A 371,708-nucleotide genomic window follows, 5' to 3' on the forward strand; every position below is an offset into this window, starting at 1 on the left:
AACTTGTCCAACTGTTGCACGGCAAGATGATAAAATCATACGAACTTCACCAGAGCGAAGTCTTACAAGTACATATTTACCTTCTTTACCTAAAACTTGAGCGCTTGCTCCTGCAGAACGAGCGATTTGACCACCACGACCTGGTTTTAACTCAATATTATGAATCACTGTACCGACTGGAATGTCTTTTAATTGAAGTGCGTTCCCCACTTTAATGTCAGCTTCTGAACCACTTTCAACGATTTGACCTACTTGTAATCCTTTAGGTGCAATGATGTAACGTTTCTCACCATCAGCGTATACAATTAATGCAATATTCGCTGATCTGTTAGGATCATACTGGATTGAATCTACTTTACCAGCAATTCCATCTTTATTACGTTTGAAATCAATAACACGGTATTGACGTTTATGTCCTCCACCATGATGGCGAACAGTCAATTTACCTTGGTTGTTACGGCCCGCTTTTTTCGGTAGCGGTTGTAATAATGACTTTTCAGGTTTTGACTCTGTAATTTCAGAGAAATCTAATGTAGTCATATTACGACGACCATTAGTAATTGGCTTATAATGTTTTAGAGCCATTGTCGTTTACCTCCTTAATGGTAATTGTTTATTAGTTGAATAAGTCGATTTGACCTTCTTTTAAAGTAACGATTGCTTTACGACGTTTGTTTGTATAGCCTTGATAACGACCCATACGTTTTTTCTTTGGCTTATAGTTGATAATATTTACATTAGCAACTTTCACTTCAAAGATTTCTTCTACTGCTTTTTTAACTTGTGTTTTGTTTGCACGAACATCAACATCAAAAGTATATTTATCTTCAGCCATTGCTTCAGATGATTTTTCAGTGATTACGGGGCGCTTTAGAATATCTCTTGCTTCCATTATCCGAGCACCTCCTCAACTTTTTTAGCTGCTTCTTCAGTAATTAATACGCTGTCAGCGTGTGTTAAATCTAATACATTTAAACCTTCAGGTGTTGTGATTTGTACACCCGGAATGTTACGTGCTGATAGTTCAACATTTACATCTTCACCAAGAGTTACAACTAAAACTTTTTTAGGTAATTCTAAATTAGTTAATGTTGTTTTGAATTCTTTTGTTTTTGGTGCCTCTAAATTGAAGTTATCCACAATTTTGAATTCATTTTCTTGAACTTTGTATGAAAGTGCTGAACGTAATGCTAAACGTCGCATTTTCTTAGGCATTTTATAAGCATAGCTTCTTGGAGTAGGTCCGAATACTACGCCACCACCACGCCATTGTGGTGCACGGATTGTACCTTGACGCGCACGGCCTGTTCCTTTTTGTCTCCATGGTTTACGTCCACCGCCACGAACTGCAGAACGGTTCTTAACCGCATGTGTTCCTTGGCGTAATGAAGCGCGTTGTAAGTTAATTGCTTCGAATAAAACATCATTATTTGGTTCGATTGCGAATACTGAATCGCTAAGTTCAACTGAACCTGCTTTAGTTCCGTCAACTTTTAATACATCATAATTTGCCATTATGCATTTCCTCCTTTCACTACTAATTATTTATTAGCTTTGATTGCTGATTGGATTTGTACAAAACCTTTTTTAGGACCCGGTACATTACCTTTAACTAAAATTACGTTGTTTTCCGTATCAACTTGAACAACTTCTAAGTTTTGAACAGTTACTGTATTACCACCCATACGACCTGGTAATTTTTGTCCTTTAAATACGCGAGATGCATCTGACGCCATACCTACTGAACCAGGTGCTCTATGGAAATGAGAACCGTGTGACATTGGTCCACGTGCTTGGTTGTGACGTTTAATAGCGCCTTGGAACCCTTTACCTTTTGAAGTTCCTGTTACGTCAATGATATCGCCTACTTCGAATGTATCTACTGAGACTTCTTGACCTACTTCGTACTCATCAACGTTAACGTTTCTGAATTCACGAATGAAGCGCTTAGGTGCTGTGTCTGCTTTTTTAGCGTGACCTTCAGCTGGCTTATTTGCATATTTGTTAGATTTGCTTCCTTTTTTATATGCTTCTTTGTTTTCAAAACCGATTTGAACCGCATTGTATCCATCGATTTCTTCAGTTTTCTTTTGTAATACTACGTTTTCTTTTGCTTCGATTACTGTTACTGGGATTAAGTCTCCGTTTTCACTGAATACTTGTGTCATCCCAATTTTTCTTCCTAAGATTCCTTTGGTCATCGAAAGTCCACCTCCTAAAGTATTAATTATAATTTGATTTCGATGTCTACACCTGATGGTAAGTTTAAGCCCATTAAGGCATCAACTGTTTTTGGTGTAGGGTTAACAATATCGATTAAGCGTTTATGTGTACGCTGTTCGAATTGTTCACGTGAATCTTTGTACTTATGTACCGCACGAATGATTGTGTACACTGATTTTTCTGTTGGTAACGGGATAGGTCCTGAAACATCTGCTCCAGAACGTTTCGCAGTTTCAACGATTTTCTCTGCTGATTGATCAATAACACGGTGATCATAAGCTTTTAATCTGATTCTGATTTTTTGTTTTGCCATTATTTACCCTCCTTATTCGTCTTCATTAAAAGTGATAGACTTCTCCACGAAAACTATCTCACACAACGCCATGGCAAAGCGGCCGGGTGTGTCAGTAACCTTTCGCTTCATCGCATTTAAAAGTCCAACATTAGATATTTTACAGGAAGTTCTATATATTAGCAACCTTTTCTTGTAACTTTTTAATATCTAATCACATACCATGTCATTTTACTTTAATTATCTTACAAGTTCAACCATTTCAATAAATTTTTTTGATTGTTTCTTCTTTTTTGTTCTTTCATTTAGTATTGCTTATAATAATAGATAGTTCTAAACTATTTATGTTTATATTTACGAGGTGAATGTTGTGACAAAAAAAGTAAAAACCTTACTCATTGTATTTTCTTTTATCGTATTAATTTCTGAATTCGTTGCTGGCTTTCCTTTCTTAGGTGGCTGGTATGTATTAGCCCTTGGATGGCAACCTCTTGCATTTAATATTTTTATTTATGTTGTTATGGTTTTAGTATTACTTTTTGACAAACAAAATTCGATACGTCCTATGGTACTTATTCCTCTAATAGGTGCCATTGTTAACTGTATTGCTATCATCCCAGTTATTGGTATGCTCTTACATTGGCTCATGCTCATTTTATTACTTTTCTTCCTATTTATTTTATATGCCACACCCGTCTACTTGCCGAATGCACATGCACGTGTCATTTATGAACAAGATCACGAGAATTCACGCAAAAAATTAAATTAAATAAAAACAGAGATACTTGTAATATTCTCACACAAGTATCTCTGTTTTTTTAACCGTGTACAAACACAAAATATAATATAAAGATAACCATTAAACCATACATAATCGGATGAACTTCTTTATGGCGTTTTGTTAGGAGCATTGTAATCGGATAAAAGATAAATCCACATGCAATACCTGTCGCAATCGAATAAGATAATGGCATCATAATAATCGTAACAAATGCAGGCACTGCTACTTCAAATTTTTTCCAACTGATTTCTGCTAGGTTAGACGCCATAAGTACACCCACAACCACAAGTGCTGGTGTTGTTACTGCCGATGTGACAACAGCCATTAATGGACTGAAAAATAACGCAAGTAAAAAACATACCCCTGTTACAATACTGGCTAACCCTGTACGTGCACCCACAGCCACTCCGGATGTCGACTCAATATAAGATGTTGTTGTTGTTGTACCAAATACTGCTCCAACCATTGTTGCTAATGAGTCAGAAAATAATGCACGACCTGCACGTGGTAATTTGTTATCTTTCATAAAGCCAGCTTGTGAGGCTACTGCCACAATTGTACCTGCTGTATCAAAGAAATCGATAAACAAAAATGTTAAAATGACAATCAAAAATTGAATCGTCAATAACTGTGCTGGATCTTGAAAAGCTTCGAACGCAGCACCGAATGTAGGTGCAATACTTGGAATTTTACCTATAATAGAAGTAGGTGGTGCGATTTGTTGTGTCACTAGGCCAGCAATAGCAGTAAGTACCATTCCAATAAAGATTGCTCCTGAGACTTTTTTAGCATAAAGAACCACTGTAATGACAATACCAAAAATTGCAAGTAACACTGGTGGATCAGTAATTTTACCTAACGTTACTAATGTTGCATCATTTTTAGTAATAATGCCCGAGCTTTGCAATCCAACGAAGGTAATGAACAAACCTATACCTGCTGAAACCGCCATCTTCATTTCATATGGAATGGCATTAATAATTGTTTCACGTAAGCCTGTTGCGGTTAGAACGGCAAAGATAAACCCTGAGAAAAACACACCGGTTAAGCCGACCTGCCATGGAATACCCATTGTTAATACAACAGTAAAGGCGAAAAAAGCATTAAGTCCCATGCCGGGTGCCAGTGCAATTGGATAACGTGCAATAAGCCCCATAAATAAACAACCGACAAATGCCGCAAGTGCCGTTGCTACAAAAATAGCACCTTGATCCATTTTTTGATCAGCTGGAACACCATCAACACCCGCTAAACTAAGTACTTGCGGGTTAACTGCTAAAATATATGCCATAGATAAAAATGTTGTAAGACCACCAAGAATTTCTCTCTTATAATTGGTCTGATGTTCATCAAAGTGGAAGTATCGTTTCACTGTAATTTGCTCCTTTATTTAAAATACTTATTTATTTTAATACGCAGACTGAAGAAATTCAATAACAAATACGAACTTTGATGCGCTTTTATTCATTTTCGTTCGATTTTTATCTTTTTTATAACTTTAATCCTTTTAATGCATCTTTAAATGGATTGTTTTCTAAATTTTCTTCTTGCTTCATATACTTTTTCATATCACGTTTCGACACTTTATCTTTCCCCTTATTTTTAAAACGTTTGTCCATTTGCGCTTGCGTCTCTGTATAACCACAAACACATCGATACGTCGCTTGTTTACCAACACCAAACTTTGTCAAACGTTTTTTACATTGTGGGCAACGTGCTTTTGTTTTTGTTTTAACATCTTTTTTCGTCTTACAACTCGGATCTTGGCATATGAGCATGGATCCATTTTTAGTGTTGACACGCAACATAAATTTGCCACAAGTTGGACATTGTGCAGATGTTAAATTATCATGCTTATATTTTTGATCACTATTTTTGATGGTTTCAATAATATCTTGTGTAAAGTTTTTCATTTCTGCCATAAATTGTTGGCGTTGAAATTCCCCCTTTTCAATGCGCAACAATTTATCTTCCCACTCTGCTGTTAACGATGGAGAAGTTAAGGCATCTGGTGCTAAGTCTAATATTTGACGTCCTTTAGAAGTTACTTTAATTTTCCCTTCTTGGTTTTCGATAGCATTCATATTGTAAAGTTTATCAATAATATCAGCTCTTGTTGCAACTGTTCCAATCCCTCCTGTTACTCTTAACGTCTGCGCAGATTTCTTATCATGTAATTGGAAGAACTTATCTGGTCGTTCCATCGCTTTAAGCAGAGTTCCCTCATTAAAATAAGGGGGTGGGGTCGTTTGGTGTGTATGAATAACTGGCTTGTGAACACTTAAAGACATCCCCTTTTTAAATGTCGGCAAATCTTGTTTAGATTCCGTTTCTGTATGCAGTTGTCTAAACCCTTGCTCTATCGTTTGTTTCGTTTGATTCATGAACGTCTCTCCTACTACACGAGCTATAACTTTTTGCTCCATATAACGATGAGGTGGAGAAAGTACCTCAAGAAAACGCTGTACGATTAACAAATAAACTTTCTGTTCTGTCGGTGTTAAATCACTTATATTCGGGCGGACTTCTGTTGGGATAATAGCATGATGATCTGATACCTTTTGATTGTTAATATATCTTGCTTTAACAGTAAATTGTTGCTGTGCTAATTTTTTTGCAACTTCCTTATAATCTGTACCCATCACCGCTTGTAGACGTTCTTTCAAAGTTTCTACCATATCTGTTGTTAAATAATTAGAATCTGTACGAGGATACGTGACCAGTTTATGGCGTTCATATAGTTGTTGTAATGTATTAAGCGTTTGTTTCGCTCCCAAGTGATAACGTTGATAAGCTGCTTGTTGTAAATCTGTTAAATTAAATAACATACCTGGATAAGCCTTTTTTTGTTTAGTCTCTACTGATATGATCTCAGCTTGTTTCGATGCCATGGTTTGAATGAGTGTATCTAACTTAGACTTGTCCATGATGCGTTGTGTATGTTGATATTCAAATGTAACACCTTGCAAATCAATAGATAAGCTATAATAATTCTGAGGTTGAAAATTCTTAATCTCTTGTTGTCGCATTTGAACAAGTTGAATGGTTGGTGTTTGTACACGCCCCAATGATAGCTGTGCATCGTACTTTGTTGTTAGTGCACGTGTAGCATTGATACCTACAATCCAATCTGCTTCACTTCTCGCCAAAGCGGCTTGATACAAGTTATGATATTGACGTCCATCTTTCAAATGCTTAAAGCCATCACGTATTGCTTTAGTAGTGACCGAACTAATCCATAAACGCTTAATCGGCTTTTTAACGTGTGCTTTATCGATAATTAAACGTGCAACAAGCTCCCCCTCACGCCCTGCATCCGTTGCGATAATAATTTCTTTGACATCTTCTCGTTTCATCAAATGCTGTACAGTATTAAATTGTTTTCTTGTTTTGCCAATGACAACTGTTTTCATATACTTAGGGATAATCGGTAAATCTTCTAAACGCCATTGTTGTAATGTTTTATCATACTGCTCTGGTGTCGCATTAGTTACCAAATGACCTAATGCCCATGTGACAATATATTGTTCACTTTCAAAATAACCATTTTTTGAATGATTAACGTGTAATGCCTTAGCAATATCTCGTCCCACTGATGGTTTTTCAGCCAAAATAAGTGCTTTCATCTTCAATCTCCTCTTATCTCTTCTTTTAATTTTTATTGTAACATGTCCTTATCTTCAAAAATATTTCTCCTTGTTAAACAACTCAGATGATTGTACAACTTTCTTTCACTGTTCAAAAATCTTATAATCATTACAAACTGAACTAATTAAGGGGATAACGCCCATAAAGTTTCTCACGCATTACTACATTTATACAAAAGCGGACAACTGCCCAATCTTACACCAACAAGCTACCTATCCAATATGTTGCAATACTTCAAAGATTTTTAGAAGACGTACGCCTATTAAAAACACGCCTACTTTTACTTAAAGTTGAGGCGTGTTTTTAAAACTAAGATACTACGAAAAAGTATTGATAAACATACAGAATAATAATGCTAATCACGATTGTTACATTACTAGACATTGCAATAACAGGTAATGTTCGATAACGAAATTGTACAGCATATGAAAGTGCAGCAACACCAACAGGTAGTACCCATATCAGTTGAAGCGTCGTTTTAATCATTGGATCTGTCACAGGTAAAAACAAATAAACAAGTGTCCCAAAGAAAAAACCAAACCCATAATGCAAGCCTAAATATTTCAAAGTTAAAGGCAAATAACGACGATCCAATTTAAAATCCATAAGTACACCTAATAAAATCATAGACAATGGCAAATTAGCTTGACCAAGAACATCAAAAAATCGAATCATATTGTCCGATAAACGAATACTTAACACATTCAATATAAGCATAACGATATAAGTCATGAGTGGGACTGATTTAATCATATTGCTCAAAATTAATTTAGGATTTAATCCACCACCCATGTTTTTGAAATATGTTGCCACAAAATATGTCAAACCAAACATGACAATCGCCCCACCAATGTCTGCCATACCAAAATAAATCAAGCCTTTATCTGGCCAAATTTGTTGAACGAGTGGATAAGCAAAAATACCGATATTCATACTCGCAATCATCATTGCAACAGTACCCCTGACTTCATTGGTGTACTTTAAAAACATTAATACAATCAACACTTTAGTTAAAATACCGTATAAAACCATCATTACGGGTAGTATCGATAAAGAAGGGGTTAATGAAACGTCATTGAGATTAACAATAACAACAGCAGGCAATGTTACATTTAAAACAATTGTTGAAATCACTTTACTATCTGCACCTGTTATAAAGTTAAGACGCTTTAACATATAACCCACTGCAATCAAAAGTAAAATAATCATAAAGTTCATCGTCATGTAAATCCCCTCCCTATATCCAAATTAAAGTTAACGCTCCATTGTTAAAACGCTTTATATTTTATCAACAAATCTTTTAAGCTTTCTATATTACTTCATACTATCGTACTGTAAAAAGTTTTATTATTGCAATGGTAACATGCTATAATTAATACAATTGAAGCAAGGAGGATGCGCTATGGACTTGGCACAACAATTACAAGAACTTAAAATGGATTACGTTCGTCTACAAGGGGATTTAGAAAAACGAGAATCTACTTCTCAACAAGTTGATCCACTTATCAAACAACTTGAAGCAATCGAACAACAAATTGCTGAAATACGAAAAAAACTTTAAATCATTACTGTATATGATTCATTTTTAAACTGGGGCATTAGACGATCATCTTCTTTCTATGATAGGTTAGCACAAACTAAATTGAAAAATGAGCATGTCAAACCTTATATAATGAGTAGAATCTCTACCCTCATCTTGTTTATTTTTAATTCACCTTTTCACACTAATGTTTTAGTTGTATTTCACATACATATTGATCATGTCAGTTGTTTTATTCTCGTTCATATGGCTACATATTTATTGGTTTATTTACAGAAAGGATGTACCCAAATGTCAATTTATCTCATTTTGTTACCACTGATGTATCTCATCGTGGCTTATATTAGTATTTTTAAAATGGATATTTTGTTGCCTAAAATTTTACGCATACTCATGTCAGTCTTGCTTATTATTGTTGTAGCAACTTCTCTACTCTACTATCCAGCAATGACATGGTGGCTTTTTGCAGTATTACTTATGCTCATTGGCAATGTAGAAATCACTGCATTTAAACACTATAAACAAGATCAAAAAGGTGTACGCATTCTAAATATGATGACCATTCTGATTCTCATCATTTATATTATAGTCACTATCATTTTAATATAAATAATCATATCAAAAGCCATTGTTTCCCTATACTCAAGGTCAAACAATGGCTTTTCACTATTTATCTTCACAGTATAACGGCTTTAATGCTATGAGGCGTTCGAGTGCTTCTTGTAACTGTTTCTCATTAATTGCAAAAGAAATACGTACATAACCTTCTCCTTCTTCACCAAAAGGATGTCCCGGTGCTGCTAGGATAGATTGCGCTTTTAACAAGTATGCAATAAATGCGTCACTCGACATATTGGGTGGACAAGCTAACCACAAAAATATGCCTCCTTTGATTGGCTCATGCGGAATGTCATGTGCTGTTAATACTGCTTCTATCATATCACGACGTCGTTTGAATATCTCATTTTGTTGGAGTAATATGTCATCACATTCATTTAATGCTACTGTACATGCGTCTTGTAAAGCTCCGTACATACCTGCCTGTGTATGTGTATGCCACTTTTGTAAGTTTGCAATGATTTCTGAGTTTCCAACTGCAAACCCAACGCGGTACCCTGACATATTATATCCTTTAGAAAAAGAAAAAACTTCAACAGCAATCTCTTTTGCTCCCTCTGCTTGTAAAATACTAGGGTTAGGGGCATCAAACCCAAAGGCCTGATAGGCAAAATCATGTACAATTCTCGTATCTGTATGACGAAAATGATCAATCGTTTGTTGAAAAAATGCTGGTGTGGCCACTGAACCCGTTGGATTATTAGGATATGTTAAATAAATAAGTCTAGTCTTTTCTGTGTTCACGTTTTCCCATTGTGGCAAGTAATGATACTCCGGTGAAAGTTTCAATGGTTTAGGGATGCCATGTGCTAAATGTACTCCTGCTTCATAATCTGTATATCCTGGATCAGGCAATAATACTTCATCCCCTGGCTCAATTACACACGTAGGCAAGGCAACTAATCCATTCTTCGTACCATAAAATAAACATACTTCTTTGTCTGGATCTAAATCTACATCAAATTGACGCTTATAAAAATCGGTGATTGCTTTTTTAAACGCACCTTTGCCTTGAAAAGCTAAATATTTTTGGTTTTCTGGCTTTTGAATAGCCTCTGACAAAGCATTTAAAATAAGTTGTGGCGTATCTGCATCTGGAATCCCTACTGCAAGATTGATTAGTGGTAAAGGTCCATGCACTACCTTTCGCCCCATTGTTTTACCAAAATAACTATCCGGTATTTGATTTAGAATTGTTGTGTAAGCCATAAACTTCCCCCTCGCACATATATCAACACGATGATGCATAAAAATATATAAAGACGTGGGACAATAACTTAAACATGTCATCGTCCCACTGCTTACAAGTGCCAATCTACATTTGCCAATAGTTACTTTAGCGCTTCAAGAGAAAAAACCTCTACACAATCCTTTCAGCTCTAGCTAAAATTTCTATTTTAATACGTTCTCTCTGTCACTAAAGCTTGTCTAAACACTTGTTTTTATTGTTTTCATCTTACAAAATGAATTAATGTACGTCAATATTTTCAGACTTTTTTGTCAATCTCTTTTTTATAGTAAATAATACCTCATAAATCACTGGAACAACAATCAATGTTAATAATGTAGAAGAGAGCAAACCACCAATTACAGTTGCTGCAAGTCCCTTAGAAATCAGCACCGAACTATCTTGACCAAATAATAGTGGTATCAACGCTCCAATTGTCGCAATTGCAGTCATTAAAATCGGGCGAATTCGTGTACCTCCTGCTTCCAACAATGCTGCTTTCATAGACATACCTGCTTGCTCATTGTTAATGACTCTATCAATAAGAACAATAGCATTCGTTACTACAATACCGATCAGCATCAGCATACCAATCATACTCGGTACAGAAAGTGTTTCTCCAGTTAATATCAATGCGAAGACTACACCAATGACGGTATATGGTAATGAGAATAAAATTGTAAATGGTGCAAGACCTCCCTTGAAGGTCAGTACTAATACAAGATATACGATTAAGATGGCTGCTAACATCGCAAACATCAATTGTGTAAAGGCTGTTTCAATATCTTCATTTGTTCCACCTAACGATGTTTGAATATCGCTTGGCTTATCTAATTGATTTAATACTTTCATCACTTCTTGTGATATTGCGCCTACGTCATCACCTGAAATACTACCTGTTACCGTACTTGTATAATCGCCACCCTCTTTTACAAGTTTATTAGGAGTTGAGGTTTTCTCTAAAGTAGCAATATCACTTAATGTTACAGATGATCCTGTTGGTGAAGGGATCGGCGTTTGTTCAAGTTTTTGTTGTGTCCATTCCGTTTCTTTTTTTTGCTTTACAACAACATCATATGTCTGTGATTGCCCTTTCACTTTGGAAACTGTTGTATCTGGAATGTTGGCATTCAACATCATCGCAAGTTGTCCTGCTGTAATACCTTGTTCCCCAGCTTTTTCAGTGTCCACTTTCACCTCGTATTGTTCATACGTCTCAGCTAAGTCTGACTTGACGTTTGTTAAGCCTTTAATACCTTTCATTTTTTGTTCAACTGTTTTAACCGTTTTTTCAATTTTTTCAGGGGATGGGCCCGTAACTTGTACCGTTAATGCATTAGATGCTGCACCTGTACTCATATCTAAATGTTTCCATTCACCTGGATGTTTATACGAAGCAATATGATCTAGCACACGTTGAGGTTCCTCATCGAAATGTGGCGTTTGCGTATCATACTCCACCATTAATGCCATGCTGTTTGTACTACCTGTTGGATCAACCGGTGATGCACCACCAACAGAATACTGTACATTATTGACATATTGATTAGCACTCAAATATTTTTCAACTTGTTCCGCATGACTCAATACACCCTGTTCTGTTTCTCCTGGTTTTGGTGAATAAGTCAGCGCCATAAATTTATCTTCACCTGTCGAAATAAAACTTGTCCCTACTTTCATAATACCGATACCAATACTGGCTAATAATAGGACTGTACTTAAAATCATGACAAGCCATTTATGATCCAAACTCCAACTTAAAATACGTTTGTAGTAACGTCCAACCACACCTACACTTTCTTGTGGTTTGCGTCGAAGTCCTTTTTTGAAAAATACTGAACCGAGGACAGGAACAACCGTAATCGAAACTAATAAAGAAGCTAATAAACTAAATGCAACAGCATATGCAAATGGTCGGAACATCTCACCCACCATCCCCGTTACAAAAGCTAATGGTGCAAATACTACAATGGTTACGATAGTAGAAGACATAATCGGTATAAATACTTCTTTAGTTGCACTCACAATTAGTCCATCACCTGTGTGTTGTTCATCTGTACGCGTTAGCCTGCGATAAATATTTTCAATCACCACAATAGAGTCGTCGATCACACGCCCAATTGCTACGGTCAAGGCACCTAATGTCAAAATATTTAATGATACATCTGTTAACTTCAATGCAATCATCGCAATTAATAACGACAGTGGAATAGATACAACTGAAATAGTAGTCATACGGAAATTACGTAAAAATAGCATAATTACAATAATTGCAACAATAGAACCCAGTAGTGCTTTTTCAATCATCGTATTTAATGAATCTTTAATCGGCTTAGCAGTATCCATAATTTGAACAGACTTCAAATCTTTATGTGTTTTAACAAATGATTGAATCGTATCGTCTACTTCTTTAGCAACAGCAACAGTATTCGCATCTTGCGCTTTAATAACTTGTATATCAACAGCATCTTTTCCGTTAGTTCTTGAAATAGAGTCTCGTTCATCTGTCAAAGAAACTTTGGCAATATCTTGTAATTTTACCGACTGTCCAGCCCCTTCACTTGCTGACGGTGTATTTTCAGCTGATGAACTTTGTGATGTATCTTCTTGCTGTTGCGCAATAGCTAATGGTATGTCCATCGCTTTTAATGTATCAACAGATGTGAATTGACCATCTATTACTATTGATTTTTCTGTATCACCAAACTGGAATAAACCAAGCGGGACTTCTTTAGTTGCAGCTTCAATATAATCTGAAACTTGCTGCTGTGTAAGACCAGCTTTTCCTAATTTTTGTTCATCAAATTCAATAGTGACTTGGCGACTCGTTTGTCCATTGACTGTCGCACGTTGTACACCGTTTATTTCTTGTAGCTTTGGAATTAAATTCTCTTTAACAGCCTTTGTACTTGCCTTAATGTCATTTTTATCATGCAAAATAGAATAGGCTACAACAGGAAAAGCATACAATGAATTGCGCTGTATTTCCGGTGATTCAACACTTTCATCAAATTCAATTTTTTTCAATGCTTTATCAATTCGTTGCTCTGCATCATCCATATCTGTATGCTCATTAAAGTTAACAGTAATGAGTGATGCATTGGCAAGTGATTCTGTTTTTACACTCGAAACATCGGACATTCCTCGAATAGCATCATCTATCGGATCACTGACCTCTTCCATTACTGTTTCTGGCGTTGCACCCGGCATAGTCGTTGTGATTGTCAGCATAGGTGGCTCTGTGTCTGGCAATAATTCTAACTTCATCTTAAAGCTTGCATATGCACCGCCTAAAATAATAAGTATCACCATTAACATTACAGCAAACTTATTCGAAAGTGAAAAATCAATTAATTTTTTAACCACAAGTTGACACTCCTCTTGATTACTTCATAATTATTTATCTATGAATTCCTTTTTCGCACGCGAGAAAGTCCACCTCGTATCAATAATCTTTAGAAGAGATGGACTTATGACTCGCTCATTATTTCTTCTTATGTTCTTTCAGTTTACGTACAACTTTTATTTTCAGCTCTGTTAACTGTGGTTTAAATTGCTCAATCGCCTTGTACAATATGGGGTTAAGGACATAATCAAATTCTCCAATTTTTTCGCTCAAATATGTCCCCCACATACGCTTAAACTCCCACAAGCCATAGTGACTTGAACTTTTATCAGGATTATTATCTGTTCCTCCAAAGTCATACGTTTTTGCGCCTTTTTCACGTGCATATTGCATCATCACAAACTGCATATGATGGTTAGGTAAAAATTTTCGATATTGATTAGATGAAGCACCGTAAAGATAATATGCTTTCGAACCACAGAACATGAGTAACGCACCTGATAAGTATAGACCCTCAGGATGTTCTTGTTTAAGCTTTTCCATTTCTGCAATTGCTTTTTGTTTCACAGGTAATTGTGTGTGTATATCTTTTAGCTTGTTACGTACTTTTTTTAGTTTTTGATCTTTATTTAATAAAGCTTCTTCTTCAGCTTTTAAATCTGCTTTTTCAGTGTACAAAACTTCTAAAACCTTGGTCGGCTCTAACTTAACGAGAAAAAGTTCTGCATCCCCATCTTTATGTAGTGCATCATATATTGTTTCAAAATAAGATATATCTCTTGTTAAAAAGCCATCACGCTCTCCAGTTTCTTTCATAAGTGCCGTGAAAATGTCTAACTGTTCACGACCTGCACGCTCAACTATTGTGCCTTTTTTCAAAGCTGAACGCACTTTATTTCTATTATTTGTTTTAAAGCTTTGAATCAATTCCTCATCAGACTTATCGATGGGTGTAACCATTGTCATACGAGGCTGAATATAATCTTTCGCTAATCCTTCTTTAAAGCCTTTATGACGAAATCCTAATGATTGCAAGTCCTGTACAACTGTCATTCCTTCTTCCACTTCAACATCTGGATCAATTTTTATAGTATAGGCCTTTTCTTGTTTAGCTATTTTAATCGCTTCTACAAGTAAAGTCTTAACTGCACGTTGATCTGCATAATCTACTACGAATCCACGTGAAGCATAACATAACGTAAAAGGTGTACGTGCAATTTTTTTAAATAGCAACTGTGCAACGCCATGGATATTACCGTTTTCTCCAACAGCAATACGTTTCGTATACCAACCTGTTAACTTTTTCGTTTCTCCCCATTGTGTTAATTGCAACAAATCACCGTTAGGATGTGACTTTACAAATGCATCATGCTCTTGGTTTGTAATGTTCATCAATTTCATGAATTCATACTCCTTTTACTTCATTCTTTTTCTCTCTTGATCGATAATGTTATACAACGATTATATTATTCAGGTTTAAAATGATAGTTTGCACCACGTGTTCGAATAAGTATTGGCGCATCAATTGTTTTGTCTATCATATATATGCCATCAATCATATCGTCTTTACCTTCTGTGATTTTAAACTTAACTTTTTTGATTGGACTTTGGAGTAATGTATACTTATCAGCTGTTTCAACAACTTCCATATCAAACCACTTTTTCCAATTCTCTACCATAGTTTGTCTCTGATGTGAACGAAACTCTATCATATCAATCTCAAGTTGACTTTGGAAGTATTCTTTCAAATCAGCTTCTCGTTCGTCATCTGATTTATTCCATTGTATAAAAAAAGGCATCATCACATCAAAATGATGGTCATTAACATAAAGAAGCTGCCATTGAATCTCATGTCCCTTTTTATTTTGACGCTTCATGCTTACAGGTCCTACAACTTCCAAACCACGCGCTAAAAACTGTTCTTTAAGCTTATGAATATCATGCGTTCTGAAACAAACTTTTTTAAATCCTTGTTGATATCCTTTTTCGACAATAGAAGATGCAAATGAATACTTGCCTTCCTGTGTTTTAGATTGTTGTTTGATTTTTCCTTGATTAAAAATATCAAGAAGTTCAATATAGCTCAGATTAATATATACAAGGCGATTAAATGTACCTAAATTTTCATGACGTCCCCCTTTATGAATTTCTAAATATTGCCCGGGAAATTCAAAACGTTCGAGATCATCTACATAGTGTATGATGTGATCAAATTCGATGTCTATCATTTCATCACTCCTGAATTTTATATAAGTTCCCTTCATTTTATCAAAAAAAGTAGGATGTAGGATAGCAATCTAAACACGTTGTAAAACTTTTCATGTTTCTAATCTTTATACGCTAATATACTGACTTTTAAACATTAAATATAGGTATGCCATTTATGAAATGTTATAATGATAATCACTATTACAATAGAGAGGAACTTGTTATGGAATCCGCAGCACTCTTTGACCATCTTACAAAATTATATCGCCCTTATATGAAAATTGTGCAGCCACTTCTGGATGAATACACACTTCATCCTGCACAGTGGTTAATACTGAAAGATATACAAGCACACCCTAATACAACACTTGCACAAATCTCTAAAAGACGTTCAATTGAAAAACCTACAACACGTAAAATCTTAAAAGTACTTGATGCACGGGGGTGGCTTATTGTCACCCCTGGAGAAGATAAAAGAGAGAAGCTACTCAACCTTTCTTCTACTGGTCAAGATGTTCATAACGCCTTAAAAAGTAAACTTAGCCTAGTACAAGAAGAGTTGCTCGCTTCATTACAACTTTCACCATCTATCGAACAACAAACACTAGACTTACTCCACCAACTCCATCAACACATGCTTTATAAAATCACACAGGACTGAACACTAAAAATATGAAATTTCACCTCATATCCATCTCTATATACAAAACGACTATAATAGCAAGCTCTCTGTCACTATCATAGTCGTTTTTTCATCCACCGATGTAGTTCATATTAATTTTTTTTCTTCTACGATTTGCAACTGTTTGCTCTGTACGTTCATCAGAATAACGATCTTCTCGAATGTGCCACAAGCCTTTCAAAGTTTCCATCACTTCACGATCTGATGCCTCACTTCTTAATAATGCTCTAACATCATAACCATCCACAGTACTAAACAAACAACCATAAAACTTACCATCTGAAGATAATCTTGCACGCGTACATGTCGAACAAAAGGATTCTGAAACACTTGTAATTAAACCAAACTTCGACTTTGCGCCAACATGGCGATAATATTTCGCTACTTCTCCGTAATAACGTGGTGGAACAGGTTCTATCTCAAATGCTTGTTGAATCATTGCTAACATTTCATCTTTCGTCACAACTTTACTAAAATCCCAGCCATTGTCATTGCCTACATCCATAAACTCAATAAAACGAATCGTAACATCTTTTTCTTTAAAGTAATCAATCATCGGTATAATTTGATTATCATTTACACCCTTTTGCACAACGACATTGACTTTGACTTCAAAGCCAACTTGTACTGCATAATCAATTTGATCTAATATGGTTTCCGCTTTAATATTACGGTTATTAATGGATTGAAATAATGTATCGTCAATTGCATCCAAGCTGACATTAATTCGACGCAAACCTGCATCGTACAACTTTTGACCATGTTTTTTTAGTAACAATCCATTTGTCGTCAAACCAATATCTTCTATTCCATCAATTTTATGAATTTGTGCAATCAATTTATGCAAATCTCGACGTAATAATGGTTCTCCACCTGTAATACGTACTTTTTTTACGCCGAGTTGTGCATAGATACGTGTCACGCGTACCATCTCTTCAAATGTTAATAATTCATCTTTAGGTAGAAATGTATAGTCATCACCAAATATCTCTTTAGGCATACAATAATCGCAACGAAAATTACAACGATCTGTAACGGAAATGCGCAAATCACGGATAGGTCGCCCAAGTTTATCTAATATTTGTGTTGTCATCTTGCGCCCTCCTTTATTGGTTATTTCACGTATTCTGCCTCTAACATCACTAAATCTTGTGGGTAGTTGATATTGCGATACCACTGTCCGACACTTTCTATGTCATCAACATCTAACCATGCTGATGACACTTGTTGATAGACGTGTTTCATACTTAAATCATCGGATGCTAATACTGTTTTAATAGTAGATTGAACATTGCGATGATAAAAAGCAATAGTCGGTATAGGATAACCATTTGATGCAAAACCTGCAATATCTAGTTGTGATTCGATAAGATTCGCTACTAAAAATTGATATAATTGACTCACTGCTTTTTGCGTTATTATTGGCGTATCCACCGATACTACAAAGTATAAGTCTTCATCGTCTTGTTGCATTACGCTATAAATGCCAGCAAGTGGCCCTTTATTTCGATGTTGTTTTTCATCTACTACGACGCGTATATCTTTAAACCGTTCCGCCAACTGTGCATTGGTACTGATGAGAACCTCTCGAAACATGTTCGTTGCTTCTAATGTTCGAATCAAACGTTGATAAAACATCTCACCTTGTACTGTTGCAAATGCTTTCGGTCGTCCAAATCGTTCTGACTGACCACCTGCTAATATGATTGCTTTCATCTGTATATTTTAACCTCCACTCACTGGTGGGATCAGTGCGATAACATCATCAGTGGTAATAATGGCATCTTCCTGTACAAACTCTTCATTCACTGCAACTTGAAAAGTTTTGCCTTGAATAACTGGATAAGTTTGATATAAATGCTGTTTAAGTTCCGCTACTGTCAACTCATAATCAAAATGAAATGTATCTTCTGCACGGTCTAATTTTTCTTTAATTTCCGCAAAATAAAGGACTTTCACTGTCACACCTCTCCCTTCTCCACAGCATCTTCATGATAACCTCGCTGATGACCTTGCCATTGCGCACCGTCTTCCCATATCTCTTTTTTCCATATTGGGACAACTTCTTTAATTCTTTCTATTGCGTACTCATTAGCAGCATATGCATCTTTACGATGTGGTGAAGATACACTAATACATACTGCAATATCTGATATATCTAAAGCACCAATACGATGCACAATTGCTGTCACTGTCCCCGGCCAACGCACACTAATTTCTTCACCAATTTGTGCAAGTTTTTTTTCTGCCATTGGAACATAAGCCTCATATTCTAAATACTCTGTACGAATGCCTTTTGTCCATTCGCGTACATGACCTGTAAACACTACAACTGCACCTTGTTTAGCATTTAATGTCCATCGTCTATACTGTTCTGGTTCAATGACCTGTGTCGTTACTTCATATTGTTTCAACTTACTCACCTACTCTCTGCTTCGCCCACATCTCCAACCATAGACCAAACTTCGAAAAATCTATGTTCTCTACTGTACCGTTTATTTGATATTGCACATTTTCTAACTGTTGTAGTTTTAACTTTTCATCTTCCGTACTGTATACAATGACTTTGTGATACTGCGCTTGTTTATAACCTTCTACAAGGATAATACTATTGTCCATCGTAACACACGATTCAATCAAAGTCTCAAGTGATGTCTGATTATTACGCTGTATCATTTCAATATAATCGTGTCCTTGAACAATGCTTTGATCTGCACCTGCTTTAAAATGGCGCATATGATCTACTGTATCGACAGGCAAAGTAATCTCTTCATCAGCATGTCCATGATGCTTGATCGTTACAACAGGGTAACCTAATGTCTTCAATTTATGTACAGCATACGCCATTAATGTCGTTTTCCCACTATTTTTAAAGCCAACAATTTGCAGAATCATAAATATAACTCCTGCTGATACATCTCTGATGCAGTCAATAGTACATCCACTTCATGTCCAATACGATAACCTCTCGTCCCACCCGGTAACATCATCATTGCGTTACTATGAGCAATAGAAACAACAGCACCTGACTTATTAAAACCTGAGGGTCGAACAGTTGCTTCTCTCCCATTTATCATCGCTTCTGCACGTACAAATCGAGTAAATGGATTCGCTTTTGAAAAATCTTCCATCAATGTAGCACGAACCATCGCAGGATAATACTTTCTTGCTCCCATCATGTGATAAAGTGCTGGCTTTGTAAACAGCTCAAATCCCGAATAACATGCAGATGGGTTACCAGATAAACCGAATAAATATTTATGATTTACTACGGCTACTGTTGTCACACTGCCTGGTCGCATTGCCACTTTGTTGAATAGTACCTCTGCTTCTAATGCACGATAAATGTCTGGTAAATAATCAAAATCACCAACCGATACACCACCAGTTGTAATCACTATATCGTGTTTAGCAAGTGCAGATTGAACAACATCTAAACTATCATCATAATAATCTTTTTGAATATTATAACGTTCGCACGTAATCCCTTCTTTTTGTAACAATGCATGAATCATAGGTCCATTAGAATTACGAATTTTCCCCGGTTCTAAATCATCAGTAACATCTAACAATTCGCTTCCAGTCGCAATAATAGCTGCAGTCGGTTTACGATAAACAGGTATTTCAGCATAGCCAAATGTTGCTAATACTGCAACGGCACCTGCATTAATACGTTGTCCACGATGTAGTACGACATCTCCAGTTTTCGTTTCTTCACCTTGCAAGGAGATATTTTCTAAATGCCCAAAAGGCTTACGCACTGTGAAACCGTTTGTTGTTTCTGTCGTTTGTTCAAGCATGACAACTGCATCGGCTCCTTCAGGAATTTGAGCTCCTGTCATAATGCGTACAGCTTGCCCTTGTTGTAAAGTTTGAGACGATACTGCCCCCGCACCAATATGATCAACTACTTCAAAAGCAATGCGATTCTCACCACTGGCTCCCTGCGAATCTTCACTACGAATTGCGAATCCATCATAAGGGGACTTATCAAAACGCGGAATATCGTATGTTGCAACAATATCTTCAGCTAAAATGTAACCTTCACAATTATAAATATTTTCTTGAATTGTTTCAGTACAAATAGGCACACTCACTACACGTTTGATGGCTTCTGCTACTGGAATCGGATGTCTCTTTTCTACGACCATACTTTTTCACTCCTAACAAAATTTAAAATTCATGCTATACTTACCTTGGATTTTAAAGGAGGAATAACATGTCTGAATTTACTCACATCAATGAACAAGGGCGCGCTAAAATGGTTGACGTTTCTGAAAAATCAATCACTAAAAGAACGGCAATTGCACATTCAAGTATTATTGTAAATGATACTATCTATCAACAAATCACTAACAATACAAATAAAAAGGGCAATGTTCTTAACACTGCACAAATTGCAGGTATTATGGCCGCTAAAAATACAGCGTCACTCATTCCAATGTGTCACCCATTGCCCATATCTGGTGTTGATGTTTCTTTTGATTGGTCATCTACTGACACACAACATACACTTCATATTGAAACAACAGTCTCTACAACTGGACGTACTGGTGTAGAGATGGAAGCACTCACTGCTGCATCTGCAACAGCACTTACCGTATATGATATGTGTAAAGCCGTTGACAAAGGGATGATTATCGGACAAACATATCTTGTTAAAAAGACAGGCGGCAAATCTGACTATGCACGTCAGTAAATATACTCTTGATGCACATTATAAATGACTCACTCTCTTGGCAAGGCTGACTTGGGTTGATTCAAGCTTATAAAAGTAGGTTTCATTCTTGTCAGCTACTGCCTCATCCTCTTAACTAAAATTCATCTCCCTATCACACGCAGTATACTACTTTGTCAATTCATGTATGAGATGATTCAACTCAGGGAGTATGAGCTTATTCAGCCCTAACTTCACAGCTCCTGTTGATCCCGGTAAGCAAAAAATCAATTTGTCATCAACCGTACCACCTATTGCTCGAGATAGTAGTGCTCGTGTTCCAACATCTTCTGTATAACTTAAATAGCGAAAAAGTTCTCCAAAACCTTCTATTTGTTTGGTTAGCAAAGGAGTTACTGCTTCTATTGTAACATCTCTTTGAGCAATACCTGTGCCACCCGTTGTAATGATGACATCTATATCATCAGCCAACCAATCTTGAATTTGCCTCTGAATTTGTACTTTATCATCTTTCACAATACAGTAATGTGCAGGTTGTATTTCCGTGTTAATTGTTTCTAATAGTGTTTTAACCAATTGTCCACCTTTATCTGTTTCAACTGTACGTGTGTCTGAGACAGTTAATACTGCACAGCGTATCTGTCTATCTAACTTTACATTTACATGCATTTTTACACCTTCCTTTAACTTATCCAAATAACTTACGGATTAACGTTTGTGCTTGTGCCGGTTCACGCATACCGTGTATAAGTAACCGTCCATTTTGAAAAGCGACAATACGGTATGTATCAAACATAAATTGAATCAGATAACCATTTGTATGGTAACGTATATGACGTGCTTCTAAATAATCAATCATCTGTTTATACGATAAACTCGGGTGTTGGTATTGTACTGTATCACGACCACATAATACCGCATAATCTACATGCTGCTCTCGTTTCATATAAAGATATGTAGGGGATTCGCCACACGTTGTACACGTCTTTCTTTGCAAACGACTAAAGCCATAAGATTGGTGTAATCCCTCCCATATATCACCATAAGTTAACCTTGCAGTAATAGGTGTTTCTGTTAAGATTTTTAAGGCATCTCGCAACTGTAAACTGGTCGCCATTGTGACAGCAGGCTGTATTACGCCTACTGTATCACACGTTAAATTCATTGCAGGCATTTGAGGGATTAGACATTGAAAGCATGGTGTTTGTCCTGGAATAAATGGTGCTTCAACATATGTACTCTGTACAACACCACCATAAATCCATGGCTTCCCCAAATCGTACGCAGCATCATTGATGAGCATACGTGTGTCAAAATTATCCGTTGCATCCATAACCAAATCCACTTGACCGACTATTCGACTTAAAAAAGAAGCATCTACATGTTCTATAAAAGCTTCGATCTCAATATCTTGACGAATTGCTTGTAACGCGCGTTGTGCAGCAATAACTTTGGGAACTTGCTCACGTGCATCTTTTTCTGTAAACAGCGTTTGACGTTGCAAGTTTGAATATTCAATATAATCTCGATCAACAATATATAGCTTACCAATTCCTGCACGTACTAAGCCTTCTGCAAGGTGTGTTCCCAATGCACCCATACCGACAATCAATACAGATTTCTTATTAATTTTATCTTGCCCTTCTTGACCAATCGCGTCAAAAAGAATTTGTCTTGAATAACGATTTTGTGTCATCTGTATTCGCCTTTCTTCAAATTGTAATCTCCATCTATTATAAGATGTTGAATATTTCGTCTCAATCAATTAAAACGCATCGTGAGTACATTCACAATTAGGTGTTTCAATACTTTTGTTTCGGTGTTTTCCCTATAAGCATATGTTATCAATCAACCCAATATTTATCGTTTTGAATTGATAATTAAAAAGTCCCCTCAAAGCAGGTCAACTACTTTCTTTGGGGAACTTATACTCATGTTATCTTTATCGTCTCATGTGCAAGCTGTGTTGCTTCTTGCTGTGAATGCGTTACAAAAATGATAGGAATATGCCACATTTCAAATATGTGTTGAACAAGCGCAATACTTTCTTTTTTGGATATATCATCCAGGCTTGAAAATGGCTCATCTAACAATAAAAGGTCCGGCTTCGTACTCAAAGCTCTAGCCAGTGCAACACGTTGCTTTTCACCACCTGAACATCGCATAGGATATACATCCATAAGATGCTGAATATTAAGTGCATCAATCAATTGATCAATGTGTTCATTCAACGATGTCATAAAGGTAATATTTTGTGCAACTGTCATATGTGGAAAGAGTTGATAATCTTGAAAAAGATAGCCTATTCTACGCGTACGAATAGATACATATTTCCCTCTATCTGTATCTGTTAGAACACGACCAGCCACTTTGACATATCCTCTATCAGGCATAGTAATCCCTGCAATCATATTGAGACATGTTGTTTTACCAATTCCTGATACACCTTGAACCGCATAAATTTTGGGACATTCTGATTGTATTTGAACTCTAATCATTTTACCATTGATGTTTTTCTGCAAGTCAATATCAAGCACCTATTTCACCTCACGATAGCGCTCTTTATTTAGCATATTCATCGTACCGATAACAGATAATGCAAATGCAACAAGTACGAGTACCCAGAGCCATGCTTGTTGTTCTCGTCCTTGCTGAACAAGGAAATAGATCTCTAGTGGCAAGGTATTCGTTTTGCCCGGGATATAACCTGCAATCATCAGCGTTGCACCAAATTCACCGATAGCACGTGCAAATGCCATCATCGCACCTGAAATCAATGCACGTTTAGACAATGGCAATATAAGCCGATAAAAAATCTTTCTTTCTGAAGCCCCCATTGTCCGCGCAGTATAGAGCATCTTTTCATCGATATTACGAAAACCCTGAATCGTATGTTGATACATTAAAGGAAAACTAACAATAACCGATGCAATGATAGCCCCCGTTAATGTGAAGACAACTTTAACCCCTAATGTATCTGTTAAAAAGTGACCTAATGGACCATTTACGGAAAAAATCATGAGTAATAAAAAACCCATCACTGTGGGTGGTAAAACAATAGGTAAAACGATCAGACTTTCTAAAAATTTTATCCATTTACCTTGTCTATGGTACAGTACTTTTGCTAATAATATAGCTAATAGCACGACAACAGCTGTACTGATTAATGCAACACGTAAAGAAATCCAAAAAGGAGTAAGGTCTGGCATAACTCTATCACCTATCATTCAAAATGATATTGCTTTAAAATTTTTTGAGCTTTATCTGACTTCATAAAGGTTTGCCAATCTTGAGCGACTTGTTTATCTTCTACAATACCCATACGATAAACGATCGGACTGTCCAATGGAGCATCTGCTAATTTAACGACACCTTTATGTTTTTGCTTTCCAACATATAAATCTGTATTGTAAACAAAACCTAATTGAGCATTACCTTTATTCACATAATTCAATACTTCTCGCACATCTTTAGCATAAACGATATTCGGTTCGACTGTTTGCCATATGCCTTGAGATTCCAAGTATGTTTTCGCATATTTACCTGCTGGAACAGAGTCAATCTCACCTAATGCTATCTTATCACCTTTTTGCAATTTTTGAATATGAGTGATTTCACTATCTTTTTGTTTAATGAGTACCAATTTATTTTGTGCATAATCATACGTATCGATCACTTTATTGCTTTTTTTCAATTGATCTATATCTTTTGTATTCGCCGACATAAAAACATCTACAGGTGCACCTTGCTCGATTTGTTGTCTTAATGCACCAGACCCACCATAGTTGAACTTGACATCTACATTAGGATGTTGTGCTTTAAATGCCTTTTCCAATGATTTTGTAACATCTGTTAAACTTGCAGCTGCTGAAACAGTTAATGTCTGTTGCGTCTCATTTTTACTATTAGAATCTGTTTGACTACACGCACTTAAAGTCATAACAATCAATAATAGTAACAGCCATCGACCATACTTTTTCATCTCGAACGCACGCTCCTTACAGTATTTGTATAATTGCATTACTACTATTTTAGCAAATTTTTAGTATATCTGATATAAAACTTACTAAAGATGTTAAACTGTAAGCCGTACGGATTGATAAAGCACAACACTAAATTATGAGCACATTACCTGAAATATACTTCCCAATGATGCCATGTAATTTAAAGGGTTTCATATTTGATATAAAAGACGTACACTATTAATCATAGAGTTGATTTACATTTATGAATGGCAATAGCTATAAAGGGGTGGTGTGAATGAATCATGACATTCGATGTAATCAAAAAATTATTCGTTATGAAAATGGTAAATTAACAGAAACAGAAGATGACTTTGTCACAGAACTCCCAATCACTGTTATGGTGAATAAGACAGAATTTGCAACAGTGGTATGTAGTCCAAACCATCTTGAAGAACTCATACTCGGATTTCTCGCATCAGAAGGTGTGATTTTAAAACGTACAGATTTATTACAACTTGATATTGACGAACATAGAGGTTATGCTCATGCTAAAGTTACAACTGATATTCATCAAGCAAACTACCTCTCAACTAAACGTCTGGTCGCTTCATGTTGTGGTAAAAGTCGAGAGTTTTACTTTCAAAATGACGCAGCTATTGCGAAAAAATCTATGTCTACCATCAAACTTCAACCACAACAAATTTTACATATGATGTCACAACTACAAGCACATAGTCAAACCTTTATTGCGACAGGCGGTTTACATAATGCTGCAATTAGCGATGGTTCTAACCTTTACATTCACCGACAAGATATTGGACGACATAATGCTTTAGATAAGTTATATGGCTATTGCATTCAACACCATATTTCTGTACGTGACAAAATCTTAATTTTTAGTGGTCGTATCTCATCTGAGATTTTAATCAAAGCTGCTAAAATCGGTGTAGGTGTAATCATTTCAAAGTCCGCATCGACTACACTCGCTGTACAACTAGCGACTGATTTGAACATCACAGCCATTGGTTTTGTACGCGATGAACATTTTAATATATATAGTCACCCTGAGCGCATCGTTAATCCAAACTGTATATCTCATCAAATAACAACTTAGGTGCTTCATCTTTTTTGGTATACAAAAAGCGCATATGTCTCTATAATTTTAAGTGCCTTAAACCCAAATTAAAGGAGACATGATGCGCCTATGTGTAATGATATATTAAAACGACTTAAAATAAAAGACAAAAATATACAGGTGGTAGATATTCAAGACGATGTTGAAGTACGGGGGGCAGCTTTCCACAGTCATTTATGGCACACTTTCATATACACCCCAGTGTTGTGAAAAATGTGGGCATAAGAATGAGGGACACATTCATAAACATGGTAAGTGTATATCTCGTTTAACGTTGTTAAAGTCTCAAGAATCCTATGTTTACTTTAATCTAGCGAAGCAACGTTATAAGTGTCAGTACTGTCAAAGCACCTTTACAGCTTCTACAAATATTGTGAAAGAGAACTGTTTTATTACAAATCGTGTGAAGCTGGCCATTCAAAACAAGCTGACACAAGTGCGTTCTGAAGTTGATATTGCGAAGGATTGTTGTGTGTCCGAGTACTGTGAAACTATGTATTCACCAAACAGCACAATCATTGATGGTTCAACCATCATCTCACTTACCTATCATTCAATCAACAATTAACAACCCACAATTCAATAATGGGACAGACTGAAGAGATCAACAATAAAATTAAGTTAATTAAACGTGTCTCGTATGGCTATCGAAATTTTGATAACTTCAAAGCATGAATACTGTTGATTTTCAAGCTGTATCAATGCCCTGTCAAGGATAGGCTCACACGTTATGTTGCTAAAACGTTACGTAGTAATAGCTAGAACCCTCTATTGTGTTGTCGTATGTATTTAGTATCATGAAAGCATCGTTTCTATTGCGAGACGCCTTGCAGAATGAGCCGAAATGAGAAATCCAGAAACAATGAAAATAACCATTATTTTTGTGTACTTACTCATTGAAACTTCAGCTACTTTTCTTTCCATGACTTTTAAATCTCCTTTCACTAATTCATCTAATGAACTATCAAAAAGTTCACATAATATAAGCAAGCTTTGTATATCTGGATAGCTTTTACCAGTTTCCCAATTAGAAGTTGTTTGCAATGAACGTACAAAAAAGGCTTAGCATCTGCCAGATCAAAAGAAAGAAAAGGTGGTCGACCTCCTTTACCAGATTATAAAAAACGAGAAATTAAATTTTTATACAATAAACAAAAATTGACTGACAAAGAAATCGCTAAAAAACTGGAGTAAGTCGCTCAACTATATATCGAATTATTAAAGAAAAATACTAAAAAATCATTCCACAATACCTTGTAGTTTGATAATCATTGGCGTTGCTAGCCAATTAAAATAAAAATGAGGTGTTTATTAAAGTTTCATTAATCATAATACCTAAATATCAATAACTATTATCTAATATTTCTTTTCTAACATAATCTGTAAAACTAAATACATATGCCAATTCATTTTTAGCTCGTACTGTAGCATTGGCGTTTGTATTGTTCATGCCCCCAGAATTAATTCCTACAACTTCATTATTAACATTCAATATAGGAGACCCAGAATTTCCCCTTCGTATAATCATTTTTGAATAAAATTGAGGATCGTCACTATTAACTTTCAATAAATAAAAACCTTCAGATTTATACATTTTATATCTAGGATCATTGATAAAGTCACTATCTAAATATTCTTTAGAAGGATAACCATATGTAGTAATCTTATCTCCTAACTTCATATCTTTTATATTTTTTTCGTTAGCTATTTTTAAAGGTGTGACTTTATTAGTTAATTTTTCATTAGTGTGAACAACAGCAACATCTACCCCTCTTATCATTTTTATATCTTTAATAGTGAAAGAATAAGGGATATTGTTAGCATCTCTGGAAGGCATAAATTTTAAATTTGATGGGCTTTCTGGTTCATAAATTGCCTTATTGACAATACCGAATCTTTTTTCTACAACATGATTATTGGTTAGAATTGTATAATCATCTATAACAAAAGCAGTTCCATAAACTTTATTTTTTGTATTAGATAATATTCCAACACCAGAAATATTAGTATTAATTTTATCTAATCTAGTAAAACTCAATTCATTATTATTTATTTGTTGGACCAATTCTTGAGCTTCCATAATACCAGCATTTCTTTCATTAACTGTTCTATTTAAATAAGATTCTGCATTTAAAGTAATAGAAAATATTAAAGAAATAATAAAAACAAACAAGAAAACAGAAAAGAATTTCGTAAATTTAATCATCAGTTTCACTCCTTTAATTTTTATTATATAATAACTTTGAACACTAAAAAAGCCAGGTGAAAACAAATGGATTTATTTATAAAGAAAATGAATGAAATAGCAAAAAGTATAGGAATGTTAAACTCAAATTTTAAAAATCCTTCAGGATTAACTAAAAAAGGACAACTATCAACAAGTTACGATTTATCGTTATTATTATTACAAGCAAGTTTAAATCCAATTATCGTTAAAGTTTGGAAAAAAGAGAAATATATAGTAAAAATATTAGGAGATAATCCAAGAAAGTTAGAAATTAAAAGTACCGTATATAATAAAAGTTTAAATAATTATTATGATATTTTAGGTGGAAAGACAGGTACCGTAGGTTTTATAAAAAATTTAAGTGTCCTATTATATGCTAAAGATGAGATATATTTAGTGACAGTATTAAAAGCAAAAGGAAATAGGTTTCACCAAGTAAAACTTATTATGGATACTGTTTTAGATAATAAAGAAAATGACGTAGATACAACTTCTTTTACAGTTTTTAAATATCCATTAAAACATATAGAACTTTTAAAAAGCTTTAAACCTCACAGTATCCTTTCAAAAAATGAATCAAATAAAAGTAATCCTGCTAGTATAACCAAATTGTTAACGCTAATAACTGCGTTAGAGTATCCTATTGACTTAAATGATAAAATCAAAATTCAAGAAAGTGATATTGTTGAGGATAGCATGAACAATATATATGTAGGGGACATAATATCATTAAATGATGCAATGCATTTTATGCTTTTATCATCTTCTAATATTTTAGCTAATGCAGTTGCAAGATATATTGAAGAAAATTATCTTTAATATGACGATAATCTTGTTCAATGAGGTTATTAAGATATTTAGAGGTATAATGACAGTTAGGATTAAATTTAAATTTTTTAATCAATTTAGACATTGCGATCTTGTTGAAGGTATCTGGTCTGTAATTATTATCATGCGCGGTTTACTAAAGGGGTTAATAAGTCGCTTAATAAACACATATGCTGAATGATTATCTCGTCTCTTACGTAACTAAATATCTAATATATGACCGTCTACATCAATTGCACGCTATAAATAGCACCATGTCCTTTGATGTATGTCTCATCAACACACCATTTATAATAGGCTTTTTCTTCAAAATTGGTCACGAGCATCTAAACTCTTAACAAATCCAAAAATAAAATCATCTAAAAGCTTAAAAGATAACCTTTCAAGTGTTGGAAGTAAATAATTCATTGCACAGCTAAATATAATCGCTAATACTAATGTTTTTAAAAAGTAATTAATCTTATTCACTCTTTTCACTCTTTTCACTACTTTTCAAACAAACTTTATCACAATACTGAGGTATATATGAAAGTGTGCCATAAATGACTGTAGAAAGCCGCCCCCGTATCTCAACATCATCTTGAACATCTACCACCTGTATATTTTTATCTTTTATTTTAAGTCGTATTAATTTATCATTACACATAGGCGCATCATATCTCCTTTAATTTGAGTTAGAGACTTAAAATTATGGAGACATATGTGCTTTTTGTATACCAAAAAAGGTGAGACAGCATATGCTATCCCACCACAAAAGGTGAAGAGCCAGGAATTATGTCCCAACCCCTTTTATTTAAATACCTATTCATTTTTTCCATCTCAATACATACCAACAGCAACTTTATACACAAGATTATTCTAAGTTTCACGTAAAGCACTGTACTGAAAACATTGATATACATATCCTTGATTGACATACATATCTTTCGCTGTATCTTCTGCATCAGCAACTAAGATAACTGGACGTTGACCTGCCAGACGTCCGATCTCCGCTTGCATACGACTTCCTATGCCTTGTCTTTGATGAGATTCAGCTACGGCAAAACCATCTATTTCAACATGGCGCTCTGTTGATATCACATTTACAATGCCTACAGGTTCATTCTTTTCATAGGCAATATAATACTCAATAGAATGCTCGGGCATCTCTACGACAGTTTGTAAGTACTTTAAGGTTTCAACAAGATAGTCTTCTCCATATGCCATACTTAACGGTCGAAATACAGTAAAATAGTCTTTTATCGTTGCAGATGTCATGCGCTTCATATGGATTGTCTGCGTCGTCAATTCTCGCAATGTTTCAGCTTCTATCATATACAGCTCTACGCAACCCAAGTTGAAGTTTTGGGCACGTAAATATTGGATCAACTCGATAGAAGGTTTAACATCTTGAGGAAACTCAAAATTTAAATGTGTCGAACCTTGTGCTTGGTGTAAAGATTGTTGTTGAATCATATCATCTTTAAACGTCAATAAATCTGGCATTTTTTTATAACACCATTTATTAGCATCAAATTTGAGTGGTCTTTCTGGAGTGAGGTATTGTTTATATCTTATATTATCTTCAATAAGTATTCCCTCTGTGTAGATATCATCTATTGTTGCACACATTACCTCTCCTCCTTCCATCAATCATTTTTTACGCTGCCATTTGTTTCATTATACGCGAAGTCACTGGGTTTTTATATAGTGCTACTGCAATTAACGATGCAATAACGGCTTTAATGAGATCTCCCGGCAAAAATGTAAGAGAGAGCCAAAGCGCTTTGCTTATCGGCATATGAATTACAAATGCCATTACAATTGCACCTACTGTATCAAGCAAAATAACACCAAAAATCAGAATAATAATAAAAATACGACCAAAACTTAACTTTTCAAATTGTAAATCTCTTACCCATCCAATTAGAAATGCTGAAACGGCATACATAACTAAATAACCTGCAGTTGGACCAAGAAAAACACCAAATCCTCCTCGGCCACCAGATAACAATGGCGCACCTACCATAACAAGTAATAAAAAGACAATCACACTTAAAGCACCATATTTACGCCCCAATAAAATACCTGCTAAGAAAATCCCAACATTTTGTAAAACAATCGGTACAGGCATAAATGGTAATGGAATCGCTGGAATAAGCCCCATTACGGCAATAATTGCAGTCATTAATGCTGCATAAACTAAAAATTTTGTGTTCAATTCAATTTCCTCCCATAATACACGAAATCAGAATCATATAATTCAATTAAGACTCTATCTTGTATTATAGCACTATTGTAAACTATAAATCTATAAGGTTTACAATAAAGATGTTGCTCCTATTAACGCCGCATTATTTTGAAGTTTTGCAGTTTTAATTTGAGCATAGCCATAATGTTGGGGTAAATATTTAGCAATCTGGGGTTCAATCCATTGTAATAATTGGGTGCCTTGTGCAGAAACACCTCCCCCAATAATAATCCAATCTGGATCATACATAATTTGAATTTCTGCAATACCTCGCGCAACTTCTTCTCCCCAATGTAACAGTTCATTTATCGCGATAGTATCTCCAGCCGATGCACGTTCAAACCATTGGGGGATCGATGGATTATCATACCCTCGACTTTTCAATTGATGTTTCAAACCATTTGTCGATGCACGTTGTTCATAATTGTTTTTTGTATAAGGATCATAAAGCAAATTACCGATTTGATTCGGTCTATGGCGTGCACCTGTCATTAGACCAAATGTACGATTGTAATAACTTCCACCTATACCCGTACCTAAAGTTAAACAAAACACACTTTCGACATTTTCAGGCACATACATCAATTCTCCTAGAAGTGCAGCATCTACATCATTATACACATGAAGTTGATCCGACAAAGGAGATAAATATTCAGCAAAATCAGTCCCTGTGTAGTCACGTATATTGGGATTGGCATAAGCAATTTTACATGCTTCACGATTAACTGCTCCCGCTGTTGAAATACCAACCTGTACATCTCGAAGTTGGTAGCAATCTATAAAATCGATAAGCTGTCTTTTTACCGTTTTAATGATTGCATGATTAACATTATCTGGTGTACGTACTTTTTGGTACCCTGTCAATGTTCCATTATCTTCAACGATGGCAGATTTAATATATGTTCCACCAATATCGAATGCTACTTTAGTCATAAAATTCTGCTCCTCTCATCAAATGCGCTGTTAACAAGGATTTGGCACGACTAAATGCGTGCTCTTCTAATGCATGATAGATCTGTTGATGTTCTTTCATACTGCGCAAGTTATCTTCCATAGATGTTTCGATAGGTGTACGATAAAAGTATGCTTGTACAACCGCACTCATCTGTTTAAATAATGAAGATTCTACTGCCATCAATATCTGTTCATGAAACATTTGATCTACACGACTATCGAAGTCTTCTACATTGTCAACAAGTGTTGCAGCGATTCCATCAAGGGTAGACGCCTCACGTTCAATCACATCAATCGCTGCAAGTTCAAATGTTAACCGTAACATCATCAAATCCTTTAAGTTGCCTTTTGATACTTGAAAACTAAATAAAAAACCTTCAATTAATGGCGTAATATCTTGTTCTTTCACCAGTGTTCCTCTACCCTGTACACTCTCTGTAACCCCTGTATTTTCTAAATAACTTAGTGCTTCTCGTACAACGGATCGACTCACATCGTAGTCTTCTGCTAACTGTCGCTCCGTCGGTAGTCTATCTCCTACACTAAGTTGCTCTGTTAATATATACTCTTTAATCTTTTTTACTACGATTTGCTTCAAACTTTGGCGCGATGTTACTTCCCTATTATTATTCAATTTACTATTCCTTCTTCTTCATTTTTATTGTTCTAAGACATCGTATACTTTAAATACTATGCAAAATCATAAAATCCTTGTAAAATATCAACTTTATATTTTACGCTCTTTGAGCCATTCCGATAGAGCATATTGTTTTTCTGCGTCACCCTATCCTCTATATTCTTCTTATCACCTTATACTTCATATTTACATACAATGCACTGATTAACAATGTCTGTAATAAAGGGCTTATTATAAACTATCAATACAGTATTCATTTCATGAAAGTTTATCATCTTAGAAAATGAAACTAAAATCTTTGTAAATAGATCATGCTGATAATTTTATTTTTGTAGTTGACCTACCATTTGTTAACGCTTACAATTAAATTATAAATTGGTCAGACCAATATTACAAACTAAAATTTTGGAGGTCTTTGTCGTGAGCAATCACTTAAAAGGATTATACGGTGCACTACTTGTTCCGTTTGATGAATACGGTCAAATTAAAGAAGACGGACTTCGCCAAATTGTAAGAAATGCAGTCGATGTCCAAAAGCTAGATGGATTATATGTCAATGGCAGTTCTGGTGAGAATTTCTTGATGAATACTGCACAAAAAAAAGAAGTTTTTCGTATCGCTAAAGATGAAGCACAAGATCAAATTCATCTTATTGCACAAGTCGGTGCTTTAGATTTGAATGAAGCCATTGAACTCGGTCAATATGCTACTGAACTCGGTTATGACGCATTATCAGCAGTAACACCTTTTTACTATCCATTTACCTTTGAGGAAATTCGTGATTATTATTTTAAAATTATTGAAGCTACAAACAATAAAATGATTATTTATTCTATCCCTGGATTAACAGGTGTAAATATTTCTATCCAACAATTTAAAGAACTGTTTGATAATCCAAATATTATTGGCGTGAAATATACTGCTCCCGATTTTTATTTATTGGAACGTCTACGCAAAGCGTTTCCAGATAAACTTATTTTCTCTGGATTTGATGAAATGCTTGTTCAAGCTGCTATTTCTGGAGTTGATGGTGCAATCGGCTCAACTTATAATATTAACGGTATCCGTGCACGTGCTACTTTTGAAGCGGCACAAAACGGTGATGTTCAACATGCTTATCAACTTCAACATGAGACAAATGACATTATTGAAACGGTATTAAACATGGGGCTTTATCCAACATTGAAAGCAGCCCTAGCTGAAAAAGGAATCGATACTGGATTACCTAAAGCACCTTTCCATCCTTTCAATGAAGTATATCGTCCAGAACTCAAAGCACTTATCAAACAATATCATTTATAAGATGTAGTTTTACACTTCGCATACACGTATCGACAATAAATATCAGATATATACCTTTTATGTCTTAATAAGGACAAATAGCATTAGAAGCTGGGACATGGCAAAGATGATCCTAAATCAGTACGTAAATATTTGTAACAAACTTTTTACTGTTAGCTGTTCTTGGTGGGATGGGGCTACGAAAATTCTTTTAAAAAAAGTATTTCTGCTCCTATCCTTATCACCTTGCTAAAATCGATTAGAGCGATGAAATCTTCTCAGCTCCATCCTACGTTCTATAACTATTGGATTTATATATTTAATTGTCTCCATTAATACGTGTATTTTATTTAAAACCGAATGATAGCGCTTACTTTTATTGGTCGTATTTTGACTTGAACATCATGTCTTTTAATATTGGATCTATTTATACAATAATGGCAGTGACTGACTGGGTTGAAAACGTACTTTCTCCTCTTTTGAATTGAGTCATTATCGCCTAGATAGATCAATAATACTTTGATATTTTAATAAATTTTATTATCTATTCCCAAGTATGAAAGGGGTTTTAACTATGGAAACAGTAGGGTTTGGATTTTGGAACTGGGTTGCACTTATACTTTATTTATTGCTTATGCTTGCAATTGGCGCCTTTTTTACTAAGCGTGCTGGTAAAGATACAGAAAGCTTCTTCACCGCAAGTGGACGTCTACCTGCATGGGTTGTTGGTTTTTCCATTTATGCTACGACACTAAGTGCCATTACGTTTATGTCAACACCAGAAAAGTCATTTTTAACAGACTGGTCATATATTGCAGGTAATATTGCTATCGTTGCAATTATCCCATTATTAATTTATTTTTACATTCCATTTTTCAAAAAATTACGCGTCACTTCTGCTTACGAATATTTAGAAGCTCGTTTTAATCCAGCTGTTCGCGTTATCGGTTCTTTATTGTTTGTTCTCTTCCATTTAGGACGTATTGCTATCGTGATTTACTTGCCAACACTCGCGATCACAGCCGTTTCAGACATCAACCCATACGTTGTCGCTAGCCTTGTCGGGGTACTATGTATCATCTATACATTTTTAGGTGGATTCGAAGGGGTTGTATGGAGTGACTTTATCCAAGGTGTTATTTTATTAGGTGGTGCACTCGTCATTATTATTATGGGAATCTCACATATTGATGGTGGTCTTTCGACTATCGTACATGACGCGGTTGAAAATAAAAAACTCATTAGTGCCGACAATTGGAAATTTAATGCAGCTGCAGCAGCTATTCCTATTATCTTTCTCGGTAGTATTTTTAATAACTTACAACAATATACAGCCAGTCAAGATGTGGTACAGCGCTATCAAGCATCTGAATCATTAAAAGAAACTTCTCAATCTATTTGGACTAATGGTGTTTTAGCTCTTATTTCTGCACCACTTTTTTATGGTATGGGTACTGTACTCTATGCATTTTACACGCACAATGTCGCATTGCCTGATGATTTTAATACATCTTCTATTGTACCGTATTTTATTTTGACGGAAATGCCACCATTCGTTGCTGGCCTTTTAATTGCAGCGATTTTTGCAGCAGCACAGTCAACTATTTCCTCTAGTTTGAACTCTATTGCAGCATGCTTGTCTGTCGATATTAAACAGCGATTTTTCGGTAAAAAAGATGAAAAGTCAGAAGTACGCTTTGCCCGCCTTGCTACCGTAGTTGTAGGATTATTAGGCATGCTCGTATCACTCTACCTTATTGCTGCCGACTCAAGTGACGTATGGGACTTATTCTTATTGATTACAGGGTTATTTGGTGTACCTATTGCTGGTATTTTTGCAGTGGGTATCTTTACCAAACGTACACACGGTATCGGTGTTATTATTGGTATCATTGTAGCAGTTGTCGCCAGCTATTTCTTACAAGGTATTGGTGGTGCAGGTTCACCATTCTATACATCGATTTTAGCGTTTATGATTGCTTTTATCGTTGCTTATATTGCCAGTGTAATTATTCCTACGCCTCAAAAAGACATTTCCGGCTTAACCATTTATGACAAACATACAGCTGTTACATATCAAAGAAAAGTAAAATAATGGATGTTATGTAAAATTAAAAAGCTTGGATCACTTTACGGATCCAAGCTTTTCGTTATTTTTCCATTAACTGTTCCTTTAATTCTTTGCGCATCACTTCTAATGTATATGGATCATTATACCAGTAAACACTTGTATCTACTTTAATTACACGATCATTTTGTACTGCTGGTAAATTTTTCCACATATCTGTTTTTTGGAAGTCAGGTTGCGATGAATCTTTTGACTGCGCACTCACAACAATATCCCCCGCATATTTAGCAATTTCTTCTTTGGAGATTTCTGTCCAGCCTTGTTTATCAGTCGCTTTTTCTAAATCATCTGGCATTTGTAAACCGAAAGCTTGATAAATAACTTCACTACCGCGTCCCCAGTTTTTACCATATGCATAGATTTTCTTATCAAAATCTTCAAAGATTGAAACGGTCGTATCTTTGCCGAGATGCTCTTGAATATCTTTACTGTCTTTAGCTGTTTGTTCTTCCCAATCTTGTTTCCATTTTTTGGCTTTATCTTCTTTACCAACAATCGTTCCTAATAGTTCTTGTTGTTCAAGATAATTGTATTGCCCATAATCAATAGCGAGTGTCGGTGCAATTTTTTGTAATTTTTTCAAGTTTTTGTCTGTATTATAAGTAATAATTAAATCTGGCTTTAAAGAGGCAATCTTCTCAACATCTTCTGCTCCTATTTTTTCTGTACCTTTAAGCTTTTCTGCTAAAATCGGACTTTGATCTACACTATCCACCACACCGACAAGATTGGCGTCAAGATATTTTAACCCCCCAGCATACGTTGGTGCTAAAACTGCAATACGTTTAGGATTTTTAGGGATATCCACTTTCTCCTTGCCATCTGCTGTTTTTAATTCTATTGACTTCATTTCTTTTTTAGATTTGTTATCACTGCTACTTTGACTACACGCAGTAAGCACTAAAACAAGCACTAATAAAGGAACTAATAATTTTCTCATTTTTACCTCTCCTACATTTCAATTGATAATGATTATCAATATTATATTCCGTTCATTTCAAATTTGCAATCTTTTTATTATCATGACAGCAAAGAAAAACCAAGTCCTGTGGCACACTTACCATCTTGACTTGGTATTCTTTATTGAATTCGATTATTGTTTCGTCTTTTATCATGGCTTTTAGGTAGCGTTTTAACCCATGTAAAGAGTACTGTCGTTTGTATGGCAAGCATGATCATCAAACCTATTCGTACCCAAAACAAATCGACCATCCATATTGAAAAACCTACAACAATGTAAACACTGATGAGCAACTGAATTTTCTTACGCATTGTATAGCCTCTATATTTTCGAAAGTCTTCTACATACGCTTGATAAATAGTTGTTTTTATGAGCCATCCATGTAATCGCTCAGAACTTTTAGCGAAGCAAATGACTGCCACTAATAAAAAAGGGGTTGTCGGCAATAATGGTAACACTGCACCTGCAAAACCTAACAATGTAAATGCAATACCTATCGGCACTAAAAAGAAACGCATATTTGATTCTCCCTTATTAGATTAATTCTATTATATAAGGGGAGATATCAACTTTCAACGTACATTCTATTTAATAGCACATATGATAATGACTCTTTATTGGCCACGTTCTGTTAAAGCATGATGTGCAATATTAGTATATGCCATATCTTCCATTGGTGGATTATGAAGACCTGCACGCATATCTCGATAATAACGTTGTAGTGGACGCTCCATCTCTAAACTTTTAGCGCCTACAATACGCATAGCTAGATCCACTACTTCTAATCCTTCATTCATAACAATAATTTTACTTGCTGCTGTTTCGGCAATAATACTCTCATCTTCTGATTTATTTTGATATGCATGTGCCGTACTCCACAACATATGACGTGCTGCAAGTAATTTTGTCTCCATCTTACCTAAATTTTGCTGAACAACCGGTAAATCACTAATTGTCCCTTCAATGCTATTCGGACTATGTGACAGACTAAAATCCAGTGCATAATCACGTGCAGCTTGAGCAATACCTAAATACGTGCTTGGAATATGCAATAACCATCCATTTTGAAACTTAGGTCCCTCTCCCTTAATTTCAACTAAATATTTCTTCTGTACTTTCACATCATTCAAAATTAAATCATGGCTTTCAGTCGCTCTCATCCCTACAACGTTCCAGTTATCAGCCACTTCTAATCCTTTGGCGTCTTTAGGTACTAAGAAAAAACCGACTTTATCCATATCTGGAATATAGGCTGCTACAATAACATGTGTCAAACCTCTGCTCATAGACGTAAATGTTTTAACACCATTTAATGTATAGGTATCTCCCTCCAGAATTGCGTGTGTGGCGGGTCTTCCTCCGCGTGTCGGACTACCTGTTTCTGCTTCACTTACCGCCCTATTGATTAATGCCCCGTGTTTAACTGATTGAGCAAACGCTTCTAAAATGGCATTATCCCACAACTGTCTTTCAAAGAGTTCTCCAACAAGTCCAATATGCCATCCGATAGATAATGCCGTTGCACCATCTATCGATCCTAATACCGTTTGCAGAACTACCATGTCTTCTATTGTTGCTCCTGCTCCACCATATGCTTTAGGTAATGTGAGTTGTGTATACCCAGAGTCAACGAGCCACTGGATATTCTCATAAGGAAAACGACTATGTTGATCATTTGATTGTGCATATGACTGAAATTGAGTTCGTTGACTTTCTAATTTTTGGATCCATTCCCGTTGAATATCTGTTTGAATTAAAACTGACTTCACCATATCATCCACACCTTTATTCTTAGTTATTCACTCGACATTATAATATAAATTGCTTTAAATTCATATATTTGTACAAAAAATCATCATATTGTCATAAAATTTCATTCAATAAGAAGGCGATACAATTGTCTCTATACCCTAGAGCACATTGCATCGCCTTGTTATGATCTATTAAAATAATTGTTCAATCTTAGTAAAGAGTGCATCTATTTTGCGATATTGTGGTTTGCTTACCTCCACAATCACTGTACGCTCATCTTTTTCATTTCTTTTTTTCGACAAAAAACCAAGTTCCTTTAATTTTTGAAGTGCCTTCGTAATATAATATGGTTTGAATTCTGAAGCACGAATAATATCCTTCACATTATATGTAGGATATCTATTTTCATGAATAAATGTTAGAATAAATAGCTCCTCATATGTTAAATTGTGTTCACGTTTGATAGTTGCTTGCAAATACTTCGTCGTATGGCTAATCGTCATCAGCTCTCTCATATCTTTTACTGCGTATTTTTCCATAAAAATCACCCCTAATGATGCATCTCCAAGCTGATTGTATATGTTTATAAACTTTATAAACTTGGAATTTAAAATGTTTTATAACTATATTTTAAATATTATTCACTTTGTTTTCAATCCTTTTTCTTTCTTTACTCTCCTCTTTTAATTAAAAATTATTCTTCACATTTAGTCTTTTTAGGGTTATAATTCTTGTTTTTAGCTATAAAAAATGTTTAAGATGCTTGAATATAAAAATCATTTTAAAGACAAAAAAGAGGAGCAGGATAGAAAACCTATTTTACAAAAAGTTTTCCTAATCCTGCTCCAGCAAAAGTGACTAGAAATGAAAAGTTTGTTAAAACGCTTTTTCATTCCAGACATCTACTGCCATTTATAGATTCTCCCCATGTATTTAGGGGTATTTTTTCTATATTGTATCTTTTTTATCGTTAAATCTTTCTTTAACGCATATATTATTTTTCTGATGTAATCGTATCAGCTAAACTAATAGCTGCAAGCTCTACTAAATCAATAGCAGCTTGTGCACCTTCTTTACCATGCCCTGCCTGTAAATGTTTTGCAATTGCAACACCTAGCACACCCAATGTAACAATTGAACCCATTTGTGACAGACGTTTACTAAATAAACTCAAACTAAACATCCCTGCCGCTGCTACTTCTGCTGCACCTACAACTTTAACCAAGTCTGGAGACAAATTAAATTGTTCAAATGCTTGTTTCATTCCTTCGTCACCTTGTAGTTTGGGTTGAGCAGCTTGGTATAATTCTTTTGCAAGTTTTAAGTTGGTTGCGTATCTTGCGATCATGTTATCTCTCCTTTATTTATCTTCAAAATATTTATCAACGATCGGTTTGACTTGTTCACCTAATAGACGAATTGAATTCATTATACGTTCGTGAGGCATAGATCCTATTGGGAGATGTAACATAAAACGTGTAATCCCCAGTGCCTCCACAGTATCAATTATTTTTTGTGCAACTGTCTCTGGACTTCCAACATAGAGTGCACCATTTGAGCTAATCTCTCTTTGATAATGCTCTATTGTAAACGATGGCCAGCCTCGTTCTTTTGCCAAAACATTATGATGTTGTTCTGTTGGACGGTAAAACGCTCTCTGTGCTTGTTCATCTGTTTCAGCTATATATCCCCAAGAGTGTGTTGCAACCTGTAATGCTTTACCATCATAGCCTTGCGACTCAGCTGCTGCTCTATACATTGCTACATTACGAGCAAAGCGTTTAGGGTTTCCACCAATAATAGCATAAACAATAGGTAAACCCAGTTGTCCTGCTCTAATAGAAGACTCTGGTGTTCCCCCAGTTGCAAGCCAAATGGGCAGCTCATCTTGAACAGCTCTCGGATAAACACCTAAGCCATTAATACTTGGGCGTAACTGACCTTCCCAATGCACCACTTCATTTCGATTAATCGTCATTAATAAGTCTAACTTCTCATCGAATAATTGTTGATAGTGATTCAAATCATAACCAAAAAGAGGAAAAGATTCAATAAATGAGCCTCGTCCAGCCATAATTTCTGCACGACCTTTTGATAGTCCGTCTAATGTAGCGAATTGTTGATATACACGTACTGGATCATCTGATGACAAGACGGTTACGGCTGATGATAATTTAATATGATGTGTCATTGTTGCAGCTGCTGCAAGTACTGTTCCTGGATCCGATACGGCATAATCTGGACGATGGTGTTCACCCAAGCCATAAACATCTAATCCCACTTGGTCAGCTAGTTTGATTTCTTCTACAATATCTCTAATTCTTTCTGCATTTGATAAAGCTGGAAATTGACCATTTTCTGTGTAAATTTCTTGGTTATCTCCAAACGACGTTAACCCTAATTCGACTTTCACGCTATACACCTCTTCCAAGTATAAATTTTATACTTATATCATAGCTCTATTTTTTATACCTGTCAACCTTATGATTTTGAATAGATTATTAATTATTAAATTAAAAGCTTAATCATAATCTATCGTTATATTTCATCGCACATTCCATACCTCTATTAACACTTTAATTGTAAAGACATCACCTTTTTATATTAAAAAAGCGGGACAGCTTATGCCATCCCACTATAAGAGGTTAACCCCATATTTAATATATCAATGATGTATTCATAACTATCTCTTATTAGACTTTTCAATCTGTCGTTGTACATATTCTATAAATTCTGAAATGTCCCCGTTTTGAATTTCTCGCATTGCAACTTTACCTACTTCAAATCCCATCCAGATCGTATCTTCTATTTGTTCCACGCTTGATATTTCATTGTAAGGAATATTGCGATAATAAAATTGACCATTCATATCTACATTCATAATTAGACGTTCATTCGTTGCAATATAAGCACCTTCAAACTCACGTTGTTCGTTCACTTTATACTCAATTTTTCCTAATACAGCAGGCCCCTGTTTTTCAGTTGGAAACAAATCTTCTGGATTTATTCTATCTAAAATCATCTAACCCCTCCTTTTTAATCTAAGACATCCTTTAATGTTTATCTATCTATATTTTCCATTTTATAATGAAAAAAGGGCGCTAGCAATATGGATAACATACCGATATTGCTATACGCCCAAAATATAAAATCTCTAAAGAAGCGTTTTAATTACATTATTTCTAGAATCATTCTTACGATTTTATGCATATACCGAGATAAATATTTTTGTGATTTATATTATCAATTATTTTAATAAGAAATCAATCCAACATTTTCACGACCTAAATAATCAATCGTCAATCCCTCATTAAAAAAGTCACGCTCTAATATTGTTGAAGCAATAACAATAATCGCATCAATATTAGGCGTCGGTACATTGATCTCACGACCTAAACTTGACCACAGTACCAATCCATAGGCAATATCTTCTGTTAAATAACGATTATTTACTTTGTGAGGTCCTGGAATACGTGAAAAAACTGGGCTATGATTAAAAATTTTATTAAGTGGTTCTTCTTCCATTTCACGTTCCAAGTAACCTCGTTCAATACGTGCTTCTTTCGCTGTTTCAAGTTCAAACCCTAGCTTACGCCCTAATGATAAACGCTCTTGTTCAACGGCATGCAATAAACGAACGGTATGCCTCGTAATCCCTTCCTTATAAAGTGCAAAATGATCACTGTAATCAATACGTCCTACATTTAATAAAGTTGGTCCCGGATGTACCTCTGGGTTACCATTTTCCAAGTTTGTACGCCATAAGCTTTCTTCTTTGACAATATAAGGATAGATTTGTTCTATTTTATTAAATGCCATTACTAAATCTTTCTCATCAAAAGTTGAAAAATAAACTTTGCGCACTTTTAATGATAAATCTACTGTTGCCGTTTCAAAATCGACACGCGTTCCATATGTCAATGTATTCGCTTCAGCAAAGACTGGACGTGTATCCAGATGATATTCATTTAATACTTTAATAAAACGTGCTGATCCCATTGCTGCCGCCATATTAAAAAATACGATTTGATCTTCTCTTAAATAATGCACCATCAATTCTGCATAATATTCAATAAAAGATGAAGGGATAACTAACATGACCACCTCTGCATCTTTCAATACATATTCCATATTGTCGCTAATTTCCGTAAAATTGATAAAACATGTTTCACCCTCATTATTATAGTGAAATCCTCCCTGTTCAATTGCTTTATCAAATTTATCAATAGATTGATTACGACAATACAACTTCACGTCATGTCCTTGATCTACCATATCTACTGCTGCTGTAACAGCCCCATTACCTGAACCTACAATTGCAATTTTCATATATACCCTTCTTTCTATAATTGATTTTTATTACTATACCCTATAAGTGAACTTATCAGCATCGTATCAAAATACATTATAAAAATAAATGTTTTTAATAGCATTTATGAATATTGGTAATACATATCGTTCATTTATAGCTCTTACCTCCCTATATCTTCATCCTTGTACACTCTGATGTAAACTTTAGTATAAATTTCTTTTTATTCTATATCTATTGAATTTTATATGTATAAATGGGTAAACTACTATAAATATAAATTTTTAGGAGGGAATATTATGGAGACACCTCATACTGATACACAACAAACACACCCCATTCAACCTACAAGCGATGAAAGGTTAATGGCTGTATTAATTTATGTTCTTCATTTTTTCACAACATTTATAGGTCCTGTAATCATTTGGCTTGTTAAGCATGATGAATCTGAGTTTGTAGACAAAACTGGGAAAAACTATTTTAATTTTATCTTTTCATATTTGATTTGGAGTACTATCTCTTTCATTTTAATCTTTCTTTTAGTTGGAATTGTTTTATTTCCTATTGTCTTATTACTTTCATTTATTTTTAACATTGTAGCCATCATCAAAGCATATCATGGTGAGGATTATCTGCCTCCTCTATCTATTCGTTTTTTTAAATAATTAATATGCCTTGATGTCAAAAATCTTTTAGTGAGATATGACTTGCCAATCTATGTATTCACACACGCATTTTCATTGTATTATCGTAAACGTTTTCTTATACTTGAGTAGAAAGGTGGGAATGTACGATGAAAAAAGTATTTGTTGCAGGCCCTATTCCAGACAAAGGGCTCAAGCTATTAGAACAACATTTTGAGGTAGAGATGTACGAAGGAGAAGGCATTATTGATAAAGAGACTTTAAAACAAGGTGTTGCAGATGCTTTTGGTCTTGTCAGTCTATTATCCACAGAGGTAGATCAAGATGTTATAGACAGCGCAAAGCATTTAGAATTTATTGCTAATTATGGTGCAGGATTTAACAATGTTGATGTCGACTATGCACGTCAAAAAGGGATTGATGTATCTAACACGCCAAAAGCATCAACGAATGCAACTGCTGATTTGACAATGGGTATTTTGTTAGCTGTTGCACGTCGTATTCCTGAAGGAGATCAACTTATGCGCCATGAAGGCTTTAATGGCTGGGCACCTCTATTCTTTAGAGGTCGTGAAGTATCAGGTAAAACTATTGGTATTATTGGTTTAGGTGAAATTGGTAGTGCCGTAGCACGCCGTGCAAAAGGTTTTGACATGTCTATCCTTTATACAGGGCCTCACCAAAAGAAAGAACGTGAGGCTGAACTAGGTGCAGAGTATGTTGATTTAAATACACTATTACAACATTCAGATTTCATTGTAATCAATGCTGCATATAATCCTAGCTTACGTCATATGATTGATACTGAGCAATTAAACCTTATGAAACCTACCGCTTACTTGGTTAATGCTGCCCGTGGTCCGATTGTTCACGAACAAGCTTTACTTGAAGCCTTACAAAACAATACTATCGAAGGTGCTGCGTTAGATGTTTATGAGTTTGAACCAGAAATTACAGAAGGCTTAAAAACACTGAACAATGTCGTCATCACACCGCATATCGGTAATGCAACATTTGAAGCACGTGATATGATGGCTGAAATTGTTGCTCAAAATTTAATTAAACAAGCACAAGGTGAAAGACCAGACTTTATTGTCAACTAATCCTATATAGCGAGAGTATGGCACAGAACGCTTTTTAACCATTAGAGATTTCTGTGCCATACTCTCGCTTATTTACTTTTTGTCTTGTACAAAAATTTGAGTTGTCGTGCAATTATCCATGTCGGTAATTTTTGAATGCATTTATTCCGAATCTTCATTGTGATACGACCGCTTTTTTGAGCAATTCTTCCTATTTTGCGTGAACGTTTAATGACTTTACGTGTATGTTTCACTCTCAATTTATCGTAGCGTGCTAAAGCATCAGATAACGTATCATATGTCTCTAATACATTTGCTAGTATGATGGCATCTTCCATTGCTTGTCCTGCACCTTGGCCCATATTAGGCGTCATTGCATGTGCAGCATCTCCTAATAGTACAATGCGCTGATGATAAACAAATGTTTTGAGTGGTTTTAAATCATAAATATCATGATGTAAAATACCTGTTTCTCCTTGTTTATCTAATATTTGACGTACTGGCTCTGGATACTGATTAAAATAAGCTTGTAAATGAGGTTTATTGAAGCTTTTGAACTGCAAGTCACTTTCTTTAGCGTTAATTGCTGCAAACCAATATGCTTCACCATTTAATAGTGGCACAATGCCAAATCGACCTTTTGTCCCCCAATACTCGTAAGCGGTGTTCTCAAGATTAGACATATCCGTAACGATTCCTCTAAAACATGTGTATCCTTGATATTGTACTGTTGAATTAGGACATACTGCTTGTCGCACGATAGAATGTATACCATCTGCTCCTACGACTAAATCAAATGTTTGACTCTCATGACTCTGGAAGTGTAAACGAGCAAGTGTTTCCGTCACTTCTACTGCCGTTACTTTATGATTCAAGTGCAACATCTCTTCGGTAATATAACTTGCAATCGTATCAACAAGTGTTTGACGTAATACTGTCACATGAGTGGCTGACGTTTCAAAAGGTATATCCATCAATACATGACCTTGTTCATCTAACATTTGTGTCTTACGTAGAAGATGTCCTATGTTTTTAATTCCTTTTGCCAAATCATGTGTCCCAAGTTTTTCAATAACATTGTCACCAATTCCGATACCTGCTCCTACTTCTTGAATTGCTGATTGTTTTTCAAAAATATGCACTTCATGCTGTTGCGCTCTTAGCAATGCCGCCAATGTCAATCCACCAATACCTGCACCTACAATACCTATTTTCATGATATTCACCCCATTTATCTACTTATCTCCATCATTCACTTATTCAATGTAATATTCCTTTATTACACGTTCTTTCTTAATACCATATTTTTCATAATATACTGCCATACGTTCAGCAATTTTAGCTGCCCAATCAATATCACTTGCATATTGGTTTGTTCCCGGTGCTTGTGGATTCCAGCGCATTTGGTAAAGGGTCAACTGTTCATTCTCAAAATATTGTTGTCGTATAAACTTCCCTCCACCTACAATCGCTTTATGTGGTGTCGTCCAGCCTGCTTTTGCTGCATAACTTGTACCTGTTTTTACAGCATCTCTATCAAATGCACCTATACCAAAAAAGTTATAGTAATGCTGCTTGCCTTTTTTAATACCTTGTGCCAGTTCGGATTTTCCTTCACCTGTTTCTAATTGTGCGTGACTCACTAAATAGATCACATTCACATCATAGCGTTCTTGTGCTTCTAAAAATGCTTTTCCACGCCCTTCTAAAATCCCTTTACCTTTTAACATTGTATTGACTTCTTCTTCTGACATATTTACTGGTTCTGATATATCCATATACATTAAATCTGAATCTTTATTTTTTATAGCCATACTTTGTTTTATTGCTTTATTCGAGGCTTCAACAAAACGTGTACCTTGTGATTGTGTATGGAGTATCCCTTCTTGAATTTGTTTAGTATATGCTTCTTCAAAAGTATAAACTTTCCTTTTATCAAATAGTGATGTTTCATTAATAAGTAACAACACAAAAAATACAATCAAAATTAAGCTTATAAATAATGTAGATGGATGATCTTTAATCCATTGCTTCATATTAGAACTCCTTATAAATGTCAGTTATAAAAGATTATAACCTATAATAAAAACAATAAAGATAATGACGATAGCATATATACTGTTTGCTATTCTTCTTAATCGTGCTTTTTCTTTAAAGAGCATATTAAATAGAATTAATGTTATCGTTAATGTTACTAAAAAGCAAATAAGTCCCCATAACGGACTGACAAATAAAAGTAAGACAATTCCCGCAATTAATATAATGTTTGATATGACCGTCAGCAATAAAATTTTATGTTCTTGATGCATATATGCCCTCCTCTTTATATTCATATTTATTTTATCATGATTTATAGTTTAAGTGGAGATAGGCCTGAAACTCCAATATAAGTCTATAGTCAAAGCTTCAATCATTGAAAAAACGCGCATCATTATAAATTCAAATCTATCCAGCTATCTTTTATAAACATTTAAGCTCTATACCCTACTCTCCATTTCATCTTAAATTTTAAGCCATCAAAAAAGATGGAACAAGAAACCCCAGTTACCCCAAAGGTTTCATGATTCCATCTTGTCATATACAACACGAACATAAAACTACGTTATTTTTAATGTTCTTTAGTCTATTTACTTTAACTACTTATAACCGAGACATCCCTTTTAACATATTTAAAAAGTATGTCAAACTTTTATTCATTTCATCATCTCTTAGCACACCAAGCAGCCCTTTCATCGATGTGCGTGCATTTGGACTGGCTTGATTTGCGACACGAACACCTTTATTCACTTTATTCAACAAAATGCGTAATTCATCAGTGTCTAAATCTCCTAAAACAAAGACCATTTGTCCAATATTATGCAAAAATCCTGCATACTGTTCTTTATTCAATTCTGTAACAATCTTTTCAGTAATCGTACCTCTCTGTTTCACAGCACCATTGAGCGCATCTAAAATTTTAGCATCATCCAAGTTTTTAACGAGATCAATCATTTTCAAAATGCTATCTTTATTTTCGGCAATCTTATCAGTCACTTCTGCAATACTTTCAACTTTTCGTTCTGCTTCTGATTTTTCAATACGTTTTATTTTTGTAATTCTCTCTGCCATTATTTCATCACCTGATCTCCTGGGAAGACATAGTCTGGACGTCCCCATTTTTTCTCAACTTGTACACTATATTGCGGATTACGCTGCTGATTGCGGAAGTTGGTTGGATTTAATGGTGATTTACCCCGTTTGCTCAACACTTCCATACGACAACATGTTGATTTGTAGGCTGGTGTATGTGTTTCAGGATCTGTCACGCTACTTGTTAAATAATTAATAGCTGCTTCGCTATTATCATTAAGTGGTAAGTAAATTTGTTTCCCTTTAACACGATCTGTAATATGGACATGACCCGTTGCTTCACCTGTTTCTGAAATCAACTTCACAGCTGCACCTTCATGAATATCACGTTCCGATGCTAATTCTGGTGAGATCTCTACAAAGGCAGTCGGCATTTTGTATTTAAGTCCAGGTACTTTATATGTCATGTTCCCTTCATGGAAATGCTCTAATACTCGACCATTATTAACATGTAAATCATATGTTTCATGTGTTTTGTAGAAATTATTAAAGTCCAATGCAAATAGTTTCGCCTTGCCATTGTCAAAGTTAAATCCTTCTGTGAAAAGTAACGGAGAATCTGTACCATCTGCATTTACTGGCCATTGCAGACTATTGTATCCCTCAAGACGATGATATTTCACACCTGCAAACATTGGTGTTAAATCTGAAGCTTCATCCATAATTTCTGATGGATGTGTATAACCCCAATCAAATCCCATTTCTTTAGCAATCATTTGCGTAATTTGCCAATCTGGTTTTGAATCTCCTAACGGCTCTAGTGCTTGATATAAGCGCTGGAATCGACGCTCTGTATTCGTAAATGTACCGTCTTTTTCAAGCGATGGAGAAGCCGGTAAAATAACATCTGCATATTCTGCTGTAAAAGTCAAAAATTCATCTTGTACGACTAGGAAGTCTACCTTCTCCAATGCAGCCTGAACATAGTTGATATTCGAATCTACAATCCCTGTATCCTCACCTAAAATAAACATACTATGTACATCGCCAGCATGAATATGATCCATCATTTGATGATTATCATAGCCCGGTTCTTTCGGTAATTGAACGCCCCAAGCTTCTTCAAACCAGCCACGCGCCTCATCATCAGTCACATTCAAATAGCCTGGTAATTTGTCCGGCATACTGCCAAAGTCTGAACAGCCCTGCACATTGTTATGACCGCGTAATGGGTATGAACCAGCACCTGGCTTCATATAGTTTCCAGTCACTAATAACAAGTTTGAGATTGCCGTACTTGTGTCAGAGCCTGTTTCCTGTTGTGTAACACCCATTGCCCAACAAATAGATACGGAGTCGACACTTACGATTTCATGCGCTAACTGAACCAGACGTTTTTGAGAGATGCCCGTTGTTTCTTCAGCAAATGCCATTGTATAAGGTTTGAGTGATTGATAATATTCATCGAAGTGATCAACCCACTGCTCAATGAATGCTTGATCATGCAAATTGTTATCAATAATGTATTTCGTCACAGCAGATAACCATACTAAATCTGTACCTGGATTAGGCTGATAAAATTCATCTGCGCGCTGTGCCATCTCATGTTTACGAATATCGAAAACATGTAGCTTTTGACCGAATAATTTATGAGAGCGTTTAATACGAGAAGCAATAACTGGATGCGCCTCTGCAGTATTCGTTCCAATTGTAATGACCATTCCTGCTCTGCCAATATCATCGATTGAGCCAGAGTCACCACCATGACCAACTGTACGGAATAGTCCTTTTGTTGCTGGTGCTTGACAATATCGTGAACAGTTATCGATATTATTCGTTCCAATAACTTGACGCGCTAGTTTTTGCATAAGATATGACTCTTCGTTCGTCGCTTTTGATGATGAGATAAAAGTGAGTGCTTTTGGGCCATGCTGATCCTTAATCTCTTGCATACGCTGTGCAACGTATGGAATCGCTTCTTCCCATTCGACTTCTTCAAATTGACCGTTACGACGAATCAATGGTTTGGTTAGACGCTCCTCAGAGTTCACATAATCCCAACCGAACTTTCCTTTAACACACGTTGAGATTTTGTTAGCAGGCGAATCATGTGAAGGTTGTACTTTTAAAATTTCACGATCTTTTGTCCATACTTCAAAACTACAACCCACTCCGCAATATGTACATACTGTTTTTGTCTTTTTGATACGCTCTTCGCGCATTGCCGCTTCAGAATCAGAAATTGCAAACAATGGGCCATAGCCTGTCTCTGCTTTTTTCGTTAAATCAATCATTGAAGCAAGTGAACCCGGCTCTATATCTGTCATGTATCCAGCATTACCGACCATGTTGTTTTCCATCATTGCATTACATGGACAAACTGTTGAACATTGTCCGCAACCAACACATGAGGATTCATTGATTGATACATCATTATCCCAAATAACACGTGGCTGCTCACGCTCCCAATCAATGGTCAATGTTTCATTAACTTGAACATCTTGACACACTTCTACGCAACGCCCACATAAAATACATTGGTTTGGGTCATAGCGATAAAACGGTCCAAAATCCACTTCATATGGCTTAGGCTTATATTCATATGTCTGATGCTCTAATCCCCAACGATCCATCGTATTATGTATTTCACAATTACCATTATTGTAATCACACACTGTACAGTAAAGTTGATGCTTTTCTAAAATACGATCCAATGCTTCTTTTTGGCTTGCTTGTACTTTCTCACCTTGTGTATTGACAACCATTGGACGATCGATTATTGTTCCACACGCTCTTTCAATTTTACCGTCTATCTCAACTGCACATGTGTCACACGTTTCTATTGGTCCCAATGATTCATTGTAACAAATGGATGGAACAAACGTTTGTTGCGCTTTAATAAAAGCAAGCAGATTCGTTCCATGTTCTACAAGATATTCTTTGCCATCTAATGTTAAGACAAGATGCTCTTGCATAATATCCCCTCCTATTTTTATATGCCCAAGATGCCCCCACATCTTCAGTTAACTCTATTCTATACTTTTTAACGCTAAAAGTTAACTATTTGCCAAAATTTTTCAATTATATAAAATTAAGTGATTTCTGCCTGTTTTATATAAAAAAGACGATATAGTGAAACTTTAAAGGATTCAAAGGTTCACTATATCGCCTGGTTGCAAAATATATTTATAAAATAACTTGATCGACTTTATACGATTATGGATATACATCAGAATATCTAATATTTTATAATCCTAAATTATCTCTCAGTTGTTGTGTTATTTGTGCCTTACTATTGCTATCAGGTATGAAATAATAAAGTCCGTCATCTTGTATACCATCTGACCCTTCAAGTTGATGACGATTGACATTTTCATTTGCATCCGAATATTTGCTGCGAATTGTATTAAGCTCTGAAAGTGTCAAATCTGTTTGAACATTATCACCGAGTTGATTCATTAAACTATTAAAGTTAGTCAATGACGAAATACCTGTTAATTTATTCACTAATCCTTGAAGGACAAGTTGTTGACGTTCTTGACGTCCAAAGTCACCACCTGCACCATCCTCTTTACGGCTACGGATAAATGCCATTGCTGTTTCGCCATCTAAATGTTCCTTTTGTCCTTCATTGAACTGATGTCCTTGCGCAGTAAATGTCGCATTACTGACAACATCGATACCACCAACTGTATCTATCGTTTCTTGTAGACCATCCATATTCACAGTTGCATAATGATCCACAGGAACGTCCATTAATTTTTCAAGTGTCTTCACTGCCATATCTGCTCCACCATAAGCATACGCATGATTTATTTTTTCAGTTGTCCCTTGACCTACAATTTCTGCTTGTGTATCACGCGGGATACTGACAAGCTCTGTTGTTTTTTTATCAGGATTAACAGAAAGCAACATTATCGTATCACTTCGCTCTCCACCACCAGCACTTGTGCGTTGAGCATCAGAGTCAATACCAAACAAGGCAATAGTAAATGGTTCCCCTTTATTTAAGTTCACCTCACTAGAACGCAATTCAGAATGATTGCGGTCTAATGGATTGTGTATTGCGCCACCGACAGTGAAAAGTTTAAACCCTAAGTAACCTAAAGCGAGTATGGCGAGAATAAATAAAATTAAAATAATCCATATCATTGTTTTAATCACTGGGTTTTTTCTCTTTTTAGACCTTGTATAATTCAACTTTCTCACTCCGCTTCTCTCATATTTTTATATGTATTTCATCCATTTGATTATAACCGATACCCTTCATTTAACAATCAGTCCGTAGTCGCACACCTTATATTTGATATCCCCCTTTTTGTAAGAGTAATGCCAGTACCTCTTCATAACACCCCGGATTGCTAATAATAAATGGACCGCCTTGTATAAAGTCAATCGGTTCTCGATAAAAGTTTGTCATCTTCAATCCAAGTTCCTCAGCAAATAAAAACTGCGCACCAATATCCCAAGGTTTTGCATTTGTATGAATATGTGCACCAAACTGACCTGTAAATACTTTGGCAGAATCTAAACCACAAGCACCGATCAAACGATAAGCAAATGAATGATTAAGCAGGTCATGAATGGTTTCATCGTTCATAACTTTATTATTGAAAGAAATAATACTTTCATGGAGTGGATACGCTTGTGGTGGTGCTAATGATTGCTCATTAAGATATGCACCGTAACCTTTACGTGCCTTAAACAAATGTTGACGCGAATAATCATAAATATAAGATAACATCGGTTTTCCATTGTAAAATAATGCTAAAATAATACAAAAATCATCTTGCTGTTTCACAAGATTAACCGTTCCATCTATCGGATCTAATACCCAAGTTGCGCCTTCTCTCAAATGCGCTATTTCATGATGGCCTTCCTCACCATATAATTGATGATCTGGAAAAGTATTCATCAAAAATTGCTCAAAACTTTGTTCAATTGCCTTATCAATATTTGTTACGAGATCAAATCGATCAGTCTTAGTCGTTGTTTTCATATCTTTTAATAAAGCCGGAATCTTTTGTTTTTCATCATCCAACCACTTTATTACGGCTTCATCTATTTGATATAGCATTTCATCTGTCATCATCTTTCTCACCTCTTCACAATCTCCTCATCATTATAACCGAGTCCCTATATAGCGACAATATTCCATTTTGATCTTCAACACTTTATACAAGTCATGCAGCAAACTCATTAACAATGGAACAACAAATTCTTTTAATCATTAAAAGCTCACTCCATATGCAGATATATTTTCGAAACATTAATTATAAAAAGACTTCAAAAGTGTATTATTTACTAATAGTTTTTAGAGAAAACGCTTACATTCGTTTTTTATATATGGTATATTTTATTTAGCTACTAGGGGGATGGTACACAAACATATTTCAAATGAGGGGTAGCTATTTCGTCAATAGTAAAGTTTGAAACATGATATGTTGTACTTGTTCTATTACTAGATTGAACATCTTCAATATTTATTACTTACTTTCCTTTCTATCCGGATGGTGCTCTGAGCATCATCCGGTTCTTTAGGTTTAATTATTTCAAAAAAGAGCAGGAATACAAAACCATTTTGTCTATTATGATTTTATCCTACTCTTTTTATAAACAGTTAGATGATATCCAACATAAAAGATATAAAGTTATTCAATATATGAAGTCCAATTGTTACACCTAAATTGCGCCCACTCTTCAAATATAACCATACCATTGGAACTGCCAAGATAAAATAATCGACAAATTCAAAAGGAGAAGCTGCATCTGTAACATGTATACCTGCAAATAATATCGCTGATACAATTGCCATAATACGAAAGTTAAACTTTTTACCAAGCTCTCCAATTAAAAAATGACGAAAAACAATTTCTTCAACAACTGGTGCCAAAATAACAATCCATAAAAAGTTAAATGGTAACAATGCATTCCATCCTAATGATTGCTCGATATAGGCTTCATTTTGTGTTGTATCATATTGATATTGCTCTGGTAAAAATGTCATGAACTCTCCGTATATTTGCATTAACCCCATCGTAACAATATATGTACCAATAATCCATAGCCAGTAGCGTCTGACACCTTTTATACCTAACTGAAAACGTATAGGCATGGTCTTTGTATGTAGTAACCAAAAGCTAAAAATAACTATACAATAACTTCCAACACCCGCTAACACTTCTGTCGCTTCTAAAAGATCTAACTCCGCCAGCCATTGTGGTGTATAAACGTCTTGAATTACCAACACAACCATTGCTAAGATAAATTGACTTGCTAATAAAATAGGGATAAGTGATAAATCACGCCAAGCAATATCTTTCCATCTATAATTTGACAAATTCTTTCCTCCTTACTTGAATTTTACTGAATGTCTTATAACAGCCAAACATAGTATAAATAGCAAACTTAAGTGTTGAAGAAAAGACGCTTATTGTCGACAATTCAGTAAAAACTTTTATCAGTATACGTCTAAATCTGTCCTCTCATCACCATGCTTGATAACGATGCTACAAAAGTCATATACCTCAACACTACTATTATCTCAAATAACGAAAGGATAATCTCTATGAATCAAACTATTTTTCTTACTGTTACACAAGCCATTCAAAACTTACAAGACTTGCTAGTACACGTCGATCGATACGACCTTGTCCGTAAATCTGCCAAAGATAAGGGATTCCTACAACTTGCATCACTCAAATCGCAAGTATCAATATATTTTGATACTTTACCTTCTCCGGACAACCTTGATATACTCCCTTTCAAAAATTATGATGCTTATTATAACTGCCTTCAAAACTTGCATCAACACCCGTTAAGACACGTTGAATTTGGCAATCAACAACATGTTATTATGGGCTATAAAACAGTCATTCTACGCACTATGCATTATCTGCACACTTATAGTTTTTAAATCTACAAAAACACCTTGTCGTGATAGATGACAAGGTGCTTTAAACTTTATTTATATTAGAGCATCAAATCTTTTTTATCACGTTTATGATATCCACGCATAAAGAAGAATAATGCCATAAATCCTAAGAATAGGAAACCTATAATAACAGATACACGTGTTTCCCCATTGATTAACATACCGACTAATACAAGTACTAAAAAGCCAATTGTTAAATAATTCGTGAATGGTGCAAAAGGCATTTTAAACGGATGATTTTCAACTTTTTCAGGAAATTTTCTACGGAACTGAATATGACTAAATAAAATCATAAACCATGGAATCATCCCCGGTAAAATTGACGCACTATATACGTACACAAAAATACTTTCAGAACCTTGAATGAGCATTGGCAAAATCACATTTAAAATGACACCAATAAAAATACCAATAGACACTGCTAAAACTGTATAAAATGGAACACCATTACGCATCACTTTTGTAAATACTTTCGGTAATTGACCGTGTTGTGCAAGTGTAAAAATCATACGACTCGAACTAAAAATACCTGAGTTACAACCTGACATGGCCGCTGTAATAACGACAAAGTTAATTAAACCAGCTGCAATCGTAATACCTACTTTAGCAAACGTCGCAACGAATGGCGAACCTAAGTCGCTCAATTCGTTCCACGGATATACCGTAACGATAACAAAAATTGCACCGATATAGAAAATTAAAATACGCCAAATGACACCATTAACTGCCTTTTTAATATTTTTTTGAGGATCTTTTGTTTCACCTGCTGTAATACCGATAAGCTCTACACCTTGATACGAACCGATAACAATAGATAAAGCAAAGAAAAAGCCTAACCAACCGTTTGGTAAGAAACCACCATGTTCTGTCAAGTTACTCAAGCCGATCGGTTCTCCTCCGTTCCCTAATCCGAAGAAGATTAACCCGAAACCAGCGACAATCATTAAAATAATCGTAACAATCTTAATCATCGCAAACCAAAATTCGAATTCACCAAACGCTTTAACAGATACTGCATTCGCTACTGTTAAAATCACAATAACAATAATACCGGGAATCCATGTCGGTAGCTCTGGCCACCAAAACTTCATATATTCTCCAACTGCAATCACTTCCGACATTCCGACAACAATCCATTGGAAAATATTTGCCCATGCTGTTACATATCCTGCTACTGGATGTAAGTAATCTGTTGCATAATTGGCAAACGAACCAGTTGTTGGATACAGGTACACCATTTCTCCCATTGCACGCATAACGAGAAATAAGAAAAGACCTGCCAATAAATATGCGAAAATAACAGATGGTCCGGTCCATGCAATTGTACTTGATGCCCCCATAAATAGACCTACACCAATTGTTCCCCCAAGTGCAATCATTTGAATTTGACGAGAGCTTAACCCTCTGTGTAATTGATTATCTTCCATGACAATCTACCATCTCCTTGACAACCCCTAATTTAAAAAGTATGTAAACCTTTTCTGAAATTATTATACTATATTTTTCTCATCATAAAAGAAAAAATTAATAGGAATATCCCTACATTTATTTTATACTTCCCCTCTTATTATCTTAGAATGGTGTATTTTATCGTTTTATGTCTTTTTATTTTGCTTAAATTAAATCATTAATCCCTACTATCATGCTTTCTCAACCTATGCTATATCTTTTTTATTATTTGTTTAATTTGGTGTGCTATTTCATCCAATACATTTACTATTCAGAATTTATGAATTTCTACATAAAAAATTCATTCATCCGCACATAATATCAAAATGTCATTGTTTCGACATAAAACTTTTTGTGAATACATTCACATTATCAAATTTACAAGTTATACTTGTTTTTATAAGAATTGAAAGGGTTATTTGACATGAATAATACAAATATTAAATGGGATACTATTTTTTACGGTCGTAAATGGGTATCTAATATTATTGAAACAATCCAAAAAAAAGATGTCTTACAGAGTTTCTATTTCAAGCGCTATTTAATGCGTGCGATGATGGCTGGCTTTATTATTAGCATTATTTCCGTTTTTGTACTTATGGTTAAAACGACTTTCGCACCAGATGTTCCACTCGGTGTTGTCAATATGGTAGGATCTGTAACATTCAGCTTTGCCCTCGTGTTAATACTTTTTACCAACTCCGAGTTGCTGACCAGTAACTTTATGTATTTTACTGTTGGTCTCTATTACCATTTGATTCCTCCTATACGTGTCCTTAATATTTTTCTTTTATGCTTCTTTGGTAATATTGCAGGTGCTTTTTTCTTTTTTGGCATTCTAAGATTTAGTGACGTCATGTCACCTGATATGATTGGTATGCTTGAACAGATGGTGCATACTAAAACAGTAACTTATACTTTCGGCAATATTTTAGTGCGCGCTATTTTTGCTAATTTCTTTATTAATATTGCACTTGTTATTGCCATGCAAATTGATGATGTACTCGCTAAAATGTTTGTCATGATGTTTGGTGTAACGATTTTTGCATTTATGGGTTTTGAACATGTTGTTTATAATGCCACGCTATTTGTTGGTCATCTCTACTATAATGTATCTGCACTTCACTTCGGAGGTGTCGTTAAAAATATAGTTGCTGCTTTTATCGGTAATTATATTGGTGGTGGCTTAATTATCGGCTTATTCTATGCGTACTTAAATGATCATGGGCAATTTAAAATCATTAAAAATTCAAAAAGAGCAAAACAATATAATCATAAAGCAGAAATGAAATCATAAAGTACTTTGTAATTATGATATAATGGCTGTAATTCTTTTGAAAATGGAGGCCATTATGGAACGTACTCAGCGTAATAAAGGACTTATTATCTCATTGCTACTCGGTATTCTCTTTTTTATTTTAAATTGGCTCTCACACACAGCACCATTAACAACTATTCTATTAAAATCTTTACTCGTTGCACTCGTTTTTGGTATGCTTTATTTTATTACATTCACATTATTATCATCTGAAAAACACCGTATTCAATATGGTGTGCCACTCACAATCGGTGTAGCTTTAGGTGCGTTAATAGGGATGAAGTTAGAACAACCTATTGTCTGTGTTCTCATAGGTATTGTTATTGCGTTACTGGTCGGTTACCTTTATGGTCGATTACGAGATTAAAAGGAGAAAATAATATGACAACACAAACACTGGCAATTATACTCATCGTTATTTTACTCATCAGCTTTATACCTAATGCCTATTTACTCTATAAAACAAATAAAGACGGTACACCGAATACACGTGTAAAACTTATGGTGGGTATTGATGCAATACTCGTAGTATTCCTTGTTACAGCACTCATATTACTCACTTAAAGTCAAAAGCCTTATGCTATGTTGAAATCTTATCAACAAGCATAAGGCTTTTTGTAACTGTAAGTACAAACATAACAATCGATTTCGGTTTATATATTTTTTCCATTAAAATATTGATTGATAAGTGTTGTTAAATCAATATCTTTCGCCGTTAATGACAAATGACTAAAATCACTCTTGTTCGTCATTGGATTTGTATTTACAATAACATCTAATCCTGCACGTATCGCAGCAGTAGCACCATTAACCGAATCTTCAATGGCCAAACAATAAGCTGGATTATGGTTTAAAGCTTGCACCGCTGTTAAGTATAAATCTGGCTCTGGTTTAACAGCTTCTACATCCTCTCTACCAATAATGACATCGACATATTCATTGAGCCCCAAAGCCTCAACTAACGGTTCAATGTCCTGACGCGCACTACTTGTCGCAATCGCCATGGGTATATGTCTCGTCTTTAATGCTTCCATAAGTGTTGCCACTCCCGGGCGATAAGGTAAATTTTGTGCAGTCTGATGATGGTACGCATAGATTTGTTGTACCTTGGGTTCACCTAGTAATTCAATAAGATGGTCATGTAAATCTAATGCACGACCACCAATATTAGCACGATAAAAATCAAACGTGACTAAAGGTTTATCCTCTAACGCCAAGAAGTGATTAATCGTTTCATATAAATGTTGTTCCGTATCAATAATTGTCCCATCAAAGTCAAAGATAACAGCTCGATATGTCATATAAACTATACTCCTTAATATTTACGCTTTAAATACTGCATAAGGTTCTGATGTTGCAAATTCATACATAATCCCATTTTGGCGATAATACAATGACTCAAACCATTTGCGATCAATAATACCCGAATGATTTCCAGGTAACGTATCATGTATGGTCATTATCTGTTGTAAATCCGTATGATTTTTAACTGCTAACGCATGATGATGAACAAAACCTCTACCCGGTCTTACAACATCTCCACTTTTTTCAACAACAACAATATCTGTATAATAACCTACTGCATCTAGTGTCAAAATTGTTGGATTTCCCTTTTTTTCTATATTATACCCTAGTACACATGTTAAATATTCAATTGTTGTTGTCTTATCTCGAACATGAATTTCAATAGGGCCTAACCCTAAAATCCGATGTTCAGATGCTATATTCGTAGATTGACACATTTCTAAAGGTAATGATGCTTGATTATTTGCAACCATCATTAAAGATAAATGGTCGGGATCATCAAATTGAAGTGTAGGTTGCCCTCGATATGTTCCATACGTTGTAGGTATATCATATTGGCGTAAACGTTCTGCAAAGTCATCTAAAGTACCTTCATCATCTACCAACAAACCAACACGTGCAATCATATCTGTCCCTTTACGCATTTGTCCTGCATGAGGTAATTCAAAAAAAGTGAGCAATGTTCCAACTGTACCTTGTGCATCTCCATAAAAAAGATGCACCATATCATGATTATCTTGATTGACCGTTTCTTTAACAAGTTTTAGACCCAACACTTCCTGATAAAAATGCTTATTTGCTATTTTATCCTTCGTATACATCGATACATGATGATGTCCCATAATATACGTCATATATTCACCTCCTACATAAAAAGTCACATTAAAGTATTTTATTTTTCAATAGCTTAAAATGCCATCGGTACGATAAATAAACAAATTACGCCCATAATAACAATTGCAATTGGAAAAGCAATCGTCTGAATAAACCTCACTTTGTTCAAAGGTAACTTCGAGTAAGCAAGCCATGTTTCCAATACAAAACTAAAACATGTCATACTTAACGTTAATACAAGAAATAACTGCATACCATTTTGATAGTGCGATAAAAAGCCTACTGACAATATTAACATTGTGATAAAGAGCATTAATGTAATAAAATAACGCTGTAACACTTTAGCCATATATCTCTTCACCTTCTATCTTATAACTTCACACGGCTTCAAATGTTTTCTATTTATTAAACCTTATATTCGCACATCCTAATCTTTTTGTAAACTATTTAAAAAGTGTATATCTAAAAGCCAAAAACAGTCATGCTTTCGCCTTTGATATACACTCTTAGAAATGATTATGCGATTGTTTTAACTTGTTTCTGTTCTGCACGTGCTGCCCAGTAACGTGCAAGCAACGGGCCACTAATACAGTGTACAAAGCTAAACACTGCACCCGGAACTGCTGCTAATGGATTAAAATGTACAGTGGCAAGCGACGATGCTAAAGCTGAGTTCTGCATACCTACTTCAATAGACACCGCTTTTTTATCTGGATAATTCAGCTTTAAAACATTGGCTAAAAAGTAACCTATCGCATATCCTAAAACGTTATGTAATATCACTACTGTAAAAATCAACAATCCTGTTTGAACAATTAATTCTTTACTGCCTGCAACAACTGCACCTAAAATCAATGAAATGGCTACTACGGATACAACAGGTAAAACATCTTCTCCAAAATCAGCTAACTTTTTAAATACTTTTTGAATAACAAATCCAAGTAAAATTGGAATTAATACAACTTTAGCAACTGAAATAAACATGCTTACAAACGAAACATCCATCCACTCACGGGCAAAGAGATACATAAAACCGGGCGTTAATACAGGTGACAAAATTGTTGACACAGATGTTATCGTTACTGACAATGCCACATTCGCCTTAGCTAAATAACTCATTACGTTACTCGTCGTCCCCCCAGGACAGCATCCTACAAGTAATACACCTATTGCAATGTCAGCTGATAAACTAAAAACTTTAACAATGATATAAGCTAATGTCGGCATAATCGTATACTGCAACACCACACCGATAATAACAGGTTTTGGATATTTAAAAATCAATTTGAAATCACTGACTTTAATGGTCAAACCCATCCCTAACATTACAACACCGAGTAAGTATGGAATGATCGCCCCTAATCCTGAAAATAAACTTGGTACTGTAAAAGCAACAATACTTGCCAATAACATCCATATTAAAAATGATTTCGATGCAAACTGACCAATACGCTGTAACATAGGCGTCACTCCTTAATTATTATAATAGTCAGAATATTAACACATCTATTGATTTTCGACAATCCTTTTTTTATCTATTGGATGCATGATTTGATTTTTAGTGCAAATGACCAGAATTTATATGAAAGATTTTAACCGACAAATAGAAATACCACTCAGTCCTCTATGACCTTAATAAAGATGATGCGTCTCCCTTTTTTATCATTACACGCTATAAGTCATTCATTTTACAACTGAAGTCTTACTGTTTTTTTATGCTTAGCATGCTACAATAAAATTATTAAATTTGTAATAAATGGAGAATGATGATGATTATTGACAAATTAGAGTCTTATACACTCAACATCCATCAATTAGACCGACGTTCTACCCGTCGACAACTTGAAAAACTGCTAAGCCATACTACTTTTCAAACTCCTTTCCAATTCCGTATTTCTAAGACCAATCAGCACTATCTACTTCGTGTGCAACTGCCTAAACAAGCTTTACCTTATTTAGTAAGTTTTATTAGTTTCCACAACTACTCAATTTATCAACTTGTTTTATCTCAACACGAACACGTAATCGAACCATTACAGCACATATCTGATAGTGAAAAACATTATGAAATCTTTATTGATGGCTTAACTGACCCATTCATTAAAGATAAAGTCATCGATGTATTGACAGGCTTCCAATCAGAAGGTATCGCCTATAACTTCTCACGCAACTTGTTAAAAGTTACAACGACACCTCTTGTTATGATGTCCTTAATTCAAACATTAGCCACACGCCATGTTGATATTTACTACGCAAGTTTACCCAAACGGGCATATCATCAATCTCGCATTTCTTAAACGTCAAAAGACGAGAGTGGAACAAACGCTTTTTGCATCAATGCGCTTTCTGTTCCTCTCCCGTCTTTTCTTATATGTTTGCATCCTTTTCTAAGTGTGCTTGTAACGTATCAAACATCATTTCAAAACCATGTACAGTATGATCATGATATGCTTTTTTCTTTTGTTTGTATGCCATGTTAGAGGTACCGCGTTCTTTAGGAATAAAACTTTTATATTTAAAAGTCATCTCTGTTAATCTAACATTGCGCTCACTTAAATCAACATCAATATAATCTGCCTCTTCACTAATTGACGGCATTTGAATTGTTTTACGAATATGTCTATCCGGGATAAGTGTTTCATATACCCCTACAACTTCTCGTTTTTTACCTTGTGCAGCATCAATCACTTTATATGCCCCACCCTCTACACCATCACTATGAACAGATACATTCGTACGCGGTGATGTCATGAACCATTCACGTAGTTGTTCCGGGTCGATCCAAGCTGCATAGACATCTGCTGGTGTTGCTTTCATCAATCGTGTAATCTCTATTTCAACCCATTCATTTTGCATGATTTCACTTCCATTCTGATTCGTATACCTATTATCATCTTCTTTCAATGATAACGCATTTCTCTCATATACTTCATTTTCCACACTCAGCTTTATATTCTAGTCTACTTTGTATGCAGGCGAGGTAAATTAAATAAAATAGCAACTATGCCACAAAGTGCTAGCATTAACGGATAAATTGAATATGGCAATAACATCATTGGAGATATGTCTGCTACGCCTGCCGCAGCAATAAGCTGTGGACTATATGGCAGAACGCCTTGAAAAGCACTGCCAAAAATATCTAATATACTTGCTGATTTACGTGCATCAATATTATATTCATCTGCAATATCCTTTGCCAATGGACCTGCCATAATAATCGAAATTGTATTGTTGGCTGTTGAAATATCTGCCAAACTTACAAGACCTGCAATACCAAACTCTGCACCTCGTCGAGAGTGAATACGCTGTTTAACATAATTGAGCAACCATCTCACGCCACCGTAATATTCTACTAAGCCAATCATTCCACCAATCAATAGTGCAATAATCGCAATATCTTCCATCGCAACTATACCTTTTGATGCAGCCGTTAAAAATCCTGCCATACCAAAAGAACCATCGATCAAACCGATAACGCCAGATAATAAAATACCACTAATCAATACGATAATAACATTAATACCTAATATAGCTAAGATTAAAACAAATAAATACGGGATAACTTTAATGATATTATAATCATATGTTGCTGTTTCATTCATTTGTGTTCCATGTGTTAACCACCATAAAATAACAAGCGTCATTAAAGCACCAGGAACAACGATTCTAAAATTCACTTTAAACTTATCTGCCATTTTTGTTTTTTGTGTTCGTACTGCTGCAATTGTTGTATCTGAAATCATCGATAAATTATCCCCAAACATTGCGCCACCAACAACTGTTGCCATTGCAAGTGCAGCTGGAATTTCTGTGGCTTCACTAATACCAAATCCAACGGGTGCAATTGCTGCTACCGTCCCAACTGATGTGCCCATTGATACTGAAATAAACATACAAATTATAAAAATACCGACAATCAGATAGTGTTGGGGAATCAATGATAAACCTAAATTTACAATGGACGAAACACCTCCCATTGCTTCTGCTGTTTGTGAAAAAGCACCAGCTAAAAGAAAAATAAGCATCATTAAAATAATATTAGGGTGTCCAGCCTTTCTCGCAAATACTTCTACCTTATGACTAAACCTCTCTTTGGGATTCATCACTAGTGCCACAATAACACCGATCATTGCTGCAACATTTAACGGTAAAAATGTGAAATCCTTTGTAATTAGCCCTGCACCTAAAAACAGACCTATAAATATAATAAGTGGGATAAGCCCCCAAGCGTTCTCTCTTTGTGCTGTTTGCATTACGCGATATACTCCTTAATTTTCTAAATTATAATGTACCAATAACTGCTCTACAAATTCTACAAAATAGTCTGGAACTTTGTCGAGTATTGCTTCATTCGGTTCATATTGAGGATGATGTAAAGGATAATGACTATCCGAACCGATCATTGCAAAATGAACGGGAGCAATTTGCTGGTAGCTCGCAAAGTCTTCACCAATCATTTGCGCTCTAGGTTGTAATGTCACATTATAACCCACTTGATCGGCAGCCTTTTGTGCTATGGTGTGCAATGTCGAATCATTGTCTACACCATCTGTTAAACGTTGATAATCCAATGTGATTTTTGCACCAAATTGAATAGCTAGTCCATCACATAGCTGTTGCATACGTTGTGCAATCGTCTCACGTACTTCTGATGACAACGTGCGTACTGTCCCCTCAATAAATCCACTATTGGGTATAACATTCCAAGTTTCACCACAATGAATTTGACCTATAGTAACAACGGCTTCATCGTATGGTGCAATACTCCGACTCGTAATCGTTTGTAAACTATTTATCAGCTGACCTATTGCAATATGTGGGTCAACCCCATCTTGTGGCATAGCAGCATGCGCACCCACACCGGTAATATTGATCTTAAAACGATCAACATTGGCTGTCATTGCTCCAACTTTAGCGCGCCATTCTCCGATTTTTAATGTTGGATCATTGTGAAAACCGATAATGGCTTTGACACCATCCAATGCTCCTGTTCGGACAACGGCGTCTGCGCCTTCACTCACTTCTTCGGCTGCTTGAAATATGAACCTCACACGTCCAGATAATTGTACTTCACGTTGTTTAAGTTGTATAGCTGTTCCTAATATCGCTGCCATATGAACATCATGACCACATGCGTGCATGATACCATGCCGCTGTGAAATGTAAGGAACTTCTGTTTGTTCTTCAATCGGTAGTGCATCTATATCTGTACGCACACCTATACAATGATGACCTTGTCCTACCTCCGCAATCAATCCTGTTTGAAACGGTATATTTAAAATGCGAATATCATGCTGTTCTAAAATGTCTCGTATACGTGCCGTTGTTTGTACTTCTTTATTTGAAAGTTCTGGTAGACGATGAAAGTCTCGTCGCCATTGCTTTAACTGCTCTAATAATGCTGTCATGACCTTCCAACTCCTTTAAACAAATAATAACATGCTGTACCCACTAAAACGCCTAATGCTAAATTTTTTGAGATAACAATAAGACAAAATGTTAACGCCATTAATGTAAAGTCAAAATAGCGTCGTTGTACAATCAATTGTTTTGTATTACGATCAAACGCATTCAATGCGACAACAATGAGTATCGTTGCCAATACGACCATTGGAATTTGACCGACAATCGGTTCTAATACAAAGACAAACAGCCCCATCATGACACCTGTTATGAGTGTAGATAAGCGTGTTGTTGCGCCGAGCTTATAATTGAGTTTGGATTGACCGACAAGTGCACTACCTGCTAAGCCTCCAAACATACCGATCAACAAATTAGATACCCCTTGTCCTCGTGACTCTTTATTTTTATCACTCTTTGTTCCTGTCACTTGATCCATCATTTGAGCAGTTAAACTGGTTTGAATCGTCGCAACAATAGCTAACATCGCACCCCAAAATGCAATTTGAAAAAATGATATCGTATCTCCTGATAAATCGGGTAACCTCCATACTGGTATTTTGACATGAATTTGTGCCAAATCATGTACATATTGCAGCTTTGCATGTGTTAAAAATGCAATCATTGATAGAATAACAATAGAAACAAGTGGTGCAGGTATACGTTTCGTTACTCTAGGTATAAGCCATATTATTAAAAAACTCAACACTGCATAACCATAAGTCCATATATTATGTCCCAAAATATGTTTGAGTTGCGATACAAATAAAAGATAACTCAAAGCATTCATAAACCCAATAACAACAGGCAGTGGAATCCATGTAATAGCCTTTGCAACATTACAATAACCTAAAAGAATTTGAAAGATGCCCATAACAATAATGGTTGCGGCTAATACTTCCATACTATATGCTGCCGTGATAAATACAACAACAAGCGACACGCCACTGCTTGGAGCCGATACCATCAGCGTCCTTGCACCAAAAAAGCTGATATATATCATCATCATAGACGTACTAATCATGCTTGTTGTTGGGCTAACACCTGCAATAAAACTAAAAGCAATTGCTCCCGGTAATAATGATAACGCCAAAAGCAAACCGATTATAAAATTTTGATAGTATGCACCAAGCCATGATTGTCGATAATGTAACCACCCATTTGCCACGTTCCATCCCCCCGAACTTATTACTTTTCATTGTATCAAACATGACAACTTCGTGTAATAATATCCGATATACAAAAAGCGCTATTATACCACTTATGATGATCTTTCTTGGAATATACTATGGTTTCTCATAAATAAATAGTGGCTGTCCTTTACGTTCAGACAACCACTATTTATTCGATGATTATTGTAATGTTAAATCATGTTTTACAATAATACGCCCTTCTTGCAATACTGTATCGACATGATTGATACCATAATGATATGGAATATATTCATGATTAGGTGCATTCCAAATAACAATATTGGCTTTATCCCCTTCATTGATTGTACCCGCATCAACATCAATAGCTTTAGCTGCATTAACAGTCACTGCATTCCATACTTCATTTGGAGAAAGCTTTAATTTTAATGCTGCAATTGCCATAACCATTTGTAAGTTGTTTGTGACACAACTACCTGGATTAAAGTCTGTTGCAATTGCAATCGCACCATCATGCTCTAGCATCCCCCGTGCATCTGCGTAATCATCTTTACCAAGATAAAATGTTGTACCCGGTAACAGCACGGCTACTGTATCAGAATGCTTTAATTTTGTTTTATCTTTATCGCTTGCAGCCACTAAGTGATCAGCAGAGATTGCCTCTTCATCAATAGCTAAACCTAAGCCCCCTAAAGGGTCAATTTCATCAGCGTGGATTTTTACACGAAATCCTTGTGCTTTCGCCGCTTGCATGTAACGGCGAGATTCTTCTATTGAAAATACACCCGTCTCACAAAAAATATCTGCAAAATCTGCAAGCCCTTTGACTTCTGGTAATAAATCAATCATCTCTTGTAAAAACATTTCGTTAGATACCGCTTCTTTAGGTACGGCATGTGGTCCAAGAAATGTATGACGCATCTCAATGCCATATTTATCTTGCAGTCGACGTGATACACGCAACTGCTTGAATTCATTCTCTTTATCTAAACCGTAGCCACTCTTACTTTCTACTGCAAGTACGCCGTGGTGCATCATGATCAATAAATCACGTTCTGCCTTTTTAAACAATGCTTCTTCTGTTGCTTCTCGTGTTGCTGTAACTGTTGATAAAATCCCACCACCACGTTCTAAAATCTCTAAATAAGATAGCCCTTGTCGTTTCAATGTCATCTCATGTTCACGCGAACCTCCATGTACAAGATGTGTATGTGCATCAACAAGTGCTGGTGACACCACTTTACCTGTTGCATCTATCTTTTCGAGAGCTTCATAATGTTCTGTATACTCGCCAGCATAGACAATTTTACCGTCTTTCACAACAACTGTTCCATTTTTGATGATATTGAGTTCATCAAGTTCTGCACCTTTTAATGGACGTTTTGTTGACTTTGGAAGTATTAATTGCTTAATATTTTGGATGATTAAATCATTCATTATTTATCCTCACCTTTGCCTGTAATCATTGGTATATCTACACCTTTTTGTTTTGCTGTATCAATAGCAATATCATAACCAGCATCTGCGTGTCTCACTACACCCATACCCGGATCTGTCGTTAATACACGTTTCAAGCGTCGTTCAGCACGTTCTGATCCATCAGCAACGACAACCATACCTGCATGGAGTGAATAACCCATACCTACACCACCACCATGATGTACGGAAATCCACGAACCTCCTGCTGCTGTATTAACAAGCGCATTTAAAATGGCCCAATCACCTACTGCGTCTGATCCATCTCTCATCGCCTCTGTTTCTCGATTTGGCGAAGCGACAGAACCAGAATCTAAGTGATCACGTCCGATAACTATTGGTGCAGAAATCTCACCCTTGCGTACAAGATCGTTCAATGCAACCCCCATCTTTGCACGGTCTCCATAACCTAACCAAGCAATACGAGAAGGCAAACCTTGAAATGCGATCTTTTCACTCGCCATATCTAACCAGCGCATTAACTTTTCATCTTCTGGGAAAAGTTCACGCATTAATGCATCAGCGCGTTCAATATCTTTAGGATCTCCTGACAATGCTGCAAATCGGAATGGTCCTTTTCCTTCACAGAATAATGGGCGAATATATGCAGGTACAAATCCCGGGAAATCAAAGGCATTTTCTAATCCTTCATCAAACGCTACTTGACGAATATTGTTACCATAGTCAAAGGCGATCGCACCTTGTTGTTGGAATGATAACATGGCTTCAACATGTTTTTTCATAGATTGTTTAGCAAGTGTTATATAGCGTTCAGAATCTGATTCACGTAACTGTGTTGCTTCTTCCAATGTGTAACCTTCAGGGACATAACCATTTAATGGATCGTGTGCTGAGGTTTGGTCCGTAATAATATCAATTTTAAAGCCACGTTTTAAGATTTCATGATGAACCTCTGAAGCATTACCTACTAAACCGATCGCAAGTGCCTCACCATTATTTTTAGCTTGTTCTGCTTTTTCCAATGCTTCGTCTAACGAATATGTGATAATATCACAATAACGTGTCTCAATACGTTTTTCGATACGTGATGGATCGACATCTACACCAATAACTACACCTTCATTCATTGTTACAGCAAGTGGTTGGGCACCACCCATACCTCCAAGTCCTGCTGTTAATGTAATCGTCCCCTTTAATGAACCATTAAAGTGTTGATTGGCTAACTCTGCAAATGTTTCATATGTCCCTTGTACAATACCTTGAGAACCGATATAAATCCAGCTTCCTGCAGTCATCTGACCATACATCATCAACCCTTTTTTATCGAGTTCATGAAAATGTTCCCAGTTCGCCCATTTGGGTACTAACACCGAGTTCGATAAAAGCACACGTGGTGCCTCTTCATGAGTTTTGAACACAGCAACCGGTTTACCAGACTGTACCAGCATTGTTTCATCTTTTTCTAAACGGCGTAGTGTATCAACAATCGCATCAAACGACTCCCAATTTCTTGCTGCTTTACCAATACCACCATATACAACAAGTTGATCTGGATGTTCTGCAACTTCAGGATCCAAATTGTTATATAACATACGCAATACAGCTTCTTGCTCCCAACCTTTACACTCAATATCTAAACCTTTTTTCGCTTTAATCTTTCTTGACATCTTGCATCTCTCCTTTGTTTAAAAAATGAATAAACTTATTGGAATTGTAATTAATAACGTTAACGCCACTCGAATAAACCAAATCACCACGAGTTTCCAAATAGGAATTTTAATTTCAGTCGCTAAAATACACGGAACTAAAGCTGAAAAGAAAATAATTGCCGATACACTTGTAATCGCTACAACAAACTTTACTTGTATCGCTGCTTTAGCTGCGAGTAGTGACGGTAAAAACATCTCGATAATAGAAATTGCTGAGGCCTTTGCCAATAGTGCTTTATCTGCTATTGGAAACAGATAAATAATCGGGTAAAAAATATAGCTTAACCAATCGATAACTGGCGTATAATGCACAAGTAATAGGCCAAAAAAACCAATAGATAGAATGGATGGTAAAATGGCTAGCGTCATCTCTATCCCATCTTTAACATTGACCCAAATATTTTTTACGAGTGGTAAAGATTGATGAGATTGCTTTTTAGCCTCTTCCCATGCTGCCATCACACGACTCCCTGCTACTTCAACTTCTTGTTCTCCTTGTTGACCGTCATAATATTCTGTCGATTCATTTGAAATAGGTGGTAAATGTGCTGAAATAGCTGTCACAACAAATGTAATCATTAGACATAGCCAAAAATATAAGTTCCAGTGTTCCATTAAATCTAATGTTCTTGCCACAATAACCATAAATGTAGCAGATACCGTTGAAAACCCTGTTGCAATAATGACCGCTTCTTTTTTATTATACATACCGTCTTTATACACTCTATTCGTAATAAGAAGTCCTAACGAGTAACTTCCTACAAATGACGCAACGGCATCGATAGCAGACTTACCCGGTGTTTTAAAAACTGGTCGCATAATAGGCTGCATTAAAACACCAATAAATTCCAATAATCCATAGCCAACTAATAATGATAATGCCACAGCACCAATCGGAATCAAAACACTCAGTGGCATCATGAGCTTGTCGAATAAAAATGGACCGTAATCCGCATTAAATAAAATAGCGGGACCTATTCGAAATACATACATCACACCGATAACTGCACCTAACACTTTGAAAACAACAAGAATAGCATCAGTTATTGATTTCTTATAATCTTGTCTTATTAAAGGTATAATCGCACCAATGATAATCATTAATAGTGCGAGATAAGGCATTGCTCCACCCATCAATGCTCTGAATGCCAAATGGGCATGATCGACTAATATTGTATGGTTCTCATGGATTGTCAAAGGAATAAAGAAACATATTACACCAATAAAGCTATATACCCAGAACTGCCACATATCCTTCCCTTTAATACCTTTTTGCTTATGCGATTGCTCTGACTTCATAACATCACCCCTTTGTTTAATGTCATTGTTCTATACATATGATGCTGAAGTATTAGCTACTGTGATATAAAACACTCAAGCGGAGAGATAGCGCTTTTAATCACTGTAAAAGCTGGATTGACTGACGCCTTCTCATTTATATACCCTCTCTTTTGTTGTGACTTTACACATCTCTTCCGATACATTTATTGTAGTATGTTATTATATTAATAACTAATATAAATAAACTAATTATTCATAGATCAAAACTATAAATGAGGTGTGTTTGATGAAAGTTTTACAATTAGAGTATTTTATAGCCGTCGTCAACTACAATAGTTTTACTAAAGCTGCACAGGCTTTACATATCAGTCAACCTTCACTTACTGCTACCATTAAAAAGATGGAAAACGACTTAGGCTACGCACTTTTAAAACGTAGTACAAAAGAAATTTCAATTACAGAAAAAGGAATTCAATTTTATAATCACGCTGTTACACTCGTCCAACACTACCACCAAACATTAGAGCAAATGTATGACCTAAAGTTAAGTCAAACTCCTAAGATTAAAATGGCAATTATTGAGTCCACAGCATATTGGGTCTCTACTATTATTAAACAACATAATCGCCAATATCCCGATCAACACTATCAAATCACTGAAATTTTAAATCCAGAAGTCTTAGCACAAAAGCTTATCAATTTTGATTTGCATATTGGCTTATCTAATGATGAAATAAAACATGAAGATGTTATCTCTATCCCACTCTATGAAGAAGAATACATGCTTCTCACTCCCAAAGATACTTTTCCGAATGCATCATCAATATCTATAAAAAACTTGCCTCTGATTTTACCTAACAAGCCCTATCAAGTTCGTAAACATATTGATGACTACTTCACTCACTTTGAGGAACGCCCTAATATTATTATGGAGGTTGACCGTTTTGAAGCTGCAACTAACTTTGTACATCAAGGAATGGGATATGCCGTGATACCACGTGTTTACTATCAGTCACATCAAACCAGTCATCTGAATGCTATTAAAATCACACCTACCATTAAGCGTACAATTTATATTAATTATGCAAAGAAACGGCAATACAGCGAACAAGTACATCATCTCGTCACATCCTGTCAAAAGTATTGGTCAATGACATAGTCAAAAAGCTTTTGCTTCCTTTGGCTCTAGGAAGCAAAAGCTTTTGTTCAATACTATCAATCATGAATTAAATACGTGAGCATATGTGCAATCAACTTTGCAGTCCGTTGATCAATATCATATGTTGGATTCATCTCTGCAATACTCAACGATGTCACTTTGTCATATTGCATAATTCGTTTGGCTAAACTTAATACAATAGACGGTGTTAAACCCAAAACAGCAGCAGCACTCACTCCCGGTGCATAAGCACTATCAATCACATCCATACAAATTGTAAACAAGATGACATCATGTGTATGAATAAACTGCTCAATCTTATTTTTAATGCGTGGATCGACATAACCTTGCAACTCTTCGACCAACACATATTCTGTCTGACTTTGTTCTGCATAATCAAACAAGCTCTGTGTATTACCTGCACGTTGAATACCTAAAACAAAATAATCGAGTTGCTCATCTTGCTCTAGCATTTGACGAAAACTTGTACCCGATGTAGAACGAGGTGCATCACGATTATCAAAGTGTGCATCAATATTAATCACACCAATAGACTGATCTGGATACGCTTCACGTACACCTAAATATTGAGCATATGCCATATCATGTCCCCCACCCAATAAAATTGTTCGTTGATGCTTATTCAATAATTGTGTAACATATTTCCCAAATAATTGTTGCGTTTCGTATAATTCTCCCTCCTCATGCGTTACATTGCCATAATCTTTAATAACTGTATCTGTCATCGCAGGTAGTCCCGCAAAAGCTCGACGAATGGCATCTGGTCCTTCTTTTGCACCAACACGTCCTTTGTTTAATAATACGCCTTCATCTATCGCATAACCTAAAAGTGCAACGTCTGCTGATTGACTTTCTATTTTATTTGTCATATCTCCAAAAGTTATGGTTTGAAAATGACGAAACGCTGCACGCTCAACCTCACTATCTAGTCGCCCCGTCCATAAAGATGGCTCTGGCTTATGATACATGACATAATCCCCCTTTAATTCAACTGTTTTATGTATAGTATAAGCATCTTCAATCTAACTTTTCAAATCTTGTTATCACCCTATATTGTTCATACAGATTTCTTTTTTTATGTATCAACATGAATACCATTTCATTACAATTAGATGATAATTATTCCTAAACAATTTATTTATTGTAATGTTATGGTTATAATGTACCATAGTTATTTGTATTATATTACGAATTGTTTATAGCGTTTGCATTATATTTAATAGCGCTTTACATTTTAATATGATATCGCACAACAAAATTTTAACAGCATCACTTATTATGCTAAAAACATAAATGCTCTAAAAGCACAAGTCAGATATACTCAATCAATGAATAGACTTCTCATAAATAAGTCAGCTGTCATCTATTGCTTATATCAGTTTCAAATGAGCATTTATGTCCAGTCCCTATCTTTAAACGGAGGATTAATTATGAATCATTCTCGTATATCCGGATTTCAATGGGCAATGTCTATTTTTTTATTTTTTGTACTTTCTTATGTTGCGCCATTAATTTTACAAGACTTCCAAAAAGCATCTGGTCTCAAAAACTTTGTCTTTACCCTAAATAGCTTGGGACCTTTTTTGGCGGCTATAATATGTTTAATTATTTTCAAGAATAAGCGTGAACAACTATCAGGATTTAAACTTACGATTAACTTCAAAGTAATTGAACGTTTATTATTAGCACTTTTCATTCCTTTGGTTATTTTTATTAGTAGTATGTATATGTTCAACACATATGCAGATAGCTTTATTCTACTCCAAGCCAATGACTTATCTGAAACAATATGGACCATTTTAATCGGTCATCTTTTGATGGCATTTTGTATTGAATTTGGCTTTCGTTCATATTTATTTAATATTGTTGAAAAGAAATTACCTCACTTTTTTACTAATATTGTTGTCAGTTTTTTATATTTGATTTGGGATGTTAACACTGCATTTGGAATGCCTTACACAATGTATAGCGCCATTTATGTCTTTGCATTTTCTATGATTGCAGGTGAACTGATTCGTGGAACAGGTGGACGTTCTATTTATATCGTTACTATTTTTCATGCTGCGATGACCTTTGCTAAAGTCTTTTTCTTTAGCGAGGAGCTGGGTGATGTCTTCTCAATGAAAGTACTTGCATATTCGACAGCAGGTATCGCTATTATTGTTGTCACAATCGGTGTACTGTCTAGCATTATTCACTTTATTCGTCGTAAAATTGCTGCGTCCAAAATACAAAAAACGGAAGCAACACATGCAGAAACTTCAACAACTACCGACAAAAACGAAGAGAAAACAACGTCATCTGAGGACTTATCATCCGAACAACCTATCACTTCGAGTAACAATGAATCCCATGATAAGTCAACACACCACAATCCATAATATCTACCACAAAAGGGACGTTCTAAGACATAATTTGTCTAAGAAACGTCCCTTTTTACCATTTATCATTAACGTACCATTACTTTTACACCCTCTTGTGTACCCACAATGGCTTCTGTTGCCAGATTTAAAAAATAACCTGTTTCCAATACACCTGTTAAATGAATCAAAAACTCATGCAGTGCATACGGATCGGTTTGACTTATAAGATGTACATCTAAAATATAATTGCCATTGTCTGTTATAAGGGGTTGACCTTGTACTGCACGACGCGTCACCGTGCCGTCAATGTGTGTTTCAATACGCTTTAATACTTGATACCAATTAAAACAATCCACCTCCACTGGTAATTTGAACGTTTGTCCTAAGTAGTCAACAAGTTTTGTTTCGTCTGCCAATACAATAAAGCGTTCTGCCATTTCATCAATAACTTTTTCACGAAATAACGCAGCCCCCCCACCTTTAATCAAATTCAGTTGTGGATCAATCTCATCAGCACCATCAATTGCAATATCAATATGTTCAACTTCATTCACAGAGACAATTGGAATATTGAGCTTTTTGGCCTGTATCTCTGTACGCTCTGATGTACATACCCCTATAAGTTGGTAACCTTTATCGTTTACTAACTTTGCAATTTCTGGTACCAATAATTCAATTGTACTCCCTGTTCCAATTCCAACGACCATACCATCTTCAATACGCTTTACCGCTTCATCTAATGTCATTATTTTTAATTGCTTCGTATCCATGTCGTACTCCTTTTACGCTTATTTTAGCCTTTCTTTATTTCATACAATAAAATGGACGTCACTCCGTCAACATATTAAAAATCATCTGGCTCAAAAATAAATACATTTTCGACAGGTTCATTAAAAATACGCGCAATTTTCACTGCTGTTAAAATAGATGGCATAAATGAGTTACGCTCAATTAATGATACAGTCTGGCGCGAAATACCTGCTCTTTGTGCAAGTTGCGTTTGATTATAACCATCCCTTGCTCTTAATTCTTTCAGTCGATTGCGCAATACTATCGCCTCTTTTCCAATACTCCTCTTAATACAAAATTATACAATATTGTCACTTCTTTTGGGGAAAAATCAAATACAAGCTCAACTTTTAAAAGCATTTACTTTCCCAATATTAACTCAACTCCAAACACAATAATCAAATAGATATTTATTTTCAACTTCTATAAAGTATCGCATTATTTTATTTTAAGTTGATATGATGTCTTAGCATAAAAGGGGGTATCGGATTTTAAAATAGATGGTGCTTGTTCATGCATGATATTAATATCATTCGGCATATTTTGTGTCTCAATCGTCACACCTGAATGTGCGTGATATACATTTCTATGACTATTCCAAGATTCCGGCTGATTAAGTGTGTACATAATAAAATAAGGTCTATCTGTTGTGACATACAAATCATATATGCCGTTAGACAGCGTAAAACTACAACCTTCTACTTCAAACGGGTGATCCAAACCGCCTACTTTATTAATTTGTTCAGCAATGCATCTATCTGTTGAAGTCAAAAGCATATTTAAAGCAATATGATGTGTTTCAAATCGTTTAGATAAGTCTATCGGCGCTAATACTGGCATGCCTTTATCATCCAGCGGAAACATTTTTAAAGCATTACTTATTATCACATGATTATCTATCACTTTATTATCTTCATTCAGATTGAAATATACATGATTGGTTGGATTAAATAGTGTGTCTTCGGACGTTGTCGCAAAATATTCTATATCCCACGTTTGAGAATGATCATAAGTATATACAACTTTAATCGTCACATCGCCCGGGAAATGATCATCGTCACTTAACAATGTATCCGTAAAAATCACTTTGACTTCATCACTACTTTCAATGACATCATAAAGAAAAATACGTTGCCACAATCCATGACGCCCCCCATGTAAATGATGTGGTGCATCATTTTGTTCCAATTGATACACTTGATTATTTAACTGAAAGCGCCCCTCAGCAATACGTCCAGCATAACGTCCAACAACTGCTCCGAAATAAAAAGGATGCTCTGGATAAAATATATCTGCCTCTTCTTCGTTACCTAATACAATGTTGTTATCATGGATTGTCCAGCTCACAATGCTTGCACCATAATTACTAAATACAATCTCACTGTTCGATGCCTTTATTCTAATTAATTCTATGCCATTTGATTGTTTTTCAATGCTAACATCCATCTATCATACACTCCTTTATATCTCTTAGCTCCTAGCTGGTAGAACCATCACTAACACACCAACAACACAGATGATTGCACCAATGATATCAAACTTATCAGGTGGTTCTTTGTCAATCCAATATGCCCACATCAAACTTAACACAATAAACACACCACCATATGCAGCATAAACACGTCCAAAAGTAGGAAATACTTGTAAAGTTGCAACTATACCATACAAAATAAGTGCTACACCTCCGATTAAACCAAACCACATCGGCTTATCTGCGCGTAGCCATAACCATATGAGATAACCTCCTCCAATTTCACAAAGACCTGCCAATATAAAAATTGTTGAAGCGTATATCCAACTCATACTCTCACCTCGCACTACTTTCCCTTTATTATATCAGCTTCTTAGCCATTTAGGGATTAAGGGGTGACAGAAATCTCAATCACTAAAAAACAACCTCAAATCACGAAAATCTATGTCAAAGATAAAAAAGACCCCAAACTCTATCAATAGACATCATTTGGGGTCTTCTCAACCTTGGATATTTATTATATTAAGACTTTTTCAAAGCACGTTTTAAGGATTTAATCGTTCCTTTTTCAAAAGTTAGCACTGAATTTTTATATGTTTTCGCCGCGATAAAAACTAACACGCCAATAAGTACAATATGAATCGCAATTCCAATAATACCTTCGATCATCGGTGTTTCAACGAGTGATAAGCGTGATAAAGTCACAAACGGCGAGAAAAATGGGACATAACTTAATATACGCACTAATATATTATCAGGATTTAGCGCGCCAAAGTAACCTGCATAAAAAGCACCAATCAAAATTAACGTCATTGGCATAAGCGATTGTGCCATGTCTTCAATGCGTACAGTAAGATTACCTAATATTGCTGCTAAGATAACATATGAAATGACACTTAATATGATAAAACACACACTGAAAACTAAAAGTCGTGTCAGATGAGGTGTAAGCTCAAAATCAATAGCGGTCAATTTAGCTGATAAATCAAAGGCATAAAAACACCCTACAACGGTTACAGCAAAAATAAGCAACTGTGTAAATGCTACTGATAATATTGCTAAAATCTTTGATAAAATGTGTGCCATAGGACGAATACTCGTAATAATCATTTCAGATACACGTGATGTTTTTTCTGTTGCTAATTCCATTGCAATTTGGTTAGCATAATTCATGACGATAAAGAAAATTACGAAATTCCCAACCATAACAATGACTCGACTGATACCTTCTTCAGATTCTGAATCTGGCTCTGCTGTTTTAGTTCCTTTTTTATCACTTAGAATTTTATCTTGAACTTTACTCTTCGCTTCTAATTGTTGCAAATCGTTCTCCGATAAATTTAAATCTTGTGCAATAAGCGTCTTCTGAATTTGAGATAGCGTCGATTGTAATGTTAATTTATCCGTTTCTGAAACACTTTGGGTATCGATGATCGTTCCTTCTAATTGATGTCCTTTCGTTTCAGTGACTGCAATAATATAATCGATATCACCTTTCTTTAAAGCTTTTGTTGCTTTTTCTTCCGTAAGATGTTGGTATGTTGTATCTTGATGAAGCGGTTCATTTTGTGCTTTAACAGCTTCATACAAACTATTATTTTGTGTCACAATCGCTACTTGATCATCACTATTACCATCATCAAAGAAATCGATAATTTTATCAATATTTGCTGCACCTACAATAACAAGCATCGCAATAAGTGTAGAAATAATAAACGACTTGGCTTTAATCTTCTTCAAATAAGTTAAACGAAATGTTGCCCAAAACTTATGCACGTTGCTCACCTACCTTTTGAATAAAGATTTCATTAATCGTTGGCTCTAAAATTTGAAAACGACGTACAAAACCACGATGTTGAATGACTTCAAATAAAACATTGGCTACACTTTCATCTTCAATTGTAAAAAATATTGTGCTATCTTTTTCTTCTATTTTAATAACACCTTCTACCTCTGCAAGATCTGAAATATCATAGTCTGCTTCTATTGCTACACGTTTATAACCGATATCTTCTTTCACCTGTGCAATAGATCCTTGAACGACCATTTTCCCTTGGTTTAAGATACAAATATCATCACACAGCTCTTCGATATGCTCCATACGATGTGAACTAAAAATGATTGTCGTTCCTTTAGCATTCAGCTCTTTAACAGCTGACTTTAATAGCTCAACATTCACAGGATCCAAACCACTAAATGGTTCATCTAAAATCAACAATTCTGGCTCATGTAAAATACTGGCTAACAACTGTATTTTCTGTTGATTCCCCTTAGAAAGTGACTCAATCTTTTTGTCTTTGTTCTCAGTAATCTCAAAACGTTCTAACCAATATGTAATAGCGGTTTGAATGGTTTTAGAAGATAACCCTTTTAGAGTAGCAAGGTACGTTAGCTCCTCTGTCACGGTGAGTTTAGGGTGTAAACCGCGTTCTTCTGGTAAATAGCCAATCGCATTATACATTTGAGCATTGATGGGTTTACCATTGTATGTTATTTCACCTGTTGTGGGTTCTGTTAAACCTAATATCATGCGAAAACTTGTGGTTTTGCCTGCCCCATTTCGTCCTAAAAATCCAAGCATTTTGCCTTTTTCAAGCGTCAAGTTAATATTATCGACTGCTGTAAAATTCTGGAATTTTTTTGTGACATGTTCTATCTTTAACGTCATCTAACCCCTCCATTTATTTTGTTATTTTAATTATATAACATACCTTCCTTTTTGACAAATATATTTGTCAAAAAGGAAGGTGTTTTTGTCATTCATATTCTTTTATTCCTCATCATATGTACGCTTAACTTTATACTTGGAATAAAAATAAAGCATAATACCTGTTAAGATACTTGTACCCAAAGCAATCAATCCATTTCGAATAAAATCTGTCATAGAAAATGAAGTATCAAGGATAAAAATAGGTAAAATAACCATATTTAATATCATCATAACGCTCATCATCATAATACCAAATAAGATCGATGAACGTTTCAATTTCCTCAACGTCTTTCGATATGTTTGTTCATCATCAATTTCTAATACATTGGCATATTGCTGTTTTAATTTGACTTCAATCATCATAGCAAGCGTCAGAAAAAGAAGAAGCCCAAGACCTTCAACAACAGGTAACTGCTCAAAATAGAATTTTATCCAAAAACTAACATTCAGCAACAAAATAAGCCCCCAAAACAACCATGAAAAATTTTGGGCTAATACACGATGTGAGTGTTGTTTCTCAAACTCATCTTTTATCGCTTCTCCATTAAAGGTATCCAACACATACTGTTTCAATGACATATTAATCCCCCTTCCTAACTTGAACATTGTCTCTTAATTGAATGATATATAAAATACTAGGCACTATGATGATCAACAAACTCCATGTTTGTGTATGCCAATATGGATATTTTCCTACCATTAACGGCGCTAATACATTTATAGTAAGCAACAAATAAATGATAATCCCTATATTTATTGAAAAATATTTTTTTACCAAATATTTACGAAGATGTCGTGCTTCTTTATGACTGTCTACTAAAATCTTTTTGTCAGAATAATCTCGTGAATACACAACATGACGACACCCTAAAATAAAAAGTAATATGGGAATACCTATTGAAAACGCGGACAGTTGTCCAGATTCAATATCAATCATCCAGGATAATGGGATAAGTAGAAATAAACCAATGACTCCAAGAAGATAAACATATGCGAGTGTTTCATCTATTCTTTGCCTTTGATATTCGTCAGGTGAGTCTACACCGATCCATCGTTTATAAAAGTTACGATTCATGCTCATCATCCTCCCAAAATAAATCATTTAATGTTACATCTAGTGATTTAGCAATGTGAATACATAGTTTCAGACTAGGGTTATACTTATCATTTTCAATCATATTAATCGTTTGGCGTGCAACACCGACACTTCTCGCCAATGCTAACTGCGATACACCTTTTGCAACACGATAGACTTTCACTTTATTCATATGAATGTTACCTCCTACAATACAAACCCAACCTTCATCTTTTTCAGACTTAGAGATGGAAGCGAGACAGCGTAAAACTGACCTAAACAACATTAGGTGTTTGAAGTGAAAATCCGTTTTAAAAACTTCTTTTGCTTCGAGCCGTCCTTGCCTGAGTGGAGCTACAAAACCTTTTACAATAATGTGCTTATGTTCTATTCTCAGATCCTCTTGATGTCTATTATATGTGACACATTTGTGTTATGTCAAATATAATAGACATTAAAAAGCAGAAACCTTATGGTGTTAAGGTTTCTGCTTTTTACGCAATTTAATATCGATATGGATCGTCTTGATCTTTATGTTGTGTATTCGTTTCTAAAGTTCTAAGGTGTTCTTCTGGCTTTTCAGAGTCGTGTTGTTTTGTACGATAGTGATCATTATGTCCTTCATATTGCGCTGTGACATACTTCGGTGATGGACCGTATTGATTGGTTTCTTGTTTACTATCCAACAATGTAATGACAAATAAAACAATCTGTAAAATAACGGACACCGCCATTATTACAGTTAGAATCCAAAACAACCACGCAGAGTCAGGCTGTGTCATAGTAGAAACGGAAAAATTTTCTTCATAAAATAATAATTCGCTTGGTACAATAGCACTTATAACACTATAAGCAATAGATATGATAAAAGATAGTATAGGCAGAAGCATCGTCAACCCTCTATCATGACAGCGGCGCACTTCTAATGCTAAGTTAGGAATAATTGTAGCCAAGCTATATAAGAATATTACAATAAATAAAATACCACTTATAAAAATACCGATAGGGGGGACAAACATCAATGCGATCGCTAAAAAAATAATGGATACACTAATAATTGTATGCCATAACATAACCCACCAATATTCACTACGACGACTACGCCCTTTGAAATTAACATAATTTAGCCAAAATAGCTTAAATGCTTCGACAAATTTCACTTTAGGTGTTTGATTCATATAAGATACCCCTTTCATTAAACTTTCTTAATATAAAGTTTAACATACTGTATCATGGGAACAACCCAAAACTTTGAAATCCAAATATTTTAAGATACACTGAATATAACTCATGAATATCTAGGAGGCTGTTATGGATTTTATCAACCATTCGACGATTGAGACTGCCCAAGCATTATTGGGCGTTAAAATTATCTATGAAACACCTAATCAAATATATTCTGGTTATATTGTTGAAACAGAAGCCTATCTTGGAACGATCGATCAAGCAGCGCATAGTTATAACGGAAAGCACACACCCCGTGTCAATTCTTTGTATTGTAAAGGCGGAACCATTTACGGTCACATGATGCACCGCTATTTATTAATTAATTTTGTTACACAACGTGAAGGTATACCTGAAGGCGTACTTATTCGTGCAATTGAACCAGATGATGGACTCGATTTAATGATTCGTAATAGAGGCAAAGGTGGCTATGAAGTGACAAATGGACCGGGTAAATGGACGAGTGCGATAGGTATTTCACGATCAATTGATGGTACACGGCTAAATGAAGGACCATTGAAAATTGATACACAACACCGTAAATACCCACGCGAAATTATTGCCAGTGCTAGAATTGGTATTCCTAACAAAGGAGAATGGACACATAAGCCATTACGCTTTACAGTAAAAGGCAATCCCTTTGTATCACATATGCGCCAAAGAGACTGCCTACACCCTAATAAAACATGGCGATCATAACGACGCCATGTTTTATTTTTATGATATTGATATAAAACTTGATAAACAGATCAAGATGCTCAAAGCTTTTATCATTTATCCATTAATGTTACTGTACCATATTGGTTCGTAATATGGATTTCAATGTTTGAAGACTTGTTTTGCTGTAATGCTTTATAATTTGTTAAATCTTCTATATCGATCTCTCCACTATCATTATTAGTAGTAATATATGCTTTCTTGAGCGGCGCTGCAAACATGACATCTGTACTACCAAATTGATTATTCAAAGTCATAGGAATATCTGCCGGTACATCTTCCAAAGAAAGCTCGCCTTTATTGACTGATGTTTTCACTTGTTTCAATGTTGTATCACTCACATCCAGAGAACCCCATCGAACATGACCATCGAACGTTTCAATGTCGCTTTCTTCTACTTCAAAGCCTGCTTGTTCAATATCTAAAATGACTTTTTCAGCTGAAATACCTCGAACTTCTCCAGTCGCTTGCTTGCCATTAATTTTCAACTGATTCAACTGTGATTGAGGTACTGTCAATGTATAAGAGGCTGTTGAACGATTAAGGTAAAACGGATTGATATTAATTTCAGTTTTAGACTTTTTACTTCCTTTCAGTTGAAGTGCTAATCGATCTCCTTTGGTTGTCGCTTTTACATTTTGAGCTTTTGAATCTGATTGCCCTTCTAGTTTAAGCTTATCACCCGAAACAATATCTAAATTTGCACGTTTTAAGGAAATATCAATATTTTTGATTTGAGTGTCATCAAATGTCTGTTCAATAGGTTGTTGTGTTGACTCATATTGATTATCTATCACAGAATAATAAAAAGCCCCTATCATACCAAGTATCCCTAAAACAAGTCCAACTATAAAAATAATAAGATTGGTCTTTTTCATGCGCGAGCACTCCTTTTCACAAGTTTAATATTTAACTTCAAGTACTTCACAAAACCAATACAGCTCCATTTGACCAGATAAAACGTCACAACATATAACATCATACCTATACCAAAATAACCTAATGCTGCTAGCCAATCTGGTAATAACAGTTGTACATCATTGTTCAAAAAATAAGAACCTAGCGCTATAAATGGGGAGATGAGCAAAATGCCTGTCGCTACAATCAATCCAAAAAGTAGTCCCAGCAATAACATCAATGGACCTAATACAAGTACCAAATTCACAAAACTTAGACCAATCACTGCTAAAACTGCTAAGAATACATTTTGTGCACTATGGTTTTCTGAAGCTTGATTGACTGCTGATTCAGCAACAATATCTTTAGCAATTATTTTAGGATCTCCAAGCATTTCAATCATTTCCGTTTCACTTTTTCCATCTTTTGCCCCTTCAATAAAATGATTATCATATTCAGCAACAATTTCTTGTTTCTCTTGTTCAGGTATATTTTTTAAATGCTCATATAGTATATTCAAGTAGTCTTTTTTCGTCATGATATATCACTCTCCTCAATAAATAAAGTTACGATCTTGGAAAAATCTTTCCACTCTGCCAATAATTTTTGAAGATGCTGTAAACCTACATCTGTGATCTGATAATATTTACGTGCTGGTCCTTCAGTAGAAGGCTGATAATATGTTGATAGACAGCACTCTTTAACTAATCTCCTCAAAATAGGATATACTGTTCCTTCAGCAATAGACATATGCCTAGAAATATTTTGAACTAAGGAGTAACCATATTGCGGTTCACGTTTAATGATGAGTAACACAATCATTTCTAGTGCCCCTTTTTTAAATTGAACATTCATCTCTTCACCCCAATATATCGTTCAGTATTATATAATGCACAGTAGCTATTTCACTTATAATATAGCACACTACTACTGTGCATTACAAGGTACTATGTTATATTTATCTTACATAATGTATCAATAGCACATAAGTACATGGACTAATGTTTCATCTTGGGTATCCATGAAAAGATATAAGTATTGTTCTTCCCGTACTTCTATATCCACAAAAGGAATCGCAATATCGTTCACGTGATCTATATCTAATGCCCCTTCTATGAGCGTTTTTCCTTTTTCATCTTTTAAAACATACGTTGGTATCGGGGAACCTGCTATATCAGTAATATCTACTTGTATCACATAACATTTTAAAAATCCATCACGTTTTATTTTAAGGTTATAATCGACAAGACAATCATTCGCACGTTCCACAATATAAACACTATCCAATTGTTCTAAAATCGTAAAATAACGCTGATCTATAATATCTTTATTATATATTTTTACGGCTATTTCATTTTCTTCTTTATGTATATAGTGTGTTATATCGTACGCCAATAATTGCTCTCTATATTCAACCTTTTGTTCGTTAATATACAATTCAAATGGTACATACAGCTCAACCATATTAAGAAAATAATCTTTAGAATAATCATAATCATCAACTTTAAAATTCCTTTGATATAATAGCCATTTTGCGCATGGCATATCTTGTTGATTTTCAATATGTTGTTGTATCGTCCATTTTCCATATAACGATGTTAGTGCGTGAATTTGTTGATGGTGAATCATCTGAAAATAAGCCTTATGACTACTGAAAGGAATAGGGATACGCTGATAATCAACTAAAAATTTATAGGGGGATTTTATTTTTTTGTATATCATGAAACTTTCTCCTATATTACTTTTAAACTATTTTAATACCTTAAAAATTTAGCACATATAAAATAAAAGACATATTCATTTATCATCACAAAATATGCTAAAATGTTTCCATATCAAAATAATTTAGGATGGTATTTGCGTGCAACTATTGTGGAAAAAGTTTAAGAGAAATCAGCTAGAAGCAAACATTGATGAATGTGGCATCGAGATTGGAGCACCTAATACAGGCTACCACTATAAAGTGACAAAGTGTGCTGTATTACATATCGTAATGTCTGGAAAAGGGACATTCGTCTACGATGGGCAAACTCATCATTTAAAGCAAGGTGACTTGTTTTTATTACAGCGTGGTATGACAGTCCATTATTACGCTTCATCAGATACGCCATGGATTTATTATTGGGTCGGTTTCAGTGGTAAAGTTGCCCTCGAATACTTAAATCGCACACGACTTGTCGACACAGCTGTTGTTCAAAAGTGTGATACAACATCTATCGCAAAAATTATCGAACGAATGTGCGAAACGGCAAAAAACTATTCGGTTAAACACTCTGATGATATACGACATATGCAGGATCTATATCAACTTCTACACACGCTTTATCGCACATTCCCTAAAAAATTTGAGTCACAACCTAAAGAAATGTATACAAATGTACTTGAAGCAATACGCTATATCAATCGTAATTACATGCATCCCATTACAATTGCACAAGTTGCACAACATGTAAATGTGAGTCGGAGCTATTTATATAAGTTGTTCAAACAAAACATCGACCAATCTCCTAAAAACTATTTGATACAGCTTCGTATGTTTCAAGCAGCAAAACTCTTACGAGAAACATCTCTACAAAGCCAAGAGATCGCAGACAAAGTAGGTTACAAAGATCCACTTATGTTTTCTAAAGCATTCAAAACTTTTTTTGGTATGAATCCAACCGCTTATCGTCAAAAACATCTAAAACAAACAACTTATTTTGATATATTACATTAATAATTATTATTTTTACTATGGCTTTTTAATATAATAAAAAGTATAATTATTAAGTATGGGATTGTAAGCCCTTTCTCAATTAACAACTAAGGGGGAATATACAATGATAGAACTTAATAGTATTACTACATTGTTTCTCGCATGTCTATTGTTAATCATTGGACAAGCAATCGTAAATAAAGTTGAAATTTTTAATCGTTTGAGTATTCCATCACCCGTTATTGGTGGACTCATATTTGCAGTGATTTCAGCTATTTTATCAACAACAGGTGTTGTAACCATTAAGTTGGATGGAGAATTTTTCCAAAACTTCTTTATGCTTGCTTTCTTTACAACAATTGGTCTTGGTGCCTCATTTAAGCTCTTAAAGTTAGGTGGTAAAGTCCTTATTGTTTATTGGATTCTTTGTGGCGTATTGGCTACTTTTCAAAACGTCATTGGTGTCTCTATGGCCAAGGTCTTACACATTGACCCACTACTCGGTTTAACTGCGGGTGCTATGTCAATGGAAGGCGGTCACGGAAATGCAGCTGCATATGGTCAAACTATCGAATCACTTGGGGTTCATTCTGCTGTTACCGCTGCTCTTGCCGCCGCTACACTCGGTCTTGTTGCAGGTGGTTTATTAGGTGGACCTGTTGTACGTTACTTGATTAAAAAGCACAATCTTGCACCGAAAGATATTAATGTAACTCAAAAAGACTACTCAGAAATCGATATCAACAAGCGCTTACATAAAAACTTTTCAGTGAATGAAGTATTCTTTATCCAAGTTGCTGTTATTTTATTTTGTATGGGACTTGGCACATATTTAGGTGAACGTTTCAGTGAGTGGACAGGTCAAAATATTCCGCTGTACGTGGCTTCTATGTTTATCGCAGTAATTATTCGTAATATTTCAGAAGTTGCAAACTTAAATTTAATCGATTTAAAACTGACAAATCAAATTGGCGATATTTCATTAAGTATTTTCTTATCTATTGCTTTAATGAGTATTCAATTAACTGAAATTTATAACCTTGCATTGCCACTAGTTGTTATCGTACTCTGTCAAATCATTTTTGTCGCACTCTTCTCTATTTTTATAGTGTTCCGTTTACTTGGCAAAGACTACGATGCAGCCGTTATGATTGGTGGCTTTATCGGTCACGGTTTAGGTGCTACACCAAATGCTATGGCAAACTTAGACACTATTACGAAAAAGTTTGGTAACTCACCTCGCGCTTATTTAGTTGTACCTATTGTGGGTGCCTTTTTAGTCGACTTACTCGGCGTACCAATTATCACAACATTTATTAATGTTTTTAAACCTTAATAATACATATGGGAGAGTCATCTTTTAAATGATTAAGATGCCTCTCCCATCTTCTTATATATATCTTAATTTTGTCGTTCGATTTGCCACTGATATGGATCCTCAAACTGTGACCAATCCGCATCTATTTCTTGTGTGTTTAATAAACAAGCATCAAGTTCTTGCGCAATACTGTCTCTATCTAAATCTATACCGATAATAACAAGCTGTGTTTGACGGTCTCCATACTCTGGATCCCAATCTGCACGAACATCCTCACGTTCTTGTAAAATAGCACCGCGTTCAGCTTTTGGCATCGCAGCAACCCAATACGTGACAGGATGAATATCAACAACACTACCCGCCTGCGACACAAGACATGCTACTTCATTATATTGCGCTAACCATGCAATACCTTTTGCACGCACAATATTAGTAGACATCCCTTCTAACCACGCGTGAAAGCGTTCTGCATGAAAAGGAAGCCGTCTCTTATAGACAAATGACGAAATACCATATTCCTCTGTTTCTGGTGTGTGTGTCTCATGACCACCTGCTTCTAATTCCTTTAGCCACCCTGCAGACTGACTCGCCTGCTCAAAATCAAACAATCCTGTGTCAAGTACTTCTTCTAATGCCACTTCACTTTTTACTGTTCGAATAAGTTTAGCAGAAGGTTGTAACTTTCTTAATATCGCTTCTAACTGATTAGCCTCTTCATCTGTAACTAAATCCACCTTATTTAAAATGAGGACATCACAAAACTCAATTTGATCTACTAACAAGTCAGAGATCGTACGTTCATCATCTGCCCCAACAGCTTGATCTCTATCTAATAATAGATCTCCTGAACGATAATCTTGCATAAAACGATGTGCATCTACAACCGTGACCATCGTATCAAGGCGACAAATTTTTGTTAAATCTATGCCAAGTTCATCATCTACATATGAGAACGTTTGAGCAACTGGAACAGGTTCAGATATACCTGTTGATTCAATCACAATTTGGTCTATGCCTCCTCGCTCAACAATGGCTTCAACTTCTCGTAATAAATCTTCACGTAAAGTACAACAAATACAACCATTTGAAAGTTCAACAAGTTTTTCATCTGTACGCGATAACCCACCCCCGTCTGCTATGAGATCTTTATCAATATTCACTTCACTCATATCATTCACAATCACAGCAATACGTCGGTTTTCTCTATTATTCAAAATATGATTGAGTAATGTTGTCTTTCCAGAACCTAGATAGCCACTTAATACTGTGACAGGTATTTTTGTATTCATAATATACCTCCTACTACAAATCGTAATAATTACGTTTTAAAGTATATAATAAATATGTTCTTTATCGCAAGACCTGTTGAAAAATGTTCGCTATAACTTCTTATTTTTGAGTATAATGAAGATGAGAAAACCATCTTTGAGACGTAGAACTCTAAATATGAACTGACGTAAAACGCTGTTATTTGATCTCTTTATCGCTATACTTAAGTTTAAACATAAGGAGGAAAAAATGTTACAATTTCCATTTAGTGACCAAACCGTAGTTGATGCACGTTGGATTGATCGTAATGGGCACATGAATGATTCCGAATATGCACGTGTATTTAGCTTGGCAATTGACCATTTTCATGACCAAATTGGTTTGACGACCGATGAACGCATACGTCGACATTATACTGTGTTTACACTCGAAACACACATTTCTTATTTAAAAGAGCTAAAAAAAGATACGGCCATTGAAGTTCGTGTATACATTTATGATTTAGATCATAAGCGAACACACTTTTTCTTAGAATTGATTAATACTGATCAGCAGATATTATGTGCTACTGCAGAAGTAATGATGATGGGCATTAATCGCTCGACAGGACGTTCATCAACCTATCCAAAAGACATTTATCAAGCATTACAACATTATTATACTTCACAGGACATACAACAATGGCCCCAACAACTCGGTCATCGCATTAACATTCCAAAATAGAAAACAGCGTACGCACCATATTTTTATGGTTGGACGTACGCTGTTTATTTATAATACATTACGCATCAGCTGCACCACGTGCAATCATATCTTGTTTCGTAACAATTGGATAATTTTTAAAGACGATAGAGCCTAAAATACCCGCGATTAAACCGATAATAGCCATCACAACGCCGTACAATACAACAGTCAACCAATCATTAAATCCGAACATAACAAGAAAACCAGCGATAGGTGTTGCTGTGCCTGTCGCATCATTAATCATGCCCGATAGCGCAATTACAAGTCCTGCCGCTGCACCACCAAAGAAGTTTGTAATATATACTGGAATTGGATTTGCTGATACAATATCTGCTTGTGACAAAGGCTCGATACTTACGGAAATCGTAGATTTACGATCACCTAAACGCAAGCGATGGAATAATGCACCATTCATAAATGCAGAGCTAAACGCTGCCATCGCACCAATCGCCATAGGTACACCTGTCAGACCGAGCAATGCTGTTAGTGCCATGGAACTCAGTGGCGCTGTTCCGACAACTGTAATAATACCGCCGAGAATAATTCCCATAATAATCGGATTTGTATCAGTAGAACTTTGGATAATATCTCCAATTTTCAATAATGTGTTGTTCACCACAGGTGTTAGTCCAACTGCAATTAAGCGTGATAACGGTGCAATAACAAGCACTGCACCAATTAAATCTACACCGTCTGGTACATATTTCTCTGTATACTTCATCAAGTAACCGATTAAATATCCTGCAAAAAAGCCTGGTAATAAATCCATACCTCCACACGCTGCTGCAATAACGAGTGCATATACAGGTGAAACACCGATTGCTAATGCAGTCAGCCCTGCTGCTGCAACACCGCCAAGACCTCCTGCTGCATCTCCGAGTTCTCCTAAAAACTTAATGCCTAGCACTTCACCACCAACATATTTGTTAAAAGCTTCAACCAAAAATGTTGCAATTGCTGCATTTGCCAAAGCCCCCATAGCACGCATACCGTTTGGTGCTTTGTAAGTAAATAACGTAAAAATAACGAGCACTAAAATCAAGAACAATGTACCAATAAGTAAATCCATATGATCCCCCTCTTAGATGATAGAAGCTCAATCAGCTCCAATAAATTTCAAAGTTTTAAGATTTTTCTATACACAACATTCTACTAAATTAATTACTTTATTGCACGGAACTTTTTGTAATTTCTAATAAAATAAAAAATGTAAGCATTTACAAATGTTTAAATTGAAAAGTGCTTAAAGCAAACGAGTGACCTGTTTACTTTAAGCACTTTTGTTTTTAAATCAACTTATTGATGAACTGACCAAAAGTCCTATATCTGTTAATTGTTCATTACAGCATACATTATTATAACAAATATAATTTAGTGTAAAATCCCTCACTTACACTGTTCGTTTTTCATAAAAGATACAACAAGTGCCATTATTTATACACTTTTATTCATCAATTGTTTTACGAATTTGTTTCAATACTTTATGTGATTCTACGATTGGATAAAGTGGGAAAGCTGTAACCATATCTTTATACACGTAAAAATTCAAGGGCTGTTGCTCAGCATCAAAATAATCTCTGAGTTTGCACATATCTGGATAAAAAATTTCACTCGTCCCACCGAACATATGCACAGCCGGTAAGCCACGTACACTGCCATACATTGGAGACACACGTGGATCCTTACGCTCCAAGTCACCCGCCCATACTTTTGCAATCTGCTGCAAGCTAAATAAATTTTGTACAGGATCCTGCTTTTGTACTTGATCTGTAATATCCGGATTAGAAAGCGATAAATCGAGCCATGGAGAAATTAAATACAGCTTGCCGGGCAACGGTAGTTCCTCTTGTTTTACCAATTTTTGTACAAAACTTAATGCCATATTCCCTCCGGATGCATCCCCCATAATCACAATATTTTCTGGCTCTGTTTCTTTGAGTAATCGACGATATACATCTTCAATAGCAGCATGCGTTTCACGATATGTATAGTTCGGCGCCTTGGGATAAATAGGTAATATGACTTCATGTAAAGTTTCATAAGCAAGCTTGTCCATAAAACGCCAATGAAATGCTGAAGGTTGTAGTACAAATGTGCCACCATAAATATAAATGATTTTATTTTTGATATGGTGACCAAAATTAAAGCGAAATACTTGCATCTCATCAAACATATCTTTTACTAGGTTTGATTTTACATTGATTTGGTCTGGTTGTTTGTGTTTTTCCTCGTTGAGTGAACGACGCTTATCTAAAAAGGCTTCTAGCTCTGGCTCGGACTTAAACTTCATATGACGTTGTTGTGATAAATAACGCCCCATAAGCTTACTCATAATATTACGTTTCAACAGAATCCCTACTTTCAGTTTTTAATAGTAAAGTCATTATAATATGTTTTTTATTGCAATGCTGTTAAAAATATAAAAAGATATACTTCAATATTTTTCAGTTTAAAGTCATATCCCCCAAACACTTTGCAACTTTTATATCTTATAATATAATTAATCATTATTATTTACATAAAGGAGTTATTTATGACAGCACCTATTCATACACAACCTGAAATAATGTACCGTACACATCGCATCAAAAAACGTCGCTCATGGATAAGTTTTATTTTAACTTTTATCGCTATGGTGCTTACTGCTATTGCAGCATATAGTATGTATCGTGAAACATTGTTTACAATCGGCTTTTTAAACCAAGATGTATATTATGATCAGTTTAAAACATTCACAGAGCAATTAACCCGTCAGACACTAGTTGACTTGTCCGAAATTGAACAACGCCTTAACTATTTACGCATTGCATTGCGCTGCTTTTTTGTGTTATGTCTTATCAACATTATCTTAGCCTTACTTACATTACTTTTTAATCGTACATTGCTAAAACTAATCAATTGGATAATTTCTGTATGTATTACTTTCATTCCAATCGGTTTTTTGTACATTATACGTGAAGTCGCTGAACAACTCTCCGATAAACTTGCACCTGTACAAGCACTTATCGGTACTGTTGATCCTAATACAATCATTACAGCTTCAAGTGCGCTATATAATGCAGCAATACTTACAGGAATTGCAACAGTATTATATTTTATTGCACTCTTTTTTCGCAATCGTAAATCTAAACTACACGAATCAAGTTAACACAACTATACTGAAGTGAGTCAAAACTTGGCATATTATTCAAGTTTGTCCCACTTCTTTTTTATACTACTCACTATATTGGGTCATGACTTCTTCTGGTAATGGCCACATTTCCAAGCGTTCTGCCATATCCCAAAACATATGCTCATAATAACTTGTACGTACGACAATATCTTCTAATACTTGTAGTTCCTCTTCAGTCTTCCCTTCTGCAACACGATCCATAATCTTTATCGTTTGCTCAGTTAAGTCTGTAAATTCATCTGAACTATACATTTGTATCCATTCTCCATAAAAAGGATGTTCCGCTGCCCCTTCAAGTTCATTTAATGCCCGTCCAATATAATTATAACTCCACGTACATGTTAAAACTGCTGCAATGACATTCTCGACGCCACCTCTTTGAGCGACATCTAACATATAACTCGTATAACTTGTTGTTGTGCTTGCTGGTTTTGTCTGTGTCAAAGATTCTTCTGAAATACCAAACTGTGCAGCATATTGTCTATGTAACGACATTTCTGTATTCAACGTTTCATAAACCAGTTTACCGAATGTTGTCATCGTCTCAAGATCTGTCGCTTTTGTTACACCCAGTGCAAATAAACGTGTATAGTCAATTAAATAAACATAATCTTGTTTTAACCAATGTTTAAATTTCTCTTTGTCTAAATCCCCTGTGCCAATCCCTTTTACAAATGGATGTTCTAAATAATGTTTCCAAATGGGTTCAACGCGCTCATAAAGCCGTTCCGAAAACGTTTTCATACACTCAAATCCCTTCCTTATTTATTATATATTCAAAATCTCAAAAAAAACCTAAAAAAGCAAGCATGATTAGAAGACTTGTACCATAAAACTTTAATTTTCTAAAAATTTTAATCTTAACTGTATCTTGAATAATTGAAGTATTTTGTTATTCTCAATCTAAAAAGCACCTGAAACAGTCCATTATCAACTCTTTCAAGTGCTTTCACATTTATTCATATTGTTCGTAGTTCACTACCTTTAAATTAGAACCATCATCATCACCCTGCAATAAATAATGCGCCTGCTTGGTTTCCCCTTCTTCTTCAGTTTGTACGATGACGGAATAAAAGCGATCTGTTTTATTCATATCAGTAACTTTAACATTTTGATCATCTATTGCTTTCTGATTACGCACACGTGTTTTCATCACTTTATAATATTCCGTATCTTTCAATATATACGGTGTGATTGCAGACATACTCTTATCTTTATATGCTGTATTCAAAGCGGAAGTGTATTTTTCAATAAAGTCTGTAATTTTATTCAATGTATCTTTTTCTTGTGCTTCTTTATATTTTTTTATCGCATCGTCATTAAACTTTACTGTTACTTTATTATTTTCTTTACCTTCTACTGTTTTAATCTTTTGCGTATGGGTTTTAAATACTTTATTTTGTACTTTTCCTTGTGCAGATATAGTCAACTCTTTATTAAGTGGGAATGGTCCGTAAGCTTCATGCTCTTTATAATCAAAAGTTTCTCCATTAATCATAATTTTTAAGGTATCTTGATCTAACGAATCACTATCTTTTAGGGAGACTTTTACGTGTGCTTCTTCAAATTCTTCTTTAACATGCACTCTATCATGATCACTAGAGGATGTATCAAATTTCAGTTGACCATTGTATGTACCACGTGATGTTGTTTTTGTTGCTTTTATCGTATATTTCCCAGGAATAAATTCACTTAAAACGATCGGTTGATCTTGCTCACCCATCACTTTTTTCTTTGCACCGTCTGCTACAAATTCATATGTTGCTTTTGTATTTGGCTTGAGTATCGCTTGTTTCATCGGTGCTTGAAAGCTTAAATTATCGAATATCAAATATCTTCGTCCATTTTTACTAATGCGTAAAACTTTTTGACCTTTATCTGTCCTAACTTCATAAGAAACGGGTCGATCTTCATCTAAGTGAGAGACGGCTTGATTGACTTTCTTTCCGAATTGTTTCATTCCCATTTTATCTTTAATAAAGGCAATATAAATCCCCGCTTCTTTACGACCAACTTTGTTATTTTTTGTACTTAATAACGTCGCAACTTTTGATGTATCATCATTATCAACTGCATTAACTAATAACTTTGCTTGTGATTCAGGCGAATTAAAGTTCTTTAATAATAAAAATAAGATCGTAAGTAAAATAATAATAAAACTTAAAATAATAAGTGGGATTAATTTTTTTATAGATTTTGTTGTATCATGAGTTGGTTCATCTCGATTTGGTGGTTCAACTGCACTATTCACTTGGCGTCGACAATGTGTACAATGTTGCTTCGTTTTTATATGTTCTTTGCAATACGGGCATTGTTTCATCTCTCCACCTCCTCCTAGCTTCAAAATCCCCATTGTTACCATTTTAGCTTATGTACTTGTTTTAAACATCATACGTGAGTTGGATATGTATCACTATTTATACTATAATTTTTTTAATTGAGATTTAAGACGTGTATCTATTTTTTCTAAAACAACGCGTGTTTCTTCAATTTGATCAATCGGGATATCAGACAACATCTCTGTTGCTAAATCTGCAATCAAATGTCGTGAAGCTTGGACATATTCCATACCATATTCTGTTAAAGAAACATATTTTAATCTCTTATCAGAACCTGCACCTTGATATGCCCATTGTACAAGTGACAAGTCGAGCAATTTTTTAATACGTCGACTCACTGCTGCTTTATTGACACCTTGCCTCAAAGTAATCTCTGTTAATGTCATTGCCTTTTCATGGGATAGCATCAATAATACACTTGATTGTTCATTAGAAATAGCATATTGTTCACGCAGGTCTTTTAATAAACTTGCAGTCAATGCATTCATATTAGTCATAAATTCACCCATAAAACGGATATGTTGATCCATCATTACTTTGTTTGTCATTCAGGTCACCACCTTTTCATTCTTAAAAATATTCCTTATTATCGTATCAACTATTACATCACAAAGAAACTATTATTTTCAGCAAAATTTGAAGACATTTCATACAATAAAAAGACTTACGAGGACGTGTAATATATGACATTATTACTTTTTATATCGACATTATTATATCCCATTCTACTCACTACGGTAAAATATGTTCGTTGTCTAACTTGGGTATATATGCTTTTTCAAATTTTACTTATTTTGAATATGATTATTGTTACACTTGCCGATATGCTTGAACAAATACCTTGGTTGACATTAAGTCTAGCACTACTCATTCTAACTTGCCTTTTACTTCAAAATTTTGACATATTTAAAGCACAGTATGGAAAAGTATTTATATTACGCATTGTATGTTACACTTACGCAGTTTTTAGTCTAGGTCTAGGCAGTTATCTTATTGCCCATATTGTTCCTGCATATATTGCGATATTATTTCACTTGCTTTCCAATCTTTCATTCGTTTTTTTATTGTCTTGGCCAATCTATTTATTCCTTTCTGTACATTTAAAACAAACACGTCCTATTTCAATGCCTCAAACGCTTATCGTACTCGGAGCAGGCATATGGACAGAATATGTATCACCATTATTACAAGCACGACTTGATACTGCACGTTGTCTCGCCTCTCAACACACACATTGGATTGTCAGTGGTGGACAAGGTGCTGATGAGCCTGTTTCTGAAGCGTGGGCGATGCGACATTACCTTATCACTCAAGGTATTCCAGCGTCATTGATCACAATGGAGTCACACTCTACAAATACAAAAGAGAATATACGTTATAGCGCTCCCCTCATCCAATACAGTAAGTCTTGCATTATCGTAACAAGTGATTTTCATCTATTGCGGGCATTGCGTTTAGCACAAAAAGAAGGTGTCTACGCAGGTGGATATGGTGCACCTTCTCCACTCCAGTACCGTGCTAAATCTTATATCCGTGACTATTGTGGGCTATTACTACACTATGCATTACTTTGGATTGTTTTTTGCATCATTCATCTCTCTCTACACTTATGGCTATATCTATAAAAAATTGTATATTAAAAAAAGAGCAGGATAGAAAGCGCATTTTAAAAAAAGCTTTCGTAATCCTGCCCCAATAAGCATGATTCGTAATGAAAAGTTTGTTAAGGTTTATTTTCATCTCATGTACTACTATTTACGTATGTTCATTCACTAATTCATGAGGGATTTTTACTATGATCAGATTCTTTTATGATGGCTTTTGAACAAGTTGACCACGATCTAAATATAATATACGATCTGCATATTCAAAAAGTCTGACGTCATGTGTAACCATAATACCTATAATATTTTCACGATGAATATGTTTTTTAATCATCTCTACTACTTCTGTTGCACGTTGAGCGTCCAAACTTGCAGTAGGTTCATCTGCTAATAAGAGTTTGGGTTGATTCATCCATGCACGCATAATCGCCACACGTTGTTTTTCACCACCAGATAGCATATGCGGATAAGCTTCTAAACGATGGTGCAATCCGATGTCTTTCAACAATTGCTCTGCTCTTATTAAAGCATCTTTTTTAGACATACCTGCCTCTTTGCCAACTGTTGTCAATTGATCTTTGACTTTCAAGTAGGGTAATAAATGTGAAGCCTGAAAAATAAAACCAATGTCATTCAATCTTTTATGGGTCTGTTCTTTCGACAACAGATTTGTTAACGCTAAATCATTCAATATAACTTCCCCTTGAGTAGGAGATAATAGACCCCCTAAAATAGAAAGTAATGTTGATTTCCCAGAACCTGATGTACCATTTAAAATAACAAATTCCCCAGCTTTTACATTAAAATTTAACCCTTTTAAAACCTTTGTTTGAGCTTCTCCCTGTCCGAATGTTTTCACTAGATTTTTAACTTCTAAACTCATGCAAGTCCACCTCCTATTGCTGCAATGGGATCAACTTTATACACACGGATAAATGACAGTAACGCACCAACCAATGCGACAATCATAAAAATAATAACAGCACTTAATACAATTATAGGTGTCATCACAAAAGGCATTGTTATAGGTAAAATCAGTGATACGCCTAACACTAATAAAATACCTACAACGACACCGAGCATTGTTACACTCACAATTTGTAAGATAAGTGCAGCTAACAAGTGTGACGTCTTAATACCTATTGCTTTTAAAATACCAATTTCAGATGTTTTTTGAATTGTCATGACATAGAAAAATGCTGTTAATACTATTGCTGTAATAACAAATAAGCTGACAATCATCATATTAAGTGGTAGTTGCTCTGCTTGATAACTTGGTATGGCATCTTTCAACTCGTCTTTAGAAACAACTGAGGCACCCTCTATATCTTTCAAGTTGTGTATCTGACTTTCACTTTTATCATCTAACGGATAGGCCGCTACTGCCATACGATGATTTGTTATATTTTCAAGACCTTGTGATGTCACCAATCCAACATTAGCATGTGCATGCATAGTATGTTTTGTAAAACCAACAACCTTTAGCTTGGTATCTTGAACACTAATACGATCCCCTATATTTAGACCTTCTCCTGTCAACTTATGATTTAATATCACTTCATTGCTATGCTTAGGATATCGTCCCTCTGATAATGGTGGCTTATCATCATTTCGTATATTGGTGTATATTATTTCTTCATTCTGTCCATCAAATTTTGTCGTCATTAGTGCAAGTTGGATGGGATCAACGTCAGTAATCTTTTCAGCAGCTTGTTGCATCTCTTTCGTAAGTTTTGACTTTTCTAATTGCTGCTCAGCATCTGATTCGACGATATAGTATTCCGCTTTAAAACTATTTAACAATGAGACATTTTCTCGAGCTAAACCTTGCGCTAAGCCTGTAATAAACAACACCATACTCGCCAATAACATAACGATCAATAAGATTAACATATATCTGAATTTGTAAAATTTCAGTTCATCTAAGGCTAACTTCATATATTATGTACCCCTTCCTTTTTCATCATGTAATGACTATATAACGACTATATGAACAGAATATGAACAACTCTAAAAAAGTGAGTCAGAAACCTCATTTTTGCAAAAATTTTTCATAGTCCTGCACGGAAAATAAACTCAGAAGTAAAAAATTCATTAAACGTACTTTCACTTCAGTCACTTACTGCCTTTTATAGAGATTTGCGCACTGATTTAGCATCATTTTTCTTATGTTACAGTTCCTGTGATAAAATGAGTTAAAAATGATAATGAAGGACTGAGGTTATGACAATTAAGTGTCTTATTGTAGACGATGATCCTGAGATTTTGACGTATGTCTCATCGCATATTACAAAAGAGGGTTACAAAGCAATTACCCAACCAAATGCTGAACAAGCACTAGACTACCTTTCTTCACAAACCGTTGATATTGCTATTGTAGATATTATGATGGATGGAATGGATGGTTTTACGCTATGTCAAACTTTAAAATACGATTACGAGTATCCGGTGATTATGTTAACCGCAAGAGACGCACTAAGTGATAAGGAACGTGCGTTTTTAGCAGGAACAGATGACTACGTAACGAAACCTTTTGAAGGGGCTGAACTCATTTTTCGTATTAAAGCGGTCCTTCGTCGTTATCAAGTCCAAACTTCGGTTGAACATACACTTGGTAATGTTGTTATTAATCAAAGTGAACGCATGACAAAAGTAGGCGCAAAGGGGCTGATTCTCCCCAATAAAGAATTTGAACTGTTAAATCTGCTTGTTGCTTATCCTCAACATGTTTTCGAACGTGAAGCATTGATTACTAGAATATGGGGATTTGATTATGAAGGGGATGAACGAACAATTGATGTTCATATTAAGCGACTAAGAAACAAGTTAAAAAAGTTAGACGCAAATATTCAAATTGAAACCGTGCGTGGTATTGGGTATAGGGTGACGACTCATGCTTAAATCTCTTTATTCACGTGTTGCTCTGTACACCCTTAGCGTTATGCTTGTGAGTGCATTGACAAGCTTCTTAATCACTAATGTATATTATCATTTTGTATTAAAAGAACAAAATGATGCCAAAGTTATGGCGACTTTAAAAAGAGCAGATGCTTATAAAGATGTTCACGATGAAGATGAACTTGTACGTTATTTAACATTGCTGGGGGATTTGAATTATCAAGTGATCTCAGTCGATGAAAAACAACAAACACGCCACTATGGTTCAAAATTTCGTAAATATAATTTAAACAAGCAAACCATTCAGCATGTCTTAGATGGCAAAGACTACCATGGTATTCGTCAACGTCCATTTAACCCTGTTATTACAGGTTTTTTCGATAATGAATCTCGCAATACAGTCGGTACACGGTTTCAAACAACATCAGGCTACTATGCTATATTTATACGTCCAGACATTGGTTACTTATTAGCAGAATTCCGATATTTTCTCATTATCTTACTATCGTTGCTTATCTTATTTTCAATTGGTCTTGTCATATGGTCAACTTATACACTCGTTAAGCCTGTTCAACAGCTCAAAGTCGCTACCGAACGCATGATGAACGGTGACTTCCATACACCTATTACCGTAACGCGTTCCGATGAGATTGGCACACTCCAGCGACATTTTGATACAATGCGTGTTGCACTGAAACAATTAGATGACATGCGTCAGCACTTTGTTCAAAATGTTTCACACGAGATTAAAACACCACTCACTCATATTCATCATTTACTCACTCAACTTCAAGAAGAGCCCGACAATCAACAACAAGCAAAATATATTCAAAAAATCTTTCAAGAAACACACCGGTTAAGTCAACTTACACACCAATTGTTACTCCTCTCTGAAATGGACAACGATACACATTTACAATTTAATGATACATTTCAAATGGATACAATGATTCAACACATTCTTACCAATGAGAGCTATCAAATTGAGCAGAAATCATTAAGTATTTTATATGATTTGGAATCAATCACATATACGGGTAACCAACGTTTACTCACTCAAGCTATCGAAAATATTATTCGTAATGCCATTAAATATACGCCTTCATTGGGTACAATAGAGATTAATATGCATTGTAAGGCACATCAAATGATAATTGACGTAACAGATGATGGACCTGGTATGGATGATGTTACACTCAAACAGATTTTTAACCGCTTTTATAAATCAACAGCTCATACTGATAGCAACGGACTCGGTCTTGCAATTTCTCAATCTATTATTAAACGTCATAATGGACAAATCACTGTAAAAAGTACACCACATATCGGTACTACCTTTACGATTGCATTGCCACTATAAAACTTTAATACAAAAGCCATGGTTTCAGAGATAACTTTTGACCTCCGAATCCATGGCTTTTATCATGATTCTAACTCAATAATGTACCCGTTTTATCTAAATGCAAGTACTGAGACACTTCATCATTTAATTGTTTAAATAACTCTTGATCATCTGTAAGTTGTTTACCAAATGATGGTATCATTTCCTTAATATGTGACTCCCACTTTGGAAAGTCGTTAACAAATGAACGTTGTAAAATATCTAACATTACTGCTACTGCTGTTGAGGCGCCGGGCGAAGCACCTAATAATGCTGCAAGCGTACCATCTTGAGAGGTGATCACTTCTGTACCAAATTGAAGTGTTCCTTTCCCTTTATCATCTGTATCTTTAATGACTTGTACACGCTGTCCCGCAACGACAACTTCCCAGTCTTCATTTTTAGCATTTGGCACAAATTCACGCAAGTCATCCATACGCTCATCATTAGATAACATCAACTGTTGTACTAAATATTTCGTTAAACCCATTTCTTTTGCACCTGCAGCGAGCATGGTTACGAGATTATTCGGCTTAACTGACTTTACAAGATCAAAGTATGAACCTTGTTTTAAAAACTTTGGAGAAAATCCAGCAAATGGACCAAAGAGCAACGTACGCTCTCCATCAATATAACGTGTATCCAAATGTGGCACAGACATTGGCGGTGCACCTACTTTTGCTTTACCATATACTTTAGCATGATGTTTCGCAATGACATCTGGGTTTTTACATACTAAAAATAATCCACTCACTGGGAAACCACCGATATGTTTAGACTCAGGAATACCTGTTTTTTGCAATAATGGCAGACTGGCACCTCCAGCACCAATAAAGACAAACCGAGATACTACCGTAAATACTTTGTCCGCTTGAATATCTCGTATTTTTACCGTCCACGTCTTATCTTTATGCTGTTTTAAGTCTAATACTTCATGTTCGTAGTGAACAGCCCCCCCACGTGCTTCCAGCTGTGATAAAAGTTGTGATGTTAAGTCACCGAAGTTGACATCCGTTCCTGAATTATCACGTGTTGCTGCAATAGGTGTTGTTGTATTTTGACGCCCTTCCATAATTAATGGCACCCATCGCTTTAGCGTCTCCGGATCATCAGAAATATCCATGCCACTGAATAATACATTTTCTTGTAAAGCTTTAACACGGTTCTTTAAAAACTGCACATTTTCTGTCCCCATCACAAAACTCATATGTGGCACTGAACGAATAAAGGCTTCTGGCTCTGGTAATTGACCATTTCTAACAAGGTATGACCAAAATTGTTTAGACACTTGGAATTGCTCATTAATTTTAATCGCTTTTGTGATATCCATCGTGCCATCTGGACGCTCGCTTGTATAATTCAGTTCACATAATGCAGAATGCCCTGTCCCCGCATTATTCCATGCATTAGAGCTTTCCTCAGCACACTTACCAAGGCGCTCAAAAACATTAATATCCCAGTCTGGTTGTAACTCTTTTAGCAACGTACCTAGCGTAGCACTCATAATACCGCCACCGATAAGTACAACATCTGTCTTGTTATGTAAGTTATTCATAACAATACAGTCCCCCTTTTCACCTATTCGTAATATAATATATAGCATTAATCCAATGTCTTTATTTACAAAGACATCAACTTCTATGCAACAATGCTGCGTACAAAATAGAATACTGTATTTATACCATCATACAGTCAGCATTGTATTGCCCTCTATACCATTGACGAGAGCATGAGATAAAATGTCCAACTTTGTATCCCATCTCTTTAATAATTTAATTATATACCTAATAGCAGTCAGAAAAAAGCGCTTACTTCATAAATTTGTTATTAATCTTGCAATGATGCATTAAATTGCGCAATAAAAAAATTCAAAAATGATAGAACAAAATCCTTTTATCTTCTCTCATTCTATATATGATAAGACAACGTTTCACTCTATAACATGATATAATGAATGAAAAGTATTTCACAGATTGAGAGGTGCATCATGAAATCCATTACATTTTTAATGCACAACATTTATGCTGTTGGCGGCACAGTTAAAACGATTACAAACTTAGCAAACCAACTCGTCCAGCAAGGTCATACTGTAAAAATTATTTCTGTTTTCCAATCTCAACGTGAACCTTATTTCGAGTTAGATCGACGTGTACATGTAACGTCACTCGTTAACTATCAATTTAAAGTACGCAATATTATACCACTAACTGCCAATCGTATACGTAAGTTCACACCTTTATTAAAACCGAATATCATATCTATACATGAACCTGGGCGCAAGCAATATTCGAGTTATATTGAACACAAATTGATAGAAGCCATTCAAAAAGACACATCTGATGTCATCGTTGGTACAAGAGCGAGTCATAATATTTTAATTGCACGCTTTGCCCATTCACAACAATATCGCGTCGGTATGGAGCATATGAATTTTACAGCTTATACTGAACAATATCGCAATGAAATTGTACATCATTATCAAAATTTAGATGCCATCACAACATTAACTGCACTTGATCAATCACATTACGCACAAGTGCTTACTACAACACCTATATTTGTGGTTTCAAATATGATAGATGAAAAAAGATACCATATGATGAAGCAACGTCAAATCATTGCGGCAGGACGATTTGAATATGAAAAAGGATTTGACCTTCTAATCGAAGCGGTTTACAACATTCAAGAAGACTTACGTGATGAGGGGTATACTGTCCAAATCTTTGGAGAGGGACGAGAGAAAGAAGCCATCGCACAATCTATTAGTTATTTACGATTACAAGATTTAATTTTTATCCGTCCAACAACCCAACATTTAAGTACCTTTATTGCAGAAAGTCAGATCACTTGTATTCCCTCACGCAATGAAGGTTTTGGGATGACAATTTTAGAGGCGATGAATCAAGGAAGTATTGTCGTCAGCTTTGATGGTAATGTGGGGCCTTCCTCTCTCATCCAACACAATATAAATGGCTTTCTCGTACCTTACAAAGATGTCTCAAAGCTAGGACAACAGCTATTAGACATTATACAGAACTACAACGCACGCACTTTAAAACCAATTCGAGAAGCCGGCTACAAAACAGTATCAGATCACCATCCAGAACATATTTATCAACAATTTCGAGCCATGCTTGATACTTTTAGAAATCACTAAAAAGCACGCACAACCTAGCGCTCAATACTTAGGTCGTGCGTGCTTTTCTTTATATGAACTTACTCTAATGAATGATCATTGATAAGATGAATGTCCAAATACACCATACAACAAGTAAGCCAACACTATATTTTAATGCCATTTTTAATAATTGTGATTCTTTACCAACTTGTTTAACAGCTGCTGTCGCAATTGCGATAGATTGTGGTGAGATCATTTTAGCAATCGCACCACCTGCTGTATTCGCTCCTACAAGCAACGCACCACTTGTTCCAACCTGAGGTGCTACTGAAGCTTGAATTGGTGCAAATAATGCATTGTTATTCACAACAGAACCTGTCATAAACACACCAATCCAACCTAAGATAGGTGATAGGAATGGGAAGATTGCACCTGTTTTGGCAATACCTTCACCCATTGCTGCTGTAAGTCCGCCGTATGTTGTTAATTTGGCGATAGCAAGAATTAAACAAATTGTTAAGATTGGTAACCACAGCTCTTTAAATGCTTCTCCAAGTAATTCACCTGCACGTTTAAAGTTAACTTGTTTAGATAATAATATTGTAATGACACCAGCAATCAATAATGCTGTACCTGTTTGATTCAATAAGTTAAATGTCAATGTAATAGGTTGATGAGACACGTCATTCATTGTACCCGGTATGCCGAATTGCAATGTTAAGAATGAGAGTGCGCCACCTTCTATAAATAATCCTTTAAATGCTTTTGTACTCCAAATTAATACCAGTATTGTTAAAATTCCAAATGGACTCCATGCATATAATATTTCTTTTGCACTATGATGTTTTACTTCTACTTTTGGTTCATCTGTGTGCAAACGGAAAATATTTTTAGGTTGGAATTTTTTAGATACAACAGCTAACACACCCATAGATGCAAGTGGTGGTAAAATGTCGATCAATTCTGGACCTTGGAAATAACTTAAAATCACTTGTAAAATAACAAACGGAATGACTGTTGCTAAAATTGCTGGTAGTGTTTCACGAATTCCTTTGAAACCATCTAAAATAAAGACTAATAAAAATGGTAAAAAGATTGTTAAGATTGGTAAACTTGTAATAAGTGAGCGTGTCACTTCTAATGCTGTAATATCACCATGTAATTTTAGTGTATCTACAACAGCAACTGGTAAACCAATAGCACCATATGCACCGGCAGCACCATTCGCTACTAAGCATAGCATCGCCGCTTTCAATGGTTCAAAACCAAGTTGAATTAATAACACAGCACAAATTGCAATCGGTACACCGAATCCTGCTACACCTTCTAAAAAGGCATTAAAACAAAAACCAATTAACAATAATTGAATACGTTGGTCTTCAGAAATAGTTGTAATACTATCTTGAATGACTGAAAATTGACCTGTGGCAACAGTTACTTTATACAACCAAACGGCCATCATAACGATAAAGCCAATCGGTAAAATACCTTGATAGAAACCTTCTATTACGCCACCTGTTGCTATACCTATCGGTAACTTGAATACAGATAATGCAATAACAACAGTTACAACTAATGTTGTTAACGCTGCGTAGATCCCTTTCATTTTAAAAACTGTTAAACAAAGTAAAAATAAAACAATTGGAATACTTGCGACTAATGCAGATAACGCAAGGTTTTGAAATGGATCAAATGACTGTACTAACATCTCTTTCATCTACCTTCAATATTTATTGTGATTTATTTCACATGAAAAATATACCACGTCTTTTACTTCAAATCAATACTTCGTGAAAAATTTCTCATCTATATAAATAACACTTATTAATAATTACTAAATTCGAACTATTCAAAAATGTAACTCTATAATTACTTTATCAAATTAACATTAATCTTAGCATCTTTCAATAGGTGATTGAGTCATCAGATGTCTAAAGTACAAAATTAAAAGCGTGTAACAGAAACCGCTCTTCAAAGATTTCTGTCACACACCCAATAAAAACTGAATCTACACATGTTCTATCTTCTATCAACTAATGTTTGAATTATATGGTTCAACCTATTGTAAGTTCTAGTAGACTTTATTGACGATACGCAGGGTCAACAATCTTAGGCGTTCCTGACTCATCTACTGTAACAATTGTATATGTGCCTGGATTAGCTTGATTTAAAAAACTAAAGATATACATATTAAAACCATCTTCACCCTCTAAAGCGTAATCATTATACGGATTTTGGTAACCATTAAATTGATCCACTTCAGCTTGTGCTTTGTTTAATGCATCTTGAAAATTCGGTAAAGTCTGTAATGCCTGCTGTTCATCAATAGGCACACGCACTAGATTTTGTGCAATCGGTACTACGTTTTGTCCTTGATGCGGTTCATTTGCTTCAGCTTGATTTTTAGATTGATCAGATTGTACATGGGTCTGTACACTTGCTTGTTGATCATTTTGTGTAGCGGCTGGTTGATCTTGACGCTCTTTTGAACTATCAGAACTTTGTGCCGTCGTACTATTGGAATTCTCTTCGCTTTGCTGTTGTGCATCATCTTTTTCCGATACATCTTCATTGTGTTTTGTCTGAGTGTCTTTTTGAGTTTGTTCTGTTTGAGTAGCGTTTGTATCCTTTTCTTTTGACGATTTAGAGCTACTATCATCGTTTGAACATGCTGCTAATACGAGGGTTAATGCAAAAAGGCCTGTAAATAATCTTCTCATACATATTACCTCCAAATTTATGAAATGCAGAACTTAAACATATCTTACACTTTTCTATTACTTTTTTATACACAAAACACTAGACTTTGAAACATTTTACTTCTATTGCTGTGAGGCATGCTCTGCAATAGACATTTCCATAATCCAATCTTCTTCTACAAGTTCACCCATAACAAAATCTACTTTTCCAGTTTTTACTAACCCTTGCTTACGATAAAAGTGCAATGCTTGACGGTTCTCAGACCATACGCCCAACCAGATATGCGTTTTCCCCCATTCATGTGCGATTGCCAATGCCTGATCAAACATCAATTGTCCTAGGCGCTGTCCATGATATGTTTCATATAAATATAATCTTTGTATTTCAGCATAATCTGTACCTTTATCAACTGTTTGTGCATCGTTGATATTCAACTTGAAGTAACCTGCTACTTTCCCCTCAACAACTAATAAGTAAAATCTCGAATATGGATTTTCTATTTCTTTTGTTAATGTCGATTCGCTAAATGATGATTCAAAATAGTGCTGAAAGTGAATTTTTTCGTCATATTCTTCAAGATAGGCATCTTCAAATGTTTCAATACTCACTCTACGTAATAAATGTACCTGATCGGCGGTCACACGCTCAAAACGATAGCTCATCTCAATCCCTCCCTAACTCGTTTCTTTTTATTTATACCCAATCTTATCTTTGTTTGCAACAACTCCTTTAACATTGCTATATTTATGTCAATATCACCATTATATATTTAAGGAGAGATTTCCATTGCAAACATTTCAGGCATACGTTTTAAATGAACAAGACGGCACACTTATATCTACATTTGAAAAGCGCACATACGATTCACTCCCAGAAGGTAATGTTACTATTAGAATATATTATTCAAGTATTAATTATAAAGACATGCTCGCTACACAACCCAATAATAAAATCATTCGTCAATATCCTCGTATACCCGGGATTGATTTAGCAGGGATTGTTATCGACTCGCAAGACCCTAACTATCGAATAGGCGATAAAGTCATAGCTACTGGTTACGACCTAGGAGTCACACATGACGGAGGTTACAGTGAAATTACCCGCTTAAATGGGGGTTGGCTTGTGCCACTTCCAGATAACTTAACTTTGGAAGAAGCCATGATTATAGGAACTGCTGGCTTTACAGCTGCTTTGTCTATTCAAGCTTTAGAAGATAATGGACTTGCTACCGACAAAGGTCCAGTACTTGTGAGAGGAGCTTCTGGTGGTGTAGGCTCTATTGCAGCACTTATACTCAATAAGCTCGGTTACACTACGATAGCCAGTTCAAGCAAACCTCATACAGATAAGTGGATGCAGTTACTCGGTGTGCAAAAAACACTGCCACGTATCAACCAAGTGACATCTAAGCCACTCGGAAAAACAGAATGGCAAGCTGCAATCGATCCTGTTGGTGGAGATACTATTGAAGAAGTATTAAAACGAATTCATCCTTACGGCGCAATCGCTTTAAGTGGTAATGCAAGCGGTATTCATTTCTCAAGCTCTGTATTCCCTTTTATTTTAAGAGGTGTGCGTCTCCTTGGTATTGACTCTGTGTATGTTCCAATGCCTCATCGCCAAAAGATTTGGCAGCGCCTTGCATCAGATATGAAGCCAGAACATCTACATGATATCAAACACGTTGTGCCTTTCAATCAACTAGAGACACACTTGTTATCTATACAAAATAAGCAGCATACTGGTCGTATCGTTATCGATATGCAGGCTGGTGATGATATTTTCTATTAGTATTTAAGAGGTCACACTCCCAGGAACAATGCCTTCCGTCTAAATAGCGCGTGTTTCCTAATCATCCTAAACATTTAATCATTTAAAGTTTTCGACCTCGTCTTATATATCTTTATTATTTTTTTAATATAATATAGATCATCGCTATTGATATTCATTCTCATTTGTATGATAATAAACTTATTACTCATTTGAGGGGTGACACTTGATGAAAGATGTAACAATTATTGGTGGTGGTCCCGCTGGACTATTTGCAAGTTTTTATGCAGGTTTAAGAGGGATGTCTGTTCGTTTAATCGATGTTCAACCTGTTTTAGGTGGAAAAATGCAGCTCTATCCGGAAAAAGTAGTTTGGGATATTGGTGGACTCGCCCCAAAAACAAGCTATGAAATTATTCAAGATTTGGTAGAGCAAGGTACACACTTCAATCCACATATATGTTTAAATACAAAAGTTGTAGATATTAAAAAACACGGTGAACAGCACTTTGAAGTGATTAGTGATGAAGGTGCATCTTTCTTTTCGCGTTCAGTGATTATCGCCATTGGGGGCGGCATCATTAAACCACAAACGTTAAATATAGAAGGTGCTGAAAGATTTGAATTGACAAACTTACATTACGTTGTTCAAAAATATGCTCATTTCAAAGGAAAGCATGTTTTAATTTCTGGTTCTGGAAATGCAGCCTTAGACTGGGCACGTGACCTCTCTGATTATGCAAAAAGTGTTACACTTGTGTACCGTAAACAAGATATATCTGGTCATGAAGCTATGGCAAAAATTTTAAGTGAATTAGATGTCCAAAAAATGCCAAACACACAAATTATCCAACTGAATAATACTGATCATCATGCAAATACAATTAACGAAGTCGTTTTAGAGCATACTGAAACACATGAACAAACAACGATCAAAGTTGATGAAGTAATCATTGGACATGGTTTTGAAAGAAACTTAGATTTATTAAAAGATATTGATTTAAATATTAAAGTACAAGACGAACATTTTATAGAAGGTCAAGGCAACTCTCTCACTACAATTCCTGGTATTTTTGCTTGTGGTGATATCGTACAACACCCTGCCAAAGTTCATTTGATCGCAAGTGCTTTTAGCGATGGTGCACATGCTGCTAACAGTGCTAAACAGTATATTTGTCCAGAAGCTCCCAAAAATGGTTTTGTTTCAAGCCATAATGATATGTTTAGAGAAGCAAATAAAAAAATACTACCACGATAAAATAACAAAGTGGGACAGAAAGCTTATTTTATCAAAACTTTCGTAGCCCCACTCGAACAAAGGTGGCTAGAAGTGAAAAATCTGTTAAAACGATTTTACTTCTAGCCACTTACTGCCATTAACGCTCTTATTGCGTATAAATTCTCTTATATCAGCGTTCTGCTCTATATTTCCGATGAATCTCTTGGTTCTTTTAAAATAGCCTGTCTTAGTAAGAAAAAGAGCAGAATAAAACCAGCCGTCACGACAACATGACCAATACCCGCAAATCCTGAAAAAGAAGCCGGAATTTCTTGCCCAGATATTTGCATAAAACCTTTTGCAAACTGCATACTTACTGTTATAAGTACACCAATATTATAGATAATAAAAAACCAATTGAATAAATAGTAACTGCTAATTTTAAATAATTTTTCAATGGATATTAAAATCAAAAAAACAAACATCCCTAATGTTAGTAGATGCGTATGCATCACACTCATTTGTGTTTCTCCTGTAAAGTTATAATGTAGAGTGAGTTCACGATATGCAAATCCACTAAACAATCCTAATACCGTATAAACCATAAATGCATATAATATTCTTTTCATATACTGTTCACGCTCCATATTCACGCTCAGTTTTTCGAGCAAATCTGTATGACGCCACTCCATCACATCATATCACTTTTATCTCTCCATTTATATATAAGGATAACAATGTCTATTAATTGTCAGATTTTGTAAAGTTACCGCGTTTAAACAATGCAATCGCTGATACAATTAATGCAAGTATTGATATGATCCACAGCGCTATCATACCCGTTGAACTTTCAGTATGCGCTTCTGTTGATGATACATTTCCACTATTTTCCTTAACTTCTGTTGTAGGTGCAGGTGTTTCACTTTCAGCATCTTCATCCGTCCAACGCACCACTTTACCATCTTTATAAGTCTGAATTGCGCTCCACTTAAATGTCCCTTCTTCATCAGGATTTGCAACAACAATTGGAAAATCCATATGCTCATGTTTTCCAATCCCTTTACCTGTTGCAGTCCATGTCACTTTTTTAATATTTCCCTTTTTATCTTGCGTAAAGCTATGTTTAAAGCCTGGTACAGGTTCAACTGTTGAAAGCGTCACACCATCAGGCACCTCAAGTTCTAACTTTACTGTATTTTCATCTCGCTCTACGGGTACACGTACATGATACGCTTCATATGATCCTGGTTCACTGACTTGAGGATTTAATGTGACGTGTGCATATGCCGTATATGCTGTACCCATAATGACTGAAAAGAAAATAAAACTCACTAAAACTTTAAATAAATTCATACTATCATGACCTTTCATTTTATAATGGAATTTCGATTTGACTCATAATGATACCTGCTAATATAAGAAACAAACCAATCACGAGCTCGATGTATAACAATGGTTTATGGATACGTCTTTTTTTGTTCATCGCCCAGAATGTTTGAACAGCACCAAGGAGCATTAACAATGTAGTATAAAATAACTTTCCAAACCATAACCCACTGTATGTCGTTTGTTGTGTAACAATCGCTTGAAGTGATGTCGCATCAACAGACATGAGTATACCCGTTATAATAATAAGCAATACAGCAGTAATATTGGACTTAAACAATACATCCCTCAAGATTAGAACATATGAATGTTGATGACGTACACGTGTATATGCCAAGAGATAAGCAAAACTTCCAAGCCATAATGCGATCCCCCCTAAATGTAATGTTCTGAGTACAATCGCATATATAGGCCAAGATTGTGCCCATACATGACCAGATGTTGCTAAACTGATAAAAATCAATACAGGCATAGCATCATACCATATGGTTTCCATATCTTTTAAAGAAAACAAGATAAGTACAATACTGAGTGCAAACATAGATAATATATATGGAAATGCAAACCATGTTGATGTTTTCAATATAAATAAGTCTTGAATCACTTCTTGTGGCAGTGTCATCAAATAAACAATTGTTGTGATGCTTATCAACATAATAAGTATCCAAGCAACACTGCGATATTTTGTTAAAATATGATAGGTTGGCGCACCTTGCTTTGCCATTAAACGATTAACGATATAAAGTCCAGTTAATATCAAGACACTTGCTTGCATCATAAAGCGCAATACACCTAACCACCAAAAAGCATCTGCATAAAATGGTTTACTCGTATCGATATGTGTTGCCGTTTGTTCTCCTACCGAAAAATAATACTGCCCTTCAATTTCATGACCATCTAGTGAAATGGCATCCCATACAGCAATATATGTTCCTTTTTTACTTTTTTTCGTATTAAAGGTGACTTTATCTGAGTAACCTGTTTCTATCGGGTGGAGGACTTCCACTTGTTCACCTCGGTCATTATAAAGTTGTATTTTAGTGTATTTAGTATTTATCGGTTCACTAAACTCTAATGTCAGTATATCTGGTGTTTCTGTAACCACTTCATTGTGTGCAGGTTGTTGCCGTTCAAGTGAAGCATGTGCAGAAACATCATTGACTTGTGCACCCATTATCACTATATAGAGCATACATGCCATGCAAACGAATACCGCCCGCTTTACAATAGTCATATTTTACCTCCATTATTTATTTCGACTTTATTTTAAAATTTTATCAAACTCTTTAGTAAAAACAATCCTTTTTCTCTAACAAAAACACCCTCCACAGTAATAATCATTACGTGAAAGGTGTTTAATCCATGATACATTGAGATTTCAAAAATGTGGAATAGCTATTTTACTGCTCTCTTATCTTCAAATCATAGTTTATGTTGTGACTGGCTCTTCTTCAAACGATACATCGTCATTGAGGCCAACCATAGATTCTGAAATATTTCTTGAATTATAGCCGATGCGTTCTAATACAGAAATCATATCAACATAATATAGACCGCCATCTGTTGAACATTCTCCTCGATTTAGACGTTTAATATGTCCTTTACGTAGTTTATGCTCAATATTAAATGCTTCTTTACTTCGCTCAACAACTTCATCTTTTTTCGTTGTATCATAAACATCTAGCGTCTCTAATGCTTTATCGAATGACTCAGTCACAAAATCAAATAATTTTGTGATACCGCGCTGAGCATCTTCTGTCAAACGAATCTCTTTTTGCCTTTTACGGTTCACTTGATCCATATACTCTTTGATTAAATCTGAGACCTTGAGAATAGATCGATTGACGTCAAACATTACCGCTAAACGTTCAACATCTTTTTTATTGACATCTTTTGTTGAGATACGTACTAAATAACTGCGAATGCTATCATTAATCGTCTCTACAGCTTGGTGCTTTTGTTCTACTTTTTTCAAGAATTTTTTATCTATCTTGTCTGTATCACGTACATCTTCTAACATAGATTGTACGATTTGACCTACATTTTTTAACTCTTTTTGTGTTTCTTGTAAAGCAACACTTGGTGCATGATAAACGAGATCTTTATTTAAATGTTGTGGTTTATAATCTTCTGTAATATCTTTACCCGGTACAATTTTTGTTACAATCCAAGCTAATACACCGACAAACGGTAATTGGATGATTGTATTCGTTACATTAAATGCACCATGAGCAAAGGCAATCGCCATTGCGGGTTTTAAGTGCCATGCTTCCTGCAAAGCACCTACGAGATGGATAACAAGTGGTAAAAACAGTGAGAAGATGATTACACCAATAACATTGAAAATAACATGTACAAAAGCTGCACGTTTAGCCGCTAACGAACCTGCCAAGCTTGCTAACACTGCTGTGACTGTCGTTCCAATGTTATCACCCAATAGCACAGGAATTGCACCATGTAACTCGATTAAACCTTGACCATAAAACTCTTGTAGAATACCGATTGTAGCACTCGAACTTTGAACAAGTGCTGTCAAGCCGACACCGGCTAACACACCATATAATGGATTCGATGACATATCTAACATAATTTGTCTGAAACCATCTAACTCTGCAAGTGGCTTAACTGCTCCACCCATAAACTCTAAACCAAAAAAGAGTGAACCAAAACCAAATAAAATACGACCAATATTATTGATCTTTGATTTTTTGAAGAAGAAAATTAAAAAGGCACCAATTGCCAAAATAGGCATTGCATACTCGCCTAAATCAATCCCGATAATAAATGCTGTAACCGTCGTACCAATATTTGCACCCATAATGACACCAATTGCCTGCTTTAACGTCATAAACCCTGCAGTAACTAAACCAATTGTAATAACAGTTGTTCCTGAACTACTTTGAATAAGTATGGTTACAATCATACCTGCTAACACACCAAGAAATGGATTAGATGTGAATTTATTTAAAATTTCTCTTAAACGGTCTCCAGCAGATGCTTGAAGTCCATCACCCATTACTTTTAATCCATATAGGAAGATCCCAAGTCCCCCTAAAAATGAAAAGATGACTTGTGTCACTGACATTTCCATGATTTCACCTCTATAATGTATTTGTTCTTTTAGATTTAATATCACTTTCAATTTGTTATCATGTATGCTTCACATATTAGTATGACTTCTAAATGTAAATTTAATGTTAAGATGGTGTGAATTTTGTTTTAAGTTACATTTTTATAATGGCTTCATCCATATTTAATCTAGCTTATAAGAACAAAAAATCTATATTTATACATCCTACTTCACAAAAATGGGTATGGTATGATGGAACTATATGATTAGAGTGAGGATTAAAGGAGAATACCATGATTACTGCTTACAAAAATGATGAGACACTTGCTATTGTATCGACAAATAATTGGTCGGAAGCGCAGTGGTTAAATGTCGTGAAGCCTACACAGGAAGAGGCTCAAGCCTTAATAGAATATTACGGCTTTCCAAAAGACTTTTTAGAAGATGCTTTAGATCGCGAAGAAAGCTCTCGTATAGAATATGATGAAGAAAGCGACTACTCTTTAATTATCAGTGATTTGCCAATGAGTAAAACTGGCAAGTATAAATTGAAAAGTTTTACCACTTTACCTTTAGGCATTATTCTTGGTAATGATGTCATCGTGACGGTTTGCGCTAAACCTTTCCAGTATTTTGAACATCTGATCCAAAAACCTATTAATCTTAGATACAAAAGCCAGTTTGCCCTTAAAGTTATGTACGATATGGCAGCACAATACAATAGAAGTCTACGTCTACTCAATAAAGAACAACACCAAGTGGAACTTAACTTGCAACAACGTGTAACCAATACACAGCTCTATCTCTTAAATGAAATCGAAAAGAGTTTAGTGTACTTTCTTGCTTCATTAAAAACCAATGCATCAACGATTCGTCATTTATTCCGTTTACCTGCCATTAAACGTTTTGATGAAGATGAGGAACTCTTAGAAGATTTACATAACGAACATCAGCAAGCAATAGAAACGACAGAACTCTATTTACGCATTGTGGAAAGTCTTTCCAATTCGTATGCCTCTTTATTATCAAACCAGCTGAACACCACTATGAAAACATTGACCATTTTTACTGTTTTACTTACATTACCTACATTAGTGTTTAGTTTTTTTGGTATGAACGTCCCTTTACCTATCGATACACATAGTATGCTATCTTGGGTTATTATTATTGTTATTTCTATTGCTTTAGTCTTAATCATGTTTACCTTGCTATGGCGCAACAACAAATTATAATATTTAATAAAAAAAGTGAGCCCCCTTTCACACAAGGTTGCTCACTTTTTTTTAGAGTTCTTCGACATTGCGATATTTTTTACGTTTAGATAATACAAGTGTTACAACAAAGCTGCCAATAAATGCAATGCACATACCAATGATATAGTGCGTCCATGAACCTGCTGCAATAGAGATGACACCCGGGATACCTGCCGCACCTAATGCCGTCGCTTTAACTTGGAAAAACGAAACATATGCAGCACCAAGACCTGAACCAATCATGGCACCAATAAATGGATAACGCAATTTTAAGTTAACACCAAACATCGCAGGCTCTGTAATACCTAAAACAGCTGATACACCTGCAGCTGACGCAACACCTTTTAACTTTTTATTCTGTTTAATGAGTATAAATGCTGCAAGTGCAGCTGCACCTTGTGCCATATTAGACATTGCCGCAATCGGAAAGATAAAAGAACCTCCTGTTTTCACATGCTCTGCAATTAAAGATGTTTCAATTGCAATAAAACTATGGTGCATACCTGTAATAACAATCGGCGCATAGAATAAACCAAAAATCAAGCCACCAATTGCACCGCCCGCTTCATACAAAAATGTAAGACCGTCTGTTAACCAGTAGCCCATTGTACGTGTAAGCGGACCTACAAATACAAACGTAGCAAATGCTGTAACAAATAGTGCAATTAAAGGTGTTAACAAGTTGTCCAATACTGTTGGCACAATACGACGTAAACCACGCTCTAGCATTGCTAAAATATAAGAAGATACTAAAATCGGTAAAACTTGCCCTTGATAACCGACTTGTGCAATAGACAATCCTAAAAACGCCCATTTAGGTATTGAATCACCGTTTGCTAATGCTTCAGGATAAGCGTAACCATTCATTAACTCAGGATGAACCATAATTGCACCAAGTGCAGCACCTAAAAATGCATTTCCACCGAAACGTTTAGCCGCACTAAAACCGATTAAGATAGGTAATAGCGTAAAAGGTGCACTCGCAAAGATATTGACCATATGCGCAAATTGTGCAAAGTGTGGATACATATCAACTAGAGATTGACCCTCAGCGAATATTCCTTTTGCTGTTAAAATATTGTTCAATCCCATGAGTAAACCACCAGCAACAATAGCTGGTATAATCGGCACGAAAATATCAGACAACATCTTTACAAAACGTTGTAACGGATTCCCCTTCTTCTTTTGTTTTTTTGACTGGGTATCTTTTTGAGATTCCTCTGTTGGCTGTGTTCCACCTCTTAAATTATCGATGGCTTGGTACACTTTATTGACCGTACCTGAACCAATAATAATCTGATACTGATCTGATGTAGAAAATGTACCTTTTACAATATCTAAATCATTAAGTGCTTTTTCATCAACTATTTGTTCATCTTTTAATGTTAACCTCAGTCGCGTGGCACAATGCCCCATCTCTTCAATATTATCCTTGCCACCAATTGCTTCCAATATGACTTTGGCTTCTTTTTCAAACGCCATAAAACCCCTCCTCTATTGTCATAAAACACACTTTTATTACGTCACAAATACTTTTACTACACAAATGGAACCGGTACCAAAACTATCAATTTATATTTTACGCATTTCATCCCACATAATCAATCCTATTCATAGAATTTTCAAGAAAATTTTAAGCATTAGATTAAATGATTAAATTTATGAAGATAATCCTACCTAAAGGCGAACATATGTGCTATATTTTTATTATAATCTCTTTTATTAAATTTATATCCCTCTTCACAAAGACACATCGTTTTTCAACATGCTTTTCGGCTTCTGTTTTTTTACTTATTTTCCTTATTTTTTTACAACTTTTATTCATTCTATGTAATTTATTTAGTGATTTACTTCTTTATTTTATTGCAATGTCTTTTTTTTATATCGATCACCTCTGAAATATGTCGATTTTTTTGAATATGCGACAAATCTATACAATTCTCTATAACACGTTGTGACCTAAGATTAGACGGCTATATAATTAAGGATATTTATTACGTATTTTCAATATTACGTTTAAAAAATAGACGTTATTTTGAAAATGGAAGAGGTAAACTATGAGGGGCATTACTATTGAATTGTTGACGCAACATCAATCTGAAACATATCGCGTACTCAATGAAGTGCAATTGTTGATGTCATTTGAAGGGATACTTGACTTACAACTTAACGGTAAACATATCCATGGCTACAATCGTATCATTATTATCAACAATTTAGATATCGTAAAAATCCAACATGCACAAGCACTCATGAAAATATCTATCCCTATGCATTTTTTCTCTAACTACACCGATGACTATTACTCAGGTTTTTTCAAACAAGAGCACTTTACCTCTCAAAATAAAGTAAAGTCATTGCTTAAACATATCATTAAAACTAATGAAAATGATCGAAATCAAATATTAGTCTATGATGTTTTAAAAATACTGTTTGAAGAAACTTATATGCAGCTTGACACGCTGTATCTACCAGATATCAGAGTTAATAACAAATTACTTAACACGATTTTCCAATATGTCTACAATCATATCGATAGTCCAATCACACTACAAATTTTAAGTGATCACTTCTTTGTGTCAAAATCTTATATTTCAATTTTATTTACAAAGCACTTAAATTATAGCTTTAAACATTTTTTCACAACATTAAAAATTGGTCTCACTTTACACCCATTGCTACTAACTAATGCAACTCTTCAAAACATTGCAGTTCAAAGAGGATTTTCTAGCTACAATAATTATTCTAAGGTCTTTAAATCTTATATGGGGATGAGTCCTGTTGATTATCGTAGCCATTATAAAGAACAGGATGAGGTCATTTCGATAGCATCTTTTGATTTTAAGTTTTTTAATAACTACTTAAACCAAGAACACCATACAGCTTCTTCTGTTCATGTTCCTATTGATTTAAGTGCTTTTATAGAGCCGACATATACACACCAAAGACAACTTTTTCTCGAAATTAATAATATGCATATTTACGAAGCAATTCAAAAAGTGGTACATCCAGCAAGTGGTAATACGCATCAAAGACATTTAACTTTATTTTTTAAGCAACCTACGTTACAAGATATGACATTTGACAACACAATGGATTTAAACCACTTTTGCCAATTAATGGTCTCATACCATATCACATGTAACTTTTATTTTACTTCTATGTCTCATTTTGAAGCATTTGACAAGTTATTGTTACAGCCACTTTTATATATGATTGCTGCCAATCCTAATTCATTGTCATTGGAGTCACTTCAATTTGCAATAACATTGGCATCCTATGACTTTTCTGAAGATGAAATCATGTTTATTAGGCAACATATTCAAAAATATCTACCACACAGTTCAATTGGACTATCTATCGCGTTACCATTGACATCAGCTGATAAGCGATCTATCGGATCACTCAAAAAGTATGATGCGTACTTTGATTATTATTGCTTGCCTTTTGATAAGCTACCTTGGACAAAAGATTGTGCTTCTATTCGTCACATCGAATGTTGGCTTAAACAGTTCAAACAAACAATAGATGATGCGCATACACCTATTGTTTTACTGAATCTGAATGAAAATGTTATGAAGCATTTGTGGAATAACGCTCACGTAGGACTGCCGAATCAATTTTTAGCATTATTACTTCAACTTCCTGCTGATATCTCAGGCATAGGTATCCCGATCGTTTCTTCTGTCAATCAACCTATTGCATATTTTAATCAATACGGGCATCAGCTACCTTATAGTTTGATTTATAATATTCATCAGTATTTTGCAGGTATGTTAAATATTCAAACAGATCACTATCTACTTAATGAGACAAAAGATGCATACTTAATATTACTCTTTGAACAAAATGCACCGATGACAGAAACAAAAGATCAAAAAGCACTTACCTATCATTATCAAATCTTTAGTATGGGCTATTTATCTAAACAACTCGTTGTCACATACACATATGATGATATATATTCCAATGTTATTCATGGTATTGCGCGTGATATTGAACACTATTACTTACCACTTCAAGATGTACAACATGTTCAGCAAACGTTCCAATTGCAACCACACATCACGGTGCATAACTTTCAATATCAAAAGTTACATACGACTTTACCACATCAACAAATTAAACTTTTAAAAATATATAAACATCCTGCAATGCTTAGACAAAGGATAGAAAATGAATAAGTGATTGAGCTGCGTATCGTTCTCCTTCAAACCTATACGTGTATACACTGTTACTACAAATATTATATTAATAGTATTATTCCTCGATACATTTATACTATAATGAGGATGACCCATTATAAGTCATTAAAGGAGGAACGGTTATCATGTCGAAAATAAAAAAAGCCATTATACCGGCAGCCGGTCTTGGAACACGATTTTTACCTGCAACAAAGGCGATGCCAAAAGAGATGCTACCCATACTCGACACACCCACAATCCAATACATTGTTGAAGAAGCATCTCGTGCAGGTATTGAAGATATTATCATTGTAACGGGTAAACATAAACGAGCCATTGAAGACCACTTTGATAACCAAAAAGAGTTAGAAGCAACACTTCGAGATAAAGGTAAATTAGAGCTTCTAGATAAGGTACAACATTCAACAGATCTCGCTAATATATTTTATGTCCGACAAAAAGAACAAAAAGGACTCGGCCATGCAATATGGACAGCAAGACAATTTTTTGGAGATGAGCCTTTTGCAGTTTTGCTTGGTGATGACATCGTACAGTCTGACACTCCTGCAATTGAACAACTCATTCAACAATTTGAAAAAACAGGCAAGTCCATCATTGGCGTCCAAGAAGTGCCATGCCACGAAACACATCGCTATGGCATCGTTTCACCACTCAAAAAGCAACACAATTTATATGAAATCGACCACCTTGTTGAAAAACCCAAGCAAGGCACAGCACCCTCTAACTTGGCGATTATGGGACGTTATGTTTTAACACACGATATCTTTGACTATCTCGATAGCCAAGAAATCGGTACTGGTGGTGAAATTCAACTTACAGATGCCATTGAGCGCCTCAACCAAGATGATCAAGTTTATGCTTATGAATTTGAAGGGAAACGCTATGATGTGGGTGAAAAAATTGGTTTTGTCAAAACGACATTAAGTTTTGCCTTGAAAGATCCTACTATGAAAGAAGAAATTTCAAATTATATGCGCACACTGCTGGATAAATAAATCAAAAAAGATGGTACAGAAACCTAATCTTTAAATAGGGGTTCTGTACCATTTTTTAATCAATATATGTGTTTTGAGTTGCTAACCACCCAAACATAAGTACCATTGCGTCCATAAATAAAAATAATATAATTGCGACAGACCACGTATGGAAATAATCATACACAACACCTATTAAGAAAGGGCCTATGGCAGCAACCCAATAACCAATAGATTGTCCAAAACCAGATAATGCCATACTGACACGTGTTGTACGTGCACGAATTGAAAAAAGTGTCATACAAAGACTAAAACAAGCGCCTATGCCCATACCAGTCAAAATCATTGCACAAATGAGCAACCCGTACTGCTCTGTAAATAACAAACAAAATCCTGTTCCCATTAAACCCGCAATAATATATATAAGCGTACGTTGGCTTTGCATTTTAGCAGCAATAATTGGAAATGTAAACGTCATCGGTAATTGAGCAAATTGATTAATCATCAAAAAATAGCCTGCTGTTTCAGGTGTAAAGCCTTTACTCACTAATATGGAAGGGTACCACGTGACAATACTATAAAACATCATGGATTGAAATGCCATGGTCAGTGCTACTGCCCAAGCCATCTTGGAACGATAAATTCTCACTGGTGTCCCATCATCACTAGATTGTCCCATATCTAACGTCTCATCTTTTTTTCGTAACTGTGGTACCCATACAATTAATGCACTTATCGCAAAAAGCACCCAAAATACTAACGAAAAACGATAATGCCATGGCGTAAGATTGGATAGTGGATAACTCAATCCTCCACCTAAACCAGCCGTGAAGTTCATCGTCACGCTATAAATGCCCGTAATTAATCCAATTTGAAGTGGAAATCGCCATTTTGCATAAGCTGGAAGCGTCACATTGCCAAATGCGATCGCAATACCTAGCAAAACGGTACCGATAAAGAAAGTCACAGCGCCCCCACTTATACGCAACACAAGCGCTAAGCTTATAAATAATACGGCATAAAATAAAACGTGTGACATTGCATATTTTTGTAACACTTTTGATGCAAGTGGTGAAAAAATACCAAAAATAATTAATGGCACTGTCGTAATCAAGCCGGCAACACCGTTGTTAATATATAAATCCGTCTTTATCTCATTAATAACTGGTCCTACTGCTGTCAATGGTGCACGCAAAGTTGCAGCAATCAAGACAATACCTATGACTAATAACCATTGATCTTGAATACGTCTACCACTAAGTTGATGATTCATCTTTATACGCTCCTCTACACCATTTATATTTAAATCTATCTTACCATAACTGATTACTATATTCTTAAATAACTTTGTATATATTAACTTATTATGTATTTGTATAAGTCTATATTTTTAAACTCTGATGATTAAGAACGATACCTAATCTCTCTTATGCTTTAATAACTCTTTTACAGCTTCTCAAAGTCATAATTTTGTCACATTATGCGGATTGTTCATCCTTTCTGAATACGCTTACTTTCGATACAATGAATATATCTTTTAAATAAAGGAGCTTATGATACATGAAACAAAAACAAACTCTCGGTATCATGATTATCGCTGCAATGCTCATCGTGACGATTGGTATCGTTATCGCAATTATGATGACAAGTCCAAAAGAAACTTACTATGGTTATATGATGAGTGACACAACAGCTGAGAAGATTGTCAGCGAAAAAGATAAAGCAGTAGAAGAAAATGTCACACTGTCAACGGACAGTAACTTCCAACCTAAGCAAGGTGATTTTGTTAAATTAACGGCTAAAGAAGGCAGTCATGATTTTGTTAAACAAGAAATTGTTGATCATGATGATATCCCACATGGCTTAATGATGAAAATTCATGATATGGATATGCATTCACATCACCACTAAACACACAAGCAGGCACTTTCATTTTTCTGAGAAAGTCGCCTGCTTTTTATTGCGATTGTCTTTTTCAATTATCAAAATAATGATCGGATGATTCGTTTCTACTTTTTGACTACTGAAAGTACAACGACCATCAAGATAATAAAAAGAACACCTAAAAATTGCCATACTCCAAAAGAAACATTAAGCCAGATGACAGATGTCAATAATGCTGTAAGTGGTTCAATCGTTCCAAGTAAACCCGCTTCATGAGGAAATAAATAATGCAAACTCTCTATGTAAAACCAAAAGGCAAACATTGTTCCAAAAATAATGGCAAACCAAAACAGCAAATGTGTCTCAAGCGTCCAATCTGTAAAAGTCACTTGCCAAGGTGGGTGTAAGAAACTTAAAGCTATGCCACCGATCAACATCCCCCAACCTACTACATTAAGTGATCCCCATCTTGCCAGTAGTCTAACAGGATATATCGTATAAAATGCAAGTGCAACTGCTGATAATAATCCCCAAACAATTGCTCGTTTTGGCACTTGAAGATTTTCAATATCACCATTTGTTAGCAATAAATATGTTCCTGATATTGCAAATAATACTGCAATCACCTCTTTTAAGCCCAGTTTCGTTACTTTAGTGAGTACCAAATAAAATATAATGATAATCGGTCCAAGATACTGCAACAGCGTCGCAACCGCCGCATTACCATAACTAATGGATGACATAAAGGTGTACTGAACTGCCAACATACCAAGAATACCATAAATCACAATTTGTATTGCTGCATGTTTATCCCACCAAATGACAAAAACTTTTACCCCTTGTGTCATAAAAGCAATCATAATAAGTAACAATCCTGAAATGATAAGACGTACTGCAACAAACCATGACACATCTAAGTTGGCATGCTGAAAAAGCCATTGTGAAACTGTACCACCGACACCCCAAAATGATGCACCGACAATTACTAAAATGTAGCCCATCCAGCGCTTTTGATGTTGTTGTGTCATATACCATCCCCCATTTTCATATTATTTTATACAATTTAACATGTTTACCTAGTATCTACAATGCATGAATGACACCCCGATCGTAACAATCACCTTTCAATCAATGCCTTTACAAAAAGAGAACGTATAAGATGTTTCTCATCATCTACGCTCCCTTCAACATATATGCTTAATATGATAATCAACAATTAGAGGTGAATCATGAAATAGACTGGTATCAGACTTTCAACTCCCAATACTACCGAAAACACAACGAATGCGCTTTGATGCGTTAAGGCTATCGTTCCGCTCGCGTCTTGTATTTACCAAATGATCTCATCTACAACTTCATCTGTTAATGCTTTCACCACTTCTACGACTAACTTTACTGCTTGTTGATAGTCTGACTTACTCATTACAGAAACATTAGAATGCATATAGCGTAGTGGTACTGATAATGCGACAGATGGCACACCGTCTAATGACTTATGTATATTACCTGCATCTGTGCCACCACCCGGTAGGGAATCCCACTGCAAACGAATATGATGTGCCTTTGCTACATTTTTAATGTGACGAATTAAGCCCGTGTGCCCAATGTTGCTTGCATCCATATTCAGAACAATAGGACCATGTCCTAACCTCGTATCACCATCAGAAGCCAATCCAGGTGTATCATAAGCAACACCTACATCTACTGCAATTGCTAAGTCAGGCTTAACTTTATGCGTTGCCACTTGTGCACCACGTAATCCCACTTCTTCTTGAACATTTGCACCTGCAACGAGATTAATATTTAAGTTTTCTTTTTTCAGTTCGTCTAAAACATCTACTGCCAATGCACAACCAAAACGATTATCAAACGCTTTAGCCGTCATATAATCTTTATTGAGTAATGTCTCAAACTCTGAATAAGGTGTAATCATATTGCCAATCTCAATGCCTGCTTCTTCTACTTCGGATTTACTACTTGCACCGACATCAATAAACATGTCTTTAATATCAACTGGCTTTTGGCGCGCCTCTGCCGTTAAAATATGAGGTGGCTTGGATCCAATAATACCTCGAATTTTTTCCCCATCATCTGTTGTAATTGTCATTTTTTGCGATAACATCACTTGATTCCACCAACCCCCTATTGGTGTAAACTTAATAAAGCCATTATCGTCAATTTTTGTCACTATAAATCCGATTTCATCCAAATGACCTGCAATCATTAACGTACGCTTACCTGTCTGCGAAGTTTTTTTACCGAAAACACCACCTAAGTTATCATATATCATCTCATCACTATTCGGCTTTAACAACTCTGTCATCGTCGCTTTCACATCATATTCATGACCTGCAATGCCATCAAGATCGGTTAAGCTTTTTAACAACGTTTCTGTCTTTTTCATATAAATTCCCCCTCTTTTATATTTTATAATTATCATATCAAAACACTTTCTATTTTGTATAATAATCCAACTGGTCACCTCAATAAAGTACAAAAGCGAGACAGTTTTCACTCACTTAGGAGTTCAACGCTCTCGCTTTAAACATACAACTCAAATAATTTGTTTTTTTTATTTCATTTTATAATTTTCATCAAAGAAGTTATATTTGGCTTTTTTATCATGTTTTTTAGTATCCGTATCAAATCCTTGTAAGAAAAAGCCTCTTTTTAAATGTATCGGTTGTGCAATATATGTATTTTTTGTATCCCCTTCAAAAACAATTTCTTTATAAAACACACCTTTTCGTGGATCGTACTCATGCTTTTCTTCAATAATCTTATCTTTTAAATGATGCTCTGTTAAATATTGATCAATCAATTTTAAGTTTTGACTTTTTTGATAACCTTTATAACCAAAAAAGCCAGCCCCTACTAAGATAAATAGTAAAACAATTGCTAATATAAAACCTACTATTTTCTTTGCCATTATGTACGCCTCCAACGTCTTAAACTATTATATAGAGTAATCTTAACACAACTGAATCGTTTTCAGTATATACTCTTTTGTGCGTCACACAATAGTCAAAAACAGGCTGTCTACTAAAATATTTGTGATTGATATGAGAAAACCTTTACAATAAAGATAAAGTTACATTATCAACAAAGGGGAGAGATGACTATGACAGCTCAATGGCAAACACCAGAGCATCGTGAAGCATTGCTCAAAAAACTTGTTGCACATTCAAGTGTTACACATTCATCCGGAGAAAAGTATTTTCCTTATTTGATTCAAGAAGAACTTTCACAACTGCCTTATTTCCAACAGCACCCTGAATACTTATCCCTCGTGCCAACTGATGATGCACGTCATGCAGTTGTTGCACTTTATCGTTCATATCATACAGCACAAACGATTACACTCATCAGTCATTACGATACAGTAGGCATAGATGATTACGGTCCCTATCAGCATTTAGCCTTCGATACAGATGCTCTTTCAGCAGCTTTCAAACAAAATATTCACCTTTTAGATGCTATGAGTCAAGACGACTTAAAATCCGAGCAGTATTTATTTGGGCGTGGTGTAATGGATATGAAACCCGGGCTTATGCTTCATATGTCACTCATCGAACGTGCTATTTTAGAATCTTGGGACATTAACCTCATTTTAGTCACCGTACCTGATGAGGAGGTAACATCTAAAGGTATGCATGCTGCTATTGAATACTTAGATACACTTTGCCAAACCTATCAACTCTCTATCGCTTTACATTTGAATAGCGAACCTACTTTTCAACAAGCACATCTCGACAACAATCATTATCATTATACAGGTTCTATCGGTAAGATTATGCCCAGTGTACTTGTTTATGGAAGAGAAACCCATGTGGGTACACCTGCTGCTGGATTAAGTTCTAACTTTATTATGAGTTATATTCAACAAGAAATTGAATATCATTCGCGCTTTCAAGAATCATTTGAAGATGAACATACGCCTATGCCCGTGAGTTTGCGTGTATCTGATATTAAACAGCAGTATGACGTTCAAACGCCTTTTCGATCGGTTGCATTATTTAATATGTTTTTATTTAAACGCAATGCCGATGAACTCTTTCAACAATTTAATACAGCAGTGTTAGAGGGGATGAAAAAGGGCGTCAAACACTATCAACAACGTATTGCACAAGAAAACATTGCCCCCCTAGACATGCACTTTATGACTTATGATGCACTTTTAAATCATGCTTTAGAACATCATCATAGAACATCTGTTTATGCATGTATTGATAAGGGCATACAAACTGATAGTGCACCTCATCAACAATCTATTGCGATTGTTGATCGATTGATGAACTTATGTAGAGAACTTGGTCCTACTGTTGTCACGTTTTTTTCACCGCCCTATTATCCTGCAACAAATGCTTCATACGATGCATTGACTGAAGCGATTAGTCAGACACTCAATAAAACGTCACTTTCGCAATTTAACAGACCTTCACGACGTATACATTACTTTAATGGTATTAGTGACTTGAGTTATGTTTCACCATCTCCCAATGGTTCCGGATTTGAATCCTATGTGCATAACACTCCTGTTTTTAACCAAACTTATTCTATTCCCTTCGATGCGATCGAACACATTCAAGCTCCGATGATTAACTGTGGACCAATCGGTAAAGACGCACATAAAATAACGGAACGTATTCATAAAAAAAGTGTCTTTGAAGAATTACCTGTTCTTCTTGCTTCAATAATTAAAACGCATTTTTAACAATAAAAAGACGCCTTATACATCGTTGTTTCCATGTATAAGACGTCTTTATTTACTATACTGTGACTTTTTCACGTTTTGACAAGTTGAACATTGTCAATAATGCAACTACACCAAAAACTGCTAATAAAATGAACGCTAAGTGGCTTGTGCCTGTCATTGATGTTACAGCCGAAATCACAAGTGGTGGGAAGAATCCTCCGAGACCCCCCATCATTGATACGATGCCGTTTGCAACACCAGCTTCTTTTGAAAAGTAATGAGGTACCAATTTGAAAATAAGACCATTACCGATACCTGCACAAATACTAACAGTCAAACAACCGATTGTGAAAAGGAACATTGTACTTGATATACCTAAAATTAATGCACCTACAATCATGAGCGAGAAAAAGACTTTTAACATTGTTACAGCATTGAATTTATCTCCAAGAATACCACCGATTGGTCGTAAAAATGTTGCTAAAGCGATGAAAACACCTGTACGAATACCTGCATCTACTTTATCTACACTGAAATGTTCTACTAAATAGTTAGGTAAGAACAATCCAAATGCTACAAATGCACCGAATGTAATGAAATACCAAAAACTTAAATAGTACAGCTTGTAGTTCGCTAATAATTTTCGTGATTGTTCAACTAATGGTACTTTAACTTTTGGTTCTTGACCATCACCTAAGATAAACATTAAAATCGCAAAAGCTGCCATAACGATTAAGTAACTGAGTACTGTATTTTGCCAACCAATAATACCCGCAATAGGAGGTGCTAGAAAAGCTGATACCGCTGTACCTAAGTTACCCATACCATAAATACCGTTTGCCAAACCAACTTTATCTTTTGCGAAATATTTTGGAATAGATGTTACACCTACTGAGAAAATAGCGCCACCTACACCTAAAAAGAAACCAGCAAACATTAAGTTACCCGGTGTTGTCGCCTGACTCAATAAGAAAATAGGCACAAGTAACACGAGAAAACTTGTAAAAAATACCCATTTGGCACCGACAATATTTGTTAAATAACCAAATGGTACACGTAAAACTGACCCTAAAATAACAGGGATCGCTAAAATAATAGAAAGCTGTCCACTCGTTACTTCAATGTCTTGGGAAATAAATGGCATTAATGGAGCAATGATACTCCAAGCCATAAATCCAGCAACTAAACTGAATGTTTGTAGCCCTAACTGTAAACCACCCTTTGACTTATTCATCATTCATTCACCTTTTCTTTTATAATTCTCTAGCATCAAAAAGTATCTTAATACACCCACTTTTGATAAGCTTGTTCATCATCAGTTTAACCTTATTGTGAAATGTATAACATAAGGACTTCCCCTATACTCACAGAGGAGTATCCCCTAATACAAAATAAACACGATGATTTATAGTAAAAACCTGCACACATCAAATCATGCGCCTAATCATTTACGCATTTTGATAGCTTCTACCTTATTTGCCACAGATAGCGCAACAACTAAAAAAGCAACTTCAGCTGTATGAATACAACCAAAATTGCTTATGATTTTCGTGCCTTAAAAATCAAGCAGCTTTTTCTTTAAGGCATATTCTACAAGTTCAGGTTTAGATTTCAAATCTAATTTATCCATTATTCGTGTTTTATGTGCTTCGACTGTTTTTACAGAAACAAATAATTTTTCTGCAATATCTTTATTGCCATACCCTTTTGCAATCAATGGCAAAATTTCCAACTCTCGTTTTGATAAAATCTTGAAAGGATCATTGGAGTACGTATCATCATTGGACGACTGCACAAACTCTTTTACTAAAGATGTCGTCATTTTTGGATCGATATATGTCTGTCCTTTATAAACCGTTCTAATCGCTAGTAAAAGTTGTTCATCAGGTGCATTTTTTAAAATATAACCACTCGCACCACTTCTCAAGACATGGAAAAGGTATTCTTCATCGTCAAACATTGTAAGAATTAATATTTTCGTATTTGGAAAACTATCTAATATCTTACTTGTTGCAATTAATCCTGATTCCCCCGGTGGCATACTTAAATCCATAATTAGCACATCTGGTTCATGTTCCATCACTTTTTGATATGCTTCCACCCCGTCAGCAGCTGTTCCGACGACTTCCATATCTTCTTGAAAATTCAAAATCATCGAAAAGCCCGTGCGTACCACCGCGTGATCATCTGCAATTACGATTTTCATGCACTTCTTCCCCTCACTTTTGGTTAATTGGTACATCAAGCGACACAATTGTACCTTTGCCTTTTTGTGTTTCTATATCTAGGTGTCCATTAACCAGTTCAGCACGTTCATTCATACCATAGAGTCCTAGCCCTGAGCCTCTTGGCGAATCGCTCGGTTCAAATCCTTGACCTTGGTCAGATACTTCCGCATATAAAAAGTCTTCTGTTCTTCTGATGGAAACATCCACAACATCTACACCCGCATACTTCATCGCATTAAATACCGCTTCTTGTACAACACGATAGACGACTGTTTCAATCTCACTGTCAAAGCGTTGTGGTGTCATATCAAAATGATAATTCACCATTAAGCCATAGTTTAACTCAAGCTGTTTAAAATAGGATTTAAATGCCGCATCTAACCCTAAATCGTCTAACGAAGAAGGTCTTAATTCTAAAGATAGGTTGCGAATATCATCAATCAACTTAGTCATTAAACCTTCAATATTCTGTGAGTGCCCCAATAAAGTTTCCATATCCTTTTGATACTTGAGAAGACGCAACTCTACACTTACATTGAGTAGCTCTTGAACTACACCATCGTGCAGCTCTCTCGAAATCCGCTTACGTTCGTTTTCTTGAGCTGCAATTGTTTTACGTATCATGTTACGTTGATATAATTTTTCTTGACGTTGTAGCTGTGGTGTTACATTTTGTAATGTAAAAGCTTTGATTTGGTTCACTTCATCTATTGTTTGATACGTTGCTGTAAAAGGTTCTACCTTATTATCTGTTGTTTTCATAAAAACTTGAAATGCTGTATTACCTAAATCTTCTGCTTGTAAAAAACAGTTATAACATGTTTGTAAGGCATGTTCATTCGTATGCCCTTCACAGCGCCCACATATCGTATTAGATATGCCACTCAAATCATTCTCTGGTGATATCACACGCTCTGCTGCTTCATTCATATATATAACTTTTCCTTCAGCATCGATAAAAATAATCATCTCAGAAGTCTGATGGTAATATGCATTTAAAAAAGATGAAAGTTCTTCTTTTTGCTGCTCTATCATCATTGCATCACCTTATCTTCGCTTGTTAAACTACCGATTCCTTTAATTTCAGAAACATTTTTAGCAACTTGTGGCAATGGTACACCCTCTCGTTGACCAAATAACAATACCCCTTTGACACGATGATTATGCCAAAGTGGTATTGCCACAATAGAAGTCAGTTGTTCACTGATTAAAATAGGGTAGTTAAACAACGCGCTTTGAATTTGCTCTTCATTCGCATCATGAATAATCATAGACTTACCTGTTTTCATGACATTGCCAGCTACACCACGCCCATAGCGTAGTTCGATGCGTCGATATCTTTCATTTAAGTTGCCTGACACGTATCTCCATTTGATTTTCGTGCCAACATGATCTTCTGTCGGTAATGCGATACCAGCAAAGTCAAATTGATATTTATGACGCAATCTATCTAACTCTTTTTGATAATCATGTTGTGAGAAATCAATCTGGTTCACGGTCATCACTCCATATTAAATTTTATGTTTACGATAAATAATATAACTGCGGCTTGCATAAGTCAATGGCACGCTCCATACGTGTACCAAACGCGTAAACGGCCAACACGCCATAATCGTAAAACCTAATAATACATGCAATTTGAAAGCAAGTGGTACATTAACCATTAAACTTGCATCTGGGCTAAGTGTAAATAACCCTCTAAACCAGATTGAAATCGTTTGGCGATAATCAAAATCTGGTACTGTTGCATTGGTTACAAGTGTTGCATAACATCCTGCAAACACAATACCTAACAATAGGAAATTTACAAAAATATCTGATGCTGAGCTTAGACGACGTACATTTTGCTTTGTTACGCGTCTTGCTGTTAATAAAAACATACCTATTAACGTTATTATACCAAAGATACTACCAATATACACAGCACCGATATGGTAGAGATGATCATTCACGCCAACGCGCTCTAACCAATGTGCTGGAATTAATAATCCAACAACATGACCAAAAAATACTGGAATAATTCCTAGATGGAACAATAAACTTCCCCATTTAAGCTGCTTCTTTTCAATAAATTCACTCGATTTTGCAGTCCATGAAAATTGATCATACTTATAGCGTGCAATATGACCAATAACAAAGATTGCAAGACAGAGATAAGGAAAAATGACCCATAAAAATTGATTAAACATGGTGTTTCACCTCATTGTCTTCTACTATACAGCGCTTTAAAGTTTCACGGAGTCCCCGAATTAAATGACTGTATGGATTTTCTTTTTCTTCTAAATGTTTCATGATTGGATACGTGCCATCCTCAATAATCATAATAACGAGCTGCATATTCTCTTGTGCACGACTATCTCCATCAGTATGAGCGGCATATAAAAACTCTAACATCAACGGTAGATAATCTGACAACTCATTAGATGGCATCTCAAGGCCGAACATTTCGTACAAGACCTTGAGTTTTGCCAACATTTGACCACGCTCTTTCTGCGTATCAAATTTATTGAATGTCATATATAATGTTGTTTTTTTATTAAAGTCAAACGTATCTGTATATAATGCTTGAATATCAGCTAAACTTTTTTCATACATTAATTCGCGATATGTCACCATATGAGGGTACGCAGGATGTGCCTCATTAAATACGTCTTCGAATGTTTTTGGGTGAAACGTGAGCTTCTCCGGGAAACTTAATTGCTGACTCATATAACCTAATGTGTCTTTATAGTGTTTCAGCATATCAAGATTAATCACGGAAGATCCCTCCATAGAAGCTTTCATTGTAAATCTCTTGACCTGTTTTACCACCTGATCCTACAGGTACACCACAACCATCACAGTTTGCACCAAAGTATTCGCCACCGTATCCTTGGCTACCTTGTGCAGCATAAGTGTCCATATATTGTTCTTTGTGAGATGTTGGAATCACAAAACGATCTTCATGTTTTGCAATTGCAAGTAAACGATACATATCTTTGGCTTGACGCTCTGTTAAACCTACACGCTCTAAACGTGACAAGTCAAATTCACGTCCTGTATTTTGAGCACGCATATAGCTTCTCATCATTGCCATACGTTGTAATGATCCTTTAACAGCTGTTGTGTCACCTGCTGTAAATAATTCAGCTAAGTACTGTACAGGTAGACGCATTTCCTCAATAGCTGGGAAGATGGCATCTGGATTATTTGCAGAGTTTTTACCTTCAAAGTAATTCATAATTGGGCTGAGTGGCGGACAATACCAAACCATTGGCATTGTACGGTACTCTGGATGTAATGGGAATGCCAATTTGTACTCAATCGCCAACTTGTAAATCGGTGAGTTTTGTGCTGCTTCAATCCACTCTTGTGCAATACCGTCTTTTTCTGCTTGTTCAATAACCGCTTCATCAAATGGATTTAAGAATAACTCTAATTGTTTTTCATATAAATCTTGTTCATTTTCAGTTGAAGCTGCTTCTTGTACGCGATCTGCATCATAAAGGAGTACACCTAAATAACGCATACGACCTGTACATGTTTCAGAACATACAGTTGGTAAGCCTGCTTCAACACGTGGGAAACAGAAAGTACATTTTTCTGCTTTGTTTGTTTTCCAGTTGAAATACACTTTTTTGTATGGGCAACCAGTCATACAGTAACGCCATCCTCGACACGCATCTTGGTCTACAAGTACAATACCATCTTCGTCACGTTTGTACATTGCACCTGATGGACATGATGCAACACAGCTTGGATTCAAGCAGTGTTCACATAAACGTGGTAAATACATCATGAATGTTTGGTCAAAGTTAAATTTGATTTCTTCTTCAATCTTTTGAATGTTTGGATCTTGTGGGCCTGTAATATGTCCGCCTGCCAAGTCATCTTCCCAGTTTGGACCCCAATCAATATCCATGCGCTCACCCGTCATGACTGAGTGTGCTTTAGCCACTGGTGTATGTTCAGAATCTTTGGCTGTTGTCAAATGTTCATAGTTGTATGTCCATGGCTCATAGTAGTCTTTAATGACCGGCATATTAGGGTTGTAGAAAATTTTACCAAGTGCAATCTTATTAAGACGTGTACCTGATTTAAGTTCTAGCTTACCATTTTTGTTAAGTGTCCAACCCCCTTTGTAATGCTCTTGGTCTTCCCAACGTTTTGGATAACCAATACCCGGCTTTGTTTCCACGTTGTTAAACCACATATATTCTGCACCCGGGCGATTTGTCCATGTGCTTTTACATGTCACACTGCATGTATGACATCCAATACATTTATCTAGGTTTAATACCATTGCTACTTGTGCTTTAATCTTCAAGCCAATCCACCTCTTTCATCTTTCTAACAGCTACATATACGTCACGTTGATTTCCGATTGGTCCGTAGTAGTTGAATGAATAACTAATTTGTGCGTAACCACCCATCAATTGTGTTGGTTTCAAGTGAATACGCGTTGGTGCATTGTGTGAGCCACCACGTGTACCAGAGATTTCAGATCCTGGTGTCTCGATATGTTTATCTTGTGCATGATACATAAACATTGTACCGCGTGGCATACGGTGTGATACAACTGCACGTGCCGTTACGAGACCATTTCTATTATAAACTTCTAACCAATCATTATCGTTAATATCATGTTGTGCCGCGTCTTCGTTTGAAATCCATACAGTTGGACCTCCACGGAATAACGTCAACATATGTTGGTTATCTTGATATGTTGAGTGGATATTCCACTTACCATGTGGTGTTAAGTAACGTAATACAAGTGCATCAACGCCACCCTTAACCTCTTTATCTTTTGTACCGAATACCATTGGTGGCAATGTTGGTTTGTACACTGGTAATGCCTCACCAAATTGTTGGAATACTTCATGGTCGATATAGTAACTTTGTCTTCCTGTTAATGTTCTAAACGGTACAAGACGTTCAATGTTCGTTGTAAATGGTGAATAACGGCGACCTTGTTTATTAGAACCCGGGAACACTGCTGTCGGAATAACTTCACGTGGTTGAGATGTTATGTTCAAGAATGTAATCTTTTCAGATGCACGCTCTGCCGAAATATCTTTAAGCTCCATGCCTGTTTGTTGTTCAAGATCTTCATATGATTTTTGCGATACACGACCATTTGATGCAGAAGATACGTTTAGGATAACATCTGCTACTTTACGCGCTGTATCAATACGTGGCTTGTTATGCTTAACTGAGTCGTCTTCCCATGTTCCTACTATACTGCGTAATTCATCGTATTCTTCTTTTACGGAGAAGCTCACGCCATGTGCCCCAACTTTACCATTTTCAAGTAATGGACCAACAGAGATAAATTTATCATGTACATCTGTGTACGTACGATCTACAACCGCAAATCCTGGCATTGTCTTACCTGGAATTGGTTCCACCTCGCCTTTTGTCCAGTCCTTGATCAAACCATAAGCTAGAGAAATCTCTTGTTTAGAGTCATGTGCTAATGGTGCTGTCACAACATCTTTGAATGTACCAGTCAGGTGAACACGTGACATATCTGAGAAGGTTTTACTTAATGTTTTAAAGATATCCCAGTCAGAACGAGATTCCCATAATGGGTCAATTGCCGGATTGAATGGATGGATGAATGGATGCATATCTGTTGATGAAATATCATGTTTTTCATACCATGTTGCTGCTGGTAATACGATATCCGAATACAATGGTGTTGCTGTCATACGGAAGTCCAGCGCTACTAACAAGTCGAGCTTACCTACCGTATCTTCACTCCACTCGATTTCTGTTGGCTTATCTGTTTCATTCGGCTCTGCCATTAATGCAGATTTCGTACCTAATAAATGTTTCATAAAGTACTCTTGACCTTTAGCCGAGCTTGAAATTAAATTTGAACGCCATACGAACAACGACTTCGGATGATTTTTACGCAATCCTGGATTTTCAACTGCAAATTTTGTCTTACGTGACTTCACATCCTCTAATGCGCGTTGTAATATCGCTTCATTTGTAAACTCACCTGCGTCACGTGCTTCTTCACCCCATAACAAGCTGTTACGGTCAAATTGTGGATATGATGGCAACCAACCGTTACGTGCAGCAAGAACATTATAGTCTGCTGGGTGTTGTAACTTAATATTTTCAGCAAGTGGCGATGCTAAGCGATCTACACCAGACTCCTCATATTTCCATTGATCTGTTGCAAAATAGAACCAGCTTGTTCCATTTTGTAGACGTGGTGGACCTTGCCAGTCTTTTGCAAAAGCAATAGTACTCCATCCTTCGATTGGACGACATTTTTCTTGACCTACATAGTGTGCCCAGCCGCCACCGTTTACACCTTGACATCCACATAAAATAACAAGGTTTAAAATCGAACGATAAATCGTGTCAGAGTTAAACCAGTGGTTAATACCTGCACCCATGATAATCATTGAGCGACCACCTGTGTCAATTGCATTTTGCGCAAATTCACGTGCCACTTGTGTCACGACATTTGCTTTTACACCAGTCACTTTTTCTTGCCAAGCTGGTGTATAGAACGATGAAGCATCTTCGAAACCTTTTGCTTCTAATTCGTGGCCAAAACGTTTCACACCGTATTGTGACGCCATTAAATCGTAAATTGTCGTAATATATGTTTCTTCTCCGTTTGCTAGCGTCACTTTACGTACAGGAATTGGTCTTTCGAATACGCCATTACCTGCATTGTCAAAATAAGGGAATTGTACAGTTGTAAGTTCGTACTCACCTGTTGCTACTGTCATTGCTGGATCAATTTTTTCCCCTTGCTCATTTTCTAATTTAAGGTTCCATTGCTTACCTTCTTCCCAACGTTGCCCCATTGTTCCATTTGGCACTTGAATGCTGTTTGTAAATGTATCAATTACAACAGGTTTCCATTCACTGTTTTCAGTTGTGCTACCAAAGTCACTTGAGCGTAAGAAACGACCCGCTTTATAGCCATTTTCATCTTTATCTAAGCGAATAACAAATGGCATATCAGAATATTGTTTTGCATAGTTGATGAACATTTCAGAAGGTTGATCTTCATAAAATTCCTGTAAAATAACGTGCGTCATCGCCTGTGCAATCGCTGCATCTGTACCCGGATTTGGTGCTAACCAGTTATCTGCAAACTTAACGTTCTCTGCATAATCTGGTGCAACCGAAACCACTTTAGCACCTTTATAACGCACTTCCGTCATAAAGTGTGCATCTGGTGTACGTGTCAATGGCACGTTAGAACCCCACATCATAACATATGACGCGTTATACCAGTCACTTGATTCTGGCACGTCAGTTTGTTCACCCCAAATTTGTGGTGATGCTGGTGGTAAATCGGCATACCAGTCATAGAAACTAAGCATTTCTCCACCAAGTAATGAAATAAAACGTGCACCTGCTGCATAACTAATCATTGACATCGCTGGAATTGGTGTGAATCCCGCAATACGGTCAGGTCCATCTTTTTTAATGGTATAAATTAATTGTGCCGCAATGAGCTGCGCAACATCTTTCCAATTTGCTCGCACATGTCCACCTTTACCACGTGCTGTTTTATAGATACGTGTCTTTTCTTCATCTTCAGCAATAGATGCCCATGCTGAAATTGGATCGTCGTTTTCAGATAATGCTTGTTTCCATAATTCCCATAATTTACCTCGGATGTATGGGTATTTAATACGCAATGGGCTGTACTCATACCAAGAAAAAGATGCACCACGTGGGCACCCACGAGGTTCAAACTCAGGCATGTCTGGTCCACAACTTGGATAATCGATTTGTTGGTTTTCCCAAGTAATGACACCATTTTTGACAAATACTTTCCACGAACATGATCCTGTACAGTTGACACCATGTGTTGTACGCACAACTTTGTCATGGCTCCATCGCTCTCTGTACATTTTTTCCCATTCACGGCTCTTGTGCTCTAACACTGACCAATTTCCATTGAACTTTTCAGTCGGTTTAAAGAAATTCAATCCAAATTTTGCCATATTCATCCTCCTCAATAGACATAGGCTTTCCTTATTATCTTTATTTTACATTTGCTCAAAATTTCACGATACTAGGGAATCGCCTATTTATATACGCATATTCCCTAGATGTTAAAAAAATCACAAAGTTGATGTGACTTATCTCAACCCTAACGCATACATGATTTTCGTTCATTTATAATCTCTCTTCTACATCATTCATTTGAAAAAACAACTAAAAAAGTGTGCTAAAAACCTTATCTTTACAATAAAAGTTCTAACACACTCTTAACCTTATTTGATGACGTCAAAATCATATCAACAGCTACATATTGATTATCCTAGCGATTGGCACACTACGTCTTCTAACTATTTCTGACAAATTACTATTATTCTATTTCAAATTATACAACTTTAACCCACACTTAAACCGTTCTATATTTTGTAAATGTCATATCTTCTATCCACTGTGTTAAAATGGTTTGTTGACTTGGATGAAGTTCTGATGTCTCTCGATCATCGATTAATGCAGCACCACCTCGTTCGAATATATGATATGCTTCATCAATACATGTTGCTCGCATTCCTTTAAGCAATACCATTTCCGGTACCTCTTGAACATCAGGTTTAATCTCTTCTACATCTCGTACGACTTCACCTACGATTGTAACTCCCGGACCAGGTCGATCAGGAAGCGCTGAAATTTTATGTGCAATTGTTGTAACTGTTCCGCCTATAATCAGTTGATTGGGTCGTGTCGCGTTAAAAATAACAGCCACCGGATAATCAATACCTACCTTATCCATAATTTCAGTCATGAGTTGAGGTAAGCGTTTGACACCCATATAAATCGCTAAAGTCCCTCCGTTGTCAAGCGTTGTAATATCTATCTCATTCTCCACATCATCCTTAAAATGACCTGTTGTAAATGTAATATTCGTTGAGATTTGACGCTCTGTGAGACCTCTGCCCAATTGACTGATTGCTCCACTCGCCGCTGTAATCCCCGGAACAATCTCAAAGTCAATATGATGCTTTCGCAACATTTCTACTTCTTCAGCAACTCTTCCAAAAATAGCAGGATCTCCGCCTTTGAGACGGACAATATACTGATACTCTTGCGCTTTTTCGACAAGTAATTCATTGATGCGGTCTTGTTTAATATATTTTGTATAAGGCGTCTTACCTACATGTACCCACTCAGCATCTGGACGTGAAAGCTGTAAAATAAAAGGATTCACCAGTTGATCATATAAGATGACATCTGCTTTTTGAATACAGCGCTCTGCTTTTTTAGAAAGTAGGCACGGATCTCCTGGACCCGCACCTACTAAAAACACTTTTGTATGATCGTCTATTACAGACATAAGTAAACCTCATCATCAATCACTTCTACCTTATATGTCTCAACACAACCTTCATCTGGTGCTTGTACTTCTCCCGTATTCAAATCAATTTTTTGATCATGTAATGGGCAAAATACATAATGACCACTCACAGTCCCTTCAGACAATGGACCTTGTTTATGTGGGCAAACATTATTGACTGCTTTAATCTCACCATCTTCCATTAAAAACAAACCAATTTGCTTATCTTCTACTATAACCTTTTTACCAATCAATGGGACTAACTCTGAAATATGCGCCACTTTTACTTTTTGTTGTAGCATCGCCATTACACCTTCTCTACTTCAAATATTTTTTGTTTTTGACCATCATTTATAATATCATTCCACGGTTCTTCGGCTATTGCTGCTTTTGCATCCATAATACGTGCATACAATTCCTCTTGTTTTTCTGGGTCTAATACAACTGACTTTACTTGTTCAAAGCCCATGCGCTTCAACCAAGGTGCTGTACGCTCTGCATAAATACCTGTTTCACGATAATATTGCATATACGCACCACATAATTTAACGACTTCATCTTCTGTGGCAACTGTTGTTAAAAATTCTGCTTTAACAACATCCGTACCACCATTACCTCCAACATATACTTGGAAGCCATTTTCCACACCGATAATGCCAAAGTCTTTAACACCAGACTCTACACAACTACGTGGACAACCTGATACACCCATTTTAAATTTATGCGGCGTATCAATATATTCAAATGTTTTTTCTAAACGAATTCCCAGTTTAGTCGTGTATTGTGTACCAAAACGACAAAATTCTTTACCCACACAACTTTTTACTGAACGCGTTTTCTTCGCATAGGCTGATGCCGAACGCATACCGAGATCATCCCATACTTTTGGCAACTCTTCTTTTTTCACACCGTATAAACCAATACGTTGTGAACCTGTTACTTTTACAAGAGGTACATCGTATTTCTTAGCGACTTCACCTAATCGAATCAATTGATCTGCATCTGTTACCCCGCCACGCATTTGTGGAATCACTGAGAATGTACCATCATTTTGAATATTTGCATGGTAACGTTCATTAGCAAATCTTGAAGCTTTTTCATCTTCATGATCATGAGGGTAAACCATATTCAAATAATAGTTAATCGCTGGTCGACATTTTGGACAACCACCTTTATCCTTAAAGTCTAATACGTGTCTGACTTCCTTCGATGTTTTCAAACCTTTTGCTCGAATTTGAGTTACAATTTGGTCACGTGATAAATCTGTACATGCACAAATACCTGTTGGTGCATTTTCCACAAAGTCTGCACCAAGCGTATACTCAAGTAGCTCCCCAATTTGTCCTTTACATTTACCACAAGAGTTACCCGCTTTAGTTACACGCGTCACATCCGCAACAGATGTTAATCCTTGTTCTTTAATTGCATTGACGATAACGCCTTTTGACACACCATTACAACCACAAATTGTTTCGTCGTCATCCATATCCGCTACACTGATGGCATCAACTTCACCCGCTTTATGTAAAATAGAAACGAGTGTATATTCATCAATCGTATCACCTTTTTTCATCATGTTATAAAAGCGATTACCTTCTTCAGTGTCACCGTATAATACTGCACCGACAATTTTCTTATCTTTAATAAATACTTTTTTATAAATATTATCTACACCATTAAATGTTTCGATGCCACGCACTTCTTCATTTTCTGTAATACGCCCAGCACTGAACAAATCACAGCCTGATACTTTTAATGACGTGAATGTTGTAGATCCTTGATAGCCTTCTGTTGGTCTACCTGTAATATGATCTGCAAGCACCTTACCTTGGTCATATAGTGGCGCTACAAGACCGTATACTTTAGAGCGATGTTCTGCACATTCTCCTACTGCATAAATATTAGGATCGCTTGTTTTCATAAAGTCGTCTACAACAATACCACGTCCAATTTCTAAACCAGCAGCACGTGCTTCTTTCGTTACTGGACGAATACCTACTGCCATAACAACCATATCTGCATCCAGTACACGACCATCTGACAAACGAATTCCTTCTACATGCTGTTCACCAATAATTTCTTGTGTATTGGCTTGTAATTCAAATTTTATGCCTTGCTTTTCAAGATCTGCTTTTAATAGCTCTCCTGCTTTGCGGTCTAATTGAACTTCCATTAGCCACTCAGCTAAATGAACCACCGTGACATCCATGCCTTGATCGACTAAACCACGCGCACACTCTAAACCGAGTAACCCACCACCAATAACAATCGCTTTCTTTTTGGTTTGAGCTGTTTCTAACATTTTTTCGGTATCGTCAATGGTACGGAAGCCAACAACCCCTTCTAAACGAGAGCCATCAATTGGCAAAATAAACGAGTCTGAACCTGTCGCAATAATCATTTGATCATACGCAACAACTCGACCACTTTCTGTTTCTACATGTTGTTTTTCTCGATCAATTTTAACGACTTTATCACCTGTAATCAGTTGAATCCCTTGTTCTTCATACCACTCATATGGATTCATAATTGTTTCTTCAACAGTCATTTTATTTTGTAAAATATTAGATAACATAATACGGTTGTAGTTTGGATAAGGTTCTTTACCAATAATCGTAATCTCAAATTGATCTGGATCACGCTCTAAAATTTCTTCAATTGTACGTACACCCGCCATACCGTTACCAATCATCAATAGTTTTGTTTTACTCATGGATATCCTCCTCTAATGTTTCTAAAAATGCCTTAATTTTCGCTGTATATTGCTGTGTTTTACGAATAGACTGACCCGCCGATCCTACACTGACAGTTACATCATCATGTACAACTGTAAGCATATTGAAAAAGTCTGATTGTTGTTTATCTCCTGTATGATTAACCCATTGAGATGGCGTCGCATCCTGTGTAACTTGATCATTTACTGTTGCATTGTTTGTTGCGACAATAATCAATGCTGCGGATTCAATATCACTCGATTCATACTCTTTTTGTAATAAGCGCACCGTATTGGGCCATGTCTCTTCCAAAAATTTTTCATGAAATTTGGGACTCACAATATCAATTCGACATCCTTCGCGTACTAAAACCTTAAACTTACGCCAAGCAATTTTGCCCCCTCCGACAATAACAACATGCTTATCTTGCAAGTTTAACTGTACTGGATACATATTGTGCCTCCTCACATGTTGCAATGCGTTCTAAAATAATCTTTTTTAATATTGGGTCAAAGTTAATTGCTGATGTATAAGCGACTTCACACGGTAATGCCATATCATCAATTTGGCGTTTCGTTTTATTCACTAAGTAACCATCAAAAAAGAAGAATGGCACGATAAGCAACTTTTCATATTGTTTCGCAATGAAAGGCAGTGTTTCATAAAAGTTAAGCGCACCGTATACCATACTCGGATAACAGTGATATTCAGTATCTGATAACTGTTTTGCAATTGATGTTAATGCCCGATCCGGTTCATCAAAACGCTTGTTTCCATGTGCTAAAATCACAATACCTGTTTCTTCATCAATATCATCTGCATGATGTGATAATTGAGATGCTACCCAATCTGTCATATATGGGTGTGTACCTAATGGCTCTGCCAACTGGAAAGAAACATAATGATAGCAAGCTTGCCATACTTTCATTTTTTCAACAATATCTTCATAATAATGTGATGCTGTGAACAACAATAGTGGCACAAGATTAATTTTGTCATACCCTTGTTGCACATTATCCTTTATGACATCATCTAAAGACTTTATTTCTGACTCTAAAAACGCGACATCATACGCAATGTAAGTCCCTTTAAATAAATGATGCACAAAGTGTTCTAGCGTTTGATTTAACTTACCTTTTCGCATACCATGTACAATTAAAATCGTCTTATGCAATCCCTTCGCCCCCTCACCCTCATTGTAATCTAATTCACACAACTTTTGTGATTATATTCACAACTAAATATAAAATTAGGGAAACCCTTCGCGTGTTGCGAGGGGTTTCCCTAATCACATTTTTATACTGTATCACGTTTATTTATTACTTTTTTCTGACCACGGTGGGGGTATAAGCAGAGCATCATCATAGCGTTCTGGAATTAATACTTTGACCATCATTACACCCTTATCTCCACTCTCCTCTTCCATCTCGTAAAATACATCATATCCTCTATTTTGATATACATCAAGTAGCCACCCCATCTTACGTGCTGACGTCCCCAACACCACAGCAGGTGCTTTTAGCGTATCTCTAAGTATACTTTCTTCAACATAACGCATCATCTCACTGCCATAACCTAATTGTGCATAATCAGGATCTGTTGCCAACCACCATATAAATGGATATTGTGCCACTGGATTTTGAGACTCCCATGGGAAACGAATAGATAACGTCGATACAATGTTCCCATCTATCTCAAGAACATAGCAAGCATTATTTTGAATATTATCTTGAATCATTTCAGGCGTCGCATGAACAGATGGCCAATCGATCCCTACTTCACGTAAAGGTGTAAATGCACGATACATGAGTAGGTATAAAGATTCTGTATCTTTTAATGTCGCTAATCTAAACTGTTTTTTCATATCGATACACCTCTCTTATTTTGCAATGAAGTTATGCTATCAAAATAGATAGACAACAGTATAATCATTCATTTTTTATACTTTCCAAATGTACTATCACAGTCACTCATTATCATGTAAAATAAAATTATACGGGCTAAATATTATATTCAACGAAAATATGGAGGGGATTATATGTCTGTTGAGAAACCCAAAAAAAATATTGAAGATACCTTCTTATCACGGCACATTGTAGACGGGATTATTGAGAGTGTTGCAATGAAAGAAGTGATGTTAGATCGCACAATGTCTCGCTATATTTTAAAATCAATGATGTCTGGTTTTTTGCTCGCAATCGTCACAGTGTTTATGTTAGCAATGAAAACGCAAATGGCGGGTGCTTTACCAGGTGTTATCAACTTGATGGGTGCGATTGCTTTTAGTATCGCCCTAGTTCTCATCGTATTAACACACTCAGAACTTTTAACAAGTAACTTTATGTTCTTAACTATCGGCATGTACTATCGCACGATTACAATTGCCAAATCGATGTGGCTTTTTATCATTTGTTTTTTAGGCAACATCCTTGGTGCGTTCGCGCTATTCATCCTACTTTACTTCACAAAAGTAATGACACCAGAAATGATTACAGCACTCACTGCAACAGTAGATGCTAAAACAATCGAACCTACTTGGATTAATATTTTAGTTAAGGCTATATTTGCTAACTTCTTTATTAATATTGGTATTTACGTTTCATTAATGTTTAAGGAAGGCTTAACGAAAACATTTTTTATCGCAATTGGCGTCATTATCTTTGTCTTTATGGCCTATGAACATGTTGTATACAATGCAGGCTTATTTGTAGGTATGCTCTTTTACAACTTTGACGCTATAAGCTGGGTAGGTGTACTCAAAAATATCACTTTTGCATTTATCGGTAACTACATCGGTGGTGGCCTTATGATTGGATTGTTGTATGCCTATTTGAATGGTACACCAAATCAAAATTAAATCGCTAGAAAAAAGCACGCTAAACAGTAAAACATACTGCTTAGCGTGCTTTTTAATTATTGATTATTATTTTTGCGACGTGTCATCACTTTTAAACCATATGCAAAAATACCATAACCTGCTGCAGTTTGTACAACCCACTTCACCCAACCATTCAAATCACATGTTTTACTCAACATAGCAGGTACAGCCGTACTTGCTACATATAAACCTAACACTTTGACATAACGTTTATTCATACTTATCTCTCCCTTTTATTGAATGATAAATTTATGATGTGGTGAACTGAACAGCTGTGCTTATAGACGAGCATCGTTCATATACATCTCTTTCATTCTATCACTGCTCAAACTCTTGTTTACACCTTAATTCTGACAAATTGTTGAAGACAAACTGGCAACTTTGTGTCTAAACGATGAAAAACAAATGAGAAAAACAGTGATGATCTATGCTATGTCCCCTAATATAATATGCACCTTATTTTCTCATCTCATGCATTAATTTATATAAGTATGTTATATTTTAGTTGAAAAAATTTTGCGAACATTTAATTATTTTGTTATCTTTATTCATTATAGTCGTTAAAATGAAAACGATTACAAATATATAAAAGGGGTTTTTTGTATGAGTACGTCTCAAAAAAATAATTCAACTGTTGTATTTAAGCCATTATGGTTTATTCTTGCTTTTGTAGTACTTATTGCTATTTTACTCATTCCGACACCTGCAAGTTTACCTATCATGGGAAAATGTGCGCTTGCCATTTTAGCGTTCGCTGTTATTTTATGGGTAACCGAAGCCGTTAGCTATCCTGTATCTGCTGCAATTATTATTGGATTAATCATTTTACTGCTTGGTTTTAGCCCTGTACAAAACCTAACAGAATCTCTAGGCAATCCTAAGTCAGGTGGAGAAGTCTTGACCGGTTCAGATGCGTTTAGTACAAGTAATGCATTAAAGCTTGCATTTAGTGGTTTTTCATCAAGTGCTGTCGCTTTGGTTGCTGCTGCACTCTTCTTAGCAACAGCAATGCAAGTGACAAACTTACATAAGCGATTAGCTTTATGGGTGTTATCGCTCGTTGGAAACAAGACCAAACGTATTGTAATTGGCGCGATTCTCGTTGCCATTATCTTAGCTTTCTTTGTACCTTCTGCAACAGCACGTACCGGCGCCGTTGTACCTATTCTTCTCGGTATGGTTGCTGCTTTTGGGGTAACAAAGCATAGTAAACTTGCTGCATTATTAGTGATCACTGCTGTACAGGCCGTATCTATCTGGAATGTCGGTATTAAAACAGCAGCTGCTCAAAACATTGTTGCAGTCAACTTTATTAGCAATCAACTGGGTCATGATGTATCTTGGGGCGAATGGTTCTTATATGCTGCACCTTGGTCTATTATCATGTCCATCGTTTTATATTTTGTAATGCTAAAAGTTTTACCTCCTGAACAAAATGAAATTGAAGGTGGAACAGCACTTGTTAAACAACAACTTGCTGAGTTAGGTCCAATCACACCGAAAGAATGGCGTCTGATCGTCATTTCTATTGGACTTCTAGTGCTTTGGTCTACTGAAAAGATATTGCATCCTATTGATTCATCATCTATCACATTATTAGCACTTGCAATTATGCTCACTCCTAAAATTGGTATTATGAGCTGGAAAGAAGCTGAAAGCCGTATTCCTTGGGGAACAATTATCGTTTTCGGTGTAGGTATCTCATTAGGTAATGTACTTTTACAAACGACTGCTGCCCAATGGCTTAGCGACAAAACATTCGGTCTTATGGGATTACAAAGTATGCCCATCATTGCTACAATTGCATTGATTTCACTTTTCAATATTTTAATCCATTTAGGGTTTGCCAGTGCAACCAGTTTGGCATCTGCACTGATTCCAGTATTTATTTCATTAACAACTACTCTAAATCTCGGTGACCACTCTATTGGATTTGTCTTAATACAACAATTCGTTATTTGTTTCGGGTTTTTATTACCTGTGAGTTCACCACAAGGCATGCTCGCTTACGGTACTGAAACATTTACCGTTAAAGATTACTTAAAAGTAGGTATACCTCTAACAGTTGTAGGTTACATTCTTATTATTGTATTCAGTATGACTTATTGGCAATGGTTAGGGTTACTATAATTTCTCAAATACACTTTTATAGCTCTATACATCTCCAAGCTCTATACATTAATCATTAATAGTTCACTATGTCGAACAACGTAGGATAGTCAAACCTCTTTGCAAAATTGAGGTGTCTATCCTACTTTTTTATTCATAATAAAAAGCGCTAGAATGCGGGGAACATTCTAACGCTATCCGTTCAACACTTAGAGAAGCAGTACAGGATATGGACAAAGCCTTTGTATAATAAAAGACATTGTTCCAAAATCCCGTCCGACTTCATAAGGAGGTGTTTATTGGGTATTTTGGGATTGTTATATCTGCTTTAACTTAATCGGGGTGAACAGTTATGGGAATGTATAAGTTAACTGTTCTGTCTATAATATACACGCTTTTTTATCATTTAACATCCGACGTGAGTTTGAAATTGAGCTACACCTCCCGTACCATAACTTAATGTTCTATGCTATAACGGACAAAATATATCAATTACTTATTAACACTAAATCTATAAAATTACATGTCTGAAAATTATTAATTTTTTTACTTTATATAAGTCACAAATATGTCAAAAACATCTAATATCACCATATACTTTAATACATTAATGTGAAGAAGCGTTGACGCATTATGGCATATCAGCGTTCAAGTAAAAATGTATTTTCACAATCTATATAATTTTTTTATATAAAATGAAATCATCTTGATAAATCGCTTTCTTGTGCTTTATGACGCTCTTGCATACGCTTTCAAAAGACATTATGATGGTGTTGCGTTAAAGAGAGAAGCAATTAAAAAAATAAAATAAATGTATTAGAGAGAAGGAATTGTTTATGGATTTCATTTTAGGGATTGGTACTTTACTTGTAGTTTTATTGGCAATGACTTTATTTTTAAAGTTCGCACCTAATGGTAAGGTCAGCTTGCAAGCATTATCTGGTGCTGCGTGTGCAACCTTTCTACCAGAGGCATTCTTAAAATACGCTATTGGCGGTGTCTTCCACATTGACTACTTCGTTAAAATTGGTGAAATTGCTGGAAGTTTGAGCGGCGTCGCAGTAGGTATTTTAACTTGTTTGAAATTTGGCGTTAACCCTGTTTTTGCAGTATTAACAGGTTTAGTATTATTCGATTTTAAATTATTACCTGCATTTATTGCAGCATACTTTGTAGCATTTGGTTTAAAACAAGTTGAAAAATACGTTCCTGAAGGTTTAGACCTTATTGTTGTTATTTTAGTGTCACCAGCTATTACATTCGGTATTGCATCTATTGTATCACCAAGTGTTATCGCTGTATTAAAACAAATCGGTACTGCTGTTACAGCTGTTGGTGATAATAATCCTTACGCACTTGCACTAGTCATCGGTGCGATTGTACCTGTTGTGGGTATGACACCTCTAAGCTCTATGGTATTTACAAGTTTACTCGGCTTAACAGGTATTCCAATGGCAATCGGTGCATTAGGTTGTATGGGTAGCTCATTCGTTAACTTTGTGATCTTTAGAAAATTAAAAATTGGTAACCCTGGTAAAGCTTTTGCGGTTGCAATCGAGCCATTAACACAAATTGACATTATCGCAAAGTACCCTATTCAACTTTATGGCACAAACGCAATCGTAGGTATGGTCAATGGTTTATTTATCACTTACATGGGTATTGTTGTAGACCAACCAGGTATGGCTACACCAATTGCTGGACCTATCGTAGCATTAGGATTTAATGAAGTTGTTCCAACAGTCATCACTATTGTTGTCGTTGCAGCAATTAGTATTATTTTAAGCTATTTCATTGGCACATTTATGAGCAAACGTAACTTGAATTTAAACATCAATACAAACAAATTAAACAATCAAACAAACTAAGGAGAGAATAAACTATGGCACGTACGAAAGACTTCCAAAGTGCATTTGATATTATTGGCCCAGTTATGATGGGACCATCTAGTTCACATACAGCAGGTGCTGTCAAAATCGCCAAGGCAGCTCGAGCAGTCTTAGGCGGTACGCCTGACACAATCGAAGTACACTATTACGAATCATTTGCCGAAACACACAAAGGACACGGCACAGACTTAGCTATTGTTGGCGGTTTGCTTGGCTTTAGCACTTTCGATGAGCGCATTAAAACATCAACAAAAATTGCTAAAGAACAAGGCATTCCTTATGAATTTATTGAAGAAAAAGGAACAAGTTTGGGCGAGCACCCGAACTGTGCATTAATCATTCTTGAAAAGGATGGACGCCATGTAGAGCTAAACGGTATTTCAATTGGTGGTGGTGCTTTTAAAGTAAAAAGTATTCACGTCAATGGTATGTGTATCCTACTCACACATACACCTAACTTACTCGTTATTGATGGCGAATCAGGTATTTCTGAAGTCAATCACCTCATTAATGAACTTGTCGAGCACGAGGTAGATATTAACGAAGAAATTAAAACAATGAGCGGTAGTCGTTGTCTATTGGCACTACATTTAAATAAAGCAATCAACGAAACATTACTTGAAACTTTAAGAGAGAAATATACATCGTTAAACTTCTCTTACATCGAATAACTCATCAGGGGGAAATGAATAATGTTTGATTCAATGAAAGAATTAATAGAATATGCTGAGCAAAACAATACAAGCTTTTCAGAAATTATGATTGCACATGAAATGGAAACTCGTGGTATGACACGTGAAGAAGTATATGACATGATGCAACATAACTTGGATACTATGCGCGATGCTGTAGAAAAAGGGACAACTGGAGAAGGCGTTAAAAGTGTAACGGGTTATACAGGACAAGATGCTATTAAAGTACGTCAATATAATGAAACAAATAAAGCATTATCAGGTAATGATATGATGACAGCAGTACAAGGTGCTATTGCTACAAATGAAGTCAACGCTGCTATGGGTATTATTTGTGCGACACCAACAGCAGGTTCTTCAGGTACAATTCCGGGTGTTTTATTCAAATTAGAACAATCACATGGCTTAGACAATGATCAAATGATTAAGTTTTTATTCTCTGCATCTATGTGCGGTATGATTATCGCAAACAATGCATCAGTTGCTGGTGCTATTGGTGGTTGTCAAGCTGAAGTAGGTACAGCCTCTGCAATTGCGGCGGCGGCTGCCGTAGAAACTTTTGGTGGTACACCTGAACAATCAGGTCATGCCATCGCTATCAGTTTAGCTAACTTACTTGGTCTTGTATGTGACCCTGTAGCAGGTCTTGTAGAAATTCCATGTGTCATGCGTAATGCAATCGGTTCTGGTAATGGCTTAATCTCTGCTGACCTTGCACTTGCAGGTGTAGAAAGTCGTATCCCAGTAGATGAAGTCATTATGGCAATGGATACAGTAGGTCGTAACTTGCCAGCATCATTACGTGAAACGGGTATTGGTGGTCTTGCAGGTACACCAACCGGACAAGCGATTAAAGAAAAAATCTTTGGTACATCTAGTAAAGATGAAGTTTTCTCATAAACAAACTTATGGTATAAGGGCATCATTGATTTAATACTTATTTATAAAAAGGACAATTTCTATTTTCTAATACAAAATGGAAGTTGTCCTCTTTGTTATTCATCTTTTATAACAGGTATATAAAAAGAAGTTTAATTCATATAAAGGTTAAAGGTGTTTTTAATATTGTCTGCATTTGTATCTATTCTATTAATAGTGATTATTCTTGGAATACAATACTTTTTGGCAAGTAGAAAAAAACTGTATGGAGATTTATCATCCTTGTAATATATACCCTTGTTATGCTATATCTTTATTTCACAAACTACTATACGCACTTTTTATCTTTCTCTCTATTCTTTATTTTAGGTATGATTTTCTTGATCGAAGAATGGAATCGTGGTAGAAAAAATAGAATAAAAAAGATGAATGAAATAAAATAAAAAGACTTATAGTTCCTTGAAAAATCAATTTTGTAAAATGGACCTTAAATCTTTATTTCAACTGACATTCATACCCTAATTCTTTTTTATTTCACTCCTTAAAATTTTGTTATTTATAAAATTTTCTGACAAATACTATCTTTTTATGACTAAAAGTGTTATAACTGTTATAAGACTTTTAAGGATGTTATTCATTAGTCAAAGGAGTTGAAGAAGATGTTAAAGAGATTAGCGTTATTATTTATCGCTTTAATGATTACGACAACGATTGCTGAGACGTATTTAATTGCTGGAACATGGCAATACCTATTGATGCAGTCATTATCGTTAAGTATCATCGGGTTTTTCATTTATCATTTCATCATTTTCCAATTACAAGAAAAACGTGCATCTTCATCAGCTCACGATGACCCAGATGCCGAAAAAGAAACTTTTCATAAAGGGATTTTAGATAAAAATAAAACCATACAATAAACGAAAAGCATAAGGTTGTACAGCGTTTACTTTAAAACTGTATAACCTTATGCTTTTTATTTTTTATGTTGATTGATGTCGATAATTTTAGATCCATCATATTTATATTCTTTATCTAAAATTTCCATATATTCTTCAAATGTATAACCATGGAAAATCCAGTTTCGCATTTTCATATAAATAGGTTTCACTTTATTTTCATGTGTTACAGTTACGCGTTTACGTAAAATACCGTCATTCACCATAGATAATAGAATATCTCCAACCATCTCATACGAAATCGCATGTTTCATCATAGTCAGTAATTCTACGTTTAATTGATTAGCATTTGCATTAAATTTATTGTCCTTAATCACATTGCGATCAAGCCATGATAAAAAGTCAATCATATCTTCGTCAGACATACTAAAAATATTAGACTCAAAAAACAATAGGTCTTCTATTGTTTTTGGCATATAGTAGTGTGCACCTTCTAAAAACTGTGGAAACTCATCTTCTTCCAATTGTAAACCTATGGAAACAATAGCACCATTGACTATACGATAGTTAACTATTTCTGGCGCTACACGTAGACATCTTTTTAGAAAACGTTCGACATCCATTAATGTAGCTGTTTCATTTAAATATGTTTTAAACACATTTTGCAGCTGAGTATAAGTGTATAAACCATATAAATTTGTAGCTGCTTCTAACACACGATATTTTGTAATTAATCCTTGCAATTCACGATCACTTGCAATGTAATGTGCCACCGTTTCTTGAATTTCAGCTGGGATTTTAAGTATTGGCATCTCCTCATCTTCATCATCATTAAAGATTAAAAATGTATCAGAAAAGTCAACTGTTGACACAAAAGGCATCATATCATGCGTTTTGTAGCTTGTTAATACAAATGCAAGACGTTGGTCTTTTGTCATCTTATCAACTTCTTGTTGAATATACGCTTCTGTCACCAATGTATCAATAAAATGAACCAACATCTCATCTTTGTTCATAGAAGTATAGCCTTTAATACCATGTTCTCTACAAAGTGCTTTAATCTCTTCTACTTTATAGTTTGACATCAATTCTATAATACTATCGGGTTGCTCAGGTAAAACGCCTCGCTTCATTAATTCTTGTTCAAGCAAATTTTTCTCTTCGTCACCTAATCCCGATAACATATCTGACAATTCGTCAAATTCTCTTACCATGTTCTTCCTCCATTCATATTCCACATTCTATCTCCATTGTACAGAGTTGCTATCTTTTTGTGAAACTTTTTATATAGTTCAATATTATTATTATTTTAACTGTTCAACGGATATACATATTTTAGAAACAGTTAATATATACTTCACTAACATATGTCAACTTTTTTCATGTAAAAACACAAATTAATTATGTCAGAAATTTAACGAAATAAAATCCAAATTTTGACATCATATAAAACGCTTCCAATATTACGTGATTTACTTCACAACACTTGTTATACTACTTGTGAAATGATGAACAAAACCTAATAGGAGGTCACATTATGATTAAAGAACAACGCACTCAAAACAATGCTTGGTCGGGATTCAAGACTGGCCGATGGACACGTAATGTTGATGTACGTGAATTTATTCAATTGAATTTTACAGGTTATCAAGGAGACGATAGTTTCTTAGCCGGCCCAACAGAAGCAACTACTCAATTATGGGATCAGGTGATGCAACTTTCTAAAGAAGAACGCGAACGTGGTGGCATGTGGGATATGGATACTAAAGTGGTGTCTACAATCTTATCACATGATGCGGGTTACTTGGATCAATCATTAGAGCAAATTGTTGGTGTTCAAACTGACAAACCGTTTAAACGCTCCATGCAGCCATTTGGCGGTATTCGTATGGCAAAAGCAGCATGTGAAGCATATGGTTATGAACTTGATTCAGAAACCGAACATATCTTTACGGAATATCGTAAAACACATAACCAAGGTGTATTTGACGCATATTCAAAAGAGATGCTCGCTTGTCGTAAAGCTGGTATTATCACAGGTTTGCCAGACGCTTATGGCCGAGGTCGTATTATTGGAGACTATCGTCGTGTTGCCCTTTATGGTATCGACTTCTTAATGGCAGAAAAACAGCGTGATTTTAATGATTTATCTTCAACAATGACTGAAGATGTCATCCGTCTACGTGAAGAAGTTTCTGAGCAATATCGTTCATTAAAAGAATTAAAAGAACTTGGTGCACGTTATGGTTTTGATTTAAGCCGCCCAGCTGAAAACTTTAAAGAAGCTGTTCAATGGTTATACTTGGCCTACCTTGCAGCAATTAAAGAGCAAAATGGTGCTGCAATGAGTCTTGGTCGTACATCTACATTCTTAGACATCTATGCAGAACGTGACTTGCAAGCGGGTACAATTACAGAAACAGAAGTACAAGAAATCATCGACCACTTTATTATGAAGTTACGTCTTGTAAAATTTGCACGCACACCTGACTACAATGCACTCTTCTCAGGTGATCCAACTTGGGTAACAGAATCTATTGGTGGTGTCGGCATTGATGGACGTCCTATGGTAACCAAAAACTCATTCCGCTTTTTACATTCCTTAGACAACCTTGGTCCTGCACCAGAACCGAACTTAACTGTGCTATGGTCAACACGTTTACCTGAAAACTTTAAACGTTATTGTACAAAGATGAGTATTAAAACAAGCTCTATTCAATATGAAAATGATGATTTAATGCGTGAAAGCTATGGTGATGACTACGGTATTGCGTGTTGTGTATCTGCTATGAGAATTGGTAAACAAATGCAATTTTTTGGCGCACGTGCAAACCTTGCTAAAACATTATTATATGCAATCAATGGTGGTAAAGATGAAAAATCAGGTGCCCAAGTTGCTCCAAACTTTGCACCAATTACATCAGACATTCTCGACTATGATGAAGTATACGCACAATTTGATGAAATGATGGAATGGCTCGCAGGTGTATATATTAACTCTCTCAACGTGATTCACTATATGCACGATAAATATAGTTATGAACGTATCGAAATGGCCTTACATGATACAGATGTTCATCGCACAATGGCGACAGGTATCGCAGGTCTTTCAGTAGCAGCAGACTCGCTCTCTGCGATTAAATACGGTGAAGTACGTCCGATACGTGATGAAAATGGTTTAGTGGTAGATTTTGAAACAACAGGTGAATACCCTAAATATGGTAACAACGACCCACGCGTTGATGACATTGCAGTTCAGTTAGTCGAAAGCTTTATGAGAAAACTACGTAAGCATAAAACATATCGTGATTCTGAACATACAATGAGTGTGCTTACAATCACTTCTAACGTAGTATATGGTAAGAAAACAGGTAATACACCAGATGGGCGTAAAGCAGGCGAACCTTTTGCACCCGGTGCGAACCCAATGCACGGTCGAGATGCTAACGGTGCATTAGCTTCACTATCATCAGTGGCAAAACTCCCATATGATTGCTGTAAAGATGGTATTTCCAATACATTCAGTATCGTACCAAAATCATTAGGTAAAGAATCTTATACACAAGAACAAAACTTAGTCAGTATTTTAGATGGTTATGCTTTGCAACATGGTCACCATCTCAATATCAACGTATTCAATCGCGAAACATTGTTAGATGCCATGGAACACCCAGAGGAATATCCACAATTAACAGTTCGCGTATCTGGCTATGCCGTGAACTTCATCAAGCTCACTCGCGAACAACAACTTGATGTTATTTCACGTACATTCCACGAATCAATGTAATAGACACTATCATTAAAAAGAGGAAATAGAGGGATTTACATGCTAAAAGGTCACATTCATTCAATAGAAAGCTTAGGAACAGTAGATGGCCCCGGTCTACGCTATATTATCTTTACACAAGGTTGCTTACTGCGCTGCTTGTACTGTCATAACCCCGATACTTGGAAAATTAACGAGCCGTCACGTACTGCAACAACAGATGAACTTGTGACTGAAATCACACCGTATCTCCCTTATTTCCAAGCATCAAATGGCGGTGTTACAATGAGCGGTGGAGAGCCCCTACTCCAGATGCCATTCGTTACAGAGTTATTTCAAAAACTACATGCACACGGTATTCATACTTGTATCGATACATCCCTCGGTTGTGCAAATGATACCGATGCATTCAAAAAACATTTCGATCAACTATTGCTTCACACAGATTTATTGATGGTCGATATTAAACATATTGATAATGAAAAACATAAACATTTAACAGGTAAGCCTAACACACATATATTGAAATATATCAAATATTTAGCTAAAAAAAAGCAACCGATATGGATTCGCCATGTCCTCGTCCCCGGTCTAACCGATGACCCTGAAGATTTACGTGCGCTTGGCAACTTCATTAATCAACTCGGTAATGTTGAAAAGTTTGAACTGCTTCCATATCATCAACTCGGTGTTCACAAGTGGCAATCACTAGGTATCCCATACGAGTTGAATGATGTTGTCCCCCCAACAGATGAAGATGTTGAAGCAGCATATCGATACGTTGACTTTAAAGGTGTAACACCCCTAACACCTATAAGCTAAAAATAAATAAACACAGACAATATCTCATACTCCTATTATAAAAACAGGTCATGTACACGTTCCCCTGCGTGTGCATGACCTTTATGTATTTACCTATTTTAAATTATAACTTTTATACCTACTTATCTGCTGTAAAGCGATAAATATCCGCACTGTAAAGTTTCAATACTTTAGACAAAATATAGTTTACAACAAAACCAACTACAAATGGAATCAAGATATATACTAAGCCAACCAACATGAGATTGATCGTAGGACTATAATTCATAAACTCTAATGCCTTAATCGGTCCTACTAATCCAACAATTCCAAAACCTGCCGATTCCTTTGTTCCTTCAATACCTACCAATGCACCTGCAACACCTGTTACTGCCGCTGTCAAGCCAATAGGAAGTAACATGATCGGATAACGAATAATATTGGGCATCATCATCTTCATCCCACCTAAAATAATCGCAATCGGCACACCCAGCTTATTAACTCGCAACGTTCCAATAAACAATACCACCGCCGCGGATGCAACACCAATTGCAGCTGCACCTGCTGCCAATCCTGAAATACCTATGGCTAAACCCACTGCAATGGTAGATACAGGCGATACAATAATAAAAGAAAATAATACAGCAATGAGCAAACACATGAGTACAGGTTGAAGTGTTGTAAACGTATTGATTAAGTTTCCTATTGCCAACGTAATTTTACTCACATAAGGTAAAGTTAATGTTCCAATTAACCCCGGTATCCCTCCGACTAAGATCGGCAGTAAAATAATATTCAAACTGCCCAATCGTCCATCTAACCAAAGTACCATCAATACTGCTAGAGATGCTGTGATCATTGTATTGATCAAATCACCAATGCCCACAATTTGCCAGCCTGCTTCTGTGATTTGTGCAGCACCTGACCCCACATAAGCTGCTGCTCCAACAATTGCCGTCCCCATAGGATTTAAATTAAACTGAAACGCAATCAACACACCTACCATTAGAGGCAATGCGAATTGTATACCCAGTACAACATAGTGCAATGTTTTAAATATTTCTCCATACTGACTCAAATACTGAAAAAGCCCTCCTAATACTGCATTAGGAATCAATCCAACAACAATCGCTACTGCTAAACCATTCAATACATTAAACATAAACTTTTTGAAAGTCATCTTTGGGTTGTCTACTGTTTCCATGTCCCTGTCACCTCTACTTATACTTATCAAATCATTCTCTTTGTCTTTATTATACGTCATACATATAAAGCATAAAAGTGCTTTTAGATACAAACAAACCCTTATTATACTTTCTGTCGTATGATGTCTTTTCAAAATAATTTTCATAAATTCCGACTTTACCGATATGTTTTTGTGTGGTAGTTTATTTTCAAAGGGAGGAATTGTATATGTTAGAAGTTAGAAACTTACATCAACACTACCATCAAAAAACGGTACTTAAAGATATTTCATTTACACAACAAAAGGGAACTGTTACAGCGATTATCGGTCCGAGCGGCTCTGGTAAGACCACACTTTTGCGGACACTTAATGCACTAGTTCAACCTCAACGCGGAACACTTACAATTCATAATGTCACTGTTGACTTTGAACATGTCACCAAACAAAAAATTAAACAATTACGTCAACAATCTGCAATGGTCTTTCAAAACTATAACCTTTTCAGCAATAAAACCGCTTTAGAAAATATTACAGAGGGGTTAATTTATGGACAAAAATATAACAAAAAAGAAGCTGAAAAAGTGGCTTACGAACTACTAAAAGAAGTCAATTTAACAGAACATGCGCATCACTATCCTATTCAGTTATCTGGCGGACAGAGTCAGCGTATCGGCATTGTTCGAGCACTCGCACTTAATCCAAATTTATTACTATTGGACGAACCTACATCTGCACTTGACCCCGAATCTGTATCGGGCATTTTGCAACTCATCCAAAAGATTGCACAACGTGGGATGACGATGACTTTAGTCACACATGAGATCCAATTTGCAGAAGCCGTTGCGGATCAAATTATTTTTGTTGATAAAGGTGAAATTCTTGTACAAGGTACACCTGAATACGTTTTACATAGCCGCCCACATCCTCGACTTCGACAATTTTTAGAACAAGTCGATACAAAGCAGGTGATGTTATGATGAAACGCAGCTTACAAGTTGTTCTATTGCTGGGCATTGTACTCCTACTTGCCAGTTGTCAACACCACACCTCTTCAAACTCAAGCAATAAAAAAGTGGTTAAAGTTGCGTTATCTGCTGAAATTAATCCACCTTATCTTTATACAGATGAAAATAACGAATTTGTCGGCTTGGATATGGATTACATGAGACTGTTAGAGAAAAAATTACCACAATATGATTTTCAATATGAAATCGGTGAAGAAGAGGCAAACCTCGTAGGTATTGGTGCAGGTAAGTTTGATATGGGGATTAACTGGTTTTTTAAAACACCTGAACGTGAAAAAAAGTTTTTATATCAAGATGAGCCATATAGTTATTCGCTTACAATGCTTGCTGTGCATAAAGATAACAACACTATTCATGGGTTAGATGATATGACGACACGTCGGCTTACACCTATGGCTCCGAGCGGTGGATTATACTCGATATTATCACGTTATAACGACACACACGACCAAAAGATTCCAATTGATACCATCCACTCTCCCTCAAATGGCGATAACTTAGAAATGATTGATCAAAAGCGTCGAGATGCTATGTTTATCAACTGGAACACATACACTGCTATCCAAAAAGAACTCAATCAAGAGGTCAAAATCGGTAGTATTGTTTCCAAAGAACCTTTACATATCGTTTATAATAAGCACAATCAACAACTTCATGATGATATCGACCGAGCGACGAAAGTACTTAAAGAAGAGGGGCAACTTCAAAAACTTTCTCGTAAATATTTTGATATTGATATTTATCAAGACCTAGATACAATCAACGACAATAAAAATGCCTTGGAGGTGCAAAAGAATGCAAATTGATTGGTTTCATCTATTTGATCAAGTTTTACAACAACTTCCTATTACACTATTCATGATAGGAACTGCACTTGTTTTTGCTTTGATTTTAGGGTTTCTGCTCGCTATTATACGCATTCGACGCACACCGATATTAAATACACTGGTCCGTATCTTTTTATCATTTAGTCGAAGTACGCCTTTAATTTTACAGCTCTTCTTAGTTTACTTTGCATTACCACAACTCTTACTTTTTGTAGGCATTGATATCAATCACTTGAGCAGGCTCTTTTTTGCTATTCTTGCATTCACCTTGCACAGTGGTGCGTATTTATCTGAAGTTATCCGTGCCGGCTATCAATCGGTTCCTCATGCTCAAATCGAAGCCGGACTGACAGTCGGGATGTCCTATCCACAAATTATTCGGCGCATTATTTTACCACAATCTTTACGCAATAGTCTGCCGAACTTAACGACACAGATCATCGAACTGATTAAAGATACATCGCTTGCATTTACTATCGGTATTATCGATATGATGGGACAAGTCCAGCTTATCATTGACAATAACTATGGGCTAGGTATGTTAGAAGTATATGTTGTAATATCTATCATCTACTGGGGGTTATCTTTAATTGTTCAAGGCGTATTATTCTATGTCTCACACCGCACCAGTCGTCCCTACCAAGTATAGAGAGGAGTACACATCATGCAATTTATCATCGACACATTTATAGAAGTCTTAAAAGGTATCCCCTACACATTATCTATTGTTTTAATTGCAATGATAACGGGACTGATTATCGGGAGTATCTTTGCAATGATTCAAGTCAAAAGAATCCCGATCTTATATCAGATTGTTATTGTTTATAATTCATTTATGCGTAGTACACCACTTATCGTACAACTGTTTATTTTTTATTATGGGCTTCCCACCCTCATTCTTACTTTGAATGCGACATTACATTGGCAACTCAATCCTGATATGTTCCATCCATTAGCAATCGCATTCATCGCATTTTCTTTACATGCCATTGCTTACTTATCTGAAAGCATTAAAGGGGGATTACGCTCTGTACCTATCTCACAATACGAAGCTGCTACAACAGTTGGCCTAAGCAAATGGCATATTTATTATCGTATTATTTTGCCACAAGCGTATGGCTATGCGCTTCCTAATATTGAAAACCAACTGATTATGCTTATTAAAGGAACTTCACTCGCCTTTGCTATTCAAATCCCAGAAATTATGGGGATCAGTACTATTATTGCCAACGAAGGCTATCGCTTTGTTGAAGTATATACTATTTCTGTAATCTTTTATTGGGGATTAGCTGTCATATTAGAATATATTTTTCATCGCCTTGAGTCACGTACAACACGCTATTTACACGCTTAATTGATACTATTTGTCTAAACCTTACCGGTATTATCTTTGCTTAATTATGTCTATATCGTGACTAAATGATATGAGAATGATAATCAATTAGTCACTTTCCCTAATCAAATTTAGCCATTTCCCTAATGTTCATCTTCTCACAAAGATATTATACTAGTGTTAACACTCATAAAGAGAAAGGATGTTCTAAATGATACAAGCAACTGAAAAAGTAGCAGATGTTGTAACGAAATATCCGAAAACAGCGGATGTCTTCCGTAAATATGGTATTGACTTTTGTTGTGGTGGACAAGTTTCTATCGATACAGCTGCTTCAGATAACAAACGTGTTGATATAGATACTTTATTACCTGAATTAGAAGAAGCAAGTAAAATCCAAGGAGAAGGCATTAACCCAAGCTATTTAGATGTTCCATCTCTAATCCAATATATTGAAGCACGCTATCACGAAACATTAAGAGAAGAGTTCAAACAGCTGACACCTTATGTGACAAAGTTAGCACGCGTTCATGGGCCAAATCATGCTTATTTAGTAGAACTCAAAGAACTGTATGATACTTTTAAATCTGGAATGTTAACACATACTGATGAAGAAGATACAGAAACTTTCCCTAAACTGATTAAGGCTCATAATGGGGAAACAGTCGAAGACCTTGACGCTGCCATTCAATCACTTGTAGACGATCACAACGGTACTGGTGAATTATTAGAAAAAATGCGCAAACTTACAAATGACTATCAACCACCTATGGAAGCATGTGGAACTTGGCGTCTAGTATATCATCGTCTTGAAGCACTAGAACAAGAAACACATGCACATGTACACCTTGAAAATCATGTACTTTTCCCAAAAGTACAACAATAATCCATAAATATTAGTAAGTCAGTCAAAATGATTCATCATATTTTCTACAATGATGCAGTCTACATTCCCTATCCTCAATAGACATTGTAGATTGCTCGACAAGAGGGTATGGTCATCCGTTCTTTTTAGTCGTTAAATACGGAAGACCATACCCTCTTAAATTTTTAATCATCTTCTCTCCGCCACACGATGATTTAATGCGCCGATTGACTCGCTCTCATCTTTAAATTTTCAAACGCAACTTGAAATAGAAGGATCAGCAACATATGTGAATGGTGCGTTGTATCGATATTTAGATGATGCTCTGTTCTTATTTTGAAATAGCTCGATTTCGTTGTCATAACCTCGTGAGCGTCATGTAAATCCCTTACAGTCATATGATGTGACATGATACCCGTCTGCCATTTAAGATGATGACCCTTAAAGTCACTATATTTCAATTGCAAACGAAAAATGTTCATTTCTGTCTTAAAACATCCTATTTTTTTATGATTATGATACACATCCCAAGTCGGACGAAATAGACTTTTCCACCCTTTTTGATATTTGACATCATACAATTCTTGACCGTCTGTGATTTCAAATTCTTGTCTCATCGCTCGGAGCCAAGTCCCCAATATATGACCCTGCCTTTGCGTACGCATCATCATAACATTGTGCTCATTTTCATCGTAAATCGGGATTTCTTTAGTGGACATATTTCTAAAATGATCTTGATAATGATATCGCATCATATCCCTCCTCCTTGTAACAATTGATAAAACCGAGCCATATTGGCTGCCCAGCGCTTTAAAGCCTCTTGCCCTTCTGCTAGTGCCTCTTCCAATGAACTTGGACCTTTCGATAAGCTATATACTGCATCAATACCACAATCATACAATGCTTCGTAACCTTTGCCAATTGTACCGGCTACTGCAATAACGGGCTTATGATACTTTTTGGCAGCACGCGCTACGCCCAAGGGTGTCTTACCAAAAACCGTCTGCCCATCGATACATCCTTCCCCTGTAATAACCAAATCACAGTTCAACGCATAATGACTAAAATTCGTTGCTTCTAACACAATATCAATACCACTTCGCAAGTTAGCTGATAAACATGCGAGTAAAGCTGTTCCCAGTCCCCCTGCTGCTCCAGCTCCTGCTATATGTGCTACATTCTTTCCAAGTTGTTGTTGAATGACATCATGATACCGGGTCAAAGCAGCCTCCAATATAGGCGCTGTTTCTGAAGTTACACCTTTTTGTCGCCCATAAACAGCCGTCGCTCCATTGTCACCCAGCAATGGATTAGTTACATCACAAGCTACATCAAATGTGACATTGGCAATTCTTGGGTCTATATGAGTAATGTCGATATTAACAAGTTGTTGCAATGCTGCGCCACCAAAGGGAATTTCTTGTCCTTGTTTATCTTTTAATCGCACACCAAGTGCTTGTAAGAATCCCGCACCACCATCATTGGTCGCACTCCCACCTATTCCAAGAATAATATGTGAGACCCCCTGATTAAGTGCATCTCTCACAAGCTCTCCCGTACCATAGGTCGTTGTGCGTAATGGATCTCGTGTTTCTCGGGTTAATAAATCTATGCCTGACGCTGCTGCTGTTTCTATTACTGCTGTTTGTCCATGATTCACAAGACTGTACTGTGCTTGAATAGGATAACCTAATGGATTGGTTACTTCCACAGTAATACGTGTACCTCCTAATGCATCATGCAACGATTGGGTCGTTCCTTCTCCACCATCTGCCATAGGAATTTTATAATAAGACCACGATGTCCCTAAAACAGACTTCCATCCCTCTTCAATCGCCTGTGCTGCTTCCATCGCAGTCATACATCCTTTAAACGAGTCAGGTGCAATCAATAGTCTTTTCATTACTTATCCTCCTCTATAAAATGAATGACCCATCATCAAAAATTTTGATATTTAATCCTTCTAAAAATAGCATCCACTCACGTGACAACGCTCATGGATGCTATCTCTCATATTGATTAAAACCCTAGCTTAGGCCGCTTCTGCAACATAAATACTACGTTTTAACCATTGTCCTGTATCCGGATCAAAGTCATCACACGTAATTAATGTTAATTGATCCTTATCTTTTTTCATTTCTTCTAATACTTCAACTTGGCTTGGATCTACATCTTTAATCGATGTAATCTTATACTTTCGCGTTTCGCTCCCCACTGTAAACGTCACCTTATCTCCTTTTTTCGCCTTATGTAAATCTGTAAATTGATTATAGAGGTTATAATCTGTATGACCTGCAATCGAAATATTTTGGTCTGTCAAAGACTCCTCTTCTTCTGCAAATGCTACACCTCTATCCAATTGTTCTGGCGTTGCTGGCCCAGGATACACGGCTTCTTCAATGTTCACAGAAGGTATACGTAACACACCAACTACTTTAGATTTATCTTTAGGAACTTCCGTAACTTTATTGTCTTGCTTTTGTGATGTTTCATATTGCTCAATCTTTTCATCATTTTCGCGCTGTACAAAATAACTATCAATTTTAGGCTTAAATACTAAATATAGTCCCCCTATTATCAATGCAATACCCATAAGCGGAATAAATATTTTTTTTAACGTCTTCATCTTGTCCTTCCTTTTCACTCTAAAATATATATGCCTATTCTACCACAATACAGCAAAAGGCAATACAATTCATACCACTCATGATTAAGCCTAAGCACACTTCTTCAAGTACAAATATGTTAAACTCTAATTGAAATCCACTCACGTAAAGGAGCTCGCAATCATGACGGAAAAAGAAAAAATGTTATCAGGTCAACGCTATCAACCCAACGATGACACATTAGTAGCTGATCGGTCATACATAGAACAACAACTTCGTAAATTCCATACACTTGAAACAGCCTCAGAACGCCAAGGTTTTTTAAAACCCCTACTTGGAAAAACTGGAAAGTCTTTTACTTTTGTCCCACCTATACATATGGATTATGGCTTTAATATTCATTTAGGTGAAAATTTTTATGCCAATACCCACACAACATGGCTAGATGTTGCGCCCATTTATGTAGGTCATAATGTAAAAATCGGTCCGAATGTTCAGATTATCACAGTAAATCACCCTATTGATCCCATCGAGCGTCGAACAGGTGTAGAACAAGGGAAAAGTATTCATATTGAAGATGATGTTTGGATTGGTGCAGGCGCTATCCTTTTACCGGGGGTAACCATTGGTGAAGGAGCAACGGTTGCTGCCGGTAGCATTGTCACAAAAGACGTCGCACCCCAAACAGTAGTAGCCGGTAACCCTGCCAAATGTATAAAATCACTTTCCAATCTTTAACAAAAAATACGCCTTAAACATGCCATTCTCCAATGACGTGTTTAAGACGTATTTTTTATAAAGTTATTACTATTATGCTTTTGATTCGTCTCTAATAAGTGGCTGATCTGGTTTAACAAAGAACCATAATGCTACTGCAATTACTACTAAAATAAGCATTAAACGCAATGTTGTAGGCCAACCTACGATAGTTGCAAGATATCCTGCAATAATCGGACTTAACATTGCACCGATATTCCCCCATAAATTCATCCAACCTGATACTGTTCCTGAAAAATTACGCCCCAAGTCTGTCGCTGATGCCCAGCTCATTACCATAGATAAACCGACACCACCTAAACATAACGACATCCAGAAAATATTCATTACTAATGTATCAGCCATTACCGCGAAGTTTAGTGAAATACCAAAAACGATAAACCCAACAATTGCGATAGATGCACGTGCGATAAAACGTGATTTCCCTGCACTTAAAATTTTATCTGAAATTGCACCACCTGCCATGATCAAAATAAACATTAAGAACCATGGAATACCTGCAATTTTACTCATTGTTAAATTATCAATATGGAATGTTTCCATCAAATATGTAGGTAACCAAATTAAAAATAATGTAATTACAAATTGAACAATAAAATACTGCGCTGCAATTGCATAAAAACTAAAACGTGTGAAGAAAGTTCCCCAAGGTGCTGATGATTTATCAGTTGAAACAACATCACGATTTTCCATAATAAATTGTTTTTCTGCTTCATTTACCATTTTATGATGTTCAGGTAAATCTTTTGCAATGATTGCCCATAAAATTGCAATTAAGAAACCAATAAAACCAAAAATGTAAAATACTGCTTGCCAACCAAAAGTAGTGTAAATTGCAACCGTAATAAATGGCGCTAGAACTGGTCCAAAATATGAACCTGCTAATAACGCACTTGCAGCACGTCCTTTTTCATTTTTACTGAACCAATGTGTATTAAATACTGCATTGGATGGGTACATTGGTGCTTCCCCTACACCAAATAAGAAACGTACAAAATACAATAAACCATGATTTTTAACTAAACCTGTAAAGATAGTGAAGGCACTCCACCATACTAACGCAATGGTAAGCATTTTCTTAGGTCCAAACTTTTCAGCTAAAATTCCCGATGGGACTTGCATTAAGGCATAACCTAGTGAAAATAATGACGCTAATAAACCAAATTGCGTCTTTGTTAAATTTAAATCTTCCATCATTGGAACGGCAATATATGAGATATTCGCTCTATCCATATAAGCAATAACTCCAATAAGGAAAAACATTGCTGCAAACATCCAACGGATATTTGTTCTTTTTTGACTCATAATTTTAACCCCGCTTTCATTAGGTCATCAGATGACCTTTAAAACTAGCATTTAGAATATACCACAGCCCGAAAACGTTTACAAGAAAATTTTAAATTGATATAATAGTATTTTTGCATTGTGCAAAATATCACAATAAAACTACTATCATGCTCAATCTTTCAATGCTTTCATTCGTTTTACAAACTGTGTGGTTTATACAAAATTATATTATTGTAAAATAGCATCGACTCTATAACTACTTCTAATACAATTCCTATCAATATGTGAATATGCACAGTCTTTTTAATGTTACGTTTTTCTTTCAGTCATTCTATATTTTCAATTACTCGGCCGCTTTTTAATTTTAACGTGTTAGACCTAAATTGTTCGAAATATGTTAATTCACCCGAAAGACAGAATGTGGTTTAATAGAGGTGGAAGCGCTTAAAATACATAAAATAATTATAAGAGGTGTCAACACCATGCATTCAGCAAAAGAAACAGAACTTAAAAAGCAATATCTCGACTTGCTCGCTGAAAAGTATGATTCAGAAGAAAAGGTTGCAACCGAACTGATTAGTCTTGCATCTATTTTAGAACTCCCCAAGGGAACAGAACATTTTGTCAGTGACTTACATGGCGAATATCATGCATTTCAACACGTATTGCGCAATGGTTCTGGAAATATTCAATCCAAAATCCATGATATTTTTGATGAGCGACTCTCCCATGATGACATCAATGAGCTCATCGCTTTAGTCTATTACCCTGAAGATAAAATCAAGCGTATTAAAGCAAACTTTATGTCTAAAGATGCGCGTAATCAGTGGTATGAAGATACGATTAAACAACTTCTCGAACTCGTTACGTACACATCATCTAAATACACACGTTCTAAACTGAGAAAAGCTCTACCTGAACAATATGTATTTATTATTGAAGAATTACTGTATAAGACGAATCGCTATAATAATAAAAGTAATTATTACTCTACTATTATTCATCAAGTGATTGATCTCAATCAGGCTGACAAACTGATTACCGGACTGTCTAATACCATTCAACGCCTTGTTGTCGATCATTTACATGTTGTGGGCGATATTTATGATCGTGGTCCACATCCTGATAAAATCATGGACACATTAATCGACTATCATTCCGTTGATATTCAATGGGGCAATCACGATGTACTATGGATGGGTGCATATTCAGGTTCTAAAGTTTGTCTTGCTAATTTACTACGCATTTGTGCGCGCTATGACAATTTAGATATTATTGAAGATGCATATGGCATTAATTTACGTCCATTGCTGACTCTAGCAGAGAAGTATTATGATGATAATCCAGCTTTTCGTCCTAAAAAACATCCAGAGAAAACACCGTCTGCTTCAGAACAGTTACAGATTACAAAGATTCATCAAGCCATTGCGATAATTCAGTTCAAGCTTGAAGCACCTATTATTAAGCGTCGTCCCGAATTTGAAATGTCTTCACGCCTACTCCTTGATACAGTAGATTATCGCAATCAGACATTAAATATCAATGGTACTGTTTACAATTTAGAAAACACTTGCTTCAAAACTGTTGATCCGCGCAATCCCACTGCTTTGTTAGAAGAAGAACAAGAAGTGATTGACCGTCTGCTCATTGCTTTTCAAGAGTCAGAAAAGTTACGTCGTCATATTGACTTTTTAATGAAAAAAGGAAACTTATATTTACGCTACAACGGTAACTTATTAATTCATGGCTGCATTCCAGTAGATGAAACAGGAAAAATGGAAGGTATGGTGATCGACGGGGAGTATGCTGCTGGTCGTGAATTGATCGATGTATTTGAAACCCATGTTCGTTATGCCTACGAACATCTTGATGAACAAGACGATATCTCAACTGACCTCGTATGGTATTTATGGACAGGTAAATACTCTTCACTCTTCGGAAAGCGTGCTATGACAACATTTGAACGCTATTTTATTAAAGATAAAACAACACACAAGGAAGAAAAAAATCCATATTATCATTTACGTGAACAAGAAGAATATGTGAAATATATGCTAGAAGAATTTGATATGGATCCCGAGCAAGGTCGTATTATTAATGGACATACCCCTGTCAAAGAACGTGATGGTGAAGACCCTATCAAAGCAAATGGTAAAATGCTTGTGATAGACGGTGGCTTTTCAAAAGCTTACCAGTCCACTACTGGTATTGCTGGCTATACACTACTCTACAATTCGTTCGGTATGCAACTGGTCGCTCATCAAGAATTCAATTCCAAAGAAAATGTTTTAGAGACAGGTGAAGATGAACTTTCTGTTCGTCGTGTTGTGGATGAAGAATTAGAACGTAAGTTAATTCGTGATACAAATAAAGGACTTGAGCTACAAAAAGAAATCGATATGCTTAAAGCGTTAATGACATATCGTTATATGAAATAGATACTAAAATTAAATATTGGCAATAGCAGTTTGGATTCAAGGTGATATCATACAATCCGACTGTCTATTGCCTTTTTAATTATTAAGAATATATTGTGTTATCTCCACAAAACATAAATATGTCTCATTCTCTAATTTTTGTTAATTTCTTTAGTTTTAAGTAGATTTTTAGTGTTGAAAGATGTAAAATTTTATAGTGCGATTTTCAAACCTATTAAAACATCGCATCATTTCATAAATAAGCGATGATTTTACATTCTTTTGATATGTGTAATATAATAATGAAAGCGTTTACTTATGAAGTGAATAAACTGGAGGGGTTATGTGTGTTAGAAATCCTAGAAAAAATTAATGGGCTCTTATGGGGGGCACCAAGTTTAATTTTATTATCAGGGACAGGATTATTTTTAACATTTGTTCTGAAAGGAATGCAGTTTACTAAGTTATTACATGCATTTAAACTGGCTTTTATTCCTGACAAAAAAGATGCTGAAAGCGAAGGAGATATTAGTAACTTTAAAGCATTAATGACATCACTTGCCGGTATGATTGGAAATGGGAACATCGCAGGGGTAGCGACTGCAGTGACGCTAGGTGGTCCCGGAGCAGTCTTCTGGATGTGGGTTGTTGGCTTACTCGGCATGACAACAAAATACGCCGAAGCCCTACTTGCGATGAAATATCGTGAACAAAATGCGAATGGTGAATATTCGAGTGGTCCGATGTACTACATAGAAAAAGGATTGGGGCAACGATTTAAATTTTTAGCTGTTGCCTTTGCAATGTTTGGCGCATTTGCAGCATTGGGCATCGGCAATAGCGTACAATCTAATACAATCGCCGATGTCATGACTAATTCATTCAATGTCAGTGGCTTTATTACAGGTATTATTTTAGCTATTTTAATCTCACTCATTATTTTCGGTGGGTTGAAACGTATCAGTAACGTAGCAGGGGTTTTCGTACCTATGATGGCTATTTTCTATATCGGGGCAGCTGTTACAATTATTATTATCAACTATGACAAAATCATTCCAGCATTTGGATTGATTTTCCAATATGCATTCACACCTGTATCTGCTGCAGGCGGTTTTACAGGCATTATGGTAATGCAAGCTGTACAAAATGGTGTATCAAAAGGGATCTTTTCAAACGAAGCCGGACTCGGTACAGTTGCACTTATTTCAGGTAATGCCAAATCAGGTCATCCTGCGATTCAAGCACTTGTCGCTATGACAGGTACATTTATTGTAACGATCGTCGTGTGTACAATGACTGCCCTCGTATTACTTGTAACAGGTTTCTGGGATCCAACAGGCGGCTTATTATCTGGCGTTCAACATGATCCTAATTTAGAAGCTGGCGCATTAACAAGTGTTGCATTTGGTTCAAGCCTCGGTACACTGGGTGAGTATGTCGTATCACTCTCTGTTATCTTCTTTGGCTTTTCAACAATTATCGCTTGGTTTGTATATGGTGCAAAATGTTTCGAATATCTATTCGGTGTGAAGTATGTTATGCTTTACGGCGTTGTTTATGTTGCTGCAACTTTTATTGGCACAGTGGCAGACTTACGTACAGTATGGCTCTTTGCAGATACAGCCAATGCTATGATGATGATTCCAAACTTAATTGGTATTTTACTATTGTATAAAGTCATCCGAAAAGAAACTGATGATTACTTCAAACCCTCTACACGTAGAGCATAATATTTCAAATCTAAAAAGCGTTATAACGAGCTTTTACACGACTCGTTATAACGCTTTTTATTCTCCTTTAAGTTGAAGTTGATAAAGGTTATAATAAATGCCTTTTTGTTCAATCAATGTTTGATGTGTTCCGCGTTCTGCAATCATCCCTTTATTAAGTACTAAAATTTCATCAGCATCTTGAATGGTTGACAGTCGATGTGCAATGGCTAAAGTTGTACGACCATGACGCATTTTAGCAAGTGAGCGCTGAATGGCCTCTTCTGTTTCAGAATCAATATTCGCTGTTGCTTCATCTAATATTAATATTTTAGGATTCATTGCCATTGTACGTGCAAACGCAATCAATTGCCGTTGTCCACTAGAAAACGCACGTCCCTGTTCGATGACTTGATGTTCATAACCATCTGGCAAATGCATAATAAAGTCATGTGCATGCACAAACTTTGCTGCCGCTTGAACCTGTTCAAACGTCATCGTTGGATGGTATAAACGAATATTAGATGCTACTGTGCCATAAAAAATAAATGGATCTTGTAAAACGAGACCAATACGCTGTTTTAATGTTTCATGTGTATACTGTTTAATAGACCGACCATCAATTAAAATATCACCACGTTCAAATTCATAAAAACGCATAAACAGATTGGCTATTGTACTTTTTCCTGACCCTGTATGCCCTACTAGTGCTATCGTTTGACCAGGTTCAGCCGTAAATGAAATATCATGGAGTACGTCATATTCACCATCGTAACTAAAGCTAACATTTTGGAAAGTTATACGCCCTTCTCGAATGTCTACACCCGCTACTTCCTGCTGTAAAGGTGCTACTGTATCGTTATCCATCATTTTAAATACACGACTTGCTGATACAATAGCTTGTTGAAAGATATTTAAATTTTGACTGACTTGATTAATCGGTTCAAAAAAGCGCTGCATATATTGAATAAACGCATAAATAACACCCGCTGTTACCGTTTCACTAAAGCTTAAAATCCCAAAATACGCTAAAATCATCACTGTTGCAAATGTAGACAGCATTGTCATAGCTGGACGTAACATTAAGCTATCCAAGCGAATCGTTTTTATAGACTGCTGATAGTGACTCTCGTTAATCTCTTTAAACTCCTGTCTCAAACGTTGTTGTTGATTGAAAACTTGAATGATTTTCATACCTTCAATCGACTCCGCTAACTTAGCATTTAAATCAGAGAGTCGTTGGCGTGTTGCATTAAAATATATAGAAGCCCACTTACGATATAGTGCTAATACACCTATGATTAATGGTACAAATATTAATGCAAAAAACGCGACCCTTATATCAAGAATAAACATCATCACAAAACTTGCAATAATCATAAAAAACGCTTGTAAAAATGATGTTAACACGCCTGTAAACATTTCAATAATTGCTTCAGTATCATTCGTTAAACGTGAGACAATACTGCCACTCGGTGTTTGATCAAAAAAAGCCATTCCAAGTTGTGTAATATCATGAAATGCATCAATTCGAAGTTGCTGTATCACTTTTAATGCAAGATATTCTAAATAATATATACTCAAATATGTTGTCAAAGCACCTACGATTTGAATCACAACAAATGCTACAAAAAGTCCTACCACTTGTTCATTAGATATCGTTTGATTGAGTAAATACTCATCGATAAACACCTTAACTATATATGGGATACTCATACTTGCTGCAATAGAAATCACCAAAGTCGTCAATGCAATAACAATCAGCTTTTTAAAGGGGAAAGCATAGCGTAGTAAGCGCCACAAAACATATACTTGTTCTTTCGCTGTCAACTGTAATACATCATTCGAATGTTTTGCCATATTGACGCCCCCTCTCTACTTGTTGCGTTAAGCTTTGTTGATAATGATCCTGCATTGCTTGAGCATGGAATGTCTCTGCATACCATCCCTTCTCTTCAAGTAATGTTTCATGTGTGCCTCTCTCAACAATCGTCCCATTTTTCATCACAATAATTAAATCCGCATGCATCACAGCACTCATGCGATGCGCTGTAATAATATTTGTCTTACCATTCCGTTCACGCTTCAAATTTTTCAAAATGGCTGCTTCTGTTTGAGCATCGACTGCTGACAATGAATCATCTAAAATGAGTACTTCTGGTGACTTGATTAACGCTCTTGCAATAGAAATACGCTGTTTTTGTCCACCAGATAATGATACCCCTCGCTCACCTACAACCGTTTCATACCCATGAGGAAGTGCCATAATATCACTATGAATTTGACTTATTCGACTCGCTTCATATAGTATTTCGTCTGAACACTTTGGATCTCCAAATGCGATGTTTTCACGAATTGTTGATGAAAATAAAAAGTGATCTTGTGGTACGTAACCAAACTGTGCTCGCAATGTATCGATGGGATATTCACGAATTGCTCGCTCCCCATATTGAATATCTTCTGGACGCATCGTATCGAATTCGCGAAGTAATAACCGAATCAATAAACTTTTCCCTGAACCTGTACTGCCAACAATTCCTACTGTCATACCCTGCTTCACTTCAAAAACAACCTCATGCAACCTTGCTTCAGTATCATCTTCAAAACGAAATACACCCATATTAAACGTAATATGACCTGTTGGAGCAACATCTGTTTTTGCTTCTGTATCTACATCATCTTCGACACTTTCAATCTGACGAATACGCTCATAAGATGCATTGCCTCGCTGTATAATATTAAAGAAAAAGCCTAACGCTAATAATGGCCATACTAGCATACTTAAATACGTCGTAAAGGTCACAAGCCCTCCAATAGTCACCTCTCCCTGCATCGTCATCATCGCGCCAAATATCATGCTTAATAAATAACTTGCACCTAATACCAGTTGAATAGTCGGATCGAATAACGCATCAATCTTAGCCACTTTCATATTTTTTGCAACAACGCGATCACTTAATTGGCGAAAATCTTCTTCATCTTCCAGTTCATAACCAAATGATTTCGTCACTTTGATTCCTGAAATGCTTTCTTGTGTTTTGTCATTCAGTTGGCTGAACGCTGCTTGTGCTTTTTTAAACGTTTTATGCAGTAATCGCCCATAATAGTTGGTCGCTATCACCAAAATAGGTAATGGGAGTATTGCGATCAATGTGAGTTTCACGCTCACTGTCGTCGCCATCATGATTAACGTCATTCCACCTGTAATGAGTGCATCACTAATCGTGATAACACCAACACCTGCCGTACTTTGAACTGCTCGAATATCGTTCGTTGCATGTGCCATTAAGTCGCCTGTACGATATTTTTGATAAAAAGACGGACTCATATATGTATATTTAGAATATAGACGCTCACGTAAAATACGCCCCAACTTTGCACTTGCACCAAACAGCTGCATCCGAGATATAAAACGCAATACATAAATAACGATACCTAAGCTGGCAATCATTAATAAATATAAGGTAAGCAGCTTCGGTGTCAACGTACCATCTGTAATATGATCGATCACCGCTCCAATAATTTGTGGTGGGATTAAGCTACAAAAAGTTGTGATGACCAGTGCAATGAGCGCAATCATATAACGCCACTTCTCTCGCTTAAAAAACCAAGCTAACTCTCTAAAGACTTTCATACAATCCCCACGCTTCCTCTCAGTATTTAGGAATAAAACACCTCGCCTTAACTCATCAACAATGATATCTATAAAACGCATTCACCATTACGAAACAGCTTAAAAAATGATTTGTTCAGATAGACTTCTTTCGCTTTCAAGCGACTAAAATCATACTGTCTCATTCCTTCTAAAAGTTAACACTTATAAACTATAATATACAAATGCCATCAAGAGAAAAAGCGTTTTACTCACGCTCTACAACATCAATCAGCAAATACCGACCGATCACTTTGAAACATTCGATTATTCAACCAGATCTCCCATTTCCACTTAGTACACCATATATCTTCTATTATTTTTAACTTCAAAATATCTTATGTTAAGCTTATAAAAAAGAAAGAAAAGAGGAATGTTTATGTCTCGATTTTCTCATCTCCATCCCCCTACAACATATGCCTGTCATCATAAAACGCTTATCGTCTTAAAACATTTTACGTTTGTATGTGATAATCGTATTTATTTCTCAGATGATCACTATATCGACTTAGAAGATCATCCGTACACATTAGATATTGAACTCTATGCTACAACAGATACGCAAGGCATTGCTGTGGACTTCCATCAAATCGATCAAATCTACCATCAATATCTCGAACCTTTACTCGAAGGACAACTCCTGAATGATACATTACCTGTTATGAATACAACTGCAGAAAATATTGCTTATTGGGCTTGGTTACGCTTTGAAAAATATTTGCCCCAAGTCGTACAACTCAACACGCTTACACTCTATGAAATACCTGAACAGGGCATTAAATTAACACGCAGTATTATGGCACAATAAGTAGAAAATAAAGATGAAGTCGAATATATGTTAACCCCTTTGAAAGTGTATCGCACACAATATAGAGTGATGAGGTTGAAAATAGAGTTATTATCCTTTTTCAACCTCATCACTTTCTAAGTCATACTATAAAATTTTATGATTGAATACGATCTAAAGTTTGGCGAATGGTTTGTAAGTAGTGTAATACTTCTTCTCGTGATTGCTCCTCCAAGCGCTGTACAATCTCACTACCAATAATCACACCATCCGCAAATGGAGCCAGCTGTTCAATATGTTCTGGTGTTCGAATACCGAATCCTGTAAATACTGGTACGTTACTACAACGACGAATACGCTGTATCTTCGCTTGTAGTTCTGGATGAAACGCTCCATTTTGTCCTGTAATTTGATTCATTGTCACGGTATAAATAAACCCTTCTGCTTCACGTGCAATCTGTTCACTACGTGTTTGTTCAGCTGTCATTGCAATTAATGAAATAAACTTTAATTTTCTATCTGGATAGCGTGCTTTCATATCTGCAATATATTCCGCTGGCATATCTGGAATAATCAAACCATAGACTCCTGCTTGTTCGGCATCATGAATAAATGCCGCTTCTCCATATGTTTCAATAGTATGCATATAAGTCATCAATAAATAGTTGACTTGCAATTGATGTTGTTGCGCATTCAACTCCGATAAAATACGCTTTGCAGTCATTCCTTGTTGAATTGCACGTTGCCCGGCTGACATAATGACAGGTCCATCCGCAACTGGATCTGAAAAGGGGATACCAATTTCAACATAATCAACACCTGCTTGTTCTAAAAGTTTAAGATGTGCTACAAAATCAGTATCTCCCATAATATAAGCTACAAATTGTTTACTCATATGTTTTATCCTCCTGTTCGCTCATATATGTTCGAATCGTCTCCATATCTTTATCACCACGTCCTGAGACAGTAACAACAATAATCTCATCTGATTGCATTTGTGGTGCAAGTTTCTCAACATAGCTGATTGCATGTGCGCTTTCAATCGCGGGAATAATTCCTTCTGCTCTCGAAAAGCGAACCAGAGCTTGCATCGCTTCATCATCTGTTGCAGCAACATAATCGACACGACCAATATCATGATAATAGCTATGTTCAGGACCCACACCCGGATAATCTAAACCTGCCGAAATCGAATGTGCCTGTGCAATTTGATGTTGCTCATCCTGTATAATAAACATCTTAGAACCGTGCAATATCCCTACATCACCACAGTTGAGTGCTAATGCGTGTCGTTGAGTATTTTCACCCTCTCCTGCCGCTTCTACACCATACAGCTTGACACCTTCATCCTCGATAAATGGATAAAACGTACCAATTGCATTGGATCCTCCACCGATACATGCGACAACTGCATCAGGCAGACATCCTTCCTTTTCTGCAACTTGTTCTTTAATCTCATCGCCAATAACACGTTGAAAATCACGGACTATCGTTGGAAAAGGATCTGGCCCTAATGCCGAACCTAATAAATAGTGTGTATCCTCAACATGTGCCACCCAGTATTGTAGAGCTTTATTCACCGCATCTGATAACGTACCTTGACCATCTGTTACAGGGATAACTTTGGCACCGAGTAACTCCATTCGAAAAACATTCAATTGTTGACGTCTGATATCTTCTTCGCCCATAAAGACAACCAACTCCATATCGAACAGTGCTGCTACTGTTGCACTTGCTACACCATGTTGCCCAGCTCCTGTTTCCGCAACAAGCTTTTTCTTGCCCATACGTTGTGCTAATAAAGCTTGTCCTAACGCATTGTTGATTTTATGTGCACCTGTATGATTTAAGTCTTCACGTTTTAAATATATCTTGGCGCCTCCCAATTGTTTGGTCAGTGTTTCTGCGTATGTTAGCGGGGATTGACGCCCCACATAGTCTTTCAAATAACGATGATATAACGCTTGAAATGCCTCATCTTTCTTCGCTATTTCATAGGCTTCTTTTAACTCTAAAATGGCTGGCATCAATGTTTCAGGAACATAACGTCCACCGTATTGTCCGAAAAAACCATTGTGATCTGCTTCTAACTGAATTTTTGTCATTATAAATCTCCTCTCAAATACTGACTCATCTGTAACATTTTTTTGTATGATTTCTGACCTTTTTCTTTATCTTCAATACCACTTGCGATATCAACACCCCATACCTTAGGCAAATAACACATCAGTTTGGGGAGCGTTTCATCATTCAATCCTCCAGCTATTATCATCTTCTCCATTGATATATCCGCTAATAAATTCCAATCAAAAGGCGTTCCCGCACCACCATAATGTTGCGAAGGCGTATCAATCAATAGAACGTCCACATAGTCAATGTACTGTCTAATCTGCCTCACAATATAATCATCCGCCCTGAGTGCTTTAATTATCTTGACTCCTGGATGTTTCAGGCGCAAAGATTGTATATACGCCACAGATTCATCTCCGTGTAATTGTAAGGTGTTAACTGCCGTATGATACAGTAAGTGGGACACACGACTTAACGGCATATTGACGACCACAGCAACACGGTCGATATATTCAGGGACATATGCTGCTAGCTTTTGTACTGTCGACATCTCCGCATAGCGTTCACTTTTCGGATACATCACAAAACCAATTGCATTAATCGGACACGTACATGCAGCTTCTACGTCTTGTTGTCGAGTAAATCCACAATATTTTATGTACATCTTCTTTTCTCCTTATAACCTCTCAAACTTTGTAGCGTCTCTGTTACATCAGATGCCTTCATCAAAGTTTCGCCCACTAATACACCATCAATACCTGCACATATGAGTGACTCGACATCTTCTGACGTACGAATACCACTTTCAGAAATATAATGGACACCTTCTACATCTTGCTGTCCTGCTAATACCTTTACCGTATGTTGAACATCTGTCTGGAATGTACGCAAATCCCGATTGTTCACACCGATAAATGTAGGTCGTATGCGTAGCGCACGTGCTAATTCTTCTCTATCGTGTACCTCTACAATCACCTCTAACCCTTTGTGTCGCGCATATTGATATAAAGTTTCGAGTGCATCATCCGTTAATATATGTACGATCAATAAAATGATCGATGCACCGACATGATGCGCAACATCAATTTGCTTGTGATGAATGATAAAATCTTTGCACAATACAGGTAAGTGGGTATGCTGTGTTAATTCTGCTAAACGCTCAAAGCTCCCACCAAAATACCGCTCATCCGTTAAAATGGAAATAGCCGAAGCACCTGCCTCTGTATAGGCTGTCACTTGAGTCATCAGATCACGTGTAGGAATATCTGATACAGACGGACTTTTCGACTTGATTTCGGCAATAATATCTAAACGTTCATTTTGAGTTACGCTATCCACTAATGTACCTTTATGTTGTACAGATACACTCGGTAACCTTTGCAACAATTCATCATAATATCCCTCATTCAATAAGCTTTGTTTATAAGTAACAATATCGTCTAATATTGTCATACATTCACACCCTTACTCTGTTCATATTGTTGATAAGCTGCCCCACTATCAATAGTTTCTTCGGCCTTTTTGACTCCTTCTGCAATCGTATTTACACGTTGCGCAGCATAAAGTGCTAACCCTGCATTAAGGAGTATGACATCTCGACGACATGATCGATCTTCACCTTTTAAAATACTAAGTGTAATGCGCTTATTTTCTTCTGGAGTCCCTCCAATCAGTGCTTCATCATCTGCATAACGCAAGCCAACATCTTGTGCATTTAATGTATATGCATGAATACCGTGATTGCAGTCCACTTCCATAATTATGTTATCCCCTGATAAAGTGGCCTCGTCCATACCTTGTGCACCATGAACAACCAAAGCCCTTTTGCGTCCAAGTTGTAATAATGTTTGCGCAACAGTTGACATCTTAGATTCGTCATATACACCCATTACTTGATAATCTAGTTTAAAAGGATTAATAATGGGGCCGACAATATTAAAGATCGTTGGTACAGGCAAGTATCGTCGGATAGGCTGAATATGGCGCATAATTGGATATGTTTCTGCCGCACTTAAAAAGGCAAGATGTGTATCTGCTACTTGCCGTTCTACATCTACAACAAGTGTCGTCGGTACTTCTAATGCTTGTAATATATCAATACTTCCAGAACGAGATGTCACACTTTTATTACCATGTTTGATCACTGTTGCCCCAGCTGCAGCTACAACAAATGCAACAGTAGTAGAAATGTTAAAACTATTCGAACCATCTCCCCCTGTACCACACACGCATAGACTTTCAGGTAAATAGGGTTGTTCAGGATACATCATATGAATCAGCTTGTGACTTAAGCTGTACAATTCATTCGACGTCTCTCCTTTCATGGTGAATGCGGTTAATAATGCGACTTTATCCTCAACAGCTGCTGTTTCAGACAATAATAATTCTGTAAAACCTTGCATCTGTTGCATATCTAATTCATTTCGCTGCATTAATTGTTTGAGTAACATTGGAGTCACCCCTTTCCTCTTTAATAATCCGAATAAAGTTTGTAACTATATCTGCAACGTCTGAACTTGCAAATGACTCTGGATGATATTGCACACCAAAATGTAAAGACTGCTTGTGTTCAAAAGATTGAATACAGTCTGTGGTGCGTGATGTGACAACCAATGTGTCTGGCAATGATTCTCGCTGACACACGAGCGAATGGTATCGCATAATATCTGAATATTCTGATATATTATCGTAAAGTCTTGATGGATGCTCAAAAATAAGTTGATCTAGCTTACCATGTACGATACGTTCTCCCACTATGACATTGCCACCATAATAATGATATAAAGCTTGCGCACCTAAACAGATACCCAATATCGGAAGATGATGATAGTGCTTAATAATACGTGTTAGCGTATCATTATCATTAGGGTGACCGGGACCCGGAGATAATACAACAGCTTTAGGATGATAGGTCAACACATCTGGCGCATCAGGGTAAACAACGGCGACTTCATCATGTACTTGCAACAAATCTACAAGGTTATATGTAAAAGAATCATAATTATCAATAACAAGTATCATAACGTCACCTCCAATAAACTTTTAGCTTTCAATTCCGTTTCTTTGAGTTCTTTATCAGGTACAGAATCATAGACGACACCACATCCAGCTTCTACGCGGACATATGTTTCGTCAATTACCATTGTACGGATAGCCAGTGCTAAATCTAAATTATGATTGCAATTAATATAACCTACCCCTCCACTATATATCCCTCGCCTTACGGTTTGTTGCTCGTAAATGCGCTGTATGGCTCTTAACTTAGGTGCGCCTGAAACTGTTCCTGTTGGCAACAAACTTGCAATCACATCTATAGGTGAAAAGTCTGATGCTAAACGCCCTGTCACTTCGCTCACAATATGCATAACATGTTCATATCGTTCAATCGTCATCAACTTGGGAATTTTTAAAGATCCAGGCTGTGCTATTCTTAAAATATCATTGCGTCCTAAATCCACAAGCATACGGTGTTCACTCAATTCTTTCTCATCAGCTAACAGCGCCAATGCAAGTTGTTCATCTTCTGCTGAATCTTGACCACGTCTCGTCGTTCCAGCAATGGGATTGGTCATCACTTCTAAATTTTTAACTTTAACAAAACTTTCCGGAGAACTTCCTACTAAAATCTGTCCACCCATATTGACATAAAACAAGTATGGACTCGGATTTTTTCGCTTTAATCGTTGAAATAACTTAAATGTATAATCATTCAAATATTGACCAAAATGATGTTCATATTGATAAATACGAGATGGCACAACTTGAAACATATCCCCTTGTTGAATCAATGTTTTAAAGTCAGAAACATATTGCTTAAATGTTTCCTCATCAACAGACGTTGTAATGTGCTTTTCCGATAATGGTGCGATGACCGGCTGTTCAAACAAGATAACCGCTTGAAATTCATCTATCATCTGTTGTAAGCGTATTTCTAATTGTGACGATGTCTCATGAGAAAATAAGTTTGTCGCAATAACATAAACTTGTTCTTGATAATGATCAAATACATAAAGCGACTCAACCATATACAAATGCACATCTTCACCTTCGCCATCAATCTCATATTGTTGTAACACTGGATAAGCATGACGAACAAAATCAAAACCAAATCCTCCCATAAAACCTGATACAAAAGGTAATGCCGCAAGTTCTGGGTTTTCAATATGAACTTTCTTTTGGTTCACTACATTCTTCAGCGCATCAAAGGGACGATTGTTGATCACTTCTTTACATTCTGGTGTCACAATCGTCAACATCGCATCCGTCAATATAACCTCACCATAGGCATCAAAAGCTAACATCGAGTAGCGCCCCTTAGTTTGTGCTGTTGTCGCACTTTCAAATAATATTTTATGGGGTTTATGACGCGCTAATGTTTCGGGATTCACTGGCGCATCTAATATTTGATAACATACTTCCATTTTCCCATCCTCCTCATACATAAAAATAACCGCATATAAACTTCCTACACAAGGACGTTCATACGCGGTACCACCTCTTTTGATAGTTCAATCACTACCCACTCTTATCATCATTCGATTGGCTGCTTACAGATAAACCCATTTCATACTGAGCAGGTGCGAACTCTCATCAACCGTTCACTTTCTGATACTACCTTCACTCACTACTACTCCCTTTATCCTCACAGAAAATAACAAAAAACACCACATAACGCATAGTTAAGGACGCGTTACCGTGGTGCCACCTTAATTAACATGATTTACATGTTCACTTTAATCGCTCTATTTCACTTTTCTTACTCACGATTGCCCAATTCATCTTTGGCGTGTACTAACTTACATCTTCCGTTAGTTTTCTGAATGCTACACGTTACAAATACTACTCATCAATCGTCTTATTTTTTGATAATTCAAACTATACAAGTAAACATGTGATTTGTCAATATAATTTTGTAGAAATAGTATAAATTGTTTGAATCATTATGTCACTTCATTACATTGCACAGTGTTATTTTAAACTTTATACTTAATCTAACATTGATTTTAAACAAAGGGGCTGTCGAATATGAATCTTTCAACCTTAACACCTACTGAAGCACGTCGCATGATTCGTTATAAGGACATCACACAAGCTACCAGTGGCATTGCCCATGGCTTTATCCAAGCAAATGTCGTTATTTTGCCTGAGCGATATGCTTATGATTTTGTCAAGTTTTGTCATCGCAATCCGAAATCATGTCCACTCCTTGATATTTCTGAAACCGGCGCAACCTCTTTCCCAGATTTTGCACCACACGCAGATATACGCTATGATGTTGGGCGTTATCGTGTTTATCGATATGGGACATTTGTAGAGGAAATAGATCATATTGCCCATTTATACACTAAAGATATGGTTAGTTTTTTAATCGGTTGCAGCTTTTCATTTGAACACGCCTTACTCCAAGCTGGCATTCCAGTAAGGCATATCGAAGAAGGGCATAATGTCCCGATGTATGTCACTAACATCCCTACTAAACCAGCTGGTATTTTCCATGGTCCTGTCACCGTGAGTATGCGTCCAATGACACCTACACAGGCCATCCGAGCAACCGAAATCACAAATCATTATCGTGCAACACATGGGACGCCTATACATCTCGGTGACCCTCAAACAATCGGCATTGCAAACTTATCACAGCCTGACTTTGGAGAACCTGTAACTTTGCGAGAAGGTGAAGTTCCTGTCTTTTGGGGCTGTGGGGTAACACCTCAATCTGTTGCCTTACAAACCAAGCCCGAACTTGTCATCACCCATGCACCCGGACATATGTTTATTACAGACAAGCAAGAGATACATTTAAAAAATTAAAGAAGGGATCGACTTATGACTAAAATAAAAGGATTACTCCTCACAATGAGTATTGCAATCATATCAACATATCTTGGCAAATACTTTCCAATTGTTGGCAGTGCTGTTTTTGCAATAGTCATCGGTATGTTAATTAACAATTTATGGCGTGTACCTCAATCCTTTACACCCGGTATTCGATATAGCAGTAAAAAGATTTTGCATTACAGCATTATTACTCTCGGATTCACATTAAGCTTTCAATCCATTGGATCCATTGGGCTCAAATCCTTACCTATATTAATCTTAACGCTCTTCATCTGCTTCGGTATCGTGATATTGCTCATTAAGTTGTTAAAAATCGACACTGATACAGGTATTTTGATCGGAGTAGGTACATCGATATGCGGCGGTTCTGCCATCGCTGCAACAAGTCCTGTGATTCGCGCACGAGAAGACGTCATTGCATTAAGTTTATCTACCGTTTTTCTTTTTAATTTAGTAGGTGTTATCATCTTCCCACCCATTGGTCATCTCTTTAACATGAATCAGGAAACATTCGGCTTTTTTGCAGGGACAGCCATCAATGACACATCAAGTGTTGTCGCGGCTAGTGCGGTTTATGGGCATGAAGCATTAGAAGTTGCAACGATTGTCAAATTAACACGCACACTCTTTATCATCCCTATTACAATTGGATTGGCAATATGGATGGCTAAACATAACACGTCTCACACCCATACAACACGTTCTTGGTATAAAGCCATTCCTTCATTTATTATTTGGTTTTTAATCGCAGCACTCATCAGTTCAATCTTTCATTTTTCGACACCTATGATTACGTTATTTAAACAACTCGCACTTTTCCTCATCACAATTGCCCTTGCAGGTGTAGGATTAACTGTAAAATTTAGCCAGTTCAAACGTGCAGGACTTAAACCCGTCTTACTTGGTCTACTCACTTGGACTGCACTCATCATTGCTAGCCTCATCTTGCTTAAAATTATTGGCATGTTATAAAAACAGGGCGACAAAACCATTTGATATCAGTTTTGTCGCCCTGTCTACTAAAGTAGATTTTAGCTTGTGATATTAAGATAATCTAACGAGGATTTTAGCTTGTGATATTAAGATAATCTAACGAGGATTTTAGCTTGTGATTTATCGTTGACAAGCTGTTCAAAACCTGATGTCACAATATCATCTAATGCAATTTCATCAGTAATGACTTCCTTAACATCTAAGTTCCCCTCACTAATTAAATCGATTGTTTGTTGGAATGTCGTCGGCGTATACGCAATAGTTGATGTGAGTTTTACACCTGTGTTCGTTAACTGCATAGGATGCCATTCAATAGGATGACCAAAGATTGAAACAATCACAACTGTACCACGCGCTCTTGTTACATCAATTGATGCTTCTAATGTTGGTCCTACACCTGCAACTTCAAATGCCACATCTACACCATTTTCTGTGTGTTGTGCAACAACAGCTTTAGGGTCTTCTTTTCCGGAGTTAACTGCAAAAGTCGCACCAAGTGCTTTCGCTTTAGCAAGGCGTTCTTCTGATAAATCAAATACAAAGATTTTGCTTGCTCCAGCTGCTTTTGCGGCAATCACTGTTAACAATCCAATAGGACCTGCACCAAAAATGGCTACCGTATCTCCAAATAAGACTTCTCCTTCTTTAATCGCTTGAACAGCTACTGCAGTAGGTTCTACAAGTGCTCCTTCCTTATCTGAAACATTATCAGGCAACTTATACACGTTATCTTCTGGAGCATTCGCAAATTGTGCAAACCCTCCATCTGCTCCAAGTCCAATAAATGAATAACCATCATAAAGGTCAATGTTTTCTTCTTTTTCACGTTTTGATACAGTTGGATTTACAACGACTCGATCACCTTTTTGGTATTTTGTAACGTCTGCTCCAACTTCTTCAACAACACCTGCAAACTCGTGTCCCAAAGTGACAGGTGCTTTTTGACCTAAAAATGGATCTGGCTGTTCTGTCGAAATAAAGATAGGTCCCTCTAAGTACTCATGTAAATCTGTACCACAAATGCCTGCCCATGTGACTTTGACTTTAACCTCATTGGCTTGTAATGTCTTAGGTGCTCTTTCTTCTACACGTACATCTTTTTGACCGTACCATACTGCTGCTTTCATAACAAAACCTCCTCATTCAACTTAATTCAATATTATTCCTTTTTGAATATATTTTCAAGAAAATTAACTTTGTTAAAAATTTTTAAAAAGTTAATGTTTTAAACAAAAAAAGACCCGAGCTGATGCTCGAGTCTTATCTTGATATAAGTGTTTCACCACTTATTATTTTTCTTCATTTTCTTTACGACGTCTACCGAATAAGAATAATGAACCAAGTGCTGCAATTAAACTACCAAACAATGTTGCGTTAGCTGATTCATTACCTGTTTCTGGTAATTCTTTCGCTTTTTTACCATTGTTGTTTGTCATTGCTTTTGATGATTTCATATTTTGGTTATTTTCACTTGCTTTAGGCATTGATGTGCCACCTGTATTCGAAGATGTGTTTTGATCTTGGTTCATATCTTCTTTACCTTGATCCATATCTTCGTTATGTTCTGGTGCCATCACATCTTGATCACCTTTAACCATCACTTCAGTAGGTTCAGATGTATTTCCAGCTTCATCAGTTGCAATCACAACTAATTGATCACCGTCTTTAAGCATTGTGCCTTCTGGAACATCTACCATCCAGTTACCATCTTTGTCTACAGTACCTGTTGCTTCTTTACCATTAGGGAATTTAACAGTAATTTTAGCATGTGGTTCACCTTTACCAGATACAACTTTATCTCCTGGTTTTACAGGATTTACTGTTGGTGCGTCTGGTGCCATTGTATCTTTCACTGTAACTGTCGTTTCTTTTGATGTATTACCGTTAGCATCTTTTGCCACTGCTGTGACTTTGTCACCATCTTTCAATGTTGTACCTTCTGGTACTTTCACTGTCCAGTTGCCTTCTTTGTCTACCGGTACATCTTTTATTACTGTTCCATCTGGTAATGTAACATCTACTTTGCCATTTGGTTCTGCTGTTCCTGAGATTGTCTTATCTCCCGGTTGTACTGGATTAATCATTGGCGCATCTGGTGCCATTGTATCTGTTACTGTTACTGTCGTTTCTTTTGATGTATTGCCATTGGCATCTTTCGCCACTGCTGTGACTTTGTCGCCTTCTTTCAATGTTGTACCTTCTGGTACTTCCACTGTCCAGTTACCTTCTTTGTCTACCGGTACATCTTTTATTACTGTTCCATCTGGTAATGTAACATCTACTTTGCCATTTGGTTCTGCTGTTCCTGAGATTGTCTTATCTCCCGGTTGTACTGGATTAATCATCGGCGCATCTGGTGCCATTGTATCTGTTACTGTTACTGTCGTTTCTTTTGATGTGTTGCCATTGGCATCTTTCGCCACTGCTGTGACTTTGTCGCCTTCTTTCAATGTTGTACCTTCTGGTACTTCCACTGTCCAGTTACCTTCTTTGTCTACCGGTACATCTTTTATTACTGTTCCATCTGGTAATGTAACATCTACTTTGCCATTTGGTTCTGCTGTTCCTGAGATTGTCTTATCTCCCGGTTGTACTGGATTAATCATCGGCGCATCTGGTGCCATTGTATCTGTTACTGTTACTGTCGTTTCTTTTGATGTGTTGCCATTGGCATCTTTCGCCACTGCTGTGACTTTGTCGCCTTCTTTCAATGTTGTACCTTCTGGTACTTCCACTGTCCAGTTACCTTCTTTGTCTACCGGTACATCTTTTATTACTGTTCCATCTGGTAATGTAACATCTACTTTGCCATTTGGTTCTGCTGTTCCTGAGATTGTCTTATCTCCCGGTTGTACTGGATTAATCATTGGCGCATCTGGTGCCATTGTATCTGTTACTGTTACTGTCGTTTCTTTTGATGTATTGCCATTGGCATCTTTCGCCACTGCTGTGACTTTGTCGCCTTCTTTCAATGTTGTACCTTCTGGTACTTCCACTGTCCAGTTACCTTCTTTGTCTACCGGTACATCTTTTATTACTGTTCCATCTGGTAATGTAACATCTACTTTGCCATTTGGTTCTGCTGTTCCTGAGATTGTCTTATCTCCCGGTTGTACTGGATTAATCATCGGCGCATCTGGTGCCATTGTATCTGTTACTGTTACTGTCGTTTCTTTTGATGTGTTGCCATTGGCATCTTTCGCCACTGCTGTGACTTTGTCGCCTTCTTTCAATGTTGTACCTTCTGGTACTTCCACTGTCCAGTTACCTTCTTTGTCTACCGGTACATCTTTTATTACTGTTCCATCTGGTAATGTAACATCTACTTTGCCATTTGGTTCTGCTGTTCCTGAGATTGTCTTATCTCCCGGTTGTACTGGATTAATCATCGGCGCATCTGGTGCCATTGTATCTGTTACTGTTACTGTCGTTTCTTTTGATGTGTTGCCATTGGCATCTTTCGCCACTGCTGTGACTTTGTCGCCTTCTTTCAATGTTGTACCTTCTGGTACTTCCACTGTCCAGTTACCTTCTTTGTCTACCGGTACATCTTTTATTACTGTTCCATCTGGTAATGTAACATCTACTTTTTCATTTGGTTTTGCTGTTCCTGAGATCGCCTTATCTCCCGGTTGTACTGGATTAATCATCGGCGCATCTGGTGCCATTGTATCTGTTACTGTTACTGTTACATCTACTGTATCTTTTGATCCATCTGGATATGTTACAACAACTTTCGCTGGTTTTTCTCCTACTGTTGACGTATCCACTGGTGTTTCAAATTCTACTTTTGTTCCTTCTGGTAAGTCTTTCAAGTTACTAATTGAGTCTTCTGCTTTTGGCGTACTGCCTTTCTCTACCGCTTGATCTTGACCTTCTGGATTATACTTATCTGCATCTGTTAATTTTTCTTTTACTGTAACTTTTACATCTACTGTATCTTTTGATCCATCTGGATATGTTACAACAACTTTCGCTGGTTTTTCTCCTACTGTTGATGTATCTACTGGTGTTTCAAATTCTGCTTTTGTTCCTTCTGGTAAGTCTTTCAAGTTACTAATTGAGTCTTCTGCTTTTGGCGTGCTGCCTTTCTCTACCGCTTGATCTTGACCTTCTGGATTATACTTATCTGCATCTGTTAATTTTTCTTTTACTGTAACTTTTACATCTACTGTATCTTTTGATCCATCTGGATATGTTACAACAACTTTCGCTGGTTTTTCTCCTACTGTTGACGTATCCACTGGTGTTTCAAATTCTGCTTTTGTTTCTTCTGGTAAGTCTTTCAAGTTACTAATTGAGTCTTTTGCGTCTGGCGTACTGCCTTTCTCTACTGTTTGATCTTGACCTTCTGGATTATACTTATCTGCATCTGTTAATTTTTCTTTTACTGTAACTTTTACATCTACTGTATCTTTTGATCCATCTGGATATGTTACAACAACCTTCGCTGGTTTTTCTCCTACTGTTGACGTATCCACTGGTGTTTCAAATTCTGCTTTTGTTCCTTCTGGTAAGTCTTTCAAGTTACTAATTGAGTCTTTTGCGTCTGGCGTACTGCCTTTCTCTACTGTTTGACCTTGACCTTCTGGATTATATTTTTCCGCGTCTGTACGTGAATCTACTACGTTCACTTTCACAGGTACTTCGTCTGTTGTTCCATCTGGATATGTTACAACGACTGTCGCTGGTTTTTCTCCTTCTGTTGATGTATCCACTGGTGTTTCAAATTCTGCTTTTGTTTCTTCTGGTAAGTCTGTCAAGTTACTAATTGACTTTGTTGCGTCTGGTTTTTCACCAAGTTTTACTTCTTGATCTTGACCTTTCGGATCATATTTTTCCGCGTCTTTACGTGAATCTACTACATTCACTTTCACATCTACTTTGTCTGTTGATCCATCTGGATATGTTACAACGACTGTCGCTGGTTTTTCTCCTTCTGTTGATGTATCCACTGGTGTTTCAAATTCTGCTTTTGTTTCTTCTGGTAAGTCTGTCAAGTTACTAATTGACTTTGTTGCGTCTGGTTTTTCACCAAGTTTTACTTCTTGATCTTGACCTTTCGGATCATATTTTTCCGCGTCTTTACGTGAATCTACTACATTCACTTTCACATCTACTTTGTCTGTTGATCCATCTGGATATGTTACAACGACCGTCGCATCTTTTGCTCCTGGTGTTTTTGTATCCACTGGTGTTTCGAATTCTGCTGTTGTTCCTTTTGGTAAGTCTGTAAAGTTTTCAATTGACTCTGTTGCGTTTGGCTCTTTACCAATCTCTACTTGTTGTTCTTTACCTTTTGGATCATATTTATCTGCATTTGATTTTACAGTGAATTTTGCTTCAACGGTATCAGTTGTACCATCTTCATACGTTACAACAACTGGTACTGTAATTTCGCCTACTTGTTCTTTCGTAGGTACAAAGGTAATTTCACCTGTCATTCGGTTAATTTTAGCACCTTTAGGTACATCAGTCGCATTAGGATCGATTTGGAATGCGTTTTCTGTCGCTAATGGTACATCAGTATTTTGAACTGCTTCACCATTTTTTGTAGTAAATGTTGGTGTTGCTGTTGCTTCTTCACCTGGTGTTGCTTCTGTTGTTGGGTATGCTGGTTCATGAATAATGTTTTGATCAACAACAGCTGTAAATGAGTCTACTGCAAGTGCATCTGATAAATTCGTTGTTTTTTCGTTTGGTTGGAAGATTGCTGATGTATATATCGCATTCTTATCTAAGTCTATAGGTACTGTAATTGGTACTGAACCAATTGTACCGTCTACGTTAGAAACTTTCGTTACAGGATCACCAATTGCTTCTCCATCTTTAAACCATTGGATTTGATATTCACGTGATGGTAATAGGCCTCCTGATTTTGATTCAACAGTATCTCCCGGAATCGCATAGTTTTCTACAGAGTCATAAACTAATACATCATGCATTGGTTGTGGTGCTAATGCAGCGAAGTTTTGTTTTCTTCCGTTAGCACTTGCTAGCATTTCTGCATCGAAAATGTCACGTCCTGCATCTGCAGTTGTAAACATATTATTTTGGTAGTTATTACTCCAAATCGCATAGTCATCAATCATCGGTGAGATATACATATAATCAGAGTTGATATGACGATGTCTTTGACCGAGCGTACCATTCCATTGCATTAATGACTTATGGTTAACATCTGCGTCTGCAACTAACTGACCATATTCTTCATCTGAAGTTCTAGCACCTTTATTTTGTGCACTAACACCGTATAAACCTCTAAACGGAATATAGTATGAACCGTCTGATTCAACAGTTCCCACTACTGTTTCAGCAATATGAGAACCTTCGCCGTGCTCTGCTTGGTAAGCATTAACAATTTCTTGTTGTGCTGCTCTAAAGTCTTCTAAAGTATAACCTTTATTTTCTTCTTTCCATGTATCAAATTGACGTGTTATTTCATCGTTTACATACGATGCTACAACTTTAACACCTGTTGCGTTAACATCCCAAGAATCTTTTTTCCATGCACGAGAGTCTGAGCCACTTAGATCTCCTGTTTCGTACCATACATTACCTGAAACCTTACCATAAAGACCTTCATTTGGCCATACACCATCTGAATGGGGCGCTGTTGTCCACTGATCTTGAGGTTTCATTAACCAATCATTTTGACGTGGAACTTCTTGAAGAAGCACTTGGCCGTTAACAATACGGTTAACACCAGCTGTAAAGTCCCAAGATTCATTCGTACGACTCAAACGTGTATGGAAACCATATTTTTGGTCACCATGCTTAATAACATTGTATTTTTCTGGATCTGGATTTTCAACCCAAGTTCTCACAGCAAATTTTCCGTCACCTACTAATTGGAATGAATGTTCTTGACCTGATGGATCTACCAATTTTTTCGAAAGGTCAAACACATATGAACCGTCTGGATTCGTTGTTGTGTAATAAACTGGCGATACAAAACCTTTACCATTTACCCATTGCAAGTAGACTTTAGCATTTGCTAATGGTTCTTTTTCATTAAAGTTATTAATGTTACCGCTTCTATAAATCCACGCGTTACCTGCATAGCTTTGCTTTTGTCCTTGAGTACCTGGTGAGTAAATTGCTTCTCCTTGTGCTGCTTGTTGCAATTCACTGTCAAATGCGCGTGTTGCAGTACCAGTTGTTGCTGCACGCGTAGCAATACCTGTTACAGGTGCTGCTGTTCTTAAAAGTGATTCTTTATTTGTTAATGCATCTTCTTTACGCACCGCTGCTAATGTACCATCAGCATTATATTTACTTTGCTCATTGGCTAAGTAATCTAATAACGCTTGTTGCAATGCTTCTGGCGTTACCTCTGTTAAATTACCATTTAAATTGCTAACAATTTTATTCGCTTCTGCTTGAGTAATGTTATTTTTATTTACTAAATAATCTGCTGCTGTTTCTTGATCTTTAACCGTTTCAATATCTGGTGTTGTTGTGTCTTGTGCAGGTACTGTATCTGCAGATGTCGACTCAGAAGGTGCAGGTGTTTCAACTGTTGGTTGCACTTCAGGTTGTTCTGCTTTTGCTGGTTCTGCCGTTGCATCTGCTTCTTGGTCTCCACTTGTTGGTGTCTCTGCTGCATTTTCTTCAGGTGTAACTTCAGAAGTTGTAGATGCTGGTGACTGTTCTTCTTCTACTGCTGGTTGTTCAGGTGCTGTTTCTTCTTCAACAGGCTCTGATGTTTCTTCAGCTGCTGGTTCTGCTTTAGATTCTGCTGATTGTGCATCTTCTGTTTTTTCTGTTTTTGTGTCTGCTTGAACTTCCGCTTCAGGTGTTGATGCTTCTAGTTCATCAGTAGATTCTGCATCCACTTTGCTATCTTCAGTTGTTGCGTTTGATACTTCTTCAGCTTGTGCGTCATTGTATGCCCCAAATACTAATGTTGCACCTACTAAAATAGAAGCCGTCCCCACTGTGAATTTACGAATCGAATATTTATTTTGCTTATTCGGCAAAAAGTCTAAACGGTTCGTGTTCTTTTTGTTTTTATTAGCCATTATATTGCTCCTTTTCGAAGAGATTTATGTTCAACCCAATTTAACCCAACTATAAAAATGGCATTGAACAATACAATTAAAATGATAACATACAATTTATGTTTTAATGATGATTTATTGGATTCTATTAATTTGCAAATTGATTTAATTATTGCTTTTAGGCAATAGAAGATTGTGATAAAAGGCTCAATCATAGTGAAACAGCTATTGAGGATTATCAGACAAAAAAGATATGCTTTTGTTCAAACGCACAACAGAAACACCTGCAATATGATTTACTTATATATTAAGTTAAAAAGTATGTTATATATTAATTGACCTTAATTACATTTATATCTTATCGAACAAAATATGCACACATGCGTTTACAAGCCATGCATACGTGCTAAATATAATTATAAATGAACGATTTGCAGGATAAAGGGAGCGGGATGGAAATGCTAGATCAATATTGGGCGCAAAAAGTGACTAAAAAAGCCTCTTCAATCATTAAAGCAAGTGTACAAATTGCTAATAAATCAGGACAAATTATTGCCACTTCTAATTCTGAGAGGCTGGGAGAAGTACATCAAGCAGCACTATATTCAATTCAACGTAATCTTCCTATTGAAATAGAAGATGAAGATGTGGCTTTTTGGAGAGTGCCGTTTCCGGGTATTATCGTCCCGTTTGAATATAAAGACGATACATATGGCGCAGTTTTAGTCTCCGGTCAACCTGAGGAAATAAGACCCTATTCACGCCTACTCAAACTAACGGCTGAATTTATTGTAGAACAAGAAATTGAGCGTTCGATGAGATTTGAAGAGGCACTTTCTCGTAAACAATTATTATCAAATATTCTTTTCAATCAGCAAAAAATTCTTCAAAGCTATAATCGTAAGTATATTATCGATGCTTTGGGGTTAAACGAACCACTTGCTGTCGCCTCTATTTTTATCAATAGTACAAGTAAAATCAAAACACGTGCATTGAAAGCCTGTTTGGATAGTTGGCAACTTCAAAACGATGACATCATCGAATTAACACCTCAAGAAATCATCTTTATTTTCAAATCAAACACCAATCGTGGAACAAATGAGAAAAAACTCAAACAATTTATTACTCAAACTTTTGAACCAGACCTTGCTGAGCGAACACTTATTACACTTGGAGATTTCAACACAGGCATCCACGGACTTGTTCAGTCTTACAATGAATCTCAAGCACTGAAAAAACTGCTCACTTCCCAAGATCAACTCGAGGGCGTTTATACATACAAAGAACACGAACTCGAAATCATGTGTCAAAACATCAAAAGATTCACACCGAACAATGAAAGTGCCCTTGTTGCGAACTATAAAAAACTATTAGACTTTGGTGAAGATAAATACTTAAACGATACTGTTGAAGCTTATTTTCGCAATCACGGAAAACTCATTAAAACGGCTAATGACCTCTACATACACCGCAACACTTTAAACTACCGTATTAAAAAGATTTACGAAATCACTGGATGGGATCCCAATACAATTGACGGTATTGTCTTATTGCGTATTGCACAATATCTTTATAAAAACCATTAACCTATAATATTTCTAAAAACCTCAACCTAATCGCACCCCTTCAGGATGACGATGAGTTTTGAAACCACTTGCCGCAAGTTTTTCAAAGCTCATCTTCTTACTATGCCTTTTGAGTTCACTTATTTTATATCCGCCCAAACGCCCCCACCATATTTCTATGTCAGTATAGTATCCAATAAATACATCATTATCAAAACTGTATATTTAAACAATAATAAATTGCACACTGCATTTTCAAAACGCTTTTGTTTCAAGCTTTTACCCTGTCTAACAACGTAATACAAGTCAAATTACCATTCCACATGATATAGGCCTAATATCTATATCACAATATTTTTGACAAATAACAAAAGTTTATGTATATATAGTTTAAATGTATATATACAATGAGTCACACTTTATTTTTAGTATCAATCTATTTAAAAATTTAATAAACCTGCGTATAAAGGGTATTTTAAATAGGAGGAGACGTCTATTCACAATTAACAATAACTCAACTCGGTTAGAGATAGATTGTAATAAACTATTCTCACACCTAGTTGTTTTGCGATGTAGGACAACCAAAAACTGCTTTATCAATGATCAGTCTTACGTGCAATAAAAATATGTATTAAGGAGGAGACTGTACTTTGTTTCCAAAAATCTATTATCTTACGGAACCAATGACACACCCTGTCCGTTGTTTTGATAGTATTATTTTAGTTCTATCTCTTGACGGTAGTATCTCCATCAAAAAAGAAGGGCAACTCTATTCAGATGTTCAACTGCACTTGATTAATGAGTCTGAGCTTTATGAGATTCATTCGGATTCTGCACTACTCTTTTATATACCTAGTAGTTATTTTAAAAAAGAAAATATCAATATATTTAATGCGACATTTGTCATTCAACAACATGACGCCATTAAAGCCAACTTAGCGCTGTTATTCAATTATTTCAAGACTCATGAACATACATCAGATCACGCCAAACACCTTGTCACACATCTATTGAAAGAAATTACTCGTCATCAATTACCTCCCACTGATAAAACAAATGATATGTTAGAAGGTATTGTGACATATATTCGTGAACATCTACAAGAGCGTATCACACTAGAAACTTTATCTAAAAACTTCTATGTGTCATCGTCATATATCTCTATACTATTCAAACAGCAAATGAATATGAACTTCTATGAATACCTCACATCTTTACGCGTTGCCAAATCAATGGAAGATGTTTCGATGCATGATAAAAAAGTAAAAACTATTGCACATTTATGGCACTATCCAAGCGCCACAAACTATATTATTCACTTTAAAAAATATATCGGTATGACACCTAAAAAATATAAAACATTACCTGCAAATGCTAGAAGTTTATCTCTGCCCAATATTACATCAGATCACGATATATTGAATCGCATTGAAATCGAAACGACTGAAAAAGAGAGAGATGTGACAGTCTTTATTGATGATACAGCCATTAATGAGGCAGCATTCTCTTATTTTAATTTAGTGGACATCGGTTCATACGAAAATATAGATATGATCATTAATGAACCGATTTTTCTCTATAAAAACTTCTCAAACTACAAACTATCATCGTATATTTACATTAGTGAACCGATCGAAAATGCGATTAAAGACCAAGCACAAGAAGCACTTATCAAAATTAGGAAACTACTCAAAACAAAAATTTCTATCGCGCTTAAAATAACCGATATTAAAAGTTATTATTTCATTATAAAAGCTATTGAGGACCTTCACTTCTTAGAAAGCGAACATTCATCTGTTCCAGCTATTAGTGGTGGCAAAGTTTTATTACTACTCGATTTAAAGCAACTGGCTATCAAAGATATTCAGCGTATTAAAAAGCAAGTGTACGATATTCAAATCTCGACAGCTTTAGATATTACGGACGACTATATTGCATCTCATCCTATTGATGAACAAGTGCATTCACTCCATACCGACTTCTACACCATAGATTTTAAAAAGATTAGAAATCATTATCGCAATGCAAAGATACACATACCATTCAAAGCTATGCAATCATCTTTGTACCAATTTTTAGATCAAAACACGCAATCAAACCAGATGATTTTCTTAAATTATAATGATTTTTATACACCTGAAATTTTAAGTAATATGGGATTATTTTTAAAAGAATCTCTAGAAGGTCAACCTTATCTCGCAGGTGCAACCATTGACTTTACACAGCCACCTTCATCAACATACGATATTGCTATATTTGATAGTATTGAAAATAAAACACCCTTCTTCTTTTTAGGCATCATGTTGCTCAACTTTTCAAAATATCCATGTTGTTATGGAGAACATCATATTATTACGCGCTCCTTACACAGTTATAATATTCTTTTATATAATACAGAGCACTATGCGCGTAATTTTTATATTACATTGTCTGATCATGCTGTATCGTCACAAGTTCTACTTTCCACAGAAACACTGAACAATAAGTATGGTGATGTAGATAGTATGATTGACAAACGTATTACTGATAAAAGTCATTTTCCAAATTCATTAAAATATAAGTTAAGCCAGTATAATAGTCCACACTTGAATGTAGATCAGCATGATTTTAGTGAAGGCCCTTATGTGACACATGTCCCTCCGATGTCTGTTGCGATGATTACCATCTATCAGTAAGGTCACTATGCACTAGAGGAAAACTGCAACATATTAAAATTGGCTCAAACAAGAGCGTACATATCTATAAATCCCATTAAGTGTCTGAAGTGAAATTGTTTTTTAACAACCTTTTCACTTCAAGTCACACTTACTAAAGGCGTTAGATTAAAAGGTTTTAAATGTTTTCTGTGCTTTCATAAAGATTTTCAAAATATCTTATGTCTGTTATTCTCAATTCGCGAATCTTCATTCTCATATAACAGATAATATTTTAAAGTTTTAAAAATTTTATATTCTACACAACATAAAACCTAGATATCTTTGTATACAAGGAACAAAGAAATATTTCGAATTTATGAAGATGTTTATCTTTTGTTCAAACGCACAATGATTATATATTTTGTGTTTTCTCACTTTATAATTAGTGTAAATTTAAAAAGGCTTATACATCAATATATAGATATGGTGTAAAACTCAACTTGCTTAATCAATTTTTCAGTAATTGTGATTTTTATCTTTCTATTCGCTATAATAATGACCAGGAGCGATAACATGAAAAAAATAACTGAAAAACTATATCTATTATTCGAACGTCTTGGTCATCGTATCATGACTTGCTTTTTTATTGTAGGTGCTGTTGTGGCTATATTGTTTATCAGTATGGCTACTATTATCCCTGAATTGAACCGTCATGTATATGAAGGAGAAATTATTGAAAAGTATCATGAAAATCATACTTTCACAACTGGCACAGTACGTTATATCGTCGTCAAAAATCAAGAGACAACAATAACGATTGAAAATAGTGACATTCTCTTGCATGGCAAGTTAAATAGTAAAGCTATTCACAAAGACTTACGAGAGGGTCAACATGTCAAAGTCTATACGATTGGTTTCGACTCTCCAAGTTGGGGGATGTATCCAAACTTGTACCGTATTGAGTTGAAACGATAAAAGCCCTCAAATTAAAAGGACGAGATGAACAAGGCGTTGAACACCCTATCTCGTCCTTTCTTCTTTTAAAGTTTTATAATATACACTAGATACACATTGTCATATTTTTTCTATTTCCTCTATCCATTTTATGACAGCAGGTGCCATTCTTTCTTTATCTTCAAAGTGTATCCACTCTATATCTGTGATTTCCGCATGAATTTCTACATCAGACCAGTCAATCGGTATTTTAGTACGAAAACCATTGAGTTCTGTTAATGTATTTTGTTGTGGATAAGCTGGGCCTACAACTTTTCCTATGTATTCCACATCATCTGTGGTCAGTTCAATATGGAGCTCCTCAAAAACTTCACGTATCAGTGCTTCTTCTAATGTTTCTCCTCGTTCAATTTTCCCACCTGGAAAGTAGTATTTTTTTCGATTTCTTACCTGTACCAGTCTAAGATAATCTCCTTGCTTTATGACCAAACAAACACAACGTATCATTATCAGCCCTCCAACCTATTATTCTTTTTGACAATAGGTTATCACAATTTGCATATATTGTTTAAACGTTTTACATTGCTATTTCTTTGGTAGATTGAGACTGAAGATAAACTTCTCCAATGCGTTGTGCAGCCATACGTCCACCCATAATATTACGTGCAAAAGGCCCCAACTCCAAGTCGGCAAGCATACCTGAAACAAAAACATTAGGTATCCATTCTAGTGCTTCACTAATCACCGGATAACCCGAAACCATTGACGCATCATATTGAGATATAATGCTTTGAATCAATGGTTGTTCCATCAAGTCCATCACAAAACCTGTCGCTAAGTAAACACCATCATAATGAATAGATGTATCATCCGTAACAATATGATGCTCTACCACTTCATGAATAGGTGTATGATGAATCACAAGATCTCCTTGGTCTACTGCTCTCATCAATTTTGTATACATTTCTTTCGGCATAGAGCCTTTATGACGTTCTGCTTTGTTAACTTCTACACGCTTTGCCAAATCTTTTTCTTGATGAAAGGCACGCATGTTTTTCGGTCCTAACCATCCGGGATCAGCATCAAAATCAAAGACTTCTAGTTCTTTTTTCGTCCACAAATGTAGAGGTGTATTCCTTTTTTCAGATAGTAATTTCAATGTTAAATGCGCTGCTGATATACCGCTTCCTACAATGTGTGAAACATTCATCTTATCGCTTATATCGAATTGATGAATATGTTCGACATCGGGTTGATTTTTAAATATTTCTGGAATATATGGTGTTTCATGCGTCCCCATCGCTAGTACCACATGACGCGTTTGTACGACTTCACCATTATCCAATGTCACACACCAATGCCCATCATTTTCATATATATCAATTGCTCGTTGACATATATGACATTGTTCTAAATCATATTGTTCAATCCAATACGCTGTATGATCAAAAAACATATCTAACCTTGGACGTTGATAGTGACCAATCATCGCTTGTGTATACTGTTCACGTTTGGCAAACTTCTTTAAGTCAAAAGGCTCAGGGTAACAATGATGTACAAGTGGCGAACGCAAATAAGGCATACTGAGTCGTGTTGTTTGTGTCCTAAAGTGTGCCATAAGTTCACCATGAGCATCAACAATACATAATTCCTTCGTAGATAATCCTAAATAACGTAACTGTAATGCAATGGTGGTAGCATGGACACCGCCACCAACAATAAGCCATTCATACATAGATATTCCTCTCCCTGTCATAAATCGTAATAGTTACGCTTTATGATAGTCGATACTCATTTGAAATGCAAGTCTATAACTATAACTACTCATAATGTAATGAAGGCTCATTTATTCATCTTTTCTATAAACTACTTTATGGCGTCCATTCGTATATTGGATAGTGGGTACTTTTATATGAAAAATAAAAAAGTGGAACAGAAGCCTTAGTAATCGAAAAGACTTCATTGTTCCACTCTATAATCATCATATTTTCAAAATTGAGTTTATATCATTTACACAACCGGTGCGCCACCCGTTACACCATATACTTGTCCCGTAATAAAACTGCCATTTTCAGATGCAAGCAATACATAAACATCTGCCAATTCTACAGGTTGACCTGCACGTTGTAAAGGTTGATTTTTTCCAAAGTTTGGAATGCGTTCTTGAGGCTGTCCACCACAAATTTGTAGAGGTGTCCAAACAGGTCCTGGTGCTACTGCATTAACACGAATACCTTTTGGGCCTAACTGTGCCGCAAGTCCTTTAGCAAGCGAAACATTACATGATTTGGTCATAGCATAATCTAATAAGTGTGGGCTTGGTTTTACAGCTTGAATCGAGGATGTCAAAATAATGCTCGCTCCAGCCTCTAAATAATTTAATGCTTCTTGAATTGAATACACTGTTGAAAATACATTGACCTCAAACGTGTCCGTAAGCTGTTTTGGATCAAGTTGTTGAATATCATACTCGAACTGCTGCATCCCTGCATTTAAGACAAGAATATCAAGACCTCCCAACTTTTCATATGCATCTTTAACCATCTGACGTGCATAGTCTGCATCACGTAAGTCTCCCGGTAATAAAACAGCTTTTTGCCCCGCAGATTCAATAACTTGTTTAACCTCTTCCGCATCAGCTACTTCATCAGGATGATATGCAATCGCAACATCTGCACCTTCTTTAGCATATGCTATGGCTGCTGCACGACCAATTCCAGAGTCACCTCCTGTAACAAGCGCCTTTTTACCTACTAACTTCTCCGCGCCTCGATAACTTTCTTCACCACAATCTGGAATCGGTGTCATCTCTTTTTGGATACCCGGGTAAGGCTGCGGTTGTTGTTCATATGCGTCATTAAAATATTGTGTTAATGGATTTTGATTACTCATTTTACCCCTCTTTTCATAAAAGTCACTCTATAACTTCAAACTATCAAAAAAACTCAGAAAAACAAAACAACTTGCTTTTCTGAGTTTAAATGCATATATTCACTATTCGATATATTTTTTACCTAAACGATCAACAATCGCTGAAATTGCACCGTCTCCTGTTACATTCGTTGCTGTACCAAAACTATCTTGAGCCATATAAAGTGCAATCATTAAACCTATTGCCGCTTCATTAAAGCCTAAAATAGATCCTAAGATACCACTCGCTGCCATAACAGAGCCACCTGGAACACCCGGTGCAGCTATCATAATAATGCCTAGCATAAAGATAAACCCTATCATTGTCGGAATGCTTACAAGTGATAAACTTGGTAAAACAATCATGGCTGCTATTGAACAACTCACTAATGTAATCGTTGATCCTGATAAATGAATTGTCGCCAGTAACGGTACCGCAAAGTCTGCAACCCCAGGTGTCACACCGTTTTTCTTTGCTTGTTTCAACGTTACCGGTATTGTCGCCGCACTACTCATTGTGCCTAACGCTGTAAAATACGAAGGCAACATCGTTTTAATCATAACAAGTGGACTTTTTTTGTTTAATACCGCTGCTATGACATATAGCACTGTTAGCCATATCCAGTGCATAGCAATTGCAATTAACAATACAATACCAAAAACTTTTAAAATACTTACAACTGTACCTTGTGCTGTCATTTCTGCAAAAATTGTCGCAATGTAAAATGGTAAAAATGGAATAATAATTTTTTCAATTAATACTTCAACTATACGTTGCCCTTCATCAATAAACTTAATCACTGTATAAGCCTGTACTTTGTGCGCGATAATACCAAATGCAAATGCCGTAATTAATGCTGTAAGTACACCCATCAATGGATCAAATTCAAATGAAAAAAATGCTGGAATTTCTGGTGCTTCTCCCGGTACTTTGCCACCAGACGCAATCGTCGGCATAAAGGTATACGCTACTGTCAATGCCATTAATCCTGCTAAAATCGTCGATGTGTATGCCACACCAACAGTCATTCCCACTAATTTGCCTGAGCCTTTGCCAAGTGATGTAATGCCTGAAGCAATAAAGAAAAAGATAATTAATGGAATAATATAGTTAATAATTTGACCAAAAACACCTTTAACTGTTACGAGAACTCTATTTATAACTTCAACATCTAGCATGCCAATTAAAATCCCTGCTACAATCCCCAGTATTAACTTCCCAATTAACTTCATCGCTCGATAACCTCCCAAAACATATGCAATCTCAATGGCGCACCTCAATTACTAAGCGCTTGCGTATTATTGTGCATTAAATATTTAAAAAAGGCAATATATATTTTGATGAAATTTTCAAACTTTTAAGATATATTAAATACTATTCATAGATAATATGATTCCACTCAAAAATCATTGTGCGATTGGTATAGACATACAAAAGTCGAGATCATATACAGTGGTACACACTATATGACCTCGACGCCGCTTGTATATTAAGATGTCGATACAATACGTTTCTTTTTCACTTTTGTAAGCATCAATCGCGATTTATTGCCTGCTGTGTCTACAACTTTTATTCCTAATACATCTCCTCGCTTAAGTACAATATCTTCAGGCAGTTTAACTCTCCATCCTCCATTCTTACTGACCTTCCCTTTAATTTTTTTACCGTCAGCAAATACTAAGGTAAAGGTACTACGCTTTTCCCCGTATCCCTTCAACACCTTATCTCCTTCTTCTACTCTATAAATTTTAGGGTCTTTAGGTGCAATCGTATCTGCTACATTCATCGTTATTTCTCTCGACTTTACTCCAAAATTATTTTCAATATGAACAGTAACTTGATTTCCATGACATAAAGTTCTCCCCGTAGGTACTCTCACTTGCCATGTTCCATCTGCTTGAACAGTTCTTTTAATTTTTAAGTACTCAGCAAATGTAACACAAACCGTTTGCCCGGGTGCAGCTGTTCCTGTTATCACTTTCGTTCCAGCCTCTATATGATTAACATCGGGAGGCTGCGGAATCCCTTCACCTTGCGCATATACAGTCAGCACTTCTGAATGATTACCAGACGAGTCTGTCGCTTCTACTCGTACAGTGTCTCCGTGGTGCAATATCATTTCAGAGGGCAACACGATTTGCCACGTCCCATCCATTTGTACTTTTGTTAATAAATATTCACCATTAGGCAATGATATTTTTACCTTGCTTCCTCGCTCTGCCGTCCCCGACAATTGACTTGTATTTGTTGAGACGGGGTTAATATGTGGTATATCTGGTGGTATCGTGTCTACAATTCTTGCTATGGTAATAGGTGAATAATTTCGCGCTAAATCCATTTCTTCAACTAATATTTCGCTACCTGCTGAGAAATTTTCAGCATTTGGTATTCCGAGCATCCACGTCAATGTTCGTCCAATTTGTGTGAATACTGTAGTACCATCTGGCAGAAGCGCAACGATATAGTTTTTATATTTACTTCCCGTTCCCCGTAATATGTTCGTACCATATTCCATATTTTTAACACCCGGTTGTCGAGGCTTAATTGTATCTCCTACTTGTTTAACAACCTCTGTCGAAACATTATTCGATTGATCTACGACTACAACAGAAATACGTTCTTCAAATTCAAAAGGAACCGTCTGTGGTACTTCTAATGACCATAAACCTTCTTCATCAACATTTGTCTCTACAACTTGACCATTACTGAAGGTAACACGAACCGTCGTATTTTTCTCAGCTATTCCAGACACTATACGCTCATCTACCTCTAATGCATTTATTCTTGGAAATGGTGGTGCAATCGTATCAATCACTGCTTTTCTTACTCTCTTAGAGTCCGCATATCCTTCTTTCTTCGCATATATTTGAACGACATCTCCTACATAAAGTGTGTCCAACGCATTAATACTCCAATGACCAGATGTATCTGACACTGTGGTTAACTTATTGCCAGATGGTAACATGACAACAACTTGACTTCCTTCTAAAGTTGAACCTTCTATATTTTGAAAGTTATACTGTATTGCTTCAACATGAGGGTTTGGCACACTATCCTTAACATTAGTACTCTGTGTTTCTTCTCTTTTTCGTAACTGCTGCGTTACGGATGCTGTATTTATACGCTCGCTTGGTTCATTCTTTCTATATTCATTACTTGTATCAATCTGATTGATACGATTCTCCACTTTATACGTTGTTTCGAATGGTTGTTGAATATTTCCTTGCTGTCTATTTTCTGAAATTGTCTCTGCTTTAACCTCTGTGACTGATTCGTTTTTTTGTTGCTCAAACTGACTTTGTTCATTACTAGATTGTTCTTCTATCCTCTCTTGCGCCTGTGCGACATTACTTGTACATACAAAAACACCTAAAAACAGCACAGCTGAACGCATAAAACACTTGCACACATGGGTTGGATTACATCTTGATCCCTTCAACGTCACTTGTACTTTACTATCCATCGTGGTCACACCCTTCTTAATATCCATACAGATATTGGTTAACCTTATCGTATCAGATAGTCAATTAGATATAAATATAAACTTAATTTATTTTTAAATACAGTTGGCGTTTTTGTCTATTTTATTACAAATCGGATGTTTATCATTTATGGGGCAGGAAGTGTAAATATCAGAATAGAGGGGAAACTTATCAAAGAATCAAACATTTCATATCATGACATTAAAATCTGTATGACTAGAGGATAAAAGACGTTGAAAATATGTAATTGGATTGAAAATGACACTCTATCATCCTTTTCAATCCAATCCTCTTCCCATAATAGCAATCATCTCTTTTGCCATTTAAGTATATTGTCTATAACACACATTATTGTGCATTTTGTTCTATCACTGGCTTCAATAAAATACGTGTTAAACTCATAAGTACAACTAAAAGAATGATCGTTGTTCCAAGTACAATACTGTATGGCATCACACTTTCAGGACCTTGAATACCAATTAACGGTGCTACTGAACTACCAAGTACAAACTGAAAAAGCCCTAATAAGCTTGATGCACTACCACTCCCCCCTGTACGTGCCTGCATCGCTAGAGAAAAAGCCAATGGCCCAATAGCTGTTACAGGAGGCACACACAACATAAAACCAAAAATAAGGACAGGTAACGGCAAATGGAAAACCAGCGTTACAATCACTACTATTGCACCTACCATTTGTACAATGATAAAGCCTGCCAAAATGTTTAACTGATTAAAAAAGCGTAATAGAATATTCGATATCTGACTTGAGATAATCAAGCCAATGCCTGTTAATACCATGAGCATACTGAAATTTTGTGGTGATAGACCATAAACATTCTGTGTAATAAATGGTGCACCCGCACCATAACTAAAAATCATAATGTAAGTCACACCTTGTAAAAACATCGGTACTAAAAAGCGTGGTGTCTTTAGCAACAGTCCAAAGTCTTTAAAGATAGCCTTAAAGTTATCATGTGTTTGATGTGTCGCATTTAACGTTTTCATTTTGGGATGGGTTAAAACAGCTAGAAACATTAATGTACCAATTGCTGCAAGCGCTACAAATACACCTCTCCATACTGCCACTGTTAAAATAAAAGCACTGACTAAAGGCGCTAATATCGATATAATACCATTGACCACCATAAGCGCCGTAAAAAAGCGACTCAATATTTCACCTTGATACAATTCACCCACTGTTGCACGTGCAATAACAATCGCACCGCCACCTGCAAGCCCCTGAACAAGACGTGCAATAATAAACAAACTAATATGACTACTCAGTGCACTTGCAATCGATGCCATAACAACCAATGCTAGTATTGTAAGTGCCAATGTTTTACGTGGCACACGATCTGCAATGACCCCAAAAATAAACTGGCCAAATGCAATACCAATCATTGCAATTGAGAGTGTCAATTGCACCTGTGACGTAGACGTTCCTAGATCTTGTTGTACAAGTGGCAACGCCGGACTATACATATCTGATAGTAGCGGACCAAATGCTGTCATCGCACCTAATAAAATAATAAAAGATAGATGAGATATATCTACCTTTGCTCTTGTTTTTGTCATTATTCATTCCCCATACCTTTCAATATAATTCATTGTATTTTTTATTTTTGAGCTACAACAGCACGTATATATGCTGCTTCAGCTCCTCTTACTTTTATAGGTAAGCCGATAAATCGATAATATCCAGATGAAATCGCATTCAAGCATAAATTCTCAATATGATATATCTCGTGTTGTGCCAGTCGATGGTGATTGTCTAACGTCTCAGAATTCAGAACATCAACAGACGGCACATCAACGCCAATCACCTCAATACCACACGATGCTAAATAATCAATCGCCTCTGCCGTTAATACTGTAATAGCTTTAGGCAAATGCTTAGGATCGGCTTTTTGTTGCGTTTTGAACAGTATAATCTTTCCTCTAATATCGTGACGTTTTAAGTCTGCCATAGTAATGGATTGATGATCCAAAAATGTTAAAACTGTTGCATCCCCTATTAAACGCTGAATATCTAATTGTTCAACCGTGATTCCAGCATCATCAATATGTTTAGGCGTATCAATATGCGTACCAATATGATTACTACCAGAGATCTCACCAACATTCGCCACACCATTTTCTTGTTTAGTCGTAAAATATCGACACATAAATGCTGGATCTCCCGGCCATGGTGCTACTTCTTCGGACAATGTATGCGTAATATCAATCCACATCTTACATCACTCCCCTTATCAGCTACTTTATTATAAGCCTAATCGCCACAGCATCAGATTACAACATAAAATTTCAATACATCTCTCACTTTTCAATATTTAAATTATCTTGACAAAAAGACACCTTATCAAGACGCTTAACTACTACTGTTTATGCTGCGTTCTGAATCGGTGTCTTTCACATATAATCTTATTGTTCTAGCGGTAAGCCCAGCCATTCATTAATATTCATTTTGATGCTTTTTAAACTGTCTCCATGTGGGTGATCTAACACGCGTAAAAAGTCTAAATGCCCCACTTCTGGATAAATAACAGTTCTTACCTTAGCACCAAGCTGTTCAAACTTTTCCACTGTCACTTTTGAGTCTTTGTTTGGAAAAATAACATCATCTTCTCCCAATAAAAACAACACTTCTGGTAAGTTTTTAATTTTATCAATATCTGCCAAATAATCCGAACGTAATGTGTACATTAAATCCGTTATCATTGCATCGACCGGTGCAAAATACTCTGTAAAGTTGATTTCATTTTTATGTTTTTTTGAAATACCTTGTTCTAATACAAGTTCAGGAATACTTTGAATCATTCCATTTTTGTTATCAGCGTTAATATCTTTAACCAATTCCATCAATAACTTTGAAATACGCAACTCTTTAAAATCAATTTTAGCAGCACTATTCAAGTAAACAAGGTACTGTATCGGTAATGTGTTATAACCTGCGAGCTTCGTGGCAATTAAACCACCCATAGAGTAACCAATGATACTCATTTGTTGTATATTTGTTGTTGTTACAATGCGTAAAAGTGCCTCATTAATACGTGTCGCATAGTCCTCTAAGCTGTGTGACATACGTTCCAACGCTGTACTCTCACCGCGCCCCGGACAATTAATGAATATAAGATGTACACCATGCAAATATTTGGCGAATACTGTCATAATTTTATAGTTCATAATCGCACCATGTATCAATACAACGGCATGTTCCGATTGTTTATCACCCATTGTTACAACTTCAAGCTGTTCGTTATCATGTTGTTCTAACGACATAATTGTTTGTTCATAATTATTAAGCGACATATATTTTCCTCTTACTACTTTCTTCCTATATAATATATTTTTTATAAATGTCTTTAACATATATTATAGTAGATATATGTCACTTTGAGAATAGTGCCTCAGATGTAACCTTTAATACTGCTTAACACCCCATAGCTTCTCTTCACATTTTCGAATAATATATTTCAACACTTGTATACGTGCTGTTTTTTTATGATCTGCGGGGACGATTAGCCAAGGTGCATGAATTGTATCTGTTTTAACAACCATATCGTGACTCGCTTCTAAATATAAATCCCATTTTTCACGATTACGCCAATCTTCTTGTGTAATCTTCCACTGCTTATTCGGATCTTCTTGTCGGTCTTGAAATCGTCTTAATTGTTCGTCTTTATCCAGTGACAAGAAAAATTTCAATACAATAGCACCATCATGCGTCCACATCTTTTCAAAGGCATTGATTTCATCATATGCTCGTGTCCATTCATCTTTGGTTGCAAAGCCTTCTACACGCTCAACAAGTACTCGACCGTACCAACTCCGATCAAATATACTGATATGACCACTTTTGGGCATCATTCTTGCAAAACGCCATAAATAATGATGATTCAGCTCTACATCTGTTGGTGCACTCGTTGTGTTGACTTCATAGCCTGTTGGATCTAATAATTCACGTACACGTTTAATATTCCCACCTTTTCCTGCTGCGTCCATCCCTTCATAGACCAAAATAAGTGGTATTTTCCGCTCATACAAAGCAAATTGCAATTCACATAAACGTGCTTGTAATTGTGTAATGACTTCATCATACGTTCTTTTTTTAATCTTTTGATCTAGTGGCGCAAACATCTTTGTTTCAAACCCTCTTGTAAAAACACCATCTGTCTTATTTGGACGTCGTTCATACGCTTTAATCGCCTTTTCCAAACGTAAAATCAAATGATGATACATATGCTCAATTGCTGCTACACGCTCTGTATAGTCAATAACTTCCCATTCTTTGTCTAATAAAGTAACAAAAGCATCCTGATAAACTTGTAATGGAATGACTTGTTCATATTCTTGTGCTTTCCATTTCATTAACGGATTATTTTTCATTTCTGCAATATGCTCTTGCCTTTTTTCTTCATTAATATTGATATAAAATTTAATGATTTCATGATTATTGGCTGTTAACATCGTTTCAAACGCCTGAATATCGGTATGTAAACACTCATAATCTTTAAGCACATCTTGCTTAATCTCATGAACCTTATAATCAATATATTGTGCATACCAACTCCGAAAGTAAATGTTAATATCTCCTTTAGATGGCAAAGTATCCCAAAATTTTTGTAAAAATTGATAACGTAAATCTTCTTCAGATGGTGTTTTTGTTGCAATGAAGTGTGTATATTTCGCATCTAATGTTAACAATAATTCATTGGCCAATCTTGTCTTACCTGATGCGGGTACGCCCTCAAAAAGAATCATTATTGGAATACCAAGTTCGTTAGTTTTACGTGTCAATGCAGCGACTTTTAGTTGTAAAGCTTCTATTTTCTTATTCATATTTTCACCCCTGTTTCTTCTATTATACTGAAGAAAAAATTATCTTAGCAATGGTAAGTGTAATGAACAATATCCCCCAAAAAACAATGATTCATCATAAACATAATGCCACATTCCAAAATCTGACTACCTGAATTGCCAAAAACAACGCTCTGATTCGGTTACATTTTAAATTCAACTCGTAATATTTGTAATACACTCTATTTTTATTACTTTTCTAATCTACATCCTCCGTACAACGCTTTCATTTCACTTTTCCATTCTAAATCCACTTATTTTTACATGACATTAATATTACAAAAATACAAAATGAAATCTCTCTGTAATTTTTTGTTATTTACTCGTAATTTACAAAAGCGGATTTGCTTGGTAGAGTGTGGTTGTTGAATTTTTTGGTTACACTTTTTGAAAATGAAATTAAGGATTTATTAATGGAGGACTTACTATTATGAAAAAAACATTATTAGCTTCATCATTAGCCTTAGCAATCGGAGCAACTGGTGTTGCTACATATACAACAGATGCACATGCAGCTGAAGAACAAATTAACAAAGCAGAATTAGCGCAATTAGCTTTAAATAACGATTCATCATTAAATGAACATGCACTTCATGAAGGTGCATACGATTATAAATTTACATTAGATGGCGTAAACTTCCACTTCTGGTCAGATGGCGTTTACTTTGGTTGGGAATATAATGCTGGTGGCGCAACTCAAGCTACTGCTACTCAAACTTCAATGGCGCAGCCAACTGAAATCAATGATGTAAACACTGTTGCGATGACACAATCAGAATCAAATGATGCAACAAGTATCCAAACGCAACAACAATCTTACTCAGAAGCACCAGCAACACAATCAGCGCCATCATACAACTATAACACTGCTCAAACTTCAACAAGTAGTGCAAGCGCTGGTAGTGTAAGATTATCAAATGGTAACACTGCTGGTTCAATCGGTTCACGCGCTGCTCAAGAGATGGCTTCTCGTACTGGTGTACCTGCATCAACTTGGGAGCATATTATTGCACGTGAATCAAATGGTCAATTAAATGCATATAACCCATCAGGTGCATCTGGTTTATTCCAAACAATGCCAGGTTGGGGTGCAACAAACACTTATGAACAACAAATTGCTGCTGCTACAAAAGCATACAACAGCCAAGGTTTAAGTGCTTGGGGTATGTAAGATTGACTTTAACAACTAAAAAAAGAGTCTCATGGTGAGACTCTTTTTTTATGGCATAACACTTACTTATGAAACAGGACGACAAAACTTTTTATTGTTTCTTTGTTTCATTACATTCTTAGAACAGTGTTATCTCTATTGTCAGTTACACTTGTTCTAGTTATGATGTGCAACTTTGATACTACGCTATATATTAAGCACATAGCACCGGAATACGAGTACACTACAAAATAAGTCAGCATATTATCTTTTATTTCAGTTGTATTACATTCATACTTTAAATCATTTACAACTATTCAATTCGCTGATTGTGTATGCTATGATGCTTTCAGATAATATGAAACGAAAACAACAGAGGAGACTTTTTATCATGAAAAAATTAACTACTGCTACAATCGCTACATTAGGCTTAGTTACATTAGGAGCTGCAACAGCAAACGATGCATCAGCAGCAGAACAACTTAACGTTAATTCACAATATACAACTACATACTCAGAGGTTACTGGTGACTATGTAACTGTTGACGAGAACGGCAATAAACATCACACTTTAGATGGTAACTGGAACCCATCAATGTTCAATAACGAATCATTCAGTTTTTATACTGTTGAAGCAGATGGTTCTTACCACTACTACTATTACTCAAACGAAGCTACAAACTACGACTATGCAACAGACTATACATCAATTGCAACACCAGTAGTCAATAATAGCTACAATACTACAACTCATAACGTTGACTACAACAACTACAATGTTGCACAAACAAACTATACACAACCTGCAGCATATACAACAACTACAACAGCTACAACTGTTGAAGCACCAGCTGCAACATCTAATAACAATACAAATTACAACTATAATACAACAGAAGTCAGCACTCCTGCTGCTTCAACTGGTTTAACTTATTCATCAAGCAATGACGGAAACCGCTACGTTGCTGGTCAATGTACTTATTATGCTTACGATCGTTCAGGTGGTCGTGTGGGTTCATATTGGGGCAACGCTAATAACTGGGCAAACGCTGCTCGTTCAGCAGGTTACACTGTAAATAACACACCTGCAGTAGGTGCGATTATGCAAAGTTCAGCTGGTGGTTACGGTCACGTTGCTTATGTTGAAAATGTAAGTTCTAACGGTTCTGTAACAGTATCTGAAATGAACTATGGTCATGGTGCAGGCGTTGTAACATCACGTACATTATCAGCTGGTCAAGCATCTGCATTTAACTTTATTCACTAATATTATAGTGACATTCTTAAAAAGCGATTAAAATTCATCTTTTTGAGTTTTAATCGCTTTTTTATATTTCAAATCAATTTATTTGTATCTCATCATATATATCGTTACAATAAGACGACACATCTCACAAAATAAGGATAAATCTATGAAACGCATCATCTCTATTTTTTTCTTTCTCCTATTGTTAAGTGGTTTGCTTTATTTCATTAATGGACATGACAATACGCTAAAATCCTCTATCTATACATGGTATGAAGATACAGCTCAACATGTATTTCAGCAAGATCGTCAAACACAGCCTTTTGGTCATTACAAGAATGGTCTCTCTTTTAACGGAAACAATCGCCATTATGGTGTAGACTATCATTTACCTGAAGGCACCCCTATTCTTGCAGCATCTGATGGTACAATTACGCGTACGATCAACGATCCCTACGGTGGAAAAATAATTGAGTTATACGAATCTAATAACCAATATTATCAGTGGTATGGACATCTTAGTACATTTGATGTTAAACCCGGTCAAACTGTGGAACAAGGCGCGATTATCGGCAAGTCTGGTAATACCGGTAAATATTCAACCGGTCCTCATCTTCATTTCCAACGTATGAAGGGGCAAGTGGGCAATGACTATGCAATCGATCCCGAACCTTTTATTGAAACACTGCCTAATCAGCAATATAGCTTATTCCAAATATAAAAAGCGACAACGATTATTGTCGCTTTTTATCACCTACACCTTTAGTGTCTGTCCTAATCTAATATCTTATTGTCTTGAATATCCATATGTATTTGTTGCATTTTCCCTTCTACTGCTGCAATTTCATCTGCACATTCTTTCAATATATTATGATAGCTATCTGTATTTTTATAAGATTTGTAATGTAACTTATGTTCCAAACTCGCCCACATATCCATACCAATTGTTCGTAACTGTATTTCTACTGGTGTCTCCACAACACCATCTGTTAAAAATAATGGTACTGTGACAACAATATGTAAGCTTTTATATCCGTTCTCTTTAGGTTTCTGTATATAATCTTTTCGCTTGAGTAGCTTAATATCGGATTGTTGTAATAATAGCTTTTCCACTGTATATATATCATCTAAATAGTTACATACGACGCGAATACCTGCAATGTCATATATTGTTTCTTTAGCAGTTTGTGCAGAAATAGCTAGCCCCTTCCGTTGTAGCTTCTTGAGTAAACTGGGTACCTTTTTTACGCGACGTTCCATGTGATGAATTGGGTTATGCTCAGTTTTAAGCTGAAAATCTTCATCTAATATTCGTAATTTTGTACTAATTTCTTCTAATGCTGCACTATAAATATGTTCTAGTTCTACAAATTGCAAAACTTTTTCCAAACTATCCGAACTGTCAAGATTTTGATTTGTATAGGCTGCAATTTCTTTTTTCAAGTTTTCAATATTAAGTGGTACTGTCTTTTCTACAAACATCTTTTATCACTCCTAAACGTAATAATGACCAGACAACCTAAAAGATTTCACCATCGCTCACTGAATAGGCATCACTATATTTATAACCCTATATAAAGATGATATACCAAAAAGGAGCAGGAAAGAAACCTTAATCCTTCAAAAGGTTTCGCCACCTACTCCGAATAAGCCAATGTATTTGATATTCAAAAACGTACTATCAATGACGCATACCATCACTACTTAGAATACCTTAGTGATATGTGCGAATTTTTTCAATTGGCAAACGTGTAGAGCGCTTACCTTCTTGTGCTGCTTTACCCATTGCAACGATAAGAACAGGCACATAACGTTCTGGATCTAAGTCAAACGCTTCAGCAATATGCGCATGATCAAAACCACCAATTGGATTTGTATCATAACCGTGTTGACGTGCAACAAGCATTAACTGCATGGCCGCTAAGCTACTATCAATTTTAACAATATCATTCATTTGACTTGGTGTAAGCTGTTGATACATATCTACAAAACGACCGACAAGTTCTTCTTTAATATCTTGTGGCATGAAACCTTGCTCTACCGCGGAACTATAAATATCATCAGCAAATTCATAATTTAACATATCTCCAAAAATAACAATCATTGCAGCTGATGTATCATTTTGACGTGTATTCAATTGTACCAATGGACGCAATTTATCTTTGCCTTCTTCTGATTCTACTACAACAAAGCGCCATGGCTGCATATTGATAGATGAAGGTGCTTTCGTAGCTTGTCTTAAGATTTCATCCATTTCTTCATGTGGGATTTTAACGTTCTCATCAAATAACTTAACAGAACGACGACCATTTAATATATCATCAAAATTATTGTTTTTAGGCATTTGTCTATCTCCTTTTGTCTATTAACACAAATTAAATCAAGTGCTATTTAATTATATTTTATAGTATCTACGCATTCAAGTTAAAAGTGTTATAATAGATTTACCTTAAAGGAGGTTTAACTATGAGTCACAATCCAAGACATTTACATCGCCAGTTATGTTTTTTATTTTATGTCTCCTCTAAGGAAGTTATTAAAAAATACACAGCACATTTGAAACAGTATAATCTTACATATACTGGTTATATCACACTCATCTCTATTGGTGATGAAGAAATACTAAATATTAAGCAACTTGGCGATCGTATTTATTTGAATTCTGGAACACTAACACCTCTCATCAAAAAGTTGGTTTCTCAAGGACTTGTTGAAAAAGTAAGAGATACTCAAGATGAGCGAAACTTAAAACTCTCTTTAACCGACTCAGGCAAGCAACTCAAACAACAACTCAAATCTCTCTCTGAAAATATTTACGAAGAACTTTCTATCGAAGATGAGGATATGATGATTTTAACAGACGTACTGGGACGTTTTATTGATAACAACTTCCCACACACGAAGCCTTGTCGTGAAAAATATAAAAAAGCTTGTCAAAATAAAGAGTGAGTCGCATATTAAAAAGCATCACTAGCTGAAGTATTTCTCAGTTAGCGATGCTTTTTAATTATGCGCGATTAAATCTTTCCCAATATTTTCGAAATAACATTGATACAGCAACATGAACAGGTGCTTGAGTCATGCGATATAAGTGCCATGGTAAGCGTGGTACAAAATCATGCAGTGCGATAACGCATTGTGTAGGACTATGCTTCATGCGTCTTAATTCAAAGCGAGATTGTCTCATACCTTTAGCCACTAACAAACCACCTGTAATCTTCATTTCAGCATGTGATGGCGTTCTATACGCATGAATATGTTCCATTCTGATCAATGGTATTCTAAATAACGATAACATAATAGTAAAATATCGACCATCATACACTCCGTTAATCAAACGGCCATTTAACGTTTTAAGGAAACGACCATACATCGATAATACGCCATCCATCGACATTCCCTCTGGGATCGTCAAATTTTGAATAGAGCGGACAGTGTGTCTCTCATTCATTACAGGTCGTATAACTGAACCTCGCAATGACCATTTTAGAAAATGCGCTTGCTTATATGACATTGGTACATCGTATGCACGTAATATACTAGAGAGTATCTGATCCAGATGTCGCTGAATAATTAATACATGCTGTACCTCAGAACCTGAAATCGCTCTTGCTAAATTATCATATACCAATTTTGCACGAGCATATCTATTTGCTTGCGTTAACTGTGTATATGAACGGATAGGATCACCAATAATTACAACAAGAGACATTTCAGACATAGCATACTGTACTTCTGACAAATGAAATAAATCTATTGTCAAAGACCGACCTTGTGTAACTTGTTGTGTCGTTCTTTGTGTTTGAACATATACGTCATGACCTTGTGCTAACAATGTACTCACATATTGACTCGTATAAGATTGCCCATCTGTAATCACTAAAATTTTCACCTTGTTCTCCCCACACTCCTTGCCTATACATATTATTTTTCTATTATAACAAAAGAGACCATGTATGATACATAGCCTCTTTGAAAATAATTATTTATCGAGTTTCAATCCTTTTTCAAGCTCATCTACTTGTTTCATTGTTGTTGTAATTGAACCTGATGCAAAATACCATAGCTTTGGATCTACTTCTACAACTTCATCATTTTTAATGGCATTAACATTTTTTAAGACGTCGTTGCTCAATACTTTTTGCGCAGTTGATTCACCACCAATTGCTTGTCCACGATCCATTGCAAAGATAATATCTGGATTTTTCTCACTCACATATTCGTTTGTTACATTTTGACCGTGACCACTTGATTTTACATTATCATCTGCTGGTTTAAAGCCTAATGTATCATATACAAAACTACCGAAGCGATCACCTGCACCGTATGTTGATAACTCGCCTTCATTCACTAATAAGTACATTGCTTTTTTATCTAAATCTTTTGTTTTCTTTTGCATGTCTGCGATTTTTTTGTCCATCTCATCGACTAATTTTTTAACATCGTCTTCTTTTTCATAAACTTTACCGATTGTTTCAGCATTCATTTTCATCGATTCAACATAGTTGTCATAGTTTGCACCCATATAGACAAGTTTAGCTTTAGGTGCTGCTTTTTTCAATTCATCAATCGTTTGTTGGTTAGCTGTACGTGCTGACAAGAAAATGACATCCGGTTTAACCTTAGCCACTGCATCAAAGTTCACTTCTTTCAAGCTACCTGTATTTTCGTATTTATCATCTTTAAAATCTGATAAAAAGTCTGGTAGTGATGAACCATCCTCACCTTTTGGTAAAGCAACCACTTTATCTTCTAAACCGAGTGCTTTCATTGTATCTAATGCACCATAATCAAAAACAACTGCTTTTTCAGGGTTTACTGGTACTTTAACTTTATCTTTATATTCTGTATCTTCACTACCGTCTTCTGCTTCCCCTCTAAGCATAAAATCATTTTTCACTTCAACTGTTTTTTGGTCATCTCCACCATTTTTACTTTCTGATTTCTTATCATTATCACTACTATTGCCACACGCAGCAAGAACAAGCATCATTGCCAAAACGACTAATAAACCTAACTTTTTCATAATTTTCCTCCTGTTGTTTCAGAAAATGTTTTATTTTGAATTTGATGATACATACATGGTATTTCATCAAAGTAAATACAAATTTGTTGACCTCTAATACTTTCAATTTTGACATCCATTTCATAAAGCTGTCTTAACACTGCTGAATTGATGACATCACGTTTATTTGCAGCTTTAACCACTGCACCGTCTTTCAATGCTACAATGTCGTCCGAATAAACAGATGCAAAGTTAATATCGTGCAATACAACTATAATCGTCTTATTATGGAAAACAGCCAATTCTCTTAATGTCTGCATAATTTGAACGGAATGTTTCATATCCAAGTTATTCAATGGCTCATCAAGTAAAATATAATCCGTATCTTGCGCAATTGTCATTGCAATATATGCACGCTGACGTTGTCCACCTGATAACGTCTTCAGATAACGGTGACGAATTTCATCGAGTTTGAGTAATGAAATTGCTTCGTTCACTTTTTCTTTATCTTCTTTTTTCATATAACCTTTTGAATAAGGAAAACGACCAAAGTTAACCAACTGTTCAACAGTAATATTCAACTCTGTATGGTTTGTTTGTTTCAAAATAGAAAGTTGTTTGGCCAGTTCATTGCTGTCGTAATCCTCTAGACGCTTACCTTCAATTTGAATGTCACCTGAATCATAATCATTCAAGCGACTAATTGCTGACAGTAAGGTACTTTTCCCTGCACCATTAGGTCCGATGAGTGAGGTGAGTTTACCTTTTTGAACATCCACATTGATATCCGTTAAGATTGCCTTATGATCTATCGATTGATTCAATCCACTAATACTTATCATGTTGTTGCCCTCCTTCTCATCAATAAATAAATAAAGTAAATACCACCGATTAAGTTAATCAATATACTTACTTGTGTTGTTGCTTCAAAGAGATTCTCTACGATCCACTGTGCTAAAAATAAACTAATCCAGCTAATACACATTGTCGCTGGTAACATATATTTGTGTTCAAATGTTTTCATCAACTCGTGTGCTAAATTCACGGTCAGTAAACCTAAAAATGTTATCGGTCCTACTAATGATGTAGCAATTGCTACCATCAACGCTACAATAACAAGTAAAAAGCGCGTTAAGTTGCTGTATGAAATACCTAAGTTAATCGCTTGTGCCCGTCCAAGTAATAGTACATCCATATACGGTATCATACGAATCGTAATGACCAATAAGATCAATAAAATAACCGCACAAACAGTTACAAGTTTGGGATTAGACGCATCAAAACTTGCAAACATGGCACTTTGCACTACGAGGAAATCTTCTGGGTTAATAATCAGTTCAAGAAATCCTGTAATACTCCGAAAGAACGTTCCAAGTATTACACCAATTAATAAAATAAAATAAACTGAAAACTGACCAAATCGAAATATACCTTCAAAGAGAATAAGTGCAAAAATAATCATCGCTATCAAAGATACTGCAAAGTTTAAGTAAAAGTTAGTAATAAAAATAGAACTTGTACCAAAAATAAATAAAATGAGTACTTTACTAAACATATAAACAGCATCTAGTCCCATAATAGATGGCGTTAATAAGCGATTGACCGTAATAGATTGGAACACTACTGTTGATGCTGCAATAGCTGCCCCCACAAGTAAAATGAGTACAAACTTTCTTAATCGACTCATAAATTGGTACTCAAAAATTTCAAAATCAATACCAATTAAGAGATACATTGCACCAAGAATAACTGTTACTGTCATCAGTATTAAAAGCTTCTTCAAAGGTTTATTGGACATAATGACGTCGCCCCCTCATAAGCATAATGATAAAGATGACTGTCCCGAACACACCAATTGTTAAGCCAATATTAATCTCATATGGATACACGATAATACGTCCCAAAATATCAGACAGCATGACAAAAATAGCACCCAACATCGCGGTATGTGGTAGTGCATGTTTAAGATGATCGCCACGAAAGATTGAAACAATATTAGGTACGATCAGTCCTAAAAATGGTAGTGTTCCTACTGTTACAACGACTAAAGCTGTAATCGTTGCAGTAATCAGTAGACCCATATTCATAATCAACTCATAATTAAGTCCCAAATTTTTACTAAAGTCTCGCCCCATACCTGCAATTGTAAATTGATTGGCAAATACATATGTAAGGATAAGTAAAGGTACGCTCAGATATAAAATCTCATAACGACCGCTTGTGATAATCGCAAAGTTACCATTCAACCAGTTGCCAATACTTTGGACAGCATTTGTACGGAGTGCTAAGAATGTTGAAAAGCTTGAAACAATCCCTCCAAGCATGATTCCAATAAGAGGTACAAAAATAACATCCTTGAACTTAATACGCTGGATCATTTGTACAAAAAGGAATGTTCCAGCCAAACTACAAGCAACTGCAAAAGCGAGTTTAATCAAAATATGTTGTGATGGAAAGAAAAGTAATGAAATCAAAATCCCCAACTTTGCCCATTCCATTGTTCCTGCAGTTGTAGGGCTTACAAATTTATTTTGCATCATCTGTTGCATAATTAAACCTGCAAGTGCTAATGTGCTTCCTGAGATTAGAATACTGACCGTTCTTGGAATACGACTCGCGAACAAGATATTAAGTTGATGCTCATTGAAACTGAATACTGCACTTACTGGTACACTACTCACACCAATAAACAGAGAACACACAGTCAGAACACAGAGCATTGCAAACAACACATAGCCATTCATCAAAATACGCATCACTCTGTCTCCTTTAATTAAACAATCCATGATAATGTAAATGAAAATCATTATCAATGAAAGTTTAACATTTATACCGATAATTAGCAATCTGCTTTTTTAAGTTTTTAATAATTACACATGCACTTAATTTTATTTTCATGTATTATCAATAATTTTTATATTAGAAACTAAAATAATGGACTATCTACACCAAAAAAATGGGATGGGAAAGACATCAATATACATCTTTCCCATCCAAGTTCGCCTATCTATCATATACTATAAAACTTTCTATTAACCTTGACTCTGTAAAAATAAGAACATTAAAAATAATGTTGTGAGTACAGACGCAACAATCATAAAATTCGTCGCACGACTCCCTTCACTCTGCTGATTCAATGCACGAATTGCCATAATCCAACTCACGACAACAGCAATTGCCAACACGATGAGTAACACAGTCATACGGGCACCTCCATCTCTTAACATATAACAAACTTATATTATCATAATAATGCGTAAAACAGATATTAGAAAGGCTAAGCATATTCTAACGCTTTATCTTGATAAAAACGCATATCTGAAGTTAAAACATGCTATAAAGTCCCTTATATTTTCTGATGATCTGACACGATTATCAATAAAAAAGCCACGGTACCTTGGGGGGAATACCGTGACGACTTGAATAGTATTAATAAAATAGCATTAATAACACTGGAAGCATAACTGAACTCAATACAGCTGACAGTATCATTCCAATAGAACTAAACGCACCCGATTCCATATCCATCTCTAGTGCTCTCGCAGTTCCAAAGGCATGGGAGGCATTACCAAAAGTCATGCCACGGGCAATGGCAGACTCAAAATGCGTCATGCGAATCAGTGCAGCTCCTAACATGCTTCCTAATAAACCTGTTGCGATGATGAACATAATGGTCATTGTGTCTTCACCGCCAAGTTGATGTGACACTTGAATACCGACTGCAGCGGTAATCGATCGGGGAAGAAGTGTCACAATTTCTTCACGATGGTAACCCATTAACTTGAGTGAGAAAAAAATTAGGGAAAAATTCAAGATAACAGCTGTTACCACGCTCATGAAAATTGTTTTGAAATTTTTTAGGATCTTATGTCTGTTTACATACAAAGGGTATGCTAGGCACACCACAGTAGAACTTAGCAAATGGTTAATCCATTTACCACCCATCATGTAGGTATGATAGTCTATATTAAATAGAAGGAGTATTGCTATCACACCGAGCGATGCCACCAATGCGGGGTTAAGAAAAGGTGACTTGAACTTGTTGTATAACATCTTCGCAATTATGAACATTACAATTGTGAGCGTAATCATTGTAATGGTTTGTAGAAGTGTCATGTATGTCTGTGGGATCCTTTATCAAATACTTTACCCATCACCATTTTTTCAGCCACTATTCCTGAAGTCAATGCGACGAGTAATGTACCAATGACAACTAAAGCAAAGAATACAACAAAGTTCATATCAATCTCGGTGATAACATCCATCACACCTATTACAGATGGAACGAAGAAGAACACCATTGTCGCTAGGAGAAAGTTCGCACCGTCTTTCACCCATGTTATGCGAACAATTTTGAGTTGCAGTAAAATGTAGAACAATATCAATCCTACAATACTTCCTGCTAGTGGGATATGGAAAAAACCTTGAAGCCAACTACCTAAACGAGTTATGCCGTAAATCAGGGAAATTTGCCACACAACCGTTAAAACCTTCAATATTGTCATCCAAATCACCTCTCTTCGTTTCGATAGCATTATTATAGTACTGAATTAGCCATTATAAAAATATATCTTTTTCATACTTACCATTACTTTTAGCTATGAATCATTTTCTAACTCTTTCGTTAACGGGAGATGAATATTCAAATAATCCAAGAATGTTTGTGTTGCATGATTGAGAGGGGTATCTTTCTTCCAAATTACGCCCATCTCCCAGTGTAGTGGCTCATCTTGCAACTGAATCACACGAATCTCTTCATTCTGACAAATAATACGTCCAATCGTTTCAGGTAAAATACTAATGCCCATCTTAGCTGATAATAAATGCTCAATAAAGTGCCACTGAGATATACGTGATACCACATTGGGTACAAAACCCGACTTACGTGCCACGGTAATAATACGATCATTCAAGTAAAAATCTTCATTGAACAAAATAAAATCTTCATTATGTAGTTCTGACAAAGCGATCATTTGCTTATGCGCTAAAGGATGGGAACGATGTAAAATAACTTGAAATCGCTCCGAATATAGTGGAAAAGCATCAAATTGCGTACTATCTACCGGCAGTGATGTTACACCCAAATTAATGTCACCCTTACGCACTTGTGCCTCAATCGTCTTCCCTCCATTTTCAATAAGATTAAATGTGACATTTGGATATTCTTGATGAAAAAGTCCTAAAACTTTCGTTAAACGTGCCATATCCATCACAGCAGATAAACCAATCTTAATATGACCTGTTTCAACGCCTAAGATACTTTGTATTTCGTTTGGAAGATTATTATATAATGTTAAAATTTCCGCTGCTTTCTCATAAAATACGGTACCCACATCAGTCAAGCTTAATTGCCGTTTCGTTCTATCAAACAATGCCTCACCTAGCTCTGACTCAAGTTCTTTGATTGCCTTGCTAATTGTAGGTTGCGCAATATATAAAGTTTCTGCTGCACGTGTCATACCGCCTTGTTTCACAACTTCAACAAAATATGTCATTTGTTTGATATCCAACATTTCCACCTCATTTCCTCTCATTACATCGTAAAGATATAGTAGCATATCTCATAAAATTTTTAACAACTAAAAACAATATATGTTTTCATTAATAATGGAATGTTATATAACGCTCTTAGACTTGCATATAATAAAAGTGCGTATCGTTGTATTGAAAAAAGACTTATTTCGATCTTAATTTGCCAAAGCGACATAGCAAATTCTTGTTTGTATATTTCATTCAATTGATGATAAACATTGTATGCACTTTTCATGATTTATGATTTGATTTTATGTACACTATTATATAGAAGAGGGTGATGATATGGCAGTTAAAATAGAACGCATCTATGCCAAACAACAAAGCGAGGGGATACGTATTCTGATTGACCGTGTATGGCCTAGAGGTATTTCTAAATCTGATGCACATATTGATATGTGGTTAAAAGAGGTTGCACCGACAAAATCATTACGTCAATGGTTTCATCATGATCTTAATAAATTCGATGCCTTCCGAAATCAATATATTGCTGAACTCCAACATAATGACAAACAAATTGAAGCTTACCAGACACTTGTTGAACAGATTCGTACAACAAACAAAGATGTTATTTTACTGTATGGAGCTAAAGATACAACATATAATCACGCAGTCGTACTACGTGACTATTTAAAACAATAAAAAGCATGGTCGCCCACTTTGTCCCTTGTAGAGTAAGCCACCATGCTTTGATATATCATTATTTAACGATAAGTACTGGAATATTGACACGCTTTGCAATTTTGTGTGTGACATGACCTAATACGTGTTTAATATCCATTTCTGAACGTTTATTACTCATTACTACTACATCATAATCGCCCGCTTCAACTTCATCAACAATGCCTCTTGTTGCAGATCCTGTTGTGAACTTCACTTCATAATTAAGCTGACGTTCATCTAACTTATCCAAAAACGGACGCATTTCTTCTTCTTTTTCTTTTACAACTTCATCAAAATGTTTACCTTGATAGCGAACATAATTTGCAAGTTCTGTCTCAGAAATGACATTAAATACAACAATTTTGCCTTTTTCCTCACCTTGCGTTAGTTTCACAAGTTGTTCCGGTACATTATTGAAGCTATTCCCAAAGTCGTATGGTACGAGAATTGTGTCATACATAATAATACCTCCTTAGTTGTCATCATCTATCATTCATTTTATTGCTATCTTTCTTATCACTTATATTTTAACATTTTTAAAGCGCTTACACAATGTTGGTACTTTCCCTTCATTATCTATTATGCGTGTTGATTATTTTTTAGTTTCCCAAACATAACCCTTTACAATGCAAGTATCTGTTTAGAAAGTTATTACTCTATTTATTATCTTGTTGATATGAATGTTTATAAACCTTAGCGCTATCTAAAGCCTATACATACAATACTTGCCAGCGTTTTTCAATAATCCCCTATGTAAAAAACTATTATCATGTATACTTTAACATTGTTTCATAAAACTCAAACTCAAAAGTATAACTTTCATATTCATGAGGATACTTAACAAAGATAATATGGACATCATTGTGTGCTTCGTACTGTTTCAAAATAGTGTTCATCCAGCTGGTTAATATCCAAATGCTCAATTTGTAACGTTGTATGTGCTAAATTATATTTTTCTTTTAACAAGTATTCTAGCTGATTGATCGTCTCGTATGCGTCCTCACTATGACGACTATCCAATACAATATGTGCACTTAGTGAATGATGTTCTGTCGTAATCGACCATAAATGAAATTCATGTACATCCAGCACACCTTCTACTGACTTCATCGATTCAATAACATCATCTGTATCTAACGTTTCTGGAACAGCCTCCATCAACACTTGCCAAGCGTTACGTATGATTTTATAGCCACCACGTAAAATAACCACTGCGATCACCATACTTAAAATGGGATCAATCAACTGAATGCCTGTCAAATGAATCAATACAACTGCAACAATCACACCAACTGAGTTTAATAAATCACCAATAAAATGCCACAAAGCACTTTGAATATTTATATTGTTTTCTGCTCTAAGCGAACGTATTAAAATAAAAGTTAATACAATATTGACGAGTAAACCGATAACTGCTACACCCAACATAAGCCCGCTGTCCACATTTCTAGGGTGTATCATTCGCACAATCGCTTCATAAAAAATCCACAACGAGATCACTACTAATGCTAAACCATTCAGTAAAGCTGCCAGAATTTCTACTCGTAAAAAACCAAATGTATAGCGCGCGTTAGGTGGCTGACTTGCAAAATAAATTGCAATCATCGATACCCCCAATGCTATGACGTCACTTAACATATGAAATGAGTCCGACAGTAATGCAAGCGAGTGAGACACTATCCCACCTACAAATTCAACAATCATAAAAATAAGTGTGATGATTAATGACATCCATAACGCGGTCTTAGAATGTGTTTGCTTCTTGCGATGTTCAACATGATGGAAATATTGATGTCTTGCCATATGACACGCTCCTCCTTTTCCATTAATCATTATTTCAATCATTTTAATATTGATCTCTTATACTTCTCAATATACTACGCTCCTCTTGAATAAACGACAAACTTGCCCACACGCCTTAAAATACTATGCTCTAAGTGTATTTTATCTAAAAAAACAGAAACCCCTACTCCTGAGATTTCTGTCTTTTTCTTTAAACTACTATTTAATAATATCAATTAATTCTTTTTTTGAAGCAGAACGTGCCGGTATCCAGCCAAAGACTATACCAATTAATGTTGATACACCGACAGCGAGTAAAATAGAACTAAAGCTCACTGCACTCTTAATATATTCTGGTGTAAGTGCATCTACTAATGAGGCAAGAAGAATACCTAAAATCAATCCAATAACGCCACCAATCAAACATAAAATAACACTTTCTATTAAAAATTGGAATTCAATATGTCGCCCTTTTGCACCGAATGCACGACGAATAGCAATTTCTTCTGTTCGCTCAGCCACAGAAATATACATCACATTCATTACACCAATGCCTGCAATAAAAAGCGAAATACCTGCTACAGCCGCCACAAAATACGTAATAGAGTCAAAAATTTTGCCTACACTTTTCATCATTTCTTCTAAATCGGTATATTGATACTCACCTTGCCCTGTTGCAGACCCACTTTTATTCAATTCATCTGCTACTTTATTCGCAATCTTCTTTTTATTTTGATTCTCATTAAAAAAGACTTCGAGTTGTGGAAATTCAGGCTTGAGATTAGGTAAATAACGCTCTACTGTTTGGTTGGGGATGTTCACAGCTGTATCAACTTGTGCATTATCTGCAATACCTACAACTTCAAAACCCATACCATCGATGTATATCGTCTTACCTACTGCCTCTCCTTTAAACAGTTCGTCTGCAACTGTTGTTGAGACTGTTGCAACACGATTTTGTATGTCATTATCCGCCGAAGTAAAGCCATCTCCTTCTATTAGATTGGTTACAGCTTTCTTTTTAACAACAGCAATATCCGTTTCTTTTTTTTGATATGAGGCTTTAGAAGATAAGCCAAACGTATCATCTTGTTTGATACGTGCATCCTTTACCCCTTTAATTTGGCGTACAAGATCAATGTCCACATCTGTAAAAGGTTCCCTATTCGGATTGTTATAGTCTTGTGCAAGATAATCGATAAGTGCAGCGCCTTTTGTCGCTCCTGCATTACTAAATTCTTCATTTGCTGATTTTTTAAAACCATTTCCTAGTGACATAATCGTTATAACTGCTGCAATACCAATAATAATGCCAATCATTGTAAAAATATTACGCCGCTTATTTTTCATGATAGAGAGTAACGAAACATGAATAATATTTCCAAAACTATTCATCGGCATTCACCTCTTCACGCTGTACACGACCATCTAAAATATGAATAACACGATCTGCTTGTGCAGCAACTTTTGGATCGTGTGTTACAACAATCATTGTCGTACCCTGCTCTTGGTTTAATTGAATGAATAAATCCATAATATCTTGCGATGTTTTAGAATCTAGCGCACCCGTTGGTTCATCAGCAATGATAAATTGAGGCTCATTCACAATTGCACGTGCGATAGCTACGCGTTGTTGTTGCCCTCCTGATAATTTATTCGGCACAAGATTTTCTTTATCATATAACCCTACTTGATGTAAGACGCGAATAACACGTTGTTTACGCTCACGTACACCTAAACCCGCATATAATAGTGGAATACTAACATTCTCTAAAATAGTATTATTCTGAATAAGTTTGAAGTTTTGAAAGACAAACCCTACTGTTTCATTCCGAATCTCTGCAAGTGCATTATCTGACTTGTCTTTATAATTAGATTGACCAAATAAATAATCTCCATCATATCCTCTATCAATAAAGCCAAGAATATTAATCAACGTACTCTTACCTGAACCTGATGGTCCCATAATTGCAACAAACTCACCCGCTTCAATGCGTAAGTTAATATCCTTTAAGATATGATTGGTTTCATTACCATTTTTGAAGTGACGGTTGACATTCACTAATTCTATCATTTAGACACCTCAACCTTTTTACCATCCTGAACTTTATGATCTGGGTTCTGGATTAATACATCTCCTTGTTTCACGCCTTTTTTAACGATGCGTGCATGATTGGTTTTATCATATTCCACCTTAACCTTATGTGCTTTACCTTTTTTATCTACTACAAAGACATGGTTATCTTTTGTCAAAACACTTTTTGGTAATTGTATCGTTTCGAGAGGGATATCCGCCTCTATGGAGTAGCCATTGCGTACTTTGAAGTTCAAGTGGCCTATTGTAACCTTGTATTTAGATGTTTCATTTGTATGACCTGCTGAAGGACTATTTTGTATAGGGTTATTTGTGGTTAATGTGTTCCCTTCCGACTCGCCGTCCATTTCCGTCCCACTCGCTAATGCGCTCGAACCTTGAGCTTCACTTACTGACTGATGATCATAACTGGTTGGCAACTGAGCAATTTTAGTGATTTTACCTTGCCCTTTCTTACCTGTACTATTAACTTTAATATTGACTTTGTCTCCTACTTTAATTTTATCCAAATCATACTCTGAAACGGTTGTTTGAATTTCAGGCTCTCCTGAAATCAACTGTAATATCGCTTCTCCATCACCTACATTTGATGTATTTTGTATAGACACTGTCCCCGCAAATGTCGCGTATATACTATTATTCACTTGACCATCATAACGATTTAATTGATTCCACGCTTGGTTAATCGCTGTTTGATCTCCGCCTGATTGTGCTTCATTCAACTGTTGGACGAGTGATTGGCGTTGTGTTCCATCAATCGCATAATTAATCAAAGGCGTGCCTTGTGTGACATACTGACCATCTTCTACTTGTACACTTACAAAGTTTCCAAGTTGTGTATTATTTTGGTATGTTTTAATTGTATCTGGTGAAACTTTACCTGTGATACGAATTGGACTTTCTGTTTTTACTTTATATGTATCATATCCCTCTTTTTCTGCATCATCATGATGACCAAACACCTTTACAGCTATTGCGATTGCCAATAATAATACTACACTTGCGATAGCTAAAATCATTAACGTTTTCTTCTTCAACTCAAATCCTCCTATGTTATTAATATGATGTGCCTGTCATCCAGAAATCATATGAAGTAGATACTGTTAGTTATAAGATTGTCTTATATCTGAATTCGCACTCAAAACCTCGATATGTCTAGGCATACACCCTATACCTTTATACTAGTTATAACGTACATAGACATAAAATAACAACTATTTTATCAAAAAAATATTGCTAATTATCTATATATAATTATTTTTAAATAAAAGCTCTTCTCATTTGTTATCCTACTAAATTAGGCGCTTTTCTCTTTCTTGCAACCTATAAAATCCCTATCTCCCTCTTCTATTTAAATTTTAATGTTATACTAAAAATATAAATTAAGGAGGTATTACGATATGACATTTTCAAAACCTTTACATATCAAAAGTTTTGAACAGCAACGTTATGAACCTAAAATATTAATAAAATTATTACTCTTCTTTGTACTATCTATCACAACAGTATGCATCACAGCCTTCTCAATGGATTACGGTGCATTACTATCTGAAGAGACTGATATTGCGCTATCAGGAGTGGATATGGAACAAATTGAGACAGTTTCGCGTTATGGCGCAATTATCTTCGGTACACTCAGTGTATGGTTTATCTTGCTCATTGTTGTTTTAGCACTGTTTATTATTGGTAAAATTTTTAAACTCAAAGTACGGGTTAAAAGTATTTTTGCTGCCGCATTGCTAAGCTTTATCGTGTCATATGCTTTTCAACTTGTTGCACTTATCATTCAACGCATTATGGGAATTAATATAATGGAAACAGATATTACATCTTTAAATATCTTTGATCCAGGCAACCAAGCACTTGGAACGATTAGCCTAACTGCCTTTCTATCAGCGTGGCTATTTGGAATCATTCTCCACTCAACGATGCATCTCAATAAGCGTTGGTCATGGATTTTTGTTGGCATTTACATTTTACTTTTCGTGATATTACCTGTTATTTTCCTAAGTCTATAAGTTTAAAAATGTGGAGGTCATACAACTTTTTTGTATATAAGACCTCCTCTTATTTTCTCATTACGCTTTTAAATATGTATAACCGTAGATAATGATCTACACCCTTCTCCACCATACCTTCCTTTAATCTATTTATTTTGAAATTCAAAATACTTCCGATATACTTATTTTATTCACAATCTATATAAAGGGAGTGCATAGTATGACAAATAAACGTCAACAATTATTAGATACATTTAACTATCGCTTTGCATCTAAACGCTTTGATTCAAATAAAAAAATTGCTGATAAAGACTTTGAAACCATTTTGGAAACGGGACGCCTCTCTCCAAGTTCATTAGGTTTAGAGCCATGGCAATTTCTCGTAGTACAAGACCCCGACGTGCGTCAGGCACTCAAACCTATCAGTTGGGGCGCACAAGGGCAGCTTGATACAGCCAGTCATTTTGTTATTATTCTGGCACGCAAAAATGTACGCCCAGAAACAGACTATGTTCAGCAACATTTACGTCAAGTCAAACATATGTCTGAAGAAATGGTTTCAGCTATGGTTGAAAAAACACGTAACTTTCAAAATGATAACCTTAACTTATATACTAATGATCGTGCATTATGGGACTGGGCAAGTAAACAAACGTATATCCCCCTCGGCAATATGATGACTGCTGCGGCATTTTTAGGTATTGATTCATGTCCTATTGAAGGATTCCAATATGAAGATGTTGCACAAGTCCTTGCAGATAAAGGCTACCTCAATACTGATGAATTTTGGCCATCAGTTATGGTTGCGTTTGGTTATCGTGACGTAGAACCATCACGTCCAAAAACACGTCGTCCTATCGAAGACGTCGTACAATGGATTTCATAATATCCTTTTTTAATCATTAAGAAGTCACATTTTTTCTTCTGACAAGTGAAGGGAGCAGAACAGAAAACTCATTTTTACAAAGTTTTCTCATCCTGCTCCGAAAATGTGGCCAGAAGTGAAAATTTGTTGAAATGTCTTTTCACCTCAAACACCTATTGGTAATTATAGATATAGACTTAATGATTTAGGATCGTTTTTCTTACCTATTCTTGATTAACATTCCCCATGTCATAGTATACTTTTTAAAATATCATATTTTTCTTTACTCACTAACCTACTCATTCATACTCTCTGTGTAATATTCTCCAATTCAATCAAGACACCTCTTAAACTTTGAAATATTAGCTGATTGTACACTAAGTGTGTTACTCTTTTAGAAAATATCACTTATGGATTTTTACCCGATGCCCATGTTTAACAAATTGTTAGTATCTAACATGTCGTATTCTACAAAATGATATAAAAAAACACTTGGCTTTGATAGTGTTTTTAAATTTAGAGATAGTCAAAATAAAGTACTGATGAATCATTTAAGACTTGCCAAATATCAAGACATTATGCTTATTGCACAAGAAGATTTCGAAGTAGGTAATGCATCATACCTCAATTTGCTCGTTTCAGATATAACACATTATGCAGATACCATCTCACCTCAATTTATCGTGTCAGAATTAACGGATCAACCTTGGAATGCAAAAGAACTAACAATTAAAGATCCGGATGGTCATTTGATTACACTTACTCAGCCTAATATTACAGATATCGACTTTAATACATTGATAAAGACAGTCACTCAAAAATATTAATTATGCACGTATTACATCTTTAGCCTCATGTATATCATATTAAAAACAGCTATACTGTAATTACTATATTAGTAGGAGTGATCTTATGAATGTCAAAGAAATGCTAGTCAATGCATACCATGATTTATTAAATATGAAAGTCAACTTAAAAAATGTCATGATTACCGCTATTATTACAATCATCGCTAGTTCTATTATGACACCTTTTTTAGGTATTCCATTAGGACTTCTTTTCTCAGGATGGTTCATTCAAAATAAGTTGAATCATTAGTAAAAACCACTTGCCTTATTAAACTATGATGTGCACCCTAAAAATCTAACCTTATGGGGTGCATTTTTTATGAGTAAACATTCTAAGTTTGAAATCAAGTTAAAAATCGTTCAGGAATATTTAATTTGTAATAGCTATTCTCTAAAATTAGAGTGCTTTTAGAATTCAATAAAAACTAGACCTCTCATCCCCTGTTGAATTTAGAGAATGAGCAGCCTAAAAATGTATTTTTATTAATTTCCTTGCCTATCGGTTCTTCAGTACTATTTTGCCCCTGTAGTATAAATCTTACTACTCAATTATGTATAAGAGTTATATGTAATTACAAAGTTATAAGCCAACGTCCCCCTATATATGATAAAATATAAAAAAGATGTCGACATCCTTAATTACTTCTGACTTTAATATTACAATCTAATTAACTTATATAGGGGGAAAAATAATGAAAAACGTCATTTTCATCACAAGTCGTCTTGATGAAAAACATGGTGGATTAACCGCTTCACTATTAAATAAAGTACGTATTTTAAATGAGAATAAAAATTTAATTTCTACAATTTTAACTTTCCATGCAGCTTCTGAGTTTAATCAAGTGAAATCAACTATAATGCAAAGATACAACTTATATAAAAAAGTAAAAATATATAATATTAATGAATTTTTTAGGTCAAGATGCTTAACAGCTCCCGAAAAGAAATATGATATAAACACCGAAATATATACACCTGTAAAAGTCAATGATACAAAATACGAATACTACCACTTGGGTGTAAAAGTGCTAGAGATATTCTACCGCAATCGTCAAATAAAAGAAGTTAGACACTTCAACCAAAGTAATGTATGTTTCCAAAAAGATGTTATTGATAATGATGGCTATCTATATTGGCGAAGCTATTACTTGAATAGTCAATTATCGCGTCAAATTTTCTTTAGACGTGATTTAACACCATTCTTAACTAGAGAATTTGATGCAATTAATAAATCAGATAAAATTAAAAGTTTAGTTCTTTTCGAAAAAGAAACCATTAGATTTAATACTTTTAATGACTTCAAAGCTTATTTTATCAACTTTTTCATAGAAAAACCTATCACTTATTTAGTAGGAGAGGCACGTAGTATAGATCCTGTAATTCTGAATATAAAAGACGAGTGTATTAGAAAAATATTTATGACACATAGTATCCATATACGCCCTGGTACTGACATCATTAGAGCTGGAAATAGACATGTTTTATCACATCTCAATGATATTGATGCTCTTGTGCTGCTCACAAACAAACAAAAAGAAGATATTGACAGGAGATTTGGTGTAAGAAGTAATTATTATGTTATCCCACATTCCATTAAAATTCCTACGATTACCGAAAAAAGAGAACAAAATAAAGTTGTAATAATTTCTAGATTGCATAAAGAAAAACGTATAGATCATAGTATCAAGGCTTTTGCTCAAGTTATTAATAAAATACCAGATGCTAAACTCCATATTTACGGTGAAGGGGAAGAGAAAGAGAACCTCCAAAAACTAATAAATAAGATGGGACTACAAAATAATATCAAACTCAAAGGATACTCACAACAAGTAAATAAAATCCTTCAATCTGCAGATTGCTCCTTGCTAACATCGCAATATGAAGGATTTGCTCTTGCCGTACAAGAAAGTATTGCAAATGGAACACCTGTAATAGCTTATGATATTGACTATGGACCATCAGACATGATTACTGATGGAGTTAATGGCTATTTAGTAGAAAAAAATAATATTGATAAACTTTCTCACAGCATTATTAAATACCTAAAAAAAACAACTAAGGAGAAAAAAATATATAGTACAGCTGCTATTAATAAAGCGCGTCAATTCTCAAATGAACAATTTTCAAATAATTGGTTCTTTCTTTTCGACTCTATCAAAAAGAAATCTCCAAACATGAATCCCATTATTACATTTTTTAATATTAATCGCTCTAAATTTAATAAGCACAAGTATTACTTAAATTTACAAATTAGACTAAATAAAGAAATTAATCGAGTACCTCTATTTAAAGCAAGCTTCTTACACAAATCCACACTAATTAATAGAGAAAAGACAAAAATCGATTTTATTGAACCACATACTATTAGGCAAAATAATAACTGCTTTACCCTTAAATTTATTTTTGACATAAGGCAATTCAAAAAGCACGAAACTTATCTCACAAGTATTATTATACAAGATCATGATCAATATTTTGATTTACCAATAACAATTAATAATTATGAGCTAGACACTAAATCCTTATCATTCAAAAAATGTAAAGTTCTTATTAATACAGAACATAACACATTACAATTTGAATTATGATTTTATTCGGCTCTTCACCTTTTGTGGTGGGATGGCATATGCTGTCTCACCTTTTTCGGTATACAAAAAGCGCATATGTCTCTATAATTTTAAGTGCCCAAACCCAAATTAAAGGAGACATGATGCGCCTATGTGTAATGATATATTAAAATTACTTAAAATAAAAGACAAAAATATACAGGTAGTAGATGTTCAAGACGATGTTGAAGTACGGGTGCAGCTTTCCACAGTCATTTATGGCACATTTTCATATACACCTCAGTGTTGTGAAAAATGTGGACACAAGAATGAGGGACACATTCATAAACATAGTAAGCGTATATCTCGTTTAACGTTGTTAAAGTCTCAAGAATCCTATGTTTACTTTAATCTAGCGAAACAACGGTATAAGTATCAGTACTGTCAAAGTACCTTTACAGCTTCTACAAATATTGTAGAAGAGAACTGTTTTATTAACAATCGTGTGAAGCTGGCTATTCAAGACAAACTGACACAAGTGCATTCTGAAGTTGATATTGCGAAGGATTGTTGTGTATCTCCGAGTACTGTATTCACCAACTCAAAGCCTATTTTTATCGATTTGACCGTCGAGAACGATTAGCTGTTAAAACAGTTACTGCTAATATGTATAAACCCTATATTCAATTCGTCAAAGAAATATTTCCAAACGCCACTCTTATCTTTGACCGATTTCATATCGTTCAACATCTTAACAGAGAACTGAATAAGCAACGTATTTCGGTTATGAATGCTTGTCGTTATCAAGCCCCTAAGAATTACACGAAGCTTAAAAGACATTGGAAGCTTTTCCTTGTCGATAGACAAGCTATCAACAGCTATAAATACTTTTGGTCAAAGTCATTCAAAACGTATACAACATCTAGAGATATCTTAGCGTATCTTTTAAGCCTTGATGAACAACTCTACTATACGTATATGCTTGTACAAACATTGAGAGAATCACTTAAACAATGTGACTGGTTGCCTTTAAAGAAACATTACTAAGTGCTGAGAAGAAAAAGGTATCTCGTGGTGTCTGGCGTGTCATCCGATTTTATAAAGACACTTACCCATCATTCAATCAACAATTAGCAACCCACAATTCAATAATGGGGGTATTGAAGGGATCAACAATAAAATCAAGTTAATTAAACGTGTCTCATATGGCTATCGAAATTTTGATAACTTCAAAGCACGAATACTGTTGATCTTCAAACTGTATCAACTCCCTGTCAAAGATAGGCTCACACGTTATGTTGCTTAAATGTTACGTAGTAATAGCTAGAACGATTTATTGTGTTGTCGTATGTATTTAGTATCATGAAAGCATCGTTTCTATTGCGAGACGCCTTGCAGAATAAGCCGAATTGAGAAATCGAGAAATGCTTCTAAATTCTTTAAATTAAAGTATTTATTAGTTCGAACGAGGCCTTCAGGAAAGCGAGCAATCCAGAAACGATAGTACTTAAAAAGCGTACACCCCATCAAGAGTGTACGCTTCGACATGCCTAACTATTTCTACGTATTATGAAATTATAATAAAAATAAAACGAGGTACTTTTAATTATCTATCCACCACAGAAGATGGACAGCCTTTATTTTTATGTACCAAAAATGCGACGAACAACTCGTTCACTTGATTTTCCATCAGTATATTTGAAATGTTTCTTCACAAATGGTGCAACTTTTTCCAATTCATAGTCTTCATTTTCCAATGCTGTAATGAGTGCGTCAAAAGACTCTACAATTTTACCAGGTACAAAAGACTCATAAGGTTCATAAAAATCACGTGATGTAATATAATCTTCTAAATCAAAAGCATAAAACAACATTGGCCGTCCAAATAGTGCAAATTCATATACAAGTGAAGAATAGTCACTGATCAAAACATCTGTAATAAATAAAATATCATTTACTTCTCTAAAAGTGGATACATCTATAAAGTATTGTTGATACTCTTTTGGAATACTTAATCTATTTCTGACAAAGGGATGCATTTTGAATAGTACAACTGCATTTTTATTACGACATAATTCAGCTAATTTAGCAAAATTAATTTTAAAGAATGGATAATGTGCTGTTCTATGACCATTTCCTCTAAAGGTAGGAGCAAATAAAATCACTGTTTTTCCCTTAATAATTGGCAACTCTTTTTCCATTTCATTAATAACATTCTGACCATAATTCTCATCAAAGAAAATGTCTGTTCTTGCAACTCCTGTTGGAATAACATTTTTTTCTTTAATTCCAAATGCTTCTCCGTAAAATGCAATATCATTTTCTGAAGATACAAAAGCCTTAGTATAATTTCTATGATTTACAGAATCAAAAAACGGCCCCCCTTTTTTTCCAGTTCGACTAAAACCTACTGTTTTAAAAGCTCCTACTGCATGCCATAACTGTATAATTTCTTGGCTTTTTCTAAATTTAACTGTATACAGCAGAGGATGATAATCGTCAACGAATATATAATCTGCTTTACCTAGTAAATATGGTAATCTAAATTTATCAACAAAGTTTCTTCTTTCTGTAATATTTGATTTAAGTATACTATGGATTCTATACTTTTCATCTAATTTACGATTTAGCATTTCATCATAAACAAATTTGAAATTCCCAGACATATCTCCTCTAGAATCCGATGTAAATAAAACTGTTTTTCCCTTTCTAACGTGAAAAAATTTAGTGATATTGAAAATAAATTTAAACAAAAAGCTTCTAATTTTATAAGATATTCTATTATATTTTAACTTATATTCATGGATTTTTTCAGCAATCTTTCCTCCATTTTTTTGTGGGTAATTAAATTTAACATTAATTACAAATTCATTAACTTCTTGGGAAATTTGAGGAGTCACAGTATACGTCCTTTTGGTTGAACTTCCTCCTTTTTGAAATTCATTCTCAAAATATTTGAGGAGATAATTATTTTTTCCATTCGCTGTTCCTATAGATTTATATTCCTCTAACTGCCCTTCACAAAGATTATAATAATCTTTTTTTAGTAATTTTCCATCTATACTCGCAATATAATCCATATCATCTTGAAAAACCAATAAATACTGATCGGATGGTAAATAGTTTCCATCATTTAAAATTGCAACATTGAAACGTACTCTAAATCGATCACCTTTGATTACAATATCATTTGCTTCTACTTCTGTCGTTTCAGTTAAGTTTCTCAATATAACGCGCATACTTTTAAGGTTGAGGTTCATGGCATATCCTTCAACAAACATTTGTACTCGTTGCCAGTATATATTATCAACTATTAATTTATAACCGCTCAAAATCCATATTCACTCCCTATTACATTGTCCATTTAATTACTGTTTTACCCCATGATGTAGATAAATCACTTTCAAATGCTTGTACAACATCATTAATAGAACGGACTTCAAATTCATTTCCTTTCAAAAGACCTAATTTTTCTACAACATCTGGGTTCTCTTTATAAAATTTAGCAACTTCTCTAAAATCTTGCGCACCACTTCTACTACTTCCATACATCGTTAGCCCCTTCTCTAAAACTAGGCGTGTATTTACTTCTATCGGGTACTCACTGACCCCCAATAAACTAATAGTACCCTCTGGAGAAATAAAATCTATAATTTGTTCAACTGCAGACTGACTTCCTTTTCCACCAACACATTCAAAAGCATGATCAAATGTCACATCTTTAGGTATTTCGTAAATATGATAAATATGATCTACAAATGAAAAATGACTCAATTTATAATCTGTTTTACCAAAAATAGATATTTCAGCATTTGGATAGCACTTTCGTAACAAAATAGCTGTTATATAACCTAAATTACCGTCCCCCCAAATGCCAAAGCTCCTTTTATTCATGTGTGACCGAGATTTAAATCGTTCTAACGCATGCCAACTTACAGTAACTAATTCTGAATACGCCATTATACTTAGATCTTCAATACTCTCATCAATTGGAACTATTCTATCATAATCCATAAATACATAATCTTGCATAAAACCATTAAAACCACTTGAACGAAACTTACTAGTTGGCAAATAATTTTCACCAATAACATTATCTGTTTCAGTAGGTGTATTTGGGACAAGGATTACCTTTGTTCCTATTTTGTAACAACCTTGACTATCATAAACTACTTCTCCAACACCTTCGTGAATTAATGACATGGGGAGTTTTTTCTTTAAAACATCTTCCGTCCTACTCCCTGTATAATATCTCTGATCTGCTGCACAAATAGAAAGATACAAAGGTCGAACAATCACTTTTTCACTCTGAATATTTTCATTATCATAAGTAACTTCAAACTGTCTAGGTGCCACAAGTTGATAAACCTGATTAATCATTTAACATACCACCTTTGATGATGGAATTGGCAACTTTAAGGTCATATGGTGTTGTTATTTTGATGTTATATAACTCTCCCATCACCAATTTAACTTTTTTATCTGATACTACTAGTATTTTACATGCATCAGTTAGTTTTTTTTTATCTACACTTTCTAAATTATTATAACAATCTCTTAGTAATTTAATATTAAATGACTGTGGCGTTTGTCCTTGATACATTTCATTTCTAACTGGAATTGAACTAATTGAGGTTCCATCTTTCGAAGTAATAATAGTATCTGTCGCTGTAATAACTGTATCCACTGCACCATATTCTAAAGCTTTTTCAATATTCTCTCTAATAATGCGATGTGTTAAAAATGGGCGAACGGCATCATGAGTTATAATAATATCTTCATCTGTTATTCCATTTTCTTGTTCTATATGTTTAATAATATTCATAATAGTTTCATTACGGTCCATCCCCCCCTGAATAACTTTAATACGACGATCTGTAATATGATATTTTTTCAATATATCTTTTGTATGTAAAATCCATTTTTGTGGTGTAGCAATAATAACTTTATCAAACTCACTTGTGAGTAAGAACTTTTCAATTGTATGAATGATAATGGGTTTTCCATCTAAATCTAAAAATTGCTTAGGTAAAGGAACATTTCCCATTCTCGAACCTATACCACCTGCTAATATACCAGCATAAATCATTTACTCACCTTCTCCTCACTAGTATTAAGATTTAAAATTTTCTAGTTAAATATTAGTCTATACACATATAAAAAGTATAACATGCTCTCGTATAGTCCTACAATTGAAAATCCCTTTTACTTTTAACAGTACCAAACTAAACTATAAGAGGTTCTCAAAGTGTATATTATAGACTAATACCTCAATGCTTTAGTCTATCAATTTCAATATACTATTAATAACTTTATTTACAATTTTTTGTTATATATTCAGAAAAACCTTTCATTAATTAAAGCAAGGAAACAACATATCAATCTAACTAATCATTACCACCCCAATATACAGTACAATTAACTACATTGAATTATGTATTACCCCTGTAACTTATTTAAAAAGTCAATGTTTCTCCAAAACCTACTACAAACTACTCAAGATTAAGTTTAATTTAAACATCTATCATATAACTATCGAAATTTCGATGACTTCAAATTAAAGCTTTTATTGGTTCAAGCAAGGCCTGCAGGAAAGCGAGCAATCAAGAAACGAGGGTTCTGAAGTCTTATATTCCAGCCCTGTTCAATGCATCTAAAAAGGCTTTCGCTTGTTGATTCACTTCTTTAAAATCTATACCTTGTTGTTGTGCTGCAAATACACACCCACAGTAGCATTGACGAAAGATATTGTAATCATTGCACATCGTAATAGAACGTTCATAGCCTTTATTCTTTTTGAAATCACTTGGTAAGTAATTCACATCATATAACTGCTGTACATCCAAACCGATCTCATTAATTAATTGCGCATTCTTTTTAGGTGAAAGCGTAATCGCACTGCCAAAATAATCATAATCTAAGTCAACTGCTGCTTCTGCCACCATCTCAAGGCGCATACCAAAACAAGCTGTGCAGCGTTCCCCACCTTCAGGCGCATCTGTTAGACCTCGTGTTTTTGCCATCTTCATAAATTCATGTGGTTTATAGGGTGCTTCAATATATTTGACATCTGCCCCTGTACGTTCATTAAAGTCTTGAACAAATTGTTCTTGAACACGTGCACGACGTAAATATTCGTTTTTAGGGTGAATATTGGGGTTAGCAAAGTAAATAGCCACATCAGCATATTCTGTTAAAAATTCCAGAGTATACGTACTGCATGGTGCACAGCAACTATGTAACAAAATACTTGGACGTTCTTCATTTTGTGTCCAATTCACAATCATTTTACGCAATACCTTATCATAGTTAATTTTTTGATTTTTCATTTTTTCTAATATGGTATCTGCTTGAATCATCTTATCCCTCTCTATCGCCGTATTTCCACTTATCATTGTTAATATGTAATAAAACGACGTCTCCCGACTTGAGTTACAGGAGACGCCTTATAGAGGTGATACATCCACATATATTGTGAAATGTTGGATCGTCACTTAGCTGAGCCAAACTGCGTATAAATCGCAATTGCTCGTTTAATATCAGCTAAATTCAAATGACCAAGACGAGGAGCTTCACGAAACCATGCTAATATCTCATCGGACTTATGAAGCTCCTTAGGAAATTTAGAATCTGCATGAATAAATCTCGCCAAATCACCTAATGGGGTATCATCACCAATGTAAATTTGCATATATTCATAAAAGCTCAAGTTTGACTTCACCTCATTGTACGAGCTATTCATTATTATAGCATACTCTTTTAGTACTTCTGCTTACAATTTATGACGATTTATTAGATTTTCATCACATCGAATAAGCACCTGAAATATATAACTTCAGGCACAAAAAACTTTGTCATCACTACAATAGCTATCCCCTATCATTTAAATAAAGAAAATAATTTTTCTATAAAATAATAATAGTCCTTGTGCTACATATTAACAACTGCACTTCTATCCCTGACAAACTTTCAGCACATGATTTAAAAGTAAAAATATCTATTAAAACGCTATTCCCTTTAGATACCTACTGTTATTTACGCACTGATTTAGAGTCATTCCCCTGTGTACTAGACTCTATATTGACTTTTTATAAATGATTTCGAAATATTTTTTCCATTGCTTTTCCACGTGCCAACTCATCTATCAACTTGTCTAAATATCGGATTTCTTGCATCAAGGGATCTTCAACCTCTTCAACACGTACACCACAAATGACTCCTGTTACTTTTTTACGCTGTGGGTTGAGCATAGGCGCCTGTGCAAAGAAAGTCTCAAAGCTGGTTTTTTCCTCCAGATGGTGTTTCAGTTGTTCTTGAGTATATCCTGTTAACCAACGAATTATTTCATCAACTTCAGCTTGTGTACGCCCTTTTTTCTCCACTTTCGTAATATAATGCGGATACACACTTCCTACTGCCATACCGTATACTTTATGTGTCATCATTTATATCCCCTTTTCATTGATTGTGTCTTATTTTAGCATATATCATCCAATATAATCACAATACCCTTCTTATACGCTAAAAAAGAGACTAAAACCGTAAAAATCGTTTTAGTCTCCTTCTCATTTTTCATATTTCAAAGTTACTCAAATATATTACTTTTCTCTGCTTTTTCAGCGAGTCGATGTGCTAATGGGTTTAAATAAGGTTTTCCAATAATACCGATAAGGAAGAAAATGATACCGAATACGCCTAAAATCATCAACTTATGCATTAGTATTTCAGGGACAGGTCCTCCTACTGCTTCCCTAAGTGCATCAATACTATATGAGAATGGTAAGAACGGATGTAGTTTTTGGAAAAATTCTGGTGTCACCTCAATTGGGAATGTTCCACCACCTCCTGCAATTTGTAATACTAAAATAATAATCGCTAAGGCTTTACCTGGATTGCCTAGCACTGACACAAGCGTGTAGACAATTGTCGTAAATATCACTGCTGAATACAGGCTAATTGCGATAAATAATGGTACGGATTCAACAGAAGCTTTCAAAATCAAAATATCTCCCACTGATACTATAAAAGCCTGTATTATATTCATCATCATAAAAAGACCCATCTTGCCTAGATATGTTTCACGGATTGTTAAATATGGCTTGAGTTCTTCATGCTTATTATGCACAGACAACAAGCTAACTAATAGCAATGTCCCTACCCATATCGCTAAAGCTGTATAGAATGGTGTACTTGCTGATCCGTAGTTCTTTACAGGAAATATATCTTTTTGGTCAATCTCAATAGGATGTGCAATAACACCCGCTTGTTTCTTCAGATCATTACGCAATAAATTGATCACTTCATCAAGTGTATTATTTTCATCTAATTCCTTAAATATTTTTTCAGCCTTTACAACATCTTTTTCAACATTTGGTAAATCATTACGCGCAAAGTTCGCCAAATTATGCAATGCACGCTTAGCTCTAGGTTGATTCTCATCAAGTAATGCACGCAATGTGTCATATTTCTCAAAAGCAATAGGTAATTTATCATTCACTGTATCAGTTGCTTTTGAAATACGTCCTTCTAACTCTGGTAAATCATTGCGTACAAAATTTGCTGCACGTGTGACGCTTTGCTTAAACTGTGGATAATAAGCTTGTGCAATAGACATCGCTCGATTGTATTTCGCTTCCACAGTCGGCAGAACATCTCTTAATTGTTTTAATCGTGTATTTGCATCAGTCATTAACGTTTGACCTGTACGAACAATTTCTTTCATCGCTTGTAATTTTTCTTGTACTGTATCAAGCGTAGCGGCTCCATTGTCTAATGCCTTTCCTACACTCTCAGACACATTCAAAAGCGCTTGTGTAATGTCATTTTTCACTGTATCTTCTGCTGTTTTCAGACGTTGTTGAAGTTGTTCCAGTGCTTGAATGAGGTCCTGTGCCTCTGCTTTACCTGTATTACCCGATGCTATGGCGTCTTTGAGTGCGTTTAAACGTTTAGTCGTTTGTTTCATCTCTTCTTGTGCATTTTTCAACTTTTCTTGTTCTTGTGTTAAATCAATACCCTGTGTCCGTTCTATATCAGTCAGCCAATCACGATAATCACGTAACGTTTTATTGGCATTATTCATACGTGCAATTAAATGTGTCAATGGTTGTTCAAAATCACTTGGGTTATTCGTTCCCATAATGCCGTATCCCATAGATTTTGCCGCTTCAATATCTTGCTCTGTTGCTTCTAACTGAGAAGTCAACATCTCATTCACACTATTAAAAACATTCTTATAATCTTGCCCCATGTCTGTTGCTTCATCTGCTGTAATCACTTGCCCATTCGGTAATGGTGCTATGCCTTGCTCTGTTGCTGTACTCAATGACACCACTTGATAGTCATCATTTCGAGTACTCTGTGGTGTCGTTTGTATAGTAGACGAATCAGAGTCTACTGAATTACTTTGCGGTGCTACTGATTGAGGAAGATCTGATTGATTGAGTGCATCATTTGTTTGTGTCGTAGGATTTTGATTATTTATTATTTGTGAAGGATCTACATTGGACAACGTTCCTTGTACGTCATTATTATGAGACTGACCTTCTGTTAAGCGGTTTGAAAAATCTTGGTTTAAATCACGCCCTTGATTAATCGCTTGCTCATAAACATTAATACGTTGCTCTATTGTAGGCAAGACTTGACTCGCTGTATCGAGTGTTTTTAATCCTTTATCTGTTCCAGCGATTGCGATATCCACACCATTGTTAATTTGAGGAAAATGGTTAGGCACACCACTTGCCACTTGTAATGCACGTTCAATCTCTGGCATATAACCTTCTAAAGCAAGGATTAACTTTGCACGTTCATTAATTGCTGGAATACTTGCATTTAATTGGTTCAATCGCTCTGCTGCTTCAACAGCTTCATCTTTATAATTATTTAAATTGCGGAACTGATTTGCATAATTATCAATGGTACCTTGATTTTCATCTACATAAATGATTGCTTTTCTGAATTTTTCAATCTTTGGCAATGCCTCATATGCTGCTTCAACACCGTCACGAATCTTATTATATGTCGGCACCTGATCCTCTAACTTAATCCCTAATCTATCGGCTTCTTCTAACAATACTTTTGTCACAGTCTTATCAAAATTTTCATTTGCTTTCTTAACAATTTCACTTGTACCTGCGTCGGTCATCTTAGGTGCTATGGCATTAAGTTTCTGGTTCACCTTATATGTTACTTTTGCTTGTTGTGGGTCTTTGCGCAATGTTCCTGTAATTTGATGAGAGAATCCTTTAGGAATATAGATTGCTGCATAGTACTTTCCTCTATATACCCCTTTATTTGCTTTTTCACGACTCACAAACTGCCAATCAAAATGGTCATCTTTCTTTAACGTTTCTTCTATCTTATTACCGACATTAATTTTCTTATTGCGCACCATATCGCCATTGTCTTCATTCACAACAGCAATTTTAATATTTCCAGTGTTAGAATATGGATCCCATGTTGCCTCTAAATTAAACCACGCATAAAATGATGGCAAAATAGCAAGTCCAACTAACAATACGAGCGCGCCCGGAGCTTTACTTATTTTTTTGAGGTCGGTTACGAAAAGTTTAAATGCTTGTTTCATTATTTCACCTCTATAATCTCTAAAACGACTTATAGTATTGAGATTTTAAAAATTTAAGTTTATGATTATTTTTTGTTGACACTTATCAACGAAATTTGTAACCTTACATAGTATAACAATTTCGAGTTCATTTTGTACACTACTATCTCTTTACCTTAAAAGTCGTGCTCACCCCTAACTTATAAAGTACTTGAGACGTGTATAAATAAGAATAATCACAATAATAGTTACGAACTAAATCAAAATCCCCTCTCACTGACTTCATTTTTAAAAAGTATGGGTGTGATGTCAGTATATATTGAAAATATTTACTATCTATTGAATTTTAGGAGGCTTTACTAATGAAAGGAAAAATAATGATCACCGGCTTGTTAACAACTGCGCTTGTTGCATCTCCTACAACAGCTCCGTTAGCAAATGCTGTAACACAAAAATCAGAAATCGCACTCAAACAAGCCTTAGAAGAAGATGTCGATACAACCAATACCCCTCTTACTAGCGATGATAAAAATCATAACGATCAGAAAAATGACACAACAAAAGAAACAACATCAAGTCAATCTCATCCAGAACATACTAAGCAGAACAAAAAAACTGTGGGTGCTCCTATACTTTCTGAAGCACCTCATGCTGACCAAACTCATATTATGGATGATTTTGATCGTTGGCTATACAGTACGGCGACAGGTGATGCAACTCAACATACTCAAGAGGATATCTCCTCACCATCATCACAAACCACTGAGCCATCTACCCAAGTATTAAATGAAAATACTCATGAAGATGCCAATGATACATTGCCATCTACTAGCACAGATGATCGTGATTTTTTTGATAATTTAAACGCTATACTTAACGAAGATACATCAGATATTCTGTCAGATGATATAGATCGTGATTTGAGTGGTGATGATACAAATTCAACCGAATCAAATCAAATGAACCAAGATAATGACCCAAATCAAGATACTATTGATAACACAAAAGATGAAGAAGATGACTTCAACACATCTCAAAACGACTCAGATAATACATCAGATATATCCGATTCTGATACAACTTCAGAAGAAAAAGAAGAAGAAACGCATCAGACAGAGGAAGAAAATGAGACAACTGATACAAATGAAGCCACACAAGAAGGACAAACAACAACTAAAGAAGATATTTTAATTGAAGCATTATTAGACGAGTATAGTGATAAAGCTAAAAATACAAGCCAAAAACAACAAAGCAATAAAAATGAGTCTACAACGTCATCATACAATCCACAAATTCCAAATAAAGATGTATATCAAGGGACACGTGAACAGGCGCCATCTCAAACATTTGATAGCTTACCTAAAAACAACCCAGTTCGACGTACAACATGGTTTCAAGATATGCCTTCTTCAACGAGCCAAATCGGACAAGACACAAATATTAGCGCTGTTCCTAATCAATCAACACGAAAATTTATTAATACGATTGCTAAAGATGCACACCGAATTGGACAAGAAGAAAATCTATACGCTTCAATTATGATTGCTCAAGCCATATTAGAATCTGATTCTGGTCGAAGTTCACTCGCACAAGCACCCAATTATAACTTATTTGGTATGAAAGGTGCCTATCAAGGACAATCTGTCGCTTTCAATACCCTTGAATCTAATGGGCAATCTATGTATCAAATTAATGCCGATTTCCGAAAATATCCAAGTCGAAAAGCATCTCTTCAAGACTACGCCACTTTATTAAAAAAAGGGATTGATGGTAATCCAACTATTTATAAAGGACTATGGAAAAGTGAAAGTAGTAGCTATCGAACAGCTGTAACGGATCTCGTTGGAACATATGCAACAGACCCTGACTATGATACAAAAATAAAAGCGCTCATTAAAACTTATGATTTGACTCGCTTTGATCATAAGAAGATGCCAAAATTACTAGATTCTGATATAGGTCGTCACTCATCTGAAGCCCATGGAGAAGATTTTAAAGCTTTACGTATTTCTGGTGCCTCTCCTTATCCACAAGGTCAGTGCACGTGGTATGTTTACCACCGTATGGCTCAGTTTGGGCAACCGATATCTGGAAATATGGGTAATGCTGCTGAATGGACGACATCTGCTCATAACAAAGGCTATCATGTTTCATCACAACCCAAAAATCATAGCGCTGTTGTTTTCCAACCCGGACAATTAGGGGCCGATCGTTATTACGGACACGTTGCTTTTGTTGAAAAAGTTAACAAAGACGGCTCTATTGTGATCTCAGAATCTAATGTAAAAGGTCTAGGTGTCATTTCCTATCGCACAATTGATACTACTCGTGCATCTTCATTAAGCTATATACAAAATAACTAACGACTAAAAGCGAACATATGCGTCTTCTATCTTACGCTCATATGCTCGCTTTTATCTTGTTATGCATGAGGTTGGTATATTTCAGCACAATAACCTGTGAACTTGCAAGATGGACAAGTTAAATGTCTTGTTTCAGGTGTATGGGCAGCTAAAATAAATTGCTTTATTCTTGGTATAAATGTATGTTGACAGTTAGGACACATATACTGTACATGACGATAATAATACCATGTTAAATAAGTTGCCACACCTACACTTATCCCTGTTCCTACGACTACTGGTAGTAAAGTTTTTTGGTGAGTACTCCACCACAATCCTCCTAACCATGCCATCGACCCTAGACTTCCTATCATTAACATCTTAAATCTTAGCGGTTTCAATTCTTCATTCGTTTTCATAATTGGGCTCATGTCTGCTAATTTTTGTATAGGTGTATCAGATTCTGTATTGATCATGCGCTGTAATGTTTTAATATGCTTAATCTGTGCTTGTTGTTCTTTTACTTTTGTTTCTAATACCGCACTACGACGTTCTAATAAAAGGTGTACCGTTTTCAGTGTCTCATCTGATGCAACTAAGGCCTTGATTTCTTTAAGAGGAATGCTTAATGATTTCAAAATCAAGATGAGTTTTAATTTTGCTGCTTCCCGTTCGCTATATACACGATACTGATTTTCATCCACATAAGCAGGATGTAGTATCCCTTTATCATCATAATATTGTAGTGTCCTCGTTGAAACACCAAACTTCTTGGCTAACTCACCTGTTGTATAGGTTGTCATGAGCCTTCACCTCCTACTTTTGTTATACACTATAACGTTGCGTTACAGTCAACAATATAGTTCATAATTTGAATGACCTTATCACGTTCATCAATAAAGGGAGCGTGCGCACTATGCTGTAAAACATAATAGTGCTTAACACGCGATCCAACACACTCAAACATCGCATAACTATCCTCATATGTCGTTTGCAAATCGTATACACCTTGCAGCAAATAAAAAGGCACTTGTATTTCCTGGGCAATAGTCATCAAATTGGTCTCTACCATTTCTGTGGTTAAATGTTCAAAAGGAGACAAACTACCTCTTACAATGTTTATACGCTCTAACCATGTATAATTAGGTGTAACCATCATCGTTTGAAACATCTTAAATATGGAATAGCCACGTATAGAAAATCCTCCTCTATATCTATTAGTATAGCGTTCTCTCAATTTCTCATAATAATGATTTTGATTAAAATAACGATCCAGTTCTACCTTTTTTAAAGCGTCTAAAGCGCGTTGATGATGTGCTTTTTCTGCATGTTGTATAAGTTTTTTTAATACCACTTGCTCATTGTAGTACACATTTGCTAATTGTCCGATACCAATGTAGGCCGCAATCCACTTCGGATAACGCTGTGCAACAAGTGCTCCAATTAATGTTCCAAACGAATGACACATTAAAAAGACTTGCTTTTGATGATAATGATGACATAAATATTGTATTAATGAAAACGTATCTTGGATGAGATCTTCCATTGTCATCTGTTGCTTAGTATAGGACATCCCTGTTCCACGTTGATCCCAAAATACTACTGTATAACGCTCTGTTAAATCAACACGATGTGCACGAAAGAAAGGATACAGCGGAAATCCCGGCCCACCGTGTACAACGAGTAGAATAGGGTGATCAAAACTACTCGTTTCGATAATGACCCCTTGCCTTACACCGTTCATTTTGAGATAAAGTTTAATAATACGTTTACCTTCTTGCTCATAATAGTGTTTCATCTGATCACCTCATTGACTTTATTATAGTCCAAATCATCATCTAATGAGGTAATTAATAAATGAAAACCGTCAAATATACAGTTTTATTTTAATTACTAATTTACTGTATATTTAACGGTTTTTTCTTCTTATTATTTTTCGTTATTTTGCATATCTTTTAACGCTTCATAGAAAATATCGCGCTGTTTTTCTAATGAAATCGGATCATTGTATTGTGTATCTAATACATTTAAAGTAATAATACGATGATTTTTCACTGCCTCTAAGTTCTGCCAATAATTTGTATTTTGAAATTCTGGTGTTGCTTCTCCCTGCTGTGCCACTACGACGATATCTCCAACATAATCACCAAATGTTTCTGGACTTATCGGCGTTGCAAATTTATCTTTCGTTGCTGCTTTCAGTTTATCTGGTTGTATCAAACCATATCCACCATAAATTACTTCTGTACCACGTCCGTAGTGATCACTAAAAGCCATCGTTCCTTTTGGTGTTTGTTGAACCACTGACGCTGTTTTACCTTTAATAAAAGATGCAAGTTCCTTTTTATCTTTTTCCATTTGTTGATCCCAATCTTTGAGCCACTGTTCTGCCTTTTCTTCTTCATTTACAAGTTTTGCCAGTTGTTTTGTCGTTTCTCTATACTTCGATTTATTAGCATTAAAAAAGACTGTTGGTGCTATTTTTTGTAATTTTTCAGCATTTTTATCTTCTACTGTTGCAATAATTAAATCTGGTTTCTGCTTTGCTACTTGTTCAATATTAGATCCATCGATACGTTCGATCCCTTTAGTTGCATCATCTAACACTTTATTTTGTTCTACGTAATTTGAAACAGCAATAGGTTGATGCCCAAACTTAATCAATGCTCCTACATAAGTTGGGTGTAATACTGCAATACGTTTAGGATGTTTAGGGATTTTGACTTTTTCACCATTATCAGAAGTGAAAGTTTGCATCGTTTCACTTTTTTGATGTTCTTTATGTTCTTTATCTTCTGAACCTCCTGAGCTACACGCAGCGAGTAATAATAACATACAGACACACAATAATAATAATCGCTTCATAATATATCTTTTTCCTCCCATTCAACAATTGATAATGATAATTGTTATCAATTATATCATGAGAATTAACATCCACGATTACTTTTAAAGATAAGTGAAAATCAGAATATAACCTTTATGATTTCATGATATTTATACTCTAACTCATAAATATCTGGGGGGATATCATTTGAAAATATCCTGATACGATGAGAAAAATCATTTTCCATTATTAAAATCATGATTTACTACATACATTTTACTACTGATATGCTAGATTATAAGTAATATAGTAGAAAGCAGGTTATTCTTAATTATGACAACATTATTACCTAATTGCCCAAGTTGTGGTTCAGAATATACATATGAGGATGGCGCGTTATATGTATGTCCTATGTGTGCACATGAGTGGACCGCTGAATCCGTATTAGAAGAAGCAGAGGCGAAGATTGTACGTGACGCAAATGGCAATACACTGAAAGATGGTGACACTGTAACAGTCATTCGAGATTTAAAAGTTAAAGGCTCCTCCAATGCGATTAAACAGGGCACTAAAGTTAAAAACATTAAACTCGTTGATCCTGAAGATGGTCACGATATCGACTGCAAAATTCCAGGCTTTGGTCAAATTGGACTCAAATCCGAAGTTGTAAAAAAATCAAATTAATGATAAAACTCAAAGCCATGATTGAGGTGCAACCCAAAATCATGGCTTTTCTTCTTACTTTAAAATGCATTATTTACAGCTTCAATCACTTGATCCATATCATTTCCGGTTGATATTGAAACCGCTGCAACAAAACTCCCTTCAACAATAGGTGCTGTTATTTTCTCAATGCGCTGTGTTCCTGTATACATTTCAAGTGCCATATCTAAATTCATTTCTGATGAACCAATGTCAAAAAAGCATACTGCATCATCTGATATTCCTTCAACTACTTCAAGTATCTTATCAAATGATGTACCAATCTGTCCTTCTATACCGCCTATCGCAATAACGTTTACACCTTGTGCCATTTGTTCAAGAAGTTCTTTTGTACCTAACGCAATCTTTTCGCTATGACTAATGAGTATAATCTGTGTCATACTATTCATCTCCAATCAATGCGTTGAGTATATATACGCTACTTTGTGCACCGGGATCAATATGTCCGATTGAATCAGATTTAAAATAAGCTGCACGTCCCTTAGTTGCTTCAAGTGCCTTTGTATCATCAGCGTATCCTTGTAACACTTCTAACGTGACACGTTCTCCGTTTTGTACAGCTTCTCTCGCGCGATCAATAACATCAAACATCGTTTTCTCTCCACGTGTAACTTTACCACGTTGCGCAACTGCCTCTGAAAATGCTGTAAGTATATCTGTTAAATTTTCATGATCGATTTCTTCCTGCACAACTTGTGCCATCTTCACAAAACTAAAACCGTATAATGGACCAGAAGCACCTCCAACATTAGACATTAGCGTCATACCTGTTGATTTAAGTAGACTCATCATGTCACTATCATCTAAGTTATCTGATAAAGCTGTAAAGCCACGCAACATATTAACACCGTGATCTCCATCACCTATCGCTCTATCCAATTCTGTTAATAATGCTTCTTGCGCTTCAAATGTTTCTTTTAGTGTTAGTAAGCGTTCTTTCAATGTTATTACATTCATCTTCATGCCTCCTATTAATCAAAATAATGACTTTCAGTTGGTGCTTTTAACGCCTCAAGTAGCGACGTATCGGATGGCGCAAATGTTAAAGAAAAACCTTGCATATCAAGCGCAGTCATATAATCACCTACATACCAGTGCGTTACTTTCTTACCATAGGCTGCCAATTGTTTTGCCACATATTTTGTTACAATGTGCAACTCTGATAATGGCGTACCTCCCATGCCATTGACCATTACAATAATTTCCGATGTAGTCACTTCGTCCACTAGACGTGCTACCAAACGTTCAACAATCTTTTCTACCAATTCAATCGTCGTACGCTCTAAACCTCGCTCCCCATGAATACCTATACCAATTTCTATCTCATTTTCATCAATATCAAAACCATATTGACCTGTTGTTGGAACTAATGGTGGCGTCAATGCCATACCAATTGAACGCATACCTTCTAACAATGACTCTACACGTTTTTTTATTTCATGCAATTCAATACCCTGTTCTGATAAATAACCCGCATATTTATGAACCCATACTGTTCCCGCAACACCTCTGCGCTTATCACTATCTTCTATTGCAATATCATCGGCAACGACGACCATTTCAACAGCAATATCTTCCATTTCTGCCATTTCTTGTGCCATTTCAAAATTCATGACATCTCCTGCATAATTTTTAACAATCAACAACACACCTGAACCATTATTTACTGCCTTAATTGCAGCTAATACTTTATCTGGTGTTGGTGAAGTAAAGACCTCTCCGCATACTGCTGCATCTAACATACCTTGGGCGACATATCCTGCATGTGCAGGTTCATGACCACTTCCACCACCTGAAACAAGTGCAACACCATCTGTTTTCTTTGTTTTTCGCACAACAACTGTGTTTTCAACAATATCAATATTTGAATTTGTTAATTTCATACCCTCTAACATGTCTTGTAAAAAAGAAGTCTTATCTTGAATTAACTTTTTCATACTCGTCACCTTCTATCTCTTTTTTTATATTATAACGCGTTTATAAGTAAGCGCATACAAATTCGATGTTAAATTAAAGCTGAAATGTAATCATTAAAATAATTAAGCGCATCATTCCAGCGTTTCCCTTTGTGAAAATAATATAAAAAAGGCAGGACAGAAAGTTCAGTTCTGAAAAAACTTTCGTAGTCCCGCCTCGGCAAGTGATGACTAAAAGTGGATTAAAATCCATTTAGACACCTACTGCCATTTACAGATAGTTCATTACGGATTTCGGACCATTCTTACTATGTCCCAATACCAGATTGTTTTATAAATCATTTCAAATGTTCCAAATAGCTTTTACCGTATTCAGGTAACTTCACATTAAAGTTATCAGCGATCGTTGCACCGATAGAGCTAAACGTTGTATCGCCATCTAAAGCTTTGCCACTATTGAATTTCGGACTATAGAATAACACCGGAATGTATTCTCGTGTATGATCTGTGCCTTCCGCTGTTGGGTCATTACCATGATCTGCTGTAATAATCAACAAGTCGTCCTCTCTCAACTGACTCAACAGCTCAGGTAAACGTGCATCAAAGTCCTTCAATGCTTGCGCATAACCCTCTTTATCACGACGATGTCCGTATAACGCATCAAAGTCAACTAAATTTAGAAAACTTAATCCTGTAAAGTCACGTCCTACGACGTTCATCAACTGATCCATACCGTCCATATTATTTTTCGTACGAATCGCTTCCGTCACACCTTCACCATCATAAATATCATTAATTTTACCAATCGCAATCACATCATAATCCGCATCTTTTAATGTATTCATCACAGTCTTCCCAAATGGTTTTAACGCATAGTCATGACGGTTGCTTGTCCGTGTAAAGTGACCCGGCTCTCCAACATATGGACGTGCAATAATACGTCCGATTAAATATTTGGGATCTTTTGTCAGTTCGCGTACTTTTTCGCAAATCTCATATAGCTCTTCAAGTGGAATAATATCTTCATGTGCTGCAATTTGTAATACAGGGTCTGCAGAGGTGTACACAATCAAATCGCCTGTTTCCATTTGATGTGCACCCCACTCGTCAATAATCTGTGTCCCTGATGCTGGACGATTCGCTACAACTTTACGTCCTGTTAAACGTTCAATTTCATCAATAAGTTCGTCAGGAAAACCATTGGGATATACTTTAAACGGTTCATCAATATGAAGTCCCATAATCTCCCAATGTCCTGTCATCGTATCTTTCCCAACAGACGCCTCACTCATCTTTGTATAATACGCTGTGGGCGAATCGACACGACCCACAACTGGCAAATCATCAATATTCCCTAATCCTAATCGCTCTAAGTTAGGCAATGTTTGATTAAAACCTTCGAGCGTATGTTTCAATGTATGTGATCCTTCATCATTAAATACTGCCGCATCTGGTGCTTCTCCAATACCGACAGAATCCATTACAATTAGATGCACACGTTGAAATGGTGTAGACATCGCACTCACTCCTTATGAATTATTAATAATCTGTATCCGCTTCTAAACCTTGCATAATCTGTACCCCTGCACTTGCACCGACACGCGTTGCCCCTGCTTCTAGCATCGCTTGAAAATCTGATAAGTTTCGTACGCCACCTGATGCTTTCACTTCTAAGGCATCGCCCACTGTATCTTTCATGAGTTTGACATCTTCAGGTGTCGCACCGCCACCTGCAAAGCCTGTTGAAGTTTTAACAAAATGCGCACCTGCAGCTTGAGCGAGTTCACATGCTTTCACTTTTTCATGATCCGTTAATAATACCGTTTCAATAATGACTTTCACTGTTTTACCTTGTGCGGCTTCCACTACGGCTTCAATATCTTGCTGAACCGCTTCATAACGCTCATCTTTCAAAGCGCCAATATTGATGACCATATCTATTTCATCTGCGCCATTCGCAATGGCATCTTTTGTTTCATAGGCTTTTACCGCTGGTGTTGATGCACCTAACGGAAAACCAATAACTGTACAAACAAGAACATCAGAATCCGCTAATTTATTGTTTGCGTAAGCCACGTGTGTTGGATTTACACAAACGGACTTAAAATGATACGTCTTTGCTTCTTCTATAATCGTATCTATTTGAGTACGTGTCGATTCAGGCTTTAGTAATGTATGATCAATATATTTTTCGTAGTTCATCTTATCTGCTCCTTACTTTTTATTTTATCGTTTACGTCTATCAATTATACATCTCTCTCAATAAAAAAACGATTAATCTACTAAACTCAAACATATGCAACCATAACAAAATCCAAAACATAAAGTTTTTCTTTTAGAATTGATACTTTTAAAATCGATAACCTCGCTACTCAACAACTTAATTAAATATTTTTGCAACAATTAACGAAATTGAAATATTTTTCTGATTATTCTGTTGAAATACATATAACGATATGCTACTATAACCGTATTACAAAATACTTTAGTTTGGTAGAGAGCGAAAGTGAGGTTAGAAAATGGAGCATGCTTTAATCATATCTAAGTTGGAAGAAATTAATTTTTTACGTACTGCTGAAAAACATCATTACCATCTCATTCAAACACCTTTTATTGAAACATTACATTGGGATGCGTTAACACCTGATGACTTAAAGCAAATGCCCGAACGCAGTGTTTGGCAAGATCATGAACGACTTTATGCCTTACGCAATGACTTTACCGATCAGCTGGTACGCTACTATCAACAATATAATCGCCATCATAATGCCGTTGCTTATTCTGGGACTATCGTGAGACACCAACATATTCAAACACAGTTAGGTTTAGAGTGGTATGAACCGACTATTCAGGAGATGCATTATACTTTCTCTGTTTTTTTTAAATATATTCAGGAAATATTAGAAGATCAAATTGATTATATCGTCATTGGGCATTATGAACTGGTTCAATTATTATTAAACGATACACAACCCAATAAAGAGATTACGATGTTGATTGAACAGCGCAATATTTCTGGTTTAACCCTTAAACTCGGGCTTCATCATCCAATTGTTCAACTCTTACTAACACCCACACATCAGCAACTGGAAAAGTTGAATCAATTATTCGATTCTACACATCATATTATTGCAATCTTAAATCGTTGGGAGGCATTCTTTCATTCACTTGATATTGATAATGTGCATCTGGATTTAACACCTCAACCCCCTCGTTCTTATTACAAAGGCATATTTATCCACGCTAAGTTGGCTCAACGCGAATTATTACTTCAAGGGGGGTATTACAAAGGTGCTTTAGAAGGTTTTGGCCTTGGTCTTACATTATAAGAAAACATATAGCAGGGGGAGAGGTATTTTGTTAACTATTGCATTAGCCAAAGGAAGATTATTAAAAAGCTTTATAGATTATCTTGCAGAGCAAAACGTACCAGAACTGGTTGCGCGTATAACATCTCGTGAACGCCAACTCCAAATACAAACCGATCAATATCATTTCCTCTTTGTAAAAGGAAATGACGTTCCTATTTACGTCGAACAAGGCATTGCAGATATCGGTATCACAGGTAGTGATATTTTAGAGGAGCAATCCTATGACGTTAACCAATTACTTACTTTACCATTCGGTGAGTGTCACTTTGCAGTAGCTGCATTTGATGAAACACTACACTATCATACGATCGCAACATCTTTCCCCAACATTGCACAGCGTCACTTCAAAGAAACGGGACGAGATGTTTCAGTCATTGAACTATCGGGCTCTATCGAACTGGCTTGTGTTATTGGTATGGTCGATGGCATTGTCGATATTGTACAAACTGGTACAACGTTACGTTCCAATGGTTTAATCGAAAAAGAGCGTATCATGGATATACAAGCCCAACTGATTACAAACCGTCAAAGTTTTTTCACAGCATCACAAGAAATTGATGACTTTATTAAAATGTTAGGAGTGTCCCTCAATGATTTATAACAGCACGCAATTTTTAGAACACTTTCAAAGCTCTTGTGCATTCGATATGCAGTGTCACGATCAAGTGGCTGCGATTTGTAATCGTGTTCAACAAGATGGTGATGTAGCACTATACGACTATAACTTACAATTTGATGGTGTGATGACACAAGAGCTCGAAGTACCACAGTCGGAACTTCAAAATGCTTATGACACATTAGATACGCATTTACGCAATGCACTCGAACATAGTTATCAACGTATTCATGACTATCAAACACACATTCGTTATAACAATCAAGAACCTTATCAAAATATGTATGAAGTATACCACCCTATTTCAAGCGTTGGCATTTATGTTCCCGGAGGCAAAGCAAGCTATCCCTCTACTGTATTAATGACTGCCACGTTAGCACGTGTCGCAGGTGTAAAAGAAATTATAGTTGTAACACCGCCTCAAAAAGATGGCATTGCACAAAGCGTTCTTGCTGCTTGTCATATCGTTGGTGTTGACCATGTTTATCAAGTTGGTGGTGCCCAAAGTATTGCAGCTCTTGCTTATGGTACAGCAACGATACCTAAAGTAGATAAAATTGTAGGTCCCGGTAATCAATATGTTGCCTATGCGAAAAAACTTGTTTATGGTGAGGTTGGTATTGATCAAATTGCTGGACCTAGTGAAATTGCACTCATTATTGATCAATCCTGCGACTTAGAGGCTGTCGTTTATGATGTATTAGCCCAAGCTGAACATGATGAAATGGCGCGTACGTATGTGATTTCAACAGATATGTTATTACTAGAGCGCCTTGAGTCACGCTTATCAGAAGTTGCTGCAACAACTGAACGTCAAGATATTATTGCTACTAGCTTAGAACAACATCACTACGCAATATATGCGCCAACCTTTAAAGTCTGCTGCGATATCATGAATACGATTGCACCAGAACATGCATCTATTCAAACAGAGCAACCACAAGATTACGTACCTTACATTCATTATGTAGGCAGTTTGTTTTTAGGAGGCTACGCACCGGAAGCTATCGGTGATTATATTGCCGGACCTAGCCATGTCTTACCAACAAACCGTACAGCGCGTTTCCAACATGGGCTATCTGTCAATGACTTTTTAACCAAGCATACTGTCATTCAACTAGACAAGAAAACGTACAATCAAACTTATCGAGATGCTGCATATATTGCACAAGATGAAGCACTATACAATCACGAACAATCATTAAAGATTAGAATGCGAGGGACTCATGATGATTAGAATGGATAAAAACGAAAGTGCAGGTACACCGTTATCTACTCAAACTTTTCTCAATATTATGAATTGTGATGATTATAACCTTTATCATGATGAAGATTATCATCGTTTTTGTTCTGCTTATGCTCAGTACTTTGGGCGATTTACCCCAGATCAAATTTGTGCAGCGAATGGTTCTGATGAGTTGATTCAAAAACTCATGCTCATTATGCCTGAAGGACCATGCCTAACACTTAATCCTGATTTCTTCATGTATCAAGCGTACGCAGATCAAGTTCAACGTCCTATTCATTTTGTAGAAGCAACATCAGACTTGACCTTTCCTATTGATCATATATTGACACGTATTGATGAAGTACGTCCGAGCTTTTTCATTCTAAGTAATCCTCATAATCCAACAGGGCAACGCTTTGATGAGAAATATATTTTACAAATTGCACGCAAAATGCATGAACTGGGAGGATATATCGTTATAGATGAAGCCTATATCGACTTCTCAACACCGCTTGATATCACATTGGAAGATCATATTATCTTTATGCACACATTGTCTAAAGCGTTTGGTCTTGCTGGATTACGTGTCGGTGTACTTATTGGAACACCTACAACTATTGCACGCGTTCGTCAAATTGAGCACCCCTATCCATTGAATATTTTATCATTACGTGTAGCAACATACTTGTTTGAACATCCTGAATCCACACAAACCTTTGTACAGCAACAGCGTAAACTCAGCCAACGATTAAAGCATATTTTCATAAAATATGTCGGCAATCAAATCACTATCTATCCAAGCGAAACAAACTTTATCTTAACATCAGGTGAACGTGCTATATCTTTAGGTAAATATATTTATGAACATGGCTTCAAACCTCGTTTTTACGACCCGGTGACTGAAAAAAATATGGCTCACTGTGTCCGTTATTCTATTTTATCATCTGAAGATATGGATCACTTTGAAACAATTATCAAAAAGTGGAGTGAACAATATGACCCTTCAATTAACACGTCAAACAAAAGAAACACACATTGATATTACACTTTCTCAAAGTACAGAAGAGAGTAAGATTCAAACTGGCATTGGCTTTTTAGACCATATGCTCACATTATTTAGCTTTCACAGTGGTTTACATTTGGTGATCCATGTCAAAGGGGATACATGGGTGGATGACCATCATACTACGGAAGATATTGGTATCGTTCTCGGACAGCTCTTACTGCAGTTAACACAAGAACAACCTTATTATTCACGCTATGGTCAACAATATCTCCCCATGGATGAAACATTAGCACGTGCTGTTGTTGATATAAGTGGGCGTCCCTACTTATACTTCAATGCACAATTTAGCAAAGAAAAAGTAGGACAGTTTGATACAGAGCTGGTAGAAGAGTTTTTTCGTGCACTCGTGATTAATGCACGCCTAACTGTACATATCGATTTGCTACATCAAGGTAATACACATCATGAAATCGAAGCAATATTCAAAGCTTTTGCACGTGCGCTAAAACAGGCTATGATGCCGACTCAAGACACACGCATTCCTTCTTCCAAAGGTGTGATTGAATTATGATTGTTATTATAGACTATGGTTTAGGGAACGTTCACAATGTTCAACGTGCAATAGAACACTTGGGCTATCAAACACAACTATCACGTGATCCTAACACTATTAACAATGCAGACCAACTTATATTACCCGGTGTCGGTCATTTCCAAGATGCCATGAAAGCCATTCATGCTTACGGTTTAGATACACTGCTCAAAAGTTATAAAAAACCTATTATAGGCATTTGTCTTGGTATGCAATTGATGTATGAACGTAGTGAAGAAGGTCATGTTGAAGGTCTCGGATTACTCAAAGGAAACATTACTGAAATTCAAACACCTTATTCTATCCCACATCTTGGATGGAATAACTTATTAGCATCCAAACATGATTTGACACAAGATGTTTATTTTGTACACAGCTACCAAGCACCTATGAATGACTATGTTATCGCTCATACTGATTATGGAACACCTATTCCTGCAATTGTACAACATCATACCTATATCGGTATTCAATTTCATCCAGAAAAAAGTGGACAAACTGGACTGAATATATTGAATCAAGCACTCAAAGGAGGATGGCACAATGATTAAGCTATGGCCTGCAATTGATCTAATAGATCGTCAAAGTGTCCGTTTAACAGAAGGAGACTACAATACATCTGAAACAATGCCTCGCTCCGCAGAAGAGAGCATTCTATTTTATCAACAGTATGAGTGTGTAGATCGCATTCATATTGTTGACTTGATTGGTGCAAAATCACAACGTTCTGTTGAAATGACTTATATCCGTGATTTAGTGTCAATAAGTCAAAAGCCTATCGAAGTCGGAGGCGGTATTCGTCATGCCGAAACCATTCAATCTTACCTATCATATGGCATCGATTATTGTATTGTAGGGACAAAAGCAATACAAGATATACAATGGCTGACTGAAATGACGCAATTATTTCCCGGGAAACTCTATGTTTCAGTTGACGCTTACGATACAAAAATCAAAATCAACGGTTGGTTAGAAGATGCTCAATGTGACTTATTTGAGTATATTGCACAGATTGAGCATCTGTCCCTTGGTGGCATTATTTATACCGATATTTCTAAAGATGGCAAGATGAGTGGTCCAAACTTCACACGTACTTCACAGCTTGTTTCACATACTAAACTTCCCGTCATTGCTTCCGGGGGGATTCGCAACCAACATGACTTACTTCGACTTGAACAATCAGGTGTAGCTGCTGCTATTGTAGGCAAAGCGGCACACCATCCTGATTTTTGGGAGGGATTACAATGATAAAAAAGCGAATTATTCCCTGTCTGGACGTTAAGGATGGGCGTGTTGTCAAAGGTATCCAGTTCAAAGGATTGCGTGATATTGGCGACCCTGTAACATTAGCAATGTATTACAACAATAGTGGTGCCGACGAACTCGTCTTTTTAGATATTTCTAAAACTGAACGTGGACATGATTTAACACTTGATGTCATTCAACAAACGGCTTCAAAACTTTTTATTCCTTTGACAGTTGGAGGCGGGATTTCAACACTTGAAGATATTTCTCAGTTGCTCAAACATGGTGCAGACAAGGTCTCTCTAAATTCTGCTGCACTTAAAAATCCCGATCTTATTCGACAAGCAAGTACCAAATTTGGAAGACAATGTATTTGTATCGCAATAGATAGTCAATATGATGCTAAAACAGACGATTTTTATTGTTGTACACACGGTGGTAAAAAACGTACTCATAAACGGGTCTATGATTGGGTACAGGAAGTAGAGGCACTTGGTGCAGGCGAACTACTTATTACAAGTATGGACTTTGATGGTATGAAACAAGGTTTTGATATTGCACATTTAAATGAAATTGCTCGCCGTGTCCATATCCCTATCATCGCTTCAGGTGGGGGTGGCAATGCCAAACATTTTGTTGATCTTTTCCAACAAACACCTGTTTCAGCTGGTCTCGCTGCCAGTATTTTACACGATAAAGAAACGACCGTAACAGAGATTAAAACAACACTTGATCAAGGAGGTATCCCTGTCAGATGGCACTAAATCCTGACTTTTCAAAAGGACTCTTACCCGCTATATTACAAGATGTTTCAACACAACAAGTACTCATGCTAGGATATATGAATGAAGAAGCTTTTAAACGGACTCATGAAGAACAGGTCGTATGGTTTTATTCCCGTTCTAAACAAAGATTGTGGAAAAAAGGAGAGACTTCTGGCCATATACAACAAGTGGTTGATATGCATTTAGATTGTGATGCTGATGCCTTATTAATTCGTGTTCACCCCCAAGGTCCAACCTGTCACAAAGGAACACAGAGCTGTTTTAATACTGAAGTCCCTTATCAGCTCCAAAACCTTGAGACCACTATACAACAACGTATCCATACAAAGAGTGAAAAATCATATACACACTATTTGCTTACACAAGGAAAAGAAAAAATCACTAAAAAGTTTGGCGAAGAGGCTTTCGAGGTTGTAATCGCCGCTTTAAAAAATGATCATTCTGAACTCATTGAAGAAAGTGCAGATCTTCTCTATCACTTTTTTGTTTTATTACATGAGCAGCAGGTACAAATAGCAGATATTGAGAAGACACTTGCAAAACGTCATCATACTGAGAATAATTTTAAAGGGGAACGTCGTTCGATTGAACATTGGTAATTCCATTAAAATAAAAGCCTTATAACAAAGAGGTTAAACCTCTTATATTATAAGGCTTTTAATATTATAGTTTATTCATAAAATTCAACCGCACCGTCATTAGGGTCATTTTTGCCATGAACATAGTAATCTACTTGTTCAGGTGTTAATGGCTTCACACCTTTAATAATATCTGCAGCTTTTTCAGCTAACATTAAGACAGGTGCATGGATGTTTCCATTTGTTGTTGTTGGCATTACAGACGCATCCACTACACGTAAATTCTTCATGCCATGTACTTTCATCGTTAATGGATCGACAACTGCCATAGGATCCGAAGCCGGTCCCATTTTAGCACTACAAGATGGATGAAGTGCTGTTTCAGCATCTCGACGAACCCAATCCAAGATTTCTTCATCCGTTTGAACATTAGGTCCCGGTGAAATCTCACCCCCATTAAAAGCATCTAATGCAGGTTGTTTTAAGATATGACGTGCTACACGAATCGCTTCCACCCATTCACGTTTATCCTCTTCCGTTGATAAATAATTAAAAACAAATTTCGGTTTAACATATGGGTTTGTGGATGTAATCTTTAGACTACCTCTTGAGTTAGAGTACATTGGTCCAACATGTACTTGATAACCATGTGCTGTATCTGCTTTTTGACCATCATAACGGACAGCAAGTGGTAAAAAATGGAACATTAAGTTTGGATAGTCTACATCATTATTCGAGCGAACAAATCCACCACCTTCAAAATGGTTACTTGATGCTGGCCCCGTACGGCGTGTGAGCCATTCTAAACCAATTAATGGCATTTTAAATTTATTCAAGCTCGGTTGCATAGATACAGGTTCTTTACATGTATGTTGAATATATACTTCAAGATGATCTTCAAAGTTTTCCCCTACACCCGGTAAATGTAAGCGAGGCTTAATACCCAGTGATTTTAGATGTTTTTCATCGCCAATACCTGATAATTGTAATAATTGCGGCGTATTAAATGCACCACCAGATAAAATAACTTCTTTTGCCAGTACTTTATGCAGTCGTCCATTGCGCTTATAAGTCACACCTGTCACAACGTTCCCATCGAAATGTAATTTTTCGACAAAAGCGCGCGTTTTTACAGTTAAATTTTTACGTTTCATCGCTGGACGCAAATAAGCACGTGATGCTGACATACGGCGACCATGATGGATTTGGCTATCAAACGGACCAAATCCCTCTTGACGATAACCGTTTACGTCTTTTGTTTTTTTATAGCCCGCTTCAACTGCAGCATTGAAAAAAGCATGGAATAATGGATTATCTGCTGGACCACGACGTAACTTGACAGGTCCATTCAAACCACGAATCGGATCATCTTTATCTGCTCCAAACGCCGTTTCAAGACGTTTAAAGTATGGTAAACAGTGTGCATAATCCCACGTTTCCATTCCTTCTGATTGACCCCACTTCTCATAATCTAATGGATTACCACGCTGATAAATCATGCCGTTAATTGAACTTGAACCACCTAGCACTTTACCACGTGTATGAAATACTTTTCGTCCTCCCATATGTGGCTCTCCATCTGTTTCATATTTCCAGTCATAGAAGCGATTACCTGAAGGGTACATCAATGCAGCAGGCATTTGAATAAATAAATCCCATGGATAGTCACTACGACCCGCTTCCAATACAAGAACCTTCTTCTCTTTCTCTTCACTCAAACGTGCAGCAAGAACAGATCCTGCACTGCCACCACCAATAATAATATAATCATACATTTTATCGTACGCTTTCGACATCGAACATCCTCCTCAAAATTTTAACTTTAAGACATGATTTAGAAGTCTTAACCGAATGATTTTACAAACATATCGAATCAAAAAGATGACTGTCATACATCTCCCGGCTCAATAAGCGACCGCCCAAACTTATATTTCAAGTCATTTTATAGACTGTAAATACACTTGATAACTAGCTTTTATTTCGTACCAAACCAATTTATAGGCTCTGGGTTTGTATTTGTTAAGATATGCTTCAATTCAAGATATTCTTCCAATCCTGCACTGCCGAGTTCACGACCAATGCCTGATTGCTTATATCCTCCCCATGGCGCTTGGGCAAAATATGGATGGAAATCATTAATCCATACTGTTCCCATACGCAAACGGTGTGCTACACGCTGTGCTTTACCAATATCTTGAGAAAATACGCCACCTGCTAGACCATAAATTGAATCATTAGCAAGCTGTACTGCTTCCTCTTCTGTATCGAAACCTTCAACAGTCACCACAGGACCAAAAACTTCTTCTTGTACGATACGCATAGATGTATCGCAATCCGTAATAACTGTAGGTTCAAAGAAAAAGCCTTGTTGTAAATCCTCACGTTCTGGACGTTTACCCCCTACTGCAATCGTTGCACCTTCTTCTTTCGCAACTTGCATATAACGTTCAACTTTATCACGATGTTCCGATGAAATAAGTGGCCCTAACTCTGTATTTTCATCAAAACCATCACCCATTTTAATTTGTTTAACACGATCGATTAATGCCGCCTCAAATTGATCTTTAATCGCATTGTGAACAATCAAACGTGAACCTGCCGAACATACTTGTCCTGCATGAAAATAGGCGCCGTTCAGAGCTTGATCTACTGCCAAATCAAAGTCTGCATCGTCAAATATAATATTTGGATTTTTACCACCTAGCTCAAGGGCAATATTTGTAACATGATCTGCTGCCTGCTTCATAATACGTTTACCCGTTTGAATACCACCTGTAAATGACACTAAGTCTACCTCTTTATGCGTCGACATTATATCTCCAATTTCTGAACCTGCACCTAATACAAGATTAATGACACCATTAGGAAAACCTACTTCTTCCATCAATTCAAATACGCGAATAGTTGTTAATGGTGTAATCTCACTCGGTTTCATCACTAAAGAGCATCCCGTCGCAAGTGCAGGTGCAATTTTCCATGATGCCTGCAATAATGGATAATTCCACGGCGTGATTTGTGTTACAACACCAATTGGTTCTTTGACTACTTTACTTTCAGTATTTGCAATAGGTGAGTCGATTAACGCTCCGCCCTCTTTATCTGCTAATCCTGCAAAATACATAAAAACATTGTGAATATCATCCATGTCTGCAAGTGACTCTTCCAATGTTTTACCTGTGTCTAATGTTTCTAACTGTGCGAGCGTTTCACGGTGTTCTTTAATCTTATCCGCAATTGCACGTACTTTCTGACCTTTGTATTCTGCTGTCGTCTGCGCATAATCTCCTGCATCAAACGAACGACGTGCCGCTAAAATGGCACGCTCAACATCTTCTGTTGTCCCCTCAGCAACTGTCATAATAACGTCCTGATTATACGGATTAATAATATCACGTGTTGCTTGACTACTACTCTCAACCCATGCACCATCTATAAATTGATGACGTGACAAATCTTTAACAAGTTCCATCATAATCCACCTCTGTTAAGTTTGTTAAGTTTTTATTTAACGAATTTCACAAAGTTAACTCTATCATCCTCTTTAAGAAGTGTCAAATCGCCATTCTCTTGATAAGCACTGTATCATCAGCGACTCTCCCCCTTTTGCTCATATGCACATGAGCTTCTTATCTCCTCTCTTAGCACATACACAGATCGTTAAAAAACAACTATTTTTTTATTGAAAAACTTGAGTTAAAGTTGAAAAGAGATGTACAATTTAGCAGATAGAACACTCAATATAAGGAGGTGACCATGGGATGAAAGCAAATACAAGCTATGCCTTACAATTGGAGACAGCCAAAGATATTGTAATTAATTCGATTGCCGAAACAATGGATCTATACGGTATTAATCGCAGTGTAGGTAACTTATACGGTACGATGTTATTTGAAGAGAGCATGACACTCGATGAAATGCGTAATGAACTGCAAATGAGCAAACCAAGTATGAGTGCTGGTGTCAAAAAGTTACAAGAATTCGATGTCGTTAAACAACGATTTACACGCGGCAGTCGTAAACAACATTTTGAAGCAGAGAAAGACTTCTTTACATTCTTCAGTAACTTCTTCACACAAAAATGGCACCGTGAAATTAAAATTAATATGGCCGCCTTACAAGAAGCAGAAGATATAATTGATCATATTCTTGATGCTACGGATGTCGAAGAATCTATAAAGACAGAAGCTCAAGAAATCAAAGCCCATATGGCTCATTCACGGTTATATTACCAATGGCTCAGCTCAATTAGCAATGCGATTAAGTCTGGCGCTATTTTCAATTACTTTCCAATACCTCATAACGATGAATAATAACGGGCTTTTATCCTTTCTGATTGACCACCAAAAAAACCTGAAGCTACACACATCTTGCGTAACTTCAGGTCTTTTTAATTTATAAATTATTATCTTCATCATCTTTTTCACTCACTTGTAAAATACGCAGTGAGCGACGTTCAATCTTTTTAAACCGCTCTGCCCGTGTCTGCAATGCAATACGGTCCCCCGATAATATCATCATAAACGAAATCATAATAATAATAAAAATGACAATTAACGGGACGCCTGCAACGATAGAAGCCGTTTGTAATATTTCAAGTGCACGTTCACCGCCAACAAGCATTAATGAAAATGGAAGTAAGCATAATGCAAATGCCCAAAACAAACGATTCATTTTAATCGGCTCACCTTTTACACGTATTTGTGTCGCCGATGCAACAATATATGATGCAGAGTCAAATGTTGTTACTAAAAATAGAAAAGCTGATAATACAAACAGTGCAATCATCACTTGTGAAAATGGTAAATGATGAACAACTTCAATAATTGTCGCTTCTGTACCGTGTGTATTGAGAAATGCTACCACATCAAACTGTCCTGTAATTTGTAAGTATGTCGCATAGTTCCCAAAAATACCAAAAAATAACACACAACCAAATGTACCATACACAATTGTTCCTAAAATCACTTCTTTTAATGTTCGTCCCCTAGAAATACGTGCAATAAATAAACCGATGAATGGCGCATAAACGATCCACCAAGCCCAATAGAAAATCGTCCATTGTTGCGGAAAATTTGTCTCTTCACGCCCACCTAAACCGCCAAAAGGTTCAAGCCATGTTGCCATTTGAAAAAAGTTTTTTAACATATTTCCAAAACTCGTTACAGTAGTTTCCATAATAAAAATGGTAGGTCCTACAATAAAGATAAATGCCAGTAAAACAAAAGAAAGCCAAACATTCAAATCACTTAAAACTTGTATGCCTTTTTTCAATCCTCTATATGAACTGTAAGCAAATACAATCGTAATACCTAATAAAACCAGACTCTTAACACCCATACTTGAACCATCAATACCAAACAGCTTTTCCAGGCCTGCTGAAATCATAGGAACTCCTAATGCTAATGAGGTTGCTGTTCCACCTATTAAACCAAAAATAAATAAAATATCAACAAGTTTTCCGATCAAACCATCCGTATGACTTTTCAATATCGGACGGCAAGCCTGACTAATTTTGAAAATAGGCTGCTTTTTGACAAATACTAAATAACCGATAGGTAAGGCAGGTAACACATAAATTGACCATGCAATAGGTCCCCAATGAAACATGCCGTACATCGTTGCATAATTCAGTGCAGTATCACTCATTGGTTCGGCGCCTTGAGGTGGTCCTTGAAAATAATAAGCCCACTCAATAACACCCCAATATAAAATATCAGAGCCAATACCTGCACAAAAAAGCATTGAAGCCCATGCAAAGTCGCTAAACTCTGGCCGATCACTGGCACGACCTAATGTCACTGAGCCATACTTTCCAAAAGCAATATAAAGTACAAAACAAAAAATTGCCAGTCCTAATACAAGATAAGTCGCACCCAGTTTTGTTGTAACAAATTCGTTCATTGCCATTACAACCGCTCGACTTTGTTGCGGAAAGACCATCATTGGAGTGACAGCCATTAATAAAACCAATGCTGTTCCACAAAAAACAATCCAATCCATCAATTTATTTTTTTTATGCACATTGAATCCCCCTATGTTCTATGTATTTCTTTCACAGTAAGACACATGCCATAGCGTATCGAAGTTTTTAAGTTAATGCAAATTACATTCAACTATATGCATTAACACTTTTGAATATATATAACTTCACCCCTCTTAAACAATTGTCAAAACAACGTTATAAACTTGGTTAATAACGTTAAAAATTTATTTAACGGATTATAATTTGTATTTTTATTCATTTATTAGGTATATTTATTTATTTGAAAAAGCATTGAAACACCTCTTTTTCAAAAGTGTTTCAATGCTTTTTATTATCTATATCATGATATATGTTCGATATTCGGACCATATAACCTCGCCGTATGATCAATCTCTTCTCCAGCAATGCGTTTATCTAAAGTATTTTGCCAACTTTCTGGTGTGAATGATGCATCTTTTAAAGCTTGCATTAACTTAATATCCTTAGAGTGGTTTAACACATCATTCATACGTTGAATTGACCATTCTGGATAAGGTCTTTCTTGTAAAATCAGCTCATCTCCACGTTGAATATAACCTTCCTGAAGCACACGATAATACCAGCCAGTATGACCTGTTTCTTCTAACATCTCAGCAAACTCCAAAATACCTAAACGACGGCTCGGCTTCCAACATGGTCTCCTCGGCTGTGATACTTGTACAACAGCTTCACCTATTTGATAAATATCTCCTATACATACAGACGTCTCATTCATATGACGAACCGCAATATTCTCTCCATTACTACCCACTGGAATATTTTGATGATACTTGTGACTAAATGCTGTATAATGATCCGCACAATACGCAAAAAGCGCTTTTTCTGTTCCACCATGAAAACGTGTATCTGCCACATTGTCACCGTGTAATCCATCTTTAGCAAGCCAAACAGATTGATCCGTTGCTTGCTTAAAGGCAGCCGTTGTCCATGGTTGTTGTAATGGATGCGTTGCCGCTTCATCTCCTATTTGTCGGACCCCTCCAATATATAATGTATCAATCCGTGCAATCTGTTCCATCCTACAACACCCCTTTTGTCCTATTTATTATTCATATTATCGTAATAATACTCCATCTGTCTATATTCATCAGGTCGTTATACTTGTTACGACTCTGTACACCTTTTACAATAGAATGGAATAGGATAATACATAAAGGTGGCAACAACTATGCAACATACATTATATCAACATGGCACACTTGGTACTTTGATGGCAGGCGCATTAGAAGGAACTTGCTCCATCCATACATTGCTACAATATGGTGACCATGGTATCGCAACATTAACAGGCTCTGATGGAGAGGTCATATTTGTAGATGGAGAAGCATATCATGCAACAACAACTGATCATAACGTTCGTCATTTAACAGGTGATGAGCTCGTACCTTATGCTTCTATATCGAAGTTTGTATCGGATACAACGTTTGATGTTCAACATTTAAATCAAGAAACGCTTTATAAAGAAATTCGTAATCAAATGTTAAGCGAAAACTTATTTGCTGTCATTAAAATTAAAGGTGTTTTTGATATGATGCACATACGTGTCATGCCTAAACAAACACCTCCATATACACGACTCATCAAATCTGCACAAGCGCAACCCGAATATACACGCAATAATATCTCTGGAACAATTGTTGCTGTATACACACCTGAAGTTTTTCATGGTATAGGGTCCGCAGGTTTTCATGCACACTTTTTATCAGATGACCGTCAATTTATGGGTCACATCTTAAACTTCGATGTCACAAATGCAGCGGTAGAAATACAAAACTGTCCAATCTTTGAACAACACCTTTCTACAAAACCATCATTTCTCAACAAACAATTCGACTATCAAGATATTGCCGAGGATATTCGTCAAGCTGAATAAAATACGCACAGGATAGAAGAAAAAAGCGGTGACGAGATCTCTCAGAGCTATTTCGTCACCGCTCTCCATAAAGTCGATTTACATTTCCTAATAACACCTTTTAATATGTAATGACTTCCTTACTTTGGAGCTTCTTCCGTATAAAATTCAAAAATATTTTTGGCATTTTCTGTGTTATCTATATTTCCTTCGAAGACTTCTGATCGTGGTCCAAAAGCATACGTGTTAACATCTTCTCCTGTATGCCCATACGTCGTCCATCCTGTGTGAGAAGCTTCATTGATGGGGTGCTGAACTGCATCTTGCAATACTTGAAATTGTGCCTCATATTTGTCTTTATCTTTTTTCTCATCTAACTTTGCAAGTTGATTCGCTTCTTTTTTGATCACTTTATAATCTTTTTTATCTACTTCAAAACCATATCCTGCTTGAATTGTTTTCGAAATGTTTTGACCTTCTGCAATTTGCTCTGTCATCCATTTACCTGAATGTTTCATATTTCGTACAACTTCAGCATCCCATAAATAGTCCTTGCCTTTAGCAATGGTCATCCCACCTGTTGAATGGTCTGCCGTTGCAATAACAAGTGTATCTGGATGCACTTTCGCATAGTGCATTGCTTCATCAAATGCTTTTTCAAAACTTTTCATTTCGGACATCACACCTGTTATATCATTAGCGTGTCCTTGCTTATCGATTGATGCACCTTCTACCATTAAAAAGAAGCCTTGATCATTTTTAGATAGACGCTCTAATGCTGCTTGCTGCATATCGACTAATTGAGGGTCGTCCTGTGGTGCATCGATTTGTAAAGGCATATGCGCCTCTGAAAATAACCCTAATACTTTAGATTTTTCTGATTGTGCTAATACCGCTTTCGTCGTTACAACATCATAGCCATCTTTTTCAAATTTTTTATCAAGGTTTCCATTCTCTTTGCCAAAATATTTTGCCCCTCCGCCAAGAATTACATCCACCTTATGCTTACTATCGATACGATCTTCATAAAACTGCGTGGCAATCTCATCTTTCTTATCACGGCTATCTACATGTGCAGCATACGCTGCTGGTGTTGCATCTGTTACTTCTGCCGTTGTGACTAGACCTGTTGACTTACCTAACTTTTTAGCACGCTCTAAAACTGTTTCAACCGTTTGCTTGTGAGAATCCACACCTATTGCACCATTGTATGTTTTATGACCTGAACTAAAAGCCGTTGCTGCCGCGGCTGAATCCGTCACATTATCTTTAGAGTCTGCTGAAATGGTACGTTGGCTCCCGACTAAATATTCATCAAATGCTGTTGGTTCCATATCTTTTGTATCTGGATTATCTGCAAAATAACGATATGCCGCATTATATGAAGGGCCCATACCATCACCCACTAAAAAAATAATGTTTTTAGGTTTTTCAGTATTGCCATATGCTGTCACACTCGTATCTTGTTGTTGGTGTGCCTGTCCCTCACTTGTTTGGCTATTTGCATATGATGTATAGGGTGTCACTCCAAAAAATGATGATGTTACAAGTACACTGGCTAATGCGAGTTTGTTCCATTGCTTTTTGATTTTCATCTGTTACGAACTCCTCTACTCAATATGACTTTCATCATCAGTGTACCGAAGAATTATAAAGCTTATTTAATGCGAATATTAAGATTGTGTAAAGGTCTACATCAAAAAATTTACGTTCTTTCTGTTCCACATGAAACAATAAAAAGACAAGAGCAGAACAGAAAGCGCATTTTTATAAAAGCTTTCATCGTCCTGCTCACAGCAAGTATAGTTATAAATGAAAAGTTTATGAGAACATTTTCCCCTTTCAGACCTCTATTGTTATTCATAGATATTGATGCACTTACTTAGGATCATCCCCTATGGCTTCTTCTATTTCTAATGATTGCGTTACATTCAAAAACTGTTTTCTAAATATAATCGTTAAAATTAATATCATCAGTGAACCTAAAGCTGCTGTTAAGAAAACTGGCATAAAAGCAGTATGTGCCGTAGACTCTAACCCTTGTTTTACAGATTGATTCAATAATGTTGATTCCTGTTCTGACAGATACTGCCAAACATCATATGTACTTCCATTTAAACTTTCCAACTTATGCTGCAACTTCATTGACAGATCATTAAATGCATATCCATTTATATTCAGCATATTTGTTACCTGATCTACTGTCTTGCTGAAGCCCAGTTGAATAAACGTTGCAAAAAGTGTCGGTGCAATGGTAATACCCATTTGCCGTGAAACAGATAATGTTGCAATGACCGTATTGTTATGATTATCTTCAGCACCTGCCGTACGCGTGGCGAGCACTGTCAATGGGGCACCTATTGTAAAGCCAAAACCTAGTCCCGCAACAATAGAAAAGACAATAAAAGTTAAACTACTGAATGTCAAGTACGCCAATCCACCATAACCGATAATACTAATGATACTTGCAATAATCAGTGCAAATACAGGACCTTTACGATCAACCATTTTTCCTCCCATCGATGCACCCACTCCCGATGCGAGCGCAAGTGGCGTCAACCAAAATCCACTATTTTCAGAACTGACGTGTAAAATATTTTCTACAAACGCTGGAATAAAAATAATCGCTCCAATAAGCATACCGGAAAATATACCCATGATTAATATGACTGCAAATGTGGGCTGACGTAAAAGTGTATACGGCAGAAAGGCATCTACTGCTTTTTCTTCATTTCTGCGTTCAATCCAAATCATTATGGCATAACCTATAATAGCAAGTACAAATAAACCAATCACAGACCAACGCATCATGCTACTGATCAGATCACCCGCTCGAATATTATAAATAGCAAACATGACGAGTAGCGTTGATAGTGAAAACATAATAATGGCATAAGTATCCATTTTTTTCTGAACTGGACGATGTGATTCGGACATTTTCATTCCAATAAAAATAATAATAAATATTGCAATAGGAACATTCACTAAAAAGAGCCAATGCCATGTTCCTGTCACTTTTATTAAGATACTCCCTAGGTTAGGTCCTAGAACAGACGCTATTCCATTCATTGCACCAAGTGCGCCAAGCATTGTTCCCTGTTTTGTACGATCATAAGTAGAGATAAAATGGGCACTTGCAATAACAAATAGGCCCCCACCACCTAAAGATTGAACAAGGCGTGCAACAATAAAAAATGTATAGTTTGGACTTAACGCAACGAGTAACGAACCTACACCAAATAACACAACTTCAATCATATAAACCTTCTTACGTCCATACATATCTGCAAGCTTTCCTGCAATAGGTGTAGCTACTGCCATTCCTAACGTATAGATAGCTATTCCCCACGCACCCATTTGTGGTGGTATTTCAAAAGACTGATTAATTGTAGTAAGTGCTGCACTGATGATACCATTGTCCAATGCCGCCATAAAAACACCAATCAATAAAAGTAATGCGACAAAGTTAAATTTTGTCTGCTTTTCTGAGGCAGCCAATACTCATCCACCCTTTCATTGTTCTTTAATATCACTATTTTATCATGGTACAACAAACATAAGAATAAAAAATGCACTCAGATTAACACTGAATGCATAGAAGTGCGCATTATAATCATACATTGCAAGTCAATTGTGCTTGCCCACGCTTATATATACCTATCTTGGATGCAAAATAACGAATGATGACGTATTGTACCTCAGTGAAACCCCAACAAGTTTTACTTTAAAAGACCCACTTATCTTATCTGTGGTCCACTATTCTGATCACTTTGCCTTATATGCTGCATGTACAATATAATTCAAACTTTTCTCATACCTTTTAAATGTCTTAAACATACGCATAAACATCTGCCTATTTTCTTTTTTCAAAGCATTTTTTACAATCTTAACAGTGCCTTTAACGCCTTCATCGTAAACCATACCCTTAGGCGTCATTAATGTCATCTGACCTTGTTCTGTTTCAATGTTAACAAATCCTGCATTGCAATATAATTCATGCCATTTCTCTTTTAACTGTGGTGAAACATTCACGTTAATGGCTTGCGAAAGATGCGTAATAATTTCTTTTTCATGAGTAGCATCTTCAATCACAATATCATGTGTTAACAAAACACCACCCGGTTTTAACACACGATAATATTCTTGCAGTGCCTGTTGCTTAGCCTTAACTGGCAACATTGTCAACATTGCTTCATTGAGTACAATGTCAAAGCTGTTATCTTCAAAAGGGAGCTTCATAGCATTTGCTTGCTGAAGGTGAATTTTATCAGCTAGACCAGCTGCACGTATATTTTCTTCACCTTTTTCAAGTGCCGTTTTATTCAAATCTATCCCTTCAATGTGACAACCATATGTTTGTACTAAATCAATAGATGTCGTACACATATTACATGCTACTTCTAAAACTTTTTTATGCGCATTAAATTGCCCTTTATGAATAAGCCAATCCGTTGCACGCTTACCACCCGGACGCAATCTTGTTTTTCCTAATTTTGCTAAAAATGTATGTCCTGCTTCTTTTTTCATATGACACCTCATCTATTTGATAATGATTATCATTATTATAACATTCGAATCTAAGAAAAATGATTAAAAATATGACTATCTTATGACACTACACACTCAATCTCACCATCATTATTTACATAAATTATTCATATTAGATGTTTTAATGCTTACTAAAGTTTTTATTTTATATGTAACACATGAGGTGCTTTTTTTGACTCAATTCATTATGATAGAGTCATCACAAATAAAGGAGAAAATTATGAAACCTATTTATTTCAATCATGATGGCGGTGTAGATGACTTAATCTCACTTTTCTTACTCTTACATATGGACTCGGTCGACCTTATAGGTGTCAGTACAATTGGTGCTGACTGCTATGTTGAACCTTCAGAAAGCGCCTCACGCAAAATTATTAATCGCTTTGCAAAACAACCACTAGATGTTGCCGCTTCACAAGAACGTGGTAAAAATCCATTCCCAAAAGATTGGCGTATGCATGCCTTTTTTATGGATGCACTCCCTATTTTAAACGAGCCATGTACAATCCAATCTCAATTATTGGCTCAACACGCTTACGAAGATATCATCGATAAAATACAAAATACTGATAAACCTGTGACTTTGTTATTTACAGGCCCTTTGACCGATCTTGCAAAAGCATTAGATGTTGCACCAGAAATTGAACAAAATATCGAACGCCTTGTATGGATGGGAGGAACATTTTTAGAAAAAGGAAATGTAGAAGAACCTGAACATGATGGTACAGCAGAGTGGAACGCTTTTTGGGATCCCGAAGCAGTAGCACGCGTCTTCGCAACAAATATTCCAATCGATATGATTGCTTTAGAAAGTACAAACCAAGTACCGCTGACACCTGCAATTCGACAATACTGGGCAAACCAACGTCAACATACCGGTGTAGATTTCCTTGGTGTAAGTTATGCTGCTGTACCACCGCTTACACATTTCCAAACAAACTCAACATATTTTCTATGGGATGTACTTACAACAGCTTATATCGGAAAACCCGAACTTGTACGACAAAAAGTAGTACATGCTTCTGTTTTCACATCTGGTCCAAGCCAAGGACGGACATATATTGATAACGTGAATGGTCGCCCATTAAACCTGGTATATCATGTTGAACACGATGCCTTTTTTGAATATATTACAAACTTAGCAAAACAAGTACGTGATTAAATCACCTGATTATGTTTCATAATATATTTACAATTGGAAAACTAAAATTTTGGATTCGCTCTCATAAAACAAGATATTTTATATTTATAAATATCCATAAAACGATGCACTTTAGAACATCAACGCGTTTAAAAATAAAAAGTATAAGATTATTTAATAATTTTATGATATAATCACGTTATAGTGTTAATTATTTTTATATTAATTGAACCTTTTTGGCCTACGTCCTCCCCATAGTGGCGTGGGCTTTTTGTATTCATATACTTTTACAGTTAAAAATGGGGCAGAAATCTTTTTAACCCTCAAGATTTCCACCCTACGCTCAACAAGAATCATCCGCTTCTAAAATCGTTTCCTGCTATTAAATTTTATAATCGATACTTCTAACTTCTGTATACTATATTCTAAATTCCGATAATCATTCTAATCGTCAAACCAACGATAACTGTTGTACCAATCAAAAAGAAACCTGGAACTAAAAAGCTTGTTGTTTTTGTAGAACGTGTTTCGTCAACATCTACCGCAAATAAAATTGTAGGCTGTGCTGGAATAACAAAGTTAACATTTAATGTTTGCGCAATCGCTATAAAAAATGTTGGTGGGATTCCTAATGTCATGACAATCGGCACCATAATCGATGCTGTCGCAGATTGAGAAATCACAATCATTGCTACTAAACCGACAAGTAAAACAAGAAGCCATGGTGCTTGAGCAACTAGACCACCAATTTGCTTTTCCATAATATCGCGATTGGCAGACGCACTAAAAATCGTAGCTCCAAGCCACCCGGGTCCCAACACAGCAAATAATGCGCCAATTGCAGCTTGCGTAATATGTGTGTTTAATATTTCATTCGGTTGGATTTTAATTAATAATAAATTAACCATTGCACTCATATACATAAAGAGTTGCACAAGGTCAGTCATTTGTAGTTTCACAATGTCTCCATCAATTTTAAAAGACGGACCTAATTCAGGAAAAATACCGAATATTAAAATACAGCCCACTGCAATAATAAATGATAATACACCTATTTTTACACGTGTTGAATAAGTTCGAGATACGTCTTCTTTAACAATCTTCTGCAACATCGTCTCAGCTTGGCGTTCATCCATTTTTGTATTACCAACAAATGTCATAAAGATACTTAAAATGACCATACTGATCAATGCTGTCGGTAATACAATCGCTAAATAATTTCCCATTGTAATCCCTAGTCCTGCAAACTCAGAAATCATATATGCTGTTGCAGAAGCTGCCGGACTACACAATAAAGCAATATTGGCTGTCAATACAGAAGCAGTCAACGGCTTTTTCGGTTGAATTCGTGCCTTGAGTGCCGTTTTGGCAATAATAGGCTCTAACGATAAAGCAATATTCGTGGTGCCAATACCAAACACAAACAAAAAAACAATCATTGGTGCAATAAAAATAATCGACTTAGGAAAGCGCTCAATCACTTTGGAAGCAAGTTGTACTAAATAATCAATACCCCCTGTTGCTTGGAGCGTCCCACCTGCGATACCAATAGATAGAATGATTAACACTGCAGTGACAGGTGCCGAACCTGGAGGGAGTCCAAAACCAAATATCATTATAAGTTGTGCAACAATTGCAAAAATACCACACCCTAATGCACCAGCTATACGTAAGCCAAGTACAATAGCAATGATCATTATAATAATTTCAATACCAAAAAGAAGCATTCTTTTTCTTCCTCTTTTCATTTTCAATGTGAATATTTTAACATAATAATGATTATTTTTTAACGCATTCTTTTGTAGCTTTTTGACATATTTGTTAACATAAATGCAATTCATATACAATATCGAATCATATCACTAGCATTTCACTTCAAAAAGCTTTTAACTTTAAGTTACAAATTATTTATGAAAGGTGATTATAAAATGCATACAATTACTGATAAAGTTGCCATTATTACAGGAGCAAGTAGTGGTATTGGCGCTGCGATCGCACGTCAACTTGATGAACACAACGTGAAAGTTGCATTATTATCACGCAGCGAAGACAAAATGAGTGATGTTGCTACACATTTTAAAGATGCACTCATTATTCCAACAGATGTTACTAACAAAGATGAAGTACAACAAGCTGTGCAACATGTCATAGAACATTTTGGCAAGATTGATATTTTGGTCAACAGTGCGGGTCTTATGACTTCTTCGGCTATTACAAAAGGTGATGTCGACGGATGGGATACTATGATTGATGTCAATATCAAAGGCACGTTATACGCAATTCATGCGGTAATGCCATATTTACAATCACAGTCTTCTGGACATATTATTAACATTTCTTCTATATCTGGCTTCGAAGTTACTAAAGTCAGTACATTGTATAGTGCGACAAAAGCTGCCGTACATACGATTACGCAAGGACTTGAAAAAGAGCTGGCACGCACAGGTATCCGAACAACAAGCATTTCACCCGGAATGGTGGATACGCCACTCAATGCAGATAGTGACTTTGGAGGCCGCAAAATGTTAGACGCTAATGATATTGCGAGTGCTGTCACTTACGCCTTAACACAACCGCCACATGTCAATATCAACGAAATTACAGTACGCCCTGTTTGACCACCATACGATGTCATAAACCTATACGATTAAAATAATTGCTTAGAAAGCAAAATACACGCTTGAATCCTACTTGCTATAACACTTGTACCACTATATCGATATGAATATTCGTTGTCTTACTCCTTTTCTAATATAGTTTAGTCTGATTCGTGACATTGACATCTTTTCTTTAAAAACCTAAACTTAATGTAAGCGGTTTACACCTAACAACTAAGGGGGAGATATTGTGACAAATATAGCAATAGCTGGTGCCGGTGCTATGGGAAGTCGTATCGGAAGTTATATTAAACAAGCTGGATACTCCGTTACATTGATTGATACTTGGGAAGACCACGTTCGTGCAATCAATACAAACGGTTTAGAAGTTCAAACAGAAACAGATACTTATACTGTAAATATCCCTGCTATATTACCAACCGAAGTGACTGAATCATTTGACTTCATTATTATCCTGACTAAAGCGATGCAGTCAGAGTCTATGATTCAAGAACTCTATAATAGAGGTGCCATTCATCAAGATACTGCCATTTTAACGATGATGAATGGTTTAGGTCACGATGAACGATTCAAAAAAATTGTCCCACACTCGCAAATCTTTTTAGCAGTGACTATGTGGACAGCAGGTATGCGTGGTCCTGGACAAATTTTACTAGAAGGTCAAGGCAGTATTGAGTTTCAACGTGCAGACGGTCAGGTAGATCACCGTACTGAAGCCATCAACAAAATCTTCAATGACGCGGGACTTAATGCCAAAGTGAGTAACAATGTTTTCCAATCCATTTGGTCTAAAGCAACGTTAAATAGTGTCTTAAACCCTTTATGTAGTATTTTGAATAAAACCATCTATGAATTTGGCAGCTATGAACATACTCGTGCAATGGTACAGCCTATCATCGAAGAAATCGTTGCAGTCGGTCAAACACGTGGTGTTACTCTCGATGCTGAAGCACTTCTCAAAAAAATTGAAGCAGCCTATCCTAAGGAAACACAAGGCTTACACTATCCATCTATGCACCAAGATTTATATCATGGACGTTATACTGAAGTAGATTACTTGAATGGCCAAATTAGCCAGTATGGTCGTGAGGCAAATATCCCAACACCTAACAACGATATGTTGACACATCTTATTCATCAATTAGAGATGAAGTATGTAAAATAACTTAAAAGGCGTGTGATGTGCCTCGCTACAACGAAGCAATCACACGCCTTTTATATGTTTTGATGGGTATTATATAATCGCATCTGGCTCTTCGGGTAAAATTTGTCCACCATCAATAACAAGACTTTGGCCTGTAATAAACTTAGCTTGTGGACTAGCAAAGAATGCCACTGCATAACCAATATCAAATGGCTCTCCTAACGCATGTGTTGGAATAATTTTGCGCGTTCCTTCCAAGTAAGCCTCCCCTTGTGCTTTCAACCCTTCTGTCAAAACATTACCCGGCTGTACAGCATTGATTGTAATGCCGTATTTCGCATACTCTAATGCTGCACTACGCATAAAACCTAACTGACCTGCTTTTGTTGCGCCATAATGCGACCACCCCGGATAACCCGTAATCGGTCCAGTGACTGATGAAGTTAATATAACACGTCCATACCCTTGTGCTTTCATGACATTGAGCACAGCTTGCGTCATGAGAAACATCCCTTTTAAATTAACATTTTGAATATAATCCCAATCATCTTCTGTTAATTTTTCAATCGGAATTTGCGGGTAGACACCTGTATTAGATGCTAAAATATCGATGCGTTCATATTTTCCAATAATATCCGCTATAACAAATTCAATACGTGCCTTATCTGTCACATCTAACTCATAAAAGTCTCCACCGACATCTTTCGCCGTTTGTTGACCTTGAACGCTATCGATATCACCAATAATAACTTTTGCACCCGCTTGCGCTAACGCCTCAACAATACCTTTACCAATACCGTTGGCACCACCAGTTACTAAAGCAATTTGTTGTGAAAGTTCTATCATATGCCTTACACCCTTTCATTATTTTAAAAGCCTCTCTTTTATTGTAAACCTTTTCACAAACAATTAAAATCATTAAACAGCGTTAATATATATCGTAGACACCCACACACTGAACTAACCTATATTAAGATATTAAAGGTTATGCAATACTCCTTGTTGAACAATCCGTAATTTTGTAGATTAACCCTTCTCCAGTGACTATTCATTCTTAATATTTGAATCAATTGGACTATGACTATCATATATATCTTTTCTTTCTTTAATTTGAGTGCCATCGTATTGTTTGAATATTGTATTCATAGTACGCATATAGTCCATCTGAGTGAACAACTTTTCCAAACAGTAAAAAGAAAGACACCTACTACAACGTAATTGTTGCAATAGATGCCTCACTAAAAATTAATGTGCTAACATTTCTTCTTTTACTTCTTCTTTAGATAAGTCTGAAGGATAATAAGTTGGCCAATTATCTAATTCTTTTAATACTTTGTCTCGATCATTACCCATGAAAATATGATAGTGACTTGTTTTTGTTGGTGCAATATTATGGTCACTAAATTGTACATATTTAGGCAAATCCTCGGAAGGTTCACCTTCTAACTTAAATGTATAACGTACACCTCTATTTCCTGCTTCATAATCTAAAATATCTTTACCATCATAGTGATATGTTCCTTTTACAGTTTGACCATCTTTCATGAAAGTAATTGTATCGTTAGTAATCTTAATATGATCAATGTCTGTTTTATAACCTGTATCATAATAATCTTTATACGCTTTAGCGGATTTATCTCCCTTGTCCTCAGCTTTATGCTCAAATACTTCATCCAATGTACCATCTTTTAATAGTGGATAAACAGATTGCCATTCTCCCGCATAATCTGAAAGTTCACGATCTTTCACTTGACTATCTTTGAAATAACCATCTTGAATCGCCTTAGAATGTTTATCTGCTGCTTTATCATCTTCAGCTTCAATTTTATCATTTAATGCTTTTTCAATATTTTTAACATTTTCTTTCATCAATGTTTGATAAGTTGCATCTTTCGCCTGATCCTTACTTACAGCTTCCATGTTATTGAACTTTAATGGTTTAGCATCTGTTTCCTTACGAATTGTATCTGTTACTTTATTCGCAACATTTTCTTCATATAAAATATATTTTGCACCTGTATCATTAATTTCTTTAACGATTTCAGTTAATTCTTTTTGTGATGGATCTTCAGCGTTCAAACTCTGAACCCCTTTTTGAACAAAACCATAACGATCTGCAAGATAACCTAATGATTCGTGTGAAACAAACACAGCATGCCCTTTATGACCTTCTGTTGCTTGCTTCATATCACTATCCAATCCATCTAACTCTTTTAGTAATTTATCCGCATTTTTCTTATACTCATCTTTATGGTCTGGATCACGTTTACTCAAATCATCACGAATAGCTTCAACAAACGCTTTATCTATATTAGGGTCTAACCATACGTGCGGATCATAACCACCATGATGATGATGTTCATGCTCTTCTGATTCATGATCATGGTCCTCTTCATCCCCATGCTCATGCTGATCAGTTAATAACTCCGCTTTATTCAGTTGATCTTCTAAAGAAAGTTTATGACTCTCTTTCTTGATTGTCCCTGCCACTTTTTTAGCTACGGGATCTAAGTTATCGCCTGTATACACAAAAACATCTGACTTACTCGCACCGATAATATCCTTTTGTGAGGGTTCAAAACTATGTAAATCTGCGCCTTTAGGATAAATCGAATCTACTTCAACATGTTCCCCACCAATTTGTTGTACAAATGATTGAAGTGGGAAAACCGTTGTTGTTACTTTTAATTTATCATTTGAAGCAGCCTTATCATCTGACTGGCCACACGCTACTAACAGCGTTCCTGCTAACACAGCAGTTGCGATTGCTTTTAAACTTTTGTTCATGTCACGTTCTCCTTGTTCAAATAGTAATCATTACGATTAAAAATTATACAGGAGTCCGTATTATTCCGCAATACCTAATTTATATATTTTCAAGTCCATCGTTAGATTTTGAGGTGGTATTCTTTTTAACATTACTTTGAATTACACTGTCAAAATTTTGTCTATGCTTCGATATAAACAGACTGTGCTATATTTTGGGTGGCGTGATATGTCGGCAAATGAATGACACGCTGATTGAGTGAACCTTTGTATGCTAAATTGGGTCTATACAAAGACTGAAGAAACATACCGTCTACAAGTATATCTATATCATCGAGAATTTGACGGCGCTCATTATTTTGTCGCCATAGATATTCGAGTTGATACCCTGTCCAAACCCAAATCGTCTTGTTATGACCAAAGCGCTCACGAAAAGCTTGAATGAGCGGTTGAACAATAGATAAATTACAAAAAGGTTCTCCACCTAAAATACTTAGTCCATCAATATAGATCGGTGCACAAGCAGTTAAGATTTCATCTATTATTTGGGTAGTCACACGTTCACCATAGCGAAAATGCTGAGCAGCAACGTTGTAACATCCCTTACATTGAAAAGGGCATCCTGATACATACACACTACATCGTACTCCTTCACCATCAACAAAACTATGTGTTTCAATTTTAGCTATATATCCGGCTCCTTGTATAAGTTGTCGCTGTTTCATGATTTAGGCACCTTCATATGCTTGACACGTGCACAGATTTCTTTATGTCGCCCTTCAATCGTTGGTCGTTGTACGGGATTACCTAAATAACCGCATGTTCGTTTGACAACATCCACTGTTTCTGGATCCTGATTCCCACAGTGAGGGCAACGATATCCTGTTTCTGTCGTCTCAAAATCACCTTCATAATCACAAATATAACAACGATCAATAGGAATGTTTGTACCAAGGTAACTTACTTTATCATAAGAATAGTCCCACACTGCCTCTAACGCCTTCTTGTTATGATCAAGTTTAGGGTACTCACAATAGTGGATATATCCCCCGCTTGCATAATGTGGATATACTTGTTCAAAATCTATTTTTTCAAATGGTGTAACATCCTTGCGTACATCATAATGGAATGAATTTTGATAGTAACCTTTATCTGTAATATCAGGAATCGCACCAAACTTTTCATAATCTAAACGGCAAAAACGATCAGTTAATGATTCGCTTGGCGTACTATATATGCTGAACCAGACATCATGTTTTTCCGTCCATGCATATTGATAGTTTTGCATTGCCTTCAAAATATCAATCGTAAAGTTTTTAGCCTCTGGATTGTTCTCCCAATTCGAACCATAAAACACCGTAGCAGCTTCATAAAGACCGATGTACCCCATAGAAATTGTTGCACGTTTCTTATTAAATAATGAAAATACATCATCGTGTTCACTCAATCGATATTTAAAAGCACCTCTTTTATACAGGATGGGAGCATTATTAGGTTCTGCTTCTTTAACACGTTGAATTCGAAAAGCTAATGCATCATGCAAAAGCTTCATACGCTGATCAAAAATAGACCAAAATTGAGCTTTATCTCCCTTCGACTCAAGTGCAATCCTTGGAATATTCAACGTTACAACACCAAGATTACAGCGACCATTATTTTCATAAATATTGTGTTCGTTTTTCCATGCAGGTAAAAAAGAACGACATCCCATCGGTGCTTTAAAATCACCTAATAACTCTACCGTCTTATCGTAATTTAAAATATCTGGATACATACGCTTCATAGAACATTCGAGCGCCAACTGTTTGATATCATAATTGGGATCTGACGAAGCAAAATTCACACCTTTTTTTATAGAAAATACAAGCTTAGGGAAAATAGCAGTAATGCGGTCTTTACCTAATCCTTTAATGCGTGTCTTTAAAATAGCCTGTTGTATTTTTCGACTCATATCGTCCGTACCTAAACCAAATCCAAATGTAACAAAAGGGGTTTGACCGTTAGATGTATATAAAGTATTCACTTCATATTCGAGACTTTCTATCGCATCAAAAATGTCTTGAGTTACTCGTGCATCAACATATGTATCTATCTCTTCGCTTCTCACAAATTGGCGCGCTACTTCATAATGTTTACGCACATTATGTTGAGCATATACACCTAATACTTCATCGATGCGATCTATCGTACACCCACCATACTGACTGCTCGATACATTCGCAATAATTTGAACCAATTGTGCTGCTGCTGTTTGAATAGATTTTGGAGATGTTACTTGAGCATTACCAATCTGAAAACCATTTGCTAACATCCCTTCTGCATCGATTAAACAACAATTTGTGAGAGGTTGAAATGGATGATAATCTAAATCATGAAAATGAATATCTCCAGATTGATGTGCCAATGCAACATGTTGTGGCAATAGATGCTTTAATGCATATGATTTTGAAATAACACCCGCTGTTAAATCACGCATCGTCGCAAATGTATCGCTATCTTTATTTGCATTTTCATTTACAATAGTAGGGTCTTTCGTGATCAGTCCTGTAAGTTCTGTTTCTATTTGTATCATACGCTCACTCTTTTCTATATGTAGTGTCTATTTAGGATTTTAAACACCATATATAGTAGTTTCAACTTTTAACTTAGATGTTAACGGATTTGTCATTTCTTTACGAACGTTATGTGAACAAATCATCGTGCACAAATTAAATAAAAATAGAGCGAAGCAGAAAGTTCATTTTCACAAAAAACTTTCTGTTTCGCCCTGATAAACGAGAATGACTCCGTTAAAGACATCTCATCTCTCTTTCAATCACTTCAACCTATAAATATAGCCCATAGTGTATAAAAAACATCTTACTTCCTAATTTCACTAAATAAAGCAATAAAATAACGAGCATACATAAAAACATAATCGATTTATATTTTTTCTTTTCTTTTTTTTCTTCTTTATTCTCATCATTTAAATAAGCTAATAACTCTGCTTCAATTTCTTTATTAATCTCTGCATTCGGATCTTCTTGTTTTTCAGTCGCAGGATCAGACTCTTTTATTTCTTTTCTCACCATTAATATCACACCTCATTTATTGATTAAATACGTGTTGATATTGTACATATCCTGACAAATAGTGTTCAATATCATCTATTCTCACACGATAACCATGATGTTTGATGAAAAAGCTATTCAAGATACGACTTGGATTTTTAAAATACATTGCAATTTCTGGGTAGAAGAAACCTGTCCGCTCGTAATCTGCACGAGTATGAATTGTATCTAAGAATTTCTCTTCATCTAATAGCTCATCAACTAAATGATGATACCCTGATGACTTTGCTTTTTCAACCAAATGATATGTCGCCATCAACATCTCTAAAAATGTTGGGAAAGTTGTCTCTCTTTGCTTCATATAATCTAAATATGTACTAACGTTATTGATGCCAAATCTAAAATATTTCTCTTCTGGTACGATTTGTACAAGTTCGTTTGTACAGTAACCTAGCCAATGATCATGATATTGCCAATATTTATGACTAATAAAATATTCAAATAATGTTTGTACCGTTTTTAGCCAGCGCTCGTCCTTATCTTGTTGATATAAACGTAACAGCGCAAGTGCAGCCTCACCATCATAATAAACAATACGATACTTTTCTTTCACTGAGAAGTCTGGATAATTTAATATATGTATTGTTTCACCAGTCTGAGCATCTATCATTTTTAAAATACCTGCTGCAACGCCTTGTGCTATTTCCAAGTAGTGTCTATTTTGTCCTCCATGCTTCAAATATTCACATACTGCAAAAATAAAAGCGGCATTTTGTCCAAGCTTAATCTCGTTTAAATCTTTTGTATCATCAAATACAAACTTTGCACCATCACTATCAGTGGCAATATAGTGCTCAATGACATAATCCAGTGCGCGTTCAGCCGGGGCAATATCATGCTTCAAATAAGCCAATCCTTCTATTAAAGAATAGGTTGAAGATGAGTGACGCAACATATTATAGAAATTAATTTTTTTATCAAAATGTGGAAAATAGCCATAAATGTATTTACCATCTGGTAGTAACATATTCCCTAAAAATTCTGTACTGTTTGCAATTAATCTATCTATTTCTTGATTAAGATGATCGACCTTGCGCAGGTTTTTTTGATAACCCCTACCATGCAATTGATACGCTTCATCACCATCTAATATAAAACCTTGAGTATAAAATTGTGTGACCATTTTGCCATAATATGCATCTTGACTAAATCGTCTCTTATGCCCCGTATATTTTTTTAAATAATTATTAATATTGTCATCTGATAAATAAAAAGTAGTCGTTCCTTTTTTAGGGCGCACAAATGCATTGGCATTAATTTCTTCAGGTAAAAAAGTCAAGTGCCAATTCTTATCTAAAGCTATACCAAAATCAACATAATTACGACGTGTCTCTATTAATGTTTTAGCAACATCATCAAACAATACTGGTATTGTTTCTGTTACAATATCTACTTTTATCCACTGCGGAAATTGCCCTGTCTTACTTTTAAACTTTTGGCAATATTTGTTGATGTCTCTTTCTATGTAACGTCGATTTTTAAACAGTTTGACTTGTGCCTTCATATTAGAATGGCCCAAGCTCACAAAGACATATTCATATGTTAGTGCTTCTCCTTCAATCATTGCAACAAGTTTTTGAATATTGTTTTCCAAAGCCATACCTCTTCTCCTTTAAGTATCACTTACTATACTTTACAAATATTTTTGTATTTCTGCAATCCTTTATATAGAGAAAGGGTGAGACACTTGATCAATGTCTCACCCTAGAATTCAAACTATACTATTGGGTTTTATCTTTCAAAATAGGTTTTAGAATCATACTATCTTCAAAAGCTAATCTCTTCATCAAAAAGGACATACCTATCGCACAAAAACATATTTACAACACATTATTGTTTTTCATCGTGATTTTTACGGTTTCTTCTTGCTAAGAAAATCGAACCTATTGTAGCAAATAATGCACCTAGCAATGTACCTCTGTGATCTAAATCACCATGCCCTGTTTCAGGTAATGCTTTACTATTAGAATTTTTGTCTACATCCGCATCGCTATCCGCGTCGGCATCACTATCTGCATCCGCATCACTATCCGCGTCGGCATCACTATCTGCGTCGGCATCGCTATCGGCGTCTGCATCACTATCTGCATCTGCGTCACTATCTGCATCTGCGTCACTATCTGCGTCCGCATCGCTATCCGCGTCCGCATCGCTATCGGCGTCCGCATCGCTATCTGCATCCGCGTCACTATCGGCATCTGCATCACTATCGGCGTCCGCATCGCTATCCGCATCTGCATCACTATCCGCGTCACTATCGGCGTCGGCATCACTATCCGCATCTGCGTCACTATCTGCGTCCGCATCACTATCCGCATCCGCATCACTATCCGCGTCGGCATCACTATCCGCGTCGGCATCACTATCGGCATCTGCATCACTATCCGCATCTGCATCACTATCCGCATCTGCATCACTATCCGCATCTGCGTCACTATCTGCGTCGGCATCGCTATCCGCGTCGGCATCGCTATCGGCGTCGGCATCGCTATCGGCGTCGGCATCGCTATCTGCATCCGCGTCACTATCTGCGTCCGCATCGCTATCCGCGTCGGCATCGCTATCCGCATCACTGTCGGCGTCGGCATCACTATCTGCATCCGCGTCGCTATCCGCGTCGGCATCGCTATCCGCATCACTGTCGGCGTCGGCATCACTATCTGCGTCCGCATCGCTATCTGCATCCGCGTCACTATCTGCGTCCGCGTCACTATCTGCGTCCGCATCGCTATCGGCGTCCGCATCACTATCTGCATCTGCGTCACTATCTGCGTCGGCATCACTATCCGCGTCGGCATCGCTATCTGCGTCCGCATCACTATCCGCATCCGCATCACTATCCGCGTCAGCATCACTATCTGCATCTGCGTCACTATCCGCATCCGCGTCACTATCTGCGTCAGCATCACTATCCGCATCCGCATCACTATCCGCGTCAGCATCACTATCGGCATCTGCGTCACTATCCGCATCCGCATCACTATCCGCGTCGGCATCACTATCGGCATCTGCGTCACTATCGGCGTCCGCATCACTATCCGCGTCAGCATCACTATCCGCGTCAGCATCACTATCCGCGTCAGCATCACTATCCGCGTCCGCGTCACTATCTGCGTCGGCATCGCTATCCGCGTCGGCATCGCTATCGGCGTCGGCATCACTATCGGCATCTGCATCCGCGTCACTATCGGCATCTGCATCACTATCCGCATCTGCGTCACTATCTGCGTCGGCATCACTATCGGCATCTGCGTCACTATCGGCGTCCGCATCACTATCCGCATCTGCGTCACTATCTGCGTCGGCATCGCTATCGGCGTCCGCATCACTATCCGCGTCCGCATCACTATCCGCGTCGGCATCACTATCTGCGTCTGCGTCACTATCGGCGTCCGCATCACTATCCGCGTCCGCATCACTATCCGCGTCTGCGTCACTATCCGCATCCGCATCACTATCCGCGTCGGCATCACTATCTGCATCTGCGTCACTATCTGCGTCTGCATCACTATCCGCATCTGCGTCACTATCTGCGTCGGCATCACTATCCGCGTCGGCATCACTATCTGCATCCGCGTCACTATCTGCGTCTGCATCACTATCCGCGTCAGCATCACTATCCGCATCCGCATCGGCATCGCTGTCTGCGTCGCCGTCACCATCGTCTAATACAAATCCTGAATCTATTGTATCATCATCTTGATCTTGAATTGTTACTTTTACAACTAGACCGTCTGAATCTTTTTCATCATCTGTACCTTGGTTTTCACCTGTCGGTGTATAGCCTTCTGGTGTTTCAAAAGTAACCGTATACTCTCCATTTGGTAAGTCTGTGAAATGGTATTCTCCATTTTCATCTGTTGTTGTTTCCTCTGTTGTTCCATCTGGTTTTGTTAATGTCACTTTTACGCCTGGGATTCCTTTTTCATTCTCATCTTGGATGCCATCTTTATTCGTATCTTCCCATACTTTATCTCCAAGTTGATACGTTGGTTTATAGAAGCCCGAATCTATTGTTAAATCGTCTGCATCTTTGATTGTTACTGTTACTGTTTGACCATCTGAATCCTTACTATCATCTGTGCCTTGGTTTTCACCTGTCGGTGTATAGCCTTCTGGTGTTTCAAAAGTAACTGTATACTCTCCATTTGGTAAATCTGTGAAATGGTATTCTCCATTTTCATCTGTTGTTGTTTCCTCTGTTGTTCCATCTGGTTTTGTTAATGTCACTTTTACGCCTGGGATTCCTTTTTCATTCTCATCTTGGATGCCATCTTTATTCGTATCTTCCCATACTTTATCTCCAAGTTGATACGTTGGTTTATAGAAGCCCGAATCTATTGTTAAATCGTCTGCATCTTTGATTGTTACTGTTACTGTTTGACCGTCTGAATCCTTACTATCATCTGTGCCTTGATTTTCACCTGTCGGTGTATAGCCTTCTGGCGTTTCAAAAGTAACTGTATACTCTCCATTTGGTAAATCTGTGAAATGGTATTCTCCATTTTCACCTGTTGTTGTTTCCTCTGTTGTTCCATCTGGTTTTGTTAATGTCACTTTTACGCCTGGGATTCCTTTTTCATTCTCATCTTGGATGCCATCTTTATTCGTATCTTCCCATACTTTATCTCCAAGTTGATACGTTGGTTTATAGAAGCCTGAGTCTATTGTTAAATTGTCGGCGCCTTGGATTGTCACATCCACTTCTAATCCATCTGAGTCTGTTATATCATTTCCTTGATTTTCAACCGTAGGTTCATAACCTTCTGGTGTTTCAAACGATACTTTGTAGTTTCCATTCTCTAACCCTGTAAACTCATACTTTCCTGTCTCATCTGTTGTCGTTCTTGAAATCTCTTTTCCTGCTTCATCTTTCAAGATGACTGTTACGCCTTCGATTCCTTTTTCGTTTTCTCCTTGTTGACCATCTTTGTTCGTGTCTTCCCATACATAGTCTCCAAGTTTATATGTTGGTTTATAGAAGCCTGAGTCTATTGTTAAATCATCTTCATCTTTGATTGTTACTGTTACTGTTTGACCGTCTGAATCCTTACTATCATCTGTGCCTTGATTTTCACCTGTCGGTGTATAGCCTTCTGGCGTTTCAAAAGTAACTGTATACTCTCCATTTGGTAAATCTGTGAAATGGTACTCTCCATTTTCATCTGTTGTTGTTTCCTCTGTTGTTCCATCTGGTTTTGTTAATGTCACTTTTACGCCTGGGATTCCTTTTTCATTCTCATCTTGGATGCCATCTTTATTCGTATCTTCCCATACTTTATCTCCAAGTTTATATGTTGGTTTATAGAAGCCTGAGTCTATTGTTAAATCATCTTCATCTTTGATTGTTACTGTTACTGTTTGACCGTCTGAATCCTTACTATCATCTGTGCCTTGGTTTTCACCTGTCGGTGTATAGCCTTCTGGTGTTTCAAAAGTAACTGTATACTCTCCATTTGGTAAATCCGTGAAATGATATTCTCCATTTTCATCTGTTATTGTTTCCTCTGTTGTTCCATCTGGTTTTGTTAATGTCACTTTTACGCCTGGGATTCCTTTTTCATTCTCATCTTGGATGCCATCTTTATTCGTATCTTCCCATACTTTATCTCCAAGTTGATACGTTGGTTTATAGAATCCTGAGTCTATTGTTAAATTGTCGGCGCCTTGGATTGTCACATCCACTTCTAATCCATCTGAGTCTGTTATATCATTTCCTTGATTTTCAACCGTAGGTTCATAACCTTCTGGTGTTTCAAACGATACTTTGTAGTTTCCATTCTCTAACCCTGTAAACTCATACTTTCCTGTCTCATCTGTTGTCGTTCTTGAAATCTCTTTTCCTGCTTCATCTTTCAAGATGACTGTTACGCCTTCGATTCCTTTTTCGTTTTCTCCTTGTTGACCATCTTTGTTCGTGTCTTCCCATACATAGTCTCCAAGTTTATATGTTGGTTTATAGAATCCTGAGTCTATTGTTAAATCATCTGCACCTTGGATTGTTACATCCACAGTTTGACCATCTGAATCCTTACTATCATCTGTACCTTGATTTTTACCTGTCGGTGTATAGCCTTCTGGTGTTTCAAAAGTAACTGTATACTCTCCATTTGGTAAATCTGTGAAATGGTACTCTCCATTTTCATCTGTTGTTGCTTCCTCTGTTGTTCCATCTGGTTTTGTTAATGTCACTTTTACGCCTGGGATTCCTTTTTCATTCTCATCTTGAATACCATCTTTATTCGTATCTTCCCATACTTTATCTCCAAGTTGATATGTTGGTTTATAGAAGCCGGAATCTATTGTTAAATTATCTGCGTCTTGGATCGTTACATCCACTTCTAATCCGTCTGAGTCTGTTATATCGTTTCCTTGATTTTCAACCGTAGGTTCATAACCTTCTGGTGTTTCAAACGATACTTTGTACTCACCATTCTCTAATCCTGTAAACTCATATTTTCCTGCCTCATCTGTTGTCGTTCTTGAAATCTCTTTTCCTGTTTTATCTTTCAAGATGACTGTTACGCCTTCGATTCCTTTTTCGTCTTCCCCTTGTTGACCATCTTTATTTGTGTCTTCCCATACATAATCTCCAAGTTTATACGTTGGTTTATAGAAGCCGGAATCTATTGTTAAATTATCTGCGTCTTGGATCGTTACATCCACTTCTAATCCGTCTGAGTCTGTTATATCGTTTCCTTGATTTTCAACCGTAGGTTCATAACCTTCTGGCGTTTCAAACGATACTTTGTACTCACCATTCCCTAATCCTGTAAACTCATATTTTCCTGCCTCATCTGTTGTCGTTCTTGAAATCTCTTTTCCTGTTTTATCTTTCAAGATGACTGTTACGCCTTCGATTCCTTTTTCGTCTTCTCCTTGTTGACCATCTTTATTTGTGTCTTCCCATACATAATCTCCAAGTTTATACGTTGGTTTATAGAAGCCTGAATCTATTGTTAAATCGTCTGCACCTTGGATTGTTACATCCACAGTTTGACCATCTGAATCCTTACTATCATCTGTGCCTTGATTTTTACCTGTCGGTGTATATCCATCTGGTGCCACAAATTCTACTGTATAGTTTCCATTCTCTAGTCCTGTAAACTCATATCTACCATTACTATCTGTAGTAGTACGGGCAATTTCTCCACCAACATTATTTTTCAAAATAACTTCTACACCCGGAATACCTTGTTCAGTAGCATCCTGTATGCCATCTTTATTTACGTCTTCCCACACGTAATCACCGAGTTTATAGCGAGGTACTGGCTTAGGATCACCTGTTGCCTCAGATGCATTTTTATACGTACCAAAGTTTTGATAATGCGTTGTAAGTGTTCTACCTGTGGTTACATCAAATAGTTCTGATGTTAATGTCTTTTCACTTGCAACTTTTGTTGTAGGTTTTGCCGTATATTGAATAATATATTTTTCACCCGCACCCAGTTTTAAATCATTATAGCGGAATGTTGCTGTTTTACCATCTGCACTAATTGTTGGTTGTGTAATTCGGACACGCTGTAATCTACTTGTATCTGGATTGAAGTTATCTGCAAATTGATTATTATTTGTGACTTTGTAAACATTAAAAACTGTATCTCTATCAAAGACAAACCCTTCAGCTTTAATACGAAGATTTTGTCCTGTTAATCTTTCACCTTTTTTATTAACATAATCCGTTCTATGATAGAGACCTGTATTACTATCAATATAGTTAATACCTGTAATCAACGTTGCGTCTGGTTTATTCCCATAGTCTATTACAATATTTTTATTAAATGTTTCACCCGCAATATTAAACTGAGTTGGGTATGGGGTTTTATCTATTGTGTTTTGTTTTTTATTTGCATAACCTGTAATGACAAAGTTACCTCTAATATTTTCAAGACCACTATCTACATAATCAGTAAATGTATATGTTACACGATTGTTATCTTGATCATATTCACCTGTTGCGATAACTTGACCATTACTACTAAATAACGGGTCAATTTTAGGTGGATAATGCAAACCACCTGGACGGAAGTAAGAACCCCAATCAAATGTAAAGTAATCACCTGAATGAATATTATTATCTAAAGCATATGTTCCTTCAACTGATAAATAGTCTCCACTTGTCACCCAATATTCGTTTCTTTCGCCACCACTGTTTCTTTTCACTTTTGCATCAATATTTGTGACAGTTACTAAATCATTTACATTTTGACCACTTATAGCTGCTGCTCTAAATGCTGTTCTAGTTAAAGGCTGGCTAACACTTCTAAAAGCTATTGCTGGAGAAGATTCTGCATCTCGCTCGTCTGAATATTGTTTCGCAAGTGCTTCCAAGTTGTCTTCAATTTCTTTGTCAGACAGCTCAGAAACATGACTCAAATCACTTATATTTGCAGATACTTCAGCTGGCTGATTGACTTCTGGCTGTACCGATGATTCAGACACATTAGCATCCGGCTGTGGTGATTCTATATTCGTATTTAAATCAGGTGTATCCAACACTTCTTCACTATTCACTGACGTGTCTTGTACTTGATTAACAGAAGGCGTTTCGACAGGACTATGCTCTGCACCTTGTTCCTCTTCAATATGTTCTTCTTCCTTTGACGCTTCAGGTTGTGCTTTTTCCTCTAAAGGTTCTACTTCTGTACTATCGTTTGTATCATCTGCTGCCTCTGAAGGTTCAGCATTTAAGGATGCTTCTTCATCAACAATATTTGTTTCTTCTAGTGATGAAACTGTTTCTCCATCTTCTTGAGATAACGCTTCTGTATCCCCTTCATTATGAGTTGTGCTATTATTTTGTGGCTCTGTTTCTGCAGCTTGAACCTCTGCATCCAAACCAAAAACAAGCGTTGCACCTACTAAGATTGACGCTGTACCTACTGTAAACTTTCTAATGGAATACTTATTCAATCTGTTAGGAATAAAATCTAACCTTTTACTCCCTGATTTTTTCCTTGACATCCTAATACCTCCTAAAAAATATATTGATAAACTCATTTCTTTGTCTTAGTTGTTTATCTTTAAAACTTACATAAAATTGCCATTATCAAATATAAACGCAACAAAATAACGTAAATAGTTAATATTATGCAACAAAAATGTATTCTAAAATAATATACCCAAGAATTTTATTGCTATCAACATCTTGGATATGCATTCCCTTTATAACGATAATATATATTTATAGATTCATATATAAAAGTATCTGAAAAGTTATGTAAAAATTATTTTCTAAGATATTTTCATATTTTGTGATGATACATAGATGCCTACACCTTTGTGTTTATAACTAACATTTTATATTTGATTACTTTAAAAGTATTTATTTGATTGTGATTAGTTTTTTATTATCTTTATTCATCCATAAAATGAAGCATCCTCTCTTAAGCCTTTATATGAGAGGACGTTAGTCAGTTATATTTATAATCACAAAAACGGATTATCGTTAAAAAATCATATTATATCATCAAATTATAAATTACAACAAGAATAAAAATTCAACAAAAACACCAAAGTAATTTTCAATAAAAACTAATTTTACTAATTAACATAAATCATTATAAAATCAAATCAAGAAGTTTTAAATATTTTTGTGAAATATAGCTTTTATTCATTTACTCATTAACGTCTATCTCCTAAAGTATAAAACATAAAATAAATTAAAAACCTCAACAACTATAACCTCTACTTTAATTTCATATGATTATAAAATAATAAAAATAAAGCTACCAATACTCATATAAAAATGAATATTGGTAGCTTTTCAGCAATATAAGAACGGCTAATAATTATATTTACTTTATGGGGAGGTTACTTTTGTTCTTTTTTACGGCGACGTCCTACTAAGAAAAGTCCGCCTAACGCAGCAACTAAGCTACCAAACAATGGGGTATTTGTCTCAGCTTGTTCGCCGCCTGTATTAGGTAATTCTTTTTTCATTGTATTGTCTTTATTCATATGCATATCCGTGTTCTCATCTACGTCAACATCGGCATCACTATCCGCGTCGGCATCACTATCCGCGTCTGCATCACTATCCGCGTCCGCATCACTATCTGCATCTGCGTCACTATCGGCATCTGCATCGCTATCGGCGTCTGCATCACTATCTGCATCTGCGTCACTATCCGCATCGGCATCACTATCCGCGTCGGCATCACTATCCGCGTCGGCATCGCTATCCGCGTCTGCATCGCTATCCGCGTCCGCATCACTATCTGCATCCGCATCACTATCCGCGTCCGCATCACTATCCGCGTCTGCATCGCTATCCGCGTCTGCATCACTATCTGCATCCGCATCACTATCGGCGTCTGCATCACTATCGGCGTCTGCATCGCTATCGGCGTCTGCATCACTATCTGCATCTGCATCGCTATCGGCGTCCGCGTCACTATCGGCATCCGCATCACTATCCGCGTCCGCATCGCTATCCGCATCCGCGTCACTATCCGCGTCAGCATCTGCGTCGCCATCACCATCGTCTAATACAAATCCTGAATCTATTGTATCATCATCTTGATCTTGAATTGTTACTTTTACAACTAGACCGTCTGAATCTTTTTCATCATCTGTTCCTTGGTTTTCACCTGTCGGTGTATAGCCTTCTGGCGTTTCAAAAGTAACTGTATACTCTCCATTTGGTAAATCTGTGAAATGGTACTCTCCATTTTCATCTGTTGTTGTTTCCTCTGTTGTTCCATCTGGTTTTGTTAATGTCACTTTTACGCCTGGGATTCCTTTTTCATCCTCATCTTGGACACCATCTTTATTCGTATCTTCCCATACTTTGTCTCCAAGTTTATACGTTGGTTTATAGAAGCCCGAATCTATTGTCATATCATCTGCATCTTGGATTGTTACATCCACTTCTAATCCGTCTGAATCCTTACTATCATCTGTTCCTTGGTTTTCAACCGTAGGTTCATACCCTTCTGGCGTTTCAAACGATACTTTGTAGTTTCCATTTTCTAAGTCTGTAAACTCATATTTTCCTGTCTCATCTGTTGTCGTTCTTGAAATCTCTTTTCCTGTTTCATCTTTCAAGATGACTGTTACACCTTCGATTCCTTTTTCGTCTTCTCCTTGTTGACCATCTTTATTCGTGTCTTCCCATACATAGTCTCCAAGTTTATACGTTGGTTTGTAGAAGCCCGAATCTATTGTTAAATTGTCGGCGCCTTGGATTGTCACATCCACTTCTAATCCGTCTGAATCCTTACTATCATCTGTTCCTTGGTTTTCACCTGTCGGTGTATAGCCTTCTGGCGTTTCAAATGATACTTTGTAGTTTCCATTCTCTAAGTCTGTAAACTCATACTTTCCTGTCTCATCTGTTGTCGTTCTTGAAATCTCTTTTCCTGTTTCATCTTTCAAGATGACTGTTACGCCTTCGATTCCTTTTTCGTCTTCTCCTTGTTGACCATCTTTATTCGTATCTTCCCATACATAGTCTCCAAGTTGATACGTTGATTTATAGAAGCCCGAATCTATTGTCATATCATCCGCATCTTGGATTGTTACATCCACTTCTAATCCGTCTGAATCCTTACTATCATCTGTTCCTTGGTTTTCAACCGTAGGTTCATAACCTTCTGGCGTTTCAAATGATACTTTGTAGTTTCCATTTTCTAAGTCTGTAAACTCATATTTTCCTGTCTCATCTGTTGTCGTTCTTGAAATCTCTTTTCCTGTTTCATCTTTCAAGATGACTGTTACGCCTTCGATTCCTTTTTCGTCTTCTCCTTGTTGACCATCTTTATTCGTGTCTTCCCATACATAGTCTCCAAGTTGATACGTTGGTTTATAGAAGCCCGAATCTATTGTCATATCATCTGCATCTTGGATTGTTACATCCACTTCTAATCCGTCTGAATCCTTACTATCATCTGTTCCTTGGTTTTCAACCGTAGGTTCATAACCTTCTGGCGTTTCAAATGATACTTTGTAGTTTCCATTTTCTAAGTCTGTAAACTCATATTTTCCTGTCTCATCTGTTGTCGTTCTTGAAATCTCTTTTCCTGTTTCATCTTTCAAGATGACTGTTACGCCTTCGATTCCTTTTTCGTCTTCTCCTTGTTGACCATCTTTATTCGTATCTTCCCATACATAGTCTCCAAGTTTATACGTTGGTTTGTAGAAGCCTGAATCTATTGTCATATCATCCGCATCTTGGATTGTCACATCCACTTCTAATCCGTCTGAATCCTTACTATCATCTGTTCCTTGGTTTTCAACCGTAGGTTCATAGCCTTCTGGCGTTTCAAACGATACTTTATAATCTCCATTTGGTAAGTCTGTGAAATGGTACTCTCCGTTTTCATCTGTTGTTGTTTTTTCTGTTGTTCCATCTGGTTTTGTTAATGTTACCGTAACATTAGGAATGCCTTTTTCATTCTCATCTTGGATGCCATCTTTATTTGTATCTTCCCATACTTTATCGCCGATATCGTAGAGTTGATCACCATTTGCGCCACCTGAACCATTTGTTAGAAAGTTCTCATTATCCCAAACATAAAAACTTGTTGAATTGCCTGTACGATCTGTCGTATCCATACGTACACGTGTTTTTACATTATTACCACTGTCATCATAATGACCATCTACTGTAACTACATATGTTTTATTAATATTGCCGAAGTTGATGCTCAATGTATTGTCACCATTATCTGTAACATATTTCATAACATCATCCGTAACATCAATATAATTCGGATTACTTGGATCAATATAATAACTATCTGTAATTTGTGTATGATCTACAACTTCATACACTTTAAGTTTTGTATCGTCTTTACTTAAAATTGTACTACTTTCTGTCGGTTCCTCTTGATAACCTTGTAATGTCACCATTGTGTTATAAACATCATTGGCTCTTGGGTTTACATAAATCGTTTGTTTAAACGTTCTAGCCTCAGATTCTGTATCAATCTCAGTTATTGTAGATGTAATATTCGCGCCATATGGTACGTCATGTCCCTGTGCGGGGTCACCATAGTCGATATCAATCGTCCCATTATACGTTTCACCCGCCATATCAAATTCTACTGGGTACGAACCGTTTTCTGTTGTATTTTGACGATCAGTGAATATTGGTAAAGTAAAGTCACCTGCCACATTCGCTCTATCATTTACATAATCAGTGAAGAAATATGTACCTTTTTTGGTTGTTGTATCATAATATCCTGTCGCAACCGTATCGCCCGTACTACTCAATAATTCTGGTAGTCGCATTCTGTTGTTTATATTTGAGTAATCAATATCACCATCTAAACTTAAATTATGGGGTAATACGAAAGTAAAGTAGTCATTTTCCCTCACTGTGCCTTCTACTTTAAATGAGGCACTCACATTAACAGAGTCCCCACTATTTGGATAGAGTGTCGCACTATCGATGCTGAAGTTATCAATAGTTACTTTATTATTGACCAACTCACCATCCGCTTCTGTTGGAGAAGTTTCTGATGCTGCAGACATCGTCATACCATCTGTTGCTTGTCTTGTTGATACGGCTGGTGCTTTTTCTGTTTTATTTGTTGTTTCAGGACTTACAGCTAATGGTGTTTCAGTAGGCTCTGAAGTTGCTGATGCTTCAGTTACATGGTTATCAGATACATTATCGTTCGCCGCTTCTGGTGCCGATGTTGTTTCCAATTCATTAGCGTTCTCTTCAGTTTCTGATGTAGGTTCTGCTGTTGTATCTTCCTCTGTATTCGCTGTATTGTCATTTGTTGATGGAGCTTCACTATTTACAGGTGTTTCAGAGTTCGTATCTACCTCCGCTGCTTCTGGTGTTGCAGTTTCTTCTTCTGGAGTTATTTCACCTTCTTCTGCTGGTGCTAACTCATCTGATGTGCTTTCACCTTGAGCAACTTCACTTTCAACGCTTTCAACTTCAGCTGCTTTAGCCTCTTGACCGACACCTAAAACAAGTGTTGCACCTACTAAAATCGAAGCCGTACCTACTGTGAATTTTCTAATAGAATACTTATTCAATTTATTTGGAATAAAATCCATTCTACATTCCTCCTATACGTTAGTATTTCTTATTTTTCGATAAGCTATTTTCTCTGTCCTCTTACCGTTTGTAATCATACCAAAAAAAAAAAAAAAAACACTATTTGTTTATAGGATTTTTTATTTGAAAAAATTATCGTTTTGCAAAACTTAAACTAAAATAAGATATATTATTAAAAGCAACAACATCTTTAATAGTATGTATTATTATTGAAATTATATTGAATTCACGATGTTTATAACCTTTTAGCGTAAGATGTAACCTATGATGCTTTATAATGTTATCTTATAAAAAGTTGTAATATCAGAGGCTTTCAATAGAGCTATCATAAATATTAAGAATGAATTCGTAGTTCAGACCTCTACTGATATCAAAGTTTTCAAAATAATATTCTCTTATCATAATGAAATATTTGTAAAAAAATAAGTGTGCTATGACTTGAGTCACAACACACTTCAAATAATAAAAAGCCAAGCATTCAACGATGTTAAATGTTTGGCTTTTCTTATCTATTTAGTCTTGGATTTTACTTATAATGGCGGAGGAAGAGGGATTCGAACCCCCGCGAGCCGTTAAGCCCCTGTCGGTTTTCAAGACCGATCCCTTCAGCCGGACTTGGGTATTCCTCCATTTATTTAAGACAATAACTATAATATTATAGGTTCTATATAATGTCAACAATAATCCACTAGTATTTTAGGCGAATTGCGTTATATTGAGAATATATACAACATTTAAGGTGAATTACTCACATCGGATATGTAATGGCTGGATTAGAAATCAAAATATTTATAGCGAAAGGCATACTAAAAACCTTAATACCTCTGTTGACCTCAACAAAGATGACGAATCAAATCAAAAATTGTTATAAGCCTCTTTACAATTCTACCTTTTACCATGATTGATTCTACATCTCAAAAACTTCTATATACATCCATTAAAAACGACTTTAATACCGTGCATTTATTTTTGAGATAGACGTTCAGTGTTTACAATTGCTATTACGATGTGAGTAAGATACGCTTATTTTATTATAGAAAAAGGAGTGACGTCACTTGATTCGTAGACTGTTCAGTCAACCATGGCATATTGTTATCGTTATGAGCTTTATATGTGCGATTGTTGTTATACTGTTTACACGCTATAATGCGACATTCTATCATATGCCTATCGGAGAAGTCACAAAAGTAAGCGCACAAGAAACCCAAAAAACAGTGGATGAACATCATAATCATGACATACATCATACGGATCAATTAACGATCCAACTGCTTAATACTAAACACAAAGGGGCATATGTTGTTGTTGAACATAAATATAATCGTTCCCATACTGAGTCACAACCTTATAAAAAAGGAGATCACCTGTTACTACACCTTAACACTTCTACTCATGAAGCACATATTATAGAAAAAAAGCGAGATACACTCGTAACAGCGATTGTTAGTTTCTTTCTGATTTCATTACTCATCGTAGGGCAACGTATCGGTCTACAGTCTATTGTTTCTCTTCTCATAAACACACTTGCTATTCTCTCAGCAATAGGCTTGTATCACAAATATCCACAGCTCCATCTATTTTTTCTAATGAGTGGTGCTGTTGTATTGTCGACTACATTCACACTTTTACTCGTTATCGGTTGGAATGCACGTACATTCATGACAACCATTAGTACATTATTAGGAACATTTATTTGTGTTGCTATTGCATGGGCTACTATTACACTTACCGGTGGACAAGGGATTAAATATGAAACAATGAGCTTTTTGACTGTCCAGCCCAAAATGATTTTCTTAACTTCTGTTCTTGTTGGAACACTTGGCGCTGTGATGGACGTTGCGATTACTATATCGAGTGGCATGTATGAAATTTTGCAACGCACACCACATATCACTATGACACAATGGTTACGTGCTGGACAAAATATTGGTAAAGACATTATGGGGACGATGACAAATATTTTGCTATTTTCTTATTTAGCAGGTGCACTCCCCATGTTGTTACTCTTCTTAAAAAATGGCAATACACTCACTTACAGTATTTCAATGAATTGGTCACTAGAAATTGCTCGAGCCATCACAGGCGGAATTGGTATTGCTTTAACTGTACCACTGACTATTTTATTTATGCAGTTGTGGTATAAATGGAAAGGAGTACTTAAAACATGAATAGTATTGTTATCTTAGCACTGATTTTATTTACATTAATGACCTTATTCGGAGGTAAGACGGGTGTCATTTCATTTTTGACATTATTTCTAAATTTTATTGTATTGTTCATAACGGTACTGTTTATTGTATTTGGGGCTCCTATTTATGTCATGTCCCTTATCTTTTGCCTCTTACTCAGTGCAATCAATTTATTCTTGCTTAATGGCTTTAACACTAAAACGCGCGCTGCTTTTATTGCTAGCCTTCTGACAACATTAATTATGATTGGAGCTATTTATAGTTCTGTACATTGGGGGCATCTCCAAGGATTTACAACAGAGGAGCAAGATGAAACGTATATCTTTTCTTTAAATATTGGTATAAACATGACACAGTTTATGGTTTTTACAATTATTTTAGCCGTGATTGCAGCGGTGATTGATTTAGCTATTACGATTAGTTCACCTATATATGAGCTATATCAGACTAACCCCCTATTAACACAGCAGCAGCTCTTCCAATCAGGCATGCGTGTGGGGCGAGAGATTTTAGCAACTTCTGCACAGACCATTTATCTGGCTTTTATTGGAGGTTCGTTAACACTACTGTTTTGGTTTTTTAACTTAGACTATTCATTCGGTCATTTTATCAATTCCAAGCTATTCACTCAGGAGATTATAACGATATTACTCGGTGGCATCGCAATTGCACTCTGTATTCCTATATCTGCCTTTGTCACAGCATGGTTTATCTCTCATCAACCTCACCTTGCATCTGACCCAACACATACCAGTAAAAAATCATAAAAACACAACGATAATATAGAGAAGATGTCAAAGCCTTTCTGAATGATCAAGGTTTCGATATCTTCTTTTTTATCCAACTGCACCCTATTACACTATAATATTCATTATTATTTACAAAAGTATATTAGCGTTTAAAATTAACTATGGTAAAATAGTAAAAGCCTATCTGAACAGTTGATAGACTTACATATTAAGTTTGAACAAATCATAGGAGCTGGTATATTTTGATATCTCTTAAAACTATTTGTGACATTGTACATGGTCATACTGTTAATATCGATAAAAATAATGAAAACCATATGATTGATGACTTTGAGTCAATCTTTAAACACGTTAAATCCAAAAACACGGCCTATATATCGCCTAATAAAACAACTTGGGCTAAACAATTAGGAAGAAATAAAAATGCCCCAGACGGTAATGATTTAATCGATCTTTCTCATAAAGAGGTTGGTGTAATTATCACGGAAAAAGCGATAGAAGCCCCTGATTATAATATTCCACAAATTATCGTGGAAGACTCTATTATCGCACTCAAGACACTAGCCATACACATTCGCAATCAATATCAAAACCCTCTGATTGCTATTACAGGGTCTATGGGTAAAAGCTCAACACGTATGTTAACAACGGCTTTGCTTCAAAACTATCACGTCTTAGAAAATCGTGGCAATAACAATGTGAGATCTGCCATTTATATCAATATGTTAAAACTCATTAAAAATCCAGACTTCGCAGTTATTGAAACTTCTCTAAACGCGATTAATTATATTGAAGATACCGCTGTCTACTTACGCCCAGATATTGCAGTCGTTACAGGAATTGGTGCTGCTCATTTTTCTACCTTTAAAAGCATCGAAGACATCGCTAAAATAAAATCTAGAATCTTTCATGGCTTAACTCAAAACGGTATCGCAATCATAAATCACGATACCTTGTTTGCCGATTATCTCGTTGAACAAGCTTCATCATACACTAATAATGTCTACACGTATTCGATAGATAATCATTCAACAGCTGACTTATCACCTGAAATGATAGCATACGATAAAGGGGCAATCCGTTTTGATATTTATGAAAATAACACGTTACAAACCTACAAACTCAATACCATTAGCTCTGGTATGGTTTCAAATACTTTAGCTGCCCTACTTGTCCTTAAACATTTAAATATTCAGGCAAACAATGACTTTTTAGATACTTTTCGTCCATTCTCAAAGATATTAAAAATGAAACAAATCGTTAAGAATGACAAGCAACTTACACTACTTGATGATACACATAATGCATCATTACCTGCTATGATTAATGCGATTAAAGCCTTTGATACGCAAGCAAAGTTCTTTCAAGGAAATAAAATTATTGCGCTTGGACAAATTAGCGACTTGGGTCATAAATCCAAAGAGGTTCACGAAGCGCTTATACCTGTTCTAGAAAATTCTCATGCCGATTATATACTATGCCTAGATGATGCACTTCGTTTTGTAGTCAACAAAGTTAAAAATAAGCACATTACTTGGTATGCGAGTAAAGAAATGATGATGAATGATTTAAAATTTTTATGCAATGCGGACTCAATCACACTATTAAAATCTTCCAGTAGTGGTACATCATTCCCAGAATTAGCACAAAAATTACCTGATATTCTTAAAAACGATACAAACATCTACAAAAGTAATAACTTATTTGATGAAATGCGTCGACGTGGTCAAAGCTATATTATTGTCGATAACAAAACAAACGCTATTGAACAGTCGGTAAATACCCATGATTCAATGACATTAGAAGGTATGGGTGCCCTTCTCTATTACATATATGCAATGGACAAAAGCATCCCAAATGAAACATTAACACTTAAAAAATGGCCGACAAATAAAGGTATGTTTGCGACTCACACAAAATTTACAACTTATGAACTGTTGAATAATATTTCTCATACAGCACACCCCTCCGCTTTATACGAACTCTCGGACTACTTATTTTCGAATTTTGCTAATAGAAAAAAGTATATTAAAAATATTGTACAAAAATATGGCTGTGATCCTTCCATATCTGTTAATTTGACTGGTCGCTTTAGAGTGAAAGAACGTCAAAGTTTCTCAGTACATGACTTGTATCAAATTTATAAAGACTATAAATATGAACTGTTCCGTTTTCGCAATACTTTCTTAATTGGAAATCGATATAAAAGTGGTTACATTAGAGGAGAGACCAAAACTATTATTTTCACATCTTATTCTGATTTATCCTCTCTCAAACAACTTATTTCTTTTTAAAAAGTGCATAAAAGGACAAAAAGAGGCTGACGATTCTATCAATCATCAGCCTTCTTCATTATATTTATTGTTGTGCTACTCGGTCTTTAGCAGTGATAACAATGACATCTCCCGGAAAGAAACTCACCTGTGTCATGCCCGCATCATAAAACCCTTCTGAGTTCACATGAGCCTTTATATCTTTTTCATTGTCTTTAATTTCATTCACACGCAATGCTAAGTCAACAAGTTTGTCATTGGCATCAAATCCTAAAATCACACCATTTTGAGTATAGTACGTGATACCTCCCTCGACACCATCTGACTTCACATCTTTACCCCATGCTTTTTCCATGTCAGCTTTTGTAGATTCTCCCACTTTTAAGCCTTCATATTTAAAATTATCTGCTTTCAATGCTTGATAGAAATACTTATCTTTTAATGCATCATTTGATTTATGGTTAAAAACACCTTTATAACTGTAATATGGTTTTTTCATTTCTTTTGCTGCTTGTGCGGTTCCATCAACTGCATTCGAAGTTGCTACTGTACCTAGCAAGACTCCTGCTGATAAACCTGTAGCTACTAAAACTTTAACGTATTTTTTCATGATTGTTCACTCCTCAAAATTTTATCATTCATCTTCTCAAAGACTATCAGACAAAATCATATCCATAACGGCAGTCAGTCTCTCTACCACAACTATCAAATCATACATTTAATCTATTTTATACTTGAGTACATTTTAAAACTTTTACCGTATACTAATCGTATCACGCTCTTCAAAAAAATGCACTTCTGACTCCTCAAGACGTCATTAATATTGCATATCTAGTCATAAACAGAGGAGAATCCATATTTAAAATAACATCTATGATATACTATAAATCATACATTATATATAAGGAGCGATGCATTTATGGCTAAAAAATCAAACAAGCGACTTAGTTTTCTGTCAACATTATTATCAGGTACAACAATTGCAATAGATGGCTATAACAAGTATGCATATCAGTCTAAAAATAAAAAATTAAGTTATGCCTCTTTAAGCATTGGCATTGCTGATATTTTATTAGACTTTTATCTATCACTAGGTGCTAAAAACAAGATGATCAAAGCATGGTCTCTGTTTTCATTAAGCCGCCAACTCTTGGCACAAATAGACAAATTCAAATCAATTCATAACGAATAATTATCTTTAAAAAAAGCAGCAGAAACCTTTTATTAGGCTTCTACTGCTTTCTTTTTTGAATATTATTCTTTTTCGGACTGATCCTTACGTCTTCTGAATAAGAAAATTGCACCTAAACCAGCAATCAAGCTTCCAAATAATGTTGTACTTGATGGTACTTCACCTGTGTTAGGTAAAGTCTGCGTATTTGAACTTTTTTGCTTTTCAAAAGCCATATTTTTATCTTTAGTCTCAACTGATTGTTCCTGTTGTTTTGGCATGCTTACGTCTGAATTACCGTCCATCGCTTGATCTTGTTGTACATTCTCTTTTGGTGTTGGCGTAACTTGTTGATTGTCTTTCATATCATCACTTGACATTGGTGTCACCTCTGGAATGACAATGCCATTAAGCTTTTCAAGCACTTTACGCAACTCGGACTGTTGATGCTTTGGTAGGGCATCTACTAGAGCCTGTGCTTTAGCTTTCTTAGCTTTTGCCTCTTCAAGTAATTTAATTAATTGTGTACGTTCTTCTGGCGTAATTACTTTATCTTCATTAGCTTTTGCTAATGCTTCTTTGGCTGCTTGATCTGCGACTTTTGCTTCCTCTACTGCCATTTCTGCTGATGCTAAATCTTCTGTATCTAAGATGCCATTGTTATTCGCATCATTTACTGCTGGTACCTCAACTGGGGTCACTTCCGCTAAGCGATCTACTAAGTTTTGTTTGCCTTCTGTACCTTCTGGTACTTCTGCTAACGCTGTTTCAGCTGCTTTTTTCGCTGCTGTCACTTTCGCATTCTCTGCTTCTATTTCCGCTTTTTCTGCTTCCGTTACAATACCATCTTTGTTTACTTCCGCTAATTTTGCTTCTGCTGCTTTTTCCGCTGCTTCTGCTGCCTCTACAGCTGTTGTCGCTTCTGCTAACTTCGCATCCACTTCATCTGCGATACCATTGTTATCCGCATCATTTACTGCTGGTACCTCAACTGGGTTCACTTCCGCTAAGCGATCTACTAACTTTTGTTTGCCTTCTGTACCTTCTGGTACTTCTGCTAATGCTGTTTCAGCTGCTTTTTTCGCTGCTGTCACTTTCGCATTCTCTGCTTCTACTTCCGCTTTTTCTGCTTCCGTTACAATACCATCTTTGTTTACTTCCGCTAATTTTGCTTCTGCTGCTTTTTCCGCTGCTTCTGCTTCCTCTACGGCTGTTGTCGCTTCTGCTAGCTTCGCATCCACTTCATCTGCGATACCATTGTTATCCGCATCATTTACTGCTGGTACCTCAACTGGGTTCACTTCTGCTAAGCGATCTACTAAGTCTTGCTTGCCTTTTGTACCTTCTGGTACTTCGTCAACCAACGCTTGCGCTGCTTCTTTCGCTGCTGTCACTTTCGCATTCTCTGCTTCTATTTCCGCTTTTTCGGCTTCCGTTACAATACCATCTTTGTTTACTTCCGCTAATTTCGCTTCTGCTGCTTTTTCCGCTGCTTCTGCTTCCTCTACGGCTGTTGTCGCTTCTGCTAGCTTCGCATCCACTTCATCTGCGATACCATTGTTATCCGCATCATTTACTGCTGGTACCTCAACTGGGTTCACTTCTGCTAAGCGATCTACTAAGTCTTGCTTGCCTTTTGTACCTTCTGGTACTTCGTCAACCAACGCTTGCGCTGCTTCTTTCGCTGCTGTCACTTTCGCATTCTCTGCTTCTACTTCCGCTTTTTCTGCTTCCGTTACAATACCATCTTTGTTTACTTCCGCTAATTTTGCTTCTGCTGCTTTTTCCGCTGCTTCTGCTTCCTCTACGGCTGTTGTCGCTTCTGCTAGCTTCGCATCCACTTCATCTGCGATACCATTGTTATCCGCATCATTTACTGCTGGTACCTCAACTGGGTTCACTTCTGCTAAGCGATCTACTAAGTCTTGCTTGCCTTTTGTACCTTCTGGTACTTCGTCAACCAACGCTTGCGCTGCTTCTTTCGCTGCTGTCACTTTCGCATTCTCTGCTTCTATTTCCGCTTTTTCGGCTTCCGTTACAATACCATCTTTGTTTACTTCCGCTAATTTCGCTTCTGCTGCTTTTTCCGCTGCTTCTGCTTCCTCTACGGCTGTTGTCGCTTCTGCTAGCTTCGCATCCACTTCATCTGCGATACCATTGTTATCCGCATCATTTACTGCTGGTACCTCAACTGGGTTCACTTCTGCTAAGCGATCTACTAAGTCTTGCTTGCCTTTTGTACCTTCTGGTACTTCGTCAACCAACGCTTGCGCTGCTTCTTTCGCTGCTGTCACTTTCGCATTCTCTGCTTCTATTTCCGCTTTTTCGGCTTCCGTTACAATACCATCTTTGTTTACTTCCGCTAATTTCGCTTCTGCTGCTTTTTCCGCTGCTTCTGCTTCCTCTACGGCTGTTGTCGCTTCTGCTAGCTTCGCATCCACTTCATCTGCGATACCATTGTTATCCGCATCATTTACTGCTGGTACCTCAACTGGGTTCACTTCTGCTAAGCGATCTACTAAGTCTTGCTTGCCTTTTGTACCTTCTGGTACTTCGTCAACCAACGCTTGCGCTGCTTCTTTCGCTGCTGTCACTTTCGCATTCTCTGCTTCTACTTCCGCTTTTTCTGCTGCCGTTACAATGCCACCTTCAGTTACTTCCGCTAATTTCGCTTCTGCTGCTTTTTCCGCTGCTTCTGCTTCCTCTACGGCTTTTTTCGCTTCTGCTAACTTCGCATCCACTTCATCTGCGATGCCATTGTTATTCGCATCATTTACTGCTGGTACCTCAACTGAGTTCACTTCTGCTAAGCGATCTACTAAGTCTTGCTTGCCTTTTGTACCTTCTGGTACTTCGTCAACCAACGCTTGCGCTGCTTCTTTCGCTGCTGTCACTTTCGCATTCTCTGCTTCTACTTCCGCTTTTTCTGCTGCCGTTACAATGCCACCTTCAGTTACTTCCGCTAATTTCGCTTCTGCTGCTTTTTCCGCTGCTTCTGCTTCCTCTACGGCTTTTTTCGCTTCTGCTAGCTTCGCATCCACTTCATCTGCGATGCCATTGTTATCCGCATCATTTACTGCTGGTACCTCAACTGGGTTCACTTCCGCTAAGCGATCTACTAAGTCTTGCTTGCCTTTTGTACCTTCTGGTACTTCGTCAACCAACGCTTGCGCCGCTTCTTTCGCTGCTGTCACTTTCGCATTCTCTGCTTCTACTTCCGCTTTTTCTGCTGCCGTTACAATGCCACCTTCAGTTACTTCCGCTAATTTCGCTTCTGCTGCTTTTTCCGCTGCTTCTGCTTCCTCTACGGCTTTTTTCGCTTCTGCTAGCTTCGCATCCACTTCATCTGCGATGCCATTGTTATCCGCATCATTTACTGCTGGTACCTCAACTGGGTTCACTTCCGCTAAGCGATCTACTAAGTCTTGCTTGCCTTTTGTACCTTCTGGTACTTCGTCAACCAACGCTTGCGCCGCTTCTTTCGCTGCTGTCACTTTCGCATTCTCTGCTTCTACTTCCGCTTTTTCTGCTGCCGTTACAATGCCACCTTCAGTTACTTCCGCTAATTTCGCTTCTGCTGCTTTTTCCGCTGCTTCTGCTGCCTCTACAGCTGTTGTCGCTTCTGCTAACTTCGCATCCACTTCATCTGCGATACCATTGTTATCCGCATCATTTACTGCTGGTACCTCAACTGGGTTCACTTCCGCTAAGCGATCTACTAACTTTTGTTTGCCTTCTGTACCTTCTGGTACTTCTGCTAATGCTGTTTCAGCTGCTTTTTTCGCTGCTGTCACTTTCGCATTCTCTGCTTCTATTTCCGCTTTTTCGGCTTCCGTTACAATACCATCTTTGTTTACTTCCGCTAATTTCGCTTCTGCTGCTTTTTCCGCTGCTTCTGCTTCCTCTACGGCTGTTGTCGCTTCTGCTAGCTTCGCATCCACTTCATCTGCGATACCATTGTTATCCGCATCATTTACTGCTGGTACCTCAACTGGGTTCACTTCTGCTAAGCGATCTACTAAGTCTTGCTTGCCTTTTGTACCTTCTGGTACTTCGTCAACCAACGCTTGCGCTGCTTCTTTCGCTGCTGTCACTTTCGCATTCTCTGCTTCTATTTCCGCTTTTTCGGCTTCCGTTACAATACCATCTTTGTTTACTTCCGCTAATTTTGCTTCTGCTGCTTTTTCCGCTGCTTCTGCTTCCTCTACGGCTGTTGTCGCTTCTGCTAGCTTCGCATCCACTTCATCTGCGATACCATTGTTATCCGCATCATTTACTGCTGGTACCTCAACTGGGTTCACTTCTGCTAAGCGATCTACTAAGTCTTGCTTGCCTTTTGTACCTTCTGGTACTTCGTCAACCAACGCTTGCGCTGCTTCTTTCGCTGCTGTCACTTTCGCATTCTCTGCTTCTATTTCCGCTTTTTCGGCTTCCGTTACAATACCATCTTTGTTTACTTCCGCTAATTTCGCTTCTGCTGCTTTTTCCGCTGCTTCTGCTTCCTCTACGGCTGTTGTCGCTTCTGCTAGCTTCGCATCCACTTCATCTGCGATACCATTGTTATCCGCATCATTTACTGCTGGTACCTCAACTGGGTTCACTTCTGCTAAGCGATCTACTAAGTCTTGCTTGCCTTTTGTACCTTCTGGTACTTCGTCAACCAACGCTTGCGCTGCTTCTTTCGCTGCTGTCACTTTCGCATTCTCTGCTTCTATTTCCGCTTTTTCGGCTTCCGTTACAATACCATCTTTGTTTACTTCCGCTAATTTCGCTTCTGCTGCTTTTTCCGCTGCTTCTGCTTCCTCTACGGCTGTTGTCGCTTCTGCTAGCTTCGCATCCACTTCATCTGCGATACCATTGTTATCCGCATCATTTACTGCTGGTACCTCAACTGGGTTCACTTCTGCTAAGCGATCTACTAAGTCTTGCTTGCCTTTTGTACCTTCTGGTACTTCGTCAACCAACGCTTGCGCTGCTTCTTTCGCTGCTGTCACTTTCGCATTCTCTGCTTCTATTTCCGCTTTTTCGGCTTCCGTTACAATACCATCTTTGTTTACTTCCGCTAATTTCGCTTCTGCTGCTTTTTCCGCTGCTTCTGCTTCCTCTACGGCTGTTGTCGCTTCTGCTAGCTTCGCATCCACTTCATCTGCGATACCATTGTTATCCGCATCATTTACTGCTGGTACCTCAACTGGGTTCACTTCTGCTAAGCGATCTACTAAGTCTTGCTTGCCTTTTGTACCTTCTGGTACTTCGTCAACCAACGCTTGCGCTGCTTCTTTCGCTGCTGTCACTTTCGCATTCTCTGCTTCTATTTCCGCTTTTTCGGCTTCCGTTACAATACCATCTTTGTTTACTTCCGCTAATTTTGCTTCTGCTGCTTTTTCCGCTGCTTCTGCTTCCTCTACGGCTGTTGTCGCTTCTGCTAGCTTCGCATCCACTTCATCTGCGATACCATTGTTATCCGCATCATTTACTGCTGGTACCTCAACTGGGTTCACTTCTGCTAAGCGATCTACTAAGTCTTGCTTGCCTTTTGTACCTTCTGGTACTTCGTCAACCAACGCTTGCGCTGCTTCTTTCGCTGCTGTCACTTTCGCATTCTCTGCTTCTATTTCCGCTTTTTCGGCTTCCGTTACAATACCATCTTTGTTTACTTCCGCTAATTTCGCTTCTGCTGCTTTTTCCGCTGCTTCTGCTTCCTCTACGGCTGTTGTCGCTTCTGCTAGCTTCGCATCCACTTCATCTGCGATACCATTGTTATCCGCATCATTTACTGCTGGTACCTCAACTGGGTTCACTTCTGCTAAGCGATCTACTAAGTCTTGCTTGCCTTTTGTACCTTCTGGTACTTCGTCAACCAACGCTTGCGCTGCTTCTTTCGCTGCTGTCACTTTCGCATTCTCTGCTTCTATTTCCGCTTTTTCGGCTTCCGTTACAATACCATCTTTGTTTACTTCCGCTAATTTCGCTTCTGCTGCTTTTTCCGCTGCTTCTGCTTCCTCTACGGCTGTTGTCGCTTCTGCTAGCTTCGCATCCACTTCATCTGCGATACCATTGTTATCCGCATCATTTACTGCTGGTACCTCAACTGGGTTCACTTCTGCTAAGCGATCTACTAAGTCTTGCTTGCCTTTTGTACCTTCTGGTACTTCGTCAACCAACGCTTGCGCTGCTTCTTTCGCTGCTGTCACTTTCGCATTCTCTGCTTCTACTTCCGCTTTTTCTGCTGCCGTTACAATGCCACCTTCAGTTACTTCCGCTAATTTCGCTTCTGCTGCTTTTTCCGCTGCTTCTGCTTCCTCTACGGCTTTTTTCGCTTCTGCTAACTTCGCATCCACTTCATCTGCGATGCCATTGTTATTCGCATCATTTACTGCTGGTACCTCAACTGAGTTCACTTCTGCTAAGCGATCTACTAAGTCTTGCTTGCCTTTTGTACCTTCTGGTACTTCGTCAACCAACGCTTGCGCTGCTTCTTTCGCTGCTGTCACTTTCGCATTCTCTGCTTCTATTTCCGCTTTTTCTGCTGCCGTTACAATGCCACCTTCAGTTACTTCCGCTAATTTCGCTTCTGCTGCTTTTTCCGCTGCTTCTGCTTCCTCTACGGCTTTTTTCGCTTCTGCTAGCTTCGCATCCACTTCATCTGCGATGCCATTGTTATCCGCATCATTTACTGCTGGTACCTCAACTGGGTTCACTTCCGCTAAGCGATCTACTAAGTCTTGCTTGCCTTTTGTACCTTCTGGTACTTCGTCAACCAACGCTTGCGCCGCTTCTTTCGCTGCTGTCACTTTCGCATTCTCTGCTTCTATTTCCGCTTTTTCGGCTTCCGTTACAATACCATCTTTGTTTACTTCCGCTAATTTCGCTTCTGCTGCTTTTTCCGCTGCTTCTGCTTCCTCTACGGCTTTTTTCGCTTCTGCTAGCTTCGCATCCACTTCATCTGCGATGCCATTGTTATCCGCATCATTTACTGCTGGTACCTCAACTGGGTTCACTTCCGCTAAGCGATCTACTAAGTCTTGCTTGCCTTTTGTACCTTCTGGTACTTCGTCAACCAACGCTTGCGCCGCTTCTTTCGCTGCTGTCACTTTCGCATTCTCTGCTTCTACTTCCGCTTTTTCTGCTGCCGTTACAATGCCACCTTCAGTTACTTCCGCTAATTTCGCTTCTGCTGCTTTTTCCGCTGCTTCTGCTTCCTCTACGGCTTTTTTCGCTTCTGCTAGCTTCGCATCCACTTCATCTGCGATGCCATTGTTATCCGCATCATTTACTGCTGGTACCTCAACTGGGTTCACTTCCGCTAAGCGATCTACTAAGTCTTGCTTGCCTTTTGTACCTTCTGGTACTTCGTCAACCAACGCTTGCGCCGCTTCTTTCGCTGCTGTCACTTTCGCATTCTCTGCTTCTACTTCCGCTTTTTCTGCTGCCGTTACAATGCCACCTTCAGTTACTTCCGCTAATTTCGCTTCTGCTGCTTTTTCCGCTGCTTCTGCTTCCTCTACGGCTTTTTTCGCTTCTGCTAGCTTCGCATCCACTTCATCTGCGATGCCATTGTTATTCGCATCATTTACTGCTGGTACCGTAACCTCAGTCACTTCTGCTAAGCGATCTACTAAGTCTTGCTTGCCTTTTGTACCTTCTGGTACTTCGTTCACCAACGCTTGCGCTGTTTCTTTCGCTGTCTTTAATACTTCATTCGCTGCTTCTACTTCCGCTTGTTCCTCTGGTGTTACAACGCCATTTTCTTTCACTTTAGCTAATGTAGCTTCTGCTTCCGCTTTGGCTTCTTCCGCCTTCTTTACTGCCTCTGTCGCTTTTGCTAAGTCTTCTGCATCCGCGATATTATTGTTATTCGCATCATTTACTGCTGGTACATCTATACCAGTTAATGCTTCTAACTCCTGTGGCATTGTACCTCTTTGTTGCTCTGGGAGTGCAGCAACTTGTCGTTCGGCTTCAGCTTTCTTCTGTTCAGCTGTTTCTTGCGCTTTCAGTAAAGCATCATGTTCTGCCTGTGTAATCAACTGATCTGTTTGTGCTTGCGATAAAGCCTCTTTCGCTGCTTGATCTGCACGTTTTGCCTCTTCAACAGCTAATTGTGCTTGTTGTACTTGCTCTGCTGATTCACCCGACTTGATCGCTGCTTTCACATCTTCTGACAACGATAAAGACACTGTCGGTTTATCTGTCTGCAAGTTATCCCATGACGTTGTGCCGTTATTAAAAGTCCATGTTACAGGAACTTCTAACTTTTCATTTTCTGCATCATAATAGCTTTTAAGTCTTTGCCACTTTTCAGTATTATCCTCAATATCTGTCACGGTTAAGCCGTGTGTCAATGTCAACGGTAATTCATAAATATTATCGTATGTTGTTGATTGTTTTAAGATATTAAGGTTTTCAACACCCTTTTGTCCCGGTACGATTACAATATTATTAGAAGTGCTGACACTCTGATCAATTGTAAATTTTGATGTTCTGCTTTCGTTTAATGTTACTGTGATGTCTTGTGGTAATTGAACACCCATTGTAATTGTTGACGGCAATGTTGCAGGTTTACTCACTGTACGACTTGGAACAGTTTGGACGAGTTTAACTTGTCCGTCACCTTCTGTCGGATTTTCAACTTCTTCTACTAAATAAGGTGGGATCGGTAGTAAGAGTAACCCTTTAACATCAAATGCTGGACCACTTGCCCCTGTACCTGTAATCGTGTAGTTCAGTTGCTCTGTATTTTGGAATTCAACAGTTACACGTTTATTATTATCATAAGTTGCACCTTTTCCATCTGGACCGGAAGTGAGTGTGATTTTATCTTCAGTCAACTCCATTAAAGCTGTTGCTTGTTGTCTGTTTTCATCACTAATATAAAGTTTACTAATATCTGCACGGTCGAAAGTAATCGACTTACGTGTTTCATTGGTTTTACTGCTCGAATAATCATCTAAGTCATAAACATTCAATAATCCATTGACTGCTTCACGTTCTCCTTTAAGCGCATCCAAGCCTGCTAATAAATCTGCTTTAGACATGCTTCCACCTTGAACGGTATTATAAAAATTATCAAATGTTGATTGGTCTTGATGGTTTAAAAATGTGATCTCTGCTGATGCACCCCCACCATTTCTTGATGCGATAGACAACACGTCTGTACCCGATGTTAAAAAGTAACGTGTATTATCACGGTCGCCTGCTTCTGACGGAATCATTGTTACTTTTACGAGTGCGTCAATCAAATGACCATTAGAAGAACCGATATTGCTAAAATACACATATGCTTCTGGTGTTGTGTTATTCAACGTAATAAAGTTTCCTTTATACGCTACAATAGTTCCTCCATTGTTGACAGCAAGTGATTTACTTTGAACTGTGTCTGAACCATTAATTAAAAATGCATAAGACTTACTTTTCCCCTGCACAAATCTTGGAGAAAAATTGATCTCTTCTGGAGCAAGTGTTATAGACGGATCATCTACCTTTTGTACTAAATCTCCTGTGTAATCATAAATTTTTCCTGTATATGTGTCAGTACCTGTTACTGCTGCTCTCGTCGATGTATTTGCACTTCTCACTGCCATACCTGAGAGACTACGTGTCGAAAATACCGCATATGGCGTGTCTTTTTCCATTTCTTCTGCGAGTTGTTCAGCAGCATCATAAAGTGTTGATGGTGCTTCTGTTGGTTGCGCATCCACACTGCTCACTTTTGATAGTTGAGGTGTCGTGTCTTGTATCTTATGCTCTTGTACCGTATTATCATTTGTTTCTATAAGTTGTTCTGACGTTGAAGTCGGTTCTGGTGTTTCAAGTTTTTCAATTGCGTCTGTTTCAGGCACAGTTGTTTTTGCTTTTGATGTCTCTTCATTTTGAACTTCTGCTACTGGTGACTCTACGCTTTCTTCACTTTGTTCAGGAGCTGTTTGTTCAGAATCTATCTGTGGTTCTGCTTCAACCGGTTTATCTTGCGTCTGTTCTGTTGTAGTTTGTTCCGATACTTTTTCGTTTGTCACTGATTCTTCTGTGTCATCGATAACACTACTATCAACCGTTTTCTCCGTTTCTTGTACAGGTTCTGTTGTTGGTGTTTCATCTGTATTCGGTGTCGATGTTTCATCTGTACCTTGTTGTTGTTGTGTTTCTTGTTCAGATGCTTGGGCTTCTTGACCTATGCCAAAAACAAGCGTTGCACCAACAAGTAATGATGCCGTACCTAACGACAATTTTCTGATAGCATATTTATTTAATCTATTAGGAATAAAATCAAATTTGTTACTCATATAGACCTCCAAGTTTTTACTTTAGTTTTTTGAAAATAACATACTCCATACATGAATTTTAATTAAAAAATGAGATTTAGTAGTTGAAATACGGATATGAGGAAAAAAACGTAGATGATAAAACACTGCAAATAACATACAAAAAATAACATTTTAGAAATAACTATTCATGTCATTCGACATGTAGTTACACAATATTACTATAAAATTGGGCACAACGTATAGTGGATTCGCACATTGAAAATAATTGTTCACTCATATGTCATAAAAGCATCTCCATTTATTCAAAATATTCATATTATCTGTAAAAATCATATAATACATCCTGCAAAACAGGTGATAAATTTAAAAACGCTTTAACTGATATCGCAATATAGCCATTTATAAATCAAATACTTACGTCTATTCTACCAAAAATAAAAAAGAGACAGAACAATTGTCCTGCACTCTTTTTTATTTTATATCTAAGTTCTAATGAATGTATTTAAATGATGCTACGTTATAGCTTGGTACTGTTCGGTATGTTAAAACACCCGGTCCTGCGCTAAAGTTCATTTCTGATACTAATATACTCCCGTCACTGTTAATACGCTCAACATATGCAACGTGACCATAATAGCCAAGGTCTGATTGTAAGATTGACCCTACTGCTGGACGGTTAGTAATTGTATAACCATCTCTCGCTGCATTATCATCCCATACATTAGCATTCCACCAATATGTACTAATCGGACGCCCCGCTGCTTGACGTTTATTAAAAACATGCCATGTACATTGTCCCCAAGCATAACGGTTCGAATGGTTAAACGATGGCGACGTATAAGTATTACTTGTTGTATTTTGTGACGATACGGCTGTACCACTTACTTTCAATTTTTGACCCGGATGAATCAAAAAGCTACTTAAACCATTTAAGTTCATAATATTTTGATACGTTGTGCCATATTTTGAGGCAATTAAGCCTAATGAATCTCCAGCTTGAACCGTATAATATGTTGTATTCCCACTACGTACTGTTGTATTTGTTGTGGCGTTATACGTTGTGGCTGTACCGCTTACTTTTAATTTTTGACCTGGATGAATCAAAAAGCTATTTAATCCATTTAAGTTCATAATGTTTTGATACGTTGTGCCATATTTTGAAGCTATTAAGCCTAATGAATCTCCGGCTTGGACGGTATAATATGTTGTATTCCCACTATTTGTTGTCGTATTTGTTGCAGTATTATTAGTTGTTGCTGTGCCACTGATTCTCAATGTTTGACCTGGATGAATCAAAAAGCTATTCAAACCATTTAAACGCATAATGTTTTGATACGTTGTGCCATATTTTGAGGCAATTGACGATAATGAATCGCCTGCCTGTACGGTATATGTATGTCTTGCTGTTGTATTATTCGTGTTACGCACTGCTGTATGACTACGCCCCGATACATTCAACACTTGATTCGGAAAAATCAAATTCGAGTTCAGGTTATTTAATGATTTCAGCTGCGCGATAGATATATTATATTTTGTAGCGATTGACCATAAAGAGTCGCCTGCCTGTACACGATACGTTGCGGCTTCTACGTCAGCAGTTGCTGCAACTGTGGCAATAGCTGATGTACCTACAACAGCTGCGATTACTTTTTTACGCACGTTCTCTTCCTCCTTAATTACTGGTTCACTTTCCATACATTTTAACATTATACACTTAAACTTTTTGAAAATATATATATTCTATATAACATTATCATTACAAACGTTGCGATATAATGCTCTTTTTTTACATGAAGCGCATAACCCACTCGAATTAAAAACATACACATTAAAAATCATTGTGTTATATCGATATTTATTGAGACCTTTCATAACATCACTTTGTTAAAAAAGTACTGTTTCTCTATATGACCCATAAAAAATAAGCGACAACCGTGTAGGGTGTCGCTTTAAAACATGAATAAGTATTAATAAGAGCTAGAACATGAGAAAACTTCCACAACAACAAGCTTGCTATCTCGCTCACTAATTTATGTTTTACGAATACTATGCAAGTGTATCTAATGCTTGTTGTAAGTCTGTGACGAGGTCTTCAGTATCTTCAATACCTAATGAAAGACGAACTAAGCCGTCTGCAATGCCTTCTTTAGCGCGTACATCTGCAGGGATAGAGGCATGTGTCATTAAGCTTGGCACAGAGATCAAACTTTCAACAGCTCCTAGACTTTCTGCAAGTGTAAAATATTGCGTTTTTGTAACAAGAGCTTTTGCTTGTTCAACATTCGCCACTTCAAAGGACACAATACCTGGTGTGCCCTCCGCTTGTTTTTGATGTACTTCATAGTTCAAGTGGTCTTTTTGACTCGGGTGATAAACTTTCACGACATTAGGATGCTTTTGCAACATTGACACAACTGCTAGTGCATTTTTCTCAATTTGATCTAACCGTAAACCTAATGTTTTCATACCTCGTGCCAGTAAATAACTATCTTGTGGTCCCAATACACCACCTGTGGAATTTTGAATAAATGCAATACGTGCAGCTAATGCTTCATCGACCACTGCAACTAGTCCTGCAACCACATCGCTATGTCCCCCTAAATATTTTGTTGCAGAATGAACAACAATATCCGCTCCTAAAGTAAGAGGAGTTTGAAAGTATGGTGTCATAAACGTATTATCAACGACTGTCAACAATTGATGTTGATGTGCTAATGCACTCACCGCTTGGATATCCGTTACACGCAACAATGGATTAGACGGCGTTTCAATAAAAATCATTTTGGTATTGTCATTAATTTTATCACTAATATTTTGTAATTCTGTTGTATTCACAAAGTCAAATGTAATACCGTAGCGTTCAAATACTTTCGTCATTGCTCGATATGTTCCACCGTATACATCTGACCCGACAATAATATGATCTCCCTGATCAAGCAACATTATCACTGCACTAATCGCCGCCATACCAGAACCAAAGGCAAATCCATGTGTTCCGTGTTCTAAGTCAGCAATCACAGATTCTAATGCTGTACGTGTTGGGTTGGCTGTTCGAGAATACTCATAACCTTGTCTTAAAGTACCGATACCATCTTGTTCGTAGGTACTCGTTTGATAAATAGGTGTTGTCACAGCTCCTGTATATGGGTCTGTCGTTTGACCTCCGTGAATCAATAATGTTTTCTTATTCATAACTTAAACGCCTCCATATCGAAAAATTTGTTTTGACATATAACGATCACTACCATCTGGAAATATAACAATAATATTGCCTTGATCAATCTTTTTAGCAATGCGTAGTGCACCTTCTAACGCTGCACCGGAAGAACTGCCAACGAGTAATCCTTCATATTTTGCTAAATCGCGCACATGATGAAAAGCAATATCGTCCGAAACAACTTGAACTTCATGAATCAATGATGCATCCAGAAACACGGGCCATTCTTCAACACCGATGCCTTCCGTATCATGCTTGCCCTTCTCACTACCACTTAAAATTGAGCCAGTGGGTTCAACGACTACTGATTTCACACCATATCGTTGCAATACCTCTGCAACACCTGAAAATGTACCTCCTGACCCAGCACCTGCTACAAAATAGTCAAAGGTGGGGACTGCTTCTATTAATTCTTGTGCAAGGGTGTCTTTATAAGCAGCAGGATTATCCAACGTTTCAAATTGGTTTGTATAATATGCTCCATGTGTTTGTGCATATTGTTGCGCCTGACGACGAGCACCTATCATCCCTTCTGCCTTAGGTGTTCGATAAATCGTTGCCCCCAGTACACGCATAATTTCAATTTTTTCTTCTGCAAAACCTTCTGGAGCAAAAATAACACAGTCCACATTGTAGTATGTTGCAACAAGAGCTAGACCTATACCTGTGTTCCCTGCCGTCGCTTCGACAAGTTGACCTCCTCGTTTCAGCTGACCTTGTGCAATACCATTTTCAATCAAGTATTTACCGAGGCGATCTTTGATACTGCCACCGGGATTATACATTTCGAGCTTTGCATAAATTTTTACTGTATCTGTACTATAATGTTGCAACTGTACCAATGGGGTATGACCAATCAAATCTATCGTGTTCAAATTGTGCACTCCTTAAACCCTAGTTTCTCAATAAGAATTATAAGTTATATTTTTTATAAATTCAATTCAAAAATACTGCACAATCTTTACGTCATCGTTACAATAAATGTACATAAAGTAATATCCATCTCAATAAGAAATAGAGGAGCTAAAAAATGGTTGTTATTCATACATCACTCGGTTCCATTCGCGGTCAACGACAAAACGATTATGACGTCTTTAAAGGCATTCCTTATGCACAACCACCTTTAGGTTCATTGCGCTTTAAACACGCTCAACCTATTGATCAACCTTGGTCAAGTGAGTTAGATGCGACGCAGTTTGGTGCGATACCTATTCAGCCTTTTAACACACTTGAAAACTTTTTCTCAATTCAACATCTCACTCATTCACAGCACGAAGACTGTCTAACACTGAATATTTGGCGCCCACATATCAAACCGAATGATAATCTTCTACCTGTTATCTTATATTTGTATGGTGGAAGTTTCGTCAATGGTCATAGTGCACAATACCTTTATCAAGGAGAAATGATTGTCAAACAGGCACCTGTCATTGTGGTGACATGTAACTATCGGCTCGGCGCACTTGGATTTCTTGATTGGTCTGCAATTCATCCTGAGTGGGATAAGAATAACGGATTATCCGATCAACAATGTGCTTTACATTGGATTCATCATCATATTGCTGCATTTGGTGGCGATCCCTCTCGTATTACATTAATGGGACAATCTGCAGGTGCAATGAGTGTTCAAGCATTACTCCAATCTTCCGAAACATCACACCTTATTCACAATGCGGTTATGTTAAGTGGCATTCTTCAACCTGACACACCACACGATGGTCAGTATAAAGCCCATGAATTTCAAGCACTCAAAGATGCGCTATTCCCAGATATACAATGGCAAGACTTATGCAGCGAAGACATTTTAAAATTAATGACAAAACATCAACAACAATACGGCAAATCAAAAGGATTAGAGTTACTCTATCAACCTATTCTATTACTGGATAAGACATCTGTTTACACGCTCCCAACCTTTATCGGTGTAACAACCTCAGAAGGTGACATCTATATCAAAAATGAACATAAAAAATTAGCCCCTCAACAATTTCAGCGTATCACTGAACGTGCAGGGCTAAATGTACCAAACTTAATGGATATTCAAACTGCGCAACAACAACGTGACTATATTACAAAACATTATTTTCATGAGCCGTTGCAAAAATATATCAATCACTTAAATCACACTCAAAATATTTACACATATACTTTCTCTTGGTCATATCCATTACATCCTGATTTTCGTAGCGCTTATCATATTTTAGACGTTCTATTTTGGTTCGGTCGTCTTGATATTCTAGAAAGCCATGGCGTTCCTATTACACCACATATTCAACAACTCAGCCAACATATGATTGCAGACCTCACCTACTTTGTCTACCATAGCGAATTACCAAATAAACATATGGATTACAAATAAAAACGTGATGTATACTCTCACACTTTATAACTGCACACCATATAATTATCGGGAGTGAGACTAAGAAAGCTTTTGGCAAAAACGCGCTTTCTGTCCCGCTCCCGAATGACTTTAATAATTGATAGCGACACTATATCAATTGTAAAATGAATACTGCTAAAATAACGAAAGGTAATATGAATTTAATGAGTATGTACCATGGATAAAACAACTTAAATGTATCTCGACCAAATCCCTGTATAAGTAAATCCTTATCAAGAAGTTGACCAACAACCAATGTTGTCGCAAGCGCACCGAGTGGCATCAATAAATTAGATACTAAGAAGTCCATATTATCAAATATTGTACCTGCACCAAACTGTATATGGCTTAATGATCCAAACGATAACATAGCTGGAATACTAATGATTAGTACGGCAAAACTTGTTAACAATGCAACACGTGAGCGCTTAGCATTATCATTACGCGTTAAATTCGAAACATTTAATTCTAGCAATGAAATTGAAGATGTTAAAGCTGCAAATAAAAATAACACTAGAAAAATGACATAAAACAGTGTCCCAAATTGCATTTTCGCAAATACTAATGGAAGTACTTTGAACAGTAACCCCGGTCCTTCTGTGGGTTCATATCCAAATGCTTGTAATGCTGGAAAGATAGCTAACCCAGCTAAGACAGAGATGAAAATATTCATCACAACAATAGTGAGCGCTGAGGATTTAATCGTCATTTCTTTAGAAGCATAACTGGCATATGTAATCATACCTGTCGTACCTAGTGATAGTGCAAAGAAAGATTGACCGAGCGCAAAAAGCATAGACTCCATCGTAATATCACTTACACGGGGTTGCATTAAATAACGTACACCTTCCATTGCACCTTCCAATGACAATGCCTTTGCGACAATGACAAGTAAAAAGATAAAAAGTAGCGGAATCATAATTTTCGATGCTTTTTCCAGTCCTTTTTGTACGCCTAACATCACGATGACACATGTTAAGCCAATAAAAATAAACTGCCCCATAATCGTATAAACAGGGTTGCTAATAATCTGCTCAAACTGAATATCTTTCAAACCAGATGGCAAAACATGTAATAATTGCATTAATACTATGCCGATATAAATGACAATCCAACCACCAATAACACTATAAAAACCAAATAACACAAAAACGGCAATGTTCCCATTCCAACCGATAATATTAAGCCATTTCTTTCCTGTAAGTTTACTATAAATCTCTGTTGTATATGTACGTCCTACCTTCCCCACAATAAATTCCATTATAAGTAACGGTAGTCCGACTAATATTGTAAATACTAGAAACATCAATAAAAATGCGCCGCCACCATACATACCTGCCATGTATGGAAACTTCCACATTGCACCAAGACCGATGGCAGAACCTGCACTTGCCAATATAAATCCTGTTGATGTTTTCCATTGTGATTCTTTCCGCAAAATTTTTCACCCTTTCTACGTTAAAGCGTTAAAGTGATTTGGATAGTAATTGTTAGGACTATATCATACTATAAAGAACACCGCAATAAACTACAATCCTTTTAGAACAAAAATATTATGAAAATTCTGTGCAAATATTGAATATCCAAATACTTTTGGTATGATTAAATTGAATAAAGAGGTGAAAAATATGGCACAAAAGATAAAAGAACGCATTTACCTTATTGTGATTATCGCAAGTACATTGTGTGCATTATCGTCTGTATTGTTTAACTTGAGTCCTGCAGTTACTGCAACTGTAACATTTCTATCTGTCTTTATCTTTGCAGTACTCTATTTTATCGTACCGACAACAGACCATAATAATAAACGTGTCAAATAATAACTACAAAATCATCATAAAAAGACGACACATTTTGAAATAATTATCAAAATGTGCCGTTTTTTTATTTTTGTAAATATTTCTCAATATAAAACGCAGACTCTTCAATCGAACGATATTCTGTATTAATCACTATTGCATTCAAGCGATCAAAAATTTCTTCTGCATACGCGAGCTCTTGTTTAATACGTGCCAAGTCATTGTAATATGCTTTTCCAGAAATCCCAAGCACTTTCACACGCTCAGTTCGTATATTCATGATATATTGCGGACTTGCTGTTAAACCAAAGACTTTAAGATGCTTTTGCTTGAATACTTCATCTGGAATTTTGACTTCAGGCACGAGAGGAATATTCGCAACTTTGTACCCCTTGTTTGCTAAATACATACTCAGTGGTGTCTTTGATGTACGTGAAACACCCAAAATTAACGCATCCGCTTCTCCAATATCTGTAAAATGTTTACCATCATCATATTTCACAGAATACTCAATAGCTTCAATACGCTTGAAATAATCATCGTCCATTTTCCGTATCATACCTGTCTCTGATGTCGGAGCGATACCTGTCTTTTCTTGTACAAACCCCATCAATTCCGACATATAATCCACATAAGGAATCCCGTGTTCTACTGCATAAGCCTTTCCCATATTATTGTAATGACGCGAGACAATTGTTGTTACCACAATCGCACCTTTTGTCACAGCAAGTTCCAATATACGATACAAGTCTTCTTCATTATTAATGAATGGAAACTTTTTGATTTCAATTTGCTCAAGATTAGGAAACTGTCCCATCACCGCATGTGTCATACGTTGTGCCGTTTCTCCTAAAGAGTCTGACACAATGAATATTGTTAACTGCTTACTCACACATACCTCGTCCTCTCTAAACCTCGCTTTGTGCTGCTGCCAACATCGCACCCGGTACTCTAAATGGTGAACATGATACATAATCAATATCTAAGCCATTAAAATAACGGATAGACTTAGGGTCACCGCCTAGCTCTCCACAAACGCCTATTTTAATATTTAGATTGACTTCTTTCGCTTTTTCTACTGCGATGCGAATCAATGCACCGACACCATCCACATCAATAGTTTGGAATGGATCTACTTTTAAAATTGCATTTGTTACATACTCATTAATAAACTTGCCGGCATCATCACGTGAGAAGCCGTATGTTAATTGTGTTAAATCATTTGTACCAAAGCTAAAGAAGTCACATACTTCTGCTAAATCATTTGCAATCAAGCATGCTCGAGGTGTTTCAATCATTGTACCGATTAAATAAGATAGTGTTTGTCCTGTTTCTTGAGCAATACGATCAATACATTCCACAATCTGTGTCTTCAATATTTTAAACTCTTCAACTGTAGAAACAAGTGGTACCATAATTTCCGGATGACATTCAATACCTTCTGCTTTCAGACGTGCAACACTTCCCATAATGGCTTCCGCTTGCATCACATATAATTCAGGATAAGTAATCGCTAGTCGACAACCACGATGTCCAAGCATCGGATTTGTTTCATGTAATTCTGCGATACGTTTATTGAGCTGTTGCTCTGAAATATTAAGTTGTTCTGCAACATTGCGAACTTCCACGTCACCTTTTGGTAAAAATTCATGTAATGGTGGGTCTAATAAACGGACAATCGTTGGTCGTTCACCAGATAAGCGGAATATTTGTTCAAAATCTTCTGTTTGGTAACCTCTTATTTTATTTAATGCTTGCATACGCGCTTCTCGATCGGATGATAGAATAAAGCGACGCATCTCTACTAAGCGTTCCGCACCAAAAAACATATGTTCCGTGCGCACAAGACCTATACCTGTTGCATTAAATTGATAACCTGATTCAATATCAGTCTTTGTTTCAGCATTCATTCGTACTTTTAATCTTGCTACTTCTTCAGTCCATTGCATAAACTGGTCGAAAGCTTCACTATTTTCAGCATGTGTTGTTTCAATGGCACCAACATAAATATCACCATTCGCACCATCTACTGACACTTCATCATGTTCATGAATTTTACCACCTGAGTAAGTAACAACTTTATTCACTGTATCTATTTCTAAATCGGAACATCCTGTAACACAGCATTTACCCATGCCTCGAGCTACAACCGCTGCATGAGATGTCATACCACCATGTGTTGTAACAATCGCTTCACTCGCAATCATCCCCTCAATATCTTCAGGTGATGTTTCTGGACGCATTAAAATAACTTTCTCCCCTTGTTCAGCGCATAACTTTGCATCTTCAGCTGAAAAAACAACACGTCCAGTTGCTGCACCCGGACTTGCCGGTAAACCTGCTTTCGAAATAACTTCTGCAGCATTTAATGCTTCTTCTTCAAATGTCGGATGTAGCAATGTATCAATAGACTTAACATCTACTTTTGTTACAGCTTCTTTCTTATTCAATACTCCTTCTTCTACAAGGTCTACTGCAATTTGAATTGCCGCTTTAGCAGTACGTTTACCATTACGCGTTTGTAAGATATAAAGTTGCTCATTCTCAATTGTGAATTCAATATCCTGCATATCTTTATAATGTGCCTCAAGCTGTTCTGATACCTTCACAAACGCCTCATGTACATGTGGTAATTGGGCCTTAAGCGTCGCAATATCCTGAGGTGTACGAATACCGGCAACAACATCTTCTCCTTGTGCATTTAGCAAATACTCCCCAAATAACTTTGCCTCACCTGTTACTGGATTACGTGTAAATGCAACACCCGTTCCACTTTTTGAGCCACTATTGCCGAATACCATCTCTTGTACATTAACAGCTGTGCCTATGTCATGTGGGATATCATTGAGCTCACGATATACACGAGCACGATCATTATCCCATGACTTAAACACCGCTTCTACCGCTTCCAATAGCTGATGAATCGGTTCTTGCGGAAATGGCTTATATACCTCTTCTATATAGACTTCTTTATAGTGCTGACAGATGACTTTTAAATCTTCTGCTGGAATATCTGCATCATTATCATATCCGTGTTCTCGCTTATATTGATTAAAATATGTATCAAATGACGTCATAGGAATGTTATAAACAACTTCTCCAAACATTTGAAGTAAACGGCGATAACAATCATAAGCAAAACGTGCATCATTGGTCTTCTGTGCTAATTTCTCAACATTCTCATCATTTAAACCTAGATTTAAGATTGTATCCATCATACCCGGCATCGAAATTTTAGCACCACTTCGTACAGAAACAAGTAGTAAGTTGTCATCTGAGGAAAAAGCTTTACCTGTACGCTCAGAAAAAGCATCTAATTGCACTTGTATTTGTTGTTTGACTTCTTCAGACAATGCTTGACCACGTTGTAGATAATCAATACATGCTTCCGTGGTAATTGTAAAACCATCAGGTACTGGAAGACCTAATCGCTTCATCTCTGATAGATTCGCACCTTTACCACCTAACAAGTCTTTCAAATCTTTGTGACCTTCATCAAAAGCATAGACTAACTTTGCCATACTAGTTCACCTCATAAAATTTAATGTGTCATACTAATATATAAAAGTATGTCACATTAATACAGAAATGACAATTAAAAATGTCTTATATTATAAAAAGTTATCACTTCTATCGAATTAAATCATAAAAAAACAGCACAATAACTTTTAAACACATTGTTATCGTACCGCTCGACTCATTATATATTTAACATATGCCAATTATACTCGTTATACACTTGAATACCGTGATATTGTAATAATGCTGTCGTCACACCCATACCTGCTTTTTTCATCCCTTGAAATCCACCATCATATATTTCTGTACTCCCACATGATGGACTGCCTTCTTTTAAAATCACTGTATCAATATTGTAGGATTGAAGTAATGCTAATGCGCGTTGTGCCCCTAGTGTGAAAGCATCTGTCACATCATGATTGGACACAGTTTTTACACGCTTTTGCCCTTTCCAGACAGACATACCGTCACCATCTACTATTTCAGAAGGTTCACGTGGTGTAGACAGCCCACCTAAAACCTCTGGACATATTGGAACTGCACGCCCCTCATCTACCAATTGTTGTAGTTCTTTTTGGCGCTTATGCCCTCCATCATACCGAACTTCATGTCCTATTAAACATGCACTGACACCAATCACTACTCCTCACCTCCTACTGTATTACTTTCTATTATGACACAACATAAAGAAAACAGGACTAAGCATACTCACTTTTGAAAAAGCTTTCTTAGTCCCGCCTCGGCAATAATAGTCCAAAGTAAAAAGTTTGTTAAAACACACCTTCACTTCAGATATTTACTCACTTATTTAAAAAATCGACTATATCCTAGCCTGTTGTTATAAGAGCTATATGAATTTGACTCAATACAACCTATGATTGATGTTGCTTTTTAAAATTAAATGGCGTAATCGGATTAAAAGTCCAAGTTATTAATAAACCCACTAATGCTGACATACCTGCAATCTGAAACCATTCAATATTGCTTGCAAGAAAACCCGCAATGGAAAAGCCAATAAAACTCAATAATGTTGTCATAAAAAAAGTCATGACCATCTTCACTTTACATATCCTCCTTAGTTTGAATCCAATCAACAATTGCTACTCGAAGATTGAATATGCATAATAAAATCGCATTTAATTCGACCGGGGAAGTCTAACATTAAATGCGTCATCATATTGCTATTGTTGAAAACAAGACATTAAAAACACTTACTTTAAAGTATCTTCTGTCCCATACTCACATATTAAAGTAACTCTAAAATTATGCATATCCTGTCTTAAACCATCATACACTGTAACATACACGATTCACTTTTGGAAGCTTTCTGCACATAAAAAATACCTGTTGACTCAACTTATATCACCAGTATCCGTTCATTATATCGAAACATAAAAATAGGCTATCTATTAAATAAAATCTACACCTTGACCAATACAGTGAAAAAATTAATTTGAATACACGATTCAATCCACAAATCTAATGCCATCTTCTTCTCTTAACATTTTCACAACATTAATAATTGGCAATGTAAAGTGGGGATATGTGTGGCTTCTTGCCGTTAAGTCACTGATAATTGTTCGAACATATGGATATAAAATAGCAATCGCATTTGAACTCAGCAATTCATCAAATGTAACACCTTCACCTTCTTCTGGGTTATATTCAAAAACACCGACAATAGCAACCTCAACAAGATAAACCGGATTCTCTAAATCATAATTCATTTCAACATCTATTTTAACAACTGCACTTTGATCCTTTTTAGAAATTTCAACAGAAATATGCGGGTCCATTTCAATCCCATCTTCTTCAGGAATATAATTAGGATTTCCTTTGAATAACATCTTATCAACGATAAAGTTTTTAAGCTTCAATCCTGCCATTATGCAGCAACTCCTCGCTGACTATTTGGCGTAATATCATGATTCAATGTACATGTTATGTTAATCTCTCTATCTTTTTCATTTAATAACGTATCTACGTTCTTTCTGTAAGCACTCGCTTTATCTTCTACTAACTTTATACCCATGCGCTCTAAAAACACTTCGAATAATTCGTCACTCATCTCCAAATTATTTATATCTAAAACTTCATCTAAAAAAATTTCCATATTATTTTACCTCTTCTAATTTAGTAATCATCTTTTGATTCCTAATACATATTTCTTGTGCATTAGGAATTCTTGTTATGAGATGATCGACCTCTATTTGCGTATCAAGCATGACATAATCAATATTCTGATTTTCAGATTCTAATGAGAGTATCAACATCTCTATGGCTAACCCATCTATTCTCCCCTCTCTTTTAGCTCTTTGGTAAGTTTTATTAGAAATCATTGCATCATTAAATATCTTATTTATTTTAGAAAGGTTTTCTTTTTTGTATGCATTAAATAACATTATATTTCTCGCTTCATTAAAATTAATACCTAGAAAACGTTCAGACTTATCTAACATCGCCTTAATAATCGCACCATCATATTTAGTTGAAGCTTGTTTAACCTTTTTATAATAAGCTTTGGCGACCTCTTGAGCTGAAACCACAAACCGTTGATCTTCTATAAAAAAATAAGCACCATTTCCTAAGTCATTAGGCATTTTTGTTTTGGCATTGCCTCGTAAAGATACGACTTTTCGGTTAAACCTATTATACTTAAAACATTGAGTTCTCAATATTTCTTCAACATTGTCCTTTTTTGTCGCATGATAACCAATAATGTATTTTGCGCTACTTTGTGATGTTAAGCTCATTACGATATCACCTGTTATTACAAAATTAAAGTAGTCTTATTATCTCTTTCAAATCAAAAGACCGTCAATAATTTTCTAAATTAAGTATTAAAATAAACAAAGTTATCTTTAACACTAATAGCACAGACAATTTGCATCACTCCTGCACTTTATAATACTTTTTAATGATATTAAATATCCTTTTAATTCGTGCATTCGCCCTATTGCTTATCAATTATTCAAAATACGACAACCATTTATATCACTTTATTACAATCCTTAACGACTCTATACCTCCAAATTGAACAATAATATAGCAATTCATTGTAAGCGTGTATGACAATCATACAGACAACGCTATATACTAGAATTTTGTACTCTCACAAAGCAAAAAAGCTAGAAACCCCACAATAACGGGGATTCTAGCCTTAAATATATATAACTCCCAATTCATCATAGAATCTGCTTCAAAACTCTTCACACTCTATCAAAGAGATTATGTATCAATATTTATAAGTTTATAGTGATATTATTACTAATGTTATTCCGAATGTTAAGAATCCATTTAAGCCATTATCACTATAAAAACTTATGTTGATTCAATAACAACCTAATTTATTGCTATAGTTTTTTCACCACCTCAAACCAAGGAAAAACAAATTGCTCCCCCACATGTAAGAAGCATAACTTATTCGTGGTATAATGTTTACGGTACCCTAAAACGCCATTCCTCACTACAAGATAGGGGTTTCTCAGAAGAGTTTCATTAGATTGTAACATTAGTTATAATTCCTTCATAATTTTAGAGATATTCTCTTTCTCTGCGTTAAAATTTATATGTTGAACTAAACACCATAACCAAATGATTGCAAAAAGTGCAGGAATACCATGTATTAATATTAAACAATATATATTTTTTACATCTTCAATAAGTGATAAACCTAAAGAAATAACACATGAACATACTTGAACTATCGACCAGATTAAAAAACAACCACTTTTATATTTTTCTCCATTAAAAGTTTCTATTAATTCATAACTATTATCATTCTCCAGCAACCTTGTCTTTACATACCTAGCATTAAATTTTAGATCATTTTTTTCGTCAGCACCTTTGACCTCTTCTTTTAAGGTATATTGTATTGTCTTTTTTTCTGTAATGTCATAAAAATATCTATCTATTTTGTAAACTTTTCTTGGCTCATTAGAAACGACCGACTCTCCCTCACCATTTTGTGTTTTTAATTCTTTATAAAATAAATATCTTAGGTTATGTCTTTCAATATCATCTTTGAAGATTGAAAAGATCGCAAGCGAACATAATAAAAAAACACCTATAATTATTAGATCAAGCCACATTAGGAAATTGTCTTTTTTAGTAAAAATTATATTTATCAATATTAAAAGAAAACTAATAATTTGAAAGCATAAAAATAATATTAAATCCGATATATCTTCTACACTCAATTTTGCAGGCATTAAATCTGTATTAAATTTCTTTTCAAATTTAAACAATCCTTTTAAATCTCCTATTACTTTCATTTTATGATATACCCTCCTATTTTTTATTTATCATACAAAATAATGTTATAAAATGTAAGATATAACATCTATAATAAACATAAAAAGAAGGGGCTGGGACATAATTTCTAGTCAAAAAATAAAGTCCTCACGTATAATAATGAATAACCACAAACAAAACGATACGGAGGAACTTTATAAGTACAAACATTATAAGATGTCTCAACTAACACTACCAATTGAAACGGAAATTACATTTCCTCAAAACGATATTTCTACTATTATTAATCATATTGTTGAATCTATACCTGATGAGGAGTTTAATAACTATTATACCCATAGAGGTCCCTCTTCTTACCATCCAAAGATGATGTTAAAAATACTTCTTTATAGCTATTCTCAATCTATTTTTTTCAGGGCGCAAAATAGAATTCCTTCTTAAAGATAGCTGTCGTCTTATGTGGCTTGCCCAAGGACAAACACCTTCTTACAGAACTATAAATAGATTCAGAGTGAACCCACATATGATAGGGATTTTACAAACCTTATTTGTGGGTTTTAGAGCTCAGTTAATTGAAGATAAATTAATATCTGAAGATGTTGTTTACATAGATGGAACTAAGCTTGAAGCAAATGCCAATAAATATACGTTTCAATGGCTGGCAAATACTAAAATGTTCAGCCAATCGGTTGTTGAAAAGTCCCACACACTCTACGAAACTTTAGTAGCTGAGAAAATTATTCCAGAAATTAAAAAAGAATCTTCAAAAGAATGATCAAAAGAAGAGATGACTCAAATTGAAACATATCTAGAGAACAAAGAAAAACATTTAACTTCTCAAATTAACAGCACTGCTCATACTCAAGAACGTAAAAAATTGAGAAAGCAACAAAGTCAAATTAAGAAAAACAAAAACGCAATTAATGATTTTAGAGAACGCAAAATTAAGTATTAGAAACAAAAGAAAATTTATGGTAATAGAAAGAGTTATTCAACAACAGATCATGATGTGACATTTATAAGAATGAAAGATGACCACATGAAAACCGGGCTATAACCTGCAAATAGTAACGAATAATCAATTTATACTAGCCTACGATGTGTATAATAATCCAGGAGATACAAGGACACTAGAACCATTTTTGAATGAAATGAAAGATTTGTATGGTGATATTCCTGAGTATATTGTAGTTGATGCAGGTTATGGTAGTGAAAGTAATTATAAAATGGTACTGGATGATTTTGAAAAGACGCCACTAATCACTTATGGAATGTATATTAAAGAAGGGAAAAAGAAATTTAAAAATGATCCGTTTATCTCTTCAAATTGGAGATACAATGAATTAGACGACTATTACTTGTGTCCTAATAATAAAGAGTTGCATTTCTTCAAATATAGAATTAGACATGATTATTACGGTTATCGTCGAGATTTTAAAGAATACAGATGTGAAGATTGTTTCGATTGTCCATTGCGAAGCAAATGTATGAAACAAGCTAAAAATCCGAATACAAATAAAAAATTACTTAAAAACTTCACTTGGGAATTCCTAAAAAATTATACAAAAAATTGCTTTCAGACCCCAAAATGAATGGCATCTACAAAAAAAGTAAAATAGATGTCGAATCAGCTTTCGGAAATCTGAAGGCTAATTTCGGTTTCAAAAGATTGTCTTACGTACCCAATCTAAAGTCGAATATGAGATTGTAAATGCCCTTACGGCACTAAATATAAGAAAATCAGCAAGATAAGTGTTAATTTTCAACAAAGTACAGTGGTGTTTCTCTTATTGGAACTGAAACCTTATGTCCCAGCCCCCTCTATCATTTCCTATACTTCTATTCCCAGTCGATGAAATGACTGTTTTTCGTTGGTTTGTATTAACTTATAACCATTGATATATCATTGCTTTGATATGGGGTACTTCTTATCAACTTACATCAATTATTAAATAACGTATTCAATGCCTGCATGCGTGAAATGGTTTATAATTAAACTTAAATCACATCAGACCATTCAAACATTGGCATTAATATTATTATCTTTAATCAAACTGACATGCTTCTGAACGTCTAATTTTAAACCAATATCTTTTTTTAAGATATCAATTTCAATTGTTTTAATTCTATTATTAATTTTATTATCCTCTTTTTTTATGCTCTTAACAAAATCTTTTCTTTCTTTATTATCTAAAAATATAGAAATACTAAAAACCAGAGAAAACATACCATGTTTACATTTTCTTCTCGCTTTTATTTGGTATTTTTTTAATTTAGCATTATGATTTTTAGGGTCTTTATAGTAAGGTAATGATTTACCAAAATCCATAAAATAATCGTCAATATTTTTTCCATGAGAAGTGCAAATGAAACGCTCATTATGAGCACAAATATTTCGATACAAAGTTAATATGCCTAAAACCTTATACATATTATATAAATCTTCTTCCTTATTTTTGTGAGTTATTCCAAGTATGTCCATTGCTCTAAAAGCTACATTATCTGTTAAAATTATAAATAAATGGCTGATGTTACCTAAAGTTAAAATATTAGTCAATATCCAAAGAGGCACGTATCCATGATTATTTTTATATGACTTTATTGATTCTTTTTTACCTTTTTGATCTCTAATAACCGATGTTACATTATCATAAAATTTTTTATACTCTTTTTCTCTACTTAAAGGTATATAATCAGATTCTGAAATAATTTGACTGCGCACTGGTATTCCATCTTTTTTACTAGTGTATGTATATTGGTAATGGACCTTATTGTTTGTTCTTTCAATAAAGTAAGTTTTTGTAGTATTATAGTACTTGTCTTTTAAGTATTCAAACTCTTTATGTAAGTTTTCATGAGTGTGATTTTCATAAAAAGCTTGCACAATAGCGTGCTTTACTTTCTCCTCTATATATAAAAGGTACTGTAAAAATATACTGCGCATATTATTATCATATTGCATTACTTCATATAATTCACTTGGCTTAGTACCATTTCTATAAAAATCTTCTTTATTACCTCTTTTTTTCATTTCTTCATAATCCAAAAACAAATGTTTGTATCCATTTATTAAGTTATAATAATTGTTGCTTTCCAGAATTTTTATTTCTCTTGTCGCATTTTTTCTTATCTGCATATTTCTTGACTTCAATATTTCTATTCTTTCATCAACTGTTTTATATACCTTTTCATCCATAAACCTACTATCCCCCATAAAAAAGGGGCCATTTGAGATAAACTCATTGGCCCATTAGATCATTCATCTATTATAATAACATATTAGCCTTATTAAACTCTATGAAAAGTCTAACACTATATATTGTGTTTTAAACCAAAATTATAGCTTACTTTAAAGATGATCGGAGTAAAAAACACTATATATTGTGTCAACAACTTTTTTATAATAACCGAGTCATTTATGCCATATAATAACTACACAGATGAAAAACATTCTAATATCCTCACAAAAACTACCACTATTATTATACTATTTGTTTACTGCTCACCCCCGCACTGAAAGACAGACCTAAGTAAGCCACCCAATAGAACGGTGCATACGCTTATTTTTAGAGAATTCCCTTTATTTATATCCACGTTACCACAATAGCAATATGGTTGGTGTACTTATATATGGTGTCGTGATTTGAGACCCCCTTATCTTGTCAAAACCTTACTAAAAATTACGGTGATATTTTGCATAATGTTGCAAATGAACTTACATTATTTTGAAACGGTTAACATTCGCCAACACGGTCATCGACGTACTGTAAATAGAAGTTTGCTATGTGTCAGCTAATTCCTCAAATTTGAAGAGAGTCTATCTATCCAATAGATACAAGATAGACTAAGTCATGACGATATAAAAACTACAATGGATATATACGCACACGTCACTGAAAAACAACGGGATCAAGTCGCTGAAAAATTTGCGAAATACATCAATTTCTAGCCGAACGTATTCAAAGATAAAACAAAAAGGCTAGAAACCGTGCAACAACGGTCATTCTAGCCTTAAATTACATACTATTTAATTATTCCCATTCGATTGTACTTGGGGGTTTAGATGTAATATCATACACAACACGGTTAACGTGGTCTACCTCATTTACAATACGTGTAGAGATCTTTTGTAACACTTCCCAATCAATACGAGCAAAGTCACTCGTCATACCGTCGATTGATGTGACTGCACGAACACCTACTGTATAGTCGTATGTACGATAGTCGCCCATTACACCAACAGAACGGATATCCGGAAGAACTGTAAAGTATTGCCAGATGTCACGCTCTAAACCTTCTTCACGAATAACTTCTCGTAATATCGCATCTGATTCACGGACAATTTCTAACTTATCTTCTGTAATCTCACCAAGAACTCGAATTCCTAGACCTGGGCCTGGGAAAGGTTGACGCCAAACGAGGTGTTCAGGAATACCCAACTCGATACCAAGGGCACGCACTTCATCTTTGAACAATGTGTTAATTGGTTCGATCAGTTCGAATTCCATGTCTTCTGGTAGTCCACCTACATTATGGTGTGACTTGATTGTTTGTGCCGTCTTTGTTCCCGACTCAATAACATCTGTGTAGAGTGTGCCTTGTGCAAGGAAGTCTACCCCTTCTAGCTTGGATGCTTCATCGTCAAAAACGTACACAAATTCGTTTCCAATAATTTTACGTTTCTTTTCTGGATCTGAAACACCTGCCAGTTTTGACATAAAACGTTCTTCTGCGTTAACACGGATGATATTCATATTGAAGCCTTCCGCAAACTGCTCCATAACCATGTCGCCTTCACCTTTACGCAATAAGCCGTGATCCACAAAAATACATGTCAATTGATCACCAATAGCTTTGTGTAACAATACCGCGACAACAGATGAGTCTACACCGCCACTCATTGCACACAATACTTTACGTGAGCCCACTTTTTCACGAATTTTCTGCACTTCAATGTCGATAAAGTTTTCCATCGTCCATTCGCCTGTACATTGACAAACACGACGAACAAAATTGCGTAGTAAATCATTGCCAAACTCTGTATGACGTACTTCTGGGTGGAACTGCACACCATAGATGCGACGTGACTTGTCTTCTATTGCTGCATATTGTGTACTTGGACTATCTGCAATTACTTCAAAACCTTCTGGAATTTCAATCACTTTATCTGAATGACTCATCCATACCGTCTGTTCTTCCGGTAAACCGTGGAAAAGTTCGTCTGATTTTGCTTTGATGATTGCTTTGCCATACTCTCGCTCATTCGCACGCTCTACTTTGCCACCTAATAGCTTGGTCGTCAGCTGCATCCCGTAGCAAATACCTAGTACAGGTACACCTAAGTGATATATTTCTGGATCAATTGTAAAAGCGTCCGCTTCATATACTGAGTTTGGACCTCCTGATAAGATGATGCCTTTAGGATTCATCTTTTTAATCTCATCGATTGAAATCTCATGGTCATGCAGTTCACTGTATACGCCCATTTCACGAATACGACGTGTAATTAATTGGTTATACTGACTACCAAAATCTAGGACAAGAATAAGCTCTTGTTCTTTTGCCATTTCCATACTATTTGTACTCCTTTAACCTTAGAATGAGTAGTTTGGTGATTCTTTTGTAATTTGAACATCATGTGGATGACTCTCCGCTAGACCTGCCGCACTCATTTTTGTAAATTGTGCTTCATCACGGAGTTGTTGTAAGTTATGAGAGCCTGTATAACCCATACCGCTCTTCACACCACCAATAAGTTGATAAATCGTATCTTGTAAAGGTCCTTTGTAATCAATTCGACCCTCTACACCTTCTGGTACATATTTTTTAGGGGTTTTATCTTCTTGGAAATAACGATCGTTTGAACCGCTTGCCATCGCACCTAGTGATCCCATACCACGATATACTTTATATTGACGTCCTTGGAACATTTCGACTTGTCCCGGACTTTCTTTCGTTCCTGCTAATAAGCTGCCTAGCATTACGGCATGTCCACCAGCTGCAAGTGCTTTAACGATATCACCAGAGAATTTAATACCGCCGTCTGCAATAATTGCTTTGCCATGGTTGCGTGCTTCAGTGGCGCAGTCATAAATTGCTGTAATTTGTGGTACACCTACACCTGCCACCACACGTGTCGTACAAATAGATCCCGGTCCGATACCTACTTTGACTACATCTGCACCGGCTTCAAACAATGCTTTTGTTCCTGCTGCTGTTGCAACATTACCTGCTATCACTGTAATTTCTGGATAAGTTTCTTTTACGTGTTTAACTTGATCGATGACACCTTGGGAATGGCCATGTGCTGTATCAATAACTAATGCATCCACGCCCGCTTCTACTAGTTTTTTCGCACGAATTGCTGTATCTTTTGCAATGCCGATTGCTGCTGCAACAAGTAAACGCCCATGATCATCTTTAGCTGAATATGGATATTCATGTACTTTTTCAATATCTTTAATAGTAATAAGACCTTCTAAAACACCATTTTCTACTAATGGTAACTTTTCAATACGATGTGTTTGAAGAATTTTTTCTGCTTCTTCTAATGTTGTACCGACTGGAGCTGTAATTAAGTCTTCTTTTGTCATTACATCTGAGATTTTGATCGAAAAGTCTTCAATAAATCTCAAATCACGATTTGTAAGAATACCGACAAGTTTTCGTGTTTCTTTATTGTCAACGATAGGTACACCTGAAATACGGTATTTACCCATTAGTGCTTCTGCTTCGTAGACACTCTCTTCTGGCGTTAAATAAAATGGATCTGTAATGACACCATTTTCTGAGCGTTTTACCTTTTGTACTTCGTCTGCTTGGTCTTCAATGCTCATATTTTTATGAATAACACCTAGACCGCCTTGACGTGCCATTGCGATTGCCATTTTTGACTCTGTGACTGTGTCCATACCTGCTGATACGATTGGAATGTTCAACTTAATCTTATCTGATAGTGACACACTTAAATCCACTTCTTTTGGTAATACATTTGATTCAGCCGGGATAAGCAATACATCATCAAACGTTAACGCTTCTTTTACAAACTTGTTTTCCCACATTTCTATACAGCCTCCATTCAAATTGTTAGTTATATTATTTCACATTTTCTTGATTTTGTTGATAGTTTAGACCATTAAAAAACAAATTTAATACAATTGCTGACACAGTGCCTAGTACAATACCGTTTTGTGTAAACCATGCAAACTGCTCACCTAATGCTTGAAATGCTTCAGGCACTGCTGTGATACCTGCCCCCAATCCAACTGAAATGGCGATCACAAGCAAGTTGTTTTGATTTTTAAAGTTAATATCATTGAGAATACGCATACCGTACGCCATAACCATACCAAACATTGCTAACATAGCACCTCCAAGTACAGACAATGGAATGATATTAGCCAATGCCCCTAGCTTAGGTATGCAACCACAAATAACAAGCAAAATCACCATGCCATAAATCACATCATTCTTTTTTGCACCTGATAACGATACAAGTCCCACATTTTGTGAATATGCAGTGTACGGAAATGCATTAAAAATCGAACCTAACGTAATCGCCATACCTTCTGCCATATAGCCTTTTCGAAAGTCTTTACGCGTTAAAGATTTGCCGGTAATTTCACTTAATGCATGATAAACCCCTGTTGATTCAATCAGACTTACAAGTGCGACAATAAAAAAGACAATCGTTGCACCGAAGTCAAATGCAAATCCTGTAAATCGAAAAGGTCTCGGCAATTCAAACCAATGTGCTTGACCTACCTGATGAAGATCAACTAATCCAAACACACTAGCAACGATAGTGCCAATAATAAGTCCCAATAAGATTGCGATAGACTTTAAGAACCCCTGTGCAAAACGCTGTAATATTAAAATAATAACAAGTGTCACTAGTCCTAAAATAATATGTTTTGGATCCCCATAGTCTTTAGCACCCTGCCCACCTGCTAAGTAGTTCATTGCAACAGGCATAAGTGTAATACCAATAATTGTTACGACACTTCCTGTTACAACTGGTGGAAAAAGTTTAACCAATGAGGCAAAAAATGGTGCAATTAAAATAACCATTAACCCTGATAAAAAGAGTGAACCGTACAAGACATCTATCCCTTTTGTCTGACCGATTAAAATCATGGGTGCTACCGCAGTAAACGTACATCCTAAGACGACCGGCAGTCCTATCCCTATACCTTTATAGACTTGTAAAAAAGTAGCGATACCACACATAAAAATATCAACGGTTACAAGGTACGCAATTTGTTCGTTTGAAAAATCTAAGCTTGTTCCGACAATGATAGGGACTAAAATGGCCCCCGCATACATCGCCAATAAATGTTGTAGACTTAATAAAAAACGTTTCATTACTCTGCATCTCCTAGCAACGTTACTTTATTTCCTTTTAAAGAGGCAACTTGACAAAGTGATGAAACTGTCAGTCCTGCTTCTTCTAGGCGAGTACGTCCGGGTTGGAAACTTTTCTCAACCAATATCCCTACACCGACTGTTTTAGCACCTGCCTGTTGTGCTAGACGATGTAAACCTAGTGCGGCTTCACCATTCGCTAAAAAGTCGTCAATAATGAGGACGTTGTCTTCCTCAGATAAAAACTCGGTTGAAACAATAACTGTATTAGTCTTGTTTTTAGTAAATGAGTGAACATCTGTCTGATAATACCCTTTGCTCAGCGTATTCGGTTTTGCCTTTTTTGCAAATAAACAAGGAACATTAAAACGATGTGCTGCCATAATCGCTGGCGCAATACCTGATGCCTCAATTGTCAAAATTTTTGTAACACCCTGACTTCCAAACTGCTGATAAAACACCTCACCAATCTCATACATCAATCCAGCATCAATTTGATGATTCAAAAAACCGTCTACTTTGAGAATTGTTTCATCAATCACCACACCATCTTCAATGACTTTTCTCTTTAATGCATCCAAAACTATTCCTCCTTGATACCTCAAGATATGAAAAAAACCCAAAACTGGAGAATATCGTTTCAGGTGTTTGAGTAATAGTCATACAATTGTAAAATAACGCTATATTCGTTCATTTAGCACAGATTCATTGCGATTTGTTTATGATGTATAGACACACAATGATGAAACCAAACATACGTCGCGTGTTACAGATGTAGTAATTACTCATAGTCATGTTGTTTAAGGCAACATGGTAGAAACTTCTAAAGCCATATTCTTCAGATTATATGAGTCCTAATAAATTATTAACTGATAATAGCAAATTTACTGTCCTTTCGCAATACTACCAAGCGAAGTCTCATATTTTCAGAACTTTATATAATTTTCTTTACAAATACAATTGTTTATAGACATAATAAAAGATATTAAAAGTTTAAGTTTTTATGTTATAGGGTACGTTAACATTAATTAATGATGAATGGAGGCGCCACAGTTGACTCAATTTAATTTGGTAAAAACTGAAGCAGATGCGATTAAAGCTGTTGATGCATTGTTAAATGATGGTTATAAGGAACATGAAATTACAATTATTAGTAAAGACAAATTCGAAACAAATCGCTTCAACAATTCTGAAGTGAAACACAAATCCACAACAGGTACAGTCAGTGACAAATTTATGCGTTTCTTTATCGGAGAAGATCCTGAAGAAGCTGCATTTACACGATTTGATCTTGCTGACTCTGACAAAGCACACTTAAAAGAAGCAGTGGCAAACGGTGAGATTGCGATTCTCGTAAATACATTAACGCAACCTCAAACAGAAGTTTCAGAAACGAACAGCGCTTATCAACAACAAGAATTTAAACACCATCCATCAGAACATAAAGGCGACATTGAGTAGTTGCACTTGATTATCCTTAAATAAGACAAGAACCTTTTTATTATCAAGGTTCTTGTCTTATTTTCTTTTACATAAACAGCTATATTTCCACAAATCTATCAGCAACAAGATATGTTATACTAAATGCAACAAAAGAGGTGATTGATTATGGAAATGATTCAAATTAAGTCAATACACGATAAATGGTATAAACCCGCATTAGATTTTTATAAAAACAAACTGAATCCACTCGTAACTGAGGATGAATCCGTTTTTGTTCAATCTTTGAAAACAGAAAAAACACAAAATGATTATGTTTTTCTTGTAGGTATTGAAGATAATCGTGTCGTTGGTTTTGCGACAGCACATTACGAAGCCACAACTAACGCTGGATTTATTATCTACTTACTTGCTGAACCTGGCGAAAAATGCGAACACTATTTAGAACAAGTGCTTCAACACACTGAAGAACGTATTAACGATTTGGCCAACCAGCTACACGGCAGAAATGTGAACTTCTTTATGTTTGAATCTACATTTGAAACACCTGAAGTAGATGCACATACCGCAGATGACATCGCCTTTCGTAGACGTTTCTTAACTCAGCATGGTTTTGAAAAGCAAAGTCAAATCCCATATGTGCAACCGTCACTTGATCGTAATAGCAAACCTGTCCCACTCGATTTATATATCAAAGCAAATATTCCTTTAACTAAAGATATTTATGGTACAAGCGTAAAGTCTTGTTATATTTTGAAATACGTGTTTGCTAATCGTTTACCTCGTAAAATCATTTATCCATTACTGATCAAAATGAATCTGCGTAAAAATCCTAACAACTAAGTCCTTGAAAACAACACATAAAGCGACTACAATAAATGGTAAGTAAGTCTGACGGCTCACTGGACGCACACTGACAACCGTCTAAACAGATTGTAGAAAGGATTTAGGTCATATGTTAACAAAAGAATTCGCCCAAAAGTCTGGATTGAGTGAGAAGCAAGTACGTAAAATTGTTCAGCATCTTGAAGAACGAGGCTATCACCTCAACAAAACAGAATATCGTGGACGTGAAGCAACAGATTTTAAGGAAGAAGATATTGAACTGTTTCAAGAAATTGCTGAACGTGTAGGTCAAACAAATAGCTATGAATTAGCTTTTGAAGAACTTGAAAAAGAAAAAGACTTTTTACAAGTTATCGTAAAAGATAAGCCTGAACAGTTACCAGCAGACCAACAAATATCTAAACTCTTTAATGAATTACATAGTGAAATTAATCAAATGCGTGAAGAACGACAAATGCTAGGACAAATGGTATCTCAAGTTCATCAACAACAAGAAGAGCTTAAAGCACTGCATAACAAACTCGAGGCACAAATTCAGTCTAATAGCAGTTCTCTTGATGCTTTAACAGAAGCACAAAAACACCAAACTGAGCAATTGGGTCATACACAAAAACATATTGAATCACAAATACAAGAACAAAAAGCTTTAGCTCACACAATAGAACGCAATGAGAAAAAAGGATTTTTACAGCGTTTATTCGGGGGTTAAGCCCTCTTGCTCCCTGCAATAAATAAGATTTAGAAGTTTTACGATGTAAATGCCGAATCTTAATGCTTGAACCTCATGTCATGCATACGACATACGATATCAAAACGCCTCTGCATACTAATATGTAGAGGCGTTTTACATATCATGTGAGATCATCAAATGATATGTAGCATCCCGAATAAAAACTTATTTTTACAAAAGCTTTCATCGTTGATTAACTTATAACGCAATATTTCGATAACAACAATCATGCAAGGGAACCATCAAAACCTTTATACCGATTATCGCAAAAAAATAAAAATAGGGCTTGATTTTATATAAACTTGCAATTATTCTTATAATAAAAGTCGGAATTAAAGGAAGCGTATTTATGATTACATTTTTAACTATACTTAATTTAATTATTTTTATTGCTGTGCTCGCTAGTTTATGGATCATGGCGAAAAAACACGTTAAGTTCCCTAAACGTGTGTTTATTGCACTTGGCATGGGTATCTTGCTTGGTATTATCATGCAACTGATATATGGTGTCGACAATAAAATTACAACACAAACAACGGAATGGACAGGTATTATCGGTAGTGGATATATTTCTTTACTACAAATGATTGTCATTCCTTTGGTTTTTGTTTCTATCATTGCGGCATTCACTAAGATTGATATCGGCGAAAAATTTGCCAAAATGGGAAGTTACATCTTTATCTTTTTAATTGGAACGGTGGCAATTGCAGCGATTGTCGGTATTGTATATGCAATGCTTTTCGGCTTAGATGCTTCAAGTATTGATTTAGGCCAAGCAGAAAACGCACGTAGCGCAGAAATTACAGATACAGCTAAAGAAATGACTGCTACATCATTGCCTGCACAAATCCTAGAGTTATTACCTGCAAATCCATTCTTAGACTTCACAGGTGCACGTGCAACCTCTACCATTGCTGTTGTTATCTTTGCGGCATTTATTGGCTTTGCCTACTTACGTGTTGCACGCAAACAACCTGAAAATGGTTATGTATTAAAACGTGGTATTGATGCTGTTTATTCACTTGTAATGGCTATCGTGACATTCGTATTACGTCTCACACCATATGGTATTTTAGCAATTATGATGAATACTGTTGCAACAAGTGACTTTGCAGCGATTTGGACTTTAGGTAAATTTGTTATTGCGTCCTATGCAGCGTTAATTACAATGTACCTCATTCATCTTATTATTTTAGCAATATTAGGTATCAACCCTATTCAATACATGAAAAAAACAGCAGAAGTATTGCTTTTTGCATTTACTTCTCGTTCAAGTGCGGGTACATTACCACTTAATATTCAAGCGCAAACAAATCGCCTAGGTGTACCTCAAGCAATCGCAAACTTCTCTGGCTCTTTTGGTCTATCTATCGGTCAAAATGGCTGTGCAGGAATTTATCCAGCTATGCTTGCAATTATGGTAGCACCCGTTGCTGGTGTCGACATCGACTTACAATTTATTGCTACACTTGTTATCGTTGTTGTACTAAGTTCATTTGGTGTAGCTGGTGTTGGTGGCGGTGCAACATTTGCATCTATCCTTGTCCTCTCTGCGTTAAACTTACCTGTAGGACTTGCAGGGGTACTTATTTCTGTTGAGCCATTGATTGACATGGGACGAACTGCATTAAATGTTAATGACTCTATGTTAGCCGGTACCGGTACAGCCAAACTTACAAAACAGTTAGATGAAGAAACATTTAACAATAACAACTATAATGAGTTAACAACGAATCACGCATAAAATATAAAAAAGCATATGGAACGGTCAAGGGGGTCATAGTCCGTAAATTGCAGTGGACTATTAGGGCTTTCTATGTTCCGGTGTATATTATCTGAAACAAATTAAGAGCAGTACGAGTATTTGATAACATTCAAATGCTCATACTGCTCTTGTTGTATCATCGATATGTTATTGCTTGTTAAAACCTGATTGATGTAGCCAGTCCATCATTTCCACACGTTGTTTACTACTCATAAAACGGGTGATCTGTTCCGACCAAGTTTCTGTTCTTTTGCCATTTGTACGCTCATGATAATATTGTGAAACTATTTTATCATATTGTTCAATCTCTTGTTGTTGCTTTTCTTTATTCTTGTTGTAACTATCAATATGAAAGACATGAGATAAAGGTAAGCGTGGTTTAGGTGTCCCATTCTCATCTTCTGAAGGTACACCGATTGCCATCCCAAATAATGGGAATGTATGCTCAGGTAAGTCTAAAATTTCACGTACACGTTGCACATCATTGCGTAAAGACCCTAAGTATACAATACCATAGCCCATATCTTCCGCTGCTAATGCTATGTTTTGTGCAACAAGCGAAGCATCTACTGTACCTACTAACAAGCCTTCCGCAGATTCAAAGCTTCCTTCCATACTATGCGCTTGTTGTTCATTCACAATATTATGACGATAATAATCTATCACAAAAACAAATAGATAACCATTTTCAACAACATAAGGCTGCCCTGATACTTCTTTAAGCGCTTCTTTTTTATTCATATCCTCTACACCAATAATAGAAGTCGTCTGCAAATAGCTTGATGTTGATGCCATCTGACCTGCTTCAACTAATTTTTCAATGATTTCACGACTTAAAGGTTCAGATTTAAATTGTCTTACCGAGTGATGTTGTTTAGCTAGCTCATATACATACTCTGACATCTTCTACACTCCTTAATTCTTTTTACTTAATACTAACAAACGCAACACTCAAGTGCATGCATACTGTTTCTCAACTTGCATCTCATACCATTTAAAGTTATCATAATAATATCAATTTTCAGATAAAGGAGTGATTATTTCTATGTCACAACAAGTAGAGCAACTTACCAACCAAGTCTATCAAGCTTACAATACAAAACAAGCGATTCCTTTTTTAAACCCACAAGCAGAGGTTGATGAAAAGCTTGGTTATAAGATACAAGACGCTTTGATTGATCGATTGAAATCCACTTATTCAACAGAAGTCGGTGGCTATAAAGTAAGTATGACAAGTGCGGAAACACAAGCTTATGCTAATACACATGAACCAGCATACGGAACGTTACTCAAAAATGTCCTCAAATCTTCCGGAGATACTGTTAAACGCAATAATTTATTTGCACCACTTATCGAACCTGAACTGGTCTTTATCCTAACAGCTGACTTACCTGCCGAAGCAAGTACAGAAGATATTTTAAACAATACACAATTAGCACCTGCTATTGAAATACCCGATGCACGTTACATGGATTGGTTTCCAAACTTTACGTTAGGAGATCTACTTGCTGATAATACTGCCACAGGTCTTGTCGTTGTAGGCGAACCTATCGCACAATTGACTTACGAACAACTAGAGCAAGTTACAATGGTGCTTAAACATGATCATCAAGAAATTAAAACAGGTGTAGCATCTGAAGTATTAGGTAACCCTGTCAAAGCAGTACAATGGCTTAACGACAAGTTGACTTCTCATGGTAAATCGTTAAAAAGGGGAGATGTCATCTCATCAGGAACATTCATTCCCCCTATTAAAGCTGAACAAGGGACTTACTCTGTCAGCTATCATAACGTGGGAACAGTTAGTGTAACATTCGAATAATTTATCATATACACAACTAGTAAGTACTCAGAGTAAAATTATACTGATATCTTTAGACAAGGTAGGACAGAAATCTTTTGGGATATTTTAAGATTTCTGTCTTATCTTTTATTTTCTTCCCTTCCTATGATTTTCAGTAAAGGTGCATTTAATTGAGAATTCACAATAAACAATGCTATGATAAATATATGGATGATAACGATAATTCATTAAAAAGCAGTGTGCTTCTATGATGAATTTACGCATTTTTTACAGTAATGTTAAATTATTTAACCTTACTGTTTGACGTTTTTATCGTTACATGCCATAATAACACTTGAGATTAGAATTATTATTAAAAAAGAATTATGATAAACAAGAGTGTTATCCATTCTAATCTAATAATAATAAACATATATTTCTAGGAGGCTATCTATTATGTCATTAATCGGTAAACAAATTGAAGAATTTTCAGCACAAGCATACAATGCAAAAACAGACGAATTTGTCGAAGTAACACATGAAGATTTAAAAGGTAACTGGAGCGTTGTTGTATTCTATCCAGCAGACTTCTCATTCGTATGTCCAACTGAATTACAAGATGTACAAAGCCAATATGAAAAGTTACAAGAACTTGGCGCAAATGTATTCTCTGTATCAACAGATACACATTTCGTACACAAAGCTTGGCATGACCACTCAGATGCAATTAGCACTTTAAAATACACAATGATTGGTGACCCATCACAAACAATTACACGTCAATTTGATGTATTAGATGAAGAATTAGGTCTTGCACAACGTGGTACGTTCATTGTAGACCCAGATGGTGTTGTTCAAGCTGCAGAAATCAACGCTGACGGTATCGGTCGTGATGCAAGCACACTCGTACACAAAATTAAAGCTGCACAATATGTTCGCCAAAATCCAGGTGAAGTTTGCCCAGCTAAATGGGAAGAAGGCGGCGAAACATTGACTCCAGGTTTAGACTTGGTAGGTAAAATTTAAGGAGGTTTCACTGAATGCTAGATCAAGGGTTAAAGAATCAACTTTCACAACTTCTTGATTTGATGGAAGGTGACGTTGTATTCAAAGTAAGCACAGGTACTGATGAAACATCTCAAAAGATGTCAGACCTCGTCAATGAAGTTGCAGAAATGTCACCGCGCATTACAGTAGAACAAACTGAATTAAAACGTTCACCTAGCTTTAGTGTGAACAGACCTGGAGAGAACACTGGCATTACCTTTGCCGGTGTTCCTCTTGGTCATGAGTTTAATTCTTTTGTTCTTGCACTTTTACAAGTTAGTGGACGTGCACCTAAAGAAGAACAGTCTGTAATTGATCAAATCAAAGGTATTAATGACACACTTCACTTCGAAACATTCGTAAGTCTGACATGTCAAAAATGCCCTGACGTAGTTCAAGCACTTAACTTAATGAGCGTAATCAATCCTAATATCACACATACAATGATTGATGGCGCTGTCTTTAAAGAAGAGGCTGAAGACATCATGGCTGTACCATCTATTTTCTTAAATGGCGAACAGTTTGGTAGTGGACGTATGACTGTTACAGATATTTTGAGTGAACTTGGGCAAGGGCCAGATGCTTCTGAATTTGAAGATAAAGGTTTATTCGATGTTTTAGTTGTAGGGGGTGGACCTGCAAGTGCAAGTTCAGCAATTTATGCTGCACGTAAAGGTCTGCATACTGGTATTGTTGCTGATCGTATCGGAGGTCAAGTCAACGATACACAAGATATCGAAAACTTAATCAGCGTGAAAAAAACAACAGGTACAACATTGGCGACAAACCTTGAAGAACATATTAAAGATTATAATATTGATGTCATGAAAGGTGTATTAGCAGAGTCATTGAACAAAACGGATGACCATATTGAGATCACATTAAATAACGGTGCAACACTTCGCACGAAAACACTAATCGTTTCAACAGGTGCACGTTGGAGACAACTCGGTGTACCGGGTGAACAAGAATTCGCAAATAAAGGTGTTGCATATTGCCCTCACTGTGATGGTCCTCTCTTCGAAGATAAAGATGTTGCCGTTGTAGGTGGCGGTAACTCTGGTGTTGAAGCTGCAATTGACTTAGCAGGTATTTGTAAGAGCGTAACATTACTCGAATTCGGTGCTGAGATGCGTGCCGATAAAGTCCTTCAAGAGCGCCTACACTCATTATCTAACACAACAGTAATTACGAATGCCGCTACAAAAGAAATTACAGGTGATGACCGTGTGACAGGTTTAACATATGAAGATATGCAATCCAACGTGCAAAAACAACTTGATTTAGATGGTGTATTTGTTCAAATCGGTCTTTCTCCTAATACAGAGTGGCTTGGCGATACAGTTTCACGCAATAAAATGGGTGAAATCGAAGTAGATCGCTTAGGTGCAACAAATGTACCCGGTATTTTTGCAGCGGGTGACTGTACAGATCAACGTTATAAACAAATTATTATTTCAATGGGGTCAGGCGCAACAGCTGCATTGTCTGCTTTTGACTACCTTATTCGCAATTAAAAACGGTGAACAAAGGATAATGCTTCCCTATTGATAAGGAGCGTTATAGAAAGCTTTTTGAAAAAGGTGCTTTCTATAACGCTCCATTTTTAATATTGATCCATTTATAAAAATGAAATGAGCCAATGCCATAACTTCGTGAAGAATGAGACAATACCATCCCAAAGCCTTTGTAAGAAATTTCTCGTTTCCTCATTATCCAATTGTTTCAATGCTTCTAGCTTATCTCCTGCTTGTTTTTGAATTGTATCTTTTAATTCAGCCGCCTGTTTTTGAAATGCTTCTGGATCTTGATTTAAAACATCTGACTGCGATACATTGATCATAATATTTTGAATCATAGCTACTTCATTATTACTTAAAATGTTGTTCAATCCTTTTTCATGTAACGTTTGATTCACAATATTATTTACTGTCATCTCATTAATTTGTTGATTTGATGCCTTAGCTTCTGCAATTTGTGCTTTCATATCCGCAATTGCTTCATTCAATGCTTCATCCGAATAACCTTCTTTATTTTCATTATTTTCACTAATGCGTGCTAGATCATTCATTTCTACATTGGCATTTTGAATATCTTCACTATTTAATGTATGACCTTGTGCTTCATATGCTTTATAAATACCAATTAATGCACCCTCACCCGTCACTTGATCAATTGATGCAATTTTTATCGTTGCATCTTGAATACCAGATGTAATTGCTGCATTCATATATTGTGCTTTTGTAATACGTGTAATATTTTCTGGTGTTTTGATTTCAACATCTACCCCACGCCCAAAGCGTTTAGGTTCTATCAGTGCACTTGAGTGAATATAGTCGTATTCTGTTCCCGTATAACGCACAACATCTGTATTGGTAACTTTGTATGTTGTCGTACGATTACTGACACCAAGCTTATCTTTTGTTTCTTCCAGCTGACGCTCATTTAGATCTGCACCTTGTAAAAATATTTCTTCTTTCGGTTTGAATTCATTTGCTGCATGCGCATTTTGAACCACTCCAGCAAACAATAATGTTGCTACTGCACTGCTGATTAATACTTTTTTATACATACATTCACTTCCTTTTCTATCCCTTACTGTTTTATTTTACCATGCATTCCAAAATAGCGTATCAAACCTAAGACGCACAGTAAATACTGCAATAGTGTATTCACAAAATACACTTCTATGTGCTATACTCTTTTTAATTCTTACTAAAAAACTAAGAAATAGGAGGCATTTTATGAAGTACCTTAAATTTACGACTTTATTGATTATAGCTGTCTTACTCGTAGCATGTGGTCAAGCACAAAACCAATCAGAAGAAAGTGATAAAAAAGTGACTATCGGCTTTGGTCCCGGTACATATGAAGAAATTTTTCGTGAAGGCGTACTCCCTATTTTAGAAGAAAAAGGCTACGACGTTGAAGTGAAAACATTCTCTCAAACTGATCAAATCAATCCAGCGATGAAAGATGGAGATATTCAAGCATCAGTCTTTCAAAGTACTGCTTATATGAACAGTATTAATGATAAAATCGATGCAAAAATGATTAAAAATAATGACGTACCTACTGCACCACAATCACTATGGTCAAAAAAACACAAAACGCTCAATGACATAAAAGACGGTCAGACGATTGCCGTACCAAACGATCCCGTTAACCAAGAGCGTGCATTTAAAATTCTCGAACAACTCGGTTGGGTCAAACTCGACAACAAAACAACAGGTGTTAACTTTAAGATGACAAGCGTACATCCAGACAAATATGATTTAAAATTTGAAGAAGTTGCTGCCCCGCAAATACTACGTTCATTAGAAGATGTGGATTACGGTATCGTAAATGGTAACTATATTGCAGATAGTGGTCAAAAAATTAGTGATGCCCTCGTTGTAGAAGACACGCCTGATGAACATAAAGTCATGTTAAGTATTAATGAAGCAGATAAAAACAAACCATGGGCTAAGGCATTACGCGATGCCTACAATGATCCACAATTCCAAAAATGGTTTCGCGAACATAAAGAGTACAGTGGTTATATTGAACCTAAAAATTGGTAACTCACAAAAATAAGAGAGCGGGATAGGCGCAAAAACTTACGCATTCCCGCTCCAGCAAAGGGGACTAGAAGTGAAAAACGTTTATTAAAACGCATTTTCACTTCAAATGCCTACTGCTGTTTATAAATATGTATTTACTAAAGCATTTTTTATATCTCGTTCCTTTTTAGTGTGTACATACTTCTTTATTATAATCAATTTCGTAACCCATATCTTTAATCATATCGTAGTCTAACTGGTTAGGTTGACCTCCTGTGATTAAATAATCACCCACAAAGATAGAGTTTGCAACCATCAATGCCATTGATTGTAATGATCGTAAATTTACTTCACGCCCACCTGCAATGCGAATTTCCTTAGAAGGATTAATCAAGCGAAACAATGCTAAAATACGCAAACAACGCATAGGTGTCAATGCATCCATTTCACCAAACTTCGTCCCCTTAATGGGATGCAGAAAGTTAACAGGAATACTGTCTGCGTCAATCTTTTTTAAAGCAAACGCCATATCAACAATATCTTGATGTGTTTCACCCATCCCACAAATGACACCTGAACACGGCGAAATATTATGTGCTTTCATCGTTTCAATTGTATCTACTCGGTCTTGATATGTATGCGTCGTTACCACTTCTTGATGATACGCTTCACTCGTATTTAAATTGTGATTATAGCGATCCACACCTGCTGCTTTTAATTTGGCAGCTTGTTTATCATTTGCCAATCCAAGGCACGCACAAATTTTAAGTTGAGGATGCTCTGCCTTAATACGCTCCACTGAAGCTTTAATATGATCCACTTCTTTATCACTCGGTCCACGCCCACTCATCACAATGCAATATGTTCCAATTTCATGCTCTGCTGCGACCTTTGCTCCCTCAGTGATTTGATTTTCTGGAATTAATGCATAACGTTGTTTCTCTTTCATCTCTCTTGACTGACCACAATAGCCACAGTCTTCTGGACAAATGCCACTTTTCGCATTTAATATCATGTTCAGTTTAACTTTATGACCATAATAATGTTTGCGTAATACATAGGCTTCATTCACTAGCATCATCGTATCCACAGTTTTATCAGTAAAAATATGATAAGCCTCTTCTTTTGTTAAAGTATCTCCGTTTAAAATACGTTCTGATAATTTCATCATAATCCCCCTCTCACACTCAAAATTATAGCATAATGTAATCTTTATTTTAAAAAAGTTTACTTTAGGTGTAGGAAATTATAAGCTTCTACTTCTATTGCTTTCAAACCTCAAAATACTACCAACTTATTACATAGTATCTTTCTAACTCAACATCATGATATACTAACCAAAATAATAATAACGACTTACTTATGAAATGAGGCATATTATGGAAACTTTTGATGATTTTTTAGAAACTATTGATCAACCTGATCATCGTGAAAAACTAAAAACGGTTATTGATCACATACTCATAGACTATCCAGAATTAACTTTAGAGATTAAATGGAATCAACCTATGCTATTGCTAAAGGAGAATGGTACATTCATTTTAGCTTTTAGTAAGGCGAAACCGCATTTTGCAATTGCACCTGAAAAATATACACGTGACTATTTCGATGCTGATATTCAAAAGACGGGCTATCAAGCAACTAAAATGTTCATTAAGATTAAATGGACTGAAACGGTAGATTACGATTTAATTTATAAAATGATTGATAAAAATATTAAAGACAAAAAAGATTATACAAAGTTTTGGCGTGAATAGCTGACAAGATATAGGTTAGAAATCAAAATGTATTTAAAGATTTCTAACCTATATCTTTTTAATTTTACAAGTTTTAAATTATTTTAAATATCAATGCATGTATTACACTTTCTATTTTAAAAATAATTCTGAAAAAACGGAATTTGATGTTGACGACTCCACTTGTTTAACATAAAATCATTAGTAATCAAATCGGAATTATAGGAGGCATCCCATTGATAGAGTTTAAAAATATTAGTAAAACCTTTCAAAAGAAACATACCACTGTCCACGCTTTAAACAATGTGAGCTTTACTGTTAACCAAGGTGATATTTTTGGGGTTATTGGTTATAGTGGTGCTGGAAAAAGTACCTTAGTCAGACTTGTTAATCAACTTGAACAACAAACTTCTGGTGATATTTATGTTGATGATCATCACTTAAATACTTACTCACAAACTGCACTACGCAAGGTAAAAAAAGACATCGGCATGATTTTCCAACACTTCAACCTCCTCAACTCCAAAACTGTCTTTAAAAACGTTGCTATGCCACTCATTCTCAGTCAGGTTAATGCATCCGAGATTAAAAAGCGTGTCGATGAAATGTTAAAATTTGTTGGCTTAGAGGGAAAGGCGCAACAATATCCAAGTGAACTCTCTGGCGGGCAAAAACAACGTGTTGCCATTGCACGTGCGCTCGTCACCAACCCTAAAATTTTATTATGTGATGAGGCAACAAGTGCACTTGACCCAGCTACAACTGACGCTATTCTAGATTTATTAAAAAAGACAAATGAAACATTTGGTGTTACCATCCTTGTTATTACACATGAGATGAGTGTTATCCAAAAAATATGTAATCGCGTTGCTGTAATGGAACAAGGTGCTGTTATTGAACTAGATTCTGTCAAAAATGTATTTAGTCATCCTAAGACACCTACTGCCAAACGTTTTGTTTCAACAGTGATTAACACCGAACCTTCTCAATATGTCTTAAATCAAGTCGCAACGCATGAAAACGCTAAAGTATATCAGCTTTTTATTGAACATCATCAAGTTTCACAAACAATTATCAATGATATTATTCGTCACTTTAATGTTGAAATTAACATCATTCATGCATTCATGACAGAAATCCAAGCAGACACAGTAGGTTATCTCTGGTTACAAATTATCGGTGATTCCGCTCAACAACAGGCTGTACAAGACTACTTTATGGCGCAAAAAATTCAATACGAGGAGTTGAAAACAATATGTTAGGTTCATCTATTGATTCTTCACAATTACTCGAAGCACTTTATCAAACACTTTATATGGTTACTGTTTCACTTGTTATAGGATCACTCATTGGGATTCCACTTGGGATTTTACTCGTTGTTACACGTCAAAATGGTGTATGGCCTAATGCGATTATACATCACGCTTTGAATCCTATTATTAATATTTTAAGATCTGTGCCATTCATTATCTTGCTGATCGCCATTGTACCATTTACAAAGTTACTTGTAGGGACTTCTATCGGAACAACAGCTGCTATTGTTCCATTGACTGTTTACGTTGCACCTTATATTGCACGTCTTGTAGAAAACTCATTACTTGAAGTAGATGATGGGATTATAGAAGCAGCTCATGCCATGGGCGCATCACCCGTACAAATCATTCGCTATTTTTTATTACCAGAAGCAATGGGTTCACTTATCTTATCCATTACAACTGCTATTATCGGACTAATAGGTGCTACTGCAATGGCAGGTGCAGTAGGCGGTGGGGGTATTGGAGATATGGCATTGGTTTATGGTTATCAGCGCTTTGATACACTCGTTATTCTTATCACTGTTATTGTTTTAGTCATTATCGTACAACTTATTCAAACACTTGGAAACGTACTTGCGCGAAAAGTACGTCGTAACTAATGAAGGGGGATTCATAATTATGAAAAAATTATTAACACTACTCGTCGCTACTTTATTGCTTCTAGCAGCATGTGGTAGCAACAGCAATAACGAAAAAGTAACAATTGGGATTGCTTCAAACGACTCTAAAGCATGGGAAAAAGTTAAAGAACTTGCCAAAGAGGAAGGCATTGATTTGGAGATTAAACAGTTTTCGGATTACAACGTACCAAATAAAGCACTGAACGATGGAGATATTGATATGAACGCTTTTCAGCACTTTGCGTTTTTAGATACATTCAAAAAAGAACATAAAGGTACAGACATCACACCGATTCGTACTTCTGTCCTTGCACCACTAGGTATTTATTCAGAAAAAGTTAAAAATATTAAAAATCTTAAAGATGGTGCAAAAGTCGCAATACCTAATGACATCTCAAATCAAGCACGTGCCTTAAAACTTCTTGAAAAAGCCGGGTTATTGGAACTTAACGATGATTTTGGTTTATCAAGTTCTGTTAAAGATATTAAAAATAACCCTAAAAATTTAGACATTACTGCTGTGGATGCTCAACAAACTGCGCGTGCACTTTCCGATGTAGATATTTCCATTATTAATAATGGTGTCGCAAGTAAAGCAGGATTGGATGCGAAAAAAGATCCTATTTTTCTTGAAGATGCAAAAGGCGATGCCACAAAACCTTATATTAATATTATTGCTGTCAATACTAAAGACAAAGACAATAAAACATACAAAAGAATTGCAGAGCTTTACCATTCAGATGAGGCAAAAGACGCTTTGAAAGCTGATACAAAAGACGGTGAAATTGTGATTGACTTAAAACAAGATGATATTAAAGCCATTGAAGATAGTTTAAAATAATAGGAGCCATAGATTTTTTAACTTTATAGCATATACTCAAAAATGACAGATATTGGGAGTCGTCAGAAAGTATATATTTGTAGCTTTCTAACGACTCCTCCCATCTGCCATTTCTTTTTTATTTTAAATATGTTAGTACAGCAATCCCTACTGCTTCTGCTGCAACACGTAAAGATTGTTCATTAATATCAAATTTAGGATGATGATGTGGATAGACTTCTCCGCATTCTGGTGCCGCACCTGCATAAATAAAAGCACTTGGTCTTTCTTTCACATAGTACGCAAAGTCTTCTGATGGCGGTTGTGGTTCACATTGTTGAATATCGTGAATGGCATCTGTTTGTACACATTTTATTGCATCAACAACAAATTTTGTAAACTCTGGATCATTATATAACGCTGGATAATCATGCGTATAATCCAATTCACATGTAACACCATACATCTTTTCTAAACCTTCCGTTAATTGGATAATCTCATTTTTTATGGTCTGCTTTGTATGATCTGTTAACGCACGAACATCTCCTTCTAACACAACGCTATCTTTAATAACATTGAATTGACCTTTACCATCAAATGAGCCTATTGTAACAACACCCGTTTCAAATGGATTCAAACGTCTCGATACAATTGTTTGTAATGATGTTACAAAATACGAACCTGCTACAATACTATCATTTGCCGTATGTGGCGAAGAACCATGCCCCCCTTTACCTTTAATTTTAAGTTTAAAGAAGTCACGCCCCGTCTGAGCATTCCCTTCACAATAATAGATATTTCCTGCAGGCATATGACTCATAACATGTACACCTAAAACATGATCTACCCCTTCTAGCACACCGTCTTTAATCATTGCTTGCGCACCACCCGGCGGTACTTCTTCTGCTGGTTGATGTATAATAACCACTTTACCGTTGAATGCTGTTTTCATCTCAATCAGTGTCTCTGCTAAAATTAACATATAGGCTGTGTGTGCATCATGACCACATGCATGCATAACACCTTTATTTTTGGAAGTAAAATCTAACCCTGTATCTTCTTCGATAGGTAACGCATCAAAATCTGCACGTATAGCTATTGTTTTCCCGGGCTTGCCACTATCAATCGTAATTTTTAAACCATTAGGTCCTATATCCCTTTCAACTCTACAATCTTTACCTTTGTAAAAATCTGCAATATATTGAGGTGTTTCTTCTTCGTGGAAAGACAATTCGGGATATTGATGTAAATGACGACGTATTTCAATCATACGACTTTCTTTTTCTTTAAGTTGTTGAATTAAATTTTGAAACATCAATCGAGTACCTCCTCTTATGAATGATTGGACATATAAGATTAGTATATCAAATAAGTAAACATATAGAGATAATATAAAAAGCGAGTGAAAACCATTATGATTTTCACTCGCTTTTTATATTATGCTTCGTCTTTAACGAATGGTAATAATGCCATATGACGTGCACGTTTGATTGCTGTTGTCAACATACGTTGATATTTAGCTGAAGTGCCTGTTACACGACGAGGCAAAATTTTACCACGCTCAGAAATAAAGCGTTTTAATAATTCTGTGTCTTTGTAGTCGATGTGTGTAATACCGTTTGCTGTGAAATAACAAACTTTTTTACGACGACGACCACCTCTTCTTGGTCCACCTGCCATGATATGTGCCTCCCTTACTATTTATTTTTAACGTTCTTTATACTTAAAATGGTAAGTCATCATCACTAATATCAATTGGTCCATTCGCATTCGCAAATGGGTTGTCATTTTGCGATGACTGATTGTTTTGATATGACGAATTTTGACCTTGTTGTTGTCCACCGAAGTTCTGACCATAACTTTGGAATTCATTGCCTTGGTTATAGTTATTTTGTGCGTGTCGTTGATTCGCTGATTTAGGTTCAAGGAATTGGACACTGTCACAAACGACTTCTGTAACGAATATACGTCGACCTTCTTGGTTTTCGTAGCTGCGTGACTGTAAGCGACCATCAACACCAGCAAGACTACCTTTGAACAAGAAATTACTCACGTTCTCTGCTTGCTTACGGAAAACAACACAGTTAATGAAATCTGCTTCGCGTTCCCCTTGCGCATTCGTAAACGTACGATTCACTGCGAGAGTAAAAGTCGCTACACTTACGCCTGAGGGTGTCGTTCTGTATTCGGGATCTTTAGTTAATCGACCTACTAATACAACTCTATTAATCATGCTTCACGGCCCCCATTACTTAATATTCTATTACTTTTCTTCGTCTTCACGAACAACGATGTAACGGATAATATCGTCATTGATTTTTGCTAAACGTTGGAATTCGTCTGTTGCTGTATTGTTCGCTGTTTGGATACGTACGATGTAGTAGTAACCATCTTTGAAATCTTCAATTTCATAAGCTAAGCGACGTTTACCCCAGTCCTTTGTTTCTAATACTTCAGAACCGTCAGAAGCTAAAATTCCGTTAAAACGCTCAACAAGTGCTTTGCGTGCATCTTCTTCAATGTTTGGACGCACGATGTACATTACTTCATATTTTCTCATTTTATAATTGCACCTCCTTGTGGTCTATGCGGCTTGTCACATTCAAAGTAACAAGCAAGGAATAATTTTCATTACTCACATTTCAAAATTGTATCACATCACTTATTTTTTGACAATCATTAACATTGTTTTATAAAAAGAAACTTCAAAATCAAAAAAGAATAGAAACCGCTTAAACCATCAAAGTTTCTATCCTTTTCAATACATACTTTATTTCAAATGTTCTTTATACATTGAATCGGAAATGCACAACATCCCCATCTTGCATAACATACTCTTTACCTTCTAGACGCATTTTTCCTGCTTCTTTTGCACCTTGCTCACCATTGTTATTCACAAAATCATCGTAGCTTGTTACTTCCGCACGAATAAAACCTCTCTCAAAGTCAGTATGAATAATACCTGCACATTGTGGTGCTGTCATACCTTCTTTAAACGTCCATGCACGTACTTCTTGTACACCGGCTGTAAAATATGTTGCCAATCCTAATAAGTCATATGTTTTACGAATTAAGCGATTTAATCCAGGTTCTTCGATGCCTAGTTCTTCTAAAAACATCTCTTTATCCTCATCATCTAATGTTGCAATTTCTTCTTCAATTTTGGCACTGATAACAATTACTTCAGAATCTTCTTGCGCTGCATACTCGCGAATTGCTTTTACTTTATCATTTTCAGCATCATTCACTTCGTCTTCACCCACATTTGCAATATACAACATTGATTTAGATGTTAAAAGATGGGCTTGATTTACATATTTTTGATCTTCATCATTAAAGTCTAAACTTCGAACAGGTTTTCCGTCTTCTAAAGCTTCCTTGATAACGCCTAAAATACGTGCTTCATTCATTGCTGTTTTATCTTTTTGACGTGCCATCTTTTCAATGCGTGGCAGACGTTTTTCTACAGACTCTAGATCTGCTAAAACAAGCTCCATATTGATTACTTCGATATCCTCAATTGGATTTACACGTCCAGCAACATGAGTCACATTATCATCATCAAATGCACGTACCACTTGGCAAATGGCATCGACTTCACGGATATGTGATAAAAATTTATTACCAAGACCTTCACCCTTTGAAGCGCCTTTTACAATCCCTGCTATATCAGTAAATTCAAAAGTCGTCGGCAAAGTTTTCTTAGGATTAACAATTTCTGCTAATTTATTAAGACGTTGGTCAGGTACCTCTACGATACCTACGTTAGGGTCGATTGTAGCAAATGGGTAGTTTGCCGCCAATGCACCTGCTTTTGTAATTGCATTAAATAGGGTAGACTTCCCAACATTAGGCAAGCCTACAATACCAGCTGTTAAAGCCATTATTCATTCTCCTTATCATGTGTACTCGCAAATTCGAGTACTTTCTTTATTTTTTTGTTAAACGTTTGGCGTGGCAACATAATACTACGCTGACACGCTTCACATTTGATACGAATATCGGCACCCATACGGATAATCTTGAATCTATTTGTTCCACATGCGTGTTGTTTCTTCATCTCTACTATATCATTTAAACCATATTTTGCAGACACCTTATCATGCCACCTCTCAATTATGATTGTCCGTTATTTTGATTATATAATTGAACTAGTGTAGGTGCAGGCGCTTTAACACCTTCAGCTTGAAGAAAATCTTTGAGCTCTCGACGTAAAATGCGCGCACCTGTAAAATTTTCTCCTGGCAATGTCTCTCCAGCAATGCGAATACTTACTTCATAACTATTTACAGCATCAACACCTAGAACTTCCGGTGCCTCTAAAAACAAATCATATTTTTGTGGAATGGTTTTTAGAAACTGATGCATCTTTTTCTCCACTGATTCGAGATTTTCACTGATAGATACTGGAATATTAATGATTGCTACGCCATTTGTTACTGAATAATTGGTAACTTCACTCATTGTACCATTTGGAATTGTAGATAACTCTCCTGTGATAGATAAAATACGTGTCGAACGCAATCCAATTGATTTTACTGTCCCTTCAGCAATAGGCGCACCACTATTTTTAATACTCACATAATCACCGACATCAAATTGATTTTCAAAGATAATAAAAAATCCTGTAATAATATCCTTTACAAGTGTCTGAGCACCGAAACCAATGGCTAAACCAACAACACCGGCACCTGCTAAAATACTTTCAACACTGATTCCAAACTTGCTCAAAACAGTCGTTAGCGTGATAAACCATACGAGATAACTCATAACATTTTGAACTAGTGTGATCAATGTCTTAGAACGCTTAGAGCGATTAGTACGTGATGCCTTACTGTTCACTTTAAAAAACTGTTCTATCACTTTATTTAATATGCGTATTACAACAAACGCAGCAATAACGTAAATTCCAACAATAATAAGCTGTGTTAATAAATTGGAATACGTTTCTGGGTCTAATAAAGGCTGTATCATACTTTTAATAATTGCTTCAAACTTCTGCATAACTTATCCTTTCTGAGATATTGAATTAAGGTCTTGCTCAATCATTCAAACTTTCATCCCTCTTCTGGTTCTTTAATAACTTCATAAGCCTATAATAATCTTGTTCAGAATGAAATGTGAACGTAACTTGTCCCGTATTTCGTTTAGTAGTAATCGCGACCTCTGTTCCATAATATTCACGTAACTGTTGCTCATGTTGGCGAATAAGCTGTGGCTTGTTCACTTGCTTTTTCGTTTTAGTCTTTTGCTGAGTGGCTGTGACTTGCTGTTCTAAATAGCGTACACTCCAAGACTCCCGAACGGCTAAAGTTGCGTATTCTAGCATCTTTTTTTCATCTTTTAATGCTAAGAGGGTTCTACCATGCCCTCCAGAAAGCTGCCCCTCTCTTATAAGTTGACGAATACGTACTGGTAACTTTAATAATCGTAACATATTAGCAATATAAGGGCGTGATTTACCAAGGCGTTGGGCTACTGCTTGCTGTGTCATATCCAATGCATCCATAAGCTGTTGATAGCTCTCCGCTTCTTCTACGGCATTTAAATTTTCTCGCTGTAAATTTTCAATGATTGCCAACTCTCGCATTTCTTGGTCCGATAATGGCTTCACAATCGCAGGGATTTTTTGTAAACCTGCTTGCTTACTGGCTCGATAACGCCGTTCACCTGCTACGATATAATAGCCTTGAATTGACGGTGTAACAACAATTGGTTGTAAAATGCCATGCTGCTCAATAGATTGCTTTAACTCTCGCATCTTATCCTCATCAAAGCTTTTACGAGGTTGATAAGGATTAGGACGTATCGTATCAATATCGAGTTTTTTCACTTGTTCATCATTATCATTTGATGAATACACCAATATAGCCACACCCCCTTCAAAAATTTACTATTACATTTTAAAGGTTGCGTCTTATATAAACAAGCTTTTCAGTATACTCAAAGATAACTTCAAAATTCGTCCTACTCAAAATTTTCTGATAAATGTGTTGACAAGCATTTCTTAATCGTGTAAAGTGTGATTTACCAAAACAAAACACACATATTTAAGACACAGTAAAAAGGAAAGTAGAACGTTCCCTGCATTTACAGAGAGTCTTCATTTGCTGAGAGAAGACATTGAAAGCACGTTTGAAAATGGCCTTGGAGTGTTGATGCCAATATGAGGTATCACCGGGTTCGCCCGTTATAGCGATACAGTATTAACATTTTGTTTAGATGGCGTACTGGAATTCCACGTATATACCCTCACTGTATACGCATACTCTCAAACGTACATCTATACAAACTAGCGTACTGGAAGAGGTTGCTTTAGTGATGAAGTAACGAACAAAGGTGGTACCGCGAAACAAAGCTTTCGTCCTTTATGATCTGATTTTTAATCGGATCATAAAGGATGGAAGCTTTTTTATTGTTTGAGGAGGGATTCACGATGAAAGCAACAGAACTTGCACAAGTTGCACTCACCAAAGATTGTACAGGTGCTATTGCAAATCCGATTTATTTGTCTACCGCTTATGAACATCAAGGTCTCGGTCAATCTACCGGTTATGATTATTCACGGACCAAAAATCCGACACGCAACGCTTTTGAAGAAGCCTTTGCTGCAATTGAAGGTGGGGTTGCTTCATTTGCAACAGCAAGTGGCATGGCAAGTATTCAACTTATTTGTAGTCTTTTTAAACCACAAGATGAAATACTCGTTTCTTATGATTTATATGGTGGGACATTTCGTTTGTTTCAATATTACGAGCAACAATATGACATTTGTTTTAAATATGTTCACTTTGAGAATGTACAGGAAGTCGAATCAGCGATTACATCCAAAACACGTGCATTTTTTATAGAGCCTATTTCTAATCCATTAATGATTAAAATAAATTTAGAACCATACTACGCACTTGCACGCCAACATCGTATTTTAACAATCATTGATAATACCTTTCTAACACCTTATTTATCAACACCCCTTAAAGATGGTGCTGATATTGTATTACATTCAGCAACGAAATATATCGGTGGGCATAATGATGTACTCGCTGGCGTTGTAACAGTTAAAGATTCTATTCTCGCTGAAGAACTGAGTATTCTTCACAATATGATCGGCGCAACACTCTCTCCTTTTGATAGCTATTTGTTACAACGAGGGCTAAAAACTTTGCATTTACGTGTTGAACGCTCGCAAGAAAATGCACAACGTCTCGCTGAACGATGTTCTACTTTGGATGGTATTAAAGATGTACTGTATAGCGGACAAACTGGCATGCTCAGTTTGAGACTTCAGGAAGGTTATGCTGTCTGTGCATTACTAGAACATATTAAAATATGTCGTTTTGCAGAGAGTCTAGGTGGAACAGAAACATTTATTACATTTCCTTACACGCAAACACATGTCGATATGCCTGACGATGAAAAAGATAAACGTGGAATCGATCAACAACTTATACGTTTATCTATTGGTATAGAATCTTATGATGATATTGAAAATGATTTAATACAAGCGCTATCGAAATCAAGAGAGGATGTGATTGTATGAGTCTCTCAAAAGAAACGCAACTCATTCATGATAGCAATAGAGGACAAACCTATCAAAGTGCTAACCCACCTTTATATTATGCATCAACTTACCATCAACATATACTTGGTGGCAATACACCTTATGACTATGCGAGGAGCGGAAACCCTAATCGTGAACTGCTCGAAACAAAGTTAGCACAACTTGAAAATGGCAAACATGGTTTTGCTTTCAACTCTGGAATCGCAGCAATTACGGCTGTTTTCCTGACACTTGAAGCAGGTGATCATGTGATTCTGCCAGACGATGTCTATGGTGGAACCTTTCGACTGACTGAACAAATTTTATCGCGATTTAATATCACTTTTACAACGGTCAATGCTGAAAATACACAAAATATCAAAAATGCGATTCGTCCTAATACAAAACTGATTTATATCGAAACACCCTCTAACCCATTGTTTAAAATCACTGATATTCATGAAGTGATTAATGTTGCACGTCATCATCACATACAAGTCGCTGTTGACAATACATTTATGACACCACTCGGACAGCAACCCTTGGACTTAGGTGCTGATATTGTCATTCATAGTGCAACAAAGTTTTTAAGCGGTCATAGTGATGTCATTGCAGGTGCAGTCGTTACAAATAATGATGCCATTGCTGAAGCACTCTACCTTATTCAAAACGGTACGGGGACGGGATTATCTGTTTATGATAGCTGGACATTAACACAACATCTTAAAACTTTATCTGTACGCTTTAATCAATCCGTCAAAAGTGCACAAACCATTAGTCATTTTCTTTCAAATCATCCTGCTATTTCACAAGTGTATTACCCGGGACATCATGCTGTTCATTTGCAACAGGCACAACATGGCGGTGCAGTGCTCGGCTTTCGATTAGTAGATGAAAAAAAGGCACAACAGTTCGTCAATGCATTAAATATACCACTTGTTTCCGTGAGTCTAGGCGGGGTGGAAACGATCTTGTCTCACCCTAACACGATGTCACACGCGGCTATCCCACAATCTATACGTGAAGAACGTGGTATTACATTCGGACTATTTCGTTTGAGCGTGGGATTAGAAAGTGTAGACGACCTTATCTCAGACTTAGATTATGCATTAAAGGAGGTATTCGATGAGTCGATTGTTAGATACACTCAAGCACAAAGTTCTAGTGGCTGATGGTGCTATGGGGACGATTCTTTACTCAGAAGGATTGGATACATGCCCTGAAGCATATAACCTCACACATCCTGAAAAAGTTGAGCGCATCCATAAATCATACATCGAAGCGGGTGCTGATATTATCCAAACGAACACATACGGTGCTAACTTCGAGAAGCTCAAACAATTCGGACTCGAACATAAAGTAAAGACCATTCATCAGGCTGCAGTAGATATTGCAAAACGAGCGGCTACTGAAGATACCTTTATACTCGGTACAGTTGGTGGTTTTCGAGGTGTAAAAAAAGGAGAACTCTCCCTTTCAGCTATTTTATATCATACAGAAATTCAAGTTGATACCTTGATTTCATCAGGTGTGGATGGACTATTATTTGAAACTTACTACGACTTAGAAGAGTTACTCAAAGTGATTAAAGCAACACGTACTCGTTACGATATCCCTATCATTGCACAGTTGACCGCTTCTAATACCAATTATCTTATTGACGGCACAAAAATTAATGATGCTTTACAACAAGTCATCGCTGCGGGTGCTGATATTGTTGGGCTAAATTGCCATCATGGTCCACTGCATATGAAAAATACATTTAGTCATATTGCATTACCCAAACAAGCGTACCTATCATGTTATCCAAATGCGAGCTTATTAGACCTTGATAATGACACGTTTAAATATAGTAATAATGCAGAATATTTCGGTAATACGGCACAGCAACTTATTCAAGAAGGTGTGCGACTCATTGGTGGATGTTGTGGCACAACGCCTGAACATATTCGACATATTAAAAAGTCTGTAAACCATTTAAAACCTATAACAGAAAAAAAAGTTATACCCATTCATAAAAAATCTGAATCAACAGCTCGTACAAATCATCGCTTATCTTTAGCAGAACGTGCACGACGTCAGCCCACTATTATTGTAGAGCTTGATACACCTAAACATCTTGATACAACACGTTTTTTCGACAATATTAAAGCGTTAGATGATGCACGTATTGATGCAGTAACACTTGCAGATAACTCCCTCGCAACAGTTCGTGTTTCTAACATCGCAGCTGCAAGTCTAATCAAGCAACAGTTCAATATCGAGCCACTCGTCCATATTACATGTCGTGATCGCAACTTAATCGGCTTGCAATCACATCTATTAGGGTTATCACTTTTAGGTATCCATGAAATATTAGCAATTACTGGAGATCCTTCTAAAGTCGGTCACCTACCGGGGGCAACTAATGTATATGATGTCAATTCAAAAGGACTGACTGAGCTTGCACTTCGTTTTAACAAAGGCATTAACACAGATGGCGATGCGCTAAAAACAAAAACACATTTTAACATCGCAGGTGGCTTTGATCCTCATGTTCGTAATATTAAAGCCGCTGTTCGTAAAATGGAAACTAAAATAGAGAGCGGTATGCATTATTTCATTACACAACCTGTATTTACTCAAGAAAAAATTATTGAAATTTATGAAGCAACAAAACATCTCGACGTTCCTATATTTATAGGTATCATGCCCATTACAAGCTACAAAAATGCTTTATTCTTACATAACGAAGTACCGGGCATCAAAATGTCTGATGATGTACTCGCACAGTTTGAAGCTGTTAAAAACGATAGAGTAGCAACCTATAACCTCAGTCTCTCACTGTGCAAATCACTTATTGATAAAGTTCATCAATACTTTAATGGTCTTTATCTTATTACACCATTTGAACGTGTAGATTACTCATTGGAACTCGCAAAATATTCAAAAACAATTACTGACAATAATCAGGAGGTTTTATTATGACAACAATTAAAACAACAAACTTAGGATTCCCAAGATTAGGACGTAAACGTGAATGGAAAAAAGCAATCGAAGGCTATTGGAATGGTAAATTAACTAAAACAGAACTTGATGACACACTACAAGATTTACATCGAGAAAACTTATTATTACAAAAAAACCATCAACTAGACAGTGTACCTGTTGGAGATTTTTCACTCTACGATCATATTTTGGACACGTCGCTTCTGTTCAATATTATTCCTGAACGATTCCAAGGGCGCAAAGTTGATGATGATTTATTATTTGATATTGCACGTGGCAATAAAGAACATGTTGCAAGTGCATTAATTAAATGGTTTAACACAAATTATCACTACATCGTACCTGAATGGGATAATGTCACACCAAAAGTAAGTAAAAATGCTTTATTAGAGCGCTTTAACTATGCAAAGTCTCTCAATATTCCTGCACATCCTGTTATCGTTGGACCTATTACATTTGTTGCCTTATCAAAAGGTGGATCACAATCATTTGAAGAAAAAGTTCGTACTTTGTTACCACTTTATATCGAAGTGTTTGAATCACTCGTTCAAGCTGGTGCAAATTTCATCCAAGTTGACGAACCTATTCTTGTAACAGATCAAGGTTCAGACTTAGAAGACATCACACAGGAAGCTTATGAAGCATTTGCTGGTGCAGAACTGGACCAACATTTAGTGATCCAAACATATTTTGAACGTGCAAATGTAAAATTTTTAAGTCATCTGCCTATTAAAGGTATAGGGCTTGATTTTGTACATGATAATGGAGAAAATTTAACTCAAATTCAAAATGGAGACTTTGATCATACAAAAGTCTTATTCGCTGGTATTATTGATGGTCGTAACGTATGGGCAGCAGACATTGAAAGTAAAAAGCATTTAATTGATACATTGTCTGGTTATACGGACACCCTTTACATTAATCCATCATCATCATTATTACATGTACCTGTCTCATTAGATGATGAATCATTAGACACAGATATTCGCGATGGTCTCAGCTTTGCAACTGAAAAGTTAGATGAACTAGATGCTTTAAAACGTCTATTCAATCATAACGATACTACGAAGTTTGATACATTTGCACAACGCTATGCACGTTTCCAACAACAGGACTTCAAGAACTTGACGTATGATTTTGATCGTATACGTTCTGAACGTACCTCTGTATTTGCAGAGCGAAAGATTGCACAACAAAAACGGCTCAATTTACCTGATTTACCGACAACGACGATTGGATCGTTCCCCCAATCACCAGAAGTACGTAAATATCGAGCAGACTGGAAAAACAAACGTATTTCAGATGAAGCTTATGAAACTTTCTTAAAAAATGAAATTAAGCGCTGGATTGACATTCAAGAAGAGATAGGTTTAGACGTTTTGGTACACGGTGAATTTGAACGTAATGACATGGTTGAGTTCTTTGGTGAAAAACTACAAGGCTTTCTTGTCACTCAATTTGGATGGGTACAATCATATGGTTCTCGCGCTGTAAAACCCCCTATTATCTATGGCGATGTAAAATGGACTGAACCATTAACAGTTAAAGAAACAACATACGCTCAAAGCCTAACAGACAAACCGGTTAAAGGTATGCTAACAGGTCCAGTCACTATTCTGAATTGGTCATTTGAACGTGTAGATCTTCCACGTGAAACAGTTCAAGATCAAATTGCCCTTGCGATTAATGAGGAAGTTTTAGCACTTGAGAAGGCAGGTATTAAAGTTATTCAAGTAGACGAACCTGCACTACGAGAAGGTCTGCCATTACGCAAAGTGTATCATGAACATTACTTGCGAAGAGCTGTTCATAGTTTTAAACTTGCAACCTCATCTGTTGCAGACCACACACAAATTCATACACATATGTGTTATTCACAATTTGGTCAAATCATCCATGCCATTCATGAACTTGACGCAGACGTTATCTCAATTGAAACCTCTCGTAGCCATGGTGATTTGATTCAAGACTTTGAAGATATTAACTATGACTTAGGTATCGGACTTGGCGTATATGATATTCATAGCCCGCGTATTCCAACCGAATCAGAAATTACAACAGCCATCCATCGCGCACTTCAACAAATCGATCGATCGTTATTCTGGGTCAACCCAGACTGTGGCTTAAAAACACGTAAAGAAGACGAGGTAAAAGCTGCACTAACAGTTCTTGTCGATAGTGCAAAAAAATTACGTCATAGCTAATTTAAAACTTTATCAATGAAAGGATGTTGTTGATGACTTATCCACTATGGTTACAATTACAAACACTTAAAACAGCACGTTGGGTTGACTTAACACATACCTTCAATGCGGATTCCCCTCATTTCTCCGCATTTGAAGGGGCGATTGTAGAAACACCTTTTACTGTTAAAAAAGATGGGTTTTTCGTACAGCAATGGTCCTTTGTTACACAATATGGCACACATATCGATGCACCTATTCATTTTGTTGAACATCAACGCTATTTACACGAACTTGACCTTCAAGAACTTGTTCTGCCACTCATCGTATTAGATTTTTCTGAAGAAGTTGCAAGAGATGCTGACTTCCGTCTAACTCGTGAACATATTGAACAGTGGGAAGCCATACACGGCGTGATCGAGGCAGATACTTTTGTCGCTTTTCGTAGTGATTGGTCTAAACGATGGCCCGACCACACACAATTTGAAAATAAAGATTCAGCAGGTCAACAACATCTCCCCGGGTGGTCTTTAGATGCATTACATTATTTAATAGAAAAACGCCATATTAAAGCAATCGGCCATGAAACATTCGATACAGATGCATCTATCGATATTGCTAAAAATGGCGATATTATAGGTGAGCGTTATGTACTGAGTCAAGACTGTTATCAAATCGAGCTATTAACCAACTTAGACCAGCTTCCGGAAAGAGGTGCGATTATTTACAATATTGCACCCAAACCTGATCATGCCCCGGGTTTTCCAGTAAGAAGCTTTGCTATTGTTCCTTCAGCTTAAAGTGCATTCTATATTAAACGCTATAAAAAATAAGCGGGACTACGAAAGCTTATCTTGTCAAAGCTTTTGCAGTCCCCTTTTATTTACGATAAATTTTTATATTAATCTCATAGTAATCATCACAATCTTGTTCTTTTTGTTCATATTTAATACCGTTAGCACGTATTTCTAATAAACTATCAGCAATAATATCACGTGCACCTGAAATATCTTGAATCTCTATCTCTTCGTCATGATGTATACACATACTTGAGTGTTCCGGCGTTGTGTCTTGTACAACGACTTCTTTTAGCTTATCCTCAGTCTGTTTTACATTGAGGTGTTGATGCAAAATCACTTCTAACATTTCTTCTTGTCTCTCAGCAGACAATCCAACTAATGCTCTGCCATGACGTTCTGTAATACGATGATCTCGCAACGCTTGTAAAACTACAGGCGTTAATTTTAATAATCGAAGTTTGTTTGCAATGAAGCTCTGACTCTTACCTACACTTTTCGCAAGTTCTGACTGTGTAATTCCTTCAAAAGCTAATAATTTTTTATAGGCTTCCGCTTCTTCAACAGCCGATAAATTTTCTCGCTGTATATTTTCAATTAGTGCTACAACAGCAGTCTCTTCATCATCTAAATGACGTACTAAAACTTCTACTTCTGTCATCTGATTCATTTGCAATGCACGAAAACGGCGCTCCCCCGCAATAATTTCGTACATATTTTCTTCTATAGGGCGTACGACGATTGGTTGTAATAATCCATGTGTACGAATAGATTCTGCTAATTCTTCAATAAGGGCTGTATCAAATGTTTGGCGTGGTTGATAGCGGTTAGGTACAATTCGTTCAATTTTAATTCTTTCAATACCCTGTCGCTCTGACTCTGACACTTCTAATAGTTCATCTTTATTTTTCAGCCCAAATAGTTTAGAAAAGGGTTTTTTCATATATTACGCTCCCTTTCACTTCAAAATCAATCAGATATTATTCTGAAAGTGGTGATTTATTCGGTGTTCCCGGTTTTCTCGGGTATTTTTTAGGTGTCTGACTTCTCTTTTCAATTTCAATAATCTGACGTTCCCCGGCTCCTTCAGGTAACTCAAAGGAGAAGACTTTCTCAACACGTCCACCTAACAAACCAATCGCAAAACGTGCATCGTCTAACTCTTCTTGTCCCTTTGATGACTTTAATGCAAGGAAAAGACCATGCTTCTTAACAAGGGGGAGGCACAATTCACTCAACACAGATAATCTTGCCACAGCTCTTGCTGTAACAATATCAAAAGACGCTCGGTAGTCTAAATTTTTGCCAAATGTTTCGGCTCTATCATGGACAAAATGAACACCTTCTAGCTCTAACGCGTTGGCCAATTGATTTAAAAACTGAATACGCTTATTGAGTGAATCCACAATGGTTACATGTAATTCAGGAAAAACAATCTTCAAAGGAATACTTGGAAACCCTGCACCCGCTCCTACATCACATAGCTTTAAATGTTGACTTAAATCACAATAAAAACTCAGTGTAATAGAATCATAAAAATGCTTTAAATAAACTTCATGCTTTTCTGTAATACTCGTGAGATTTATCTTATCGTTCCACGTAACAAGCATATCATAATACGTTTCAAATTGTTGTTTTTGCTTATCTGACAATTCAATTCCATGATGACTCAGCTGATTGGCTAACCATTCTACACTCATTTATTTCACCCTTTGTATCTTTCCTTGTTCTAAATACACTAATAAAATAGAAATGTCAGCAGGATTCACACCTGAAATACGTGAGGCTTGAGCAATATTTAATGGTTTAACTTCTGCTAATTTCTCACGTGCTTCTGATGCCAAACTGTCAATTTTCGTATAATCAAGATCTTCTGGAATTTTCTTTTGCTCCATTCGCTTCACTTTATCCACTTGTTGTAATGATTTATTAATATAGCCTTCATACTTCGTTTGAATTTCAATTTGCTCTTCAACATCTGTCGGCAATTGATGTGTTTCTTCTAATATCTCAATTATCGTATTATAATCCATTTCTGGACGACGCAATAATTCGTGAGCTAAAATACCATCTTTTAAACGTGAACCCCCTTCACGCTCAATAATTTGTTGAACACGCTCAGTTGGTTTAATACGAATTTTAGATAAACGCTCTAACTCAAGTTTAATTTGTTGGCGTTTCTCATTAAAGCGCGCATAACGTTCCTCTGAGATTAACCCCAATTCATACCCAATATCTGTTAAACGTAAATCTGCATTATCGTGACGTAATAATAAACGATATTCTGCACGTGATGTTAACAAGCGATAAGGTTCATTAGTTCCTTTTGTAACAAGATCATCAATCAGTACACCGATATAAGCATCCGAACGACTTAAAATCTTTTCTTCTTTTCCAAGTACACGTCCTGCTGCATTAATACCAGCCATCAAACCTTGACCTGCTGCTTCTTCATAACCTGATGTACCATTAATTTGACCCGCTGTATAAAGATTTTTAATTTTTTTGGTTTCCAATGTTGGCCATAGTTGTGTTGGCACTAAGGCATCATATTCAATCGCATACCCTGCACGCATCATATCTGCTTTTTCCAAACCTGGAATTGTTGCTAACATTTGACGTTGTACCGCTTCTGGTAAACTTGTTGATAAGCCTTGCACATAGACTTCGTTTGTATGACGTCCTTCTGGTTCTAAGAAAAGCTGATGTCTAGGCTTGTCATTAAAGCGTACAAATTTATCTTCAATAGATGGACAATAACGTGGACCTGTTCCTTTAATCATACCTGAATACATAGCAGACAAATGTAAATTATCATCAATAACTTTATGTGTTTCACCATTGGTATATGTGAGCCAGCATGGGAGTTGATCGAGTATGTACTCTGTTGTTTCATAACTAAAAGCACGGCCAACGTCATCACCCGGCTGTATTTCTGTTTTGCTATAATCAATTGTTTTAGCATTAACACGAGGCGGTGTGCCTGTTTTAAAACGAACGACTTCAAAACCAATCTCACGCAAATGATCTGCAAGTGTAATAGATGGGAGTTGATGGTTAGGACCACTTGAATATTTCAAGTTTCCTAAAATAATTTCACCACGTAAAAATGTTCCAGTCGTTAAGATAACAGCTTGAGCATGATATTCTGTTCCCACATTTGTGCGTACACCTTTCACTTCACCGTCTTCAATAATCAGTGAATCTACCATGCCTTGCATCACTTCTAAATTATCCTTATCCTCTAGCACACGTTTCATCTCTTGTTGATATAATACTTTATCCGCTTGAGCACGTAATGCACGGACAGCGGGTCCTTTACCTGTATTCAACATACGCATTTGAATATGTGTTTTATCAATCGCCTTTGCCATTTGACCGCCTAGTGCATCAATTTCACGTACAACGATACCTTTAGCGGGTCCTCCAACCGATGGATTACATGGCATAAACGCAATATTATCTAAGTTTATTGTTAACATAAGCGTGCGCGCACCACGACGTGCAGAAGCAAGACCTGCTTCAATTCCTGAATGTCCAGCACCTACAACAATGACATCATATGTTTTAAGCATTTTGTATTCCTCCACAAATTATTTTCCGAGACAGAATTGACTAAAGAGCTGATCAATCAATTCTTCACTTACCGATTCACCAATAATTTCACCTAAAAGCTCCCATGTACGTGTCAAATCAATTTGAACCATATCCATAGGTACGCCTGAATCCGCCGCATCAATCGCATCTTGAATAGCTTGTTTTGCTTGTTTAAGTAATGAAATATGACGCGAATTAGACACATACGTCATATCTTGACTTTGTACTGAGCCACCAAAGAATAAGTCACGTATTTGTAACTCCAACTCATCAATACCTTGTTGTGTAAGCATAGATGTTTCTATTAATGGTATATGCCCTATCATCTCTTTAACTTCTGAAACATCTAACTTTCGCTCAAGATCTGTCTTATTAATGATAACAATAACATCTTCATCTTTAATAACTTCATAAAGTTGACGATCTTCTAAAGTCAATGCTTCATTATTATTTAATACGAACAATATTAAATCAGCTTCTTGTAACGCTTTACGTGAGCGCTCTACACCAATACGTTCCACAATATCCTCTGTTTCACGTATTCCCGCTGTATCAACTAATTTCAATGGTACACCTCGAACGTTAACATATTCTTCCAATACATCACGTGTTGTACCTGCCACCTCTGTCACAATAGCTTTATTAGACTGAATTAAGTTATTTAACATAGAAGACTTACCTACATTTGGTTTTCCTACAATGACTGTTGATAGGCCTTCTCTCATAATTTTACCTTGTGCACCGGTATCTAGTAATTTTTGAATTTCATCTTTAATAGCACGTGAACGTTCCAGTAAAAATGCTGTCGTTGCTTCTTCAACATCATCATATTCTGGATAGTCAATGTTTACCTCAACCTGTGCTAATATTTCTAAAATAGATTGGCGTTGTGCTTTAATCAGTGTACTCAAACGCCCTTCTATTTGATTCATTGCCACTTTAGACGCTCGGTCAGTCTTAGAACGAATAAAGTCCATTACAGCCTCTGCTTGAGATAAATCAATACGACCATTTAAGAAGGCACGTTTCGTATATTCACCGGGTTCAGCAATACGCGCACCATATGTCATGGTTAGTTCAAGTACACGATTGATTGTCAAAATACCACCGTGACAATTAATCTCTACAATATCTTCACGTGTGAAAGTACGAGGTGCCCTTAATACAGAAACCATAACTTCTTCGACAACATCATTCGTTTCTGGATCAATAATGTGACCATAGTTAATTGTATGTGTGGGAACATCGCTTAACTTTTGTTTTCCTTTATACAGCTTATCTGCAATAGCTACTGCATCGTGTCCTGACATACGTACAATCCCAATGGCACCTTCACCCATCGGTGTCGATATACTTGTAATTGTATCTAATTGTTCCATGCGCACTATGCCTCCCTTTTCAGACTGGTTATTGTTATATTGTAAAATGTTTATGTTTTAATTGCGACTATACTGTTTAAAACTCAGTGAATTAAAAGATAATTTAGACTTCGGTTTGTCTAATGTCAGACAAACCGAAGTCTTACTTTTAGTATATTTTTTTATTGAAGACTTTAGCTATCTTTAAAACATGTTCCAAACTTTTTTGTATTTCTTCGGTTGTCATATCTTTCACAGGAAAACGCGCGATAACAATAATATCATATGGTAAAAAGTCTTCTTTATGCACCTTGAAACATTCTCGAATCCTTCTTTTTATACGGTTTCGCATCACAGCATTTCCTAATTTTTTAGATACACTAATACCTAATCTAAAATGTAGTTGTTTTTTATTTTCATACTTATAAACGACAAATTGACGATTCGCGACTGATTTACTACATTTATAAATCATTTGAAAATCGGCATTCTTTTTTATACGGTATGCTTTTTCCATCAAATATCACTCGTCTTCCTCATTCTGTTACTTACTACCGTTAATCCTTTGAAGCAGCACTATGAAAAAGATCTTCCTTGTTATCTATGCTTCAATCCAGCACTCTATTATTTCATTACTTACTGTATACTTGTCAGTCTCTCATATTATGTTTTATAAACACATACACTTTTGCAAAAAAAAGACCACTGAATAAGTCAGTGATCTTATGCTGATAAAACTTTGCGGCCTTTACGACGACGACGCGCTAAAACTTTACGACCATTTTTTGTGCTCATACGTTTTCTAAAACCATGAACTTTACTATGTTTACGTTTATTTGGTTGATAAGTACGTTTTACCATGCAAAACACCTCCGTCTCAATTTATCCCATTATCTAATTACATCATTCATAGATAAGTTATTTTCATTTTCTGCATTAAAAATTGAACTTCTTTCAGATGAAATGTCTACATTTCAAGCAACTACTACAATATAACAAAATCATTTCTGTAAATCAAGTATGTTTTTATCTTTAATATCTGAACTGATTTAAACATTTTAACTGCTCAAAAGAATTCTCCTTAGTTCCTAACTTTATATAGAAGTTATTGGAGCTGTGTATAACTTTGGGGATGTGCGCGTAAATTATAAACAATTATTGGGGATTAACCTATAGATATTTTTATTAATCCACATGTTATTAAAGTGGTTTAACACATATTTACAAGCATTTGACAGTCCCTTATGTTAAAAAGTATAATTGTGTGGATAAGTGGTTAGAACCCTTATGCATTCTATATTTTGTTTACACATTTCTCTATAAATTTTTGTGCGTAATTTAAAC

At 36.2% G+C, this 371,708-nt stretch carries 326 protein-coding genes, 1 tRNA gene, 7 pseudogenes, 1 riboswitch and 1 other annotated feature (1 of these 336 cut by a window edge); of the genes and pseudogenes, 113 read left to right on the forward strand and 221 right to left on the reverse strand.

Annotated elements, in window-relative coordinates; translation table 11 throughout:
• The 5 genes in view from rplB to rpsJ are tightly spaced (at most 31 nt apart) and all read right to left on the reverse strand, a layout consistent with a single transcriptional unit that may run on beyond the window.
• A protein-coding gene (gene rplB / locus FGL66_RS08000) for a 50S ribosomal protein L2 (RefSeq protein ID WP_180809291.1) crosses the window boundary here: on the reverse strand, positions 1–585 show its 5' portion. It extends 249 nt beyond the left edge of the window; only the first 585 of its 834 coding nucleotides appear in the window; it begins with the start codon at positions 583–585; the stop codon falls past the left edge of the window.
• 31 nt (positions 586–616) lie between these two features.
• Positions 617–892, reverse strand: coding sequence for a 50S ribosomal protein L23 (gene rplW, locus FGL66_RS08005; protein ID WP_180809292.1), 276 nt, complete (start codon positions 890–892; stop codon positions 617–619).
• Positions 892–1,515 (reverse strand): 50S ribosomal protein L4, encoded by a 624-nt coding sequence (gene rplD, locus FGL66_RS08010; RefSeq protein WP_180809293.1) that lies wholly within the window; start codon positions 1,513–1,515, stop codon positions 892–894. The genes rplW and rplD overlap by 1 nt, the downstream gene beginning before the upstream one ends.
• Before the next feature lie 26 nt (positions 1,516–1,541).
• Complete coding sequence (gene rplC, locus FGL66_RS08015; protein WP_180809294.1) at positions 1,542–2,201, reverse strand: 50S ribosomal protein L3; 660 nt, start codon at positions 2,199–2,201, stop codon at positions 1,542–1,544.
• A 26-nt stretch (positions 2,202–2,227) separates the two neighbouring features.
• Complete coding sequence (gene rpsJ / locus FGL66_RS08020; protein WP_001118667.1) at positions 2,228–2,536, reverse strand: 30S ribosomal protein S10; 309 nt, start codon at positions 2,534–2,536, stop codon at positions 2,228–2,230.
• 349 nt (positions 2,537–2,885) lie between these two features.
• On the opposite strand from rpsJ, the gene FGL66_RS08025 reads away from it, so the two are divergent.
• Complete coding sequence (locus tag FGL66_RS08025) at positions 2,886–3,284, forward strand: hypothetical protein (protein WP_180809295.1); 399 nt, start codon at positions 2,886–2,888, stop codon at positions 3,282–3,284.
• 49 nt (positions 3,285–3,333) lie between these two features.
• Here FGL66_RS08025 and FGL66_RS08030 read toward each other — a convergent pair whose 3' ends face one another.
• The 3 genes from FGL66_RS08030 to FGL66_RS08040 all read right to left on the reverse strand — a co-directional run bounded on the left by FGL66_RS08030 (position 3,334) and on the right by FGL66_RS08040 (position 8,168).
• Positions 3,334–4,668 carry an NCS2 family permease gene (locus tag FGL66_RS08030; protein WP_180809296.1) on the reverse strand — a complete coding sequence of 445 codons (1,335 nt, stop codon included), beginning with the start codon at positions 4,666–4,668 and terminating at the stop codon, positions 3,334–3,336.
• A 118-nt stretch (positions 4,669–4,786) separates the two neighbouring features.
• Positions 4,787–6,922, reverse strand: coding sequence for a DNA topoisomerase III (locus tag FGL66_RS08035; protein WP_180809297.1), 2,136 nt, complete (start codon positions 6,920–6,922; stop codon positions 4,787–4,789).
• Between the two features lie 331 nt (positions 6,923–7,253).
• Complete coding sequence (locus FGL66_RS08040) at positions 7,254–8,168, reverse strand: AEC family transporter (protein ID WP_180809298.1); 915 nt, start codon at positions 8,166–8,168, stop codon at positions 7,254–7,256.
• A 178-nt stretch (positions 8,169–8,346) separates the two neighbouring features.
• Between FGL66_RS08040 and FGL66_RS08045 the strand changes: the two genes are divergently transcribed.
• Both FGL66_RS08045 and mspA read left to right on the forward strand, forming a co-directional pair.
• A complete protein-coding gene (locus tag FGL66_RS08045; RefSeq protein WP_180809299.1) occupies positions 8,347–8,505 on the forward strand; it encodes an SE1832 family protein in 159 nt (52 codons plus the stop codon).
• A gap of 270 nt (positions 8,506–8,775) precedes the next feature.
• On the forward strand, positions 8,776–9,093 hold the full coding sequence (gene mspA, locus FGL66_RS08050; protein ID WP_180809300.1) for a membrane stabilizing protein MspA: 318 nt from the start codon (positions 8,776–8,778) through the stop codon (positions 9,091–9,093).
• A gap of 57 nt (positions 9,094–9,150) precedes the next feature.
• On the opposite strand, the gene FGL66_RS08055 is transcribed toward mspA, so the two are convergent.
• The 4 genes from FGL66_RS08055 to FGL66_RS08070 all read right to left on the reverse strand — a co-directional run bounded on the left by FGL66_RS08055 (position 9,151) and on the right by FGL66_RS08070 (position 15,904).
• The gene (locus FGL66_RS08055) at positions 9,151–10,311 is read right to left on the reverse strand and encodes an aminotransferase class I/II-fold pyridoxal phosphate-dependent enzyme (RefSeq protein WP_180809301.1); all 1,161 of its coding nucleotides are present in this window, start codon (positions 10,309–10,311) and stop codon (positions 9,151–9,153) included.
• Between the two features lie 259 nt (positions 10,312–10,570).
• A complete protein-coding gene (locus tag FGL66_RS08060; RefSeq protein WP_180809302.1) occupies positions 10,571–13,696 on the reverse strand; it encodes an efflux RND transporter permease subunit in 3,126 nt (1,041 codons plus the stop codon).
• A 118-nt stretch (positions 13,697–13,814) separates the two neighbouring features.
• Positions 13,815–15,077: a lipid II:glycine glycyltransferase FemX gene (locus tag FGL66_RS08065; protein WP_180809303.1), complete on the reverse strand. Its 1,263-nt coding sequence runs from the start codon at positions 15,075–15,077 to the stop codon at positions 13,815–13,817.
• A 65-nt stretch (positions 15,078–15,142) separates the two neighbouring features.
• Entirely contained in the window at positions 15,143–15,904 is a 762-nt protein-coding gene (locus tag FGL66_RS08070) for a VOC family protein (protein WP_180809304.1), read from the reverse strand.
• Between the two features lie 203 nt (positions 15,905–16,107).
• On the opposite strand from FGL66_RS08070, the gene FGL66_RS08075 reads away from it, so the two are divergent.
• The gene (locus FGL66_RS08075; RefSeq protein WP_180809305.1) at positions 16,108–16,545 is read left to right on the forward strand and encodes a MarR family winged helix-turn-helix transcriptional regulator; all 438 of its coding nucleotides are present in this window, start codon (positions 16,108–16,110) and stop codon (positions 16,543–16,545) included.
• Positions 16,546–16,636: 91 nt separating this feature from the next.
• On the opposite strand, the gene moaA is transcribed toward FGL66_RS08075, so the two are convergent.
• The 6 genes from moaA to FGL66_RS08105 are packed head-to-tail and all read right to left on the reverse strand — an operon-like array spanning position 16,637 to position 20,717.
• Positions 16,637–17,659: a GTP 3',8-cyclase MoaA gene (gene moaA / locus FGL66_RS08080; protein WP_180809306.1), complete on the reverse strand. Its 1,023-nt coding sequence runs from the start codon at positions 17,657–17,659 to the stop codon at positions 16,637–16,639.
• Between the two features lie 20 nt (positions 17,660–17,679).
• Complete coding sequence (mobA, locus tag FGL66_RS08085) at positions 17,680–18,282, reverse strand: molybdenum cofactor guanylyltransferase MobA (protein ID WP_180809307.1); 603 nt, start codon at positions 18,280–18,282, stop codon at positions 17,680–17,682.
• A 9-nt stretch (positions 18,283–18,291) separates the two neighbouring features.
• Positions 18,292–18,525 (reverse strand): molybdopterin converting factor subunit 1, encoded by a 234-nt coding sequence (gene moaD, locus FGL66_RS08090; protein ID WP_180810506.1) that lies wholly within the window; start codon positions 18,523–18,525, stop codon positions 18,292–18,294.
• Between the two features lie 2 nt (positions 18,526–18,527).
• Positions 18,528–18,980 (reverse strand): molybdenum cofactor biosynthesis protein MoaE, encoded by a 453-nt coding sequence (locus FGL66_RS08095; RefSeq protein ID WP_180809308.1) that lies wholly within the window; start codon positions 18,978–18,980, stop codon positions 18,528–18,530.
• Position 18,981: 1 nt separating this feature from the next.
• Positions 18,982–19,461 carry a molybdopterin-guanine dinucleotide biosynthesis protein B gene (gene mobB, locus FGL66_RS08100; protein ID WP_180809309.1) on the reverse strand — a complete coding sequence of 160 codons (480 nt, stop codon included), beginning with the start codon at positions 19,459–19,461 and terminating at the stop codon, positions 18,982–18,984.
• On the reverse strand, positions 19,458–20,717 hold the full coding sequence (locus FGL66_RS08105) for a molybdopterin molybdotransferase MoeA (protein ID WP_180809310.1): 1,260 nt from the start codon (positions 20,715–20,717) through the stop codon (positions 19,458–19,460). The genes mobB and FGL66_RS08105 overlap by 4 nt, the downstream gene beginning before the upstream one ends.
• A gap of 68 nt (positions 20,718–20,785) precedes the next feature.
• On the opposite strand from FGL66_RS08105, the gene moaC reads away from it, so the two are divergent.
• Positions 20,786–21,265, forward strand: coding sequence for a cyclic pyranopterin monophosphate synthase MoaC (moaC, locus tag FGL66_RS08110; protein ID WP_180809311.1), 480 nt, complete (start codon positions 20,786–20,788; stop codon positions 21,263–21,265).
• 147 nt (positions 21,266–21,412) lie between these two features.
• Here moaC and FGL66_RS08115 read toward each other — a convergent pair whose 3' ends face one another.
• From FGL66_RS08115 to modA, 5 genes are all read right to left on the reverse strand, one after another.
• Positions 21,413–21,913 carry a MogA/MoaB family molybdenum cofactor biosynthesis protein gene (locus FGL66_RS08115; RefSeq protein WP_180809312.1) on the reverse strand — a complete coding sequence of 167 codons (501 nt, stop codon included), beginning with the start codon at positions 21,911–21,913 and terminating at the stop codon, positions 21,413–21,415.
• A 19-nt stretch (positions 21,914–21,932) separates the two neighbouring features.
• Positions 21,933–22,940, reverse strand: a complete 1,008-nt coding sequence (locus FGL66_RS08120) for a ThiF family adenylyltransferase (protein WP_180809313.1) — start codon at positions 22,938–22,940, stop codon at positions 21,933–21,935.
• A 235-nt stretch (positions 22,941–23,175) separates the two neighbouring features.
• The gene (locus tag FGL66_RS08125; protein ID WP_180809314.1) at positions 23,176–23,781 is read right to left on the reverse strand and encodes an ATP-binding cassette domain-containing protein; all 606 of its coding nucleotides are present in this window, start codon (positions 23,779–23,781) and stop codon (positions 23,176–23,178) included.
• Positions 23,782–24,453, reverse strand: a complete 672-nt coding sequence (gene modB, locus FGL66_RS08130) for a molybdate ABC transporter permease subunit (RefSeq protein WP_180809315.1) — start codon at positions 24,451–24,453, stop codon at positions 23,782–23,784.
• A gap of 14 nt (positions 24,454–24,467) precedes the next feature.
• Positions 24,468–25,226, reverse strand: coding sequence for a molybdate ABC transporter substrate-binding protein (modA, locus tag FGL66_RS08135; protein ID WP_180809316.1), 759 nt, complete (start codon positions 25,224–25,226; stop codon positions 24,468–24,470).
• Between the two features lie 278 nt (positions 25,227–25,504).
• Between modA and fdhD the strand changes: the two genes are divergently transcribed.
• The 4 genes and pseudogenes from fdhD to FGL66_RS09810 all read left to right on the forward strand — a co-directional run.
• Positions 25,505–26,323 carry a formate dehydrogenase accessory sulfurtransferase FdhD gene (gene fdhD / locus FGL66_RS08140; protein WP_180809317.1) on the forward strand — a complete coding sequence of 273 codons (819 nt, stop codon included), beginning with the start codon at positions 25,505–25,507 and terminating at the stop codon, positions 26,321–26,323.
• A 160-nt stretch (positions 26,324–26,483) separates the two neighbouring features.
• Positions 26,484–26,912, forward strand: a complete 429-nt coding sequence (locus FGL66_RS08145; RefSeq protein WP_180809318.1) for a transposase — start codon at positions 26,484–26,486, stop codon at positions 26,910–26,912.
• 20 nt (positions 26,913–26,932) lie between these two features.
• A pseudogene (locus FGL66_RS09985) lies at positions 26,933–27,019 on the forward strand (transposase); the annotation flags it as partial.
• A gap of 378 nt (positions 27,020–27,397) precedes the next feature.
• Positions 27,398–27,579, forward strand: a pseudogene (locus tag FGL66_RS09810) (helix-turn-helix domain-containing protein); the annotation flags it as partial.
• 107 nt (positions 27,580–27,686) lie between these two features.
• On the opposite strand, the gene FGL66_RS08155 reads toward FGL66_RS09810, so the two are convergent.
• Positions 27,687–28,550 carry a trypsin-like serine peptidase gene (locus FGL66_RS08155; protein WP_180809320.1) on the reverse strand — a complete coding sequence of 288 codons (864 nt, stop codon included), beginning with the start codon at positions 28,548–28,550 and terminating at the stop codon, positions 27,687–27,689.
• Positions 28,551–28,616: 66 nt separating this feature from the next.
• Between FGL66_RS08155 and FGL66_RS08160 the strand changes: the two genes are divergently transcribed.
• Complete coding sequence (locus FGL66_RS08160; protein ID WP_180809321.1) at positions 28,617–29,390, forward strand: D-alanyl-D-alanine carboxypeptidase family protein; 774 nt, start codon at positions 28,617–28,619, stop codon at positions 29,388–29,390.
• On the opposite strand, the pseudogene FGL66_RS08165 reads toward FGL66_RS08160, so the two are convergent.
• The 6 genes and pseudogenes from FGL66_RS08165 to FGL66_RS08190 form a co-directional block, all read right to left on the reverse strand.
• Positions 29,368–29,704 (reverse strand): annotated as a pseudogene (locus FGL66_RS08165) (DDE-type integrase/transposase/recombinase); the annotation flags it as partial. The gene FGL66_RS08160 and the pseudogene FGL66_RS08165 sit on opposite strands and share 23 nt — an antisense overlap.
• A 1-nt stretch (position 29,705) precedes the next feature.
• Positions 29,706–29,867, reverse strand: coding sequence for a hypothetical protein (locus FGL66_RS08170; RefSeq protein WP_180809322.1), 162 nt, complete (start codon positions 29,865–29,867; stop codon positions 29,706–29,708).
• A 390-nt stretch (positions 29,868–30,257) separates the two neighbouring features.
• On the reverse strand, positions 30,258–31,010 hold the full coding sequence (locus tag FGL66_RS08175) for a GNAT family N-acetyltransferase (RefSeq protein WP_180809323.1): 753 nt from the start codon (positions 31,008–31,010) through the stop codon (positions 30,258–30,260).
• 28 nt (positions 31,011–31,038) lie between these two features.
• Positions 31,039–31,599 carry a biotin transporter BioY gene (locus FGL66_RS08180; RefSeq protein WP_180809324.1) on the reverse strand — a complete coding sequence of 187 codons (561 nt, stop codon included), beginning with the start codon at positions 31,597–31,599 and terminating at the stop codon, positions 31,039–31,041.
• Between the two features lie 99 nt (positions 31,600–31,698).
• Positions 31,699–32,562: an ROK family protein gene (locus FGL66_RS08185; RefSeq protein ID WP_180809325.1), complete on the reverse strand. Its 864-nt coding sequence runs from the start codon at positions 32,560–32,562 to the stop codon at positions 31,699–31,701.
• Positions 32,555–33,217 carry a FadR/GntR family transcriptional regulator gene (locus FGL66_RS08190; protein WP_180809326.1) on the reverse strand — a complete coding sequence of 221 codons (663 nt, stop codon included), beginning with the start codon at positions 33,215–33,217 and terminating at the stop codon, positions 32,555–32,557. The genes FGL66_RS08185 and FGL66_RS08190 overlap by 8 nt, the downstream gene beginning before the upstream one ends.
• A 423-nt stretch (positions 33,218–33,640) precedes the next feature.
• Between FGL66_RS08190 and FGL66_RS08195 the strand changes: the two genes are divergently transcribed.
• Entirely contained in the window at positions 33,641–34,522 is an 882-nt protein-coding gene (locus FGL66_RS08195) for an N-acetylneuraminate lyase (protein ID WP_180809327.1), read from the forward strand.
• A 553-nt stretch (positions 34,523–35,075) separates the two neighbouring features.
• Positions 35,076–36,596 (forward strand): sodium:solute symporter family protein, encoded by a 1,521-nt coding sequence (locus FGL66_RS08200; protein ID WP_180809328.1) that lies wholly within the window; start codon positions 35,076–35,078, stop codon positions 36,594–36,596.
• A 55-nt stretch (positions 36,597–36,651) separates the two neighbouring features.
• On the opposite strand, the gene FGL66_RS08205 is transcribed toward FGL66_RS08200, so the two are convergent.
• The 8 genes from FGL66_RS08205 to FGL66_RS08240 all read right to left on the reverse strand — a co-directional run bounded on the left by FGL66_RS08205 (position 36,652) and on the right by FGL66_RS08240 (position 43,671).
• Complete coding sequence (locus tag FGL66_RS08205; RefSeq protein WP_180809329.1) at positions 36,652–37,569, reverse strand: ABC transporter substrate-binding protein; 918 nt, start codon at positions 37,567–37,569, stop codon at positions 36,652–36,654.
• A 140-nt stretch (positions 37,570–37,709) separates the two neighbouring features.
• Entirely contained in the window at positions 37,710–38,108 is a 399-nt protein-coding gene (locus FGL66_RS08210) for a YbaN family protein (protein ID WP_180809330.1), read from the reverse strand.
• A 96-nt stretch (positions 38,109–38,204) separates the two neighbouring features.
• Positions 38,205–39,359 carry an acyl-CoA dehydrogenase family protein gene (locus FGL66_RS08215; protein WP_180810507.1) on the reverse strand — a complete coding sequence of 385 codons (1,155 nt, stop codon included), beginning with the start codon at positions 39,357–39,359 and terminating at the stop codon, positions 38,205–38,207.
• A gap of 174 nt (positions 39,360–39,533) precedes the next feature.
• Positions 39,534–39,881 (reverse strand): transcriptional regulator, SarA/Rot family, encoded by a 348-nt coding sequence (locus FGL66_RS08220; protein ID WP_180809331.1) that lies wholly within the window; start codon positions 39,879–39,881, stop codon positions 39,534–39,536.
• A 455-nt stretch (positions 39,882–40,336) separates the two neighbouring features.
• A complete protein-coding gene (locus FGL66_RS08225) occupies positions 40,337–40,690 on the reverse strand; it encodes a DoxX family protein (RefSeq protein ID WP_180809332.1) in 354 nt (117 codons plus the stop codon).
• A gap of 12 nt (positions 40,691–40,702) precedes the next feature.
• Entirely contained in the window at positions 40,703–41,755 is a 1,053-nt protein-coding gene (locus FGL66_RS08230; RefSeq protein WP_180809333.1) for an LLM class flavin-dependent oxidoreductase, read from the reverse strand.
• 270 nt (positions 41,756–42,025) lie between these two features.
• Positions 42,026–42,364: a PH domain-containing protein gene (locus FGL66_RS08235; protein WP_180809334.1), complete on the reverse strand. Its 339-nt coding sequence runs from the start codon at positions 42,362–42,364 to the stop codon at positions 42,026–42,028.
• A gap of 230 nt (positions 42,365–42,594) precedes the next feature.
• Positions 42,595–43,671, reverse strand: coding sequence for an NAD/NADP octopine/nopaline dehydrogenase family protein (locus FGL66_RS08240; protein WP_180809335.1), 1,077 nt, complete (start codon positions 43,669–43,671; stop codon positions 42,595–42,597).
• 279 nt (positions 43,672–43,950) lie between these two features.
• Between FGL66_RS08240 and FGL66_RS08245 the strand changes: the two genes are divergently transcribed.
• Positions 43,951–44,316, forward strand: coding sequence for a DUF4870 domain-containing protein (locus FGL66_RS08245; protein ID WP_180809336.1), 366 nt, complete (start codon positions 43,951–43,953; stop codon positions 44,314–44,316).
• Positions 44,317–44,444: 128 nt separating this feature from the next.
• Positions 44,445–45,398, forward strand: coding sequence for a 2-hydroxyacid dehydrogenase family protein (locus FGL66_RS08250; RefSeq protein ID WP_180809337.1), 954 nt, complete (start codon positions 44,445–44,447; stop codon positions 45,396–45,398).
• 68 nt (positions 45,399–45,466) lie between these two features.
• Here the strand turns inward: FGL66_RS08250 and FGL66_RS08255 are convergent, their stop codons facing one another.
• The 8 genes from FGL66_RS08255 to FGL66_RS08290 form a co-directional block, all read right to left on the reverse strand.
• Positions 45,467–46,594, reverse strand: a complete 1,128-nt coding sequence (locus FGL66_RS08255) for an FAD-dependent monooxygenase (RefSeq protein WP_180809338.1) — start codon at positions 46,592–46,594, stop codon at positions 45,467–45,469.
• Positions 46,595–46,633: 39 nt separating this feature from the next.
• A complete protein-coding gene (locus FGL66_RS08260; RefSeq protein ID WP_180809339.1) occupies positions 46,634–47,413 on the reverse strand; it encodes an N-acetylglucosaminidase in 780 nt (259 codons plus the stop codon).
• A 24-nt stretch (positions 47,414–47,437) separates the two neighbouring features.
• On the reverse strand, positions 47,438–47,686 hold the full coding sequence (locus FGL66_RS08265; RefSeq protein WP_180809340.1) for a hypothetical protein: 249 nt from the start codon (positions 47,684–47,686) through the stop codon (positions 47,438–47,440).
• Between the two features lie 331 nt (positions 47,687–48,017).
• Positions 48,018–48,485, reverse strand: coding sequence for a helical membrane plugin domain-containing protein (locus FGL66_RS08270; RefSeq protein ID WP_180809341.1), 468 nt, complete (start codon positions 48,483–48,485; stop codon positions 48,018–48,020).
• A complete protein-coding gene (gene fdhF, locus FGL66_RS08275; RefSeq protein WP_180809342.1) occupies positions 48,485–51,421 on the reverse strand; it encodes a formate dehydrogenase subunit alpha in 2,937 nt (978 codons plus the stop codon). Before fdhF ends, FGL66_RS08270 begins: the two co-directional genes overlap by 1 nt.
• A 271-nt stretch (positions 51,422–51,692) precedes the next feature.
• Positions 51,693–52,598, reverse strand: coding sequence for an LCP family glycopolymer transferase (locus FGL66_RS08280; RefSeq protein ID WP_180810508.1), 906 nt, complete (start codon positions 52,596–52,598; stop codon positions 51,693–51,695).
• A 145-nt stretch (positions 52,599–52,743) separates the two neighbouring features.
• Positions 52,744–53,535 (reverse strand): inositol monophosphatase family protein, encoded by a 792-nt coding sequence (locus tag FGL66_RS08285; protein ID WP_258007323.1) that lies wholly within the window; start codon positions 53,533–53,535, stop codon positions 52,744–52,746.
• Between the two features lie 531 nt (positions 53,536–54,066).
• Positions 54,067–54,786, reverse strand: a complete 720-nt coding sequence (locus FGL66_RS08290) for a CPBP family intramembrane glutamic endopeptidase (protein ID WP_180809344.1) — start codon at positions 54,784–54,786, stop codon at positions 54,067–54,069.
• Positions 54,787–55,014: 228 nt separating this feature from the next.
• Between FGL66_RS08290 and FGL66_RS08295 the strand changes: the two genes are divergently transcribed.
• A complete protein-coding gene (locus tag FGL66_RS08295; RefSeq protein WP_180809345.1) occupies positions 55,015–55,362 on the forward strand; it encodes a hypothetical protein in 348 nt (115 codons plus the stop codon).
• 56 nt (positions 55,363–55,418) lie between these two features.
• Here FGL66_RS08295 and FGL66_RS08300 read toward each other — a convergent pair whose 3' ends face one another.
• On the reverse strand, positions 55,419–56,807 hold the full coding sequence (locus FGL66_RS08300) for an amino acid permease (protein ID WP_180809346.1): 1,389 nt from the start codon (positions 56,805–56,807) through the stop codon (positions 55,419–55,421).
• Between the two features lie 446 nt (positions 56,808–57,253).
• Here FGL66_RS08300 and FGL66_RS08305 point away from each other — a divergent pair, with 446 nt between their 5' ends.
• The 3 genes from FGL66_RS08305 to FGL66_RS08315 are packed head-to-tail and all read left to right on the forward strand — an operon-like array spanning position 57,254 to position 58,711.
• On the forward strand, positions 57,254–58,126 hold the full coding sequence (locus FGL66_RS08305; RefSeq protein ID WP_180809347.1) for a formate/nitrite transporter family protein: 873 nt from the start codon (positions 57,254–57,256) through the stop codon (positions 58,124–58,126).
• A 55-nt stretch (positions 58,127–58,181) separates the two neighbouring features.
• Positions 58,182–58,514 (forward strand): hypothetical protein, encoded by a 333-nt coding sequence (locus FGL66_RS08310; RefSeq protein WP_180809348.1) that lies wholly within the window; start codon positions 58,182–58,184, stop codon positions 58,512–58,514.
• Positions 58,515–58,528: 14 nt separating this feature from the next.
• Positions 58,529–58,711 (forward strand): hypothetical protein, encoded by a 183-nt coding sequence (locus FGL66_RS08315; protein ID WP_180809349.1) that lies wholly within the window; start codon positions 58,529–58,531, stop codon positions 58,709–58,711.
• Positions 58,712–58,800: 89 nt separating this feature from the next.
• On the opposite strand, the gene FGL66_RS08320 is transcribed toward FGL66_RS08315, so the two are convergent.
• The 4 genes from FGL66_RS08320 to FGL66_RS08335 all read right to left on the reverse strand — a co-directional run bounded on the left by FGL66_RS08320 (position 58,801) and on the right by FGL66_RS08335 (position 61,747).
• The gene (locus FGL66_RS08320) at positions 58,801–59,448 is read right to left on the reverse strand and encodes an HAD family hydrolase (RefSeq protein ID WP_180809350.1); all 648 of its coding nucleotides are present in this window, start codon (positions 59,446–59,448) and stop codon (positions 58,801–58,803) included.
• Between the two features lie 21 nt (positions 59,449–59,469).
• Positions 59,470–60,306: a VOC family protein gene (locus tag FGL66_RS08325; RefSeq protein ID WP_180809351.1), complete on the reverse strand. Its 837-nt coding sequence runs from the start codon at positions 60,304–60,306 to the stop codon at positions 59,470–59,472.
• A gap of 53 nt (positions 60,307–60,359) precedes the next feature.
• Positions 60,360–60,635 carry a hypothetical protein gene (locus FGL66_RS08330; protein WP_180809352.1) on the reverse strand — a complete coding sequence of 92 codons (276 nt, stop codon included), beginning with the start codon at positions 60,633–60,635 and terminating at the stop codon, positions 60,360–60,362.
• A gap of 167 nt (positions 60,636–60,802) precedes the next feature.
• A complete protein-coding gene (locus FGL66_RS08335) occupies positions 60,803–61,747 on the reverse strand; it encodes a bile acid:sodium symporter family protein (RefSeq protein WP_180809353.1) in 945 nt (314 codons plus the stop codon).
• A 308-nt stretch (positions 61,748–62,055) separates the two neighbouring features.
• Here FGL66_RS08335 and FGL66_RS08340 point away from each other — a divergent pair, with 308 nt between their 5' ends.
• Positions 62,056–62,583 carry a hypothetical protein gene (locus tag FGL66_RS08340; protein ID WP_180809354.1) on the forward strand — a complete coding sequence of 176 codons (528 nt, stop codon included), beginning with the start codon at positions 62,056–62,058 and terminating at the stop codon, positions 62,581–62,583.
• Positions 62,584–62,653: 70 nt separating this feature from the next.
• Here the strand turns inward: FGL66_RS08340 and FGL66_RS08345 are convergent, their stop codons facing one another.
• From FGL66_RS08345 to FGL66_RS08375, 7 genes are all read right to left on the reverse strand, one after another.
• On the reverse strand, positions 62,654–63,142 hold the full coding sequence (locus FGL66_RS08345) for an SRPBCC family protein (RefSeq protein ID WP_180809355.1): 489 nt from the start codon (positions 63,140–63,142) through the stop codon (positions 62,654–62,656).
• A gap of 104 nt (positions 63,143–63,246) precedes the next feature.
• Positions 63,247–64,539 (reverse strand): Na+/H+ antiporter NhaC family protein, encoded by a 1,293-nt coding sequence (locus FGL66_RS08350; RefSeq protein ID WP_180809356.1) that lies wholly within the window; start codon positions 64,537–64,539, stop codon positions 63,247–63,249.
• A gap of 15 nt (positions 64,540–64,554) precedes the next feature.
• Positions 64,555–65,694: an amidohydrolase gene (locus FGL66_RS08355; protein WP_180809357.1), complete on the reverse strand. Its 1,140-nt coding sequence runs from the start codon at positions 65,692–65,694 to the stop codon at positions 64,555–64,557.
• The gene (locus FGL66_RS08360) at positions 65,691–66,854 is read right to left on the reverse strand and encodes a SulP family inorganic anion transporter (RefSeq protein WP_180809358.1); all 1,164 of its coding nucleotides are present in this window, start codon (positions 66,852–66,854) and stop codon (positions 65,691–65,693) included. Before FGL66_RS08360 ends, FGL66_RS08355 begins: the two co-directional genes overlap by 4 nt.
• Positions 66,855–67,038: 184 nt before the next feature.
• Complete coding sequence (gene hutI / locus FGL66_RS08365) at positions 67,039–68,274, reverse strand: imidazolonepropionase (RefSeq protein ID WP_180809359.1); 1,236 nt, start codon at positions 68,272–68,274, stop codon at positions 67,039–67,041.
• Positions 68,274–69,941 (reverse strand): urocanate hydratase, encoded by a 1,668-nt coding sequence (gene hutU / locus FGL66_RS08370; protein WP_180809360.1) that lies wholly within the window; start codon positions 69,939–69,941, stop codon positions 68,274–68,276. Before hutU ends, hutI begins: the two co-directional genes overlap by 1 nt.
• 18 nt (positions 69,942–69,959) lie before the next feature.
• Positions 69,960–71,282, reverse strand: coding sequence for a YjiH family protein (locus tag FGL66_RS08375; RefSeq protein ID WP_180809361.1), 1,323 nt, complete (start codon positions 71,280–71,282; stop codon positions 69,960–69,962).
• 268 nt (positions 71,283–71,550) lie between these two features.
• Here FGL66_RS08375 and FGL66_RS08380 point away from each other — a divergent pair, with 268 nt between their 5' ends.
• Entirely contained in the window at positions 71,551–72,423 is an 873-nt protein-coding gene (locus tag FGL66_RS08380; protein ID WP_180809362.1) for a LysR family transcriptional regulator, read from the forward strand.
• A 56-nt stretch (positions 72,424–72,479) separates the two neighbouring features.
• Here the strand turns inward: FGL66_RS08380 and hutG are convergent, their stop codons facing one another.
• The gene (gene hutG / locus FGL66_RS08385) at positions 72,480–73,412 is read right to left on the reverse strand and encodes a formimidoylglutamase (RefSeq protein WP_180809363.1); all 933 of its coding nucleotides are present in this window, start codon (positions 73,410–73,412) and stop codon (positions 72,480–72,482) included.
• A 462-nt stretch (positions 73,413–73,874) separates the two neighbouring features.
• Between hutG and sdpC the strand changes: the two genes are divergently transcribed.
• Positions 73,875–74,825 carry a peptidoglycan release complex CPBP-like subunit SdpC gene (gene sdpC, locus FGL66_RS08390; RefSeq protein ID WP_258007270.1) on the forward strand — a complete coding sequence of 317 codons (951 nt, stop codon included), beginning with the start codon at positions 73,875–73,877 and terminating at the stop codon, positions 74,823–74,825.
• Positions 74,826–74,893: 68 nt separating this feature from the next.
• Here the strand turns inward: sdpC and rpiA are convergent, their stop codons facing one another.
• From rpiA to FGL66_RS08440, 10 genes are all read right to left on the reverse strand, one after another.
• Positions 74,894–75,577 (reverse strand): ribose 5-phosphate isomerase A, encoded by a 684-nt coding sequence (gene rpiA, locus FGL66_RS08395; protein ID WP_180809364.1) that lies wholly within the window; start codon positions 75,575–75,577, stop codon positions 74,894–74,896.
• 74 nt (positions 75,578–75,651) lie between these two features.
• Positions 75,652–75,855 (reverse strand): helix-turn-helix transcriptional regulator, encoded by a 204-nt coding sequence (locus FGL66_RS08400; RefSeq protein ID WP_180809365.1) that lies wholly within the window; start codon positions 75,853–75,855, stop codon positions 75,652–75,654.
• A gap of 179 nt (positions 75,856–76,034) precedes the next feature.
• The gene (locus FGL66_RS08405) at positions 76,035–77,042 is read right to left on the reverse strand and encodes an aldose epimerase family protein (RefSeq protein ID WP_180809366.1); all 1,008 of its coding nucleotides are present in this window, start codon (positions 77,040–77,042) and stop codon (positions 76,035–76,037) included.
• Positions 77,043–77,066: 24 nt separating this feature from the next.
• Complete coding sequence (locus FGL66_RS08410; RefSeq protein WP_180809367.1) at positions 77,067–77,399, reverse strand: YnfA family protein; 333 nt, start codon at positions 77,397–77,399, stop codon at positions 77,067–77,069.
• A 190-nt stretch (positions 77,400–77,589) separates the two neighbouring features.
• Positions 77,590–78,843: an ABC transporter permease gene (locus tag FGL66_RS08415; RefSeq protein ID WP_180809368.1), complete on the reverse strand. Its 1,254-nt coding sequence runs from the start codon at positions 78,841–78,843 to the stop codon at positions 77,590–77,592.
• Positions 78,836–79,735 (reverse strand): ABC transporter ATP-binding protein, encoded by a 900-nt coding sequence (locus FGL66_RS08420; RefSeq protein WP_180809369.1) that lies wholly within the window; start codon positions 79,733–79,735, stop codon positions 78,836–78,838. The genes FGL66_RS08415 and FGL66_RS08420 overlap by 8 nt, the downstream gene beginning before the upstream one ends.
• Positions 79,736–79,837: 102 nt before the next feature.
• Entirely contained in the window at positions 79,838–80,356 is a 519-nt protein-coding gene (locus FGL66_RS08425; RefSeq protein ID WP_180809370.1) for a hypothetical protein, read from the reverse strand.
• Position 80,357: 1 nt separating this feature from the next.
• Positions 80,358–80,852 carry a hypothetical protein gene (locus FGL66_RS08430; protein WP_180809371.1) on the reverse strand — a complete coding sequence of 165 codons (495 nt, stop codon included), beginning with the start codon at positions 80,850–80,852 and terminating at the stop codon, positions 80,358–80,360.
• Positions 80,842–81,045 (reverse strand): helix-turn-helix transcriptional regulator, encoded by a 204-nt coding sequence (locus FGL66_RS08435; RefSeq protein ID WP_180809372.1) that lies wholly within the window; start codon positions 81,043–81,045, stop codon positions 80,842–80,844. The genes FGL66_RS08430 and FGL66_RS08435 overlap by 11 nt, the downstream gene beginning before the upstream one ends.
• A 310-nt stretch (positions 81,046–81,355) precedes the next feature.
• Positions 81,356–82,030, reverse strand: a complete 675-nt coding sequence (locus tag FGL66_RS08440; protein WP_180809373.1) for a DUF805 domain-containing protein — start codon at positions 82,028–82,030, stop codon at positions 81,356–81,358.
• Between the two features lie 133 nt (positions 82,031–82,163).
• On the opposite strand from FGL66_RS08440, the gene FGL66_RS08445 reads away from it, so the two are divergent.
• Entirely contained in the window at positions 82,164–82,775 is a 612-nt protein-coding gene (locus tag FGL66_RS08445) for a DNA-3-methyladenine glycosylase (protein WP_180809374.1), read from the forward strand.
• A gap of 71 nt (positions 82,776–82,846) precedes the next feature.
• On the opposite strand, the gene FGL66_RS08450 is transcribed toward FGL66_RS08445, so the two are convergent.
• The 4 genes from FGL66_RS08450 to FGL66_RS08465 all read right to left on the reverse strand — a co-directional run bounded on the left by FGL66_RS08450 (position 82,847) and on the right by FGL66_RS08465 (position 85,412).
• Positions 82,847–83,671, reverse strand: a complete 825-nt coding sequence (locus FGL66_RS08450; protein ID WP_180809375.1) for a DUF4097 family beta strand repeat-containing protein — start codon at positions 83,669–83,671, stop codon at positions 82,847–82,849.
• The gene (locus FGL66_RS08455; RefSeq protein ID WP_180809376.1) at positions 83,668–84,228 is read right to left on the reverse strand and encodes an HAAS signaling domain-containing protein; all 561 of its coding nucleotides are present in this window, start codon (positions 84,226–84,228) and stop codon (positions 83,668–83,670) included. The genes FGL66_RS08450 and FGL66_RS08455 overlap by 4 nt, the downstream gene beginning before the upstream one ends.
• Complete coding sequence (locus FGL66_RS08460; protein WP_180809377.1) at positions 84,225–84,545, reverse strand: PadR family transcriptional regulator; 321 nt, start codon at positions 84,543–84,545, stop codon at positions 84,225–84,227. Before FGL66_RS08460 ends, FGL66_RS08455 begins: the two co-directional genes overlap by 4 nt.
• Positions 84,546–84,665: 120 nt before the next feature.
• A complete protein-coding gene (locus FGL66_RS08465; protein WP_180809378.1) occupies positions 84,666–85,412 on the reverse strand; it encodes a glycoside hydrolase family 2 protein in 747 nt (248 codons plus the stop codon).
• Positions 85,413–85,551: 139 nt separating this feature from the next.
• On the opposite strand from FGL66_RS08465, the gene FGL66_RS08470 reads away from it, so the two are divergent.
• Positions 85,552–86,406, forward strand: a complete 855-nt coding sequence (locus tag FGL66_RS08470) for an AraC family transcriptional regulator (protein WP_180809379.1) — start codon at positions 85,552–85,554, stop codon at positions 86,404–86,406.
• A gap of 103 nt (positions 86,407–86,509) precedes the next feature.
• Positions 86,510–87,721 carry a sodium/glutamate symporter gene (gltS, locus tag FGL66_RS08475; RefSeq protein ID WP_180809380.1) on the forward strand — a complete coding sequence of 404 codons (1,212 nt, stop codon included), beginning with the start codon at positions 86,510–86,512 and terminating at the stop codon, positions 87,719–87,721.
• Between the two features lie 65 nt (positions 87,722–87,786).
• Here the strand turns inward: gltS and FGL66_RS08480 are convergent, their stop codons facing one another.
• Entirely contained in the window at positions 87,787–88,992 is a 1,206-nt protein-coding gene (locus FGL66_RS08480; protein ID WP_180809381.1) for a GTP-binding protein, read from the reverse strand.
• 229 nt (positions 88,993–89,221) lie between these two features.
• Between FGL66_RS08480 and FGL66_RS08485 the strand changes: the two genes are divergently transcribed.
• Positions 89,222–89,695, forward strand: coding sequence for a thioesterase family protein (locus FGL66_RS08485; protein ID WP_180809382.1), 474 nt, complete (start codon positions 89,222–89,224; stop codon positions 89,693–89,695).
• Between the two features lie 58 nt (positions 89,696–89,753).
• Here FGL66_RS08485 and FGL66_RS08490 read toward each other — a convergent pair whose 3' ends face one another.
• Positions 89,754–90,785 carry a PTS sugar transporter subunit IIC gene (locus FGL66_RS08490; RefSeq protein ID WP_180809383.1) on the reverse strand — a complete coding sequence of 344 codons (1,032 nt, stop codon included), beginning with the start codon at positions 90,783–90,785 and terminating at the stop codon, positions 89,754–89,756.
• A gap of 375 nt (positions 90,786–91,160) precedes the next feature.
• On the reverse strand, positions 91,161–92,063 hold the full coding sequence (locus tag FGL66_RS08495) for an alpha/beta hydrolase fold domain-containing protein (protein ID WP_180809384.1): 903 nt from the start codon (positions 92,061–92,063) through the stop codon (positions 91,161–91,163).
• 186 nt (positions 92,064–92,249) lie between these two features.
• Here FGL66_RS08495 and FGL66_RS08500 point away from each other — a divergent pair, with 186 nt between their 5' ends.
• Positions 92,250–92,864 (forward strand): hypothetical protein, encoded by a 615-nt coding sequence (locus tag FGL66_RS08500; protein WP_180809385.1) that lies wholly within the window; start codon positions 92,250–92,252, stop codon positions 92,862–92,864.
• A 66-nt stretch (positions 92,865–92,930) separates the two neighbouring features.
• Here FGL66_RS08500 and tenA read toward each other — a convergent pair whose 3' ends face one another.
• The 3 genes from tenA to tcaR form a co-directional block, all read right to left on the reverse strand.
• Positions 92,931–93,632 carry a thiaminase II gene (tenA, locus tag FGL66_RS08505; RefSeq protein WP_180809386.1) on the reverse strand — a complete coding sequence of 234 codons (702 nt, stop codon included), beginning with the start codon at positions 93,630–93,632 and terminating at the stop codon, positions 92,931–92,933.
• Positions 93,633–93,843: 211 nt separating this feature from the next.
• Positions 93,844–95,208 (reverse strand): membrane-associated protein TcaA, encoded by a 1,365-nt coding sequence (gene tcaA, locus FGL66_RS08510; protein ID WP_180809387.1) that lies wholly within the window; start codon positions 95,206–95,208, stop codon positions 93,844–93,846.
• A 102-nt stretch (positions 95,209–95,310) separates the two neighbouring features.
• The gene (gene tcaR / locus FGL66_RS08515; protein WP_180809388.1) at positions 95,311–95,775 is read right to left on the reverse strand and encodes a MarR family transcriptional regulator TcaR; all 465 of its coding nucleotides are present in this window, start codon (positions 95,773–95,775) and stop codon (positions 95,311–95,313) included.
• 135 nt (positions 95,776–95,910) lie between these two features.
• On the opposite strand from tcaR, the gene FGL66_RS08520 reads away from it, so the two are divergent.
• Positions 95,911–96,852 carry a YdcF family protein gene (locus FGL66_RS08520; protein WP_180809389.1) on the forward strand — a complete coding sequence of 314 codons (942 nt, stop codon included), beginning with the start codon at positions 95,911–95,913 and terminating at the stop codon, positions 96,850–96,852.
• A 184-nt stretch (positions 96,853–97,036) separates the two neighbouring features.
• On the opposite strand, the gene FGL66_RS08525 is transcribed toward FGL66_RS08520, so the two are convergent.
• Together FGL66_RS08525 and FGL66_RS08530 are read right to left on the reverse strand one after the other, a co-directional pair.
• Positions 97,037–97,714, reverse strand: a complete 678-nt coding sequence (locus FGL66_RS08525) for an ABC transporter ATP-binding protein (protein ID WP_180809390.1) — start codon at positions 97,712–97,714, stop codon at positions 97,037–97,039.
• Positions 97,711–98,769, reverse strand: a complete 1,059-nt coding sequence (locus FGL66_RS08530; protein WP_180809391.1) for an ABC transporter permease — start codon at positions 98,767–98,769, stop codon at positions 97,711–97,713. The genes FGL66_RS08525 and FGL66_RS08530 overlap by 4 nt, the downstream gene beginning before the upstream one ends.
• A 285-nt stretch (positions 98,770–99,054) precedes the next feature.
• On the opposite strand from FGL66_RS08530, the gene FGL66_RS08535 reads away from it, so the two are divergent.
• Together FGL66_RS08535 and FGL66_RS08540 are read left to right on the forward strand one after the other, a co-directional pair.
• Complete coding sequence (locus tag FGL66_RS08535) at positions 99,055–99,732, forward strand: response regulator transcription factor (protein ID WP_180809392.1); 678 nt, start codon at positions 99,055–99,057, stop codon at positions 99,730–99,732.
• Positions 99,725–101,089, forward strand: coding sequence for a sensor histidine kinase (locus tag FGL66_RS08540; protein WP_180809393.1), 1,365 nt, complete (start codon positions 99,725–99,727; stop codon positions 101,087–101,089). Before FGL66_RS08535 ends, FGL66_RS08540 begins: the two co-directional genes overlap by 8 nt.
• A 70-nt stretch (positions 101,090–101,159) precedes the next feature.
• Here FGL66_RS08540 and mqo read toward each other — a convergent pair whose 3' ends face one another.
• Positions 101,160–102,665, reverse strand: coding sequence for a malate dehydrogenase (quinone) (mqo, locus tag FGL66_RS08545; protein WP_180809394.1), 1,506 nt, complete (start codon positions 102,663–102,665; stop codon positions 101,160–101,162).
• Between the two features lie 432 nt (positions 102,666–103,097).
• Between mqo and FGL66_RS08550 the strand changes: the two genes are divergently transcribed.
• Positions 103,098–104,267: a glycosyltransferase family 4 protein gene (locus tag FGL66_RS08550; protein ID WP_180809395.1), complete on the forward strand. Its 1,170-nt coding sequence runs from the start codon at positions 103,098–103,100 to the stop codon at positions 104,265–104,267.
• Positions 104,268–104,331: 64 nt separating this feature from the next.
• Here the strand turns inward: FGL66_RS08550 and FGL66_RS08555 are convergent, their stop codons facing one another.
• The 3 genes from FGL66_RS08555 to FGL66_RS08565 form a co-directional block, all read right to left on the reverse strand.
• Complete coding sequence (locus FGL66_RS08555) at positions 104,332–105,936, reverse strand: L-lactate permease (RefSeq protein ID WP_180809396.1); 1,605 nt, start codon at positions 105,934–105,936, stop codon at positions 104,332–104,334.
• Between the two features lie 373 nt (positions 105,937–106,309).
• The gene (locus FGL66_RS08560) at positions 106,310–106,948 is read right to left on the reverse strand and encodes a hypothetical protein (protein ID WP_180809397.1); all 639 of its coding nucleotides are present in this window, start codon (positions 106,946–106,948) and stop codon (positions 106,310–106,312) included.
• Between the two features lie 102 nt (positions 106,949–107,050).
• Entirely contained in the window at positions 107,051–107,590 is a 540-nt protein-coding gene (locus tag FGL66_RS08565) for a GNAT family N-acetyltransferase (protein ID WP_180809398.1), read from the reverse strand.
• Positions 107,591–107,714: 124 nt separating this feature from the next.
• Here FGL66_RS08565 and FGL66_RS08570 point away from each other — a divergent pair, with 124 nt between their 5' ends.
• Positions 107,715–108,719: an oxidoreductase gene (locus FGL66_RS08570; RefSeq protein ID WP_180809399.1), complete on the forward strand. Its 1,005-nt coding sequence runs from the start codon at positions 107,715–107,717 to the stop codon at positions 108,717–108,719.
• Between the two features lie 208 nt (positions 108,720–108,927).
• Positions 108,928–109,956: an NAD(P)/FAD-dependent oxidoreductase gene (locus FGL66_RS08575; protein WP_180809400.1), complete on the forward strand. Its 1,029-nt coding sequence runs from the start codon at positions 108,928–108,930 to the stop codon at positions 109,954–109,956.
• A 164-nt stretch (positions 109,957–110,120) separates the two neighbouring features.
• Here FGL66_RS08575 and FGL66_RS08580 read toward each other — a convergent pair whose 3' ends face one another.
• From FGL66_RS08580 to FGL66_RS08595, 4 genes are all read right to left on the reverse strand, one after another.
• Positions 110,121–110,546, reverse strand: coding sequence for a DUF2871 domain-containing protein (locus tag FGL66_RS08580; protein ID WP_180810509.1), 426 nt, complete (start codon positions 110,544–110,546; stop codon positions 110,121–110,123).
• Between the two features lie 115 nt (positions 110,547–110,661).
• Positions 110,662–111,270 carry a YcnI family protein gene (locus FGL66_RS08585; protein ID WP_180809401.1) on the reverse strand — a complete coding sequence of 203 codons (609 nt, stop codon included), beginning with the start codon at positions 111,268–111,270 and terminating at the stop codon, positions 110,662–110,664.
• Positions 111,271–111,289: 19 nt separating this feature from the next.
• Positions 111,290–112,537 carry a copper resistance CopC/CopD family protein gene (locus FGL66_RS08590; protein ID WP_180809402.1) on the reverse strand — a complete coding sequence of 416 codons (1,248 nt, stop codon included), beginning with the start codon at positions 112,535–112,537 and terminating at the stop codon, positions 111,290–111,292.
• A 195-nt stretch (positions 112,538–112,732) separates the two neighbouring features.
• Positions 112,733–114,388, reverse strand: coding sequence for a Na/Pi cotransporter family protein (locus tag FGL66_RS08595; RefSeq protein ID WP_180810510.1), 1,656 nt, complete (start codon positions 114,386–114,388; stop codon positions 112,733–112,735).
• A gap of 278 nt (positions 114,389–114,666) precedes the next feature.
• Here FGL66_RS08595 and FGL66_RS08600 point away from each other — a divergent pair, with 278 nt between their 5' ends.
• Positions 114,667–115,605: a magnesium transporter CorA family protein gene (locus FGL66_RS08600; protein ID WP_180809403.1), complete on the forward strand. Its 939-nt coding sequence runs from the start codon at positions 114,667–114,669 to the stop codon at positions 115,603–115,605.
• 51 nt (positions 115,606–115,656) lie between these two features.
• Here the strand turns inward: FGL66_RS08600 and FGL66_RS08605 are convergent, their stop codons facing one another.
• Entirely contained in the window at positions 115,657–117,108 is a 1,452-nt protein-coding gene (locus FGL66_RS08605) for a sucrose-specific PTS transporter subunit IIBC (RefSeq protein ID WP_180809404.1), read from the reverse strand.
• Positions 117,109–117,683: 575 nt separating this feature from the next.
• Between FGL66_RS08605 and FGL66_RS08610 the strand changes: the two genes are divergently transcribed.
• Positions 117,684–119,810, forward strand: coding sequence for a helix-turn-helix transcriptional regulator (locus tag FGL66_RS08610; protein ID WP_180809405.1), 2,127 nt, complete (start codon positions 117,684–117,686; stop codon positions 119,808–119,810).
• Positions 119,811–119,956: 146 nt separating this feature from the next.
• Complete coding sequence (galU, locus tag FGL66_RS08615) at positions 119,957–120,826, forward strand: UTP--glucose-1-phosphate uridylyltransferase GalU (protein WP_180809406.1); 870 nt, start codon at positions 119,957–119,959, stop codon at positions 120,824–120,826.
• Positions 120,827–120,881: 55 nt separating this feature from the next.
• Here the strand turns inward: galU and FGL66_RS08620 are convergent, their stop codons facing one another.
• Positions 120,882–122,078, reverse strand: a complete 1,197-nt coding sequence (locus FGL66_RS08620) for a CynX/NimT family MFS transporter (RefSeq protein WP_180809407.1) — start codon at positions 122,076–122,078, stop codon at positions 120,882–120,884.
• A 287-nt stretch (positions 122,079–122,365) separates the two neighbouring features.
• On the opposite strand from FGL66_RS08620, the gene FGL66_RS08625 reads away from it, so the two are divergent.
• Positions 122,366–122,716 carry a DUF4889 domain-containing protein gene (locus FGL66_RS08625; RefSeq protein ID WP_180809408.1) on the forward strand — a complete coding sequence of 117 codons (351 nt, stop codon included), beginning with the start codon at positions 122,366–122,368 and terminating at the stop codon, positions 122,714–122,716.
• A gap of 98 nt (positions 122,717–122,814) precedes the next feature.
• On the opposite strand, the gene FGL66_RS08630 is transcribed toward FGL66_RS08625, so the two are convergent.
• From FGL66_RS08630 to FGL66_RS08640, 3 genes are all read right to left on the reverse strand, one after another.
• Complete coding sequence (locus FGL66_RS08630) at positions 122,815–123,717, reverse strand: EamA family transporter (RefSeq protein ID WP_180809409.1); 903 nt, start codon at positions 123,715–123,717, stop codon at positions 122,815–122,817.
• A 302-nt stretch (positions 123,718–124,019) separates the two neighbouring features.
• A complete protein-coding gene (locus FGL66_RS08635) occupies positions 124,020–125,093 on the reverse strand; it encodes a M42 family metallopeptidase (RefSeq protein ID WP_180809410.1) in 1,074 nt (357 codons plus the stop codon).
• Between the two features lie 168 nt (positions 125,094–125,261).
• A complete protein-coding gene (locus tag FGL66_RS08640; RefSeq protein ID WP_180809411.1) occupies positions 125,262–125,618 on the reverse strand; it encodes a DUF3139 domain-containing protein in 357 nt (118 codons plus the stop codon).
• A gap of 192 nt (positions 125,619–125,810) precedes the next feature.
• On the opposite strand from FGL66_RS08640, the gene FGL66_RS08645 reads away from it, so the two are divergent.
• The gene (locus FGL66_RS08645) at positions 125,811–127,403 is read left to right on the forward strand and encodes a M20/M25/M40 family metallo-hydrolase (protein WP_180809412.1); all 1,593 of its coding nucleotides are present in this window, start codon (positions 125,811–125,813) and stop codon (positions 127,401–127,403) included.
• A 55-nt stretch (positions 127,404–127,458) separates the two neighbouring features.
• Here the strand turns inward: FGL66_RS08645 and FGL66_RS08650 are convergent, their stop codons facing one another.
• The 14 genes from FGL66_RS08650 to FGL66_RS08715 form a co-directional block, all read right to left on the reverse strand.
• Complete coding sequence (locus FGL66_RS08650) at positions 127,459–128,619, reverse strand: nitrate/nitrite transporter (protein WP_180809413.1); 1,161 nt, start codon at positions 128,617–128,619, stop codon at positions 127,459–127,461.
• 321 nt (positions 128,620–128,940) lie between these two features.
• Positions 128,941–129,591 (reverse strand): nitrate respiration regulation response regulator NreC, encoded by a 651-nt coding sequence (gene nreC, locus FGL66_RS08655; RefSeq protein ID WP_180809414.1) that lies wholly within the window; start codon positions 129,589–129,591, stop codon positions 128,941–128,943.
• A gap of 13 nt (positions 129,592–129,604) precedes the next feature.
• Positions 129,605–130,648 carry a sensor histidine kinase gene (locus tag FGL66_RS08660; protein WP_180809415.1) on the reverse strand — a complete coding sequence of 348 codons (1,044 nt, stop codon included), beginning with the start codon at positions 130,646–130,648 and terminating at the stop codon, positions 129,605–129,607.
• Positions 130,648–131,109, reverse strand: coding sequence for a nitrate respiration regulation accessory nitrate sensor NreA (nreA, locus tag FGL66_RS08665; protein ID WP_180809416.1), 462 nt, complete (start codon positions 131,107–131,109; stop codon positions 130,648–130,650). Before nreA ends, FGL66_RS08660 begins: the two co-directional genes overlap by 1 nt.
• A gap of 15 nt (positions 131,110–131,124) precedes the next feature.
• Positions 131,125–131,802: a respiratory nitrate reductase subunit gamma gene (narI, locus tag FGL66_RS08670; RefSeq protein ID WP_180809417.1), complete on the reverse strand. Its 678-nt coding sequence runs from the start codon at positions 131,800–131,802 to the stop codon at positions 131,125–131,127.
• Complete coding sequence (narJ, locus tag FGL66_RS08675) at positions 131,795–132,370, reverse strand: nitrate reductase molybdenum cofactor assembly chaperone (RefSeq protein WP_180809418.1); 576 nt, start codon at positions 132,368–132,370, stop codon at positions 131,795–131,797. Before narJ ends, narI begins: the two co-directional genes overlap by 8 nt.
• Positions 132,363–133,919 (reverse strand): nitrate reductase subunit beta, encoded by a 1,557-nt coding sequence (gene narH / locus FGL66_RS08680; RefSeq protein WP_180809419.1) that lies wholly within the window; start codon positions 133,917–133,919, stop codon positions 132,363–132,365. The genes narJ and narH overlap by 8 nt, the downstream gene beginning before the upstream one ends.
• On the reverse strand, positions 133,909–137,580 hold the full coding sequence (locus FGL66_RS08685) for a nitrate reductase subunit alpha (protein WP_180809420.1): 3,672 nt from the start codon (positions 137,578–137,580) through the stop codon (positions 133,909–133,911). Before FGL66_RS08685 ends, narH begins: the two co-directional genes overlap by 11 nt.
• 404 nt (positions 137,581–137,984) lie before the next feature.
• On the reverse strand, positions 137,985–138,926 hold the full coding sequence (cobA, locus tag FGL66_RS08690; RefSeq protein WP_180809421.1) for a uroporphyrinogen-III C-methyltransferase: 942 nt from the start codon (positions 138,924–138,926) through the stop codon (positions 137,985–137,987).
• Complete coding sequence (nirD, locus tag FGL66_RS08695; RefSeq protein WP_180809422.1) at positions 138,917–139,228, reverse strand: nitrite reductase small subunit NirD; 312 nt, start codon at positions 139,226–139,228, stop codon at positions 138,917–138,919. The genes cobA and nirD overlap by 10 nt, the downstream gene beginning before the upstream one ends.
• A 5-nt stretch (positions 139,229–139,233) precedes the next feature.
• Positions 139,234–141,639, reverse strand: a complete 2,406-nt coding sequence (gene nirB / locus FGL66_RS08700) for a nitrite reductase large subunit NirB (RefSeq protein ID WP_180809423.1) — start codon at positions 141,637–141,639, stop codon at positions 139,234–139,236.
• Entirely contained in the window at positions 141,632–142,093 is a 462-nt protein-coding gene (locus FGL66_RS08705) for a precorrin-2 dehydrogenase/sirohydrochlorin ferrochelatase family protein (RefSeq protein ID WP_180809424.1), read from the reverse strand. Before FGL66_RS08705 ends, nirB begins: the two co-directional genes overlap by 8 nt.
• Entirely contained in the window at positions 142,062–142,814 is a 753-nt protein-coding gene (locus FGL66_RS08710; protein ID WP_180809425.1) for a sirohydrochlorin chelatase, read from the reverse strand. Before FGL66_RS08710 ends, FGL66_RS08705 begins: the two co-directional genes overlap by 32 nt.
• Before the next feature lie 138 nt (positions 142,815–142,952).
• Complete coding sequence (locus FGL66_RS08715; protein ID WP_180809426.1) at positions 142,953–143,504, reverse strand: GNAT family N-acetyltransferase; 552 nt, start codon at positions 143,502–143,504, stop codon at positions 142,953–142,955.
• A gap of 174 nt (positions 143,505–143,678) precedes the next feature.
• Here FGL66_RS08715 and FGL66_RS08720 point away from each other — a divergent pair, with 174 nt between their 5' ends.
• Complete coding sequence (locus tag FGL66_RS08720) at positions 143,679–144,497, forward strand: formate/nitrite transporter family protein (RefSeq protein ID WP_180809427.1); 819 nt, start codon at positions 143,679–143,681, stop codon at positions 144,495–144,497.
• A 56-nt stretch (positions 144,498–144,553) separates the two neighbouring features.
• On the opposite strand, the gene FGL66_RS08725 is transcribed toward FGL66_RS08720, so the two are convergent.
• Positions 144,554–144,736 carry a hypothetical protein gene (locus tag FGL66_RS08725; RefSeq protein WP_180809428.1) on the reverse strand — a complete coding sequence of 61 codons (183 nt, stop codon included), beginning with the start codon at positions 144,734–144,736 and terminating at the stop codon, positions 144,554–144,556.
• Between the two features lie 385 nt (positions 144,737–145,121).
• Here FGL66_RS08725 and FGL66_RS08730 point away from each other — a divergent pair, with 385 nt between their 5' ends.
• The 5 genes from FGL66_RS08730 (at position 145,122) to FGL66_RS08750 (ending at position 151,004) form a co-directional block, all read left to right on the forward strand.
• A complete protein-coding gene (locus tag FGL66_RS08730; RefSeq protein ID WP_180809429.1) occupies positions 145,122–146,648 on the forward strand; it encodes an SLC13 family permease in 1,527 nt (508 codons plus the stop codon).
• An 815-nt stretch (positions 146,649–147,463) separates the two neighbouring features.
• Complete coding sequence (locus tag FGL66_RS08735) at positions 147,464–148,495, forward strand: PTS sugar transporter subunit IIC (protein WP_180809430.1); 1,032 nt, start codon at positions 147,464–147,466, stop codon at positions 148,493–148,495.
• Between the two features lie 14 nt (positions 148,496–148,509).
• Positions 148,510–149,187, forward strand: coding sequence for an L-serine ammonia-lyase, iron-sulfur-dependent subunit beta (gene sdaAB / locus FGL66_RS08740; protein ID WP_180809431.1), 678 nt, complete (start codon positions 148,510–148,512; stop codon positions 149,185–149,187).
• Positions 149,188–149,208: 21 nt separating this feature from the next.
• Complete coding sequence (sdaAA, locus tag FGL66_RS08745) at positions 149,209–150,108, forward strand: L-serine ammonia-lyase, iron-sulfur-dependent, subunit alpha (RefSeq protein WP_180809432.1); 900 nt, start codon at positions 149,209–149,211, stop codon at positions 150,106–150,108.
• 638 nt (positions 150,109–150,746) lie between these two features.
• Positions 150,747–151,004 carry a hypothetical protein gene (locus FGL66_RS08750; protein WP_180810519.1) on the forward strand — a complete coding sequence of 86 codons (258 nt, stop codon included), beginning with the start codon at positions 150,747–150,749 and terminating at the stop codon, positions 151,002–151,004.
• A gap of 56 nt (positions 151,005–151,060) precedes the next feature.
• Here FGL66_RS08750 and FGL66_RS08755 read toward each other — a convergent pair whose 3' ends face one another.
• Positions 151,061–152,197, reverse strand: a complete 1,137-nt coding sequence (locus FGL66_RS08755) for a hypothetical protein (protein ID WP_180809433.1) — start codon at positions 152,195–152,197, stop codon at positions 151,061–151,063.
• A gap of 323 nt (positions 152,198–152,520) precedes the next feature.
• Here FGL66_RS08755 and pflB point away from each other — a divergent pair, with 323 nt between their 5' ends.
• Positions 152,521–154,770, forward strand: coding sequence for a formate C-acetyltransferase (gene pflB / locus FGL66_RS08760; RefSeq protein ID WP_180809434.1), 2,250 nt, complete (start codon positions 152,521–152,523; stop codon positions 154,768–154,770).
• Positions 154,771–154,809: 39 nt separating this feature from the next.
• Positions 154,810–155,571 carry a pyruvate formate-lyase-activating protein gene (pflA, locus tag FGL66_RS08765; protein WP_180809435.1) on the forward strand — a complete coding sequence of 254 codons (762 nt, stop codon included), beginning with the start codon at positions 154,810–154,812 and terminating at the stop codon, positions 155,569–155,571.
• Positions 155,572–155,689: 118 nt separating this feature from the next.
• Here the strand turns inward: pflA and FGL66_RS08770 are convergent, their stop codons facing one another.
• Entirely contained in the window at positions 155,690–156,754 is a 1,065-nt protein-coding gene (locus FGL66_RS08770; RefSeq protein ID WP_180809436.1) for a PTS sugar transporter subunit IIC, read from the reverse strand.
• Positions 156,755–156,963: 209 nt separating this feature from the next.
• On the opposite strand from FGL66_RS08770, the gene FGL66_RS08775 reads away from it, so the two are divergent.
• The 5 genes from FGL66_RS08775 (at position 156,964) to scdA (ending at position 160,807) form a co-directional block, all read left to right on the forward strand.
• Positions 156,964–157,713 (forward strand): amino acid ABC transporter ATP-binding protein, encoded by a 750-nt coding sequence (locus FGL66_RS08775; protein ID WP_180809437.1) that lies wholly within the window; start codon positions 156,964–156,966, stop codon positions 157,711–157,713.
• Complete coding sequence (locus FGL66_RS08780; RefSeq protein WP_180810511.1) at positions 157,713–158,567, forward strand: transporter substrate-binding domain-containing protein; 855 nt, start codon at positions 157,713–157,715, stop codon at positions 158,565–158,567. Before FGL66_RS08775 ends, FGL66_RS08780 begins: the two co-directional genes overlap by 1 nt.
• Positions 158,557–159,237 (forward strand): amino acid ABC transporter permease, encoded by a 681-nt coding sequence (locus tag FGL66_RS08785; protein ID WP_180809438.1) that lies wholly within the window; start codon positions 158,557–158,559, stop codon positions 159,235–159,237. The genes FGL66_RS08780 and FGL66_RS08785 overlap by 11 nt, the downstream gene beginning before the upstream one ends.
• Before the next feature lie 15 nt (positions 159,238–159,252).
• Entirely contained in the window at positions 159,253–159,942 is a 690-nt protein-coding gene (locus FGL66_RS08790; protein WP_180809439.1) for an amino acid ABC transporter permease, read from the forward strand.
• Positions 159,943–160,132: 190 nt separating this feature from the next.
• Positions 160,133–160,807: an iron-sulfur cluster repair di-iron protein ScdA gene (scdA, locus tag FGL66_RS08795; protein WP_180809440.1), complete on the forward strand. Its 675-nt coding sequence runs from the start codon at positions 160,133–160,135 to the stop codon at positions 160,805–160,807.
• Positions 160,808–161,001: 194 nt separating this feature from the next.
• Here the strand turns inward: scdA and FGL66_RS08800 are convergent, their stop codons facing one another.
• The 3 genes from FGL66_RS08800 to srtA form a co-directional block, all read right to left on the reverse strand.
• On the reverse strand, positions 161,002–161,541 hold the full coding sequence (locus FGL66_RS08800; RefSeq protein ID WP_180809441.1) for an LURP-one-related/scramblase family protein: 540 nt from the start codon (positions 161,539–161,541) through the stop codon (positions 161,002–161,004).
• On the reverse strand, positions 161,538–162,689 hold the full coding sequence (locus tag FGL66_RS08805) for a glycerate kinase family protein (protein WP_180809442.1): 1,152 nt from the start codon (positions 162,687–162,689) through the stop codon (positions 161,538–161,540). Before FGL66_RS08805 ends, FGL66_RS08800 begins: the two co-directional genes overlap by 4 nt.
• A 129-nt stretch (positions 162,690–162,818) precedes the next feature.
• Entirely contained in the window at positions 162,819–163,412 is a 594-nt protein-coding gene (gene srtA / locus FGL66_RS08810; RefSeq protein WP_180809443.1) for a class A sortase SrtA, read from the reverse strand.
• A gap of 163 nt (positions 163,413–163,575) precedes the next feature.
• On the opposite strand from srtA, the gene FGL66_RS08815 reads away from it, so the two are divergent.
• Positions 163,576–164,130 carry a sugar O-acetyltransferase gene (locus FGL66_RS08815; protein ID WP_180809444.1) on the forward strand — a complete coding sequence of 185 codons (555 nt, stop codon included), beginning with the start codon at positions 163,576–163,578 and terminating at the stop codon, positions 164,128–164,130.
• 72 nt (positions 164,131–164,202) lie between these two features.
• Here FGL66_RS08815 and FGL66_RS08820 read toward each other — a convergent pair whose 3' ends face one another.
• Entirely contained in the window at positions 164,203–165,474 is a 1,272-nt protein-coding gene (locus FGL66_RS08820) for a pyruvate MFS transporter (protein WP_180809445.1), read from the reverse strand.
• A 464-nt stretch (positions 165,475–165,938) separates the two neighbouring features.
• Between FGL66_RS08820 and FGL66_RS08825 the strand changes: the two genes are divergently transcribed.
• The gene (locus FGL66_RS08825; RefSeq protein ID WP_180809446.1) at positions 165,939–167,894 is read left to right on the forward strand and encodes a fructose-1,6-bisphosphatase; all 1,956 of its coding nucleotides are present in this window, start codon (positions 165,939–165,941) and stop codon (positions 167,892–167,894) included.
• A 326-nt stretch (positions 167,895–168,220) separates the two neighbouring features.
• On the forward strand, positions 168,221–169,603 hold the full coding sequence (locus FGL66_RS08830) for an alanine/glycine:cation symporter family protein (RefSeq protein ID WP_180809447.1): 1,383 nt from the start codon (positions 168,221–168,223) through the stop codon (positions 169,601–169,603).
• Positions 169,604–169,660: 57 nt separating this feature from the next.
• Here the strand turns inward: FGL66_RS08830 and FGL66_RS08835 are convergent, their stop codons facing one another.
• Together FGL66_RS08835 and FGL66_RS08840 are read right to left on the reverse strand one after the other, a co-directional pair.
• Positions 169,661–171,442 (reverse strand): ABC transporter ATP-binding protein, encoded by a 1,782-nt coding sequence (locus FGL66_RS08835; RefSeq protein WP_180809448.1) that lies wholly within the window; start codon positions 171,440–171,442, stop codon positions 169,661–169,663.
• Positions 171,423–173,216, reverse strand: a complete 1,794-nt coding sequence (locus tag FGL66_RS08840; RefSeq protein WP_180809449.1) for an ABC transporter ATP-binding protein — start codon at positions 173,214–173,216, stop codon at positions 171,423–171,425. Before FGL66_RS08840 ends, FGL66_RS08835 begins: the two co-directional genes overlap by 20 nt.
• A gap of 397 nt (positions 173,217–173,613) precedes the next feature.
• Here FGL66_RS08840 and FGL66_RS08845 point away from each other — a divergent pair, with 397 nt between their 5' ends.
• Positions 173,614–174,042, forward strand: a complete 429-nt coding sequence (locus FGL66_RS08845) for a 6-pyruvoyl trahydropterin synthase family protein (protein WP_180809450.1) — start codon at positions 173,614–173,616, stop codon at positions 174,040–174,042.
• A gap of 136 nt (positions 174,043–174,178) precedes the next feature.
• On the opposite strand, the gene trpA is transcribed toward FGL66_RS08845, so the two are convergent.
• Genes trpA through FGL66_RS08880 form a run of 7 tightly spaced genes read right to left on the reverse strand, consistent with a single transcriptional unit; the run spans position 174,179 to position 180,512 of the window.
• Positions 174,179–174,916, reverse strand: a complete 738-nt coding sequence (gene trpA / locus FGL66_RS08850; protein WP_180809451.1) for a tryptophan synthase subunit alpha — start codon at positions 174,914–174,916, stop codon at positions 174,179–174,181.
• Positions 174,909–176,126: a tryptophan synthase subunit beta gene (trpB, locus tag FGL66_RS08855; RefSeq protein WP_374757661.1), complete on the reverse strand. Its 1,218-nt coding sequence runs from the start codon at positions 176,124–176,126 to the stop codon at positions 174,909–174,911. Before trpB ends, trpA begins: the two co-directional genes overlap by 8 nt.
• On the reverse strand, positions 176,126–176,755 hold the full coding sequence (trpF, locus tag FGL66_RS08860; RefSeq protein ID WP_180809452.1) for a phosphoribosylanthranilate isomerase: 630 nt from the start codon (positions 176,753–176,755) through the stop codon (positions 176,126–176,128). Before trpF ends, trpB begins: the two co-directional genes overlap by 1 nt.
• Positions 176,746–177,543: an indole-3-glycerol phosphate synthase TrpC gene (gene trpC / locus FGL66_RS08865; RefSeq protein WP_180809453.1), complete on the reverse strand. Its 798-nt coding sequence runs from the start codon at positions 177,541–177,543 to the stop codon at positions 176,746–176,748. Before trpC ends, trpF begins: the two co-directional genes overlap by 10 nt.
• Positions 177,540–178,541 (reverse strand): anthranilate phosphoribosyltransferase, encoded by a 1,002-nt coding sequence (gene trpD, locus FGL66_RS08870; RefSeq protein WP_180809454.1) that lies wholly within the window; start codon positions 178,539–178,541, stop codon positions 177,540–177,542. Before trpD ends, trpC begins: the two co-directional genes overlap by 4 nt.
• On the reverse strand, positions 178,510–179,112 hold the full coding sequence (locus FGL66_RS08875; protein ID WP_180809455.1) for an anthranilate synthase component II: 603 nt from the start codon (positions 179,110–179,112) through the stop codon (positions 178,510–178,512). Before FGL66_RS08875 ends, trpD begins: the two co-directional genes overlap by 32 nt.
• Complete coding sequence (locus FGL66_RS08880; RefSeq protein ID WP_180809456.1) at positions 179,109–180,512, reverse strand: anthranilate synthase component I; 1,404 nt, start codon at positions 180,510–180,512, stop codon at positions 179,109–179,111. Before FGL66_RS08880 ends, FGL66_RS08875 begins: the two co-directional genes overlap by 4 nt.
• 604 nt (positions 180,513–181,116) lie before the next feature.
• Here FGL66_RS08880 and FGL66_RS08885 point away from each other — a divergent pair.
• Together FGL66_RS08885 and FGL66_RS08890 are read left to right on the forward strand one after the other, a co-directional pair.
• Entirely contained in the window at positions 181,117–181,902 is a 786-nt protein-coding gene (locus tag FGL66_RS08885; RefSeq protein WP_180809457.1) for a putative hydro-lyase, read from the forward strand.
• 15 nt (positions 181,903–181,917) lie between these two features.
• On the forward strand, positions 181,918–182,901 hold the full coding sequence (locus FGL66_RS08890) for a YeiH family protein (protein ID WP_180809458.1): 984 nt from the start codon (positions 181,918–181,920) through the stop codon (positions 182,899–182,901).
• A 107-nt stretch (positions 182,902–183,008) separates the two neighbouring features.
• Here the strand turns inward: FGL66_RS08890 and FGL66_RS08895 are convergent, their stop codons facing one another.
• The 3 genes and pseudogenes from FGL66_RS08895 to FGL66_RS09990 form a co-directional block, all read right to left on the reverse strand.
• A complete protein-coding gene (locus FGL66_RS08895) occupies positions 183,009–184,049 on the reverse strand; it encodes a 2,3-butanediol dehydrogenase (protein ID WP_180809459.1) in 1,041 nt (346 codons plus the stop codon).
• A gap of 162 nt (positions 184,050–184,211) precedes the next feature.
• Positions 184,212–189,563 carry a Rib/alpha-like domain-containing protein gene (locus FGL66_RS09820; RefSeq protein WP_374757685.1) on the reverse strand — a complete coding sequence of 1,784 codons (5,352 nt, stop codon included), beginning with the start codon at positions 189,561–189,563 and terminating at the stop codon, positions 184,212–184,214.
• A gap of 1,271 nt (positions 189,564–190,834) precedes the next feature.
• A pseudogene (locus tag FGL66_RS09990) lies at positions 190,835–190,946 on the reverse strand (YSIRK-type signal peptide-containing protein); the annotation flags it as partial.
• A 437-nt stretch (positions 190,947–191,383) separates the two neighbouring features.
• Here FGL66_RS09990 and FGL66_RS08905 point away from each other — a divergent pair.
• The 3 genes from FGL66_RS08905 to FGL66_RS08915 all read left to right on the forward strand — a co-directional run bounded on the left by FGL66_RS08905 (position 191,384) and on the right by FGL66_RS08915 (position 196,101).
• Positions 191,384–192,511: a sugar diacid recognition domain-containing protein gene (locus FGL66_RS08905; protein WP_180809461.1), complete on the forward strand. Its 1,128-nt coding sequence runs from the start codon at positions 191,384–191,386 to the stop codon at positions 192,509–192,511.
• Positions 192,512–193,140: 629 nt separating this feature from the next.
• Entirely contained in the window at positions 193,141–195,165 is a 2,025-nt protein-coding gene (locus FGL66_RS08910; protein WP_180809462.1) for a helix-turn-helix transcriptional regulator, read from the forward strand.
• Positions 195,166–195,699: 534 nt separating this feature from the next.
• Positions 195,700–196,101 carry a hypothetical protein gene (locus FGL66_RS08915; RefSeq protein ID WP_180809463.1) on the forward strand — a complete coding sequence of 134 codons (402 nt, stop codon included), beginning with the start codon at positions 195,700–195,702 and terminating at the stop codon, positions 196,099–196,101.
• A 99-nt stretch (positions 196,102–196,200) separates the two neighbouring features.
• Here the strand turns inward: FGL66_RS08915 and FGL66_RS08920 are convergent, their stop codons facing one another.
• The 9 genes from FGL66_RS08920 to FGL66_RS08960 all read right to left on the reverse strand — a co-directional run bounded on the left by FGL66_RS08920 (position 196,201) and on the right by FGL66_RS08960 (position 207,312).
• Positions 196,201–196,587 carry an NUDIX hydrolase gene (locus FGL66_RS08920; protein ID WP_180809464.1) on the reverse strand — a complete coding sequence of 129 codons (387 nt, stop codon included), beginning with the start codon at positions 196,585–196,587 and terminating at the stop codon, positions 196,201–196,203.
• A 70-nt stretch (positions 196,588–196,657) separates the two neighbouring features.
• Entirely contained in the window at positions 196,658–197,815 is a 1,158-nt protein-coding gene (locus FGL66_RS08925) for an FAD/NAD(P)-binding protein (RefSeq protein ID WP_180809465.1), read from the reverse strand.
• Positions 197,816–198,090: 275 nt separating this feature from the next.
• Positions 198,091–198,972 carry an SDR family oxidoreductase gene (locus tag FGL66_RS08930; protein ID WP_180809466.1) on the reverse strand — a complete coding sequence of 294 codons (882 nt, stop codon included), beginning with the start codon at positions 198,970–198,972 and terminating at the stop codon, positions 198,091–198,093.
• A 102-nt stretch (positions 198,973–199,074) separates the two neighbouring features.
• Positions 199,075–200,223 carry a dicarboxylate/amino acid:cation symporter gene (locus FGL66_RS08935; protein ID WP_180809467.1) on the reverse strand — a complete coding sequence of 383 codons (1,149 nt, stop codon included), beginning with the start codon at positions 200,221–200,223 and terminating at the stop codon, positions 199,075–199,077.
• 257 nt (positions 200,224–200,480) lie between these two features.
• Positions 200,481–202,454, reverse strand: a complete 1,974-nt coding sequence (locus tag FGL66_RS08940) for an Ig-like domain-containing protein (protein WP_180809468.1) — start codon at positions 202,452–202,454, stop codon at positions 200,481–200,483.
• Between the two features lie 367 nt (positions 202,455–202,821).
• On the reverse strand, positions 202,822–204,048 hold the full coding sequence (locus FGL66_RS08945) for a multidrug effflux MFS transporter (protein WP_180809469.1): 1,227 nt from the start codon (positions 204,046–204,048) through the stop codon (positions 202,822–202,824).
• 41 nt (positions 204,049–204,089) lie between these two features.
• Positions 204,090–204,704, reverse strand: coding sequence for a cyclase family protein (locus tag FGL66_RS08950; RefSeq protein WP_180809470.1), 615 nt, complete (start codon positions 204,702–204,704; stop codon positions 204,090–204,092).
• Between the two features lie 190 nt (positions 204,705–204,894).
• Positions 204,895–205,782, reverse strand: a complete 888-nt coding sequence (locus FGL66_RS08955) for an alpha/beta hydrolase (RefSeq protein ID WP_180809471.1) — start codon at positions 205,780–205,782, stop codon at positions 204,895–204,897.
• 111 nt (positions 205,783–205,893) lie between these two features.
• Positions 205,894–207,312 carry a phosphate--AMP phosphotransferase gene (locus tag FGL66_RS08960; protein WP_180809472.1) on the reverse strand — a complete coding sequence of 473 codons (1,419 nt, stop codon included), beginning with the start codon at positions 207,310–207,312 and terminating at the stop codon, positions 205,894–205,896.
• A gap of 448 nt (positions 207,313–207,760) precedes the next feature.
• Here FGL66_RS08960 and FGL66_RS08965 point away from each other — a divergent pair, with 448 nt between their 5' ends.
• The 3 genes from FGL66_RS08965 (at position 207,761) to FGL66_RS08975 (ending at position 210,447) form a co-directional block, all read left to right on the forward strand.
• The gene (locus tag FGL66_RS08965) at positions 207,761–208,501 is read left to right on the forward strand and encodes a transglycosylase SLT domain-containing protein (protein ID WP_180809473.1); all 741 of its coding nucleotides are present in this window, start codon (positions 207,761–207,763) and stop codon (positions 208,499–208,501) included.
• A gap of 370 nt (positions 208,502–208,871) precedes the next feature.
• Entirely contained in the window at positions 208,872–209,747 is an 876-nt protein-coding gene (locus FGL66_RS08970) for a CHAP domain-containing protein (protein ID WP_180809474.1), read from the forward strand.
• 145 nt (positions 209,748–209,892) lie between these two features.
• The gene (locus FGL66_RS08975; RefSeq protein ID WP_180809475.1) at positions 209,893–210,447 is read left to right on the forward strand and encodes a M23 family metallopeptidase; all 555 of its coding nucleotides are present in this window, start codon (positions 209,893–209,895) and stop codon (positions 210,445–210,447) included.
• A 53-nt stretch (positions 210,448–210,500) separates the two neighbouring features.
• On the opposite strand, the gene FGL66_RS08980 is transcribed toward FGL66_RS08975, so the two are convergent.
• Positions 210,501–211,208, reverse strand: coding sequence for a GTP pyrophosphokinase (locus FGL66_RS08980; RefSeq protein ID WP_180809476.1), 708 nt, complete (start codon positions 211,206–211,208; stop codon positions 210,501–210,503).
• Between the two features lie 232 nt (positions 211,209–211,440).
• Complete coding sequence (locus tag FGL66_RS08985) at positions 211,441–212,070, reverse strand: nitroreductase family protein (protein WP_180809477.1); 630 nt, start codon at positions 212,068–212,070, stop codon at positions 211,441–211,443.
• Positions 212,071–212,192: 122 nt separating this feature from the next.
• Between FGL66_RS08985 and FGL66_RS08990 the strand changes: the two genes are divergently transcribed.
• Positions 212,193–212,675, forward strand: coding sequence for a MarR family winged helix-turn-helix transcriptional regulator (locus tag FGL66_RS08990; protein ID WP_180809478.1), 483 nt, complete (start codon positions 212,193–212,195; stop codon positions 212,673–212,675).
• 58 nt (positions 212,676–212,733) lie between these two features.
• Here the strand turns inward: FGL66_RS08990 and FGL66_RS08995 are convergent, their stop codons facing one another.
• The 9 genes from FGL66_RS08995 to cidR form a co-directional block, all read right to left on the reverse strand.
• Positions 212,734–213,618 carry a hypothetical protein gene (locus FGL66_RS08995; protein ID WP_180809479.1) on the reverse strand — a complete coding sequence of 295 codons (885 nt, stop codon included), beginning with the start codon at positions 213,616–213,618 and terminating at the stop codon, positions 212,734–212,736.
• 90 nt (positions 213,619–213,708) lie between these two features.
• Positions 213,709–214,752, reverse strand: coding sequence for a ferrated catecholamine ABC transporter substrate-binding lipoprotein SstD (locus FGL66_RS09000; RefSeq protein WP_180809480.1), 1,044 nt, complete (start codon positions 214,750–214,752; stop codon positions 213,709–213,711).
• Entirely contained in the window at positions 214,749–215,573 is an 825-nt protein-coding gene (locus FGL66_RS09005) for an iron ABC transporter ATP-binding protein (RefSeq protein ID WP_180809481.1), read from the reverse strand. The genes FGL66_RS09000 and FGL66_RS09005 overlap by 4 nt, the downstream gene beginning before the upstream one ends.
• Positions 215,570–216,493: an iron chelate uptake ABC transporter family permease subunit gene (locus FGL66_RS09010; protein WP_374757686.1), complete on the reverse strand. Its 924-nt coding sequence runs from the start codon at positions 216,491–216,493 to the stop codon at positions 215,570–215,572. The genes FGL66_RS09005 and FGL66_RS09010 overlap by 4 nt, the downstream gene beginning before the upstream one ends.
• Positions 216,494–216,518: 25 nt before the next feature.
• Complete coding sequence (locus FGL66_RS09015; RefSeq protein WP_180809483.1) at positions 216,519–217,487, reverse strand: ABC transporter permease; 969 nt, start codon at positions 217,485–217,487, stop codon at positions 216,519–216,521.
• 276 nt (positions 217,488–217,763) lie between these two features.
• Positions 217,764–217,934: a hypothetical protein gene (locus tag FGL66_RS09020; protein WP_180809484.1), complete on the reverse strand. Its 171-nt coding sequence runs from the start codon at positions 217,932–217,934 to the stop codon at positions 217,764–217,766.
• A gap of 226 nt (positions 217,935–218,160) precedes the next feature.
• On the reverse strand, positions 218,161–218,847 hold the full coding sequence (locus FGL66_RS09025) for an LrgB family protein (protein WP_180809485.1): 687 nt from the start codon (positions 218,845–218,847) through the stop codon (positions 218,161–218,163).
• The gene (locus FGL66_RS09030; RefSeq protein ID WP_180809486.1) at positions 218,844–219,236 is read right to left on the reverse strand and encodes a CidA/LrgA family protein; all 393 of its coding nucleotides are present in this window, start codon (positions 219,234–219,236) and stop codon (positions 218,844–218,846) included. Before FGL66_RS09030 ends, FGL66_RS09025 begins: the two co-directional genes overlap by 4 nt.
• A 93-nt stretch (positions 219,237–219,329) precedes the next feature.
• Entirely contained in the window at positions 219,330–220,241 is a 912-nt protein-coding gene (gene cidR, locus FGL66_RS09035) for a cidABC operon transcriptional activator CidR (RefSeq protein ID WP_180810513.1), read from the reverse strand.
• 307 nt (positions 220,242–220,548) lie between these two features.
• Here cidR and FGL66_RS09040 point away from each other — a divergent pair, with 307 nt between their 5' ends.
• Positions 220,549–220,905, forward strand: coding sequence for a DUF488 domain-containing protein (locus FGL66_RS09040; protein ID WP_180809487.1), 357 nt, complete (start codon positions 220,549–220,551; stop codon positions 220,903–220,905).
• A 58-nt stretch (positions 220,906–220,963) separates the two neighbouring features.
• Here FGL66_RS09040 and FGL66_RS09045 read toward each other — a convergent pair whose 3' ends face one another.
• From FGL66_RS09045 to FGL66_RS09065, 5 genes are all read right to left on the reverse strand, one after another.
• Positions 220,964–221,386: a universal stress protein gene (locus FGL66_RS09045; RefSeq protein ID WP_180809488.1), complete on the reverse strand. Its 423-nt coding sequence runs from the start codon at positions 221,384–221,386 to the stop codon at positions 220,964–220,966.
• A 398-nt stretch (positions 221,387–221,784) separates the two neighbouring features.
• Entirely contained in the window at positions 221,785–222,756 is a 972-nt protein-coding gene (locus tag FGL66_RS09050; protein WP_258007324.1) for a cation diffusion facilitator family transporter, read from the reverse strand.
• A 171-nt stretch (positions 222,757–222,927) separates the two neighbouring features.
• On the reverse strand, positions 222,928–224,103 hold the full coding sequence (locus tag FGL66_RS09055) for an ABC transporter permease (RefSeq protein WP_180809490.1): 1,176 nt from the start codon (positions 224,101–224,103) through the stop codon (positions 222,928–222,930).
• Positions 224,096–224,782, reverse strand: a complete 687-nt coding sequence (locus tag FGL66_RS09060; RefSeq protein ID WP_180809491.1) for an ABC transporter ATP-binding protein — start codon at positions 224,780–224,782, stop codon at positions 224,096–224,098. The genes FGL66_RS09055 and FGL66_RS09060 overlap by 8 nt, the downstream gene beginning before the upstream one ends.
• Complete coding sequence (locus FGL66_RS09065) at positions 224,779–225,840, reverse strand: efflux RND transporter periplasmic adaptor subunit (protein WP_180809492.1); 1,062 nt, start codon at positions 225,838–225,840, stop codon at positions 224,779–224,781. The genes FGL66_RS09060 and FGL66_RS09065 overlap by 4 nt, the downstream gene beginning before the upstream one ends.
• Before the next feature lie 363 nt (positions 225,841–226,203).
• Between FGL66_RS09065 and FGL66_RS09070 the strand changes: the two genes are divergently transcribed.
• From FGL66_RS09070 to FGL66_RS09095, 6 genes and pseudogenes are all read left to right on the forward strand, one after another.
• On the forward strand, positions 226,204–226,821 hold the full coding sequence (locus FGL66_RS09070; RefSeq protein WP_180809493.1) for a YIP1 family protein: 618 nt from the start codon (positions 226,204–226,206) through the stop codon (positions 226,819–226,821).
• A gap of 202 nt (positions 226,822–227,023) precedes the next feature.
• Complete coding sequence (locus tag FGL66_RS09075) at positions 227,024–227,689, forward strand: NAD(P)H-dependent oxidoreductase (RefSeq protein ID WP_180809494.1); 666 nt, start codon at positions 227,024–227,026, stop codon at positions 227,687–227,689.
• 521 nt (positions 227,690–228,210) lie between these two features.
• A complete protein-coding gene (locus tag FGL66_RS09080) occupies positions 228,211–228,495 on the forward strand; it encodes a VOC family protein (RefSeq protein ID WP_180809495.1) in 285 nt (94 codons plus the stop codon).
• Positions 228,496–228,580: 85 nt separating this feature from the next.
• The gene (locus FGL66_RS09085) at positions 228,581–228,766 is read left to right on the forward strand and encodes a VraH family peptide resistance protein (RefSeq protein ID WP_180809496.1); all 186 of its coding nucleotides are present in this window, start codon (positions 228,581–228,583) and stop codon (positions 228,764–228,766) included.
• Positions 228,767–229,208: 442 nt separating this feature from the next.
• Positions 229,209–231,104: a glycosyltransferase gene (locus FGL66_RS09090; protein ID WP_180809497.1), complete on the forward strand. Its 1,896-nt coding sequence runs from the start codon at positions 229,209–229,211 to the stop codon at positions 231,102–231,104.
• Positions 231,105–231,234: 130 nt separating this feature from the next.
• Positions 231,235–232,368 (forward strand): annotated as a pseudogene (locus tag FGL66_RS09095) (transposase).
• Between the two features lie 337 nt (positions 232,369–232,705).
• Here FGL66_RS09095 and tarL read toward each other — a convergent pair.
• The 7 genes from tarL to FGL66_RS09130 form a co-directional block, all read right to left on the reverse strand.
• The gene (gene tarL / locus FGL66_RS09100; protein WP_180809498.1) at positions 232,706–234,394 is read right to left on the reverse strand and encodes a teichoic acid ribitol-phosphate polymerase TarL; all 1,689 of its coding nucleotides are present in this window, start codon (positions 234,392–234,394) and stop codon (positions 232,706–232,708) included.
• Between the two features lie 19 nt (positions 234,395–234,413).
• Positions 234,414–235,442: a zinc-binding dehydrogenase gene (locus FGL66_RS09105; protein ID WP_180809499.1), complete on the reverse strand. Its 1,029-nt coding sequence runs from the start codon at positions 235,440–235,442 to the stop codon at positions 234,414–234,416.
• Entirely contained in the window at positions 235,435–236,151 is a 717-nt protein-coding gene (locus FGL66_RS09110; protein ID WP_180809500.1) for a D-ribitol-5-phosphate cytidylyltransferase, read from the reverse strand. The genes FGL66_RS09105 and FGL66_RS09110 overlap by 8 nt, the downstream gene beginning before the upstream one ends.
• A 538-nt stretch (positions 236,152–236,689) precedes the next feature.
• Positions 236,690–237,421 (reverse strand): epoxyqueuosine reductase QueH, encoded by a 732-nt coding sequence (locus FGL66_RS09115; RefSeq protein ID WP_180809501.1) that lies wholly within the window; start codon positions 237,419–237,421, stop codon positions 236,690–236,692.
• 131 nt (positions 237,422–237,552) lie between these two features.
• Positions 237,553–237,771 (reverse strand): YozE family protein, encoded by a 219-nt coding sequence (locus tag FGL66_RS09120; RefSeq protein ID WP_180809502.1) that lies wholly within the window; start codon positions 237,769–237,771, stop codon positions 237,553–237,555.
• Between the two features lie 379 nt (positions 237,772–238,150).
• A complete protein-coding gene (locus FGL66_RS09125) occupies positions 238,151–238,507 on the reverse strand; it encodes a DUF2200 domain-containing protein (protein WP_180809503.1) in 357 nt (118 codons plus the stop codon).
• 140 nt (positions 238,508–238,647) lie between these two features.
• A complete protein-coding gene (locus FGL66_RS09130) occupies positions 238,648–241,647 on the reverse strand; it encodes a YhgE/Pip domain-containing protein (RefSeq protein ID WP_180809504.1) in 3,000 nt (999 codons plus the stop codon).
• A 341-nt stretch (positions 241,648–241,988) separates the two neighbouring features.
• Between FGL66_RS09130 and FGL66_RS09135 the strand changes: the two genes are divergently transcribed.
• The gene (locus FGL66_RS09135; RefSeq protein WP_180809505.1) at positions 241,989–243,989 is read left to right on the forward strand and encodes a glucosaminidase domain-containing protein; all 2,001 of its coding nucleotides are present in this window, start codon (positions 241,989–241,991) and stop codon (positions 243,987–243,989) included.
• Positions 243,990–244,048: 59 nt separating this feature from the next.
• On the opposite strand, the gene FGL66_RS09140 is transcribed toward FGL66_RS09135, so the two are convergent.
• The 3 genes from FGL66_RS09140 to FGL66_RS09150 all read right to left on the reverse strand — a co-directional run bounded on the left by FGL66_RS09140 (position 244,049) and on the right by FGL66_RS09150 (position 246,833).
• Positions 244,049–244,771 (reverse strand): MerR family transcriptional regulator, encoded by a 723-nt coding sequence (locus FGL66_RS09140; RefSeq protein ID WP_180809506.1) that lies wholly within the window; start codon positions 244,769–244,771, stop codon positions 244,049–244,051.
• A 29-nt stretch (positions 244,772–244,800) separates the two neighbouring features.
• Complete coding sequence (locus tag FGL66_RS09145; RefSeq protein ID WP_180809507.1) at positions 244,801–245,766, reverse strand: alpha/beta hydrolase; 966 nt, start codon at positions 245,764–245,766, stop codon at positions 244,801–244,803.
• 131 nt (positions 245,767–245,897) lie between these two features.
• A complete protein-coding gene (locus FGL66_RS09150) occupies positions 245,898–246,833 on the reverse strand; it encodes an ABC transporter substrate-binding protein (RefSeq protein ID WP_180809508.1) in 936 nt (311 codons plus the stop codon).
• A 295-nt stretch (positions 246,834–247,128) separates the two neighbouring features.
• Between FGL66_RS09150 and FGL66_RS09155 the strand changes: the two genes are divergently transcribed.
• The gene (locus FGL66_RS09155) at positions 247,129–247,479 is read left to right on the forward strand and encodes a zinc ribbon domain-containing protein YjdM (RefSeq protein ID WP_180809509.1); all 351 of its coding nucleotides are present in this window, start codon (positions 247,129–247,131) and stop codon (positions 247,477–247,479) included.
• A 59-nt stretch (positions 247,480–247,538) separates the two neighbouring features.
• On the opposite strand, the gene dhaM is transcribed toward FGL66_RS09155, so the two are convergent.
• The 5 genes from dhaM to deoC all read right to left on the reverse strand — a co-directional run bounded on the left by dhaM (position 247,539) and on the right by deoC (position 251,636).
• A complete protein-coding gene (dhaM, locus tag FGL66_RS09160; protein ID WP_180809510.1) occupies positions 247,539–247,898 on the reverse strand; it encodes a dihydroxyacetone kinase phosphoryl donor subunit DhaM in 360 nt (119 codons plus the stop codon).
• Position 247,899: 1 nt separating this feature from the next.
• The gene (gene dhaL, locus FGL66_RS09165) at positions 247,900–248,475 is read right to left on the reverse strand and encodes a dihydroxyacetone kinase subunit DhaL (protein WP_180809511.1); all 576 of its coding nucleotides are present in this window, start codon (positions 248,473–248,475) and stop codon (positions 247,900–247,902) included.
• A 14-nt stretch (positions 248,476–248,489) separates the two neighbouring features.
• Positions 248,490–249,455, reverse strand: coding sequence for a dihydroxyacetone kinase subunit DhaK (gene dhaK, locus FGL66_RS09170; RefSeq protein ID WP_180809512.1), 966 nt, complete (start codon positions 249,453–249,455; stop codon positions 248,490–248,492).
• A gap of 317 nt (positions 249,456–249,772) precedes the next feature.
• The gene (gene deoB, locus FGL66_RS09175) at positions 249,773–250,951 is read right to left on the reverse strand and encodes a phosphopentomutase (protein ID WP_180809513.1); all 1,179 of its coding nucleotides are present in this window, start codon (positions 250,949–250,951) and stop codon (positions 249,773–249,775) included.
• A gap of 22 nt (positions 250,952–250,973) precedes the next feature.
• Complete coding sequence (deoC, locus tag FGL66_RS09180) at positions 250,974–251,636, reverse strand: deoxyribose-phosphate aldolase (protein WP_180809514.1); 663 nt, start codon at positions 251,634–251,636, stop codon at positions 250,974–250,976.
• Positions 251,637–251,953: 317 nt separating this feature from the next.
• Here deoC and FGL66_RS09185 point away from each other — a divergent pair, with 317 nt between their 5' ends.
• The 9 genes from FGL66_RS09185 to hisIE are packed head-to-tail and all read left to right on the forward strand — an operon-like array spanning position 251,954 to position 258,876.
• Positions 251,954–252,763, forward strand: coding sequence for an ATP phosphoribosyltransferase regulatory subunit (locus tag FGL66_RS09185; RefSeq protein ID WP_180809515.1), 810 nt, complete (start codon positions 251,954–251,956; stop codon positions 252,761–252,763).
• Between the two features lie 28 nt (positions 252,764–252,791).
• A complete protein-coding gene (gene hisG, locus FGL66_RS09190; RefSeq protein WP_180809516.1) occupies positions 252,792–253,406 on the forward strand; it encodes an ATP phosphoribosyltransferase in 615 nt (204 codons plus the stop codon).
• Positions 253,399–254,658 carry a histidinol dehydrogenase gene (gene hisD, locus FGL66_RS09195; RefSeq protein WP_180810514.1) on the forward strand — a complete coding sequence of 420 codons (1,260 nt, stop codon included), beginning with the start codon at positions 253,399–253,401 and terminating at the stop codon, positions 254,656–254,658. Before hisG ends, hisD begins: the two co-directional genes overlap by 8 nt.
• Complete coding sequence (locus FGL66_RS09200) at positions 254,651–255,688, forward strand: pyridoxal phosphate-dependent aminotransferase (protein ID WP_180809517.1); 1,038 nt, start codon at positions 254,651–254,653, stop codon at positions 255,686–255,688. The genes hisD and FGL66_RS09200 overlap by 8 nt, the downstream gene beginning before the upstream one ends.
• Entirely contained in the window at positions 255,645–256,226 is a 582-nt protein-coding gene (gene hisB / locus FGL66_RS09205) for an imidazoleglycerol-phosphate dehydratase HisB (RefSeq protein ID WP_180809518.1), read from the forward strand. Before FGL66_RS09200 ends, hisB begins: the two co-directional genes overlap by 44 nt.
• Complete coding sequence (gene hisH / locus FGL66_RS09210; RefSeq protein WP_180809519.1) at positions 256,223–256,798, forward strand: imidazole glycerol phosphate synthase subunit HisH; 576 nt, start codon at positions 256,223–256,225, stop codon at positions 256,796–256,798. The genes hisB and hisH overlap by 4 nt, the downstream gene beginning before the upstream one ends.
• Positions 256,791–257,495 carry a 1-(5-phosphoribosyl)-5-((5-phosphoribosylamino)methylideneamino)imidazole-4-carboxamide isomerase gene (gene hisA, locus FGL66_RS09215; RefSeq protein WP_180809520.1) on the forward strand — a complete coding sequence of 235 codons (705 nt, stop codon included), beginning with the start codon at positions 256,791–256,793 and terminating at the stop codon, positions 257,493–257,495. The genes hisH and hisA overlap by 8 nt, the downstream gene beginning before the upstream one ends.
• Entirely contained in the window at positions 257,492–258,256 is a 765-nt protein-coding gene (gene hisF, locus FGL66_RS09220) for an imidazole glycerol phosphate synthase subunit HisF (protein ID WP_180809521.1), read from the forward strand. Before hisA ends, hisF begins: the two co-directional genes overlap by 4 nt.
• Positions 258,247–258,876 (forward strand): bifunctional phosphoribosyl-AMP cyclohydrolase/phosphoribosyl-ATP diphosphatase HisIE, encoded by a 630-nt coding sequence (gene hisIE, locus FGL66_RS09225; RefSeq protein WP_180809522.1) that lies wholly within the window; start codon positions 258,247–258,249, stop codon positions 258,874–258,876. The genes hisF and hisIE overlap by 10 nt, the downstream gene beginning before the upstream one ends.
• Before the next feature lie 71 nt (positions 258,877–258,947).
• On the opposite strand, the gene betA is transcribed toward hisIE, so the two are convergent.
• Positions 258,948–260,651, reverse strand: a complete 1,704-nt coding sequence (gene betA, locus FGL66_RS09230; protein WP_180809523.1) for a choline dehydrogenase — start codon at positions 260,649–260,651, stop codon at positions 258,948–258,950.
• 179 nt (positions 260,652–260,830) lie between these two features.
• The gene (gene betB, locus FGL66_RS09235) at positions 260,831–262,324 is read right to left on the reverse strand and encodes a betaine-aldehyde dehydrogenase (protein WP_180809524.1); all 1,494 of its coding nucleotides are present in this window, start codon (positions 262,322–262,324) and stop codon (positions 260,831–260,833) included.
• 289 nt (positions 262,325–262,613) lie between these two features.
• Here betB and cudC point away from each other — a divergent pair, with 289 nt between their 5' ends.
• Positions 262,614–263,165: a choline uptake/conversion transcriptional regulator CudC gene (gene cudC / locus FGL66_RS09240; RefSeq protein ID WP_180809525.1), complete on the forward strand. Its 552-nt coding sequence runs from the start codon at positions 262,614–262,616 to the stop codon at positions 263,163–263,165.
• A gap of 82 nt (positions 263,166–263,247) precedes the next feature.
• Here cudC and FGL66_RS09245 read toward each other — a convergent pair whose 3' ends face one another.
• Together FGL66_RS09245 and FGL66_RS09250 are read right to left on the reverse strand one after the other, a co-directional pair.
• The gene (locus FGL66_RS09245) at positions 263,248–264,855 is read right to left on the reverse strand and encodes a BCCT family transporter (RefSeq protein WP_258007325.1); all 1,608 of its coding nucleotides are present in this window, start codon (positions 264,853–264,855) and stop codon (positions 263,248–263,250) included.
• Positions 264,856–265,178: 323 nt separating this feature from the next.
• Complete coding sequence (locus FGL66_RS09250) at positions 265,179–265,895, reverse strand: MOSC domain-containing protein (protein ID WP_180809527.1); 717 nt, start codon at positions 265,893–265,895, stop codon at positions 265,179–265,181.
• A gap of 150 nt (positions 265,896–266,045) precedes the next feature.
• Between FGL66_RS09250 and budA the strand changes: the two genes are divergently transcribed.
• The gene (gene budA / locus FGL66_RS09255; protein ID WP_180809528.1) at positions 266,046–266,750 is read left to right on the forward strand and encodes an acetolactate decarboxylase; all 705 of its coding nucleotides are present in this window, start codon (positions 266,046–266,048) and stop codon (positions 266,748–266,750) included.
• 119 nt (positions 266,751–266,869) lie between these two features.
• Here the strand turns inward: budA and FGL66_RS09260 are convergent, their stop codons facing one another.
• From FGL66_RS09260 to FGL66_RS09270, 3 genes are all read right to left on the reverse strand, one after another.
• Positions 266,870–268,324, reverse strand: a complete 1,455-nt coding sequence (locus FGL66_RS09260; RefSeq protein WP_180809529.1) for an alkaline phosphatase — start codon at positions 268,322–268,324, stop codon at positions 266,870–266,872.
• Positions 268,325–268,607: 283 nt separating this feature from the next.
• Positions 268,608–270,227 (reverse strand): MFS transporter, encoded by a 1,620-nt coding sequence (locus FGL66_RS09265; RefSeq protein WP_258007273.1) that lies wholly within the window; start codon positions 270,225–270,227, stop codon positions 268,608–268,610.
• Between the two features lie 267 nt (positions 270,228–270,494).
• Positions 270,495–271,256, reverse strand: coding sequence for a class I SAM-dependent methyltransferase (locus FGL66_RS09270; protein WP_180809530.1), 762 nt, complete (start codon positions 271,254–271,256; stop codon positions 270,495–270,497).
• Positions 271,257–271,497: 241 nt separating this feature from the next.
• Between FGL66_RS09270 and FGL66_RS09275 the strand changes: the two genes are divergently transcribed.
• On the forward strand, positions 271,498–272,439 hold the full coding sequence (locus FGL66_RS09275) for a nucleoside hydrolase (protein WP_180809531.1): 942 nt from the start codon (positions 271,498–271,500) through the stop codon (positions 272,437–272,439).
• Positions 272,440–272,843: 404 nt separating this feature from the next.
• Here FGL66_RS09275 and FGL66_RS09280 read toward each other — a convergent pair whose 3' ends face one another.
• The gene (locus FGL66_RS09280; protein WP_180809532.1) at positions 272,844–274,145 is read right to left on the reverse strand and encodes an anaerobic C4-dicarboxylate transporter family protein; all 1,302 of its coding nucleotides are present in this window, start codon (positions 274,143–274,145) and stop codon (positions 272,844–272,846) included.
• Between the two features lie 201 nt (positions 274,146–274,346).
• Here FGL66_RS09280 and FGL66_RS09285 point away from each other — a divergent pair, with 201 nt between their 5' ends.
• On the forward strand, positions 274,347–275,036 hold the full coding sequence (locus FGL66_RS09285) for an SDR family oxidoreductase (RefSeq protein WP_180809533.1): 690 nt from the start codon (positions 274,347–274,349) through the stop codon (positions 275,034–275,036).
• Positions 275,037–275,265: 229 nt separating this feature from the next.
• Positions 275,266–276,201: a ketopantoate reductase family protein gene (locus FGL66_RS09290; protein WP_180809534.1), complete on the forward strand. Its 936-nt coding sequence runs from the start codon at positions 275,266–275,268 to the stop codon at positions 276,199–276,201.
• A gap of 69 nt (positions 276,202–276,270) precedes the next feature.
• Here the strand turns inward: FGL66_RS09290 and FGL66_RS09295 are convergent, their stop codons facing one another.
• The 10 genes and pseudogenes from FGL66_RS09295 to FGL66_RS09335 form a co-directional block, all read right to left on the reverse strand.
• A complete protein-coding gene (locus FGL66_RS09295; RefSeq protein WP_180809535.1) occupies positions 276,271–277,026 on the reverse strand; it encodes an SDR family oxidoreductase in 756 nt (251 codons plus the stop codon).
• A 399-nt stretch (positions 277,027–277,425) separates the two neighbouring features.
• A complete protein-coding gene (adcA, locus tag FGL66_RS09300) occupies positions 277,426–278,967 on the reverse strand; it encodes a zinc ABC transporter substrate-binding lipoprotein AdcA (protein WP_180809536.1) in 1,542 nt (513 codons plus the stop codon).
• Between the two features lie 161 nt (positions 278,968–279,128).
• Positions 279,129–279,671, reverse strand: a complete 543-nt coding sequence (nrdG, locus tag FGL66_RS09305; protein ID WP_180809537.1) for an anaerobic ribonucleoside-triphosphate reductase activating protein — start codon at positions 279,669–279,671, stop codon at positions 279,129–279,131.
• A complete protein-coding gene (nrdD, locus tag FGL66_RS09310; RefSeq protein WP_180809538.1) occupies positions 279,668–281,518 on the reverse strand; it encodes an anaerobic ribonucleoside-triphosphate reductase in 1,851 nt (616 codons plus the stop codon). Before nrdD ends, nrdG begins: the two co-directional genes overlap by 4 nt.
• A gap of 253 nt (positions 281,519–281,771) precedes the next feature.
• The gene (locus tag FGL66_RS09315) at positions 281,772–282,017 is read right to left on the reverse strand and encodes a hypothetical protein (RefSeq protein WP_180809539.1); all 246 of its coding nucleotides are present in this window, start codon (positions 282,015–282,017) and stop codon (positions 281,772–281,774) included.
• Positions 282,018–282,033: 16 nt separating this feature from the next.
• Entirely contained in the window at positions 282,034–283,656 is a 1,623-nt protein-coding gene (locus FGL66_RS09320; protein WP_180809540.1) for a poly(glycerol-phosphate) alpha-glucosyltransferase, read from the reverse strand.
• Positions 283,657–283,886: 230 nt separating this feature from the next.
• On the reverse strand, positions 283,887–291,020 hold the full coding sequence (locus FGL66_RS10025; RefSeq protein WP_180809541.1) for an SdrD B-like domain-containing protein: 7,134 nt from the start codon (positions 291,018–291,020) through the stop codon (positions 283,887–283,889).
• 849 nt (positions 291,021–291,869) lie between these two features.
• Positions 291,870–292,022: an LPXTG cell wall anchor domain-containing protein gene (locus FGL66_RS10030; RefSeq protein ID WP_500862570.1), complete on the reverse strand. Its 153-nt coding sequence runs from the start codon at positions 292,020–292,022 to the stop codon at positions 291,870–291,872.
• A 204-nt stretch (positions 292,023–292,226) separates the two neighbouring features.
• A pseudogene (locus FGL66_RS09330) lies at positions 292,227–296,075 on the reverse strand (SdrD B-like domain-containing protein); the annotation flags it as partial.
• A gap of 537 nt (positions 296,076–296,612) precedes the next feature.
• Positions 296,613–296,705, reverse strand: a tRNA-Ser gene (locus tag FGL66_RS09335).
• 429 nt (positions 296,706–297,134) lie between these two features.
• Here FGL66_RS09335 and FGL66_RS09340 point away from each other — a divergent pair.
• From FGL66_RS09340 to FGL66_RS09350, 3 genes are all read left to right on the forward strand, one after another.
• Positions 297,135–298,244, forward strand: a complete 1,110-nt coding sequence (locus FGL66_RS09340; RefSeq protein WP_258007326.1) for a YibE/F family protein — start codon at positions 297,135–297,137, stop codon at positions 298,242–298,244.
• Entirely contained in the window at positions 298,241–299,032 is a 792-nt protein-coding gene (locus tag FGL66_RS09345; protein ID WP_180809543.1) for a YibE/F family protein, read from the forward strand. Before FGL66_RS09340 ends, FGL66_RS09345 begins: the two co-directional genes overlap by 4 nt.
• A gap of 224 nt (positions 299,033–299,256) precedes the next feature.
• Positions 299,257–301,308 (forward strand): Mur ligase family protein, encoded by a 2,052-nt coding sequence (locus FGL66_RS09350; RefSeq protein ID WP_180809544.1) that lies wholly within the window; start codon positions 299,257–299,259, stop codon positions 301,306–301,308.
• Positions 301,309–301,372: 64 nt separating this feature from the next.
• Here FGL66_RS09350 and isaB read toward each other — a convergent pair whose 3' ends face one another.
• Positions 301,373–301,897 (reverse strand): immunodominant staphylococcal antigen IsaB family protein, encoded by a 525-nt coding sequence (gene isaB / locus FGL66_RS09355; protein WP_180809545.1) that lies wholly within the window; start codon positions 301,895–301,897, stop codon positions 301,373–301,375.
• 309 nt (positions 301,898–302,206) lie between these two features.
• Between isaB and FGL66_RS09360 the strand changes: the two genes are divergently transcribed.
• Positions 302,207–302,479 carry a hypothetical protein gene (locus FGL66_RS09360; RefSeq protein ID WP_180809546.1) on the forward strand — a complete coding sequence of 91 codons (273 nt, stop codon included), beginning with the start codon at positions 302,207–302,209 and terminating at the stop codon, positions 302,477–302,479.
• 62 nt (positions 302,480–302,541) lie between these two features.
• Here the strand turns inward: FGL66_RS09360 and FGL66_RS09365 are convergent, their stop codons facing one another.
• The 4 genes from FGL66_RS09365 to FGL66_RS09380 all read right to left on the reverse strand — a co-directional run bounded on the left by FGL66_RS09365 (position 302,542) and on the right by FGL66_RS09380 (position 316,815).
• A complete protein-coding gene (locus FGL66_RS09365) occupies positions 302,542–312,741 on the reverse strand; it encodes a GA-like domain-containing protein (protein WP_180809547.1) in 10,200 nt (3,399 codons plus the stop codon).
• A gap of 471 nt (positions 312,742–313,212) precedes the next feature.
• The gene (locus tag FGL66_RS09370; RefSeq protein ID WP_500862571.1) at positions 313,213–314,151 is read right to left on the reverse strand and encodes a CHAP domain-containing protein; all 939 of its coding nucleotides are present in this window, start codon (positions 314,149–314,151) and stop codon (positions 313,213–313,215) included.
• Positions 314,152–314,769: 618 nt separating this feature from the next.
• Positions 314,770–315,915, reverse strand: coding sequence for a bifunctional cystathionine gamma-lyase/homocysteine desulfhydrase (locus FGL66_RS09375; protein WP_180809549.1), 1,146 nt, complete (start codon positions 315,913–315,915; stop codon positions 314,770–314,772).
• Positions 315,916–315,918: 3 nt separating this feature from the next.
• Positions 315,919–316,815 (reverse strand): PLP-dependent cysteine synthase family protein, encoded by an 897-nt coding sequence (locus tag FGL66_RS09380; protein WP_180809550.1) that lies wholly within the window; start codon positions 316,813–316,815, stop codon positions 315,919–315,921.
• A gap of 155 nt (positions 316,816–316,970) precedes the next feature.
• Here FGL66_RS09380 and FGL66_RS09385 point away from each other — a divergent pair, with 155 nt between their 5' ends.
• Positions 316,971–318,299, forward strand: coding sequence for a carboxylesterase family protein (locus tag FGL66_RS09385; RefSeq protein WP_180809551.1), 1,329 nt, complete (start codon positions 316,971–316,973; stop codon positions 318,297–318,299).
• Between the two features lie 130 nt (positions 318,300–318,429).
• Here the strand turns inward: FGL66_RS09385 and FGL66_RS09390 are convergent, their stop codons facing one another.
• Positions 318,430–319,761, reverse strand: coding sequence for a sodium-dependent transporter (locus FGL66_RS09390; RefSeq protein ID WP_180810517.1), 1,332 nt, complete (start codon positions 319,759–319,761; stop codon positions 318,430–318,432).
• 187 nt (positions 319,762–319,948) lie between these two features.
• Between FGL66_RS09390 and FGL66_RS09395 the strand changes: the two genes are divergently transcribed.
• Positions 319,949–320,140, forward strand: coding sequence for a hypothetical protein (locus FGL66_RS09395; RefSeq protein WP_180809552.1), 192 nt, complete (start codon positions 319,949–319,951; stop codon positions 320,138–320,140).
• Positions 320,141–320,204: 64 nt separating this feature from the next.
• Here FGL66_RS09395 and FGL66_RS09400 read toward each other — a convergent pair whose 3' ends face one another.
• The 8 genes from FGL66_RS09400 to FGL66_RS09435 all read right to left on the reverse strand — a co-directional run bounded on the left by FGL66_RS09400 (position 320,205) and on the right by FGL66_RS09435 (position 327,912).
• Complete coding sequence (locus FGL66_RS09400) at positions 320,205–321,011, reverse strand: pyruvate, water dikinase regulatory protein (RefSeq protein WP_258007274.1); 807 nt, start codon at positions 321,009–321,011, stop codon at positions 320,205–320,207.
• A gap of 16 nt (positions 321,012–321,027) precedes the next feature.
• The gene (gene ppdK, locus FGL66_RS09405; protein ID WP_180809554.1) at positions 321,028–323,640 is read right to left on the reverse strand and encodes a pyruvate, phosphate dikinase; all 2,613 of its coding nucleotides are present in this window, start codon (positions 323,638–323,640) and stop codon (positions 321,028–321,030) included.
• 179 nt (positions 323,641–323,819) lie between these two features.
• Positions 323,820–324,278: a 2-thiouracil desulfurase family protein gene (locus FGL66_RS09410; RefSeq protein ID WP_180809555.1), complete on the reverse strand. Its 459-nt coding sequence runs from the start codon at positions 324,276–324,278 to the stop codon at positions 323,820–323,822.
• Positions 324,279–324,510: 232 nt separating this feature from the next.
• Positions 324,511–324,699 carry a hypothetical protein gene (locus tag FGL66_RS09415; protein ID WP_180809556.1) on the reverse strand — a complete coding sequence of 63 codons (189 nt, stop codon included), beginning with the start codon at positions 324,697–324,699 and terminating at the stop codon, positions 324,511–324,513.
• A gap of 405 nt (positions 324,700–325,104) precedes the next feature.
• Positions 325,105–325,524: a protein-export chaperone SecB gene (locus FGL66_RS09420; protein ID WP_180809557.1), complete on the reverse strand. Its 420-nt coding sequence runs from the start codon at positions 325,522–325,524 to the stop codon at positions 325,105–325,107.
• Positions 325,524–325,751, reverse strand: a complete 228-nt coding sequence (locus tag FGL66_RS09425) for a hypothetical protein (protein WP_180809558.1) — start codon at positions 325,749–325,751, stop codon at positions 325,524–325,526. The genes FGL66_RS09420 and FGL66_RS09425 overlap by 1 nt, the downstream gene beginning before the upstream one ends.
• Before the next feature lies 1 nt (position 325,752).
• Positions 325,753–326,391: a hypothetical protein gene (locus tag FGL66_RS09430; RefSeq protein ID WP_180809559.1), complete on the reverse strand. Its 639-nt coding sequence runs from the start codon at positions 326,389–326,391 to the stop codon at positions 325,753–325,755.
• Between the two features lie 762 nt (positions 326,392–327,153).
• Complete coding sequence (locus FGL66_RS09435) at positions 327,154–327,912, reverse strand: hypothetical protein (RefSeq protein WP_180809560.1); 759 nt, start codon at positions 327,910–327,912, stop codon at positions 327,154–327,156.
• A 196-nt stretch (positions 327,913–328,108) separates the two neighbouring features.
• Between FGL66_RS09435 and FGL66_RS10035 the strand changes: the two genes are divergently transcribed.
• The 3 genes from FGL66_RS10035 to FGL66_RS09840 all read left to right on the forward strand — a co-directional run bounded on the left by FGL66_RS10035 (position 328,109) and on the right by FGL66_RS09840 (position 329,484).
• Positions 328,109–328,333 (forward strand): transposase, encoded by a 225-nt coding sequence (locus tag FGL66_RS10035; protein WP_500862566.1) that lies wholly within the window; start codon positions 328,109–328,111, stop codon positions 328,331–328,333.
• An 82-nt stretch (positions 328,334–328,415) separates the two neighbouring features.
• Positions 328,416–328,667: a hypothetical protein gene (locus FGL66_RS09835; RefSeq protein WP_258007275.1), complete on the forward strand. Its 252-nt coding sequence runs from the start codon at positions 328,416–328,418 to the stop codon at positions 328,665–328,667.
• A gap of 325 nt (positions 328,668–328,992) precedes the next feature.
• Positions 328,993–329,484 carry a transposase gene (locus tag FGL66_RS09840; protein ID WP_258007276.1) on the forward strand — a complete coding sequence of 164 codons (492 nt, stop codon included), beginning with the start codon at positions 328,993–328,995 and terminating at the stop codon, positions 329,482–329,484.
• Between the two features lie 425 nt (positions 329,485–329,909).
• Here FGL66_RS09840 and FGL66_RS09445 read toward each other — a convergent pair whose 3' ends face one another.
• Positions 329,910–331,088, reverse strand: a complete 1,179-nt coding sequence (locus FGL66_RS09445) for an Abi family protein (RefSeq protein WP_258007277.1) — start codon at positions 331,086–331,088, stop codon at positions 329,910–329,912.
• 603 nt (positions 331,089–331,691) lie between these two features.
• Here FGL66_RS09445 and FGL66_RS10010 point away from each other — a divergent pair.
• Positions 331,692–331,841: pseudogene (locus FGL66_RS10010) on the forward strand (site-specific integrase); the annotation flags it as partial.
• An 82-nt stretch (positions 331,842–331,923) separates the two neighbouring features.
• Here FGL66_RS10010 and guaA read toward each other — a convergent pair.
• The 4 genes from guaA to xpt are packed head-to-tail and all read right to left on the reverse strand — an operon-like array spanning position 331,924 to position 336,837.
• On the reverse strand, positions 331,924–333,465 hold the full coding sequence (guaA, locus tag FGL66_RS09450) for a glutamine-hydrolyzing GMP synthase (RefSeq protein ID WP_180809562.1): 1,542 nt from the start codon (positions 333,463–333,465) through the stop codon (positions 331,924–331,926).
• Between the two features lie 21 nt (positions 333,466–333,486).
• Positions 333,487–334,953 (reverse strand): IMP dehydrogenase, encoded by a 1,467-nt coding sequence (guaB, locus tag FGL66_RS09455; RefSeq protein WP_180809563.1) that lies wholly within the window; start codon positions 334,951–334,953, stop codon positions 333,487–333,489.
• 34 nt (positions 334,954–334,987) lie between these two features.
• Entirely contained in the window at positions 334,988–336,256 is a 1,269-nt protein-coding gene (gene pbuX, locus FGL66_RS09460; protein ID WP_180809564.1) for a xanthine permease PbuX, read from the reverse strand.
• The gene (gene xpt / locus FGL66_RS09465; protein WP_180809565.1) at positions 336,256–336,837 is read right to left on the reverse strand and encodes a xanthine phosphoribosyltransferase; all 582 of its coding nucleotides are present in this window, start codon (positions 336,835–336,837) and stop codon (positions 336,256–336,258) included. Before xpt ends, pbuX begins: the two co-directional genes overlap by 1 nt.
• A 187-nt stretch (positions 336,838–337,024) precedes the next feature.
• Positions 337,025–337,127: riboswitch (purine riboswitch) on the reverse strand.
• 182 nt (positions 337,128–337,309) lie between these two features.
• On the opposite strand from xpt, the gene FGL66_RS09470 reads away from it, so the two are divergent.
• The 4 genes from FGL66_RS09470 to FGL66_RS09485 all read left to right on the forward strand — a co-directional run bounded on the left by FGL66_RS09470 (position 337,310) and on the right by FGL66_RS09485 (position 341,016).
• Positions 337,310–337,717: a general stress protein gene (locus tag FGL66_RS09470; RefSeq protein ID WP_180809566.1), complete on the forward strand. Its 408-nt coding sequence runs from the start codon at positions 337,310–337,312 to the stop codon at positions 337,715–337,717.
• 147 nt (positions 337,718–337,864) lie between these two features.
• Positions 337,865–338,539, forward strand: coding sequence for a hypothetical protein (locus tag FGL66_RS09475; protein WP_180809567.1), 675 nt, complete (start codon positions 337,865–337,867; stop codon positions 338,537–338,539).
• Positions 338,540–338,651: 112 nt separating this feature from the next.
• Complete coding sequence (locus FGL66_RS09480; protein WP_180809568.1) at positions 338,652–339,251, forward strand: DNA-binding protein; 600 nt, start codon at positions 338,652–338,654, stop codon at positions 339,249–339,251.
• A gap of 370 nt (positions 339,252–339,621) precedes the next feature.
• Positions 339,622–341,016, forward strand: a complete 1,395-nt coding sequence (locus tag FGL66_RS09485; RefSeq protein WP_180809569.1) for an L-cystine transporter — start codon at positions 339,622–339,624, stop codon at positions 341,014–341,016.
• A 168-nt stretch (positions 341,017–341,184) separates the two neighbouring features.
• Here FGL66_RS09485 and nfsA read toward each other — a convergent pair whose 3' ends face one another.
• Positions 341,185–341,940: an oxygen-insensitive NADPH nitroreductase gene (nfsA, locus tag FGL66_RS09490; protein WP_180809570.1), complete on the reverse strand. Its 756-nt coding sequence runs from the start codon at positions 341,938–341,940 to the stop codon at positions 341,185–341,187.
• Between the two features lie 142 nt (positions 341,941–342,082).
• On the opposite strand from nfsA, the gene FGL66_RS09495 reads away from it, so the two are divergent.
• The 3 genes from FGL66_RS09495 to ahpF all read left to right on the forward strand — a co-directional run bounded on the left by FGL66_RS09495 (position 342,083) and on the right by ahpF (position 345,384).
• Positions 342,083–342,859: a 2-keto-4-pentenoate hydratase gene (locus FGL66_RS09495; protein ID WP_180809571.1), complete on the forward strand. Its 777-nt coding sequence runs from the start codon at positions 342,083–342,085 to the stop codon at positions 342,857–342,859.
• Between the two features lie 417 nt (positions 342,860–343,276).
• Complete coding sequence (gene ahpC, locus FGL66_RS09500) at positions 343,277–343,846, forward strand: alkyl hydroperoxide reductase subunit C (protein WP_180809572.1); 570 nt, start codon at positions 343,277–343,279, stop codon at positions 343,844–343,846.
• 14 nt (positions 343,847–343,860) lie between these two features.
• Positions 343,861–345,384, forward strand: a complete 1,524-nt coding sequence (gene ahpF / locus FGL66_RS09505) for an alkyl hydroperoxide reductase subunit F (RefSeq protein WP_180809573.1) — start codon at positions 343,861–343,863, stop codon at positions 345,382–345,384.
• 104 nt (positions 345,385–345,488) lie between these two features.
• Here ahpF and FGL66_RS09510 read toward each other — a convergent pair whose 3' ends face one another.
• Positions 345,489–346,439, reverse strand: coding sequence for a DUF1002 domain-containing protein (locus FGL66_RS09510; protein ID WP_180809574.1), 951 nt, complete (start codon positions 346,437–346,439; stop codon positions 345,489–345,491).
• Between the two features lie 172 nt (positions 346,440–346,611).
• Between FGL66_RS09510 and FGL66_RS09515 the strand changes: the two genes are divergently transcribed.
• Positions 346,612–347,430 carry a MetQ/NlpA family ABC transporter substrate-binding protein gene (locus FGL66_RS09515; protein WP_180809575.1) on the forward strand — a complete coding sequence of 273 codons (819 nt, stop codon included), beginning with the start codon at positions 346,612–346,614 and terminating at the stop codon, positions 347,428–347,430.
• Between the two features lie 166 nt (positions 347,431–347,596).
• Here the strand turns inward: FGL66_RS09515 and bioB are convergent, their stop codons facing one another.
• Positions 347,597–348,577: a biotin synthase BioB gene (gene bioB, locus FGL66_RS09520; protein WP_180809576.1), complete on the reverse strand. Its 981-nt coding sequence runs from the start codon at positions 348,575–348,577 to the stop codon at positions 347,597–347,599.
• 211 nt (positions 348,578–348,788) lie between these two features.
• Between bioB and FGL66_RS09525 the strand changes: the two genes are divergently transcribed.
• The 4 genes from FGL66_RS09525 (at position 348,789) to gmpC (ending at position 351,922) form a co-directional block, all read left to right on the forward strand.
• A complete protein-coding gene (locus FGL66_RS09525) occupies positions 348,789–349,166 on the forward strand; it encodes an iron chaperone (RefSeq protein ID WP_180809577.1) in 378 nt (125 codons plus the stop codon).
• 215 nt (positions 349,167–349,381) lie between these two features.
• The gene (locus FGL66_RS09530; RefSeq protein WP_180809578.1) at positions 349,382–350,407 is read left to right on the forward strand and encodes a methionine ABC transporter ATP-binding protein; all 1,026 of its coding nucleotides are present in this window, start codon (positions 349,382–349,384) and stop codon (positions 350,405–350,407) included.
• Positions 350,401–351,060: a methionine ABC transporter permease gene (locus tag FGL66_RS09535; protein WP_180809579.1), complete on the forward strand. Its 660-nt coding sequence runs from the start codon at positions 350,401–350,403 to the stop codon at positions 351,058–351,060. The genes FGL66_RS09530 and FGL66_RS09535 overlap by 7 nt, the downstream gene beginning before the upstream one ends.
• 19 nt (positions 351,061–351,079) lie before the next feature.
• Entirely contained in the window at positions 351,080–351,922 is an 843-nt protein-coding gene (gene gmpC, locus FGL66_RS09540) for a dipeptide ABC transporter glycylmethionine-binding lipoprotein (protein WP_180809580.1), read from the forward strand.
• Positions 351,923–352,040: 118 nt separating this feature from the next.
• On the opposite strand, the gene FGL66_RS09545 is transcribed toward gmpC, so the two are convergent.
• The 8 genes from FGL66_RS09545 to FGL66_RS09580 form a co-directional block, all read right to left on the reverse strand.
• Positions 352,041–353,216, reverse strand: coding sequence for a M20 family metallopeptidase (locus FGL66_RS09545; protein ID WP_180809581.1), 1,176 nt, complete (start codon positions 353,214–353,216; stop codon positions 352,041–352,043).
• 122 nt (positions 353,217–353,338) lie between these two features.
• On the reverse strand, positions 353,339–353,581 hold the full coding sequence (rpsR, locus tag FGL66_RS09550; RefSeq protein WP_014614919.1) for a 30S ribosomal protein S18: 243 nt from the start codon (positions 353,579–353,581) through the stop codon (positions 353,339–353,341).
• 43 nt (positions 353,582–353,624) lie between these two features.
• On the reverse strand, positions 353,625–354,134 hold the full coding sequence (ssb, locus tag FGL66_RS09555; RefSeq protein WP_180809582.1) for a single-stranded DNA-binding protein: 510 nt from the start codon (positions 354,132–354,134) through the stop codon (positions 353,625–353,627).
• Between the two features lie 30 nt (positions 354,135–354,164).
• Positions 354,165–354,461, reverse strand: coding sequence for a 30S ribosomal protein S6 (gene rpsF, locus FGL66_RS09560; protein WP_180809583.1), 297 nt, complete (start codon positions 354,459–354,461; stop codon positions 354,165–354,167).
• Positions 354,462–354,687: 226 nt separating this feature from the next.
• Entirely contained in the window at positions 354,688–355,785 is a 1,098-nt protein-coding gene (gene ychF, locus FGL66_RS09565) for a redox-regulated ATPase YchF (RefSeq protein WP_180809584.1), read from the reverse strand.
• Complete coding sequence (locus FGL66_RS09570) at positions 355,785–355,997, reverse strand: DUF951 domain-containing protein (protein WP_180809585.1); 213 nt, start codon at positions 355,995–355,997, stop codon at positions 355,785–355,787. Before FGL66_RS09570 ends, ychF begins: the two co-directional genes overlap by 1 nt.
• A gap of 20 nt (positions 355,998–356,017) precedes the next feature.
• Positions 356,018–356,905 carry a mechanosensitive ion channel family protein gene (locus FGL66_RS09575; protein ID WP_180809586.1) on the reverse strand — a complete coding sequence of 296 codons (888 nt, stop codon included), beginning with the start codon at positions 356,903–356,905 and terminating at the stop codon, positions 356,018–356,020.
• Positions 356,906–356,942: 37 nt separating this feature from the next.
• Positions 356,943–357,767 (reverse strand): ParB/RepB/Spo0J family partition protein, encoded by an 825-nt coding sequence (locus tag FGL66_RS09580; RefSeq protein WP_180809587.1) that lies wholly within the window; start codon positions 357,765–357,767, stop codon positions 356,943–356,945.
• Between the two features lie 185 nt (positions 357,768–357,952).
• Positions 357,953–358,273, forward strand: a binding site (T-box leader).
• A 64-nt stretch (positions 358,274–358,337) separates the two neighbouring features.
• Between FGL66_RS09580 and FGL66_RS09585 the strand changes: the two genes are divergently transcribed.
• The 5 genes from FGL66_RS09585 to FGL66_RS09605 are packed head-to-tail and all read left to right on the forward strand — an operon-like array spanning position 358,338 to position 365,412.
• Positions 358,338–359,441, forward strand: coding sequence for a PLP-dependent transferase (locus tag FGL66_RS09585; RefSeq protein ID WP_180809588.1), 1,104 nt, complete (start codon positions 358,338–358,340; stop codon positions 359,439–359,441).
• On the forward strand, positions 359,438–360,613 hold the full coding sequence (gene metC, locus FGL66_RS09590; RefSeq protein ID WP_180809589.1) for a cystathionine beta-lyase MetC: 1,176 nt from the start codon (positions 359,438–359,440) through the stop codon (positions 360,611–360,613). Before FGL66_RS09585 ends, metC begins: the two co-directional genes overlap by 4 nt.
• Complete coding sequence (locus FGL66_RS09595; protein ID WP_180809590.1) at positions 360,567–362,408, forward strand: bifunctional homocysteine S-methyltransferase/methylenetetrahydrofolate reductase; 1,842 nt, start codon at positions 360,567–360,569, stop codon at positions 362,406–362,408. Before metC ends, FGL66_RS09595 begins: the two co-directional genes overlap by 47 nt.
• The gene (metE, locus tag FGL66_RS09600; protein ID WP_180809591.1) at positions 362,405–364,633 is read left to right on the forward strand and encodes a 5-methyltetrahydropteroyltriglutamate--homocysteine S-methyltransferase; all 2,229 of its coding nucleotides are present in this window, start codon (positions 362,405–362,407) and stop codon (positions 364,631–364,633) included. The genes FGL66_RS09595 and metE overlap by 4 nt, the downstream gene beginning before the upstream one ends.
• Positions 364,634–364,665: 32 nt before the next feature.
• Complete coding sequence (locus tag FGL66_RS09605; RefSeq protein WP_180809592.1) at positions 364,666–365,412, forward strand: cyclase family protein; 747 nt, start codon at positions 364,666–364,668, stop codon at positions 365,410–365,412.
• Between the two features lie 79 nt (positions 365,413–365,491).
• Here the strand turns inward: FGL66_RS09605 and FGL66_RS09610 are convergent, their stop codons facing one another.
• The 6 genes from FGL66_RS09610 to rpmH form a co-directional block, all read right to left on the reverse strand.
• Positions 365,492–366,352: a ParB/RepB/Spo0J family partition protein gene (locus FGL66_RS09610; RefSeq protein WP_180809593.1), complete on the reverse strand. Its 861-nt coding sequence runs from the start codon at positions 366,350–366,352 to the stop codon at positions 365,492–365,494.
• Between the two features lie 37 nt (positions 366,353–366,389).
• A complete protein-coding gene (gene rsmG / locus FGL66_RS09615; RefSeq protein ID WP_180809594.1) occupies positions 366,390–367,109 on the reverse strand; it encodes a 16S rRNA (guanine(527)-N(7))-methyltransferase RsmG in 720 nt (239 codons plus the stop codon).
• Positions 367,110–368,984 (reverse strand): tRNA uridine-5-carboxymethylaminomethyl(34) synthesis enzyme MnmG, encoded by a 1,875-nt coding sequence (gene mnmG, locus FGL66_RS09620; RefSeq protein WP_180809595.1) that lies wholly within the window; start codon positions 368,982–368,984, stop codon positions 367,110–367,112. It abuts the gene before it with no gap.
• An 18-nt stretch (positions 368,985–369,002) separates the two neighbouring features.
• Complete coding sequence (gene mnmE / locus FGL66_RS09625; RefSeq protein ID WP_180809596.1) at positions 369,003–370,385, reverse strand: tRNA uridine-5-carboxymethylaminomethyl(34) synthesis GTPase MnmE; 1,383 nt, start codon at positions 370,383–370,385, stop codon at positions 369,003–369,005.
• Between the two features lie 148 nt (positions 370,386–370,533).
• Positions 370,534–370,881 (reverse strand): ribonuclease P protein component, encoded by a 348-nt coding sequence (gene rnpA / locus FGL66_RS09630; RefSeq protein WP_180809597.1) that lies wholly within the window; start codon positions 370,879–370,881, stop codon positions 370,534–370,536.
• Positions 370,882–371,087: 206 nt separating this feature from the next.
• Entirely contained in the window at positions 371,088–371,225 is a 138-nt protein-coding gene (gene rpmH, locus FGL66_RS09635; protein ID WP_000240855.1) for a 50S ribosomal protein L34, read from the reverse strand.
• Between the last annotated feature and the right edge of the window lie 483 nt (positions 371,226–371,708).

Origin of the sequence: Staphylococcus sp. 17KM0847, assembly GCF_013463155.1 — a bacterium.
GTDB lineage: Bacteria > Bacillota > Bacilli > Staphylococcales > Staphylococcaceae > Staphylococcus.

Excerpts from the sequence above, each read along its gene's own strand:
- rplW (WP_180809292.1), bottom strand. The coding sequence starts at position 892 with ATGGAAGCAAGAGATATTCTAAAGCGCCCCGTAATCACTGAAAAATCA.
- rplD (WP_180809293.1), bottom strand. The coding sequence starts at position 1,515 with ATGGCAAATTATGATGTATTAAAAGTTGACGGAACTAAAGCAGGTTCA.
- rplC (WP_180809294.1), bottom strand. The coding sequence starts at position 2,201 with ATGACCAAAGGAATCTTAGGAAGAAAAATTGGGATGACACAAGTATTC.
- rpsJ (WP_001118667.1), bottom strand. The coding sequence starts at position 2,536 with ATGGCAAAACAAAAAATCAGAATCAGATTAAAAGCTTATGATCACCGT.
- FGL66_RS08035 (WP_180809297.1), bottom strand. The coding sequence starts at position 6,922 with ATGAAAGCACTTATTTTGGCTGAAAAACCATCAGTGGGACGAGATATT.
- FGL66_RS08040 (WP_180809298.1), bottom strand. The coding sequence starts at position 8,168 with ATGACGATGAACTTTATGATTATTTTACTTTTGATTGCAGTGGGTTAT.
- FGL66_RS08045 (WP_180809299.1), top strand. The coding sequence starts at position 8,347 with ATGGACTTGGCACAACAATTACAAGAACTTAAAATGGATTACGTTCGT.
- mspA (WP_180809300.1), top strand. The coding sequence starts at position 8,776 with ATGTCAATTTATCTCATTTTGTTACCACTGATGTATCTCATCGTGGCT.
- FGL66_RS08055 (WP_180809301.1), bottom strand. The coding sequence starts at position 10,311 with ATGGCTTACACAACAATTCTAAATCAAATACCGGATAGTTATTTTGGT.
- FGL66_RS08065 (WP_180809303.1), bottom strand. The coding sequence starts at position 15,077 with ATGAAATTGATGAACATTACAAACCAAGAGCATGATGCATTTGTAAAG.
- FGL66_RS08070 (WP_180809304.1), bottom strand. The coding sequence starts at position 15,904 with ATGATAGACATCGAATTTGATCACATCATACACTATGTAGATGATCTC.
- FGL66_RS08075 (WP_180809305.1), top strand. The coding sequence starts at position 16,108 with ATGGAATCCGCAGCACTCTTTGACCATCTTACAAAATTATATCGCCCT.
- moaA (WP_180809306.1), bottom strand. The coding sequence starts at position 17,659 with ATGACAACACAAATATTAGATAAACTTGGGCGACCTATCCGTGATTTG.
- mobA (WP_180809307.1), bottom strand. The coding sequence starts at position 18,282 with ATGAAAGCAATCATATTAGCAGGTGGTCAGTCAGAACGATTTGGACGA.
- mobB (WP_180809309.1), bottom strand. The coding sequence starts at position 19,461 with ATGATTCTGCAAATTGTTGGCTTTAAAAATAGTGGGAAAACGACATTA.
- FGL66_RS08105 (WP_180809310.1), bottom strand. The coding sequence starts at position 20,717 with ATGGTCGTAGAAAAGAGACATCCGATTCCAGTAGCAGAAGCCATCAAA.
- moaC (WP_180809311.1), top strand. The coding sequence starts at position 20,786 with ATGTCTGAATTTACTCACATCAATGAACAAGGGCGCGCTAAAATGGTT.
- FGL66_RS08115 (WP_180809312.1), bottom strand. The coding sequence starts at position 21,913 with ATGCATGTAAATGTAAAGTTAGATAGACAGATACGCTGTGCAGTATTA.
- FGL66_RS08120 (WP_180809313.1), bottom strand. The coding sequence starts at position 22,940 with ATGACACAAAATCGTTATTCAAGACAAATTCTTTTTGACGCGATTGGT.
- modB (WP_180809315.1), bottom strand. The coding sequence starts at position 24,453 with ATGCCAGACCTTACTCCTTTTTGGATTTCTTTACGTGTTGCATTAATC.
- modA (WP_180809316.1), bottom strand. The coding sequence starts at position 25,226 with ATGAAAAAGTATGGTCGATGGCTGTTACTATTATTGATTGTTATGACT.
- fdhD (WP_180809317.1), top strand. The coding sequence starts at position 25,505 with ATGAATCATGACATTCGATGTAATCAAAAAATTATTCGTTATGAAAAT.
- FGL66_RS08145 (WP_180809318.1), top strand. The coding sequence starts at position 26,484 with ATGTTGAAGTACGGGGGGCAGCTTTCCACAGTCATTTATGGCACACTT.
- FGL66_RS08155 (WP_180809320.1), bottom strand. The coding sequence starts at position 28,550 with ATGATTAAATTTACGAAATTCTTTTCTGTTTTCTTGTTTGTTTTTATT.
- FGL66_RS08160 (WP_180809321.1), top strand. The coding sequence starts at position 28,617 with ATGGATTTATTTATAAAGAAAATGAATGAAATAGCAAAAAGTATAGGA.
- FGL66_RS08175 (WP_180809323.1), bottom strand. The coding sequence starts at position 31,010 with ATGTGTGCAACAATAGATGATATCTACACAGAGGGAATACTTATTGAA.
- FGL66_RS08185 (WP_180809325.1), bottom strand. The coding sequence starts at position 32,562 with ATGACTAAAGTAGCATTCGATATTGGTGGAACATATATTAAATCTGCC.
- FGL66_RS08200 (WP_180809328.1), top strand. The coding sequence starts at position 35,076 with ATGGAAACAGTAGGGTTTGGATTTTGGAACTGGGTTGCACTTATACTT.
- FGL66_RS08205 (WP_180809329.1), bottom strand. The coding sequence starts at position 37,569 with ATGAGAAAATTATTAGTTCCTTTATTAGTGCTTGTTTTAGTGCTTACT.
- FGL66_RS08210 (WP_180809330.1), bottom strand. The coding sequence starts at position 38,108 with ATGCGTTTCTTTTTAGTGCCGATAGGTATTGCATTTACATTGTTAGGT.
- FGL66_RS08220 (WP_180809331.1), bottom strand. The coding sequence starts at position 39,881 with ATGGAAAAATACGCAGTAAAAGATATGAGAGAGCTGATGACGATTAGC.
- FGL66_RS08225 (WP_180809332.1), bottom strand. The coding sequence starts at position 40,690 with ATGATCGCAAGATACGCAACCAACTTAAAACTTGCAAAAGAATTATAC.
- FGL66_RS08235 (WP_180809334.1), bottom strand. The coding sequence starts at position 42,364 with ATGATTTTAGATAGAATAAATCCAGAAGATTTGTTTCCAACTGAAAAA.
- FGL66_RS08240 (WP_180809335.1), bottom strand. The coding sequence starts at position 43,671 with ATGAAAATTGCAATTGTAGGTTCAGGTAATGGGGCTGTTACAGCAGCA.
- FGL66_RS08245 (WP_180809336.1), top strand. The coding sequence starts at position 43,951 with ATGGAGACACCTCATACTGATACACAACAAACACACCCCATTCAACCT.
- FGL66_RS08250 (WP_180809337.1), top strand. The coding sequence starts at position 44,445 with ATGAAAAAAGTATTTGTTGCAGGCCCTATTCCAGACAAAGGGCTCAAG.
- FGL66_RS08255 (WP_180809338.1), bottom strand. The coding sequence starts at position 46,594 with ATGAAAATAGGTATTGTAGGTGCAGGTATTGGTGGATTGACATTGGCG.
- FGL66_RS08260 (WP_180809339.1), bottom strand. The coding sequence starts at position 47,413 with ATGAAGCAATGGATTAAAGATCATCCATCTACATTATTTATAAGCTTA.
- FGL66_RS08265 (WP_180809340.1), bottom strand. The coding sequence starts at position 47,686 with ATGCATCAAGAACATAAAATTTTATTGCTGACGGTCATATCAAACATT.
- FGL66_RS08270 (WP_180809341.1), bottom strand. The coding sequence starts at position 48,485 with ATGGCAGAGAGAATTACAAAAATAAAACGTATTGAAAAATCAGAAGCA.
- fdhF (WP_180809342.1), bottom strand. The coding sequence starts at position 51,421 with ATGCAAGAGCATCTTGTCTTAACATTAGATGGCAAAGAATATCTTGTA.
- FGL66_RS08280 (WP_180810508.1), bottom strand. The coding sequence starts at position 52,598 with ATGATATGGATTATTTTAATTTTATTTATTCTCGCCATACTCGCTTTA.
- FGL66_RS08285 (WP_258007323.1), bottom strand. The coding sequence starts at position 53,535 with ATGACAGATGAAATGCTATATCAAATAGATGAAGCCGTAATAAAGTGG.
- FGL66_RS08295 (WP_180809345.1), top strand. The coding sequence starts at position 55,015 with ATGAATCAAACTATTTTTCTTACTGTTACACAAGCCATTCAAAACTTA.
- FGL66_RS08300 (WP_180809346.1), bottom strand. The coding sequence starts at position 56,807 with ATGGAAGATAATCAATTACACAGAGGGTTAAGCTCTCGTCAAATTCAA.
- FGL66_RS08305 (WP_180809347.1), top strand. The coding sequence starts at position 57,254 with ATGAATAATACAAATATTAAATGGGATACTATTTTTTACGGTCGTAAA.
- FGL66_RS08310 (WP_180809348.1), top strand. The coding sequence starts at position 58,182 with ATGGAACGTACTCAGCGTAATAAAGGACTTATTATCTCATTGCTACTC.
- FGL66_RS08315 (WP_180809349.1), top strand. The coding sequence starts at position 58,529 with ATGACAACACAAACACTGGCAATTATACTCATCGTTATTTTACTCATC.
- FGL66_RS08320 (WP_180809350.1), bottom strand. The coding sequence starts at position 59,448 with ATGACATATCGAGCTGTTATCTTTGACTTTGATGGGACAATTATTGAT.
- FGL66_RS08325 (WP_180809351.1), bottom strand. The coding sequence starts at position 60,306 with ATGACGTATATTATGGGACATCATCATGTATCGATGTATACGAAGGAT.
- FGL66_RS08330 (WP_180809352.1), bottom strand. The coding sequence starts at position 60,635 with ATGGCTAAAGTGTTACAGCGTTATTTTATTACATTAATGCTCTTTATC.
- FGL66_RS08335 (WP_180809353.1), bottom strand. The coding sequence starts at position 61,747 with ATGTTACAGCGTATTGGTCAGTTTGCATCGAAATCATTTTTAATATGG.
- FGL66_RS08340 (WP_180809354.1), top strand. The coding sequence starts at position 62,056 with ATGATTATTGACAAATTAGAGTCTTATACACTCAACATCCATCAATTA.
- FGL66_RS08345 (WP_180809355.1), bottom strand. The coding sequence starts at position 63,142 with ATGCAAAATGAATGGGTTGAAATAGAGATTACACGATTGATGAAAGCA.
- FGL66_RS08350 (WP_180809356.1), bottom strand. The coding sequence starts at position 64,539 with ATGCAAACAGCACAAAGAGAGAACGCTTGGGGGCTTATCCCACTTATT.
- FGL66_RS08355 (WP_180809357.1), bottom strand. The coding sequence starts at position 65,694 with ATGACAGCATTATTAGAGCAGTTAAAGCAATGGCGACGAGACTTTCAT.
- hutI (WP_180809359.1), bottom strand. The coding sequence starts at position 68,274 with ATGAATGATTTAATCATCCAAAATATTAAGCAATTAATACTTCCAAAG.
- hutU (WP_180809360.1), bottom strand. The coding sequence starts at position 69,941 with ATGTCAAGAAAGATTAAAGCGAAAAAAGGTTTAGATATTGAGTGTAAA.
- FGL66_RS08375 (WP_180809361.1), bottom strand. The coding sequence starts at position 71,282 with ATGAAGTCAGAGCAATCGCATAAGCAAAAAGGTATTAAAGGGAAGGAT.
- FGL66_RS08380 (WP_180809362.1), top strand. The coding sequence starts at position 71,551 with ATGAAAGTTTTACAATTAGAGTATTTTATAGCCGTCGTCAACTACAAT.
- hutG (WP_180809363.1), bottom strand. The coding sequence starts at position 73,412 with ATGTATCATAAGCCAGAGCCATCTTTATGGACGGGGCGACTAGATAGT.
- sdpC (WP_258007270.1), top strand. The coding sequence starts at position 73,875 with ATGAATCATTCTCGTATATCCGGATTTCAATGGGCAATGTCTATTTTT.
- rpiA (WP_180809364.1), bottom strand. The coding sequence starts at position 75,577 with ATGGATACGAAGCAATTAAAAATAATGACATTAGATGAAGCGGTAAAG.
- FGL66_RS08405 (WP_180809366.1), bottom strand. The coding sequence starts at position 77,042 with ATGGATGTTAGCATTGAAAAACAATCAAATGGCATAGAATTAATTAGA.
- FGL66_RS08410 (WP_180809367.1), bottom strand. The coding sequence starts at position 77,399 with ATGAGTTGGATATACGCTTCAACAATTTTTATATTGGCAGGTCTTTGT.
- FGL66_RS08420 (WP_180809369.1), bottom strand. The coding sequence starts at position 79,735 with ATGACGTTAAAGATAGAACATGTCACAAAAAAATTCCAGAATTTTACA.
- FGL66_RS08425 (WP_180809370.1), bottom strand. The coding sequence starts at position 80,356 with ATGTCATTGAAACAGTATGTGTTGGATACCTTTAATGGAGAAGCGATA.
- FGL66_RS08430 (WP_180809371.1), bottom strand. The coding sequence starts at position 80,852 with ATGAATCGTAACTTTTATAAACGATGGATCGGTGTAGACTCACCTGAC.
- FGL66_RS08435 (WP_180809372.1), bottom strand. The coding sequence starts at position 81,045 with ATGAATAAAGTGAAAGTCTATCGTGTTGCAAAAGGTGTATCGCAGTTA.
- FGL66_RS08440 (WP_180809373.1), bottom strand. The coding sequence starts at position 82,030 with ATGAATCAAACACCTAAAGTGAAATTTGTCGAAGCATTTAAGCTATTT.
- FGL66_RS08445 (WP_180809374.1), top strand. The coding sequence starts at position 82,164 with ATGGATTTTATCAACCATTCGACGATTGAGACTGCCCAAGCATTATTG.
- FGL66_RS08450 (WP_180809375.1), bottom strand. The coding sequence starts at position 83,671 with ATGAAAAAGACCAATCTTATTATTTTTATAGTTGGACTTGTTTTAGGG.
- FGL66_RS08455 (WP_180809376.1), bottom strand. The coding sequence starts at position 84,228 with ATGACGAAAAAAGACTACTTGAATATACTATATGAGCATTTAAAAAAT.
- FGL66_RS08460 (WP_180809377.1), bottom strand. The coding sequence starts at position 84,545 with ATGAATGTTCAATTTAAAAAAGGGGCACTAGAAATGATTGTGTTACTC.
- FGL66_RS08465 (WP_180809378.1), bottom strand. The coding sequence starts at position 85,412 with ATGATATACAAAAAAATAAAATCCCCCTATAAATTTTTAGTTGATTAT.
- gltS (WP_180809380.1), top strand. The coding sequence starts at position 86,510 with ATGATAGAACTTAATAGTATTACTACATTGTTTCTCGCATGTCTATTG.
- FGL66_RS08480 (WP_180809381.1), bottom strand. The coding sequence starts at position 88,992 with ATGAATACAAAAATACCTGTCACAGTATTAAGTGGCTATCTAGGTTCT.
- FGL66_RS08485 (WP_180809382.1), top strand. The coding sequence starts at position 89,222 with ATGTTACAATTTCCATTTAGTGACCAAACCGTAGTTGATGCACGTTGG.
- FGL66_RS08490 (WP_180809383.1), bottom strand. The coding sequence starts at position 90,785 with ATGGATTTACTTATTGGTACATTGTTCTTGATTTTAGTGCTCGTTATT.
- FGL66_RS08500 (WP_180809385.1), top strand. The coding sequence starts at position 92,250 with ATGACAGCACCTATTCATACACAACCTGAAATAATGTACCGTACACAT.
- tenA (WP_180809386.1), bottom strand. The coding sequence starts at position 93,632 with ATGAAAACGTTTTCGGAACGGCTTTATGAGCGCGTTGAACCCATTTGG.
- tcaA (WP_180809387.1), bottom strand. The coding sequence starts at position 95,208 with ATGAAACAATGCCCGTATTGCAAAGAACATATAAAAACGAAGCAACAT.
- tcaR (WP_180809388.1), bottom strand. The coding sequence starts at position 95,775 with ATGACAAACAAAGTAATGATGGATCAACATATCCGTTTTATGGGTGAA.
- FGL66_RS08520 (WP_180809389.1), top strand. The coding sequence starts at position 95,911 with ATGACATTATTACTTTTTATATCGACATTATTATATCCCATTCTACTC.
- FGL66_RS08525 (WP_180809390.1), bottom strand. The coding sequence starts at position 97,714 with ATGAGTTTAGAAGTTAAAAATCTAGTGAAAACATTCGGACAGGGAGAA.
- FGL66_RS08530 (WP_180809391.1), bottom strand. The coding sequence starts at position 98,769 with ATGAAGTTAGCCTTAGATGAACTGAAATTTTACAAATTCAGATATATG.
- FGL66_RS08535 (WP_180809392.1), top strand. The coding sequence starts at position 99,055 with ATGACAATTAAGTGTCTTATTGTAGACGATGATCCTGAGATTTTGACG.
- FGL66_RS08540 (WP_180809393.1), top strand. The coding sequence starts at position 99,725 with ATGCTTAAATCTCTTTATTCACGTGTTGCTCTGTACACCCTTAGCGTT.
- mqo (WP_180809394.1), bottom strand. The coding sequence starts at position 102,665 with ATGAATAACTTACATAACAAGACAGATGTTGTACTTATCGGTGGCGGT.
- FGL66_RS08550 (WP_180809395.1), top strand. The coding sequence starts at position 103,098 with ATGAAATCCATTACATTTTTAATGCACAACATTTATGCTGTTGGCGGC.
- FGL66_RS08555 (WP_180809396.1), bottom strand. The coding sequence starts at position 105,936 with ATGTTAGTACAGTCATTTGATCCATTTCAAAACCTTGCGTTATCTGCA.
- FGL66_RS08560 (WP_180809397.1), bottom strand. The coding sequence starts at position 106,948 with ATGAGAAGATTATTTACAGGCCTTTTTGCATTAACCCTCGTATTAGCA.
- FGL66_RS08565 (WP_180809398.1), bottom strand. The coding sequence starts at position 107,590 with ATGAGCTATCGTTTTGAGCGTGTGACCGCCGATCAGGTACATTTATTA.
- FGL66_RS08575 (WP_180809400.1), top strand. The coding sequence starts at position 108,928 with ATGAAAGATGTAACAATTATTGGTGGTGGTCCCGCTGGACTATTTGCA.
- FGL66_RS08580 (WP_180810509.1), bottom strand. The coding sequence starts at position 110,546 with ATGAAAAGAATATTATATGCATTTATGGTTTATACGGTATTAGGATTG.
- FGL66_RS08585 (WP_180809401.1), bottom strand. The coding sequence starts at position 111,270 with ATGAATTTATTTAAAGTTTTAGTGAGTTTTATTTTCTTTTCAGTCATT.
- FGL66_RS08590 (WP_180809402.1), bottom strand. The coding sequence starts at position 112,537 with ATGACTATTGTAAAGCGGGCGGTATTCGTTTGCATGGCATGTATGCTC.
- FGL66_RS08595 (WP_180810510.1), bottom strand. The coding sequence starts at position 114,388 with ATGTCAGTGACACAAGTCATCTTTTCATTTTTAGGGGGACTTGGGATC.
- FGL66_RS08600 (WP_180809403.1), top strand. The coding sequence starts at position 114,667 with ATGATTACTGCTTACAAAAATGATGAGACACTTGCTATTGTATCGACA.
- FGL66_RS08605 (WP_180809404.1), bottom strand. The coding sequence starts at position 117,108 with ATGGCGTTTGAAAAAGAAGCCAAAGTCATATTGGAAGCAATTGGTGGC.
- FGL66_RS08610 (WP_180809405.1), top strand. The coding sequence starts at position 117,684 with ATGAGGGGCATTACTATTGAATTGTTGACGCAACATCAATCTGAAACA.
- galU (WP_180809406.1), top strand. The coding sequence starts at position 119,957 with ATGTCGAAAATAAAAAAAGCCATTATACCGGCAGCCGGTCTTGGAACA.
- FGL66_RS08620 (WP_180809407.1), bottom strand. The coding sequence starts at position 122,078 with ATGAATCATCAACTTAGTGGTAGACGTATTCAAGATCAATGGTTATTA.
- FGL66_RS08625 (WP_180809408.1), top strand. The coding sequence starts at position 122,366 with ATGAAACAAAAACAAACTCTCGGTATCATGATTATCGCTGCAATGCTC.
- FGL66_RS08630 (WP_180809409.1), bottom strand. The coding sequence starts at position 123,717 with ATGACACAACAACATCAAAAGCGCTGGATGGGCTACATTTTAGTAATT.
- FGL66_RS08635 (WP_180809410.1), bottom strand. The coding sequence starts at position 125,093 with ATGAAAAAGACAGAAACGTTGTTAAAAAGCTTAACCGATCTTGATGGC.
- FGL66_RS08640 (WP_180809411.1), bottom strand. The coding sequence starts at position 125,618 with ATGGCAAAGAAAATAGTAGGTTTTATATTAGCAATTGTTTTACTATTT.
- FGL66_RS08645 (WP_180809412.1), top strand. The coding sequence starts at position 125,811 with ATGACAGCTCAATGGCAAACACCAGAGCATCGTGAAGCATTGCTCAAA.
- FGL66_RS08650 (WP_180809413.1), bottom strand. The coding sequence starts at position 128,619 with ATGAATAAGTCAAAGGGTGGTTTACAGTTAGGGCTACAAACATTCAGT.
- nreC (WP_180809414.1), bottom strand. The coding sequence starts at position 129,591 with ATGAAAATCGTAATTGCAGATGATCACGCGGTGGTACGCACGGGCTTT.
- FGL66_RS08660 (WP_180809415.1), bottom strand. The coding sequence starts at position 130,648 with ATGATAGAGCAGCAAAAAGAAGAACTTTCATCTTTTTTAAATGCATAT.
- narI (WP_180809417.1), bottom strand. The coding sequence starts at position 131,802 with ATGTTTAATCAATTTTTATGGGTCATTTTTCCTTATCTCTGTCTTGCA.
- FGL66_RS08685 (WP_180809420.1), bottom strand. The coding sequence starts at position 137,580 with ATGGCAAAATTTGGATTGAATTTCTTTAAACCGACTGAAAAGTTCAAT.
- cobA (WP_180809421.1), bottom strand. The coding sequence starts at position 138,926 with ATGTCTGTAATAGACGATCATACAAAAGTGTTTTTAGTAGGTGCGGGT.
- nirD (WP_180809422.1), bottom strand. The coding sequence starts at position 139,228 with ATGCTACAACAAAAAGTAAAAGTGGCGCATATTTCAGAGTTAGTCCCA.
- nirB (WP_180809423.1), bottom strand. The coding sequence starts at position 141,639 with ATGAGTAAAACAAAACTATTGATGATTGGTAACGGTATGGCGGGTGTA.
- FGL66_RS08705 (WP_180809424.1), bottom strand. The coding sequence starts at position 142,093 with ATGTATCCAGTACAGTTAAACTTGCAAGATAAGCATGTTGTTATTGTC.
- FGL66_RS08715 (WP_180809426.1), bottom strand. The coding sequence starts at position 143,504 with ATGAAAAAACAGTTTAGATTAGCGACATTAAAAGATACAGAATCTTTA.
- FGL66_RS08720 (WP_180809427.1), top strand. The coding sequence starts at position 143,679 with ATGTCTGTTGAGAAACCCAAAAAAAATATTGAAGATACCTTCTTATCA.
- FGL66_RS08725 (WP_180809428.1), bottom strand. The coding sequence starts at position 144,736 with ATGAATAAACGTTATGTCAAAGTGTTAGGTTTATATGTAGCAAGTACG.
- FGL66_RS08730 (WP_180809429.1), top strand. The coding sequence starts at position 145,122 with ATGAGTACGTCTCAAAAAAATAATTCAACTGTTGTATTTAAGCCATTA.
- FGL66_RS08735 (WP_180809430.1), top strand. The coding sequence starts at position 147,464 with ATGGATTTCATTTTAGGGATTGGTACTTTACTTGTAGTTTTATTGGCA.
- sdaAB (WP_180809431.1), top strand. The coding sequence starts at position 148,510 with ATGGCACGTACGAAAGACTTCCAAAGTGCATTTGATATTATTGGCCCA.
- sdaAA (WP_180809432.1), top strand. The coding sequence starts at position 149,209 with ATGTTTGATTCAATGAAAGAATTAATAGAATATGCTGAGCAAAACAAT.
- FGL66_RS08750 (WP_180810519.1), top strand. The coding sequence starts at position 150,747 with ATGTTAAAGAGATTAGCGTTATTATTTATCGCTTTAATGATTACGACA.
- FGL66_RS08755 (WP_180809433.1), bottom strand. The coding sequence starts at position 152,197 with ATGGTAAGAGAATTTGACGAATTGTCAGATATGTTATCGGGATTAGGT.
- pflB (WP_180809434.1), top strand. The coding sequence starts at position 152,521 with ATGATTAAAGAACAACGCACTCAAAACAATGCTTGGTCGGGATTCAAG.
- pflA (WP_180809435.1), top strand. The coding sequence starts at position 154,810 with ATGCTAAAAGGTCACATTCATTCAATAGAAAGCTTAGGAACAGTAGAT.
- FGL66_RS08770 (WP_180809436.1), bottom strand. The coding sequence starts at position 156,754 with ATGGAAACAGTAGACAACCCAAAGATGACTTTCAAAAAGTTTATGTTT.
- FGL66_RS08775 (WP_180809437.1), top strand. The coding sequence starts at position 156,964 with ATGTTAGAAGTTAGAAACTTACATCAACACTACCATCAAAAAACGGTA.
- FGL66_RS08780 (WP_180810511.1), top strand. The coding sequence starts at position 157,713 with ATGAAACGCAGCTTACAAGTTGTTCTATTGCTGGGCATTGTACTCCTA.
- FGL66_RS08785 (WP_180809438.1), top strand. The coding sequence starts at position 158,557 with ATGCAAATTGATTGGTTTCATCTATTTGATCAAGTTTTACAACAACTT.
- FGL66_RS08790 (WP_180809439.1), top strand. The coding sequence starts at position 159,253 with ATGCAATTTATCATCGACACATTTATAGAAGTCTTAAAAGGTATCCCC.
- scdA (WP_180809440.1), top strand. The coding sequence starts at position 160,133 with ATGATACAAGCAACTGAAAAAGTAGCAGATGTTGTAACGAAATATCCG.
- FGL66_RS08800 (WP_180809441.1), bottom strand. The coding sequence starts at position 161,541 with ATGATGCGATATCATTATCAAGATCATTTTAGAAATATGTCCACTAAA.
- FGL66_RS08805 (WP_180809442.1), bottom strand. The coding sequence starts at position 162,689 with ATGAAAAGACTATTGATTGCACCTGACTCGTTTAAAGGATGTATGACT.
- srtA (WP_180809443.1), bottom strand. The coding sequence starts at position 163,412 with ATGAAGACGTTAAAAAAAATATTTATTCCGCTTATGGGTATTGCATTG.
- FGL66_RS08815 (WP_180809444.1), top strand. The coding sequence starts at position 163,576 with ATGACGGAAAAAGAAAAAATGTTATCAGGTCAACGCTATCAACCCAAC.
- FGL66_RS08820 (WP_180809445.1), bottom strand. The coding sequence starts at position 165,474 with ATGAGTCAAAAAAGAACAAATATCCGTTGGATGTTTGCAGCAATGTTT.
- FGL66_RS08825 (WP_180809446.1), top strand. The coding sequence starts at position 165,939 with ATGCATTCAGCAAAAGAAACAGAACTTAAAAAGCAATATCTCGACTTG.
- FGL66_RS08835 (WP_180809448.1), bottom strand. The coding sequence starts at position 171,442 with ATGGCAAAACATTCGAATGATGTATTACAGTTGACAGCGAAAGAACAA.
- FGL66_RS08840 (WP_180809449.1), bottom strand. The coding sequence starts at position 173,216 with ATGAAAGTCTTTAGAGAGTTAGCTTGGTTTTTTAAGCGAGAGAAGTGG.
- FGL66_RS08845 (WP_180809450.1), top strand. The coding sequence starts at position 173,614 with ATGTCTCGATTTTCTCATCTCCATCCCCCTACAACATATGCCTGTCAT.
- trpA (WP_180809451.1), bottom strand. The coding sequence starts at position 174,916 with ATGAGTAAACAATTTGTAGCTTATATTATGGGAGATACTGATTTTGTA.
- trpB (WP_374757661.1), bottom strand. The coding sequence starts at position 176,126 with ATGACAAAAATTCAGTTAGAAGCAGATCACAATGGTTTTTTCGGACAA.
- trpF (WP_180809452.1), bottom strand. The coding sequence starts at position 176,755 with ATGTACATAAAATATTGTGGATTTACTCGACAACAAGACGTAGAAGCT.
- trpC (WP_180809453.1), bottom strand. The coding sequence starts at position 177,543 with ATGACAATATTAGACGATATTGTTACTTATAAACAAAGCTTATTGAAT.
- trpD (WP_180809454.1), bottom strand. The coding sequence starts at position 178,541 with ATGTTACTCAAACAATTAATGCAGCGAAATGAATTAGATATGCAACAG.
- FGL66_RS08875 (WP_180809455.1), bottom strand. The coding sequence starts at position 179,112 with ATGATACTTGTTATTGATAATTATGATTCTTTTACATATAACCTTGTA.
- FGL66_RS08880 (WP_180809456.1), bottom strand. The coding sequence starts at position 180,512 with ATGGAAGTATGTTATCAAATATTAGATGCGCCAGTGAATCCCGAAACA.
- FGL66_RS08885 (WP_180809457.1), top strand. The coding sequence starts at position 181,117 with ATGAATCTTTCAACCTTAACACCTACTGAAGCACGTCGCATGATTCGT.
- FGL66_RS08890 (WP_180809458.1), top strand. The coding sequence starts at position 181,918 with ATGACTAAAATAAAAGGATTACTCCTCACAATGAGTATTGCAATCATA.
- FGL66_RS08895 (WP_180809459.1), bottom strand. The coding sequence starts at position 184,049 with ATGAAAGCAGCAGTATGGTACGGTCAAAAAGATGTACGTGTAGAAGAA.
- FGL66_RS09820 (WP_374757685.1), bottom strand. The coding sequence starts at position 189,563 with ATGAAACCTCAAGATCAGTGGACAACAGCGCCCCATTCAGATGGTGTA.
- FGL66_RS08905 (WP_180809461.1), top strand. The coding sequence starts at position 191,384 with ATGCTAGATCAATATTGGGCGCAAAAAGTGACTAAAAAAGCCTCTTCA.
- FGL66_RS08915 (WP_180809463.1), top strand. The coding sequence starts at position 195,700 with ATGAAAAAAATAACTGAAAAACTATATCTATTATTCGAACGTCTTGGT.
- FGL66_RS08920 (WP_180809464.1), bottom strand. The coding sequence starts at position 196,587 with ATGATACGTTGTGTTTGTTTGGTCATAAAGCAAGGAGATTATCTTAGA.
- FGL66_RS08925 (WP_180809465.1), bottom strand. The coding sequence starts at position 197,815 with ATGTATGAATGGCTTATTGTTGGTGGCGGTGTCCATGCTACCACCATT.
- FGL66_RS08930 (WP_180809466.1), bottom strand. The coding sequence starts at position 198,972 with ATGAGTAATCAAAATCCATTAACACAATATTTTAATGACGCATATGAA.
- FGL66_RS08935 (WP_180809467.1), bottom strand. The coding sequence starts at position 200,223 with ATGAAGTTAATTGGGAAGTTAATACTGGGGATTGTAGCAGGGATTTTA.
- FGL66_RS08940 (WP_180809468.1), bottom strand. The coding sequence starts at position 202,454 with ATGGATAGTAAAGTACAAGTGACGTTGAAGGGATCAAGATGTAATCCA.
- FGL66_RS08945 (WP_180809469.1), bottom strand. The coding sequence starts at position 204,048 with ATGACAAAAACAAGAGCAAAGGTAGATATATCTCATCTATCTTTTATT.
- FGL66_RS08950 (WP_180809470.1), bottom strand. The coding sequence starts at position 204,704 with ATGTGGATTGATATTACGCATACATTGTCCGAAGAAGTAGCACCATGG.
- FGL66_RS08955 (WP_180809471.1), bottom strand. The coding sequence starts at position 205,782 with ATGTCGCTTAATAATTATGAACAAACAATTATGTCGTTAGAACAACAT.
- FGL66_RS08960 (WP_180809472.1), bottom strand. The coding sequence starts at position 207,312 with ATGAATAAGAAAATAGAAGCTTTACAACTAAAAGTCGCTGCATTGACA.
- FGL66_RS08965 (WP_180809473.1), top strand. The coding sequence starts at position 207,761 with ATGAAAAAAACATTATTAGCTTCATCATTAGCCTTAGCAATCGGAGCA.
- FGL66_RS08970 (WP_180809474.1), top strand. The coding sequence starts at position 208,872 with ATGAAAAAATTAACTACTGCTACAATCGCTACATTAGGCTTAGTTACA.
- FGL66_RS08975 (WP_180809475.1), top strand. The coding sequence starts at position 209,893 with ATGAAACGCATCATCTCTATTTTTTTCTTTCTCCTATTGTTAAGTGGT.
- FGL66_RS08980 (WP_180809476.1), bottom strand. The coding sequence starts at position 211,208 with ATGTTTGTAGAAAAGACAGTACCACTTAATATTGAAAACTTGAAAAAA.
- FGL66_RS08985 (WP_180809477.1), bottom strand. The coding sequence starts at position 212,070 with ATGCCTAAAAACAATAATTTTGATGATATATTAAATGGTCGTCGTTCT.
- FGL66_RS08990 (WP_180809478.1), top strand. The coding sequence starts at position 212,193 with ATGAGTCACAATCCAAGACATTTACATCGCCAGTTATGTTTTTTATTT.
- FGL66_RS09000 (WP_180809480.1), bottom strand. The coding sequence starts at position 214,752 with ATGAAAAAGTTAGGTTTATTAGTCGTTTTGGCAATGATGCTTGTTCTT.
- FGL66_RS09005 (WP_180809481.1), bottom strand. The coding sequence starts at position 215,573 with ATGATAAGTATTAGTGGATTGAATCAATCGATAGATCATAAGGCAATC.
- FGL66_RS09010 (WP_374757686.1), bottom strand. The coding sequence starts at position 216,493 with ATGACAGTAACAGTTATTCTTGGTGCAATGTATCTCTTAATTGGTATT.
- FGL66_RS09015 (WP_180809483.1), bottom strand. The coding sequence starts at position 217,487 with ATGCGTATTTTGATGAATGGCTATGTGTTGTTTGCAATGCTCTGTGTT.
- FGL66_RS09020 (WP_180809484.1), bottom strand. The coding sequence starts at position 217,934 with ATGACTGTGTTACTCATCGTGTTGGCAATTGCTGTTGTCGTGAGTTGG.
- FGL66_RS09025 (WP_180809485.1), bottom strand. The coding sequence starts at position 218,847 with ATGACACTTCTACAAACCATTACAATGATTACGCTCACAATTGTAATG.
- FGL66_RS09030 (WP_180809486.1), bottom strand. The coding sequence starts at position 219,236 with ATGACAATATTGAAGGTTTTAACGGTTGTGTGGCAAATTTCCCTGATT.
- FGL66_RS09040 (WP_180809487.1), top strand. The coding sequence starts at position 220,549 with ATGGCAGTTAAAATAGAACGCATCTATGCCAAACAACAAAGCGAGGGG.
- FGL66_RS09045 (WP_180809488.1), bottom strand. The coding sequence starts at position 221,386 with ATGTATGACACAATTCTCGTACCATACGACTTTGGGAATAGCTTCAAT.
- FGL66_RS09055 (WP_180809490.1), bottom strand. The coding sequence starts at position 224,103 with ATGAATAGTTTTGGAAATATTATTCATGTTTCGTTACTCTCTATCATG.
- FGL66_RS09060 (WP_180809491.1), bottom strand. The coding sequence starts at position 224,782 with ATGATAGAATTAGTGAATGTCAACCGTCACTTCAAAAATGGTAATGAA.
- FGL66_RS09070 (WP_180809493.1), top strand. The coding sequence starts at position 226,204 with ATGACATTTTCAAAACCTTTACATATCAAAAGTTTTGAACAGCAACGT.
- FGL66_RS09075 (WP_180809494.1), top strand. The coding sequence starts at position 227,024 with ATGACAAATAAACGTCAACAATTATTAGATACATTTAACTATCGCTTT.
- FGL66_RS09080 (WP_180809495.1), top strand. The coding sequence starts at position 228,211 with ATGAATCATTTAAGACTTGCCAAATATCAAGACATTATGCTTATTGCA.
- FGL66_RS09085 (WP_180809496.1), top strand. The coding sequence starts at position 228,581 with ATGAATGTCAAAGAAATGCTAGTCAATGCATACCATGATTTATTAAAT.
- FGL66_RS09090 (WP_180809497.1), top strand. The coding sequence starts at position 229,209 with ATGAAAAACGTCATTTTCATCACAAGTCGTCTTGATGAAAAACATGGT.
- FGL66_RS09105 (WP_180809499.1), bottom strand. The coding sequence starts at position 235,442 with ATGATTAATCAGGTTTATCAACTTGTGGCACCTAGACAGTTTGAAGTT.
- FGL66_RS09110 (WP_180809500.1), bottom strand. The coding sequence starts at position 236,151 with ATGATTTATGCTGGTATATTAGCAGGTGGTATAGGTTCGAGAATGGGA.
- FGL66_RS09115 (WP_180809501.1), bottom strand. The coding sequence starts at position 237,421 with ATGATTCAAGCAGATACCATATTAGAAAAAATGAAAAATCAAAAAATT.
- FGL66_RS09125 (WP_180809503.1), bottom strand. The coding sequence starts at position 238,507 with ATGATGACACATAAAGTATACGGTATGGCAGTAGGAAGTGTGTATCCG.
- FGL66_RS09130 (WP_180809504.1), bottom strand. The coding sequence starts at position 241,647 with ATGAAACAAGCATTTAAACTTTTCGTAACCGACCTCAAAAAAATAAGT.
- FGL66_RS09135 (WP_180809505.1), top strand. The coding sequence starts at position 241,989 with ATGAAAGGAAAAATAATGATCACCGGCTTGTTAACAACTGCGCTTGTT.
- FGL66_RS09140 (WP_180809506.1), bottom strand. The coding sequence starts at position 244,771 with ATGACAACCTATACAACAGGTGAGTTAGCCAAGAAGTTTGGTGTTTCA.
- FGL66_RS09145 (WP_180809507.1), bottom strand. The coding sequence starts at position 245,766 with ATGAAACACTATTATGAGCAAGAAGGTAAACGTATTATTAAACTTTAT.
- FGL66_RS09150 (WP_180809508.1), bottom strand. The coding sequence starts at position 246,833 with ATGAAGCGATTATTATTATTGTGTGTCTGTATGTTATTATTACTCGCT.
- FGL66_RS09155 (WP_180809509.1), top strand. The coding sequence starts at position 247,129 with ATGACAACATTATTACCTAATTGCCCAAGTTGTGGTTCAGAATATACA.
- dhaM (WP_180809510.1), bottom strand. The coding sequence starts at position 247,898 with ATGACACAGATTATACTCATTAGTCATAGCGAAAAGATTGCGTTAGGT.
- dhaL (WP_180809511.1), bottom strand. The coding sequence starts at position 248,475 with ATGAATGTAATAACATTGAAAGAACGCTTACTAACACTAAAAGAAACA.
- dhaK (WP_180809512.1), bottom strand. The coding sequence starts at position 249,455 with ATGAAAAAGTTAATTCAAGATAAGACTTCTTTTTTACAAGACATGTTA.
- deoB (WP_180809513.1), bottom strand. The coding sequence starts at position 250,951 with ATGTCTACACCATTTCAACGTGTGCATCTAATTGTAATGGATTCTGTC.
- deoC (WP_180809514.1), bottom strand. The coding sequence starts at position 251,636 with ATGAACTACGAAAAATATATTGATCATACATTACTAAAGCCTGAATCG.
- FGL66_RS09185 (WP_180809515.1), top strand. The coding sequence starts at position 251,954 with ATGGAGCATGCTTTAATCATATCTAAGTTGGAAGAAATTAATTTTTTA.
- FGL66_RS09200 (WP_180809517.1), top strand. The coding sequence starts at position 254,651 with ATGATTAGAATGGATAAAAACGAAAGTGCAGGTACACCGTTATCTACT.
- hisB (WP_180809518.1), top strand. The coding sequence starts at position 255,645 with ATGACCCTTCAATTAACACGTCAAACAAAAGAAACACACATTGATATT.
- hisH (WP_180809519.1), top strand. The coding sequence starts at position 256,223 with ATGATTGTTATTATAGACTATGGTTTAGGGAACGTTCACAATGTTCAA.
- hisA (WP_180809520.1), top strand. The coding sequence starts at position 256,791 with ATGATTAAGCTATGGCCTGCAATTGATCTAATAGATCGTCAAAGTGTC.
- hisF (WP_180809521.1), top strand. The coding sequence starts at position 257,492 with ATGATAAAAAAGCGAATTATTCCCTGTCTGGACGTTAAGGATGGGCGT.
- hisIE (WP_180809522.1), top strand. The coding sequence starts at position 258,247 with ATGGCACTAAATCCTGACTTTTCAAAAGGACTCTTACCCGCTATATTA.
- betA (WP_180809523.1), bottom strand. The coding sequence starts at position 260,651 with ATGTCGAAAGCGTACGATAAAATGTATGATTATATTATTATTGGTGGT.
- betB (WP_180809524.1), bottom strand. The coding sequence starts at position 262,324 with ATGGAACTTGTTAAAGATTTGTCACGTCATCAATTTATAGATGGTGCA.
- cudC (WP_180809525.1), top strand. The coding sequence starts at position 262,614 with ATGAAAGCAAATACAAGCTATGCCTTACAATTGGAGACAGCCAAAGAT.
- FGL66_RS09245 (WP_258007325.1), bottom strand. The coding sequence starts at position 264,855 with ATGGATTGGATTGTTTTTTGTGGAACAGCATTGGTTTTATTAATGGCT.
- FGL66_RS09250 (WP_180809527.1), bottom strand. The coding sequence starts at position 265,895 with ATGGAACAGATTGCACGGATTGATACATTATATATTGGAGGGGTCCGA.
- budA (WP_180809528.1), top strand. The coding sequence starts at position 266,046 with ATGCAACATACATTATATCAACATGGCACACTTGGTACTTTGATGGCA.
- FGL66_RS09260 (WP_180809529.1), bottom strand. The coding sequence starts at position 268,324 with ATGAAAATCAAAAAGCAATGGAACAAACTCGCATTAGCCAGTGTACTT.
- FGL66_RS09270 (WP_180809530.1), bottom strand. The coding sequence starts at position 271,256 with ATGAAAAAAGAAGCAGGACATACATTTTTAGCAAAATTAGGAAAAACA.
- FGL66_RS09275 (WP_180809531.1), top strand. The coding sequence starts at position 271,498 with ATGAAACCTATTTATTTCAATCATGATGGCGGTGTAGATGACTTAATC.
- FGL66_RS09280 (WP_180809532.1), bottom strand. The coding sequence starts at position 274,145 with ATGCTTCTTTTTGGTATTGAAATTATTATAATGATCATTGCTATTGTA.
- FGL66_RS09285 (WP_180809533.1), top strand. The coding sequence starts at position 274,347 with ATGCATACAATTACTGATAAAGTTGCCATTATTACAGGAGCAAGTAGT.
- FGL66_RS09295 (WP_180809535.1), bottom strand. The coding sequence starts at position 277,026 with ATGATAGAACTTTCACAACAAATTGCTTTAGTAACTGGTGGTGCCAAC.
- adcA (WP_180809536.1), bottom strand. The coding sequence starts at position 278,967 with ATGAACAAAAGTTTAAAAGCAATCGCAACTGCTGTGTTAGCAGGAACG.
- nrdG (WP_180809537.1), bottom strand. The coding sequence starts at position 279,671 with ATGAAACAGCGACAACTTATACAAGGAGCCGGATATATAGCTAAAATT.
- nrdD (WP_180809538.1), bottom strand. The coding sequence starts at position 281,518 with ATGATACAAATAGAAACAGAACTTACAGGACTGATCACGAAAGACCCT.
- FGL66_RS09315 (WP_180809539.1), bottom strand. The coding sequence starts at position 282,017 with ATGGTGAGAAAAGAAATAAAAGAGTCTGATCCTGCGACTGAAAAACAA.
- FGL66_RS09320 (WP_180809540.1), bottom strand. The coding sequence starts at position 283,656 with ATGGCTTTGGAAAACAATATTCAAAAACTTGTTGCAATGATTGAAGGA.
- FGL66_RS10025 (WP_180809541.1), bottom strand. The coding sequence starts at position 291,020 with ATGTCAAGGAAAAAATCAGGGAGTAAAAGGTTAGATTTTATTCCTAAC.
- FGL66_RS10030 (WP_500862570.1), bottom strand. The coding sequence starts at position 292,022 with ATGCATATGAATAAAGACAATACAATGAAAAAAGAATTACCTAATACA.
- FGL66_RS09345 (WP_180809543.1), top strand. The coding sequence starts at position 298,241 with ATGAATAGTATTGTTATCTTAGCACTGATTTTATTTACATTAATGACC.
- isaB (WP_180809545.1), bottom strand. The coding sequence starts at position 301,897 with ATGAAAAAATACGTTAAAGTTTTAGTAGCTACAGGTTTATCAGCAGGA.
- FGL66_RS09360 (WP_180809546.1), top strand. The coding sequence starts at position 302,207 with ATGGCTAAAAAATCAAACAAGCGACTTAGTTTTCTGTCAACATTATTA.
- FGL66_RS09365 (WP_180809547.1), bottom strand. The coding sequence starts at position 312,741 with ATGAGTAACAAATTTGATTTTATTCCTAATAGATTAAATAAATATGCT.
- FGL66_RS09375 (WP_180809549.1), bottom strand. The coding sequence starts at position 315,915 with ATGAATAAGAAAACATTATTGATTCACGGAGGTCAAACGACAGACCCA.
- FGL66_RS09385 (WP_180809551.1), top strand. The coding sequence starts at position 316,971 with ATGGTTGTTATTCATACATCACTCGGTTCCATTCGCGGTCAACGACAA.
- FGL66_RS09395 (WP_180809552.1), top strand. The coding sequence starts at position 319,949 with ATGGCACAAAAGATAAAAGAACGCATTTACCTTATTGTGATTATCGCA.
- ppdK (WP_180809554.1), bottom strand. The coding sequence starts at position 323,640 with ATGGCAAAGTTAGTCTATGCTTTTGATGAAGGTCACAAAGATTTGAAA.
- FGL66_RS09420 (WP_180809557.1), bottom strand. The coding sequence starts at position 325,524 with ATGGCAGGATTGAAGCTTAAAAACTTTATCGTTGATAAGATGTTATTC.
- FGL66_RS09425 (WP_180809558.1), bottom strand. The coding sequence starts at position 325,751 with ATGGAAATTTTTTTAGATGAAGTTTTAGATATAAATAATTTGGAGATG.
- FGL66_RS09430 (WP_180809559.1), bottom strand. The coding sequence starts at position 326,391 with ATGAGCTTAACATCACAAAGTAGCGCAAAATACATTATTGGTTATCAT.
- FGL66_RS09435 (WP_180809560.1), bottom strand. The coding sequence starts at position 327,912 with ATGAAAGTAATAGGAGATTTAAAAGGATTGTTTAAATTTGAAAAGAAA.
- FGL66_RS10035 (WP_500862566.1), top strand. The coding sequence starts at position 328,109 with ATGTCTCAACTAACACTACCAATTGAAACGGAAATTACATTTCCTCAA.
- FGL66_RS09835 (WP_258007275.1), top strand. The coding sequence starts at position 328,416 with ATGATAGGGATTTTACAAACCTTATTTGTGGGTTTTAGAGCTCAGTTA.
- FGL66_RS09445 (WP_258007277.1), bottom strand. The coding sequence starts at position 331,088 with ATGGATGAAAAGGTATATAAAACAGTTGATGAAAGAATAGAAATATTG.
- guaA (WP_180809562.1), bottom strand. The coding sequence starts at position 333,465 with ATGGAAATGGCAAAAGAACAAGAGCTTATTCTTGTCCTAGATTTTGGT.
- guaB (WP_180809563.1), bottom strand. The coding sequence starts at position 334,953 with ATGTGGGAAAACAAGTTTGTAAAAGAAGCGTTAACGTTTGATGATGTA.
- pbuX (WP_180809564.1), bottom strand. The coding sequence starts at position 336,256 with ATGAAACGTTTTTTATTAAGTCTACAACATTTATTGGCGATGTATGCG.
- FGL66_RS09475 (WP_180809567.1), top strand. The coding sequence starts at position 337,865 with ATGGAAATGATTCAAATTAAGTCAATACACGATAAATGGTATAAACCC.
- FGL66_RS09480 (WP_180809568.1), top strand. The coding sequence starts at position 338,652 with ATGTTAACAAAAGAATTCGCCCAAAAGTCTGGATTGAGTGAGAAGCAA.
- FGL66_RS09485 (WP_180809569.1), top strand. The coding sequence starts at position 339,622 with ATGATTACATTTTTAACTATACTTAATTTAATTATTTTTATTGCTGTG.
- nfsA (WP_180809570.1), bottom strand. The coding sequence starts at position 341,940 with ATGTCAGAGTATGTATATGAGCTAGCTAAACAACATCACTCGGTAAGA.
- FGL66_RS09495 (WP_180809571.1), top strand. The coding sequence starts at position 342,083 with ATGTCACAACAAGTAGAGCAACTTACCAACCAAGTCTATCAAGCTTAC.
- ahpC (WP_180809572.1), top strand. The coding sequence starts at position 343,277 with ATGTCATTAATCGGTAAACAAATTGAAGAATTTTCAGCACAAGCATAC.
- ahpF (WP_180809573.1), top strand. The coding sequence starts at position 343,861 with ATGCTAGATCAAGGGTTAAAGAATCAACTTTCACAACTTCTTGATTTG.
- FGL66_RS09510 (WP_180809574.1), bottom strand. The coding sequence starts at position 346,439 with ATGTATAAAAAAGTATTAATCAGCAGTGCAGTAGCAACATTATTGTTT.
- FGL66_RS09515 (WP_180809575.1), top strand. The coding sequence starts at position 346,612 with ATGAAGTACCTTAAATTTACGACTTTATTGATTATAGCTGTCTTACTC.
- bioB (WP_180809576.1), bottom strand. The coding sequence starts at position 348,577 with ATGAAATTATCAGAACGTATTTTAAACGGAGATACTTTAACAAAAGAA.
- FGL66_RS09525 (WP_180809577.1), top strand. The coding sequence starts at position 348,789 with ATGGAAACTTTTGATGATTTTTTAGAAACTATTGATCAACCTGATCAT.
- FGL66_RS09535 (WP_180809579.1), top strand. The coding sequence starts at position 350,401 with ATGTTAGGTTCATCTATTGATTCTTCACAATTACTCGAAGCACTTTAT.
- gmpC (WP_180809580.1), top strand. The coding sequence starts at position 351,080 with ATGAAAAAATTATTAACACTACTCGTCGCTACTTTATTGCTTCTAGCA.
- FGL66_RS09545 (WP_180809581.1), bottom strand. The coding sequence starts at position 353,216 with ATGTTTCAAAATTTAATTCAACAACTTAAAGAAAAAGAAAGTCGTATG.
- rpsR (WP_014614919.1), bottom strand. The coding sequence starts at position 353,581 with ATGGCAGGTGGACCAAGAAGAGGTGGTCGTCGTCGTAAAAAAGTTTGT.
- ssb (WP_180809582.1), bottom strand. The coding sequence starts at position 354,134 with ATGATTAATAGAGTTGTATTAGTAGGTCGATTAACTAAAGATCCCGAA.
- rpsF (WP_180809583.1), bottom strand. The coding sequence starts at position 354,461 with ATGAGAAAATATGAAGTAATGTACATCGTGCGTCCAAACATTGAAGAA.
- ychF (WP_180809584.1), bottom strand. The coding sequence starts at position 355,785 with ATGGCTTTAACAGCTGGTATTGTAGGCTTGCCTAATGTTGGGAAGTCT.
- FGL66_RS09575 (WP_180809586.1), bottom strand. The coding sequence starts at position 356,905 with ATGCAGAAGTTTGAAGCAATTATTAAAAGTATGATACAGCCTTTATTA.
- FGL66_RS09585 (WP_180809588.1), top strand. The coding sequence starts at position 358,338 with ATGAAAGCAACAGAACTTGCACAAGTTGCACTCACCAAAGATTGTACA.
- metC (WP_180809589.1), top strand. The coding sequence starts at position 359,438 with ATGAGTCTCTCAAAAGAAACGCAACTCATTCATGATAGCAATAGAGGA.
- FGL66_RS09595 (WP_180809590.1), top strand. The coding sequence starts at position 360,567 with ATGAGTCGATTGTTAGATACACTCAAGCACAAAGTTCTAGTGGCTGAT.
- metE (WP_180809591.1), top strand. The coding sequence starts at position 362,405 with ATGACAACAATTAAAACAACAAACTTAGGATTCCCAAGATTAGGACGT.
- FGL66_RS09605 (WP_180809592.1), top strand. The coding sequence starts at position 364,666 with ATGACTTATCCACTATGGTTACAATTACAAACACTTAAAACAGCACGT.
- FGL66_RS09610 (WP_180809593.1), bottom strand. The coding sequence starts at position 366,352 with ATGAAAAAACCCTTTTCTAAACTATTTGGGCTGAAAAATAAAGATGAA.
- rsmG (WP_180809594.1), bottom strand. The coding sequence starts at position 367,109 with ATGAGTGTAGAATGGTTAGCCAATCAGCTGAGTCATCATGGAATTGAA.
- mnmG (WP_180809595.1), bottom strand. The coding sequence starts at position 368,984 with ATGCTTAAAACATATGATGTCATTGTTGTAGGTGCTGGACATTCAGGA.
- mnmE (WP_180809596.1), bottom strand. The coding sequence starts at position 370,385 with ATGGAACAATTAGATACAATTACAAGTATATCGACACCGATGGGTGAA.
- rnpA (WP_180809597.1), bottom strand. The coding sequence starts at position 370,881 with ATGGAAAAAGCATACCGTATAAAAAAGAATGCCGATTTTCAAATGATT.
- rpmH (WP_000240855.1), bottom strand. The coding sequence starts at position 371,225 with ATGGTAAAACGTACTTATCAACCAAATAAACGTAAACATAGTAAAGTT.